This is a genomic window from Vibrio sp. QJM3NY_26 (genome assembly GCF_057786005.1).
Genome location: NZ_CM173515.1, coordinates 1,903,159 through 2,364,531, shown reverse-complemented (window position 1 = coordinate 2,364,531; position 461,373 = coordinate 1,903,159). Strand labels below are relative to the sequence as shown.

Genomic DNA, 461,373 nt, shown 5'->3' with positions numbered 1-461,373 from the left:
TAGCAACTTGAGCTTCAACAGCAACGTCCATTTCCGCCACTTCAGGTTTTGTCTGATTGTGGTGAGGTTTTGGAATGAAGCGAGGCATCACTTTACCCATAGCCATCTCAGGAGAAGCTACACCACCTTTACGTAGGCGGAATGGGTTAGGGCGACGATCACGACCGCGACGACGACGTTGACCACTTGCACGTAGGTGACGTGGAGAACGACGGTTACGACGTTGCTTCGGCTCTTCCTGTTCTGTTTGCTCAGCATTTACTTGAGTTGCTTCTACTTGTTCCGCAACTTTTTGCTCTTGAGCTACAGCTTGTTCGTGATTTGCTGTTTGTGCCTTTTGCTCTTTTGAAGCGTTATCGGCATTGTTGTCAGCTTCTGCTTGAGCTTGTTGGTCTTTAACTCGAACTAGTTTGTTCAGTTTACGACGTTGACGACGCTCTTTAATTTTCACAGCTTTTGCTTCAGGCTTCGCCTTTGGCGCTTCTGGTTTATCAGCTTGAGCTTCTGCCGCTAGCTGTAGACCTTCTTCTGCTAATTTAGATGGTACTTGCTCTTCTTGTTGCTTCTGCTCATCACGTGGCTTATTGCGACGATCTTGCTTAGGCTTACGAGGCTGACGAGTTTGCTGTGGAGCTGCTTCTTTTTGCTCTTCAGGTTTCTCATCACGTACAGGTTTACGACGGCGTTTGTTGTCACGGTTTTCGTTGCGATTGTCACCACGTTCATTACGTTGTTCGCTACGGTCACCACGCTCGTTACGTTGTTCGCCACGGTCACCACGTTGGTTACGACGGCGGTTGTCGTTACGATCACGGCGTTGACGGTTACCGTTGTTGCGATTGTTCTTAGGTTTTTCTTCTTGCTTCTCTTCTTCTTTCTTCTCTTCTTGAGTTGAAGAGCCAAATAAGAAGCTACCGATAGCTTTGAAGAAACGACCAATTAGGCTAGGTTCTTGCGTTGCAGCTGGTTCAACTTTCTTCTCTTCAACAGCTTTAGGTGCTGGAGCAGGAGTAGGTGCTGATTGAGCTGGAGCCGCGAAACCTTTCAGAGCAGGCTCTTCGATCTTCTTAGGACGAATAGTCTGTTCTACTGGTTCTTTGCTTTCTGCTTCTTTTAAAGCTTCTAGCTTGGTAGGCAGCAAGTAAGAGAGTAGATCGAACTCTTCACCTTCACGAACACGGATAACCTCAAAGTGTGGTGTTTCCATGTCAGAGTTAGGAACAACAGTGATCTTAACTTCTTGGTTCTTCTCGATGTGGTTTACTGAGCGACGTTTTTCGTTCAGAAGGTAAGAGGCGATTGGAACAGGCACAACAGCAAGTACTTGTGCTGTGTTGTCTTTCAGAGCTTCTTCTTCAATCAAACGTAGAACAGAAAGTGCTAGAGATTCGTTATCACGAACAACACCAGTACCTGTACAACGAGGACAAATGTGGTGGCTTGCTTCTGCTAGTGATGGGCTCAAACGTTGACGAGACATCTCTAGAAGACCAAAGCGAGAAATACGACCAATCTGAACACGTGCACGATCTAAACGAACGGCATCACGTAGACGGCTTTCAACTTCGCGTTGGTGGCGAACCGGAGTCATATCGATGAAGTCGATAACAACAAGACCACCTAGGTCACGTAGACGTAATTGACGTGCAATTTCATCGGCTGCTTCTAGGTTAGTGTTTAGCGCTGTTTCTTCAATATCGCTGCCCTTTGTTGCACGAGCAGAGTTGATATCGATAGAAGTTAGAGCTTCTGTTGGGTCGATCACGATAGAACCACCAGACGGAAGACGAACTTCACGTTGGAAAGCTGATTCGATCTGGCTTTCAATCTGGTAATGGCTAAATAGTGGCACTTCACCATCGTATTTCTTAACGCGATTCATGAAATCTGGGCGTATTAATTGAATGTGCGCTTGTGCACGTTCAAAAATAGTATTGCTGTCGATTAGAATCTCGCCAATATCACGACGTAGATAGTCACGAATCGCACGAACGATAACGTTACTTTCTTGGTGAATAAGGAAAGGAGCTGCATTTGAATCAGAAGCTTGCTTAATAGCGCCCCAGTGATTCAATAGAACGTTCAAGTCCCACTCTAGCTCTTCTGCACTTTTGCCAACACCTGCTGTACGCACGATTAAGCCCATGCCTTGAGGAAGCTCAAGAGTGCTTAATGCTGCTTTCAGTTGAGTGCGTTCATCACCTTCGATACGACGAGAAATACCGCCAGCACGAGGGTTATTAGGCATAAGAACTAAGTAACTACCAGCCAAAGAGATGAAAGTTGTCAGTGCAGCGCCTTTGCTACCACGTTCTTCTTTCTCAACTTGTACGATTACTTCTTGTCCTTCTCTTAGCACTTCTTTAATGCTAGGACGGCCTTGGTATGTATAACCTTCAGGGAAGTATTCGCGGGCAATTTCTTTAAGAGGGAGGAAACCGTGACGTTCTGCGCCGTAATCAACAAATGCCGCTTCTAGGCTTGGTTCAATACGGGTAATACGTCCTTTGTAGATATTCGCTTTCTTTGACTCGTGACCTGGACTTTCGATATCTAGATCGAACAGTCGCTGGCCATCAACCAAAGCGACACGCAACTCTTCTTTTTGAGTTGCGTTAATTAACATTCTTTTCATTTAGAAATTCTCATTGTCTTTTCTTATTTTCATCATTGGTCTTATCGCTTTATTCGTTTCTCATGGTGCCAGATCCCATGGCTTTATCGGTGCAGCCTCCCGGCTGGAGTAGGGATGCTCTGGGGCACGTCAGTCATCATAGGGAGTTAGCCTATGATCCGCGATGTGGCGGTGAATACTCAACATGAGTGTACGTGAGTAGAGCGATAAGGAACTCAGTTGACCGTGTCTTACGCCGATTGCAGCACTGTCTAATCTGAGTCATCTACTCATTTACTTGCTTATGAATGGTTAGCTGTTTAAATATTAGTCAATCCATTGATAGCAGCTGTGAACTATAGCAGTGGTCGGTAAACACAGCAATCTGCTTTGTCGTAATGCGGTAAAAAAAACAGTTTTTGTTTGGGTTTTGATAGCTCTAACTCACTGTCTATAAATAATTTATCAATTGATATTTTAATTTGCAGGAAGCTTGGTGCTTTTTTGTTCGAAGAATCAAAGAAATATAGAACTTCAATGACCTTTTAGGGATAGATCGGCAGGGATTATAGATAAATAAGTTCAGAATAGGGTTAAGAAAATCTCAATTATCAAAAGTGACAGTGATACAATGACCCAATGAGCGAAATTAGAACCCAAGTCCAATTTGTCGACATTGACGAAGATATGGCTGGTCAGCGTATTGATAACTTCTTACGCAACCAATTAAAAAACATCCCGAAAAGCATGATTTACCGAATCGTGCGTAAAGGCGAAGTCCGCGTAAACAAAAAACGCATCAAGGCTGAATACAAACTAAAAGCAGGTGATTTAGTTCGTATCCCGCCAGTCACTATTGAAGAGAAAACAGAAGAGAACGTGCCAAGCACGAAACTCAATAAGGTTTCTGAATTAGAACAGTGCATCATTTATGAAGATGATCACATGCTGATTCTGAATAAACCATCAGGAACTGCGGTTCATGGTGGTAGCGGGCTAAAGTTTGGCGCGATTGAAGCATTGCGTGCACTTCGCCCTGATGCTCGTTTTCTTGAATTAGTGCACCGTATTGATAGAGATACGTCTGGCATTTTGCTTGTTGCTAAGAAGCGCTCGGCGCTAAGACACCTTCAAGCACAGTTCCGTGAAAAAACGGTTCAAAAATACTACTTCGCTTTAGTGATGGGCGAATGGAAGAACAGCTGTAAAGTGGTTAATGCCCCTTTATTGAAAAATGAAGTAAACAGCATTGTTCGCGTTAACCCGAATGGTAAGGCTTCTGAAACTCGTTTTAAGGTTTTGGAAAAATTCCAAGATGCGACGTTAGTTCAGGCAAGCCCAATTACCGGCCGTACGCACCAAATTCGAGTACACGCTCAGTATACTGGCCACCCAATTGCTTGGGATGACCGTTACGGTGATCGTCGTTTTGATGCTTACACGGGTAAAGTAGGATTGAATCGTTTGTTCTTACATGCCGCCAATATTAAGTTTACCCACCCAGGTAGCGAAGAGAAGATGGATATCTCGGCTCCAATGGAAAAAAGGCTAGAGAGAGCACTCACTGGTCTACGTAAGCTTTAAGAAGATACGAGATACGAGATACGAGATACGAAATAGATAACTCTTTTAGGATTTAGTATCAGTTATCCGCAAATGATAAAGGTTGACGAATATCGTCAACCTTTTTTGTTTTCATATGTTGTAGAAGATCCCCAACTCGCTCGTTCCTCGCTCATGAGGATGACGATTTTTTAAAGTCATCCTCATGAGCTGATTGGATAGTGTAGCTATCTTCGTCCTTCCCTAGACTGACGAAGGAAGGAGTAGGGAATCTCTAATAAAAGAGAGGGTATCCGTTATAGTACGCTCATTCCTTGCGCTTCTAACATATCAACCAGATCGATCAGAGGTAAACCGATCAAGGTATTCGGATCTTTACCTTCCATCCGTTTAAATAGCGCGATACCTAACCCTTCACACATAAAGCTGCCCGCGCAGTAATAAGGCTGTTCTTTCTCAACATAAGAAATGATCTGCTGCTGTGTTAAATCACGGAAATGCACGATGAAAGTATCTAAGCGAGTGTCGGCTTTATTGGTTTCACTGTTCCATACGGTTATCCCAGTATAGAAAGTGATGCTTTTGCCGCTTTGGCGAGATAGTTGCTCAATCGCTTTTTCACGAGTGTGTGGTTTACCAATGATTTCTCCATCAATCACACACACTTGATCGGAACCAATCACTAGGCTTGGTTGTTCGATGGTACAAGACTTGGCTTTTGTCTCGGCAAGACGCATCACTAACTGTTGAGGTGTCTCTTTTAGAAGTGGTGTTTCATCGCAGTCAGGCTTCGCTGTGACAAAGTCTAACTGTAGTTTTTTGAGGATCTCTTGCCTAAATGGAGATGTAGAAGCTAAAACTAGTTGGTAATTTCTCATTTTAATTTACAATTCGTGTAAGCATTTAGTTCAGGATAACGTAACTTATCCTGCTATTCATAATGCTCTGAACAGGAAAGGTAGGAAAGTACATTTTTTTTGCCATTTCCTTTGACTAAACACGATTTGGAAGATAAGATTCGCGCCCTATGCAAAAGGAAAAAATACCGCGTACAGTTGATCCGGCAAGAACGGCTCAAAAACGACTCGATATGGATGGTATCATTCAAGTCAGTCTTTTAAAGCGTTTAACCGAAACAACTGAAGGCGTAAAACGTGACGCGCAAGTCTCAATGTCATTTGGGCTTGATGAACAACGATTAGTCGTTATCTCTGGTAAAGCTAACGTCGAAGTCGATTTAGAGTGTCAACGTTGTAATGAGGTTTTCGCACATGAGTGCGATGTCCAATTTACTTATACTCCTGTTTACAGCGAGAAAAGTGAAGAGGAAGCACCGGAAGAGTACGATTTGGTAGATCTGAACGAGTACGGTGAGTTAGACCTGATTCAATTAGTTGAAGACGAGTTCATCCTTGGATTGCCACAAATAGCAATGCACGACGATGCGAAATGTAGCGTTAACTCAAATAACTTGGTGTTTGGTGAACTTCCTGAAGAAATTGAGGAAGATAAAAAGCCGAATCCATTTGATGTTTTAAAAAACTTAAAGAAGTAACTTATTAATAAGTATCTTTAAGAATTTACATAGGAGTAGGGTCAATGGCCGTACAAAAGAGCAAGAAATCACGTTCAATGCGTGGCATGCGTCGTTCACACGATGCGCTAACTACAGCTGCACTTTCTGTAGACGCAACTTCAGGTGAAACTCACCTACGTCACAACGTGACTGCCGAAGGTTTCTACCGCGGCAAAAAGGTTATCAACAAGTAAGGTTGACCTTTGCAAAATCTAACCGTTGCGCTTGATGCAATGGGCGGGGACTTCGGTCCTCGTGTAACAGTGCCTGCCGCCGTGCAGGCACTGTCGTATTTCCCAGAGCTAAAAGTCATTCTCATAGGTGATCGAAATGCGATCACATCTCAATTATCTTCATTAGGTCGAATGCCTGATTCTCGTTTGAGTATCCAGCATTGTGATCGAGTCATTTCCAATTCTGAAAAACCTTCACTAGCCTTACGTAATAGTCAGGGTAGTTCTATGCGTGCTGCTATCGATCTGGTTGCCGAATCACAGGCTGATGCTTGTGTGAGCGGTGGTAACACTGGCGCACTGATGGCGTTATCTCGTTTCAGACTCAAACTCCTTCCCGGTATTGATAGGCCTGCATTGGTTTCAGCTTTGCCTACTGCTTCTGGCAACCGTACATGGATGCTTGATTTAGGAGCGAACGTTTCTAGTGACGCAGATTCACTGTTTCAGTTTGCTGTAATGGGCAGTGCATTAGCGGAACAACATTTAGGTCGCGCTCCACGTGTCGCTATCTTGAATATCGGTGCAGAAGAAATCAAAGGCAATGACCTTGTGAAACGATGCGCGGAAATGTTGTCTAATACTCAGTCTGTGAACTTCATAGGCTATATTGAAGGTAATCAATTACTTCAAGATGCTGCTGATGTCGTCGTATGTGATGGTTTTGTGGGCAATGTCTGCTTAAAAACGTGCGAAGGTACGGCTCAGCTCTTTATTGATAAGCTAAAAACGCGCATGATGGCTTCAACAATAAAGGGTTGGATCGCCAGAATGTTGTTTTCTGAGCTATTTACTGAATTAAAAACCTTGAACCCCGACCAGTATAACGGCGCAAGTTTGTTAGGATTGCGCGGCATTGTCATTAAAAGTCATGGAAGTGCTGATGTGTCTGCAGTCGTCAACGCGATTGGTGAAGCAGTACACGAGGTCAAACGACAAGTCCCCAGCCGCATTAGCGATCGTTTGGAAGCGGTTTTACTCGAGAGGCATTATTAGTCTTCATGTATAGCAAAATTTTAGGTACTGGCAGCTACTTGCCATCTCAGGTGCGTACTAACGCAGACTTAGAGAAAATGGTAGAGACTAGCGATGAGTGGATCGTTGCTAGAACAGGTATTAAAGAGCGTCGTATTTCAGCGGAAAACGAAACCGTTGCGGATATGGCGTTTTACGCTGCTGAGAATGCCATTGAGATGGCAGGTATCGACAAAGAGGATATTGATTTAATCATCGTTGCGACAACCAGCAGTAGCCATACATTCCCGTCTTCGGCATGTCAGGTACAAGGTAAGCTTGGTATCAAAGGCTGCCCTGCGTTTGATTTAGCTGCGGCGTGTTCTGGCTTTGTCTATGCACTGTCTGTTGCTGATCAACATATCAAGACTGGTATGTGTAAAAACGTTTTGGTAATCGGTGCGGATGCACTGTCAAAAACCTGTGATCCGACTGACCGCTCTACTATCATCTTATTTGGTGATGCTGCAGGCGCGGTGGTTGTAGGCGCAAGCGAAGAGCCAGGTATTTTGTCTACTCACATTTACTCTGATGGTAAATATGGTGAGCTTCTAAGCCTAGAAGTTCCAGAGCGTGGCGGTGATGCGGACAAATGGCTGCACATGGCGGGCAACGAAGTATTTAAAGTGGCGGTAACTCAGCTTTCTAAGCTAGTTAAAGACACATTAGCAGCGAACAATATGGATAAGTCAGAGCTTGATTGGTTAGTTCCACACCAAGCGAACTACCGTATTATCTCGGCAACCGCTAAGAAGCTGACGATGTCGCTTGATCAAGTTGTGATTACTCTTGATAAGCACGGCAATACGTCGGCAGCTACCGTACCAACGGCCCTTGATGAGGCTGTTCGCGACGGGCGAATTAAACGTGGTCAAACGCTTCTACTTGAAGCATTTGGCGGCGGCTTCACTTGGGGTTCTGCGTTAGTTAAATTCTAACCCCAAGCGATAATCAACAAACAAGGCACATAACTTATGTGCCTTATTCAATTTTTTGCTTTGCTTAAAGGAAAATTACAATGAGCAAATTTGCTATCGTATTCCCAGGCCAAGGCTCTCAAGCTATCGGTATGCTTGCTGACCTAGGCGAACAGTATGATGTTGTTAAAAAGACATTTGCTGAAGCTTCAGAAGCACTTGGTTACGATCTATGGGCATTGGTTCAAGATGGTCCAGTAGAAAATCTAAATGAAACTTTCCGTACTCAACCAGCTCTACTAACAGCGTCTGTTGCAATCTGGCGTGTATGGCAAGAGCTTGGTCTAGAGCAACCTGCAAACCTAGCAGGCCACAGCCTAGGTGAATACTCTGCACTCGTGTGTGCAGGTGTTATCGACTTTAAGGAAGCGATCAAGCTGGTTGAGCTACGTGGTCAACTGATGCAAGAAGCGGTTCCTGCGGGCGTTGGTGCAATGTACGCAATCATCGGTCTAGATGATGAAGCGATTGCTAAAGCGTGTGAAGAAGCGGCGCAAGACGAAGTTGTGTCTCCAGTTAACTTCAATTCACCTGGCCAAGTTGTTATCGCGGGTAACAAAGCGGCAGTAGAGCGTGCTGGTGCACTATGTAAAGAAGCAGGCGCTAAACGTGCTCTTCCTTTACCTGTATCTGTGCCGTCTCACTGTGCCCTTATGAAGCCTGCAGCAGACAAGCTAGCGGTTGCTCTAGAAGCTCTAGAGTTCAACACACCGGCACTGCCTGTTATCAATAACGTCGATGTTATTGCTGAAACAGACCCTGCAAAAATCAAAAGCGCACTTGTTCGTCAGCTATACAGCCCAGTTCGTTGGACTGAAGGTGTACAAGCGATGAATGAGCAAGGCGTTGAAAAGCTACTAGAATTAGGCCCAGGCAAGGTTCTTACTGGTCTAACAAAACGTATTGTTAAAACTATGACAGCTGCTGCAGTTAATGACACTGCATCACTAGACGCTGCTAAGTAAATAACCAATTAATAGAGAAGTTATGATGAATTTAGAAGGCAAAGTTGCACTAGTTACAGGCGCAAGCCGTGGCATCGGTCGTGCAATCGCTGAGCTTTTAGTTGAGCGTGGTGCTAAAGTTATCGGTACTGCTACGTCTGAAGGCGGCGCTGCTGCAATCAGCGAGTACCTTGGTGAGAACGGTAAAGGTCTTGCTCTTAATGTCACTGATGTTGACTCAATTGCTGCTACACTGAAAACCATCAACGATGAATTCGGTGCGATTGACATTCTGGTGAACAACGCAGGTATCACTCGTGATAACCTTCTTATGCGTATGAAAGACGATGAATGGAATGACATCATTGATACTAACCTAACGCCTATCTTCCGCATGTCTAAAGCTGTATTGCGTGGCATGATGAAGAAGCGTCAAGGCCGTATCGTAAACGTTGGTTCTGTAGTAGGTACTATGGGTAACGCTGGTCAAGCTAACTACGCAGCAGCAAAAGCTGGTGTGATTGGTTTCACTAAATCAATGGCTCGTGAAGTTGCGTCTCGTGGTATTACAGTGAACACTGTAGCGCCAGGTTTCATCGAAACAGACATGACTAAAGCGCTAAATGATGACCAACGTGCAGCAACTTTGGCGAATGTACCAGCAGGTCGACTAGGTGACCCTCGCGAAATCGCTGAAGCTGTGGTATTTTTGGCGTCACCTGCGGCAGCTTATATCACAGGTGAAACACTTCACGTCAATGGCGGTATGTACATGGTGTAAATTATGTGCAACATTTGTGCATGATTTAAGTCAAGATCATACGTAATTTCGGTTAAAATCGTGAAAATTGTGGTTTGACCAGAAAAGTTGACCTTGCAACTTTCAATAGATTGAATAAACTACGGAAAACATCGCATAAAGCGAACTCTGTAAAGGAAAAGAAAAAATGAGCAACCTCGAAGAACGCGTAAAGAAAATCATTGTTGAACAGCTAGGTGTAGACGAAGCTGAAGTTAAAAACGAAGCTTCTTTCGTTGATGACCTAGGTGCAGATTCTCTAGACACAGTTGAGCTAGTAATGGCTCTAGAAGAAGAATTCGACACTGAAATCCCAGATGACGAAGCTGAGAAAATTACTACTGTTCAAGCTGCTATCGATTACGTAACTAGCGCTCAGTAATAATCTCTCCCAGGCGGTCACCTTGACCGCCTGTGTTTTATCTAACTCATCTATCCTCATCTTAAATCACCTCAATCCCCGGAGTGTAATATCGTGTCCAAGCGTCGTGTAGTTGTCACTGGCATGGGTATGTTGTCGCCGGTAGGCAACACTGTAGAATCTTCTTGGAAAGCCCTGCTAGCTGGTCAAAGTGGTATCGTTAATATCGATCATTTTGATGCAACCAATTTCTCAACTCGTTTTGCAGGTCTAGTTAAAGACTTTAACTGCGAAGAGTATATGACTAAAAAAGATGCTCGTAAGATGGACTTGTTCATCCAGTACGGCGTCGCAGCAGGTATTCAAGCTTTAGATGATTCAGCCCTAACTATTACTGAAGAAAACGCTCCTCGTGTAGGCGTTGCTATCGGTTCTGGTATTGGTGGTCTTGGTTTGATCGAAGCCGGTCACAAGGCTCTAACTGAAAAAGGCCCTCGTAAAATCAGCCCGTTCTTCGTACCGTCGACGATCGTGAATATGATTGCGGGTCACATGTCTATCATGCGTGGCCTACGCGGTCCAAACATCGCGATCTCTACAGCATGTACGACTGGCCTACATAACATTGGCCACGCGGCTCGTATGATTGCATACGGCGATGCTGACGCAATGCTAGCGGGCGGTGCTGAAAAAGCATCGACACCACTAGGTATGGGCGGTTTTGGTGCGGCTAAAGCACTTTCTACTCGTAACGATGAGCCTCAAAAAGCTTCTCGTCCATGGGACAAAGGCCGTGACGGCTTCGTTCTTGGTGACGGTGCAGGCATGATGGTTCTTGAAGAGTATGAACATGCTAAAGCTCGTGGCGCTAAGATTTACTGTGAGCTAGTCGGCTTCGGTATGTCGGGTGACGCTTACCACATGACATCTCCAAGTGAAGATGGCTCTGGTGGTGCACTAGCAATGGAAGCGGCTATGCGTGATGCTGGCATTACTGGTGAACAAATCGGTTATGTTAATGCACACGGTACTTCGACTCCTGCAGGTGACGTAGCGGAAGTTAAGGGCATCAAGCGTGCTCTTGGCGAAGCAGGCAGCAAGCAAGTCTTGGTTTCTTCTACGAAATCAATGACAGGCCACCTTCTAGGTGCTGCAGGTTCTGCTGAAGCGATCATCACAGCTATGTCTCTAATTGATCAAATTGTTCCACCAACAATCAATTTGGATGATCCTGAAGAAGGCTTAGATATTGACTTAGTACCCCACACTGCGCGTAAAGTTAGCGGTATGGAATATGCTGCATGTAACTCATTCGGTTTCGGTGGTACAAACGGCTGTTTGATCTTCAAAAAGATTTAATCATCTTATTAAAGATGTAAACATTCGTAGATAGTCATAATTAGACTTGTTTTTAAACGGCTTGATGCTTTAGCATTGAGCCGTTTCTTTTTATGGGGAAAAACATGTTTTGGGTTGATGGAGAAAGCCAGCAAACTGTCGATATCTTGGATCGTTCGTTTCAATACGGAGACGGCTGTTTCACGACAATGCTCGTGAGTGATGGTGAGATACAACATTTTCACGATCATCAGCACCGTGTCGACGAATGCCTTAAAGCGCTACGCATTTCTGCTCTTGATTGGGATGTGGTTCGCCTTTGGATCGATAATGCACTTCAACATATCCAAGATAACGATCTTCATGGTCCAAAGAGCCTTTATGGTTCAAAGATCCTCCATGATACAAACAAGCCTCATAATCAAAAAACTGGGATTAAGCTACACGTTAGCCGTGGGGCAGGCGGTCGTGGCTACAGTGCCAAGAATATCGTCAAGCCAACGATAACCATCAGTACATTTGATTTCCCTAGTCATTATTCAGCGTGGCAAGACTCTGGTGTAGAACTCGGTATCTGCCAGCAAGCACTAGGTTTGAGCCCATTGCTCGCAGGCCATAAGCACAATAATCGTCTTGAGCAGATCTTGATGAAAGATGAAATGGATCAGGCCGATGAAGCTGATGGTGTAGTTCTTGATATCTCGGGCAATGTGATTGAAACCACCATGGCCAATCTGTTTTGGCGAAAAGGTCAGATGATATATACACCTCAACTCACGCAAAGTGGTGTGGCGGGGGTTATGCGTAAGCAAGTGTTAACCGCGCTGAATCAAGCTGAACTTTCCGTTACAATTAGTGACTACTGCTTATCTCAACTCATGCAAGCTGATGAGATTTTCATGACCAACTCCATCTTAGGGGTTGCCCCCGTTACCCGTATTAGTGATACCCAATTCAACATTGGAACCGTTACTCGTAGCCTTCAAGGACAACTAAACTCGTGATCAAAAAGTTATTTATTTTTATTATCTTGTGCCTAATCGCAGCCGCTGCTGCTGGTTTTTACGCTTACAATCAAGCGCAAGATAACCTGAAACAAGTTATCCAATTAGAAAAACCGCAGGTGGTTACCGTTGCTTCAGGTAGTAGCTTTAACCGTGTGCTCGCACAATTGATTAATCAAGGCCTTTTTGAGGCTTCTCCTTACGAGAAATTAATCCGTAAGTTACATCCTGAGCTTGTAGACGTAAAAGCGGGTACATTCCTGCTTGAACCCGGTTTAACCCTAGAGCAGGCGCTACAAGTGCTTGTAGAAGGGAAAGAGCACCAATTTACCATTACCTTCGTAGAAGGCAGTCGTTTTGACGAGTGGCTTGTTCAGCTAAAAGACAACGAATTCATTCAGCAGACGTTGAATGATGTCTCTGAAAAAGAGATCGCACAAAAGCTTGGTATCGAAAATGAAAAGCTAGAAGGCCTTTTCTTAGCGGAAACATACCACTACACCTATGGCACAACGGATTTAGATTTGTTGAAACGCGCCCACCGAGATCTGATGAACGTGGTCAATGATGAGTGGGAAAATAGAGCCGACAAACTGCCTCTTAAATCGCCATATGAAGCGCTAATTCTTGCGTCTATCATTGAGAAAGAGACTGCAGTAGCGTCAGAGCGTGAACGTGTGTCTTCTGTGTTCGTTAATCGCTTGAACAAGCGTATGCGTCTGCAAACTGACCCAACGGTTATCTACGGCATGGGCGACAGTTACAAAGGCAATATACGTAAGAAAGACTTACGTACTCCAACGCCATACAACACTTATACAATGAGTGGTTTACCACCGACGCCTATTGCAATGGCGGGCAAAGCGTCTATCAATGCTGCGCTGAATCCAGAGAAGAGCAACTACCTGTATTTTGTCGCGAGTGGAACAGGCGGTCACGTATTTTCAAAGAGTTTGACTGAGCATAACCGTGCAGTACGAGCTTACTTAAAGCAATTAAGAAAAAACAAATAAAGAAATAATTATGAATCAGTCGAAATTTATCGTAGTTGAAGGCCTTGAAGGTGCTGGCAAAAGTACAGCAATCAATGCCATCGTTGAGACATTAAAAGCATCGGGTGTTGAAGATATCGTTAATACTCGTGAGCCGGGTGGCACTGTCTTAGCTGAAAAGATGCGTTCATTGGTTAAAGAAGAGCACGAAGGTGAGAAGCTTCAAGATATGACGGAACTATTGCTGATGTACGCGGCACGTGTTCAATTAGTAGAAAACGTCATCAAGCCCGCATTAGACAGCGGTAAATGGGTGTTGGGTGATCGTCATGATATGTCATCTCAAGCTTATCAAGGTGGTGGTCGTCAGATCGCACGCACTACGATGGAATCACTGAAAGAAACCACGCTAGGCGGTTTTAAGCCAGATCTAACCCTATACTTGGATCTTGATCCTAGAGTAGGGCTTGAACGCGCTAGAGGCCGTGGTGAGCTCGATAGAATCGAAAAGATGGATATCTCATTCTTCGATCGTACACGTGAACGTTACCTTGAGATTGCAGAACAAGACGAAACGGTTCTTGTGGTTAATGCACAGCAAGAAATTGAGCAAGTAGCCGCTGATATTAAAGTCGCGCTCAGTGCTTGGCTCAATAAACAGTAGGTAGTCATGGCTGAAGTGTATTCTTGGCTCACACCGGTATGGAGTGAGTGGAAAAAAAGTCTCGATGCAGAGCGTTTTCCTAACTCTGTGATTGTTAATGCGCCGGAAGGGCTTGGCGTTGATGCGCTGATTAGCCAACTTACCGATGCATTGATGTGTACTAATTACGAAAGCGAGTCGTGTGGATTTTGCCACAGTTGTGAATTGATGAAGTCGGGGAGTCATCCGGATTTCCATGTGATTGAACCTGAGAAAGAAGGTAAATCGATTACCGTTGACCAAGTACGTGCGAGTAACCGCTGGGCTCAACAATCGTCCCAGTTAGGTGGTTTGCGCGTTATCTTGCTTAACCCTGCAGAGGCGATGAACGAATCGGCTTCCAATGCATTGCTGAAAACTCTAGAAGAGCCATCAAGTAAGTGCATCTTCATTCTTTCTACTCGTAACAGTAATCGCTTAATGCCGACTATTATTAGCCGCTGTCAGCAATTCAATGTGGTTAGCCCACAGTTGGATACTGGATCGACTTGGCTAGATGGGGAAGTAGGTAAAGCGGTTCCGCAGTATATTCTAGCGCTCAATGACAACGCGCCTTTGAAAGCGAAAGCCATGTTTGAGCAAGGCGGTGTTGAAGCCTCAACAAAAGTGTTCGATGGTTTTGTCAATGTAATCAAAGGCACTCAACCTGACATGCTGAAGTTTTCCACAGAGCTTAGTAAAGACCCTTTGGTTCAACTAGGCTGGCTATGGCACTTACTGTCTGACGTGCAAAAGCTGCATTTTGGTTTGGCGAATCAGGCGATGACTCCGAGTGCGAACGCTTTGGTTGAGGTAATGTCTTATCAAAGTGCTTACGCAGCATCGAATAAACTGTTGATATTGATTGAGCAGTTAAAGCAACACCCCGGGCTCAATACGGAGCTACTCATAATGAACTGGCTGATTGCCACTTGCGAGGAAACATGTTCGTAGATTCCCACTGTCATTTAGACAAACTGGATTACCAAGATTTACACACCAGTGTAGAAGACGTGGTTAATAAGGCGAAGGCAGCAAACGTAGACCAACTGCTTTCTGTCGGTGTGACATTAGACTCGTTTGAAAATATGCTTGAGATGATCTCGCCGTTCGATAACGTTAAAGCTTCTTGTGGCGTTCACCCTCTCGATGTAGAGAGCGATTTCTGTCTAGAAAGAATGCGTGAGTATGCGAGCAATCCAAAGGTTGTGGCGATAGGTGAGACAGGCTTAGATTATCACTACCAGCCAGAGACGGCAGAACTACAACAGCTTAGGTTCAAGCAGCACGTTGAGTTGGCTGTTGAGCTTAATAAACCTTTGATCATCCACACGCGTAACGCGCGTGAAGATACGTTAGCTATTTTACGCGATGGTGGAGCAGAGAAGTGCGGTGGTGTGATTCATTGCTTTACTGAAGATCAAGCATTCGCTGAAGCGGCAATGGAATTAGGTTTTTATATTTCGATCTCAGGTATTGTGACCTTTAAACAAGCCACAGAACTTAAAGACGTTGTGAAAAACTTACCGCTAGATAGGTTGCTGATCGAGACGGATTCGCCATACTTGGCTCCGATTCCATATCGAGGTAAACAGAATCAGCCTGCATATGTGGTCGAAGTGGCGGCTTATATCGCGCAGTTGAAAGGGCTGTCAATGAAAGAGGTTGCTGAACAAACAACCAAAAATTACCGAAAACTTTTTTTGCGATAAAAAACTAACTAAACAAATAAAAGGGAGCGAAAGCTCCCTTTTTGTGTTTTTGATCACCAAAAGTACGTTTTTTTTTAATGTTTACTAATTATGTTGAACTTGAGAGCACTATTTACATCATTTGTAATTTTGTTACTAAAAATAACATTAGCTCCTATTTTATTTACCCAGTAAAATAATACACTCATCAAAAAATACATTTATATTTCAATGCTTTAATTGCTTGTAAAGCATTGCATTTCTAGATTTGACATGTGATCCAAGACGTGTTTTGAAACTAAATTTCGTAAGTGACTAGAAAGTTAGTTCCGCATCAATATATATTTAGCGGCAGAAAATATAATGCAATACATGGTTACATTTTCACTGGGTGCTAACATATAGGCTACGGGGGTGTGCCGTTAGAACCCATATAATTATTTTATCTTTATCAGGAGCATAAACATGTTTAAGAACCTTTTTGCTAACCTGCAGAAAGTTGGTAAGTCTCTGATGCTACCAGTATCAGTTTTACCAGTTGCGGGTATTTTGCTAGGTGTCGGTGCAGCAGACCTTCCTTTCATTCCAGAAATTGTTTCAAACTTAATGGAACAAGCGGGTGGTTCAGTATTCGGTCAAATGGCACTACTGTTCGCAGTAGGTGTAGCACTTGGCTTTACTAATAACGACGGTGTAGCTGGTCTAGCTGCTATCGTTGGTTACGGCATCATGACTGCTACACTTGGCGTAATGGCTGGTGTAATGGGCGTTGATAAAATCGATACTGGTGTACTAGGTGGTATCCTAGTCGGTGGTGTTGCTGCTTGGGCATTCAACCGTTTCTTCCGTATTCAACTACCAGAGTACCTAGGCTTCTTCGCTGGTAAGCGTGCCGTGCCAATCATCACAGGTTTCTCTGCGATTGGTCTAGCAATCCTACTATCTGTAGTATGGCCACCAGTTGGCGGCGCTATCTCTGCGTTCTCTGATTGGGCTGCTCACCAAAACCCACAAGTGGCGTTTGGTATCTACGGTATCGTTGAGCGTTCTCTAATTCCATTTGGTCTTCACCACGTTTGGAACGTACCTTTCTTCTTTGAAGCTGGTACTTGTGTAAACGCTGCTGGCGAAACTCAAAACGGTGTTCTTACTTGTTACCTAGTTGCTGATGATGCATCTCGTGCAGCGGGCAATGGCTTCGGTCAGCTAGCTGGTGGTTACATGTTCAAGATGTTCGGTCTACCTGCTGCTGCAATCGCAATTGCACACTCAGCTAAGCCTGAAAACCGCGCTAAAGTAATGGGCATCATGGCTTCTGCTGCGTTGACTTCATTCCTAACGGGTATCACTGAACCAATCGAATTCTCATTCCTATTCGTTGCTCCAGTATTGTACGCAATCCACGCTCTACTAGCTGGTTCTGCATACGTTCTTGCGAACACTCTAGGTTTTGTACACGGTACATCTTTCTCACACGGTCTAATCGACTTCCTAGTTCTATCTGGCAACGCGTCTAAGATGGGCCTAATGGTTGTATGTGGTATTGGTTACGCTGCAATTTACTACATTGTATTCCGCACTGTGATTAAAGCACTTGACCTTAAAACTCCAGGTCGCGAAGACGAGTCAGAAGACGACATCGTTGCAACTGGTACTGAGCTTGCTGGTGAGTTAGTTGCTGCATTCGGTGGCAAAGCGAACATCACTGGTCTTGACGCTTGTATTACTCGTCTACGTGTTGCAGTAGCTGATACAGAAGCTGTTGACCAAGACAAACTGAAGAAACTAGGTGCTGCAGGTGTTGTTGTAGTTGCTGGTGGCGTACAAGCTATCTTCGGTACTAAGTCTGACAACCTTAAGACAGACATGGATGAGTGGATTCGTAACAACGGTTAATTCACTGATTCAATAAATTGAAAGGAGGCCGAAAGGCCTCCTTTTTTGTTTTCTGCAACATAAAGACCTTTCTACGTTTCATCTTTTCTAAATCAGTGAATTACCACTTAACTCGATGTGTTGTTACTCGTTCTTGATCGTTTAATGGCTGCGATCTTTAACCAAGTGATGACATCTTTAGCTATGATTCAAGTAACCTACCGTTTTTTCAAAACAGTCTGAGAATATTATGAAACATCGTTACTTGATCGGCCTTATGTGCTGCAGCGGAGCCTCGTTTGCTCACGCTTCTGAAGCCCCAGCTTTGGAAGTTGGACTCGCCATCGACCAAGACCTAAGTGTCGTTGTGGAGTTTGATCAGAAGTATCGCGCAACTATTGGCAATGATGGCGCTGCATTTGATTATATTTTTAAGCGTGGTCAGTTTGAAACTGAAGCTCCGTTGAGCTGGTATGTAGGTGCTGGTGCTTGGGCTGAATGGAATGACGACTTTGGTTTGCGTTTGCCGCTAGGCGTGAAAGTGAATTTCTACGAAGGTTGGAATGCTTACGCACAAGTTCACCCTGAGCTCGACATGTACAAAGGTGTTGAGTTACAAGTAGGCGGCGCACTAGGTGTGACCTACAAGTTCTAAGTTGAACTGAAAACCGTTTTTATAATGAAAAAGCCAGCATCAAGCTGGTTTTTTCATTTCGTTAGAATACTTCTAATCTAAAGATTTATTGATCCAATATGGGGACTCAACCTAGAAGGTAAAACTCAATCCAACATTGGCTTGGAATTGGTTCATCCAGTCAGTATCAAAGCGGATGATGCAGTCTTGGCCATTGCTCGGTACGTTACAAACACCGGAGGTGTCGTTGTCGACCACAGTACCTAGCCAACGTACTTGTGTATTTAACGCTAAGCGGTCACTAAATTTGTACTCTAAACCACCAAAGATAGAAGTTGAGAATCCATATTTATCCTTTGCCCAGTCTACATCAACGTAAGAAGCCCCAAGACCGAGCCCTAGATAGCCAGACAACACAGAGGAAGCAGGGTAGTAGATGCTGCTTTGAAAGTGAAGGTATTGGATGGAAGAGCTTAGGTTGAGCTTTTCTAATTCAGAGCTTTGATTAGAATAGAAAAATCCGATGCGTCCTTTTTCAAGTGGCGTTTCAATCGCAAAGGTATAGTTTTCCGAACCTTTCATATCATACGTTTTACCATCCTGGTCTTCGACACTACCGCCTCCGGTATAACCCACCATCGGGGTAATGATGATCTCCGGCGAAGCATACACGCTCGAAACGGAGAAAAGTGCAATCAGTGCCATCATATTTGCTTTGTTATTCATGAGTATATCCTTATCCATACACTTATTAATTGTGATGGTTACATCAATATTGTGCGACTAATTTCGACGATTCTTGAAGATACTTCACACACCTGATAGAACTTATATAGAGACTAGACAAATTAATAATAAGCCAGAGGTGTCTATGGACCATAATCTGAAAAATGCTCTACAAATAACAGCGATCATCTATACCATCATTCTTTCATTTGGTTTTATTGCGATTGGTAGCTAATACCATCTATTGCGAGGCTGAGTTTTTATACTCAGGGAATCATGAATAGTGGGATTATAACCAATATTGATGCAGCAATAGACTTGGATTACTACGCTAAGTTTATTGCTGGAAAAACAGCCCTGGTCGCTCAAGGTGGCGGACAGAGAAGTATTTTTACTTCTGGAGTGCTGGATGCCTTTCTTCTTTCTAATTTCGACCCCTTCGATGAATTTTTTGGTACCTCAGCGGGCGCTCTCAACTTATGCGCTTATCTGTGCCGCGATAAAGGCCTTGGCCGCTCTTTCGTTCTCGACCTCACGACTTCACCAGAGTTCTTTAATCTCTTTTCTTATATACGACACAGAAAGAACCTAGGATTAGAATGGGCGTTAGAACAAATCATGGCGTACCCTTATAAGCTTGATCTTGACCTCGGTAGGCAAACGCTGGGTGACAGACATTTTTTTGCAGCGGTCACCGCTTCGAAAGATCTTCGAGATCATTATTTCCCTTTGCTTGGTGAAGACTGGTACAAGGTGATGATTGCCACTTGCGCCATTCCACGTTTGTATAGCGATGAAATATTCATTGGCGATAACGCTTATGTTGATGGTGGTGTATCCGCTTGTATCCCGGTTCAAGAAGCGTGGCGTAGACAAGCCCGTTCCATTGTAGTGATCAGAACTGAGCCACCTTTAGAGGAAGAGGTTCGAGTTCAAGTTAACAGTACGGGATTAAAAACACCCAAACCAATATCAGCTGAAGAGCTGGAATGGTTCCGGGAATCTTTTGACAGTGTTCAAGGTCATTGGCAGCAAAAAGTGGAACAGTGGAAAACCGATTGGAGCTCGTTCTTTCAACAACAAATCCTCAGTTCAAAAGAACAGAAGCGCGACAGATCACATTTGGATTTACTTAATGGTGGTCGATGGCTATTTGGGGCGGATGACATCTATAGATTAAGCCATTTAATTGGTGATAAGTTTGATTCCGGTTTGGCTGATATGCTAATGGTACATTACCAAACTTACTCATTGACTCAGGATTTTTTGAACTCCCCACCAGACGATGCGTTTGTCGTGCAAATTGCCCCAAGTAAGCCGCTGAAATCAAGTTCATTAATGAGTAATAAAGAAGATTTACTGCACGATTACGACATGGGTTTAGAAGCGGGTTACCGATTTGTAGAAACTTATACCTCTACGGAAAATGCCCGCAGTTCACACATGCCACAGTTGGCAACCATTGCTGCTGAGAAGTAATGCTTGAAGTTGATAAGTTAACATACTGTTAGCTCATCATGCTGTTTTAACCCGATCGTTAGTGAGTCGTGTTCTGATATGAAAAAGGGTTATTGAACTTGGTTCGATAACCCTTTTTTGTCAGCTTTCTCACCTTCAGCTTAATTTAGGAACCTAAGCTTTAAGGCGAAAGTAATTAAGACTAGGTAACTGGTAGGATTCTCATACAGTTGGTTGATCCTGCCACATCCATAATGTCACCTTGAGTGACGATCACGAGATCGCCAAACTTAAGATGCTCTTTCTCTTTTAGGCAAGTGAGCGTAGATAGGGCAATGTCAAAGCTATCTTCGGCTTCTGTCTCGAAGTAGATAGGTGTTACACCGCGGTACAAGGTACAGCGATTAAGCGTTCCTTCGTTACGAGACAGCGCATAGATAGGCATATCAGCACTTAGACGAGACATCATCAATGCAGTACGGCCTGACTCGGTGAGAGTGACTACGCCCTTAATGCCTTCCATATGGTTTGCAGAATAGATGGTTGCCATCGACACGGTTTCTTCGGCGGTGACAAAAGTACGGTCAATACGGTAATTAGATTGGTTATTAATTCCTGCCATTTTCTCTGCGCCAATACAGACTTCGGCCATTGATTTCACGGTTTCAACCGGGTAATCACCGGCGGCGGTTTCACCTGAAAGCATCACTGCATCGGTGCCGTCCAGTACGGCGTTGGCAACGTCCATCACTTCGGCACGGGTTGGCATTGGTGCTGAGATCATTGATTCCATCATTTGAGTTGCGGTGATTACGGTTCTGTTAAGTGCTCTAGCACGGCGTATAAGCTGTTTTTGTACTCCGACCAATTCAGGGTCGCCAATCTCTACTCCGAGGTCACCACGAGCCACCATGACCACATCTGAGGCCATTATGATGTCATCCATGTTCTCAACAGTGGCTACCGTCTCTGCTCGCTCTACTTTTGCTACAAGGTGAGCTTCTAATCCCGCTTCTCGTGCAAGCTGACGAGCGTAGTGCATGTCTGCGCCGTTGCGTGGGAAAGACACTGCGAGGTAATCCACTTTGATTTGGGCTGCGGTGACGATGTCGCGCTTATCTTTTTCTGTCAGCGCTTCTGCGGAAAGACCACCGCCTTTTTTATTGATGCCTTTGTTATTTGACAGTGGGCCGCCAATGATGACTTCTGTATGAACGCGACAACCTTCCACTTCGGTCACTTTCAGCTGAACACGACCATCGTCGAGTAACAGGATGTCGTTAGCTGAAACGTCGTTAGGTAATTCTTTATAATCAAGACCGACTGCTTGTTGGTTGCCTACACCTAAACCTAGGCTACTGTCGAGAGTGAATTTGTCACCCACAGCAAGTTGGATTTTGCCATCTTTGAATGTCGATACTCGAATCTTGGGGCCTTGTAAGTCACCGAGAATAGCGATTTGAGTGCCAAGTCTTTTTGCAATTGCTCTGACGTTTTCTGCGCGTTGTATATGGTCGTCGCTGGTGCCGTGAGAGAAGTTCATACGGACGACATTGGCACCGGCTTTGATGATCTCTTCAAGCACGTTACCTTTATCAGTAGAAGGGCCTAGCGTTGTGACGATTTTCGTTTTTCTTAATTCGGCTGTCATGAATACTCCTAGAGTGAGGCCAAGTAATCTTTTAAAAGACTCAATTAAGTATATGCATTAATTGATTATTTATTGGGAGCTAGGGAGATATTTCATTATTTGTCTCTAATTATTGAATTCAGGGCTCAATAACGATGTTTTATTCTGAAAATTAAGTCTCAATTTATCGATTTTGGTGTTAATTTTCCTCGAACTATTTGACTCGATACACAAAGATTCATGTATATACGTGATACTGGTCACGGCGATATACCAAGTGACTTCACAATTACTTCGCAAAGTAAAAAAATTAACTCGTTGATGATTTCTGGAGCGTAAAATGTACATGGCTCAACCGGGCCATATTGATCATATCAAACAGGTCAATGCTGGTCGTGTATATAAACTAATTGACCTTAAAGGTCCTATTTCTCGTATCGATCTGTCCAAGCAAAGTGAGTTGGCTCCGGCGAGTATTACTAAAATTACCCGTGAACTCATTGAAGCTCACCTTATTCACGAAACGACGGTTCAAGAAGCCACGACTCGTGGGCGTCCTGCTGTCGGTCTGCAAACCAATAACGAAGGTTGGCAGTTTCTGTCGATGCGTCTTGGTCGCGGATACTTGACGATCGCGCTCCATGAATTGGGCGGCGACGTGCTTATCGATACCAAGATTGATATTCATGAACGTGACCAAGATGATGTGCTTGCGCGTCTTCTACATGAAATTGATGAATTTTTCCAAACCTATGCTGAGCAGCTCGATAGGGTAACAAGCATTGCGGTTACGCTACCGGGCCTTGTTAATTCTGAGCAAGGTATTGTGTTGCAGATGCCGCACTACAACGTTAAAAATTTAGCGTTGGGTCCTGAGATTTACAAAGAAACAGGTCTGCCTGTCTTTATTGCCAATGATACCCGAGCTTGGGCATTAGCAGAGAAGCTGTTTGGTCACTCACAAGACAACGATAATTCTGTTCTTATCTCGATTCACCATGGTGTAGGTGCTGGGATCATTCTCGACGGCCGAGTGCTGCAAGGTCGCCACGGTAATATCGGTGAACTTGGGCATATCCAGATCGATAAGCAGGGCAAACTTTGTCATTGTGGCAACCGAGGCTGCTTAGAAACAGTCGCGAGTTCTCAGGCGATCCGTGATCAAGTGAAAGAGCGACTGGCTAATGGTGAAGCATCATCATTAACTGTGTTTGAAGACGTCACTATCGAACAGATCTGTGCTGCCGCTGCTGATGGCGATCCATTGGCTGTTGAAGTTATTGAACAGTTAGGTCGTTACTTAGGTGCCGCGATAGCGATTGTGATTAACCTTTTCAACCCTGAGAAAATCTTGGTGGGTGGTGTTATCAATCAGGCTAAAAGCGTGTTGTACCCTGCGATTCAAAAGTGTATCGAAGAGCAGAGTTTATCGGTTTACCATCAAGATTTAGAGCTGGTGGAATCTCGATTCTATAAACAAGCAACCATGCCTGGTGCTGCGCTTGTTAAACAAGCCTTATATGATGGCCAACTGTTAATGAAAGTTGTTGAAGGTTAACTCCTTATACTCGTCTTTTAGCCTCACCCGAAACCTTTCCATGTACTTAAGCTTTGTATAACATCATTTGTTGTACTTAGTTTAAGCATTCTGTGCATTGGCGCTTTGCTTTAACCTATTGAAGTAGGCTATTGTAGCCACAGTTATTATTTGTCACTAAGGTGTTGTATGTCTGGCGTTTTAAATTCGGTTGATCAGAGAACCAAACTGGTCGGTGAAAACCGTCTGGAGCTCTTGTTATTCAGCTTAAACAGTCGTCAACTATTTGCGATTAACGTATTTAAAGTGAAAGAAGTCCTAAAGGTGCCAGTACTCACTCGCTTGCCGGGCTCTCACCATCATATTACAGGTGTTGCGTCTCTACGTGGTGAATCAGTGCCTGTTATCGATTTGCGCAGCGCGATTGGCTTCCCGCCGTCACGAGATGAGACTCAAGAAAATAACTTGATCATCACGGAATACAACCGAACTGTACAAGGTTTCTTGGTTGGACAAGTGCGTAATATCGTGAATACGACGTGGACTGAAATTCAGCCGCCTCCAAAGACAACGGGTCGTGCCAATTACCTGACGGCTATCACGCATATTCAAGAAGAAGAGCAGCACAAAATCGTTGAGATTATTGATGTTGAAAAGGTACTCGCTGAAATCATTGATTATGATGTTTCGATTTCTGACGGTGTTTTAGATGAGCAACTTGCCAATGAAATGGTTGGACGTAATGTACTTATCGTTGATGACTCTTCAACCGCGCGTAACCAGATTAAAGGTACCTTATCGCAACTAGGTTTGAACATTATTGAATGTTGTGATGGTTTAGAAGCTCTGACCTTACTTAAGGGCTGGTGTGATGAAGGTAAAGACATCAATCAAGAAATATTGTTGATGATCACCGATGCTGAAATGCCTGAAATGGACGGCTATAAACTGACGCATGAAGTGCGTACGGATCCAAGAATGCATGACCTGTTCATCACGCTAAATACTTCATTAAGTGGAAGTTTTAATGAAGCTATGGTTGAGAAAGTAGGGTGTAATCGCTTTATTTCTAAGTTCCAACCGGACCTTCTGGTTGAAGTGACTCAAGAGCGAATGCGTCAGATTTTATAATTAAGACTGCTGTACGGTTATTTTGAGTGACCTTATGAAAAACGTTTGTTAATATTCACGCAGCATATTTTTCTTAACGAAATATGCTCAACTACTAGCGTAACTTTTCACACTCAATCTAAGGTAGTTCCTCTTAATGATATGGTTGACTTCTAAAGTCGTAATGACTTTGAGCTTATTACTGTATAGGGAATTTAAGAAAAGACGTACGGAAGCTGAAGTTGAGTCATAACTCAACGATTTAAATTGAAGGGAGGCTGATGCCTCCCTTTTTCGTTTCTGGCATTTATGAAAGGGCTATTTGAATAGCTAATGAAAATCTCGAGATTTGGTGTTCAAGCCAACAATTTCATCAGTTATATCGATAAGTTTCCCCGCAATCACATGCACGACTTCGCCTTCCTTCTCTAAGACTCCTTGTACCTTTAAAGCCTTAGCTGTGAGATAAGCTTGCTGTTGCGCGCGGGCGGTGGCTCCCCAGACCACAACATTAATATTACCTGTGTCGTCTTCCAATGTGACAAAGGTGACACCAGCTGCGGTGCCGGGTGACTGTTTACCCGTGACTAATCCGACAACGGTGACCATGGATTTGTGTCTTTGTTGTATTAAGTCTTTCATGTGTGTGAATCGACCTAATCGATTGGCTTCTTCGAGCAAAGTGATTGGGTGTTTGTTTAATGAAATCCCGACACTGGTGAAATCTTCGAGTAGATCTTGCATCTCACTGGGTTGATGCAATGAGAGCTCGCCATTATCATCTTCTGCATAGTTATCGACTTGGTTAAACAAAGGCAGATCAGAGGCTGAGTCCATCATTGCCCAACGCGTCTGGAAGCGGTCTCCCGAGACGTTATGTAGCGCATTGGCCGATGCCAGTAGCTCGATATCTTTTTTGTTCATCGATAGTTGCTTTACCTGACTTGGATGGCGGTAACCTGAACGCGGGCGATTGGCGAGCACGCTTTGAATACCATGCTCGCTTAGCCCTTTGATTTGTCGCAGCCCTAAGCGAATCGCCAAACCATTTTGATGAGTGACGACCGTGTGATTATCTTGAGAAGCGTTCACACATATAGGAAGGATTACCACATTATGCCGCTGCGCATCTTGTACCAACTGTGATGGGCTATAAAACCCCATCGGTTGGCTATTGAGCAAAGACGCGTAGAAACATTCTGGGTAGTAACACTTCAACCAAGCTGAGCAATACGCTAATACAGCGAACGAGGCCGAATGGCTTTCTGGAAAACCGTATTCACCGAAACCACATATTTGTTTAAAGATCTGTTCGGCAAACTCTGTCTCATAACCACGTTTTTGCATCCCCTCGATGAGTTTGTTTTTAAACTTAAAGACGTTGCCATTTTTTTTCCAAGCGGCCATCGCACGTCTGAGCTGATCGGCTTCACCACCGGTGAACCCTGCAGCGACCATCGCGAGCTTAATTACTTGTTCTTGGAATATCGGTACGCCTAAAGTGCGTGACAGTACCGATTCCACATTTTTAGATGGATAGCTGATTGGCTCAATACCATCTCGGCGTTTTAGAAACGGATGCACCATATCGCCTTGAATAGGTCCTGGACGCACGATAGCGATTTGAATCACCAAGTCGTAATAAGTTCTCGGCTTAAGCCTTGGCAGCATGCTCATTTGCGCTCGTGACTCAATTTGGAATATCCCAACGGTGTCTGCCCGTTGAATCATGCCGTAAACTTGAGGATCATCTTTAAGGCGAGTGATCTCTGCAATGGTCAGTGATCGTCCATGGATAGACTGGATCAGGTCGAAACATTTACGAATAGCAGAGAGCATACCCAGTGCAAGCACATCGACTTTCAGCAAGCCTAAGGTTTCTAGATCATCCTTATCCCATTGAATTATGGTTCGTTCGTGCATCGCGGCATTCTCGACAGGAACCAGTTCATACAAAGGCCCTGAGGATATGACAAAGCCACCGACGTGTTGAGATAAGTGACGTGGGAAGCCGATGATCTCATTAACCAAGTGGATAAACTGCTGACCTTTTAAGGAGTCAGGTTGTAGCCCCAATTGAGTTAACTGAGCCTGCCAGCCTAGGCTTTTGTCCCTGCGATTGGTGTTTTTAATGAAGTAATCAAGTTGAGTTTCTTGTAGTCCTAACGCTTTACCGACATCTCTTACTGCACTTTTGAAGCGATATGAAATCACAGTTGCGGCAAGCGCAGCGCGTTCTCTACCGTATTTTTGATAGATGTATTGGATGACATCTTCACGTCGTTCGTGCTCAAAATCGACATCAATATCAGGCGGCTCATCGCGCTCTTTACTGATGAAACGTTCAAACAGCACTGAGATCTGTCTTGGATCGACAGAGGTGATTTCTAGGCAGTAACAGACCACGGAATTGGCCGCAGAACCTCGACCTTGGTAAAGAATCCCTTGGTTTTTGGCAAACATGACGATGTCATGAATGGTGAGGAAAAAGAAAGGGTAGTTGAGCTCACCAATCAATCCGAGTTCTTTATCTATGATTTGTTGAATATTGCTAGGCACACCCTGTGGAAAGCGAGCCCGTTTTCCCTTTTCGACCAACATGCGCAGATAACTCATGGGTGTCTCACCTTGAGGAATCAGTTCACTGGGATATTCGTAGCGCAAACTGTTTAACTCAAATTCGCACAGTTCTGAGATTCGGTTGCTCTCTTCTAGCCACTCCGCTTTGAAAATACGTGAGAGCTTATTGATGCTTCGTAAACAGCGCTCGGCATTGGCCAGTAAGTGACTACCCACTTCAGTAATGGGTTTTTGGTACTTGATCGCAGTGAGCGAGTGCTGCAAGGGTAAGCGGTTAGCATTGTGCATCAACACACCACCACAAGCTGTTATTGGCAGTTGGTGATGTTGTGACAGCTCAACGCAGTAATCTGTGTATTGTTGGTCGGTTTGTTTTAGGTGTCGTTGTAAGCCGATCCAAAGCCGGCCTGAATGATGCTGGGAGAGCCATTGCCCCCAGTGTGCGTCTTCATTTTTCTGTTGAGGGAGCCAAAGAATAAAACAATGCTTAGCCGACATGATATCCCACTCAGAGAGCTGATAATGTCCCTTACTGCTACGACGTCTCGCGTTGGTAATAATACGGCACAGTTCGGCGTAGGCTTGTCTGTTTGGGCATATCAAGATCACTTGGCACTCTTCATTTAGCCAAAACATACTTCCGACAATTTGCTTGAGCGACAGTTTATGTTGCTTGATTGCAGAGTGAACCTTAACGATGCCCGCCACTGAGCACTCATCAGTGACAGCGAGTGCTTTGTAACGTAAGAAGTCGGCCTGTAAAACAAGCTCTTCTGCGTGTGAGGCTCCCTCAAGGAAAGAGTAATTACTTTGGCAAAATAGCTCTGAGTATTGCTGAAACATAACGTAATATCACTTAACCATTGCGAGTGAACATGATTGAAAAGGGATGTTGAAATTTAATAAGTAGAACGGACGAGCTAACGAAGTTTTCTTACTGACTTACTTACAGACTAGCTTTCTTACTGACTTACTTTCTTGCAAGCTAGCTAAATAAGCCGTGCAAAAACCACTGCTTATCTGGCGTTCTAAAGATCCATAGCCACCGACCGTTTTCGCTGTGAGCAATAAAGTAGTCACGAATGATTTTCTCGCCATCCCACCAGCCAGACACAATACGCTCAGGGCCTTGAGATAAGGTGACGTTTTCGGTTAGGGCTTCGGGCTCTGGCAATAAAATACTGGGCCTGAGTCGCTGTTGGTTGATGTTGAGAGTCGCTGTTTGTTGCTCGAACTCTGGGGGTGTTTGCCTCTTTGCCATAGACTTACTCAGTGTTGGAAGCGAGTACTGATTGGCTTTTTCTGGCCTTGGGTCGTGCTGTATTTTCGGTGTTTGAATGCAGGCTTGCCCTAACTTAGCTTGCAGTAATGAGAGCAAATCTAACGCGGCAAGTGTTCCTGTATTGCCATCAAAAAGATCACGGTAGGCCATTTGCGGTTCTCCATGACGAATTACGGAAAGGGTCAGCCCCTGAACCGGTGCCGTGATCTTCAGTGATTCTAAGGTTAGATGAGTCAGGTTCGCCCACTTTGCAGCAAGGTAATCGCCTTGTGCTGAATAGAAAGAGACAGGGTGGTCGTTTTTATCTCTCAGGTGCAAAGTCAGCGTTAACTCGAAAGCCACTCGGTCGCGTAGCTTCAAAAAACACTCGAGTTGATTTAATAATTTCAGTAACGGCTTTTCGATAAACAGGATGTTTTCAATATCAAACAACAGCTCCAAATATTTCTGGAAATTCTCTGGTGGATGATAGAAATCAATCGGGTGCTTGAACTGGCCGTTAAGGCGACCGACATAATTCACCAAATCGATATCAAAGCGACGTGCGACCTCTTGCAAAGGAAGTTTCAATAGGTCATCCACTAAGTTAATGCCGACGCGGTTCAGACGCTCCACTTGCTTAGTTGGCAACTCACTAGAACTCAATGCTTGTTGATTGACCCATGCTTTCATTTGCTCAACATTATTAGTGACTTGGTTGATGGATTGCTTGCCCAAAAGGATCGCAGAAAGTGGTGAGTAACCCGTCGCGAAGCTGAACTGGATATTGAGCGTTTCTAAGTGGCTTTTGAGCTCATGCCAGTAGTTATCTAACCCATCGTAAAGTGACAGCATATTAGAAGCTTTAATCAACAAACCATTCGGTGGTAGTAAAGCCATGTCAGAAGTGACCAAATACGCCCATTGAGCGATCTCTTTGAGCTTGCTTTTTTCTAGCTCAATACTGTAAGGGTGGACGTGTAAGTTATGGCAAAGCGCCGCCGCAGACCCTAGCCCCATACCAAGTGAAATTCCCGATTGCAGAGCAGCTTGGTTAGCTTGCAGCACACGGTGATCTTTTTCATCCACGATGATAATAGGTTGCTCGTGTGACTCTTCATTAGAGTGAACTTTCTCGGAGTTAGATAGCTCAGAATTAAACAAGGTATCTAACTGCAGAGATGGAAAGTGCAGATAAAGCCACAACATACGCTAGCCTTGTTTCGCAATAGGGAAAGCCAGCACGGTGTTATTTGATAAAGCACTATGTGAACTGTCTTGAAGGGTGATTTTTTCAGTGAGTAACGGCCAATTTTGGCTCATGTCTAGAATAAAGCTGCCATACGACCAACTGCCTTTCCTTTTTGTGACCTCAACCTTTAACCCTTGGGCGTGAGAAGATAGCTTCATGCTTAGAGAAACGGGTAGGGATAACTGATTATGGCTGGTGGCCTTAAAGTGAAATTGCAGACACTTACCGGTTTCGCTTGCTGCTTGCAGGCGCTTGGTTTGGTGTATCTCTAGATCGGCTCCCCATAGCAATACCGAGTGACAGGCGCCGCTTTTAAGGCACTGCTCTGCTGCCCACAATGCATCGAGATCGCGCTGAGGTTGGATAACGAGGATGTTTTCTAGTTCAATACCTTGGCTGCTAAAAAACTCAGCACAGATCTTCCCCGGTGGGTTAATGAAGATGGCCAATTTTTGTGAGTTTTGTTGAGCTAAATAGGGCGTAAGTAGGCGAAGTTCGCCGATCCCTTGTTGCGATTCAACCTCAATAACACCATGTGTCGGAAAGCCACCATCAAGCTGTTTATCCAATTGAGAATAGCCGGTTGAAGTAGTGCTTCCTTGCGCTGTTGATTGTAACCCTGTCCAGATTAGCTGGCGGTCTTGTAAGTTTTTTATTAGTTCATGCATAATTAAATACCTGTATATTTATACAGTATATTTGACAATGAAAAAGATGCAAAGAAAAATGACGAAAATCAGATGAACTAAATATTAGATGATTGATTTAGATGCAAAAAAAGCCGCTATGGAAGCGGCTTCTTACTGTTGGTTAATGATATCAGTTACTTAGGTTGAGCATCGATACATTGGCCATTAATGTCTGTCACACTTGGGTTCATTAAGTGTAGGTACAGCGGGATGATGTCGAGTGGCGTTTTCAGCTTGTTCGCATCTTCACCTGGGTACGCTTTTGCACGCATGCGTGTTTGAGTGCCGCCAGGATTGATCGCGTTTACACGGATGTTGGTGTCTTCAAGTTCGTCCGCTAGGATTTGCATCATGCCTTCGGTAGCAAACTTAGAAATCGCGTAAGTGCCCCAGAACGCACGGCCAGAGTGACCAACCGTTGAAGAGGTAAAGACAATACGACCCGCTTCAGCTTTCTTAATGACAGGCAGTAATGCTTGAGTCATTAGAAATTCAGCTTTAACGTTGATTTGCATAACGCCATCAAACGTTTCTTCATCGATTTGATCAAATGGACTTAACGTGCCAAGCACACCTGCGTTATGCAGTAGGCCGTCTAAACGACCGAACTGTGATTCAATGGTTTCAGCCATATCAATGTAGTTCTGCTTTGTTGCTCCTTTGAGGTCTAGCGGAATGATCGCAGCCTGAGGGTAACCAGCACTTTCGATTTCATCGTAAATGAATTCAAGGTTTTTAACATTGCGGCCTAACAGAATGACAGTTGCACCATGTTGAGCGAAGCTTAGTGCGGCTTGGCGACCAATGCCAGCACCGGCACCTGTAACCAAAATTACTTTATCTTTGAGGGCATCTGTAGAGATTGGGTAATCCACTGTGCTTATCCTTCTTTCTTTTATTATGTTCGTCATTCCATTGATGTTTAATCACACAGATAACCGCAGGAATGATGAGAAATTCTTGGTAATCGTGACAAGATGGTTACAATACACTAATTCATACAATAGGGGATATGACATTGGAATTTTTGTTGGACTACGGCTTGTTTTTAGCCAAGATTGCGACCGTTGTAATCGCCATCATTGCAATTTTAGTGATTGCTAAATCGGTGGGTGGAAAATCAAGCGCGATTAAAGGTGAGCTGGAAATCACGAACCTATCTGAACACCACAAACAAACGATTGAACAACTAGAGCACCATTTGCATGATGATGCTTTCATCAAAGCACGTGATAAAGCAGAAAAGAAAGCGGAAAAAGAAAAAGTAAAATCACGTGGCAAAGAAGTGAAGAAAGCAGCGAAAGAGGGTGAGCTTGATAGCAAGCGTGAACCACACCTATTCGTTCTCGACTTTAATGGCAGCATTGATGCGAAAGAAGTGGCTTCATTACGTGAAGAGGTAACGGCGGTTCTGTCTGTGGCTCGTGAAGGTGATGAAGTCTTGCTTAAGCTTGAGTCTGGCGGTGGCATGGTTCACGGCTATGGTTTGGCGTCTTCTCAACTCGACCGTATCAAAGCAGCAGGTTTGCCTCTGACTATCTCGGTAGACAAAGTAGCCGCGAGTGGTGGTTACATGATGGCATGTATTGCAGACAAAATTGTATCTGCACCTTTTGCTATTGTTGGCTCTATTGGTGTTATTGCTCAATTGCCAAACTTCAATAAATTGCTTAAAAAGCATGATATTGAGTTCGAACAGCTAACGGCGGGTGAGTACAAACGCACACTTACTATGTTTGGTGAGAACAGCGATAAAGCACGCGAGAAGTTTAAAGAAGAGCTCGAAGAGACACATGGCCTATTCAAAGACTTCATCCGTGACCATCGTCCAGCACTCGATCTTGAAAAAGTAGCAACGGGTGAACACTGGTTTGGTACACAAGCACATGAACTTGGGCTGGTGGATGAGATCCGTACTTCTGATGACCTAGTTGTAGAAGCATGCAAAGACAAGACAGTTCTAGCGATTCACTACGTACAGAAGAAAAAGCTTTCGGACAAGTTAGCAGGCGTTGCAGGTAAATCTGCTGATAGCGTGTTGATGAAGCTGATTGAACGCGGCCAAAAGCCGATTGTTTAAGCTTATTTAGTTCTAGGTTGTCATTTAAAGACGTTTAAGCCTTAAAAAGAAAGCGCATAAGTCATCAGACTTATGCGCTTTTTTATTGCTCCACTTCCGAGCGGGTTTAACCACTATGTTGTAGGGGGAGCGGAGTCTTATGCCAACCACTTACTTCCTGTGGTTGGTATTAAATCTTTGCTCCATAATCATTGCGTTTTGGACAAGTGGTCAGAATTTCTCTATGACCAGTATCTTTGACCTCCTCCAAAATCACATCAAAGCCCCATAAACGATAGAGATGTTTCATCACTTCGTCGTAGCCTTTATCAAGCGGGATACGGCCGTGAGGCACATACTGCAGTGTCATCGAGCGATCACCACGAACATCGACGTTAAACACCTGAATATTCGGTTCGAGGTTACTTAGATTGTATTGAGCCGCAAGCTTTTCACGAATCAAGCGATAGCCTGGGTCATCGTGAATAGCACTTATCTCAATGGTGTTTTTTCGGTCGTCGTCGAGCACAGAGAACAGTTTAAAGTCTCGAATGATCTTTGGTGAAAGATATTGGCTGATAAAGCTTTCATCTTTGAAATTGTGCATGGCAAAGTGCACCGCTTCTAACCAATCACTTCCGGCTAACTCAGGGAACCACTCTTTGTCTTCATCGGTTGGTTCTTCACAGATACGTCGGATGTCTCTAAACATCGCAAAGCCAAGCGCATAAGGGTTTATCCCGCTGAAATAAGGGCTGTTGTAGGCGGGTTGTGCGACCACGCTGGTGTGGCTGTGTAGGAACTCTAAGATGAATTTGTCACTCACCAAACCTTCGTCGTAAAGGTGGTTAAGAATGGTGTAGTGCCAAAAGGTTGCCCAGCCTTCATTCATTACTTGAGTTTGCTTTTGAGGGTAGAAGTATTGGCTCACCTTGCGAACAATGCGAACACACTCACGCTGCCAAGGTTCAAGTAGTGGTGCGTTCTTCTCGATAAAGTAGAGAATGTTTTCTTGAGGTTCGCTAGGAAAGCGGATTTTGGTCTCTTTTTCCTTGTCTTGATTTTTAGGCACAGTTCTCCACAACTCATTGACTTGAGATTGCAGATACGCTTCACGTTCTTCTTGCCTTGCTGTCTCTTCAGCTATGGAAATCTTCTCAGGGCGTTTGTATCTGTCTACGCCGTAATTCATGAGGGCATGACAAGAGTCGAGAAGTTGTTCGACTTCGGCAACACCGTATTTTTCTTCACAATCGGTAATGTATTTTTTAGCGAATAATAGGTAGTCGATGATGGAACTGGCATCGGTCCAGGTTTGGAATAGGTAGTTGCCCTTAAAGAAAGAGTTATGGCCGTAACAAGCATGAGCCATTACGAGCGCCTGCATCGTGACCGTGTTCTCTTCCATCAGATATGCGATACAAGGATCTGAATTGATCACGATTTCGTACGCTAACCCCATCTGGCCATGCTTGTAGTTTTGCTCGGTTTGAATGAATTTTTTGCCAAATGACCAGTGATTGTAATTGATCGGCATACCGATGCTCGAGTATGCATCCATCATCTGCTCAGAAGTAATCACTTCAATTTGGTTCTGGTAAGTATCTAAACGGTAATGCTGAGCCACACGCTTAATTTCTACGTGATATTGTTCCAAGAGGTTGAATGTCCAATCTGGACCATCAGGCAGCATCTTGTCGTTTCTTTTCTGTGTTGCTTTGTCTTTTTCTGCAACGTTTGATTTCGCTGACATGGCAAGCCCCCTTACGCTGTCTCTTTCTGGAACAATTCTCTAAACACAGGAAAAATATCATCCACCGTTTTAATATTTTTCATGGCGAAGTTGTCAAAGCTACTCTCGAGTTTTTCGTATTCGTGCCAAAGTGTTTGATGAGAACGGCGTGTTATTTCGATGTAAGAGTAATATTGGCAAGTTGGCAGAAGTGTATTGACTAATAGCTCTTTACAACGAGGGGAGTCATCAGCCCAGTTATCTCCATCAGAAGCTTGTGCTGCATAGATGTTCCACTCATTTGCAGGATAGCGGTCTGCGACAATTTCCTTCATCAGTTTCAGTGCACTGGAAACGATGGTGCCACCGGTTTCTTGTGAATAGAAAAACTCGTGTTCGTCGACTTCTTTAGCCTGAGTATGGTGACGAATAAACACAACATCGACGTTTTCGTAGGTGCGATTTAGGAACAGATACAGAAGGACATAAAAGCGCTTCGCAATGTCTTTCGTGGCTTGATCCATTGAGCCAGATACATCCATTAGGCAGAACATAACGGCTTGGCTAGATGGAATAGGGCGCTTCTCGTAGTTTTTAAAACGTAGGTCGAAGGTGTCAATAAATGGCACGCTTTCAATTTTTTTACGTAACTCGGCAATCTCTTCTTTTAAACGACTTTCTTCAAAGGGTTGTGCTGGTTCCGTCATTTTAACTTGGTCAAGCTGCTCCATCAGTAGGTTAAGCTCGCGCTTTTTACCTGCTGTCATCGCGGTTCTACGAGCCAGAGATTGCTGCAGTGAACGCACGATTGCGATGTTGGAAGGAATCCCCGCGCTTTGATAACCAGAGCGATGTGTCTTCCATTCGGTGATTTTGTTGACCTGATTCTTCTCTAGATTAGGAAGAGCTAAATCTTCAAAGAGAATATCAAGATATTCATCTTTTGAAATTTGGAATGTAAATTCATCTTGGCCTTCACCATCAGGGCTTGCGTCACCCTGGCCTGCGCCACCACCTTGACCGCCACCTTTAGGACGTTCAATTTTATCGCCCGTGATGAACTGGTCATTACCTGGGTGAACGCGTTCTCTTACGCCGCCTTGACCTTGGTGAAAGCTTGGCTCTTTGATGTCTTTATGGGGAATAGTGACGTCTTCACCGGTTTCAGTATTGGTGATTGAGCGTCGGTTGACTGCATCGGCCACAGATTCTTTGATTTGCTCTTTATGGCGTCGTAAGAAACGCTGTCTATTCACAGCACTCTTATTTTTGCCATTGAGCCTCCGATCGATAAATTGTGCCATAAGAACTCCCTCTCAGCTGATGTCGCGATCCTACTTTTTATTATGTACGAGCTGCTCACTTGAACAGCTCAGTACAGTTTGGTTATGAGGATTTACGAACTCTTAGGTACCACTCGGATAGCAGTCTCACTTGTTTCTCGGTGTAGCCTTTTTCCATCATACGAGCAACGAAGTCGTCGTGTTTTTTCTGATCATCCGTTGAGGTCTTAGCATTGAACGAAATAACAGGAAGTAGCTCTTCTGTGTTGGAGAACATTTTCTTCTCAATCACAGTGCGCAGTTTCTCGTAGCTGGTCCAAACTGGGTTTTGACCATTATTGTTCGCCTTGGCACGAAGCACAAAGTTCACAATCTCATTTCGGAAGTCTTTAGGGTTACTGATCCCGGCTGTTTTCTCGATCTTCTCTAATTCACCATTCAGAGAAGCACGGTCAAATAGTTGGCCTGTTTCTGGATCGCGGTACTCTTGGTCTTGAATCCAGAAGTCAGCGTAGGTGACATAGCGGTCGAAGATATTCTGTCCGTACTCAGAGTAAGACTCTAGGTAAGCGGTCTGAATTTCTTTACCAATGAACTCTACGTAACGTGGTACTAAGTATCCTTTCAAGAACTCAAGGTACTTTTCAGCGGTTTCTTGAGGGAACTGCTCACGTTCGATTTGCTGTTCAATCACGTAGAACAAGTGAACCGGGTTTGCCGCCACTTCGGCTTGGTCGAAGTTGAACACTCGAGACAGAATCTTAAAGGCGAAACGCGTTGATAGCCCAGACATTCCTTCGTCAACGCCAGCATAATCTCGGTACTCTTGGTAACTCTTCGCTTTTGGATCGGTGTCTTTTAGAGTTTCACCATCGTAAACACGCATTTTTGAGAACAGAGAAGAGTTTTCAGGCTCTTTCAGTCTCGATAGGATGCTGAATTGCGATAGCAGATCGAGTGTGCTCGGTGAACAAGGGGCTTTGGACAGCTCACTATGTTCAAGCAGTTTCTGGTAGATCTTAACCTCTTCAGAGACGCGCAGACAGTAAGGGACTTTTACAATGTACACACGGTCGAGGAAGGCTTCGTTGTTTTTGTTGTTACGGAAGGTCTGCCACTCAGATTCATTAGAGTGAGCTAGAATCATACCGTCAAATGGCAGTGCAGAAAGTCCTTCGGTACCGTTGAAGTTACCTTCTTGCGTTGCCGTTAGGAGTGGGTGCAAGACTTTGATTGGCGCCTTGAACATCTCCACGAATTCCATCACACCCTGGTTGGCTTTACAGAGCGCACCAGAGTAGCTGTAGGCATCGGGATCATCTTGAGAGAAGTGCTCAAGTTTACGAATATCGACTTTACCAACCAGAGACGAAATATCTTGGTTGTTTTCATCACCAGGCTCTGTCTTCGCGATCGCAACTTGGTCGAGAATCGAAGGGCGTAGTTTGATGACTTTGAATCTAGAGATATCACCACCGAAATCATGGAGGCGTTTCGCTGCCCAAGGTGACATGATAGAGCGTATGTAGCGCTTCTCTATTCCGTACTCTTGTTTCAAAAGATCGCCATCTTCGTTTACGTCGAATAGACAGAAGGGGTGATCATTCACAGGGCTTCGTTCACCATCTGCAGACAGCACATAGATTGGTAGCTTTTGCATCAGTGCTTTGAGTTTTTCAGCAAGGGAAGATTTACCACCGCCCACAGGGCCAAGCAGGTAAAGAATTTGCTTCCGTTCTTCTAAGCCTTGTGCAGCGTGTTTTAGGTAAGAAACAATCTGTTCAATCGCATCTTCCATGCCGTAGAAATCTTTAAATTCGCTGTAGCGTGAGATGACACGGTTCGAGAAAATACGACTTAGATGGGGGTCTTGAGCGGTGTCTATAACCTCCGGTTCGCCGATGGCCAGTAGTAAGCGCTCAGCAGCGTTAGCGTAAGCACTTTTATCGTCTTTACACAGCCCTAAGAACTCTTGCAATGTGAGCTCTTCTTCCTTGGCTGCTTCATAACGTGATTGATAGTGGTCAAAAATACTCATAGTCACATTCCCCTTGTTAACCAGTCAAAACTGATGAGCGATTGAAAAATAGGCTCTCCCTACATTTTAAGGTTAGACCCGCTTGCACAATTTTGCTTAACAATTATGTATTTATTTACAATTTTGCGTGTGAAAAACCTAGCGAGCGCAATAGGCAACTTGAGGCGTGTAGAATCCAATTATTTTACATTCGAGGGGATCTAGCCGTTTGTTTTGTGATTTTAGGTCGCTTAATAATACTCACACTGGATTTATGTGTATTAGATGTATAACTGAGCTCTATTGATTTACTGGAATGAAGTACCATATAATGCGCGGCGTTATCAAAAATTGCTCAATAAATAGGTAGATGTAGTGAAGAATTATGGGTTAAAAATAGTGGCTATCAGTGTTGCGTTACTGGCTTCGACAGCAACACATGCAAAAATCTCGCAGTGGTCACTGGGTGTTGCCGCTTCTTATTCTCCTGCTGTCTATAAAGATACACCGTCAAATCGTGCTGTGATCCCTATGATTGGTTATGAAGGTGAGCACTTTTTCATGCGTGGATTCAGTGCAGGTTATCGCTTACTTCCTGCTGGCTCACCACAGAATATTGTGTTTCGAGCGGTTTATGATTCTAGAACATTAAAGCCGGGTGATTCTGATAACGTTGATATTCAAAAATTAGATGAACGTAAAGCATCAGTGTTAGGTGGTATCAGCTACCAAGTGATCACCTTGGTGGGGATGTTTGAAGCGACAGCTGGCTCTGACTTAGGGTTTAGGCACAATGGCATCTATGCAGAAGCAGCGTGGCGTTTGCCGATTCGTCGTAATGGGTGGGCGATTACACCCTCTATTGGTTATGCCTATAACAGTGAACGTTTGAATAATCACCTGTATGGGGTGAGCTCAGCAGAAGCGGCGAGAACCAATTTAAATGAATTCGATGCAGACTGGGATGGTCAGTACTTTATTGGCTTAGGTGGTTATTTGCACGTGACGCCAAATATCCGAGTAACCGGCGGTGTTCGTTATACCAACCTTGAAGGTGATATTGAAAATAGCCCAATACTTGAAAGTGGCATTAACATGGCCGCAAACGTCGGTGTTGCTTACGTCTTCTAGTTGCTTTGGTTTTTCTCTTTGTATACGGGTATTAAAAAAGGGTTACTCATGATGAGTAACCCTTTTTATTGGTTCACCGCGGCTTACCAGAGAAAGCCACTTTTATCTTCAAGAAGAAGTAGGCTGTATCTCAATACCCCCGATTTCAGATAATAAGTGCTATATTCACTTGATTAGCTTTATCTTGTTGTTTACCCACATTCCAATGTGCAAGTATTTAACGGGGAACTTGCCGATGCGATAATACCGTGAAGATAAGGACTCAGTTTTCGATCGAACTCTTTCAATGGCTTAATTCCACTCTCTTATACCTGTTCATATCACACCTCCCAGAGCCCCTTCTTTTCGATGAAACCTATTTTATCTAGATGTCAATTACATTCGAAATCTTATTTTTCATATAAGTCATGTGTATATGCCTCACGTGTCACGTTTTGCACGAGAATAATATGATTAATTATTATAAATAAAAATTAATAGCTATTTTATTTATGCTGAGGGATATGGGTTAAATAGCTTTAATGAGTATTAAATATGGAGATTTAACTTGGTTTTCAGGATGAATTGTTTAATTTACGATGCGTTAGAATTAAATAGTAAACAGTTTTTTATTCGCGTTTACGGGTTAGCATGGCTATGGGCATTGATCTTTGTTTTTTTTGATTATTTCCTTCTAAATGGCTTTGGTAATATTCTTCTGGACACTAGTGATGATGAAATTTTTTCTGCATTGTTTTTTATACTAATTGATGCACCATTTACTGAAACTCTAATATTTCAATGTTTTATACAAACGATTCTTCGTCACGCACAAGGAAGCCCAACATTCTCAATTTTAGGTTCAGCTACTATATTTTCTTTGTGTCACCTAGGTAATTCTACGATAAACGCAATTATAGTATTGGCAACTGGACTTGCTCTAGCTTTAACATATGAATATGTACGGATGAGATATGGCAATATTTATGCTTGCCTTTCTGTCTTTATTTCTCATATGTTATGGAATGTAATTTCAGCAGTGGTTATGCCATTATTGTTTATTATCTTTGACTTAAAATAAGACAAGTTCTATATGCCCGAATTCAACTGCGAAGTGCGACACTCTCCAATATCAAGCAGCCAATGCCATTTCTTTAAAGACAATCACTGGTGGCGTTCGTTATACCAACCTTGAAGGTGATATTGAAAATAGCCCAATACTTGAAAGTGGCATTAACATGGCCGCAAACGTCGGTGTTGCTTACGTCTTTTAGTGGCTTTGTATTTTTTTCTCTAAATGCGGACATTAAAAAAGGGTTACTCATGATGAGTAACCCTTTTTTGAAATTTTTTAAAAGTTAGAGCTGATCAATAAATGTATTAAGCACTAAAGATTTGAGATAGCTCTGTCGCACATAGGTGATACTGACGAGGGCAGTTGCGCCATGTTGTTAGCATGCGACGGTACTTCTCTAGCATTGGCATTTGGCTATTAAAGTGGTGATCTGCTTTGTCGAATTGAGGGTAAAGACCTTCAGAATCAACAAGGAAACGCACGTAATGTACGCTCTGAGCTTCAGAAGCGATATCAAAACCTAGGAACTGTAGGCGACGTTGATCAACTTCAGCACGTTCTTGTTCTGCAAGCATTTTGTTCGACTCTTGCATGGCATGGTACATCTCCATGATGTCGATAACTTCGCGACATTCGGCTTCAGTCAAACAGCCAAATTCTTTATTAAGTTCACGCATTTGAAGTTCGTAACCGCGCTCTACAACCGTTTGTAGACGTTGGTATTTAGCGGAGTTCTCAGGATCCATTTGAGACATTAGGTAGTATTGATTTGATAGAATTAGACGCTGAGCATTGGTCATTTCCATGGGAGGAGCCTCACTAAAAAACTAAATGTTATATTCTTTTGTTGCAGTAAGAGTAACAGCATTCCTACGCGTGGAAACATGATCTCAACACGGATTTAATATGATTTTTTGAATTGATAAACAAAAGTTGTAAAGAAAAGTGAAAGGATAGTTTGAGCCACAAAAGAAAACGCCCCAATCGAAATTGAGGCGTTTAAAAACACTATGAACGTAAAAGTCTAGATTAGTATTTTACGTTTGAATGGTACTGGCTTAGAACAGCAACAATCTCGTCCATTTTCTCTTTGCTTGGCGGATTTGTACCTTCAAGAGGGTAGTCATAGCCAAGCGCTTCCCACTTATGAGCACCAAGCTTGTGGTATGGGAGCAGTTCTACTTTCTCGATGTTATCCATGTCTTTGATGAATTCACCAAGAAGATGAGCATCCTCAGGCGTATCCGTGTAGCCTGGAACAATCACGTAACGAATCCACGTCGTCTTACCGATTTTGTGCAAGTAGCGTGCAAAATCCAGAGTACGTCTGTTTGATACTCCAATGAAATCGTGGTGTATCTCATCTCGCATATGTTTAAGATCCAGCATCACTAGATCAGAGGCCTCTAGTACTTCATCGACCACTTCAGTGTGCTTACGAATGTAGCCATTAGTATCAAGGCAAGTGTGAATGCCTTCAGCTTGCGCCGCTTGGAAAAAGTCACGAACAAACTCAGGTTGTAGCATCGCTTCGCCACCAGAGCAGGTGATACCACCACCAGAGGCTTTCATGAAATGACGGTATGATTTTGCTTCATTGATGATCTCTTCGACCGTTACTTCCTTTCCGTCATGAAGATCCCATGTATCGCGGTTATGGCAGTACATACAACGCATTAAGCAGCCTTGAAGGAACACAATGAAGCGGATACCAGGGCCATCGACAGTACCACAAGATTCGAATGAGTGAATGCGACCAGTTGTAGACATGAGCTATTCTCGTAGAGGAATTTATACCGTGTATTTTATTACAAAAACGGTACATAAAATAGGGTCAAATGGTAACGAGGTCTTTAAAAATAAAGGCAATCACCGGTGAAGATGATTGCCTGTATTAAACTTGAAAAGTAAAGGACGAAAGCTTTTACTAATGGCTAGAAGAAAGCAAACATGGTGATACCACCAGTGGTATAAACCGACTCTTTTGCTTCTTCGTAATCAGGGGTTTTTGCAGTTAGCGCGAAAGATGCACCAACGTATTGGTTATACCATGCCACACCAAGCACAGCAGTAGCTTGAATGTTTTCTAAAGTGACATCGTATTGTTCTGGATTCGGCCAATTATCTTCGATTTCAGAACGATCGCCTTCGATAGTCAGGTCGTTGAATCGGTAACGACCTTCAAGGCCTGCATAGGTAAACCAACCGCTGTTTGATGCGCCGATCATGCCCGGTTTGAAAGGGTTTTCCGTGGTGATGTTAGCCGCGCCAAAGTTGCCGCCCAAGTCGGTACCCCAACGGAACATGAAGCCCGTTTGGATATCACTTCTAAAGTTGCCCACATTAATTTCTGAAATGTTAGAGATCTCGAAGTCTGTATTTGCTAGTGCTTGATTACGCATTAGGTTGAAATGGCTTAAGTAACCAACGCTCCCCGCCCACTCATCGTCAACCTGATATTCCCAACCCATAGGCTCATCTGATTTTGTGATCGAGTGAACCAACTTTTGAGCATCTTCAGACAGTGCACGTTCGCCTGTTGTACCGAAGGTAATGTTAAAACGTTGGGCTTGTTGTGGGTTCAAACTGATGTAGTTGAATTCTGTATGTAGGTAACCTGCGTATGGGCGGTCATTAGCCGATGGCGTTTCTAACTCAATATCAGAAGGCGTATACATCTTGTGGCCAATGGTGATTTCCCATTTATCTAGAGAGCTTGCGCCCCAGTAAGAGAGACTCAATGGTTTCACCCAATTGTATGGCGTAATACTTGACGATGTGTAACCCAGAAATAAGCCGTTGGTATAGTCTTGGTCGACACCAAAAATACCATCATTATCTAAAGCGAAAGTTAGCGTAGAACGCTCAGATGCTAAAGATGAAAAAGAGAGAAGGAGCAGGGGTAAACAACGCAGGTATTTCATGGAGCAGTTACTCTTAAATTATGAACCAAGATAGTACCGTAATTAGAGTTTAGGTGTGAAAAAAAAGTGAATAGATGACGGGTTTTTTGCTCAATCTGACGTTTCGTATAGTGAAGACGAAATAATAAATTTCTGAATGATATAAAAAAGCCCCGCACATTGGCGGGGCTAATATCATTTTACTTATCTATTTAGCGTGAGCTTATAGAGACTCAGTAAATGTACGTGCGATTACGTCAGCTTGCTGCTCTGTAGTCAGAGAGTTGAAGCGTACAGCGTAACCAGAAACACGGATTGTTAGCTGAGGGTATTTCTCTGGGTGCTTAACTGCGTCTTCAAGAGTTTCGCGGTTAAGAACGTTAACGTTAAGGTGTTGACCACCTTCAATGCCAGCTTCGTGGTGGAAGTAACCATCCATTAGGCCTGCAAGGTTAGCACGTTGGCTGTCTTGTTCTTTACCTAGTGCGTTTGGCACGATAGAGAACGTGTAAGAGATACCATCTTGTGCGTCAGCAAACGGTAGTTTACCTACAGACGTTAGTGAAGCTACAGCACCTTTCTCATCACGACCGTGCATTGGGTTAGCACCAGGAGCGAAAGGAGCGCCAGCACGACGACCGTCTGGAGTGTTACCTGTCTTCTTACCGTATACCACGTTAGACGTGATAGTAAGAACTGACTGTGTAGGGATTGAATCACGGTAAGTCTTAAGCTTACGGATCTTGTTCATGAACGTAGAAACTAGTTCACAAGCAATGTCATCTACACGAGAGTCGTTGTTACCGTATTTAGGGTAATCGCCTTCGATTTCGAAGTCAGTTGCAATGCCATCTTCGTCGCGGATTGGTTTAACAGTCGCGAATTTGATTGCAGACAGTGAGTCAGCAGCAACAGACAGACCAGCGATACCACAAGCCATAGTACGACGAACGTCACGGTCATGAAGAGCCATTAGAGACGCTTCGTAGCTGTACTTGTCGTGCATGAAGTGAATGCTGTTTAGAGCTGTCACGTATTGCTTAGCTAACCAATCCATGAATGTGTCTAGGCGACCCATTACGTCATCGTAGTTAAGTACTTCGTCAGTGATCTTGTCGCCAACTGGGCCAACTTGCATTTTAAGCTTCTCATCAACGCCGCCGTTGATTGCGTAAAGCATAGTTTTTGCAAGGTTAGCACGAGCGCCGAAGAACTGCATTTGCTTACCAACGATCATTGGTGATACACAACAAGCGATTGCGTAATCATCAGAACCAAGATCAGGACGCATTAGGTCATCATTTTCGTACTGGATAGAAGAAGTATCGATAGATACCTTCGCACAGAAACGCTTGAAGCCGTCAGGCAGTTGCTCTGACCAAAGAACCGTGATGTTTGGCTCTGGAGAAGGACCCATAGTGTATAGAGAGTTAAGGAAACGGAAGTTCGAACGCGTTACTAGCGTACGACCATCAACACCCATACCACCCATAGACTCTGTAGCCCAGATTGGGTCGCCAGAGAATAGCTCATCGTACTCAGGAGTACGTAGGAAACGAACCATACGCAGCTTCATTACGAAGTGGTCGATCATCTCTTGTGCTTGGTCTTCTGTGATTTTGCCAGCAGCGATATCACGCTCGATGTAGATGTCTAGGAAAGTCGAAGTACGACCTAGAGACATTGCAGCACCGTTTTGAGACTTAACAGCAGCTAGGTAGCCGAAGTAAGTCCACTGGATAGCTTCTTGAGCAGTTTGAGCTGGCTCAGAGATATCGAAACCGTATTTCTCAGCCATTTGCTTGATTTGACCTAGAGCACGATGTTGCTCAGAGATCTCTTCACGCAATTGCATTGTTGCAGAAAGATCTTCGCCGTTCTCGAAACGCTCTTGTAGAGATGCGAATTGAGCCGCTTTGTCTTTCATTAGGAAGTTGATACCGTATAGTGCAACACGACGGTAGTCACCAATGATACGACCACGGCCGTAAGCATCAGGAAGACCAGTCAGAACACCAGACTTACGACATTTTAGGATATCAGGAGTGTAGATATCGAAAACGCCAGCATTGTGTGTTTTGCGGTATTCTGAGTAGATTTTTGAAACCATTGGGTCAAGAGTTTCACCGTATGCTTTACAAGAACCTTCAACCATACGTACACCACCGTTAGGGATGATTGCACGTTTTAGTGGCTTCTCAGTTTGTAGACCAACGATAGTCTCAAGATCTTTCTCAATGTAACCTGCATCGTGAGCAGTAATGGTAGAGATAACAGAAGTATCGAAATCTACAGGTGCTTTAGTTGCGTTTTCCTGTTTGATACCTTCCATTACCGAAGACCAAAGCTTGTTAGTTGCTTCAGTACCCTCAGAAACTAGGAAAGACTCGTCGCCTTCATACGGCGTGTAGTTCTTTTGAATGAAATCACGAACGTTTACTTCGCTTTGCCACTCACCTGCAGCAAAATCTTCCCAAGCTTTAGCAAATTGCTCTGCCATGACATACCTACCTTTTTAGTAGAAAAAATACGTACATTAACACTGTTGAGCCAGCGCCCCTCGTAAGGGTAGTACACTCTTATTAATAACAATATATATGAGCATATTCGCATCATATGGTTATATATATTGTCACTACCTTTTATATGTTGTCTTTACTCTATGTATTCAAGACTACGCTAAAAAATTTCTGTAAACCTTAAACTAAATCAATAAATGCCAAAAAAAGTTGAAAAAAAATGGGTGGCAGGGGTTGCCACCCAAACTTTTTTTTAATCCCAATACTACTTTTGTGTAGTTAGAACCATTATAGCCAAGCTTTTAGGCCATATTGACTTTCTAGCATACCAACTGCAAGCATTGCGACTAAACAGATAACTAAAACGCCAACTGGGATAACAATCTTGTCTACAAATGATAGACGCTTCGCACGCTCTTTATCACCAATTAGACCGTTATTATCTAGAAGCATGGTCAGCGCCCATGCTAATACTGGGTTAACAACCGCAGAACCGAAGATACAGATACCAGCTGCTTGAGAATCTTTTGAATCCTTAACCATTTGCATACCCGCTTCAAGTAGAGGCAGAGATACACCTACAAGCAGTGCAACACGCATCACTGGTGGCCATACAGCTACGTCCATTGGGAAACCAAGAATCGCAACAATAATACATAGAGAACCAAGCAATATTGCGCCGCCAGGAATCGGACGTTTCGCGATTGCTGCTGGGATCATGTAAGTACCCCAAGAAGATGTGATGTTACCACCACCAACTGCAGTACCTACCATTTGGCGAACTGAACACATAGTCATTGTGTCATCAACATCCATAAGTACTTTTTCAGAACGTTTAGGGTAGTTCAGTTCTTGGAAGATACGGTGACCTAGGAAATCTGGCGACCACATTGCTACGGCAAGAATTGCGAATGGTAAAGAAGCAATGAAGTGTTCAACGTTTGGCAAGCCAAGCATCCAACCTTCAGAAGTAGAACCCCACCAGTAAACTGGGTTTAGGTTTGGAATGCCCATTTCAGTTTCGAATACGATATCGAAACCAGCACCTAGTGCTAATGCAATAGCAAGGCCTGTGAATGCACAAACTGGGATAGCCAACCAACGCTTGTTCACTTTTGCTAAGAAAGCGTAGATAGCAATCGTAATAGCAAGAACGATTAAACCAACGTAGCCCATGCTGCCCGCTTCAACAGTAGAAGATTGAAGACCAACCGCCCATGCTTGAATCGAGTTAATTTGGCTCATGGTGCCTGTTAGGCCTAAGAAAATGAGTAAGCCGCCAGCGGTACCTTCCGAAGTCAGGTTAACCAGCTTGGAGCCGCCTTTTAGGAAACTTAGGATTAGACCGAAGACACCGATAAGGATTGCCAATGCAAGAGGGTGAGCACCAGCGAGAGCGATGGTACCAATAAGAGGGATCATTGGGCCGTGGTTACCGGCAAGGTTTGCTTTAGGGTTGAAGAAACCAGAAGCAAGAATACAGAACAGCAGTGCAGGAATAAGCATTTCTACACGAGCAACTTCAATTGCGAAGTCTTTACCTAGGTTTACGTGATCCCAAGCTTGAGTTAGGCCATCAGCCCAAGACATCATTACTGCTGAGTACATCGCGATGATACCGATGGTACCAGCAAGTGCAGGAACAAGGTCTTCAAGTTCAAAACGGAAATCACGGCCTGGAAGGTTTAAACCGAAGCGGCGAGGCTTCATGATTTGAAGTTCGTGATCTAGATAATCTGAGCGGCTCTCAAATTCCGAAGAAGGGCGGTGTAGCTCTTTATAGCTTTTCTCTTCTACTTCAGAGTTCGCATTATTCACAACGTCTGACATAGATTCCTCATATTTTTATGTTAGTAATTCTAAAATTGAATTAAATAAGTTCGCGTAATTGCGTTATTTCTTAGTTATAACTTATTAACATTATGTTGCACGGTTTTGATGTGCTTTATGTAGCTAAGTTAAAAGAAATGTTTGGCATTTTTAATGCCTTATTTTGTATTGAGGAGTCTAACAAGCTTACCCTTTAGGGTGATTGATCTTGATCACTTTATGAGTGTATGTGAAAGAAAGCTACAAAACGCAGCGATTCATTAACGTACCGTTGATAAAAGGTGTAATTTGTTTTCACAAATTGACGTTTTCATCGTCTTGTCACATTTTTCATCCTTTATAAATTATGAGCTGAATGATTGGCTTACTTTTTGCTTTATTGTTGTCAGATATTTAATTTTGGCGAGCTGTTGCCACAAACAGGACGATAACAGATGAAAAAGACACTAATGTTGCCACTAGCGGCAATGATTTCAGGACTACTTGTTGGTTGTGGCGGCGGAAGCGGCGGTGGCGGCGGTGGCGGTACACCATCAACAAAGTTTGAATTTTCGTTCTCTACCCCGAATACAATCCTTGAAAGTAGCAACACTTCGAACTGTACCGTATACGAGCGAAGAGAGAATAGTAGTCAGCAAGCGACGGTGTTGACTTACCAACCAGCAATTGAGTCACAGCTCAACAATGAAAATGTGGTTGCATACTATTCGGATGCGGCTGGTTCAATGGTTGGTGATTTAATTGTCCCAAGCAATTTGAAGCTCTCGTTTACCTTGGAAGGTATACCTGATGGTGGCTTTGTTACGTTCCAAATTCGCGAAGCGAACAACACACACTTCACAGCTAATACATTTTCTAAAGAATATTTGGAAGATCTTACTCTGAGAACAACTACGTTTGGTATGAATCGTGAAGCTGTTAGTAGTTGCGATAAAGGTGATAACTTTGGTAAGACAACACGAAATGACTTGTCTTACCTTGCCGTAGCTTCTGGTGGTGGAGATTATAACTTTCAATCCCAGCTAAAAGAAGAGTCTGTGCCGACGTATTCGATTGATAAGTTAGATGTACGGGCTCTGCCTAATGGGACACCTGAATCAACCATTGTTACGCAATTTAAAGATGGGTATTTGCATCAATATGGTGTAAGAGCTTGGAGTAACGCCGATCAATTGTTACTGGTTGATATGGCAGGAAACAAAGCTCAATTGACGCACACAAATGACTTTGATTACTCGAATGTTGAGATTAAGGTTAGTCAGGGTGATTTTAGTTATGGCATAGCAACAATTCCAAGCACGCAAGGTGACTTTACAAGTCCGGATGAGCCAAATACTGAACACTGGAGCTTAAATGTTGAATCAGACACTCCGCTTAATGGCTGGAATATTGATCTCAACAAGAAGTTATATGTTGAAGGTTCTTGGGACGTAGATATCGCTCCAGACTCATTTTATGACTTAAGTTCGTTGCCGACTGACTCACCAAACCTTGCTGGTAATAACCTAGACCTTGATTTTAGTTTTACAGATGAAGTCGGAAAAATGAGAGTTGCCTATACAACAGAAAGCCTAAGTGGCGGCCTTCATAAATTGACACATAAAGTATTTACTCATTTGGAAGATACAATTGTTTTACCAGAGCTTCACTACTACGACTACTCAGATACTGTTAAGGCTGAATTGAAGTTAGATCCTACCTCAGATCCCATTCATCAGACTGTTCTTGTTGAGACAGCAGAGTCGGAGATTACAGGTTATGATTTCATGACTGCGTTTGCGCACGGTAATGTAACGGACTTAGATGAAGATTTAGATGGGCTTGTTGTTAATGAAGTTACACTAAACAAAACGGGTGTAAAGGTTCAGAACCAAGGCTATTTGATGCTTACAAAATAGCGACTACTTAACAAAAATAAAACAAACAAGCCCCGTTAATCGGGGCTTGTTTATAACTGCTATTCATGTAATTGAGAGGAAAACGCTACCTTTTGCATAATAAGTCAGAGTGAATCGCTATTTATTCTAAACTATTAGGTTAATAATTTGTTGCATGTTATTTCGTGTGGTGCTAGTTTGTATCGCATGAAAAGGTCGGAGTACCTTGCATTTTCACAAACTTGGGAGAGAAAGCGCATGAAAGATGTACCAGCGCTGGACATAAAGGATCTACACAAAACGTTTGGTCAAAATGAAGTTTTAAAGGGAATTTCACTTTCTGCGCACAAAGGCGATGTAGTATCGATTATCGGGTCTTCAGGGTCAGGTAAAAGTACTTTCCTTAGATGTATCAACCTTTTAGAAACACCAACTGCTGGCGAGATTTGGGTTAATGGTGAATTAATTCAAATGAAAAACAACCGCCAAGGTGTTTCTGTTCCTACCAATGAAAAACAAGTACAGCGAATCCGTTCTCGTCTGGCAATGGTTTTTCAGGGATTCAATTTATGGTCTCATCTGACCGTTCTCGAAAATGTTATCGAAGCACCAGTTCACGTATTAGGTGTGCCCAAAGCACAAGCGATTGAAAATGCAGAGTTACTGCTGAAGAAAGTAGGCCTGTACGAGCGCAAAGATTACTACCCAGGACACTTATCTGGTGGACAACAACAACGTGCAGCTATAGCAAGAGCGTTAGCGGTCGATCCGGAAGTTATGTTATTTGATGAGCCAACATCGGCGCTTGACCCAGAGTTAGTCGGTGAAGTTCTTGGTGTAATGCGTGATCTAGCAGAAGAAGGAAGAACCATGCTTGTGGTAACACATGAGATGGCTTTTGCTCGTGACGTATCAAACCACGTGATGTTCTTGCATCAAGGTCTAGTGGAAGAGCAGGGTGATCCAGCTAAACTGTTTACGGAACCTGAATCTGAGCGATTGAAACAGTTTATCTCTTCGATTTATTAATCGGTTTACTTAGAGATAAATCGTTAGCGCGAATCAGAATTGAAATACCGCCGCTAAGGAAAATGGCGACGGTATGAACAATAAAACACAACAAGTAAGTTAATAAGTAACAACAAACACAATATTAAAATTAGCAAAACATAAAAACCTAAATCACAGGAGTAGGGATATGAAAAAGTGGTTATTAGTCGCGGCACTTGCTGCAACTGCTGCAACGGGCGTAGCTCAAGCAAAAGAATGGAAAACAGTACGTTTCGGTATTGAAGGTGCTTACCCTCCATTTAGCTGGACGGAAGCTGATGGTTCACTAAAAGGCTTCGATGTTGACATGGCTAACGCGCTTTGTACCGAAATGCAGGTGCAGTGTAAGATCGTTGCACAAGATTGGGATGGCATTATTCCTTCTCTACTTGCTCGTAAATATGATGCGATCATCGCGGCAATGTCTATCACGGAAGAGCGTAAGAAAAAGATCGATTTCACTGGTAAATACGCACTTATCCCAAACAAGTTCATCGCTAAAAAAGGTGCAGGCCTTAACTTTGATGATCTAAGTGGTCAAAAAATTGCCGTTCAACGTGCAACAACTCACGATAAGTACCTAACAGACAACTACGGCGACACAGTAGAGATCGTTCGTTACGGTTCATTCGATGAAGCTTACCTTGATCTAGCTAACGGTCGTGTTGCTGCTGTACTGGGTGATGCATCGGCTCTAGAAGAAGGCGTACTAAACAAAGCGGGTGGTGAAGACTACGAGTTTGTTGGCCCATCACTAACAGATCCTAAATGGTTCGGCGATGGTTTTGGTATTGCTCTACGTAAGCAAGACAAAGATCTGACTAAGCAATTAGATGCGGCAATCCTTTCACTACGTGAAAAAGGCATCTACCAAGATATCGCAGCTAAATACTTCAACTACGACGTATACGGTCAGTAATATCTAGCGTCAATTCTTAAGGGAGAGGTTCTCCTCTCCCTGTCTTACCAACTTTTTCGCAGTTCTGTTGGAATTCATTATGTTTGATTTACAAGGATATGAAGCTTCGATCCTGAAAGGGGCGGTGCTTACAATCGAAGTTGCCTTGCTGTCGCTAATTTTAGCTATGGTTCTTGGTATGCTAGGTGCCTTAGCAAAACTTGCGCCTTATCGCTGGGCTCGTGCAATTGCAACCCTCTACACAACTGTCATTCGAGGCATCCCCGATCTCGTCTTGATGATGCTGATTTTCTTTGGTGGACAAATCCTTTTAAACAACAGTTTGTATTCCATCAATGAGTGGCTCAATGAGTGGTTCACATCAAGTGATCCTAACCATGAATGGACCGCTTACTTACCTGATTATATCGATGTCAGCCCATTCATTGCTGGTGTCTTAACCATTGGCTTTATCTTTGGTGCTTACATGGCTGAAACTTTCCGTGGTGCAATCATGGCTGTCGACAGCGGTGAGATGGAAGCGGCAAAGGCCTACGGCATGGGACCCGTCTTAGCGTTCCGCCGTGTTCTGTTACCTCAAATGATTCGTCACGCACTGCCGGGTTTTGGTAACAACTGGTTGGTTCTACTTAAGACCACCGCGTTGGTTTCGATTATCGGCCTAGAGGACATGGTACGTGTTAGTGCATTGGCTGCTGGTTCAACCAAAATGCCATTTACCTTTTATATGACAGTGGCTCTTATTTTCCTATTCTTCACCAGTGTTTCGACGGGCTTGCTTAAGTTGGTTGAACGTAAATTCAGTATCCACGCGAGGTAGTTATGGACTTTTCATTGATAATTGAAAGCCTGCCGATTTACCTTAGTGGTTTATGGACAACGGCTTGGATGGTTTGCGTCGCTTTGATCATTGGCTTATGTGTAGCAATACCATTAGCTATTGCTCGTAACAGCCCAAATATGCTGATTAACGCTCCAGCTTGGTCGTTCATCTATTTCTTCCGTGGTACGCCATTATTGGTGCAGTTGTACCTGATTTACTACGGAATGGATCAGTTCTTCCCTGTAAAAGACACCCTATGGGAAAACGCATGGTTCTGTGCATTGGTCGCGTTTATTCTGAACACGTCGGCTTATACCGCTGAAATCATTCGTGGCGCTATCAACGGCTTACCGAAAGGTGAGGTTGAAGCAGCAAAAGCTTATGGTATGAGCACACCCAAGACATACCGCCGTATCATTCTTCCAAGCGCTTTACGTCGAGCATTACCGGCGTACAGTAATGAAGTTATCTTTATGCTTCATGGCTCGGCGGTAGCAGGTATCGTAACGATTATGGATCTGACGGGCGCAGCACGTTTGGTTAACTCACGTTACTACGCACCATTTGAATCGTTTCTAACGGCAGGCCTGTTCTACATGGGGTTAACGTTTATCATTATTGCGATTTTCAAATTCGCAGAGAAACGTTTCCTAGCTTACTTAAGACCACTTAGCTAATTACACTTTACAAATCATAGTTAGAAAAACGGCGCTTCTATAGCGCCGTTTTTTATAGCATTAAACAAGTCGTGTGCTTTTGAATCCCATAAGCTTTCGAGCAGTTGCATCCCAACGAAATAGTTACCTTGCTTCAAATTAAACTAACGTATTCATGAGATTGATTGCTTTAGGTTTGGCGATAGATAGACTCAGCAAAATTTTGTTGTTGTATGGAATAATGATGAAAAAGAGTAAGTTACTATCCAATTGGGTTCTTTGTGCTATTGCTTTATCACTTTTTGGATGTGGCGGTGGCAGCGGCGGTGAAAGTGCTCAAACTGGTTCTGGTGGTTCTGGTGGTTCTGGTGGTTCCGGAGGAGAAGGAAACGAAGGCGACGGAAGTGGTGAGCCTGGTATCACTCCGGTTCCACAAACTGCTGTTCAAAAGGCGTTGGCCACAGGTGATGCTTCTTATGTTAAGGATTCCAAAGAGTTCATTGATGCCAGCCGAGCATTAGTTGCTCAATACAACTCGAACTTCAATCATATTAAGCAAGCATTATCCCAAAACTCTGAAGGAGAGCCTTTACGCAATCTTCATTGGGATCCAACACACGACACGGCAATTATCTTACCAACTTATGGCTTTAACGATGTCATCTTACAAACCAATAAAGCGATGCAAGATGGGTATTCCGACCAAGAGCTTGCCATTGGTATTGCGGGTTATACGTCAGATAACAGTCGCTATGCAGCATTGGCAAGTAACCCGTTTCGAACTAAGCAGCGCTTTCCAGATTCTGTTAACGAAGAGATGGATATTTGGCTAGAAAACTTGGTTAAGTGGGCTTCTGATAATGATTCGCCACAAAATGTCGTATTAGCTCAGCTCGATCAATCTCATTATTTTCCTGACGACCAAGCAACACGAGATTGGTTGACTAGTAATATCAATCCTTCAATGGTTATTAATGCCGACAATGCTTGTGATGGCGATAAGTTGAGTCAATGCGTTGAAAGCAATAACCCTGATTTACTGGTTTTGTCCCAAAAGCTGAATGATGGTGATGACATTGAAGATGTGATTACGGGTTTACGCTTGGCGTTCAATAAAAATATACCAGTGTTATACCTACATCTTGATGGCGGTATGACGGACTTAGGTAACGCGCTATTTTCAGAAATGCACATGACTTACGTTGGCGACAACTATTGGCGTAAGCTCGGTTTATCGAACTGGGATTCTACACAGCTGATAGATCGAATGCCGGATAATATTGTTCAACAACAAGCGCTTTTACAGCGATTGAAAGATGACAGTTTTACCGTTGACCTGAATACGTGTGATGACAAATCTTGCCCTGATGATTCCAATATGGATGAAGAATTCTATATTGCGGCGAATAGTATTCGTTCACACGTAACGACTCTTGATAGTAAAAAAATTGATCTGTTTGCAACCGATGATTACGAATATGAAAAGTTGTTGCTGTTACTCGCTGATCGTTATCGCCAAGATGTTCAATACCCGATGGGTAAAGGCGTAACTGAGAGAATCGAGTTTCTTCGTTCTTACTATAGTGATTACGCCACATACAACAGCCGTTTGTATAATGCAGCGCAACCAAGCTTAGGTAATTTCAGCTCTAAGAGTTTTGATAATGTACCGTTGGTCACCAAGCTTATTTCCTTAGAGTCTAAGAGAAACTTTCGTGCGGCTGGTGTTTATGCTTTGCCGGGTAAGACAATCAAAGTGACTCGTTTGGACAGTAATGAGGTGGCGACATCGATAGCATTTAATACCCTACGTAGTGGTGCGACTCACGAATTTTCGGGCGATGACGGCTATGCTAGGCCGAAGTTTTTGACCTCAGTAACCTATCCCGTGAGAACAGGAGAGACGATTTATCTGACTTCTGCCTATGGCGGAACATTACAGGTTCATTTTGATACCAATGATATTGATGTTGAACTGCGTTTTGAGAATGTTGCTCAACACCCTGTTTGGCGAAGTGAAGCCGACAACGACAGTTTTGTCGCCCAGCTTGAAGAAGGAAAGTTTGATTGGGCCGAGTTGGTTACACCTGGGTTCGAAGTCCATTCTAAACTAGACAAGATGAAAGAGTCTATCGGTGCCTCAGATTGGGCGCAGCCGCATGATATGGCACTCGCCACTGAGCGTTATGTACATAACTTTCCTCATGCGCTTGCAGGTTTTAGAGGTCCTGGGATTGATGAAATTACTGAAGTACATCAATACGGTGAGGCAAAGGGCTGGGAAATCGCGAACATTGATATCGTGAAGCACATGAATGCCGATCAAGCGAACTGTGGTTACGGCTGTTCAGGAAATCCTTACGATGCTTACTGGTCTTTTCACCCGTTAGGGCATGGTGATCTTCATGAGTTAGGGCATGGCTTAGAGAGAGGTCGTTTCAGATTTTCTGGATGGGATGGTCATTCAACAACCAACTACTATTCGTATTTTAGCAAATCAAAATACTACAAAGACACCGGAAAGGTATCTTCTTGCCAAGGCTTAGATTTTAAAGGGCAGTATCGGCTTTTACAGCAGAGCCGGACTCAACCTGATCCAAATGCTTTTATGGCGGCTCAAAATCAAACTGGTTGGAGTTGGGGAGCTCGTATCTACATTCAAATGATGATGCTTGCAGAGCAGCAGGGTGTATTGAATTCGGGTTGGCATTTATTAGGGCGCTTGCACTTGATTGAGAGAGAGTTTAATCGCTTGAAAGGCGGTGATGAACTTTGGAACGATCGAAAAGGCTCGATTGGTTTTTCAGATTATACGAGACAAGAAGCGGTAGATATTACAAACAATGATTGGTTGCTTATCGCATTGAGTTACGTTGCAGAACGGAATATGACGCAATACTTAGACATGTGGGGGTTCAGTTTCAGTGATAAAGCGAAGCAACAAGTCACGGCTCTTAGTCTAAGTAACATGCCTTTGACATATTTTGCATCATCTAATCAAGGGTATTGTTTAGACGAGTTTGCCAAGGCAGCGCTGGATGTTGATGGCACGACTGATTGGCCGCTGAACTAGACCATACGATATAAAAAAGAGAGGGGATATTATCTCCTCTCTTTCCTTATTAGCTTCTGATCAGCGTTGTGAGCACTATTTGTTTGCTGCTTGATCTGGCTAAGTTTTGTGACCTAAAAATAACTATTTAAACGTCGACCAAATCGGAGCATGGTCTGATGGTTTTTCAATGCCACGCAGTTCGTAGTCGATACCGGCTTCAGTACATTTGTCAGCAAGCTTTTGAGTTGCGAGGACCACATCAATACGCAGACCACGGTTGTCTACGAAGCCTTTTGAGCGGTAATCAAACCACGAGTATTGATCGTTCACTTCAGGGTGTAGTAAACGGAAGCTGTCCACAAAACCCCAATCCATCAGTGTTTTCAACCATTCGCGCTCTTCTGGTTGGAAAGAACACTTACCTGTTTTCAACCAACGTTTCGCATTAGGTTCACCAATACCGATATCAATATCGGTAGGGCTGATATTAATGTCGCCCATTACGATCACTTGTTCATCTTTGTTGTGGTAATCGTTCAGGTACGTCATTAAGTCTTTGTAGAACTCACGCTTATACGGGTATTTGGTTTCATGCTTAATGTTATCCCCTTGAGGGAAGTAACCATTTAGGACGGTAACATTTTCACCATTTTCATCTTCAAACGTCGCCATGATCATGCGCTTTTGATGATCTTCATTGTCTGTAGGGAAGCCTTTCTGTACAGAAATTGGTTCTTGCTTACAAAGCATAGCCACACCGTAGTGCGCCTTTTGACCATGGAAGTAGACTTTGTAACCCATTGCTTCAACATCGGCTAATGGGAAGGCTTCATCGTGCACTTTAATCTCTTGCAGACCAATCACGTCAGGTTGGTGTTTGTCGATAATCGCTTGCAGTTGGTGAAGGCGGGCTCTAAGGCCATTTATGTTGAAGCTAATGACTTTCATTTGTTTTTATACCTCTCGTAAACCCTTGTGCTTGCTTGTTTATCAAGGGTTTGTTGATTTGGTGGATTTCATGGTTCATCGTATTTAACCATGCTTAATAATTTCTGTCGCCACTTTATAAAGACTAAATGGCGACGTTAAATTGTGTGAATACCTACAGTTACGCTGAGTCTACTGAGTTTTTAGTAAGTCTAAAAAGAACGCGTATTCAAGTGCGTCTTCTTTCAATCTTTTGAAGCGACCAGAAGCCCCGCCGTGACCAGCTTCCATATCGGTTTTGAACAACAACACATTATTGTCTGTTTTCATTTCACGCAGTTTCGCCACCCACTTCATTGGTTCAAAGTACTGTACTTGTGAGTCATGCAGGCCTGTTGTTACTAACATGTTCGGGTAGCTTTGAACTTTCACATTGTCATATGGCGAGTAACCTAGCATGTAATCGTAGTAGGTTTTATCGTTGGGGTTGCCCCATTCGTCATACTCGTTGGTGGTGAGAGGAATCGATTCATCAAGCATAGTCGTCACCACGTCTACAAACGGAACATGTGCACCAATACCACGGTACAGTTCTGGTGCTTGGTTGATGATTGCGCCCATCAATAGACCGCCCGCTGAGCCGCCTACCGCAAATACTTTATCTTTAGCACCATAACCTTCTTCAACAAGCCCTTTAGTGACATCAATAAAGTCGTTGAACGTGTTTTGTTTGGTCAGTTTCTTGCCATCTTCATACCAAGGGCGACCAAGCATTTCTGAACCACGGATATGTGCGATAGCATAAACGAATCCGCGATCAAGTAAGCTGAGGCGAGCCGATCCAAAGGTTGGTTCGATTGTGTGGCCGTAAGAGCCATAGCCATATTGGTAGATAGGGTTGGTGCCGTCTTTCTTGAATAAATCTTTACGATAAACCAAAGAGACAGGAACTTGCTTACCATCGCGAGCCGTTACCATGATTCGCTCTGATTGGTAGTTATCCGCTTCGAAATCACCTAATACGGGTGTCTGCTTCATTAGCTCAGATTCACCTGTCTTTAGATCGAAATCATAGTAAGTACCTGGCGTAGTTAAACTGCTGTAATAGACACGAACTTTTGAGTTATCTAATTCATAGTTACTCGTTAAGTAAGCGGCAAATGCGGTGTCGTTAAATTCAAGTGGGAACTCGTTGCCTGTTGAGAGTTGACGAACTTTCACGGTAGACAAGCCATTCGCACGTTGTTCGTAAACAAGATGGTCATCAAACAGTTCGAAATCGACAAGTTGAGTGCCGTCGTCTGCTGGGATGACATCGACCCATTTTGAACGGTCATTCATGTCTGCCGTGTTTACTTTCATTAAACGGAAGTTGACGGCTTGGTAGTTGGTGTCGATGTAATACCAATCATCTAGCTTAGCGATGCTGTACTCGATGCCAGCCTCTCGTGGGTAGAAAGGTTCTGCTTTCGCGTTTGGGTTGTTGGCATCAATGATCGAAACACCACTGGTTTCAGTGCTCGAGTGCCAAATGTAGACCTGTTCACCGTCTTTGCTTTTACTCAAAGAGGTGTAGTAAGCGCTGTCGGTTTCTTCGTAGATTAGCTCATCGCTTGTCTGAGATGTGCCCAATACATGTCGTAGAACTTGGTAACCCAGCAATGTTTGTGGATCTTTCTTGATGTAGTAGAAGGCTTGGTTGTCGTTTTGCCATGCAATTGCACTCGAGGCACCTTCAATTTCATCTTTCAGATATTCACCTGTCGTGAGGTTTTTAATCTTGATGGTGTAGATTCGGCGGCTAAGCGTATCTTCGCCATAGGCCAACAAGTTTTCGTTTGGACTGATCGTCAAGCCACCAACACTGAAGAATTCATGTTCTTTTGCCAGTGCGTTAACGTCTAAAATGATTTGCTTGTCTGCGCCTGCAAAGTCTTTTGCACGTAAGTGAACTGGGTATTCGTTGTCACCTGTGACTTCATTCGAATAGAAGTAGCTGCCTTTGCGAACCGGTACTGAATTGTCGTCTTTTGCGATTCGCCCTTTGATCTCTTCAAATAATTGTTTTTGTGCCGCTTCTGTATGTTTAAGCACCGTATCTGCGTACTGATTCTCTTGCTCAAGTTGTTTCAAGATCTCTGGGTCTTGGCGTTTATCATCGCGCATCCAGTAGTAATCGTCGATTCGGGTATCACCATGAATCGTCATTGCATGAGGGACTTTCTTAGCAACAGGAGCTTGTGTTTGCTGGGCGACAAGTTGCGATGGAGAGTAGTGGTTCATGGTTGTTATTCCTTGATTGCTGCATCCGGCGACAAGCGCGACCGATACGGCTAATGTGGTTAAAGCGAAACGCATCTTTATATCCTTAGTGTGCACCTTACTCGTTTTAATGCCAGCATCCTTTGTTGTGAGAGTCTAGGTACGTTGGTGTTCTTCCAGTGATGTTATTTATAATTGGATTCTGGATATGCACTTTCAGCGTAAGTGTCTGTTATTATTTTAAAAAAATCAAAGTAATGTTAAATGAAATTGCTGATACGTGAGAGTGGAAGGAATAAATGCGAAACAAAAAAGGGGCACACTTTTCAGTATGTCCCTCTTAGTTGTTTGGGCTGGGTTCGAGTTTTACTTTAGATAGCTAATGGCATTTCGTTTGAATGGTCAGGTTTACGATTAACCCAACGTAAACCAAGCATGGCGATGAATGACATTGCAATCATCAAGCAACCGAGTGGCAGTTGGTCTTGAGCAGGGAAGAACGATGCCAATAGTGTTGCGATGCCAGCACCTAGATTTTGCATACCACCGAGGATCGCGCCCCCTGTACCTGCGTGGAATGGGAATGGCGAAAGCGCTCCCGTTGTTGCTGCTGGAAATAAGATACCAGCGCCTAAGAAGTAAATCGTTGCACCGCCAATCAAAGTTAATGCTGTTGTTTGACCGAATAGACCCGGTATCAATACCACTGTTGAGCCTACCAAGATAGCAACTAGACCAACATTCAGTACACGGCGCTCACTGCGACGTTGTGCGATGTAACTAGATAGGCCTGCACCGATTAAGTAACCCGGAATGGGTAAGACAAACAACAAGCTTACTGTGGTTGCTGGTAAGCCAAGTACGCCGCCAAGCAGCACGCCTGCCGCTGCTTCGAATACGGCTACGCCAGCAAAGGTTGCGACTAATACCAATAAGAAACCTTGGAAACGTTTGTCAGACAGAACGAATTTGTAGCTGTTGGCCACTGATTCATGCTTGCGTCGTTCTTTCGGTAGTGTTTCCATCATGCTCGTCATCATGGTAATCACAACGGCGATACCAAACAGCGCAAGGAACAAGTAGCTAGAACGCCAGCCGAAAGCTTCTGTTAGGTAACCACCTAGAACTGGAGCCATTAATGGTGAGAAAATCACACACATGCTGATTAAGCTATTTGCGCGGTGCAGTTCTGCGCCTTCAAAACAGTCGCGAGTCAATGTACGAGACATCGCACCGCCACAACCGATACCCAAACCTTGGATAAAGCTACCCGCTAAGAACCATTCATACTCGTGAGCGAACAATGCCACCAGAGTGCCGATGATGTAGATGATCAAACCAATCACGATGATCGGTTTACGACCTAGGCGATCAGAAAGTGGACCGTAGACAAATTGCGACAGACCATAAGGGATCAAGTAACACGCCATCACTGCTTGGAGTGAAGACGCCGAAACCAAGAACTCACCTGACATATGACCGATAGAAGGCACATACATCGTTTGAGTCATTTGACCTACAGCAGTCAGAATAGCGATTAAAAAGGTAAGTTTCGCTAATGGAAACGAGGCGGACATTTGCGTATCTCTCCAAAAAATAAAGACGTAAAAAGCCTTAGCGCTCCTTTGAGGAGAGCCAAATGAATAAAGTGTTCAGGGAATCTAGGCGCGAGATATTAGATCTTGAATGCCGAGTTAGCAATCAAAAAGTGTGAAGTTGATCAAGATAAAAATCTATAGTTTGGATTATTAAAACTAATCCGAAGTTACTGTGTTATCAAAGATCAAAAGGGGGAATGTTTTTCCTAGAAATTTCGATGCTATGGTTATGCCTAAAGTGTTAGTTCAATAGTTACATGGCCCATGATGGCGTGATTACATTTAGTTGAAATCACAGAAAAAAGGCAAAAGACACGGCCTATTAACATTTATGTAAACTTTCGTTTTATATGTAAGCAATTTGTGCTGTAATTATCCGCTAAGCTATTCGTCAAACTTATTTACATTGTGCTCTTCAATTCATCTCAATGTGGTAGTTACGGTTATGGAAGTCTTTTGGCTTAAATAAGGATATTAAATGCGCTCACTATCGGTACAGTGGAAAATCACCCTGCTTGCAGGCTGCTGTCTAATCATTACTTCACTGTCTCTTATTGGTTTTTCAATCTATAACGCGACCAGTAACCAACAAGTCATCAAATCTCAAAGCTCAGAATCAGTTATCAATAAAACTCAGCAGTTGCTGGCGTCTGTTTCTCAGCTTAATGCTCAAGAAACCCAACGCTATGTAGACGAAGCGGTTTACCGCGCAGAAATGTTAGCAGCTAGTGCTCAGTTTCTAAAGAACAATGCGGATGAAAACTTTACCCCAAGTGAAGAGCTTCGTACTGCGTTAGATGAAATGGTTCGTCGCTCAGTTTTGAACTTTGATTCTATTCAAGGTGCATATTTAGTTTTCCAACCTGATTTACTTGATGGTGAAGATGCGAATTATGTCGATGCGGACTATGTTGGATCTAATGAAAAAGGTCGTTTTGCTCCTTATTGGAAGGTGGCGGATAACGGCGAAAATGTTCTAGCGAACGTTCTGTCAGAACCTATCTTGAGCGATGATAGTAATAGCGAACGCTTTTATTGTCCTTTGTCTTCAGGGCAAACGTGTATTAGTACTCCACGAGTCGTGAACAGCGGTGGTACTGCATTACTTACCTCTTCAATTTCAGTACCTATCTTAGTTGATGATGTTGCTATTGGCTTCTTGGGTATTGACCTAAGGCTAGATGGCTTGACCAGTGTGGTCACGCAATCAGATCAAAGCTTATTTGATGGCGCTGGTGCCGTTTATGTTGTCAGCCTAGACGGTTCGGTTATTGCTTCAGATGACTCAAGTATTGCAGTCGGCTCGGTCTTTCAAAGTGACAATACCAACAGTGATTTAATGACCGACTTTATCTTCGGTGGCGAAGTCACGACTCAATGGAGTGAGAATGGTGAGTGGTTACTCGCATTTGCTCCTGTTACCGCGGCGAACCAAACTTGGGGCGTGTTGTTTGAGATCCCGCGTGAGAGCGTGGTTGCCGATGCTAACCGATTGGATTCAATCATTAGTACTAAAGTAAGCGAAGGCATCCAAACGGAAGTGATTGCAGGCGTCATCTTTATTCTTTTTGGTTTAGCTATTATCGCGTTTTCTTCATTGTCTATTGTTAAGCCTATCCGACAGGTAGTCGAAAGGCTCAATGATATCGCTTCTGGTGAAGGTGATTTGACTCAGCGCTTGGAAGTGAAATCTCAAGACGAAATTGGTCAGTTATCACAAGGGTTTAACCTGTTCTTAGACAAGCTTCAGCACACGATTAAAGAAGTGATTCAAACCACTGAGCAAGTGGCGAGCACGACAAGCCAAGCTAAGGCATCAGCATCAAGTACACGTGAAAGCAGTGAATCTCAATTTAAAGAAGTCGATCTAGTGGCAACAGCCGCAGAAGAGATGACTCAGACTGCTGGCTTAGTGGTACAAAATGCAGAAGTTGCAGTTGATGCTGCTTGTGAAGCGAACCGTTCTGCTCGACAAGGGCAACAAGTCATCGAGCTCTCAGCTGGAGAAATGAGAAAGCTGGTGGAGCGTATGTCGAGCGCTGTTCCTATTGTTGAAGAGCTAGCTAAAAATAACGGTAACATCACCGAAATCTTAAGTGTTATTGAAGGGATCTCTGAGCAAACCAACTTACTAGCATTGAATGCAGCGATTGAAGCGGCGAGGGCGGGTGAGCAAGGGCGAGGTTTTGCTGTTGTAGCTGATGAGGTAAGAAACTTAGCAAGTCGTACACAATCATCGGTTGGTGAAATCAGAGCGGTGATCGACAAGGTTCATGCTGGAACTCAAGATGTTGTTGAAGCGATACAAGAAGGTAATATCTTAGCCAACGATACTGCGTTACATGTTCAAAATGCAGTTGAAGATCTTGGTTCGATTTTCACTTCAATTGAAGAGATCAGCGATATGAATAGCCAGATCGTGAGAGCAGCAGAAGAGCAGCAATCGGTTTCCGGTGAAGTGAATCAAAGTGTGGTTAACATTCGCGACTTAAGTGCGAAAATTTTGGAACAAGCCGCAGCTTCTGAACAAGTGGGCAGCGAAATCGAGCAACTATCTCAACAGCAACAGAAATTGGTGAATCAATTCAAGGTCTAGTAGTTTAAGGTTTAGCGGTTTAAGACTTAGCAGTATAAGGCTAGCTAACGGTTGAATCGAAAAAGGGACAAATGAAGATTTCATTTGTCCCTTTTCTGTTTTCTAAGGCTATTAGGTTCTAGGGCTCGGTGATATTTATCGAAACCGATTAACCAAGTTAGTCTTCGATAAACCAGTAACCTTTGTTTACCAATTCAGTCACGACAGTGACACCTGAAGGAGTCAAAGTGGTTGCTGAGTTAATCACCGAGTCATCACACAGTACGTTTAGTAGCGATGAATCCGCTTCTTCAACCTTGACCACTTCACCATTGATGTAAGCCGTGTTGCTTTCATTCTCATGGTAGAGCGCTTTTAAGCCCGATACTCGACAGATCTCGCCTTCTGACTCTAAGTGCTGAGCGATCTCTTCTTCTGTCCATAATGGCTCAGGAGCGACGATATCAAGCTGGTGGCGTGATTGGCTTAGCAAACATCCCATGAATTCGCTGATGGTTTCAGGTTGCTCTAGTGCAGATTTCAACATGTCAGTTAGATTGCTTAAATCCGATGAACGAATCTTGCCGTAACCATCTTGCGTTTTGAATTCTGGATCGTGAAGATGAACGTCACCCATATCATGAGCAAGTACAAAATCGGCGAAGTTGCTGATTAGCTCTTGTTCTTTAGGGGAGCGATAGCCAATAGAGTAGCTCATTGACGGCTCTAACGTGTTCCCTTCATGCGGGAAACCCGGTGGGATATAGAGGATATCGCCTGGCTCTAAAGTTTCATCAATGATCGGTTCAAAACCTTCGATTTGACGAAGTGCAGAAGCTTGAACGGTCTCTTTGTATTGGCCCACATCTTTTGCGCCGACTTTCCACTGGCGTTTACCTTGACCTTGAATGATGAATACATCGTATTGATCAATATGGGGGCCAACGCCACCTTCTGGTGCTGAGTAGCAGATCATTAGGTCGTCGAATAACCAGTTTGGTAACGCTTGGAACGCTTCTGTCAGCTGATTTGCACCTTGGTGCCAGTGGTTCGCTGCTTGAACGATCAATTGCCAATGTGTTTCAGTTAGCTCGCCAAATTTCTCTTCTGAGAATGGACCATGTTCTGCAGTCCATTGGTTGTCGAGGTTAGAGACAAAGCGAGAATCCACTTCTTCTTCCATCGATAAACCAGCAAGTTCTTCCGGCGAAATTGGGTCGACGAAGTTTTGGAAGCCACCTTTTAAGATGGTTGGTTTTTTATGCCAGTAGTTTTCAAGAAATTCGGGCATAGAAAAGCTAAGTTGGTACATGTGAATCCTGTATGTTTTTATGCTAGATGCTAGATGCTAGATGCTAGATGCTAGATGCTAGATGCTAGTTTGGCTTGTAAATCTTGTTGGACAATCTTAATTGCTTCTAACGCCACTTTTGGGTCGATTTCGTTGCTTTCGAGCAGATAGATCAGGTCGACAGCTAACTTGACTTCTTCTGGCGCATTATCCAGTGGTGATGATGTGTTTTCAGTGTTCATTTCGCTTAGGGTTCTCTAAGTTAATCAGTCTCTCAATATTTTTCATTGAGTCTTCACAGCGTTCTAATCGTTCTTTTGCTAATTGCCAAGCCTCGTCCGCTTTTTTCTTACTGTGGCGAGGCGCAGAATCAAACGCTAACTTTCGTACTCGTACTAAATCGACCAGTCGCTTTTGCCAATCTTGGTGCTGAGCGAGTTCGTTGTATAGGTCGTTGAGATTTTTGCCTGACTTACTTTTTCGGTCTAAGCGTAAATCATGGTTAGCGAGCTCCCTTTGGATTGCAGCTATCTGGTTAGTCAGCTTTTCCGTCAGGTAGTTGGCCCGAGATGCGGTCAGTTGATTTGTCGCTTGTTCACGAATAATGGTGTTGTACGTTGTTTGAGTTTCAAGTGCGTAGGGCAGTAAAATAGAAGAGCTGCACTTAAATAAGGTTCGGTCAAACAAGGCTTGATGATAAGCACCACGGGCTTTGTCGACCTGAGAACTGTGCCCAATTAAGGTATCCAGTACACTTTTAAGATTTGAAAAATGGTTCATTTCGCTTCCCATTGGCTGGTGGCTATAAGTTTACAAACCACGCTTCGTAAGCTAGTTTAATCGCAAGGACACTCACAACAGTCACAAAGACAGGTCGTATAAATGTAGCACCAAAGCGAATAGCAGAATGTGCTCCAACAAATGCACCAGCCATCAAACAAAGCCCCATGGTTAAACCTAGAACCCAATCAATATGACCGAGAATCGCAAAGGTCACCAAAGAGGTGAAGTTGCTAGTGAAGTTCATCGCTTTAGACAAACCAGAAGCCAGTAAGATATTTAAGCGATAAAGTGCCATAGAACTCACCGTCCAAAACGCGCCAGTACCTGGGCCTGCAACACCATCATAAAAGCCAAGAATGAATCCTTGGTACTTTTGTTTTCTTTTAAGTACCGGACACGGTTTAGGAGACACATTATGGCTCACATCCGGAGTTTTATGAAAAATGGTATAGACAGCAGCGGCAAGAATAACTAATGGCAATACCTTCTCTAACCACTCTGTACTAATGGCATCAACAGTCAGGGTGCCGATTGTTGCACCTATTAATGTCGATATGAATGCATTGGTCCAACATTCAGGTTTGAACAGTTTCTTACGATAGTAAGTAAAAGCTGCAGTTGATGAGGCAAACGTTGCGGCCAGCTTATTAGTTCCGAGTGCAATATGTGGCGGTAAACCAAGCGATAGCAAAGCTGGGACGGTTAACATCCCTCCGCCACCGGCGACAGCATCGATAAAGCCTGCTGCAAATGCAACCAAGGCAAGTATGACCAACATGGTTGGCTCAATCATTTCCATAAATAGCTAGTGTTCTCGTTATCGGCTGTTAGGGCAACTACATGAATAATCAATGGATTAGTCATGTTGGGTTGTGAATGCGAGGGCCTAGCGATGACAGGCCCATAACTACCTTGAGGGCAGTAAAATTAGTATTTTATTGTTCTTTTAAAAGGCGGTAGCGAATCGAGTAGGGATTTCCCGTATCGCTTCGTGACTATGCGTCTATCAAGGATCGTGACTCTACCAGAATCTCGTTCTTTACGCAGCAATCTACCCACAGATTGAATAAGCTTTTTACTCGCTTCTGGAACAGTAATCTGCATAAAAGGATTACCGCCGCGTGATTCAATATATTCTGAATGTGCTCGCTCTACAGGAGAGGTAGGAACACCAAAAGGAATCTTGGTAATAACGAGGTTTTCAAGTAGCTCACCAGGTAGATCAAGACCTTCAGAAAAGCTACCCGTTCCAAAAAGGACGCTGGTCTTACCTTGATCTATCAGCTTTTTATGTTTTTTTAGGATTTCGGTTCGTGAAGTATCACCTTGAACCTGCAATGCCCACGACTTTTTAACGAAATCTGTTGCCAAAGCTTCTGCAACTTTATTCATTTGCCAATAAGAAGAGAATAAAACGAGATTGGCTTTGTTGTCTTCTATTACCTTAGGCAATATTTCAATAAGATATTCAGTAAACTGAGGTGCTTGCGGTTCGTACTTCATTGCAGGAACAACCAGCTCAGCTTGGTTCTGATAATCAAACGGCGATGCCAAAGCAAGAAATTGTACACCGTCTTCGGCTTTTTGACTGATACCAGCTTGATGACAGAAAAAGTTGAAGGAGTTGAGTGCTCTCATTGTCGCAGAGACGAGTACTGCACCAACACAACGACTCCAGATCTGTTGGTCCAGTTGCCAACCCACCTCTAGTGGCGAAACATTCACAACGAAATCGCCTTCACTCTCTTTATTTAGTTCAAGCCAACGCGCTAAAGGCGCTCCCTTCTCTCTCTTAGGTTCAGCCATTAAGCGCCAAACCTGAGCAAGGTTTTCTGTCCTTTGAATATAGAAGCCAATTTCTGCAAGCGCAGGCTCTGCCAGTTTTGTTGAAAGTTCTCCGTCTTTAACTCGTTCTGCAATCAGGTCTGCAATTTTCGCAATGGCTTGGCTCGCCTTTTGTGTGAGTTGCTTGAGATCTTTAGATTCATTCTCTAGCCAATCAGGTAAGTCGCCATGCTCGAAGCGATACAAGCCGTCTTCAAAGTGGCTTGCATCAAACTGTTTGCTCATTTGAGTCAGGGTAGGGATTAGCTGCTGCACTGAGTTTTGCAGTTCATTTCTAAATCGATGTACACGTTTCTCGTCGGCGAGGCCAGAAAGCTTAGTGATGGATTGATTCAAACGTTCTAACCACGATGCCGCGCCTTTTAAGCTCGCAGCTGCAGAGGAGTGATCTCTGGCTACATGCGGTAAATGGTGAGCTTCATCGAATATATAGATGCTATTTTCTGGCTCGGGCAGTATCACGCCGCCACCAAGGTCAGCATCAGCCATCACTAAACTGTGATTGGCGATAATCACGTCTGCTTTATCTAGCTCTGAGCGCGCTTTTTGGAAAGGGCAGTCTCTGTGCGTAGGCATACTGTTGTTACAGCTGTGCTTATCACTGACGATCATCTGCCAAATCATGTTGTCGATAGGTTTTGGCCACGAATCACGGTCGCCATCCCATTTACCTTGGGTTAGGCTGCGGTACATGGTTTGGAGTTGTTCGATGTCTTTCTTTTTTGGTTTGGACTCGAACATGGCCATTTGTCCACCATCAACCCCACAAGCGGCGGCTAACTTCTCGGTACAACAATAACGCTGTCTACCTTTGGCGAGTATAAAAGAGAACTCTCTATCAGTAAGTCTTCTATATAGAGGGAGATCTTTATTTACGAGCTGTTCTTGAAGCGCAACCGTCGCTGTTGAAATGACGATTTTTCGATTGTTTAGCACAGCGACAGGAATCGTTGCCATGAGATAGGCGAGTGATTTCCCGATTCCTGTTCCCGCCTCAGCAACAATCATGCGATTACTTTTGTGGTATTGACCACAAAGTGTCTTAGCTATTTCTGCAACTAGGTAATTTTGAGCACGTCGAGGTACAAAGTTGTCCAACTGGTCTTGGAGGTTTTGATAACTGGTGCGAATGGATTTTTGAATTTTAGTAGTTAGCATACTGTGACCTACATAACGGAGCGAGGATAGTAGCACATATCACTGGTCGGTACATTTGCGGCGAAATAGCCTGCTTTTGAATCAAAGGTAGATCTTGTTCACAAAAAAAAACTGAACCATCAGGAACTTAACGATTTTATTTATGTTGTGAAATATATATATTAAAAAAGACTGACTTGTAGGTGTTAAGTTCTGATTTGATGTTTGTTTATTGGATTTTATAGATTTAAATTTTGTTATGTTCCTTTTTTATATTATTATATTTCCTGATAAAACTAAGGATAAGTTACTCGTAAAACAATGAAAAAAAATGTAAGTCATTGGTTTTTATTGGTTTGTGTTTTTTTTAGATGTGTTTTTAGTTTATTTGACACGCAGGATAATCTTTTGCAATCTAGACCTCGAAATTTAGTGACGGTGATTAACCAACAAAGAGTGGTAATGACCAGTCGCAAAAAATAAAAAAAGGGAACCGGGCAAGGATCTCCCATTCTTAGAAAAGGCAGTGGATTTATTATGAAAAAGACTCTTTTAGCGCTAACAATCGCAGCAGCTTCAACTTCAGCTTTCGCGAACGTAGAACTAGGCAACGCAAAACCAACATTCGAATTTGACCCAATGCACAAAGAGCAGTTCTCTGTTTCTGGCGCAATCGGTGTGGGTGGTTACTACGATACTAAAACTAACGCTATGTACGATGACTGGGCAACAGCTCTTACTCTAGCTGTTAGCTACAAAAACAACCGTATCGTTGGTTACTTCGAAACTGATTTCGAACTTAACTGGACAACTGATGAAAACGACAACGGCTTCGATGTTAAAAACGAATTCGGTACTGACGTTGATAAAGCATGGTTAGGTTTTGACACTGGTGTTGGTGTTGCATCTTTCGGTTGGGAAAATGACACTGCTCTTGATAAAGTTGATGGCGCTGGCGACATGACTTACGAGTTCGGTTCTTCTGCTGGCGATGCATCTGACGCATTTAACGTAGTTAAGTTCCAAGGCGCGACTTCGGGTTTCGCTTACGGTGTTTCTTACTTTGAAACAAACGAAAGCCACTCATCACCTAAAAACGATAAAGGTGTGAATGGTTACGTTGGTTACGAAAGCGAAATCGCAAACGTATACGGCGGTTACGAGACTCGTGATGACGCTGATTACCAAGTTTACTCTGTATCTGGTAACTCTAAGATTGGTGAGCTAGACTTGGGTGTTAACTTCTGGATCAACGACGGTGACAAGTCAGATCTAGTTGGTAAAAACACTACTAACCTAGAAACTACTGGTTACTACTTATCTGCTGGCTACCCAGTAACAGAGCAACTAACTCTTGCTGCTGGTTACAATGCTAACTCAACTACTGAAGATGCTAAGTTTGACAATGATACTTCTACAATTAACGTTGCAGCAATGTACACGCTTAATGACCGCGTAGACATGGGTATCGATATCGCTCAGCAACTTGATGCGGGTAAAGACACTACTTCAGGTGTTTCTAAAGACGAAGAAACTTTCATCTTCGCTGCTGCATTCTACAGCTTCTAATAGTTACTTAATTAGTAATTGTTAAATGTTGATAAAAGCCAGTCTTAGGACTGGCTTTTTTGTGCCTGAAAATTATTAACGAATATAAAAATGGCCGCTTATATAGCGACCATTTCTCTACTTATCGAAGTATCACTTTAAATCTCTTTCCACTCACCCGGTTGAAGCTGACCCACGTTCATATTGCCCATTGAATAGCGAATAAGTCGCAGGGTAGGGAAGCCGATATTTGCTGTCATTCGTCTTACCTGACGGTTACGCCCTTCAATGATAGTAATCGCTAACCATGTTGTCGGTATTGCGGCTCTGAAACGCACTGGAGGGGTTCTTTCCCACACAACAGGTTCAGACATCACCTCAACCTGAGCAGGCAGTGTCATGCCGTCTTTTAGTTTTACGCCTTTTCTCAATTTATCTAAATCTTCCTCAGAAGGTGCGCCTTCAACCTGCACCCAGTAAGTCTTTGGTGATTTTGAGTTTGGTTGAGTTAACTTAGCTTGGAAGATGCCATCATTGGTCAAGACCATTAATCCTTCACTGTCGCGATCAAGTCGACCCGCCGCGTAAACATCTTTAACCGGAATAAAGTCGGCGAGTGTTTTCCTGCCTTCGCCATCAGTGAACTGGCTGAGAGTATCGAAAGGCTTGTTGAACAAAATGACTTTGCGATCTTCGATTGCCACCTTAGGTTTCACGTTGGTAGGTTTGCTTTTATATCGGTGCTTACTCGAGTGCGATTTTTTATGCGAACTACCCGTGTTATTTTTATCACTGCTTCGGTTTTGTCTATTACCGCTTTGTTTTAATGTTGCACCAGCACGAGCTGGTTTGTCTGAACGAGATACGCTGTGTGAGCGAGTAGACATGTTAACTACCTTGCAAAAATGTAAACGAAGTGTGCTGAAAAGTTTTCACTGAAACGGAATTGAGCTATCATTTGCGCGCCTAAAAGACACAAAATAGAACAAGTTGATGGACTCTTAAGCCTGATTTGTTTAATTATACCTTCGTGTTTTATTATAACAACGCACTCACGGATTTGGTTCATGCTGTCATCAGGATTGCATGAAAAATAAGATAGAGTACGACTATCGAGTAAGCAGTTTTCACTCTTTGAGTGGCTTACTGGTCAATTTATAACATGCTCACTACTTTAAATGAGCTTGTAAGAACTATAGGGAAATTTCATGCCTACTGAAAAACCAACGATCATCTATACCATTACAGACGAAGCTCCGGCGCTAGCAACTTACTCTCTGCTGCCAATCATTCAATCTTTTACAGCTTCTTCTGGTATTAACGTTGATACTCGCGACATTTCACTTGCAGGGCGCATTATTGCCAACTTCCCTGACTATTTGAACGAAGAGCAACGTATTGGTGATGCATTAGCAGAACTAGGTGAATTGGCTAAGACACCAGAAGCGAACATTATCAAGCTTCCAAACATCTCGGCATCTGTACCTCAGCTTCAAGCTACGATCAAAGAGCTACAGTCAAAAGGTTACGCACTTCCTAATTACCCAGAAGAAGCAAACACTGACGAAGAGAAAGCCGTTAAAGCGACTTACGATAAAATTAAAGGTAGTGCAGTAAACCCTGTGCTACGTGAAGGTAACTCGGATCGTCGTGCTCCACTTTCTGTTAAAAACTACGCGAAGAAAAACCCACATTCGATGGGTGCTTGGTCTGCAGACTCTAAGTCGCACGTTTCAAGCATGGAAGATAAAGACTTCTTCGGTAGCGAAAAGTCAGTGACAATTGAAGGTGCTACTAAAGTCAGCATTGAATTCGTAGGTAAAGATGGCGCGAAGAAAACATTGAAGCCAGCTTTTGCTCTACAAGATCAAGAGATCATTGATGCGTCTGTAATGAACAAAGCTGCTTTGGTTGCATTCTTTGAAAAAGAGATCGCATCAGCTAAAGAGCAAGGCGTACTGCTTTCTCTTCACATGAAAGCGACGATGATGAAAGTGTCTGACCCAGTGATTTTTGGTCATGCGGTTAAGGTTTACTACAAAGATGTATTCGCTAAGCACGGTCAACTGTTCAACGAGTTAGGTGTTGATGTAAATAACGGCATCGGCGATGTATACGCAAAAATCGCTGCACTTCCTCAAGATCAGAAACAGGCAATCGAAGCTGACCTACAAGCAGTATACGAAACTCAGCCTCCACTAGCGATGGTTGACTCAGACCGTGGCATTACTAACCTACACGTTCCAAGTGACATCATTGTTGATGCATCGATGCCTGCAATGTTACGTTCTTCAGGTCAAATGTGGGATCCAGAAGGTAAGCAAAAAGACACGAAAGCAATGATTCCAGATCGTAGCTACGCGAGTATCTACCAAGCGGTTATTGATTTCTGTAAAGAGAACGGTGCTTTCGACCCTACAACGATGGGCAGTGTACCAAACGTTGGCCTAATGGCTCAAAAAGCGGAAGAGTACGGTTCTCACGATAAGACTTTCATCCTTGAAGCTGCTGGTCAGGTTCAAGTTGTAGATGCTTCAGGTTCAGTGCTTCTTGAGCAAGACGTAGAGGAAGGTGATATCTACCGTATGTGTCAGGTTAAAGATGCACCAATTCAAGATTGGGTTAAGCTAGCGGTTACTCGTGCTCGTGCATCGGGTGTTCCAGCGGTATTTTGGCTAGACGCGTCTCGCGCACATGACGCTCAGCTTATTGAGAAAGTAGAAGCGTACCTTCCTGAATACGATACTGATGGTCTTGAAATTAAGATCCTTGCTCCACTTGAAGCAACGCAATACTCACTGGTTCGTATCAAAGAAGGTCTAGATACTATTTCTGTTACAGGTAACGTATTACGTGACTACCTAACGGATTTATTCCCAATTCTAGAGCTTGGTACGTCAGCTAAAATGCTATCGATTGTTCCACTAATGAACGGTGGCGGTCTGTTTGAAACAGGCGCTGGCGGTTCTGCTCCTAAGCACGTGCAACAAGTAGAAAAAGAAAACCACCTGCGTTGGGATTCTTTAGGTGAATTCTTGGCATTAGCGGCATCTCTAGAGCACCTAAGCGTAGTCACTGGCAATGCTAAGGCACAAGTTCTCGCTGACGCGCTTGATAAAGCGACGGGCGAGTTCCTAGATAAAAACAAATCTCCTTCACGTCGAGTAGGTGAGCTTGATAACCGTGGTAGCCATTACTACCTAGCAGCATACTGGGCTAAAGCGCTTGCTGAGCAAACGGTTGACGCTGACCTTGCTGCTGAGTTTGCAGGTGTGGCAAGTCAATTGGCTGAAAGTGAAGAAGCTATCGTTGCTGAGCTAAACAACGCTCAAGGTCCAGCCGGTGATTTAGGTGGTTATTACCTACTTGATGATGCACTGGTTTCATCACTAATGCGTCCAAGCTCAACACTGAACGCATTCATTGACGCATAGTGATTAGACTCATCGTTAGCAAATTATGATCATGATTGACTAACGAGTTGCTTGGTCTGACAGTTAAGTCATAGACCAATACAAAACGAAAGACGCTTTAACGATAACGTTAAAGCGTCTTTTTTATTCATAATGTTTTGCTAGACCTAGACCTAGACCTAGACCTAGACCTTGGGGGCAAACATCTTCGAGCGAATTGTACTGTGAGCAACGTTAAAGCTTCTAGATCGAAAAACCGCTCATTTAATCCTGTATTAGGGGTATCAAATGAGCGGTTTCAATATTCTGTTTACCTGTCAGCCGTTAATTAGGACTGATGGAGGTCAACATGATTTGGCCATCGCCTATTTAGCGGCGCTGCCTTCTACAGGAACAACAGAGCTAGCGTGCGAGCCTTTAGGTCCACTTTCTACTTCATAGTCGACTTGCTGACCTGCCTTTAAGGTTCGATAACCTTCCATCTGTATTGTGGAGTAGTGCGCGAAAATATCGCCGTCTTCACCTTCTGGACAAATAAAGCCAAACCCTTTGGCATTGTTAAACCATTTTACTGTACCTGTAGCCATGCTATACATCCCTCATGCATTTTGTTACTAACGTTGTTATATCAATTGTTGTAAGTGCGATTGATATCATTCCTACCAACTAAATAATTTCAGCTGATAGCTTGAATCTCATACATTGCTTACGGAAATTAACGCTACCCTGCGTAATTATTCCTTATTGTTCATTCTTAACGCGTATTACTCGATTTTGAATCTTGTTATAAAGTTGTATCAGAAAAACCTTTTAGCTCCAATGTAGCTAATGATTGAGCGCAGTCAATAGTAAATTGGTATAAAAGTGATCAATTTTAATAACAAATCACATTCGAGATTAACTGCAAACTATTAACTAAATAGTAACTTAGCGGTAATCTTATCGTTAGCATCAATAGTTATGGTGTCTTTTTAATCAATCACATATGTTAATCCTGTTAATAGAGATCTTTTATTTGCAGCGATGGAAATGGTGGATTAGGCTCAGTATAGAGGAATATTTTTTGGTACTGTTTCTCGGTGCAGTTTCTTAGTACACCGTAATGCGTGAATGTGGTAAATTTGAATGACGTAACACTCACGACTTCCGAAAAATAACTCTTAGCAAAGCGATATGAGCAGAAACTTTGAATGGGCATCTCCAGGCTCAGATTTACTGGAGAAAGAAGAGACAAAAGTAAAGCCACCGGCGATGTATAACGTTGTATTGAATAACGATGACTACACGCCTATGGACTTTGTAATCGAGATCCTAGAGCGATTCTTCTCACTAGATATCGAACAAGCAACGGAAGTGATGCTCAAGGTTCATTATGAAGGTAAAGCTATATGCGGCACATACAGTGCTGAAATAGCGGAAACAAAGGTAGCGCAAGTAAAGATGTACTCAAAGGAAAATGAGCATCCGCTACTATGTACAATGGAGCAAGTATAAATTGCTCGAACAACACCGTTGTTCCCTTAGGAGGTACTTATGCTAAATAAAGAATTAGAGACGAGTTTAAATGGTGCATTTGCTCGTGCGCGAGACAAGCGACATGAATTCATGACTGTCGAACACCTCCTACTAGCATTATTAGAAAATGATGCGGCCAAGGAAGCGCTCCAAGCTTGTCAGGCTGATCTCGATGCTCTTCGCAATGAGCTCGATATTTTTATCGATCAAACAACCCCACTTATCCCAGAAAGTGACGAGACTCGTGAGACTCAGCCTACGTTGAGCTTCCAACGAGTACTTCAACGCGCTGTTTTTCATGTTCAGTCTTCAGGTCGTAGCGAAGTTACAGGTGCAAATGTACTTGTGGCTATTTTCAGTGAGCAAGAATCTCACGCGGCATATTTGCTCAAGAAAAACGACATTAGTCGCTTAGATATTGTTAACTTTATTTCTCATGGCATTACCAAAGCCAGTAACGAAGGTGATAGTTCATCACCGTCTGATTCATTTGGTGGCGCAGAGAATGCAGAAGAAGCTAATTCTGAAGATCGTCTAGAAAATTTTGCAACTAACCTTAACGAAGTGGCGAAACAAGGTAATATCGACCCGCTTATCGGGCGTGATAAAGAGCTTGAGCGTACGGTTCAAGTTCTATGTCGTCGTCGTAAAAACAACCCTTTGTTAGTGGGTGAAGCGGGTGTGGGTAAGACCGCAATCGCTGAAGGTCTTGCATGGCGTATTGTTGAAGGTCAAGTACCTGAAATCATTCAGAGTAGTGTGATTTATTCTTTAGATATTGGTTCACTTCTAGCTGGGACCAAATACCGTGGTGACTTTGAGAAACGTTTTAAAGCGATTCTTAAGCAACTAGAGAAAGAAGAAGACGCAATCCTATTCATTGATGAGATCCACACCATTATTGGTGCCGGTGCAGCATCGGGTGGTCAGGTTGATGCGGCAAACTTAATTAAGCCACTACTAAGCAGCGGTAAATTACGTTGCATCGGCTCAACGACATACCAAGAGTACAGCAGCATTTTTGAGAAGGAGCGTGCTTTAGCTCGTCGCTTCCAGAAAATTGATATTATTGAACCATCGTTAGATGACACAACCAAGATTCTGATCGGTTTGAAGCCAAAATACGAAGCTCACCACGAAGTGCGTTACACCAACAAAGCGTTGCGTGCCGCTGTGGAGTTGTCAGCTAAATACATTAATGAACGTCACCTTCCTGATAAGGCAATTGACGTGATTGATGAAGCCGGCGCTCGTAGTCGTTTGGCACCAGCAAGCCGTCGTAAGAAAACGGTAAGCGTGGCTGATATTGAGTCAATGGTCGCGAAAATGGCTCGTATTCCTGAGAAGTCAGTATCATCTTCAGACAAAGATACGTTACAGAAACTGGATGACCGCATGAAAATGTTGGTATTCGGACAAGACCCAGCGATCGATGTATTGAGCGAAGCGATTAAGCTGACTCGTGCAGGATTGGGTGCAGACAATAAACCTGTTGGTTCATTCCTATTCGCTGGTCCTACTGGTGTCGGTAAAACAGAGGTGACTGTACAGCTGTCTAAGTTGATGGGTATTGAACTGTTGCGCTTTGACATGTCTGAGTACGGTGAGCGTCACTCTGTGAGCCGTTTGATCGGTGCTCCTCCTGGTTATGTTGGTTATGACCAAGGTGGTCTGCTCACTGATGCTGTAATCAAGAATCCACACTCTGTTGTGTTACTTGATGAGATAGAGAAGGCTCACCCAGATATCTTTAACTTGTTACTACAGGTGATGGACAACGGCACGCTAACTGACAACAACGGTCGTAAAGCGGATTTCCGTAACGTGATCCTTGTGATGACGACCAATGCTGGTGTCGCTGAAACTGAGAAGAAATCGATCGGTTTGATCCAACAGGATCATGCGCCAGACGCGATGGGTGAGATCAAAAAGGTATTTACACCTGAGTTCCGTAACCGTCTTGATAATGTTATTTGGTTCAACAGCCTTGATCCAAGTGTGATTAACCAAGTTGTCGACAAGTTCATTGTTGAGCTTCAGGTTCAACTGGACGCTCGAGGCGTGTCTTTAGAAGTTTCTGAGGATGCTCGTCATTGGTTAGCTGAAAGAGGTTATGACAAGACTATGGGTGCGCGTCCTATGGGACGAGTGATTCAAGAGAAGCTTAAAAAGCCTCTTGCTAATGAGTTGCTGTTTGGTAGTTTGGTTGACGGCGGTACGGTTAAAGTATCCCTGATTAAAGACGATCTAGATTTCATCTATGTTGGTGCTAAAGAAGAGGTTATGCATTAAGCCTATTTCTTAACAGCTTAAGCTGTTGCTGACTGCTTATTGAGAGCGCGGTACAGCTAATCACGATAATAAACGCATGACTTCGGTTGTGCGTTTTTTTAGTTATAGAGTAGCTGAAACAAAGAGAAAGCTGTGGATTGGGGCACTGTTTGACCATAAACCGTTTATGCTGGCTTAACCTACGCATATACAAACAGCGATTGGTGACACTGTTATTGGTGACACAATTATTAGGTAAAAGTGTATTGCAGGGGAATGTTACGGGAGACTGAAGGTATTGTTGGGGCTCTTGGAGAGCTAACCAGGTGTTTCTTTAGTATTTGTTTGGTCGATAAAAAACGGAGCATCAAGCTCCGCTTCTTATCGTATTCGGTAATTAAAAATTAACGAGCACGGAAGACGATGCGGCCTTTAGAAAGGTCGTATGGAGTCATCTCAACAGTTACTTTATCACCAGTAAGAATACGGATGTAGTTTTTACGCATTTTACCAGAGATGTGTGCTGTCACTACGTGACCGTTTTCAAGCTCAACACGGAACATCGTGTTTGGTAGAGTATCAAGGACCGTGCCTTGCATCTCGATTACGTCTTCTTTAGCCATCTAATCCTCTTTCGAAATTTGGCGGTTTTCAACGGCTTGATTGTGCCGTTAAAATCAAAATATGTAAAGTTGTCGCGTATTCTACCCTTGCCACCGCTGATTTACTAGCCTTTGATGACGTTGAAATCGTACTTTATAGTTCATCGCAGGACATTCATCGATTTGATAACCCAAATATAACCACTGTTTCTGTTCTTTCTGGGCGTGCTGGATTTGAAACAGAACACCTAGTGTTCCCATAGAGATGTCGATATCAGGATCGAAGAAAGTATAAAATGCGCTTGTGCAGTGAGACATCACGTCAGTGACGGCGATGCCGACCAACTGGCTATCATCATAGATGTGCATGAACTTTGTGGCAAGCCATTCATTTTTAGAGAATTGTAGAAACTCTTCTTTTTTAGGGGGATACATGGTTCCCGAACGGTGACGAGCGGTTATATAGCGACTATATAAGTCAAACCAGTTGTCATCCATCTCGTCTTTCAATTCCCAACGTAGTGATTTGGCTTTGTTGAGGATTCGTCGTTGGCTTTTGGAAAACTTGACCTCGGGAATCGAGAGGCGAATAGCTTGGCACGCAGAGCAATTATCGCAATGTGGCTTATAAATGGTCGCTCCACTGCGGCGAAATCCGTTGGCGAGCAGGACTTCATAATTATCTGAAGTATGCATGTGTTCATCAAGCGTAACTGCCACTCTTTCTTGAAGATGTGGCAGGTAGCTGCAAGCATGGTTATCGGTCAATCCAATTCTGATTTGTTGTAAATCTGAACTCATGAAGGCGTTCCCTCTAGCCATTGTGATTTAAAACATCCATCGCTAAGTTGATTTTCTTTAAGTATTTTCAAAGCACTAAGGAACTCATCTCTATCTACTTCGATAGCGCCCAAGGATTCCAAATGAGGGTTCATGACTTGGCAATCGATGAGTTTTCCTCCGAATCGTGTAAAGTGTTCACAAAAGTACCACAGTGCAATTTTAGAGGCATTGGTCTTCAGACTAAACATCGATTCACCACAAAAGACTTGGCCTCTTTGCAAACCGTAAAGTCCGCCGATAAGCTCGTCGCATTGCCAAACCTCAACGGAGTGGCAGAAGCCTAATGAAGAAAGTTCGCGGTACGCTGACTGCATGTCACCGTTTAGCCAAGTTTCTTCTTCGGGTCTTAGCGAGGAGCAGTAGCCAATCACTTTGTCTGTCGCTTGGTTGATGCTGACACGGTAATTATGCTTTCTTTGAAACTTTTTAAGACTTTTTGACGGTTCGAATGTCTCAGGATTAAATAACGCTCGTGGTGCTGGGCTCCACCAAAGTATAGGCTCCCCTGGGCCATACCATGGAAATATACCTTGGCTATAAGCGTTTAAAATTCGCATGGGTGACAAATCACCACCGAAGGCGAGCAGACCGTTAGGTTCATCAAGCGCGTCGAAAGGCGAAGGAAACTCTATACTAGTAGTATCAAGTTCGGTTAGGTATATAGTCATAAGTACCGCGTTACAGATTAATCACTGACCAAGAGGTCTTTAGGAGTTTTACCATGAAAAAGTTGCTTTGGATTTTACTTGTTTTGCCCATGTTGGCAAATGCAGCTTACAACAGAAACCAAGCTCGACCAGTCAATGAGGTCGTTTATGGTGAGATTGACACGGTCAGATACATTACCCAACAAGAGATCGTAGAGTCGAAAGCGAATGGTTGGGAAACCTTGTTAGGTGCGGCTATTGGTGGCTTGATTGGTAATCAATTTGGTGGCGGTACCGGCAAAGAAGTCGCAACGGCCGTCGGTGCTGTGGCGGGCGCCGGGATTGCTCGCAATCGAGGTAACACACAATACAAAGTGGAATATAAGCTCGTCGAATTATTGGTCAAAACTAAAGATGACAAGTTGGTTAACATCATCCAAGACGTCGATAACTCGATGTTGTTTAACCGAGGTGATGATGTGCGAATTCTCTATTTTTCAGACGGCGTCCGAGTTGATATCGTGTACTAGTATGTAAATGTGTTTAGTTGGCTAATTAATCGCCTTTATCGAGGGGATTAGCTCTGGAGTTCATTGGAAAAGTTCGTTAGTCTGCAAGTACGAAGAATTATTCATCACCCGAAAATAAATACGCGCCAGTGACTTCGGGTGGTACAAGGACTATAAGATTTAATGGAAAGCCTTACGTTACAACCAATTCAAAAAGTGAGCGGGGAAGTTAATCTACCTGGCTCAAAAAGTGTTTCCAACCGTGCACTTCTTTTGGCTGCACTTTCAACGGGAACCACGCGCCTAACAAACTTACTAGACAGTGATGATATTCGCCATATGCTGAATGCTTTAACGCAATTAGGTGTTGATTATCAGCTGTCTGCAGACAAAACCGTCTGTGAAGTGACGGGTGTGGGTGGTGCATTCTCAAGTGACAAAGCCCTAGAGCTTTTCTTAGGCAATGCGGGTACGGCGATGCGCCCGCTGGCTGCTGCACTTTGTTTGGGGCGTGGTGAATATGTTCTGACTGGCGAGCCTCGCATGAAAGAGCGACCAATCGGTCACTTAGTGACAGCATTGCAAGAAGCCGGCGCCGACGTTGAATACCTAGAAAACGAAAATTACCCACCATTGAAGATCACGGGTACTGGCCTTAAAAGCGGTACGGTTTCAATCGATGGTTCTATCTCTAGCCAATTTTTGACGGCATTTTTGATGGCTGCGCCTTTAGCTGAAGGTGAGGTAACAATCAAAATTGAGGGTGAATTGGTTTCTAAACCTTACATCGATATCACGCTACACATTATGAAACAATTTGGTGTGGATGTGATCAACAACGATTACCAAGAGTTCGTAATTCCGACTGGGCAATCTTACTCAGCACCGGGTGATTTCTTGGTTGAGGGTGATGCATCATCTGCGTCATACTTCCTTGCTGCCGCAGCGATTAAAGGCGGTGAGATTAAAGTAACGGGTATTGGTAAAAACAGTATCCAAGGTGATATCCAATTTGCTGATGCGCTTGAGAAAATGGGTGCAGAAATCGAATGGGGTGACGACTACGTGATCTCTCGTTGTGGTGAGCTGAAAGGCATCGATATGGACTATAACCATATCCCAGATGCAGCGATGACTATCGCAACGACAGCTTTGTTTGCTAAAGGTACAACGGCAATCCGTAATGTTTACAACTGGCGTGTGAAAGAGACCGATCGCTTAGCGGCTATGGCTACAGAGCTTCGTAAAGTTGGCGCAGAGGTCGAAGAAGGTGAAGATTACATCATCGTTAACCCTGTTGCTCAACTGACACATGCGGCGATCGATACCTATGATGATCACCGTATGGCGATGTGTTTCTCGTTGGTTGCCTTGAGCGATACTCGTGTGACAATTAATGATCCAGGTTGTACTTCAAAGACTTTCCCTGACTACTTCGACAAGCTGAAAATGCTGAGTCAATAAAAATGCTAAGCATATAAAGGTCCAGGAAGTAAAAAAGCTTGCCTAAATGGCAAGCTTTTTCGTTATTGTTGAAGCGTAAATTCTATTGAAAGATGGTGCGCTAAGTATTTAAACATGTTAAATACTGCGGTTGTATTCTCTGTCGGCATTCCATTGCTGTCTAAGAAGTATTCACCTTTGAAGATGAGGACATCGTCTTTTTCTACTACGCTGTTTGCGCGCATGCCTTCAATGTAGTCATCATGTGATTGGATAATTTGGTTTGCGATAAGCAGTAAATCAAATTCTGCTATTACTTTCTTTGTCATGAGTTTATCTCTGATAACTGAATATAACGTTGAGTTTATGGTGTCGAACTAGAAATTCAATGATTTCACAACCGATTAAGAGAGTCTTTTCAAACATCCACAATTTATTTTGTGATTTACGGCAAAAATAATTGAATGGGGCTCGCGTTAGATTCGCGGACAAGCTTAGTATGAGCCCGTTTAGACGTAATGCCTGATGAATAGGCTCTTGCAAGTATTCTTAGTGAGTACTTTATAGCTTCTTTATATTGTGCCCCTTTTCTCTATGAGTCGTCGAATTGTCGAGCGATCAGATCCAATTTTGAAAAAAGCGGTTGATCTTCTAGTAATCTCGCACAATAGTAAAAAAAGAAGCAATGAATTTAGAATATCATGCGTAAAAGCCCACAAGCTAAATTGTTGGTGCTGAAGCATCGTGATTAAGGACGTTAGAGTCAATATGGGTAAATCGCTCGTTATAGTGGAGTCGCCAGCCAAGGCTAAAACTATCAATAAATATCTTGGCAAAGACTTTGTCGTTAAGTCGAGTGTAGGTCACGTACGTGATTTACCAACGGCGGGTCAAAGTACTGGTCAAAAGGCTGCTGCAGTTTCAACCAAGGGTATGAGCCCAGAAGATAAAGCTCGTATCAAGAAAGAAAAAGATCGCAAAGCTCTCATTAAAAAGATGGGTATCAACCCATATCAAGAGTGGGAAGCGAACTACCAAATTTTACCTGGTAAAGAAAAAGTCGTTGCTGAATTGCAAAAACTGGCTGAGAACGCAGACCATGTTTATCTCGCAACCGATTTGGACCGCGAAGGAGAAGCTATCGCATGGCACCTTCGTGAGATCATCGGTGGTGATGAAACGCGATACAAGCGAGTGGTTTTTAACGAAATCACTAAAAATGCTATTCAACAAGCTTTTGAAACTCCAGGTGAGCTAAACATTGATGGCGTAAACGCACAACAAGCACGACGTTTTATGGACCGTGTTGTTGGCTTTATGGTGTCACCACTGCTTTGGAAGAAAGTCGCACGAGGCCTATCCGCTGGCCGTGTTCAATCAGTCGCTGTAAAACTACTGGTTGAGCGCGAGCGCGAGATCAACGCTTTTATCCCCGAAGAGTTCTGGGATGTGCATGCTGATACCAAAACAGCAGAGAAAACAGATTTCAGACTGCAAGTCGCTCAGAAAGACGGTGTTGCGTTTAAACCTGATAATGAAGCGCAAACACAAGCTGCAGTTAGCGTTTTAGAAAAAGCGCAATACGAAGTATGTAAACGTGAAGACCGCCCTACTAAGAGTAAGCCGTCTGCACCTTACATCACGTCTACGCTGCAACAAGCGGCGAGTACGCGTCTTGGTTACGGCGTGAAGAAAACCATGATGCTGGCTCAACGTCTGTATGAAGCGGGTTACATCACTTATATGCGTACTGACTCAACGAACTTGAGTTCAGAAGCTGTAGAAGCCGCTCGTGAATACATTGGTTCTGAGTACGGCGCGCAATATCTTCCACCTAAAGCACTTGTATACGGCAGCAAAGAGGGCGCTCAAGAGGCCCACGAAGCGATTCGTCCTTCAAGTGTAGATGTTAAGTCGGAAGACCTAAACGGCGTAGACGCAGACGCACACAAGCTATATTCACTGATTTGGAATCAATTCGTTGCTTGTCAAATGACACCTGCGCAATACGATTCAACGACAGTAAGCGTTAAAGCGGATGAGTACACGTTAAAAGCGAAAGGCCGTATTCTTAAGTTTGACGGTTGGACTCGCGTTCAACGTCCAATGGGCAAAAATGAAGATACTATTCTTCCTGCTGTACAGGTTGGTGAAAAGCTAGACTTAATCGCACTCGACCCTAAACAGCACTTCACTAAGCCACCAGCACGTTTCACTGAAGCTGCGCTAGTTAAAGAGCTTGAGAAGCGCGGTATTGGTCGTCCTTCAACTTACGCATCAATCATCTCGACGATTCAAGATCGCGGTTATGTAAAAGTTGAACAGCGCCGTTTCTATGCTGAGAAGATGGGTGAAATTGTTACCGACCGTCTAGATGGCAGTTTCAATGATCTAATGAACTATGACTTTACTGCTCGTATGGAGCAGAAGTTAGACCAAATTGCAGAAGGCGAAGCAAGCTGGAAAGGCGTGCTAGATAACTTCTTCGAAGACTTTACTGGCGATTTGGAAAAAGCGGATTTAGACGAAGATGCTGGTGGCATGAAGCCAAATCATATCGTAGAAACCGATATTGAGTGTCCAACTTGTAGCCGTAAAATGGGTATTCGTACGGCTTCGACAGGCGTATTCCTAGGTTGTTCTGGTTATGCACTTCCACCAAAAGAGCGTTGTAAGACAACAATCAACCTTGGTGATGAAGAAGGTATTATCAACGTTCTTGAAGAAGACGTTGAAACAGCAGCACTTCGAGCGAAAAAGCGTTGTCCTATTTGTGAAACGGCAATGGATGCTTATCTGATTGATGATAAGCGTAAGATGCACGTGTGTGGTAACAACCCTAACTGTGAAGGTTATGTGGTTGAACATGGCGAATTCAAAGTCAAAGGCTACGATGGCCCACTTGTTGAGTGTGACAAGTGTGGTTCTGACATGGTTCTGAAGAACGGTCGTTTCGGTAAATACATGGACTGTACGAGTGAAGATTGTAAGAACACTCGTAAGATTCTGAGAAATGGCGAAGTAGCGCCACCTAAAGAAGACCCAGTGCATTTCCCTGAACTTCCATGTGAAAATTCAGATGCGTACTTCGTACTTCGTGACGGTGCTTCTGGTCTATTTATGGCAGCGAGCAACTTTCCTAAATCACGTGAAACACGTGCGCCATTAGTGGAAGAGCTAGTGCGTTTTAAAGACCGTATTTCACCTAAATTCCAATACCTGACATCAGCACCGGTTGCTGATCCTGATGGCAAGCCGACAGTCGTTCGTTTTAGTCGTAAGACAAAAGAGAACTACGTTCGTACTGAAGCGGATGGCAAACCATCTGGTTGGACTGCGTTGTACATCGATGGTAAGTGGGAAATTACGGATAAACGTAAAAAGCCTAAAGAGAAGTAACTGAACGTTATTTGAAAAAAAGCAGCCATTAGGCTGTTTTTTTTTGACCAAAATACGACTAATTATGCAACTGGTTGATTTGCTGTGTCGATTGCGATAATTTATTAAATTCACAGGGTAAAATAAATGGAGATGATTAATTATATCTTCTTATGCAACTTTAACGAGAATGTAACTTAATTCAAATATTGTAACTCAAAGATCAGTGTTTAGTTGTATACCTGATGTGTGACGGGTGTTAATGTAATGTTTCGCCCGCACGGTGTAGTGTGAGCTGCTTTAAGTCTTAGGAAAGCAATCAGCTTACATAGCACAGAATGGCGTATTAAAAATTGAAATCGACCGAAAAGTCGATAACGTATATAAAACCAAGTGCAAAGAATAGTGCACGCATAACAACGTTTGGCTTAGGATATTGTCACTGTATGTGAATGAATATTCGTTAAGTACCGAAATAAGTGTTAGTGCTCATCCCCCAGAGGAAGACACCTCTACGAGTACTGACATCGACAAGCTATAGATATATGGAGAATAAAATGGCTGGTGTATTGGGAATGATTCTTGCTGGTGGTGAAGGCTCTCGCTTAAGACCTTTGACTGAATCTCGCAGCAAACCCTCGGTTCCTTTCGGTGGTAGTTACCGCTTAATTGATTTCGCTTTGAACAACTTCGTTAATGCTGATCTTATGAAGATCTACGTATTAACACAATTTAAGTCACAATCTCTGTTCCACCACATGAAAAAAGGTTGGAATATCAGTGGCATCACAGATCGTTTTATCGACCCAATTCCTGCGCAAATGCGTAAAGGAAAGCGTTGGTATGAAGGCACAGCAGATGCTATCTACCAAAATATGGGCTTTATGGAGCTGGAAGAACCTGATCAAGTCTGTATTTTTGGTTCTGACCATATCTATAAAATGGACATCAAACAAATGCTTGATTTCCATAAAGAAAAGAAAGCAGCGTTAACCGTTTCTGCACTGCGTATGCCGCTTGCTGAAGCATCAGAATTCGGTGTTATCGAGGTGGATGCTGAAGGCCGTATGATTGGCTTTGAAGAGAAGCCTGCAAATCCGAAGTCGATTCCAGGAGACCCAGAGTCTGCGCTCGTTTCAATGGGCAACTACGTGTTTGAAGCGAAAGAACTTTTTGCTGAACTAACGGAAGATGCAGATAAACCTGAATCTTCACATGACTTCGGGAAAGACATTATTCCAAACATGTTCCCACGCGGTGATGTGTTTGTTTATGATTTCAGCACCAACCGTATTACTGGTGAGAAAGAAGAAGTTTACTGGCGCGATGTAGGTACGATTGATGCGTACTGGCAAGCACATATGGACCTTCTTAAGAAAGATGCACCATTCTCGCTATATAACCGTAAATGGCCTCTACACACTTACTATCCGCCACTACCACCAGCTACGTTTACTGACTCGGCTAATGGTCGAATTCAGATCATTGATAGTCTTGTGTGTAGCGGTAGTTACGTACGTGGTTCGCGTATTGAAAAGAGTGTTTTAGGCTTCCGCAGCAATATCGCATCAGCGTGTGATATTAGTGAGAGTATTTTATTAGGTGATGTGAAGGTGGGCGAGGGTTGTATACTTCGTCGCGTTATCATTGATAAAGATGCAGACATCGCACCAGGCACTCAAATTGGTGTAAACCTGACAGAAGACAAAAAGCATTACCACGTATCTGACGATGGTGTAGTTGTTATTTCTAAAGGAGCGCGAGTTGGTTACTAAAACTCTCTCGGTACTTTTTGTAGCGTCTGAAGTTGAAGGCTTGATTAAAAGTGGTGGCTTGGCTGATGTAGCCAAGGCACTGCCGAAAGCGTTACAAACACTCGAACAGGACGTTCGAGTGACTATTCCCGCGTATAGAAACATTCCAAACATTGATGCAGCCGAAGTCATTTTATCGACCGAGCTCGATCATTGGCCTCATACCGCTTACCAAGTCAAAAAACTGAGTATAGAGGGTGTTCAAGTTTTTGGTATCGAATGTGCCAAATATTTCGACCGTCCAGAAATGTACGCAGAAAATAATCAAGCTTACGCAGATAACGGAGAGCGTTTCTCGTTCTTCAGTGCAGCCTGCCTTGATATGCTTCCTAAGCTTGGCTTCCAACCTGATATCATTCATGCAAATGACTGGCATACAGGCTTTGTTCCTTTTTTGCTTAAATCACGTTATCAACAACATGATTTCTTTGAAAATACATGCAGTGTTATCTCAATTCACAACGCGGTTTTCAAAGGTGTGTTCGCATACGATGAACTGCAATTTCTACCAGAAATGCATAGCTACAATGTGCCTGAAGCTTCAGTGAGTGACACGCATGTCACTATGCTGAGAGCCGGCGTGATGTGTGCTGATAAGGTGAACGCAGTAAGTCCAACGTATGCCGAGGAGTTGAAAACGGAATTAGGCAGTCACGGTATGGCAGCAGAATTCCAGTACAGATCCGCGGATCTTTTTGGCATTTTGAATGGTTGTGATTACGGAGCTTGGAACCCGGAAACGGACGCTTTCCTCCCTCGTAAATTCAAAGCGACAAAGCACAGCATGGTTCGTGGGAAGTCAGCTTGTAAGCAAAAACTGCAACAAGATGTTGGCCTCCCCGTCACCGATTGTGCGGTTTATGGCATGGTTTGTCGTTTGACTAATCAGAAAGGTGTTCATTACTTACTGCCTATCATCGAACAGTTTTTGAAAAACGATCTTCAGATCGTGATTGTCGGTACTGGTGATCCAGTTTTAGCGAGTCAGCTGAAAGAGCTGTCGGCACTTCACTCAGATAAGTTCTCGTTTGTAGAGGCGTATAATAATGAGCTTGCGCACTTAGTTGAAGCGGGTTCTGATTTCTTCTTGATGCCTTCGGAGTTCGAACCTTGTGGCTTAAACCAAATCTACAGCATGGCTTACGGTACGTTACCGATTGTTCGCTCTGTGGGCGGTTTAAAAGACAGTGTGAATGATTACGATCAGGATCCCGAGATAGCGACCGGCTTTGCTTTTGAAGAGCCAACACCGCAAGCGTTACTGGCAGTATTGCATCGTTCATTACTACTTTATGCACAAAACCCCGCTGAAATTAAGCGTGTTCAACTTTACGCTATGCAACAAGATTTTAGTTGGGAAGATGCGGCAAAAGAATACCTTACGATGTACCATTCTGCATTTTAACGTGCTGAATTAGCTGTAAAATAAGCTGATGTATAACAACTGAACTTAATAGTAGAAGGCGCTCTGATAGTAGAGTGCCTTTTTGTTTTCTGGTCAGATCACATCACGTTTAGGAAGACAAAACTTGCAAACTCATTTTAGTCAGGTAGAAAAGGTGGGGTAGGTATTCACATGACTAATGTTAGGTTTGACACTATTATCACTTAAATTTCTTGATTGCGTGATATCCTTAGCCATCGCCTTGTGATGAGGCAGAGCTCCATTCCAATAATTAAAGCGATAGGTATGTCTGAGAGTTTACTATTTCATAAAACATTTACTCACCCTACGAGCGATGAGTGGGTTGTATTTGTGCATGGCGCAGGAGGCAGTTCCTCCATCTGGTTTAAGCAGATCAAAGCGTATAAACAGCACTTCAACTTGCTTCTCATTGATTTGAGAGGGCATGGTAAATCAGACAACATCCTCAAAGGGCTGATTTCGAATCGTTATACGTTCAAATCGGTGACGCTTGATATTCTTAAGGTGTTAGACCATCTGAAAATCCGTTCTGCACACTTTGTAGGTATGTCTTTGGGCACGATTATTGTCCGTAATGTCGCAGAGCTAGCGGCTGGCCGTGTGCGTTCAATGGTACTGGGTGGTGCCGTGACTAAACTCAACACTCGCTCTCAAGTCTTAATCAAGTTGGGTAACTTGAGTAAGCACATCATTCCTTATATGTGGTTATACAGCCTTTTTGCTTACGTTGTGATGCCACAAAAAAGCCAAAAAGAATCACGTCACCTGTTTATCCGCGAAGCCAAAAAACTGTGCCAGAAAGAGTTCAAGCGCTGGTTTATCCTCACGGCTGATGTAAACCCATTGATGAAATACTTCAAAGACCGAGAGTTGCCGATTCCAACTTTGTATTTGATGGGCGAGCGAGACTACATGTTCATCAAGCCAGTAAAAGAAATGGTAGAGGCGCATAAGTCGAGCGAGCTAGTAGAAATTCCGAATTGTGGACACGTATGTAACGTAGAAAACCCTGAAGAATTCAATCAACGATCTATCGCTTTTATTCAAAAGCAAATTCAGTGATTATCTCGATTCTTCACCAGAACAGACGCTCGAATAGAATTGAGACAAAAACGGGAAGCTAATTTTAGCTTCCCGTTTTTATTTGGAGGAGGTATCTGACCGAGTGGTTATAAAAGGCCGTTGGAGCCACTTTACCTTTCAAAACCTGCTATTCAGGTGAAGCAGCACCGCACTGCCAACAAGAACCAAATTGTGCTTCGTTGACTTCATGACATTCTCCGCAACGCCACTCTTCATAAATGATTGAATCTTGCTGTTTCTGGTAGTCATTAACAACTGCCCAGGCTTTGCTCGCCAATTCTGGCTCATATAACCATACGTAGGGGTCAGTTTCTTCGGTAAATGGGATTTCCCCTTTCAAACCGAATAACCCTTCACCACGGACTTCACACGCAATATTCACACTTTCTAGTAATCCACGGATGATGTGGGCTTCTGTCGGATTCGATGCACTGAAGATTTTCATTGAGATAGAACCTTATCTGGCTATATGCGTTATTAAGCTATTATAGGTATACGTTATTCAGCCACAGGTGCTGAGCGAAATTTATTCATCAACCATTTAGCAATGATTGGGAATACACCCAGTAAGGCAAATGACAATAGTACTGAAGGGGACACGATACCCGAAAGTGAATCAATTTCCGCGAGTTGAGTACCAGCATTCAAGAAAACGGCAGTACCCGGTAACATTCCTATTTGACTTGTAATGTAATAGCGACTCACAGACATCGGTGTTAGACCCATCAACAGATTGATAAGGAAAAATGGGAATACAGGAATCAGACGCAGAGAAAACAAGTAAAATGCTCCGTCTTTTTCAACGCCCTTGTTAATCGTTGCTAATTTGTCACCAAATTTGGTTTGGATCCAGTCACGTAAAAGGTAGCGGCTACTTAGAAATGCGAGGGTTGCACCAATGGCACTGGCGAAAGAGACCAGCAGCAAACTATTCCAGAAACCAAATAGCGCAGCTCCTAACAGGGTCACAACAGCAGCACCAGGAATTGAGAAAGCAGTAATCATTACATACGCGACAAAATAGATAGCAGCGGCAGCAATGAAGTTGCTATCAATGTAGTCATTTAAAACGGCTTGTTGGGCCTTGGCATTTTCAAGCGTTAGGTATTGGCCGAAATTGACGCCTAACAAGACGATGGTTACGACCAACACAATACCCAATATCATTTTCTTACTCATTGATACTTCCTCTAAATTTTCAATGTATACCATTAGTATAGACAGACAGGCAAAGCATAGATTAACTTTCAGCAGATATAAAAAAAGCCGCAGTAAATGCGGCTTAGTTATGTATATAGTTTTTCACTTACAATGTTAATTGACGCGATTGATAAGCTCTTCACGACGCTGCTGCGGTATAACAGACCAATGTGTGCCATTGATCGCGCCTTCTAGCGCCCAAAGTAGTTCAATACTGACAGAAGACGCATGTGATTCTTTGATGGCGTTAAATGCGTTTACAGAGCCAGATTCATATAAACGTTCTACGGAATCGATCCCTGCTTTTTTCAACATACGCTCAGTGGCGAGTCGAAGGTTGGGCAGATCTTTGAGTCGAGTAGGCTTAGCTGAAGATTGCTCAGCTTTTTCTTCTTTAGCAAAACCCAGAGACGTCGTTGCAAGCTGCAAGATTTTCTCTTGGTCTTGCCACAGGCCTTCGGGTAAAGCGAAATATTTAGTAACGACAGGGAAACCACGTTTTTTGTAGACGTACGGTTGAAAGCCTTGTTGTTCGAACTGTTTCGTTGTGCATTTGTCTGCTCGTATGTGCAGCTGGTCATTTACAACCAGAGCAAACATAGTGTCATCAGCAAAAAGACCGAAGCCACCAAACATCGAGCGTGATTTTATTTTTCCTAGGGATTCAAATAATTTCATTGAATCCTTTAGTATCGGTTTATCCATGTTATTTATCTCGGTGTATTTGAACTACGCCACCAAATAAGCAGGTCCGAGAGATTAGCAAAATGTTGCAATTAAATTGTCAATTAGCCGTAAATTACTAAATTATTAGTAGTTACTGCATTTTGCCATCGGTAACCCCGCTACCATACCAACGAGTGGTTTAGGCCGGAAGCTTTGCGTCTCACTCTTTCAAGTGATTTGCCCTGTGCGTGACTGATTGAATAGAATAAAGTTTTTGTTGAATGAGGCTCACACTTGTTATTTCAAAATGTGATATTGCTTCAATTAATGATCTTTCCAGTATGATACCAGGTTCATTCATGTTGTTGATAAAAAAAGCGCACCTAAAGGTGCGCTTAATTATATTAAACTGAATTTATCAATTAATTTAACGTTTTAACTGTGCTTCGCTCAACAATTTCAGGGTGCATTTCGAACACACGCTTTTCATGGTCTTTATCTTTAATGCGTTCTAACAAAATTTCGAAAGCGTTCTTACCAACACGACGTTTGGGTTGGTGAACCGTTGTTAACGGTGGAGAGAAGTATTCAGCCAACTCGATGTTGTCATAGCCGATCACTGAAATATCTTCAGGGATACGAATTCCTTTCTCTTGCAATCTGCTCATTAGGCCGAGTGCCATTGTGTCGTTAAAACAGAATACGGCCGTTGGGCGATCTACCATCTTAATGATTTTCTCTGCAGCAAGAACCGCAGTATCACACTCGAAGTTACCTTCAATGATCATGTTATCATCGGTAGCAATCTTAGCTTCGTTGAGTGCGCGTTTGTAACCCGCGATGCGTTCAACACATGCCGCTTTGTCTAAGTGGCCACTTAAACAAGCAATCTTGGAGTGACCGTGCTCAATGAGGTATTTGGTCGCTAGGTAACCACCTTCCTCAGAGTTGTCGATGATCTTATCTGCTTGAGAACTCTCAGGGCCCCAATCCATAATCACTTTAGGAATGTCAGCGTGACGGTCTAACATGCCTCTTAGCTCTTCAGTTAGGTCAGAACACATAACTAAGATGCCATCTACACGTTTCTCTGCAAGCATTCGAATGTAGTCACGTTGCTTCTCATAGATACCGCCCGTATTACACAGAATCAAAGTGTAACCTTGACGGTAGCAGTAGCTTTCAACACCATCGATAACTTCAGAGAAGAATAGGTTAGTTGATTGAGTAACTAGCATGCCGATAGTGCGGGTTGTATTGCACTTCAAACTACGAGCAACGGCACTTGGTGCATAGTTCAGTTCGTCTACGGCTTTATTTACTTTTTCTTGCGTCGCTTCTGCAACAAAGCGAGTTTTGTTGATTACGTGAGAAACGGTTGTTGTTGATACGCCTGCTAAGCGAGCGACATCTTTTATAGTGGCCATGGTTTTATCCTATTAGAAGCTACTTTCCCAAAGTACGGAATGAAGTAGCCGTTAAGCTACCTAACTAAGAGCTTAAATTTGTAGGGCTCTTTGGGTACTAAAGTGCTAAAAAACAAAAAACCGCTATTGAGCGGCTTGTCTTAACACCGAAATGCTCAAAACTATAATAAGCATAGCATTTCGTGAATGTTTCATATTTTATCGTTTGCGGTCACAATTTTAGACTGACTAGAAATTACTCGCAATAAAATTCACCCGGAAATCCGGGTGAATTGTCACATTCTTCTGAATTTATTTAACGAGTCATCCAATAAGCTTATTCACCAGCGAGGTATTGGGTGTCCAATTTACAGAATGCAAGTAGCAGAGATGAGACTGATGCGTAGAAACCGAATTCGTCAACGTCATGACATTTAACGTTGAACTTTGGTACCCAAGTAAGAAGTTGTTGCTCGATAAATTGCTGTTGAACAATGAACGATTTCTCTAGCTCTTCTTCAAGTTCCGTTTCATTAGAACGGATGATCAAGTTGCCAAGGAAGTCGAGTGCGATAGCGATGTGGTCAGCTGGTTCTTTTAGGTCTTGGTTCACCACTAAGTTGTGCTTGGCCATGATCTCTTCCATATCTTTTGCTGGCTTATCATTCAAAAGGCCAGTCTCACCGATATACATAGAAGCGTAAGGAAGTGCGCCATGCTTATCTGTTTTTAAGAATAAGTCACAGAAGTCAGCAGACAATTCTAGTTGAGCATCCTCACGCGTTTGTAGGCGGTTTAGCGCATCCACTAGGCTATCGATCGCCGGCTTTAGTGTTTCATTTTCGCCTAAACCAGTTAGGAAAGAACGAATTTCAACAGAGTGGTAGTGATCGAGTTCTTCTTGAGTGAGCTCTTTAGCGAATAAGCTTGATAGCCACCAGTATATTTCTGCTCTTTGCTCGTTGAACGCTTTCGTATCTTTCATTTCTTAGATCCTGATTTAGTCTTGTGGTGTTACTTATATGCATCTTGAAGTTACTTGTGCAAAGCACACCAAGGCTGAATAACAAGGTTATTTGCGAAACGCAAAGTTACTCGTTAGTAGTAATGCCTATATTGAATTGCGATGGACGATAAATAGCAAGGTTTAAGATTGTCTTGTATCAAAAAAGATCCATGTTTCTGGCTTTTATCTTGTGTACCACTAGAATTGTTACGAGTTATGAATAGAATAGTCACTGAAACTATTAAATAAGAAAAGTGGTGTAGATGAGCTATCACGTATTAGTCGTAGAAGATGATGTGGTAACCCGCAGTAAACTGGTCGGATACTTCCAGAACGAAGGTTACACAGTAAGCGAAGCGGAAAGCGGCGCTCAAATGAGAAACGTGTTAGAAGATAATAACGTTGACCTCATTATGCTGGACATCAACTTACCAGGCGAAGATGGATTGATGCTAACTCGCGAATTACGCAGTCAATCAGACATTGGAATTATTTTAGTTACTGGACGCACGGATAGCATCGACAAAATCGTTGGCCTTGAAATGGGCGCTGACGATTACGTTACTAAACCCTTCGAACTTCGCGAGTTATTGGTTCGAGTTAAAAACCTACTTTGGCGCATTTCTGCCGCTCGTAAAACAGCAGCAGGTAAGGTTGAAGAGACTGAAGACGAATCTGTGGTTCGTTTTGGTGAGTGGACGTTTGATATCCCTCGTCGTGCGCTAAGCAAAAACGGCGAACCGGTAAAACTGACTAAAGCTGAATATGAACTGTTGGTTGCGCTCTCTTCTTACCCTAACCAGGTATTAAGTCGTGAACGCATTCTGAATATGATCAGCCACCGAGTGGATGCTCCAAACGATCGAACTATCGACGTGTTAATCCGTCGTATGCGTGCGAAGATGGAGTTTGACCCTAAGAATCCACAAATTTTTGTAACGGTTCACGGTGAAGGTTACATGTTCGCTGGTGATTGATTTCCTTTAGGAATGACTAATCAACAACGATATTTAAACGTAAAAAGCCGAGACATCATTGATGTCTCGGCTTTTTTATTGTTTAGCTTTTACTGTTTACGAACTGGAAACCTGCAAATTACTTGGTTAATCAGTTTTGCCTATCTGGTCGAGTCTACAGATAAAACTATGTTTACAGGTAAGATTATGTCTACTGATAAGATCCAGTTTACTTATTCGGTTGAGTTTATTGAGGCTGCGCCGCAGAAATACCACCGTCATCTTCAACTAAGCGAGATGTTTCAGGAACAACAATGGGTTCTTCAACGGTGTCATTACTTGTATCAAGCCAATCACGCAGGCTTTGCCACATCAACCCCATTGTTTCGTGCCAGTAACGCTCAGTTTGTTCAAGGTAAAGAGCTTTGGGCATGTACTTATTCCAAGGTTCAACAATCCCTTCTTGTGCAAGGTAGTTGGTTGGTGCTGGTAATGGCCTCATGCCGGCAGCATGGAATTCATTCAATGCGCGAGTCATATGGCTAGCGGAAGTTACCAGTACCATTCTTTTATTTTTAACGAACGCAGCGGCTTGGCGGGCTTCTTCCCAAGTGTCTTTTGCTGTTTCAAGCAGAATGATATCGGGCTTTGAGACACCTAGTGCCAACGCAACTTTGGCCATCATTCTAGCATTGCTCACTTCAGTGCCTGCGCCATAGCCCGACAAAATGAGTTTTGCACCAGGGTAAAGGCGTAGAATACGAATCCCTTCACTTAAACGCATTAGACCGGTGCGACTAAGCTCTGATGTTGGTGGGATTTGGTCGTCTACGACGTGACCACTTCCGAGAACCATCACGTAATCGATGGTTTCATCGACAGGTAAAAAAGCGGTGTGTTGCCTTTCCATTGGCATTAAAAGTTGATTAGAAACTGGCTGGAAAGCGATGAGGAAAATACCACAGAGGGCTGAAAGGGTGATTAGGCAACCCGTCTTCCTTTTGGTAGTAAACATCACTAGGGCTAAACCCAGAAAAGCGAGAATTAACATTGCTGGCAGTGGCATCAGTAACGAAGACACTACTTTTTTCAGCTCAAACATATCCGAATAGTCCGAAAAAACATCACTTAGTAGTAAAAAGAGACATCGCCTCTTTATTCCTGAAATTCCTGTGACAGAATAGCAGGCACGATAGGACATAATAACTCAAGTAGCCGTGACTGAAGACCGTAATTTCGACGATATTGCCCACAAATTTGCAAAAAACATTTACGGCTCTGACAAAGGAGAGATCCGTCAGATCATCGTATGGGAAGATTTAGAACAAGCTTTGAGCAAATTTGAGCAATCAGCTTCGCCGCTGCATGTGCTTGATGCTGGAGGCGGCCTTGCGCAGATGTCGCAAAAAATTGCGTCGCTTGGGCATAACGTTTCTCTTTGCGACCTCTCTTCTGAAATGCTGAAGCTAGCAGAAGAAAGTATCAGCGAAGCGGGTTTGTTAGATCAGTATCGATTCATCCATTCTCCGGTACAAAAAGTCGCAGAACATCTCGATGAGAAAGTCGATTTTTTGATGTTTCATGCCGTAATGGAATGGCTCGCAGATCCTAAAGAGGCGCTTGATTTATTGTTGGAGCAAGTAAACCCCGGTGGCGTTGCTTCGATAATGTTTTACAACCACCACGGATTAGTCCTGAAAAATGTGATTTGTGGCAACATTCCTCATGTATTGAATGGGATGCCACATCGAAAACGGTTTAAGCTGCAACCACAAAAAGGCTTGAAGCCAGAAGAGGTTTACCAATGGATAGAAGACGCCGGTCTAGAAATCTGTGGTAAATCAGGCATTCGCTCTTTCAGTGACTACATAGGTAATATGGAGTACATGGGCGATTACCAATTTGAAGATGTATTGGAACTAGAAAAACAGCTATGTCGCCAAGAGCCATATCTGTCGCTAGGCCGTTATATTCACGTTTGGGCTCAAAAACCTGCGCAATAACTGCGGTGAATGTGGTAAAAGAAGCCACAACATGCGCTATGCAATTGTAACAAGCCCGCGTCATAAAGAAATAGGCGTCATATCTAATACGTTCGATATGACGAAGAACAGTAACAGGAACCACAATGAGTGAAATGACTCAAACTGCCGAAGAGCAGCCAATTGATGAGTTGGTGGGCTGGGTCAAGCAGCATGATTTTTCATTAAACTTGCCACCAGAGCGCTTAGCATTTTTGATTGCTATCGCAGTACTAAGCAATGAAAGGTTCGATGAAGAGTTGGGCGAAGGTGAACTGCACGATGCATTTACCATTGTCACTCGCCTGTTTGAAGATACTGGCGAAGCGTCTGCGTTTCGTGCCAACAATGCCATCAATGAGCTAGTTAAACAGAAGTTGATCAGCCGCTTTACCAGTGAAATCACCGATGGTGCGAGCATCTACCGCTTATCACCGTTGGCCGTTGGTATCTCTGATTATTACTTACGTCACCGTCAGTTCTCTAAATTAAAACTGTCTATTCAGCTTTCTATGGTTGCCGATGAGATGGCAAAAGCCATTGAAGCTGCGCAGAAGGGCGGAACTCCGGGGCATTGGAAAAAGAACGTTTACGGCGTGCTCAAATATTCAGTTGGTGAAATTTTCGATCAGATTGATCTTAACCAACGTGTTATGGATGAGCAGCAACAAACCGTTAAGCAGCAAATTGCCGATCTTTTAAATAAGGACTGGCGAGAAGCGATTAATAACTGTGAAGCTTTGCTATCAGAAACTTCTGCGACGCTAAAAGAATTGCAAGATACCTTGCAAGCGGCCGGTGACGAACTGCAAACCCAGATCCTCGATATTCAAGAAATTGTGTACGGTGACGATGAACTCGAGTTCGTAGGCGAAACCTTGTTTGGTTTGCAAATGAAACTCGATCGAATCACAAGTTGGGGCCAACAGGCGATCGACTTATGGATCGGTTATGACCGTCACGTGCATAAGTTTATCCGTACCGCGATTGATATGGATAAAAACCGTGCCTTTAGCCAACGCTTGCGTCAGTCGGTTACCGACTACTTTGATGCGCCTTGGCTACTGACCTATGCCGATGCTGAAAAGCTGACCGATCTTCGTGATGAAGCGCTCGTGCTTCGTGATGATGAAGTGATGGGACAAGCGCCAATCGACGTTGAGTACGAAGAATTTGAGCAAGTGAATGATCTGCTTTCAGAACGAATTGCAGAGATGTTAAAAGCTCACAAACAGCAAGGCGCGCCAATTGACCTTGGCCTTGTGCTACGCGATTACCTCGCAGCACACCCTCGCACACACCATTTTGATTTAGCCAGAATTGTTGTCGACCAAGCCGTGCGCTTAGGTTACTCAGAGTCTGACTATCAGGCTATTCAGCCGGATTGGCAGGCAATCAATGATTTCGGTGCAAAGGTACAAGCAAATGTCATTAACAAGTACTGATGATTACATGCCAGAGAAACTGGTAAAAGCGATAGCGAACCCGTTGTTCCCTGCGCTAGATAGCATGCTGCGTTCAGGTAAGCATGTTTCAACCGAAGACCTAGACAACCACACGTTGCTTTCTGATTTTGAAGTGGAACTTCAGCATTTTTACCAACGCTACAATACGGAACTGGTAAAAGCGCCGGAGGGTTTCTTCTACCTGCGTCCGCGTTCTACGTCTCTGATTGGCCGTAGTGTGTTGTCTGAGCTAGACATGCTGGTTGGTAAGGTGTTGTGTTTCTTATACCTAAGCCCAGAACGTCTTGCTCATGAAGGTATCTTCACCAATCAAGAACTGTTTGATGAATTGATGTCGTTAGCGGATGAGAAAAAGCTCATGAAGCTAGCAACGAACCGCGCATCTGGTTCTGACTTAGACAAAGAAAAGCTCTTTGAAAAAGTACGTACTTCTTTGCGTCGTTTACGCCGTATCGGCATGCTGATTGCGATTGGTGAAACCGGCAAGTTCCGTATCAGCGAAGCGGTATTCCGCTTTGGCGCTGACGTTCGTGTTGGCGACGATATGAAAGAAGCGCAATTACGTCTTATCCGTGATGGTGAAGCTGTGGTTCATACCCAAGAACCTAACCAAGGCAGCTTGTTGAATGAAGAACAAGCAGAAGCGGTATCAGAACTAGAAGCAGATGTAGACGAAAACGGTCAACAAGACATTTTTAACGATCAAGCTGACTTTGACTTAGAGTCGAACGATGGTGAACAAACAAAAGTAGAAGGTGAAGCATGATTGAAAGAGGCAAGTATCAATCATTAACCATGATCAATTGGAACGGCTTCTTTGCTCGCACTTTTGATATTGATGGATTGGTTACAACGCTTTCTGGCGGTAACGGTGCAGGTAAGTCGACCACAATGGCGGCATTCATCACAGCATTAATCCCTGACCAAAGCCTTCTCCATTTCCGTAACACAACGGAAGCGGGCAGTTCACAGTCATCTCGTGATAAAGGCCTTTACGGCAAGCTTCAGCCGGGCGCATGTTATGCGGCGCTAGATGTGGTGAACTCTCGTAACCAACGCCTATTGTTTGCAGTAAAACTGCAGCAAGTAGCGGGTCGTGATAAGAAAGTAGACATCAAACCGTTCGTAATCCAAGGCCTTCCAAGCCATGTAAAACCAACGGATGTGTTGATTCAGAACGTTTCAGACAGCCATGCTCGCGTATGTCAGTTAAACGACGTAAAAGCGGCGGTTGCACAATACGAAGGCGCGCACTTTAAAGCGTTTTCTTCGATTGTTGATTACCACTCACAGATGTTTGAATACGGTGTAGTACCGAAGAAATTGCGTAACAGCAGCGACCGTTCTAAGTTCTACCGCTTAATTGAAGCATCACTTTACGGTGGTATTTCTAGTGCGATTACGCGTTCTCTGCGTGATTACCTTCTACCGCAAAATGGTGGCGTGAAGAAAGCATTCCAAGACATGGAATCAGCACTACGCGAAAACCGCATGACGCTAGAAGCGATCAAAACGACTCAGTCGGATCGTGACTTGTTCAAGCACTTGATCACGGAGTCTACGAACTACGTGGCAGCAGATTACATGCGCCATGCCAACGATCGTCGCAACAAGCTTGATCAAACTATGAAGTTCCGTGGTGAACTATTTGGTTCTCGCGAAACCTTGCTTGATCAAAACAACTTGTTGAACCGCGTTCAAGAAGAGCTTGAGCTGTTGGTCGATCAAGAATCGGCACTAGAGCAAGATTATCAAGCGGCTTCGGATCATCTTCAATTGGTTCAAACTGCACTGCGTCAGCAAGAGAAAATTGCTCGCTACAGTGAAGATTTAGAAGAGCTTAATGAGCGTCTCGAAGAGCAGATTATGGTGGTTGAAGAAGCTCAAGAACGAGTACTTCTTGCTGAAGAGCAGGCAACCATTACTGAAGAAGAAGTGGATAGCCTGAAAACTCAGCTTGCTGACTACCAACAAGCGTTGGATGTTCAGCAGACTCGTGCGCTTCAATACCAGCAAGCGGTTCAAGCATTAGAGAAAACGAAGCAGCTACTTGGTGATGAGTCTATTACTGCAGAAAGCGCATTAACTCTGGTTTCTGAGCTAAAAGCACAAGAAGAATCAAGTACTCAAACTCTACTGGCGACGAAACATAAGCTCGACATGTCTTCTGCTGCCTCTGCACAGTTCGACAAAGCGCTGTCTTTGGTTAAGAGCATTGTTGGCGATGTTGAGCGTAAAGATGCGTCTCACAGTGCTAAACAAGCCCTAGAAAAAGGCCGCAATGCCAAACACGTTGTTGAAAATGAACAACAGTGGCGTGCTCAGCACCGCGATATAGCTCGTGATGTAGCACAGCAGCGTCAAGCAAAAGAGCTTGCGATCGAATATCAAAAACAACATAACGTTTCGCTGACTGACGAAGCGGTTTTCGATGAAGAACGCGAACGTCATACCATGCAGATCGAGTCTCTAGAGTACGCTCAAGAAGAACTGCGTGAAGCGAAGAGTGAGCAACGTCGTGTACAACTAAACTACGACCAAGAGATTCAGAAGCTTGAATCAATTGCTCCGGCGTGGATTACAGCTAACGATGCACTTGAAGCGCTAAGAGACCAAACAGAAGCTGAGCTAGAAGACAGCCAAGCAGTGATGACTCAAATGCAGCAAGTGCTTGAAGACGAAAAGTCTCAAGCAGTAGCAAAAGATCAGCTAGCCACTCGCCGCGCTGAACTTGAGCAAGAAATTGAGCGTTTAGCATCTCCAGGTGGTTCAAACGATCCTCGTTTGAAAGGTTTAGCGGATACGCTTGGTGGCGTTCTGCTTTCTGAAATATATGACGACATTACCATTGGTGATGCACCGTATTTCAGTGCGATGTACGGTCCTGCTCGTCATGCGATTGTGGTCTCTGATCTTGATGGTATTAAAGAGAAGCTGGTGGATCTTGATGATTGTCCAGATGACCTTTACATCCTTGAAGGTGATGTCGACGCATTTGATGACAGCTCATTCAATGCTGATGAGTTAGAGGGCGCGGTGTGTGTTCAGCTGAACGATCGCCAAATGCGTTACTCTCGTTTCCCTGAGATCCCGCTATTTGGACGTGCGGCTCGTGAACAACGTTTAGAGAAATTGCGTGAAGAGCGTGATGTTGTTGTGGAAAACCACGCGAAAGCGGCGTTTGATGCACAAAAGCTGAATCGCCTATACCAAGCATTCAATAGTTTTGTTGCTAAGCACCTACACGTTGCGTTTAACGCTGACCCTGAACAGGCACTAGTGTCTATTCGTGACAAGCGTAACCAGATTGTACGTTCTTTGGCTGAATTAAATTCTAAAGAGCAACAGCAACGTAGTCAGCTACTACAAAGCAAGCAGGCATTAGGTGCGCTAGACAAATTAGCACCAATGGTTCGTATTTTAGAAGACGAAACATTGGCTGAACGCCTAGCTGAATTAGAAGCGCAACTAGAGCGCTTGAGCGAAGCTAAGTCGTACTTGAACAACCATGGCAAGGCACTGGCGTCTTTAGAGCAGATCGTTTCTGCACTAGACGCAGACCCTGAACAGTTCGAGACACTAGAAGCACAATACCAACAAGCTGACCAAGCTCTACAAAGCCTGAAAGGTAAAGTGTTTGCTCTGTCTGACTTGATTGAACGTCGTCACTACTTTGCCTATGCGGATTCTGTTGATCTTCTAAACAAGAGCAGCGAACTGAGCGAGCAATTAAAAGCGAAATTGGTTCAAGCTGAACAAGCTCGAACGAAAGGCCGTGATGGCTTGAAACAAGCTCGTGAACAGATGAACCAGTACAACCAAGTATTGGCAGCACTGAAGAGCTCACATCAAGCGAAGCAAGAAACGGTTCAAGAGTTCAAACAAGAGCTACAAGAGTTTGGCGTAAATGCTGATGAAGGCGCTGAAGAACGTGCTGTACGTCGTCGCGATGAACTGCACGAACGTCTGCATACTTCTCGTGGGCGTAAGAGCGAATACGAGCGTACGATTACATCAACTGAACTTGAGATGAAAGCACTGGCCAAGCGTCTTAAGAAAGTTCAGAAAGAGTACACAGAGCTTCGTACCTTCGTAGTTGCAGCAAAAGCAGGCTGGTGTTCAGTACTTCGTTTAGCTCGTGAGAATGACGTTGAACGTCGTTTACACAAGCGTGAACTGGCTTACCTAACGGCGGGCGAACTTCGCTCAATGTCAGACAAGTCATTGGGTGCGCTACGTCTGGCTGTCGCTGACAATGACGACTTACGCGATTCGCTGCGTCTCTCTGAAGACAACGCGCATCCAGAACGTAAGGTTTTGTTCTACATTGCGGTTTACCAACACCTTCGCGAGCGTATTCGCCAGGATATTATTCGTACGGATGATCCGGTTGAAGCTATCGAAGAGATGGAAGTTGAGCTAGCTCGACTAACAGAAGAATTGACGCAGCGTGAAAATCGCCTGGCAATCAGCTCTGAGTCCGTAGCAAGTATCATCAAGAAAACGATTCAGCGCGAGCAGAACCGTATTCGAATGCTGAACCAAGGTTTGTCTAACATTTACTTTGGTCAGGTTAAAGGCGTACGTCTGAACGTTAAGATCCGTGAAAGCCACGAGATCTTGCTATCAGGGCTAGCGACTCAACAAGAGCAACACAAAGACTTGTTTGAATCAACGCGCTTTACCTTCTCAGAAGCGATGGCGAAGTTGTTCCAACGAGTGAACCCGCATATCGATATGGGTCAACGTTCTCCGCAAGTTCTGGGTGAAGAGCTACTTGATTACCGTAACTACCTAGAGCTGAGTGTTGAAGTTAACCGTGGTTCAGATGGTTGGTTACAAGCGGAATCGGGCGCACTGTCTACGGGTGAGGCGATCGGTACGGGTCAGTCAATCCTATTGATGGTTATTCAGAGCTGGGAAGAGGAATCTCGTCGACTTCGCAGTAAAGACATCGTTCCATGTCGTTTGTTGTTCCTTGATGAAGCAGCACGTCTGGATTCTAAGTCGATCTCTACGCTGTTTGAACTGTGTGACCGCTTGGGTATGCAACTTCTGATTGCAGCACCTGAAAACATTAGCCCAGAGAAAGGTACAACCTACAAACTGGTTCGTAAGGTCTTCAAAGATCACGAACACGTACATGTTGTTGGCCTGCGCGGTTTTGCTCAAAACAAACCAGCATCTCCAGTTCAAGAGCTTATCGAAGAAACTGAGCAATAACTTTGATAGCTGAGCTATAACCTTGATAGCGCAGCTATAAGCTTGAAAGTGACTCAATGATATTTGTTCAAAGCCCCTAATCATTAGGGGCTTTTTTGTACCTAGAATCTAATTCCTTACTTCTTACTTCTACAGCAGAACCCCTCCTGCCTAATCCTCTCATCGATACTGATAAGACCTCTCATACCTTATGGTTATTATCAATGGAACTTGTTTGAGGTCACACGCACAAAACCACAAATAATGTATGGTAATGATATGAATTTAATAATATTAATAATATTGTATTACTTGAATTTTAATTATTGATAACTCGCGTGTGCGAAAGGTAAAGGTAGGACTTAGGTATGATTCAAATCGTTATTGATGGGAAATATCGAATCGTCGAGCAAGGACAAACCGTTCTTGAAGCGGCAAAAACATGTGGTTTAGAGATCCCATCTTTATGTGGTTTGAACAAAACAGCGGATAAAGTACCGTGTGATTTGTGTGTTGTTGAGGTAGATGGTGTTGGTATGACACGTTCTTGTGAACTAGAAGTGTCTAATGGATTGGAGATTACGACTCAGTCAAAGCAACTGACCGATCATCGACAAGAAGCACTAAATCGTATCATGACAGATCACTACGCTGACTGTGAGGCGCCATGCCAAACGGCTTGTCCTGCTGGCGTTGATATCCAGTCTTACCTCCATCATATTGCTCAAAATGATCACATTAAAGCGATTGAGGTGATCAAAAAGACACTACCAATGCCACTTTCAATTGGTCGAGTATGCCCTGCTTTCTGTGAAACGGAATGTCGTCGCAACTTGGTCGATGAATCCATCGCGATTCGCCAACTCAAACGACACGCTGCCGACGCAGATTTAGCCGCTCAAGAGAGCTACATGCCAACTAAGAAACCAATTAAAGGCAAGAGTGTTGCGATTGTTGGTAGTGGCCCCGGTGGGCTTACGGCGGGTTATTATCTATCTAACGAAGGATATGATGTCAGTGTTTATGAGTCGATGCCCAAAGCTGGTGGCTGGCTACGTTATGGTATCCCTGAATATCGTTTACCTAAGTCGATTCTAGACAAAGAAATCGAACTGATGTGTCGTAACGGGATGTCGGTAGAGTGTGATAAAAATCTCGGTGTTGATTTTACATTGTCTGATTTGAGTAACGATTTTGATGCGGTTTGTTTAGCCGTTGGCGCGTCGAAAGCGGTTGAAATGAATTATCCTGGCAGCGAGCTTGGCGGTTGTTACCTAGGCGTCGATTACCTGAAAGATTACGTGACCGATCAGCAGTATGTCACTGGTAAAAAGGTTGCAGTGATCGGTGGTGGTAATACCGCGATTGACTGTGCTCGAACTGCTGTTCGTGATGGCGCTGATACCACGCTGATCTACCGTCGTACTCGAGATGAGATGCCTGCAGAAGATTACGAAATCGAAGAAGCTGAGCATGAAGGCGTGAAATTCCACTTCTTAACCAACCCGGCAGAAAACATAGCCGATGAAAATGGTCATGTATCAGAAATACGATTAGAGCGTATGGCTTTGGGACCAGCAGATGCCTCTGGTCGTCGTAGCCCTAAACCAACTGGCGAGTTCTTTGTTGAAGCGTTTGATACGGTCATCGCTGCCGTGTCGCAAAAGCCGGATCTGAGCTTTATGGACAATGAAGCGATTGATATTCCTCTTACTCGTTGGAATACCGCTGATGCCGATCCGCAAACCATGCATACAGGTACCGGCAATATCTTTAGTATCGGTGATTTCCGACGCGGCCCTGCAACCGCAGTGGAAGCGGTAGGGGATGGGCGCATTGCTGCACAGGCGATTGATCGGTTCTTTCATGGCGACATGGATAACATTCCGGCCAAACCGTTTAATTCAAGAAAGCACAAGCAGCTCAAAGCGGTGGATCCTGAGCAATACAAATCCATACAGCGTATGGCGCGTAAGATCATGCCAGAGCTAACACCCGAGCAGCGTGAACAAAGCTTCGACGAAGTAGAAACAGGATTTGATAATGCCGATGCAATTGCGGAAGCAGCTAGATGCCTAGAATGTGGCTGCCAAGCCAATACCGATTGCGACCTACGAGACTACTCGACCGAATACAAGGCAACGCAAACATATCCAGAGTACAAAATCGATGTGGCTTCGAATGAGAACTGGCAGGCGATACGCGCAGAAGAAGCGAAGGTCGGTTTAACAAGACAAAAATTTGCAGTTGATGACAGTTCAGAATTTATTATCTTTGATGCCAACCGCTGTATCAGTTGCGGCCAGTGTATCCAAGCGTGTCGCGAACAGAATGTTCATGGCGTTTTAAGCTTCATGAATCAATCTGATGGCAAGCCTGCATCAAGACCTGAATGTCGTCCTAATTTTGGGGCAGACAAGACCTTAATGGGCGACTCAAACTGCGTTCAATGTGGATCGTGTATTCAGGCGTGTCCAACCGGTGCAATGGTGGATGCTCGTGATAGAAAGCAGGGAGACACAGACCTACTCAAGAAAGTCGATACCATCTGCACCTATTGTGGTGTGGGCTGTAAGCTAACCATGCATATCGATGAGCAGACAAACAAAATCCGTTATATCGAAGGCGGTGACTCTCCGGTTAATGAAGGCATGTTGTGTGTTAAGGGGCGATTCGGCTTCGATTTTGTGGGCAGTGATGCGCGTTTAACCACACCATTAATTCGTAAAGATGGCTGGTTGCAACCTGCAAGTTGGGAAGAAGCGATTAAGCTCATTGCTGATAAATTTACCGCGATTAAACAGGGCTTTGGTAGCAATGCTTTGGCGGGCTTCTCATCGGCGAAAACCACCAATGAAGACAACTATGCCTTCCAAAAATTCATACGCCGTGAATTAGGCACTAATAACGTCGATCACTGTGCACGTCTTTGTCATGCTTCTACTGTTACCGGTTTAGAGGCTTCGCTGGGTAGCGGGGCGATGACCAATGATATTCCAAGTATCAAGCATTCAGATGTGATCTTTATTATCGGTTCAGATACTACTTCAGCACACCCAATTATTGGCTCGCACATCAAGCAAGCGGTGAGGCATGGTGGCGCACGATTGATCGTTGCTGATCCAAAACGAATCGATATTGCTGACCATGCTGAGCTTTACTTAGCGCACCGACCGGGCACTGATGTGATGCTGATTAATGGTGTGATGCAGCAGATCATCAAACACGGTTGGTACGATCAAGATTATATTGATGATCGTGTTGACGGCTTTGATACCTTATTGCAGGAAGTCATGTCACCAAGCTATTCACTTGATAAAGTTGAATTAGTGACTGGCGTGAAAGCGGAAGATATCTTCGCGATGGCTCGCTTGATTGGTACTGCAGAACGCACCGCAGTGTATTATTCGATGGGTATTACGCAACACACTACTGGTCACGACAACGTACGTTCAATCGCTAATCTACAACTCTTGTGTGGCAACATTGGTATCGAAGGCGGTGGTATAAACCCATTACGTGGTCAATCCAATGTTCAGGGCGCGTGTGATATGGGGGCATTGCCGAACAACCTTCCAGGTTATCAGAAAGTGTATAACCCGATAGTTCGTCAAAAATTCGCGATGGAATGGGGAGTTTCTGACTTACCAGCGGAAGCGGGGTTAACGCTCACCGAAATTATTGATGGAGCGTGCCATCGAGATGTTCGCGGTCTGTATGTCATGGGTGAGAACCCAGTGTTGAGTGACCCAAATCAAGCGCATGTGATTGAAGGCCTTGAAGCGTTAGATTTCCTAGTGGTTCAAGATATTTTCTTAACCGAAACCGCTCAGTATGCCGATGTGGTTCTGCCGTCTTGTTCGTTTGCTGAAAAGTCTGGCCACTTCACTAATACAGAGCGCCGAGTCCAACGTATTAATCCTGCTGTTAATCCGCCCGGTGACGCGAAAGAAGATTGGGTGATTATTCAAATGCTAGCCAATGCAATGGACGGCGGTTGGGATTATAAAACCGTTGCTGATATCACCAATGAGATAGCACGTGTAACGCCGCAGTATGGTGGTTTACGTTGGGAGAATATTACGGTGAACGGCGTCCAATGGCCAAGTAATAAGAATAACCCTGACGGTACACGCATCATGCACCAGACTCAATTCACTCGCGGGCGTGGTCAAATGGAAGCGATTCCGTTTAGATACGCCGCAGAACTTCCTGATGCGGAATACCCGCTAGTATTAACGACAGGTCGCATCCTAGAACAGTTCCACACAGGAACCATGACACGTAAAACCAAAGGGCTTGATAACTTGGCAGGACCACGTGCGATGGTGAGTGTTCATGATGCCGAAGCGTTAGGGATCTCGAATGGCCAGATGCTCAAAGTATCAACCCGTCGTGGAGAAATTGAAATCGCGGCATTTGTGACTAAGCGAATGCAAAAGGGTGTGGTATTTATTCCCTTCCATTTTGTCGAATCTCCAGTTAACCGCTTAACTACGACTGCAACCGATCCGCACGCTAAGATCCCAGAGTTTAAGGTGGCGGCAGTCCGCATTGACCCAATTCGTGAGTCTGAAGCAGAAACGACAGAAGTTTAGTTCCGAGCGTTAAGCTAATTAACGATAGGCATTAAAAAGCCGCGTAACTCTCAGAGTTATGCGGCTTAATTTATTGAGCTAGACTCGGTGTCAAATGACCGAGTTAATCACTTAGTTTGAAGCGAGTTCGTTACCGTGAACACCAAATTGCTTTGCGGCGTATGCAACGCGCTCGGCAGGTTTTGGATATTCAGCTGGCGTGCCTAGGTTTTCAATATGATGCAAGCGAGGCAATAAACCCGCGCCGTTTGCAATCTGTATCGCTAATCCTGGACGAGCGTTTAGCTCTAGTACCATTGGGCCTTCTTCTTGGTCTAAAACCATGTCAGTGCCCATGTAACCAAGGCCTGTCATTTCCCACGCGCTTGATGCTAGCGTAAGCAGTTTTTCCCAATGCGGTACTTGAAGTTGTGCCAACTCTTTGTCCGTGTCCGGGTGGTGAGTCACAGGGTGGTCAAATTGAACCGCACGAACGGCTTTACCCGTAGCGATACAGATGCCCACACCCACAGCGCCTTGGTGCAAGTTTGCCTTGCCGTCAGAAGCTGAAGTAGAAAGACGCATCATCGCCATCACAGGGTAGCCTTTGAATACGATAATTCGTACATCGGGCACACCTTCATAACTGAAGCCATCAAAACACTCGTCAAACTTGATGAGGTTTTCAACCACGGCTACGTCGTTCTTACCACCTAGTGAGAAAAGACCCGCTAGAGCGTTACTGATGTGACGCTCTACGTCTTCTTCATTGATAGTCGAACCTGATGGCTTGGTATAAACACCATCCTTGTGAGAAATAACAACAAGGATACCTTTACCACCACTACCTTGAGCGGGCTTGATTACAAACCCCGGCCACTCTTTAACCATCTTGTGGATTGTTTTTACTTCAGCTTGGTGACCAATAACGCCAATCAGTGTTGGTACGGTTGCACCAGCTTGTTCAGCAATAATCTTAGTCTTAAGCTTGTCATCAACGAGTGGATACTTGGAACGATCATTGTAGCGACCAATATAGCTATGGTTACGCTTGTTCATTCCCATTATGCCTTTGTCTTTCAACTTAAACGGTGAAGTAAATTGATCAAACATAACTTAGTCCTCCGCTAGCGGTTTAAAGCGACGAAGCTCGGTTAGACGGTAGCCTGTGTAGTTACCTAGTAGCAAGATGGTCGCTAGAATAACAAGCTGTAAACCAATAAAGTTAAACGTTAAATGCTGGATGAACGGGTTAGTCATGCCTAAATAAACAAGAACAGCGGTAAATAGAGAACCACCACCTTGTAGCACTACCTCTTTCGCCCCTTCTTCTTCCCAAAGGATAGACATACGTTCGATAGTCCAAGATAGGATAATCATTGGGAAGAACGTAATCGATAGACCTTCAGTCAGACCGACTTTAAACGCCACTACAGTAAACACAGAGATAATCATGATTACCGTAATGATTACGGCGGATATCCTGGCGACCAGTAGCAAGTTGAGCTTGGATAAGTAACTTCGAATAATAAGACCTGTACCTACGATAAGTAGGAAGCCGACAATACCCGTTACCAATTGTGTTTGTACAAAGGCTACCGCAATCAGTACAGGCATGAACGTACCAGACGTTTTCAGACCGATGATGACACGTAGGAACACAACAATCAGAGCACCGATAGGAATCAGCATGATGGTTTTAAACATCGCTTGCTCTTCTAGCGGCAGACTATGAATGGAAAGGTTTAACAGTTGATCCGCAGAGACTTTACTGTTGGTTGCTTCAGTGGGAGTCACCTCCTGAGCAATCATTGAGAAGTGAACTTTACTGTTCTGACCGCCAACCACGTCTAATAGAGATACATTTGATTCATCCCAAATTAGCAGGTTTGGCTGAACTTGCTGTTCGCTTGATTCAGGAGAGAATAAAACCCATTGGTCGTTATCCCAGATCTGGTTCATTTGCTGGATAGATTGACGACGACGGCCATCTTCTAGCTCGATAACGCCAACCACTTTATTGTGGATATTTGCTGCTGAAAGTAGCTTGTGTGTTGCTTCAACTTTGCTCATGTTATTCAGAATCAGCGCAGAGTTTTGGCTGTCTGGATCATTAAGTGTTTTGATAAGTTCACGAGTGAAGGTGATGTTGTCTGCTGAGCGCTTAGTGGCTCGGTCAATCAGTGCCAACGCTGCCGCTTCTTCTGGGCCATCAAAGCTTGGTTGCGTGATTTCACCTTCTGGTGGGATAGCATCAACTTTCGCTTGGTTATCGACAAGGAATTGAGTTTTGTAGTAGATAGTTTGCGGGCCATCAGCGTGGCGAATAGACCATTCAGCACGACGACCTGACTCGGTGTTCAAGTAAGAGATGCCGTAACCTGGTGACGAAGCTGACTCACCAATAAGTGTGTAATTAGACTGAGTGTGAGGAGCTGCTAATGAAACTTTTGCTTCTTTGCCTACTGCGTTGAACTCAATACGAGCTTCAACGTCCCAAACCTGTCTGGTTTCCCCTGGAGTCCAAGGTACACCGTAGGTGGTATGTCTGAACATACTCAGTGTTATACCTGCCACGATAAGCAGGAATATAGAGATATAAAATGGAATTCTTGACGTCATAGCTTACCCTACTATTGTTATTTAACTTCCGTTTGTACGTACTTTTTACTTACATCTACTAGCGCTATGTCTTTGATAAATTCGCGCCCTAGTAATACAGGGTGACTCATTTGAGAGCGATCCGCCAATGTAAATTGCGCTTTTTCATGGATTTTTCCAACTTTTACCCATAATTCGATCACAGCTCGACGTTCTGTCTGGTCATTGGTTGACTGACGGATTTTTACATACCGCACAACGGGCGCTTCAATCCATTTTTGGTCTTCTACAGCTTGTGCTTTATCAGCCAAATGGAATCTCACCCAGTCTTTACCGTTACGTTCGAATTCTTTGATATCGACAGCATTTAAAGAAGAAGTGGTTGCGCCAGTATCAACGCGCGCATCAAAGCTTTGTTTGATCGAGTCGATAGACACTTTCTCGATTCCGCCAAGGATGGTCGGTTGTAACGTAGTAGTGATAGGAGTAGCTGCTACGACGACGGGTTCTTCTTCCTCTAGCTCTTCAATAACCTTATGTTCCATGCTGGTCAGATGAACATCTAATTGACCAGAAAGAGTGGTGATTTCGTCTTCTAAGCTTTCAATATAATCACTTTGATTACTTAGTTGTAGTTCAAGATTTTGAACCTTATTTGCGATGTTTGTCTCTGAGCGGGCAATAGCGTCGAGAGTTTCTTGGTGGTAGGTAGCACCGTTCGTGAGGGTACAACCAGAGAGCAAACCAACCGCCACGATAGGCGATAATCGCTTAAACATATAAAAAACCTTTGAGAATTAGAGAATAGTTCAGACTATTTAGTAGTTTATCCCACAAAAAAGGACGCGTGAAGCATCCTATTGTAAGAGTCTGGTCATATTGAATCGCTATGTGAGCGCTACGAAAATTATTGTGATCTTAGTTCGTTCATTTGTTAAGCATGAGCACGGATTTTATACAATTCATGCTCTTGCTAATCAAAACTTACACATATAAATAACTAAGACTTAGTGACCACAGAGTTCATGGCTTTGGTCTTATCGAAATTACGGTTTCGTCGCAACAAGAACGGCACGTCTTGGTGCCGGGTGACCTTCAACTGTTTTAGTTGGATCGTTCGGATCGAGGTAATCTGGAAGAGAGTTGTGTGTCATCCATTCTGTTGTGCGTTGTTCGCCAATCGTCGTGATATTTTCGTCAACGATACGTACGTCTTCAAAGCCAACCTGTTCAAGCCAGCGTTTCAGCGCGCGAGCAGAAGGGAAGAAGTACACATTTCTCATTTGCGCGTAACGGTCAACAGGGACCAATACCGCATTCTCGTCACCTTCAATCACCAAGGTTTCAAGAACCAGCTCACCGCCAGATGCCAATTGGTCTTTCAGCTGAATCAAGTGATCCAGTGGTGAACGACGGTGATACAACACACCCATGCTAAATACAGTGTCGTAGGCTTCTAGTTTTGGCAGTTGCTCAATACCTAAAGGTAATAGGTGAGCACGTTGGTCATCGCCCATTAACTTACGAATAGCTTCAAACTGAACCAAGAATAGGTGAGAAGGGTCGATACCCACTGTTAGGCGTGCGCCTTCACCTAGCATGCGCCACATGTGGTAACCATTGCCACAACCTACATCAAGCACAGAGCGGTTTTTCAATGGAGAAATATGAGGAAGGACACGGTCCCATTTCCAGTCACTGCGCCACTCCGTATCGATATGGATATCGTGAACGGTGTAAGGACCCTTCCTCCACGGGTGGAAGGTCTTTAGTAAGCTTTCTAACTTCTTAAGTTCACCTGTGTGAAATGGTGTCGAGCTACCAATGGTTACTGAGTTTTTCAGTTCAACTTGGTCAGGCACTCCTTGAGGGATTTTATTCAGTGCACGTAACCAACGGTCGAAGTCACCGTGCTCTGCATTTTGCCAATCCGTCAGCTGTTGAGGAAGAACATTGAGCCACGGCTGTAGGCGAGTGTCTTGGGCAATGAGTTGATAAAAATTGGCAAAATTAAACATAGTTTTTCACTGAGTTAATAGGGTCAATAAACCCTAAAATAAAAATTAAATTTGTCATTCCCTACAGTGAGGGACGAACATGGTAGGGAATCTCGGTTTATCGTACTTGATAGAGATCCCCAACTCGCTCGTTCCTCGCTCTTGAGGATGACGTTTTAGTTCGAGCTGACTGGGTATGTGCGCTATTTAATCGCGAACATTGAACCAAAGTTGAAGCATTGGAACCAGACTTCGCTGCTTGAGAAGCCAATCTTATCAAAGCGTTCCTTGTGGACAGGGATCGAGTCTGGACGCATCACGTTTTCGATTGCACTGCGTTTTTGGCTTACTTCAAGTTCGCTGTATCCATTGGCACGTTTGAAATCATGGTGCAGATCGATAAGCAGTTCATTTGAACTTTCATCTTCGAATACGTATTTTTCTGACAGAATTAAGATCCCGCCCGGGCGCAAGCCGGCATAAATTCTCTCAAGCAGAGCGTATCGGTCGTCGGGAGACAGAAATTGCAGCGTAAAGTTAAGAACAACAACAGAGGCGTCTTTAATTTCTACTTCACGGATGTCGGCTTCAATGACTTCTACTGGCGTGTCACTGCGGTAAGCATTAACGTGCAACTTACAGCGTTCAACCATCGCTTGTGAATTATCAACAGCGAAAATGGTGCAGCCTTCTTGCTGAATATGGCGACGCATAGAAAGTGTCGCCGCGCCAAGAGAGCAGCCTAGGTCATAAATATTTGAATGTGGCTTTACAAAGCGCTCAGCCAACATGCCGATTGCAGAGATGATATTGCTATAGCCAGGCACCGAGCGTTGAATCATATCCGGAAATACTTCAGCAACCCTTGCATCAAAGGTGAAGTCTCCAATTTTATCAATAGGAGCGGAAAAGATATTGTCTGTGTTGCTCATGGCATTTTCTCTCGACAGTCAGCGTAATTGGCACAAAATTCATACCAAATAAAAGGGGACGTATTTTACGTAAAAAAAGCGCGGCTGTCACGAAAACTGAGATTTAGCTCAAGGTTCGAAGTTACTGATAGGTGATGGGCTAGAACATCGAGATTTGATGATTGCCTTTCTGTGCTGGAAATTGAGCGAGATCAGGCAATATAAGTGATGTATTTTCAGACACTTGTTTTTGTAGCTGCTTATAAATAGCAATAGCGAGTTCAGGTGCGTGATTATTGTCTGGGGTGTGGATCATTAAATAGGGTTGTTTGCCTTCATTAAGCCAGTTTGGAATTTTGGCAAACCAAGGCTTAAAAAATTCAATATTAGGTTCTTGATCTGGGTGGCCAATAAATCGAATCATAGGATTATTGGCGGTCGCAATCGCATGCACGGGAACGCGTGGTTTTTTCTGATGAGCATCGATCACCGCTTCTGTGGTTGGTGGTGCGGAGAAAACGGGACGGCTATCCATAATAATGCGATTGATCCCTTCTTCTATTAACCAATGATTGAAGCGCTTTTCCGCATCGCCCTTATCAAAAAAACCAAGGTGACGAACCTCTACGCCGAGCTGCATATTTTTGGGGAACAAGGTACAAAACTTTTGCAGGGCAGGGAGCATACTAGGTTCAAAACTGTGTGGTAGCTGAATCGTCCATTGGCCAATACGGTCGTGCAGTGGCGACATGGTCATTAAAAACTCTTTGAGCTCGGCTTGGCAGTGCCTAAGTTGTTGCTGGTGGGTGATGAACTTTGGCAGCTTGAAGGTGAACCTAAAATCACCGTGACTGGCGGCTTTCCAGTTGTGAACGGTCGACATACTCGGTGTGGCGTAGAAGGTCGTGTTGCCTTCAACCGTATGAAAAACTTGTGTGTACTTCTCTAAGCGTTCAGCAGGTTTTGTTCCCTTACCATAGAACTGACTTTGCCACTCGGAATGAGACCACATGGTCAATCCAAGTCTTAGAGGTAAAGTTTCTGTTGTTATTACACGATCATCCATCTATTACACCGTTATTCATCACGCTATCAGTCATTACAAAAAGTTTTTGGTTTGAAACGAAAATCTACTGTACGAGAGTTTTGCTGATTAAGGTACTTTCGAGATATAATTAGCGCAATTTTTTCGGTTTTGATGAATCTTTGCGCACTTGATGGGCTAAAAAGCAGCAAAGCCAGATAAAACACAATAAATTCGAATGTGGAAGGTCGATTTTAAACGAGTTTCCGCGTATAAATGTTCCTTTGCTCTGTTGTGTGGAATGACCACTGACAGCTTGGAAACTAGTAAATAATTAAGAGATTGGGAAATTCATTATGCGTACCCATTACTGTGGTAACCTGAACAAGTCCCTGGCGGGACAAACTGTAGAATTGTGCGGCTGGGTAAATCGTCGCCGTGATTTAGGCGGTCTTATCTTTATCGATATGCGAGATCGTGAAGGCGTCGTTCAGGTTGTTGTCGATCCAGATATGAAAGATATCTTCCCGATCGCTAACCAACTGCGTAATGAATTCTGTATCAAATTTACTGGTGAAGTACGTGTTCGTCCTGACAGCCAAGTAAATAAAGATATGGCGACGGGTGAAGTTGAGCTTTACGCAACTGGCCTTGAGATCATCAACCGTTCAGAAGCGCTTCCACTAGATTTCAACCAAACGAACTCTGAAGAACAGCGTCTAAAGTACCGTTACATCGATCTTCGTCGTCCAGAAATGAGCGATCGTATTAAGCTTCGTGCACGTGCTTCTAGCTTCGTTCGTCGTTTCCTAGATGAGAACCTATTCCTAGACATCGAAACACCAGTACTAACGAAAGCGACACCTGAAGGCGCTCGTGACTACCTAGTACCAAGCCGTGTTCATAAAGGTAGCTTCTACGCACTTCCTCAATCTCCTCAGCTGTTCAAGCAACTGCTGATGATGTCTGGTTTTGACCGTTACTACCAAATCGTTAAATGTTTCCGTGATGAAGATTTACGTGCTGACCGTCAGCCTGAATTTACTCAGATCGATATCGAAACATCATTCCTGTCTTCTCAAGAAGTACGTAACATCACTGAAAAGCTGGTTCACGATATGTGGAAAGAGCTTCTAGATGTTGAACTGGGTCAATTCCCAGTAATGCCATTCTCTGAAGCGATTCGTCGTTTCGGTTCTGATAAGCCAGATCTACGTAACCCACTAGAACTAGTAGACGTTGCTGATTTACTGAAAGATGTTGAGTTCAAAGTATTCTCTGGCCCTGCGAACGACGAAAAAGGTCGCGTAGCAGTCATCCGTGTACCAGGTGGCGCTAAGTTAACTCGTAAGCAAATCGACGGTTACGCAGAGCACGTAGGTATCTACGGCGCGAAAGGTCTAGCTTGGATGAAGGTTAACGACCGTGCTGCTGGCATGGAAGGTATCCAATCTCCAGTTGCTAAGTTCCTAAACGAAGACGTGATCAACGGTCTTCTTGAGCGCACTCAAGCTGAATCTGGCGATATCATTCTATTTGGTGCAGATAAAGCAAACATCGTTGCTGAAGCAATGGGCGCACTTCGTATCAAGCTAGGTGATGACTTAGAGCTAACAGACAAGAAAGCGTGGGCTCCTCTTTGGGTTATTGATTTCCCAATGTTCGAAGAAGATGGCGAAGGCAATCTTCACGCTATGCACCACCCATTCACATCACCACTTGGTGTGAACGCGGAAGAGCTAAAATCGAACCCAGCAGCAGCTAACTCTGATGCCTACGATATGGTAATCAACGGCTACGAAGTAGGCGGCGGTTCTGTACGTATTCACAGCGCAGAAATGCAAACGGCTGTATTCGGTATCTTAGGTATCGAAGCTAAAGAGCAGCAAGAGAAGTTCGGTTTCCTACTTGAAGCGCTTAAGTACGGTACGCCACCACACGCAGGTCTAGCATTCGGTCTTGACCGTTTAGCAATGCTTCTTTGTGGTACAGAGAACATCCGTGACGTTATCGCATTCCCGAAAACAACAGCTGCAGCATGTCTGCTAACAGACGCGCCAAGCCTAGCAAACCCAGCATCACTGGAAGAGCTAGCAATCGCTGTTAACTTAGCGAAGAAAGAAGACTAATCAAACGATTAGGCTCAACTTTCTAATCAAGCAGTGAGTTTTCGATGGAGCTTAAGTCTTAAATAGCACTTAAGCTTTCAACAAAACTTAGTTTTTGATAGAACTTTTTCTTTCGCAGAACAACGAAATGCCCGTTAATTTGACGGGCATTTTTTTTTGCGTTCGATATACTAAGCTCATAAAGCATGTATAAATAATCAGTATTGAAGTTATGTCTATTATCTTAGGGATTGACCCTGGTTCTCGTATTACCGGCTATGGCGTGATTCGTCAAAATGGTCGTCATCTATATTACTTAGGTAGTGGTTGTATTCGTACTTCCGAAAAAGAACTGCCAGGTCGCTTAAAGCAAATCTATGCGGGCGTTAGTGAGATCATTACTCAGTTTCAGCCTGACGTATTCGCGATCGAACAAGTGTTCATGGCGAAGAATGCCGATTCAGCACTTAAACTTGGCCAAGCTCGTGGCAGTGCGATTGTAGCAGCAGTGAATGCTGATTTGCCTGTACATGAGTATGCGGCTCGTTTGATCAAACAAGCGGTGACAGGTAACGGTGGCGCTGATAAGTCGATGGTTCAGAATATGGTGATGAGTATGCTCAAACTACCCGCTAAGCCACAAGCCGATGCAGCCGATGCTCTAGGCGTAGCGATCACTCACGCTAACACCAATAAAACCTTGGTCGCACTCGCAGGTAAAGCAACAGGAGCAAGAAAAGGGCGTTACCGTTAAATCTCATTCTATTGTTAGTTCCTAATATTCTGCCTTTTAAACTTATTCTATTGATGAGCCTTACAGCCGGTTTGGCTCATATCAACACAATACGCCGCTAAATCCTTGATGAAATGAGATCTTTCGAACATAACCCAGATAATAACATTGCGTATCATTTAACATGTTATTAACATTGGTCGGAGGTCTTACAAGTTAATCAAGGATGATCACTGATGAACCCAATCAAGCTGTGGCGCGCGCTGTTTCTACCCAAAAGCAATGGGTGGAGTAACAACGAAGTCAGACAAGCCGATATCTTATTACTCTTCACTTTTATCGCATTCTTCGTGGGCGTCTATAGCTTAATCAAGTGGACTAAGCACGAAGAGCAACTTCTGATCGCTACATCTGTATTTCTTATCGTATTCGAACTGATCTCTGCACTGCTACTTCGTGTGACGAGTAAGCCGAGCCTTGCACTTAACTTTGGTTTTGTCGGCATGGCTGTCCACGCGTTGAACATCATTTACCAAAGCGGTGGGGTTGTGGCTTCCACTCAAGCTTATTGGGTGCCTTTGTTAGTGGTCGCTTTCTTCTTATCTGGAACACGAATTGTGGCTTTGGTGTGGAGTGGACTGGTTATCGGTGTTTCATTAGTGATGACCTCAGCACATCTCAATGGATTTGCATTTCCCCAGCTTGAGCTAACCCCTGATGCGGTAGTGGTAGAAACCTGGTCCGGTGTGATTATGCCGCTGGTGGTGATCTGCATTGCGCAAGCCTTTACCGCTAAGCAAAAAGAGGTGGCAATCGAAATGGCAGAGGAGGCGATTTCAGAAAGCCAACACGTTGCCAACCAAGCAACGCAAAGCGAAGGTCGACTCTCTATCGTGCTCGACCAAGCCAATTCGAATTCAGAGAGCCTACAAGGTGTTTCGGTTCATTTGGATCAGCAGTCACAAGACTTACATGCTCAAGTAGAAGTGTTGAACATCAACTGTGAATCTCAAGCGAGTGCCGCAGAAGAGATGAGCCAACAACTTCACCAAATGACCCAAGGCATCGAAGAATCCAATTCATTTGTGGGTGAACTGAAAGATCGTAGTGAAGCAGTGGGCACCAAAGCGCAAAAGAGCTCTGAGTCACTAGAAGCTTCAACCGATGCGATCAGTCAGATCATTCAAAGTAATCAAGAAATCATGAAAGTCGCCGATTTGATTACTTCCGTAGCCGAACAAACCAACCTATTAGCACTCAACGCAGCAATAGAAGCCGCTCGAGCCGGTGAACAAGGACGAGGTTTTGCTGTGGTGGCCGATCAAGTGAGAGAGCTATCGGGGAAAAGCAGTCATTCTGCGATAGAGATTCGAACTTTGTTAGACCGCAGCAAAGAAGAAGTTGAACACGGCAGAGCAATCATCGAAACCACGGCGAGCGAGATGAACGGCATCATCTCAGAGGTGCAAACCATCTCAACAGATGTTAATCAGCTCACCAATATCATGGCCATGCAGATGAGCTCTCTGAAAGAACTCGATCTCGCGAGTTCAGAGGTGGCGCAGAGTGTGGCAGAAACTAAATCTGTATCGGGTTTAGTGGCCAATTATGGTTCTGAATTAACAGGCCATGTTGCTTCGGTAAAAGAACTGGTTGAAAGCCTGAATAGTGTGGTTTCCCAAGCTAAGCAAGCTTAAATAAATCACCTTAATAAACACAAAGAACTGGATAAGCATCCAGTTCTTTTATATTCTGTCCCTCAAATAATATTCCATCAAGAGAGTGAATTGTGATCGGACGCCTACGCGGTACATTAATAGAAAAACAGCCACCAGAGTTGCTAATCGAAGTCAGTGGTGTTGGTTATGAAGTACAAATGCCAATGAGCTGTTTTTATGAATTACCAAACGTTGGCGAAGAGGCAATTATCTACACTCACTTTGTCGTACGTGAAGATGCGCAGCTACTTTATGGTTTCAATACGGTAAAAGAGCGTGCTCTGTTCCGTGAAGTCATCAAAGCAAATGGTGTAGGTCCTAAGCTAGGTCTTGGCATACTTTCAGGCATGACCGCTAGCCAGTTTGTTCAGAGTGTTGAACGTGAAGACATCTCTACGCTGGTTAAACTGCCGGGTGTGGGTAAGAAAACCGCAGAACGTCTTGTCGTTGAAATGAAAGACCGCTTGAAAGGGTGGGGAGCCGGTGATCTGTTTACGCCTGCGACGGATGCAGCGCCAATGGACTCGATGCCAACGGTTCACGATGCTGAAGAAGAAGCAGTAAGCGCATTACTTGCACTGGGCTATAAACCAACTCAAGCCTCTAAAGTTGTTGCTCAAGTAGCTAAAGATGGCATGACAAGTGAACAATTGATTCGCGAAGCACTGAAGTCGATGGTTTAATACCTCATATACTTGTTCTACAAAATAGACTCATTCACTTTGCCTTTACACAGAGTCAAGAAGCGCAGAGTCAGGAAGAGCAGAGTTAGGAATAACAGAATTTATGATTGAAGCCGATCGCCTGATTGCACCGGATAATCCGGTCTTTAAAGATGAAGATGTCATTGATCGCGCAATACGCCCTAAAGCACTTGCCGACTATCAAGGTCAGGACCACGTTCGTAACCAGATGGAGATTTTCATTCAAGCCGCTCAAATGCGAAATGAAGCTCTGGATCATCTGTTGATTTTTGGCCCTCCCGGTTTAGGTAAAACCACGTTGGCAAACATTGTTGCCAATGAAATGGATGTGAGCATCCGTACCACTTCAGGCCCTGTTCTTGAGAAAGCCGGTGATCTTGCGGCGCTACTGACTAACCTTGAAGAAAATGACGTTCTGTTCATTGATGAAATCCACCGTTTGAGCCCTGTGGTTGAAGAGGTGCTTTATCCTGCGATGGAAGACTACCAATTGGATATCATGATTGGTGAAGGCCCTGCGGCACGTTCTATCAAAATTGATCTTCCTCCGTTCACTTTGATTGGCGCAACCACTCGCGCTGGCTCACTGACGTCTCCGTTACGTGACCGTTTCGGCATTACCCAGCGTCTTGAGTATTACAAAGTAGAAGATCTTCAAAATATCGTTCAACGCAGCGCGGATTGCCTTGGCCTATCTCTGGAGTCTGAAGGTGCATTAGAAATTGCTCGCCGTGCGCGTGGTACACCACGTATTGCTAACCGTTTACTACGTCGTGTTCGTGACTATGCGGAAGTGAAAGGCGATGGACATATTTGCCCAGACGTTGCAGATAAAGCGCTTAACATGTTGGATGTCGATGCTAAAGGTTTCGACTACATGGATAGAAAGCTTCTGCTCGCAATTATGGAGAAGTTTGGTGGCGGTCCGGTTGGTATCGACAACATGGCTGCCGCGATTGGTGAAGAGAGAGACACCATTGAAGATGTGTTAGAGCCTTACTTGATACAACAAGGTTATCTACAAAGAACACCAAGAGGTCGAATCGCGACCGACAGAGCGTATTTACATTTCGGAATAGATAAGCCTTCTAATCGTTAAAGTATTCATTTCTAAAGATCCCAGTTGCATAAGCGCTGGGATTTTTTGCTTTTTATTGAATAACAACTCTTTGAGCAAATCGATAAAAAGGCGAATTATCGAAATTCAAAAATGGAAACTTTGATTCCAAGTTTGATTTGGCTAACAAAAAATGAAATAAACTGTCATATCTTTTGTTAATACTTTATAGGTAGTTGTAATTGGTATGTTGAGGCGGTGCTGAGCTTTTGTCACAGATATCATGCGCGGTTATTAACAAGGCTAAAATTGGTGTGATTTTAATCATGATTGTTTAAAAATAACTCTAATTTGCTTGAATAAAATTGATACAAATCAACGCAGACTTCTCCTATAAACCTTTTGAAACATACTGATTTTACCAGTAATATTAGCGCTAGCTATATTAGCTCATGCTTAACAATAATCTAACTATAACGGTACGTTTTTGCTACAAATTTCAATTTGTAATAACAATTACATAAATTGTTTTAACATGGATTTTTGCGGTGAATAATCACACAAGTGTCATTCAGCCGACACAAAGGAGTTACCATGATTGATGTTGTTGATCTGTCGCGATTGCAGTTTGCATTTACAGCGATGTATCACTTCCTATTTGTTCCACTGACCTTAGGTATGGCATTTCTTCTTGCCATTATGGAGTCAGTATATGTAATGACGGGCAAACAAATTTACAAGGACATGACCAAGTTCTGGGGTAAATTGTTTGGTATTAACTTTGCTCTTGGTGTAGCGACAGGCTTAACCATGGAGTTTCAGTTTGGTACAAACTGGTCTTACTATTCTCACTACGTTGGAGACATCTTCGGTGCTCCGCTAGCTATTGAAGCGCTTGTTGCATTCTTCCTAGAGTCTACTTTTGTTGGTCTTTTCTTCTTCGGTTGGGACAGATTGTCGAAGCGTCAGCACTTAGCGGTAACGTGGTTAGTAGCACTTGGCTCTAACTTCTCAGCGCTATGGATCTTGGTAGCAAACGGCTGGATGCAAAACCCAGTGGGTGCGGAATTTAACTTTGAAACCATGCGTATGGAAATGGTGAGCTTCGCTGAAGTTGTCCTAAACCCAGTAGCGCAGGTTAAATTCGTACACACAGTAGCGTCTGGTTACACAACGGGTGCAATGTTCATCCTTGGTATCAGCTCATACTACATTCTTAAAGGTCGTGACCTTGCCTTTGCTCGTCGCTCTTTTGCGATTGCAGCATCTTTCGGTATGGCGGCGATCCTGTCAGTAATCGTACTAGGTGATGAATCTGGCTACGAGCTTGGTGAAGTTCAAAAAGTGAAGCTCGCTGCGGTAGAAGCAGAGTGGCACACTGAAGAAGCACCAGCCGCATTTACTGTTTTTGGTATTCCAAACCAAGAAACAATGAATACTGACTACGCAATTAAAATCCCATACGTAATGGGCATCATCGCAACGCGTTCGCTTGATACTGAAGTAACGGGCCTACGTGACCTACGTGATGATCACGTTGATCGTATCCGCACTGGTATGTACGCATACGAGCTGCTTGAAAAGCTACGTTCTGGTGACAAGTCTGAAGAAAACATCGCAGCGTTCGACGAAGTGAAAGGTGACCTAGGTTACGGTCTGCTTCTTAAGCGCTACACAGATGACGTTGTTGATGCAACAGAAGATCAAATCCAAATGGCTGCGGATGATTCTATCCCAACAGTTTGGCCTCTATTCTGGTCATTCCGTCTGATGGTTGCTTGTGGCTTCATCATGCTGTTTGTATTCGGTGCGGCGTTTGTTCAAACGTGTCGTCAGAAGATCGAACAGAAACCATGGGTACTTAAAGCGGCGCTATTCTCAATCCCACTACCTTGGATTGCGATTGAAGCAGGTTGGTTCGTTGCTGAGTTTGGTCGTCAGCCATGGGCGGTTGGTGAAATCCTACCGGTTAATGTGGCTGCATCAGCACTGACTATTGAACAGCTTTGGACTTCTCTATTCGCGATTCTTGCACTGTACACAGTGTTCTTGATTGCTGAAGTTTACCTAATGCTGAAATTCGCACGTAAAGGTCCAAGTAGCTTAAAGACAGGCCGTTACCACTTCGAACAAAACGATAACTCTGTTGAAGACAAAGTTAGCCGTTCAGTCGAAGTATAAGTGAGGGAATATTATGTTTGATTACGAAAGCTTACGACTTATTTGGTGGGTATTGATCGGTGTTCTACTGGTTGGTTTCGCCGTAACTGATGGCTTCGATATGGGTGTTGCAGCCCTTTCTCCTGTTATCGGTAAGAGCGACACTGAACGTCGTATTATGCTAAACACGATTGCCCCTCACTGGGATGGCAACCAAGTTTGGCTTATCACTGCGGGTGGTGCATTGTTTGCTGCATGGCCTTTGGTTTACGCGACGTCTTTCTCTGGTTTCTACTTCGCGATGTATGCGACGTTAGCAGCGCTTTGGTTACGTCCACTTGCTCTTGATTACCGCTCTAAGATTGAAGATCCAAAATGGCGTAAAACTTGGGACTACGCACTTTGCTTTAGTGGCACAGTACCACCAATCATTTTCGGTGTGGCATTTGGTAACCTACTACAAGGTGTACCATTTGATCTGAACGAATTTATGATGTCTAAGTACCATGGTACGTTCTTTGCTCTGCTTAACCCATTTGCATTGCTTTGTGGTGTGTTGGCTCTGATGTTGTTCGTGATGCAAGGTGCAACATGGCTTCAAATGAAGACAACAGAAGAACTGCACAGCCGCGCTCGTAACGTTGCTCAGATCACTGGCCTAATTGCTATTGCTCTGTTCGTTATCGGTGGCTTCTGGGTTCAGTCTATTGAAGGCTATGTAATCACAAGCACGATGGACACGTTTGCTGATTCAAACCCACTAAATAAAGAAGTATCACTTCAAGTTGGTGCTTGGATGACAAACTTCGAAACGTATCCAGCAATGTGGGCTGCGCCGATCCTTGGTGTCGCAATGCCACTGCTTGCTGTGATTGCATCTCGTTTTGAGCGTGGTGGTTTCGCATTCTTGTTCTCAAGCCTATCTAACGCTGGTGTTATTTTAACGGCTGGTTTTGCAATGTTCCCATTCGTAATGCCATCAAGCCTGAACCCTAGCCATAGTTTGACTATGTGGGATTCAACAGCGAGTGAGTTAACGCTTGGTCTTATGACCGGAGTTGCGGCGGTAATGGTTCCTGTGATTCTTGGCTACACAACTTGGACATACTACAAAATGTTCGGTCGTCTAGATAAGAAACACATCGAAGATAACGACGTTTCAGCTTACTAAGCTAGAAGTTAAATAACTTAGGAGAAATTTTATGTGGTATTTCGCATGGATTTTGGGTGTACTTCTAGCATGTGCATTCGGCATCATCAATGCTCTATGGTTAGAGCATTCAGAAATGATGGATAAAGACAGTGAGTAATCTCGCGGAGCAAATCGCTAAACTGCATCAACCAATGGATAAGACTCTGTTAAGAGCTTTATCCCTCGTATTGGGTTTCATGCATGTTGGTTTAGTGATGTGGGATCCTGAAGCGTATGCGACAAGCATCGGTGGCTTTAACGCGATCATCGGGCCAATGTTCATTTGGGCAGTGTGCTCAAGCATGGTTTACGGTATCGGATTTAAGCCTAGAGCTTGGATGTGGCAGCTACTGTTTAGCCCATACGTTTCACTCACAATTTTGCTCTACCTAACGGTGTTGCGCCTTTTATAAAAGGCAGAAGATTTAGGTTCATAACGACGTGAACCTTTATACTTGTTGGGTTTTTAGCCAAAAAGAGGTCATCTTATACAGATGGCCTTTTTTTTCGTCTATTAAATCAAAAAATTCACAGCGATATACTATTAATGATAAGGAGTTAGGTTATAGTGAGATCTTTATCGTTTTGGATTGTGGTATCAAATTGCAGGGAATATCTAAGCCATTTACGTGGCCAGTGACAGTGTATTACGAAGACACCGATGCAGGTGGTGTTGTATACCATTCAAACTATCTTAAGTTTTTCGAACGCGCTCGAACTGAGATGTTGCGCTCAATTGGCGTCTCTCAGCAAGTCTTGTTAGAACAAAATATCGGTTTTGTAGTCCGACATATGGACATTGATTTTATTCAAGGTGCGCGACTTGATGATTCTTTACAAGTCATTACAAATATTTACGAGTTGAAGCGAGCTACCTTGGTCTTCTGTCAAGAGATCGTAAATCCTGATGGCAAGGCATTGTGTAAAGCAATGGTTAAGGTAGCATGTATCGATAATCAAAAAATGAAACCCAAAGCAATGCCAACATTTATTCTCACGGAGCTAACGAATAGTGACTGCTGAAATCTCAATCTTAGGCCTAATATTAGAAGCTAGCTTACTAGTTAAGATGGTCATGCTGATTCTTATGGGCATGTCTGTTGTTTCTTGGGCAATGATCATAAAAAGAAGTAAAGTATTATCTCAAGCTTCTAAACAAACTGACGTATTTGAAGATAAGTTCTGGTCAGGCGTTGATCTCGCAAAACTGTACCAAGAGAGCAATAAGCGCAAAGACGAGCTTTCTGGTACTGAAGAAATTTTCTACGCAGGCTTTACTGAGTTTGCTCGCCTTCGTAAATCGAATGCAACATCTCCTGACTTCATTATGGAAGGTACTGGCCGTGCAATGCGCGTAGCGGTTGCCCGTGAAGTAGACGAGCTAGAAACCAACTTACCTTTCCTAGCAACGGTCGGTTCTATCAGTCCATACATCGGCCTATTTGGTACGGTTTGGGGCATCATGCACTCATTCATCGCATTAGGTGAAGTGAAGCAAGCGACATTAGCAATGGTTGCTCCTGGCATTGCAGAAGCACTGATCGCGACAGCAATGGGCCTATTTGCAGCAATTCCTGCTGTTATGGCTTACAACCGCTTTAGCAGTCGAGTCGGTAAGCTAGAGCACAACTATGCGACTTTCTCTGAAGAGTTCCACAGTATTCTTCACCGTCAAGCGATGGCTGGCAGGGAATAATAGATGGCCGGATACCAACCTAAAAAACGCAAAATGACAGCAGAGATTAACGTTGTACCTTACATCGACGTTATGCTTGTTTTGCTGATTATTTTTATGGTGACTTCGCCATTCGTTACTCAAGGCGTAGACGTTGAATTGCCTAAGGCTTCAACGGCTCAGTCTGCACAAGATCTATTGGGTGACGACAATGCGAGCTTTATTATCGTTGAAGTGAACAAAGACGGTGAGCTTGGTTTGAGTGTGAATAACGAAGAAGTACAGCGTGGCTTATCAATGGAAGACATTATCGTCCGAGTGAAAGCCGAGCTGTCTCTTAAGCCAAACTCTCCAGTGGCGGTTGGTGGTGATGCCGCAACGCCTTACGCTGAAGTGGTTTTATTACTTGATGAATTAAGCCGTGCAGGTGTGCCAAAGGTTGGCCTATTAACGGATATAAGGGAATAGCTCCGTAGCATTCATGAAAGCGAATAATAAGAAATCCAATAATTTTAGATCACCGCTTCTTATCTCTCTTGGGCTGCACGTCATCTTATTCGTTGCGCTTATTTGGGGGGCGGATTTCACGATGTCGGAACCAAAGCCTACTGGGCAGATGGTTCAAGCTGTGGTGATTGATCCTCAGTTGGTTCGCCAACAAGCTCAACAGATTCGTCAACAAAGAGAAGCAGCGAGTAAGAAAGAACAAGAGCGTCTAGACAAACTAAGACGTGAAAGCGAACGACTTGAAAAAAATCGTAAAGCTGAAGAAGAGAACATTCGAAAGCTGAAAGAAAAGCAAGCTAAAGAAGCGAAAGCCGCTCGCGAAGCGGAAAAGCGTCGAGTTGAAAATGAAAAACAACGTAAAGTTGAAGAGGCTCGTTTAAAGCAAGAACAAAAGAAAGCCGCTAAAGCAGAAGCTGATCGTAAATTGAAAGAAGCAGCGGTTGTGAAAGCGGAAAAAGAGCGCAAAGCCAAAGAAGTGGCGATAGCTAAAGCTGAACAAGAACGCGTGGCAAAAGAAAAGGCCGCGAAAGAAGCTGCAGATAAAGCTCGTAAAGAAAAAGAAGCCGCTGAACGTGCTGAAAAGCAACGTATAGCGAAAGAGAAAGAAGCGGCAGCCGCAGCGGAGAAAGCGCGTAAAGCAAAAGAAGCTGCAGCAAGAGCTGAAAAAGAACGTAAACAGCAAGAAGCAGCATTGAACGACATCTTTGCTGGACTGGAGACTGAACAAAGCAATAACAACACTGCTTTGAACCAGCATTTAGAAGATGAAAAGGCTCGATATATATCAATTTATCAACAAACAGTACAACGAAACCTTTTGATGGAAGACTCCTTCCGTGGTCAAGAGTGTGTTCTTAACATTCAGTTGACACCAACTGGTGGTAATAAAGCTGTAGTGAGAAGGGTTTCGGTAGTTAGCGGAAATCGCCAGCTTTGCTCAGCAGCACAGGCTGCTACAGTTAAAGCGAGAGAGTTCGATTTTCCACAAGACTCATCATTACAACAAATATTCCGAGATTTTGACTTTCGGTTCATCCCATAATGAGAAATGGATAACTTATGCTTAAAGGTAACTTTTTCAAGAGCCTGTTTGTTATGGCATGTATTTTTTCTAGCTCTGCTTTTGCAAAATTAGAAATTGTTATTACAGACGGTATTAACTCCGCAAGACCTATCGCTATTGTCCCTTTCCGTTGGGAAGGTGCAGAACAATTGCCACACGATGTATCAGCAGTTATTGCTTCTGATTTACAACGCAGTGGTAAATTCAGCCCAGTTGCAACAAGCAAGATGCCACAGACGCCTTACAGCGAAAGTGAGGTGGATTTTGATGCTTGGACTAACTTAGGCGTTGATTCATTGCTAACAGGTAGCATCACTAAAAATGCCGAAGGGCAATATGTAGTCAACTACCAGTTGATTGACATTGTTCGTGGTCAACTGACCAAAGGACAAAGCCGTGCGTTAAGTGATGAGGGCCAACTGGTACTTTCTAAAGACCACGTGTTGTTCAATAAGAAAGCGACAGTTCCTGGTAAACGCTTGAGAGAGTATGCACACCGTATTTCTGATTTAGTTTATGAAGAACTGACTGGCGAGAAAGGTGCGTTCTTAACTCGTATTTCTTATGTGGTAGTGAACGACAAAGATAAATACCCATACCAACTTCGTGTTGCTGACTACGATGGGTTTAACGAGCGCTTGGTGCTTCGTTCTAAGCAACCACTAATGTCACCGGCATGGTCACCAGACGGTAAAAAGCTTGCTTATGTGAGTTTCCAAAATGGCCAAGCTGAAATATTCATCATGAATATTTACACGGGTGAGCGTGAGAAAGTAACGTCATACCCTCGTCATAATGGTGCGCCAAGATTCTCGCCAGATGGTAAAACATTGGCATTGGTATTGTCTAAAACAGGCAGCCTTCAGGTGTACACACTTGACCTTGCTAGCCGTAAGCTGACTCAAATTACTCGTGGCCGTTCTAATAACACGGAACCATTCTGGCACCCAGATGGCAAGTCTCTTATTTTCACATCGGATCGTGGTGGTAAACCACAGATTTATAATGTAAATTTGTCCAATAATTCGACTTCTCGTATTACTTGGCAAGGTAGCCAAAACTTAGGTGGCCAGATCACCCCTGATGGTCGATTCCTAATCATGGTCAATCGCAGTAATTCAGGCTTCAACTTGGCTAAGCAAGATTTGGAAACCGGTGCGGTTCAGGTGCTAACAAAGACATTGTTAGATGAATCTCCAAGTATTGCACCAAATGGGGGTATGGTTATCTATAGCTCTATTTACAACAAAACAAACGTACTATCGATGGTTTCTATCGATGGCCGTTTCAAAGCTAGATTACCGGCAACCAACGGACGTGTAAGAGCGCCTGCATGGTCACCGTTCCTCTAGTTAAAGTGATACATTCTTTTAGCTATTGATAGTGTTAACTATTGTGGCAATTAACTATCTATAGCACTTAGTCGCTGTAGAAACTAAGTTTGATAACGTAAGGAAAAAAAGATGCAACTTAACAAAGTTCTTAAAGGCTTGATGATTGCACTACCAGTGATGGCAGTAACGGCATGTAGCTCAACTGATGAAGCAACATCTGCAACTTCAGGTACTGAAAGCAACCAAACAACTTCAGGTTCAGAAGGCAACGTAGACACAACTGTTGTAACGCCAATTGATGCTAACGCTCAACTGTCTGAGCAAGAGCTTAAAGAGCAAGCGCTACGCGAAACTCAAACAATCTACTTTGCATTCGATAACTCTACTATCGCTGGCGACTACGAAGAAATTCTAGCAGCTCACGCAGCTTACCTAAGCAACAACGTTGACATGAACGTTACTATCGAAGGTCACGCTGACGAACGCGGTACTCCTGAGTACAACATCGCACTTGGCGAGCGTCGTGCACAAGCTGTAGCGAAATACCTACAAGCTCTAGGTGTTCAAGCAGACCAAATCTCTATCGTAAGCTACGGTGAAGAGAAGCCACTTCTTCTAGGTCAATCTGAAGATGTGTACGCTAAAAACCGTCGCGCAGTACTAGTTTACTAATTTTAGTAGACTATATAATTGAGGAATTGCCTCATGTTCAGTAACACAAAGCGAGTCATTTTGCTTTCGTTACTGGCAAGTGTAGCGAACACTACGTTCGCTGCACCAGCTCCAGTATCCGATCTCAATAGCACCGCAACCAATTCATCATCTTCCTCTCGAGCAGCGTCTGCATCTAACGAATCAGATATTGAGCGTTTAGAGCGCCTGCTTCAAAATCGCAATCTCGTTCAGCTTCAAATGCAACAGCAAATCGACGACATGGCACTGGAGATCAGTGAACTTCGTGGTGAGCTGGAACGAAACAGCTACGATATGAAGCAAATGCTAGAGCGCCAACGTGAACTGTTCATTGAACTGGATCGTGTAAGAGGCGAGGTGAAAGCAGCAGGAACAGCAACGGTAGCAGTGGCAGCGAGCGAAGGTTCTAAAGATGCTTCTGGTACGTTCAGTACTGATGTGGATGAGCAAACCGCTTATCAAAATGCTGTAGATATGATTCTAAAGCAACGAGACTACACGGGTGCTATCGCAGCATTTCAAAAGTTTCAAAAAGACTTCCCAGATTCAACCTTCACACCTAACTCACACTACTGGTTAGGTCAGCTTTATTTTGCTAAGAAGCAAGATAAAGAAGCCGTGAAGAGCTTTGCCGCTGTTGTGTCATACAAAGACTCAAATAAGCGAGCAGATGCACTGGTTAAGCTTGGTGACATAGCTGCACGCAATAACAATGCGGCGCAAGCTAAGAAATATTACCAACAAGTCGTTACCGAGTACCCAAACAGTGCCTCGGCTAAAGTGGCTAAAACCCACTTGTAAAACAAAATAGGGGTGCTCAGGTACCTCTTTTTTATACCTGATCACTCCCGTTTAGTGTCTACTTATCTTCTTTATGCTGCCAACACATCGCCTTGTTTATGCGTTTTAAGTATTAGCTAGTCACTACTTGCAACCAATCCTTTTTGATCCTCATCGCTGTCCTGTGTAGAATACTCTAATCCTCGGAAGAAGTTGCGTAGAGCAAGAGCAATGAGTCATATACTAGATAAAATCGATACAGTTTACCCGTTTCCGCCTAAGCCAGTTCCATTGAGCGACGCTCAGAAACAGGCCCACATCGCAAACATCAAAAAACTACTTCAAGAAAAAGATGCAGTTCTAATTGCACACTACTACACCGATCCTGAAATTCAGGCTCTGGCAGAAGAAACTGGTGGTTTCGTTGGCGATTCATTAGAAATGGCTAAGTTTGGTAACCGTCATTCAGCAAGCACTTTGATTATCGCTGGTGTTCGTTTTATGGGTGAATCTGCAAAGATCCTTACCCCTGAAAAACGCATTTTAATGCCAACGCTTGAAGCTGAATGTTCACTTGATCTTGGCTGTCCTGCGGATAAGTTTACAGAATTTTGTGATGCTCACCCCGACCACACAGTGGTTGTATACGCGAACACCTCTGCGGCTGTTAAAGCTCGTGCAGATTGGGTCGTTACGTCGAGCATCGCTTTGGAAATTGTTGAAAGCCTAGACGCTGAAGGCAAACCTATTATTTGGGGGCCAGACCGTCACCTAGGTTCTTACATCGCAAATCAAACTGGCGCTGACATGTTGCTTTGGCAAGGTGAGTGTATCGTTCATGATGAATTCTCAGCAGATGCTTTGAAGAAAATGAAATCGGTCTACCCGGAAGCGGCTATTTTGGTTCACCCAGAATCACCAGCAAGTGTTGTTGAACTGGCTGATGCTGTAGGCTCAACAAGCCAACTGATCAAGAAAGCGAAAGAGCTGCCTCATCCACAGATGATTGTCGCAACTGACAAAGGTATCTTCTTCAAGATGCAGCAATTGGTTCCTGAAAAAGAACTGATTGAAGCCCCAACAGCGGGTGCTGGTGCAACTTGTCGTAGCTGCGCACACTGTCCTTGGATGGCAATGAACGGCCTTGAAGCGATTGAAAACGCACTTGAGCATGGTGGCAAGCAACACGAAATTTTCGTTTCTGACGAACTACGTGTTAAGTCTCTTATCCCATTGAACCGCATGCTAGATTTTGCTGAACAGCTTAACCTACAGGTTAAAGGCAACGCTTAATTTCGTTGTCGTGACGATATAAGCAGTTCAGTTTATTCACTGTTTTGCTTTCACCATCAAGAAAAAAACCAGCCGAGTGCTGGTTTTTTTGTATCTGAATATTGGCTATCGATATCAATGTTGTTCTTATGTATCTTTTTCTGATGATATATCTTGTTGATATCGCGTATTTTTTCTAGCATGTAAACTAAGATAGAAGGATTAGAGGCTCGAATGATAATCTGGTTACAACTCAAACGTTGGATCAAAGCGAATATCTTTGTTTTGAATGGCAAAAACTTACTGTTCACTTTTCTTGGCTACATAGTTCTATCGTGGTCGATGCTGTATTTGGCGGGTGAAACAGATTTAACCAGTTCGGTTACCGTATTTGCTTACTACTTGGTGGTGACGGCTTCTACAGTAGGTTATGGTGATTTGTCACCGACCACGCCTGCGGGGCAGTGGATCGTTATTCTATTTGTGATTCCAGGTGGACTGAGCCTTTTCGCAGCTTTGCTCGGTAAGGTTGCAACCGAAGGTGTTGAATATTGGCGAGCAGGCTTGCTAGGAAAAAGGAGAGTTAGAGTGGACAACCATATTTTGATGCTTGGGTGGAATGAGCAAAGAACCATTCATCTCATTCGCATGTTGCAGCATGAAGAAACGGGCAAGCGACCAATCGTATTATGTACTCGTTCAGATATCGAAAACCCGTTACCCGGCGAAATCAATTTCGTCAAAGTAAACAGCTACACTGATGGCAAAGAGATGGAGAAAACGGGCATTGAGTCAGCCAGTTGTATTCTGATTGATAACCCGGAAGATGACATCACCTTATCTGCGGCGCTCTACTGTGCGAACCGAAACCCGAAGGCCCACCTTTTGGTTTACTTTAAAGATGAAGCATTGAGCGATCTGCTACACAAGCATTGTCCAAATTCAGAATGTATTCCTGCTGTTGGTGCGGAAATGCTGGCTAAAGCTGCTGTCGACCCTGGTTCTAGTGCGCTTCACCAAGAGCTATTAAGTTCCACAAGAGGCATGACACAGTATTCAACGTACTTCCCTGAAAATGCTGAGCCTGTCACCGTTGCGCCTATTTTCTCTGTGTTTAAAGAGAAGTACAAAGCAACGCTGATCGCGATTGATACGGGGAGTGGTATTGAACTTAACCCAGAACTAGACCAAGTTGTCAGCAGCGGTACTAAACTATTTTATATCGCCGACGAGCGAATTGATGACTTCGATTGGAAAGGCTTCTAGAGCTACTATTTTAATCTCGTCCAAAAACGAAAAAAGGCCTCATTGTGAGGCCTTTTGGGTCAGTATAAAGCTAACTTTTATTGAGCTTCAGCCAGTGCAATACCACGCTGCGTTAATCCGCAAAGCATTACAGGAACAGCGTTAAAGATCTCTTCAAATTGCTCTAGGCCTTCGATGCCTTGCTCTGCAAGTGTCGCAATTGACGTTTCTGGATCGTAAAGCATACTCAGTGAAAGTAACACGCCGCCCACGAGTGCGTTGTCTTCGCTCTCTTCAGGCATCAATGTTTCCCAGTCATCACGGGCGATCTGCCATCCTTGAAGCAAGCCTTCACAGAAATCGCGAGCAGCGGTATTCACCACTTCTGCATCATCCAATTGGCAAGCTTCAGGCCAACTCCACGTTCCTTCAATTAGCTCAGGACGTGTTTTATTCCAAAGCGTGATGATAACTTCAATGTAGCTCTCTAGTTGCTCACCATCCGTAAAAGGTGCGACTTCTTCACCACCCCATAAGAACGGCAGCCACTCATGAGGGGTTAACACATTAGGTGCCGCTGCCATTGCAGTGACAAAACCCATTGTTTTGTGTTCTGTGATTAGCTTTCCTTCCAACTCTGGAAGCGCAAGAATATCTTGTAAAGTCAAAGTGAGGTACCGTAAAAGGGAACATATTTGCGCTTATAGTACCAATGAACTTGTGCCAATCAAGCTTCAATCTAAAAAGGCTTGATGTCATGGATGATAAACACTAGGTTTAACAGAAAAGAAAACAATAAAAAAATTATGCAGATACGGTCGTCTTTAAAGAAAAAAAGTATGGTAGCGCTTGGGTTATACCTTGCGATGTTTATTGCTATTGTCGGTAGTGTGACGTATTACGTCGTAGAATCCCCTGTGCGCGCCAAATTACAACAAAACCTCGACTTGCGTACACAACTTTTATCCGCATTGATTACAGAGCCACTCAGCAGCTCTCAAGGCTTTGTAGATAGTCTAGTTGGCTTTGCTCAAGCACATCACAACACTGATGATGTTATTCCTCTCTTTAAGTCGATGTTGGCGGCGAGCGACGATACGATCGTCAGTGCCGGAATTTGGCCTGAACCTTATGCGCTTGACTCTAAAAAGCGTCTTAACAGCCACTTTTTCAATAAAGCCGACGATGGAAAAATTGATCAGCTGTTTTCTTACAACAATCCTAAAAATGTTCCTTATCAAGAAGAGTATTGGTACACCTCTGTAGTCAACAAAAAACAAGGAACCATCTCTTGGAGCGATGTGTATATCGACCCATACACACACGTTCGAATGATTACTGCTTCATCGCCTTATTATTACGACGGCATTTTTGCTGGCGTTGCGACGGTGGATCTCTCGCTTGAAGAGTTGCTAGGCTTTATCAAGAACCACGCCGAAGAATACAATCTTGGCATTATGCTCAGAGATAAACTCAATCAAGTGTTGGTTTCGCATAACTTCAATCTCGTTGAACGGATCTACATCAGTAGCAATCAATTTGGTGATTTCGGTTGGCAAGTGGATGTGGTTAATTCTAAGTCACGTGTAGCAGACGAAGTATTTCGTCAGGTGATGAGTATTGAGGGCGGTATTGTTCCGCTATTACTACTTTGTGTGATGGCGGGTTACTACTTATTGAACCGTTATTTGATTGGCCCAATTACAACGATTGCCGCACAGGTAGATAGCTCGAAAGCAGGCGAAATCATCGATGTTGACTACTCAAGTGATGACGAAATCGGTCATTTGATTAAAACCTTCAACGAAAAGACCATTTATCTTGAAGCGGAAAAGGTTAAAGCTCAGGCATCCACCAATGCTAAAACTGCTTTTCTTGCGACCCTGTCACATGAAATTCGCACCCCTATGAATGGGGTATTGGGTACTGCTCAGATCCTATTAAAAACGCCTCTAAATTCTGAACAAGAGAAGCATCTCAAGAGTTTGTATGAGTCCGGTGATCACATGATGACCTTACTCAACGAGATCTTAGACTTTTCGAAGATCGAGCAGGGAAGGCTGGATCTTGATGAGACTCGCTTCCCACTCGATTCGATCATCGGCAGTATCAACAGTGTCTACTACACACTCTCTTCCGAGAAAGGGCTGCAATTCAAAGTGTACTCTGAGGTGCCTTCTGGTCGTTGGTACTTCTCAGATAAAGCACGTCTACGACAAATCTTGTTTAATCTATTGAACAACGCGGTGAAGTTTACTTCCAGAGGCTTTGTCGAGGTGTACCTGAAAGAAGTCGTAGAGGGGAGTGACACCTATCTTAGTATTCGAGTTCGCGACACCGGAATTGGTATCTCTAAAGAAGCTCAAAAGCGTATTTTTAAACCATTTGAACAAGCGGAGTCTTCGACCACAAGACGTTTTGGCGGTACAGGCCTTGGCTTAGCGATAGTGAAGAAAATTGCCCAATTGATGGATGGCAGTATTACCGTTACCAGTGAAGAAGGGATAGGCACGAGCTTTGATGTTCGATTGAAGATTCAACCATGTCAGCCTGGTGAGATAGAGAGTTTGCCACATAAGAAGTTGGACTACTCAGGCTTAAAAGTATTGATTGTCGAGGATAACCGAACGAATACGGTGATCATTGAAACCTTCATGAGCAGCAAAGGTTTCACTTGTAAGAGCGTCGAAAATGGTGAACTTGCAATACAAGCAGTGGTTGCCGAGCGCTTTGATTTGGTACTCATGGATAACCATATGCCTGTGATGGATGGCGTTGAATCAACCACTGCGATTCGTGCTTTGATAGGTGATGTGTCATCGGTACTGGTATTTGGTTGTACGGCTGATGTCTTTAAAGAGACTCGCGAACGTATGCTCGGGGCGGGGGTGGACTACATTATCGCTAAGCCGATTGATGAGCGTGAACTGGATGACGCGTTGTTCCGCTATTCAAATAAGCTTTACCAATACCATGAAGTAAAAGCGGATGCTCTCGAAAGCCAGGATGTAAAAAAACACAACTCGAAAAGTAAAAGTGAGTCACTGCCTAAACCTGATCTGCGAAATAAAGATAACACCGAAGAGCTGTTAGTGACGCTGTATGTGGCGCTAGAAGACAACAACCTAGAACTGATTCAATTTGCACTAGAGAGCCTACGTGTCCACGTTGAACCTATGAACAACGCTGAACTTACTGAACAAGTCGATAAAGCGCTAGAGCAGGTTTCTTTAGGAGTACCACCTACACAAGATGTCATCAATATCATTACTGTAAATTTACCTACGGCCTAGATGTTGTTTAATTACAGAAAGTAAATAACGAATTGTCTATTATTTGACCTTGGTGTGATTTTTTGGTGAAAGTGACTGCTTTTTAAGTGGTTTTTGGTTGTTAATTTACAACTTGATTTCTAATTTGAAATGTATGACTGCTAATCTTATGGTTTAATAGCGACATTATCTGGTAGGGTGTAAATACACCTTGTTTATATGTTGCTAATTCACTCAATAGGCAGTGATATATTTTAGGTTTAACGTCAATGAAGTCTCGTGGTCCATTTTGTATTCGAAACGCAGCTGCGGATACATTTGCTATGGTCGTTTTCTGTTTTATTTCAGGCATGATCGTAGAAGTGTTTATTTCTGGTATGACATTTGAGCAGTCTCTCGCTTCTCGAACGTTATCTATCCCAGTAAACATTGCTATCGCTTGGCCTTATGGTGTTTTTCGTGATTGGTTCTTGCGTAATGGTGCAAAGCTTTCACAAAGTTCGTTGATGAAGAATATTTCTGACCTTTTAGCTTACGTGTTGTTCCAGTCACCTGTGTATGCCGGTATTTTATTGGCGGTTGGTGCTTCAAGCGACCAGATCGTTACGGCTGTAACCAGTAACGCTGTGATCTCATGCGGTATGGGCGTGCTGTACGGTTACTTCTTAGATATGTGCCGTAAATGGTTTCGAGTTCCGGGCTACTATCAACAAGCATAAGAAAAGCAACAAGCGTAAGTGCAGCGAAAGAATGAAATTTGGTTTGTTTTTGATCTAATGAGTTAATTTGTAATCGAACAAACTGAAAAAGGCACTTTTTTTGACAATGCCCCTTGACCAAAGCAAGTAGAATCAATAAAGTAGCGCCTCGTTGAGTGACAAGCTCAACACACAATCTGTGGAAGGATGGCTGAGTGGCTTAAGGCGCTCGCCTGGAAAGCGAGTATACGTTTATAGCGTATCTGGGGTTCAAATCCCCATCCTTCCACCACTATTCAAAACCCTAGCAGAAATGCTGGGGTTTTCTCGTTTTAGAGCCCCTATATTTCACGTCATCTACATCCATCCCTAGTATCAGTTCCTTTAATCATTTCTTTATAGTTATTTCCTCTATCAATGCCGTCGCAGATTGAACCATATTTGGTGTTTTTATCATCGATAAACGCTTGATCTTTTGGCATGAATCTAGATTATTAATAGTACGAAATATTATTAATAATCTAACTATTAGGAATCCATTACTCCATGACAGAAACCCTAGTTTCTCCAATGCTCTCTTTTACTATCGCGATTTCATTACTGTTTATCGGTAAAGGTTTGATTGAACGATCTGAAGTATTAAGAAAGTATTCACTACCAGAGCCTGTGATTGGTGGCTTTGTTTGTGCTGCGACCGTAGCGGCGCTTTACTATATTTTTGAAATCCAAATCACCTTTAGCCTAGATGTCAGAGACTTTTTACTTCTCTACTTTTTTGCTGGTATCGGACTCCAAGCGGATATTAAGACACTGATTAAGGGTGGGCGTCCGTTGTTCATTCTATTGTTTCTTGCTGCCGTCTTTATCGTTCTGCAAAACGTGGTCGGGATGGCTGTAGCTTCTGGCTTTGGAATGGATCCTAAAGCTGGTTTGTTATCGGGCTCTGTTAGCTTAATCGGTGGCGTAGGTACAACGTTAGCGTGGGCGCCAATGTTTGTGGAAGAGTTTGGTATCGCTAACGCGCTAGAGCTAGGTGTGGCATCAAATACGGTTGGTTTAATTGCTGCGTGTGTGATTGGTGGTCCAATTGCCAACTACCTACTAAACAAGCACAAAGTGAGCCCATCCAATGAAGAAGAAGTGACAGTTGGTGCGTACCAAGAAAGCGAAACACGCACTGAATTGAGCCATTACGGTGTCTTGTGGGCGTGGTTGATTCTCAACTTAACGCTGATGCTCGGTTACAGCTTGAGCGAAGTTATCGATTCGATGGGCTTAAAACTGCCGTTATTCGTAAGCTGCTTAATTGCCGGTATCCTCATAGGAAATATTGGTCGAGCATTGTTCAAGAAGCGCCGTACACAAGAGAAAATTGCTCAAGGCCGCAAAGGCTTAGCGATGATCTCTGACATCTGTTTAGGTATGTTCTTGACCATGGCCTTGATGGGGCTGCGTATCTGGGATCTCGATGGACTGTTTGGCTATATCTCTGTTGTCATGAGTATCCAGATCCTGCTTTCACTGCTGTTTACGATATTCGTCGTTTATTACCTAATGGGACGAAACTATGACTCTGTGGTGATATGTTCAGGCTTCGGTGGTATCACTCTTGGCTCGACAGCAACTGCAATTGTTAACATGACCGCGGTAACTCACCGCTATGGCGCAAGCCCACAAGCATTCATTGTGGTGCCATTAGTGTGTGGATTCTTTGTGGATTTGATCAACGCGCTAGTGATCAGTTTCTTTGTTGGTCTGTAGTGACTTCCTAGTACTTTCTTGTCATTAACTAGAGACAACTCTCAGTAGCTTGCTCGATTGAGTGAGCGCTTTGATTCTTGGGTGACTAGCTCAAAAATACGCCATATTTTTCTATCAATCTGTATCTTTTGTCTACTAATTTTTGAGAATATCGTATTTATTAAACCTTATATTTTCATGCTGACCGCTTCTTCCTCTCTATTCTTTTTTGTAGTTGTAATATTATAAATAAGGTTGACTTTTCGTGAGAAAAATCTCTTACGATCATATTTATAATATCTTCGATTTTTGTTTTTTATTCTAAATTAATTAAAAACTTTGATTGTTTTTAGTGTAACTAATAAACACAAATTAAGTTTTAGTATAAAAATTTCAATTAGTTTATTGTTATGGTTTCTTTGTGATGGGCGTTGAAATAGTTTATTTTTCAACCGTACATCTACTTATTATGATTTTTATCACACTTATAAAAAATATAATAAATTAAATTTTACGGTTTTTTTGTTTTCTGCTTAAAAGATTAAGTCAATTTAAACAGTTGGTTATATTGTTGCTTTTGTCATTTGCGTTTCTTGGTGAGTGTTAATTGAACAGAGAAAAAATTAACATCATAAATTTTTGATCGAAAATTAACCATTCTGCTGGTGTGGTAATTTGAATGTTATTAAATGAAGATATAACATGCCGGCAAATTTATTAGACCTTGATGCCATATGTTTACAAATATAAAAAAAATCCTTGTACTTTTTGTGTTTTTTGGGATCGCTTTTACCACTGGCTGTCAGTCAACTAAGCCAACTTGGTATTCGAAACCTCAAGCAGATACTAACGAGTATATCTATGCGGTGGCACAGGCAAGAACTCTGTCTCACGCAAAAAAAATTGCAGTGAACAATATTAATGAGAAGCTTTGGACTCAAGTTGAATCTTCTTTTTATATGCGTGAAACCGCGCGTGACACGAATGGTACCGGGTTTTCAAATAGCTTAGTAGACAACAAAGTAAATACGAAAACCGAATCATTGACCCTTAATGGTATTGAATATGTACAGATGGAAGAGAACGCTCTCGGGGCATTTGTCGAAGTTAAAATAAAGAAGAATTTAGTGACTCAGCAGTTAATACGTGAAATTCAAGATATTAACCGCAAAGCACAGAGAGAAATCGCAGCCCTAAAACATCAAGATAAACTGCTTTGGTGGCTGGATAACCGTAACGCATATCAAACGCAGCAGGATGCATCAGTGCGTATTGCGATGTTGTCGCCTTTAAAACCGACCTATCAAGCTGACATCAGTTCAATTGAACAACTGGTTGTTACTCATCAAAAAGTAAGCAGTGAGATCAATATTCGCCTTTCGTCTGATCGAGAGTCGAGTAAGGCCGTCCAGTTATTAGGCAACCAACTTTCTGTATTTAATATTGCCACATCGACATCTAAGAAAAAGAACCAAACACATATTCTGAAGGTGGATTCAGAGCGACGAAGAAATAAAGTAGGTGATGCATTTATTTCAACACTGGTTTCGAATATCAAAGTTGTCAACATGAATTCGAAAACAGTATCTCGCAGTGAAATTATTTCTACGGGTAATTCTGTCACTAACTACAAATATGCCGACGAAGGGGCTGCTCGCCATTTCGATGAGCAAGTAAAAGAAAAAGGGATTTGGGCAGCGCTAGGTTTAATCAAATAGCAAACTCCAGATTCTAGAAAAATAAAATAAAACGAACATGTTCGGAGCGAATAAATGTTAAAGAAAACGTTAATGGCTAGCGCAGTACTGGCAACTTTGTCTGGTTGTGCTTCAGTGAGTGAAGTATGTACCCCTGATACGCGCGTAGAAATTGAAGCCGCTGACATTCAGTTGCCTTCTTCAGACGATACTAAGGTGGTTGTTCTTCCTGTAGACCTTGAGTTTAAGAACTCAGCATCGAAAAAGATGCAGGCGGCAATGCGAAATGCATTGGAAACACAGATTGATGAAACAGGCGCAAACCTTGTTGACCGTAAAATTGCCAACAAAGTAAAAGGTGAGATCAAGCTAGCTGAACAAAGTGGCCGTCTAAGCAGCAAAGGCGTACCAATCGCTGACTACGCTGTTATCACAGAGATTACTCGTGCTGATCTTTCAACAAAATTCAGTGAACGTGACACCTACGAAAATAAAGACGGTGAAACGAAAGAAATTCCAGCGTCATGTAGTTATGACTTTGATGTAGAGGCGATTGCAAAAGTTGTAGCTCTACCAAGCATGGAAGTAATGAAGCGTATTAAGCTTGAAGGCGATTACTACTCATCATCAGAAACAAATAACTCTCGTTGTCCGGTTAGCGAATCAGGCTACGGTTCAATGGCGGCGAAAGCTGCAGCAGAAGCTGTAGAGCACTCTAGTGAACTAAGCAAAATGCTAGCGGCAAGTGCACCGGTTTTAGAGATGCGCCAATGTGCTGCTGGTACTCAAGTACGCATCGCTATGGGTAAGCAAAAGAAAATTAAACCGGGTACGGACATTCAATTTTCGAATGCGATGAAATCGATGGAAGGCGAGACTGAAATTTATCCAATCGGCGAAGGTTACGTAGTAAACAATGAAATAAACGCAGTCACTGATAAATATTCATGGGTTGTGATTGAAGAAGAAACCTCGCTTAAGATGAAAAAGGGTACTACGGGTAAAATGATTCCAGAAACATGTGATTGGAAAGATTTGGAATGCACACTTAAAAATTCTGGAATTTAATTTATGAAAAAATTACTTATTGCAACATCGCTAGTAGCAGCTCTAGCGGGCTGTCAGAGCAATAACGCGACCGTTAAAGAAACTCAAAACTTTGCGCCTTGTACTTTCCCAGATGCACCTACTGTATCTGCTCCGGGCTGGATCTGTGATGTGATTCCTACTGACATTGCTACTGCGGCTAAGGGATACGCGAAGAAAAGCGCTGCGGGTATGAGTGTTATGCGCAAGATTGCTGTAAATGATGCGCGTGTAAACCTTGCTGCTGAATTCGAAACTGACGTAAGCAACTTATTCCAAGCTGCGACAGAGGGCGTAACATCAACCTCTTCTGCTGAAGGTTTAACGTTAGTAACAGAAGAAGTTAAAGAGACGTTTGAAAATATCACTAAGTCCGTAGTGAACAAAACGCTCACAAACAGCCGTGTCATTGTAAGTCAAGCTAGCCCTACTGGTGGCTTGTACGTTCTAGTTGGCATGGACCAAGCGGCTTATGATGCGAACATGAATAAGGTTATCGACGAAGTCGGTGGTGAAGATTCTGCACTTTGGGATCAATTCAACAACGAGAAAGCAGCTACAGATCTTGCAGCGGCATTCGATGCTTTGAAAAAATAATCGTGGTATGACGATTAGTTAAAGTGACAAGGCCGCCGATTGAGTGGCCTTTTGTTTCTATGTATTTTAGGACGAGACAATGCAATCTCGGAGTTAGTTATGTATAAAACGATCACCAAAACAGGGTTAGCGATAGCAATCTCTATGGCAATTAGTTTCCCTACGCTTGCGGTGTCAGATAACCAGAAACAGCAGTTAAACAATGCAGTGGTTAATGCCAGTCAATCCCAAGAAGAAAGGCTCAAAGAGTTCCATGCTTATGTAAATGCGTATTTGGATGAGTATGAACAATGGCGCGACGAATACACCAATCAGCTTGATGAACGTCGTACAGACCTTATTAAAACGTGGGGTGAAGGGGAGGTTTCTTCTCAAACCACACAAGTTGAATACTCCCAAGGTGATCAAGTTAAAACCGCTGTGGATTATGAAAATAATACGGCGACCGTTTCTGTTTTAGTTGATAAAGACAGCAGTGCAGAAGAGATTGATGATCTTGTAAAGGGAATCCCGGTGGAAGTTGCAGGGCAAGTGGTAGAGCTATCAGACTTGAAAGCTCAAGACCACGAGGTTTTGTACTCTTGGGAAAAAGAGCAACAAGAAAAGGACTTTGTAATCGAACAGACGCAAAGTCAAATGAATGAGCTTGATGTTCAAGCTGAGCGTCTTATTCAATCAAACACGGGCATTCCGGATTCATTCATTTATCAGCGTGCTCACAACAAAAAACTGGCACTCCTGAGCAAAGCGCAACAGCGTATTGCAGCACAGACTAAGCTGTACGATGAAATGCGTGCTAAACACGGAATTGAAGTAACACGACTAGAACCTCAGGTTGAAATCGTTGAACTGGTTGAAAAAGTAGAATCCCCTAAGGAAGTCGTGAAATCAGAGCCAGTTGCAGAACCAAAGCAACCTTCGAAAGTGGTTCAAATGACCGTAGAGGGCGCAGCTGAAAAAGCACCTGAAACTCACGCTGTGAAACCTCAGCCTGTAGTGGAAGTGGCTGCTACGCCAGTGAAACCTAAAAAGGTGGTCACCTACAAAGTTAAACTTCCTGAAAACAGCTTAAAAGCGCGCGCAAGCAAATACAGTGCTTTAGCTGAGAAAGAAAGTAAAAACTGGGAAATAGATGCAGCACTGATTATGGCAATTATGCATTCTGAATCCGCTTTTCGCCCTGATGCTAAATCACACGTACCGGCGTTTGGTTTGATGCAAGTGGTACCAACCAGTGCGGGGCATGACGTGAACAAACAAGTTCGCAATATCGATGCGCCAATGAAGGTTTCGGACTTGTATCAGCCTGTCATCAATGTTGAAACCGGTACCGCTTATTTGGATATCCTAAATAGTAAGTATCTGCGTAAGATTGAGAATGATGAAAGTCGTTTATACTGTGTGATTGCGGCTTATAACACTGGCGCTGGTAACGTTGCCCGGGCATTCAACAAAGATCGCTCAACGAGTATCGGCAAAGCATCCAAAGTGATCAACAAAATGACTCCAGAAGAGGTGTACAACCACCTAGTTGCGAAGTTGCCATACGATGAAACCAAAAACTATTTGAAGAAAGTGAACAGTCGTATCGCATTATATAAGTAAAACTTTTGAAGAGGTGAGATTAAATATGTTTAAGATTTTTGCTTTATTTTTCATCGCTATTGGTATTTACCTAGGCCTTAATTACAGCGACGAAATTGAAGATATCATGGACACCGATGCTTTTGAGCGAGTGCAGGAACGTGCTGAAGATGGCAAAGATGCATTGATGGATACAATTGATGAGATTAAAGGTTAAAAATGTCTGAAGAACAGAGTGCTGATATTTCTAAAGATATTCAAGACGAATTACAAGAACTGCAAGAGACACAAGAGTCTCTGTTAGAAGAGCAAAAGAAAGGCGGTCTAGCTCGTACCATTGGTTTGGTATCGGTTATTTCTATTGCTTTGGGTGGCTTTAATGACAGCTTTGATGCATTGGAAAAGATGTTCGACTTTGGTCTTTCTCAAATGACAGATATTCCATCTCATAGAAAGCTAGAGAGAATATATATTCGTTCATCCGCTGAAGCTTTAGATCAAACTTTTGGTGCGCCTGTCTATATCAAACGCGCTTCAACGAATGACGTCATTAAGTATTACCAAGACGATAACTTCATTCTTTCTGCAATTACCCGAGATAACGCTATTGTCGCTTACCTCGTCTTTCCTGATCAAGGTTTTGTGCCTGAAACACGAGAACATGCAGGTGGTGTAGAGTTTTTCAATCAGCCTTTTAATACCATTGAAAGTGTTAATGAAATTCGAGCGTCGTTCGCTAGAACTGGTAATTATTACATTGAAGAAAATAACGGTGGGGAATTCGGCTATCTCTATTCTTCAATTAGTGGCGTTAGTGAATTTATTGCGCCAATGACCAAAGGTAATAGAAATTTGCTTGCCGCCGTCGTTGACTCATTAACGATGGATGAAGATGTCGTAACGAGCGTACAGTCTTTGCGATTGAGCGCCAAACCAAACTTTTATGGTTACAGTACGTTAGGTGTCGATGCGCTTGAAGAAGCGATTTTATCGAGTGCAGAGTACCGTTTGATTCATAAGAGTTAACCATTAACACATTAGCTCTGGCTTCTTACAAAGCTAGAGCTTTATCAGCAGTTGGATTATGGCAAATTCAAAATTCGATACGTTTCTAGAAAGACTCAAAGGCAATAAACGAATCATTGTCCAAGCTCATGACTTCCCTGACCATGATGCATTGTCTTCGGCGTACGCTCTAGCTTACCTATTAAAAAAGGAAGGATTTCAAACATTTATTACCTTCCATGGCTACATCGATAGAGTGTCCCTTAGGAACCTAATTGATTGGTTGGAGATTCCAATCTATGAACCAAAAGACTTGAAGCTACAGCCTGACGACAAGATCATTGTTGTTGATGGCTGTATTGGTGAAAAGAACGTTACCGATGTTCCAGGTTTAGAAGTCGCAGTGATTGATCATCACCAAGTCAAAGTACCTGATTTTGTATGGTACTCAGATGTGCGAGCAAATTATGGCGCAACAGCAACCATGATGGTTGAGTATTACCGCTATTTTTCTTTGCCGATGCCACAAAAAATTGCAACAGCACTATTGGTCGGTTTGAGCTTTGATACCGCTAACTTTACTCGGGCTGTAGGAGCGGCTGATCTGAAAGCACTGCTGTACCTTCAAGAGAGGGCAGACAATGCCATGGTCAACAAGATTTGTCGTAATCAGGTCGAGTTCCACGAATTGCAACTTTTCAATTCAATGTTGACTAACTTACGCCGTGAAAAAAATGCAGCATTTGCGGTGCTTCCTGAAGGTTGTCCTAAAAATATGCTCGGTGTATTAGGAGATTTTCTATTAAGTGTTGATGAGCTTGATATCGTCGTCCTCACTGCTAGGAGTCATGAGAAAACCTTTATTTCTCTTCGTTCAGAGTGCTCCAATAACAATGTCGCCAATATAGTTAAAAGAGCACTGAACGATAAAGGGATTGGCTTTGGAGGTGGGCATTCTCACATGGCTGGTGGCATCATCAACAGCAAGTTTCAGAAAAGTAATGAACTAGATTACATCTATGATTTGATTCGACCGAGTCTAGTACTCAGCGTTTAAACGGTTTGCTGACAATACCGGGTACCTTGAAATCAGTTTGATAGAATTAGTGTTGTGTCTAGAACAAACGGTACAACGTGTATCAACGGTTGATGTGCAGGCTTGAAGTGACTCGGTGCACAAGTTAGTAAGTGCAAACGCGATCTTGATAAATTGGGATACATGTTCGTAGCAACTTTATGAGACGCTTGAATCAGTGTCAGTTGAATCACAAGGAAGTTGAATGCACCACTTTAATATCCGCGCGCTGGAATACCTTAATGCTTTATCGAAATACGGGTCGTTACGTAAGGCATCTAAGATGATGAACGTTGACCCTGCCGCGATGAGTAGAATGCTGACACAGTTAGAAGCGCAAGCGGAAATGAAAGTATGGGAGCGCAATAACCGCCAATCACTGTTAACCGAAGCGGGTAATGAACTGCTGAATTACTACTGTTCCATTGTTCGTGGAGAGGCCGCAGTACTTGCTCGACTAACCAAGCTTAAAAACCTCAAAGGAGGCAATGTCAGCATTGCCATCGGTGAAGGGTTCATTACCAACCTGGTGTCAAAGCCGATGCAAACCTTCATGACTCGTTATCCTGATATCAACCTTTCTATTGAGATTGCTGGGGCATTGGACGCTGTCAAGATGTTGGAAGATCAACAGATAGATTTTGCGATAACCTATGCTTCTGCTCCACATCCTAAACTGCACTCCCACGTTGAACGCAGCCATCCACTCGAATTGATTGCTCCGAAAGGACACTTCCTTACGCTGAAAAGTGCACCTGTGACACTACGAGATATTAAAGATGCTTCTCTCGCCTTGATCGATAACTCGACCGGCATGGGGAGGCTGGTAAAGCAGGCCGAACAAATTTCCCATCTTACCTTGCAGCCAAAGCTTCAAACTAACTCGGTGACCGCACTGACTAACTTTGTTTCAGCAGGTTTGGGTGTAACCTTTATGCCCAAACTCACCGTGATCGATGAGATAAAGTCCGGACAGATTGAAGTGGTTGCGACCGAGTTGGATATCTTATCGAAGGCAACCGTTAAGGTTCAATCTTTGAAAGGCCGCGCACTCACGCTACAGGCCGAAACCTTGTTAGATTTCTTACTTGAAAACGCCACTTTCTTGAGTCATGACGCTTACAATATCTAGGCATAGTAGATTTATGTAACGATCCCTCCCAAGCTCCCAAGCTCCCAAGCTCCCAAATACCGCCAATGTCACAGTTCCAAACTGCCGAATTCGTTTTTAAGTAGAATTGAGTTTTTGTCAACGCTAACTCTATTGTTAAGTCAACATATGCGGAATAAGTTACAAAGCATTAACGAAACGAGTTTTAGACTGACAGCTGTGTTCGACAGGTTTTAGCTTTGTCAGGTATTAGGGGAAGAGAATGGAAGTTATTGTAATTGGCAGCGGTGTTATTGGGTTGACTAGTGCTTGGTACCTGGCGAAAGAAGGTCACTCGGTGACGGTTATCGATCGTCAAGATAGCAGTGGTAAGGAAACCAGTTTTGCGAATGCTGGCCAAATCTCTTACGGCTACTCCTCCCCATGGGCCGCCCCCGGTATCCCTTTAAAAGCGATGAAGTGGCTCACCCAAGAACATGCGCCATTAAAAGTGAAACCGTCACTTTCTCCTGAATTGGTTTCTTGGGCGTCTAAGATGCTCGCCAACTGCAATGAAGCCAAATACGCACAGAATAAATCGCGCATGCTGAGAATCGCAAATTACAGTCGTGATTGTCTGACTCACCTGAGAACCAGTGAAGAACTGGCTTATGAGGGCAGACAGAAAGGGACGTTGCAAGTGTTTCGAAGCGAGAAGCAATTGGATTTCATTCAGCAAGATATGAAGCTGCTTAAAGAAAGTGGAATTGAGCACTCGTTGTTTGATGTTGAGCAGTGCCTATCCATCGAACCTGGTTTATCAGACGTGAAAGATAAGCTCGTAGGTGGCCTGTATTTACCAGATGATGAAACCGGTGATTGCCATCAATTCTGTTTAACCTTAACTGAGAAAGCCAAGCAACTCGGTGTTAGGTTCGTGTTTGATACTGAAGTGGTCAAGCTCAATCATCAGAATCAAACCATTGAAAGTATTACCACGACTCAAGGTGACTTCAAAGCGGACGCTTACGTAGTCGCGTCTGGCAGTTATTCTCGTGATCTGTTGAAGCAAGTAGACCTGTCTATTCCTGTCTATCCAGTCAAAGGGTATTCGCTGACATTGCCTATCGTGAATGCTGATAAATCACCGACCTCTACCGTGATGGATGAAACCTACAAAGTGGCGATGACTCGTTTTGATGACCGCATTCGTATTGCGGGTACGGCAGAGCTTGCTGGTTTTGATTATCTCATTCCTGAAAAACGTAAAGCCACGATTGATATGGTGATCAAAGACCTCTTTCCTCAAGCCGGGGATTTTTCTAAGGCAGAGTATTGGACAGGACTACGACCAATGACGCCAGATGGCACACCTATTATCGGAAAAACTCCAATCAAGAATTTGTTCACTAATACGGGGCACGGAACCTTGGGTTGGACTATGGCGTGTGGATCAGGAAAGATCTTGGCAAGCGTAGTCAGTGGTTCTTCAAGTGATATCAAAACAGATGACTTGAGTATTCATCGTTATCTATAAATGTACGTAGTTAATAATGTAGCCTCTACTCTGGCTCAATGACCCTAGATTAAGATCGTTTCGAGGGTCATTGTGTTGTTTTCGTAACTTTTCGATGGGTTTAGGGCAAGTTAGGGCTCTATTATCATTACCATTTATGTTTATGAGGCGAATTGAGATTGAAATGCTCCAAACTCGTCAGGCAACTCTGGATTGGTGAGGTTAATGATCTTACGGCTTTCTAGTCTAGTTGAGCTCACCACATTTCCAAAATGCTGGTTAAACAGTGAATCAAACTCACCACTGAATATGAAATCTTGAAGCTTATCATCCAATAATTGCGCAAATTGCACTTTGTCTGGGTGTACATAAAAGACCAAAGGAAGAGGGTAATAAAGCAAGGTGCTTTCTTCTATCATTAGCCCTTCCAGCAAGCTTGCGTGTTCTTGGTATATACTTTCTACTTCGTTGGCGCCGAGTGACACATAATCACATTTTTTATTTGAGAGAAGTTTAAGAACCTCTGGTAACGTTCCTTGCTCTAGTACTCGATATCCATTTGATCTAAACAGCTCAGCGTCAGCCCATGTCGCCGGAATTCCAGCCGTCAGTGATTTCAATTGATCACTATGGATATGCTGAAATGTAGGTTGATCTTGTTCCCTAACGACTAAAATACGGTGCCCAAGTAATCCTTTGCAAATTGGAGAGTTGAGCTTGATTAAAGGTTTGTTTGCAAATTTTTTGTTCCCTGCGACTGTAACGAGTACGTCATAATCCTTGTTGAATATATTCCCCTCATCCTCTGCTCTCGGAAAATCGGTCTTGTCGTCGTGAACGACAACAGATTCATTTGAATTCCAATTCAATAAGCTGCGGATCAGTTCGAATTCGTAGTGCTGTCTTTTATTTGATTTATTGCCATTCCAAAAGTTAAACATATCTGTCCTAAAGGCTAACTCATATTTTATACCTTGATATGCTGTCATAGGTTCAAAATCTAAGAAAGCGCTTTCTTAGATTTTTGAGAGGAGTATCGATAGTCGGAGATTATGAAAATGGAGAGCGGTGATGAAAAGACTATTTGAGAAAGCGCATAAGCTAATAAATGACCAAGAAAATAGATGATCAGTATTCGTGATGAGGTTACTTTTGTTTTTTCTTTAATTTACTGTTTTATATGAATTTTATTATTATCTGGGTAATTAATGTGATGAATGGCACTGTTATATATATCCGCTCTCTGCCTGTTTTAAATTTGTGATCTATGGTTCGTTTCATTCAATTGTAAGTTGAAGAATCATAGAATCAGCTTATTATCCATCTAAAGAAAGCGGTTTCTTGAGGTGAGTAACCGATAGTAAATACTAAAGAACCCCCTTTTTTTAAAGTTAAAAGAAAGCGCTTTCTTTCTGATTGTTATCATTAAAAAGGACAACGTGATGCACAAAAAAACATTGATTGCTTCGCTCGCCATTGGAGCTTTATTTGGAGCATCTGTACAAGCAGATGAAGTAAAGCAGGGCGGTACGCTAACGGTGCCGATTATCAATACTGGTTTTGTTGAAAACTTCAATCCGTACACAACTAAAGACCTACTTCATGGTGTGATGTTTGAACCTCTAGTTGTATTTAACAACATGACGGGTGATGTTGATTACCGATTAGCTGAATCAGTTGAATTTTCAGAAGATCTTAAGACACTAACTCTTAAGCTTCGTGAAAACCTGAAGTGGTCTGATGGTACTAAACTAACAGCAGAAGACGTTGTATTTAGCTTTATGCTAACTAAAGACGCTCCAGCATTTGACCAAAAAGGTATTTGGTCAGCGGGTAACCTGCAAGAAGTTACTGCTTCTGATGAGAGAACGGTTGTCTTCTCACTGGCGGAAGCGGATTCTACTTTCGCTTGGAACCTAGAGCGTTACCACGTTGTACCGAAGCATATTTGGTCGAAAGTTGAAGAGCTGACAACGTTCACCAACTTGAACCCAGTAGGTAGTGGCCCAATGACCACGGTTAAATACATCAAGCCGCAACAGATGGAGCTATGCCGAAACCCTAATTACTACCTAGAGAACCGCCCGTACCTAGATTGTGTGAACTTCCGTTCTTACAATGATAACTCTCAAATCCAACCGGCCTTAATTAAAGGTGAAATTGATTGGGGTTCAAACTTTATCGCTGACGTTGAGTCAACGTTTGTTGGTGTTGATAAAGAAAACCATCATTTCTGGTACCCCGCTAACGATGCGATTCATCTTTACGTAAATACTAAAGAAGCGCCTTTTGATGATCTTCGCGTTCGCCAAGCATTATCTATGGCACTTGACCGTGAAACTATCGTCGATATTGCAGCTTACGGCTACCCAACGCCTAACTACAATGCTGGTGGTATTGCTGAGCTTTACGAAACGCATATCGACAAAGCTGTATCTGCTAAATACGCGGATCTGACACAGTACGACGCTGAAAAGGCGAAAGCTTTACTTGACGAAGTTGGTCTAGTCGATAAAGACGGGGATGGATTCCGTGAAAAGAAAAATGGCGAAGCATTTGAGTTCGACATTGAAGTCGTTGCGGGTTGGACTGACTGGATTCAAGTTGTTCAGATGGTATCTGAGTACTACGAAGAGGTTGGTGTAAAAGCGAATATCAAAACGGTTGACTGGTCTGTCTATGATAGCAACTTGAAAGACAGTAAATACACAATGTCTATCAACTGGTCAATGGTTGCGACTAACCCAATCTTGGCTTATCAAGAGTACTTCTCGACATCACGTATCGGGAAAACTTGGCATGCTGGTCATGGCGTTAATTCACCAGAGATCGATGCATTGATCGATAGCTTCGGCAAAATTGGTGATGCTGAACAGCAAGAAGAAGTGTTGAGCGAGCTTCAAGAATTTACGGCTACAAATCTTCCGTTTATTCCTCTGTTCTCTAACCCGACTTGGTTCCAGTACAGCACTAAGAACATTGTCGGTTGGCCTAGCGCTGAAAACCCATACGTACAACCAGTATGGTACGACGGTGGTAAGCGAGTAATCATTCTCAACAACCTACACCTTAAGTAAGTTATTTCTAATTTGGCCGTAACGTAAGTTGCGGCTCTTAGGTTAAAAGATATTTATGTCATTTCTGTTTCGTCGATTCGGTTTTTATTTCACAGCCTTTCTGATTGCTATCTCGTTTAACTTTATGTTGCCTCGCTTAATGCCTGGTGACCCAGTAGATGCTCTGTTTGCTGCTGCTCAAGGTCGTATGGATCCAGCTCAGATGGATGCGGTTCGTGAGATGTATGGTTTTGTTGATGGTAATGTTTTCGAACAATACTTTGCATATATGAAGAGTGTATTTACGCTTGATTTGGGGCCGTCTATTTTGATGTTTCCTATTAGTGTTTCTGATGTGCTTGCTATGGCACTGCCGTGGACTATGTTTCTGGCGCTTGGTTCGCTCATTGTCGCTCTCATCATCGGTGTCAGTATTGGAACTTATGCGTCATATCGACGTGAAGGGCTGTTTGGGCAAATTGTTCCTCCAGTCTTGGCTTTTATTAGCAACTTTCCGTATATCGTAACCGCGTTACTGTTGTTCTATTTCTTCGGTCTAAAGTTAGATTTACTACCTTTGGCTTACACTTATGACCCGTCACTTGAGCCCGGTTTTACGTGGGAATTTGTTTCTAGTGTGGCTAAACACGCTGTGCTTCCAATGGGCTCTATGGTCTTGGTTGGAATCGCAACATGGGTCTTCAATATGCGTAATGCGATGATCAATGTCTTGGGAGAGGATTACGTGACGATGGCTGAGGCCAAAGGCTTGAGCAGCTATCGTGTGATGTCTCGATACGCTGGTCGAAATGCCATTCTTCCTGTCGCGACCGCTATTGCTATGGCAATCGGCTTCTCATTCGCTGGCTCAATCATGACCGAAGTGGTCTTTAACTACCAAGGCTTGGGCAACATTCTTCTTAAGGGAATTGTGGCGCGAGATTATCCTTTGATTCAAGCCATTCTTCTTATTTTAGTGACCGCAGTGCTTGTTGCTAACTTTATCGCCGACTTACTGTATGTCTGGCTTGATCCACGAATTTCGAATTGAGGCACATCATGGATAATTTAATTGACACTCAAAAAATTTCGAAGCGAACAAATATACCGGCACGTGAGCCGAAATGGTCGTGGAAAAATGTAAAGAAAACATTAGGTAAAGCCTATGCTTTTTTCTACGGTAACCCACCAGCAATCATCGGTACTTTTTTACTTACGATAGTTTTAGCTGGTGCACTATTTGCCCCTGTTTTATCAACGCATAATCCCGAAAAGCGTGTTGCGCGCCCGCATGAAGCACCAAGTGCTGAACATATTATGGGCACAACTCGTAGTGGACGAGACGTGTATAGCCAAGTTCTTTTTGGGGCGAGAAAGTCACTGACTGTCGCGATTTCTGCGGGCGTAATTGCAATGACTATCGCAGTTTTAGTCGGCGTTTCTTCTGGCTACTTTGGCGGAAAAATTGATGAGCGCTTGAACTTTATTACTAACGTATTTCTCGTGTTTCCGCAGCTACCCTTGCTGATTGTTCTCGCTGCATTCTTAGGGCAAGTCGGTTCGTTGGTTATCACTATGTTGTTAGGAATAACCTCCTGGCCTTGGGGGGCGAGGGTAATTCGTGCACAGACCATGGCAATTAGAAGCAAAGAATTTATCATTTCTGCAGAGGTTATGGGTGAATCAAAAATTCGTATTATTTTAGTCGAGATTTTACCTAACTTAGTTTCGATTGTTTTTGGTGGCTTCCTTGGCACGGTTATCTACGCAATGGGGTCTGAAGCTGGTCTTGGTATTTTAGGTTTAGGTGATGCAACGGAAGTGAGTTGGGGTTCAATGTTGTATTGGGCACAGACATCTTCGTCGCTATATACCGGAGCATGGTGGGAAATGATGGTTCCTGCATTAGCGTTAGCGATTACTGGTGGTGGATTAGCACTGATTAACATGTCCATTGACCAAGTGAGCAACCCTAAATTACGTACGGGCCCACACATCAAATTGTGGCACAAACTTAAAAAAGAAGCAGACAAACGCCGAGGTTTATAATGAGCAAGCTACTAGAAATTAATAATCTGTGTGTTGATTACGTTTCTCCTAATGGTGTAGCGAGAGCCGTAAACGACGTAAGTATTTCCATTGCGCCCGGAGAAACGCTCGGTATTGCTGGTGAGTCTGGTTGCGGTAAAAGTACATTGGCTTTTGCAATATCAAGGCTCCATAAAGCACCAGCCCTTATCTCTGAAGGCGAGATACTTTACAAAGGGCAAGATGTTTTAAAAATGAATAATAAGCAGTTACGTGACTTCCGTTGGAATGACGTTTCTATTGTTTTTCAAAGCGCAATGAACTCACTTAACCCTGTCATTACTATTGGTGAGCAGTTAACGGACGTTATTCTCGCGCATAAAAAGACACCTTATAAGCAAGCTCATGAGCGTGCGGTTGATTTATTAGAAACGGTCGGGATGCACGGCGATAGAATGTCGAGCTTTCCCCATCAACTGAGTGGGGGAATGCGCCAGCGTGTTGTTATCGCAATTGCATTGGCGTTGGAGCCTAAACTGATCATCATGGACGAGCCAACGACGGCACTCGATGTGGTTGTTGAACGTGAAATATTGAATGAACTGTATGAACTTAAGAGTAAGTTTGGTTTCTCCATTCTATTTATTAGCCATGACTTAAGTTTGATGGGTGAGATTGCTGATCGAATTGGCGTGATGTATGCGGGTAACCTTATTGAGTTAGGCGATGCTAAAACGGTATTTAGTGACCCCAAGCATCCTTATACCAAAGGGCTTATCTCTTCATTTCCGACTATTCATGGGCCAAAAGAACGCTTGTATGGGATCCCTGGAAATCCCGTCAACCTACTCGACACTCCTCAGGGATGTAACTTCCAAGAGCGATGTGGCGAATGCATTTCAATGTGCATCAAAAGTGAACCTCGTTTAGGCACAGTTGCGACTGGGCACCACGTATCTTGTCATCTAGTTTGAGCGAAAGATTATGAATACTTTAAATAACGTTGATAAAAGCGAAGTTATCTTATCAGTTAAGAACTTGGTAAAAGATTTTCCACTTGGCCAGTCAGTGAAAAGCAACATGATGCGAGCGGTTAATGATATTTCATTTGATCTTCGAAAAGGAGAAGCATTAGCGATTGTTGGCGAATCTGGTTCTGGAAAAAGTACAGGTGCTCGAATTCTTACTCGCATTTACGATAAAACTGCTGGGGATATTGAATTTAAGGGTGAGCCATTATCTGACTATATTGAAAAACATGGTGAGCTTGAATATGCACGCCAAGTGCAAATGATTTTTCAAGACCCGTTTGGCTCGTTGAATCCTGTACACACGATTTACCACCATATTGCGCGGCCATTACTTATTCATAAGCGAGCAGAAAAAGATGCGGTTCCTAGCCTTGTTTATGAACTCCTTGAAATGGTTGGGTTGACGCCAGTAAAAGAGACAGCAGAGAAGTACCCCCATGAATTGAGTGGTGGACAACGACAACGTGTGGCTATCGCACGTGCAATTGCAGTGAGTCCTGAAGTTATATTGGCGGACGAGCCTATCTCAATGCTTGATGTGTCCGTTCGATTAGGCATCTTAAACCTAATGGCTGACTTGAAAGATAAGCATGGTATTTCGTTTATGTACATTACTCATGACATCGCGACGGCGCGTTATTTTGCTGAGAAAACGGCAGTTATGTACGTTGGACATATGGTGGAGTGGGGCAATAGCGACAATGTAACGCAGAATCCACAACACCCATATTCTCAGCTGTTGCTTTCAGCGGTACCTGAAGTCGGTAAATCAGGTAAGCGCGATATGAATGTGAAAAAGGGCGATATCCCTTCTTGGAAGCCAAGTAGTGTCGGTTGCCCGTTCGCAAGCCGTTGTATGAAAGCCGATAAGCTTTGCACGCAATCGATCCCAGAACCGACTCAAATTGCAGAAGAGCATTTTGCTCGCTGTCATCACCTATAAACCTTTAATCCTTTTTTGAAACGCAAAAGAAAGCGCTTTCAAGAAATTAAGAGTAAGAATTTTTTTGGAATTTTGATATGAAAAAAGACAATAATTTCACATCTGAAGTCGATGGTAAGTTCGTTGATTTAGATGGTGAGCGTTACTACCAAATCTCTAATGTTGACCAAATGACGCCGTTTTTTATTAGCGTTGTATCGTCGAGCGATCACTGGTTATTTATTTCATCGACAGGCAGCCTTTCAGCAGGACGCATTCGTCCGGAAAATGCGCTTTTCCCTTATAAGTCTGTCGACCATATTCATGAAAACGCTGAAAATACGGGGTCGAAATCCATTTTTCGCATTGAACACGGTGACAAGGTTGTACTTTGGGAACCGTTCAACACGTTTCATGATGGGATTTTCCAGGTTGAACGTAACCTTTACAAAAATACGATTGGAGACAAGATCGTATTTGAAGAAACAAACCATACTTTGCAACTGAAATTCCAATACAGCTGGAATACGAGCGAGAAATACGGCTTTATTCGTCGTTCAAAGCTGACCAATTTAGCGAGCTTCGAGCGTAAAGTTGAAGCGCTAGATGGCTTACAAAATATACTACCTTCAGGCGCTCCACTATCAGCACTCCAAACAAGAAGCGCATTAGTTGATGCGTACAAGTGGAATGAGCAAGTTGATGGTAGTTCCTTAGCACTATTCAGCATGTATGCCAAATTGAGCGATAGAGCGGACCCTGCTGAATCTTTGCTGGCGACGACAGTCTTTAGTTTAGAAACAGAAACTAGCCAAATTTTACTGACTAGCACTCAGGTGAATGCATTTAGAAAAGGGCGACCGATTGAAAGTGAGCCTTTGACTAAAGGGATTAGAGGAAGCTATTTAGTTCATAAGTCTCTGACACTGCGAGCACATCAAACCAAAGTTTGGTCGATTGTCGCTGATATAGACAAGACTCATTCCGATATCTGTCAGCTTCAATCTGAGCTCTCTGTTCCTGCTAACCTAGTATTAGCTTTAGAAAAGAGCATTGCAGATAATCAAAATGAATTGATCACATTGATGTCTGGCGCGGATGCGTGGCAAATAACAGCTGAAGAAAATACAAGCGTTCACCATTATGCCAATGTGTTGTTCAATAACATGCGTGGTGGCGTGTTTGAAAACGGCTATATGTTAGAAAAGGCTGACGTAGTTAAAACTATGGAAAAGGCCAACTCTCAGGTAGTTGGCCGCCATCAAGACTTTTTTGAACAGTTAGGGGATGTTTTCAGCCATTCTGAATTAGTTTCGCGCGCTAAAGCGACAGGAGATTCTCAATTAGTTCGATTGAGCTACGAGTATCTACCGCTTACTTTTGGACGTCGTCATGGTGACCCTAGTCGCCCTTGGAACCACTATGAGATCAAGCTCAAAGATGAAAATGGCGAACGCTTACTTTCTTATCAAGGCAACTGGCGTGATATTTTCCAAAACTGGGAAGCGATGGCTCTTAGTTATCCTGGGTTCATCAAATCATTCATCTCTAAGTTTGTTAATGCTTCAACGGTGGACGGCTACAATCCGTATCGAATCACTAAAGATGGTGTAGATTGGGAGCTGTTAGAGGCGGATGATCCTTGGAGTAATATTGGCTACTGGGGCGATCATCAAATCATTTATCTCTTGAAATTCCTTGAGCTAGCGGACAAGTTTGAGCAAAGCGAACTCATTGAATTACTAGAAAGTGACATTTTTAGTTATGCCAATGTGCCTTACGAGCTTTGTGGAGTGCAAGGTCTCTTTGATAACCCTAAAGATACCGTAGAGTTCAACCAAGACCTGCAGGAATTGACAGAGCAACGTGTCAAGAGTTTAGGTAGTGACGGTCGCTTGCTGATGACGGGTGACCAAGAAGTTTATATGGTCAACTTAATGGAGAAGATACTCGTACCTTTGTTGGCGAAATTGAGTAACTTAGTGCTTGATGGTGGTATTTGGCTCAATACACAACGTCCAGAATGGAATGATGCAAACAACGCTATCGTTGGCAACGGTCTGTCAATGGTAACCTTGTACTACATGCGTCGCTATGTTGCCTTTATGCAGCGCCTGTTAGAGAAATCACCATCTTCATACAGTATTTCCAAAGAAGTGTTTGAGTGGATGTCTTCTGTTACACAGATTGTTTCAGAGGCAAATACAGAGATTCGTCAAGATACGGTAACTCGTCAAACTCGCAAAGCAATGCTGACTAAGCTGGCTAAATCCGCTGCTAACTATCGTGAGCGTGTTTACCGAGTAAATGGATTTTCAGGGAAAACGAAAGTTGAGAAAGAAGCGATTGTTCAATTGATGGGCGCGAGTTTAAAAATCCTGGATTCTACGATTACAAACAACTTGCGTGAAGACGGTTTGTACAATGCGTATAACATCTTGAGCTGTTCTGGTGAGAGCTTAATGGTTGAAGAGCTTTACCCGATGCTAGAAGGGCAGGTTGCAGTCTTAAGTTCGGGTCTATTATCACCTAAACAAGCGGTTGAGTTGTTGGATAAATTGTTTGCTAGTGATATGTATCGTGCTGATCAAAATAGCTTCATGCTTTACCCTGACCGCGAGCTGGCTTCTTTTATGGACAAAAACTGTTTAGACGCTAAAGACATTGATCAGAGCAAATTGTTAAGCATGATGGTTGTTGCCAAAGATAACAGATTAGTAAACCAAGACAGTAAAGGTTCTTACCATTTCAATTCAAGTTTTGAAAACAAAGCTTTCCTTCAGACTGCGATTGATGAAATTAAAGCTGATTACCCGTCAATTAGTGATGATGAATTTTGTCATGTATCTAGTTTGTATGAGCGTGTATTCAACCATAAAGCCTTTACTGGGCGTTCGGGAACCATGTTTGGTTATGAAGGTTTAGGTTGTATCTATTGGCATATGGTTTCTAAGTTGCTGCTAGCTGTGCAAGAAAATTATCAGCATGCTTGGAGTATGGATTCTAATAGTAAGGAAACTCTTAAATTAGCGGATTACTATTACAAAGTGAGAGCTGGTATTGGCTTCAACAAAACGCCGGAAAACTACGGTGCGTTTCCGACGGATCCGTATTCTCATACGCCAAAGCACTCTGGAGCACAACAGCCAGGGATGACAGGGCAAGTTAAGGAGGAAGTGATTACCCGTTTTGGAGAGCTAGGTCTAGAGGTCGTTGAGGGCACAATTGTAATTAACCCATCACTTCTTAGTCCTAAAGAGTTCTTGCAAAAAGCGGCGACTTTTGACTGTCAAAATATTGAAGGACAAATGCAGAGCTTTATTGTTCAGGCTGGGCAACTGGCGTTTACTTACTGTCAGGTACCATTTATTTACCAACTCAATGATGAGCCAACACAGGGTATTGAAGTTCAGTTTAAAGACGGAACAAGTGAGGCATTTGCATCGTTAACGCTAAATCATGAAATGGCTTCACAGCTCTTTTCTCGTAGTGGTCTCATTGAGAAAGTTGTTGTCGTATTGTCAAAGCACCAGTTACTCTAATTCTAGTTTAAAGTGAAATAAAAAGGCTCTAAGTGAATACTTAGAGCCTTTCTTATAAGTGTAAAAATAGGGTGTTTGATTTACGAAAATCAAAGCTTGGCCACGGACTCTCTTACAATCAATGTCGGGGTTAATTTGTGCTTCAATGGGTAGTCGCGTTTATTAATTAACGATAAAACACCTTTTGCAGCTTCTTCTCCCATTTCATGGACAGGAAAGTCGACCGTCGATAAGCGAGGACGAATATGCTGGCTATGAGTATCGTTATCGAAGCCTACGACCGAAAGGTCTCGCCCAATAATGAGGTTTCGCTCTGCTGCTACGTCATATACCGCAAGTGCAATGTTATCGTTTTGACAGAAAATTGCGGTGATCTCCGGGTCTCGATCTAACAAGCGTCGTGCAGCGTCGTGGTTGCCTTGATGATCAAAGCGCCCCTCTACAAACAGCCCTGCATTGTATTCGATTCCGAACTCTAACAATGCATTTCGATACCCTTGAAAGCGATCTCTACTATCAACTTTACTCAACTGGCCTGTGATACAAGCGACTTTTTTATGCCCGTTTTCAAGTAAGAGCTTCGTTGCAAGGTAGCCACCAAGCTCATTATCAATGTAAATACAGCGATCAGAAATCTCAGGAATAAAACGGTTGAGAACAATCATTGTTTCACTGCCTTTCGCTATTTTGATCAGTTCGTCATCACTGAGCTTGTCTGAGTGAACAATGAGGCCATCCACAAGTTTAGATTGCAAAAACTGGATGGAGTCTAGCTCTTTGGTGCGTGATTCTTGGCCACTGGTAACGATCAAGTGGATATTGCTCTGGCGAACAGTATCTTCAGCCGTGTGCATTAATGGGCCATAGAAAGGGCCATCAAGTGAGCCGACTAACATGCCGATACTATTTGAACGGCTAGATGCTAGAGCTTGGGCAAATGCATTCGGTTTGTAACCTAACTGCTCAATCGCTTTGAATACTTTTTCGCGATTGGCCTCTTTTACCGTAGGGTGACCATTCAATGCTCTTGAGACGGTTGATTGAGAAACTTGAGCAAGTTCAGATACTTCTTTAATGGTGATCAATGGTAGTGGCCTTATCTCTATTAGGAGTTAACTAAGCTATATTACCTTTGTGGTTTGTACGAGCCTAGTAATCCAATGATTAATATTTGAAAACTCTGAACTGCTTAACGCTTAATTTAATTCTTAAGCATACAAAGTAAGATAACGGATATTTTCATAGACACCATAAAATATCAAGAAAGCGTTTTCTTTGGTGCTGTTATCAAAGAAAACGTACTTTTTGAGTATTGAACAGATATTTTTTAAAAAGACACCAGTAAATATAGGCCTCTTAGGAAATTAATTCATCGATCCGCAATGAAATTTAATTGGGGTTCTGCTCGAATTACAATCAATTTTAACAAAATGTGAAATCAAACAAGAAAGCGCTTTCTTTGGGTGATCATGGTCTCTTTTTAACGCTAGGCACTTTTATATACTCATTTTCATAAAGGCGAGCATGGTATCTCCGTGTCATGTTCGTAAGTCACTCATTAATCGATTTTATCTTTATGGGGCACCCATATTACGTGTCGCCTGTTTGGAAGGTCGTGATACAAGGAGCTGTAATGCAACATCTCAACACTCAGGTAAAAATATTAGCGTCTTTGACTACCGCGGCATTGATGTCCGGTTGTACGACGGTAGAACTACCGGCTTCTGGCAGTGCCGACTTAGCTCAAACCGAAAAGCCGATTGTGCTATCCCATTTACCGGTTGTTTCAAGCTCTGATTGGCAATTGGTGTGGGAAGACCAGTTTAACGGTGAGCAAATAAATAAACGCAATTGGTCATTAGAAGCGAACTGCTGGGGAGGAGGGAACAATGAACAACAGTGCTATACGGATGATCCGAATAACGCGTTTGTTAAAGATGGCCTTTTACACATTGTCGCGCTGAAGAAAAGTCATACTGGGCCTGATAATGCTGAAGGCTCGCTTGGTGGAGCAACGAAGACTCTTCCTTATACCTCTGCGAGATTGAGCAGCAAAGACAAGCGTGACAACAAATATGGCCGTTATGAAATCAGAGCAAAGTTACCTGGTGGACAAGGTTCATGGCCCGCAATCTGGATGCTGCCAACCGATAATAAATATGGCACATGGGCAGCTTCTGGCGAAATCGATATTATGGAAGCGGTTAACCTAAACACACTTTCAGATGCGGCGGGAGCGAAAAATGATGATCTAGAGAGCCGAGTCTATGGGACGTTACATTACGGACGAAATTGGCCAGACAATGTTTATAAAGGGCAGGCCGCGACATTGCCAAATGGTGTGAACCCTACTGATAGCTTCCATACATACGCGATTGAGTGGGAAGAAGGTGAAATTCGTTGGTATGTAGACAATATTCATTACGCGACTCAAACTCAAGAGGGTTGGTACAGCCAATATGAAGCGGAAGAAGGGAAACTCATTAATGCGAGTGGAGCAGCTCCGTTTGATGAAAAGTTTCATTTGTTATTGAACTTGGCTGTCGGTGGGGCGTGGTCAGCAAACGCAAATGATAAAGGAATCGACGAAGGTTTGTTTCCGAAAACAATGCTAGTTGATTCAGTAAAGGTTTACCGTTGTAAGGTTGATCGTTGGAAAGGAAAAGGGTGTGCAAGTCGTTCTGAACACGCAATACAAGTAATCGGGCACGAAGCTCCAGAGATCTTAGCAACCGATGATAGTTATGCCGATGGAGCAACGTTGGAGATTTTTACCGAAACTCTTAACGCAAGCTTGGCTTATGCAAGTTATGACCCATTGGATATTGTTGACTATCAAGAACTGACCGAACCAGATCGTGGAACAGTGCTACAAGTGAATAAGAGTCAAGGAGCAGGAAATATCTATTTTCGTTCTCCTGTAACGGATGTGACACATTGGCAAGAAACGGGTGAACTGGTCTTTGATTTGAAAGTTGAGAGTATGGCTGATGGGGTTGAACTACTGGTTAAGATGGACAGTGGTTGGCCGAAAACAAGTGACTATACCGTGCAGCTATCAGTAATGAATGAATGGAAGACGGTACGTATTCCAATAGCTGACATTTTAAAGAGAGACAACCGTTTCGCTGGTGGGAATCAAGCTGATCCTACAATGATCACTAACCTATTAGTGTTTGAGCCTCAAGGAGAAATGAGTTTTAAATTAGACAATATTCGATTTGAAAAGTAAGCCTTTTAACTAGTTACTTTTAATCAAAGCTTGAATAGAAAGGGAGCATACTATGTATGTTCCCTTTTTTTTGCGATGATTTTTGCGGGAGGAAATCGTTTATGTGCTCGAGGCAAATTCTGCGTGATTGAACGGACCGATACGTTCTTATTATGTGGTCAGTGATATTTTACTTAGTTCCATAATTGTTCAAACAAAATACTTAACATCTTGGGTTTTTGTGACTCACGCATAAGAAAGCGCTTTCTTTGTCGGGTTTGATCACGGTTTATATTCACAGGATCGATTTATACTCTTTCCATACCAACTGAGCGGTTAAAGCCAATAAGATTAAGAGTGCATAGTAAATGTGGGCTTAGATTTGATCTTCTTTAAATCTGTTCGATTGGTTTTTTTAAGAAAAATAAAGAAAGCGCTTTCTTTGTGAAAGTATAATTTAGAACATGGAGTTATTATGAAACTTTCTAAGCTTACCCTTGCTTGTTTAGTCGCTACAGCTGGCTTGTCTACTGCAACTGCTGTACATGCCGAAAAATCGGATGGATTTGAATTTCACGGTTATTTCCGTGCTGGTGTTCTATTCAGTGAAAATGATGATTTTAAACGTGCAAAGTTCCCTGCATCTAAAGAGCGTTTAGGTCGATTGGGTGTTGAGTCGGATAGTCACTTTGAAGTTGCACTGCAGAAAAATTTTGAGAATGACGGTGGTCAGAAAATTCGAATCAAAACACGAGCTGCAGCCAACAATGCGGAATATGCAACCAACCAGCTTGGTGCCAATGCCGATGCAACCAACAGCGAAATTGGTATGGCAGAAACTTTTGTCGAGTTTGAAGGTGTATCTGAAACCGGTGTTGTATGGGGGGGGAAGCGCTTTTATGGTAAAGATAATTACATCTTTATGACCGACTTTTTCTACACGGATATGTCGGGTACTGGTGTTGGTATTGAAGGTGTTGAGCTAGGTGGTAATAAGTGGGACTTTGCTTACATTGCAAGCGATGATTCTGGCGATACAAGTTTCTGGGGTGACAGCAACAATATCATGCATGCACTTCATGCTGGCGTGAACTTTGGCAGTGTTGAACTTCACGCTATGGCTAAGTATATGCCAGACAATATGGTCGATTTAGGTTTTGGTAATGGCCCAGAAGCATTCGCTGAGAATGGCTATGAAATGACGGCAATTGTTCACACTGAGTCTGTCTTTGGGTTGTCAGATAAAGGCTTTACAAAATACATCGCGCAGGCTGGTAAAGGCTTAGGTTCGGGTAACCTTTTAGGTGGTACTCTTACAACTTACAACACGTACAAGCCTGGTAGCGACTATCAAAGTTGGTTAACGACAGGCACGGGCTGTGGTACGTCTTGTTTGAAGGCTGTTGAAGAAAACGATGTCTCACTACGTGCTTTAGCATGGGGTGGGTACTTTTTTGACAATGGTGTGAATATTTTCCACTCTCTTCAAACCCAGTACAACGATTTTGACAATGGCGACACAGATGGCTGGGTATCAGCAATGGTGCGACCAACGTTCCCAATTTCAGAAAACTTCTTTATCGCTACCGAAGCTGGTTACATGTACAACTACGAAGACCGTAATGGTGAGTCAAAGAATTCTTATGATTACAAGCTAACAGTAGCACCGACTCTAGTTGTGCACTCTGGCTTCGGTCCATCTCCAGAAATTCGCTTTATGGCATCTTACCTTGATGGTGAAATGCAAGACGGCACGGGTAAAGAGGGCGACTTTGTTGTAGGTATTCAAGCTGACATGTGGTGGTAGAATTTTTTACCTTCGGGTCTTAAATGATATCGAGCATACCGGGGGAGTGGTATGACGGCCTTGCCTTTAGGGCGGGTAAGGTTCTCGATATCCCTATTTATTGCAATAGTTGAGCTCTTTCCTAGCAGCACAAAGAGTTTCATTTTTATTGCTATGAGTCTTCCATATTTGAATTTCTTTTCAAATGTGTTCTTGCCAAAGATACTCATTGACCGCTTCGAAAGAAGCGGTTTTTTTATGTGTGACATATCTAATCTTTTAAGGTTTAAGGGGCAAAGGATTATGAGTTATGGGAAGAATGTTGCTTTCTAAATTCTCGAGGGCTGCATCCATTTTGGGTCTTAAAACACTTGGAGAAATAATTGCTGTCAGAAAAGCCGCAAGACTCAGCAATGTGTTGGATGCTTTTGTTGTCGTTTAACAATAAGGTTGCCGAGTGTCGAATTTGAAGGCCTTTGATGTATTGGTTCGGGGATGTATTTAAAAACTGCCTGAATAACCTTTCTAGTTGCCTTTTGCTGATATACGCCGCTTGTGCAATGGCTTCTGTATCTAATCCTACTTCTTTGTAATGACGGTCAATATGTGCGAGAGCACGGCTCAATGCTAGGGTTGTTTTTGGTAAGCTATGGGTCTGTTCTTGATATCGCCGAGCAAGTTCTATCGCAAGTTGCTGCATTGTGCTCGTCAATATGATTTCAAACCCCTGTTCTGCATTGTCGTATTCCGATTTGATTTGTTGTAGAAGTTCATTGATTCGTTTCAACTGAGAAACTGATAACGTAAGCTTTGCTTGATATTCCGACGCTTGTCGAGCAATCGGTTCTACCTTGAAAAGTGCTTGATAGCCCGGCATTTGACGCATTGAAGGAACCTCAAAAAAAGGCAATGCCGTATCAAACATCAAGTTTACAATCTTCAGTTTATTTACTTCACAAAATCCATGTTCAATATCCCCATTAATAACAAATACATCTCCTGTACTTAAAGGGTAAGTGTGGCTAGCTACCGTATGCTTCCCGCTACCACTCACAACTAAGAAAAGTTCAGAAAAGTCATGGCTATGTACGTCAAAGTCGAAATCGTGATGACCATCGACATAGGCAAATTTTATCTGGGGATATCTCTGATGACTTTGGAGTCTAAATTTGGTTTTCATGTCGCTATTTTACCCATAACTGTCGCTTATTTGGTAGTTACACGCCGTAGTTAAGATTACTATTTTTTGAACAAAGACAATATTAACTTTTAGAGCGAGAGGTCAAATTTTTGCTCTAAGTAAAAAAATGGTAGGACTCAAAATGAATACTGTGGAAATTCTCGAAGCACAGAAGCAGCTTGCACCAATAAGTCGACAAGCGGCTACTGAGGGCATTGTGCTACTAAAAAATAGTGATTCAATATTGCCATTGCAGACTAGTGATACGGTGTCTCTTTTTGGTCGATGTCAGATTGATACCTACCGAAGTGGCACTGGATCTGGTGGAGCGGTGAATGTGCCTTATTCCGTAAATGCATTACATGGCTTGCATGAAAATCCAAACATCAATCTTAATCTCAGTTTGGTGGAGGTATACCAACGTTGGGTCAAGGACAACCCGTTCAATGACGGCGGTGGTGGTTGGGCAGTAGAACCTTGGTTTCAAGATGAAATGCCTCTTTCAACTTCAGCTGTGATGGATGCTGCCGCCAAATCTAACAAAGCCATTATCTTTATCGGTCGAACGGCGGGTGAGGATCAAGACAATGCACAGCAGCAAGGCAGTTACAATTTAACCGCGCTCGAAATGCAAATGTTGGAGAAAGTGACGGGACATTTTGATGATGTCATTGTGATACTGAACGTGACCAACATTATTGATATGTCATGGGTAAGCTCACTCAAAGATGCAAGGTCGCTCAAGGCGATTTTGTATAGCTGGGCTGCAGGGATGGAAGGTGGGCATGCATTAGCTAATGTTTTATCAGGTGATGTTAGCCCGAGTGGACGTTTGACCGACACTATTGCGCACTCTTTATCTGATTACCCTTCCAGCGCTAGCTTCGGAAATAAAGAGCGTAATCTGTACCAAGAAGATATCTATGTTGGGTACCGATACTTTGAAACCTTTAACCCAAAATCCGTTCAATTTGAATTTGGTTTCGGGCTTTCCTACACCAAATTTTCAAATAAATTAAATGCATTAACGATTCTTGGATCCGGCTCTGAACAAGAGTTGGTCTTCGATATTGAAGTTAAAAACATAGGCGAGAAATACAGTGGTAAGGATGTTGTTCAACTGTATGTTGAATCGCCTCAAGGCCAGCTGGGGAAGCCATCTAGAGCACTTACAGGATTTGCAAAAACACCCACTTTGGATCCAAACGAAACAGCACGTGTGAAGGTTTCATTTCTTCTATCTTCGTTAGCGTCATTTGATGATAGTGGTAAGACGGGCCACCCTAATAGCTATGTACTTGAAGCAGGGGAATATCAGTTCTATTTGGGAGGCAGCGTTCGACAAGCAAGGCTGGTTGACGAAAGCATAAAAGTTGATGAACTAATAGTTGTTGAGCAACTAACGGAAGCTCTGGCACCCGTCACCGCTTTTAAAAGGCTCGTTCCAAAAGAGATAGGGCAAAATGGGGTTTACAGTTGCGACTATGAATCTGTGCCACTACGAAGTGTAGATTTGAGCAAACGTATCCTAACTGAACTCCCAACTTCGATTCCTTTTAGTGAAGATAAGGGAATCAAGTTGCTTGATGTGAAGCAGGGACAGGCGAATATTGAGGCGTTTGTATCGCAAATGACGGTACAACAGCTGGCGACAATTGTTCGTGGTGAAGGCATGTGCAGCCCCAAGGTAACCCCTGGCACGGCTGCGGCTTTTGGTGGTGTATCACCAAGCTTGTTTGATTTAGGTATCCCTATTGTTGCGGCTGCTGATGGCCCATCGGGTATCCGAATGGATAGTGGACACAAAGCATCACAAGTCCCGATTGGCACGCTATTGGGCTGCACATGGAATACAGAACTGAATGAACAACTGTTTTATTTAGTAGGGAAAGAGATGCAAGCCAATCATATTGATACATTGCTTGGGCCTGGGATTAACATTCATCGTCATCCTTTGAACGGGCGAAACTTCGAGTATTTTTCTGAGGATCCTCTTTTGACCGGAGCTATGGCGGCGTCTCAGGTTTCTGGGCTTAGATCTGCAGGCGTGTCCGGTACTATCAAACATTTGGTTGCGAACGACCAAGAAACTGGACGATTTGATGTTGATAGTGTGGTTTCTCAGCGAGCGCTCCGTGAGATTCATCTAAGGCCTTTTGAAATAGCGGTAAGGCAAGGGCGAGCTTCAAGCATTATGACCGCTTACAACCCCATCAATGGTCACTGGGCTGCATCTAATTACGACCTCAATACTACTATTCTTCGAAAGGAGTGGGGCTATAAAGGGATAGTGATGACGGATTGGTGGGCAAAAATGAATGACCCAATCAAAGGAGGTTCTGAAAGCCGAAGTTACACATCCTTTATGCTTCGCTCTCAAAATGATTTGTATATGGTCGTTGAGCACGATGGCGCTGAAAGTAACGCATCAAACGACGATACATTACAGGCGCTTGAAAATGGGATGTTGAGTTTGGGAGAGTTGCAACGAAGCGCGATAAATATCTGTCGCTTTATTATGGATTCTCCAGCAATGGATCGCCCATTAGTCATTTTTGATCCAGTTAAGAGCTTTGAGGCGACCCAAAATCTTGATAAACAACAGAGTAAAACTGATGGGGACTTTTGCTCTCTGACGGCGAAGCAACGTGCAATAGAATTACCACTTAATATCAGAGAAAACCGCAGCATTGTTTTGGAAGTTAAACAGGCTGGTGTGTATCGATGTGCAGGTATTGTTAATTACGATAGCGGCACTTTGGCTCAATCTGCGTGTAGTTTGAGTCTCAATAACGTGTATGCGATGTCTCTATCAGTGAATGGTACTAATGGCGAGACAGTTTCAGTTGAGGGGCTTTCCGTTAAGCTTGATAAAGGCTTTTATTCGTTGGATATTGAATTCATCAAATTAGGCTTAGAATTAGAGCAATTAGAATTCTCGTTTATGCCTGAATAGGGCTGAGGGATAACAGTCGTTTATTTAACTCTCGTTTGCTCAAAAAAGAGGTAAAGTGAGAGAAAATAAACGACTACTTTGAGGCTGAGTTATTGTGCTTTTTGATATTGCTTCATCGCGTCAACAAAGGAGTTTCGCATCCCTTCGATTCCTAATCGCTCAGATTCTTCAACGTAAGTCAGTGCTGCACTAAAATCTCCAGATGAAACCGAGTTTTCTATAAGAGTTTGATAAACCTCTTTCTTATTCAGTGTATTTTCCGTTAATAAATCTGATTGGGCTACGGTTGATTCTGGAATAATTTGTTGAACTCGCTTTTGACGGTTTTGTTCTTCAACAACGGTGGTTACCGCTGTGAATTTAAAATCAAAGGAGACTTTCCCGATTGCAGAGTGGGGGATGGCGTAGTCCGTGTTATGGGCGATGTTTGCCTGGATATCGCCAGAACGTATCGCCATATCACTTGGTTTTTCGACAGGAGTTGTTTCCGCGAGTGCTTCGCTGGTTGTGAATACGACCAAGTAAGCAGGAGCCTCGCCGTTTAAGTAACGTTCTTGCAGTTCTATTTGTGCGCCATATCGAGCACCATCAAGCAGGCTAAGTGGCTGGTACTTAATGCTTTCATTGCCAATGACATCTAGCGGCTGGTAATTTTTGTCTAAGACCAAAAGTGACGGAACAAATGCAGAATAATTAGCATTTGAAGTCAATGAAAAACGAATAGCATCTAGTGTTGTAGGAAGCTTTAGCCCTCCAGCAAAGGACCGGCCAGATTTGAACTCGATTTTAGGGCTTGCTGTGGTGATCGAAACAGATGTCTCTTCTGGGTTCGTAATGCTTTGATATTGAATGGTATTCAGGTTTTCGCAGCAGTTTTCGTTATTTTGTAGTGACTCTAGCCCCGGAGAAGTTTTGTGGTAGCTAACCGGTGACTCTGTCACTGTTGAACAGGCGCTGAGTGCGAATACCGCTGGTAGTATTGCTAAATATTTCATAATTTCTCACAGTTAAAAAAGCATATCTGATTTAGAGTGCCTAATTGATAATAGAGACACACTACAAGAAAGCGCTTTCTTTTTGAGTGACGAACGCCAAATTTAAAGAAATAGTCGCTAATAATTAGTACGAATTAGGTAACAGGCTGCCGTTGATCTGTTATTTAGATTGAAAGTTAACGAGATACTGAACTTAACAACTGAGTAAAGCGTTCCCACGATTTTTGGTCAGCTTCTTGTTGGTAGTTGTTTGAGCCGAACACGGTAAAGGCATGTGGCGCTCCACTATAAGTGATCATCTCATGCGGAACCTTGGTTGTTTCCAGTTGAGCGGCAAGGCTGCCAAAATCTTCCATTGTAATCATAGAATCTGCTGTGCCATGGAATACGACAACCGGAGCTTTGGTCTGAGAGTAGTCTTGTCCTTTTGGTGTCGATAAACCACCATGGAAGGTGACATAAGCTTTCGATGGGATGCCCGCACGAGCGGCTTCTAAAACGGCTGCGCCACCAAAACAGTAACCCATCATCACGTTGTTATCTAAGTTACCACCAAGCCTTTTCGCTTCCATCGCTCCCGCATTAAGTAGTGCACGCATTTTTTCTCTGTCTTTATACAACTCGCCTGTGTGTTGTTTTTTGTCTTTCACTTCGGTCGGGCGAATGCCTTTACCAAATAGGTCGATGGCGAACACGTTGTAACCGAGTTCGTTGAGCATCTCAGAACGTTTCTTTTCGTAATCAGTTAAGCCATCCCAATCGTGAATTAGCAGCACCAAAGGCGCTTGGTCACTGGCCTCACTCCAATAACCTTCGTAATCCATACCATCGACTTGGTAAGTGATGTTTTCTCCTGAAATCGCAGAGAAGGGCAGTAAAACTGAAAACAGGCCGAGCGTAGTGATTGTTCGCATGCGTGATTCCTTTCGATGACAATTGATGTTCCAATCGAAAGTATAGATAACGCGATGATTCTCGCCAGATTTCTGTTTCTAACTTGAAATGTATGGCAGGGAGAGCAGGTGGCTATTGCTGATGAATAGCCATCGAGAGGGAGTGCGATGGCTGTTTTGTGATGTTCTCAGCTTACCAAAACTTGAATAGCTAAACAGGGGAATAAAGAAAAACTACCAAGATGCGTTGGTTTTGCTAATGCTTATTTCCGGGTATTTTCGCTGATAGCGCGGCAACATCGACTCATTGCCCAAGATGCCACCTTGATGGATATAGATAATGGTTTTGGTTGGGTTGTTATCTTGCCATCGTTCTAAACATTGCCACATCAATGGGTCGTAGAGCAGGTCGAATTCAATATCCGTTTGTTCTTGTAGATCCAACCAGGTTTGATAGTCCTGTTGATACAGCTTACCAAAGTGATGTTTGGTTTCGAGTGGCAGTATTTGTGGATGATCGGATTCGCCAAGCTCATTAAATTGTTGTGTTAGGTAGCTATTACCGCCAACACACGCACAGGTTAACACCGGGATGTTGTGCACTTTTAAATGCTTATGTAGATACAGAGCCGTACTGCCGGTGCCTGCTGGTAGTGCAACCACGAAATCGTGTTTGTTTTCGAAACGCGTCCAGCTAAGTATTTCCATCGCCAGTTGCTTCACGCCGTATTCAGAAAGCTGAGAGCGTCCACCTTCAGGCAATACAATACACTGAGAATCTGGCTGTCTTATTTGCTCAATATACTCCTGTGGATGAAGCTCAGAGCCGGTCTCTTTGACTGAAATTACCTTCGCACCAAGGTCTACTGCACCACGGTAATTACCTATTGGGCGTTCTAGTAGCCACTGGGGAAGGTGGTCGACGTAGAACTCAAGCGTCCAACCTTTGATCTTTGCCAGTGCCGCGAGTGAGAACAGAGAGTTAGCCTGCGCAGAACCATAGCTGATCAATGTTGTAGTTTCTGGGTGATCGTCTTCCAGCAGCTTCATGAATTTGCGGGCTTTATTGCCGCAAAAGTGGGAGTGCAGCTGATCGTCACGCTTTAAGAAAAAGGTGTGATCGTTAAATTGATGTTGAGTTACAGGGCTATTATTTAGTTTCATCGCACTTAGTAAAAATGCTGACTAAAAAGCCAGCATTTTAAAATCAAATTGGACTAACGAGTATCTAGTAGCTAGTCAGCGCTGTAAACCAACTAAATCAAGTTTTCGTTGGATATTGAACTTAGTACTGCGAGTTTATTTGCTCTGGTATGGGCGAGGGTGAATCTGTCTGAAAGGCGATTCTGGCAGTGCACCCTCCAGAGTTACGATTGACCAACTCAAAGTCCCAATGGAAGCGTTGGCACAAGTCGTCGACAATCAATAAACCTAATCCATGACCATTCGGATTGTATTGTTCCTGAAGGCCTTCACCTTGGTCTTCAATCACAATACTCTGCTTGGACAGGGTAACAGTGACAGTACCACTATTGGTCGCTGCAATGGCATTCCTCAATAAGTTGCCGACCAACATATTCATGATCGCGCTGGTGGCTTGAATGGTCGGCTCTGATTGAATGTGTGAGGATATCTCGACTTGCTTTTCATCCGCCTGTAATGAATTCTTGGAAACGATAGCTTCTAACTCTTGCTGACTAAACAAGCGCAGTGGTACATCGTCACTGTTTCTTTCATAACGAACTAAACCGAGTAGGGCATCGACCATTTCTGACATCTGGATAATGGCTTCATCAATGCGCTCAACCTGACGAGATTGAAATTCCGTTGTTTCGCTTCTTAATAGCAATTTATTCGCACCACGAGCGACCGTTAGTGGGGTTCTTAACTCATGACTTGAATAACGAGCAAACGCCTGTTCACGTTTGATCAAGGAATTGATTTCTCTACGGTATTGATTGAGTTGGTCTGTTAACTGACGAAACTCAACAGCTGCACCTTCACTGACATCAAACTCTTCCCCTAGGTCGAGTTTGTTCGAGTTGAGTTGCTCAGATAGGGAATTGAAAGGCTCAATAAGTCGTTTGGAAAGACGAGAGAGTAAGGTACCAAAGCTAAATATCAAAATGGATAGCAGCACCAACACGAACGAGATGGCGTATACCAATTCATAGGTATCAAATTCGACGCGATCTATCTCAGACATAAGGATGATCGGGTAAGTTTTACCTTCATGAGAGTACTCTCCCACATAGATCATTCGTGATTCCGGCTCGTCGCCGACTTCACCAAGGAAGTTATCCTTACCTTCTATATAAGGTATGTACTCTTTGGGTACAAATGACAGGTCATTGTACGCCATGGTGAGACCGTCAATACGTATTGCGCCGCTCTCGCCAGCTTGAAAGAGTTCGACAGCATAGTTTCGGTCAATCAGGATGCGTCTTTCGCCAACCCGGTCTTCCGACATATACAACCCTGCAACAAAAACGACATAGACGAATGCAGACACAATCACGGCCATCAACCCAAAGAAAAGCGCTAGGCGGCCTGTGAGGGTTTTGGTGCTTGTCAGAACATTTGAAATCAATTCGATGGCTCCAGACGGAATCCAACTTTAGGAACGGTAATCAGCATTGGGGTGTCAAAAGGCTTGTCGAGTTGATTACGCAGTTGATAGATATGGCTACGTAACACATCGTTGTTGGGTTCGTCTTCTTGCCATAGCTTGTAGGAAATATCTTCACGAGTCACTACTTCAGGTGCTTTTTGGCACAGCATCTCAAGGATGGTGTAAGTGGTTGGGTTAAGTGCGAGCAGTTTGTCTTTACGGTAGGCTTTACGGGTTTTTTGATCAATGGTGAGTTCATCAAATTGAAGCTTAGAAGAAGCCACTTTTCCTCGGTAACGACGAACAAGCGCGTTCATTCTGGCTTCCAAAATATCCAAATCAAAAGGTTTGGTTAGATAGTCATCGGCACCATGCTCAAACCCTTTCAACATATCATCGCGGCTATCTAGCGCGGTCAACATCAAAATAGGTGTCGCGTTGCCTTGGTCTCGCAGTTTATTACAAACCGTGAGGCCGTCCATTCTTGGCAACATCAGATCCAATATGATGATATCAAATGAGTTTTCCAACGCGAGTTGCAAGCCGAGTTCGCCGTTGTCCGCATAATCGAGTTCCATGCCAATACACTCAAAATAATCAAACAAGACACCTGCGATTTCACGGTTATCTTCGACTAATAGAACTCGTTTCATTTTGATTCTCATACAGAAATAGACGGTAACATTATCCTGAGTGAGCGTGAAAAATATGTCAATAACATAACTTTCACTTATGGGAGGGTAGATTGGATTCAGATTAAAAAATAGAAGAACGTATTATGTCTGAACTTCATATAAGCCGCCCCAAGATATCTACATCGCAGATCAACCCTGCGGTTTCTCTGTCTATCATTGTGCCTTTTTACGATGAACAAGAGGTATTGGAAGAGTTCCACTCTCGCCTTACCAAGGTACTTGATAGCTTGCCCATCAAGAGTGAAATCGTTTATGTCGATGACGGTAGCAAAGACAGCAGCTTGGAGTTGGTGAGTTCATTCACTTCAATCAATAGCTCAATTTCTGTTATCGGTTTAAGCCGTAATTTTGGCAAAGAATCAGCGATGAGCGCAGGCCTCGAGCACTGTCGTGGGCAAGCGGTGATTTTGCTAGACGCTGACTTACAAGATCCACCTGATCTGATTCCGCAAATGATTGCCAAGTGGCGCGAAGGTTATGACGTCGTCAATATGCAGCGTAGCCAGCGCGACGGTGAAACGTGGTTTAAGAAGTTTTCAGCAGCGAGCTTTTACAAAGTAATGAATGTGGCTGCGAAGATTGATGTTCCTGAGAATGTGGGTGATTTCCGACTGTTAAGCCGAGAAGTTGTCGACCATATCAATCAGCTTCCAGAACGTAACCGCTACATGAAAGGCATTTTTTCATGGCCGGGTTTCCGACAAGCGACGCTCCAATTTAAGCGTGATGCTCGCTTCTGTGGTGAGACCAAGTGGAACTATCTCAAGCTCATCGGATTGGCGATGGATGGCATTACCTCGTTCTCTATCCGGCCTCTACGTATTGCGACGGCCGTTGGTGGATTAGTGGCTCTTACTGCTTTTGTGTATGGCGTCTTCATCGTATTCAAAACCATTATGTTTGGCGAGCCTATCACGGGCTATCCGTCAATGATGGTCGTGCAACTTGCCCTTGGCGGTATTCAACTCCTGAGTATTGGTTTAATGGGAGAGTACATAGGTCGTATTTTCATTGAAACCAAGAATCGTCCTTTGTATCTGATCCAATCGGTGGTCGATACACCAGCATTAAAAACACATTTCAAATTAGAGGAGTCAGCATGAGCCTGAACAGAACGCACCTATGGTATTTGTTGGCTTTTGCACTGGTTTTAAGACTCCTATCTTTGGCGACTTATCCGTTAATGGATACTACGGAGGCGCGCTACGGAGAAATGGCTCGCTTGATGGTAGAAACCGGTAATTGGTTAACACCTCAGTTTGATTACGGCATTCCTTTTTGGGGCAAGCCACCGTTGTTCACATGGATGAGTGCTGCTGGTATTGAGCTGTTTGGTTTGAGTGAGTTTGCTGTTCGTGCGCCTCATTGGTTAGCGGGAGTAGCGACGATTTTGTTAACCGCTTACATGGCGAAGCGAACTGGGCAAAGTGCGTTGGTTGCCGCGGTAGTGTTGGCGACATGCGGTATTTTCTCTATTGCCGCGGGCGCCGTGATGACAGACATCGCGTTAACCTTAGCGATGACCATTGCCATGTTAGGCTTCTACTTGTGTTGGTTAGGAGGAGAGGGTTGGAAAGGCGAAGGCAGTGCGAAGACTAATCGATCTTGGGGTTATGTCGGTTTCATTGGTTTAGCGTTAGGCTTGCTTGCAAAAGGGCCAGTAGCGATTGTCATTATGGGCATCGCAGTTTTCCCTTGGTTAGTATTACAACATGGCTTCTTTGGCGCTTTCAAAGTGCTATGGCAACGCTTTCCATTGTTGTCTGGCTTGGGTGTGATGCTAGCAATAGCTTTGCCTTGGTACATCATGGCTGAAATGGCAACACCGGGCTTTATTGATTACTTTATTGTTGGCGAGCACTTTAAGCGTTTTGTTGTGAGTGGCTGGGAGGGCGATTTATACGGCTCTGCCCATGACCAAGCAAGAGGTATGATCTGGCTGTTTTGGCTTCAAGCGGCTGCGCCGTGGTCGATTGTATTACCTATATTGGCATTTGCTCGACGTAAGAAAATTGCAGAAATTAATACTGAAAATCGCGGTTTGTTTTCATTTCTTGTCTGTTGGTTGATTTCACCTCTGATTCTTTTCACTATGGCGGGCAATATTCTCCCAGCTTACGTCCTGCCAGGTATTCCGGCCCTTGGTTTGTTGGTTGCTATACTCGTAGTAGAAAAAGATAAGAAGTGGTTCTCGAGCGTGGCTTTGGTTCTACCTGTGTTGCTAATGATTGCGATGGTCTACCTGAATCTCGGCAAGGCGAACGAGAAAAGTGACCGTATTATTTTCGAACAGATTACGGATTCTGCGCCAAGCTTTTACGTGGGTAAACGACCATTCTCTGGGCAATTTTACAGTCATGGTCAAGCGAAAGAACTTCTCGATATCGAGCCGCTAGATGGCATTGATAAGTTCTATCTGATTGGCAAAAGATCTGAAGTGGAAACCAAGATTAAAGAGAACGCATTAACGTGTATTCTAGAGCCAACGGTGAAAATAAAGCGTGCTTTATTCAGCTGTCATAGCTCAAGCATCAAGCCAAATCTATCGTTGAGTCATATTCAAAGTGGCAGCGATGTTTAGCGTTAACTCGGGGTTACGAATGTTCAACAACAAGCTTCAAACGCACAGTCAGAGGTTACAGTCTCACCACAAGGTGGTTCGATTTGCTGTGGTTGGTGTTGGCGGATTTGTTGTTGATTGCTTAGTTTTTGCATTACTGCATTATGCCGTTGGGCTGCCTTTGATGAGTGCAAGGATAGGATCTTTCATTGCAGCAGCCACGGCAACGTGGTTTGGTAATCGAGTGCTAACTTTTGACTTCAAAGGGCAGGGTAGTTGGTCAGAGAAGTTGATTCAGTGGCAAAAATTCATGTTTTCCGCATCGATATCGGCGATACCTAATTTGCTGTGTTTTAAGCTGATGACGGAATTACTGCCTGCATTTACTGGGGCTGTATTTATCGCAATGGCCGTAGGTATCTTGGTGGGCATGGTCACTAACTATTTGTTTAGCCAGTATTGGGTCTTCACCCGTTAGAATCCCTTGTAATCACATAACCAAGTGAAACCTTCGGGTCGTTCATTAGTAACAGACACAAAAAAGCGCAGCTAAATAGCTGCGCTTTGTATTTTTATGATAACCAAGTAAATGGGGTCGCTATATTAACGCTGTGTTGCGCGCTGGCGATTCTTTCCGTTACTTGCTGGTTTACCGCCTTGACCATTGCCTGCTTTGCTGCGGTTTGGCTTGCCATTTCCGCCGCCGTTGCCTTGTGATTGCTGGCTAGCAGGGGCTTTTTTGATGAAACCAGTCGCTGGTTTATTCGCGTTACCATTACCGTTCTGCTTCCCGTTGCCCTGATTGCCGTTACCTTGGCTACCTGTTGGCTTCTTACCACCCGGTTTAGGCTTATTGCCACCTGGCTTAGAATGGTTACGTGGGCTTTCGCCACCAAGACCCGGTTGAGCTTTACTGTGCTTAGTTGCGAAACGTTGTGAACCATGACGACCAGACTTACGACGCTGTGCCGGTGTCAGAGCTTCAAAGTCTTCTTCTGGCACTAAGCAGTTCGCTTTGTCACCAATTAGGTGTTTTTTGCCCATGCTGATCAGTGCTTCACGGATGATTTTCCAGTTTTCTGGATCGTGATAACGAAGCAATGCTTTATGCAGACGACGTTGACGATCACCTTTAGGCACTGGAACATCTTCACGTTTTTTGTATTTCACGCGCTTCAGAGGGTTAGTCTCTGAGTAGTACATCGACGTCGCATTACACATTGGCGATGGGTAGAAGTTCTGTACTTGGTCACACTCGTAGTTGTGCTTTTTCAGCCACAACGCAAGGTTGAGCATGTCTTCATCTTCCGTGCCCGGGTGAGCAGAGATGAAGTAAGGAATTAGGTACTGTTTCTTACCGGCTTCAGCGCTGTACTTCTCGAACATCTCTTTGAAACGATCGTAAGTGCCCATGCCCGGTTTCATCATCAGATCCAGAGGGCCTTTTTCAGTATGCTCTGGAGCAATCTTCAAGTAACCACCAACGTGGTGAGTCACAAGCTCACGTACGTATTCTGGAGACTCAATCGCAAGGTCATAACGAACGCCTGATGCGATCATCACTTTCTTGATGCCCGGAACCTTTCTCGCTGAGCGGTAAAGGTCAATGGTGTGCTGGTGGTCTGTGTTCAGTTTTTCACAGATTTTAGGGAACACACATGATGGGCGACGACAGTTAATTTCAGCTTTAGGATCAGAACAACCTAGACGATACATGTTCGCCGTTGGTCCACCCAAGTCAGAAATCGTACCGGTAAAGCCAGGTACTTTATCTTTAATGTCTTCGATTTCATCCAAGATCGATTCTTTCGAACGGTTCTGAATGATACGACCTTCGTGCTCTGTGATTGAACAGAAAGAACAACCACCAAAACAACCACGCATGATGTTAACCGAAGTTTTAATCATGTCGTATGCAGGGATCTTTGCTTTGCCATACATAGGGTGCGGAACACGCTTGTACGCAAGGCCAAACACGTAATCCATCTCTTCAGTTGCAAGAGGAATTGGCGCTTGGTTTACCCATAGTTCGCGGTCACCGTGACGTTGAATAAGAGCACGACCTGAATACGGGTTGGTCTCTAGGTGCAGAATACGGCTAGCGTGAGCGTAAAGAATACGGTCGTTATTGAGCTTTTCGAAACCAGGGATACGAACCGCGGTTGTTTTTGCATCGTGACGAGAAGGACGAATCGTAATTGGCTGCGCCTTTACTTCTTCTTTTTCATCTTTCTTGGTATCACATTGCGTTTCTACTTCGTACGGGTTAACCGGAACGTAGGCTTTGTTCGGTTTTTCGATACGAGAAGAATCAATAATTTTGTAACCTTCAGGCGCTGCAGGCAAGTTGATAGCAGTACCACGAATGTTTGTCAGCGTTGACATGTCTTCGCCATCGGCAATGCGGTGTGCCACTTCAACCAGTGCACGCTCAGCGTTACCGAAAAGAAGGATGTCTGCTTTTGCATCAAACAATACAGAGCGACGAACTTTATCAGACCAGTAGTCGTAGTGCGCAACGCGACGTAAGCTCGCTTCAATACCACCAAGAACGATTGGCGTGCCTTTGTAGGCTTCACGACAACGTTGAGAATAAATCAGAGTTGCACGGTCAGGACGCTTACCACCTTCATTGTTTGGTGTGTAGGCATCGTCATGACGAAGTTTGCGATCAGAGGTGTAGCGGTTGATCATGGAATCCATGTTACCCGCAGTGATGCCGAAGAATAGGTTAGGTCGACCCAGTTCCATGAAGGCATCTTTACTGTCCCACTTTGGTTGGGCAATGATGCCCACGCGGAAGCCTTGAGCTTCAAGCAAACGGCCAATGATAGCCATACCAAAGCTCGGGTGATCGACATAAGCGTCACCAGTTACAATAATAATGTCACAGCTATCCCATCCAAGAGCATCCATCTCCTTTCTACTGGTAGGCAAAAAGGGTGCTGTTCCGTAGCACTCGGCCCAGTATTTTTTGTGTTCGTGAATAGGAGTGATATCGCTGTACATATTTCAACCTCTGATTTTTGAGGCGGGAATTATAGCGGCATGAGCCTAGACTAGCCAGTAGAACATGCCCCTGTTAGTTCTGATGTCTTTCGCCATTTTGCAGATAATGCTGACAAAAGAACCATACAACAGCATAGTTGAAGCCTTGAATAACGTCGCTAATTTGTGATTTTGATTAGTGTTCGCAGCAGTTTTTGATATTATTCGCGAAAATAAGTCTGAATAAGTAGATCCACAATGGTCGAATCATTATTAGTACAATTTGCTCCCATGCTATTAGGAGCCCAACTGATCTTAACTTTAATCTTAGTGAAGGGTGACATTTGCCCTGGTCAACGTGGCCGTATTCACAAGATGTTACCTGCGATTGGCGTGCTTTGGCTTGCTGTTGCTTCATTAAGAATTGAAGCGTTTCTGATCGTATTCGCTATCTTCTATTTCTATTCTCAAGTTCAAACTAAGAAGACACGTGACTCAGGCCCTATCTGGGTGATGTATCTTGCGTGTGGTTTGGCGCTGTCATACGTTGCTATCCAAGCAAGCGAACAGGTAAATCCAGTCGGTATTATTGCGACTGTGTTGCTGGTGGCTTTACTGGGTGCTTCTTTCGGACATTTACTCCTGACTATCGCAAGAACGCGCTTACAAGCATTTCACCGCGTTCTGCCTGTTGTGGGCGTATTAAGTGGCATGTTGGTGGTGTTGGCGACCGTGATTAACGTTTATTCACTGTCTGAAGCGCAACTAGAACCTGTTATTTCAACTTTGTTGTTTAGCTTTGCTTTGCTTATCTCTTCTATCGTGGTTTGGTGTTGGCATTTGCTGTTTGTCAAAACCCCTGAAAAGCTTCAGCTGACTATTTCATTGTTGATGTTATTGGCGGCGGCTGTTGGTTTAACGCCAGTTTGGGCGATGTAGGCGGTTACTGATCTCACAAGCCTTTCGGTGTTGAATCGAAAAAGTGTGATCTGTTTTTTAGCGTGGTGTTGGTAAGCGTTCTAAACTTAAATCTAGTCGGTGTGTTCGTTAGGAGTACGGGATGGATTTAAGCAACGTCAAAGGTTTCGATAGCATTATTTTGCTGGGAATCGTGAATGAAAAACTTCGCTTAGAATGCGATAGCTTTGAAGAGCTGATCAGTATGTATGAAATGGATATAGAAAGTGTTGTAGGTAAGCTTGATATGCTTGGCTATCAATACGATCCATTAACTAACCAGTTTAAGTCTTATCCAAGATAAGCAGCAAATTGGCGCATGTTCTATTGATAGCGAGTTAGTTATCGATTGTGAGCCAGTTATCGAGAGTGAGCTAGTATCGAGAATGAACAAGTGCCGCCATCGTCGGTACTAAAGCTAAAAGAAAAAAGTCACAGATAATCTGTGACTTTTTTGTTTCTGGCGCATGCCTATCAGGTTCAACGCAGGCATAAACTAACCCAACAACGAGTCTCTTAAACGACCTCAATGCCATCTAGGTGACTCTTACTTTGCTGTCTTGCCGTGCTAAAGAAAGCTTGCAGATAACGTTTGTCTTTCTCGGAGTTTCTTACCGCCGCAAACAGTCGTCTTGAAAGTCCTTTGCCCAGTGGTTTACTGGCGATTAACCCTTGTCTTGAAAACTCGCTGATCGCCCAGTTCGGCAATGCCGCAACACCTAAACCAGCCGATACCATTTGTACCAACATTAATGTGTTGTCTGCCTGTTTCCATTTCTTCGGCTCTACGCCTGCCGGTTGCAAAAAGTGCTTCACAACATCAAGACGTTGTTTTTGAACCGGATAAGAGAGCATCGTGATATCGCTAAGATCTTGCGGTTCAATACTCGATTTTTCGGCCAAAGGTGAATTGATTGCGGTAATCAAACGCATCTCGAAATCAAAAAGCGGTTCGTAATGGACTTCCGAACGCGGTTGAATATCAGAGGTGATCACCAAATCTAACTCACCTGCCATTAATGCGGGCAGCGGCTCAAAACCAAAGCCTGACGAAAAATCTAGCGTCACGCTTGGCCAAGCCACTTGATATTCCTTCAAAGCAGGCATTAACCATTGGAAGCATGAGTGACACTCAATCGCCATGTGTAAACGACCATTCACATCCTCTTTCAGGCTTGCGAGTTCGTTTTCTGCTTTAGCTATTCTTGGCTGTATTTCATCGGCAAGCTTAAGCAAGATCTCACCCTCAGAGGTGAATTTTACTGGCCTAGTTTTACGCAGGAAAAGCTGACCGCCAATACGAGCCTCAAGATCTTTCAACTGATGAGAAAGCGCTGACTGAGTTAGATGAAGAGAAGTCGCAGTCGCAGTCAGTGAGCCGCTGTCTCTCAAGGTGGTCAATGTTCGAAGGTGTTTAAGCTCTATCATGAGTATTCCTCATATTCCCTAAGCCAATTCAATATTTCTTAATAATCACCCTACGGTGTTTTTGATCTTTTGTAAACGTCTAGATGTCCAGATGGATTTAAACCATTCATCTTTGGATGATTCAGATGAATATTATTAATAAACAAGATGAATATTTGGACGTTGTCCATAGGTCCGATTAAGGCGATAGTTTAGCCATCCAGACGCCTTTGTGGGAAAGTGAAATCATCAAAGGCAGTCTGACCGGAAATCAAAATTATCGAATAAGGAACAGACTCATGACGACAACAACGCATATTCTTGGCTACCCACGTATCGGCGAAAAAAGAGAACTCAAATTCACGCTCGAGAAATACTGGCGCGGTGAAATCGATCAATCTGAGCTCAAACAACTCGGTAGCGAATTAAGAAATCGTAACTGGAATGTACAAGCTGACGCGAATCTAAGCTTTGCAACTGCGGGTGACTTCGCATGGTACGACCATGTTCTGACAACGACTCTACTTCTAGGCCACGTTCCAAAGCGTCATGCTGGTGGTTCTGAAGATGAAAAAGCCTTCCCAGATCTGGATACCTTGTTTCGTGTTGGTCGTGGTCAGTCTCAAGTTCAGTCTACTTGCTGCGGTGGTACGCATACGTCTAGTGACGGCACTAAAGACAGTTCGGCGGCTTCTGACATGACTAAGTGGTTCAACACCAATTACCACTACATTGTTCCTGAGTTCAGCAAAGACGATTCGTTTGAGGTGAGTTGGCCACAATTGTTTGACGAAGTGAGTGAAGCGATTAAAGCCGGGCATAAGGTGAAGCCAGTCCTTCTCGGCCCGCTGTCTTACTTATATCTAGGTAAAGAAGTGGAAGAGGGCTTTGAGCGTTTAACCTTGTTGCCGCGTTTGCTTACTGCTTACCAGGCGATTCTGGCAAAACTTGCCAAGTTGGGTGTTGAGTGGGTACAAATCGATGAACCTATCCTTTCTCTGGAACTTGAAAAGCAGTGGGCTGATTCATTCAAACTGGCTTATCAAGTGATTCAAGGCGATGTGAAACTATTGCTGACCACTTACTTTGATTCTGTGACTGATACGTTAGGCAAGATCGTGGAATTGCCCGTCAACGGCTTACACATCGACTTGGCTGCCGCACCGCAGCAACTTGATGAAGTAGTGAATAAGTTACCGGAAGATTGGGTACTTTCTGCGGGTGCAATCAATGGACGCAATGTGTGGCGAGCAGACTTAGCTTCTCAGCTTGAGTTACTGCAACCTGTGAAAGAAAAGCTAGGCGATAAACTATGGGTCGCAAGTTCATGTTCACTGCTGCATAGCCCGGTTGACCTTGAGTTAGAAGAGACGCTTAGCGAAGAAGTGAAGAGTTGGTTTGCCTTTGCAAAACAGAAAGTGACCGAGGTGAGCTTATTAGGTGCGGCGTTAGATGGCGATCAAAATGCCATTTTGGCGTGTGAGACTTACAGCCAACCTATCGTTGCACGTAAGAGCGCGACTCATGTGAATAAGCCGCAAGTTCAAGCTCGACTCAATACCATTACTAAAGCACTAGCAGAGCGCAGTGCTCCATACGCAGAACGCGCAGCGCATCAGTCTGAGGTGTTGGGTTTACCGCTATTACCAACCACAACCATTGGTTCGTTCCCACAAACAGGGGAAATTCGTCTTCAACGCAGTGCTTACCGCACTGGAAAACTGAATGAGTCGGAATACAACACTGCACTGAAAGGTCACATCGCAGATGCTGTTAAGCGTCAAGAAGCCTTAGATTTGGATGTGCTTGTGCATGGTGAAGCCGAGCGTAATGACATGGTGGAGTACTTTGCGGAAAACCTAGCAGGCTTTCAAACCACCAAGTTTGGTTGGGTACAAAGCTATGGCTCTCGCTGCGTGAAGCCTGCGATTGTGGTTGCGGATATCGAGCGTGAAAAACCAATGACGGTGGAATGGTCGACCTATGCCCAATCTCTGACCTCGAAGCAGATGAAAGGGATGCTGACAGGGCCTGTCACTATCTTGTGTTGGACATTCCCACGTGAAGACATCTCACGAAAAGAGATTACGAATCAATTGGCGTTTGCACTGCGTGATGAGGTTTCGGATTTACAAGATGCAGGGATCAACATCATTCAAATCGATGAGCCTGCTATTCGCGAAGGTTTGCCTTTGAAAAAACGCGACCATGCAGAGTACTTAGAGTGGGCAGTGGATGCCTTTAAGATTTCAGCCGCGAGTGCTAAACCAGAAACTCAGATTCATACCCACATGTGTTACAGCGAGTTCAACGAGATCATTGATTCAGTGGCGGCGCTAGACGCCGACGTGATTACCATTGAGACTTCTCGTTCGAACATGGAGCTACTGAAAGCGTTTGAAGAGTTTAACTACCCGAATGCGATTGGACCGGGTGTTTATGACATTCACTCACCAAACATTCCTTCTGAAGAGTGGATTGTTGATTTACTTAAGAAAGCAGCAGAAAAAATCCCAGCAGAACGTTTGTGGGCGAACCCAGATTGTGGATTAAAGACTCGTAACTGGGTAGAGACAGAAGCCGCACTAACTAACTTAGTTTCGGCGACTAAGACACTGCGTAAAGAGTGGGAATCAGCTGAGGTATAATTCAGTCTAAGATTTTGATTGATCCGTTAATCCACGATGAACCACAACAAAGGCCTCGCATTTGCGAGGCCTTCTGGTTTTATACTTGTTCGAATTTCGAGCTAGAAACTAGCTGCTACTTTGACACGTCTCTTTGCTGATCAGCTTCTCAACGATCAGTTGTCCGCGAGTGTTGCGAATCTTGATGTTGTAAGCCAAGCCCATGTCGAGATTTGCTCTTACTTCAGAGTTGGTGCAGTAGCTATTCACACTCATGTCTACAACTTGGTTTAAAGGTTTAGCACCTTTTGCATCTTGGTTGTAGATCATCATGATTTCGATAACCGTGTTTTTTGCTAGCACGCGCATGACCGATAGCGGGCCATACTCAATCGGCAAGCCTGCGGATAAAACGCCAGCGCGATGTTGCGCCATCATTTCTAGCTGTCTTTGTTTGTCTTGTTCACTCGATGAGCTACAGCCTGCAAGCAGAACAGCAGCCAGTGAGCCGATAATCCATTTTTTCACGTTAAAATACTTTCTTGAATGGTTTTACGATGACATTTTGGTACACACCAGCAGCAATGTACGGGTCTGCGTCTGCCCATGCCTGTGCATCGTCTAAAGAATTAAATTCAGCAATCACAGTAGAGCCTGTGAAGCCCGCTTCACCAGGGTTATCTGAATCAATCGCTGGCATTGGACCTGCTGTCAAAAGGCGGCCTTCATCGTGAAGTGTTTGTAGGCGTTCTAGATGTTGTGGGCGAACACTTAGGCGTTTTTCTAATGAATTTTCGACGTCTTGAGAAAAAATCACGTACCACATATTGAGATATCCTTATTTTACTTCACTAAATTGAGGGCGTTTAAATTCGCTATCTTGCTAATTTACGCGAACTAATTGGTATTGGAAGAGCTAATGATAAGAAATTGTGAAATGGTGCGGCAGAGTGAGAAGGTCTTTAGCATTTTTAATCGAAACGACTAAAGACCTTAAAGTGCGATAGGGTCGTCGAAGGGTTATTTGTTGATTGGGCGAGGTTTACCGCTTTCATCTACAGCAACGTAGTTGAATGTCGCACCACATACCTTGTAGCGATCGCCTATACCGTGATCAAGTACCGGCTTAACCCATACCTCTAGGTCGATATTCATCGAGCTACGACCAATCTTGGTGCAGTCACCATAAACACATACCACATCACCCACTGAAACTGGTTGTTTGAACTCGATACTCGATACTGAAACCGTGACTATCTTGCCGTTAGAGATCTCTTTCGCCAGTATCCCGCCAGCAAGGTCGAGCTGAGACATTATCCAACCACCGAAAATCTGGCCTGCTGCATTGGTATCAGAAGGCATCGCCAAAGTGCGAAGAAGTAAAGAACCAATCGGGTTCAAAGTTGATTGAATAGTCATTGTTGTACTCTTAATGGTATTGATTGTTTTAAATTTAAATAGATGTGTTTGCGGGGCTCGCGGTGGTCGTATTTTTAACGTATTCACCGAACACAAACAATCAGTGGCCAATGATCACGAGTATCATTGGCCACTGTTAAATAGCATATTGATAATAATTGTATCAAAAAGGGGATGAGGACTCATCCCTTAGGGTTACTTCTCGTCGGTATTTTTATCCGTTAACTCTTTCTGCTGGTCTTTTTGTAGATGCTGATCTTTTGGCAAATGCTTATAAATATAGACACCCGTTAGCAAGGTAAATGCAAAAGTAGCGATCAGTAAGCCAAACACTTTGAAGTTTACCCAAACATCCAAGGGAAGGCTGAAAGCAACGTAAACGTTGAGAATGGCACATAGAGTAAAGAATAAAGTCCAAGCCCAGTTGATCTTGCTCCATACCGCTTCAGGAAGTGTGATCTCTTTACCCAGCATGCCTTTAATCGCTGACTTGCCCATGAGGTGACTGACGGTCAGGCCGATAGCGAACAATGCATAAACGATGGTTACTTTCCATTTAATGAAGTTGTCATCGTGCAAGAAAATGGTCATGCCACCAAATACGGCAACCATCAGAAATGTGATGATCTGCATTTTCTCTACTTTCTTGTAGATGACGTATGTCAAAACGATTTGTACTGCGGAAGCAACAATCAATGCACCTGTAGCCGTGTAGATGTCATACATCTTATACAGCGCAAAGAAAATAATGAGAGGAATGAAATCAAGGATTTGCTTCATGTGGCACTGATTGTCCAGTTAGTTGAGTTGCAGACAGTCTAACGAAAACTGTCTCGATGCTAAATAGCCCGAGACAATTGGGTGCTAATTAATTCCATCTAGTTGGTTTATCGAGTCGGACCTTTTCATCATCGAGTTGGATAACGTTATCGCATTGATGTGGTTTGGTAGCGAGGTATCAGCTTCTTGATGTCTTCAAGGTAACCTTCACTTTTTAAGCTGTCTAAGGTGTTTTCCAGCTCTTGCTCACTCATGGCAAAACACGTCGATTTGCCTGTCGTTAGGTCGAGATATTCGTGATATTCACGCTCTGTAAAGTGGCCAATTCTGTCCATTAATAAGGTTTTAATTCCATGGTGAATCAAGCCGTAATACGTATGTCTTTGTAAGGTCATAGCCTATCCTCCGTGACAAGCTGCAGTGAAACTTTTGCAACCTGCTGTATATTGGTTGGGTTATCTATGACAAAGCAATTCGAATGCCATTTTCTCTAGTTGAACGGAACATTTTCCCTACCAGATAGAATTAAACTTCTTTTCAAATAGTTAAGGCGAGGTACGTTCTATTCTCTGACAATCAATACGTAACAGACATAAAATAGTTTCATTTTGAGAACGATGAAATTCTCATTATGACGCTCTACTGCCGTTTATAGTGTGGTTCTATCTACGGTGATTGCCGCTAATCGACAAGCCAATCAACAAGTGTAGATAAAGATGTATTTTGTCGATTCTTAGGCTGCAGCAAGAAGTAACCATTTCCAGAAAAGACACTGCCTTCACTCACTTTCACCAACCTGCCCAAATCGATATCTTGCTTGGCCAGCGTGATATCGCCTATGGCAATGCCAAATCCTTGAATGGCTGCATTCATCGCTTGATCAAGTGTCGCGAATTGTTGGTTGTTCTTGCTTGAAAGGTCGTGGCTGCCTATGTGATCTAACCAAAGTCGCCAGTCACTTTGCTCATTGTTAGCGTGTAACCAAGTGTATTGAGCGAGCTTGTGTGGCTTGATGATAGTAGAAGCGCTACTTACAAGATGGCTCTGAGTAATGCTTTGCGCTTGGCATACCGGAGCCAACTGCTCGTTGAACAATAACTGGCTCACAATCGATTGTTGGTTTGGCTTCTTTCCATAGGTAATTACGGCGTCAAACGGGTCAAAGCTTGGTTCAAAAACGTGCTTGATGGTCGACGTGAGCTCGACATCAATTTCAGGGTAGGCTTGCTGAAAAGACATCAACTTGGGTAGCAGCCAAGAGGTAATACAGCTGGGGGCGTTGAGTTTGATCTTAGAGGGAGAACTTGCGACTTGATTGAGAGCCGATTGCAGTTGATGAATCGTTCCTTGTATCAGGGGAACCAGTTCTTCTCCTTTCGGCGTTAAAGACAATCCTCGAGCATGTCGATAGAAGAGATCACAGCCAAGACTTTCTTCAAACGACAATACCTGACGACTCACTGCACCTTGCGTAACATTGAGCTCATGTGCCGCTCGCGTAAAGTTGAGATGCCTTGCCGTCGACAAGAACGCGAGCAAGGTTTTAGTTGAAGGAAGTGTGCGATTCATATCTTTACCTATGACTTTTTATCATGGCTATTATGTGATTATTTCGATTCATTTATCAATAGTGTTCTGTTTGAATGTAAATACTTAATCATCATTTGTGATTCAATATGTGTATAAGTCACATTTTTTGAATATGAAGGCAGTGGTGAAGACATTGTGATTTTGTGAAAGGGATAGCTTCTTGACATCTTTTATCGATAGTTTAGTACCTCAGGCTGTAAAAAAATTAATACCTTATCAATCAGCAAGAAGAATTGGCGGTGATGGACGTGTCTGGCTAAACGCCAATGAATTGGAAAGCTCGCTGTTTCCAGGAGAAGCAAGCCACAATCGATACCCAGACTTCTTACCACAAGATATTGCTAAGGCTTACCAAGATTACTGTGGCACTGATGCTGCGACTGTTGCCGTTCGTGGCGCCGATGAAGCAATTGATTTGCTGATCAGAACATTCTGTAAACCGGCAAGCGACAACATACTTATCTGTTCACCCACGTATGCGATGTATGAGTTTTGCGCCGATGCATTGGCGATTAATACCTTGGACTCTCCATTGCAGCAAGATTTCAGCCTGAACGTCGCTGATATCGTGAACAAAGCGAAGTTGACTAATATCGTGTTTCTTTGCTCACCAAACAACCCAACGGGTAATGTGATTCCTAAATCGGATTTGATTCAGGTACTGGAAGGCACGATTGGAAAGTCTCTAGTGGTAGTCGATGAAGCGTATATCGAGTTTGAACCACAAACGTCAGCGGTGGGCCTTATTGAGCGTTATCCGCATTTGGTAGTGATTCGCACCTTGTCTAAGGCGTTTGGACTGGCTGCGGTTCGTTGTGGTTTTATCTTAGCGAGTCAAAATGTGATGCAGTATGTTGCGAAGCTGATTCCACCTTATCCGATGCCGGATTGCTCATCGCAAATCGTGTTAGACGCTTTGTCTGATGAACGAGTCTCAGTGATGCAAGACGCCACACAAAAGCTGGTCGAACTACGTAACTGGTTTGCTTGTGAGTTAACTCAGTTTGATTTCATCGAGTCAGTTTACCCTTCATCGACAAACTTTATTTTGCTGCGTCAAAAACCTGGGCATCAAGTGTTCAGTGTGTTGGCGAAGGATGGCATTGTGACAAGGAATCAAAACCACGAACCTGCTTTGCGTAACTGTATACGAATCAGTATTGGTAGCCAAGAGAGCATGCTAGAAGTGATAACGTCACTAACACGTTACCAAACCGAATTAGAAAAGAATCAACAAAGCAAACAATCTCAACATAAAGAAACTCAATCTCAACTCGATAAAAATCATATCTAGGATGGCAATGATGAAAAAGATAATACTAGGACTCGCTTGTGCGGCCGCTTTACTTGGTACAACGGTACAGGCGAAAGAAATCCGTTTGGCGTCAGACTTTACCTATCCGCCATTCAACTACAAAAACAGTGATGGTGTGCCTGTCGGGTTTGATATTGAGATAGCTGATGCCTTGTGTGAGCAAGCCAAACTCGATTGTACTTGGGTTTCACAAAGTTGGGACTCGTTAATTCCAAGTTTGTTGGCAAGAAAGTCAGATGTGATCATGGCTTCAATGCGTATTACCGAAGAGCGTAAGCGTAAGATCTTGTTTACTGATAAGTACTACCAAACTCCAGCCGTGTTTGTTGCTGCTAAGAGCGCCGAGTTCAGCGTCGATGAGGCAGGCTTAGCAGGTAAAACCATCGGTGTTCAACAAGGTACGATTCACGATCGCTACGTAACCGACAAGTTTGGCGATGTGGCAAACATTAAGCGTTATACCGGCCAAGATGAAGTTTATCTGGATCTGCAAAACGGCCGTCTAGATCTAACCTTCGGCAACTCAGATCAACTGTCATTAGCTTTCTTAGATAAGAAAGAAGGCGAGGGCTTTGAGTTCAAAGGCAAAGCAGTGACCGACAAAGCCTACATTGGCGAAGGCACGGCACTAGCGTTAAGAAAGCAGGATTCAAAACTGGCGAAACAATTCAATGCCGCGATTGAAGAGATCAGAGCGAACGGTACTTACGACAAGATCGCCGCTAAGTACTTCACGTTTGATATTTATGGCGCTGATTTGTAATTCGTCTAAAGCCTAAAAACTAGACCACCAAAAATATCCGAGGGCTGTGAGGCTCTCGGATTTTTGTTACAAACAATTCGTCCTAGTAAGATTCCCACCGTTGTCTTTATCCCTGCTTATCCACTCTTGTTCCATACGCTCAGCCTAAAACCTCACCTCTACCACCTCAGAAATCGCAGTTCACGACTCGCTTTTCAATCGATAAGACCTTCTTTGCTCGTGCTCTACAAATGGCTCCAAGGTTTTAAAATAACACAAATATGCAAGTATATTTTTTGCCAACAGATTGTTCTAAAAGCAGTTGGAAGTGACCGAAATTCCCAAAAACCCGAAGTTAGACTACTTAATGGTCCAATTGATGCCAAATATGATTGGTATCACAATCAATTCGGTTCACAAGCCAATAGATAAACCTTAGCTCACAAAATATACACATATTATTGTAATACAAAATTCATAAGGTAAGAATATTGTAATGAAACGTTACTGCTATGAGCGGTATGCAATTGAACGTTAGATTTCAAACTTAGCTGTAGCGTTGCATATAAAAACTGTACCTCTTACAAAATGGATTCTGGAGAAGAACATGAAAAAACACCTACTGACGATTGCAGCGGCTTCAATTCTTATGGCATTTGGCGCTCAAGCAAAAACTTTGACCTTAGGGCATGCAATGTCATTAGAAAGCGCAGCTCACCAAGGCATGGTGATCATGGCTGATAAAGTGAAAGAAAAATCGAATGGTGACCTTACGATTAAGATCTTTCCAAACGGTCAATTAGGCTCTGAACGTGATCAAGCTGAGCAAGTTGTTACCGGCGCGATTGATATGGCTAAAATCAACGGTGGGCTAGCCGAATCTTTTGAACCCACGTTTAAAGTTAATGCACTGCCTTTCTTATTTCGTGACGTTCCACATATGAGAACGTTCATGCGAAGTGAAGCAGCACAAGAGATGTTGCTTTCAAGTGAAGGTAAAGGCTTCATTGGTCTTACATTCTATGATTCAGGCACACGTAGCTTCTACGCTAAAAAAGCCATTAACTCACCGGCTGATCTAGCAGGTATGAAAGTTCGAGTTCCTGGTTCTCCAACCATGATGGAAATGGTTAACCTATTAGGTGGTAAAGCAACACCTGTACCTTTCAATGAGGTATACACGGCACTGCAACAAGGCGTAATTGACGGTGCTGAAAATAATATTTCTAGCTTAGTTGAAATGAAACACAGTGAAGTTGCCAAATTTTACTCTATGGATCAGCACATGATGACACCTGACGTGATCATCATTTCAGAATACAAATGGGGTTCATTAACGGCAGAAGAGCAAAAAATCTTAAAAGAAGCTGCTGCTGAGTCTCTTGAAGAGCAGATCAAAATCTGGGACGCAACAGATGACATGAACAAAGAGAAAGGAATGAAAGAAGGCGTAACGTTTGTTGAAGTTGATAAAGCCCCTTTCCGTGCAGCTGTTAAACCTATGATTGATGAGGCGAAAAAAGATCCAAAACTAGCTCCATTCATTGAAAAAATTGAAGCTCTTTAATCAGTCTTAGTGAAAATATAATTTTGCCTTGGCTTTGCTAAGGCAAAATTTTTTGAGGTATCACACCATGTTAGCAACTTTCAGAAACCTACTTGATAGGCTGATTCTTTTTGTCTCTTCTTTTGCACTAATGTTACTTGTCGTTACTGTCACTTGGCAGGTCTTTAGTCGCTATGTTTTGAATGATCCAAGTAACTGGACTGATGAACTTGCTCGTTATGCGATGGTATGGCTTGGCTTATTAGGAGCAAGCTACTTATTCGGTATCAAAGGACACTTAGCAATAACGTTATTGGATGGTTATCTTAAGGGTAAAGCACATATCGCATTACATGTGCTCATCAATTTCATTTCTGGCGCATTTGTATTTCTAGCAATGCTTCAAGGTGGTATCGCCCTAATGGGAAGAACCACACAACAACTCTCTCCAGCACTGCAATTACCGATGTCGACGGTTTATTCAATATTGCCGATTTCAGCCGTTATTATCCTCATCTATTTGGTCATGAATACGTTTGATCTTTTTTGTGAACCCAACAAAAAGTAAGTTTTAAAAGGACTCTATATTATGGATTTGTCCATTGGCGTTTGGCTGCTAGGCCTATTCTTATTTATGATCGCGATTAGCATGCCCATTGCGATTGCAATTGCCATGTCATCTTTAACGATCATGTATTTCATCTTACCGTTTGAAGTCGCCAGTATTACTGCGGGTCAAAAAATTATTACCGGTATTGATAGTTTCAGTTTATTAGCCATCCCTTTCTTTATCCTTGCTGGGAATATAATGAATGTGGGTGGCATCGCGAGTCGGCTTATCAACCTTGCAAAGCTCTTGGTTGGTTGGATCCCGGGCTCACTTTTTCACGTTAACATCTTCGCCAATATGATGTTTGGCGCCGTTTCAGGATCAGCCGTTGCAGCAGCAGCTGCGGTTGGTAAAACCTTAGGCCCTGAATTAGAAAAAGATGGTTATGATAAAAACTTAGCAACAGCAGTAAACGTTGCATCTTGCCCGGCAGGCTTACTAATACCGCCGAGTAATTCATTGATCGTATTTTCAGTGGTATCGGGTGGAACATCCGTAGCGGCGCTGTTTATCGCAGGTTATGTCCCAGGTATTTTAATGGGTTTAAGTTGTATGGTCGTCGCCTATTTTATCGCTAAAAAGAAGGGCTACAAAACAAGTGCGAATGACGGCTTCACAGCAAAAGATGTGCTGAATATTGTTTGGCAAGCAACGCCAAGCTTAGGGCTTATTGTTGTTGTTATTGGCGGTATTATTGGTGGTATATTCACTGCAACAGAAGGAGCATGTATAGCGGTTCTATACTCTTTTATACTGTCACTCTGTTACCGAACCCTCAAATGGGTACACTTTTCGATAATTTGTAGAGAAACGGTTCAGGTTACTGGCATTATGCTGTTCTTGATTGGTGCTTCAACCATCATGTCATGGGCAATGGCATTTACCGGTCTGCCAACCATGATCAGCGATTGGATGCTCTCTATTTCAGATAATCCGATTATCATCTTTATTCTGATGAATCTGATCCTACTGATTGTGGGTATGTTTATGGATCTTACGCCAGCCGTATTGATCTTTACCCCTATCTTTATGCCGATTGCTGAGCATTTAGGCATGCATCCAATTCACTTTGCGATGATGATTATTTTCAACTTATGTATTGGCATTGCAACGCCACCCGTTGGTACGGCGCTATTTGTCGGTTGTAGTGTCAGTGGCTCCAAGATTGAAAACGTTATAAGAAGTATCATGCCGTTTTGTGCCGTATTGATCGTCACACTGTTGGCTATTACTTTTATTCCTGAAATTAGCTTGGCTCTGCCTCGTGCGTTTGGATTAATCAATTAGCATTACAAGGGGCAGATTTACCGACTCAATATCGATCATCACCTAATAAAAAACCGCCTGTATGAAGGCGGTTTTTTTATCAATCAAAACTGAAGCTTAATATTACGCTTGCTGTTTTTGTAGCTCAGCTTCTTTCGCTTCGTCTTCGATTAGAGAATCAACGATGACTGCACATGCTGCATCACCAGTGATGTTCAGAGCAGTACGGATCATGTCGAAGATACGGTCTAGAGCGAACAATAGAGGTAGACCTTCAATAGGGATACCAGCCGCTAGAAGAACCGCAACTACTAGGAAAGAAGGACCTGGAACACCTGCTTGACCAACTGCACCTAGAGTCGACGTTACGATGATAGCAATGTAAGCGCCCATAGACAGGTCGATGTTGAACAGCTGTGCGAAGAAGATAGCAACTAGGCCATAGTAAATTGCATTACCAGACATGTTGATCGTCGCACCAAGTGGCAGAACGAATGAAGCCGTAGAGTTACGAACACCAAGTTCTTTCTCTACCGTTTCCATTGTTACTGGCAGTGTCGCCATTGAAGAGGCTGTTGATAGTGCAACCGCTTGAGGTTTCTTCATTGCCACTAGGAACTTCTTAGCTGAAGTCTTAGTGAAAATTTGAATCATCAGTGGGTAAGCCACAAAGCCGAAGATAAGAATCGCAGCAATGTAGACAATGAACAGCTTGAACACGACCATAAGTGCGCCAAAACCGAATGTACCGACTGCTTCTGCCATTAGGCCGAATACGCCAAGTGGTGCAATGATCATAACCTTGTTGATCATCCAAACCATAGCGTCAACAATCGCGTTTACGCCGTTGATGATCGGGTCACGCTTCTCTTTTGCTTGTTTAGAAATCGCAATACCAAAGAATAAGCAGAAAACGAGAATTTGCAGAATGTTTGCTTCATTCAGTGATTGAAAAACGTTGGTAGGGATCATGCCAGTGATGGTAGCCCAGAACGTTGGCAGTTCGCCTTTCGCAGCGTATTCTGAAGAGAACATACCTTCAACGCCAGAAACATCGATACCACGCCCCGGCTCGAATACTTCACCCATTACAAGCGCTAGTGCTACAGCAAGTGCAGACGTTAGTGCAAAGTAACCCAGTGTAACCACACCAACTTTACCTGCCGATGAGCTATTACCTAGACCTGCAGCTCCTGAAATTAGGGCAACTGCGACTAGAGGAATAACCAGCATCTTGATTAAATTGATGAAGATTGCGCCCAGTGGAGCGAACATTGTTGCGCTGTCACCCATCATTGCACCGACAGCGGTACCTATGATCATTGCAATAACGACTTGAACGCCGATGTTGCTTAGTAAACTCTTTTCTTTTAACACTTCCATAACCTCTGTGCTACTAAATATAAAAATCCCAGAACTACTCACCAATGTACGATGTACCATTGGATTAATATTTCGCGACGAGTTTTACACGTATCCTTTACATTTATCAATATGAGCAGAGGTGAAAGTCTCTGAAAAACTGGTGGTCTAATGTCATTTGTTGATTTTGCACAACAATGCAATCGTTTGCCTTGGTTTTTTATTGCGATGTTATTTGTTGAATTTATAAAAGCCTTTTCGCTGGAGATTTTGTGAATGATTTACAAGCGGTGGTATTGAAAACGTCTTGTTAACATTTTGATTTCATTTGCGAGTGTTTTTTGAACGCTTATGTTGGGGTGAATCCACAGGTACGTGTTGTGTGAAATTTAGCCTGAACTATGCTTAAGGTATCTATTTATTACCAAGATGTTACCTCTGCGCTTTAAATAAAACGTCTTTCTAGCATCTCAGTTGTAAGGAGAGGGGCTATGACTTTTATATTAAAGTACTTGTTTGCGTTTCTTCTGTTGTTCAGCTCTGTGTTCGCTCAGGCCGATGATGTCTGGGTGGTTGAGGTGAACGGGGGGATAGGTCCGGCGACCAGTGATTACCTCACTAGAGAAATAGAACAAGCTCACGATGAGCAAGCAAAGCTCATCATTTTGAAAATGAACACGGCTGGCGGGTTAGATTCGTCGATGCGTGACATTATTCGATCCATCACCACATCACCGATTCCGATAGCAACTTGGGTTGGGCCTGCGGGTTCGCGAGCAGCGAGCGCCGGAACCTATATTTTACTTGCCAGTCACGTTGCTTCCATGGCGCCCGGAACTAATCTAGGTGCAGCAACTCCTGTGTCGCTCGGTGGTGGCAAAGCGCCTGCTAATCCGTTATCTCCTCAAGACGATGCTAATAAAGATGACAACACGTCAGCGAGTGAGCAAGACGAAACGAAACAGGAGAATTCAGATCAAGTAAAAGCCACCACTGCGATGGAGAAGAAAGTCATCAATGATGCTGCAGCCTACATTGTCAGTTTGGCTAAGCTACACAATCGCAATGAAGAATGGGCAGAAAAAGCGGTAAGAAAAGCGGCGAGTTTAGACTCAGAGAACGCACTCACACTTAACGTGATTGATTTTATTGCCAGCGACCTTCAGCAATTGGTTGAACTGAGTAACGGGCGCACCGTCACCATCAACGGTGTCAGTCAGGAAGTTCAGCTCAATGAGGTGGTTTTTATCGAGCGAGAACAAGACTGGCGCTTTAGTTTACTGTCAGTGATCACGAACCCGAACGTTGCATATATTTTGATGCTGATTGGTATCTACGGTTTGTTACTCGAATTCTATAATCCCGGTGTCGGGCTACCGGGTGTTTTGGGCGGTATCTGCCTGTTATTAGCGATGTACTCCTTACAAATGCTGCCTGTGAGTTACGCGGGCCTTGCTTTAATCCTATTGGGAATTGCTTTGATGGTCGCAGAGGCCTTTAGCCCCAGTTTTGGCATATTCGGTTTGGGCGGCGTCGCTGCGTTTACGCTCGGTTCGATCATGTTGATGGATACCGAAGTGCCGGGTTATCAAATCGCATTGCCACTAATTATCGGGATCAGTTTGTTCTCTGTTGCCTTTATCGTCGTAACAATATCAATGCTAGTCCGAGTGAGAAACAAACCAGTGACTACGGGGATGGAAGCGGTAGTCGGTGACACGGGCAAAGTGGTAGGCGGCTTCCCCGGTGCGGGGCATGTGCTAGTCGAAGGTGAGATCTGGCAAGCCAAATGTGCGAGTGAATTGCAAGTGGGGCAGATCATCAGAGTGACCAAGCTGACGGGGCTATCTTTGGATGTTGAGGCGCTGCCCGATGATACATCATCGAAATCTAGCTAGCGCGGCATGCTAGAAAAAACGTTATTGAATTATTAATTGCTTAGCCATCGTTACCATTAGGGGGCGGTTATGTTTATACACACTATAGGTATTGTTATTGTGCTCGTTATCTTGTTGATAGCCAGCATGTTCAGAGTACTGCGCGAATATGAACGTGCAGTGGTGTTTTTTCTTGGGCGCTTTTACGGTGTGAAAGGGCCGGGGTTAATTATCATCATTCCTTTCATCCAACAAATTGTGCGAGTGGATCTTCGAACTATCGTGTTGGACGTGCCGACGCAAGATTTGATCACTCGGGACAATGTGTCGGTGAAGGTGAATGCCGTGGTCTATTTTCGAGTGCTCGATCCGAAGATGGCGATCAATAACGTAGAGAATTACCTCGAAGCGACCAGTCAACTGTCACAAACAACGCTGCGTTCAGTATTAGGACAGCATGAGTTGGATGAATTGCTGTCTGAACGAGAAGAGTTAAATAGAGACTTACAAGCGATACTGGATCAACACACGGATAACTGGGGGATCAAGATTGCCAATGTCGAGATCAAGCATGTTGATCTGGATGACAGTATGGTGCGAGCCCTTGCTAAACAAGCGGAAGCCGAACGTTCACGTCGAGCTAAGGTAATACATGCAACAGGGGAACTAGAAGCATCAACCAAGCTGAAAGAGGCTGCAGAGGTTCTTAATCAAGCGCCAAATGCGATTCAGCTGCGTTACATGCAAACACTAACAGAAGTAGCGAATGAGCGAACTTCCACAATCATATTCCCAATGCCCATCGATCTGGTCGAGAAGATAACCGATCCGATCAAAGCGACACTCAATGAGGCTGCAATCAAGAAAGCGATGAAAGCCGATGAGTGATTGGCTCAAATGAAGAGCAATAAAAAAGGCTCCACAACTGTGGAGCCTTTTACTATTTGAATCGCTGATTCTATTTAATGACCAATGACCAATGACCAATGACCAATGGCTACGAGCGTCTATTTAATGACCGTCGATTATTTCTGCGTAGCCGCTTTCATTGGCGTAACAAATTCCGCAAGTGCTTTAAGCATTGCTTCTGGTTGTTCAACGTTGTTTTCAATGATTTTAACTACGGCTGAGCCAGAAATCGCACCTGCAGCGCCAGCTATAATCGCTTCTTTCACTTGTTCAGGAGCCGAGATACCGAAACCAAGCAGTGCTGGTGGCGCATCGAACTTGTTCAAGCGATCAAGCAGTGCCGTTACTGGCATGTTCGCTTTAGTTTCAGCACCCGTTACACCAGAACGCGAAAGTAGGTAAGTGTAACCACCACCTAGCTCAGAAACTGATTGAAGCGTTTCATCGCTTGCTGTTGGTGGAGCAATAAAGATTGGGTGAACGCCAAACTTTTCAGCCGCAGCAACGAACTCTTGGCTTTCATTGGTTGGTACATCAGCAATCAATACTGAATCGATACCTGCTTTTGCGCAGCGTTCGTAAAAATTTTCTATACCACGTGCGTAAACCAAGTTTGCGTACATCAGCAGGCCAATTGGTAGCTCTGGGTATTTAGCGCGGATTTGGCTAATAAGCTCAAAGCACACGTCAGGCGTTACTTTCGAATCCAAAGCACGGATGTTTGCGCCTTGGATAGTTGGGCCATCTGCAAGCGGATCTGAGAACGGAATACCAAGCTCAAGTGCGTCAGCACCGGCTTCCACTAGTGTTTCCATGATCTTCAATGATTGCTCTGGGTTAGGATCGCCAACCGTTACGAATGGTACAAATGCGCCTTGATTCTTTTCAGCTAAGCGAGTGAAGAGTGATTGATAGCGATCCATTATAATGCTCCTTTCTCTTTAAGAATGTCGTGTACAGAGAAAATGTCTTTGTCACCACGACCAGATAAGTTAACGACTAATAGTTGCTCCTTCTCTGGGTCGTCGTGTGCCATTTTGACAGCGTGAGCCACAGCATGAGATGACTCTAGCGCAGCAATAATACCTTCTTTACGTGCAATCAATTGGAATGCATCTAACGCTTCGTCATCGGTTACGCTGTCGTATTCTGCGCGGCCAATGGCATTCAGGTGTGCGTGCTGCGGACCAACTGATGGGAAATCTAGACCCGCAGAAACCGAATAAGACTCTTCTACTTGGCCGTTCTCATCTTGCATCAGTGGTGCTTTCATACCGAAGAAGATACCCGTTTTGCCGTGCTTAAGCGGCGCGCCGTGTTGGTCGGTATCAATACCTTTACCAGCAGGCTCTACACCGATCAGGCGAACAGACTCTTCTTCAATGAAGTCAGCGAACATACCGATAGCGTTTGAACCACCGCCGACACAAGCGATAACCGCATCAGGAAGGCGACCTTCACGAGCTAAGATTTGGTGCTTCGTTTCTTCACCAATCATGCGTTGGAAATCACGAACAATCGTTGGGAATGGGTGAGGGCCCGCCGCAGTACCCAATAGGTAGTGCGCGTCTTCATAAGTTGCAGACCAGTCACGTAGCGCTTCGTTACATGCATCTTTTAGCGTTGAAGAGCCAGAATGAACAGGGATAACCTCTGCGCCCATTAGCTTCATACGGAACACGTTCGGGCTTTGACGTTCAACGTCTTTTGCACCCATGTAAACACGACACTTAAGGCCCAGTAGAGCACACGCTAGAGCCGTTGCAACACCGTGTTGGCCCGCGCCAGTTTCAGCGATGATTTCCTGTTTACCCATACGTTTTGCTAGCAATGCTTGGCCAAGAACTTGGTTTGTCTTGTGAGCACCGCCGTGCAGTAGATCTTCACGCTTTAGGTACAGTTTGGTTTTTGTACCTTTAGTCAGGTTACGCGTTAGCGTTAGTGCCGTTGGACGACCTGCGTACTCTTGAAGAAGCGTCATGAATTCACTGCGGAACTCAGGATCTGCTTGTGCATCGATAAATGCTTGTTCCAGTTGGTCTAGTGCTGGCACTAGGATCTGCGGTACGTATTGACCACCGTATTCACCAAAGTAGGCATCGAGTTTAGCCATTGTGTTATTCCTTCAATTCTATCGATGTGTATTCACACCAAGTCATTTAATCTTGTTTAAGCTTCGCAAAGGCAAAGCTTACTAATTAGTTTTGAGATTCTGCTTTCTAGTTTCTAAGCTCTGGGCTCTAGATTTCAAGTTCTAGGTTTTAAATTCTAGAAACCGAACTAGTAATTACGAATCGCTGCAAAAGCGCGTTGCAGTTTGTCTGCGTCTTTTTTACCTGGAGCTGATTCCACACCTGAGTTTAGGTCGAGCCCTAAACAGCCTAGTTTCGCTGCTTGGTTAGCATTGTCTGGGTTTAGGCCACCCGCCAACATGATTGCGCTTTGGTTGTTGATTAGGCTCCAATCAAACGCTTGGCCTGTACCGCCAGTTTGAGAACCCACTTTAGTATCTAGCAGGTGACGAGTCACGTTGCTTTTCAGTAATTCTGGTAGCGCACTTTCAGCGCCGTTTTCAGCACTGCAAGCAACACCGTAAGCTTTCCAAATCTCAACGTGTTCAGGTAGAGATTGTTTTAGTTCATCGACAAATGCTTGAGACTCATCACCGTGCAGTTGCACCGCAAATAAACCTAGCTCAGAAACCGTTTTCGTAACGTCAGTAACGCTATGATTTTGGAACACACCCACGTAGTTCAAAGGTGCGCCGCTCATGGTTAAACGAGCCGCTTCGATACCCACATGACGCTTAGACGCTTCAACGAAAATCAGACCACCGAATACCGCACCAGCTTGATACGCTTTTGCTGCATCGTCTGGGTGGGTTAAACCACAGACCTTGTTTTCACCGAGCGTCACTTTACGCACCGCAAGCTCTAAGTTCTTTTCAGCCATCAGAGAGCTACCGATTAGGAAGCCGTCTGCAAATGTTGAAAGGTCACGTACTTGTTGGTGCGTGTAGATGCCAGACTCTGAAATCACGACTGCTTCTGGAGCAAGTTCGCGAACCAGTGGAGCTAACTCTTTGGTACGGTTCAAATCAGTCGAAAGGTCACGCAGGTTACGGTTATTAATGCCGATCACTTTTGCTTTTAAAGCGACAGCGCGATGAAGCTCTTCTTCGTTGCTGACTTCGGTTAGTACACCCATGTTGAGTGAGTGAGCGACTTCAGCAAGCGCTTTGTACTCTTCATCATCTAATACCGACAGCATCAGCAAGATTGCATCAGCTGAATAGTGACGAGCTAAGTAAACTTGGTAGCTATCGACCATGAAGTCTTTACACAAGATAGGTTGCTTAGCAATGCTACGAACCTTTGGCAAAAACTCAAAATTACCTTGGAAGTACTTCTCGTCTGTTAGTACTGAAATCGCATTTGCGTGGTTGTTGTACACCGATGCGATGTAGTCCAAATCAAACTCGTCGCGAATCAAACCTTTTGACGGCGATGCCTTCTTACATTCCGTGATGAAAACGGTTTGCTCGCCGCTTAGTGCATCATAGAAGCTACGATCTGTTGCGGTTAAGGCCGCTTTAAACTCGTCCAATGGTTGAGCCTGCTTACGCGTTTCAACCCACAGGTATTTGTCACGAACGATTTTCGCTAATACTTCTGCCATTTCTGCTTCTTTGACTGAAACGTGGGTCGACAGTTTATCGGTAGTCTGTGTCATGTTCTTTATCTCTACTCGTCGTTCGTTAGGCGTGTGCAGCAAGTTTTTGCACAAGCTCGTAAGCTTTTCCAGAGTTCATTGCGTCAATAGCTTGTTGTGCGTTAGCTTTTAGATCTTCATGGCCAAATAGACGCATCAGCAGAGCAACGTTGACTGCAACTGCCCCAGCTTGGGCTTCAGTACCTTTACCTGTCAGAATGTCCGTTGTGATAGCGCGGTTCTCTTCAGGATCTCCGCCTTTAATAGCTTCAAGAGGGTGAGTGTTTAAACCAAAGTCAGCAGGGCTCACTGTGTATTCATGAATCTCGCCATCTTTGATTTCAGCAACCAGTGTTTCACCGTGAATTGCCACTTCATCAAGGCCGCTACCGTGAACAACCGCGGCACGCTTCATGCCCATTTGCAGCATCGTCTCCGCAATAGGGCGTACGAGTTCTTTGCTGTAAACACCCATCAGCTCGATGTTAGGGCGAGCAGGGTTAATCAATGGACCAAGGATGTTGAAGATAGTGCGTGTTTTCATTGTTTGACGAACGGGCATCGCGTGACGTACACCAACGTGATATTGCGGAGCAAATAAGAATGCTACGCCAAGTTCGTCAACGGCTTTACGTGTATCTTCAGCGGTCATCGCTAAGTTGATACCAAACGAATCTAGCAGATCAGAAGAGCCTGATTTACTTGATACGCTGCGGTTGCCGTGTTTCGCGATTTTTAATCCACATGCGGCTGCAACAAAGGCTGAAGTTGTCGAGATATTAATGGTGTTATGACCGTCACCACCTGTACCTACGATGTCCGCAAAATCGTAATCAGGACGTGGGAACGGGTTTGCATTGGCAAGCAGTGCTTTCGCCGCACCTGCGATCTCATCGGGCGTTTCGCCTTTGATTTTCAATGCAGTCAGAGCCGAAGCCATCAGGATTGGATCGAGTTCACCCTTGATGATGACATCAAATAACTGTTGGCTTTCTTCTTGAGTAAGAGACTGCTGTTCGTAAAGTTTATTAATCTGTTCCATGATCGTTTCCTATATCGTCTTTTTCTCAAGAGCCCATTCTATAGCGTTCGCTAGAAGCGTTGCACCGTAGGTCGTCATAATTGATTCAGGGTGGAATTGGAATCCACAAACCTTGTCTTGTTCTTGAACCACAGACATCACCAAATCATCGACTTCAGCGGTCACCGTTAGGCTATCGGATACATGCGTTGCCACTAAAGAGTGGTAGCGAGCAATAGCCAGTGGCGAAGGTAAGCCTTGGTAAGTCGCATGGTTCTGGTGTTCCATCATCGACACCTTACCATGAATGATTTCGCCAGCGCCTGCAACGGTGCCGCCGTAGGCTTCAACAATCGCTTGGTGGCCTAAGCAAATTCCAATCATTGGTACTTTGCCTTTTAGCAATTGAATCAGCTCTGGCATGCAACCCGCATCTGCTGGAGCGCCAGGGCCTGGCGAAAGCAGTGCAACCGGGTTATCTAATTCGTTGATCGCCGCTTCAACTACTTTTGCAGGAATGTTGTTACGGTAAATTTTTACGCTGTGACCTAATGAACGAAACTGGTCTACAAGGTTGTAAGTGAACGAGTCGAAGTTATCGATGAATACAATATCAGCCATGATTACGACTCCTTCTTATTTGTTAGGTTTTTAGTATGAGCTGCTTGAATCGCTGAGATGACCGCTTGAGCTTTGCCGCGAGTTTCATCTGCTTCTGCTTGTGGATCTGAGTCGAACACCACGCCAGCACCCGCTTGTACTTGTGCTACGCCATCTTCAACGTAAGCAGAGCGAATTACGATGCAAGTATCTAATGTGCCTTCACCCGTTAAGTAACCCACTGCGCCACCGTAGCTACCACGACGCGTTTTTTCTACGTCACGGATAAGTTGCATTGCGCGGATTTTTGGCGCGCCAGTTAGCGTACCCATGTTCATACAAGCTTGGTAAGCGTGCAGTGCATCTAAGTCTTCACGTAGCTGACCAACAACACGAGAAACCAAGTGCATTACATGGCTGTAGCGGTCAACTTTCAACAAGTCTGCCACGTGGCGAGTACCTGCTTCGGCAATACGAGCCACATCGTTACGCGCTAGGTCGACCAGCATCATGTGCTCAGCGTTTTCTTTCTTGTCGGTACGCAGTTCAAGTTCGATACGGCTGTCTAGGTCGAAATCGATTTGGCCATTTGGGCGCTTACCACGACGACGAGTACCAGCAATTGGGTAAATTTCGATTTGGTTGGTTTCGGTTTCGTACTTCAGCGCGCTTTCTGGAGAAGCACCAAACAGAGTAAACAGCTCATCTTGCATGTAGAACATGTAAGGGCTTGGGTTACTTTGCTTGAGTTCTTTGTAAGCCGCCAGTGGAGCAGGGCAAGGCAGTGTGAAGCGGCGTGAAGGTACCACTTGGAATACATCGCCTTTTACTACGTATTCTTTTAAGTCACGAACCGTTTGGCAGAAGTCTTCATCTGAAACGCTTGGTACAGCTTCAACGTTGTCGAGCGGCGTTACTTCTGTGATGGCTTTCAATGACTGACATTGTGTTTGAATGTCAGCTAGACGTTCAGTTAACTGTGTTCTGATGTTTTCATCTTGAGTGAATAAGCTGGCGTGAAGCAGACCTTCGTTCTCTTGGTGATCGAAACGCAATAGTGTTTCAGCAACGTAGAAAACAAAGTCAGGGCAGTTGTTGGTCGCTTCTGCATCGCCTAGCGGTTCAAAGTTCGCCACGATGTCGTAAGCGAATAGGCCAGCCATGAATAACGCGTGCTTGTTATCAGCGTCTTGCTCAAAGCTGTGTTGAACCAAACGCAGTGCATCGAATGAAGAAGCTTCTCTTAAACGTGAGTCTTCATCTAATTCGTTGCTTGGCTCGACAAAAGTCAGCGTCAAAACGTTAGCGGTAAGGTCAGATTTGATCTCTGTTTTAACGTTTTGAGCTAGGTGTTCGATTAGCGCTTGACCATTTTGAGTCAACGCTTGAAAGGTTACTTCATGTCCGCGACATACGATGCGAACAGCAGAGTCGATAAGGAGTAGGCTTGTCAGGTTCTGTTTAGATTCAATCTCAGCAGATTCCAACAACAGACTGTCTGTTTTGTTTTCACACAGAGTATGGAAAACACTGGTTGGATCTTGCGAGTAAGGAACGGAAGAATTGATGACCTCAATGGTTCCCAGCTTTTTGATTTCAATGGCCTTGTTCACAAGACCTCCTTTATGATTCTTTAAATTTCCTGCCGTACATAGTCGCATAAAGATACCTTTCACCCAATCTAGAATATGGTCAATTCGTTGATTTGTTAGTCAGTTGAATGTGAGATGTTCGACAAATTAAAAAGCCCGCTATGAAAGCGGGCTTAGTGATAACTTTTTTATAAACAAACTGTTTAATTAGAAGTACACGTTGGCCCACCAAGAACTTGTCCAAGTGCGCCACCAATTAAGCTCTGAACTTGCTTCTACTGAAGAAAGTTCTAAAACTTTATCTTTATGGTTTTGGTTAAATTCTTGTAACATAGTGAACCTATCAAATGTGATACTTCGTATTTGTGTACTAGTTAACTAGTTTTGCGCTTGCAGGTCAAGTGCGTTGACACAAATATAACGATAAAAATTGAAAACAATGAAAAAGAATATATGAGAATTGATCTACATAGTCATACAACAGCCTCAGATGGCCGACTTACTCCACCTGAACTGATTGACCGAGCGTTAGGCTTTAACATCGAAGCGTTAGCGATTACAGATCATGATACGACTGATGGGCTTGCTGAAGCTCGCAGCTATATTGCTGATAACAATCTTCCTATTCAGTTGATTAACGGCATCGAGATCTCAACCGTTTGGCAAAACAAAGATATCCATATTGTTGGGTTAAACGTCGATCCTGAATCACCAGAATTGAAAGCGTTAATAGAACAACAAAAGCTTCATCGTATTGGGCGTGCTGAGATGATTGCTCAACGACTCGAGAAAGCGACCCGTGAAGGCGTTTTGGAAGAAGTTAAGTTGATTGCTGGTGATGCACCAATTACTCGAGCGCACTTTGCGAAGTGGTTAGTCGACAACGGCTACGCGAAAACCATGCAGCAGGTGTTTAAAAAGTTTCTTACGCGCAACAATCCAGGTTATGTGCCGCCAACATGGTGCTCAATGAGTGATGCTGTAACGGCTATTCATGCGGCTGGTGGTCAAGCGGTATTGGCTCACCCTGCGCGATATGGACTTACAGCCAAGTGGGTTAAACGTCTGCTCGCTGCATTTGTTGAAGCAAATGGTGACGCTATGGAAGTGGCTCAACCTCAGCAAGCACAACAAGAAAGACGCACACTTGCGGATTATGCTATACAATACAAACTATTAGCCTCCCAAGGCAGTGACTTCCATTATCCATCTCCGTGGATGGAACTTGGACGTAATCTCTGGCTACCTTCTGGGGTCGAAGAAGTATGGAAAGATTGGGAGTTTCAAACGGTTTCACCAACTGATACTGATGACAGTATTTAGGTGAACCAGCTCCTTCTGATGATAGAGTCGAGAGATTCGATAACGAGGATCAACAATGAGCCAGTTTTTTTATGTACACCCAGATAACCCACAAGCGCGCTTAATTACTCAAGCTGTTGCGATTATTCGTAGTGGTGGTGTGGTGGTTTATCCAACAGATTCCGGTTATGCGCTGGGCTGTCAGCTTGAAAATAAACAAGCACTTGAACGCATCTGTAAAATTCGTCGAATCGATGATAAGCACAATTTCACCTTGTTATGCCGTGATCTTTCTGAGTTGTCACTGTATGCACGAGTTGATAACGTTGCTTTCCGTTTACTTAAGGCGCACACGCCCGGTGCCTACACGTTTATCTTCAAAGCAACCAAAGAAGTGCCGAAGCGTTTGATGAACGCTAAGCGTAAAACGATCGGTATTCGTGTACCGGACAACAAAATTGCCCTAGACCTTCTAGAAGCAATGGGTGAGCCATTGATGTCGACGTCTCTGATTCTTCCGGGTAACGAGACAACTGAATCGGATCCTGAAGAAATTCGTGACAGCCTAGAGCATGCGGTTGATGTCATTTTGAATGGCGGCTACTTAGGTGAGCAACCGACTACGGTTATTGACTTCAGTGACGATGATGCCGTTGTTTTACGTCGTGGTGCCGGCGATCCAGCGCCGTTTGAATAATAGCGTTACTGATTAACAGTCTGTAACGAAACAGCAAACCTGCCAGAGTAAATAACAAGTGCTTTTTGGCAGGTTATTTGCGATAATACGCGACCGCGATTTGGTCGCGAAAAATTCATTCGACGTCTGTGAAGACGACAATTAGGTAGAAAAGAGTAAATGAGCGAAAAATTACAGAAGGTTTTAGCGCGAGCTGGTCACGGTTCTCGTCGTGAACTAGAAGGTTTAATCAAATCTGGTCGTGTAAGTGTTAACGGTCAAGTTGCGAAATTGGGTGAGCGTCTTGAAGACGAGAACTCAGTGATCCGTATCGATGGCCACACAATTACAGGCAAAGCCTCTGAAGAAGTGGTTTGTCGTGTACTTGCTTACTACAAACCTGAAGGTGAGCTTTGTACTCGTCACGATCCTGAAGGTCGCCGTACTGTTTTCGATCGTCTACCTAAGATCCGTGGTTCTCGTTGGATTTCAGTTGGCCGTCTTGATGCAAACACATCGGGTCTTTTGCTTTTCACTACTGATGGTGAACTTGCAAACCGCCTAATGCACCCAAGCCGCCAGGTTGAGCGTGAGTACCTAGTACGTGTGTTTGGTGAAGTGACTGAGCAAAAAGTTAAGAACGTGACTCGTGGCGTTCAACTTGAAGATGGTATGGCTCGTTTCGAAGACGTGGTTTACGCTGGCGGTGAAGGTATGAACCATACTTTCTACGTAGCGATTAACGAAGGTCGTAACCGTGAGGTTCGTCGTCTTTGGGAATCACAAGAAACAACAGTAAGCCGTCTGAAACGTGTACGTTACGGTGATATCTACCTTGATAAGAAACTGCCTCGTGGCGGTTGGAAAGAGCTAGATCTTCAAGAAGTAAACTACTTGCGTGAGCTTGTTGAACTTCAGCCAGAAAAAGAGACACTGTTGGATCTTGATCCTGCAAACACTTCTCGTAAGCGTGAGCGTTCTCGTAGCCAGAAAATTCGTCGTGCTGTTAAGCGTCACGAAGAGCGTGCAAATGCTCCTAAAGGCCGCAGCAACCAGACTAAACGTAAGAAGCCTGCTACTCGCGGAACTACAACACCTGATTCAGGTCGTAGTGCTCCAGCGAACAATGGCAAACCTCAGGCTACCAAAAAGCCTAAATTGAACAACGGACGCCCGGCTAAACCGGCTAAGCCAAGATCACGTAAGTAATTACACCAGTAGTTGCTACAGTTCTTAAGCTTAAAGCTTAAAGCTTAATCCAACGTTTCGAATACTAAAAAACCTGCTAACTTAGCAGGTTTTTTTTCGTCTTGAATATGGCGCAGTTCAAATCATGTGGAAGTGCTTACCAAGTAGAAACGATTAACTAGGTAGAAGTGCTTCACTAGCTAGGGTGACTAGCTATGGACTACGATTGGTATTAGGTCACTTTCAAATGATTAGAAAAATTATCACCCTTCGCCATGCGGTCATACAAAATAACATTGACCGCGGCAGCAAGGTTCATGCAGCCATTGGTCGGAACGTAGATGGTTTCACGACAGAAGTCCGTGATCTCTTTTTTCAGAGTCCCATCTTCAGGGCCGAAGATATAAAAAGCACGAGGTGGGTGTTTATAATCAGGCAGAGGCTTAGCGCCTTCTATCAAATCAACCGCGATTGGTACGCAGCCAACTGGAATAATGTCTTTCAGGTCTTCAACACCAATTAATGGTAGCTCAAGGTGCTTTTCTTTGGTGTCGGTATGAAACTGTCGAGCGTGGTCATAACGGGTGCCCGTATAAAATACAGAGTTTGCTCCGTAGCAACCAGCTGCTCGCATTACTGAGCCAACATTTTCAGGTGTTTTGGGGTTTACTAATCCAACACAGGCATAGCCTTTGGATAGTGTATCTGTCTTTGCTTTGGTCATAATTTTGTAGAGTTGCAGTTTGGTAAAGTGATGAGGCTATGAAATCATAAGAAAATCAGCTCAGTACTCTGAGCTGATTTAAGAAGAGCCTAGTCGCGTTTCCACAAGATGTGACAGAACTTGTGTTCAGGGTCACGGCTGATCAGCAGACGAGCGAATACGTCATCTAAGACATCATCAGCTTCATTTACAAGACCAATGCGTACTTCAGCGTAGATCTCTTTGTCGACTTCAAAGCCAACATGTTCAACCCAATCGTCACCAGTTTCAACGAGCTCTGCAGCGCCACGATCTTCAAACTGAGCAGTGAATAGGATCACGTCTGCTGGTTCAAGGTTATCAGGAGCCATCTCTAGAAAGATGTCGTATGCAGTGTCAATTGCGTCGTCGTAAGACATTAGGTCGTTAGCTTCGGTCATAATAAATATCTTAGCTTGCGCGGTTCATGTATTTACGTTCAGCTGTGTTCACAACAACTTTGTCGCCAGTTGCAATGTACTCAGGAACTTGAACAGTAAGGCCTGTAGACAGACGAGCTGGCTTAGTACGAGCTGAAGCAGATGCACCTTTGATTGAAGGGTCTGTTTCTTCGATCACTAGCTCAACTGAAGTTGGTAGCTCAAGCGTTGCTGCAGTACCGTCGATAAGAATCGCGTACATGCCTTGAGTTTCTTCGTTGATGAACAGCAGTTCGTCTTCGATCATTTCACCGTTGAAGATGAACTGTGAGTAATCTTCGTTATCCATGAAGATGTACTCGTTGCCGTCAACGTAAGAGAACATCACTGCACGCTTAGTTACGTCGATAGTTTCAACGATTTCGTCAGCCTTGTGGCGAACTTCTGTTTTAACGCCAGTTGCTACATCGTGACCACGGAAGCGGTAAATCTTTTGACCGCCACGGCCACCTGGTGTTGTCACTTCGATATCTTTTACTAGTACTGTTTTGCCATCAACGTTGATCGCAAAACCTTTTTTAATCTCACTTGCTCTAGGCATTTTGTGTTTGTCCTTATTGGGTCTATCCGGTGATTATATCTCGTAGACGCTATAAATAGGAATAGCTTGAATCATAAAGTCACCTAAGCGATCATAGAGAGACAGTTAAATCATTATTTTATTTACCGAAACGACCTATGCAGCTACCTGTTATTGACCCAACACAGCCATTTCAACCTGAATTCCAACCTGTGGTTAACGATCTGATTACCTTTTTAAAAGGTGGGTTAGGATCCAATCTACACAGTGTCTATGTTTATGGCAGTGTGGCACGTAAGCAAGCCGTTGTCGGTCGCTCGAATCTAGATGTGGTCGTGGTTACTCATCGTCATTTCCCAGATCAACGAACTACGCTGCTGAATACCATCAAGTGGCGCTTCCAAAAGAGCTTCCCTCAGGTCACTCAAGTGGCAATCAAAACCACCTTGGTGAGCGAGATCGTTGATTTCGACAACATATTTACTTGGGGCTTTATGCTCAAGCATTTAGCTGTGTGTGTGCATGGTGAAGATCTATCGGACTGCTATGGTGATTTCGAAACGAGTTGGGAAATTGCTAAGCATTGGAATATGGATGCGGAAAACTGGTTAGCGGTTTATCGTAATAAGATTGCCCGAGCAACAACGCCAGAACAACAAGTTGCAGCACAGGTGATTATTGCTAAAAAGCTACTGCGAGCGAGTTATTCTTTGGTGATGTATCGTGACAAATATTGGTTCGATGACCCAATAGAGTGTGGTCAACAGTTCTTGAAATATCATCCAGAGAAAGAAGTCGAAATCCAAAGGTTAGGCATTTTACTTTCTGGTAGACCGATTCCTAAACGTTCGGTGATAGGGATTCTTGATGGCTTTGGTGAGTGGCTGGTTAAGCAGTATCAGAAAACTGAGTTTCGAATCGGGTAGGGGTTCGTAAGCTATCAAGCTATCCATTGATATGAAAAGCAGAGCAAGCTGAAGAGCACGTCTCTGCTTTTTCATTTTAAGCTTATCTCGATTTTTAATGCCTATTTCGAGTTTTAATACACATCTCGAGTTTGAAGGCCGTTTCGAAAATAGAATAGGTCTAGAACAGGCCTAGCTGCTGCCCGCTGACTCGTTCAAAATCTAAACCGATGAAGGGCAAGATAGCTTCTGCGACCGGTTTGATTTGTTTGTCGATGTAATGCTGATAATCGATGCCACTCTTCAAATACTCCTTTGGCTCAGGGCCACTCAGCGTAATCAAATATTCAATACGCCCTTTGTTTTGGTATTGAAGCGGGCGACCAAGTTTGGCATTTATCTCATCGGCCATACGAGCTGCGCGAACCTGTGGCGGAATGTTTTTTTGATACTCGTGTAGTTTGCGGCGCAAACGCTTTTGGTACACCAGTAAATCATCGTGTTTACCGGCAGCGGTTTCATCGACAAACTGTCTGACATAGTCCGTTGGATCTTGGTCGTGAAACACCATCTCATACAGGGTTTGTTGGAATTGCTGCGCGAGAGGTGTCCAATCGGTTCGCGCACTTTCAAGCCCTTTAAAGATGATCTTCTCTTGGTCGCCTTGATTGATCAAGCCTGCATAGCGTTTCTTCGAGCCGGTTTCTGAACCTCTAATAGTTGGCATTAGAAACTTGCGATAGTGAGTTTCGTATTCCAATTCAAGTATTGAGGTTAGGTTGTAGGTTTCTTTTAAGTGATTCGTCCACCAGTCGTTGATGTAAGCGACTAATGTGTTTCCGATCTCATCTGCTTTTTTCTGATCATAACTGCCGTTTAGCGATACGAAGGTTGAATCGGTATCTCCGTAAATTACTTGATAACCTTTATCCTCGATTAGAACCTTGGTTTGCTTCATGATCTCATGCCCACGCATAGTGATCGATGAGGCCAAACGGGTATCGAAGAAGCGACAGCCAGAAGAGCCAAGCACACCATAGAAGGAGTTCATGATGATCTTAATCGCTTGAGAGAATGCTTTTTCGTTGTTCTTCTTTGCAACGTCACGTGCTGCCCACAGGTTTTCGATCATCTCTGGTAGAAAGTGTTTAGAGCGATGGAACTGACCGCCACGAAACCCAGCCACCGCTTGGTCTTCTTCAGAGCCTAACTCTAACTTTAGTCCTTCTATCAGCCCCATTGGATCAATCAAGAAAGAACGAATGATCGATGGGTAAAGGCTCTTAAAATCGAGTACCAAAACCGAGTCGTATAGATTAGGAATGGAATCCATCACGTAGCCGCCGGGGCTGGCAATCCAGTTCTCGGGCTCTAAATTAGGCGCGACGTAACCTGCTCGGTGTATTTGAGGCATGTATAAATTAGTAAAGGCCGCAACAGAGCCACCAACACGATCCAGTTCGACACCGGTTAATCGAGAGCGCTCAATCGCGAAGTCGAGTAGGTGAGTGTGCTCGAAGATGCGGTTTACTAGCACGCAGTCTTGCAGGTTGTACTTGGCGAGCGAAGGCTTATCGAACTTAAACATCCGGTTTATCTCATCCATGCGGTCGTGAACGTTATGGATGTCCTTACCTTCGCCGAGTAGCTCCTGAGATACCGATTCAAGAGACCAAGAGCGGAAGTGGTAGGTCGCTGTCTTGAGCATGTCGATGCCATCCAACACAACGCGGCCTGGAATAGTGATAAAGCCTTGCTGGTTTTGTGCAGAACTACGGAAGAAACTTGGTTGATTGTCTCTACCAATATTGAGCTTCACTTCGTTCCATTCTGAACGTTTGTGCAGCAGCCTAAAATCGAAATCAATGACATTCCATCCGATGATGATGTCGGGGTCAAATTCAGAAAACCATCTAATCATCGCCTCTAGTAGAGCTTTCTCATTAGGGACCCATTGGATGTTTGTGTCAGCCTCTTGTGGTTCGCCGACCATGATGACTCGGCTGTCCATCGGGCTGTCTAAGCCAATGGAATAAAGCACACCTTTTTCTGAGCATTCAATATCAAGCGAAACCACAGATAAACTGGGTAAGTATTCGCCCGCTCTGCATTTTGCATTGGAGACTCTAAGATGCTGACTTTTTTGCACGGCAGTCCCAGTGAACTCAATGCTGCCTTTGATAAAGCGTTCCATCAGATATCGATCGGCGAGTCGAATATCGCTTTCAAAGGTCTGAATCTCTTCGCTGTGAAAGGCTTGTGCTAAGCCAAAGCTACTTCTCGAAAGTGAGGTGTAACATGCGGCGAGAGGAGTTTGATCGAATGTGGCTAGTTCTAGAGACTTGAATTGGCAATCGATCGACTCTTTCGCTGCGATTGCCTGACATTCTTCAACGTCAGATTGAGCGACGAAAAATACAGGTTTTTCATTTTGAATCGTCAACAGAGTTGGGCCTTGAGGGGAGCTTAACCACAAGTCAATTTGGGTACGCCCTGAAAAGTCTCTCGCTTGTCTTGTGAGTACAAAGCCTTGCTGAATATCCAATGTAGTAACCTATTGAAATTGGGAATCGAATACTACCATCTAGCGGCTCTCTGCGCACAATAGGCAACCAAAATACTAACTAAATTCTAGTTAACAGAGGCAAATAACGGGACTCAATAAGCAAATAAGTGAAATTGTCGCGAATGGCTATTCAATGGTATTGAAAATATCTTTATCTTGTGTAATTTTATTGGGTGTTGTTTTAACTGGTTGATTTTTAGAAAAAGCTTGTTGTTTTAGTTAGCTTATTTGTTAATAAGTACTTGCTAAAGTTCGTGTTTCAGCACATATTCAACAGAGCTTTTTTTTAGTAATTAAGTTAAGATGTACTCAATGCTGCGATCCACTGTTCCTTTGTTCAATTGTTTCAAACAGATGAAATGACACAGTGGTTGCAGAGCCAATTAATAGTGTGGAGATACAAGTTTGATAAATGTTTTCCTTGTAGATGATCACGAGCTGGTTCGCACAGGGATACGACGTATTATTGAAGACGTCCGTGGAATGAACGTAGCAGGGGAAGCTGAAAGCGGTGAAGATGCTGCAAAATGGTGTCGTACTAATAATACTGACGTTATTTTGATGGATATGAATATGCCTGGTATTGGTGGCTTAGAAGCAACCAAGAAAATCTTGCGTTTCAACCCTGATGTTAAAATCATCGTTTTAACTGTTCATACGGAAAATCCGTTTCCAACTAAAGTGATGCAAGCTGGAGCTGCTGGTTACCTTACTAAAGGGGCAGGTCCGGATGAAATGGTAAATGCAATTCGAGTGGTTAATAGTGGCCAACGATACATTTCACCAGAAATTGCGCAGCAGATGGCTTTGAGCCAATTCTCGCCTGCGTCTGAAAATCCATTCGCAGACTTATCTGAGCGTGAACTTCAAATCATGATGATGATTACCAAAGGTCAGAAAGTGACGGATATTTCAGAACAACTCAATCTAAGTCCTAAAACAGTCAACAGTTACCGCTACCGTTTGTTCAGCAAATTGGATATCAGTGGCGATGTAGAGCTGACGCATTTAGCGATTAGACATGGAATGTTAGACACTGAGACCCTTTAACACTGAGATCGTATAGTGACCAACTTGTTTGACTCAGTGTCATTTCTCAAGACAGTAACAGAACAGCCCGGCGTTTATCGTATGTATAACGCCGAGGCTGTTGTTATCTACGTCGGTAAAGCAAAGAACCTCAAAAAACGCCTTTCCAGTTATTTCCGTAAAAAAGTCGACAGTGAAAAAACGCGCGCTTTAGTCAGCAATATCGACAAAATCGATGTTACTGTAACGCATACAGAAACAGAAGCTCTTATCCTTGAGCACAACTACATCAAGCAGTACTTACCGAAATACAACGTACTTCTGCGCGATGATAAGTCGTATCCCTATATTTTTATTAGCGGTCACAAACATCCTCGTTTGTCGATGCATCGTGGTGCTAAGAAGAAAAAGGGAGAGTACTTTGGTCCTTATCCTGATTCCGGCGCTGTGCGTGAGACGTTGCACCTAATACAGAAAATCTTTCCTGCTCGTCAGTGTGAAGATACGGTTTATGCCAACAGAACGCGCCCGTGTTTGATGTATCAGATTGGTCGTTGTGCTGCGCCATGTGTCAGCTCAATCATCTCTGATGAAGAGTACAGTGAACTTATCGACTACGTTCGTTTATTCCTGCAGGGGAAAGACAAGCTAGTTCTTGAGACACTCATCGATAAAATGGACAAGGCAAGCCAAGAGCTTCGCTTTGAGCAAGCTGCTGCTTTCCGTGACCAGATCCAAGCGATTCGACGCGTGCAAGAGCAACAGTATGTATCTGACGACTCAATGGAAGATATGGACGTGTTAGGTTTTGCTCAAGAAAATGGCGTTGCTTGTATTCACATCTTGATGATTCGCCAAGGAAAGGTTTTAGGCAGTAGAAGCCATTTCCCGAAAATTCCAAACAATACGGTGCGAGAGGAAGTCTTTTCGAGCTTTTTAAGCCAATACTATCTTGCACATAATGAAGCGAGAACCATACCAACTCGTCTCATCCTTAATGCTGATTTGATGGACGATGTCACACCGATTCAAGAAGCCTTGTGTGAAGTTGCGGGCCGTAAGATTCACTTCAATACTAATCCTTCTGGAACTCGTGGTCGCTACCTTAAACTGTCTAACACCAATGCATTAACAGCCATTACCACTAAGATTAATCACAAGATGACGATCAATCAGCGATTTAAGGAACTTCAAGAAGTGCTGTCGATGGACGTTATCAAACGCATGGAATGTTTCGATATCAGTCACACCATGGGTGAAAGTACGATTGCATCTTGCGTGGTCTTCAATCAAGAAGGGCCAGTTAAACCGGAATACCGTCGTTACAACATCACAGGTATTATAGGTGGTGATGACTACGCTGCAATGGCTCAGGCGCTTGAAAGACGCTATTCAAAACAACTCGATGTCGACAAGATCCCAGACATCATTTTTATCGATGGCGGTAAAGGTCAGTTGAATCGTGCCCATGAGATCATTTCCAAATATTGGGATGATTGGCCGTTTCGACCAAGAATGATGGGTATTGCGAAAGGGGTAACACGTAAACCGGGTTTGGAAACCTTGGTGACCCTTGAAGGTGAAGAGTTTAATTTACCAAGTGATGCGCCAGCACTGCACCTTATCCAACATATACGTGATGAAAGCCATAATCATGCGATTGCAGGGCATAGAGCAAAACGTGGTAAAACGCGTAGAACCAGTGCACTTGAAGGAATTGAAGGGGTAGGGCCTAAGCGCCGTCAATCTTTGCTGAAATATATGGGTGGCTTACAAGAACTTAAGCGTGCAACTGTCGAAGAAATAGCCAAAGTGCCGGGCATTAGTCATTCTTTGGCAGAAAACATTTATCAAGCATTGAAACAATAGTAAAAATCCCGCACCATTAAAGCGCAATTAATAAGAGCCTAATAATATGCGTTTGAATATACCTAACATTTTGTCCTTACTGAGACTATTTTTGATCCCAGTATTCGTTGTTGTCTTTTACCTACCTTATCAATGGGCTCCTTTTGCTGCTGCAATGGTGTTTTGGGTAGCGGGTTTTACTGACTGGCTAGATGGCATGCTGGCTCGTAAACTCGGGCAAACGTCTCGCTTCGGTGCCTTTATTGACCCTGTAGCGGATAAAGTGCTGGTTGCTACGGCTCTCATCTTGATGACTGAGCATTACCATTCGATTTGGATAACGATTCCAGCGGTGACCATGATTGCTCGTGAGATTATCATTTCGGCGCTTCGTGAATGGATGGCTGAAATCGGTAAACGTGCAAGCGTTGCGGTATCTTGGGTTGGTAAAGTCAAAACCGTTTCTCAGATGTTCGCTCTTTGGGTACTGATCTGGCGATACGACGACTGGATGGTGTGGGTAGGTTACATTGCGCTCTATGTCGCAACTGTTCTGACTTACTGGTCAATGGCGCAATACTTGATGGCTGCCAAAGACGATTTGTTAGACGAAAAACATCATTGATGAAGAAGCGAGCTGAGGCTCGCTTTTTTGATCTTTAACCTAAGGTTAAGTTATCAATAGTGGATATCTAATGTGATATAGATCGCCTTTGAATGGCCTGTCCACAAAGTCCTTTGCACACAAAGTCAGCTATTTAGCCTGTTTCGTATGAAATCTATTCAAACGAATTAAAAATACAAAAATAATATTGACTCAATCTTCTGAATCCGTAGAATGCATCCCGTACCCAAGAGGATGGCAATAAGCGATTCGATTGGAGTTACTAAGGCGCCTTGGCAGAGTGGCTATGCAGCGGATTGCAAATCCGTGGACCTCGGTTCGACTCCGGGAGGCGCCTCCATTATCTCTTTTTCTTAGTTAATGAGAAGAGGTAAGAGTAATGAAAATGCGATACTAGCTCAGTTGGTAGAGCGCAACCTTGCCAAGGTTGAGGTCATCGGTTCGAACCCGATGTATCGCTCCAAAATTTGTAATGTTGATTGGCGTCAGCATTAAGATGGTGTTTTACTTTTCAGTAATCGGCATCGCAATAAAGAATTGCGTGCCCTGGTGGTGGAATTGGTAGACACAAGGGATTTAAAATCCCTCGGCGTTCGCGCTGTGCCGGTTCAAGTCCGGCCCGGGGCACCATCTATTAAAGTCTACGTCTTAACGGATGTAGCAAATGCGATACTAGCTCAGTTGGTAGAGCGCAACCTTGCCAAGGTTGAGGTCATCGGTTCGAACCCGATGTATCGCTCCAAATTAAAAAGCCCGAACAGAAATGTTCGGGCTTTTTGGTTTCTGCCGTGCAACATTTTATTACCCCACATTTTTCCTGTTTTACTCCCGTGGTTAGACGGTCGATAGAATACTCAAATTCTCATACCTTTAACTTCGTTTTAAAAGCGAGACTCCCTATGAACTCGCTCTTCGTGCTAGGGAATGACGAAAGGGTGCTGAGATCTCAAAGCCTCACTAGCAACGTTTGTATACCCGCGTCGTCATCCTCGGGCGTGAGGAACGAGCGAACCGGGGGCGCCTTACCTAAAGATTAAGTTGACGATATTTGCAGCAATTTGTCAGTCACCGCTCCTATTTATCCAGCTATTATTAAAAACTATTGATCGTTCATTTCACTTTATGTTACTTTCCCGCGCAATCTCGGAATGATCAATGTTCAAAAAGAACAGCGATAGCTTCTGGGGGATACGCGTAGTGACCATTCTTGCTGATTGGGACATTACGTAGGGTAGGTATCGGCTAATCCTTTAGCTGATAGACGGGATACTTATGGCGCAATTCGCCATGCTAATGGGAAACCCAACATTGAATACACTAATAACAACATTGCTAATCAGCTCTGCATTTCCAAAAGGGCCAGTTCTTCATAGCTGTCCGATACTGCAAAAATGTCCAATTCTTCAAAACAGTAGCATTACTGAACCTTGAGCTCGCGCTAACTAATTTTTGCTGTCCTAAGACGGCCTAATTTCGTATTCGTCATTTGACTTATACGAGCGTACAGCTATATCTCATTTCTAGACAATACGCGTGTTTCACTATGAATTCTCTCTAAATCAATAGAGGGACGGTGTGCAATTGCGTCTGATGGAGGTGAGTATGAACACATTCAAGGGGATTTTTATGACTACCGCCTTTGAAGTCGATATTAATACTATCGCAAATTCATTTTCAACTATGGTTCCTATCGTTGAGGGAACTTACGACCTAACACCTGACGCTATTTTGCTTGAACAAGAGCAGCATGAATCGGATGTTCGTTCATACCCAAGACGCCTACCTATTGCTATTAAACGAGCATGTGGTGTTTTAGTTGAAGATACTCGTGGCCAACTCTTTCTCGATTGCTTAGCTGGTGCCGGTACACTTTCTTTGGGTTACAACCACCCTGAAATCAACCAAGCACTTAAAGACCAACTCGATTCAGGTTTGCCATACCAAACACTTGATATTACGACTCAAGCAAAAGAGACGTTTATCAAGCGAGTTAAAGCTTTTCTCCCTCAAGATTTTTCAACTAACTCGGTTCTTCAATTTTGTGGCCCGTCTGGCGCTGATGCTGTGGAAGCGGCTATCAAGCTAGCCAAGCAAACAACAGGTCGTAACACCATGTTTGCTTTCCGTGGTGCTTACCATGGCATGACGAACGGCACCATGGGCATGATGGGTAACCTTGGCACTAAAGAGCGTCGTAGCGGCTTAATGTCTGACGTACATTTCATGCCTTTCCCATACAATCTTCGCTGTCCGTTTGGCATTGGTGGTGAAGCAGGTGCCAACGCAAGCATTCGTTACATCGAGCGTATGTTGAATGACGACGAATCTGGCATCATGAAACCTGCAGCAATGATCGTTGAGCCTGTACAAGGTGAGGGCGGCGTGATTCCAGCCCCGGCATCTTGGCTACAAGGCTTGCGTCGCATCTGTGATGAACACGGCATCCTACTTATCTTTGATGAAATTCAGTGTGGTGTAGGTAAAACTGGTCATCGCTTTGCGTTTGAAGAATCAGGCGTTAACCCTGATATTTTGTGCTTGTCTAAAGCGATTGGCGGCGGACTGCCTATGTCGCTGCTTGTGTTCGATAAGAGCATTGATACTTGGAAAGCGGGTGAGCACACCGGTACATTCCGTGGTAACCAATTAGCAATGGTATCTGGCGCTAAAGCATTAGAAATCATCGAGCGAGATGGTTTGGTTGAGCACGCGAACATCGCAGGCCAATACTTACGTCATGGGCTTGAGAGAATTCAATCGCGTGTGAACTGTATTGCTGAAGTTCGTGGCAAAGGCTTGATGCTTGGCGCTGAGATCAAGCAACCAAACGGCGAACTCAACAAATTTGGCGAGCCGCAATCAGACGGCGAGCTGACGTTAGCGATTCAACGAGCAGCATTAGAGCGCGGATTAATGGTCGAGAAGGGCGGTCGTGATGGTTCGGTAATTCGTTTCCTTCCACCTATGATTATCTCTTTTGAGCAGATCGACTTTGCATTGCGCGTCATGGAAGAAGCGATCATCGCAGCGGGTGGTGGTTTACGACAAGACCAAACACAAAGCGAAGAATCAAATCAGGAATGGAACAAGCATTTCATCCAGACGGGTTTAGGTGGTAGCGACGAATTTGCTAGCGTGATGAACCAAACTACTCAAGCGATGAAAGCGGTTTTTGAACAGGTTGAAACCCCTTATTCGGGTTTAGATCCAAAAATGCTAGAAGCAGCTATCAACGCTGTCGATCTCGATAACAACCAGCACGCTTTGGTTGATGTTGTGGATAGCACGGCTGACTTAGTCGCAGCGAACTCTATCTTTGTGCAGCACCCAGACTGTATTGCACACCTTCACACGCCTCCTCTTATGGCTTCTGTTGCTGCGGAATCGATTATCGCGGCGTTGAATCAATCGATGGATTCATGGGACCAAGCATCTGCTGCGACTTATGTTGAGCAGCGCGTCGTAGATTGGATGTGTGACAAATACCAGCTTGGCGCACAAGCTGACGGTGTTTTCACCAGCGGCGGCACGCAAAGTAACCTAATGGGTTTATTGCTTGCGAGAGATTGGGTTGCCGATAAGTACAATGGCCATTCTATCCAAAAGCTTGGCTTGCCAGAATACGCGAGCAAGCTGCGTATCTTATGTTCAAAGAAATCTCACTTCACGGTTCAAAAGTCGGCCTCTTTAATGGGTTTAGGCGAAGCTGCAGTGTGTTGTGTTGACACCAATGCAAACGGCACTATCAAGCCGGACTTGCTAGACGCAGAAGTGAAAGCGCTTAAAGCTCAAGGGTTGGTTCCTTTTGCTGTGGTAGGTACTGCAGGCACAACCGACCATGGTGCTATTGATGACCTGGAAGCGATAGCTGATATCGCCAACCAACAAGGTCTTTGGTTCCATGTCGACAGTGCTTACGGTGGCGCGCTTATCTTAAGTAGCCATAAAGCTCGTCTGAAAGGCATCGAAAAAGCGGACTCAGTCAGCGTTGATTTCCACAAGTTGTTCTTCCAAACAATCAGCTGTGGTGCTGTGCTTCTCAAAGACAAAGCAAACTTTAAGTACCTACTGCATCACGCAGACTACTTAAACCGCGAGCACGATGAGCTGCCGAATCTAGTCGATAAGTCTATCGCGACGACCAAGCGTTTCGATGCACTGAAAGTCTTCATGACGATGCAAAGCGTTGGACCAAAGCAACTGGGAGATATGTACGACCATCTTCTAGAGCAGACGCTTCAAGTTGCCGACCTGATTCAGAAGCATGACGATTTTGAATTGCTTGCTGAGCCTTCACTTTCTACCGTGTTATTCCGATCTGTGCCTAGCAATGAACAATCAGCAAACAGCGTTCTTGATTTAGACAAACTGAATCAGACGTTAAGGCTGGAGGCGCTGACTCGTGGCGTTGCCGTGCTTGGCGAAACGGTCGTTGATGGTAAAAGTGCGCTGAAATTCACTATCTTGAATCCGTGCTTAACGACATCAGATTTCAAATCTCTAATTAACAAAATTCAAACTTTAGCTATTGAGCTAGCAGAACAACAAGGGTAATTAAAATTATGGCTATTCTACAAATTGGTGCAGGCGGCGTCGGTTGGGTTGTTGCACATAAAGCAGCACAAAATAACGAAGTACTGGGTGATATCACGATCGCTTCTCGCACAATCGCGAAGTGTGAAAAAATCATCGAATCTATCAAGGGTAAAAACAACCTTAAAGATTCAACTAAGAAACTAGAAGCACGTTCAGTAAACGCTGACGATGTTGATGCGCTTGTTGCTTTGATTAAAGAAGTTAAGCCAGACCTAGTTATCAACGCTGGTCCTCCTTGGGTAAACATGGCGATCATGGAAGCGTGTTACCAATCGAAAGTCTCTTACCTAGATACATCGGTGGCGGTTGACCTATGTTCTGAAGGCCAACAAGTACCACAAGCTTACGATTGGCAGTGGGGTTACCGTGAGAAGTTCGCTGAAGCGGGCATCACTGGTATTCTTGGTGCTGGTTTTGATCCAGGTGTGGTATCAATCTTTGCTGCGTACGCGGTTAAGCATTTGTTCGATGAGATTGATTCAATCGACGTAATGGACGTGAATGCTGGCGACCACGGCAAGAAGTTTGCGACAAACTTTGACCCAGAAACCAACATGCTTGAGATCCAAGGCGACTCTTTCTACTGGGAAAACGAAGAGTGGAAACAAGTAGCTTGTCACTCTCGTATGCTTGAGTTCGAATTCCCTAACTGTGGCTCTCATAAAGTGTACTCAATGGCACACGATGAAGTGCGTTCAATGAAAGAGTTCATCCCTGCTAAGCGTATCGAATTTTGGATGGGCTTTGGTGATGCATACCTGAACTACTTCAACTGCATGCGTGATATCGGTCTTCTAAGCCCAGATCCGCTAACACTGCACGATGGCACTGTGGTTCAGCCTCTACATGTTCTTAAAGCGCTGCTACCAGATCCAACATCTTTGGCTCCGGGTTACACGGGCTTAACGTGTATCGGTACTTGGGTTCAAGGTAAGAAAGACGGTAAAGAGCGCAGCGTATTCATCTACAATAACGCAGACCACGAAGTGGCTTACGAAGACGTTGAGCACCAAGCAATCTCTTACACAACCGGTGTTCCTGCAATTACGGCTGCACTTCAGTTCTTCCGTGGTGAATGGGCTGACAAAGGCGTGTTCAACATGGAACAGCTAAACCCAGACCCGTTCCTTGCAACGATGCCTGAAATCGGTCTAGATTGGCATGTTCAAGAGCTAGAGCCTAAACAAGGTCTACCTCTGATCCACACTTTGAAGTAATTTCTGGTTCTTTGCCCTTGTCGTGTTATCCATCGTGCTCATTTACGTTCGTAAACTCCGCGCGATGTCCTAGCTACAAGGTCAAAGCTCTGAGAATTACATCCAAAGCCATATGATGGACAAGAACGTATAATTACAAGCCGATGCATGAGCGTCGGCTTTTTTCGATTATCATGTGCCCTCGTTAAGTCGAGGGCAGCAAGGTATAGATAACATGCAAAACAATGAACTAAAAACGCCTTATTTCATGATCAACGAAGAGAAGTTGATTGCGAATTTAGAGATAGCTAAACAGCTGAAAGAGATTTCAGGTGTGAAGCTGGTATTGGCACTCAAGTGTTTTTCGACATGGGGTGTGTTTGACATCATCAAACCTTATCTCGATGGCACGACAAGCTCTGGCCCATACGAAGTGAAGCTTGGCCACGAAACCTTTGGTGGTGAAACGCACGCTTACAGTGTGGGTTACAGCGAAGATGACGTGAGAGAAGTCGCTGACATCTGCGACAAGATGATCTTCAACTCGCAAAGCCAGTTAGCGGCTTACCGTCATATTGTTGAAGGTAAAGCTTCACTGGGTTTACGTTTAAATCCAGGAGTGAGCTACGCAGGACAAGACTTGGCAAACCCTGCACGCCAATTCTCTCGTTTGGGTGTTCAAGCTGATCACATCAAGCCTGAGACCTTCGATGAGATTAATGGCGTCATGTTTCACATGAACTGTGAGAACAAAGACGTCGATGCATTTATCGGCTTGCTTGATTCAATCTCAGAACAGTTTGGTGAGCACTTAGATAAGTTGGACTGGGTGAGCATGGGCGGTGGTGTGTTCTTCACATGGCCGGGCTATGACATTGAAAAGCTTGGTCTTGCGCTAAAAGCCTTCTCTGAAAAGCACGGCGTGCAGATGTACCTTGAGCCGGGTGAAGCCATCATCACTAAAACAACTGACTTGGTTGTGACAGTGGTTGATATCGTAGATAACGTGAAGAAAACGGCAATTGTCGATTCAGCAACCGAAGCACACCGTCTTGATACGCTTATCTACAATGAACCAGCATCGGTATTGGAAGCCTCAGAAACAGGCAGTCACGACTATGTGATTGGTTCATGTTCATGCCTTGCGGGCGACCAATTCTGCGAAGCGAGCTTTGATGAGCCTCTGAAAATTGGTCAAAAGCTGCATCTGTTGGACAGTGCTGGTTACACTATGGTGAAACTGAATTGGTTCAATGGTTTGAAAATGCCGTCTATCTATTGTGAGCGCAGCAATGGCGAAATTCAAAAATTGAATGAGTTTGGCTATGACGACTTCAAACGTTCTCTGTCGCAGTGGTCAGTAAAGTAACTGAGTCATAGCTTCAGAACAATAAAAAGAGCAGCCAATGAGCTGCTCTTTTTGATTTTGGACTCTTACTTGATGAAAGAGTGTTTTACTCGTTCAATTCTTTTACTAAGCGGATAAGGGTCATCCCACTTGAATTTGTGGTTACTTCTTGTGCTTCTGTGAAGTCAATTATCAATCCGTCGTGATTAGTATTGATACCATTATTGTCCGGAGTATTTGTCCAATAAGGTGCATTTATTGTTGTTGGGAAGTAACTTAGATTAATAGCTGGCTGGGTACAGCGGTAATCAACAATGGAACCAAGCTCTTTGATATTTGGTAGTCTAAAACTATTTTGAGATCCAATTGTTGTTAATGTTGTATCAGCCGCCGCGGCCAAAGCATCTTGAAAAGAGATGTAGTTCGTAGGGAACCCGCTACAAAGATTACTTTCTGTATCATAGGTTTCCCCGAGACTGCATTTGGCCCATAACAGGTTGGTGTGTATATCTAAGATCGTTCCATCTTGGCGGTCGATGAATTGACCATCAGTTTGGGAAGCGGGTTGATTTTCAACACAGGTTTGAGCGGAGCCTAAACTCGGAGCAAATAGGGCTGCTATAACATAATATTTAAGTTTCATTATTCGACTACTCCACTTACTGCGATAACACCTTGATAAGTCCCTTTGTTACAAAGTTTCATTTGCCCGCTTGATGTATCCATACACCATGCACTGCTGCTGGCTCCAACAGAAGTGGACTGCGTAAAAATAGTATCAACAGAGCTCACATTCTTGATGTATGGGAAGTAATCAACAGTCGTTGGGTCAATAGTGCCCACATTATAGTTAATAAATGAACGGGCTTCTGCCGGAGAAGGCAAACGCCAGTTATTGACGCCACATGCACCAAAGCTATTTAGGTTGGCTAAGTAACCTTCGGCATCACAACGTCTATTACCTGAAGAATTGGTCGAGTAAGCACACGCAGAAGAAATTGGTCCGTCAGCCAGAAGCTCATCATTTTTATGACCGGCAGAACCGCCATTCGTTGTGGAAACTGAATCATACCATGTGTATTGGTAGGCAGCGCTGCGCCAGTAGGCCGATTTTGTCGAATATGGGTACGGGTTTGCATCAGGGGCATTGGCGTAATCTTCTAACCATTGATCGATTGCGCTTTGATTTGGTAAGTCGATTGGTTGCTGTTTGGCTTCAATATACATACCTGTTCGTTCATCTCGAACGCAAGACCAATCCGTGGCGCTATTTGGAAGAATGTTGCCACTGTAATCTAATTTAGTGAATTTAAAGCCGTATTGACCGTCTGAGTGGTCTGTACCGTTAGTACTATCTAAACCATAGTTGGCATCTTGCCCGGGGTAATTGGCTGGCGCAGATATTAAATCGTGGGTTGCACCATCAGAGTAGGTAGCAAAACCCGTATCGTTAATCCCTCTATCGCCGGGTATATAAAATGACAGCGAGTTGTGATCGCTATCGATCGAGGTATTTCCGCTACTGGACATGGTGAATATAACCGATTCCCCCCCTTCACTTAGCCTATCTTGTTTGGCTGTTACTTTTATTGCGTGCGTTAAACTTTCGGCGGGAATCGTAATAGTCATGCTACTAAGATTACTGGTGTAATCATCATTTGAAGCTATCCCACTTTTTTCTAGCGTAACGGTAATATCTTGGTAGGAATAGTGGCTTAACTCAATGTTACTGCTGTCACTATCCCCTTCTAAGACCACTTTGCTGGTGTCGCTATAGCGAATACTTGGTTCAGAATCACTATCGGATAACGTCACATTTGTTTGAGCATTGTCGATCTTATATAGATCGCTACCATCTGCGCTTATAGAATAATGAAGAGTTTTGCTTCCTTCATACAGATTATTGTGCACAAGGTTTAATGGCAGATCTGCGTTTGTTGCTCCTGCCGCAATTTTGACGTTTTGGCTAGAGATAACATCGTAGTTCTTGAACGCACCACTGGAACGTGTCGTTACGTCACTGGTTGAGATCGTCAAGGTTAGATCTTGGCTTAAGGCTTCGGAAAGAGAAACGGTGATCGACTCTGTTTTTGACCCTGATTGTGGTTCAGAAAATGAAACACTATTAGGGAGGCTAACAGTAACCGGGGAAGAGGATGAACCAGTACTGGTTCCTGTCGTTGTTGTTCCACTGTCATTATTTTCATGGCCGCTTTTACAGCCGCTAAATAGTGTTGTGAGAAGGATTACTGAGATGGCATTGAGTTGCCAACTCGACCTTTTTCTTTCCATGTATCAACCTAAGCTACTAAATTATATAAGATATCTATGATAACAATAAATTCATATAAATGCTTGGTTTCATATGTCTAGGTTATGTTTTTCTATCCTTTTTATTCGTATTTTTGTAAGTTATGTAAGTGAAGTGTATTTCTCATTAGTTAGCCTCCCAACAACGAATCCATTGTCGGGAGGGTAGGTAACTTAACTCTCAATCATCACACGAGTATCTTCACTGAGCGTTTCTAACTCGTTGACGACATCATCAATCAGAACTTCAATTGGCAGCTTAACGGCAATCTTGGAAGTAAATAGGCTTGAGCTAACGCCACCGCCGCCAGCGATAAAGACACGGTGGCAGTCCATATCGAGAATGCTGATCCCTTGTCTGTCTAATACATGTGTCACTTCGTTGACGATACCGGCTCTGTCGTTAGAGTCGAGCCTTAAGTGATGGATTGTATCTTGTGCGTTGTGAGTGTGGTCTGAATCAACAAACTGCACGATCAAGTCAGTATTGGCGCTGAAAGCCTCTTTCACAATCGATTCGTTGATGGCTGGAAGTTGAACCTTAAGTACGCCTGCGACCTGGTCTTCAATAAAATTAACTTTACTGATGAGCCATTTGCCGTCGTTTTCGTGAGTAACAGCAGCAAGTTGTTTGATTGTTGCTGGTGATGCTTTTCCGATAAAGTTTACGATAAATGTACTGTTCATATCAGCCCCCAAAGTTTCAATGATTCGTTTCTAATTAAATGTTTGATATCACGCGATAAAGTTCTTTAATTTCAGTGTAGAAGTTTACATCGAACAATGTTTGACCTACGTCAATTTTTGAAACTAAGCTGTGAAGTAAAAAAAGAGAATGAAGAGTAGGGCACAAAAAAAGCGGCTAGAGAGCCGCTTTTTAGAAGAGTTGTCGCTTTTATTAGGAATGCAGTAACTTGAAATTCATAGACTGAAAGACGATTTAGAACGTTACTTTAAAGTTCATACCAACAAATTGAGAATCGTATCGTGCGCCAGCATCGTAGGCGAATCGCGCAGCGTCTTGGTTGTCCCACCAAGGGTTAGTATTCAGGTTAACTTCTGCATCACCGCCCCAAGCGTCACTTACCCAGTAGTGGATGTGGCCAACAGGGTTTAGGAAGAATAGAGACACATCACCCATGGTTTGAGAGCCCATCACTTCACCACCTGAAGCAACGATATCTTGTTCTGCTTCTAGCATCATTTCACCGACAACCGCACCAAAGAATGGTGTGATAAACAGATCTTGCCATGATGGTACTTCAGCAAACGCTTCTACGCCGTATTCCCAGAAGAAGGTCGACATGGTCCAAGAGTATAAGAAAGACTCAAACTCATCGTAACCTGCGTGTCGAGCTGCGGTGTAGTAAACACCACCGAAATACGGGTGCATCACGTAGTTTAGGAAGTGTTCGTCACGATCCCATACTGGGCCTTCGGAAACGTTATCTTTCCATTTTTTACCCAGTGCGCTGATATCACGTTGGTCATCATCCCACTTAGTGATACTTTCAGGTAAAAGAGTCATTAGACCAACGGTTGCGACACTTAGGCCAAGAATGGTGTAGGTTTGACCCATTAAGTAATCCCAATCTTTGCCATCGCTGACAGTAAGGTAGATTGGTTGCTTATCGATCGTTAGATCGTACTGATCACTTGATTCGCTTAGTGCATAGTTCTTGCTAGGCTTGTAGGTGTACAAGCTTTCATTAACACAGTAATCTTGAGCACATTCATCCGAGTAAGAAAGGTTGATTGGTTGGTCGAAGTCGTATTGGCTTGCAACCGAGTTAACTGACATTAGCATTGAAAATGCAGCAGTAACCTTCGTTAGTAACGGTGATTTGGCCACAAGGGTCTCCATGAGAAGTTAAGAATTGATCAGAGTCACAATTATCTATTAAATGCCTGATTTAGGGAACTAATAATTTATTGCTTTTCCTAAGGAAACCTTAGATTTAACATTATTAATATTTGTGAAAAGGTGAAATGTCTCAAACTCAACCATAGACCAGTTTGTAAATAATGCAGTGTCTTTTTATGACTACAAAGGATAGAAATATGACGAAAATCGCAATGTTAAGCACTGGTGAAGAAGTTCTTCATGGGGACATTGTAGACACAAACGCAGCTTGGATGTCTGCTGAGTTTTATCAGCACGGTTTTGCCCTAGCGAAACGTTCGACTGTGGGTGACCAAATGAATGCTCTAGTTGAAGAACTGTTGATGCTGAGTTTTAACTATGATGTGGTTATCGTTAATGGTGGTTTAGGACCGACAACTGATGATATGAGTGCGGCTGCGGCTGCGACGGCTTCAGAACAGAAACTCGTCATGTTCCCTGAATGGCTAACTCGTATGGAAGAGATGTTTTCTGGACGTGGTATGCCGATGCCGGACAGCAACCTTAAACAAGCTTTGTTGCCAGCGAGTTCAGAGATTGTCGATAACCCTGTGGGCACGGCTTGCGGCTTCAAACTGAAAATCAACGATGCGACTTTCTATTTCACTCCGGGTGTACCGAGTGAATTCAAACGCATGGTCACGTTTGAGATTATTCCTGATTTGTCGCGTACTTACCCTCAAGTGGTTGCCTCTGAATGCAGTCGACTGTTTACGTTTGGTTTGTCTGAGTCGGGTATCTCGGATGTGTTAGATCAGCTTAAGCTTCCTGCCGGCTATGAACTTGGCTACCGTTCTTATCTGCCGTTCATTGAGGTCAAACTGTTTGGTCCTAAGGCAGACTTAGAAACTCGCGTTAAGTTGCTGCAAATGGTTTACAAGCTGCTAGAAAGTAATGTCGTCAGTGTTGATGAGCCTATGGTTGATCATATTGGCCACATAATGGCTGAGAAAAAGAAGACCTTATCAGTATCGGAAGTGTCGACCAAAGGCGCATTGTCAGCGTGGCTGCAATTGAATGAGCAGGTTGAAGATTGCTTCGGGCATTCGTGGGTGATGGCTGAGCCAAAAGAGAGTGAACTTGAGAAGAGCGATCCATTAGCTGCAACCTTTGCTCTGGCTGGCGCAACAAGAGAGAAGTGCGGTACTGAGCTAGCTTTGGTGACTGGCAAGTTAGAAGGCAACACATTCAGCGTTGCATTGTCGACTGAAGCAGGCGAGTGGGGCCAGGTGCTTGAATTTTATCGTCAGTACTCACGCGAAGACCAACGTAACGTGATTAAGACCGTTGCCGCCGATATGCTGAGAAGACACCTAGACAACAAACCGATGTTTGGTACTTACTCTTCGGTTAAGCGATTGAAAGACATGTTTATTCCAGCGGCTATTATTAAGTAAGTATTTAGGCAAGCTAACCAAGTCTGTACTAAAAACGCTAGAAAAAACGAAATAAAAAGGCCCAACATCTAAATAGGTGTTGGGCCTTTAGTTTATCTAGCCTTCTAGATAACCAAACAAGCAGCTATGTTTACACGTAACTCATGTCTGTAAGAACTCGATTACAAACCGCTTGTCATATGTAGACTATAGAACAAGCCACGGCCGATTAACTCTGAAACCAAGAACAATACTAGTGCTAAGCCAAGGTTTACTGGGTTCACTTTTGCTTTGTTCAGCATAGGTAGAATCCAAATCAACAAGCTTGCCATCAACAATGCAACTTGAAGAATCACATAGCTGCCTAAACCGTCAACCAACTCAGATGCTTTAGCTACTGAAGTTTGGATGTCACCGATTAGGTTCAGTTTGCCTACTGTCACAAGCAAGCTGATCGCAACGGCAATCACAGCCAGCATCGTGATGTTACGGTCTACCGTAAAGCGGCTATCATTGGCGAATACAATCACGAACTGAGACAGCAGTAAACCACCCACAACCATCGTCATGATGAAGCTCAATGGTGTGTAGATGTTGTCCCAAGTCGGTACAGTGTTGATCATGTATACGTTGATCATCGCGTACATGAAGATAACGCCCAACACCATCGCGCCGACCATCAGTGTTTTCTGGATAGCTACGCCACCTTTCTTAAGCACAGACAATAGCCATTGCAGACCACCGACAGCAAAGAATGCTGCACCGAAGAACACTTCGTTAGACAACCAAGCTGAGCCTAGTTGGTTAAAAGCGTTAAACGCGCGCAGTGGAGAGCCAAGGTGCGTTGTCGAGAACATAAAACCAAGACCCATTAATGCCCACAGAATGAACATTGGAACCTTGTAGCTGTTTAGTTTCTCTTCGTCATGACCAAGTACCAGTGCACGAGCACCAATCAGTAAGTAACCACCAACCGCAGTTTGCGCCAGCACCGTAAAGAAGATTAAAGACCACTCATGAAAAATCATCTTACACCTCCTTCGGGTTTGCTAGGTGACCACTGGTATCGCCAGTCGGCTTCGCGTTTTTGTTCAGCTTAATCACGATGTTCGGTAGCGTTTCTGTTGAAGATGGCAGTGGAGCCACATCCGCACCAGAGCCGTACTTCTCGCGAAGTGTATTGATTTCGCCAAACTCCAATGCACGAAGTGGGCAAGACTCAACACAGATAGGCTGTTTGCCTTCAGAAACACGTTGGTAACAACCATCGCATTTCGTCATGTGACCTTTCTTAGCATTGTATTGTGGTGCGCCGTAAGGACACGCATTGCTACAGTGCTGGCAACCAATACATACGCTCTCATCAACCACAACCAAACCGTCTTCATCACGTTTGTGCATAGCGCCCGAAGGACACACTTTCACACACGCTGGGTTAGTACAGTGGTTACAAGCGATAGATAGGTAGTAAGAAAAGACATCTTTCTGAACCCAAGTATCACCATCTTGAGTGAAGCCACCACCTGCGTATTCGTATACGCGACGGTAGTTCGTTTTGATGTCTAGATCGTTATAATCTTTACAAGCAAGCTGACAGGTTTTACAACCCGTGCATTTACTTGAATCAATGTAAAAGCCGTATTGTTTCATTCCAACCTACCTTATGCTTTGTTTAGCGCTTTGATTTGAACTAGGTTTGTATGCTGAGGGTTACCCTTAGCAAGTGGGCTCGGGCGCTGAGTCGTCAGCACGTTGATGGAGCCTGCATGGTCGATCTTCTGACCATCTGGTGCGTACCATGCACCTTCGCCTAGTGCGACAACTCGAGGAAGAATCCTAGGTGTCACTTTCGCTGGAATATGAACTTCGCCACGGTCATTGAAAATACTCACCATATCGCCATTTTTAATACCGCGCTCTTGAGCATCAATCGGGTTGATCCATAACTCTTGCGGTGCTGCTGCTTTGATTTCTGCAACGTTGCCGTAAGTCGAGTGAGTACGAGCCTTGTAGTGGAAACCAGTTAGCTGAAGTGGGTACTTCTCTGCTAGTGGGTCGTTGTGACCTTCAAAAGAGTCCGCGTAAACGGGAAGTGGGTGAATTACTTCGTCTTCTTTCAGTTTCCAAGTCTTCGCGATATCAGCCAGTTGCTCTGAGTAGATCTCGATCTTGCCGCTTGGTGTTGTCAGTGGGTTCGCTTCAGGATCTTTGCGGAAATCTTCGTAAGCGATGTAGTGGTGGTCATAGCTACGTTTGTAGATACCCAGCTCTTTCATCTCTTCGAAAGTTGGCAGTGTTGGATCGTTCTTACGAGTTTCAGCGTAAAGATGCTCAATCCATTGCTCTTGTGTACGACCTTCAGTGAACTCTTTTTCGACGCCCATGCGCTTCGCTAATTGAGAACACATTTCATAGATAGATTTCGCTTCGAACTGAGGCTCGATCGCTTTCTGCGCGTAGATGAAGTAAGGCATATTCGCTGCTTTACCATCCATACACCAGTCGTCTTGCTCAGACGTTGTTAAGTCTGGCAGGATGATATCGGCGTATTTCGCTGAAGAAGTCATATGGTTATCAACCACAACAATCATTTCACACGCACTTTCATCTTGAAGAATCGCGTGAGTCTTGTTGATGTCTGAGTGTTGGTTAATGATGCAGTTACCTGCGTAGTTCCAGATCATTTTGATTGGGTTCTTAAGGCGCTCTGCACCGCGAACACCGTCAGTGATGTCGGTCATTTCATGGTGACGGTAAATCGCGTCTGTCCACATGAACATTGAAATTGAAGTTTCAACTGGGTTTGGCACAGTAGGGAAGCGAACAAACGGAATGTTGATGTCACTTTCACGAGCGCCTGTTGAACCGCCAGACACACCCACAGAACCGGTTAGTAATGACAGCATTGCGATTGCACGACACGCTAGCTCACCATTCGCAGTGCGCTGTAAGCCCCAGCCTTGGTGAATCGCACATGGTTTCGCCGTGCCCATCTCGCGACCAAGCTTGACGATAGTATCAACGGGAATACCGGTGATCTTAGAAGCCCATTCTGGTGTCTTCTCTACGCCATCTTCACCTAAACCTAGGATGTAAGATTTGTAGTCGCTGTTTTTAGGCGCCGATGCAGGCAGAGTTTTCTCGTCGTAACCGACACAGTATTTGTCTAGGAACGGTTGATCGACAAGGTCTTCAGTGATCATTACGTGTGCAAGACCCGCTACCAATGCAGCATCTGTAGAAGGACGAATTGGGATCCATTGATCTTCACGGCCACCGGCAGTATCGGTGTAGCGAGGGTCGATGATAATCGTTCTTGCGTTCGATTTGTTTTTGCTTTCTACATAGTGGTGGATCAGACCGCCGCCAGACATGCGTGTCTCGGCAGGGTTGTTACCAAACTGGATGTTAAGCTTAGTGTTCTCTAGGTCAGAGAAAGAGTTGTTGTTTGCCCAACCACCGTAGGTGTAGCTCAAGCCTTTCGCGATTTGCGCTGTTGAGTAGTCACCGTAATGGTTTAGATAACCACCACTTAGGTTCATTAGACGAGCAATCAGCGTTTGTGCTGGTGGCCAAGACTTAGTTACTGTACCGCCAAGTGTACCTGTCCCGTAGTTTAGGTAGATGGTGTCGTTACCGTAGTCTTTGATAAGGCGTTGCATGGTGCCAGCAACTTCATCGTAAGCTTCTTCCCAGCTAATACGTTTGAATTTACCTTCACCACGTTTACCCACACGTTTCATCGGGTATTTCAGGCGATCTGGGTTGTAAACACGGCGGCGCATAGAGCGACCACGTAGACAAGCACGAACTTGGTGATGACCGTATTCGTCAGTACCAGTGTTGTCGGTTTCTACGTATTTGATTTCACCGTTTTGCACATGCATACGTAATGGGCAGCGAGAGCCACAGTTTACAGTACATGCACTCCATACGATTTTCTCATCCACACTCTCAGCAACCGCAGCCGCTACTGGTTTGGATTTGAAAGGTAAAGCGATACCGCCCGCGAGTGCGGCTGCGCTACCTACCGCAGAAGAAGCTTTCATGAAGCCTCTTCGAGTAAGATTCATTACCCCAGATTCTTTCTTATTCGTCATTCTAAGATGCCTATTGTTATTGATGACTAGCACTTTATAGGTAGTTTAGTCTCTATGTTTTTATTTCTAATTATTGATTGATTGGCATCAAATAAGATCGGAATTAAAATATTATGAATCGAATGTATAAAACAGATCAAAGAATCCAATCGTATTATTTATATAATTGTCGTTAAACCAATTACGGTATAAATAAGAATGATTATTGATACGCATAAATTGCTCGGTTCATTATTTTATCAAGCAACTAATAAAGAACAGTTAATAGATATTGTTCAGGCCTTAGTAGAGACCCAAGTTTTATCAGAAGATTGTTTACTGGCACTCCAAAACGAACAGGAAGATGCGCTCGCTGCAGAGTTTAGTCGACTGTTTGAAGGCGTTGGCGACATGCCAGCACCGCCTTGGGGCTCTGTTTATCTCGATAAAGACCGTATTGTGTTTGGCGCATCGACTGTGGAATATCGACAGTTTTTAGAATTGAATCATATTGAGTTAGATACAGGCTTAAGAGAGCCAGAAGACCAATTTGGTTTAATGCTACTCGCACATGCGTATTTGTTAGAAAATAATAATATTGATTCATCTCGTGAATTATTAGAGTCTCATTTATTAACTTGGTCATCAGTTTATTTAGAGAGATTTAATTCAGCATCAGAGTTATCTTTTTATAAGAAGCTATCAAGTGATGTAATATATTGGCTTGAGCAATTAACATCTGAATATAATTTAAACGTTGCTACTAAAAAGTTATATATCGATTAATGCCTGAACAAATAAATTCAAATAGGCGTGGTTTCTTAACTCGACTTTCTAAACCGGTTAAAGCCGCCGCGAATTATGAAGAGAAGTCACAACGCTCGTATGCAAGGCCGCCAAAAGCGGTCGATGAGGTGCTGTTTGAACGTCTTTGCGACGGTTGTGGGCTGTGTGAGCATACGTGTCCGAATAGTGTCATAGAGATGCTAGAGGGCAGTGCGCTGCTGAATTTGGATTACAACAGTTGTTCTATGTGTAACAAGTGCAGTGAAGTGTGTCCGACTGGCGCGCTTCATCCAACGGTCACGCCTTATATTGACTTGAAGCCTAGCTTTGCTGATAGCTGTAACAATTACATGCAAATGGATTGTAATGCGTGCCAAACCGCTTGTTCAGCAAGTGCGATTCAAATCGAAGCAGGGGAGTTGCCTACGGTGGACAAAGATAAGTGTAACGGCTGCGGAGAGTGCCGAAGCGCTTGTTACATTGGCTCAGTGACTTTGAACCTTATTCAGTAGTAAACGTCTGGTTTGGCTTTGTGGCAGCGAGCTAGCAGAAAGGCTTTGGTTGAGTGAGAGGCGAGTCGTCTCAGATTCCTAAAGACATAAATAGAAAAGGGTCCGCATTCCTAGAGGAAGCGGACCCTTTTTAGTTCTTATTGAAGTTATTCGAGCAAAGCGACCTAAAGCCAGTTGGCTTATGCGCGTTTTTGCTTGCTTCTATGAATAACGTTACTCAGCGATAACTCAGTTTTTGCTTTGCAGATGCATGGCAAAATTTCATTGGCTTGTGTGTAAGCCATAGCAAAACCAACGTACTCGACTTCACCAGAATCCAACGTACAGCGGCAAGCGCCACAGTGGCCATCTCGGCAGTTGTATTCCGGCTCTAAACCCGCTTGTTCCATTGTTTCCAATAGAGTATTTGAAGGGTTAGATTCAATAGAAGTCAGCTTGTTGATTTTGATTGTTGGCATTACAGCTCAAACCCTTCAAAGTCGTCAGCTTTTACTTCGTTGTCGATTTGGCCAACTAGGTAAGAACTGATTTCAGCTTCTTGTGGAGCGACTTGAACGTTATCTGAAGACAACCAAGCGTTGATCCATGGAATTGGGTTCGACGTTGCTTCTGGGTAAGCCGTACCTAGACCAACAGCCTGCATACGGATGTTAGTAATGTACTCAACGTATTGGCAAAGAATGTCTTTGTTTAGACCAATCATAGAGCCATCTTTGAATAGGTATTCTGCCCACTCTTTCTCTTGCTCAGCCGCTTCTTTGAATAGGTCGAAACACTCTTGCTTACACTCTTCAGCGATCTGCATGAATTCGAAGTCATCTTGGCCATTACGCAGCAAGTTGATCATGTGCTGTGTACCAGTAAGGTGAAGAGCTTCATCACGAGCGATTAGCTTGATGATCTTCGCGTTACCTTCCATTAGCTCACGCTCAGCGAATGCGAATGAACATGCAAAGCTTACGTAGAAACGAATCGCTTCCAGTGCGTTCACAGACATTAGACATACGTAAAGCTTCTTCTTCAGGTCGTGAAGTGAAATCTTAACGTCTTCGCCGTTGATGTTGTGGTTGCCTTCGCCGTAGCGATGGTAGTCAGCCGTCAGCTTGATCAAATCATCGTAGTAAAACGCGATGTCTTTCGCACGTTTCAGGATCTCTTCGTTTTCAACGATGTCGTCAAATACTACGCCTGGATCATTCACGATGTTACGGATGATGTGCGTGTATGAACGAGAGTGAATCGTTTCAGAGAATGACCAAGTCTCAATCCAAGTTTCAACTTCTGGTAGTGATACCAAAGGAAGTAGGGCAACGTTAGGGCTGCGGCCTTGGATTGAATCTAGAAGTGTTTGGTACTTCAGGTTAGAGATGAAGATGTGCTTTTCATGCTCAGGAAGCTTGTTGTAGTCGATACGGTCGCTAGACACGTCTACTTCTTCTGGACGCCAGAAGAAAGAAAGCTGCTTTTCGATCAACTTTTCGAAGATTTCGAATTTCTGTTGGTCGTAACGCGCAACGTTTACCGACTGACCCAAAAACATTGGTTCTTTTAGCTGGTCATTTTTTTGTTGAGAAAAAGTACTGTAAGCCATAAATGCCTCAAATCCTTTAAAGACCCGCAATAAAACGGACCCTGTTAATGCTTTAAACCCAGAGAAGATAACTTCTCTGGGGTCTTAATATTTATTGCGGTTTAGATCTTACAACCGCCGCCTTCACAATCTTCTTCCGGCACTTGAACTGCATCGCCTTGGTCGTCTTTAGCACCATCACGAGTGTTATGGTAGTAAAGCGTCTTAACACCGTACTTGTACGCTGTTAGCAAGTCTTTAAGCAGCTGCTTCATTGGTACCTTACCGCTGTCGTAAACACTTGGATCATAGTTAGTGTTTGCAGAGATAGCTTGGTCAACGAATTTTTGCATGATACCCACTAAGTGAAGGTAACCATCGTTAGTACCAATGTTCCAAAGTAGCTCGTAGTTCTCTTTAAGATTTAGGAAATCAGGAACTACTTGCTTCAGGATGCCGTCTTTCGATGCTTTCACTGATACGTAACCACGTGGTGGTTCGATACCGTTAGTCGCGTTCGAGATTTGAGACGAAGTCTCAGAAGGCATAAGTGCTGTCAGTGTAGAGTTACGTAGGCCGTGCTCCATGATCTCTTCACGTAGCGTGTCCCAATCATAATGCAGTGGCTCTTCACATACTAAGTCGATATCTTTTTTGTAAGTATCGATTGGCAGTAGGCCCTTCGCGTAGTTGGTCTCGTGGAAAGATGGGCAACGGCCTTGCTCTTTCGCTAGTTCAACAGACGCTTTTAACAAGTGGTATTGAATTGCTTCAAAAGTACGGTGAGTGAGGCCATTTGCACTGCCATCAGAGTACTTAACACCATTCTTCGCTAGGTAGTATGCGTAGTTGATTACACCCACACCTAGAGTACGACGGTTCATTGTCGACTTACGAGCTGCTGGAAGCGGGTAGTCTTGGTAATCAAGTAGTGCATCTAGAGCACGAACAACCAGTTCAGAAAGTTCAGCCAGATCGTCTAGCTCGTTGATTGCGCCTAGGTTAAATGCCGAAAGTGTACATAATGCAATCTCACCTTCGTCATCTTCTACGTTAGAAAGCGGCTTAGTTGGTAGCGCGATTTCTAAACATAGGTTCGATTGACGAACAGGGGCTACTTCAGAATCAAACGGGCTGTGTGTATTACAGTGGTCAACGTTCTGAATGTAGATACGACCAGTAGAAGCACGCTCTTGCATTAGTAGAGAGAATAGCTCAACGGCTTTAACCGTTTCACGCTTCACTGAAGGATCATTTTCGTACTTCACGTAAAGTGCTTCAAAACGCTCTTGGTTTTCGAAGAACGCATCGTAAAGGCCAGGTACGTCTGAAGGTGAGAACAGGCTGATGTTGCCGCCTTGGACTAGGCGAGAATACATAAGCTTGTTCAGCTGTACGCCGTAATCCATGTGACGAACACGGTTCTCTTCAACGCCGCGGTTGTTTTTCAGTACTAATAGAGACTGAACTTCACCGTGCCATAGTGGGTAGAACACTGTTGCTGCGCCGCCACGAACACCACCTTGAGAGCAACATTTTACTGCTGTTTGGAAGTATTTGTAGAAAGGGATACAGCCAGTGTGGAACGCTTCACCATTACGGATTTCAGAACCAAGCGCACGGATACGACCTGCGTTGATACCAATACCAGCACGTTGAGATACGTAACGAACAATAGAGCTTGCAGTTGCGTTGATAGAATCAAGGCTGTCACCACACTCAATCAGTACACATGAACTGAATTGACGAGTAGGCGTACGTACACCAGACATAATTGGTGTAGGTAGAGAAATCTTAAACGTAGACGATGCGTCGTAAAAACGTTTGATGTAGTCAAGACGAGTCGATTTCGGGTATTTACCGAATAAACACGCAGCAACTAAAATGTAAAGGAACTGAGCACTCTCGTAGATTTCTTTTGTTACACGGTTCTGCACGAAGTATTTACCTTCAAGCTGCTTAACCGCCGCGTAAGAAAAGTTTAAGTCACGCTTGTGGTCGATGTACGCGTCAAGCTCTTCGAACTCAGCTTTCGTGTAGTCTTCCATTAGGTGGCTATCGTATTTACCCATATCAACCAGTTTTGCAACGTGATTATAAAGAGCAGGCGGCTCGTATTCACCGTACGCTTTTTTACGTAGGTGGAACACTGACAGACGTGCTGCTAGATATTGGTAATCAGGAGTCTCTTCAGAGATTAAATCCGCTGCTGACTTGATGATTGTCTCATGAATGTCAGTCGTGGTAATGCCATCGTAAAACTGAATGTGAGCTTTCAATTCTACTTGTGATACAGAAACATTGTGCAAGCCTTCAGCTGCCCATGTGATCACTCGATGGATTTTCTCTAAATCGATCGTTTCTTTGCGCCCGTTACGCTTGGTAACAGTAAGTTGTTGGTTCATTCTGCTTAATTTCCCTAACAAAACTGAACAAGGCCGTGTTTTTGTGTATTTCTGTGTAATTTTTGTAAATTACGTTTCGGCTTTGTGATCTTGGTCTACCCATATATTGTAGTTCAAACACAACATATAGGGGTCATTTGTTTGTTGGGTTACAAGATAGTGCTACAACTGATATTTTTCAAGGTAAAGAAATTGGGTTGCTTGTGGATAAGTAGTGGATTGAAAAAAAACTGTAAGTGACCACTAACTGATGACGTTAGACGTGACTTGATTGTACAAAAGTCGCCTTTTAAGGATGCTTTATTTTTGCACGCCCATAAAAAAAAATCCCTTGATCTTTGGGCAAAATAGGCAATGGATTTTGGACGATTAAATTTAAATCGAGGTGGTCAAAATGGAAGCTAGCGCACGAAATTTAGACTGAAAAAAGTCGCAAACTTATGGTAATTGCAACTCTTTTCATTCGTCTTTTTTACAAAATATTTTACGGTAGGGCTACCGATATTTTTTAGCCCAAGTTTTGAGTGTGAACGATGTAGTTCACATCGACTTTTTGGCCTAAACGGTAGGTGTTCGTTAACGGGTTATAGTGCAGTCCTGTAATCCCTAGTTCTTGAAGCGGAGTGTTATCAACCATTTTGATAAGCTCAGCAGGGCGAATGAACTTTTCGTGGTCGTGAGTACCTTCTGGCACTATCTTAAGTAACTTCTCTGCACCAACAATAGCGAACAGGTAAGACTTAAAGTTACGGTTCAATGTTGAGAAGAACACATGGCCGCCCGGTTTCACTAATTTTGAACAAGCCGAGATAACTGATTGTGGGTCAGGAACGTGCTCTAGCATTTCCATGCACGTCACCACATCGTAAGTGTGTGGGTTTTGCTCTGCATGGTCTTCAATGGTGCTTTGGATGTAATCGAGCTTGGTGCCGGTTTCTAATGCGTGCAGACGAGCGACTTCGAGCGGTTCTTTACCCATATCTAGTCCGGTGACTACCGCACCCTCTACAGCCATGCTTTCAGCCAGAATACCGCCGCCGCAGCCAACATCGAGAACTTTCTTACCAAAAAGGCCTTCGGTTTTCTCTAGCACGTAATTTAAGCGCAACGGATTGATTTGATGTAGTGGCTTAAACTCGCCTTCTAGATCCCACCAGCGCGACGCCATGTCTTCGAATTTTTTGATTTCTGCTGGGTCTACGTTCTGTGATTTAGTCATAATCGGCATTTCCAAGTTAAATAATGCATCCATGAAATTGCAGGCATTATAACTTGCCTTTTCCTGCTGACCAGAAGATCTACAATTTTGCTAGTTTATTGGGTGTAAAGTGACCATGTTTCAGCAAGATATGACGCTGAGGTGCAATTTCTCATCAATAGATTGGCTACAAGGGTCACAAGATGGTAAAAGGAGAGGGAAAGTGATGCCTCCGTAGGTAAATTTGTGTTATATTTTTCGGTCTTATACGTATTCAAAAATACGATCTGACTATAGAGGGAAAATGGCTCTATGAGCGATCTAGCGAAAGAGATCACGCCCGTAAATATTGAAGATGAGCTTAGAGGTTCATACCTAGACTACGCGATGTCCGTCATCGTTGGTCGTGCCCTTCCAGATGTGCGTGATGGCCTAAAACCAGTACACCGCCGCGTTTTGTTCGCGATGAATGTACTAGGTAATGATTGGAACAAAGCATATAAAAAGTCTGCTCGTGTAGTAGGCGATGTAATCGGTAAATATCACCCACACGGTGATAGTGCGGTATACGAGTCAATTGTTCGTATGGCTCAGCCGTTTTCACTACGCTATATGTTAGTCGATGGCCAAGGTAACTTTGGTTCGGTTGACGGCGATTCAGCTGCGGCAATGCGTTATACCGAAGTTCGTATGTCAAAAATAGCTGGTGAGCTATTAACGGATCTTGATAAAGATACGGTTGACTTCGTTCCTAACTATGATGGAACCGAGCAAATACCAGCAGTTTTACCAACAAAAATACCAAACCTATTGGTTAACGGTGCTTCTGGTATCGCAGTAGGTATGGCTACCAACATCCCGCCACATAACCTTGGCGAAGTTGTTGATGGCTGTTTAGCATTTATCAATAATGAAGACATCACTATTGATGAGCTAATGGACTACATCCCGGGTCCAGACTTCCCGACAGCAGCATTAATCAGTGGCCGTAAGGGCATTGTTGATGCATATAAGACTGGTCGTGGCAAAGTTTACATGCGCTCGCGCGCGAACATTGAAATGGAAAAGAACGGTAAAGAAACAATTATCGTTACTGAAATTCCATATCAAGTGAACAAAGCTCGTCTGATCGAGAAGATTGCAGAACTTGTAAAAGACAAGAAAGTTGAAGGCATCAGTGCACTACGTGACGAATCTGATAAAGATGGTATGCGTATTGTTATTGAATGTAAGCGTGATGCTGTCGGTGAAGTTGTACTAAACAACCTTTACTCACAAACTCAACTGCAAACTACTTTCGGCATCAACATGGTTGCCCTAAACAACGGCCAACCACAACTTTTCAACATTAAAGATATGTTGAAGTGTTTTGTTGATCACCGTCGTGAAGTTGTGACACGTCGTACTATCTTCGAATTGAAGAAAGCGCGCGACCGTGCACATATCTTGGAAGCTCTATCTTTAGCGCTTGCAAACATTGATGAAATCATTGAACTGATCAAGAACGCACCAACACCAGCAGAAGCTAAAGTTGGTCTAGTATCTCGTGGTTGGGATCTTGGTAACGTTGCATCAATGCTTGAACGTGCTGGTACTGATGCAGCTCGTCCAGATTGGCTTGAAGACCAATACGGTATCCGTGATGGTCAATACTTCCTAACGGAAACTCAAGCGCAAGCTATTCTAGAACTTCGTCTTCACCGCCTAACTGGCCTTGAGCACGAGAAGATTCTAGACGAATACAAAGCACTTCTAGAAGAGATCGCTGAGCTAATGCATATCCTTGCAAGCACTGAGCGTTTGATGGAAGTGATCCGTGAAGAACTTGAAGCGGTACGTGATATCTATGGCGACGAACGTCGTACAGAAATCACAGCAGCGGTTCATGACATCGACATGGAAGAGCTAATTGCTCAAGAAGACGTTGTAGTAACGCTTTCTAACGCAGGTTACGTTAAGTACCAAATCCTAAGCGACTACGAAGCTCAGCGTCGTGGTGGTAAAGGTAAGAGTGCAACTAAGATGAAAGATGAGGATTACATTGAGCGTCTGCTTGTTGCTAATACTCACGATAACATCTTATGTTTCTCTACTCGTGGTAAAACGTACCGCCTGAAAGTTTACCAACTGCCTCAAGCAAGCCGCACCGCTCGTGGTAAGCCTATCGTTAACATTCTTCCTCTAGAAGAAGGTGAGCGTATTACGGCTATCCTGCCTGTTTCTGAGTTCTCTAACGAGAAATTCATCTTCATGGCAACAGGCGACGGTACAGTTAAGAAGACATCACTGGATCAATTTGCAAACGTACGTGCTAACGGCCTAATCGCAGTTAACCTACGTGACGATGATTCACTGATTGGCGTTGATATTACTGATGGTAATAGCGACATCATGCTGTTCTCGAAGTCGGGCAAAGTTGTTCGCTTTAACGAGGACAAAGTACGTCCAATGGGTCGTACTGCCTCTGGTGTTCGTGGTATGAAGCTTCCAGAAGACGATCAAGTGGTTTCACTGATTGTTCCTTCAAACGAAGGCGATATCCTAACTGTGACTCAAAACGGTTACGGTAAGCGTACTGAGCTGGCTGAATACCCAACGAAAGGCCGTGCAACGCAAGGTGTAGTATCTATCAAAGTCTCTGATCGTAATGGCCCAGTTGTTGGTGCTGTTCAGGTTGAAGAAGGCGATGAAATGATGATGATCACCGACGCAGGTACACTAGTACGTACTCGCGTAGCGGAAGTAAGCCAAGTTGGTCGTAACACTCAAGGTGTAACACTGATTCGTACTGCTGAAGACGAGAATGTTGTAGGTCTACAACGTATCGACGAAGTAGAAGAAGCTGAGATTGTTGAAGGCGAAGAAACTGAAGAAGCAAATGCTGACGCAGTAAACGCAGAAACAGTTAATGCAGAAGGAACGGTCGTTTCTGAATCAAGTGAAGAGCAAGCATCTGATGCTTCTGACTCTGAAAGTGATAGCGAGCAAGACACTGAGTAATCTCGATTACGTTAAGTAATTAAGCTTACCAATGAAAAAACCGAGCCTAAGTGCTCGGTTTTTTATTGCCTATCGTTTTCTATTATTCCGATCATTTTGCTTAGTGCTTAGTGCTTAGTGCTTAGTGCTTAGTGCTTAGTGCTTGGTTTTGGGAAACTTTGAGTACTAAATCTCGAACGCTAAACTTTGATCAATAACGAGGCGGTGCGAAAACGATAGAGTAGGGATGGATCTAAATAAAAGGGATGTGGAATGGATATCTGGTTGTTGGTTGCGTTGGTACTAATGAGTCTGTTTTTGATTGTGGTCGTTATTGCCGCGAGCAACAATGGCAGCCATCTAAAAGGCAATGTGGTGATTTCTCTTACTGCAGTGGCTTTGAGTGTGCTGGTCTGGTCTCAACTGAAACAAGAGTTACCTCAACTGCCTTTGGATGATAACAATAACTACACGGCAACAGATTTCCAAGATGAACTTCAGCAAAGCCTTGAGCAAGATCCGAATCAATCCGATTTGTGGTTTAATCTGGGTGGTGTGTATATGCAGAAAGGGGAGTTTGATGCGGCATTCACTTGCTACGATTATGCGATTCGTTTAGACCCTCAAGCGCCTTCTGGCCTCTATGCTGCCAAAGCAACGGCACTTTATTATCTTAGCTCTCAAGCGATGAGTGATGATGTTAATGCGTTGCTGGAGCACTCCATGCAGCTTGATCCCAATGATCGTACGGCATTGATGCTGATTGCGACCGATCATTTCATCAGCATGCGCTATCAACTAGCGATCGATGCGTGGACTCAAATCTTAGATTCCAATCAAAAGGGCATTGATCGTGTTTCTATTATCCATTCGATCAACCAAGCCAAACAGATGATCCGCTAGGCTTGGTCAATAGGCTGTTCTTCCTGATTAGCCTTTGAAACTATTTGTCTTTGAAGCGATTTGCTTTTGAAACGACTTACTTTTAAAGCGATTAGCCTCTAAAGCCATTAATCTCTCAAGTTATTGGCTTTCTTGCATTTCGATTAACCCACCTGCGTTATGGATTTGAGTAAACCCTTGAGCACGCAAGAATTGATAAGCTTGCCCTGAACGATTGCCACTACGGCAATACAATACGATGGGTTGGTCTTTATCTATCTTAGCAAAGTGAGTAGCCACTTCAGAAAGAGGGTAGTTGATGGCGTTGTCTAGATGCCCTTGTTCGAACTCTGCAGGTGTTCTGACATCAACCACCAATGCGCCTTTCTCTATTAATTCCCACCCAGTCTCAGCACGCTCAGATGCGTAAACGCCTGAACTGAATAGTGCAAGACATAATGCCGAAAGCGAAAGTAAGCTTTTCATTGTTTATTCCTTGAATTGGCGAGCGGATCGGGGATGCGATATTGATGTGTATTCCCCAAAACCTAAAAAACCAGCCACACAACAATAGTGTGACTGGTTTTTACTTAATGGTCTAATTGAAGAAACTAGTATTCGTAGTTGGCTTCACGCTTTTCAGCTTGCTCTTCCCATTTAGGAACAACCGTGTCTAAGAAGTGTTGTTTCTCAGCGTTCATCTTATCCATGTCCATTCCAAGCGCTTTTTGAGCCGCTTCTTTTGTCGAGATATCTGGAATCTCGATTGGATCGGTGATGCCTTTCTTCGCCAGTAGACGAACAATCTTAGTACGAGCATCGGCTGCGCGGTCAACGGCAGTACCTAGCACTTCTAGAGCGATTTCAGGTGCGTGCATATGAATACCGTGAGACGCGATAGCGTAGTCCCAACGCCATTGAGCGTGACGGATATCCAGTAGGATAGGCTCCATCTCTTGCTCTGTCGCACCCGCTTCCCATGCCGCGCCTGCTTCAAAGTGAGCAGCTACGATTTGTTTCTCAGCAGTCAGCTTCATGTTCAGAACTTGCGCTTTGCGGCTTGAAACGATGTTACGCATGGTTTCTTTCGATTGAGTGTGACAGTTTGCACACGTATCTTCGAAGCGGTCGAATGGGTTACCCACTTTATGGTCGGTATAAACGGTGCCATCTTCTTTGGTCACTTTCGGCATATGACAGTCAGCACAAACGACTTTGTTCTTACCGTGGATGCCTTCGCGCCATGTTTCGAAACCTGGGTGTTGTGCTTTCAGCATGGGTGCTTTCGATACTTTATGCGTCCAATCTTTAAAGTTGATTGCATCATAGTAGCGTTCCATGTCGCCAACGGTTGTACCTTGGTCCCAAGGGAATTTCACGCCTTTGGTTGGCCCTGTGAAGTAGTATTCCACGTGGCACTGAGCACAAACAGAAGCTTGTTGGTCTAAACGACTTTGCTCATCAAACTTTTTACCAATCGTTTCAAATGCACGTTCAACGTAAGGACGAGTCACCTTAAGTGCTGGTTCACCATTTTTAAAGCCTTCGCTTTTGGTATCGTGACAGTCTGAACAGCCAATAGGGTTAATGATCTCGTTGCCAAGACGCGCCCACTTACCTTCGAAGTAACCATCTTCGCCACGTTCTTCAATAACACGTGCTACGTCTGGGCTCTTACAGCTCCAACATGCCATTGGCATTGGGCCTGAGCTTTCGTCTGTTGGGCCGCCAGTACGAAGCGTTTGTCGTACATCGTCAATCGCATAAAAGTGACCACGTGCCTTGTTGTAATCTTTTGCGAAGCCGTAGCCAGCCCACATGATAACCATGTTGGGATCTTCTTTTAGTGCGTCTTCAATAACTTCGCTTTCTGAAGTCTGTCTCCATGAATGATATTGATCTGGGTGGTTTTGCTCGAACTGGTCGTTACGAGGATCGCCAATTTCTTTTTGTTCAGACGCAGCAAAACTGGTCGCGCTTGCTAGTGATGCGCTAACCATTAATAGGGCTGTGACCGAATTACGTATCCAATGCTTTTTCACAGTGATATCTCCAATATACTGATTCTTATACCAAGCGTTGTGAGTTTGCTATTCAAATTAAGAACTGGAGAATTCCTGTTTATATTAATTCATAAACAAACACATTTTGTTACGTGTTGGATATAGCTTGTCTTAGATCAATTAACGGTAGTGACTTCAATCACGTTGAAGTTTATATACCCCTAAAGGGGTATTGATGGTTAGTGGTATTAAAATTCAATTGAGAACTATTATCATATATAACAGTCAATTACCTAAATTGACCATGATATAAATAGGGTGATTGCGTTCACAGATTAACCCATCCAAATTTCGTATTACCTAATTAGAGGTATATTCTAACTATAGAAAGCGTTGTGGCTTATCCAAAATAAGAATTGATATCATTTAAGCGGTAATAATATCGTTTAAGGGTACTTTTGTTTAACCGGAATATTATTTAGTTGAGAGTTAAATAATGCCGGTATAAGGAAAGGATAAAATGGGCAATATTAAATTGGCCATAGTCATAATGCTTAAATCCCTTCTAGCATTCTGCCTCTATGGTTATTCCATTCATGCTGTTGCTGAGCCTGCTGTTACGCCAGTAGGAGAATCAACAAGACATGAAGTCGAACTAATCCGCGACAAAGACTACAAGTGTGTTCAATGCCATAAAGATTCAAAAGAAACGGTATTGGGTTCACATGGTGAAAGTGCACACGCTTTGCTTGGCCGCGAAGTAAATTGTACCGACTGTCATAGTTCTATTAGCCCCGATCACCGTGAAGGTGCGCCTGAAGTGGTGAAGTATCGCGAGGCTCAATCACAACCGGGAACTGAAAAGGTTTTCCTAGACCCTAGCTTAATTTTAGATGCCAATAGCCAATGTATCGATTGTCACAAGCCTGATGATCTGCGTGAAGCGAGTTGGACTCACGATGTTCACGCGCAAAACTTAACGTGTTCAAACTGCCATGATGTTCATGCGACTGAAGCAAAGGTGTTGGGCTTAGATAAGAAGCAAACCATCAAGCTGTGTGTGGATTGCCATTCAGACTTCAACCAGAAGAAAGAAGAGGAGTAATCTATGAGCTGCTCAAGAAGAAACTTTTTAGCAGGCGCTGGTGCCGTTATTTTTACCACAGGTGTAGCGGGAACTGCGGCGGTAACAAGTCGCAAGACGCTAGCCAATGTTCAAGAAGATGGCACTAAACGTTATGGAATGATTCATGACGAAACCGCTTGTATTGGTTGTACCGCCTGTACTGAAGCATGTCGTGAAGTAAACAAAGTACCTGAAGGTGTATCGCGCTTAGAAATTATTAAGAGTGAGCCCCAAGGCGAATATCCCAATGTTGATTACCGTTTTACTCGTAACTCTTGCCAACATTGTGATAACGCACCTTGTGTGATGGTTTGCCCAACAGGCGCGGCCTACAAAGATGAAAAAACCGGCATTGTCGACGTTCATCAAGAGAAGTGTGTCGGTTGTGGTTATTGTCTATTGGCTTGCCCATATCAAGTGCGCTTTTTCCATCCAGAGAACAAGTCCGCAGATAAATGTAACTTCTGTCGTGATACCAATCTAGCACAAGGGAAGTTGCCTGCTTGTGTCGAATCTTGCCCGACCAATGCGCTGGTCTTTGGCGATCTAAATGACCCTAAGAGTGAGATAAACCAGGTGCTTCAATCTGAGGTGGTTTACAGAGATAAAGCTTATCTAGGTACTCAACCAAAGCTCTATAAAGTGCCACACCAAAAAGGGGAGATTTGATTATGAGTGCATGGGACGCAGCTTTTCAGTCTGGTACGGTGGTATGGGACTGGATTATAGCAATCTATCTATTTCTCGCGGGGATGTCGGCCGGTGCCGTAATGATCTCCATTTACCTAAAACGTAAGGTCATTGAAGGCGACCCTGCTCATAATGGTGTGTTAAAGGCCACGGCTTTTCTTGCGCCATTTGGGATCATTTCAGGCCTGCTTATCTTGGTTTTCCACCTGACAAAACCGTTATCCTTTTGGAAGATCATGATCTTCTATAATCCAACGTCTGTGATGTCGATGGGGGTGATCTTATTCCAAGTATATATGGTGATCTTATTCCTTTGGATCGGCATTATATTTAGGGATCAAATAGTCGTGTTCTTGAATGATCAAGCATGGTTAAAAGGGCGACTTGATTTTGTCGGTAATTGGATTGGCAAATTAGAAGTGTTTGAGAATGCTCTGGAAATATTCTTAGCTGTTCTTGCTCTGATGCTTGCCGCTTATACCGGATTCTTGCTTTCAGCTTTAAATACCTTCCCACTATTGAATAACCCAGTGCTGCCGATTTTGTTCTTATTCTCGAGCTTATCTTCGGGAGCGGCGGCGTGTATTTTATTTGGTGTGCTGGTCTTTAAAGAATCACCTCATAGCCCGACTATTTCATGGATCCACGGATTCGAACGTCCAGTCGTGATGTTTGAATTGTTTGTTCTTATTACTTTCTTTACTGGGCTTATCTTCGCTGGTGGTCAAAGTGAACAAGCAGTATGGAACGCAATTGGCAGTGGCTTCTGGGCAAGTTGGTTCTGGTATGGTGTCATCGGTGTCGGTATGGTTTTACCGTTGCTGCTGAATGCCGTTACACCAACCTCAATCCGCCATAGCTCGGTGTATATTTTCTCCGTGACTTCGCTAAGCCTAATGGGCGTATTGATGCTACGAACTTTTGTTCTTTATGCAGGGCAGTTAACGATAGCTTAATTTTGCTCAAGTTTATTAGTGAGCAGATGTTAGATACTGAATATCTGCTTATTAATGAACATGCTTTAAATAAACATGAGATGCGTGTTCAGATTGGCTCTGCTCAAGCGGAGCCTTATTGAGGTGATATGGTCGGTTCTTTGGGGCTGTTTAGTTTAGTGTTGGTTGCTGTACTCAGTAGCATTATTGGTGTGCATTCGTTTTATCAAATGCTAAACAAACGGACGCAAAATATAGGTTTAATCCGCAGTTTCTCTCTTTCAAGTGCGCTGTTTTCTCTCACTTCTGTCGCATTGCTTGGCTACGCTTTTGTCAGTGATGACTTCTCTATCCTCTATGTCGCTGAACATTCAAATACTCAATTACCCTCATTTTTTAAGCTCGCAGCCGTATGGGCAGGCCATGAAGGTTCCTTGTTATTTTGGGTGCTGACGATCAGCGTCTGGTCTGGCGTGATCGCCTTACAAAAACACTATTCGAATGAATACCAAAGCCGAGTGCTGTGGGTGATGAACCTACTGCTCGCGATATTTGCTTGGTTCACGTTATTCGCATCAAATCCGTTTGAAATGAACTCGATCTTGCCGCTAGAAGGGCGTGACCTTAACCCAATGTTGCAAGATGTCGGTCTGATCTTTCACCCGCCATTACTTTACCTTGGCTATGTCGGCTTTTCTGTGGTGCTGGCATTTGCAGTTGCCGCTTTGCTGGTTGATCCAATTGAATTTGATTGGGTTGCTCATTGTCGCAGTTGGTGTCTAGTCGCTTGGATCTTTTTAACTGCAGGGATCATTCTTGGCTCTTGGTGGGCGTATTACGAATTAGGCTGGGGCGGCTGGTGGTTCTGGGATCCTGTTGAAAATGCAAGCTTGTTGCCGTGGCTTACTTCAACAGCTTTACTGCACAGCTTAGGCGTTGCCAAGGGCAAACAACAGCTTCTGAAGTGGTCTCTCAGCCTTGCTTTCATTACGTTTTGTTTGAGTATCTTAGGCACCTTTATTGTTCGTTCTGGCGTATTAACGTCGGTGCATGCTTTTGCTGTTGACCCAACCAAAGGTATCGCACTGCTACTTATATTAGTGTTGGTACTTGTGAGCTCATTTTCTCTGCTTATCATCAGAGGAGAATCTTTTGAATCTAATCCGATTACCAGCTTCGCCAGCAAAAGCTTTTTGAGCTTAGTTGCGGTACTCATTTTTGTACTGGCGACCGCTGTTGTGGTGTTTGGTACGTTTTATCCAATGGTCTTTGAACTGCTTGGGTTGGGGAACATATCGGTAGGTGCACCTTACTTTAATCTGTTAATTGCTCCTTTGGCTTTGCTTGCGTTAGCCGTCATCGGCTTAGCCCCTTTACTGAGTATTAAACCTCAAGCGACTAAAGGTGTTATTACGCTGATCGCTCTAGTATCTATTGGTCTAGGGTTCGCCTGTTACGCTTTGCAAGTCGAGCAGACCCAAGTGATGGTACTAATGACGTGGTCACTCGCGTTTTGGGTTTTACTCACTCATGTTTATGGCTTAGTGGAGACGCGCAGCTCCAAGTTCCAACGCAAAGTCTGGGTGATGACCTTTGCTCATGTCGGGGTTGCGGTGCTCGCCGTAGGCGCTGCAATGAATAGCTATCACTCGTTTGAGCGCAGCTATAAACTAAGCCCTGGCACACAAGTAGAGTTCATGGATTGGACGCTTTCTCATCGTGATACTGAGCTTTATGTCGCCTCAAATTTTACCGCAGAGAAGGCGATACTCAACCTAGATGCCGGTGATAAAAGCTTTACCATCGCGCCAGAAAGAAGACACTACCAAGTTCGAGTCATGAATATGAGTGAGCCTGCAATGAAGTGGTTCTGGCATGGCGATGTTTATATCACCATGGGCGAGAAAGTAGATTCCACCGCTTATGCATTTCGAGTGCAGTACAAGGCGTATGCACGCTGGATCTGGTTTGGTGGGTTGTTTTCCATTCTTGGCGCTTTACTCTCATTGACTCATCGTAAAAAGAAAACCGTTAAGGCGTCACAGTATGCATACCAGCGTTCGTAACAAGCTCATCACGTTAATTATCTTGGCATTAATGGTGGTGTTGGGTTTTGCCTTTGCGCTCAATAACAAACAGCAATCGACGATTGTGTCGGAGCAAAAAAGGGCATTTCCAGAATTCATATCTACTGCGTTAGCGAATAGTGAAGGCATCAGTAGTAAACAGGAAATTACGTTGGCTGATGTCACTCAACATCCTTACCAACTGGTCAATGTATGGGCTTCATGGTGCGGAATATGTAAAACCGAGCACGCTTTTTTACTCGAACTACAAAAGGAAGGTATTCCAATTGTTGGTCTCAATTATCGAGATAACCCCGGTGCTGCGCTTAATGTATTGTCCAACGACGGCAACCCGTACTCAACTGTGATCAGCGATCCTCAAGGGAAGTTGGCGTTAGAACTCGGTGTAATCGGTACTCCTGAGACGTATTTAGTCGATGCTGAAGGCCAAATAGTTAAGAAGTTACTGGGCGTGATTAATGAATCGGTTTGGCGCAAAGAACTTGCGATGTATTTTGATGGTGCGAATGGATGATGAAGCCTTTAATACAAGCACTCGTTATGCTGTCTACGCTTATGGTTATTAGTTTTCCGACTTTGGCAGAAGATCTGTTTACAGCCAATAATAAGGACACGAGTATTCAAGTTGAACTGTTTGAGTTTGAAAACCCAGAACAGCAGCAGCGCGCTATTACATTGGCAAAAACCCTACGTTGCCCGCAATGCCAGAATCAAAACCTGATTGAGTCGAACTCTCCAATTGCAAAAGACTTACGCCTCGTTGTATTCAATATGGTGAAAGCAGGGAAGAGTAATAATGAGATTACTCAATATATGACGGAAAGGTTCGGTGAATTTGTGCTCTATAAACCAGCAATGAGTGTTTCAAACTTATTACTTTGGCTACTTCCGAGCGTATTATTTCTCTTATTTATATATTTATCAGTAAAAAGTGTTAGAAAGAGCTCATAAAAATTATGTATTACTGTTTACCAATTGACCTGTATTTTGTAACATTAAAGGATTATAAAGGCTAAGCACTGTTATATAAGGATGTATCTGTGGATAACGTAATCTCAAATTTAAAGAAAGAGTTCCATACTCATGTCCGATCTGACAAATGGGCAGAAAAATACAGTGCAAAGTCGAGCATTTCTACACTTACTCAAGAAGAGTTAACCGAATTAGAGAACGCTTGGGTTCAGCTTGTCATCTGGAAGCAAACTCAAGTAAGTTGATCGTTCTGTAAAAAATTGTAGTCTTAGCCGCAACTGATTAATTTATAACCCCATGTTGGTCATCGCAATGTGGGGTTTTTTGTTACCTGAAAAATTTTTGTTATAATATAACAATTAGTGCATGGTCGACCTTGAAAAAAATTGTTAACAGCCTCATAGTGTCTATCATTAGATAGTTAGCTACAAAATATTGCCTAGACATATAATGTAGTGTTGTTAAATACATCGAATTTTCAAGTGAGTATAGCTATGGCGGAAGTGCGTGCCAGAATAGATTTCAAAGTAGGGGTAACAAGCAGTATTGATGCTGAACTTCTGTCTTTTCATGGATTGAAAACAGATAAAGAGCATGTTGCTGTGATATTTAAATCAGCAGACAAGACACAAGACATACCTCTTGTTCGTATGCACTCTGAGTGCCTGACTGGTGATGTTTTCCATTCCTCTCGCTGTGACTGTGGTGAGCAGCTAGACGAAACCATTAGAATTATGGGTGAGACGGGTGGAGTGATTCTTTACTTACGCCAAGAAGGTCGTGGTATTGGTTTATACAATAAAATCGATGCATACCGCCTGCAAAGTGAAGGTATGAACACTTACGAAGCCAATAACCATCTAGGTTTCGGTGATGATTTGCGTGATTTTACTGAAGCGGCAGAAATGCTTCGTGCTTTAGGAACCACAAAAATTCGCCTAGTCACTAACAACCCCAAGAAAATTAATGAGCTGAAATCTTTTGGTATTGAGATTGAAGAAGTGGTGAACACCTCTGCTCATGTTAAGTCGGGTAATGAAAGCTACCTGAAGGCAAAAGTCTCACACGGTAAGCATAATCTGGATATCTGATTAGCCTCTTTGTTGCGCTTAACATAAAAATGTTTAAAGACCTCACATATGTGAGGTTTTTTTGTATTTATCTTGCAATAAAATTGTAAGTTTGTATTATTCCAATCCGTAGTGCAAATGATAATGGTTTGCACTATTACTACGAATAATAATTTAAAGCTCAACAAGGACGCTTCATGACTATTAAATCTTTAGTGACAAAAGCCGTAACTTCGTCACTCCTTTTTGCCTCTGCTTCTTCTTTCGCAGCAGTAACTCAAGATCAAGTTGTAGAACATTACGCAGATATTGCTCATGCCGTGTTTGCAGATTCAGTAATTACAGCAAAAGCGTTGAACTCTTCTATTGATACCTTCTTAGCTTCTCCTTCTGCTGGCAACTTCGAACAAGTAAAACAAGCTTGGCTTGAGTCTCGCGTACCTTACCAACAGTCAGAAGTATTCCGCTTTGGTAACGTTGTTGTTGACGATTGGGAAGGCCAATTGAACGCATGGCCACTTGATGAAGGCCTAATCGATTACGTTTCGACTGATTACCAATATGAGCTTGGTAACGAAGGCGCTAGCGCAAACATCGTTGCTAATAAAACTTTCCAAATTGGTCAGACAACGGTAGACGCAACCAACATTACTCCAGAACTAATTGCAGATCTCAACGAGATCGGTGGCTCTGAAGCAAACGTAGCATCTGGCTACCACGCGATTGAATTCCTACTTTGGGGTCAAGATTTAAACGGCACAAACAGCGGTGCAGGTGAGCGTGCTTACACTGATTTCGTTGTTGGTGCTGAGTGTACTAACGGCAACTGTGACCGTCGTGGCGCATACCTAAAAGCATCAGCTGAACTACTTATCCAAGATCTAGAGTGGATGGAAAAACAGTGGGCTGAAGGCGAGAAAGGCAACTACCGCCAAGAGCTTCTTTCTGAATCTAGCGACAACGGCCTACGTAAAATGTTGTTCGGCATGGGTTCACTGTCTCTAGGTGAATTGGCGGGTGAGCGTATGAAAGTGGCTTTAGAAGCTAACTCTACTGAAGATGAGCACGACTGTTTCTCTGATAACACGCACAACTCTCACTACTACAACGAGCAAGGCATCTACAACGTTTACACGGGTCTATATAAGCGTGAAGACGGCACTCTGCTTTCAGGTCCAAGCCTGTTTGACCTAGTTGAGCAAAAAGATGAGCAAGCTGCGAAAGAGATTCAAAAGCAGTTTGATCTAGCACGTGCACAAGTTGGTCAGCTTGTTGTTTCTGCAGAAAAAAATAACCAGCATTTCGATCAGCTAATTGCTGCTGACAACGCTGCGGGGAATGCACTAGTAAACAAAACAATTGTTGCTCTAGTGTCTCAAACCGCTGCAATCGAGCGTGCCGCTGGTGTTATTGGTATTGATAGCCTTAACCCAGACACGGCTGATCACGAGTTCTAAGAACCCGTGACGAAAATCATAAAGGGCTCTCATTGAGCCCTTAATTGTTTGTTACTCATGAAAGTTACTCCCAAATAAAAACTAAAATCAAAAACACAGCAAGGCAATGTATGAAGTCGTATCTATCAGCCTCACTATTAACCGCACTGTTTTTCTTATCGCCATTACACGCCCATGAAACTTACTCTGGTGGTAAAACGACTGTGAAGAAAGAGGGAGCGAATGCTTTTTCTCTTCCTGCAGCCAATCTACCAATGAGCAAACGCTTGGATTTCAGTGTCGGTAACAGCTTCTTTAGAAATCCTTGGGTACCTGCACCCTCATCAACCGATGCGCGTGATGGGTTAGGCCCATTATTCAACACCAACGGTTGTCAAAACTGCCATATTAAAGATGGTCGTGGTCATGCGCCTGAAAAAGGCGATGAGAACGCGGTATCCATGTTGGTTCGCTTAAGTATCCCAGCTGAAACGCCAGAGCAGAGACAAGCTTTCATTCGCGATGGTGGTATTCCAGAACCGACTTACGGCGGCCAGTTACAAGATTTCGCGCTTCAAGGTGTGAAACCAGAGGGTAAAGTGAACATCAGCTACACAGATGTTCCAGTTGAATTCAAAGACGGCACAGTCGTGACTCTGCGTAAACCAACCCTAAAGATTACTGATCTTGCTTTTGGCGAGATGCACCCTAAAACAGAGTTTTCTGCGCGCGTTGCGCCGCCAATGATTGGTCTTGGTCTGCTGGAGAGCATTTCAAAAGAAACGATTCTTGGATTTGCTGATCAGCAATTGGCCGACAAACAAGGTATTTCAGGTAAAGCTAACTATGTTCTCGATGTGCAAACCAACGAAATGGCTCTAGGCCGTTTTGGTTGGAAAGCTGGACAGCCAAACTTAATGCAGCAAAATGCCGCGGCGTTTAACGGTGATTTAGGCTTAACCAGTCGCTTGTTCCCGAATGAAAACTGCACATCAGCGCAATCAACCTGTGATGATTTTCCGAATGGTGGTGAGCCTGAGGTTAGCGACAACATCTTAGATTTTGTTGAGTTCTATTCGCAGCATTTAGCCGTGCCTATTCGTCGTAATGTTGACAATCCAGTCGTTGTTCAGGGTAAAAAGCTGTTTAAAGACGCGGGTTGTCAAAGTTGTCACCAAGCTGAATTCCGCACGGCAGAGCGTGAAGGTTTGCCTGCACTGTCTAAGCAGTTAATTAGCCCATATACCGATATGTTGCTGCACGATATGGGTGAAGGCTTAGCGGATAACCGTCCTGAATATCTTGCGAATGGCCAAGAATGGCGCACAACACCTTTATGGGGATTAGGCTATACCAAAGAAGTGAATGGTCACACGTTCCTGCTTCATGACGGTCGCGCAAGAAACGTTATGGAAGCAGTGCTTTGGCATGGCGGTGAAGCAGAAATGGCGAAACAAAACGTTTTAGCTCTTAGTAGCAGCGAGCGTGAAGCGTTATTGGCGTTCTTAAACTCGTTATAGGCTGAGTTGAATTCAGTTTAGTTAACGGCTAATGACTTAAGAAAGCCGCTATCAAACCACTTAGCGCCGCTGAACTTGTAGGAATACGAGGCCAGCGGTCGTTTCGTATTTAATGAACTCATATAATTAAAAGAAAAATTAGGAAGTAAGGTAACAGCATGACGCATAAATTTTTGTTAATGCCTTTGTCGGTATTAATCATGGCAGGCTGCCAATCATCGGGTGAGCAAGCCGCTTCATCTGAGGTTAATGGTGTGTCTTATCAAGCAGACACGACCGATCACATCAGTCGCAGTGTCTATCAACAAGAGTTTGATTCGGCCGTCCTATTTGCCAAGCAAGCCAATGAGCTAGAAGTCTTGATGCAGGGTTACTGCCAAACCAATGATGTTGAGTTAGATGCATTGAAAAATCAGTGGCAGCTCACCATGAACAGCTGGATGGCGCTACAAGGCCAAGAAAGAGGCCCAACAGCGGCACTAGAAGAGAGCTGGAATGTTCAATTCTGGCCAGACAAAAAGAACACCACAGGCCTAAAAATGCGCCAGCTGACTCAGCAAGATAAAGTTTGGTCCCAGCACGAAATTGCTCAGCAGAGTGTGACCGTTCAAGGGCTAGGTGCGTTGGAATGGTCGCTTTATGACGAGCAATCGCCACTGCTTCAAGACAAAGCGCTAGGTTGCCAATCATCACAAGCGATTACTGAAAACTTAGCGATTAAGTCGTCTTCGATTGCACTGGCATGGCAGGTTAACCCTTGGTTAGCGCTAGACGATACTCGCTGGGAGTCTGAATACATCGCTTTATTGACCAACCAACTTGATTACAGCATGAAAAAGCTGAGTCGCCCGATGGCGAAAATTGGTCATCCGCGTCCTTACTTCTCAGAATCATGGCGTGCACAAACCTCGATGACTCAACTAAAAGCCAATGTAGCAGCACTGCAGAATTTGTACCTTGCCGATGGCAATGGCCTAGACGGCTTGTTGAGAGAGAAGGGCTTAAATGACCTTGCTGACCGTGTTGCTGACCAGTTCACATTGACGCTAGATACTTGGCCTACAGACTCAAGCTTGTTTGAGTTATTGCAGAGTAAAGAGGGCTATCGAGATGTGCTGACTCAATACAACAAACTAGAACGTTTGAAGTACCTCATTCATGAAGAAGTGGCGATAGAGCTTGGCGTGGTAATAGGATTTAATGCTACCGATGGTGACTGATACTACGCGAAGAACGCTACTCAAGGCTGCACTGGGTTGTGCCGCTGTACCAGTACTTCCATTTGGGTGTGCTAGTCGCTCTGGTGCTAGTCGCTCTGGTGCTATGAGCTCATCTCATGAGCCTCAATTAATCGGTTGTGCGCTGAATGGGCGAGGTCAATATTCAGCGGTTGTGGCTGACGAATATGGGATGCCATTGAGTCAACTGCCGATCCCAGATCGTGGTCATGGCGTCGCGATTTGCCCAACCTCATCACATGCGGTGGTTTTTGCTCGTCGTCCTGGTGACTATTTTATGGTGTTTGACTATAAAAACGGTCAGCAGATCAAAATGGTCGTGAAAGGGACTAATCGTCACTTCTATGGTCATGGCGTTTACTCATTAGATGGTAAGTTACTGTATGCCACTGAAGGGAAAACGGACAGCAGCCAAGGTGTGATTGGCGTTTACGACGTCGCTAAAGGCTATCGTAAGGTCGAGGAGTTCACTGGATTTGGTATTGGCCCTCATGAAGTGATCATCATGCCGGATGGAAATCTCGCGATTGGCGTTGGTGGCGTTCATACTGATGGAAGAACCCCAAAAAACTTGGATTCGATGCAACCGAGCTTAAGTTATGTTTCACCTGAAGGTGCGCTGCTTGATCAGGTTGAATTGTTGGATAAGAAGCTGAGCATTCGACACTTAGCCCATGATGGTGCTGAAACCGTGCTTTGTGGCCAGCAATATCGTGGTGAACCCGATGAGTATCCTTCGCTATTAGCTATGCATACTAAAGGTGGGCAGTTTGAATCACTGAACGCAGAGCCAGAGCAATGGGCAAGGTTCAATCACTATATCGCCAGTATTGCGGCGTCAGACGATTGGATTATTGCGACTTCGCCAAGAGGCAACTGCTACGGAATTTGGTCTAAAGAAACCAAAGAGTTAGTAGAACTGTCTGCATTATCTGATGCTTCTGGCGCTGTGCTGCTTGATGGTGAGTTTCGACTAAGCTCTGGGGCGGGAAGTGTGGTAAGCCAGAGCAAGCCTTATGAGAAATCAACTCAGCAATCATCGGTCCAGTGGGATAACCATTGGAGTTCAATCTGATTTATAAAGCCTCTTAAAAATAACATGCTTACTTCTATTTCTTTGCCATACTTATGAGATGGTTGGTGATGGAGTTAAGCATGTTCGCAAAATACTTCTGTGGATTATTAGTTCTAGTTTCTGTGCACGCATGGAGCTATACGAGTTCTGACGAGAGCCGATTTATTCCGGCTGATTCAGAGCTCTCTTTTATGTTGATTTATCCAGAGCTTACCCAGAGTATTTATCAAGACTCCTCTCTGCCTATTCTATGGGACTCCCCTGAACTTGTTAAAGCGTTTGAATTCCAATTGTCGCTTCTCGAACAAGCGCAAATGGCACCGCTCTTCGAACGACAACTCAAGCAAATCCGTCAGTATCAATCCCGCGGTCAATGGCAAGAGTTGGACGTTCTTTTAACCGATACCTTTATCTATTACTTAAGTTACGTTGAAAATGCGCCACTAATGGGAAAGGAATGGTATTTTTCCGGAAAGCTACATTCCAAATTACCGGCGCCTTCTCCTCATATTCTGATGAGATTAAAAAGCAGTGTTTCCGATGATTATTTATTGGAGATGGTGCTGTCCTACGCTCCGCCTGTAGGGGATTTTGACCAATTCAAAACAACCTATTCGGTGTTAGAAACCGCCTCTGAACTCAATATTGAACGATATAGACAGAAAGGTTTGAAGCGCTTGGGTGACGAGCTTTCAGACAAAACGGTTCTTGTTGAGCGCATTGCTTTGGTTGGTGTTGATACCTCGATGATCGCGGTCGATTTTCCCGAGTTCGATCGAGATCTGCAAACAGCGATTAAATCTTTTCAGCGCATGCACGGCCTTACAGACGATGGGATCGTCGGGCCAGATACGATCAAATGGATCAACATGAGCTTTGATGATCGATTGACTTCATTGGCTCTGAACGCCGAACGAGTTCGTTTGTGGCCAAGAAACAGAGACTCTCTCATCGTCGTCAATGTCCCTAGTTTTGATATGAAGTATTGGGAAGATGGCGAAGAGGTCTTTGAGTCCAAAGTCGTCGTGGGCAGAAAGTCACGAAAAACACCACTTTTAGAGATAAACCTCGATTCGGTCATCCTAAACCCGACTTGGAATGTGCCATGGAAAATCATGGTCAAAGACATCTTGCCTAAGGTGAAAGCGGACGAAAGCTATCTAGATACACACAACTTCCAAGTGATTGATGGTTGGCGCACTATGGAGACGGTCGACACCACAGAGATCGATTGGCAGACCATTAATTTCAATTCTTTCCCATATCGCATGCGTCAGCAAGCGGGCTCGCGTAATGCATTAGGTTTGTACAAGTTCAATACGCCTAACAAGCGAGCGATCTATCTGCACGATACGCCAAGTAAAGGCCTGTTTAATGACGACTTCCGCGCTTATAGCTCCGGCTGCATACGTGTTGAACATGCAGAGGAATTGGCTGAGTTGTTGTTTGCTACCAAGGTAAGGAAAGTACCGAACCAAAATGATGATCTTGCTCCGAATACTAAGGTGCGACTCAAGAAGCGAATCCCCGTACATATCATTTATCAAACCGTATTGTTTGAAGAAGGGGGCATACAGTATCGTGGTGACATCTATCAATATGATAAAGAGGGTGGTTAATTATCAGTGAAGCCAATAAGGGTGATCTTGACCAAAAAATGACAACCAAGCTTCTATTGATAAAATTATAATGTGGATCAATAACTAACCGTGCAAAGGTTACAAATACTAACCTTTTGGGCGGTTTTTGTACGTTGACGCAGCAATTACCATTATGTATCGTGCATTTTTCGTTCGATCTAATTGGTTTTTTTGCTGTATGTCTCAAAGTTTATTTTCACGCCGTCAGTTTCTGACTTACGCTGGTGGTACCGCTGTTGTCGCCTCAATTACTCCTTCTATCGCTTTTGCTTCATACCCTGATCAACCAAGAACGATTAGCATGAACAATCTTCACACTGGTGAACGATTAGAGACCTGTTATTTCGATGGCACTAACTATGTTGGTGATGAGATGGCACGCCTCAGCAAACTATGTCGCGATTTCCGCCGTAATGAAATTCACCCAATGGATAAGAACCTGTTTGATCAGATCACTCAGATTCAAAATGTCTTAGGTATTCAAAAAGAAGTTCAAATCATCTCTGGTTACCGTTCTCCTACGACCAATGAAGCATTGCGCTCTAAGTCGAGTGGCGTAGCTAAGAAGAGCTACCACATGTTGGGTAAAGCGATTGATTTCCGTATTGATGGCGTCAACCTAAAAGAATTAAGAGACGTAGCCAAAAGCCTGAATGCGGGTGGTGTAGGTTATTATGCACGTAGCAACTTTATCCATATCGATACTGGCCCAGTTCGCAGCTGGTAGCGCTAGGCTTAGATTGCGAGCGAAACGGTAGGGACTTGTCAAAGTAGACATCCAATGTCATAGTTTGCCCAAATTTCAGTTTGCCCTTTAAGGTTTGTATATGTCTCTCAAGTATCAAGTTGTCCCTGTTACCTCTTTCTCTCAAAACTGCTCAATTGTGTGGTGTGATGAGACAATGGAAGGCATCGTTGTCGATCCGGGCGGTGACGTTCAACAGCTGGCTGCGATCATTGAAGAGCTAGGTGTTAAAGTGGTGAACTTGGTACTGACGCATGGTCACTTAGATCATGTTGGCGGCACTGTACCGCTTGCTGAGATCTTGAACGTGAACATTGTTGGCCCGCATAAAGCCGATAACTTTTGGCTTCAAGGTCTAGAGAATCAAAGCCAGATGTTTGGTTTCCCACTGTGCAAAGCTTTTGAACCAAACACTTGGTTGGAAGAGGGCGACAAAGTGACTTTTGGTAACCAAGTGATTGATGTGATCCATACTCCGGGTCATACGCCGGGTCACGTCGTGCTATTCAGCGAGCAAGCGCGCATGGCGTTTGTTGGTGATGTTTTATTTAACGGTGCTATTGGTCGTACGGATTTCCCACAAGGCGACTTCAACACGCTGATTGCTTCAATCAAGACTAAGCTTTGGCCACTAGGCAGCGACGTAACATTCGTTCCGGGTCATGGTCCTGAATCGACATTTGGTCGTGAACGCGCATCAAACCCGTTCGTAGCGGATGAAATGCCTCTGTACTAGGTCTCTGATTTAATAGAAGAACGATTGAAAATGAAGCTTAGCTTTTCCTATGAAAGCTAAGCTTTTTTATTGCGTGCGAGTTTATTTTTAAACCTGTTTAATTTTAATCAGAAAGACGCTCGGCAGCCGCCAAGTAGCGTCGAGCAAGTCCAATAAACTCTTCTCCACTCATATTCAAATCTTGAGTTGATATGAAAATATCGTAACCGTGGAAACCTCTCTGATATTTCATCCTGTTCGCAAGCATCGCCTGTAACCCGGAATAGTCTTTAATCACTGCGTTTTTCGCATTCGATTTATGGGATTTCGATTCATGGGATGAATCTGGGCTAGTCTGTGTTTGGCTATCGTTGAAGATAACCTCGTCAGTATTTTGTGACTCTTTATATCTGTTCAGTTCCACACAACCGCTCTCAGTGCAGCGCGCATGGTAATGCGATGAGTCGAGAACCATATCTTCAAAGTGTGATTCTTTACCTGCTTGCTTGGCGCCCAGGTACAAAAGTGCTCGCTGGCTCAGCAATAATTCGCAGGTTATTTTGGGGCAGATAGAGTCAAGGTAGGGCGAGTAATCTTTAACCTTGATACCAACCCAAGGAAGAGGTTGATGCCACCCATCTTGTTCGTAAGTACACAGGCCAATCTTTTCAATATTGCTCCACTTTAAAACCCACCCACCTTTATAAAAATGCTGCTGAAAATGAGTCGGTGTGAGAGTGAACATCACTCTGCTGCGCAACATTAAATAATAGCCAGTCCCGAGTAGGGCAATAATGCAAAATGCACCCACGATCAGTAACTTTGGATTGTCACTGTACAGAGCAACGATCAAGCAAACGAAGCCTAAAACAACGGCCAGAATACGGTACGAACGTGTGAACGAAGGCAAAGAGAAATTTGTAAGGTGACGAGTGTCCATAGGCAACACCAAGTTTTCATATTTTTGTCTGGATGGATAACCAGTGTATATGACCCTGAATTGATAAGTCGATGATTAAATAATAGACGCTAGTAGACAATATCGGTATTTTTCGTCGACTTTCGGCGCTTCACTCTACAAATAGCTCCTGTTTTTTGGTATAAATCGCGCTTCAAATTTTCACCACTGCGAAAAGAGCAGTGAACTGGAGAAATATTCAATGAGACTTGCTCATAAGCGTAAGGTGCAGGCTAAACTGCAGAAACGCACTAAAGCGGCTGTAGTTAAAGCAGTGGCAACGCCGAAAAAAGCGAAGCCTGTCGCAGAGAAAGTTGTAGCAGAAAAAACTGTAGCAGCAAAACCAGCGGTAGAGAAAGCAGTAGCAGCAACGAAAGAAGTTGCAGTAGCACTGACTCCTAAGCAACAACAAGTTCTAGACATCGTTGTTAGCAATGCTGAAGGCATTAACCCTAAAGGTATCGGCCTAGCAGCTGGTCAAGAAGACGCGAAAGCAGCTTCATGGGCAACAGGCGCATTGAAAAAACTTCTTGAAGAAAACCTAGTAGCGAAAGAGCAACTTGCAGGTAACAAGGTTATCTACAAAGCTATCTAATTCTGTGGGATTACATTCGCTTCGTTAAGTTTTTAAGCCTCGATTTTCGAGGCTTTTTTGTATCTGACGGATCATGTTAATCCCAAAACCAAAACCAAAACCAAAACCCAAATACCCCAAACCCATACTCATATTCATATTCAAACCTAGCATTCGAACCTAGTCTCAGAAGCCTTATTTCCAATCGGCTGACCCCTTCCGTTATTCCTCTGTCTTTCGCGTGTCCGATGTTTCGAATCAGTAAGCACCAAAGTAGGGCGTCGGATTCTCTGAAATCCTTGATTCTCATGGATTAGGTGCATTTAGGTGCGTATTTGATGTGTGGTGAGAATAGAGCCTCATCACGAAATGGCAATCAATTGTTAACGATATTTAATTATTAATACTTAGGTACTTATCAATAAGCATTCCCCTGGTGAATAGAGTAAGTCCTTTAAAACCGACATAACGCAATTATCTCCTACGTAGTTCTACGTAATCCTTTGGTCTAATACGCAGTTTGTGTGGGTCTGTCGTGCGTGCTCTCCCTGATATCTAGTTGCCTCATCAAGGTGCACTCTTATGTTGAACCATAAAAAATACTCACAGAAAGAGTGTTAATCCAACAAAAGGACGTGAACATGAGTCTCATTTCTAACTCCCTCACACGAGTTTTTAAAAACGTTGCGGTTACTGCAGCGGCTTGTTTAGCTTTGATCGCAACTGGCGCCACAGCTGCTGATAAGGTTTATCGCTTGAAGCTTGCTGAAACATGGGGACCAAACTTCCCTGTTTTCGGTGATGCAACCAAAAACATGGCTGCGATGGCTGAGAAGATGTCGAATGGTCGACTGCAAATCAGAATCGATTCAGCAAACAAACACAAAGCACCGCTTGGCGTTTTTGACATGGTTAAGTCTGGTCAATACGACATGGGTCACTCAGGCTCTTACTACTGGAAAGGTAAAGTTCCAAACACTCTTTACTTCACTTCTATGCCTTTCGGTATGACGCCAGCAGAACAATACGCGTGGTTCTATCACGGTGGTGGTATGGAGTTGATGGAGCAGGTTTACTCTCCACACAACCTAATGTCGTTCCCAGGTGGTAACACGGATATCCAGATGGGCGGTTGGTTTCAAAAAGAGATCAACAGCGTTGAAGATCTACAAGGTCTGAAAATGCGAATCCCAGGCTTTGCTGGTGAAATCCTTGCGGAGCTAGGTGCTAAGCCGACTAACATTGCCCCTGGTGAGCTTTACACGTCTTTGGAGCGCCGCACAATCGACGCACTAGAGTGGGTAGGTCCATCACTTGATCTGCGTATGGGTTTTCACAAAATTGCGCCGTACTACTACACAGGTTGGCATGAGCCGGGTTCAGAGCTTCAATTCCTAGTGAACAAGCGTACATGGAACAAGCTTCCTGAAGACCTACAAGAAATCTTGCGTGTTGCAATGCGTACTGCTGCTTACGACATGTACACACAAGCAACGCACGAAAGTGGCAAGAACTGGGTTTCAATGAAAACAGAATACCCAGATGTACAAGTTAAAGATTTCCCGCCAGAAGTAATGTCGGCACTGAAAGAAGCGAACGATCGCCTACTTGCTGCACATGCTGAGAAAGATGAGCTGGCGAAAGAGATCCAAGCTTCACAAGCCAGCTACCTAGAGCAAGTGCGCTCATGGACGGATATTTCACACAGAGCTTATCTAAATAGCCAAGCGAAATAATCGACAGTTGTTGAACTGAAGCTAAATGAACCCAAAGCTGTTCTTGTTAGGTAACTAAGAGTGACTAAGCGGCGGGTTCATTTTAACCATAATAATTAAGCAGGATAAATCCTGTAACAAGATCCCAAGAACCCTTTCTACGTCGAGCATATTGCTAGCTATAAACTGAATCGTTTTTAGTTGGGTTAGTTGTACTGCGCGATGTTTTTTCAAATTCCATGGAGTCGGGAATGCGAAGTCTAATTTATATTGAACGCCTATTTAATCGTATCGGTGATGCACTGGGATGGCTTTCCAGTATGTTGTTTATTTTACTTATCGCGAACGTCGTGTATGACGTTGTCATGAGGTATGCCTTCAATGATGTCTCAATCGCCTTCCAAGAAATGGAATGGCACCTATTCTCAGCTGTTTTCCTATTAGGTGTTCCTTATGCCATCAAGGCTGGTGGCCACGTGCGAGTGGATGTTTTTTACGAACAACTCAGCTTCAAGGCGCAAGCGATTATTGACCTAATCGGCACCGTTGTCTTCCTGCTTCCTTTTTGTTTGCTGGTGGCTTGGTTTGGTATCGATGTTGCCAAAGAGAGTTATAACCTGGGTGAAACGTCGGGCGATCCCGGTGGCTTGCCGTATCGTTGGATCATTAAAGCGATGATCCCACTGTCGTTTTTCTTGATGGCAGTCAGTGGCGTTGGCTTGATTCTGCATTCGCTGAATAAGATTTTTAATCCGCACCTTATCCATGCAACTAACACGCATGTAAACAATACTCATACAAAGAATAAGTAGAGGCTGAACATGATTGGAATAGTAATGTTTTTCGTAGCCTTGTTTGCTCTTTTGCTTGGCTTCCCTGTCGCGTTCACCTTTGGTGGTATCGCGTTAATCTTTGGTGTTTGGGCTGAAGGCATCGAAATGTTCGCCTTCATGCCATATCGAATTCAATCGATCATGGAAAATACGGTGCTGATGGCCGTTCCATTGTTCGTTTTCATGGGGCTTGTTCTACAAAAGACCAAGCTTGCTGAGCAGTTGCTAGAGTCAATGGGACGACTGTTTGGTGGTGTTCGTGGTGGTATTGCTATCTCGACGGTACTTGTGGGTTCATTGCTTGCGGCTTCAACGGGCGTAGTAGGTGCTTCTGTGGTTGCCATGGGTCTTATCTCGTTGCCAGTTATGCTCAAGTACAACTACGACAAAGGCTTAGCCTGCGGCACTATTTGTGCGTCTGGCACGTTAGGGCAAATCATTCCGCCTTCTATCGTACTGATCTTATTAGGTGATGTACTCGGTGTGCCAGTAGGGGACTTGTTCCAAGCGGCGATTTGGCCGGGTGTAATGTTGGTGGGCGCGTATATCGTTTATATCTTGATATACGCAAAGCTTAACCCAGAAGCGGCTCAACCAATTGAACGTGATGACTCAATTAGTCGTAAACAAGAAGTCATCAATGCACTGAAAGCTATCGTACCGCCACTCGCGCTGATCATTGTAGTATTGGGCTCTATCTTCGCGGGTGTTGCCACGCCGACAGAGTCAGCTGCATTAGGTGGTGCGGGTGCTATGGTACTTGCTTTGTTGTACGGTCAATTCAGTTGGTCGATGGTGTATGAAGCGTCCAAAGAGACGGTGAAAGTCACGGCAATGGTCTTTGCTATCTTGCTTGGTGCGACGGCATTCTCGATGGCGTTTACTTATACTGGCGGTGATTATCTGGTTGAAGAGTGGATGCTGCAGTTGCCGGGTGAAAAATGGGGCTTCTTGATCATTACCATGTTGGTGATTTTGATTCTGGGTTTTTTCATCGACTTCGTAGAAATCTGTTTCATCATCGTACCGATCATTGCGCCTGTTGCTGAACTGATGGGTATCAACATGACTTGGTTCGCTATCCTTATCGCGATGAACCTACAAACCTCTTTCTTAACGCCGCCATTTGGTTTTAGTTTGTTCTATTTGAAAGGGGTTGCACCGAAAGGCGTCACCACAAAAGACATCTACCGAGGCGTGATGCCGTTCATTCTGATTCAAATCCTCGTACTTGGATCACTTCTCGCTTTCCCTTCTTTCTATGGAATGTGAGTGAAGCCAAGAATGTGAATGATATGTTTCAACGGCTATCTATAAATTGCTAAAGTAAAACGGCTTATTGATGTTCAGTAAGCCGTTTTTTGTGAGGGAAAGGAATGCCTCTAAAAGCTAAGCTGATTTTGCTGACGCTACTCCCGTTGCTACTGGTCACGGCGAGCATAAGTTGGATCTCGTTACACCAAACCAAGACGTTGGGTGCGAAAGAGGTTGAGATCTTCAGGGACAGCTTAATCAAGTCGCGTGAAAATGCCCTCAAAGACACCGTCGACCTCGCATTCGACGCCATTGAACACATCTACAACGACCCCGATATCAAAGAAGCGCAAGCCAAAAAAGAAGTTCGAACCATATTGTCTAAACTTAGGTATGGCTCTGATGGTTATTTCTTCGCATATGATCGCCACGGAACCAATTTGGTTCATCCAATACAGCCGGAATTGATTGGAAAAAATCTGCTTCAATTACAAGATGAAGACGGCGACTTTCTGATAGAAGCGCTATTAAGAGAGGCGCAAACCGGAGGAGGGTTTCACCAATACCTGTGGCAAAAGCCCTCGACTGGGGAAGTGGTCTCTAAGCTGAGCTATGCGGCTTGGTTAGAACGTTGGGATTGGATGATTGGCACGGGTTTGTATATTGAAGATGTGCACCAAGAAGTGGCTTCGATGCAGGCCGCGATCAACAAGAATATTGAAACCACGTTCTTCTCCATTGTGGTGATTCTTAGCGTGACGGTGGCGGTTATTATCGTGCTGACGTTGGCCATTAACATGCATGAACATCGGATTGCAGATAATAACCTGAAGGAACTGGCGCATAAGACGGTGATGTTTCAAGAGGACGAGAAGAAGCATTTAGCGCGTGAGTTACATGACGGTATTAACCAATTATTAGTATCGAGTCGTTGCCACTTAGAACTGCTTGGTAATAAGTTACAAAATGAAGACCTCAAAGCGCATTTGAATAAGTCGCAGCATTCATTGATGCGAGCGATCGAAGAGGTGAGGCACATCTCGCATCAACTTCGACCAAGTTCACTGGATGATATCGGCTTAGAAGCGGCGTTGTCTTCGTTGTTGTTGGATTTTCAGGCGCACTCGGGTATTGAGGTTGAAACCTTGTTTAGCACTCAACCCGGAAAGTTGAAATCAGAAGCGGCGACGACCTTGTATCGAGTGGTGCAAGAGTCCCTAAATAACATAGAGAAACACGCACAAGCGACCAAAGTAACGGTTATCGCACAGCAAATTGGCAACGTGTTACAGCTTCTAATCCAAGACAACGGTGTCGGTTTCAACACCTATAAAGCGATGGAAAAACGAGGGATCGGTCTGCGTAACATGAGAGAGCGAGTGGAATTCATCGGTGGTGATTTTGAATTGATGAGTGAGATTGGCCTTGGAACGGAAATTACAGTGTTACTGACACTAGAGGGATTAATGAATGAGTGAAGTTATTCGAGTTGTGATCGCTGACGATCACCAAGTGGTATTGGATGGCTTTATGGCGAGATTGGAACTCGAGCCAGATATTTGTGTGATAGGCACCGCCAGTAATGGTTTAGAAGCGGTAGAGGTTGTTAAGTCTTTACGTCCCGATGTGGTGTTGATGGATATCAGCATGCCTATCATGAACGGCATTGATGCGACCCATCTGATTAAAGAAGAAGACCCAGAAGCGAAGGTGTTAATGCTGACTATGCATAACAACCGTGAATACATCATGAAGGTGATGCAATCGGGCGCAGTCGGCTATATGTTGAAAGAGATTTCGGCTGAAAAAATGGTGCAAGCGATCAAAACGGTCAATCAAGGCTCGACCTATTTTTGTGAAAAAGTGACGCAGAATTTGTTTACTCAGCCGATTACTCCCACGCAATCTGTGAAGAATCCATTGAGCAGGCGTGAAGAAGCGGTATTGAAATTAGTTGCAAAAGGGGAGAGCAGTAAAGAGGTCGCAAAGGCGCTGAATATCAGTTACCGAACCGTCGAAACTCATAGACAAAACATTAAGCATAAGCTGGATATTCACTCTACGGCAGAGCTAGCTAAATATGCTGTTAATTCTGGGCTTGTAGAGTGATCTTACGCTAAATTACATTAAATGTGTAATTTAATTACTAAAGTTGTAATTTATGCCTGATTTTTGGCGGTTTTTTTAGTATTTTTGCGACAGGTTGATATCCTTCTTTTCGAAATTTAAGCGCCGAATGCAATGTTGCAAACTGTGCGCTACAAATTAGAGAGGAAACATGGAGCCTGTAAAAGATAGGTATAGTATTGAAAATACCGATTATACAGTAGGACAAGATAACGTTCAGAAATGGGGTTTTGACGTCCATAACCCAGTATTTGGAATCAGTGCAGGAGCGATTATCATCTTCCTGGTTGCACTTTTGATCGCTGATCCTGAAACCGCAAAATCAGCATTGGATGGAATAAAATGGAAAGTCATCGGTAACTTCGATGGTTTCTTCATGTGGGCAGCCAACATCTTTGTTATCTTCTGTTTTGCCCTCATTGTCTCCCCGTATGGCAAGATACGTATTGGTGGCAATGATGCCAAAGCAGAGCACTCCAACCTATCTTGGATGTCGATGTTATTCGCCGCGGGAATGGGTATTGGTTTGATGTTCTGGGGTGTTGCAGAGCCAGTAGCTTACTTCACGGGTTGGTATGAAACGCCACTCGGTGTTGAAGCTTATTCTCCTGAAGCAGCTAAGTTGGCGCTTGGCGCAACTATTTATAACTGGGGTTTACACGGTTGGTCTATTTACGCCGTTGTTGCTCTAGCCCTCGCTTTTTTCACTTTCAATAAAGGCTTACCGCTTTCTATTCGATCAATCTTTTACCCGCTACTCGGTGACAGAACTTGGGGTTGGTTTGGACATATCGTTGATATCGTCGCGGTACTGGCTACGCTATTTGGCCTTGCAACATCGCTTGGCCTAGGCGCACAGCAAGCAACCAGTGGTATTAACCATGTATTTGGTACCGATGGTGGTATTGGCATGCAGCTGATTGTTATTGGAGTGGTCACTTTCTTAGCAACAATGTCAGTGGTTCGCGGTATTAACGGTGGCGTGAAGGTTTTAAGTAACATCAACATGTTGGTTGCTTTGGGCTTGCTTATCTTCGTAACGATCGCTGGTGGTATGGCGGGTATTAAAGCAATCCCAACCGCGCTAATGGGCTACATTGAAAACTTTATTCCTCTAAGTAATCCTCATGGTCGTGATGATGAAACTTGGATGCAGGGTTGGACGGTATTCTACTGGGCTTGGTGGATGTCTTGGTCACCATTCGTAGGCATGTTCATCGCGCGTATCTCTAAAGGTCGTACTATTCGTGAATTCATCGTCGCTGTATTGTTCATCCCAACGACAGTAATCATCATCTGGATGGCTATTTTCGGTGGTATCGCGATTGATCAAGTGGCGAACAAGGTGGGTGAGATAGGCGTGAATGGTTTGCAAGATATTACGCTTTCTCTATTCCACACTTATGATGCGCTGCCAATGAGTTCTGTGCTTTCTGTAGTATCGATTGGTTTGATTATGGTGTTCTTCATCACCTCGTCAGATTCAGGCTCATTAGTTATCGACAGCATTACTTCTGGCGGTAAAGTGGATGCGCCAGTTCCACAACGTGTATTTTGGGCGTTGATGGGCGGTGCGATTGCAGCTGTTCTATTGTGGGTTGGCGGTACGGAATCCATTCAAGCACTGCAAGCTGGAACGGTATCAATGGCGCTACCATTTGCGTTCATATTATTGCTTATGTGCCTAAGCTTATTGCTAGGTTTGCGTACCGAAAATCAATTGGTTAAGCAGCAAAATGCTTTGAGTTAAAAGTATTATTCAAATAACGGCCGACTTGTTCGGCCTTTTTTTCGTCAGTAATTTGAGTAATTACGTGAATATTGGATGAAAACCCATCGAACCGATTCTGGTTTACTGAAAACAATAAGTTAACCTGCTAAACTTCAGACATCCAAGTATTTGAATTATTGTGACAACAGCTTGTATTACTTGGATCGTGTGTTCGAGTTTGTGATTCAGTCACAAGTAAGTAAGGGATAGTAAGGTCAACAGACCCTATCAATATTCCGTAGAGAGGGATAATGACTAAAGGTATAGATAAATACAGTATCGACAGTACGGATTACACTGTCGGTCAAGATAACGTCCAAAAATGGGGTTTTGATGTTCATAACCCAGTATTTGGTATCAGTGCAGGACTTATTGCTTTGTTCCTGATCGGCATTCTGATTACAGATACCGCTTCAGCAAAGGCAGCACTAGATGGCGTTAAAGGCCAGATCATCAATTCGTTTGATTGGCTTTTCATCTGGTCGGGTAATGTTTTCGTTGTTTTCTGCTTAGGCTTAATTGTTTCTCCGTATGGTAAAATCCGCCTTGGTGGTGTTGATGCGACGGCAGATTACTCATTCATGTCTTGGCTATCGATGTTGTTTGCCGCAGGTATGGGTATCGGCCTAATGTTCTGGAGTGTGGCGGAACCCGCTGCTTACTTCACGGGTTGGTTTGAAACCCCGTTAGGTGTTGAACCAAACACACCAGAAGCTGCTAAGTTGGCGCTAGGTGCAACCATGTATCACTGGGGTCTACACCCTTGGGCGATTTATGGCGTAGTAGCACTGTCACTTGCGTTTTTCTCTTACAACAAGGGATTGCCTCTTTCTATTCGTTCTATTTTCTACCCAATCTTGGGTGATAGAGCATGGGGTTGGGCTGGTCACATTGTTGATATTCTGGCGGTTCTTGCAACGCTGTTTGGTTTGGCGACGTCGCTGGGCTTAGGTGCACAACAGGCAGCAAGTGGTATTCAACATGTCTTCGGAATCGAGGCTGGCTTAGGGTTACAAGTTGTTGTTATTACCGTAGTAACGTTATTAGCGGTCGTGTCAGTGCTTCGCGGTATTGATGGCGGCGTTAAAGTTATCAGTAACATCAACATGTTGGTTGCTTTCCTACTGCTTATCTTAGTGGCTCTAATCGGCTATGCGGTGAGTTTAGGTTCTATCCCAACCACCTTTATGGCATACGTTGAAAACATCATTCCTTTGAGTAATCCTCATGGTCGTGAAGATGAAGCGTGGATGCACGGCTGGACGGTATTCTACTGGGCTTGGTGGATTTCATGGTCACCATTCGTAGGTATGTTTATCGCGCGTGTTTCTAAAGGTCGTACGGTTCGTGAGTTCATCACAGCGGTTCTGATTGTTCCAACGACTGTTACTATCATTTGGATGTCAGTATTTGGTGGCATGGCAATTGACCAAATCGTGAATAACGTTGGTATCCTTGGTCAAGATGGTTTGACTGATGTATCACTAGCGATGTTCCAAATGTTTGATGCTCTACCGTTCGGTACGCTGCTATCAATCATTGCGGTTATCTTAGTTCTAGTATTCTTCATTACGTCGTCTGACTCAGGCTCTCTAGTTATCGACAGCATCACCGCAGGTGGTAAAGTTGATACGCCAGTGCCTCAGCGTGTGTTCTGGGCGTTCCTTGAAGGTGCAATTGCAGTAGCTCTATTGTGGGTTGGTGGTACTGAAGCAGTACAGGCTCTACAAGCGGGTGCAATCTCTACGGCATTGCCATTCACCATCATCCTATTACTGATGTGTGTTAGCTTGCTAATGGGTATGCGCACCGAGAAGCGATAGACTGATCGTTAATCGACTTTCCATTTGGTTGAAGTCGAATATAAAGTAAAAAGAAAGGCAGAAGAGGAAACTCTCCTGCCTTTTTTGTATCTATTTTACAGTCTAGAGAACAGTATATTTCGATGAAACTACCTTCAAAATAACGTCTTAAATTTGGCGATTAGCCAAGTAATTGACATTCGATAAGCCAATGGTTTGCTTAAAATTATATTACGTTATTAAATTATAAAATCGCTCGAATTTAATACTGATATTGGGTAGTATGCGCGAGATTTCCCACTACTCGTGAAACTTTGACATGAAACTAACACTTAAGCAGAAGTTAATAGGTGCTAGCCTATCTGCTGTTGTCGTTATGGCAACAGCGTTAACTTGGTTATCAGCAAACCAATTATTTGAACAGACTCGTAACGGCGTATACCTGCGAGCTGAAAGCGTATCAGAAGCAGCATCTGAAGGTATTAAAAACTGGATTGATATCCGCACCGATATCGCATCAGCATTTAATGACTTTTCACGAGAGGATGATGTTGTTCCTTTCCTTAAGCAAGCTCGTGTAGCGGGTGGCTTTGACGATATCTTTTTAGGTACTCCAGAAGGCGGAATGTACCGTTCACACCCTGAACGTAATCGCGCTGGTTACGATCCTCGTCAACGTCCTTGGTACCAAGAAGCAAACGCTGCAGGTAAGCAAATCATTACCACTGCTTACCAAGATGCAATCACTAAAGCATTGCTAGTAACAATTGCAGAACCTGTGCGTCATAACGGCAAACTTGTTGGTGTAGTGGGTGCAGACGTACTTATCGACCAATTGGTTAACGATGTAATCAGCCTTGATGTTGGTGACAACGCTTACGCAATGCTAATTGATGCCTCTGACGGCACATTCCTAGCACACCCAGATTCAGCACTGAGCCTTAAGCCGGTAAGCCAGCTTTCAAACGACATCTCTATGCCTATCATCGAAAACGCAGTGCGTACGGGTAGCATCGAGATCATCAAAGAGCGCGGCGCAGAGAAGCTGCTTTACTTCACGAAGGTGCCTAACACTAACTGGATCTTCGCTGTTCAGATGGACAAAGCAACAGAAGAAGCGAACCACTCAACACTACTTACTCAGTTGATCACAACGGCGGTCATTATTACGTTAATCGTAATCGTATTAGTGTCTTGGTTAGTGAGCTTCCTATTCCGTGATTTGAACCGTGTTTCAGCGGCACTTGAAGAAATTGCTTCAGGTGAGGGCGACCTTACTCAACGTCTTGAGCCTAAGAGCGATGATGAAATTGGTAAGCTTGCTGAAAACTTCAACCGTTTTGTAGGCAACATGCACACCATGGTGATCAAGCTAAGCGAAGTATCTGCTGCGCTAGGCAACCAAGCACGTCAAACGGCTTCTCAAGCTGAAGAACGTAGTGCTCGTATCCAAATGCAACAAGACGAGATCAACATGGTAGCAACAGCCGTTAACGAAATGGCTGCAGCAACACAAGAGATCGCGGGTAACGCAGACCACACTGCACAGAACTCATCTGAAGCGGTTGGCGCGTGTGAGCACGGTACTGGTCAAGTGACACAGACTCAAAGCTCTATCCAAAACCTTGCTCAAGAAGTTCAAATCGCAACTAACGTGATCCTAGAACTTGAAGAGCACGGCAACAGCATCAACGCTATCTTGTCTAACATTCAAGGTATTGCAGAACAAACGAACCTACTTGCACTTAACGCCGCTATTGAAGCAGCACGTGCGGGTGAACAAGGTCGTGGTTTCGCGGTTGTAGCGGATGAAGTTCGAGTTCTGAGCCAACGTACACACGGTTCAACGCAAGAGATTCAGCAAACTATTGAGTTGCTACAAGGTACAACAGGTAAAGCGGTTAGCATCATGAACGATAGCCGTAGTCTTGCTGAAACCAGTGTTGATGACGCGAACTCAGCGGCTGCAAGCCTAACGCAAATCCATGCAGCTGTTGAACGCATCAGCGACATGGCAACACAGATTGCTTCTGCTGCAGAAGAGCAAGCGTCAGTAACGTCTGAGATTACTCGTAACACTGAAGGAATCCGTGACGTATCTAACGAGCTAGCAGACGAAGCGCACCAAGCTGCAGAACAAGCAGCTCAGCTGTCTGAACTGTCTCACGAGCTAGAAAGCGAAATCAGCCGCTTCAAGCTGTAAGCGCTAATAGGTAATTTGAAAGCCGAATGTGAATATCACATTCGGCTTTTTTGTGCCTGCTAGGTAGAGTTATGAATCCAAACTAGTTGTTCGGATAACCTGGAAACTTCGCTTTAATCGCTGCACGAGTAGGGAAGTACTGCTCCATAAATTTAACCATCGCAGGGTCGTTCGCTTGTCGTTTCTAAGCTGTTTGGGTATTTGCATCAAGGTCAGTACTTATTGTAAGTGACTGGCCAAGTTTGATTGGAGAAGGGTGTAGTTCAGGAGAATCACAGACACAAAAAAGCCCGAGTATAAACTCGGGCTTTGAATGGTTTTCTTTATAACTTATGAGGAGCTAGATTGCCTGACGAAGTTGGAAGTAACGTCCTTCTTCGCTTAACAGTTTCTCATGAGAGCCGTTTTCAACAATCTCGCCTTGTTCAATCAGAACGATAGAATCCATCGACTCCAGACCAATCAAACGGTGCGTAATGAAGATAACCGTCTTGCCTTCGAAGTGCTTCTCGAACAGCGTCATGATGCTGTGTTCTGTTTGCTTATCTAAGCCTTCTGTTGGCTCATCTAGAAGCAGGATAGGAGCATCATGAAGAATCGCGCGTGCGATACCAATACGGCGCTTCTCACCACCAGACAGTTGACGACCACCGTCACCTAACCAGCTATCAAGTGCGTTATTCTCAAGCAGCTTTTCTAGACCAACGTCTTTTAGGATGTTCGCTAAGTGATCATCGGTCGCTTCTGGTCTTGCAATCAACAAGTTGTCACGCAAAGTACCATTTAGAATGTCGACACGTTGGCTTACTACACTGATTGATTCACGAAGCTGCGATTCATTCCACTGCGTCAGTTCAATACCCGCGATTGAGATGTAGCCCTTTTTAGGATCCCAGTAGCGAGTCAGAAGCTGGATCAGAGTCGATTTACCAGAACCCGTTTGACCAACAATCGCAACCTTGTGCGTGGCAGGGATCGTTAGGTCAACAGCGTTCAGAACACTGCGCTCAGAGTCAGGGTAGTTGAACGTCACGTTTGAGAACGTAATATCAAGCGGTTTGTTGATGTCGAGCTTCTCTTCAGCGAACTGAACTTCAGGCTCTGACAGAATAACTTCGTTCAAGCGACGAGCAGAAGACAGAGTTTGACCTAAATGCTGGAACGCGCCTGCGATAGGCATCAGCAGTTCAAAACTTGCCATAGTAGCGAACGCCATTAGCGCGATGAACGGGTCTGGTGCATTACCACCCACACCGTCAGCCGCAAGCCAAAGCATAAGAACCAACGTTAAACCGTTGAACAGCATTAGTGCTGCTGAAGCCATACCGGTTAGGTTAGCATTCACAAACTGATTAGCCATCAGCTTGCGTTGCGTTTCTAGAATCGCATTACGGTAACGCTCTTCAGCACCGAACAGAGTCAGCTCGCTGTAGCCTTCAATCCAATCTAGCGTAGTCACACGAAGATCAGCTTTGTTCTGTGTCAGTTCACCACCGTTACGTTTACCCAATTTGTAGAACAAGATTGGCCAAACCAAAAGCATGATCAGAAGGATAGAACCCAAGATCAAACCAAGCGAGCTATCGAACCACATCAAGAACAGAGTCAGGAAGAAGATCCCAAACACACCAACCGTCACTGGGCTTACTAAGCGCAAGTATACGTGATCCATGGCGTCGACATCAGCAACCAAACGGTTGAGAAGGTCAGCATCACGAAGGTTCGAAATACGACCTGGGATCAGCGGAGCTAGCTTCTTGAAGAAGAAGATACGCAGATCAGTTAACAGCTTGAATGTTGCATTGTGGCTGACAACACGTTCACCCCAACGACCCGCCGTTCGGCTCATTGCCAAACCACGTACACCGCCGCCCGGCAGCATGTAGTTGAAGGTTTCACGTGCAATCGTAAGGCCTGCAACCGCAGAAGCTGAAATGAACCAGCCTGATAGCGTTAACAAGCCAATAGAAGCCGACAGAGTAGCAAAAGCCAATAGCATGCCTAGCGATAGGCCAAACCAATGCTTTTTATAGAGTTTCAGGTAAGGCAGTAAATCACGCATCTAAATTACCCTTATTATCTTGTTGAGCTAAGTTCGCGTTCAGCATCTCTTCAAACAAACCACCCGCAGTCGAAAGCTGAGAGTAATGACCTTGTTCAACCAGACCACCATCGCGCATAACCAGAATATTATCGACTGATTTAAGAGGAGCGAGTTGGTGCGTCACAAGCAGGGCAGTGCGGCTTTCAATGTTGCTATTGATGCCTTTCATCACTAACTGTTCGCTACGAGTATCTAGGCTGGCTGTTGGTTCATCTAATAACCAGAACTGGCCATCTTGAATCATTGCGCGAGCTAGTGCCAAACGCTGAGATTGACCAACAGACAGGCCGCCAGAGCGATCAGAAATCATGTAATCCAAGCCGTGCTCGTTTACAAATTCGCTAGCAAATGATTGCTCAAGTGCATTCTCGATAACTTGGTCAGCAATATCGTGCTTACCTAGAGTGACGTTGTCACGAATGCTACCGTGCAGTAGCAACGGGTTTTGACCAACCCAGCTAATGGTTTTACGCCAAGAGGCTAAGTCGAGGTCACGCAATTCAATATCATTGATTTTCAAGCTTCCTTCATAAGGCATGAAACCAAGGATGGCATTGATCAAACTTGTTTTACCCGCACCACTTGGGCCAACTAACGCAGTCGATTGGCGAGTGTTCAGTGCGAACGAGATAGGACCAACTAATTGAACACCTTCAGGGCTTAACACTTTTAGGTCGGTAGCTTCAATATTGATGCCTTGAGCTGAATCGAGTTGAGTGTTGCCTGATTTAACCTTAGTGATGTCTGTTTCTAGGAACTCGACAATACTTTCGGCTGCGCCAACCGCTTGTTGCTTCGCGTGGTAGAAAGTACCTAAGTCACGTAGAGGTTGGTAAAACTCTGGCGCTAAGATAAGGATAAACAAACCAGCGAATAGCGTAATACCTGCACCATAGTGGCCGAAGTTCAGCTCACCAATGTAGGTGAAACCAAAGTAAACCGCGGTCATCGCGATAGAGATCGACGTGAAGAACTCAAGGACAGCAGAAGACAAGAAAGCGATTTTCAACACATCCATGGTACGCGTTCTGAACACTTCAGATGCACCTTTAAGTACCTCTGTTTCAGCGTTGGTGCGGTCAAATAGACGGATAGTCGTCATGGACTGCAAACGGTCGTAAAAGTGACCAGAAAGACGCTGCAGTGCTTTGAAGTTTTTACGGTTCGCATCGGCGGCTTTCATACCCACAAGTGCCATGAACATCGGTACCAGTGGAGCAGTAATCAAGAAGATCAGTCCTGCTGCCCAGTTTACTGGGAACACCACAACCAAAATAATGAATGGAATCATTACCGATAAAGACATCTGAGGCAGGTAACGAGAGAAGAAGTCTTGCATGTCTTCTACTTGTTCTAGCAACAGCGTTGCCCACGTACCGGCAGGTTTACCTTTAATGTAAGCAGGGCCTAACTCGCGTAACTTATCAAGGATGAGTTGCCTTATATAGACACGGATCTGTTCACCACAGCGATAACCTGCGATTTCACGTCCCCATGTACAGCCAGCACGGCCAACGACCGATAATGCCAAGCCTGCGAAATGACCAACCAGTTCAGATTTATCGACATTCTCGATGATCAGCTGGTGAAGAATAGAGGCGAGAAGAGCTGCTTGAGCAATTAAGAACACGCTTGAAAGTACGCCAAGGCTAATCGCAATCATAAGCCAGCGTTTCGCTAACTTACTCTGTTGCTTAAGCCACTTGTTCAAGCTGCGTTGTTTTTTCTTATCCATTATGAAGGCTTAATGATAATTATTATTTGTTGAGGGCGGCTAGTATACAAAAGAAAGCCCAGTGGATATACCACTGGGCTCTAGGGATTTACAACAAAATGTGATGACGCCCTGCATCTACTGAGGCGAGAGCACCGATAATCAAATCTGCAATCTCAGATTTACTTATCGTTAAGGCCATCTAGGAAGCGTTCAGCATCCAGTGCAGCCATACAACCTGTACCCGCAGAAGTGATTGCTTGGCGGTAGTTATGGTCCATTACATCACCTGCAGCGAACACGCCTGGGATGCTGGTTTGTGTTGCGTTACCTTCAAGACCCGACTGAACGATGATGTAGTCATCTTTCATATCCACTTGGCCCTTGAAGATTTCAGTGTTCGGTTGGTGACCGATAGCAATGAACGCGCCCATTACTTCGATGTCTTCTGTCTTATCAGACTGAGTATCTTTAATACGAACGCCCGTTACGCCCATGTCGTCGCCCAGAACTTCGTCTAGTGTGCGGTCAGTGTGAAGAACAATGTTGCCGTTCTCTACTTTGTCCATTAAACGCTTAACAAGAATCTTTTCAGCGCGGAACGTGTCACGACGGTGAACTAGGTGAACTTCAGACGCGATGTTAGACAGGTAAAGAGCTTCTTCAACAGCGGTGTTACCACCACCAACAACCGCTACTTTCTGGTTGCGGTAGAAGAAACCGTCACACGTTGCACAAGCAGAAACGCCGCGGCCTTTGAATGCTTCTTCAGAATCTAAACCTAGGTACTTAGCCGATGCACCCGTTGAGATGATCAATGCATCACACGTGTACTCACCAGAATCGCCTTTAAGACGGAAAGGGCGGTTTGATAGGTCGACTTCGTTAATGTGGTCGAACAGGATCTCTGTTTCAAAGCGCTCTGCGTGCTCTTTCATGCGATCCATTAGAGCTGGACCCGTTAAACCTTCAGGATCACCCGGCCAGTTTTCTACTTCTGTTGTGGTGGTAAGCTGACCACCTTGCTGCATACCGGTAACCAGTACGGGGTTTAGGTTTGCACGAGCAGCGTAAACTGCAGCTGTATAGCCAGCAGGGCCAGAACCAAGAATCAATAAATTACAGTGCTTTACGTCGCTCATGAGGACTCCGAAATTGAAATTGTTTTTATTTATAATCGCTTAGGATTGTATGGAAAATATGGAGGCAATAAAAGGTTAAACAAGGGCTGAAGTGTAATTAATCGTTATACGTTAGAACTTAATCGAGACAAACGTTTTCGTGGCTGGCAATCTGGGAGAAATCTCAGTCAAAAAATGCATAAGACTAACTATCACAAATAGGCTTTGGCTATAACCTCAAAAAATTAAGAGACTTTCAGAGTGACTAACATCGCGAGTTAATCGTTCAACCTTAAGCTGTTGAATCAGACTAGTTCCATTCGAGGGGGGACTGTTCTCACATTTTTTGCATAGTGATGTGTATCGTATGTTTCCGTAAATTCTAATGCTGCTAGTAATTTGAATCCATTTACTAGCAGCAATAGGAAGCTTAAATAATTTCTTGATGGTTAGTGTTGTAATTGATTTGATTCGCTAATTGCTTCAAGTTTTTTTAGATATTCTTTACTTTGTTCAATATTTATTTTTTCACTTTCAATTATTGTCGGCAATAGCGAAGCATATCCCTTACTGGAAGCAATAATATTGTCTCCACTAGTTAACTCTAGTGAATCAAGTTCGGTTAAATGCGAAATTAAATTTTCTTCTGACTCTTCAAGTTTTCTAGTGTGAAATAAAGTAGATAGAGTTATATATTCTATTCGTTGTGTCTCGTTGAGTAAACATAAATGTTCTATATCGAAGAGCGTGTTACCGTCAAATATTATATGATTGAGATTCGTGTTATTTAGCTTGCTATTTTCTAAATTGGCACCCCTAAAGTCTGAACCATGTAGGTTAGTGTTTGTAAAATCAGCTAAACTGAGGTCAGAATCCTTGAAGCTACTTTCTATCAGAATTGCTGAATTAAAATCGCACCCAGTGAGATCACAATTTTCAAATGTAGAAAAGGATAGGTCTGAGTTTATAAATGTGGATTGTAAAAAATTAACATCTTCAATTTTAGCTTTAGTAAAGGAAGAACGAGTGAAATCTGAAAATCTAGCATACCCGCTACTCCAGTTAATAGAACTCAAGTCTGCATCTTTGAATAAAACATCATCAAGATCTGCATCTACAAATATAGTATGGGAGACATCACATTCAGAAAAGTTTGAATTCATGAAACTTGAATTATAAATAGTTACAGATTCGAAAATACTATTTGATAAATCGGAATTATCTAATGTACAGTCACTTAATATACAATTAGAAAATTCAGTGTGCGTAAGAATACAGTCACTTAGGTTTAGGGAGTCAACAGAATTAAGGAAAAAATAGCAGTTACTAAGATTGAAAAATGAGCCAACGGATAGCGCTAAAGAGTTTGGATTTGTACTATCAAAAGTTATATTTTTTAACCAGCCTAGGAGATCGTCTTGAGGCACTAGTAATAGTGAATGCTTTTGTGTTTGCTCTGCACAACAGTGGTGAGCTATTAGCATTGCTTCTTGAGCATTGGCCGCTTGTTTTGTCATTTCTCTGTATGTCATTGTAGAAAACTCTTCCATAGGAAGGCTTTTTTCTGAAGTATAGTTGATGAGTCGTAATATTGTTTCTTGCCACTTTAGCTGTATATCACAAGAATAAGCAGCAATTTCATTTTTCAAAAACTCGAAGATGTAACTATCTATTGGGGACGGACCACAGATTTTGATCCATTGCTTGATTGCTTCTGTTTCATTGAAACCGTCGTCAGGATCTTCGTCATAGCGCGCAAGGTTTTTAGCAATCTTTTTCAACAACGTTACGATTCTACGTGCTGTAATGTACTCCCCGAAACTTTTGTGAGTAAATTCAAACGTTTTATTCGTATTTGATAGTTTTTGGCTTTGTCTAAAATAAAATGCTGTCAATAAACGAGAGATACCTGATTCGGCACTCTGCTCAAAACTTTTTAGGTGTTCAACTAGGTTGCTATCTTGGCACTGTTTCTCAATACTTGCTAATGTTGCTGTTCTACCATGACCATGCCAAACAGCTAAAGCTACCTCTTCTAATACGCGTTCAAACTTGTCTACTTTCAGGTTACCTGTGCCTTTATGATGACCATGATCCCATTGTCTTTGGTGAACTGATTTCAATAGGTCGCGGTAGATTTCATTGAGGTGGACTGTGTCAGAAAAATTGAGCTCGCCTCGTTCGTAGGTGAGAGCTACCAAGTAGTTAAGCAAAGGTTCTTTAGTTATCGGTTTTAGGTTGTTGCCCATAAGTTCTGTGGGTAATGATTGATAACTTTTTCCTTTGGCTAGGCCATAGTTCTTCCACCAAAGGTCGCGTTGGTCTACTTTTAGTAGATCGTTGGGATCGATACTAAGAGCACTGATATTTGTGCCTACAACGTAGGGTAAAAGGTGAAGAGTTTGTTTTGTACCTCGGAGGCGATCGCTGCACGCTTGAACGGATAGATCTCGTCCGGTAATAATTACTTGACGGCGGTGCTGTTGATCGTTGAAGCGATTAATTTTGGCAAAAACTTCATCTACGAAAGAGCGAGCAGAATCTGCAGCTGCTTTGCCCTGCATCGAAAGTTCATCTAGTCCGTCAAAAATTATTAGTAGGCGACTTTGACCATATTTCCCGTCAATGGGATTGGTAGACAGGTAGCGGTCATCTTGAATATATTGCCCAATGGCTGATGTTAGATCGCCGGATATGTCAAAGTGTTGCAGCGGGATGAATAGAACAGGAAGGCTTGGCATGCTCTCAGCCAAATCAGAGGCTAACATTTTTGCAAAAGAAGATTTACCCGACCCAGGCCCTCCACAGACTAATTTTATGGCATCATTCTCGTCAAAGTTAGATATCCAACGTTTAACTTCTTTATGTGTATCTACGATTTCATATGAAATCGTAGATGTTGAAAGGGCGGGACTGACTTTCTCTTCATTTTCTACTTCGTAATAACCTCTTAAAGGTACATAAATTTGCTTAAGTCCAAATGCTTCTGAGAATACAGGTTTGTTTGCCTCTTCTTGTAACCATGCGCTGTATTGTTTCCACTCTCGTTCAGATTTTGTGGACTGCAAAAATGGACTAGTTACACCCTCTTCTATCGTAAAGTATTTTGAAGAATTACTAGTCCATTCTTTATGCAGTTCAATTACAAAGCGATCTATTAACCTTAGGTAGATCGCCTTAGCACTTGCTTCGGGGATACCAAGACAACGTAACCAATCTACAAGCGGTTGTTCAATAGTCTTGAGAAGTTCAAGTTCTTTAGGTCTGTCAAAAAAATCGGCACTTATCCCGACTGGTTTTGAATCCATAGATGCGGATATAATTTTAGCTAAATCTTCCGGGTCATGGTGCTCGGTTGCTTCTTCAATGAAATCCGCATTTTCAGATACGAGATAGAAAATAGATTTATGAAGCGATGTACTTATTAACTCCCAAGCTAGAATTTCAGGCCCTTTTTCTTGGTCAGAAAGGGACTTAAACATATCAAGAATATGCTCTCCAGCACCTTTCGCGTCTTGCATTGCAACGTTTAGGGCTAGCTTACCTAAGGCCGTGAAGAACTCTTTAGGGTCGAAAGAAATTGCATCATTCCAATTAGAAATTGGATGTTGAGTGGTGAAATCAAATTGTATATCAGACATTTTCATAGCCTTATTTCTAGCCAAATTGGTGATTTTTTTGTTAAGAGAGTTTTAAGGTGTGCACTTACACTTCTTATTTTTAATATTTAAACCCTTTATCCTGACCAAACGACTTCGCCGATGATCTCAAATCAACGGTGGTCATTTCATTTCTTGTTAGTTCTCACGGTTAGTAGGTTGTGATGTTGCTGACTACGTTCAAGCCTGATTTCGTAAATTGCAGGCGCTTCACCATTCTTAATTCTAGGCGCATTGCTGTCTCCGAGAATAAACTCTGTAAATCAGTGGTTTAGATTAGCATATATCTTTTTATCAATGCAGTTTCATTTGAGGGCGGCCGAGTTCCCCCCGAACTCGACCTGTTCCAGACGCGCAAGCAAAGGCGTTTGGTTTCTGGCGTACTCATAAATTAACCAATTTCAGTTTGTTGTGTAAATAATCAATAGCTTGGCAATTGATAGGTAAGTCGTATTTCGCGGTGCAAAAGCATAGAAATGAATGATGGCGAGCGTGATGCCTGAGCTCATGCAAGGAGGCTGGCGTATTGAAGCGAAAGGGCTGACACAATACGAAACATGGCTAGCCAGTTAATAATATCGTTAAATTTAAATTTGTAGGGATTTATAACTAGCTAGTGGAGTGTGCTAGTTTTAAGAGTTGGTCATCTTTTATTCTGGTGTTATACACTGCTTTTGATTTTCAAGTTGGATTTAGTGTCTGAATTATTAAATCTGACGGGATAAATGATTGTTTAATGTTGATTTGACAAGATCTTCAAGTATCCTTTATGTAAACAAAACGTTAAATATCGAAAGTAAATTAACAATCATTAAGGAGTCGATGATGTTACATGCTCACGAAAATACCCTACATATTACCCACCTCAGTAACCACGCGGTTGAGGAGTTGTCACCATCATTCTCTAAGCTACCAAGCACAGAGCATGCGGATGGCCAGTTTCGATTGAGAAGATACTCGGTGGTTCAATTCAGTAATGGACAAGTCGTTGAGCAAGACAAACATAACTTTGTTCAGTCTGAAAACATTAATCACTTTCAAGGTGACGTTGTTCGCCAGTTCGAGCCGATTGAAGCGAATATTTTAGGCAGTGAAGGCATGCAGGAAATGTGTGAACTGTTTATTGAAACCAACGGGCTTGAAGACGGGCAAGAAATCGAAATCCATCAAATTCGTATTGCCGCTATTTTTGAAGAGACTCAAGTTGCTCCTGAAGGTGTTCACCAAGATGGTTTTGACCATATCGCTTTGATCGGTGTGAACCGTCACAACATTGTGGGCGGTGAAATCATGCTGTATCAAGATTCACATGAAGCGCCATTCTTTAGAAAAGTGTTAGGTGATGGCGAGGTTGCGATGCTGGCAGACAGTAAGCTTTGGCACAATGCACAGCCGATTCGTACCATAGACCACGATGAGATGGGCTATATGGATGTGTTTGTTCTAACAGCTAAGGATGCGCGCAATGTCCTTCACTCTTAATGATGTGCGCCAACAGTTTAGTGCTTTAGGCCAATATCATAACGGCAAGCCTGTGACCTTTTTTGATGGGCCTGGTGGATCTCAGGTACCAGAGAATGTTTTAGCTTCGATGACCGAATACCTAGGGCATTTCAATTCAAACCTAGGCGGCCACTATTTTTCTAGCCAAAAGACGACGAGCTTAATGCAGCAAGCACGAGAAGCGGCGCAAGCACTGCTAAATGCGGAGTCTTCTGGCAACGTTGTGTTCGGTGCGAACATGACATCTCTAACCTTCCAACTTAGCCGAGCGATCAGCCGCGATTGGAAAGAGGGCGATGAAGTTATCGTCACGGCGTTAGACCATTACTCAAATGTATCGAGCTGGCAGCAAGCGGCAGACGACAAAGGCGCGATTGTTCGCCAAGTTCGTGTAGACGAGTCGGATTGTAGTTTGGATATGGCGCATTTTGAATCGCTGCTTAACGAGAAAACCAAGCTTGTCGCAGTCACGTTTGCTTCGAATACGACAGGCTCTATTGTCGACATGGCGAAAGTTATCGAGCTTGCACATCAGCATGGTGCGCAGGTTTATGTCGATGCCGTTCATTACGCGCCACACCACTTGATTGATGTTCAGCAACTGAATTGTGATTTCTTAGCGTGCTCGGCTTATAAGTTCTTCGGCCCGCATGTTGGCATTGCTTATGTTGCGCCTCAATGGCTGCATACTTTAAAGCCTTACAAGGTAGAGCCTGCAACCAATATCGGCCCAGGTCGATTTGAGACTGGCACCCAAAGTTTTGAAGGCCTTGCTGGTGTGATTGCGGCGGTGGATTACTTGGCACAGTTAGGTGATCCAGCCGATTCATTGCGTTCTCGTTTAGAGCAAAGCTACGCGTTGTATAATAAGCACGAAAGCCAGCTCAGTGAGTACTTTCTTAAACGTTTGGCCGATCTTGAAGGTGCAAAACTTTATGGGAAAACCGAGTTTGATTCGAATCTAAGAACCCCAACGTTTGCGGTTACCTTTGATAACCATTCTCCAGAGTTCATCGCTAAAAAGCTGGGTGAGCATAATATCTGTGTGTGGAATGGTCACTTCTACGCATTAGGGCTGGTGAAGCAGTTGGGTATTGAAGAGCAGGGCGTGGTGCGTATTGGTTGTATGCATTACAACTCGATTGAAGAGATTGACTTGTTGTTTAATGTGCTTGAAGGGATCTTGCGAAGCCACTAGCACTTAATAGCTATAGAATTAGAAAAGAGCATGCTTCTCTCAAGAATATTGAGTAGGAAGCATGCTCTTTTTGTTTGATTGAGCTTATTTGATCAACGCCAGTTATTCGAATAAGCCCTTGATTTAACTAAGACAGGTGCTTAACCAGAGCTGCACCTACTGCGTGCGCACTGGTTGGGTTCTGACCGGTAATCACTCGCTCATCAACAATCACAAGCTCATGCCAAGGTTGAACCTTATTGAAACGCGCTGCGCTACGAGCAAGAGATTCTTCCAATAAGAACGGAATGTCATTGATGGTGCCAAAGTCGATCTCTTCTTCGCGTGTAAAGCCAGTCACCGATTTAGAGCTTAATAGCTTCTCGCCGTTGCTTAAAACAATCGGAAGCAGTGCTGCTGGACCGTGACATACTGATGCGATCACACCGCCATCTTCATAATGCTTAGCGGCAATCGTTGCAAATTGCTCATCGGTTGCTAAGTCAGAAAGTAGGCCGAATCCACCTGGGTAGAAGATAGCATCGTAGCTTTCTACATTAACTTGGCTTACAGGAATTGTGTTGTTAATGCGGTTCTGGAAGTCATCATCAGCCAAGATCTCGGCGTTTACTGAATCCCCTTCAATATCGGTTCCGTACAATGGGCCTTTGCCACCCTTGATAGACGCGATGTCGTACTCAAAACCCGCAGCAATGATCTCTTTCAGAGCATGAGTCAGTTCAGGCGCGTAAGTACCGTTCGCTTGATCTGTATCGCCTAGTGTTGCGTGGTTAGTTACAGGTATTAGTATTTTTTTCATGATTCGTCCCTTTGAGCACGTTTGTTTGGTTTCAGCGTTGTGGTTTTTCTTTAGGCATCGTGGTTTTTATTTAGAAAACCAAAGTTTTCAATTTAGATGCCGCTGTTTCGTTATCTGTAATACTAGTAGTAAACCATTTGAGTGATAATATGCCGAATAGGCAAAACATTATTGCTATATAGCAATAGTAAGATGTGAATTAGTTGGGTGTGAATTTGTTAGACGTAAACAGGTGAAGTATGGATAGCTTTGAAGGGATTAATGAGTTTGTTGCGGTAGCCGAATGTCACGGCTTTTCTGCAGCAGCAAAACAACTGGGTTGCAGTACCAGTCATGTAAGTCGCCAAGTTTCAAGGTTAGAAGAGAGAGTGGGTGTGGCATTGCTTGCACGATCTACACGAATGGTGAGCCTGACCGAATCGGGTCACACCTATTATCAGCAGTGTAGAGATTTGGTCATTGGGCTTCAGCAAGCGAACGAGCAAGTGACTTCTCAACAGACTCAGCTTAGCGGTACTTTGCGTGTGAGTGCCGCAGGTGCATTTGCAGAAAACCATGTCGCGGCGGCGCTGATGGAATTTGCCAAAGATCATCCTGAGCTAACCATAGAAATGAATTTCAATACCAAGATGGTTAACTTTATCGAAGATGGCATCGACTTCGCGATTCGTTATGGCCGATTGGATGATTCAGGGTTGGTGGCAAGAAAGCTCGTCGATCGCCCGATGGCGGCAGCAGCCAGTAAAGATTATATAAATCAATTTGGTACGCCCACTCACCCAGAGCAGTTAAAGTTACACAGCTGTATTATCGCCAACAGTGATCAGTGGCTATTTGAGAAAGAGGGTAAACCGTTGAATGCGGTACGAGTGCATGGGCGCTGGCGCAGCAACAATTCGAGCGCAGTACTGAAAGCATGTGAAGAGGGGCTTGGTGTTGTCTATCTGCCCAAAAGCAGTTTCAATAGCGGACTGACTAATGGAAAACTGGTCCCGGTGCTTGAAGAGTATTGGGGTGCGGGAACCAGCAGTTGGGTTGTATATCAAAACCGCCGTTTTTTACCCCAGAGAGCACGGTTAGCGATCGACTTCTTAGTCGCTTACTTTTCGGATTGGAATGAATAACCGACAAGGTTTCAAGCGAACAGCCAACAAGATAGAAGTGAATAATGAACGGATTTGAAAAGAGTCGTGATTAGCTCTAGCTACCTATTTGAAAGCGGAAAACAGAAAAGCTAATGCTTACATAGATATACGTTATCTTTTTTTGTTTTTTGACGCGAGTAATAGGATTGAGATACTTGTCTACTTTTAGTGACTCGTGTTAGCGATAGAATTGTAGAGAAGCCTGTAGCAGTACGATATACTAGATACCATATTAATGCCCCTAACGCGTGAAAGATTGTGTGGAAGCGTTGGCAGGATGTGTTGTTATGCTCCAGTTTGTGGGGTGTAGCGAGAGTGCGGAGTTGGCAATGTCTTCAATAAATTTCGAATCCACGTACGGTGTAATAACTATTCAAGATATGAATGTAGTTAGTGTTGACGCTAATTATGCTCGCATCTATGGATACCAATCACCCGAAGAACTACTTACTAATATAGATAGCTTCCTAGATCTAATCTCAGAAGAATACCATGTTTTAGCCTATCAAAATTACCTTGAAACGATCAGTGGTCAACGCGATCCGCAGGTCCACACCTATGTTAATGTTGATCGCAATGGTCGAGAGTTCACAGTATTCTCTATTGACCATGTGACAGAGTGGAAAGGTCGGCCAGCACTGCAAGTCACGGTGATCGATCTTTCCCCTGCGATTCAGCTACAAAATGCGGTGCGTGAACAAGATAAGATGTATCACGATATGATCATGCAATCAGGGCAGGGCATCTTGGTTCACCGAGAGTTCAAACCGCTGATGGTCAATCAATCGTGGGTTAAAATGCAGGGTGGTTCTTCCATAGAGCAAGTTTTAAAGCTGGACTCTATCCTTACATTGGTGCCAAAACAGAATACGGATGGTATCAGTAAGCACTATCAAGCGATCGTGTCGGGTGAGTTGTCGGGAACCAGCACTGTGGTTGAAAACATTGGGTTCGATGGCATTCATCGATTCTTCAATATTTACGATAATGCGATTACTTGGCGAGGTCAGCCGGCTGTTCAAGTTGTGCTCGAAGATGTCACTCAAAAAGTGATGTTGGAAAAGCAATTGGTTCATCAAGCGAATTACGATGAAATGACTGACTTACTCAATCGCAGAGCGATTTATGAGTGGTTAAGGGAACATATTGCCTCTGATACTCATGTCGTCAGTATGCTGCTTGATATCGATGACTTCAAATCGATCAATGATGCTTACGGCCATATGGTGGGCGATGAGGTTATTTGCGCATTGGCTAACATTACTCAACGTAATGTTGAGAGAGTGGGTGGTGTGGCAGGCCGCTGGGGTGGAGAAGAGTTTATTCTCTTTATTCCCAATGCGTCACCTAACGTTTCGCGAGAAGTTTCTGATCAGATCCGACAGCAATTTAATCAGGTCGAGTTCAAAGTGGGCGAACAGATTCGTTTTAATGTGAGTGTGAGTATCGGAGTGAGTGATAGTCGATCTTGCGATGGAAAAGTGTCCATCGATGCACTCGTCAACCTCACAGACCAATCTTTGTATCGAGCCAAAGCGAATGGAAAGAACTGCGTGTGCGGAGAAGTGTTTTCTAGCGATATAAGCCAAGCATTACCGCACTAGACGACTTCAATCTATTGAGTAAACTCGATCAATTTAGTACACCCAATCAATTTAGAAGCATAAGCTATAAATCTAGAAGCTAAAGCCATAAATTTAGAAGCATAAGCTATTAATCTAGAAGCTTAAGCCATAAATTTAGAAGCATAAAAATAAAGCTAACTAGGGTGTCACCCCGTTATAATGTTTGGTCATGATACAAAAATGCCCTCAAGCAATTGCTGAGGGCATTTTAGTTTTAGCTCATCAAAGCCGTTTAGCTTTCACCGATCAAAGCCGTTTAGCTTTGGTTTATCAAAACAGCGATCATCTCAAAACCGTTGGCTTACTAAGCAGAAACTTCTACTTCGTAAGAGCCAAATTTACGGATGTTAATCACACCAGTATCCAAGATAAGGTATTGGCCTTTGATGCCTTGCAGCACGCCAGATACTTCAGGGTTCTTGTCAAAGTTATGAGAAACAATCTTCACCGGGTGCTGCTCAACTGGGTAGCTCAGTGAAGTGATGTTCTCACTAAGAATCTCGATGGCATCGTCGCCAAACTTCGCTCTGATCTCTTGGATTTTATCCTCAACCAATGGCAATAGCTCTTTGGCTTTTTCTACCAACTCCATATCGTCACCGTCGCCTTTTAGCAACGTGCGCCAGTTGGTTTTGTCGGCAATGTGTTTTGCTAACTCAACTTCAATCAGGCCAGAAATCTGACGTGTTTTTACCTTCAAGATCGGCAGGCCTTGAGTGGCACCTTGGTCAATCCAGCGAGTAGGAATTTGAGTGTGACGAGTGATACCCACTTTTAGGCTTGATGTGTTCGATAGGTAAACGAAGTGATCAACCATGCAGTTCGCTTCGCCCCATTCAGGCTCACGACAAGTACCTTCATCGTAGTGGCAAGTTTCTGGCTTCATGATGCACATGTCGCAGCTTGCTAGCTTTCTCATGCACACAAAGCAGTGGCCTTGAGAGTAGCTTTTCTTGGTTTTCTTGCCACACGAGCAGCAAAAAATATTACCGGTGTGAGTGAGGTTGATGGTTTTACCAATCAGAGGGTTTAGCTCTACAAACTCTTCACCGACAGGTAAACGGTAGGTAACCGCACCATCGAGCGAAGCACTCATTTTCTTGAGTGTTCCTTTTGCTAATAAAGACATGACATTACTCGTTGTATTTTGATTATTATTTCGTCGACTCGGACGCTCTGTAAGCAGGCGTTACGGTTAACGATGATTATGCGATGAGTATAACAAATAGAGTCCGTTTTAATACGCAATATTACTTGATTATTGCGATGGATAATTGATGAGTAAACGCTCGCTTAAAATTATGGTATGACATTTTTTTCAGGCGTGATATAACGTTTTTTAGTAAATTATTGGAATTAAGATCACTAATTTACCTAACTTATTTTTTATCGTGAAATCCCAACTATAGGGACCTTAAGCCGGAAGCTTAGACGTGAAGTGGATCCATAAAATAGTCATCTTTTTAGTTATCACGACACTGGCGATTGTCCAGTATTACCGTGTGAGCGGAAATCGTGTGATAACGGCAATTGCGCCGGATAAATATGAGTTTATCGCGACCAGCGATCAAGTGGATAGGGGCGTCAGTACGTCCCAATTATCTTATCAAAATGGCCAGTATATTCTCAACTGTGAGCTTAAAGAATCTGAGTATCCGTGGCCTTATTGCGGCTTATCGATTCGTATCAACCCAGACATTACCACTGGCCTTGACCTTTCGCAGTACCACACCTTTAGAGTCAATATTGATTACCATGCGGAGGCCGATTCTAGCGGTCGTTTGCGAACTTACCTGCGTAATTATAATCCTGCTTATTCGGTTCCTGATGACGAGTACACGCATAAGTACAACGGGATGGAGTTTTCTCCTGGCGTGGATGGTGGTGTGATTGAGATTCCGATCAAAAACCTGCAAGTAATGACATGGTGGTTAGCGGATAACGAGATTGCGCTAGAGCATTCAGCGCCTGAGTATTCGAATGTGAATATGGTCGAGTTTGCTACCGCGTCTGGTGCGAAACTGGGTCACCACAGAATAGTCATCCGCAGTATTGAGTTCGAGGGATCTTATATTTCAGGCGAAAGCTTGTTCCTTATCTTACTGTTTGTTTGGGTTGGTACAGGCACCGTATTCTTATTGTCTGAGTTAAACCGTTCAAGAAAACGTATGGTGCTTGCAGAGAAAAGGCATCATCACTTAAAGAACGTCAATCGAGCACTGAGAGAGCAAAACTTTGAGTTTTCAGAAAAGGCTCATCGTGATGAACTGACTGGGATTCTCAACCGACACGCGATTCGTGATTGGCTAAAAATGCAGTCTCAGCAGGTAAAGCAGGGGCATGGAAAGCTGAGTATGTTGTATCTCGACATTGACTACTTCAAGAGCGTCAACGATAAATACGGACACCAAATGGGTGATCATATTTTACGAGAATTCAGCATGGTGGTCGGCAGTTCGATCAGCGCTTCCGACAAATTGGTGAGATGGGGTGGTGAAGAGTTCATTGTTTTTTGCCCGGAGACTGATCTTGGCGAAGCACAAAGAAAGGCCGAGAAAATCCGACTTTTAGTCAGCCAGCACCTTTGGGTTCATGGCGATCCACTGACATGCAGTATTGGTGTTGCCGAGATGAAACAAGAGCGGGTGACAGAGACCATTGCTCGCGCTGATGAAGCTCTATATCAAGCGAAGCATTCAGGTCGAAATCAGGTGATCTTGAGTCACTAATCTGAAAATTGTTTTGGTTAGTTTATAAGCCACACGTGCATATGTGACGTGTGGTATTTTTATGGGCGCTATATGAGTTTACCCTCTAGAGCCTTTGTTGATTTGCTTGGATAACGTATAAAAAATGATCTCACTGTTCTTTAAATGCTTGCTCGGTGCCGCGGCTGTTTTGTTGATTGCGCTACTGTCGAAAAGTAAGAGCTTTTACATCGCAGGCTTAGTGCCGTTGTTTCCAACCTTTGCTCTGATTGCTCACTACATTGTTGGCACGGAACAAACCATGGTGGAGTTACGTACCACGGCACTCTTTGGCTTGTTCTCGCTTGTGCCATACGCGGCTTATCTTGGCGCGGTTTATGTGTTCAGTTATCGCTACAATTTGGTATCGACGCTTTCTTTAGCCACTGTCGTTTGGGTTATGTGTGCTTCTATGCTGCTGTTAGGTTGGACGCGTTTGGTGCCAAGTGTGGCGTGAGAGCCAGATCTTAGAACGGTAATGAGTGCTTGGTGGCAAGTTGATACAAAAAAGGTGACAAGTTGACACAAAAAAGGTGGCGCGGGGCCACCAAAAGGGAAAAGCGTTTCTTGTTTTTAGATGCCCGTTTAGCTGATTTAGTTAGTTAAACTGATCTGGTTAGTTAAACGGATCTTGCTCGTTAAACTGATCTTGTGAGCTGAGCGGGCATTTTTGTACTGGTTGAGCCGAGGGAAGCTGCAACCAGATTTTTTTGAGGGGGCATTCCTGTAAACATTTATCTATAAGCATTTACCTATAAATATGTGTTTCTAAGCACTTGCCTATAAAGCTTTCTCTATAAGCGTTTGCTGCTTACCAGAAGATCCAAGCGAACAGTGTTAGTACTAGGATACAAACTAAGTTCAACACCATACCGACTCGCATCATTTCTTTTTGTTTGATGTGACCAGAGCCAAATACAATCGCATTAGGTGGTGTCGCGACTGGTAGCATGAAGGCACAAGATGCGGCAATCGCAATCAGTGCAGATAAGATAACAGGTGACATCCCCAGCGCTTCAGCAATGGTTGCGAATACAGGGACAAGCAATGCCGCACTCGCTGTGTTACTCGCAAACTCCGTTAGGAATACCACGAACGCTACCACGGCTAGAATCGTAAGAAGCACGCCTGCTGTTTCTAAAAATCCGCTTAGTGAGTGTGCTAGGAATACGCTGGTTCCAGTCGCTTTCAGAATGTTACTTAAACAGATACCGCCACCGAACAGGATAAGTACACCCCAATCCGTTGTCTTCTCAACATCTTTCCATTCAACCGCTCTAGAAGCGCCAAGCAGTACAATGGCACCAATCGCCACCAAGCTATCAAACTTAGAGAATCCGCCAATCATTGCATTGATTGGTTTTCCGAATATCCAAAGCGTTACGGTTAAAAGGAAGATAGACAGTGTGATTTTTTTGCTGTTCGTCCACTCTACAGGAGCGTGGTCTAGCTCGAATTTATGGTCGAGCTTGGGCTTAGTCATCACGTATAAAACAATCATCGTGATTGGCAATAAGATCATTGAGATAGGTAGGCCAAGTGCCATCCACTCTGTGAAGCTCAAGCCGACTTCTGCCGCAGCAATTGCGTTTGGTGGGCTACCCACTAAGGTTGCGATGCCACCAATCGATGCACAGTAAGCGATGCCTAGTAGCACAAACACGTAGGTGTTACGGTCTTCACTTTGGTCAACTTTGTTCATGATGCCTAGAACAAGAGGAAGCATCATTGCTGTGGTGGCGGTGTTTGAGATCCACATTGATAAGCCCGCACTCACACCGAACAGCATGAACACGGCGACCGACATTCTGCCTTTTGCAATCAACAGTACTTTGTCAGCAATCGCCTTATCTAGTTCTTGCTTGTTCAGTGCGGCTGCTAATGCAAAGCCACCCATGAATAAGAAGATGATTGGGTTCGAAAAGTTAGCCAGCGCAGCGGGCGTGTTGAATACACCAAACAAGACAGCCAATAGGGGAACGAGCAAAGCGGTGATGCTGACGTGAATCGCTTCTGTTAACCATAGAATGGCAACGAACACGAGAATACTTAAACCTGTATTCACTTGCGCTTCGAATGGCAGGGTATTGAGCAAAAGTGCAAATAACGTGAAATTACCAATTAATATCATGCTGTTGCGGGTAAACAACCAGTGTTTCAGTGTAGTAACAAGTGCCGTCATAAGACGCTCCTTTTGTTATCCTCGTTTTATTGGTGCACGACTTCATTGAGTCGTGCTTATTATTTTCGAGGTATATAGCTTGATGTAGGGTCAGACTTTGTTGGAAGAATGTTACTCAAGTTAATAAAGGAGTGCTGGTGTGTTTTTGCTTAACAATGGGGAAGTGTGAGGCAACAAATTCAAAATGTGTAGTTTTCTACACATCGGTCTCTGCTGGTTCTAAAATAGGGCTTGCTGAGGGATCTGATATAGGGTTTACAGTGGGGTCAGTAATAGGGTTTGGAATCGGAAATGATTCCGGTTTTGGACTGGGTTGAATTGGCTCTTTAGGGCCAAGGAACTTTGGCGTTGTCCCTATAATATACAGATCAAGGAATGCTTTGGTGCGAGCAAACACTTCACGTAAACGTATTGAGGTTCCCGAATGGTGGGTTGGTCCTGAAACCGCCAAACACTGCGCATGAATATCGTAAGAATTGGCGATGAATAGCGCTCTTTCACAGTGGAATTTCTGAGTGATGATCAGGAAATTATCAGTATCGAATATCTTTTTGGCGCGAACAATCGAGTCCAAGGTTCTAAACCCCGCGTAATCTAGATTGATGCGTTCATCGGGGACACCCGCTTTCAACAAGTCGCGTTTCATCGTCCACGGCTCATTGTAAGAGCGATGAGCGTTATCGCCACTCAGTAGAAATTGATCCACTTTTTCACGATCGAACAGCTCAATCGCGGCTTCGATTCGGTGTTTATAATAGTCGTTGAGTGTTCTACCCAAATATTTGCTTGTGCCAAGCACAACCGCGACCTCAAGCTCGGGCACGTCATCAATATCGTAGATGATGCGATCTTCCGCTTGCCATGAAACCCAATAATCGATCGCAATAACCGCAGCGCTGCCAACTAAGAACACGAGGAAAGCGCCAAACAGAAAACCTTGCAGTTTTTTGTAAGCTTTTGATAAGTAGCTACGGAAAATGTGAGAATCAAATTTCACTCTCGGTATGGTCCTTTGACTGAGCATTAATTTTTGAGTGCTCGATAATACCAAATAAAAATGAGAAAAATCAGTTAAAAAGACAAGACAGTGTAAAGAAAAAAGCCCCTGCAGTTGCAGAGGCTCTTGTAAGAGTATAGTTAACGCTCTCTATTCCAAGCGGAGTGCGCTTTATTCAAAGTACTGCACGCTTTATTAGAATGCAGTACGCTTGTAGCGACGGTAAACCGGCTGCCAGAAATGCTGGTCAATCGCTTGTTGAAGAGCTTCTTCAGTGATCTCTAGTGCAACACCTTGCTCAATCGCTTTCTTACCAACGGCAAGAGCAATCTTCTTAGATACGGTGTGAATCTCTTCCAATGGTGGAAGTAGCGCACCTGAACCATTGATCGCAAGTGGAGAACACGTAGCAAGCGCACGGCTTGATTCCATCAGCATTTCATCAGTGATACGTGAAGCATTCACAGCCAATACACCAAGGCCAATACCTGGGAAGATGTAGCTGTTGTTACACTGAGCGATTGGGTAAGTGGTGCCGTTATGAGTTACTGGCTCAAATGGGCTACCTGTCGCAACCAGTGCTTGGCCATCAGTCCAACGAATAATGTCGTTTGGAGTTGCTTCAACACGGCTTGTTGGGTTAGACAGTGGGAACACGATAGGGCGTTCACAGTGTAGGTTCATCTCTTTGATGACTTCTTTGCTGAACAGACCTGGAGCACCAGATACACCAACCAATACTGTTGGTTTCGCGTGGCGAACGACGTCTAGTAGAGAGAAACCAGTGCCGTCGCTTTCCCAGTCTTTGGTGTTTTCGTTGGTTTGAACGAGACGCTGTTGGAAATCAAGCAGGTTTTGCATGCCTTCCTGTAGCAGACCCCAACGGTCAACCATGTAAACTTGAGAGCGTGCTTGTGCATCGCTGATACCTTCAGACACCATTTGAGCAATGATAGCTTCAGCAATACCACAACCTGCAGAACCCGCACCTAAGAAGGTGATGCGTTGATCTGAAAGTTTGCTGTTTGCTGCTTTACATGCTGCAAGTAGAGAACCAACCGTTACGGCTGCTGTGCCTTGGATGTCATCGTTGAAACAACAGAGGCGATCTTTGTAACGCTCAAGCAGTGGCATTGCGTTCTTTTGTGCGAAATCTTCGAACTGAACTAATGCATCAGGCCAACGGCGTTGAACCGCTTGGATGAACTCTTCAACGAATGCATCGTAATCCGCACCTGTGATACGAGGGTGACGCCAGCCCATGTACATTGGGTCTGCAAGACGTTGAGGGTTGTTTGTACCCACATCGAGCACGATTGGTAGCATGTAAGCTGGGCTGATACCGCCACAAGCTGTGTACAGTGCTAGCTTACCAATTGGAATACCCATGCCACCGATACCTTGGTCTCCCAAACCAAGAATACGCTCACCATCCGTAACCACGATAACTTTAACGTTGTGGTTTGTCGCATTGTTCAGTAGGTCATCGATACGATCGCGGTTCGGGTATGAGATAAACAGACCACGGCCACGACGGTAAATATTTGAGAAGTTCTCACATGCTGCGCCAACCGTTGGCGTGTAAATGATAGGCATCATTTCAGAAATGTGGTTTTGAACTAAACGATAAAAAAGCGTTTCATTAGTGTCTTGGATGTTACGAAGGTAGATATGCTTATCCATATCACTTTCGAAGTTACAATATTGCTTGTATGCACGTCCTACTTGCTCTTGGATTGTTTCGGTCGTTTCCGGTAACAAGCCTTCAAGGTTGAAAGAACTGCGCTCTTCAGCAGAGAATGCGCTGCCTTTGTTTAGAAGAGGGGTACTTAGTAGAGCAGGACCAGCATAAGGGATATATAGAGGGCGTTTATCGTTGTTCATTGGATGCCTAATATGGGAGAAAGGGTAACCGAAAAATGATAACGGTTTAGTTATTCAATTGTAAATAGTTTCCCTCCGATCTTTGCAAACAAAATGATATTCTTACCCATGTCCCACACTTATCGAATTCTAGCGCCATAATTCGTTATACTTCGCTCACACTTTTTCGCGACTCCTCCTTTTTATGTCATTACTTCCTATCGATTCTTATCAAAACGTATTCCACGAGCAAATCGCCAATTCTCACCTTGTAGTCGAAGCTGAAACCGGATCGGGTAAATCAACGCGTTTGCCACTTTGGGCTTCTCAACATGGACGAGTGCTGGTGGTGGAACCAAGACGTATCGCGTGTACGTCATTGGCTAAATACCTAGCACAGCAATCGGGTGAGAAGCTTGGTAGCAAGGTTGGCTATGCGATTAAGCTTGAGTCGGAGTACAACGAGCAAACTAACGTTGTTTTTGTGACGCCCGGTATCGCGCTGCGTTGGTTATCAGAAGATGGATTAGCCAGTTTTGATGTGATTGTGGTGGATGAGTTTCACGAGAGGCGCTGGGACATTGATCTGCTGGTGGCGATTCTGAAACAAAAAGAGAGCCATCGCTTGGTGATCACTTCAGCAACCATTGAAGGGGAGCGTCTTGCTCATTACTTGGATGCGAATCGAATTAGCTGTGAAGGCCGAACTTATCAAGTCGCTATTGAACACAGGGCGAATGAATCAAGAGCATTGCCCGATATTCGACATCTAGAGCAGCGCATTGCTGAAGAAGTGAATCATCAACTGATCGCTTCACATGGCGATATCTTGGTTTTCCTGCCGGGTAAAAAAGAGATCGTGCAATGTGAACAAGCCTTGGCAAAAAATCCAGATATCCAAGTGGTGAAGTTGCATGCATCGGTCAGTGATAAAGAAAGAGATTTAGCGCTCTCTGGCCAAAACCCTGATAACAACTATTTACGAAAGATCATTCTCGCTACCAACGTGGCAGAAACCTCATTAACCATTCCCGACATTGGTGTCGTGATAGATTCAGGATTGGAAAGACGAACCGTTCAACGCAACGGTAGAACGACCCTGATGCTCAAATCCATATCACGAGCCAGTGCCAAGCAACGAGCTGGCCGCGCGGGTAGGGTAATGGATGGTGTCTGCGTTCGACTGTATGGCGAGCATGCAGCGTTAGAGTTCGTCACACCACCTGAATTGCAGCGTGAAGAGCTGACCGAACCCATGCTTGCGGCGGCATGTTGTGGTGCTCCGCTTGAGAGCTTGTCCTTCCTTGATCCTATTCCTGAGAAGTCATTAAACAGCGCGACTCAAACCTTGCTGACGATGGAAGCGATTAGCGCTAATCATCAAATTACCGAGCATGGAAAGAAACTTTACCCGCTGCCAATTGACGCTTTGTATGCCGATATTGTGACTCGAATCAAAACCAAAGCATTAAAAGAAGCGGTAGTCGATCTCACAGCTGCGTTGTCCGTTCCTGCTCGCTTGTATCAATTACCAAACACCGCAGAACATTTGGAAGCGCTCGCGCAACAAGAGAAAGAAGGGTGTGATTTAAGCCTGTTGATTCAGATTGTTCGTGGTCGCGATTATCCGCATTTAGAAATCGACCAACAGGCACTGAATGAAGCACAAGGGCTGGCAAAGCAAATGCGTGAGGTGTTTGAACTTCCTCAGTTAGAAGTCGCGTCACGTTTCCAACGTATTGAACTGCTTAAGACTATTGTGAATTTGCATCCTGAGCTGGTGTTTGTGCGCAGACTGAAGAGGAAAGAAGCCTTTGCCAATGGAGTGTTAGAGGTAGTACTCGGCCGTCAGAATCGTTTCCCGGACAATGCACAAGCGATGTTGGTGCTGGACACGCACAGCTTGCCGGGAAGAGGTGTTAAGCAAACACTGACCTTAGCGACGGTCACGGCACCTATTCCTCTTGAGCTTATCATTGAAGCTGAACTCGGAGAGTGGGAGCAAGGTGAAACAAGAGTAAATGATGATGGTGTCTTTACCGAGATGGCTTTGGTGTACGCAGGCCGTACAATTACGACTAAGCTCGTCGCGGCTGAAGGGCAACTATCATTAAAGCCTATTGTCGATCTTGTGTTAAAAGGCGTCCAACTTCCCGGTTTTGCAAAGGTTCGCACTCAAGAAATCAAACACTGGCAGCTGTATGTGAAACTTGGGCTCGATGAACAAAAAAAATATACTCCTGAGATCGAGCAACTTAGCTTTGAACTATGGTTTATACAACAGCTTGAGGTGTTAGGGGTTACCGATGTCAGCGAGCTAGAAATGTTTGAACATTCAGACATTCCATTTGATGGTATCCCAGAATGGCTCTATTCAGAGTTCTCTGAAAAATACCCGTTTGCACTGAACCTTGCCGACTTGCAACTCGATGTAGAATACTTGCCCGCACGAAAGCTGATTTACGTTCACTATCAATCGGGTAGCCGAAAGTTATCACCAAAACGTTGGGAGCTGCCAACATGGTCTGGCTGGCGTATTCAATACAAAAAAGCGAGCCGGATAATTGATATAAAATAGATAGATAAGTTTTATCTCTAAAATATTAATCAAATAGGTGCATATATGATTATTCAGTGCTTATTTTGTTACAAAATTGATTTTTATATGCCTTTTTAACCAATCAAAAGGTCATAAAAGACTATTCTTCTATATCCTATTGCTATAAAGAAAGAGTTGATAGATATTGAGTATATTGTGTTGTCAAAGTGTCGGGGGACATCATGGATAAACAGATAGAGACGCGTGTAGAGTTCGATTACACAACCTTTCTTGGCGCCTCATGCAGTAAAAAATGGACTTTTCTGGAGGCACTAACCACAATTGCACCAGTATTCAGTACCGTCTGGCGAGATAGCATTAAAGAGCTAGCAAGCCCTGAAGATCGTTTATGGCAGATGGCATTAAAATCAATGTCGACGCGTAAAAGTGATGAGTCAAACATTGTTACCTTACTTAAGCTGGCTAGGCTGGAAGGGATCAATGAGCTCAAAGTTGTTATGCCATATTCTCTTGAAGAAGAGCAGATAGAGTACATCGAGACGCGCAGTCATTTAGTGATTGCCGAGAATACTGGAGAAGAGTTTACTATCAAGCTGTAATCTCTCAGTATTGCTTAGAGCTTAGAGCTTAGAGCTTAGAGCTTATAGCATGCAGCTTAGAAGCTAGCTCAAAGAATATTAAAAACCGCACATGTAAGAAGGGCCTCAATAATGATGAGGCCCTTTTAGTATCTGGAACTTGTGTTTACGAGCTTACTCGCTTTCTAGAATGCGATCAGTCAACTAGACCATAGTCAGCACGCAGTACATCGATAATTTCTTGCTTAGGATTTTCGCTCAGTACGATCTCTGCACCTGTGATTTTCGCTGCGATATCAAGGTAAGTACGAGAAAGAGACATCAATGCATCCAAAGGAAGTTCATTGTCACGAGCTAGAGCTTCACGCTCTGGCATGCGTTCTTTGTTCAACAGAATGTCCGCATCAGGGAAGTAGTTAAGTAAGAACTGACGGAAACCCTCTTTCGAGTTCTCGACGATGTTGCCTTTGTTGTACTCTTGAGTATCCCAAATACGAGATGAATCTGGCGTGCCCACTTCGTCCATGTAGATCAGCTTTTCTTTACCTTGAGCATCGTTCACGTAGCCGAACTCAAACTTGGTATCGACAAAGGTTTGATCGACGTTTGCGAGTGCTTGGCTAATTACGTTGAAGCCTTCTTTTAGAAGTTTTTCATAATGCGCAATGTCACTTGCTTGAGTAAAGTTGAACGCTGCGAAGTTATCTTCGATGTTGTTACGCGAGATGTTCACATCGTCAGCTTCTGGAACACCAGGGATACCTTTCAAAATCCCTTTTGTTGAAGGCGTGATCAGTAGCTCAGGTAGCTTCTTGTCTTTCTCAAGACCTTCAGGCATTTCGATACCACAGAATTCACGTTCGCCGTTTGCGTATGCACGCCACATTGAACCTGTGATGTATTGACGACAAATCGCTTCAATCATGACTGGGCGAGCTTTTTGTACAATCCATACGAACGGGTGAGGGATATCAAGAATATGACTGTCAGCAAGTCCGCTGTCTTTAAACAATTTGAACCAGTGGTTAGAGATAGCATTCAGAGCCGCTCCCTTACCTGGAACACCTTTAAGATTACCTTCACCACGCCAGATACAATCAAATGCAGAGATACGGTCACTGATCACCATGATTGCTAAAGGTGCATCTGGTGCTACATCGTAGCCTTTCTCTTTGATTAGTCGTTGACTATCTTCTTCAGTTAACCAGTAGACTGAGCGAACTTTGCCACTGTGGACAGGTTTGTCAGTACGGATTGGTAGGTCATCATTTACGGCAAGAACTTGATCAGCAAGGCTCATTTAGACATTCCTATCTTTTATCAAACGTCATACAGAGAAGTGCGGTGTGCACATGATTAGACGGGCATTATACTCAATCTACTATTTCCTTCCAGATAAAAAGCAAACGATTGCTAAATCTATTGTTTAAATAAAAACCCCCGCCTAACAATTCGCCAAAAAATAGGTGAATCGTAGGGCAGGGGAAGGCAGTATATTTGGACTGTGTTTTGGAGCTATGCGGTTAAGTTAACTTAAGTTTGTTAGCTAAACGATTAAGCTATGTTTGTGGGCCATGTTTTTGAGCCAACATGTTATTAAGCAAGGTGGCTTAGTGAATGCGCTCTGAATTCGCATCCATAAAGAAGACTTCACACTGAAAGCGCATTCCTAATGTTCTTAGGTATTGCTGACTGAATTGATCAATCGATGCACTTGCCACAATCGCACTCGCATTCTTAGAGCGAATGGCTTTCTCGACGGTTTCTACCTCAGTCATCTGATGAGAGGCTTTCATATGAATAACTCGGTCGCAGCAAACATTATGTTGCTTTAGCTGCTTAGCGGATGGTCTCGGTGTTTGAGCGGTAAACAGTAGCCACTGATGTTGGTTGGACAGCAACGCCATTCTTGCAAATAACGCTTCCTCGTTTGAATTTTTGCTTTTACGAGAAACTGATGTAAATGCGCAGTGAACTAGCGGGCTAGAGTGTTGGGCTTTAACGTGTGCTTGAATCATTTTGCTGTCCTTATATACATGCTGTATGTGTATACAGTAGTTTTAGTTGCTTATAAGATCAAGCGTTTTTTGCGGGATTATTGGACGATTTTGTCTGAACTTATAGGTGTTATGTTGTTAAGTCATTGAAATTATTTGACAAATTAAATTAGAATGAATTTGCTACTTTGTCTCATAAGTTCAAAAAATGTGAGCTTTATACAGGTGTATACAGTGGTTTTGACAGAAAAGTACTGTATACGCCTGTATAGAAGAGAGAAGAGAGAAGAGAGAAGAGAGAAGAGAGAAGAGAGAAGAGAGAAGAGAGAAAATCTAAAACCACAGACACAAAAAAAGCGCCTTAGGCGCTTTCTTATATTTCAACGGTGTTGCTTATCTCAATGTCGCTTGGGAGAGTTTTGCTCTCATTTCCATTTCACCAATATTGAACTGGCGAACATCAATGGTTGCAATATCATTGCACTCATTACATGCATGATGACACTTACCATCTAGGTAGTCGTGCTTTTTAACTAGGCTTGGCTTTTTGCACCAATCACAAACGCCTTCTATTGTGAACATATTCTCTCCTCACCTGTTTAAGTCAGGTGTATTTTCGGCGCAAATTATGACACAAGTAAGACCCATTAGTTAATAGTTTGTTACCCGTTTTTGAGAGGGGGATCGATTGCAACACTAATAAAATCGATATCTTTGCGACCTTGAAAATTTAATATGTGTAGTTGTTTACGTTTTTGTAACATTTTGTAAAATGGTTTTTAGCGCATTGTTCAAACGTTTCATTTCTTCGTCACATCCGTGACCATCTGGATGGTAGATCTTTGATAATTGTTTGTATCGTATCTTGATGCTTTTCTGGTCCGGAATTGAGCTAGGCGTGTAGCCAAATAGCGCACAGGCTACCTGAAAATTGTTCAAACTCTTGTTGTTTTTCTGCTTCTTCAGTTCGTTATAGATAGTCTGAAGTTGGCGCTTTTGCTGTTTGATGGTGAAGTCTTTCGCGCTAAGCTGCGCTTCAAGTGTCTGTTGTTGCTGATTTAACTCACCAGACTTCAGGATCTGTCGCTTTCGCGATACAACCAGAGTCGCGCTGATACTCACTATTGCAATTAAAACGGCCAGTACTGCGCCACTTATATAGTCAGAGCTTGTTAGCTCGTGATTAGGTCGTTGTTGACCAGACATCTCTTGGCTTGTGCTGGCTTCTGTATCGATGCCGTCATTGAGCTGCTCAATCGAAGAGATCTGCTTGGCGCGTTGTTGGTTAAATTGTGCTTCCAGAACGCGATTGTAACCATCTTCTGCATCAGGGTTGTCTTTTAGGGCCGCTTCATACCATAGCTGTGCTGCATCTAATGGTTGGAGTAGATCTTTCTCAAGCGAGGACTCATAGATCTTTGCGACCTCAACTGAGGCGCGTTTGTTACCTTGCAATGCTGATTTGATAAACCATTCTAAAGCTAGCTTGTTGCTTTGCTCTACACCTGTCCCTGATAAATATAATTCAGCCAGCCTAAATTGCGCATTTGCATTGCCGTTATCCGCTGATTGCGAGTACCAATAAAATGCATCGCTGGTGCTCAAAGGGACGTCGACACCCGATTCATAAGCTTGAGCTAATTGGTATTGAGAAACTGGATCTTGAGGTTGTGACTTTATTGAAAATTCATCACTGCTTTCTGCGTGAACGAAATGTGGAATGGACAACTGTATCGTGGAAAAAATGAGGGCTAGAAATAGAGGCCTAAGAAATGACGATGACCAGAAGTTGGATAGGATAAGCAAAAGATAAGTCTCGTAAAAAAGCCCGGTCCCGATGTATCAGGATGAATACGCTATGTGGCTAAGTGTTAAGTCGTAACGCTTAAAATAAGCGATACGAATGACAAGCAACTATATAGTGGTTAATTCAATAGATAAAGGTAACTGGGCTTTAATCGTGCTACTTAAGCGGCAAGATTTGAATTTCTACGCGACGGTTACAAGCACGACCTTGAGAGGTGTTGTTGTCACATAGAGGGTAACGTTCACCGTTACCACGAGCAATGGCACGACCTGCAGCAACGTCTTGAGAGATCAAGAATGCACGAACAGATTCAGCACGACGCTCAGAAAGGACTTGGTTAGACGACTCGCTGCCAGTGCTGTCAGTGTGACCGTCGATCACTAGGCTAGTGTCTGGGTATTCAACTAAGATACGAGCAACACCACGTAGTGTGTTGTGAATACTAGACTCTAAAGCGTAAGAGCCAGAACCAAAACCAATGCCGTTTTCTAGGCGAAGTAGAAGCTGGTTCTCACCAACGCGTTCAACTTGAACACCAGAGTTCATGAGCTCTTCACGAAGTGCAGCTTCTTGTTGGTCGAAGTAGTAACCGATACCACCACCAACGGCGGCGCCACCAGCAGCACCGATGAGTGCACGTTTACGGCGATCTTTAGAATCGTCACCAGTAGCAGCACCAGCAACGGCACCAGCGATTGCACCAATTAGAGCGCCTTGAGTTGCAGAGTTCGTCTCAGATTCGCCTGTTGTAGCATTTTGGCGTTGAGTTGCCTGACAACCCGTTAGAGCGACAGTAAGCGCTAGGGCTAGTGTGATTTTTTTCAACGTATTTCTCCATCATGTACTTCTGTCAAACGCATGGATTGCGAATGACAAACATATAGTCCTATAAGTATTATTGATGGTTTTAACAATGTGCTGAGGAAATGTAAAGAGCAAGCATTATGATTTAGTTAAATGGCATGCTCTACGATTTGGTGATTTTTTTAGCTGCTTGAGTTCCGCCAACAGGGCGGTTTACCGAAAGCTTACGACCTTTCTTCAAGCCAACTTCATAGTCAGCGGTGAGGTTTTTCATCGCTTCTCTGAGTTGTTGTTTGAAGGTTTCACGGTCAATATTTTCAAATTCTTTATCAATGTAGTTATTGATTTTGTTGTTTGACTCGTCGTCCGGGGTAATGATTGGCAACTTTTCAAGCGCCCCTTCTACCCAACCAGAGACGTAAGAATTCACACGACGAGTGACTTCGAGAGTTCCGGTACCAGATCCTGAAAAGCTGTTTCTGAATTGACCCGTATGCTCGTTCAATTCGCGATAAATAATATCGAAAGCAAAGGCAGCAAAGATTGCTCGATCAGCTTCACCAATGAACTCCACACGCTTAAGGCCTTTGTGGTTCAGTAATACGGCTTCTACGCCAAACTTGGTGTTAATACCACGAATAACACGCAGCAGTGTAGAGCTGATATTTGCAGGTAACAGATGACTGGACTGAGTTTTCCCCATCTTGATAAATTCAATATCGTCTTTCTCGAGACCATATTTCAGCATCAAGTTATGCGCCATTTTTATCGCATTGGCCGCTTCATTGACGTTCGCAGAATTTCCAAGCTCAAGGCACTTGGCAATTTTCTTTAGGGCTTTTTTCTTATCCATCGACTACTTAATCATTACCGCAAATTTTGAAAAGTCCGACATTTTACATGTTTTGGCAGGTAACAGCAAAGTCAAAAGTCATTTGTTATTATGCGGTGAGCCATTTATGAAGGGTGGAAGAGACGGCTTCTGGATAATATAAAAACGCCATCAAGCGTATTGATGGCGTTAGTGACACGATTTTCCGGATTAACTAGAGCATTAGCAAACTAGATACCAAGTTCATCGAGTAGATCGGCTGCCGAATCATTACCTGAACTTTGAGCGGGCTTATTCGCTTCCTGCATTTTTTTCTGAGTAGCCTCAAGAATACTGTCTGGACATTCGTCTTCAGCGATCTCAAATTCTTCTAATTGGATGAATTCTGTCTTATCCATTGCAAGCTCTAGATAGAAGATGTTGTTGTTTGCAGTCGAGAAGGTCACTCGGCGAGCTTGTGGACGATCTAGGTTAGTATCAACAGAAAGGTTTACTTGCTTGTTCAATGCCAGCATTTTCGGTTGGTTCTGTGTGATGTTGGTTTGCAGTTCTTTACGGATCTTATTGGTGAAATCACCAACTAACTGGTTCATCAACTCACCCAAAACATCGCCCACTTCGTCAGACGTGTGAAGTACTGCCAGCTCATCTTCTGGCATGCCCATGTTACGCATGTAATTGGTATAGATCTCTAGCGCGGCTTTAGACGTAAAATTGATGACAACAAGACCAGAAAAGCCACCGTCAAATAAGACGAAACAACCAAAGTCTGGCTTCAGACTTGTCTTGTTGATCTTTTGAACCATAGCTGAATAGGACACCTGAGAAGCCGTCGCTGAAGTGAGTACGCTTGAGACTGATTGGCATAGCTTAAGAAGAATATCTTCAGTTGTGACTGTTTTGTTTTTTTTCATTGTGATGTGCTCATGGAGATGTCTTAAACAAAATGTTATTCAGTATATTGGACTGAATTAAGACGAAAGTGACTATTTCTCCATTCTTGCACTGAGATTCTGATTTGATCACCTTTTTATATGATCTTAATAGTAGTAAAGTGACGAAATTCAAAGAAAATTATTAAAAATCTCAGATAACCCAATGCTGATAGGATCAGCGAAGTAGGGGCAGGAAGCAAATGTTACCAAGACTTCAACTTAATGCTGATGTCGATCCAGTAGTCGTACGCTTTTTAGATGAACTAAAAATAGCGGGCTTTACTGGCGACATTGAATCTCAATATTCTAGCCGTTTGGCTGTGGCGACTGATAACAGTGTCTATCAGCAATTGCCGCAGGCGGTCATCCTTCCTAAAACAACTCAAGACGTTGTGTTGCTCGGTCAGGTGGGTGCTAAATCCGCTTACGAACGCGTGACCTTTTCCCCTCGTGGCGGCGGTACCGGAACCAACGGACAATCCTTAACAAAAGGTGTCGTGGTTGACCTTTCACGACACATGAATAAGGTTCTTGAGATTAACGAGAAAGAGGGCTGGGTAAGAGTTCAGTCTGGCGTCGTTAAAGACCAATTGAATGATGCAGTACGTCCCTACGGTTACTTTTTCTCTCCAGACCTTTCTACCAGTAACCGAGCAACCTTAGGTGGCATGATCAATACCGATGCTTCGGGCCAAGGGTCGTTGAAGTACGGAAAAACGTCAGATCATGTATTGTCATTGCAAGCGGTGTTCGCGGATGGTTCGTGTCTAGAGTCTGATTTATCGCACGGCTTGCCAGTTGAGGGTGAATTTGCTCACCATGCCCTTGCGGTTACTGAAGCCGTTTGTCGAGACAAGCGCGCTCAAATTCTTAATAAATTCCCACCATTGAACCGCTTCTTAACAGGTTACGATCTAAAGAACGCAATCAACGAACAAGACGACAGCTTTGATCTGACTCGCGTCCTATGTGGTGCCGAGGGCTCATTAGTCTTCATTACGGAAGCAAAGCTCAACCTAACGCCTATTCCCAAAGCGCGAACGCTGGTCAACGTGAAATACAACACGTTCGATTCTGCGCTGCGTAATGCGCCGTTCATGGTAGAAGCGAAAGCGCTGTCTGTTGAGACGGTTGATTCAAGAGTATTGAACCTAGCGAAGCAAGACATCGTTTGGCACACTGTGAGCGACCTGCTTATGGATGTTCCCAATAAAGAGATGCTTGGCATCAACATGGTTGAGTTTGCAGGCCAAGATGAAGCGGAAGTTGAACAACAAGTTCAAGCACTGACGGCACAACTTGAAAGCATGCTTGAAACCGAAGAAGCGGGTGTGATTGGCTTCCAAGTATGCAGTGACTTAGCGAGCATTGGCCGAATCTACAACATGCGTAAGAAAGCGGTGGGTCTGTTAGGTGCGGCGAAAGGTCGAGCTAAGCCGGTGGCTTTTGCTGAAGATACCTGTGTACCACCGGAACACTTGGCCGATTTCATCTCTGAATTTAGAGTCTTACTCGATTCAAAAGAGTTGAACTACGGCATGTTTGGTCACGTTGATGCGGGCGTACTGCACGTTCGTCCGGCACTTGATCTGTGTGACCCGATGCAAGAAGCACTGATGCACGAAGTCTCTGATGAAGTGGTTAAGTTGGTGGCTAAATACGGCGGCTTGATGTGGGGTGAGCACGGTAAAGGCTTCCGCTCTGAGTATGGCCCTGACTTCTTTGGTGAGGAACTGTTTACCGAATTAAGACGAGTTAAAGCAGCGTTCGACCCGCACAACAAGATGAACCCAGGCAAGATCTGTACGCCATTAGAAAGTGATGCGGAATTGGTGAAAGTGACCGATACCAAGCGTGGTTTCTACGACCGTCAGATTGACGTACAAGTTCGTGATAGCTTCAAACAAGCCATGGAATGTAACGGTAACGGCTTGTGCTTCAACTACGATACGAGCTCTCCAATGTGTCCTTCGATGAAAGTCACGGCAGACCGTCGTCATTCACCAAAAGGCCGCGCAGGCTTGGTAAGAGAGTGGCTTCGTCAGTTAACTGAGCAAGGCGTCGATATTCTCGATTTAGAGCAAGAAGCGCTGAAAGACAATACTCCGATTAAAACCATGATTGATCGCGTTCGCAATACCATGAACAAACGTCATGAATACGATTTCTCTCATGAAGTTCACGAAGCGATGAATGGCTGTCTTGCGTGTAAAGCGTGTGCGAGCCAATGTCCGATCAAAGTCGATGTGCCGAGTTTCCGTTCTCGATTCTTGAACATCTATTACTCTCGTTATCAGCGCCCAGCAAAAGACTATTTAGTTGCCAACATTGAAACCATGCTGCCGCTAATGGCGAAAGCACCAAAGGTTGTTAACGCAGCGTTGGGTCAAAAGTGGATACAAACCGCAACGGCTAAAACAGTCGGTTATGTTGATGCACCATTGATGTCGGTGCCTACGCTAAAAAATCGTTTGGCGAGTAAAGAATTGCAACTCTTCGACTTACAGTACTTAGAAGGTTTGTCTTCTGAGCAGAAGAAACAGCATGTACTTATCGTTCAAGACCCGTTTACTAGCTTTTATGATGCAGAGGTAGTCGAAGATTTCGTTACTCTAGCTCAGAAGCTTGGTAAAACACCGGTACTACTGCCGTTCAAACCCAATGGAAAAGCGCTGCACATTAAGGGCTTCTTAAATCGTTTTGCTCGTGAGGCGAAATCTACATCGGATTTCTTGTCGATGGTGGCGGATATCGGTATTCCTTTGGTGGGTGTTGATCCTGCACTGGTACTTTGTTATCGCGATGAATATGTCGAGATCTTAGGTGACAAGCGTGGCGACTTTGATGTGCTCACCGTGCATGAATGGTTAATGCCATCGTTAGGTGAGTTCGAAGCGCGCTCAGCAAGTGAAGAGATGTGGTACTTGTTCGCTCACTGTACTGAGAAGACCAAAATGCCGAACGCTGAAAAAGAGTGGGGCGCTATCTTCAAACACTTTGGTGCTGCGTTAACCAGCGTTCCTGTCGGCTGTTGTGGTATGGCCGGTACTTTCGGTCACGAGGTCGATAAGCTTCAAATGTCGAAAGATATATACGGTTTAAGCTGGAAACCTCAAATGCAGGACTTACCAAAAGATCGTTGTTTGGTGACGGGTTATTCTTGCCGTAGCCAAGTGAAGCGTTTTGAAGGTGAGAAGCTTGCTCACCCATTACAGGCGCTAGCAAAAATTCTTTAATACATTTAGCCCAGCAATTGCTGGGCTTTTTTCTAAACTAACAAAGGAATGTTAATAAGGAAAAGTATGAAATTTCTAGAATTAAAAGTACCACCCGTTGCACTGTTCATTATTGTATTCGTAGCATCATACTTCTGCGCTCAGCAGTTGAGCCAAGGGACACTAGCATTACCTTATGGAATGGTTGTGCTAGGCGTCGGGATCATATTGAGTGGTGTGATTGGAATATCAGGCATATGGGAATTTCGAAAACAGAAAACCACCGTTAACCCGATCAAAGTCGAAACTGCTTCTGCCGTTGTGGACAGTGGAATCTTTGGCTACACGCGAAACCCAATGTATCTAGGGTTATTCATCCTACTGTTTTGCTTTGGCTACTTCTTCCAAAACTTATTCAGTGTTTTACTCAGTTTTGCATTCGTAATATATATGAATCAGTTCCAAATTAAGCCAGAAGAGCGCGCTCTAGAGCAATTGTTCGGTGCGGAATATGTTGATTACAAACAAAAGGTTAGGCGCTGGATTTAGTTTTGACTTGAGTGCAGGCTTGAGTGTCTTCGTGTAGTCAAGGATCGTACTAAAAAAGCCCAGCTTGAGGATATCAAGCTGGGCTTTATTGATCTTGTTCTAGAGCTTATTTACATCGAGATGTGTAAATAAGGATGCTGATTAAGCGGCAGCTGCAAACTGAGCTAGAAACATCTCTTTACGCTCGTTGAAGCGGTTTACTAGGTCGTCGACAGAAGCTTGGTCGTATGGCTTAAGGCCACTTGCTACCATGCGTTTCACGCCTTTACCGACAACTTCGCCGTCTTCTTTGAAATCGAAGTTCAGTGTCACGATGCCACGCTTGCCTTCAACATCAAAAGTCGCACCAGAGAATTCAACTTCTGGGTGAGATAGGTCTAGGCGAGTAAATTCAACTTCCATGCTCTCGTAAATCACAAGAGGACGTTGGCAGTTGATCATCATTTGTTGTTCTTCCATAAGAGGAACCATGATGTGTGGGAAGTTCATGCCAGAGAACTTAACGTAGTTTGTTACTACGTGTTCGATGAATGCTTGATCGTGGCTCTTTTCACCTTCACAAGACATGTGTAGGTATTCTTTGCCTTTCTCGTCAACCAGTGAGCTTTCTTTCTCACACTTGTTGTCAACGCTTAGCGCAATACCGTTACCCACCATACCTGAAAAATCAAAACGCATTTTTTGGCTGATGCCTTCTTTTTGCAGAAGTACTGCAAACAAAAGATCGCCAGGCACGCAGAAGCGCTTGTTGTCTTCATCGTGAATTGGGTTGAAGTCAGCGGCTACTTTTTTAGCAAAGTGGCTAGCCTGTTCACGAGTGAATTGAAATTGATTGTCTTCAGTTGAAAAGTAAGGTGTCAGAAACATAGTATCGCTATTAGTCATCAAATCTGGCGTGGATTATAGCTAACTAACTTCGATCTAATGGTCTATCCAGTTAACTTTGTTTATATATCAGTCAATTAGATAAATACGTTGGATGGTATGTGACGATTTTTAAGAGGATATGGTCTTTGACTCAATGCAACAAGGGCTAATCAATAGCCCTTGTTTATACAACACTTTAAGAGGTGTTATTTAGAGTGTTTCTGCTTTAAAAACTACACAGAGTGCCTTCTGGCATTAGATGGTTATGAACGGACAACTTAAGTAACAGGTTTGCTTGTTCAATATCAGGTGAGAAGTAGCGATCTTTGTCGTAGAAGCTGACCTTCTCACGCAGAATTTGTTTCGCCTCTTCTACGCGAGGAGACGAAAGGTTTGGCGCTCGGAAGTCTAGCCCTTGTGCTGCTGCTAAATATTCTACTGCCAATATCCCACGGGTATTTTCAGCCATGTATCTAAGCCTACGAGCGGCAAAGGTGGCCATTGATACGTGGTCTTCTTGGTTTGCAGAAGTAGGTAGGCTGTCTATTGATGCCGGGTGAGCCAATGTTTTGTTCTCACTAGCGAGTGCTGCAGATGTTACTTGAGCAATCATAAAGCCCGAGTTCACTCCGCCGTTATCGACTAAGAAAGGTGGAAGTTTGCTTAGCGCACTATCAATCAACAACGCCATTCTACGCTCTGACAAGCTACCGATTTCAGCTATCGCTAGTGCAAGGTTATCCGCAGCCATCGCGACGGGTTCTGCGTGGAAGTTACCGCCCGAAATGATGTCACCATCGTCAGCGAAAACAAGCGGGTTGTCGGATACGGCATTTGCTTCAATGTTTAAGGTTTCTGCTGAGTTACGAATTTGCTGTAAACACGCACCCATCACTTGAGGCTGACAACGCAGTGAGTAAGGGTCTTGAACCTTTTCACAACAAGTATGTGATTCGCCAATTTCACTCTTTTGATCAAGCATATGTCGGTAAGCAAGTGCTGCATCCATTTGGCCACGGTGACCACGAACGCGGTGTATACGAGGGTCAAACGGACGACGACTACCTAGCGCAGCCTCAACCGACATCGCGCCACATACGGTTGCAGACGCAAACAAGTCTTCAGCTGCGAACAGACCTTCTAATGCAAATGCTGTTGATGCTTGTGTGCCGTTTAACAGAGCCAAACCTTCTTTAGGTGCTAGCGTGATTGGCTCTAAGCCTGCGATCTGCATAGCTTCTAAGCCTGTGATGATTTTACCGTTGTGGCGTGCTTGGCCTTCACCTAGCAGTACTGTACTCATGTGGGCTAGGGGAGCGAGATCTCCTGATGCACCAACCGAGCCTTTTTGAGGAACACATGGGTAAACCTGTGCGTTCACTAGATCGATAAGAGCGTTAATCACTTTCAGGCGAATACCCGAGTAACCACGAGACAAGCTGTTAATCTTTAACACCATCATCAAACGCACAGTTTCATCAGACATGAACTTGCCGATGCCCGCCGCGTGAGAAAGCACGATACTTTTCTGTAGTACTTCTAAATCTTCTGGGGCGATTTTGGTATTCGCTAATAAGCCAAAACCTGTATTGATGCCATACACAGTGCGATCTTCAGCGATCACTTGTTCGACAACGTGCATGCTCGCTTCAATATCAGGGATTGCAGCAGGGTCGAGTGATAAATTTACAGGGCTACGGCTAATCTTACGCAGTTCAGGTAGGCCAAGAAGTCCTGGTTTAAGTAATAAATTCAACATGTATTCTCCAGACATTAAAGGCGACGAAGTTCTTCGTTTAGCATAGGTAAATCAAGCTTCTGCTCTTTAGCACACTGCTTGGCAATATCGTAACCCGCATCAGCATGACGCATAACGCCAGTTGCCGGATCATTGTGAAGTACACGAGCAATACGATGTGATGCATCTTCACTGCCGTCACAACAAATCACCATACCTGAGTGTTGTGAGAAGCCCATGCCAACGCCGCCACCATGGTGGAGAGAAACCCATGTTGCGCCGCCTGCAGTATTCAGCAGAGCGTTCAATAGAGGCCAATCTGAAACGGCATCTGAGCCATCCATCATGCCTTCTGTTTCACGGTTCGGGCTTGCCACTGAACCTGAATCTAGGTGGTCACGACCGATAACAACTGGTGCTTTCAGTTCGCCATTTTTAACCATTTCATTGAATGCTTGGCCTAAACGTTCACGATCTTTCAAGCCAACCCAACAGATACGCGCTGGTAAGCCTTGGAACTGAATGCGTTCACGCGCCATATCTAACCAGTTGTGCAAATGTGGGTTGTCTGGAATCAGTTCTTTTACTTTTTGGTCTGTTTTGTAGATGTCTTCTGGGTCGCCAGAAAGGGCAGCCCAACGGAACGGACCGACGCCTTCACAAAATAAAGGTCGTATATATGCGGGAACGAAACCTGGGAAATCAAATGCATTCTCCACACCTTCTTCCAATGCCATTTGGCGAATGTTATTACCGTAATCTACAGTCGCAGCACCACGGTACTGAAGATCCAGCATAGCTTGAACTTGAATAGCCATAGATTGTTTAGCGGCTTTCACTACTTTCGCTTCATCAACTAAACGTTCTTGTGCTGCTTTCTCCATCGTCCAACCTTGAGGCAAGTAGCCGTTCAGCGGATCGTGGGCAGAGGTTTGGTCTGTCACTACGTCAGGGGTGATATTGCGTTCAACTAACTCTGGGAATACATCAGCAGCGTTGCCTAATAGGCCAACAGAGATTGGCGTGTCTGATTCTTTAATCATTGCCATCGCTTCATCTATGCTGGTGGCTTTTTTGTCTACATAACCAGTACGTAAGCGATAGTCGATCCGTGATTCATCACATTCAACAGCGATCATCGAGAAGCCTGCCATTGTTGCCGCGAGAGGTTGAGCACCACCCATACCGCCAAGACCACCCGTTAGAACCCACTTGCCGTTTGCTTCGCCTTGGAAGTGCTTCTTCGCGATAGCGACAAACGTTTCATAAGTACCTTGAACGATGCCTTGAGAGCCAATGTAGATCCAGCTGCCTGCTGTCATTTGGCCGTACATCATCAAGCCTTCTTTATCGAGCTCGTTGAAGTGTTCCCAATTTGCCCAGTGCGGAACAAGGTTAGAGTTCGCAATCAGTACGCGAGGTGCATTCTTGTGAGTTGGGAACACACCTACAGGTTTACCAGATTGAACAAGTAACGTTTGATCGTCTTCTAAACGTTCTAATACTTCGACAATCTTGTCATAACATTTCCAATCGCGCGCAGCGCGACCAATACCGCCATACACAACCAGTGCATGTGGGTGTTCTGCCACATCAGGGTCTAGGTTGTTCATCAGCATACGCAGTGGTGCTTCTGTTAACCAAGATTTAGCGCGCAAAGTGGTGCCATGAGGTGCGCGAATTTCGCGAGTCGTGTCGAGACGAGGGTCACTGTTGTGGTGTTCCGTCATTTTGGAATTCCTTCTGTTTCACGTTATATCGTTGTAGTTGTAGTTGTAGTTATCGGTATAGCTGGATTAGTCGCTGGCCATTGCAGAGGCAATATCCCAACACAAACGTGCCGCCAATCGAGCCGTTTGGCCATCGATGTCGTAGTCTGGGTTGTATTCCGCAATGTCCGCGGTAATGAGTTTTTCACTGTGTTGGAAAATCTGTTCTAGAAAAGGAGCGAGTGCTTCATAGCTCACGCCTCTTGCCGCTGGCGCACTTACGCCCGGCGCTGTCGCTGCTGGAAATACGTCTAGATCGATAGTGAGATAGAGGTAATCACATTCAGCGATGAATTTTTGTAACTTAACCAGTTGAGCGACTTGGTTAACTTGGGTCATGTTGCGGTCGTGTTCATACCAAACGCCCAGTTGGTCGGCTTTGTTAAACAGCGCTTTGGTATTACTGGCAGCACTCACACCAAGACAAGCGTAATGAAACGGCCACTGATGTTTGTGGCAGTAATCGCTTATCTGATTAAAAGGCGTACCTGAACTGGGTTTAACATCGGCGATTTCGCTTTCAAATTCACGAAGATCAAAGTGAGCATCAAAGTTAACGATGCCGATCTTAGGTTTGCGTTCTGACTGATCTTTATGAAGGTGTTTAGTTTTATGTCGGTGTTCCGTTTGGTGTAAATGCTCAGCAAGTCCTTGGAAAGACGCCCAAGCAACCTCGTGACCACCGCCAAGGGTAATCACTTTGTTGGTTGATAAAGCATTAGTAATTACAGAAGCACACTGTTTTTGGCTGACTTCGAGCTGGCCATCATTACATTCGATATCACCAAGATCCGCGATGTGCGCGTCACTGTGCCAAGCCATATTAGCCAACGCTTGGCGAATCAGGTTAGGTGCTTGTTTCGCGCCTACGCGTCCTTTGTTTCTTGCAACTCCAGCATCGCTGGCAAAGCCAACTAAGGCGATAGCGCCATCAGTAAGCTCGTTACTTAACTCACTACTGTGAACTTGTTTGGTAATGTGATGAACGCGAGTACCGAGTGCGCCATCTTCAAGATCATTACGCCCAGTCCATACAAAGTTATGTGTGGTTGCTGCATTATCTCGGATGCCGTTAGACTTAGATTGAGTCATGACACACCTCGCCGTTAACAATGCGTTTATACAGATGAGGAACACCAACTTGATAGCTTAAGTCGGCAGGGTGCTCGATATTCCAGATAGCCAAATCAGCGGCATAACCAATTTCAATTTTGCCTTTGGTTTGTGAGTCGCCAATGGCAGAAGCAGCGTTACAAGTTACACCGCGCAGCGCTTCTTCAGGCGTTGTACCAAACAGGGTGCAGCTCATGTTCATCATTAGAGTTAAATCAGCAAAGGGAGAAGTGCCGGGGTTTAAGTCGGTCGCTATTGCCATTGGAATGTTGTGTTCACGAAGTAAAGCAATAGGAGGCTGTTGAGTCTCTTTCAGGAAGTAGAAAGCACCGGGTAGCAAGGTGGCAACTGTGCCTGATTCTGCCAGTGCTTTTACTCCGGTTTCATCAAGGTATTCAACATGGTCAACAGAGAGTGCGCCGTATTTAGCTGCAAGCGCGCTGCCACCCATATTCGAAAGTTGTTCAGTGTGACCTTTAATCGCTAGCCCATGCGCTTTGGCTGCTGCAAAGACACGTTCGGTTTGTTCTAGGTTGAAGCCGATAGATTCGCAGAACACGTCAACTGCATCGGCGAGCCCTTGCTCTGCAGCTTTAGGAATGATCTCTTGGCAAACCAGATCGATATAGCTGTCCGGTTTCTCTTTATATTCTGGTGGAATAGCATGGGCAGCAAGGAGAGTGGTGGTGATCTTAATACGGCGATGATTCTCTAACGCTTTGGCTGCACGTAACATCTTGAGCTCATCTTCAAGTGTTAAACCATAACCAGATTTTACTTCGATACTGGTTACGCCACTTCTTAGTAGGCCATCAAGTCTCGGTAATGCCATTTCAACCAGTTCGGATTCTTGTGCTGCGCGGGTCGCGGTTACTGTCGCTAGAATGCCACCGCCTTGCTTGGCGATGTCGGTGTAAGACACACCATTCAAACGCTGCTCAAATTCATTGGCACGATTACCCGCAAATACGAGGTGAGTGTGGCAATCAATCAGCCCGGGGGTGACGAGCTTGTTTTTGCAATCATAGGTGATGTGATCCGCAGAGCCATCAGTGCTCGGTTGCTCTACCTCAGAAGCATGTGCTTCGTGGTTTGAACAAGATATGGACACGATCTTACCGTCTTCGATAACGATATCTTGAGGGGAAGAGGGCTGATAACCATCGGCTCCCGAACTCATGGAGACCACTCGTGCGTTTTTGAGGATCAAATTCATAATCACCTAGATCTTTGCTAAACATTAAATGTATATACAAATAAATAGGCTAAACGCTGACCCGAATCAAGTTGATGTTGCAAAAATGTGATCGGAGATCAGGATGATGTTCTTTAATCTAGAAGTATCTTGGAGCTTAATTTGTACTTAGAGCCAGGATGGTAGAGTAATGCAAAGCTGATGAGACGCTCTTTACTCCACGTTCTTCTATTCAAAAGTAGGCAAGGCTCTGATTCAAAAAGTTTTAGTGACGTTCTGATTTGAGAGTCAGGAATAATGGCTTCAACCGTATGCTCGATAGCACTCAACGGGCAGTTTTTTGAAAGGTATTCGTTGGGCGTAGAGGTTGAAAAGTCTTGCTCTAGGTATTTTGGGGCGGCTTGAGAGTTCACCCAGCGCGCTTCCAATTGTATCGGCGCGTTGTCCGCAAAGTGGATGATTTCACTATAGAATACTTCTGCGTTAATCATTACACCTAACCGTGTGGCGGTGCTTTCATCAGCCTTAATGCTATCGTGTTTGATAACTTGGCTAGTATACGTTTGGCCTCTGTCTTTGATCTCTTGCGCGATGTTGTTGATATCAAGCAGGGGAGATTGCGCTTTTTCGTCGGGTTCACAAACAAAAGTACCTAGCCTTGGCTTCCTAATGAGCTTGCCTTCAGACACCAGATCTCGAATGGCTTTATTGACCGTCATTCGACTCACTTTGAACTGCTCTGTGAGCTCGAGTTCGGTGGTGATTTGATAACCCACTGGCCAGTGACCACTGGTGATATTGTCGTCTATGAACTGTTTTATCTGAAGGTAGAGCGGCGCTTTCGACATAATGAAACCTTATTTGACTATACAAATAGAGTAACGGATTTTTTCATGATTTCAACATTTCCTCGGGCAATGTGACTTTATTCAACATAGATGGGGCAAATTGCTTGATTCTGTGAGGCAAGTGTCGCAAATTGTCACGCAATAACTATTCGTAAATCAGATAATTAGAAAGGGAAATAATATGTTTAAGAAATTAAAGGCCTCGTTGGGCATCGGTGCAGCAAAGGTTGATACTGTCTTAGATAATATTGAAGTTTTCCAAGGTGGAGAGTTGTCTGGCAATGTTCACATTGTTGGCGGCGACGTTGAGCAACAAATTGACTTGATCAACTTAGTTCTCAACACAGAATTGAAAGTAGAAACGGAAGACAGCACCAGCTACGAAACCTTTTCACTGGGTCGTATTCAAGCCGTAGAGCCTTTCGTTATCCAACCGGGCGAAACCAAACTGGTTCCATTCCGACTTAAGTTAAATGATGAAACGCCAGTCACCGCGTTGAACGCACAAATGAACCAATGCCATGTGTGGGTTGAAACCAACCTAGATATAGGCTTCGCGATTGATCCTAAAGACCGCGACTTCATCTCCGTACACCCATTGCCAACAGTCGCTAAAATCATCCAAGGTGTCGAAGCATCGGGTATGGCAATGGTGAAAGCCGACGTAGAGAAGGGCTTCTTAAAAGGCAACAGCTTTGCTTCTCGTTCGGGCTGTTACCAAGAGATTGAATTTCGCAGTGGTGGTTTCATGAACAAAAAAGAGATAGAACTGTCATTCATTGTTGAAGGCTCAATGGTTCACTGCCTAGCAGAAATCGACCGCTCAATGAGCTTCCGCGGCGATCAATACATCTCATTCAGCTTGCCAGCAAACGCGGCGGATTCAGACATTCGTAACGCAGTCTCAAGAATCATGAGTGCGTAGTTCCCTTTCTGTTAGTAGTCGCTTTTTCTATTAATAGAGACAAGACAGTACGATTTCTATAGCCGAACTTAACCGTTCGGCTTTTTTAATTCTACTATCTCGACCCTAAATGGACTTACCACTGATGACGATAGGCCAATTGGAAGGCAACGTCGGTGGAGTTGTCCATGTTGAAGATGTTTTCGATAATGGATATCTCGATCGCTGAACGTTGCATGAGATAGCGATATCCAAGCATTATTTCATTTGCGGCTTCTGAAAACTCAGTGTCGCCGTCTTCGGCGCCTTCATACCAACGATACTCAAGGTGCAACTCATGGTTTTCAAATAGCGTGAGTTGATATCCTCCCATCCATGACCATGTTGTTTTCTTATGTGTAAAACTATTTTCCACCTCTCGATTAGACTGATTGGCCAACCCTAAGCTTGTATAGAAGGTATTGATGTCGAGTTGGTATGCATAGTTGAGTTGAGCGCTTTGTTCGGTGCTGTTTCCCTTAAATGCACCGTGGTTGACGTTGTTGTGATAAAGGGAGACACCAAAAGATAGTCCGTGGTTTTCAAGGTCTATGATTTGGTATTGAGTGTAGAGTGTGAAAGCACTTGTCAGCGTGTCGCCAGAGAAGTCACTGATATTGATGCCATGGCTTGGCGCGTAAACATCAAATTGGTGTCTGTCTTTAAGTTCCCGCCCTGCTTGGTCGATGCCAAATAGATCGTGGTAATTGATGATGACCTTATCAAGGTGATTATTGGCGGCATATAGCCAACGGTAATTGAGCTCGACTTGCCATGCAGTCGTTAGTTGCCATTTCAATCCTGTTTGAAGTTGATTCTGATAATAGTCTAAATGATAGTCGTGGGAGTTAGCCCATATACTCGCGGCGGTTAAAGAAGCAAACACTTCAAGCTTGTTTTCTTCGAGCGGAAAGCCAGAGCGGAGCGTTGGAGTAAGACGAACGGACTGTAATGGTGCTTGGGTATAACTGATTAGCGGGCCGTAATCTTTGTTGGCCCATGTCGCGGGAGCATACATAGCTGTGGCTACTATTAACGATAAAGGTGGTATGAGCGATATAAAAGTAGCCTGTTTTCCCATATGCACCTCATCCGCAATCCGTTGCTTCTATATAGCTTAGTTCTAAATAACTCGTTTGTAAGAGATAAGTTGGAAGAGCGACCTTACAGGAGATAGGAGAATTAGTAGGGTTGATACTGCTCGATTGGAAAGAGGGTTCGGAGGGGAAGGGAAGTTACCGCTATTATGATAAAACCTTATCAAACGAAGTGGTTGGAGAGCGGGCAGATTCTCTCTGTCATTGTCATTTCATATAATTTCGTTACAATGTTCGGCTACTCACAAATGGGGCATCTGTATTTGCTTTTATGTGGGTATCTTTATTATGCATATATCTCCGATCAACTTACTTGTTGGTTGAAAAACATATATTAAACATTTTCATGTGTTGCTTGGTGTGCAACACCACTGTAAAGGACAAATAATGCCAATTATTACTCTTCCTGACGGTAGTCAGCGTCAATTTGACAACCCTGTATCAACTCTAGATGTTGCCCTATCAATCGGTCCTGGTCTTGCGAAAGCAACCATTGCTGGTCGTGTAGACGGCGAGCGTGTTGATGCTTGTGATCTTATCGAAAACGATGCAAGCCTAGAGATCATCACTGCTAAAGATGAAGTTGATGGCCTTGAGATCGTTCGTCACTCTTGTGCTCACCTTTTAGGTCACGCGATTAAGCAGCTTTTTCCAGAAGCGAAAATGGCGATCGGTCCTACCATCGATAACGGTTTCTACTACGATATCGACCTTGAGCACTCTCTAACGCAAGAAGATCTAGAAAAGATTGAAAAGCGTATGAAAGAGCTAGCGAAGACCAAGTACCAGGTTGTTAAGAAGAAAGTTAGCTGGCAGGAAGCGCGTGACGCATTCGAAGCTCGCGGCGAAACTTACAAAATCGAAATCTTGGATGAGAACGTTTCTAAAGACGATCGTCCAGGCCTGTACCATCATGAAGAATACATCGATATGTGTCGTGGTCCACACGTTCCACATATGGGCTTCTGCCAACACTTCACACTACTTAACGTAGCGGGTGCTTATTGGCGTGGTAACAGTGACAACAAGATGCTTCAACGTATCTACGGCACTGCATTCCACGACAAGAAAGCGCTTAAGGCTCACCTAGTGCGCCTAGAAGAAGCGGCTAAGCGTGATCACCGTAAAATCGGTAAGCACTTAGATCTATTCCACATGCAGCAAGAAGCACCAGGCATGGTGTTCTGGCATCACAATGGTTGGACTATCTTCCGTGAGCTAGAAGTATTTATTCGTCAGAAGCTGACTGAGTATGATTACCAAGAAGTTAAAGGCCCATTAATGATGGACCGTGTTCTTTGGGAACGTTCTGGTCACTGGGATAAGTACGCTGAAGCGATGTTCACTACTTCTTCAGAGAACCGTGAATACGCGATTAAGCCAATGAACTGTCCTGGTCACGTTCAAATCTTCAACCAAGGTTTGAAATCTTACCGTGATCTACCGCTACGTATGGCTGAGTTCGGCTCATGTCACCGTAACGAGCCGTCTGGCGCACTTCACGGCATTATGCGTGTTCGTGGCTTCACTCAAGATGATGCTCACGTATTCTGTACTGAAGACCAAGTTCAGCAAGAAGTTAAAGCTTGTATTGAAATGGTTTACGATACTTACACAACTTTCGGTTTCGAAAACATTGTTGTTAAGCTATCTACTCGTCCAGAACAGCGCGTAGGTTCAGACGAAATGTGGGACCGTGCAGAGGCCGATCTTAAGCAAGCGCTTGAGGCGATGGAGATTGCATACGAGATTCAAGAAGGCGAGGGTGCGTTCTACGGACCTAAGATTGAATTTACTTTGCATGATTGTTTGGACCGCGCATGGCAATGTGGTACAGTGCAGCTCGATTTTGCATTACCAGAACGTTTAGGTGCAACTTACGTAGGTGAAGATAACGAGCGTCACACGCCAGTTATGATCCACCGCGCGATTTTAGGTTCACTAGAACGCTTCATCGGTATTCTTATTGAAGAATACGCTGGCTTCTTCCCAACGTGGTTGGCGCCAGAACAAGCAATTGTTATGGGCATTACGGACAAACAGTCTGAATATGTACAAGAAATTGCGAAAAAACTGCAAAAAAGTGGATTTAGAGTCAAAGCAGACTTGAGAAATGAGAAGATTGGCTTTAAAATCCGCGAACATACTTTGAAACGTGTACCGTTCATGCTTGTGTGTGGTGACCAAGAAATGGAAGCCGGCGAAATAGCAGTACGTACACGTAAAGGTAAGGACCTTGGTAAATTTAAAGTGGATGACTTTATTTCATACATCCAAGCCGAGGTTTCAAACCGTAAGCTCAATCTGGAGGAATAGCTATTAAAGGCGGAAGACGTGGCCAACAACCGGCCAAACAAAACCAGCACCGTTTAAACGGTGACATTCGTGGCGTTCGTGAAGTGCGTCTAACTGGCGCAGACGGCGAAGCTGTTGGTGTAGTAACAATCGCTGAAGCGATGGAAGCTGCAAATGAAGCTGGTATGGATCTCGTAGAGATCAGCCCTAACGCCGAGCCGCCAGTTTGTCGTGTGATGGACTACGGTAAGTTCCTCTTCGAGAAGAGCAAAGCTGCGAAAGAGCAGAAGAAAAAGCAAAAGCAGGTTCAGATCAAGGAAATTAAATTCCGACCTGGAACTGATATTGGAGACTATCAGGTAAAACTACGCAACCTGACTGGTTTCCTTGAAGACGGCAACAAAGTGAAGGTAACAATTCGCTTCCGTGGCCGCGAAATGGCTCACCAAGAAATCGGTGTTGACGTTCTTAATCGTTTGAAAATCGATACTGAAGAATTTGCAGTTGTCGAATCTTTCCCAACGAGAATTGAAGGTCGCCAGATGATCATGGTGTTGGCCCCTAAAAAGAAGTAATTAACGGCTTTACAAGTAATTAAACCTTGCAGCCATAGGCTGTAGGGTTTTATTCGCCCTAATTACTATGTTATTAACAACTCAACAATGCGGAGTTATTCATCATGCCTAAGATGAAAACCAACAAAGGTGCTGCTAAGCGTTTCCAGAAAACTGCTGGTGGTATTAAGTTTAAGCACGCTGGTAAACGTCACATCCTGACTAAGCGTACTACTAAGAACAAGCGTCAGCTTCGTCCGAACTCAATCCTTCCAAAATGTGAAGTGGCTGCAGTTCTACGTATGATGCCATACGCTTAATTCTTTTTAGTTTATAAATTCGTTTAGTTTAGGAGAAGCATAATGCCTCGCGTAAAACGTGGTGTACAAGCTCGTGCACGTCATAAGAAAGTTCTAAAACAAGCTAAAGGTTACTACGGAGCACGTTCACGTGTTTACCGCGTAGCTTTCCAAGCAGTTACCAAAGCTGGTCAATACGCTTACCGTGACCGTCGCAACAAGAAACGTCAATTCCGTCAACTTTGGATTGCACGTATCAATGCGGCATCTCGTCAAAATGGTCTATCTTACAGCCGTTTCATTAATGGCCTTAAGAAAGCATCTATCGAGATCGACCGTAAGATTCTTGCTGACATCGCAGTATTCGACAAAGCAGCATTTGCTGTTCTAGTTGAAAAAGCGAAAGCATCTCTATAATTTAGAGTTAGCTTAAAGGTTTAAGAAAAGGAGAACTTCGGTTTTCCTTTTTTATTGCCTGCTATTTGGCTCTGCCATATTCTCTCGCATCTCGCATCTCGCATCTCGCATCTCGCATCTCGCATCTCGCATCTCGCATCTCGCATCTAATTTTTATTCGCTTGAACAGGCATTCTGGTATATAAACATCTATATAACCTCTAATGTTAAGCGACCGAGATAAATGACCGCACCTACCACTATGACGTTCTTCGAACGTTTTGAAACTGACATCCTTTCTGGCAAAAAGACCATTACTATTCGCGATGAATCTGAACGCGACTACCAGCCAGGTAGCGTTGTGGAAGTATCGACGCTAGAGCAAGGCCGTGTGTTCTGTAACCTTAAGATCATCAGTGTTGAACCAATCCTGTTTGATGACTTAGGTGAATTCCATGCTCAGCAAGAGAACATGACGCTGCAAGTACTCAAAGACGTGATTCAAGATATCTATCCGGGTATCTCTCAGCTGTATGTGGTTTCTTACGAGCTTGTGTAACCCGCTTTAAATGAAATTTGTTGATCACTACAGCCTTTAATTGCTGAGCAATAAGAAAGGGAAGTCACAATGAGTGAATTACTGAACGGAACAGTTCAGCAAATTTTGCTTCAACTTTATTGTCGTGAGCAAACTGAGCTGCCGTTAATTTCTCGAATTGATCTCGACATTGATCTTTATGATAGTGAAGGCTTTCTAGCGTGGCGTGATACAAAGCGTGACTTTACTGTCAGTGATATCGAGAGTCGAGTGTGGGTGAAGAGTTGCCCCGGCGGCTATATCACTGAAGTGCACTTTAATGCTGACGGTTCTCTAACTGAATACCGTTTGTTCGATCGATTTGAAACAACAGGGCAGTGGCAGTTAGCAGACGGTTTGTTACACGTCGAGATTCTGAAGGGTGACAACCGCTACCAGTTTGCTGTTGTGGCTCGTGCTGATCTTAATATTCATTCTGCGGTAGAGTATAAGAACGGTGAGCTGCATTCGTACTTGAAGCTGGTTCAAGTTGAACGCTAAACGTTTAGCGATGATTCGTTTTATGAACATATGAAAAAGCCAACAGTGATGTTGGCTTTGTTGTTTTCAATTCGACTGAGTAGTTTAAGCTATTAAGTTATTAAGTTATTAAGTTATTAAGTTATTAAGTTATTAAGTTATTAAGTTATTAAGTTATTAAGTTATTAAGCTTCGAAGTTCGCCAATCGAGTATAAAGCTCGCTGTCTTGGTCTTGCTTTGCGCATACGGTCAGTAGGTCTTCAATAAAGTACTTTAATGCACGTGCTTCAATTCGACGAATGCCTTGTTGCTGCTCTTCAGTCAGGTAACCGTAGATAGTTGCAGCTCCGAAGTCACCAAAGATCATCTGACCTTGTTCATTGACCAAGGTGTTGTGCGCGTACAAATCACCGTGACAAACTTTGTTTTGATGAAGGTGTTCAAACACATCAATCATCTGCTCGGTAATGCTATTGATCTGAGCAATTGAAAGCTCAAAGCCTTCGTTGAACGTATCGCGAGTACAGCTTTCAAGAGTAGGGGGCAAACCTAGGTTGTAATAGCTGCTTGGGATAAGCTCCATGACCAAAGCCAAATAGTCATCTTCATCAACTTGGGCAATAGATTTCACTAAATTGCCATGGTAGCCAGTCTGCAAACAAGCTTCTAGCTCATCGTGTGGGTAGCCATCACTGGTGACTTCGCCTTTGAATACTTTAACGGCCACTTCTTGTGGGAAATCAAAGTCACTGTTTAACCAGTTAGCATGAGAAATCACGCCAGATGCACCTTGGCCCAGCACTTGATTGAGTGAGTAGCATTGCGAACTCACGGCAGGCACGCTTTCTAAGCTGCTTGGGTGTTTGCAAAACGGGTTACCCGCAAAGGCTAACCAAGCCAGTTTTGGTAGCTTGATAAGGAACTCTGGGAATTCAGTCAGTTGGTTTGCAGATAGGCGAACTAGCTCAAGGCTTGATAGGTTTTCCATGCTTTCTGGTAAAACGCGAATCTTGTTACCCGCTAATGCGAGTTTTTGTAGGCGTGGTCTTTCACCTAAAGAGTGAGGGAGAACCTCGATCGCATTGTCTGTCAGGATCAACCAACGTAATTGAGCGGGCAGAGACTGTTCGCTAACGGTATTGATTTGGTTAGATTTGAAACCAACCATTTCGAGCTTAGGAAGAGTACCGAGAACATCAGGAAGGTGCGTGAACAGGTTATTTGACGCGAAGATAATGCGCAGGTTAGTCAGCTGTGATAGCTCGTCTGGTAAGCTTGATAGCTGGTTTCCATAAAGGTCCAGCACCTCTAGCGAATCGGCGAGCTCTAAGATCTCTAATGGAAATTCGGTGAGATCTGCTGACAGTTTTAAGTGCTTAATCCCTTTAAGTTGCCCTGATTTAAGTTGTTCTAGAGTATGCAAACCTTAGCCTTATGAATAGATGTTCGAAGTGCGTAGTTTACTTGTCTCAATCGAGAAAGGCGAGCACCGAACGATGCTCGCCTAGCTAAACTAAGTGAACGAATTTACGAGGCTAAAGCTCGATATGGTTTTGGCTAACACCGATCTCCTCAACAAAATCGCTATCATGACTCACCAAGATAAATGCGCCTTGGTATTCACGTAAAGCGGACGCCAATATTTGCTTTGAGTCGATGTCTAGGTGGTTGTCCGGTTCATCGAGCAATAGAAGCGGGGAGTCTTGCTTGTGGCTAACGATCAACATCGCCAGTTTCATTTTTTCACCACCACTTAAACGTGCCACTTTTCGGTATACGGAGTCTCGCCTGAACCCAATTCCAGCGAGCAAGGTTCGTGCGTCACTTTCTGTTAACCCAAAGCTGTGTGTCATTAAGCTATCGAACATGGTGTCGTTGGCGTCTAACAGGCCAAAGTGTTGATCCAAGTATACGGTCGCTCCTAAGCGCTTAATGGAACCGGTATAGTTCGAGTGTTGGCCGTTAATGGCTTTTAACAGTGTCGATTTTCCGCACCCATTCGCCCCAGTTAGATAGCATCGTTCTCCTTGTAATAGAGAGAAGCTAATAGGAGCACCAGAACCAAAACTCAGGCGACACTCTTCAACGGTTAATAGTGAGTGTTTTTTAGAACCATTCGCTTGTTGTAGGTACAACGCTTGTGGCTTCAGTTGCTCTTGTTGTTCTTTAAGAGATTGAAGTTTATGTTGGTTTTGATCCTTTAAGTTCTTGTGGCTTGTTGCCGATGCACCTTGGGTTCGTCCTGCTTTATCTTTCATTGCATCCAATAATATCTTGGGTTGGCTACCTGATTTTCGGAGTCGGTTACCTTGAGATTCACGTTGTTGTGCTTTTTCTTTGTTAGTCTGAGCTTGGCGCTCGAGTCGTTTCTTTTCCGATTGATGATGCGTTATCTGCTTGTCCAGTGCTTCACTTTGACTCGACATTTGCGTGAAGTAATCATCGTAATTCCCTTTGTAGAAGCGCATGCCCAAACTGGTGAGGTAATAGATCCCTTCCATGTGTCTCAATAAGCTTCGATCGTGACTGACGACAAGCACTTTACCTTCAAATAACTGGCACTGCTCTAGTAACCAGTTACGCCCATCGCTATCCAAATGGTTTGAAGGTTCGTCGAGAGTCAGTATGTCGTGGTTTGATGTAAATAAGCGATGAAGCTGTAAAAGGGCGAGTTGCCCTCCGCTCAATGTATGGCAAGGCGTGGTCAATCCACTGGTTATTTTCAATGTGGCTAAAAGTTGCTTCGTGTTCGCTTGTAAATCCCAATCCTCACCAACGATATTGAAGTGTTTAAGTTCGCAACTGCCTTGTTCTATGGCGTGTAATGCGTCTAACTTGTCGGTGATCCCCAAGAAGTCAGCAATGCTGGTTGCGCTATCCAACAGCTTTGAAGGCAACTGGGAGTAAAAGCCGATCGAGCCTTGTCTGGAAACACTGCCTGATGTGGGTTGTGTTTTCCCGACCAGTAACGAAAGCAGTAGTGACTTCCCAGCTCCATTTCTTCCGACTAGGCCTGTCAGGCGAGTGCTCAAATTAAAGGTGATGTCTTTGAATAACCACTCACCAGTATCGAGCTGGAATGAGAGATTGTTGGCTAATATAGTAGGCATAAAAATACCTCCCTTTACGTGTAAACGAGTAAAAGGGGTGAGGCACTTTTCTACATAGATTCCTACGTGGGACTCTATGTCTAGATCGCCAAAGACGTTACTTAAGTAGGATGACAGCAAAAGATAGAGATTATCTTGCTGAAATACTTTCTTTATTCAAGGTGCTGATCTTAAAGAGATTGGTCTTAAATCGACTGCTCTTCAATAGCTTGGTTTTTCAAGAAATAGATGACGAAGTAACGCCCACTAACCCCCGAGTGTCCAAATGATTTTTATAAAAATAAATCGGATGTCAGGATGTTAGTACTTCATTATGGCGTTATTCTCTTTTGAAATGATGGTGGAATGTTACTGAAAGAAGGTGCTGAAAGTCAATATGATGAAGTGACTAAAATGTATCCAAATAATTAAAGCGCCAATAAGGCGCTCTAGATCGTTCTTTGGAAAGCTAGATTTTTTCAGGAACGTGGGAATTACCGTTTTTGACCACCAACGGCTCGCCAACACATGTCAAAGCTATCGCTGATGTACTTGGCTAATTGATCTGGTGGTAACTCATTCTGCTCAATCAACCAGTTTGCACAAATCAAAAAATGGCTATGGATGAAGTGCCTAACAAGGTTGATGTCTAACACCATTAGCTCACCGGCTTCTTGTCCTTCCAAAACAATTTCATCTAGCGATGCGAACATCTGTGAGACGATGACTTCTCGAGTTTGAGTCGTTGGATCGAAATGAACATTGGTGAAGAACTTCATCGCAACTGGATTTTCTAACGCCCATTCAAGCCCAGTAAACCACATGAACTTAAAGGCTTGGTAGCGATCTTGCTCTGCAATATCAGTGTGTGGCTGAAGCGTCGAGAATAGTGCCAGTTTTAGCTCGCGAAACAACTCATCAATTAACAACGATTTGTTCTCGAAGTGATGAAACAGTGTCGCTTTTGCTACGCCTGCTGTTTTCGCTATTTGTCCGGTAGATGTGCCCTCTAGCCCCTGTTGAGAGAAGAGCAGGAGCGCCGCATCTAGGATTTTTTGCCTTTTCGTAATCATCTATTTAGTACTTTGAACAGAATCTTTTTAATTGGGTTGTTGTAAGGAGGATGCATTAACTTGGTGAAGTTGATTTTTCCTCTACTTAGAACGGTTTTGGCATGACTAAAGGTCTTGAAGCCTTCAATGCCATGATAGTGTCCCATGCCTGAAGGGCCGATGCCACCGAACGGCGCGTCTTCAGCTGCCACATGCACCAAAGAGTCGTTAATACAAACGCCGCCAGAATGCGTGCTCGATAAGAATAGATCTTGAGTCTGCTTATCATGACTCATCAGGTACAAAGCAAGCGGACGTTCTCTTGTTGTGATGTAGCTGATCGCTTCTTCAATAGAATCATAAGGAACGATAGGCAGTACGGGGCCAAACAACTCTTCTTGCATTGCGACCATGTCGTCGTTCACTTCGGTGAGAAGGTGCGGCGTCATTCTGTGGTTCACATCATCTTGTGCTTGCTCGGTGACAGTGTGAATAACCGCACCTTTAGACTGAGCATCTGCAATCACACCCTTCAAACGATTGTATTGGCGCATATCGATGACTGAGGTTAAGTCTTTGCTTTCAATACCGGCTTTATAAAGCTTTTTGAAGTACTGCTTATAAGCCGTGATGAACGCGTCGGCTTTTTCTCGTGGCAATAAGATGTAATCGGGTGCCACGCAAATCTGGCCAGCGTTTAAGCTTTTTGCAAACAGGATGCGTTCAACGGCGTCAGCCACATCAAAGTCGGGAGCAATAATCGTTGGAGACTTGCCGCCTAACTCCAAAGTTACTGGCGTTAAGTTGTCGGCTGCTGCTCTCATTACGTGCTTACCCACAGAGGTCGACCCTGTGAATAGAATATGATCAAACGGGAGTTGGCTAAATTTCGCGGAAACGTCAGCTTCACCTTCGATAATCGCAACCTGATCTTCGTTAAAACCTTCGGCCAACATGGCTTTCAACACTCGGTTTGTCGCTGGAGTGAACTCAGACATCTTGAGCATTGCAGTATTACCTGCCGCCAACGCAGTGATGAGGGGCCCTAAAGAGAGCATCACCGGGAAGTTCCAAGGAACAATGATACCGACAACACCCACTGGCTGATAATGAACGGTGATCTTCGCGGGTGCCAGCATTAAGCCTGCTTTTCTACGAGATGGCTTCAACCATTTCTTAAGGTGCTTCAGGCTGTAATTGATCTGGTGAAGAGAAGGGGTGATATCAGCAATCAAGCTGTCGTGTTTTGCTCGATGGCCATAATCTTCAGACACCGCATCAATCAATTGCCCTTGGTAGCGCATTAGCAACGCTTTTAATTTTGAGAGGTCTTTTCTTCTCTGCTCAAGCGCTGGATTAACATTACTGCGGTAGTGATCTTTTTGTCGGTTGAATATTTTATCCATGTCGTTGATGTTCGACGTGGTTGGTTCAAGGTCTAGATTATGGCTCATAGTATCCCCTAAATTCGAAAGCTGACCGATTGGTTGGTCGGTTAAAATTACAAGAAGATCGAACCGAATACAAGATATGAGCGAGAAAAGTTTATTTTTTGTTCAGTTGCACGTTGTTTGTTCGAAGGGAAATTGAGGAAAAGTGACTTAGACGTTGGGTGATAATGGCTATCGTAAGAAGATAAGAAGATAAGAAGATAAGAAGATAACGAGTGCCTTTAACGGAATCAAAGGCACCAAGATAAGCGTTTAATGACTACGCAGGGGCTTTCTCACAACGGATAAAGATAAAGTTAACGTTTTTTGACAGTCGCTCGTATGTCGCTTGAGAAATTTCTTTAGCTTTCTCATCGATAGTGCCTTCCGTGATGTTTGAAATCAGCAAGCCTGATTGAGTCACCGCTTGGCAAAGTTCGGTTAAAGAACGGCGGTAGAAGCTCACTTGAACGGGTGTGCCTACCGTGTTCCACTCTTCTTGGATGAATTCACGTTCGTAGTAATTACCAGAAATTGTACATTCAAAGTCAGCAAAAGGGTGGTGCGTTGAAAAGACAATGTAACCACCTGGCTTAAGGACTCGATGAATATCATCAAAGACGGGATTTAGATCTTCAATGTAATGCAAGACTAGCGGACACACGATGACATCGGCACTGTTGTCTTTTTCATTCGGCAGACCAAGGGCAGCATCTTGAGCATAAGCGGAAACATTTTTGATTTGTTTTCCGTTCACTAAGTCGACCATATCCTGAGAGAGATCGGTACACGTCACTTTATTTGCGCCTTGGTCAATAAACCATTGCGCGTAAATGCCAGAGCCACAACCTAGGTCGACAATATCCATGCCTTTTACATCATCGAGCAAAGCTATCGTTGATGGACGCTCAAGTAAGGCATTGTAAATATTATCGCGGGCAGCCGAGTCGTATTGCTTAGCGTAGGTGGTGTACATTTCAGACATGATTTAGCACTCATCAATAGGCATGGAATAACAGGATACAAGCTATGTCGGTGATAGCGAGAGTTGTGGTAGAGAAGTGGTTATATTTGGCACAACCCTGACTTAACTTGACCAGAATAGCCAAGGATTTTATGTGTCTTTGGTATTTTATTCACCTGCTTTTTTGTTAGAAAGTGCTTTAAATCTCATGCGCTTCAGCCTGTTTTTTGGCCTAAAACCTTGTAATTCCTTACCTGTCACTTTAAGTCGGATCGTCGATAAAAAAGCGTAATCGTAACCACAAATATCAATGGTTGGACTCACTCTTAATAATATCGGTTAATGCAGCCAACAAATCGTTTTTGAACGTTTTTTGTTGGGTTATACCTCGCTATTCCAATGAGGTATCTTCTGTCGATGGCCCTATAGTGTGAGGTCTCTAGAATTGGAAAATTCGGTTAATTTGGAACGCATCCGTGCTGAGTATAATGTAAAGCACTGGAGCCAAGGTTTTTATGGAATTGATGATAACGGTGAGGTGTATGTTTCACCGAGCGAAACCGATCATCAAGTTCCGCTTAGTCAGATCGTAAAACAGTTAGAGCAGCGAAATATTGGTTTGCCTGCTCTTGTGCGTTTTCCTCAAATAGTGCATCAACGTGTGCACAATATCTGTAACGCATTTAACCAAGCGATCGACGAATATCAGTACGACAACCGTTACCTGCTTGTTTACCCGATTAAGGTGAACCAGCAGAAAGAAGTGGTTGATGAGATCTTAGCGAGCCAAGCTCAATTAGAGCAGAAGCAATTGGGCCTAGAAGCGGGTAGCAAGCCTGAACTATTAGCGGTATTGGCGCTGGCTCAAAAAGCGAGCTCTGTGATCGTGTGTAACGGTTACAAAGACAGAGAATACATCCGTCTTGCGTTGATTGGCGAAAAGCTGGGTCATAAAGTATTTATCGTTCTAGAGAAGCTGTCAGAGCTTGATCTTGTTCTTTCTGAAGCGAAAGCGCTTGGCGTGAAACCTCGTTTAGGTTTGCGTATTCGTCTTGCTTCTCAAGGCGCTGGTAAATGGCAAGCAAGTGGTGGTGAGAAGTCGAAGTTCGGTTTGTCTGCATCACAAGTGCTGACTGTCATTGAACGCTTGAAAGCAGAAGAGCAACTTGATGTTCTAGAGTTAGTGCATTTCCATCTTGGCTCACAAATGGCCAATATTCGTGATGTACGAAATGGCGTGAGCGAAGCGGCGCGTTTCTACTGTGAACTGCGCGATATTGGTGCTCAATTGAAGTACCTAGATGTCGGTGGCGGCTTGGCGGTTGATTACGACGGCACACGCAGCCAGTCTTCAAACTCAATGAACTATGGCTTGCTTGAATACGCTCGAAACATTGTGATGACAGTAGGGGACATTTGTAAGCTCTACAATCAGCCACAACCAGTGATTATTTCGGAATCTGGTCGCTCACTGACTGCGCACCACGCTGTGCTTGTGACCAATGTTATTGGTACCGAGAGCTACTCTCCAGAAGACATGGCTGCGCCTGAAGCTGAAGCACCAATGTTGCTTAACAACATGTGGAAGAACTTCTTAGAGCTAGATGCGGGTAATGATGATCGAGCGTTGATTGAGATCTACAACGATACCCAGAGCGATATCGCAGAAGCGCACAACCAATTTGCAACAGGTATGCTGAATCTGCAGCACCGTGCTTGGGCAGAGCAGATGTCTTTGCGTATTAACTACGAACTTAGCGCTCGTATGAGTACTAAGAACCGCTACCACCGTCCTATTTTGGATGAGTTGAGCGAGCGTTTGGCTGATAAGTTTTTCGTGAACTTCTCGTTATTCCAATCGTTGCCAGATGCTTGGGGTATCGATCAGGTGTTCCCTGTGTTGCCACTGAGCGGTTTGGATAATGCGGACGAACGACGCGCTGTAGTACTGGATATCACATGTGACTCTGACGGTACGATCGATCAGTACGTTGATGGCCAAGGTATTGAAACAACGCTGCCAGTTCCTGCGTGGAACCCAGATGAACCTTATCTGATGGGCTTTTTCTTAGTTGGCGCATACCAAGAAATCTTGGGCGATATGCACAATCTATTTGGTGATACCCACAGCGTAGTGGTGAATGTTGATGAAAGTGGTCAAGCGAATATCGACTACATCAACGAAGGCGATACGGTTGAAGACATGATGCGTTATGTTCACATTGATACAGATCTGATTCGCCAGAACTACAAAGATTTGGTCACGACGAAAGTACCTGCGCAAGAGCAACAAAGTGTACTTGAAGAGTTAGAGCAAGGCTTGATGGGTTACACCTATCTTGAGGATTTTTAATGAACGATCTATTTACCAAACCAGATTACTCGCTGTACTCCAACGCGATGACTTTTATGCGTCGTCCATTGGTAAAGAACCCAATTGATAACGACGCTGATGTGGTTGTGTTGGGCGCGCCTTTAGATATGGCGACGTCGGGTCGTCCGGGCGCGCGCATGGGACCAGATGCGATTCGTCGTGCGTCAGTAAACTTGGCGTGGGAAGGCAAAAAGTTTCCTTGGGACTTCAATGTATTTGAACACACCTCGGTGATTGATGCTGGCGATCTTGTGTTTGATTGTGGTGATGCTGGAGATCTGACTCTGCGCTTAGAAGCGGCTGCTGGTGCGATTCTAAACAGTGGTAAAACATTGTTAGGTTTAGGTGGCGATCACTTCATTACATTGCCTTTGCTAAGAGCATACGGCAAAAAGTACGGTGAGATGGCGTTGATTCACTTCGATGCACATACTGATACGTACAGTCAGGGAAGTCGTTACGATCACGGTACGATGTTCTACCATGCACCTAATGAAGGTCTAATCTCGCCTGAGCATTCAGTGCAAATTGGTATTCGCACAGAGTACAAGCAGGAAGGTCACGGTTTTAACGTTATTAACGCAATGCAAGCGAATGACATGAGCGTTGACGATATCATTGCCCAAGTGAAAGGTATTGTTGGTGATAAGCCTGTTTACCTAACGTTTGATATCGACTGTCTCGATCCTGCTTTTGCTCCGGGTACGGGCACACCAGTATGCGGCGGTTTGAATTCAGATAAAGTGCTGAAAATCATCCGTGGCCTACAAGGCATCAACATGGTTGGTATGGACGTTGTAGAAGTTTCTCCAGCGTATGACCAAAGCGAGATTACAGCATTGGCTGGTGCGACGATTGCGCTTGAGCTACTTTATGTTTGGACAGCGAATAACCTAACAAAATGACAACGGTGGTTAACAGTATTAGTTAGCTAACCGAACGTATCACCTATTTATTTAAAGCCCACCAGGTTTAACTTGGTGGGCTTTTGTGTTTTGTCGAGCAGCAAAAAATTCTACTCTGGCATCTCAGTAAGTAGTCTTTTCTTGGCTGTGAACTAACATGCTAAAAGGTTCGTATTCTACGGCCTATCTCATGGTTTGTGAGTAAAAAACCATCACACTGATTATTATAGGTGTCTCAAAGATGGGACTTGCCTCTGCTTTACTAAGGATGCAGAGCTTACCTCTATTAATGCCCTGTATTCGCTAATGATTTATCAACTTTATTACTGTATATATTTATAAAATGAAGATGTGTCTTTATATTGCGCTCTTATTTGCATATTAATCAGCATCCTACTAACTTTTGACTAGGGTTTTCAAGCCTTGAAAGAATACTTGGATTTGCGAAAAGATGTCTCTTCGCACAGACATGGCATTTTTTATGGGGAAGACTAGGCTTAAGGGTAAGTAAACTATAAAAAAACAGGTGAAATACTTCTCTCTTTTCAAGCCGATTGGGCATAACAATGGATCGCCATTGATGAGAGCTAAGTATGCGTTCAATTAAAACCTGAAATTGCTATTACAAATAATTTTCACAGCGCTTAAAAATAGTGCTTTGTGACAACGGGGGATGTATGGATATTGAAGTTTCGCGCCAGGTTGCGGTAGTTGAAGCAACTAGTGGAGATGTCGTCGTAGTTAAGCCAGACGGCAGCGCAAGAAAAGTTTCAGTTGGTGATACCATCCGTGAAAATGAGATCGTGATTACGGCCAACAAGTCAGAGCTTGTATTAGGCGTTCAGAATGATTCGATTCCGGTTGCAGAGAATTGCGTCGGTTGTGTTGATGAAAACGCTGCATGGGTAGATGCCCCAATAGCTGGTGAGGTTAATTTTGACTTACAGCAAGCAGACGCAGAAACCTTCACTGAAGACGACCTTGCTGCAATTCAAGAAGCCATTTTAGGTGGTGCCGATCCGACTCAAATCTTAGAAGCAACGGCTGCTGGTGGCGGACTAGGTTCTGCAAATGCTGGCTTTGTGACGATTGACTATAACTACACTGAAACTCATCCATCGACTTTCTTTGAGACCGCTGGTCTAGCAGAACAAACTGTTGATGAAGACAGAGAAGAATTCAGATCTATCACTCGTTCATCAGGTGGCCAATCAATCAGTGAAACACTGACTGAAGGCTCCATATCTGGCAATACCTATCCCCAATCTGTAACAACGACAGAAACGATTATTGCTGGTAGTTTAGCTCTCGCCCCTGACTCTTTCACTCCAGAAACTTTATCCCTCGCTTCACTACTTAGTGAATTAAACAGCGACATTACTTCAAGTGGTCAGTCCGTTATCTTCACCTATGACGCGACGACTAATTCTATCGTTGGTGTTCAAGGTACCGACGAAGTATTACGTATCGACATTGATGCCGTCAGTGTTGGCAATAACATTGAGCTTTCTCTAACCACAACGATTTCTCAGCCGATTGACCATGTACCGTCTGTTGGCGGTGGTCAGGTTTCTTACACTGGCGATCAAATAGATATTGCCTTTGATATTCAAGGTGAAGACTCCGCCGGAAACCCATTAGCAACACCAATCAATGCGCAAGTTGCCGTGGTTGATGGGATAGATCCGTCAGCTGAAAGTGTCAATATCACTAACGTTGAAACTAGCAGTGCGGCAATTGAAGGGACGTTCTCAAATATTGGTAGTGATAATCTTCAATCAGCCGTATTTGATGCAAGCGCACTCGACCAGTTTGATGGGTTGCTCAGTGACAATCAAAACACGCTTGCGAGATTGTCTGACGATGGAACAACGATTACTCTGTCCATCCAAGGCCGAGGTGAGGTTGTTCTCACTATCTCGCTTGATACCGATGGCACCTATAAATTCGAGCAATCTAATCCGATAGAACAAGTAGGTACCGATTCACTGACGTTCGCTTTGCCGATCACTATTACTGATTTTGACCAAGATGTTGTAACCAATACTATCAACATTGCCATTACTGATGGTGATAGCCCTGTTATCATTAATGTTGACAGTATTGATGTTGATGAAGCAGGCATTGTTGGCGGCTCACAAGAGGGCACAGCGCCAGTGTCTGGTAGCGGCAGTATTACCGCGGATATTTTTGAAAGTGACATCATTGACCATTATGAACTCGAACCGGCAGAGTTTAATACTGGTGGCAGCTTGGTTTCAAATGGCGAGGCTGTGCTGCTTGAGTTGATTAGTGAGACCAATGGTGTAAGAACTTACGAAGGTTATGTTGAGGTCAATGGTTCTAGAACTACGGTCTTTGACGTTAAAGTGGATAGCCCTTCATTGGGGAGCTACGAATTTAATCTGTATGAAGACCTTTCACATCAAGGTGCTGAAGATGCGTTATTAACTTTTGCTCTGCCAATTTATGCGGTGGATGCGGATGGTGACCGCTCTGCACTGTCTGGAGGTTCGAACATACCAGAAGCTGCTGAGATCCTCGTCAATGTCACAGATGATGTTGTTGAGTTAATTGATAAGGTTGAATCAGTCACCGAGCCGACCTTAGCGGGCGATACCGTTGTTTCGTACAACCTATTCAACTTCGAAGGCGCCGATAGTTCGACAATTCAATCGTTCAACTACGACGGTGTTGATTACCTATTAGATCAAAGTTTATTGCCTGATGCTGATCAAACCTTCAGTTTTACGGAGGGTGTGGTCACTATCTCACTGAATGGTGATTTCAGTTTTGAAGTCGCTCGTGATATCGACCATTCAAGCAGCGAAACTATCGTCAAACAGTTTTCATTTTTAGCTGAAGATGGTGATGGCGATACTGATACTTCGACGCTTGAGCTAAGTATTACCGATGGTCAAGATCCGATCATTGACCTGATCCCGCCGGTTACTCTATCTGAAACAAATCTTGCTGACGGTTCTGCGCCAAGCGGAAGTACAGTGAGCGCGACTGAAACGATTACCTTTACCGCAGGCAGTGATGATGTGGCGAGTTTCCGTATTGAACCAACCGAGTTCAATGTGGGCGGTGCACTAAAATCGAATGGTTTTGAGGTCGAGATAAAAGAAGACTCTGCTAATCCGGGAACTTATATCGGTTTTATTACCGATGGTTCGAATACTGAAGTTCCGGTATTCACCATTGCCTTCTCAACCACCACACTTGGTGAATACACCTTTACTTTAATTGAAGCTATAGACCATGCGGATGGTTTAGATAACAACTATCTGAGCTTCGATCTGCCTGTTTACGCTGTTGATAGCGATGGTGATGATTCACTGGTGTCTCAGCTTAACGTTACGATTGGTGATGATGTCCAAATCATGCAAGACGGTACGTTAGATATTGTTGAGCCAAATCTGGCTGATGGAACAATCACAACCAATACCATTGATGTGATGCCAAACCAAAGTGCCGATGGCGCGACGATCACTCAGTTTACTTATGACGGCGTCGTAAACACACTCGATCAAAGTATTTCAGGCGAACAGCAGTTTAGCTTCACGGAAGGTGAATTGTTTATCACCCTTGAAGGTGAAGTGCGCTTTGAACCTAATCGCGATCTAGACCATTCCGTTAGCGAAGACATCGTGAAGTCGATTGTCGTTACCTCAAGCGATTTCGATAACGATTCTCTGACTTCAACCGTTACGTTAACCATTACTGATGGTGATATTCCAACCATCGATGCGGTGCCAAGCGTTACGCTCTCAGAAACAAACTTGGTTGATGGTTCTGCGCCCAGCGCCGGTGCAGTCAGTTCAACCCAGACCATTACTTTTACCAATCAAAGTGATGATGTGGTTCGTTTCCGTATTGAGCCAACAGAGTTCAATACTAACGATGATCTTAAATCGAACGGTCTAGCCGTTGAGTTACGTGAAGAGCCGGTAGGGTCGGGTGACTATATTGGTTTTACGACCAGTGCCACAAATATAGAAACTACAGTATTCACATTAAGCTTTAATTCTGGGGCATTAGGCGAATACACGTTCACGCTCATCGAAGCGTTAGACCACCAAGATGCCCGTGGCAACAACGAGCTTAGCTTTGATTTACCTGTTTATGCGGTAGACAGTGATGGTGATGATTCATTGATGTCTCCGTTAAACGTCACCATCGGCGATGATGTTCAAATCATGCAAGACGGTACGTTAGATATCGTTGAACCAAATCTTGCTGATGGCACGGTAACAACTAGCATTTTCGATGTGATGCCAGCTCAAAGTGCCGATGGCGCGACGATCACTCAGTTCACTTATGATGGCCAACTTCGAACGCTTGACCAAAATGACAATGGTGAGCAGCAGTTTAGCTTCACGGAAGGTGAACTGTTCATCACTCTTCAAGGTGACGTTCGTTTCGAACCTAATCGTAATCTAGACCACACGCTAAGCGAAGACATCGTGAAATCGATCGTGGTGACATCTAGCGACTCCGATAACGATGTGCTGACCTCAACGGTTACGTTGACCATTACCGATGGTGATATCCCGATCATTGATAATGTGCCAACTGTGAACTTGTCAGAAACGAATTTGAGTGACGGCTCTGCGCCAAGTGGCAGCGTGGTTAGTTCAACTCAAACCATTACCTTTACCAATCAAAGTGATGATGTAACAAGTTTCCGTATTAAACCGACTGAGTTCAACGTCGGTGGTGCTTTGACATCAAACGGCCTGGCAGTCGAACTGAAAGCCGACCCAACCACACCGGGCGGCTACATCGGTTATGTTACTGATGGCTCGAACGTTGAAACCAACGTGTTCACGATTAGCTTCTCGGATACCAATTTAGGCCAGTACACCTTTACGTTGATTGAAGCATTAGATCATGTAGATGGCCTTGCAAATAACGATCTGAGCTTTGATCTGCCGGTTTATGCGGTCGACAGCGATGGTGATGATTCACTGGTGTCTCAGCTTAACGTAACCATCGGTGATGATGTTCAAATCATGCAGGATGGTACCTTAGATATCACTGAGCCAAATCTTGCCGACGGCACAATCACAACCAACACCATTGATGTGATGCCAAATCAGAGTGCTGATGGTGCGACGATCACTCAGTTTACGTATGACGGTCAAGTTCGAACACTGGATCAAACTGACAATGGTGAGCAGCAATTTAGCTTCACAGAAGGTGAGTTGTTCATCATGCTTGAAGGTGAAGTGCGCTTTGAACCCAATCGTAATCTAGACCACACGCTTAGCGAAGACATCGTGAAGTCGATTGTGGTGACCTCAAGCGATTCAGACAATGACGTATTGACTTCCACAGTGACGCTGACGATTACTGATGGCGATATCCCAACGATTGATGCGGTGCCAAGTGTTACCTTGTCTGAAACGAATCTCGCCGATGGTTCAATGCCAAGTGGCACTGCAGTCAGTCAGACTGAGACGATTACTTTCACTAATCAAAGTGATGATGTAGCTAAATTCCGAATTGAACCAACCGAGTTCAATGTGGGTGGAGCACTGAAATCGAATGGATTTGCGGTTGAGATAAAAGAAGACTCTGCTAACCCAGGTAGTTATATCGGTTTTATTACTGATGGTTCGGGCGCGGAAGTTCCAGTGTTCACGATTGCCTTCTCTACGAGTACGTTGGGTGAATACACCTTTACTCTGCTTGAAGCGTTAGACCATGCAGATGGCCAAACGAATAACGATCTGAGCTTCGATCTGCCTGTTTATGCGGTAGACAGTGATGGCGATGATTCATTGGTGTCTCAGCTTAATGTGACCATTGGTGATGATGTCCAAATCATGCAAGACGGTACGTTAGATATTACCGAGCCAAATCTGGCTGATGGAACAATCACGACCAACACCATTGATGTGATGCCAAATCAGAGTGCTGATGGCGCGACGATCACTCAGTTTACGTATGACGGTGTTGTAAACACACTGGATCAAAGCATTTCAGGTGAACAGCAATTCAGCTTCACCGAAGGCGAGCTATATATCACTCTTGAAGGGGAAGTGCGCTTTGAGCCGAACCGCGATCTAGACCATTCCGTTAGCGAAGACATCGTGAAGTCTATAGTAGTGACTTCAAGCGACTTCGATAACGATCCGGTGACTTCAACCATTACGCTGACCATTACTGATGGTGACAATCCTACGATTGACGTTATTCCAAGCGTTACTCTTTCTGAAACTAATCTAAGCGATGGCTCTGCTCCAAGTGGTAGCTCGGTAAGCTCAACTCAAACCATCACTTTCACCAATCAAAGTGATGATGTGGTTCGCTTCCGCATTGAACCAACGGAATTCAACACCAACGATGCACTTAAATCGAACGGCTTAGCCGTTGAGCTGCGTGAAGATCCGATTGGGTCGGGTGACTACATTGGCTTTACGACCAGTGCGACGAATGTAGAAACCACGGTATTTACGCTGAGTTTCTCTAGCACCACCCTAGGTGAATACACCTTCACTTTACTTGAAGCGTTGGATCACCAAGCTGCTCGAGGTAACAGCGACCTCAGTTTTGATCTACCTGTTTATGCGGTAGACAGTGACGGCGATGATTCACTGATGTCACCGTTAAGTGTCACTATCGGTGATGATGTTCAAATCATGCAAGATGGCACATTAGATATCGTTGAACCAAATCTTGCAGATGGCACAGTGACAACTGGTACTGTTGATGTGATGCCAAATCAAAGTGCCGATGGCGCGACGATCACTCAATTCACTTATGATGGTCAACTTCGAACGCTTGACCAAAATGATAATGGTGAGCAGCAGTTTAGCTTCACGGAAGGTGAACTGTTCATCACGCTTCAAGGTGAAGTCCGCTTTGAGCCTAATCGTAATCTAGACCACACGCTGAACGAAGACATCGTGAAGTCGATTGTGGTGACGTCTAGCGACTCCGATAACGATGTATTGACCTCAACTGTCACGCTGACAATTACCGATGGTGATATCCCTACCATTGATAATGTACCAACAGTGAACTTGTCAGAAACTAATCTGATTGATGGCTCTGCACCAAGCGGCAGCGCGGTTAGCTCAACTCAAACCATTACTTACACCACTCAAAGTGATGATGTGACCAGTTTTCGTATTGAACCGACTGAGTTCAACGTCGGTGGTGCTTTGACATCCAACGGTTTGGCCGTCGAACTGAAAGCCGACCCAACCACACCGGGCGGCTACATCGGCTTTGTTACGGATGGTTCAAACGTTGAAACCAACGTGTTCACGATTAGTTTCTCGGATACTAACTTAGGTCAATACACCTTCACCTTGCTTGAAGCGTTAGACCATGTAGATGGCTTGGCAAATAATGATCTGAGCTTTGATCTGCCGGTTTATGCGGTTGACAGCGATGGTGATGATTCACTGGTTTCTCAGTTAAATGTAACCATCGGTGATGATGTTCAAATCATGCAAGGTGGTACGTTAGATATCACTGAGCCAAATCTTGCAGACGGCACAATCACAACGAATACCATTGATGTGATGCCAGAGCAAAGTGCCGATGGCGCGACGATCACTCAGTTTACTTCTGACGGGCAAGTTCGAACTCTGGATCAAACTGACAATGGTGAGCAGCAATTTAGCTTCACAGAAGGTGAGTTGTTCATCACTCTTCAAGGTGACGTGCGCTTTGAGCCAAACCGTAATCTAGACCACACGGTTAACGAAGACATCGTCAAATCGATAGTGGTGACCTCAAGCGATTCAGACAATGACGTACTGACCTCCACAGTGACGCTGACCATTACCGATGGTGATATCCCAACCATTGATGCAGTGCCTAGCGTTACTCTGTCTGAAACCAACCTTAGTGACGCCTCAGCACCAAGCGGCAGCGCAGTCAGTCAAACTGAGACCATCACCTTTACCAATCAAAGTGATGATGTAGCAAACTTCCGCATTGAGCCAACCGAGTTCAATGTGGGTGGAGCACTAAAATCGAACGGAGCTGCGGTCGAGATAAAAGAAGACTCTGCTAATCCGGGCACTTACATAGGCTTTATTACCAACGGTTCTAACACTGAAGTTCCAGTATTCACCATTAGCTTCTCTACGAGTGTATTGGGCGAATACACCTTTACCTTACTTGAAGCGTTAGACCATGTGGACGGTTTAGACAACAACGACCTGAGCTTTGATCTTCCTGTTTATGCGGTTGATACGGATGGCGATGATTCATTGGTGGCTCAACTGAATGTGACCATCGGTGATGATGTTCAAATCATGCAAGATGGTACGTTAGATATCATCGAGCCAAATCTTGCCGACGGCACAGTCACAACCAATACCATTGATGTGATGCCAAATCAAAGTGCCGATGGTGCGACGCTCACTCAGTTTACTTATGATGGTCAGCTACGAACGCTTGACCAAAATGACAATGGCGAACAGCAATTCAGCTTCACAGAAGGCGAATTGTTTATCACCCTTGAAGGTGAAGTGCGCTTTGAACCTAATCGCGATCTAGACCATTCCGTTAGCGAAGACATCGTGAAGTCGATTGTCGTTACCTCAAGCGATTTCGATAACGATTCTCTGACTTCAACCGTTACGTTAACCATTACTGATGGTGATATTCCAACCATCGATGCGGTGCCAAGCGTTACGCTCTCAGAAACAAACTTGGTTGATGGTTCTGCGCCAAGCGCCGGTGCAGTCAGTTCAACCCAGACCATTACTTTTACCAATCAAAGTGATGATGTGGTTCGTTTCCGTATTGAGCCAACAGAGTTCAATACTAACGATGATCTTAAATCGAACGGTCTAGCCGTTGAGTTACGTGAAGAGCCGGTAGGGTCGGGTGACTATACTGGTTTTACGACCAGTGCCACAAACATAGAAACTACAGTATTCACATTAAGCTTTAATTCTGGGGCATTAGGCGAATACACGTTCACGCTCATCGAAGCGTTAGACCACCAAGATGCCCGTGGCAACAACGAGCTTAGCTTTGATTTACCTGTTTATGCGGTAGACAGTGATGGTGATGATTCATTGATGTCTCCGTTAAACGTCACCATCGGCGATGATGTTCAAATCATGCAAGACGGTACGTTAGATATCGTTGAACCAAATCTTGCTGATGGCACGGTAACAACTAGCATTTTCGATGTGATGCCAGCTCAAAGTGCCGATGGCGCGACGATCACTCAGTTCACTTATGATGGCCAACTTCGAACGCTTGACCAAAATGACAATGGTGAGCAGCAGTTTAGCTTCACGGAAGGCGAACTGTTCATCACGCTTCAAGGTGAAGTGCGCTTCGAGCCGAATCGCAATCTAGACCATACGCTGAGCGAAGACATCGTGAAATCGATCGTGGTGACGTCAAGCGATTCTGATAACGATGTGCTGACTGCAACAGTAAAGCTGACCATTACCGATGGTGATATCCCAACCATTGATTCGGTGCCAAGCGTTACTCTTTCTGAAACTAATCTGAATGATGGCTCTGCGCCAAGTGGTAGCGCAGTGAGCTCCACTCAAACTATTACTTACATCACTCAAAGTGATGATGTGACCAGTTTCCGTATTGAACCGACTGAGTTCAATGTTGGTGGTGCTTTGACATCAAGTGGATTGGCCGTTGAACTGAAAGCTGACCCAACCACACCGGGCGGTTACATCGGTTTTGTGACTGATGGCTCGAACGTTGAAACCAACGTGTTTATGATTAGCTTCTCAGATACTAACTTGGGCCAATACACATTCACCTTGCTTGAAGCGTTAGACCATGCTGATGGCTTGTTGAATAATAACTTGAGCTTTGATCTTCCTGTTTACGCTGTCGATAGCGATGGTGATGATTCACTCGTGTCTCAATTAAATGTAACCATTGGTGATGATGTTCAAATTGTGCAGGGCGGTGCCTTAGATATCACTGAGCCCAACCTTGCAGATGGCACGGTGAGCACCAATACCATTGATGTGATGCCAGAGCAAAGTGCCGATGGCGCGACGATCACTCAGTTTACTTACGACGGCGGGACGGCAATAACACTCGACCAAAATGACAATGGTGAGCAGCAATTTAGCTTCACGGAAGGTGAGTTGTTCATCACTCTTGAAGGTGAAGTGCGCTTTGAGCCAAACCGTAATCTAGACCACACGGTTAACGAAGACATCGTCAAATCGATAGTGGTGACCTCAAGCGATTCAGACAATGACGTACTGACCTCCACAGTGACGCTGACCATTACCGATGGTGATATCCCAACCCTTGATGTAGTGCCAAGCGTTACGCTTTCGGAAACTAACTTAAGTGACGGCTCTGCGCCTAGCGGCAGTGCAGTAAGCCAAACTGAGACGATTACTTTCACTAGTCAAAGTGATGATGTGGCGAGTTTCCGTATTGAGCCAACCGAGTTCAATGTGGGTGGAGTACTGAAATCGAATGGCTTTTCGGTCGAGATAAAAGAAGACTCTGCTAATCCGGGCACTTACATCGGTTTTATTACCGATGGTTCGAACACTGAAATCCCAGTGTTCACCATTAGTTTCTCGGCAACAACATTAGGCGAATACACCTTTACCTTACTTGAAGCGTTAGACCATGTGGACGGTTTAGACAACAACGACCTGAGCTTTGATCTTCCTGTTTATGCGGTTGATACGGATGGCGATGATTCATTGGTGGCTCAACTGAATGTGACCATCGGTGATGATGTTCAGATCATGCAAGATGGTACGTTAGATATCATCGAGCCAAATCTTGCCGACGGCACAGTCACAACCAATACCATTGATGTGATGCTAAATCAAAGTGCCGATGGTGCGACGCTCACTCAGTTTACTTATGATGGTCAGCTACGAACGCTTGACCAAAATGACAATGGCGAACAGCAATTCAGCTTCACAGAAGGCGAATTGTTTATCACTCTTGAAGGTGAAGTGCGCTTTGAGCCGAACCGCGACCTAGACCACTCAGTTAATGAAGACATCGTGAAGTCGATTGTGGTCACTTCAAATGACTTCGATAACGACTCTCTGACTTCAACCGTAACGCTGACAATCACTGATGGTGACAACCCTACGATTGACGTTATTCCAAGCGTTACCCTTTCTGAAACTAATCTGAGTGATGGCTCTGCTCCAAGTGGCAGCGCGGTAAGCTCGACTCAAACCATCACGTTCACCAATCAAAGTGATGATGTGGTTCGTTTCCGTATTGAACCAACGGAGTTCAATACTAACGATGATCTTAAATCGAACGGTTTAGCCGTTGAGTTACGTGAAGACCCGGCAGGGTCGGGTGACTACATTGGTTTTACTACTAGTGCGACGAATGTAGAAACCACAGTATTTACGCTGACTTTCTCTAGCACAACATTAGGTGAATATACCTTCACTTTGCTTGAAGCGTTGGACCACCAAGATGCCCGTGGCAACAACGATCTTAGCTTTGATTTACCTGTTTATGCGGTAGACAGTGATGGCGATGATTCACTGATGTCTCCGTTAAATGTCACTATCGGCGATGATGTTCAAATCATGCAAGATAGTACGTTAGATATCATCGAGCCAAATCTTGCCGATGGCACTGTGACAACCACCACCATTGATGTGATGCCAAATCAAAGTGCCGATGGCGCGACGATCACTCAATTCACTTATGATGGTCAGCTTCGAACGCTTGACCAAAATGATAATGGTGAGCAGCAGTTTAGCTTCACGGAAGGAGAGTTGTTCATCACGCTTCAAGGTGAAGTCCGTTTTGAGCCCAATCGCAATCTAGACCATACGTTTAACGAAGACATCGTTAAATCAATCGTGGTGACGTCTAGCGATTCCGATAACGATGTGCTGACTTCAACCGTCACGTTGACCATTACTGATGGTGATATCCCAACCATTGATAATGTTCCAACTGTGAACTTGTCGGAAACGAATCTGAGTGATGGGTCTTCACCAAGCGGCAGTGCAGTAAGTCAGACTGAGACAATTACATTCACCAATCAAAGTGATGATGTGACCAGTTTTCGCATTGAACCAACCGAGTTTAATGTGGGTGGAGCACTAAAATCGAATGGTTTTGCGGTCGAGATAAAAGAAGACTCTGCTAATCCGGGTACCTACATCGGTTTTATTACCAATGGCTCGGGCGCTGAAGTGCCAGTATTCACGATTGCCTTCTCTACGAGTACGCTAGGCCAATACACCTTCACTTTACTTGAAGCATTAGACCATGCGGATGGCCTTGCAAATAACGATCTGAGCTTTGATCTGCCGGTTTATGCAGTTGACAGCGATGGTGATGATTCACTGGTGTCTCAGCTTAACGTAACCATCGGTGATGATGTTCAAATCATGCAAGGTGGTACGTTTGATATCACTGAGCCAAACCTTGCTGATGGCACTGTTTCAACTAACACCATCGATGTGATGCCTGAGCAAAGCGCTGACGGCGCGACGATCACTCAGTTTACTTACGACGGCGGGACGGCAATAACACTCGACCAAAATGACAATGGTGAGCAGCAATTTAGCTTCACGGAAGGTGAGTTGTTCATCACTCTTGAAGGTGAAGTGCGCTTCGAACCCAATCGTAATTTAGACCACACGGCTAGCGAAGACATCGTGAAGTCGATTGTGGTGAGCTCAAGTGATTCAGACAATGACGTATTGACTTCAACTGTTACTCTCACCATTACCGATGGTGATATCCCAACCATTGATGCAGTGCCAAGCGTTACTTTGTCTGAAACCAATCTTACGGATGGCTCAACTCCAAGCGGCAGTGCAGTCAGTCAGACTGAGACGATTACTTTCACTAATCAAAGTGATGATGTGACTAACTTCCGTATTGAACCAACAGAGTTCAATGTGGGCGGTGCACTAAAATCGAATGGTTTTGCGGTCGAGATAAAAGAAGACTCTGCTAATCCGGGTACTTACATCGGTTTTATTACCAATGGCTCGGGCACTGAAGTGCCTGTCTTCAGCATTGGCTTCTCGGCAACGACGCTAGGTGAATACACCTTTACTCTAATTGAAGCGCTAGACCATACAGATGGCCTAGCTAATAACGATCTGAGCTTTGATTTGCCCGTTTATGCGGTAGATAGCGATGATGATGATTCACTGGTGTCTCAACTTAACGTGACCATTGGTGATGATGTCCAAATCATGCAAGATGGCACATTAGATATCGTTGAACCAAATTTGGCCGATGGTACGGTGACAACCAACACTATTGATGTCATGCCAAACCAAAGTGCCGATGGCGCGACGATCACTCAGTTCACTTATGACGGTCAACTACGAACGCTTGACCAAAATGACATTGGCGAACAGCAGTTCAGCTTCACGGAAGGCGAGCTGTTTATCACCCTTGAAGGTGAAGTGCGCTTTGAGCCGAACCGCGACCTAGACCACTCGGTGAGCGAAGATATCGTGAAATCGATAGTGGTGACTTCAAGTGACTTCGATAACGACTCTCTGACTTCTACTGTAACGCTGGCCATTACCGATGGTGATAACCCTACAATTGACGTTATTCCAAGCGTTATCCTCTCTGAAACGAATCTGAGTGATGGCTCTGATCCAGGTGCCAGCGCGGTAAGTTCGACTCAAACCATCACGTTCACCAACCAAAGTGATGACGTTGTTCGTTTCCGTATTGAGCCAACAGAGTTCAATACTAACGATGATCTTAAATCGAACGGTTTAGCCGTTGAGTTGCGAGAAGACCCACAAGGTTCGGGTAATTACATTGGTTTTACGACCAGTGCGACGAATGTCGAAACCACGGTATTTACACTGAGTTTTTCTAGCACCACATTAGGTGAATATACCTTCACTTTGCTTGAGGCTTTGGATCATCAAGATGCCCGTGGCAACAATGACCTCAGTTTTGATTTACCCGTTTATGCGGTAGACAGTGACGGCGATGATTCACTGATGTCTCCGTTAAATGTCACTATCACTGATGATATTCAAGTGATGGTTAATGACTCTCTCACTATTGAAGAGCCAACTGTTGCAGATTTAGCTGCAGGTACGCCGACGACAGCTACCGTTAATGTACTTGATGAAGAAGGTGCTGATGGTACGACGATAACTCAGTTTACTTACGATGGTGGGGCGGTATTAACGCTTGACCAAAACGATACGGGTGAGCAGAAGTTTGTGGTAGCTGACGGTTCATTGTTTATCACTCTTCAAGGTGATATTCGTTTCGAACCAAATCGTAACCTAGACCATACTAGTGGTGATATCGTTAAGTCGATAGCCGTAACCTCAAGTGATTCCGATAGCGATCTTGTGTCTTCAACGGTAACGCTAACCATCACGGATGGCGATATCCCAACCATTGATAATGTTCCAACTGTGAACTTGTCTGAAACTAATCTGAGTGAAGGCTCTGCACCAAATGCAAGCGCGGTGAGTTCAACTCAAACCATTACCTTTACCACTCAAAGTGATAATGTGACAAGTTTCCGCATTGAACCAACGGAGTTCAATGTTGGCGGTGCTCTCACATCAAATGGATTGGCGGTTGAGCTGAAAGCCGATCCAACCACGCCGGGTGGTTACATTGGTTATGTTACTGACGGTTCGAACGTTGAAACCAACGTATTCACGATTAGCTTCTCAGATACTAACTTAGGTCAATACACCTTCACCTTACTTGAAGCATTAGACCATGCGGATGGCCTTGCAAATAACGATCTGAGCTTTGACCTGCCGGTTTATGCGGTCGACAGCGATGGTGATGATTCACTGGTGTCTCTGCTTAACGTAACCGTCGGTGATGATGTTCAAATCATGCAAGATGGTACGTTTGATATCACTGAGCCAAATCTTGCTGACGGCACAATCACAACGAATACCATTGATGTGATGCCAGAGCAAAGTGCCGATGGCGCGACGATCACTCAGTTTACTTATGACGGGCAAGTTCGAACTCTGGATCAAACTGACAATGGTGAGCAGCAATTTAGCTTCACGGAAGGTGAGTTGTTCATCACTCTTGAAGGTGAAGTGCGCTTCGAACCCAATCGTAATCTAGACCACACGGCTAGCGAAGACATCGTCAAGTCGATAGTGGTGACCTCAAGCGATTCAGACAATGACGTACTGACTTCAACAGTAACTCTCACCATTACCGATGGTGATATTCCAACTATTGATGCGGTGCCAAGCGTTACTTTGTCTGAAACTAATCTCACGGATGGCTCAGCGCCAAGCGGCAGCGCAGTCAGTCAAACTGAGACCATCACCTTTACCAATCAAAGTGATGATGTGGCGAGTTTCCGTATTGAGCCAACCGAGTTCAATTTGGGTGGAGTACTGAAATCGAATGGCTTTGCGGTCGAGATAAAAGAAGACTCTGCTAATCCGGGAACTTACATCGGTTTTATTACCGATGGCTCGAATACTGAAGTTCCTGTATTCACCATTAGTTTCTCTACGACCACACTAGGCGAATACACCTTTACTCTAATTGAAGCGTTAGACCATGTGGATGGTCTAGATAACAACGATCTGAGTTTCGATCTTCCTGTTTATGCGGTAGATACGGACGGTGACGATTCATTGGTGTCTCAGCTTAATGTGACCATTGGTGATGATGTCCAAATCATGCAAGATGGCACATTAGATATCGTTGAACCAAATTTGGCCGATGGTACGGTGACAACCAACACTATTGATGTCATGCCAAACCAAAGTGCCGATGGCGCGACGATCACTCAGTTCACTTATGACGGTGTCGTAAACACACTGGATCAAAGTATTTCAGGCGAGCAGCAGTTCAGTTTCACAGAAGGTGAGCTGTTTATCACTCTTGAAGGGGAAGTGCGCTTTGAGCCGAACCGCGACCTAGACCACTCAGTGAGTGAAGATATCGTGAAGTCGATTGTGGTGACTTCAAGTGATTTCGATAATGATCCGGTGACTTCAACCATTACGCTGACCATTACCGATGGTGATATTCCAACCATCGATGCAGTGCCAAGCGTTACGCTCTCAGAAACAAATTTAGCGGATGGTTCTGCGCCAAGTGGTAGTGCGGTTAGTCAAACGGAGACGATTACTTTCACCAACCAAAGTGATGATGTGGTTCGCTTCCGTTTAGAACCAACCGAGTTCAATACTAACGATGCACTTAAATCGAATGGTTTAGCGGTCGAACTGCGTGAAGATCCTCAAGGTTCTGGTCAGTACATCGGATTTACTACCAGTTCGTCTAACGTGGAGACGACAGTATTTACGTTGGACTTTAACTCCGGAACCTTAGGTGAATACACATTTACTTTAATCGAAGCTCTGGATCATCAAGATGCGCGTGGCAACAACGATTTAAGCTTTAATCTACCTGTGTATGCGGTTGATAGTGATGGCGATGATTCGTTAGTTTCTCAGCTTGGCGTGACCATTGGCGATGATGTTCAAATCATGCAAGACGGTAAGTTAGATATCGTTGAACCAAATCTTGCTGATGGTACGGTAACAACCAGTATTTTCGATGTAATGCCGAATCAAAGCGCTGATGGCGCAACTGTGACGCAATTCACTTATGATGGCCAACTTCGAACGCTTGACCAAAATGACAATGGTGAGCAGCAGTTTAGCTTCACGGAAGGTGAACTGTTCATCACGCTTCAAGGTGACGTTCGTTTCGAACCTAATCGTAATCTAGACCACACGCTAAGCGAAGACATCGTGAAATCGATCGTGGTGACATCTAGCGACTCCGATAACGATGTGCTGACCTCAACGGTTACGTTGACCATTACCGATGGTGATATCCCGACCATTGATAATGTCCCAACTGTGAACTTGTCAGAAACGAATTTGAGTGACGGCTCTGCGCCAAGTGGCAGCGTGGTTAGTTCAACTCAAACCATTACCTTTACCAATCAAAGTGATGATGTAACAAGTTTCCGTATTGAACCGACTGAGTTCAACGTCGGTGGTGCTTTGACATCAAACGGCCTGGCAGTCGAACTGAAAGCCGATCCAACCACGCCGGGCGGCTACATCGGTTATGTTACTGATGGTTCGAACGTTGAAACTAACGTGTTCACGATTAGTTTTTCGGATACCAATTTAGGTCAATACACCTTCACCTTACTTGAAGCGTTAGACCATGTAGATGGCTTGGCAAATAATGATCTGAGCTTTGATCTACCCGTTTACGCCGTTGATAGCGATGGCGATGATTCGTTGGCGTCTCAGCTTAACGTAACCATCGGTGATGATGTCCAAATCATGCAGGATGGTACCTTAGATATCACTGAACCAAATCTTGCAGACGGCACAATCACAACGAATACCATTGATGTGATGCCAGAGCAAAGTGCCGATGGCGCGACGATCACTCAGTTTACTTATGACGGGCAAGTTCGCACTCTGGATCAAACTGACAATGGTGAGCAGCAATTTAGCTTCACAGAAGGTGAGTTGTTCATCACTCTTCAAGGTGACGTGCGCTTTGAGCCAGACCGTAATCTAGACCACACGGTTAACGAAGACATCGTCAAATCGATAGTGGTGACCTCAAGCGATTCAGACAATGACGTACTGACCTCAACAGTGACGCTGACCATTACTGATGGTCAAAACCCAACGATAGATTTGATCCCACCTGTAACATTATCCGAAACCAACCTTGCTGATGGCTCTGCACCAAGCGGAAGTGCAGTAAGTCAAACCGAGACAATTACTTTCACCAACCAAAGTGATGATGTAGCGAGTTTCCGTATTGAACCTACTGAATTCAATGCGGGCGGTGCACTAAAATCGAACGGATTTGCAGTTGAGATAAAAGAAGATTCTGCTAACCCGGGCACTTATATCGGTTTTATTATTGATGGCTCGAATACTGAAGTTCCTGTCTTCACCATTGGCTTTTCTACGACCACACTAGGTGAGTTCACTTTTACTCTGCTTGAAGCGTTAGACCATGTGGATGGTTTAGATAATAACGATCTGAGCTTTGATCTACCCGTTTATGCGGTAGACAGCGATGGTGATGATTCTCTGGTATCTCAACTTAACGTGACCATTGGTGATGATGTCCAAATCATGCAAGATGGTACGTTAGATATCATTGAGCCGAATCTTGCAGACGGAACAATCACAACCAATACCATTGATGTGATGCCAAATCAGAGTGCCGATGGTGCGACGATCACTCAGTTCACTTATGACGGCGTCGTAAACACACTGGATCAAAGTATTTCAGGCGAGCAGCAGTTCAGTTTCACAGAAGGTGAGCTGTTTATCACTCTTGAAGGGGAAGTACGCTTTGAACCGAATCGTGACCTTGACCACTCTGCCAGCGAAGACATCGTGAAGTCGATAGTGGTGACTTCAAGTGATTTTGATAACGATCCTGTGACTTCAACCGTTACGCTGACCATTACCGATGGTGATATTCCAATTATCGATGCGGTACCAAGCGTTACGCTTTCAGAAACAAACCTAGCTGATGGTTCTGCGCCAAGTGGTAGTGCGGTTAGTCAAACGGAGACGATTACTTTTACCAACCAAAGTGACGATGTGGTTCGTTTCCGCCTAGAACCAACCGAGTTCAATACCAACGATGCACTTAAATCGAATGGCTTAGCGGTCGAACTGCGTGAAGATCCTCAAGGTTCTGGTCAGTACATCGGTTTTACTACCAGTTCGTCTAATGTAGAGACAACGGTATTTACACTGGACTTCAACGCCGCAACCTTAGGCGAATACACCTTTACTTTAATCGAAGCTCTGGATCATCAAGACGCGCGTGGCAACAACGATTTAAGCTTTGATCTGCCAGTGTATGCGGTTGATAGTGATGGCGATGACTCGTTAGTTTCTCAGCTTGGCGTGACTATTGGTGATGACGTGCAATTGATGCAAGGCGGTACAATAACTAGTCGTGAGCCCGCTGCGAGTGTAGAAACGTCGAATGTTATTGATGTGATGCCGAAACAAAGCGCTGATGGGGCGAAAGTTACCTCATTCGTTTTTGAGGGGAACAGCGCAGAAAACCTCAATCAAAATGTTAATGGTGAACAAGAGTTTGTCTTCACTGAGGGTTCAGTATTTATTACGACGGAAGGTGAGATACGTTTCGAACCAGTACGTAATCAAAATCATGCTGGGGGTGATATTACCAAGTCTATTGAGGTGACGTCTGTTGACCTCGATGGCGATATTGTCTCATCGACTGTGACGCTGAAGATTATCGATGGTGACCTTCCTACAATCGACCTTGTTCCCGGAATTACGTTATCTGAAGTGGATCTGGCTGATGGCTCTGTGCCAACGGGCAACCCAGTAACGATGACACAAACCATTACTTACACAGTGGGTAGTGACGACGTAAGCCATTTCAGAATTGACCCTACGCAGTTCAATATTTCAGGAGCTTTGAAATCGAATGGTCTTGATGTTCAGATAAAAGAGCAACCAGCAGATTCCGGTAATTACATTGGTTTCGTGAAAGACGGTTCTAACGTAGAAACCAACGTCTTCACGATCAGCTTCTCGACGAGCAATTTAGGGCAATACACGTTCACACTGCTTGAAGCGTTAGATCATGTCGATGGATTACAAAACAATATACTAAGCTTCGATGTCCCTGTGTTAGCGGTTGATGCGGATGGTGATGATTCTGCAATGTCGCCAATGACGGTTGCGATCACCGATGACGTACAAGGTGTTCAAGATGGTACCTTGAGTATCACTGAGCCTTCATTAGCTGATTTGGCATCGGGTACGCCACCAACGACGCCAATCATTGATGTTATGCCAACGCAGAGTGCTGATGGCGCGAAAGTGACACAGTTTACTTATGATGGTGGCACAGCTGTAACGTTAGACCCAAGCATCTCTACAGAACAAGTCTTTACCGTAACCGACGGCTTACTGTACATCACCATTGAAGGGGAGGTTCGTTTTGAACCGAGCCGAGATCTTGACCATTCATCCGGCGACATTGTAAGAACGATTGTCGTCACCACCAGTGATTTTGATAACGATACAGATACCGCGGATGTCACCTTAACGATCAAAGACGGTATCGATCCCGTTATTGACGTGGTTCCAGATGTTAACTTATCGGAAGTCAACCTAGCGGATGGCTCTACGCCAACTGGTTCTCCGGTAAGTTCGACTCATACAATCACTTACACCGAAGGAAGTGATGATTTTAGTCACTTTAGAATTGCGACCAACGAATTCAATCCTGGCGATCTGTTGAAATCAAGTGGTCTTGTTGTTCAACTAAAAGAAGATCCTTCTTCTGCTGGTGACTACATTGGTTATACCGATGATGGTATGGGTAACGTTACCGATGTATTTACCATTAGCTTTGATAGTGCAAACAAAGCTCAGTTTACATTTACATTGATTGAGGCGCTTGATCACCTTGATGGCGTGCTCAACAACGACCTTACTTTCCGCTTACCTATCTATGCTGTTGATACCGATGATTCTGAGTCAACAAAGCGCGATGTGGTGGTTACGATAGAAGATGACATCCAGCAAATGCAAGATGGCTTCTTAACCATTACCGAGCCAAATTTTGGTACTCCAACAACAACTACCGTTGATGTGATGCCAATACCAAGTGCAGACGGCGCGAACATTACGCAGTTCACGTATGACGGCGGTTCTCCAATTACTCTGAATCAGAACATCAGTGGCGAACAAGAGTTTGTTTTCACTGAAGGTTCACTGTTTGTGACATTAGATGGTGACGTAAGGTTTGAGCCTAATCGAAACCTTGATCACTCTGCAGGGAACATTGTTAAATCGATTGTGTTCACGTCTTCAGACTTTGATAACGATATCTTTTCGTCGACGGTTACGCTCACCATTGTTGATGGTGATGGGCCAACAATCGACGTTGTGCCGGGTGTGGCATTGTCAGAAAGCTTACTTGCGGATGGTTCGACGCCTAGTGTAAACCCTGTGAGTATGACTCAAACCATTACTTCACTTGCAAGCAGTGATGATATTGCTGAAATAGTGGTGGAAATAGGGTTGTTCAATACCAACGGCGCGTTGAAGTCGGATGGTTTGTCACTGAGTTTGCGTGAAGACCCTGTAAATTCTAGCGACTACATTGCATTTACTACTGATGGTTCGGGTGTTGAGAAAGTTATCTTTACTCTAGATTTTGATGATACGAACCCGAGTCAATACACATTTACTCTGCTTGAGCGTTTAGACCATGTTGATGGTTTAGGAAATAACGATCTGAGCTTTGATCTTTCTGTTTACGCAGAAGATACCGATGGTGATATTTCAACGTCTAAGCCGCTGACTGTCACCATTACTGATGATGTTCAGCTGATGCAGTCAGGTGCGCTAAACATCACTGAGCCAACCACAGGAACACCAACTACAACAGTCTTTGATGTGATGCCTGTGCAAAGTGCAGATGGCGCGACAATCACTAAGTTTGTGTATGACAATCAAGCTGAAACAGCCTTGGTACAAACCGACACGGGTGAGCAAGAATTTGTATTTGCAGAAGGTTCTTTGTTTATCACACTCGAAGGTGATGTACGTTTTGAACCTAACCGCAATCTAGACCACTCAGGTGGCGATATCGTCAAGACCATTACGGTGACATCTGAAGATAAAGATGGCGATATCGTGACATCTACAGTGACGTTAACTATTGCCGATGGCGCGCCACCAACTATCGACACCGTACCGACTGTCGCGTTGGCTGAAGCAAACTTGATTGATGGTTCTTCACCGGGCTTACCTGTGAGCCAAACTGAAATCATTACTTTCACAGTAGGAAGTGATGATGTTAGCTACTTCCGCATTGATGCCACTCAGTTCAACACGTCTGGCGATCTGAAAGCGGACGGTTTGGTGGTTCAGCTAAAAGAAGATCCTCTGAACAGCGATAATTATATTGGTTACGTTGAAAGCGGCGGTGTCCAAACGGATATCTTTACCATCACGTTTAGCAGCGTGGTTCTAGGAGAGTACACATTCACCTTGTTGGAAGAGTTAGATCACCTGCCTGTACAAGGTAACAATGATCAAATCTTCACCTTGCCAGTTATAGCCGTCGACAAAGACAACACTGATTCAGCGGTGAAGCCTCTTACGGTGACCATTACTGATGATGTACCAACCATTACTGACACCACCGGCGCCAGTACGTTTGTGGTTGATGAAGATGATTTGGGCACTCTGGCCCAAGCGACGGGTTCGTTTGTAACCACAGAAGGTGCAGATCAAGTCGAGGTTTACGAACTACGTAATATAGCGACTCTAGAAACTACGCTTACCTCAAGTGGTGAAGCAATTTCGATTACTGAGATCTCTGGAGCAGCGAACACAACCACCTATCAAGGAACCACCACAAGTGGAACACCGATTTTTACTCTTGCTTTGGGTAACGATGGGTCATACACATTTACCTTACTTGGTCCTCTAGATCATGAGCCTAGCTCAGAGGCGAGAAATAAGCTGCCTATCTCCTTTGATGTAGTGGCTGTTGACAGTGATGGTGATGATTCCAACCAGTATAAATTACCCATCGAAGTTATTGATGATGTACCGGCAATGACGGCGCCGACTGGTGAAACGGTTGTTGATGAAGACGATCTTACTGGCATTGGTTCCGATCAATCTGAAGACACCATCATCAATGGATTGTTCACAGTCGATGAAGGTGCCGATGGCGTTGTGAAGTATGAGCTTGTTGATGAAGACCTAGTGCTTAGTGGCTTAACTTCAGACGGCGAAAGCTTAGAGTGGTTACCTGTTTCTGTATCAGGCAGTACGTTTACTTACGTTGCTCAAACTGCCACAGGTCAAGTGCCTGTTTTCGAGATTATTTTTGATACGTCAGATAACAGCTATCAATTTGAATTGTTTAAACCGCTTGAACACCCTGATGGTGCCGACGAAAATAACATCGAACTTGATTTCTCGGTCGTGGCTGAAGATTTTGATCAAGACCAATCAAACGCGATCGATCTAAAAATCACGGTTACTGATGATGTTCCGTTGGTGACAACTCAATCGATTACTCGTCTTGAAGGGCAGGGTTACAACAACTCTAAAGTCGACATGTTTGCTAATGCGACGGATGTGGGGGCTGATGGTGCGGTACTGAGTCGAATTGAGGGTATCTCAAATAATGGTGCAGATATTGTTTTCCAAAGAGGTAATGCGACTGATTATAGTGACGCATTGAATCTTCAAAGCGGAAGTCGAATTATCCGCGTTTATGAGCAAACCGATGATGGCAATGGTGGTACTCAGGAAAGGCAGCTTGGTACTTTACGCATCAACTCAAATGGTGAGGTCGAATTCAAAGCTAACGGCTATCTCGATCATGACGGCCTAGACACTATCGACTTCTCGATTAACGTGATTGCGACGGATGGCGATTTAGACACCTCTGAAACACCGTTAGATATTACGATTACTGATAGGGATTCTACAAGAATTGCGCTGAAAGTGACGACCTTCGAGGATGCGGGTAGAGACTCAACCATACCTTACGCAACAGGCGATGAGCCGACTTTTGAGAATGTTCAAGATAACCAGATTGATTTGCCTGATGCACCAGCGCAAGTTGCGCTGCAAGTTAATCTGTATGACCAAGATAACGCTGAATCTATTGGGCAGTTGACGATTAAAAGCCCGAACGGAGGTGACAGTCACCAAGGTACTTTCTATTACTTTGATAGTGTTAGCGCTAAGTACATTGAATTAGTGCCTGAGTCAAATGGGAGCATTATATTTGGTTCTCCTCCACTCGAACAAAGCTTTGCTCCAAACCCGAATGAACCAAGACAAACTATCGCGACGATAGATAACCTGTTCTTTGTTCCGGACCAACACGCTAGTTCGGATGAAACTGGTGGGCGAGTTCGTTATGAGCTTGAAATTGAGAAAAATGGCAGTACGGATCACACTGTTAATTCAAACTTCAGAATTGAGATTGAAGCTGTAGCTGATATTGCGACTTGGGATGACACCAGTAGCACGTATCAGTATCAACTGAACGAAGATGAAGACAATGTCACTTTGCAGTTGAATGCACAGTCGCAAGATAGCAGTAATACTGAGACGATTACCTATGAACTTGAAGCTGTCCAAGGCGACGGGAAGTTTGAGCTGCTTGACCAAAATGGCACAGTGCTGACGCCAGTTAATGGTGTTTATATCATCGCATCTGCTGATATCAATAGCACCGTAGTTAACCCTATTGATAACTTCTCAGGGCAGATTGAGTTCAAAGCGACGGCAATTACGGAAGAGACGCTTAACCCATACGATGACTCAGCCAACGGTGGAGCAAACGATAAGACGACCGCTCGTTCTGTAGAGCAAAATATCATTATTGATGTCACTGCTGACGCCGACCCGGGCAAATTCAGTGTGAGTCGTATCCAGATCAACGAAGACAACATCGATAACCCTGATTACATTGGTCCTTTGGACAATAAAGACGCGTTCACGCTAGACGAAGTCATCACCATGACAGGTTCGGTCGATTCTGACAGTTCTGAAGAACTGTTTGTGCGCATCAGTAATGTTACTGAAGGCGCGGTACTTTACTTTTTAGGTACCACGACAGTCGTTCCGACCATCACGATCAATGGCGTTGATTACCAAGAAATTGCGTATTCCGATTTGGCTAACGTGGAAGTTGTTCCAACCAAACACAGCAATGTGGATTTTACTTTCGATGTCACCGGTGTGGTTAAAGACACCGCGAACCTTTCTTCAGGTGCGCAAGTCGATGAAGAAATACTGGGTACTAAGACGGTCAACGTCGAGGTCAAAGGTGTTGCCGACACGCCTTATGGTGGGACCAATGGTACAGATTGGACGACGTTTGACGAAGGTGGCATAACCGGCGTTCAAACCACGATTCAAGAAAGTCAAAACGGTGATAACTTTGCTCTGCTTGACTTCACTGTGTTATCTGGAGAAAGAAGACCTGATCCGGCAGCTGTAGATCAAACCCCATTGCCTGACGATGGTTCAGAATCCATAACCGTTATCCTCTCGGGTATTCCTGATGGCGTTATTCTCGAAGACGGCGACGGTACGGTGATCGATCTTAACTTTGTCGGTTACGAAACTGGACCGGGCGGTAGTCCTGATCTATCGAAACCTATCTACGAAGCGAACATTACTGAGGCAGGTAAAACCTCAGGCATTCGAATTCGACCTGTCGACTCATCGACAGAGAATATCCACATCCAAGGTAAAGTGATTGTGACCGAGAATGATGGTCACACGCTTACGTTTGATCAAGAAATTCGAGTGCTAGTCGAACCTATAATCGATACATCAGCGACGTACAATACAGTGACTCGTGGGAATGAAGATACTGCTATCAATATTGATTGGCACCCAGAGGGTACTGACTATATTGATGATGATGAGCATTTCACTTCTATTGTCATCAGTGACATTCCAACGGATGTTGAAAGTGTTGTGGTTAATGGCGATGTAACTTGGGTTTACAATGCAGTAGCAGGTACTTTGACGATTACTCCGAAGAGCGGTCAAACTGCTGAAGAGTTTACTCAGATCGCGCTGAATAATAACTTTATTCAAATAACGCCAGCTCAAGATTCCAGTGCTGATTTTACACTCGATACTGTGGTAATGATTGAAGAGCGAGATCATGAATATGTCGATGCTTCAAACCCTGGGCAAGGCATTGTAACGGCGACGATCACCGGTACGATTAATGTTGTCGTGCGGCCTGTCGTTGAGCCTGGAGATGCCGACAACAAGATTGTTGTTTCAAACGAAGATGGCTCTGGAGATCTGACTACGATTACGGCTGACGCTAATGGCGTAATTAAATTTACAACCAACAGTGATAACCAAACGACGGATACTAATGGAGATGAAATCTGGGACGGTGAATACGTCGTCCGATACCAAGAAACGGATTTAAGCACAGTAGAAGAGCAAGTTGACGAAGTGATTGTTCAGCTGACTAACACTGACGGAAGCGCTTTGTCGGATGATATTTTAGGGCAACTTTTAGTAACGGGTGCCTCTTACGAAGGTGGTGGCCGATGGGTTGTGACCAATGAAGATGCCTTTAGCGTCAGTGCGCCAAATGGATTAGATTTCACCCCTGCCAATGATACAGATGACGTGGCAGGGGACTTTAATAATATCAAGATGACGATTCATACCTTAGTGTCAGATCCTGGAGATGCCAACAATGAAACGTCCGTCCAAGAGCAACGCACCGGTGAGGTAACGCTTTCTTATCCTGAAGTACTCGTTGCTCCGGATAAAGTTGCAGCTGGGATCTCCATTGTTCAAGACAGCGTTATCGATGCTGTAGAAGATATTCAGCTTGATCTCGGTGCGGCGTTAAACGGTATTCTGAGCTTTACTGGTCGAGACGATTCTACCGACCAAGTGACGGTCATAATCGATGGCACTCTGGTTATAGATTCTAATACATCATTCCCAATTAGCCTGTCGGGAACAAGTGATGTTGACTTTGTGAACGGAAAATATGTTTACGAGACGACTGTCGAACAGGGCGTAACCGTCGATTCATCGGGTTTGTTATTGAATCTGCCACCAAACTACTCTGGTGACTTTAGGTTGCCATTGACCATAGTGACCAAAGATTTACAATCTGGCGATGAGAAGACTTTAGTGACTGAAGTTATCATCAAAGTCGCACCAGATGCTGAGACGGATCCAACGATTGAGGTGAATGTCGTGGGTTCTCTTGATGATGCCTTTAATCCTGTTGATACCGACGGTCAAGCTGGGCAAGATCCGGTGGGTTACGAAGACACCTATATTCAGCTCGACTTCAATTCGACCATTTCGGATCAGGTTTCCGGCGTCGAAGGCGGCCAAGAAGCGTTTACGTCCATTACTTTAACGTTGGACGACCCTTCTATAGGTGCATTCTATGACAACACGGGTACTTCACTAGGCACATCTGTTACGTTTAATCAGGCTGAAATAGCAGCGGGTGCACTCGATAACGTGCTCTTTAGGGCAATCGAAAATTACCCAGCGGGTAATGATATTAACCAAGTGCAGGTTAATGTCAGCGGTACAGTCACAGATACCGCAACCTATAATGATCCTGCTTCTCCTGCGGGTACGGCAACAGACTCCGATACTTTCTCTACAAGTGTCAGCTTTGAAGTCGTTCCTGTGGTCGATGACGTGTCTGTCACAGGGCCGGGTAGTGACCCTGATGTTATCGAAATTACGGGTAGCGAAGATCAAGAAATCTCATTGTCTGGAACTAGCCCGATCTCAATTGGTTTGACGGATTTAGATGGTTCAGAATCCTTTGTTTCGATCAAATTTACTGACGTGCCGGATGGTTTCCAATTCAGAGTCGACAACAATTCAGACTTTACTGTGAAGAATAATGGTGGGGGAGTCTGGAGTGTCCAATTACCGCCTAGCGTGTCAACGTCATTTGATCTAAGTGAGATCTCTGTTTTACCGCCGAAAGATTTCAGTGGTACCTTTGAGTTTGGTGTCGAAGTCTTTACTCAAGAGTCTTTGTTAGGTGTTCCTACGAATGCAGGCACGTTGCCGAGCTTTGAGGTCCACGTACTCCCTGTGGGTGATGATGTCGATACCAACCCAACCGATTCTGTGACAGGCAATGAAGGCCAAAACATTGATATCGAAATCAATGCGACTATTTTGGACAAAGAATTGTCTGCAACAGGAAGCGGGACGTATACCGAGAATGCGCCCGAAACGCTTCGAGTTGAAGTGGCGGGCGTTCCTCAAGATGCTTCTATTTTCTATCCAGATGGCACGACATTGGCTAGCTACGATCCGGCGACGCAGCTTTGGACACTTGATGTTCTTGCACAGTCGCTCGATAAGATCGTATTCAATTCTGGAGAACATAATAGTGATACAGGCAATGTACTGGGTATCAATGGTCCACTGCAGATTACGGTACGTTCAGTAGATACTGACGCTGACAACACCGAATACTTAGGTACGCCAACCAGCTTCGATGTCGATCTGGTGATTGATCCTATTAACGATCAACCGATCTTTGTGAACGTAACGAACATTGAAACATCGGAAGACATCAGTGTTGCCATCGACAACTTTAGTATCTACGACGTCGACGCAAACTTTGATAATCCAGATGCTCCGTATGAACTGACGCTTAAAGTCGACCAAACACTGCCGGGTGCACAAGGTGTGTTTGAGTTTACCAGCTCTCCTGACGTGACGTTTGTATTGCAACCTGACGGCTCATTGGTGATTACCGGTAAAGAAGCCGACATCAATACCGCATTGACTAATGGAGCTGTGACTTTCAAACCCGATCCAGATCAGAATTACCTCAACCAGAGTGGTTTAGTCACAATCAATGCGACCCTCGATGACGGTGGTAATAACGGTCTGATTGACGCGGGTGATCCGAATACCGGTCAAACCAATCAAGCTACGTTTACCATTAAGGTGACGGAAGTGAATGACGCTCCTGTGGCGACTGATGTGGATTTAGGCTCGATTGCGGAAGACGGTCAAATCGTGATTGTTGAAAGTGACTTGATTGCAGCCAGTTCTGATCTAGAAAACCATAATCTCACAGTAACCGGTGTGACTCTTACTCAAGGGCAAGGTCAGCTTACACGCTATGAAAATGCTGGCGGTGCTGATGACGCAGCGATTACGGGGCCATTCTGGATATTCATTGCAGCCAATGATTTCAATGGCGATGTGAAGTTCAATTACGACATCATTGATGACGGTACCACCAACGGTGTGGATGATTTCTTAACTGATAATGCTGAAATTAGCCTTTTAGTTACTGAAGTCAATGACCAGCCAGTGGCATCGGATATTGATTTGGGCACCATGCTTGAAGAAGGTCAGTTGATCATCAAAGAGGAAGACCTGATTTCAGCAACCACTGATCCGGAAAACGACACGATTACTGTGAACAGCTTGGTGCTCGATCAAGGTCAGGGCCAATTACAGCGCTTTGAGAACGTGGGCGGTGCTGATGACGCTACGATTACTGGCCCGTACTGGGTATTTACCGCAGCCAACGAATACAGCGGTGATGTTAAGTTCACTTATACCGTTGAGGACGATGGTACAACCAACGGCGTTAATGATTTCTTAACAGACACTGGCGAAATCAGCGTTGTGGTAACGGAAGTGAATGATCAGCTGGTGGCAACGGACATTGACTTAGGAAACATCCTTGAAGAAGGCCAGTTGATCATCAAAGAGGAAGACTTAATTGCTGCGACGAGCGATCCGGAAAACGACACGATTACCGTGACTAATCTGGTGCTCGATGAAGGCCAAGGTCAGTTACAGCGCTTCGAAAACGTAGGTGGCGCTGATGACGCTATGATTACTGGCCCGTACTGGATATTTACGGCGGCTGATGAATACAACGGTAACGTTAAGTTCACCTATACCGTCGAAGATGATGGTACAACCAACGGCGCTAATGACTTCTTAACGGATACTGCGGAGATTACCGCGATTGTCGATGGAGTGAACGATACACCTGTTGTTAATGGTGACAGTGTAACCACTGTTATTGACGAGGATGTTGGTCAGCTATTGAGTGGTATCAATGTCAGTGACCCTGATTATGTTGATACATTTTCTGATGATCTCATGACCGTCACGCTGACTGTAGATTACGGTACATTGAACGTATCACTTCCGGCAGTGACGACGGTGATGGTCAACGGCAACAACACTGGTTCGGTTATCTTAGTCGGTACTCTGAGTGACCTAAATGCACTGATTGATACGCCAACCAGTCCAAATGGTGTTTACCTCGATGCGAGCTTGTCTCCAACCAATAGCATTGGATTGGAAGTCATCGCCAAAGACAGCGGTAACCCTTCTGGTATCGCGATTGAAACTGCCCCTGTGGTTTATAATATCGCAGTGACACCAGTCGCTAATGCGCCAACCTTGTCTATTGATCCGGCATTTAACTATGTGAGAAACATTACGACCAGCTCATCAGTGGTCGCTAGTAGTGGAGTCGCTTTAGTTGGAATTGTCGCTGCATTGACGGACATTACTGAAGAGTTAACGCTGAAGATCAGTGATGTTCCGGATGGTGTTGATGTAACCAGTGATGTGGGTACGGTTTCGCTGGTGGGTGATACTTGGATAGCGACGGCTGATGCGATCGATAGTCTCAGACTCGTCGAGCAGTCATCATTAGGTAAGCCGTTAACCCCGGGTAACTACACGCTGAAAGTTGAGGCGGTATCTGAAGAGACGGACAACAACGATATTGCGATATCACAAAACATTGATCTAAACCTCAATATTGTTGCCAACCCAATAGATCTCGATCGGTCTTCTGAAACAGACGATGTGCAACTTTTAGCGAGTAACTTTGATACCAACCTCACTGGCGGTACTGGAAATGACCGACTTGTAGGTGGAGCGGGTGACGATACGCTGGTTGGCGGTGACGGTAACGACACACTCATTGGTGGCGGCGGTTCAGATATTCTAACCGGTGGCGATGGTATGGACTCGTTCGTATGGCTTAATATCGAAGATGGCGTTGAAGACACCATTACCGATTTCAGCCTATCTGAAGGTGACCAGATCGACTTGCGCGAAGTATTGCCAGAGCTGAAGAATACATCTCCAGACATGTCTGCATTACTACAACAGATAGACGCGAAAGTGGAAGGGGATGATATTGAACTAACGATCAACCCTGATGGTTTGGGCACCACAGAGCAAGTGATTGTGGTTGAAGACCTTGCTCCTCAGCTAACCTTAAGTGGCACCATGCCTTCGGATATTTTGGATGCGTTAGTGCAACAAAATGTCATCACTCACGGTTAATGCGCCCTAGGTATTAGAATCTAACGATTAAACTAAAGGCGAACCACAAAACCAAACGAAATAGGCCAGCAATGCTGGCCTATTTTTTTGCTCTGTATAAACCACAACAAGATTATTTTAGCGAGTTGTGGATCAGGAACTCTTCTTCAACGCCTTTCAATTTCATTTCATCCATAATGAAGTTCACCGTGTTCAACAAACGTTGTTCACTTTTTGGTATCAGATAACCGAATTGGCTGTTGGTGAACGGTGTTTCACAGCGAGCAGCTTCAAGACGTTCATCAGTCACTTGATAGAACAGACCTTCAGGGGTTTCTGTCACCATCACATCAACTTTACCTTCCGCAACGGCTTGCGGAACGTCTAGGTTGTTCTCGTAACGTGTAAAGCTCGCGTCTTGCAAGTTAGCATCCGCAAAAATCTCGTTAGTCCCACCGATATTAACGCCAACACGCACCGAAGAAAGGTTCACTTTCTCAATGCTGTTGTATTGTTCTGCTTTGCCTTTCGCAACTAAGAAACACTTACCAAAGGTCATGTAGCCTTGAGTTTGTTCTGCGTTTAACTGACGCTGCATTTTACGTGTGATACCGCCCATCGCGATGTCGTATTTATCGCTGTCTAGATCGGTCAGTAGATCTTTCCATGTGGTACGAACAATCTGTAATTCAACGCCCAACTGCTCAGCAACATGCTTGGCTACGTCAATGTCATAACCAGAGTAGGTTTTACCGTCGAAGTAAGAAAAAGGCTTGTAGTCGCCTGTGGTGCCAACGCGAAGTGTGCCTGATTTTTGGATGTCTTCTAATTGGTCAGCTTGTGCTACACCAGAAACTGCCAGAGTAATGGAAGCAAGTAATAGTGATGTTTTTTTCATTGTAATTATCTGTTGTGTTTGTGTTGTCATTCAAAGTAACAGAAAGAAAAGCAGAAAGAGATCAAACCATTGGAAATGGTTGTCAAGAAGATGAACACCGAGGGAAGGTTAGGGGATTTGCATAGAGTCTTGAAAATAGAGGCATGTACGTATTAAGTTCTATTTTGATAAATCGTAGGCAACAAAAAGCCCATGTTCTCGAATGAGTAACATGGGCTTCATTATTGGTTTAACTTGTTAGCTGCTTATTTTAGCTGTTTAGCTACTTAGCAACTGACTCGTTGTTCATCTTAGCCGGACCTTTAGATGCATTAACCAGTAGGATACCAACGGTTAGTACCATCGAACCACATAGTAAGAACAACAAGCGTCCTGTTGGTTCGTTTGGAATTAGAGCCATTGCTAGAATACCGAAACCTGCTGTGCTGATAAGCTTACCAAGCATTGAACGCTGTTTAGTATCTAGGTTTTGTTGCTCTTCACCTTCAGCAACAAGTGGTGTATTCCAGTTAGTAAACAATGTATCAACTTCTTTCTCACGCTCAGTTGATAAAGGTTTATAGAAGAATTGAGTTGCTAAGAAGAAGCCACCAGTAAAGATTACGTGTGCAGCTAAGCTTAAGCCAACTTTAAGATCTGCCCACTCACGACCAGTCAATTGTTGCTCTAAACCAAATAGGTGTTCAATATCTTCTGCTTGTAGAGAAATACCAAAGATGTAAGAAACAAAACCACCGACAATCAATGTAGTCCAAGCCGACCAATCTGGTGTTTTACGAATAATCATACCTAGGAAGATTGGAATAAGCATTGGGAAGCCGATTAATGCACCCACGTTCATTACGATATCAAATAAGCTTAAGTGACGTAACGAGTTAATGTATAGGCCAATCGAGATAATGATTATACCCATCAGAATTGTCGTTAGCTTACTTACAATCACGAGTTCTTTTTGCTCTGCATTCTTGCGAAGAACAGGGCTATAGAAGTTCATTACAAAGATGCCAGCGTTACGGTTCAAACCTGAATCCATAGAAGACATTGTTGCAGCGAACATCGCAGACATTAATAGACCAACCATACCTGCTGGCATTACGTTTTGTACGAATGCTAGGTAAGCAGCATCACCCGCTTTATCACCCATTGAAGCGTACTCCAATGCGAAATCAGGCATGAATGCACTTACGTACCAAGGTGGTAGGAACCAGATAAGAGGGCCAACAACCATTAGGATACATGCTAAGCCTGCCGCTTTACGCGCATTTTCACTGTCTTTAGCACATAAGTAACGATAAGCATTGATACTGTTATTCATTACACCGAACTGCTTCACAAAGATGAAAACAACCCATAGTACGAATACACTTACATAGTTGAGGTTATTCCCCAACATGAAGTCACCTTGGAAATTATCAACAATGTTCGTAATGCCACCACCGTGGAAGTAAGCAGCAACCGCACAAGTGATCGTAACCGCCATGATAACTAGCATTTGCATGAAGTCAGATGCGACAACGGCCCAAGACCCACCAGTTACCGACATGATGACTAACACAGCACCGGTGAAGATGATGGTGGTTTCCATAGGGATATTAAATACAGCAGCAACAAAGATTGCTAGACCATTTAGCCAAATACCTGCAGAAATTAGGCTGTCCGGCATACCGAACCAAGTAAAGAACTGCTCTGAAGTTTTACCAAAACGCTGTCTGATTGCTTCAATCGCGGTTACAACACGAAGTTGACGGAACTTTGGGGCAAAGTACATGTAGTTCATGAAATAACCAAATGCATTGGCTAAGAACAGAATTACAATAACAAAACCATCGGAGAATGCGCGTCCTGCGGCTCCAGTAAACGTCCATGCTGAAAACTGTGTCATGAAGGCGGTTGCACCAACCATCCACCACAACATTTTGCCGCCCCCTCTGAAGTAATCACTAGTCGACGTGGTGAACTTACGGAACATCCAACCAATAGCGATTAAAAAGAAGAAGTAGGCGAGAACAACAAAAGTATCAATAGTCATCTTTTCAGCCTTTTAAATATCATAATTAACTGGGCTTAGATTAACGCGTCCAAAGGTTTATTTGTACTACAATATGCCTTTAGTATGATCTAGGTCGCATTGATTTTTTAGTACACACGACAAGTTGGATTAACTTGTTGTTTTTGTTGGCTTTAATTGTTTTTATGAATTACTCTAGATCCAAGGTAAATTGAAGATCAAATGTTTATATGTATTACAATATAAGTAGTAAGGCTTTAGTTTACCTTATTTATAAGATTTTAATTATAACCGTAACAAATGTGCTACAACTGAACGTGGTTGTGCGACGGGATTCACGTTAAATCTCTGTACTAAATCGCAAAATATTGTTTCTAGCATTTAAGTGTAGCTTATTGTTTTTATGTCGCTATTTTCTATTTCACGCCCTGAATTGCTCATTATTTATCCGTACTATTTATCTACGCGATTTATCCGCTCAATTTTTCTGCTGTTCTTGTGTTTAGAGTCTTGGTTTGTCCAACCGCTCGAAATTGGAGTAGGCGCTAGCGAGAATTATACCCGATATCCGATATCCGATAAGCGATAATCATAGCCATAAGCCTTGTATTGCTTCATGGCGATTTCTAACCATATGTAAGAGGTTTGTATGCTTAATGGTGAGTAAGGGCGGATGCGTCGATACAGGGCTCAAGACACGGTATGAGTCGAGTGAGTTAGATTACATAAGTGAGTGCTTAGAGTGTTTGCCAGGTCGTGTAAGGCGTTTTAGCACAGTGAAATAGCACGTGCACAAAATTACAAATTACCAGTCACAAAGCTGGTGGATGGCCTGATAAACGGGAATGTATTGTAGAGGTCTTAACTTGTTTGAGCGTCGTGCTCTTCAGGTAACAGCCTCAAACTATCAACGATCAAACTTCAGTTACCCAAAAGATCTAGATAACAAAATCCAGTTATTGAAAAACCTCAGATAACAAAAAGCCCCACCGAAGTGAGGCTTTATCACCAAATCTAAAATAGATTAAGCGTTAACGTGATCAACTGCGTCACGAACAAGCTTGCCTAGTTCGTCCCACTTACCTTCGTCGATAAGGTTAGTTGGAACCATCCAAGTACCGCCACACGCAAGAACAGAAGGGATCGATAGGTATTCATCAACATTCTTCAAGCTTACGCCACCAGTAGGCATGAATTTAACAGGGTAAACTGCTGTTAGTGCTTTAAGCATACCAGTACCGCCTGAAGGCTCAGCAGGGAAGAACTTCAACGTGCGAAGGCCCATTTCCATTGCTTGCTCAACTAAGCTTGGGTTGTTAACACCCGGTACGATTGCAACACCTTTGTCGATACAGTATTGAACAGTACGTGGGTTAAAACCTGGGCTTACGATGAAATCAACGCCAGCTTCGATAGATGCGTCAACTTGCTCGTTAGTCAGTACAGTGCCTGAACCGATTAGCATGTCTGGGAATTCTTTACGCATGATGCGAATCGCTTCGATTGCACATTCTGTACGCAGTGTGATTTCTGCACATGGCATACCGTTTTCAACCAACGCTTTACCTAGAGGGATAGCGTCTTCAGCACGGTTGATAGCGATTACAGGGATTACTTTTAGGTTTGCTAGTTGTTCATTTAATGTCGTCATGAATTATTTCTCACGTCAAATGTGGGCCTGCTTTCAACTAAGCAAACCCTTGATTAATAGTTAAAGTGCGTAATTATAGAGACAGATCAGGCGTCGCTTCTAGAGGAATGATAGCACCTGGATGCTGAATCACGGTTCCTGCCACAATATGACCTGCAAATGCAGCATCACGAGCACTACCGCCGCTCAAGCGCTTGGCCAAGAAGCCTGCACTGAACGAGTCGCCAGCTGCGGTAGTATCAACGATTTTGTCTACAGGGTTGGGTGCAACGTACTGAGCGCTTTGGCTTTCAACCACTAAGCAGTCTTTCGCGCCACGTTTAATGACGATCTCTTTCACACCAGACTCAGACGTACGTGTAATACATTGTTCAATGCTTTCGTCGCCGTATAGCTCTTGCTCATCATCAAACGTCAGCAGAGCCGTATCTGTGTACTTAAGCATTTTCAAGTACCAAGAAATCGCTTCTTGTTGGCTTTCCCAAAGTTTAGGACGGTAGTTATTGTCGAAGAATACTTGGCCGCCTTGAGCTTTGAATTTGTCTAAGAAGTTGAATAGCTGCGTGCGACCATTTTCTGTCAAGATTGCCAGCGTAATACCACTTAAGTAAACCGCGTCAAAAGAGAACAGCTTATCAAGAAGAGCAGGCGTGTCTTCCTGATCAAACATGAACTTCGCTGCAGCATCACTACGCCAGTAATGGAAGCTGCGTTCACCAGTTTCATCGGTCTCGATGTAATAAAGCCCTGGTTGTTTGTGATCGAGCTGAGCCACTAAGCTTGTATCGATACCTTCAGCTTGCCAATTTTTCAACATGTTGACGCTGAATGGGTCAGTGCCTAGTGCGGTTACATAGCTTGTTTGGATATCTTGCTCTTTTGTTAAGCGTGACAAGTAAAGTGCAGTATTCAGCGTATCGCCACCAAAACTTTGTTTAAGCCCGTCTTGTTTCTTTTGTAGCTCAACCATGCACTCGCCAATGACCGCGATGTTTAATGATTTCATATGCTTACCTTAGCAACTGAGGTTGCGCTAGTTATTATTTTAGGAAATCTTCACGCGCAGGGTTGAAGATATCAAGAAGGATGCTGTCTTGTTCTAGGGCAACCGCACCGTGCATCATGTGTTTACGAGCGAAGTAAGCATCGCCTTCTTTAAGCACTTTCTTCTCGCCGTCGATTTCAGCTTCGAAGCTACCACGGACAACATAACCGATTTGGTCGTGAATTTCGTGAGTATGAGGGTGACCAATCGCGCCCTTATCAAAACATAGGTGTACAGCCATAAGATCGTCAGTGTAAGCAACGATTTTACGCTTAATGCCGCCACCAAGTTCTTCCCATGGGTTTTCATCTAGGATAAAGAAAGAGTTCATTGTGTATCTCCTAATCTGTTTAAATCTTTTAAGTGTTACTTAACTTGCATCCATCATAAGGGAACGAGCTCAATTGTAATACAATATATCTAAATTTGTGTGATATTGATCAAGCGATACTTTATATAGCGTAAATAAATCAATAACTTAATAAATGACCGATATTTATCATTAGTCATTCACATCAATGACTTACGGTTGATTATGTGATTCTAATCATCATTTGGTAACGAATAGGTATAATTAAAGCTCTTATTGTATTACTTTATATGGAGTTTGAGAATTTAATCAAAGTTTAAGCAGATAAACTCTTTATTGAGGGTGACAAAGAATATGACGACTAAACCAGTATTGTTGACTGAAGCTGAAATCGAGCAGCTTCACCTTGAAGTGGGCCGTTCTAGCTTAATGGGCAAAACCATTGCAGCGAACGCGAAAGACCTAGAAGCATTCATGCGTTTACCTATTGATGTTCCAGGTCACGGTGAAGCAGGGGGTTACGAACATAACCGCCATAAGCAAAATTACACGTACATGAATCTAGCTGGTCGCATGTTCTTGATCACTAAAGAGCAAAAGTACGCTGACTTTGTTACAGAATTACTAGAAGAGTACGCAGACAAATATCTAACGTTTGATTACCACGTACAGAAAAACACCAACCCTACCGGCCGTTTGTTCCACCAAATTCTGAACGAACACTGCTGGTTAATGTTCTCAAGCTTAGCTTACTCTTGTGTTGCTTCAACACTGACACAAGAACAACGTGACAACATTGAGTCTCGCATTTTCGAACCAATGCTAGAAATGTTCACCGTTAAATACGCACACGACTTCGACCGCATTCACAACCACGGTATTTGGGCAGTAGCCGCTGTCGGTATCTGTGGTCTTGCTTTAGGCAAGCGTGAGTACCTTGAAATGTCAGTGTACGGCATCGACCGTAACGACACTGGCGGTTTCTTAGCGCAAGTTTCTCAACTGTTTGCACCTTCTGGTTACTACATGGAAGGCCCTTACTACCACCGTTATGCGATTCGCCCAACGTGTGTGTTCGCTGAAGTGATTCACCGCCACATGCCTGAAGTTGATATCTACAACTACAAAGGCGGCGTGATTGGCAACACAGTACAAGCGATGCTTGCGACGGCTTACCCGAACGGTGAGTTCCCGGCTCTGAATGATGCTTCTCGTACTATGGGTATCACAGACATGGGTGTTCAAGTTGCCGTCAGTGTTTACAGCAAGCATTACTCTTCTGAAAACGGTGTAGACCAAAACATTCTCGGTATGGCGAAGATTCAAGACGCAGTATGGATGCATCCATGTGGTCTTGAGTTATCTAAAGCCTACGAAGCCGCTTCTGCTGAGAAAGAAATCGGCATGCCTTTCTGGCCAAGTGTTGAGTTGAACGAAGGCCCTCAAGGTCACAACGGCGCACAAGGTTTTATCCGCATGCAGGATAAGAAAGGCGACGTTTCTCAGCTAGTGATGAACTACGGTCAACACGGCATGGGTCACGGCAACTTCGATACGCTGGGCATTTCTTTCTTCAACCGCGGTCAAGAAGTCCTGCGTGAATACGGCTTCTGTCGTTGGGTGAACGTTGAGCCTAAATTCGGCGGCCGTTACCTAGACGAAAACAAATCTTACGCTCGTCAAACGATTGCTCACAACGCAGTAACGATTGATGAAAAATGTCAGAACAACTTTGATGTTGAACGTGCAGACTCAGTACACGGTTTACCTCACTTCTTTAAAGTAGAAGACGAGCAAATCAACGGTATGAGTGCATTTGCTAACGATCACTACCAAGGCTTTGACATGCAACGCAGCGTGTTCATGCTAAACCTTGAAGAGCTAGAATCTCCGCTACTATTAGACCTTTACCGTTTAGATTCTGAGAAAGGCGGCGAAGGCGAACATCAATACGACTACTCACACCAATATCAAGGTCAGATTGTTCGTACTAACTTCGAATACCAAGCAAACAAAGAGCTGAACACTCTAGGTGACGATTTCGGTTACCAACACTTATGGAACGTGGCAAGCGGTGAAGTGAAGGGCACAGCACTTGTAAGCTGGCTACAAAACAACACTTACTACACGTGGCTAGGTGCAACGTCTAACGACAATGCTGAAGTGATTTTTACTCGCACTGGCGCTAACGATCCAAGTTTCAACCTACGTTCAGAGCCTGCATTCATTCTACGTAGCAAAGGCGAAACAACACTGTTTGCTTCTGTTGTTGAAACGCACGGTTACTTCAACGAAGAATTCGAGCAATCTGTAAGTGCACGTGGTGTTGTGAAAGATATCAAAGTAGTAGCTCACACCAATGTAGGTTCAGTAGTTGAGATCACCACAGAGAAATCAAACGTGACAGTGATGATCAGCAACCAACTTGGCGCGACTGACAACACTGAACACAAAGTAGAACTGAACGGCAAAGTATACAGTTGGACAGGCTTCTACTCAGTAGAAACAATTTTAAACCCAGAATTAGCAAGCACAGCAGAGCAGGGGAAATAATAATGAGCTATCAACCACTTTTACTTAACTTTGATGAAGCAGCAGAGCTTCGTAAAGAACTTGGCAAGGATAGCCTTTTAGGTAACGCATTGACTCGCGACATTAAACAAACTGACGCTTACATGGCGGAAGTTGGCATTGAAGTTCCAGGTCACGGTGAAGGCGGCGGTTACGAACACAACCGCCATAAGCAAAACTACATCCATATGGATCTGGCGGGTCGTTTGTTCCTTATCACTGAGGAAACTAAGTACCGTGATTACATCGTTGATATGCTAACAGCGTACGCGACGGTATACCCAACATTGGAAAGCAACGTAAGCCGTGACTCTAACCCTCCGGGTAAGCTGTTCCACCAAACGTTGAACGAGAACATGTGGATGCTTTACGCTTCTTGTGCGTACAGCTGCATCTACCACACTATCTCTGAAGAGCAGAAGCGCCTGATCGAAGACGATCTTCTTAAGCAAATGATCGAAATGTTCGTTGTTACTTACGCACACGACTTCGATATCGTACATAACCACGGCTTATGGGCAGTGGCAGCGGTTGGTATCTGTGGTTACGCGATCAACGACCAAGAGTCTGTAGACAAAGCGCTTTACGGCCTGAAACTAGACAAAGTAAGCGGCGGTTTCTTAGCGCAACTTGACCAACTGTTTTCGCCAGACGGCTACTACATGGAAGGTCCTTACTACCACCGTTTCTCTCTACGTCCAATCTACCTGTTCGCAGAAGCGATTGAACGTCGTCAGCCTGAAGTTGGTATCTATGAATTCAACGATTCAGTGATCAAGACAACGTCTTACTCTGTATTCAAAACGGCATTCCCGGACGGTACATTGCCAGCTCTGAACGATTCATCGAAGACAATCTCTATCAACGATGAAGGCGTTATCATGGCAACGTCTGTGTGTTACCACCGTTACGAGCAGACTGAAACTCTGCTTGGTATGGCTAACCACCAACAAAACGTTTGGGTTCATGCTTCAGGTAAAACATTGTCTGACGCAGTTGATTCAGCAGACGACATCAAAGCATTCAACTGGGGCAGCCTGTTTGTAACCGACGGCCCTGAAGGTGAAAAAGGCGGCGTAAGCATCCTTCGTCACCGTGACGAGAAAGACGACGATACGATGGCGTTGATCTGGTTTGGTCAACACGGTTCTGATCACCAGTACCACTCGGCTCTAGACCACGGTCACTACGATGGATTGCACCTAAGCGTATTCAACCGTGGCCACGAAGTACTGCACGATTACGGCTTCGGTCGTTGGGTAAACGTTGAGCCTAAATTTGGCGGTCGTTACATTCCAGAGAACAAGTCTTACTGTAAGCAGACGGTTGCTCACAACACAGTAACGGTTGATCAGAAAACGCAGAACAATTTCAACACAGCATTAGCTGAGTCTAAGTTTGGTCAGAAGCACTTCTTCGTAGCAGACGACCAGTCTCTGCAAGGCATGAGCGGCACAATTTCTGAGTACTACACAGGCGTAGACATGCAACGCAGCGTGATTCTTGCTGAACTTCCTGAGTTCGAGAAGCCACTAGTTATCGATGTATATCGCATCGAAGCTGACGCTGAGCACCAATACGACCTACCAGTTCACCACTCTGGTCAAATCATCCGTACTGACTTCGATTACAACATGGAAAAAACGCTTAAGCCATTAGGTGAAGACAACGGTTACCAACACCTATGGAACGTGGCTTCAGGCAAAGTGAATGAAGAGGGTTCTCTAGTAAGCTGGCTACATGACAGCAGCTACTACAGCCTAGTAACCAGCGCTAATGTGGGCAGCGAAGTGATTTTTGCTCGCACTGGTGCTAACGATCCAGACTTCAATCTTAAGAGTGAACCTGCGTTTATCTTACGTCAGTCTGGTCAAAACCACGTGTTTGCTTCTGTACTAGAAACGCATGGTTACTTTAACGAGTCTATCGAAGCCTCTGTAGGCGCTCGTGGTCTAGTTAAATCAGTGTCTGTTGTGGGCCATAACAGTGTCGGGACTGTTGTTCGCATTCAGACTACTTCTGGCAACACTTACCACTATGGTATTTCAAACCAAGCTGAAGACACGCAGCAAGCAACTCACACTGTTGAGTTCGCGGGTGAGACATACTCGTGGGAAGGATCATTTGCTCAACTGTAAATGATTAACATACATGCCGTTTAACAATGGCATGTATTGATGTGGTGCTTTGCGGGAACGAAGCATCACATTGAATTCAGTCGTGATTGCAAAATCGTTCGTTGATACCAACAACGACTGAATACATCGGGAATAAGTCAAACCGAGTAACTCACTGCGAGTTGCTCGGTTTTTTTATGTGTGTAGAAAAGGGAATAATGTGAACAGAGAAGGAGAACGTATTAAATAATTGATAACAGTCAATGTGGTGTCGATGTGTAGGCTACAGTATGTGTTAGAAATGAAATAATTAAGGATAAATCATGAAGTTAATTGAAGGGTTGGCGATAATACTTACTGCTTCTTGTTCCGCCTATGCTGTTGCGGATAGCACGCAAAACAATGTAAATACAGAGCAATTCGTGCGTTACCATTATCAAGACAAAAACAGCTACGGAAAGTTGGTTAAAGACGCTATTTTTCCAATCAATGGTGACATCTTTAGCAAATATTCAATTGAAAAAACCTCGATTCCACTTGAATCAGTTGAACTGTTGCTTCCTACTGAGCCAGAGAAAGTCTTTGCCGTTGGTATGAACTACGTGAGTCATGCTGCTTCTCATCCTGATTTACCGCCTCCTTTATTCTTGAAACTGCCGTCTTCTTTGATTTTATCGGGTGAAACCATTCACGCCCCTTTTGATGCTCAGAATGTGCATTTTGAAGGTGAGCTGGTGGTCGTGATTGGCAAAGAAATTAGTAAAGTCAGTCAAGAAGAAGCAGAAGATGCAATTTTCGGTGTCACGGTGGGTAATGATATAACGGAAAGAAGTTGGCAGAACAGTGATTTGCAGTGGTTGCGAGCCAAGGCATCGGATGGGTTTGGACCGATTGGTCACACTATTGTGAAAGGCATTGATTATAACAATGTCGAACTTACAACACGTGTTAACGGCGATATCGTCCAACAAGAAAATACATCTTTCATGATTCACAGCCCGCGAAAAGTTGTCAGTTACTTAAGCCATTACTTCACTCTAAAGCCAGGTGACCTTGTATTTATGGGCACACCGGGGAGAACGCATGCATTGGTCTATAAAGATCAAGTGTCGGTCACGATCAAAGGGGTAGGGACTGTCACTAATGAAATACGTTTCTAATTTTGAAACCTGCTTATCGTTTGTCCATGAACAAAAAAGCCTACTCTGCAAGTAGGCTTTGATAGACATCCATGATGTATTGATTAGATAAAGGCTTTTCTTGCTTTGGCTGCTAACCATTCAGAGAAGACGACTGTCACTAAAATCGCAAAGAAAATCACCGTTACTTGAGGCCATGCCAGCATCGCCATCGACTCTTGCAATTTTAAGCCGATACCGCCAGCGCCCACCAAACCTAAGACGGTAGACTCTCGAATATTGATGTCCCAACGGAACAAGCTCGTGCCGATGAAACTTGGCATTACTTGCGGAAGAATGCCGTAGTTCAACACTTGCAGTGGAGACGCCCCCGTCGATTCAATCGCTGACATCTGCGTGACGTTCACTTCTTCAATCGCTTCGTACATCAACTTAGCTACGAAGCCAATCGAGCGCAGCGCTATTGCGATAATACCGGCCAATAACCCTGGACCAATGATTGCCACTAACAAGAGTGCCCAAATTAGCGAGTTGATCGAACGGCTTGCCGCAATGATGAACAGTGCGATAGGCCTAATAAACGTTGTGCTTGGCGTTGTGTTGCGGGCGGCTAAGAACGCAACTGGAAATGCCAGTACGATACCTAACAGTGTGCCAAGTGTTGCGATGTTGATTGTGTCCCACAAAGGGTTCCAAAGTGACTCTAAATAACTCCATCTTGGTGGCCACATACGTGACGATATATCAGCAAGTTGGTTGGGCGAATCACTCACAAAGTACCAAATCGTGTCCTTGTTCATGACTTGCCATGCAAAAACCGTCAGGGCAACAAAGCAAAGCCAGCCTAGCCATAGCATTAGGCTCTGTTTGCTGTCATAACGTTGCCATTGGGTACGATTCATGGCGCTTGAAGGTGTGTCATTTAGCGTGCTCATTTAGTCGTTCCTTACTGCACATGCTTGCGAATGATGGTCGATAGATATTCACACAACATCACGATCACGATAATAATCAATAGAATAGCGGCCGCTGCGCTGTATTCGTAGCGGTCCATGGCGGTGTTCAATGTTGCGCCGATACCCCCTGCGCCAACAATACCGATTACAGCAGATTCACGAAAGTTGATGTCGAGTCGGTACATCGAAAGCCCGATAAAGCGTGGCATCACCTGCGCTTGAATCGCATAGTTCACTTGTTGCAACCAACTTGCGCCAGTTGCGCGCATTGCGGTGAGTGGTGCAGGGTCAATGGCTTCAATCTCATCGGCAAACAGTTTCGCGAGAAAGCCGATGGTTGCAAATGTCAGCGTGACAAACCCCGCAAACGTACCAAAGCCAAACAGAGCCACACACAGAATCGCAACGATGATCTCCTGTAAGCTACGAGCGATTGAAATAAACGCACGACAGAATAGATAAACAGGAGTCGGGGCGAGGTTTTTGGCTGCGCCTAATCCGAATGGGATCGAGAGAATGACGCCTGCCACGGTTGATGTGAGCGTCATGGTTAAGCTCTCAATCAAACCTTGTGAGATGTTGTTCCAACGGCCACCAAAATCTGGGTTCATGAAAGCTAAAATGAACTGCCAGCCGCGCTCGCTGCCTTCGTAGATTCGAGCCCAGTTTACGTGTACCGATTGAGTCGCAAGGTATAAGTACACCGCGACGATGATGATCAAACTCCAACGCAACCATGAGTTGGATATCAGTGGCGGCTTCGTCCACTGTGTCGGGTATTTCTGATCTAACTTAGGGTGTTGTTGAGCTAGCTTTGAATGATGCTGAGCTTGGTTTGGATATGGCTGAGTCATATTGTTGCCTCAGACAAGCGAGGGTTCATGATGATGAGTTCATCTTCCTCTTCTTCTGCTTGCTGGCTCCAATCTTCTTCACCGTAGATCTGTGTGAGTACGTCTTCGGTGAGCAAGGTTGGTTTGTCATCAAATACCACACAGCCAGCATTTAGGCCGACAACGCGATCCACAAACTGTTTGGCTAACTGAACATCGTGAATATTGATGATGGCTGGGAGTTGTTGTTCTGAACAAATCTCGCTAATCAATCGCATGATCTGGCGTGCTGTACGTGGGTCCAGCGCGGCCGTTGGTTCATCAATCAACAGTAATTTCGGTTTTTGAGCGAGTGCGCGAGCAATACCTACACGTTGGCGCTGTCCACCTGATAGGGCATCGGCTCTTTTATTGGCGTGCTCTAATAACCCAACGCGGTCGAGTAGCGCATAAGCGGCTTGGATATCCGATTCTGGGAAACGACGAGTAAAGCTTTGCCAGAAGTTTACGTAACCTAAACGCCCTGAAAGCACATTCTCCATGACCGTTAAGCGCTCAATCAATGCGTACTCTTGGAAAATCATCCCAATTTCACGTCGTGAATGTCTTAGTTGTCGCTTAGACAATGTCTCAAGGTTGGTGTTGGAGAAGATAACTTCGCCGCTGGTGGGCTCGGTTAGTCGGTTAATACAGCGAATCAGCGTTGATTTACCCGCACCAGATGGGCCTATCAATCCAACGACCTCGCCGGCATTCACCGACAAGCTAACGTTGGTCAGGGCTTTATCAGAACTGGAGTAGTGCTTGGTAAGCCCTTTAAGGGTAAGAGTAGACATAGAATTCCTATAAGGACGGTGTACTAACAGTTCGCCTGAGGCAGAAATCGGAAGCAAACCGCTGAGAGTGGTGAGTAACTGCAGGCGCATAAGCCTGCAGTTAGTTTTATCAATGTGTGATTGGCTTTTAGTTCGGTTGAACTTAGCTACACGTGTAAGACACTTTATTAGCTGTATCGATAGTGCGGATCACTTCCCAATGCTCTTGGTATGTGATCGGAACAAACTTCGCTTCACCGTTACGCTCAAATTCTTCTTGAAGCTTCGTGCCTTCCCAGTCGAAAGTGAAGAACGCTTTTTGAATCTTCTCTTGAAGCTCTGGTGTTAGGTTGTGCGCTGTGCCGTAAGCCGTTGTTGGGAAGGTTTGTGACTTGTAGATGCTCTTGATTTGACCTTCTTTCACCACTTCACGTGAAAGCATACGGTTCAATACTGAGTTAGCGACGGCTGCTGCGTCGTAATCTTTGTGTGCCACACCCAAAATGGAGTTGTCGTGCGCGCCAGAGAAAGCAGGTTTGAAATCACGCTCAGGTTGAAGCTGGTATTCAGCATCCAGAATCGCAGAAGGGGCTTTGAAACCAGAGTTTGACGTTTGCGATGTGAATGCTAGGTTTTTGCCTTTTAGGTCTTCAACCTTTTCGATGCCTGAACCTGGGTGCGTGATGATTTCCATTTCGTAACCGAAAGAGCCATCTTCAGCCGCCATCATGGTGAATGGAGCAAAGCCAGCACAGTTAACTGCAAGTGGCGTTGAACCTGTGTTGAAACCTGCGATATGTAGACGACCTGAACGCATTGCTTCAATTTGAGCTGCGTTATTTTGAACAGGGAAGAAACGAACCGTTTTTTCCGTTGTTTTTTCAAGGTGGCTCAAAAACTCGCTCCACACATCAGCGTATACTGCTGGATCTTCAACTGGCGTGTAAGCAAAAATTAGCGTGTTTGGATCCACCCATTGTGATTCATCTTGGGGTACATCGGCGACCAAGTTACCAGAGCGGTCTTCGTATCGCGTATCCATCGCTAATGCAGAACCAGAAAAAATCAGCGCAGCAGTAATCGCGCTTTTAAGCGTGAGATTTGTTTTTGTCGGTTTCATTATGTCAGTCCAATAGAGTGATTTGTTGGAAGGAAGTATAGGAATCGAGGATGACAGAACCGATGCTTTTTGATGACGGATTTATGAATGGTGTAACATAATGTTTCTAGCAAAGTAGAATTAGATAATTTCTAAGTGTCTGATAAAGCGAATGAATTAGTAGGCTGAGATTCGTTTTGATTTTACTCAATTGGCTGTAGGTTGAAATACTGTTATAGTGATCCTTAAATAATACATAAACATAACATATAAAATAAGTGAACTTATGGTTACCACTTTTAATTCAATTTCGGGCTCGAAGCGCAGCCTGCACGTGCAAGTAGCTCGTGAAATCGCTCGTGGAATCTTGTCTGGCGAACTGCCACAAGGTTCTATTATTCCTGGTGAAATGGCGTTGTGTGAACAGTTTGGTATCAGCCGAACGGCACTTCGCGAAGCAGTTAAATTATTAACCTCTAAAGGTTTATTAGAGTCCCGCCCGAAAATCGGTACTCGTGTAGTAGACCGCGCATACTGGAACTTCCTTGATCCTCAACTGATTGAATGGATGGACGGCCTAACCGACGTAGACCAATTCTGTTCACAGTTCTTAGGCCTTCGTCGTGCGATTGAACCTGAAGCGTGTGCATTGGCGGCAAAATTTGCGACGGCTGAACAACGTATCGAGCTTTCAGAGATCTTCCAAAAAATGGTAGAGGTGGATGAAGCTGAAGTGTTTGACCAAGAACGTTGGACTGACATTGATACTCGTTTCCATAGCTTGATCTTCAATGCGACAGGTAACGACTTCTATCTACCGTTCGGTAATATTCTGACTACGATGTTTGTTAACTTCATCGTGCATTCTTCTGAAGAGGGAAGCACATGTATTAATGAACACCGCAGAATCTATGAAGCTATCATGGCCGGTGATTGTGACAAGGCTAGAATTGCTTCTGCCGTTCACTTGCAAGATGCCAACCACCGTTTGGCTACAGCGTAATAGAAATGAACAGCTTCACGTTCTGATAAACGATCTAAAAAGGTATGCCAAGTGCATGCCTTTTTTATTGTCTGTTTTTTACATAAATTGATTGTTTATTGTGTACTAAAAAGCCAGAGACGTAGGTCTCTGGCTTTGGTTTTTAACGTTATAGGTTACAGGTTATAGGTCATAAGCTAAATGCTATGCCTTAATCGCTATCCATTGAACAAGCAGTCAACTATGGACATTGTTCAGTTTCCTTTTGTTTCTGTTTCTTCTTCATTTTTAACGTTGAATAAACAGAGAATACAGCCAGCACGATAAACGCGAGTGCAATAGGGCGCTCATAAAGGAAAGACCAACTGCCATCGTACATCAGCAGCGATTTCCTCAGATTTGTTTCTGCCATTGGCCCTAAAATGATCGCAAGCAGAATTGGCGAAGACGGAATGTCCAGTTTAGTTAAGATAAAGCCCAATAGACCAAAACCGATCGCAATACCCACATCAAACATCGAGTTGTTAATCGCGTAAGCACCAACGATCGACAAGAAGACAATAATTGGGATCATGATGATCTTGGGTACTTCAATGATGCGGCAGAAGAAACGAATACCCAGTAAACCAATCACCAACATCACAAGGTTAGCAACCAACATCGAACTGAATACGCCGTAAACCACTTCAGGGTTTTGGGCAAACAGCAGAGGCCCCGGTGTTAAACCTTGAACAATGAGTGCGCCTAATAGAACCGCTGCGACGGCATCCCCAGGAACGCCAAGTGTTAACAATGGAACTAATGAACCACCCGTTACACCGTTGTTGCCTGATTCAGCAGCCGCTAGACCTCGTACTGATCCTTTACCAAATTCTTCTGGGTTTTTCGACGAACGTTTTGCTTCGTTGTAACAAACAAATGCAGAAATATCAGCACCAGCCCCCGGTACAGAACCGATGGTTGTTCCCATCAAACCACTTTTTATTGCGGTTGGTAGCATTTCTTTAAGGTCGCCTTTGCTCAATAGTTTATGGTCAAACTTCGGCGCAACGACTTTCTTTTCGGAGAACAGCTTTTCTAGTTGGTTTAACGCTTCAGAAAGAGCGAACAAACCGATCAAAACAGGGATGACATTGATTCCGCTGTAGAGATCCATAATGTCGAAAGTAAATCTTGGTACGCTGCTGATTGGATCGAGTCCAACGGTAGAAACCAACAACCCAATCGTGCCAGCTAATAATCCTTTGAAAATGTTGTTTGAAGAAACACTCGCAATAATAGTTAAACCAAATAGAGCGAGTGCAAAATATTCTGGTGCATTAAAACGCAGTGCGAACGTCGCCAATTTGGGAGCAATTGCGATAAGAACGATAGTGCTTAATAATCCGCCAATAAATGAAGCCACAGCAGAAATACTTAATGCTCTGGCAGCTTGCCCTCTAACAGCCATGGTGTGACCGTCGAGTACACTTGCTGCCGAAGCTGGTGTCCCTGGTGTTTTAAGCAGTATTGCGGCAATCGAACCACCGTAAATACCACCAATGTACACACCGATTAACATCACAAGGGCTGAAGTTGGTTCCATGCCAAAGGTAAACGGAAGGAGTATCGCAACGCCCATTGTCGCCGTTAGGCCGGGTAGTGCGCCTAGAATTACGCCACCCAGTACACCAAAAACAAGGACAGGAAGCACTGCAAAACTAACAGCTGTAGCGAGACCATCGATTAGATATTCAAACATTATGACCTCCTATGACCAGGTTGCTTCAGGAAGCGCGATGTAGAACACCTCGCCAAACAAATAGTAAACCGCAAACACAAAAACAACGGCGACAACGTAATAAATTGGCTTCTTAACTTTGAAATAAACAAGGTAAAATATAAATGCAACCAAGCTAGCGTAAAGGTAACCAACGACACTGATGAGCAATGCGTAGCCGATAAGGTAAGCAACGCCGAAGATGGACATTTTACTTACCATCGCTTCTTGTTGTTCTGATACACCTTTAAGTTTGTGTTGAACTATGAGAACAATGCAGATAGCAATTTGAGCAATCACAATCATCATTGGAAAAAATTTTGCATCGACACTGGCATCTTGATACATAGGACGATCAAACTGAGTAATCAACACGAGTGCAATTGCGCTAAGGATAATAATGATGGAAGGGAAGACGACATTTCGATTTAAGTTGGCGTTAGACATAGAATTTACCCCTAAAAAGTAAAGCAAGGGAAAGATACAAACTGATAAAAAGGCACAACTTGTCGTTGTGCCTATGAGTTGAGATTATTGAATTAATTCAGTAAGTGACTTTGTATCTTCTGCAACGAATGCAGTGAATGCTTTATCATCAAGATTGTGAATAGTCATCGCACCTTTCGCCATGAAAGATTTGAACTCCTCACTTGCCATTGCTTCGTCAAATGCAGCACCTAGTTTCTCAATTACCGCATCAGGCGTATCTTTTGGAGCGCCAATACCACGCCATGTACCTGTTACAACATCAATACCTTGTTCTTTCAAAGTAGGAACATCAGGAATGTACTGAATACGTTCTTCTGACATGACACCTAATGCTTTTAGTTGGCCTGAACGAAGTTGAGCGATAGCTTCACCCGGTGTCACCATGGTTACGTCTGTGTGGTGGCCTAATACGGCAGGAATTGCTTCAGACGCACCGTTGTAAGGGATAGCGTTTAATTTGATGCCTTGGTCTTTTTCTAAAGACATGAGGTAGAAGTTTGGCGCAGCGGTTGAAGCAAATTTTACGCTGCCTGGGTTTTCTTTTGCTTCTTTGATTAGGTCATTGATGGTGTTGTATGGGCTATCTGCTGCAACCAATACTACTGCTGGGTCTAAGTTGACTAAGCGAATGAGTCTAAAATCGTCTGCTGTATGACGCATCAAACCCATTTGAGGAAGCGAAGCGATTTCACGAGTTACTACTGTTAATGTATAACCGTCAGCTCGCTGCTGGGCACCAAAACTCATACCAACGGCACCAGCGCCACCAGTACGGTTCATGATTGAAATATTTTGTCCCAGAATGTCTTTGGCGCTATTGGCAAGAGTACGGCCAACGGCATCTGTACCGCCGCCCGCGCCAAATGGAACAACTAAGCGAATGTTCTTGCTCGGGTAGTCTGCTGCAATCGACGTTGCAGAAACAAGTATGCCGGCTGCCAGCATGATGGATTTCAATAATTTACTCATAGTAAGTTCCTTCTGTTTCTAATTATTAGCGATATGTTTTTGTAGGGTTTTCAGCTTTTTCGGTTTGGTATTCGTGCATTGCTAGCTGTTCAATAGCTACCGCTATCCAGCCACTGATCAGCATGTCATACCATTGTTGTACACCACTGCAGGCAACAACCACGTTTCCGTAAACAAACGAACCATAAAACAGTAAGTCTTCGTCACGTAATGAAGATGGGTGCTGGGAATGAAGTGTTAGATTGCTTGTCGATTCTCGCCATGCTTGCTGAGCTTTCTTACGAGCAAGGTGATCAAACTTGATAGTCCAGTTATCTGGGGTTCCTAAAGACTCTTCATAAAGAATGGCGTCTTCAAAAGAGGCTTCCCAAGGCTTGAGGTGCGGATTCATAACGACAATATGCAGTTCTTTTCTATTGGTTCTTTCAAATAGCTTGTCGATAGAGGGTTTAACGATATCGATAGCGTCTTGAGTGATATCTTTCATTGAGCGCATGCCACATGTCCTTATGTCTGGTTAGATATATAGAATATTGTATGACAATAATTCTTCAATTAACGAAAGCTTGGAAGTGGGGAGCGATCACAAGCGGAAGTCTACTAACTAGACTCCGATCTTGTTTTAACCATATTGTGTCGAAAATAGTGTGATTCTGGTCTTTTATTAAACTGGATATAAATGCACTCAGCTCCAGTTTATTTTGGCTTATTTATTAGGTATAAACTCACCATCATATGGCCGCCGTTCTGTTAATTCATACGGGTGAAAATTTTGGCGTGATAATAGAGCACCCTATAAAACAATAGATACATACGGACATGCTAGTGAGCTAACCTGTTTGTTTTTAGGAAGCGTGTTGCACTGTTTTGGTTCAATCACTTTCCATCTTTCTTAAACTATTCGGGTTGCTCAATACCCCTAATTTTTGCATGTTCTCTTTATCACTCCCAGAGACAACATCTTAAATTCCCTCTCTTAACTCATCAGGAAATGGTCTAAATAATCATTCGATTGAGATGATTTCACATCCATTTGTATTTAGATCTAAAGATAAGAGCACTACATAAGTTTGAATTGAATTCTAATGATATTACCCGCTCGATTTTGATAAAAAACACTGGTTTATTGTGTGATGAATGATGTGGATTTGGTCTCGAATTCTCTTTTATTATTTTTTAGGTCTTTATGTTTATATGTGTTTGGTTGTATTTGTTAATAAATGTGCAAAGTCTCGCTTTTGTTTTAAGTCGTTGTTTTTAAGGTGAAATTTATTTTAAGTGTTTGATCTTTTGGGTTTTTACCTAAAACCCTAACAATTTCCTTAATGGATTAGTCATATTCCATCCTATGTCATATATATAATTAACTTAATCAATTAAAATAAGATCACCATCACTTATTTGGATTATTGTACTACAAATAAAGAGTCGAATTTCCTATAGTCCTCGTAACAAATTATAACGGACAAAGGATACACGATGGAACTCAACACGATTATTGTCGGCATTTATTTCCTATTCTTGATTGCGATAGGTTGGATGTTTAGAACATTTACAAGCACTACTAGTGACTACTTCCGCGGGGGCGGTAACATGTTGTGGTGGATGGTTGGTGCAACCGCCTTTATGACCCAGTTTAGTGCATGGACATTCACCGGTGCAGCAGGTAAAGCGTATAACGATGGTTTCGCTGTAGCGGTCATCTTCGTAGCCAACGCATTTGGTTACTTCATGAACTACGCGTACTTCGCGCCGAAATTCCGTCAACTTCGCGTTGTTACGGTAATTGAAGCGATTCGTATGCGTTTTGGTGCGACCAACGAACAAGTATTCACTTGGTCTTCAATGCCGAACTCAGTGGTATCTGCGGGTGTGTGGTTAAACGCATTAGCAATCATCGCTTCGGGTATCTTCGGTTTCGACATGAACATGACTATCTGGGTGACTGGCCTAGTGGTCTTGGCGATGTCGGTAACAGGTGGTTCATGGGCGGTAATCGCATCTGACTTCATGCAGATGGTTATCATCATGGCGGTAACGGTAACTTGCGCGGTTGTAGCGGTTGTTCAAGGTGGTGGTGTTGGTGAGATTGTTAACAACTTCCCAGTACAAGATGGTGGTTCGTTCCTTTGGGGCAACAACATCAACTACCTAAGCATCTTTACGATTTGGGCATTCTTCATCTTCGTTAAGCAGTTCTCTATTACTAACAACATGCTTAACTCTTACCGTTACCTAGCGGCTAAAGACTCAAAGAATGCAAAGAAAGCCGCACTGCTTGCTTGTGTGTTGATGTTGTGTGGTGTGTTTATTTGGTTCATGCCTTCTTGGTTCATTGCAGGCCAAGGTGTTGATTTATCAGCGGCTTACCCGAATGCAGGTAAAAAAGCGGGTGATTTTGCTTACCTATACTTTGTACAAGAGTACATGCCAGCAGGTATGGTTGGTCTATTAGTTGCCGCGATGTTTGCAGCGACAATGTCTTCAATGGATTCTGGTCTAAACCGTAACTCAGGTATCTTCGTTAAGAACTTCTACGAAACAATCGTTCGTAAAGGTCAAGCATCTGAGAAAGAGTTAGTAACCGTATCTAAAATTACTTCAGCGGTATTTGGCTTCGCTATTATCCTTATCGCACAGTTCATCAACTCGCTTAAAGGTTTGAGCCTGTTTGATACGATGATGTACGTAGGTGCGTTAATCGGTTTCCCTATGACGATTCCTGCATTCCTTGGTTTCTTCATCAAGAAGACTCCGGACTGGGCTGGTTGGGGTACGCTAGTTGTTGGTGGTATCGTATCTTACGTGGTTGGTTTTGTTATCAACGCAGAGATGGTAGCAGCGGCGTTTGGTCTTGATACTCTAACAGGACGTGAATGGTCTGATGTTAAAGTTGCGATTGGTCTGATTGCTCACATCACGCTAACTGGTGGCTTCTTCGTACTATCTACGATGTTCTACAAGCCTTTATCAAAAGAACGTCAAGCGGATGTTGATAAGTTCTTTGGCAACTTAGATACGCCATTAGTAGCTGAATCGGCAGAGCAAAAAGTGTTGGATAACAAACAACGTCAAATGCTTGGTAAACTGATTGCGGTAGCGGGTGTTGGTATCATGTTGATGGCTCTTCTGACTAACCCAATGTGGGGACGCCTAGTCTTCATCTTATGTGGTGTGATAGTTGGTGGTGTCGGTGTTCTACTTGTGAAAGCGGTCGATGACGGCGGCAAGCAAGCGAAAGCAGTAACCGAAAGCTAATACATAGAAAACGTTTATAATAGAATGCGACGACTCGAAAGGGCGTCGCATTTTTTATTCTGCGGAACCGGAAAACCGTCAGGTGAAAGATATCTGACCTAAATCACGAAAACTGTACAAAGTGGTTCAATCGAATCGAAATATATTCAATTGTCCTACAATAAGACGTATATTGATCGCAATTCCTTTCAATCAACTTGAAAATAAGTGAGTTAGAATGAGCGACCAAAAATCTCTTGATGCAATCAGGAAGATGAAGCTGGAGAATGATACTTCAGCAGGTAATCTTGTAGACCTACTCCCTATCGAAGTACAGACTCGTGACTTCGACTTATCATTCCTAGACACCTTGAGCGAAGCACGTCCGCGTCTTCTTGTTCAAGCTGATCAGCTAGAAGAATTCAAAGCAAAAGTGAAAGCTGATGAAGCTCACTGCATGTTTGATGACTTCTACAACAACTCTACCGTTAAGTTTCTTGAGACTGCGCCTTTTGAAGAGCCTCAAGCATACCCAGCTGAGACTGTAGGTAAAGCTTCTCTATGGCGTCCTTATTGGCGTCAAATGTACGTTGATTGCCAAATGGCACTGAACGCGACACGTAACCTAGCGATTGCTGGTGTTGTAAAAGAAGACGAAGCGCTCATTGCTAAAGCAAAAGCTTGGACTCTAAAACTGTCTACGTACGATCCAGAAGGCGTGACTTCTCGTGGCTACAACGACGAAGCGGCTTTCCGTGTCATCGCTGCAATGGCTTGGGGTTACGACTGGCTACACGGCTACTTCACAGATGAAGAACGTCAGCAAGTTCAAGATGCTTTGATTGAGCGTCTAGACGAAATCATGCACCACTTGAAAGTGACGGTTGATCTATTGAACAACCCGCTAAACAGCCACGGTGTTCGTTCTATTTCTTCTGCTATCATCCCAACGTGTATCGCGCTTTACCACGATCACCCGAAAGCAGGCGAGTACATCGCTTACGCTCTAGAATACTACGCAGTACACTACCCACCATGGGGCGGTGTAGACGGCGGTTGGGCTGAAGGTCCAGACTACTGGAACACACAAACTGCATTCCTAGGCGAAGCATTCGACCTGTTGAAAGCATACTGTGGTGTAGACATGTTTAACAAAACATTCTACGAAAACACCGGTGACTTCCCACTTTATTGTATGCCTGTTCACTCTAAGCGCGCGAGCTTCTGTGACCAGTCTTCAATCGGCGATTTCCCAGGTTTAAAATTGGCTTACAACATCAAGCACTACGCAGGTGTTAACCAGAAGCCTGAGTACGTTTGGTACTACAACCAACTGAAAGGCCGTGATACTGAAGCACACACTAAATTCTACAACTTTGGTTGGTGGGACTTCGGTTACGACGATCTTCGTTTTAACTTCCTTTGGGATGCACCTGAAGAGAAAGCACCATCGAACGATCCACTGTTGAAAGTATTCCCAATCACGGGTTGGGCTGCATTCCACAATAAGATGACTGAGCGTGATAACCATATTCACATGGTATTCAAATGTTCTCCGTTTGGCTCAATCAGCCACTCTCACGGTGACCAAAACGCATTTACGCTTCATGCATTTGGTGAAACGCTAGCGTCAGTAACAGGTTACTACGGTGGATTCGGTGTAGACATGCACACTAAGTGGCGTCGTCAAACGTTCTCTAAAAACCTTCCACTGTTTGGCGGTAAAGGTCAGTACGGCGAGAACAAGAACACAGGCTACGAAAACCACCAAGATCGCTTCTGTATCGAAGCGGGCGGCACTATCTCTGACTTCGACACAGAATCTGATGTGAAGATGGTTGAAGGTGATGCAACGGAATCTTACAAGTACTTCGTTCCTGAAATCGAATCTTACAAGCGTAAAGTCTGGTTCGTTCAAGGTAAAGTATTCGTAATGCAAGACAAGGCAACGCTTTCTGAAGAGAAAGACATGACTTGGCTAATGCACACAACTTTCGCAAACGAAGTGGCAGACAAGTCTTTCACTATCCGTGGCGAAGTTGCGCACCTAGACGTAAACTTCATCAACGAGTCTGCTGATAACATCACTTCAGTTAAGAACGTTGAAGGCTTTGGCGAAGTTGACCCATACGAGTTTAAAGATCTTGAGATCCACCGTCACGTTGAAGTGGAATTCAAGCCATCGAAAGAGCACAACATCCTGACGCTTCTCGTTCCTAATAAGAACAAAGGCGAGCAAGTTGAAGTGTCTCATAAGCTTGAAGGCAACACGCTACTACTCAATGTTGACGGTGAAACGGTTTCAATCGAACTGTAATCCGCTGAAGTAACAGAAGCTAGATACTAAAAACTCCGAGTGAAAGCTCGGAGTTTTTTTGTTTGTCTAGTTAGTTAGTTAGTTAGTTAGTTAGTTAGTTAGTTAGTTAGTTAGTTAGTTAGTTAGTTAGTTAGTTAGCTAGTTAAGTTGGATAAGTTGGATAAGTGGCAACCCGATCAGGTTGAAAGAAAACTTGATTGGCCTGGTGGAAACCACCGTCTTAAGTAACTCAAGCACTGAGCCCAGTCTTACAACGGTTTAGTTAGCGTCACGGCGGTTTAGTCAGTTTTACCGTGAACTACCTTCGTCACTGGCTGAGTAAGGGAGTAGTGAACTATACATAGGTAAAGGCGTAGCTTGTTCTTACTAATCGTATGACATTTAACGTATGTTATTTCATCAATAGACGGTTTTTTAGGTGGCATATAGTTCCTGTAAGTACAAAGCGTGCCCCATATTTTCTCGTAAAGTGAACCCCCGTCACAACTTGCGTCTAACCATCAAATCAATGCCCTAAAACTATTGCGAAACGAGAAAGACGTAGTTATTATAATGAGCATATAATCATACAATACTATATTTGGAGTTTGAACATGACTAAACCTGTAATCGGTTTCATTGGCCTAGGTCTTATGGGCGGCAACATGGTTGAAAACCTGCAAAAGCGCGGCTACCACGTAAACGTAATGGATCTAAGCGCTGAAGCTGTTGCTCGCGTTACAGACCGCGGTAATGCGACTGCATTCACTTCTGCTAAAGAACTCGCTGCGGCAAGTGACATTGTTCAGTTTTGTCTTACAACTTCAGCTGTTGTTGAAAAAATCGTATACGGCGAAGACGGTGTTCTTGCGGGCATCAAAGAAGGCGCAGTACTAGTAGACTTCGGTACTTCTATCCCTGCTTCTACTAAGAAAATCGGCGCAGCTCTTGCTGAAAAAGGCGCGGGCATGATCGACGCACCTCTAGGTCGTACTCCTGCACACGCTAAAGATGGTCTTCTGAACATCATGGCTGCTGGCGACATGGAAACTTTCAACAAAGTTAAACCTGTTCTTGAAGAGCAAGGCGAAAACGTATTCCACCTAGGCGCTCTAGGTTCTGGTCACGTAACTAAGCTTGTAAACAACTTCATGGGCATGACAACTGTTGCGACTATGTCTCAAGCTTTCGCTGTTGCTCAACGCGCTGGTGTTGATGGCCAACAACTGTTTGATATCATGTCTGCAGGTCCATCTAACTCTCCGTTCATGCAATTCTGTAAGTTCTACGCAGTAGACGGCGAAGAGAAGCTAGGTTTCTCTGTTGCTAACGCTAACAAAGACCTTGGTTACTTCCTTGCACTTTGTGAAGAGCTAGGTACTGAGTCTCTAATCGCTCAAGGTACTGCAACAAGCCTACAAGCTGCTGTTGATGCAGGCATGGGTAACAACGATGTACCAGTAATCTTCGACTACTTCGCTAAACTAGAGAAGTAATCGACGTACGACCTCGCTAGGGTATTGTCTGTCTTTTAGGCGGCGATTCCTCAGCGAGGTTCGTTTTTATCTACACCAGGTCTTATTTACAAGCCCGTTTTATCTCAAATTCTGCTTTATCTGCAACTACAATTCCCAGCTTACTCCCACGGTTTCACTCTTTTTCGTAAAGCCGCAACCATCTGTATTATTCTTCTAGCTCTACTTTTTTGCTTCCTGTTGTTCTATCTAATCAAAACTCTACCTGTTTCGACTTTCATTTAATCTCGATTTTCAATGCTGCAAAGCTGCTTGCTAACACTCAACGCCTCCAGAAATTCTTTGTTCTAGACGCGCTTTGTTAGGCATCAGCTGATTCTCTATTCTCACATGGTCAAATATCTAATACCGTCACTAACTACTGCGCGATAGTTTGTAGCGTAGATCGATAACCAAAACCCGAAGCAATAATCACAAAGCAAAAAAAAGCCCACACAGCTGGTGACTGTGTGGGCGTATTCGGACTAGCCGTCTGGAAAAACCAATGAACAAGACAAGTAAAATAACGATTAACGAGATCCCCCGACAGTCTCTACATTAAACGTGTTCAATGACCTTAAAGCGCGTTGCTTTAATTACCACTTTGAATTGCACAAAAGCATCCAGAAATAACTTAAGTTATGATTCAAGCACACCATACATTAGGGGTTATTGTATTACAAATAAATCTAAAGGTTGAATGACTTTAGTGAATGATTGGTTAGTGAGAATGTGACTTAAGGCTCACTTTCTAGTCAGCGAATCGAAATTGATATCAATAATTTGATTAGAAGTATTATCGGCGAATTTGTTTGATGGTTATTTGAAATTCGATCATTTTTCGTGATTTACTTGCTCTTTCCCAATCGCGTTAAAAGCCAAGACTCATAAATGATACCTATGTCACAGGGTGGTTTTAGCCAGTTTTAATATGTCAATATCGCTCACAGAAAGTTCCACTAATTAAACATACAATATTAATTAAAGTAATGGTTGTGACGATGGATCGGCATGAACAAGTTTCGCTTCCCGTATCTTCGAAAATGTAAAAAATGACCATTTCATTCGGATGAAAATAATAGACATAGGTTGATATGGATGATGAGTTTTATGAATTCAAAATTGTCTCTAGGGTTTAAAGGAAAATTGATTTTAATGGTGGCGATCGTCAGTTCTAGTGCGTTGGCATTTACGAACTGGTTTACGCTTGACTTAGCAGCAGACCAGGTAAACCAAACGATTTATAACGAGATTGACCACTCGCTAACGATAGAAATTAATCAAATAGAAAGTACCGTTCAGCGCACTATCGATACCGTAAACTCTGTCGCACAAGAGTTCATGAAATCCCCATACCAAGTGCCTAGTGAAGCGCTTATGCATTACGCAGCCAAGCTCGGTGGCATTGATAAAATCGTAGTTGGTTTTGACGACGGCCGTTCTTACACTTCTCGTCCGTCAGAGTCTTTCCCTAACGGTGTTGGAATCAAAGAAAAGTACAATCCAACCACTCGACCTTGGTATCAACAAGCGAAATTGAAATCAGGCTTATCTTTTAGTGATCTGTTTTTCACTAAGAGTACTCAAGTGCCTATGATTGGTGTGACGTACTCATACCAAGACCGCGTCATCATGGCCGACATACGTTTTGACGATTTGGAAACGCAGCTTGAACAGTTGGACAGCATCTACGAAGCCAAAGGCATTATCATCGACGAGAAGGGCATGGTGGTCGCTTCAACAATCGAAAACGTACTTCCGCAAAGCAATATATCTTCCGCAGATACGCAGATGAAACTCAACAGTGCCATTGAACAGCCTGATCAATTCATTGAGGGTGTGATTGATGGTAACCAGAGAATATTGATGGCCAAGAAAGTGGATATTGGCAGCCAGAAAGAGTGGTTCATGATCTCTAGTATTGACCCTGAACTCGCGCTCAATCAGTTGAATGGCGTGATGTCGAGTGCGCGCATCCTTATCGTGGCTTGTGTGTTTGGCTCGGTGATATTGATGATTTTGCTTCTAAATCGTTTTTATCGCCCAATCGTGTCACTGCGCAAAATCGTCCACGACCTATCTCAAGGTAACGGAGACCTGACTCAAAGGCTTGCTGAGAAGGGGAATGATGACTTAGGACATATCGCCAAAGACATCAACTTGTTCATTATCGGCTTACAAGAGATGGTTAAGGATGTGAAATATAAGAACTCGGATCTCGATACCAAGGTACTGAGTATTCGCGAAGGCTGCAAAGAAACCAGCGACGTACTGCAAGTTCATACTGATGAAACGGTTCAAGTGGTCTCTGCGATTAACGGCTTGTCTGAAGCATCGAATGAAGTAGAGAAGAGTTCTCAGTCCGCGGCAGAAGCAGCAAGAGAAGCGGCTGTGTTCAGTGATGAGACTAAACAGATTAACACCGTGACGGAAACCTATATCAGTGATCTTGAGAAGCAAGTCTGCACCACTTCTGATGATATTCGCTCAATGGCCAATGAAACGCAGAGCATCCAGTCTATCGTGTCTGTGATTGGCGGGATTGCGGAACAAACTAATTTGCTGGCATTGAATGCGTCAATTGAAGCGGCGAGAGCGGGTGAACATGGTCGAGGTTTCGCGGTGGTTGCTGATGAAGTCCGTGCGTTAGCCAACCGAACGCAAATCAGCACCTCGGAAATAGAAGAGGCGTTATTGGGTTTACAGTCGAAATCGGATGGTTTAGTTAAATCGATTGAACTGACCAAAAGTAATTGTGAGATGACTCGCGCTCAAGTTGTTCAAGCGGTAAACATGTTGGCGAAGCTAACTGAGCAAATGGAAACAGTAAGTCGTTTCAACAATGACATTTCGGGTTCATCTGTTGAGCAAAACGCCCTTATTCAGAGCATTGCTAAGAACATGCATAAGATTGAAAGCTTTGTTGAGGAACTTAATAAGCTAAGCCAAGATCAGTTGACTGAATCAGCAGAAATCAAAACACTTAACGGTAGCGTTAGTGAGTTGATGAGCAGCTTTAAGGTTTAATCTTTCTAATATTTATATCTAAAAATCAACATACTAAGTTTAGTTGTTGATCTGAGAGCCACTCATTAACTGTCGAGTTTAGAGTGGCTTTTCTGCGTTGTTCTTGAATCTAATTCTACGCAATATCCGTTAATTTCACTTCATTTGCCGCATCTCACATTCTGATAAATAGATAATTGACATAAAATAGTACAAATATACATTATCACTCTACTCTTATGGATAAGTGAGATAAATGTGAATAAGCCAATCATCATCGTTGCGCTCGCTTCGCTCACATACGGCTGCGGTGGAAGCAGCTCAAGCGATAGCAATGACTCTTCTGATAACACCAGTCCAGGTACTTCTTATGGTGTTGTTGCGCCTTATGATATTGCTAAGTATCAAAACATCCTCTCGAGTTCTGACCTTCAGGTATCGGATCCTAATGGCACAGAGGGTAATAAAACTTCTGAAGTTAAAGGTGGGGATTTCGATGGCTACATCAGTGATTATTTTTACGCGGATGAAGAGACGGAAAACCTAATCTTCAAAATGGCGAACTATAAGATGCGTTCAGAGGTTCGTGAGGGAGAAAACTTCGATATCAATGAAACTGGTGTAAGACGAAGCCTGTATGCGGAAATAAGCTTACCTGATATCGAACATGCAATGGCGAGTTCACCCGCTGATCATGATGAAGTGACGTTGCTACAGATACACAATAAGGGCACTGACGAGAATGGTACGGGTTATATCCCTCATCCGCTATTGCGTGTAGTTTGGGAGCAGGAACGAGATGGCCTCACAGGTCACTACTGGGCGGTCATGAAAAACAATGCCATTGACTGTAGCAGTGCTGCTGACTCTTCGGATTGTTACGCCACTTCATATAATCGCTACGATTTGGGAGAGGCGGATCTCGATAGTTTCACCAAGTTTGATCTTTCTGTTTATGAAAACACCCTTTCGCTCAAAGTGAACGATGAAGTTAAAGTCGACGAAGACATCACTTACTGGCAGCACCTACTGAGTTACTTTAAAGCAGGTATCTATAATCAATTTGAAAATGGTGAAGCTACGGCCCACTTTCAGGCTTTGCGATACACTACAACACAGGTCAACGGCTCAAACGATTGGGATATTAGCGATTGGAAGTTGACGATTCCTGCGAGTAAAGACACTTGGTATGGAAGTGGGGGTGACAGTGCTGCTGAACTAGAACCTGAGCGCTGCGAATCGAGCAAAGGCCTTCTCGCCAATAACAGTGATGTCTACGACAGCGATATTGGTCTTTCTTATTTCAATACCGATGACGGAAGAATGCACTTTCGAGCTGACATGGGATATGGCACTAGTACACAAAACTCTAGCTATATTCGTTCTGAGTTCAGGGAGTTGTATCAAAGCAGTGCTCAACCGGATTGTAGCACCAGCGATGAAGATACAAGTTGGTATTTGGAGGACACTAGAACGAACGCTACCAGTCACGAGCTAACCGCAAGCTTACGAATTGAAGACTACCCGAACATTAATAACCAAGACCCGAAAGTCGTGCTTGGGCAAATACACGGTTGGAAGATCAATCAAGCATTGGTGAAGTTGTTATGGGAAGGAGAGAGTAAGCCAGTAAGAGTGATACTGAACTCCGATTTTGAACGCAACAACCAAGACTGTAACCATTGTGAGCCATTCAGTGTCGAGTTAGGTACTTATTCGGTAAGCGAAGAGTGGCGATATACGATTCGCGCTAACCAAGACGGTGTCTACTTGGCAACCCATGATGCAGATGGAACCAATACTGTTTCTCACTCAATCCTTTGGGGGCAAGATTACACTGATAAGGATGGGGACACGGTGTCGTTAACGTCAGATTGGGTATCGACAGATGTTGCTTTCTATTTCAAAGCGGGCATCTACCCACAATTTAAGCCTGATAGCGACTATGCGGGTGAAGTGTTTGATGTGAGCTTTAGTTCTCTAAGAGTAGAGCATAACTGAGTTCTCAGATGTTTGATTAGCCATGTCGGTAAAGAAGATGACCATATTGACGCCTAACAATGTGGTCTTTTTTTGTTTTTGGACACTTACAGTGATTGTTTGGAAGGGCAAATGTTCTGCTCGAATCATTCAAATACACACGATTACAGCTCGCTGATTCTGCCCTTGCTAGCTCATTTCGCATTCTAAACTCTTATATATTGTCTTTTATCAATAGGAAATGTGATCCAGTTAAAGTATGGAAAAATCGGAAAGTGTTCCTAGTCTCATTTATCCAATGAAGTGTTTTATTTGTATTATAAGATTACGTAATATTTTCATGTTATCGCAAATACTGATAGGTAAATCGCCTTATAGCTCGTGTTTGCTGATTTGGCTTTCACTTACGAATGCTGTCTTTGTATTATAATAATGGATTAAATATGAAACAAATTACTCTAAAAACTTTACTCGCTTCTTCTATTCTACTTGCGGTTGGTTGTGCGAGCACGAGCACGCCTACTACTGATTTTCCAAATAACAAAGAAACTGGTGAAGCGCTTGTGACGCCAGTTGCTGTTACCGCAAGTAGCCATGATGGTAACGGACCTGATCGTCTCGTTGACCAAGACCTAACTACACGTTGGTCATCTGCGGGTGACGGCGAGTGGGCAACGCTAGACTATGGTTCAGTACAAGAGTTTGACGCGGTTCAGGTATCTTTCAGTAAAGGTAATCAGCGCCAATCTAAATTTGATATTCAAGTGAGTGTCGATGGCGAAAGCTGGACAACGGTACTAGAAAACCAACTAAGCTCAGGTAAAGCGATCGGCCTAGAGCGTTTCCAATTCGAGCCAGCAGTGCAAGCACGCTACGTAAGATACGTTGGTCACGGTAATACCAAAAACGGTTGGAACAGTGTTACGGGATTAGCTGCGGTTAACTGTAGCATTAACGCTTGTCCTGCTAGCCATATCATTACTTCAGACGTGGTAGCTGCAGAAGCTGCAATGATCGCTGAAATGAAAGCGGCGGAAAAAGCACGCAAAGATGCGCGCAAAGATCTTCGTTCTGGTAACTTCGGTGTAGCAGCGGTTTACCCTTGTGAGGCAACAGTTAAATGTGACACTCGCACTGCGCTACCTCTACCAACGGGCTTACCTGAGACACCTCTAGCAGGTAATGCACCTAGCGAAAACTTTGATATGACTCATTGGTATCTATCTCAGCCTTTCGATCATGATAAAAATGGGAAGCCTGATGATGTTTCTGAGTGGAACCTTGCAAACGGTTACCAACACCCTGAAATCTTCTACACAGCTGACGACGGCGGCCTAGTATTTAAAGCTTACGTGAAAGGTGTACGTACATCTAAAAACACTAAGTACGCGCGTACAGAGCTTCGTGAAATGATGCGTCGTGGTGATCAGTCTATTAGCACTAAGGGTGTTAACAAGAACAACTGGGTATTTTCAAGCGCGCCTGAATCAGATTTAGAAGCGGCAGCGGGTATTGATGGTGTTCTAGAAGCTACCTTGAAAATCGATCACGCAACAACGACAGGTAATGCGAACGAAGTAGGCCGCTTTATCATTGGTCAGATTCATGATCAAAACGATGAGCCAATTCGTTTGTACTACCGTAAACTGCCAAACCAAGCAACGGGTGCGGTTTACTTCGCACACGAAAGCCAAGACGCGACAAAAGAGGACTTCTACCCTCTAGTTGGTGGCATGACTGCTGAAGTTGGTGAAGATGGTATCGCGCTTGGCGAAGTGTTCAGCTACCGCATCGCAGTTAAGGGTAACACGATGACTGTCACTCTAATGCGTGAAGGCAAAGACGACGTAGTGCAAGTGGTTGATATGAGCGAAAGCGGCTACGACGCAGGTGGTAAGTACATGTACTTCAAAGCGGGTGTTTACAATCAAAACATCAGCGGCGACCTAGACGATTACTCACAAGCGACTTTCTACCAACTAGATGTATCGCACGATCAATACAAAAAGTAATCTAACCCTATAAACCAAAGCCTCCAACTCCCAGAGTTCGGAGGCTTTTTTGTGTCTGTTGTTTGGGCTTAAGCGTATGATTTAATTGAGTAGGAGAGGGGTAGTTATCAATTGCACAGAGTTTAAGACATTATCATTAAACTCATTCAGTATTAACTTTAGTCATTATCAGTTTCAGTCACTATTAAGCCCCAAGTGCCGATCACCATTAACCTCGCTCATGATTAATCTCGGTTACCAGTAGGCCAACTTGTCGGGGATTTAAACCCAAATAATGTCGTTATGTTTATCGGAATCACCTTAGCTCGAAAACTTTGACTTTGTTCTCAAAGTATTTACCAATGCGACGTCTATACACGAACGTCGCATTGTGTGTGGTCTACTAATAAGCGTTAGCTCGGCTGACTACTCCCGTACTGTTCTTGGAACCGTCACGCTTGGATTGTTGAGCGAGGCTCCTAACAACAGCCATAAGTAGTGCTTTAACTCTTTCATAAATAGGAGGGTAGGGTTAGCCATCACTCTATTAGCTCTTATGCTTTATGAAATACATAGGTAGGTTCAAGTCGATGATCTAACGACTCTAACAGCTCAAGGGTATGCGGTTTAGCGTTAGTTGCTTGCAGGCCTTAAATGGTCTGTGACACTAAATAATAATTTGTGGGTTGAGTATAGAGCTGAGGGTTTTGGTCTATCTATCATAGATACAGGGCTTTGATAGGGCTAAATAAGTAGGAATGCAGGGACCATTCCTTACTAGCAGCATCGGTCCATATTCAACGCTGAAGTAAAGTTCCGCTGAGTCAGAGAGCTTAACTGAATCGCCAATCTGATTTCTATTTTTGAGCTAGGAATAAAAAATCCCTATCAACATATTTGATAGGGATTATTTTATCTAGCAATCGAGCCTGGCTTTTCTAGTGAGAGCTAGAACAAGTCTGAATCTAGGTTGTCAAAGTAGGTGTATGTCCCTTTTGAACCATTGTCACCGGTATATAGTGCAATAGCGGTCGGGAAACCACCTGCATTTTCAGCCTTTAAGCTAGAATAATCTGTGCCATCAATATTTACTGTAACATCATCATTCACCCATTTGACGGTCACATCTACCCATGTGTCTTTTGAGTATGAAGCAAGGTCAACTTGGCTGCCTGTTTCGTCGCGGAATTTAATCATACTAGATGTAAATACAACTTCAGTGAAGCGACCACTAGATGATGCGTCGTTATTAGAACCTAAGAAAATGTATGATGCTTTTACATAGCCATCGCTAGGGATGTATACAGATGTAGAAACAGAGCCAGTTTCTGCTGCGCCATTAGCAAAGTCACGGCCAACGATAGGTTTGTTATTATCAGTGGTTGAGTCCGCACCATCTTCAATGCGTAAAGAGTTAGAGCCCGACTTGGCAAAGTCACTACTGATTACTGCTGTATTTAAAACCCCATCAACACCTTTTGTCTTGTATGCAGTGTTAGCCACATCGATCTGCGTATCTACAGTATAAGAATCGAAGTTGTCTGTCACTTCTCCCGGCTCAGGGTCTGGTTCAGTGCTGTCACCGTCAACAATAACAGTTGCTTCAGCTGTGGCGCTGTTATAAGGGTTACCTGATAAAGAGTGACCATTAGGGTACCCATTAAAATCATCTTCAAATACTAACTCGTCAGTAGTCGTGTCGTTTGAGTAAACTTTAAAGTTATCCGCGATCATTTCGTAATGCGTTGTATTTGAAGTATCACCAAGCTTTAATGATATGACAGTAACTGCAGCTTTATCAAAAGATTCAAAACCGTTTCCATCATTGTCATATACGTTGTCATTTACCTTGAAACTGTAATAACCGTCAGCCCAACTGATTTCAACAGCTAGGTCTTCGCCCAAAGTGTAAGTACCAACAGGCTCATCAGAAATTTGAGGTTTACCATCTTCAACCACCGTAGAACGGTAGAAAATTTCCCCAGCGTTGAAAATGACTTCACCGTGCAGGTTGATATTAGATGTACCTGAAGCAAAGAGACTAATGTATGCGTTATTACCTGAGGTATTTTCTTCTTGTGTCGTATCTTCGTCCACTTGGTAGATTAGATCTACAGTCATTTTCCCTGATGCAATAGTATCTACAGTTGCATCTGTACTACTGTCAGATAATTTTAAACGTAACTCTCCTGAGTCAGTTTTACTACCATTATGGTTTGTATCTAAAATTTGAACGTAGCCGTCAATACCAACTAGGTCATTGGCGTCAGTGATAGCATCTTGCACGCCTTCGACCTCAGTTTGATCTGAACCTGAGTAATTGATTCCTGAAGAACTATCAGTAACTATCAGAGCGCCCGAATCATCTAGGGTGAAAACACCATCCAAAATTTCAAGAGTGGATGACCCTGTTTCATAGTAAGTAAAAGAAACGGTACCTGCTTCTTCGTCATAATTATTTGTAGATGCACTTGCATCTTTAATTATGTATGTGCCTAAGTTGTCATCGTCGTCATAGTATTTATGGTTGCCGTCTTCTTGGAAAACATACACATTTGGAAGGTCTGCGTTTGATGACGCAGATATTGAACTAGAGTTACTATCAATAATTTGCCAGTAACCCGCAGTTAAAGTAGGAGTACTAGGATCGGGAGTAGGTTCAGTTGGGATGGGTAAACCATCACTGTTACAACCGAATAATAAACCTGTCGAAAGAGCGACAGCTGTAGCGACTTTAGAAATCTGCATAAAATATTCTCTTTATGATATTAAATCCATATGTAAATCACATAAGAAATAGATAATGAATAGTCGTTAAATATTATTAGGATGAAGCTAATTCTGATTAGAACATCCTATTATTTAAAATAAAGTAATTAAAATATGCCCAAATAAATTACAAGAGGAGAGGGCCATTTTATAGTTTGACTATTTTATTATTAGAATGAGTAAGCAATACCAACACGGTATTTAGCTTCACGATCTTTAGACGATGAACTGATATCAGAAGACCAGATTTCAGCAAAAGGTTTCCAAGAACCGAACTTGTAGTTTACTTTTAAGCCAGCATCCCATTCCCAGTCATCACTATTATAAAGAAGTACGTTATCCAAAGATTTTACATAGTTTGCTTCGTAGGAAAGGCCAAGCTTAGGTAGAGATTCAATTTTGTAAGAACCCGTCAGTGTAACTTTAGACTTTTGAGCTGATTCTAAACGTTCGCCAGTTTCAGAATCTTTGTCACCAAATTGTGTGTGGTTGCGGAAATCAGCATATTCATGACGGTAACGAATAGCGGTCGTTAAACCCATGTCTGCTTTATAACCAACGCGGAACTGAGGTTTGAACGTAACCTTCTTCATCTTCCAATCGCCATCATTAGCATTAGGTTCATCCCAATCCCAAGCAATAGGCATACCCATTTGTAGATACCAGTTGTTGTCTATTTTGTATGTCGCTGTGTTATCAATCTCCATACCATAGATGTACCAATTGCCATCGTAGAAGCTTTTACTGTTCGCTGATTTAACAGAACCTGAATCTTCATCGTAGTATGAATCATCAGTGTGAAACTTAAGTTCTAGGCCAGTAGAGTGCTTCCACTTGTCTGAAAGTTTAAAGCTTTCACCTAGCTTAACTCGGTGCTGATGGCGAGCGTCTACGTGAGCCGTATCACCATTAGTCTTTGTATAATCCGTCGCAGCACGATACTCGTAACGATAATCAAGAGATGCACCAGCAGCTGTGCCCGCTAAAAGAGTACATGCAACAGCTGCAGCAATTTTTGTAACAGAATTCATACCTTTGTCTCACTATTATTTTTTTATTCTGGATACATCCAATGTACCCCTGGCTCACAAACCAATACCTTACATGGTATTAAATTAATGTATGACAAATATAGTATTTATTCCTAGGGTAGATTTCTGTGAGATCTATCAAAAGTTCCGACTAATGGCCTATTTATATAGCTAAATGTTATGAATATCCCAATTTACGGCTTACCAATCAAATCAATCATGACTCAGTTCTCATATTAACAAACCTTGTAAGCTCAGTCGGGTGTATGTGTTAAAATAATACAAATGTAAGAGTATTCCCACGCTTTCATATCGATGTTCTAGTTATTGTGGTTTAAACATAGCGGAGCATGTTGAGGGGTATAGATATAAACCTCCGTCAAATGTTTGGTAAAAGTTAAAAGATGGCGAAATGTAAATTCTATTTATTGATTGGTTTATTTAAGTCGAAGAGAAAATATTTAGTACTAATTCGTGTTCAAAAGTAGTTTTTGTGCTGAGAGTGTACTCAGTATCTGTTAACAATAAAGGATGAGTCATGTTTAAGAAAAACATATTAGCAGTGGCGTTATTAGCGACTGTACCAATGGTTACTTTCGCAAATAACGGTGTTTCTTACCCCGTACCTGCCGATAAATTCGATATGCATAATTGGAAAATAACCATACCTTCAGATATTAATGAAGATGGTCGTGTTGATGAAATAGAGGGAGTAGCCATGATGAGCTACTCACATAGTGATTTCTTCCATCTTGATAAAGACGGTAACCTTGTATTTGAAGTTCAAAACCAAGCGATTACGACAAAAAATTCGAAGAATGCGCGTTCTGAATTACGACAAATGCCACGAGGCGCTGACTTCTCTATCGATACGGCTGATAAAGGAAACCAGTGGGCACTGTCGAGCCATCCATCAGCAAACGAGTACAGTGCGGTTGGCGGTACACTAGAAGCGACACTAAAAGTGAATCACGTTTCAGTTAACGCAAAGTACCCAGAAAAATACCCAGCGCATTCTGTTGTGGTTGGTCAGATTCATGCTAAAAAACACAACGAGTTAATCAAAGCAGGAACCGGTTACGGTCACGGCAATGAACCAGTAAAGATCTTCTATAAGAAGTTTCCTGATCAAGAAATGGGTTCAGTATTCTGGAACTATGAACGTAACCTAGAGAAAAAAGATCCTAACCGTGCCGATATCGCTTATCCAGTGTGGGGTAACACTTGGGAAAACCCAGCGGAACCGGGTGAAGCGGGCATTGCTCTTGGTGAAGAGTTTAGCTACAAAGTGGAAGTGAAAGGCACCATGATGTACCTAACGTTTGAAACAGAGCGTCACGATACGGTTAAGTATGAAATCGACCTGAGCAAGGGTATTGATGAGCTTGACTCACCAACGGGTTATGCTGAAGATGATTTCTATTACAAAGCGGGCGCATACGGCCAATGTAGCGTGAGCGATTCTCACCCTGTATGGGGGCCTGGTTGTGGCGGTACTGGCGATTTCGCTGTCGATAAAAAGAATGGCGATTACAACAGTGTGACTTTCTCAGCACTTAAGTTGAATGGTAAATAGTACATAGCATAACCAATAAGCTAACTAGACGCAGTCCTTAAGGAATATTATCGAAGACCACTTAACCGATTGTTGAGTGGTCTTTTTGTTTTATATGAGCTTTAAGATGACCTTGGTATTAATGTGACCTTGGTGACAATTTGACCTTGGTATCAAAGAGGGTGTACCTGAAGCCTACCAATGAAAAGTACAGCTAAAACAAAACAACCTTGTCAAAAGACAAGGTTGTTTTAGAAAGTTCGAGTAAAGCTCTGGTGGCAATTAGATACGGAGTTTAGTCATACATCAACTCTTTGGCTTTGTCGGCATCAAACTCTTTAAGAGACTTTCGAGCCAAGTGACGGAATGGGAACGCTTTGACAACCTCCTCAAAAGGTTGGATGGCAAATGCCCAAAAGATAGAACCGTCTAATCCAAAGATGATCAATGCACACAATGGAATTGAAATTACCCATTGACCAGTAAAGTTGATTTTGAAGACTGCGGTCGTTTTTCCTAGGGCTCTTAATACATTCCCATGAACCGTGTTGTAGCCACGAACAATCGGTAAGAAGATGTAGAGTGGGGCGATAACGGCCAATGCTTGATAGGTAGACTCATCCAAGTTCGGGTAAATGTCACCAATAACCAGACTTAATCCTGCGAACAAGATTGCACACACAAAAGAAATGACAACCGCAATATCAATACTGGTATCGACATTTTTGACTAGGTCATCCATCTTTTTAGAGCCAATCGCTTGGCTGATAGTAATCGCGGAAGAGTGAGCCCAAGCAGTAATAAATTGAGAGACAGCCCTGATCCAAGGCATCACTAAAGTAATCGCAACATACGCGTTGATGTTAAGTTGCGAATACAGTAACTGATAAATCGTTGCGCCAATCAATAGCATGGTTACATTTGCTGTGACAGGGAATATCTCGATAAAGTGACGACGAACGTTTGTCATGAACTCAGATCGCTGGGCGTCTAATTTCAGTGAAATTGCTGAGCTCAAATACACGCAAAGAACCAGATACACAAGGCGAAGGGTGATAGCAATAACACTGCCTAGCGCGGCGCCTTGAACACCAATACCTTCGAAATTCGAAAAGCCGTGAATGAGTCCATAAGAAAGTACAGCGTTGATCGGCAATTCAATCAAATACCCTTTAAACGGTATTTTGGTTCTTCCTAATGCATTAAATAGGGCGATAATCACTTGCGTTAATGCTGTGAAAATGACGAGATACTTTGAGATATCAAGGTAGTGGCTAATTTCTAGGTAAAGGGCTTTATCGTCGGTTAAGGCTTGAATTAAAGGCTGTTCTAAAAAGGTGAGCAGAAACCAAAATATTGTCGCGATACCTAAGTTGATGAACAGACCTGCCCAAAACGCTTTGGATAATGAAGCGGTGATGCCAGAACCCACGGCGCGGCTCAATACTAGCTGAGTGCCGTTTGCCAGCGCCATTTGAATACCGAGTACAAAGGCAACCATAGTCGTCGCAATTCCCATGGCAGCCAAAGGTATTTCACCAAGAGGAGAAACCAGCAGTGTATCGATCATCAACATCGACTGCATCAATATACCGTTTAGGGCTAGGGGCCAGGCGAGAGAGAAATTTTTCCTTACATACGATTGTGTAGACACAAACAACACCTTATGTGTGTAACCGTAAGTTTTCTCTGAGAGGACCCGAGTTCAACATTTAAAGATGAAACACTACGGTAATGGATGGTTAAAAATGGGAGCTAAAACATGACTGACTCGTGTATTGGGATACACGAGTCAGTCTGGTCAATCTTGGTTATGCGATGGCGAGTTCAACCCTAGACAGCTTTTGATTTTCATCATCAAGTAAAGCTTGAGAGGCTATTCGAGCCTGATTCGCATTGCCTGACATAATCGCGTCGTATATGGCTTTGTGCTCTTCTAAACAGAAACGACCGCCTTCCGCAGAGTGGTCGATAAATTGTTTGAAAATCGTCGACAGAATGTTCGCGAACGGAATGTAAAACTGGTTGCCCGTCGATAAGAAAATCGTTTGGTGAAACAGATGATCGTTGGTTGTCCACTCTTGATAATCAAAGCCGTTTGCCGCGATGGTCATCTTTTGGAAAAGAATCGAAAGCTCTTTGCGTTGCTCTACCGTAGCGTTGGATGCCGCAAGCGCACACGCTTCTGGGTCAATCGCTTTTCTTAAGCCTAAGAATTGAGATAAGAAGGGTTTAGTGTCTTCTAAGTCTTGGATCCAATACAGTAATTGCGGATCTAAAAAGTGCCATTGCGTTCTTGGTTTGATACGAGTGCCCACTTTAGGCTTTGATTCAATCAACCCTTTTGCTGAAAGCAGCTTAGTGGATTCTCGAAGGGCAGTTCTGCTGACTCCAAAGATCTCGCACAGATCCATTTCGCTAGGTAACTTCTGATTTTCTTTCAACTCGCCAGACAAGATTTTGCGAGCAATTTGTCTCGCGACTTGAACATGAATTCGGCGGCTTGAATCTTCCACCAATGTAAATATTGACATTTAAACCACCTGAAATTGAAACTTTGAAAACAAAAAAAGCCAGACGAATCTGGCGCTTAGTGTCAGTGTATACGTCTAATATAGTGTGAGGTTTTCCCTCATCTACTTGGGTCTGATGACCTTATTTAGTGTGACGATCTTAGCGACTTTATATAACTTAATGAGTTTATATAAGTCAGCTAGCTAGGGCGTTATTTGTCCGCCGTTAACATCTAGGATTTGCCCTGTGATGTACCCGCTGCAAGCGTGCGATGCAAAGAAAGCAAATGAAGGGGCAACTTCATCAATATTGCCAAAGCGTCCCATTGGAATGTTGTTAGCAATGGTCGCTTTCAGATCGTCGCTTTTGCCATCGTGAAATGCGGTGTCGATAGTGCCCGGTGAAACAATGTTGAAACGGATATTGTCTTGCGCGAACTCTTTTACCCAATTGCGGTGAATGTCGTGTAACCACGCTTTAGATGCGGCATATACGCCAGCACCCACACCACCGCCTTCGCGAGCGGCAATAGAGCCCGTGCTAATCACACACGATGTTTGCCCCGATAGAGCAGCAGATGCACGCAAGTGTGGTATAGAGAACTTAGTTGTCATCAACGCGGATCGAACATTCAGGTTCATCACACGCTCATAAAACTCGTCATCGATATTTTCTAGACTTGCACGCCCACCAAGGCCACCTGCGTTGTTAATCAACACATCCATGCCGCCAAAATGGTCGGTGAACTCTTTGACTAACCTTTCGCACTCTAATGTGTCCATTAGGTTTGCAGGAAAAAACGCAACATCGCCACCCAATGCGGTGAGTTCGGTAAGAACGTCATCGACTTTTGGGCTGAAAGCACGACTATTGATGCCAATCTTTGCGCCGTACTTTGCAAAAATGCGTGCAGTAGCTAAGCCCATACCAGCAGTAGAGCCAGTAATTAAAATGCGTTTGCCTTTTAAATCGTTAAACATCAGAGTCGCCTATATTGTAGATTATTTGCGTTAATAAATCATACAATAACACTTGCTATATTCAAGAGTGTTCATCTAAAAACTGATCATTACCGACATAAATAGTGAGAGTAAGAGTGGTTTTGTGAGTTCACGCATACAAAAATGTGTAAATAAGAACTATTTGTATGAATAAATGGATTTGTTTTGTTTGATGATCTTAACACTTACAAGATTATCAAAATAATGCTCAAGCCTATATTGGTCGTGACCTCACGTTATTCTGATGCTGAGTTGGTAGAGATATTAATCGGTGTTATAGTACGAATTAAATAATACATATCTAATAAGTAAGTAGACACATGGCTGGTCATTTCAATTCTATTTCAGGCTCTAAGCGAAGCCTTCATGTGCAAGTTGCACGTGAAATCGCCCGTGGTATTTTGTCGGGCAATTTGCCTCAAGGTTCTATTATCCCTGGTGAAATGGCTCTGTGTGAGCAATTTGGCATCAGTAGAACAGCATTAAGAGAAGCGGTTAAGCTTCTTACTTCAAAAGGCCTATTAGAATCTCGCCCTAAGATTGGTACTCGTGTTGTTGACCGCGCGTTCTGGAACTTCTTAGATCCACAATTGATCGAATGGATGGACGGTTTAGCTGACACCGACCAATTCTGCCATCAGTTTTTAGGCTTGCGCCGTGCCATCGAACCTGAAGCTTGTGCGTTGGCCGCAAAATTTGCAACTGCGGAACAACGAATTGAACTATCAGAAATTTTCCAAAAAATGGTGGAGATATCTAGCGAAGAGATTCTTGATAAAGAGCGTTGGCTAGATATTGATATGAAGTTCCATAGCCTAATCTTCAACGCGACAGGGAACGACTTTTACTTACCATTCGGCAATATCTTGACGACTATGTTTGTTAACTTTATTTCTCATTCTTCTGAAGAAGGAAGTACCTGCATTGAAGAACACCGCCAAATTTATGAAGCAATCATGGCGGGGAACAGTGATAAAGCACGTCAAGCGTCAGCGAGTCACTTGCTAGAAACGAACCACAGGTTACCAATCGCGAGTTAATGGTTTTATAAAGATTTTTACTTTGAATCTTTGTTGGAATGAGTTCATTGGAACTAAAAGGCACACCAGGAAAGCACGTTTGATACGTGCTTTTTTTGTATTCAAATTTGATGAAAACCTGACCAGTGTCCAATATTTAACCTATTCTTTGCTGTTTTGTTAAAACCACTAGCAACCAGTCTCGTTAGTTATATAATAATACTAATCAAATTATTGCGAGTGTGATTATGCCTCAGTCTTTATTACCAAATATTCTTCAGTTTATCGGTCAGATAGACCCTTTCGATAAGATCCCTAAAGAAGCGCTGCGTGAACTTGCCTCTAATGTTCAGATAACTTACCTCGGTAAAGGGGATGTGGTTGATCTGTGTGAATCGGGCAAGGAAAAGTCGCTCTATATCATTCGAACTGGCTCTATGGAGCAACGAAAATCGGACGGTGTGCTTCGTGCACGTCTAGGTAGCGAAGACTTGTTCGGTTTTACATTCTTAGATTCTGAAGTTAACGATGAGAAAGGCTACAGAGCCATCGCAATTGAGAACACCTTACTTTATGTGATTCCACACTCGGCACTTCAAACGCTTTTCAAAGCCTTTCCAAGTTGCGCAGAACACTTCGCTTCACAGGCGCAGGTTCGCTTAAAGTCAGCATTGGATGTGGTGTGGTCAAATAAAGAGAAAGGCCTATTCATTCGTAAAGTCGAGGAAGTAGCAAGCGGGCAGGTGGCCATTGTTAAGTCTGAGCAAACCATCCAGTCGGTTGCGGTTGAAATGCTTCATCAACGCTCACCGTGTGCGGTGATCTATGAAGGTGACACCATTGTTGGTTTGATCACCGACCGAGACATGACGAAGCGAGTGATCGCCCATGGTGTCAGTACTGATAGCCTGATCTCAGAGGTAATGACACTCTCTCCACTCACAGTGAAACCGGATGATTTAGTGCTGCATGCTGCGTCTATCATGATGCAATTCAATATCCGTAACTTGCCCGTTGTGAAAGAGAATAAGGTCGTTGGTCTCCTCACCACGTCTCACTTAGTTCAAAACCACCGTGTCCAAGCGATCTTCTTAATCGAGAAAATCAAATACGCGGGCAGTGTGAAAACCATGTCTTCGTTTACCCCAGAGCGACAAGCTATTTTTGAAGCGCTGGTGGAAGGCAAGGTTGCACCGGAAACCGTCGGTAAGGTAATGACCATGATCATGGATGCCTACACCCGCCGATTGATTCAGATCGCGATTGATAAGTTAGGCCCACCACCGTGTGATTTCTCTTGGATCGTAGCTGGCTCACACGCGCGTAACGAAGTTCACATGCTGTCGGATCAAGACAGTGCGATTGTACTGGCTGATGATGCGACAGACAGTGACCGTATTTACTTCAAACACTTAGCGATGATGGTGACCAACGGGTTGGCAAGCTGCGATTACCCGTTATGCCCAGGTAAATTCATGGCAGCGACGCCAAAATGGTGTCAGCCACTCAATGTTTGGAAGCACTACTATAAAAAATGGGTCGCAAACCCTGAGTACGAACGCCTACTCAACATCAGTGTGTTCCTAGAGATCCGTACTATTTATGGCAACAGTGAGTTCGAAGGCATTCTTCGTGATGAGCTGCATACGAATATTCGCGGCAACCGTGAGTTCCTAAGTACGCTCGTGAAAGATGCGGTCAATACCAATCCACCTTTGGGTATCTTCAACAGCTTGGTGTTAGAGAAATCGGGTGAGAACAAGAAAACCTTGAACGTGAAGAAATACGCCATCAACTTGATTATTGATTTAGCGCGTATTTATGGCCTTGCTGTAGAGTGCGACTTGTCAGCCACTGATGAACGTTTCGCTGCTGCCAATGAAAAAGGCATGCTGAGCGATGACGCATTTAAGAACATTCTGGGTGCTTACCAGTTCATTCTCTCTTTCCGATTTGGTCATCAACTTGAAGCGCTGAAGAACGGGGATGTGCCTGACAACAACATCAACCCAGATAGCTTCGGTAGCTTTGAACGTAAGCACTTGAAAGATGCCTTTAGGATCATAGCTGATCTCCAAGAGGCGGCGAAGATTCGTTTTGGAGCGCGCTAATGAGAGCATTGTTAAATTATTTTCATCCGCTTGAGCGAGTCAAGCGCAAGCGAAAACAATACCTAAACACGGTTAAACTGCCTGAAGCACTACACGATCTTGTTGAACAGCCGTGTCCAGAGATGGCGGACTTGGCCAAAGACAGTGACTATATCGTGTTGGATCTTGAGACCACGGGTCTAGACAGCGAACAAGATCTGATTCTGTCCATGGGTTGGGTCGATGTGGTCAAGGGGCGAATAGACTTAGCGTCCGCCAAGCATATTTACCTGGATAACGATTCGCAGATCAACGCCGAAACCGCCGTGATCAACCATATTACGCCGCAAATGTTGGAAGAGGGCGCTTCTATTCATGATGCGATGCTGACGTTCTTCGAAGCAGCGAAAGGCAAGATTATTGTCGCTCACGCGTGCATGGTTGAAGAGAGGTTCATTAGCCAATATCTTCTTCGCTGCTACGGTTTACGAGCGATTCCTCTGCTTTGGCTAGACACATTGTGTATCGAAAAGAGTATGGAGAAAGCGATCAGCAACCATCAAGAAGTGGATTTGACTCTAGCAGGCACTCGCCAAAGATACGGGCTTCCTGAATACAACAATCATAATGCGCTTGCTGATGCAGTATCAACTGCAGAATTGTTTTTAGCTCAACAAAAGAGAGTTGTGCCTAACGATGACGTGACCGTTGCATTTCTCTATCGGATCAGTCACTAGAGTTAGGAGCGTTAAGTACTCGGCTCTTATTTGAACGAATCGATTTGAAAGGAAAAAAGCCAGCGATTAAGCTGGCTTTTGTTTAGGTCTAAGAAAATTAGGACAGTAATTATCTTAGATTATTTATATAGCTATCGATTAGAAGCTGTAAGTTAGACCAACACGGCTACGTAGTTCACGAGTCGCTTTAGTCGATGAAGTGCTCACATCACCAAACTCTACATATGGTGCCCATTGGCCCATCATATGGCGAATACTTGCGTTCAACTCGTAGTTGGTGTCGTCGTTGTCGTAGATGTCATATCCATCCGCTTTGTAGTAGTTACCTTCTAAACCAAAGCGCCAGTTTTCCATTGAGTAGTTAACGTTTGCCGTTAGACGGTGGCGACGCTGATTAGAAACGTTTTTATCAACCGTGATTGGTACACCGTCACTATCAACGATAACGTCGCCATTACTATCGAACTGGTACTCTGAGCTGCTCGTGTTTTGTCTCATATCGTAACGGTAACGTGCACTTAGGCTTAAACCGTCAATGCTATCCAATTTATATGTTGCACGAACTTGAGGTTTGTACGTAACACCAGATTCGCGACCTTCAATTGGCATACCGTAAGTCATTGTCCAGTTATCGTTTAGTACATGACGGTAATTTAGACCAAGCTCCCAACCGTTATTCTTCAAATCTTCCATGAATTTACCGTCTTCTCCCTTGAATTTCGCTTCGATATCTACAAGGAAGTTGCCAATGCTATCGCCCAGCTTTACACGAGTAGCGTGTTGATCTGTATGACTCTTGTATTCGTGTCTCATATCGAAAGACGCCGCAGATACAGAGCCAGCAGCGAGTACAGATGCCACAGCAATCACGATTTTAGTTTTATTCATGGTATTAATTCCATATTTATAGGTTGAGTATTGGCCATAATTACAAGCCAAATAGAGTAGTTCTTGTCTTCAATGCATTTTTTGTTGAAACGATTTCTTAGCCATTTCAAGTTTGTTTTGCATTTAAATAATACAAATATGCTAACGATTTGAAGGTGTATGATCTGTGAATTGGATCGTGTTGTGGAGACAAAACCACTATTTACAAAGGGTTACAAAGTTGGTTTCTCTAGGTAAGCTTATGATTTTTAGTGTTTTATTTGTCTGTTGATAATGGTTTTTAAGGGTTTTGTTCATCAATTAATGTGCGCTACAGCAAAAAATTGAATCTTTAGATGTCATTTCTATTTGTAATACATTATTATTTACTAACTTTCTGTAGCAACACATAACTTTGCTGTGTTGATTGCATGCATGAACTGACGCTGCGAAGCGGATAAGTAAAAATGATTTAAAGGCTCAATGGTTAGAAAGGAAAATGGCTAAAAGCCAAAATACTTTAAACCGCTAGGCATTTGTTTTAGGTGTTATAGAGCTCGACCAGAGATGATTTGAAATGTAGTAGGCAAGGCAGTGACATAGCCTGCTATATAGATATGAACTTGATAGGAATGAACAGGGTTCGAATGGTTACCCGTTGTTCTTATTAGCGACAAAGAAGAAATCGTTGAAGTGCTTGCGAAAGCATTTTGATTATTGCTCCCAACTATTCTAATTATAACTTCTGCTTTCGTTTAGAAAGGTAGGAGACGGTAGTCGAAGATCTACCCTTGCGCTCATGTTGATACAGGCAACATGAGCGTTTTTTTATCTGAAATTTGAGTAGAGAGTCGTTTGAAGCGCAATAAGCGTGTAAGCCGCGGCTTAAGAGCTAGGCTTTTAGGTTAATGACAGCGCGTTCAAGTGAGTTTGTCTGTTCTACTACTGAAGTTGCAGAAGCGGCGTTTTTTGAAGCGATCGTTACATTTGTCAGTGTCAGCTGTTTAATGGCATCTACGTTTTCGATGATCTCTGACGTAACTTCACTTTGCTCCTTCATAGCATTGGAGACTTCTAAACTGTTATTTAGAATGGTTTCCATGTCTGCGATAACCGATGTGATTCTTGAATGTGCCTTCTCACAAGAGTCGACACTGCTGTTACCTTTTTCACAACAATTTTTAATCGTGTTAACCACCATCTGGGTTTGATCTTGAACCCCTTGAATAATGGTTGAGATCTCTTCGGTTGAAAGCTGTGTTCTGCCAGCCAAGGTTCTCACTTCATCGGCGACGACCGCAAAACCACGACCTTGCTCTCCAGCGCGCGCTGCTTCAATAGCGGCGTTCAAAGCGAGTAGGTTGGTTTGTTCAGCAATGTCTTTAATCACTTCTAGTACGGTATTGATCTTTTCTGAGTGCACAGAAAGGCGATTCACTTCTTCACTCGCACTCACTAAGTCAGTTGAAAGCGTATTGATTGTGTCTCTGGTGAAGGCCACATCGTTCAGGCCATCATTTGCCGTGGAGAAGCTGGTTTGTGCATTTGCTGAAGCATTTTCACTATTGGTCGCAACACTTTGGATATTGCTGCCCATTTGATTTATCGCGGTCGCAATATTTTCTGTTTGTCGTTGCTGCTTGTTTAAAGCGCTTTCCACTTCTATGCCGTCGTGTTGCAACTGGTTCGAAATGTTGCCGAGCTCTTGGATCGACCCTTGTACTTGACCAACAAGTTGACGAATATCTTCTAAGACGGTGTTAAATGACTTGGCAATATCCGCAATTTCATCTGAACCGCTGTCTTCCGCTTTAACGGTAAAGTCACGTTGTTGGGATACGTGCAACATGGTTGCGTTTAACGAGGCTATCTTCTTAGCGACACGCGATGAGATCCCAAAGGACAGCGCGATCAGTAATCCAGTGACGGCGATTACGGAACTCACAATAAACGTAGTGATGGTTTGTTGAATCGATTCGACCTGTTGTTCTAAACGACCTTCAACGCCGGTAAATATCGAGATGATATCTTCAAACAGCATTTTCATTTCTGATTTCAGTTCACTGACCTTTGTTGGGTTGCGTTCAATCGCGTCTACCATCAATGAAAAATCTTTGTCGTATTGTTTTACTTCTCGTGTCAGCTTGTCTAACTCTGGTACAGCAATGTCTGACTCTTTGAGTAAAACAGAGAAGCTATTTATCAACTGTTGAAAGTGTGAATACTCTTTGGCGAATTCAGGCTTGAGGGCTTTGTCGTGACTGATTAGAAACTCTAGTTCTGTTCGATTTAGTTGAAGCATCGAAACTTCAAGCGATTTCACCTTGATCAGGGTTTTCTCAAGTTTGATCAGCTTTAGGTTTGCCATTTCAGTGAATGAGACGACAACCAATAACGAAATAATGGATAAACAAGCAAGGCTAAAAAGGGAGGTTTTAATTTTCATAGGCAGGCACCAAAGCAAAACAATATGACTCAACAACGTATTTGGGAATCTCGTTTCTCTTATTTGCGTGATCAGTCGCTTACAAGCGGATAACTGGGATCTGACTCGCAACGGAAACGTTTGCTTACAGTATTTTATGGAAAGGTTATGCGCAAGTTAAATATTTATTATTTTCAATGACTATTGGTGATTGTTTTATCACTAGATGAAGTGCTGTAAATAATAACGAGAGATAGAGGTATAGTCGGACCAAAGTGATGAGGGGAAGTGGTAGTGAAAAGAGCAAGTGAAAAAGCCACGAACATTCACGCTTAGTCACATGAATGCTCGTTTCTCTTGTCATGTCTCTTGCTCTTGTCGCTTAATTGCAGACGGATTAGCTGTAGACGGATTCGCTGCAGTCGTTTAGTTGTAGTCGTTTATATGTATGGAGACTAACCCTGTGAGAGCCGTTTTTTAGTATTAGCTTTCCGTCGGCATCCAAACCTGCTTAGACGTGACTTTGTGGTCTTTAAAGGTCAGTTCTTCAACCTTGTCTCCGTTAGTATTCCAGCGAGTGAGTTTCCCGTTTGCTACTTCGCCTTCATCAAATTTCGCTTGGCTGGCCTTATTGCCATTAGGGTAGTAGTCCGTTACCAATCCATCTTTTTGCCCGTCACTGAATTCGGCTGTTAGGCTTTGTTCGCCATTCGGATACCAGCGAGAGGCAACACCCGACAGTTCATTGTCTTTATAGTTGAGTTCCGCTTTTTTCTGTCCGTTTGGATACCATGTCTCGGCCTTACCTTGCAGTTCACCTTTAACGTAATTCACTTTAGAGGCAACTTGGCCATTTGGGTACCAGTTGGTTTCTAACCCAAGTTCTAGGCCATCGGCAAATTGAGCTTGGGTCGCGACTTGGCCGTTATCGAACTTCTCTTCAAATTGACCAGTAAAGGGTTTTGAGTGGTTTACTTGATAAGCCACACCTTTGCGCATTTGTAAGTAGTCAACAGCATCATCGCTGGTGGCTGCATAGCTCATAGAAGATACCGTACTAAGAGCAATTAAGATTGGAACGTATTTCTTCATAATGACACCTTTTTAATGGACGAGGGGAAAGTGTAACTGGTGTGTTAAAAGCATTTCACTTCCGAGAACCACTGTCAGTATCTAATAATGGTTTTCAAGTTTGCATTAATGACGGACGCATATAGGGAACTTTTTAGAGCAAGTCTTTACTTATATTTGTAATACAAATGTATCGATGTTATTCATTTTTATAAATTATATCTAGCGATATTTCTGTTGCTTTCCTTCGAGCTTTGAACGTGACGAATGATGGTTTTTGTCGATAGTTCTTCGGTTTTTAGAGAGTTACTTCATGTTTTTTTGGGTTTTTGTCGAAATTCAGTGCGGATGGCTGCACTCACTTGAGGAATTATGATCGCAGGCGGTGCAACTTTGAACTCGATCACTTGTATGATTAATTGAGTCTCGGACTGTAAGATCACTGTCACGCATTTGGATTATTGTAGTACAAATGTGCTTGTCATCTATCTATAGTGAACCTAACAAAAAAACATAAATAAAAGGTCTCAAGATGGAACTCAATACCCTGATAGTTGGCATCTACTTCCTATTCTTAATTGCAATAGGGTGGATGTTCAGAACGTTTACAAGTACGACAAGTGATTACTTCCGTGGGGGAGGTAATATGCTGTGGTGGATGGTAGGTGCAACCGCATTTATGACCCAGTTCAGTGCGTGGACATTTACTGGTGCAGCAGGTAAAGCCTTTACTGATGGCTTTGCAGTAGCGATTATCTTCATCGCTAACGCATTTGGTTACTTGATGAACTACCTATACTTCGCTCCGAAGTTCCGCCAACTGCGCGTTGTGACGGTTATTGAAGCGATTCGTATGCGTTTTGGTAAGGTTAATGAGCAAGTGTTTACTTGGTCGGGCATGCCAAACAGTGTTATCTCTGCGGGTATCTGGCTGAACGGCCTTGCGATTATCGCATCGGGTATCTTCGGCTTTGACATGACGACAACGATTATCCTAACGGGTTTGGTTGTATTGGTAATGTCAGTAACAGGCGGCTCATGGGCAGTAATCGCATCTGACTTTATGCAGATGGTTATCATTATGGCAGTGACCGTAACGTGTGCTGTAGTAGCGGTCTACCACGGTGGCGGCGTTACACAAATCATCAATGACTTCCCTACCGATTCATTCATTACGGGTGATAACCTTAATTACCTAAGCATCTTCAGCATCTGGGCAGTGTTCATCTTCTTGAAGCAGTTCAGCATCACGAACAACATGCTGAACTCTTACCGTTATCTTGCAGCGAAAGACTCAAACAACGCACGTAAAGCAGCTTTACTTGCCTGTATCCTGATGACGCTTGGTCCAATCATTTGGTTCATGCCTTCTTGGTTCATGGCAGGTCAAGGTGTTGATTTAGCAGCCGCTTACCCTGAAGCTGGCAGCAAAGCTGCTGATTTCGCATACCTTTACTTCGTTCAAGAGTACATGCCTGCAGGTATGGTTGGCCTTCTGATTGCCGCGATGTTCGCTGCAACCATGTCTTCAATGGATTCAGGTCTAAACCGTAACTCAGGTATTTTTGTTAAGAACTTCTACGAGCCGATTCTTCGCCCTAAAGCGACAGAGAAAGAGCTAATGGTCGTTTCTAAACTCACGTCTACTTTCTTCGGCATCGCGATCATCTTGGTTGCACTGTTCATCAACTCGCTTAAAGGTCTGAGCCTTTTCGACACCATGATGTACGTGGGCGCGTTGATCGGCTTCCCAATGACAATTCCAGCATTTTGTGGCTTCTTCATCCGTAAAACACCGGATTGGGCAGGCTGGGGCACGCTAGTTGTCGGTGGTGTGGTTTCTTACTTCGTTGGTTTCGTTATCACTGCTGACATGATCCAAAACTGGTTCGGTTTGAATGAACTGACAGGCCGTGAATGGTCTGACCTAAAAGTGGCTATCGGTCTTATCGGTCACATCATATTTACTGCTGGCTTCTTTGTTCTTTCAACGCTGTTCTACAAGCCATTACCGGCGCACCGTGAGAAAGACGTAGACAAGTTCTTCAACAACCTAGCGACACCATTAGTTGCTGAAAGTAATGAACAGAAGAAACTGGATAACAAGCAACGTCGTATGTTGGGTTCACTTATCGCGGTAGCAGGTGTGGGCGTAATGACTATGTTTGTACTGCCAAACCCAATGTGGGGACGCATGGTATTCGTTCTGTGTGGCTTGATTGTGTTCTCTGTTGGTCTGTTACTTGTTAAAGCAGTCGATGACAAAGTCGAGCAACAAGACGAAGTGACTCCAGCCGAAGGCTAATTTAATACGCATCCTAAATAACATCACGGCCACCTAAATGGGTGGTCGTCATTTTTATAATCCAAACTTTAATGTGAGATGGACGATGAACAAAAAACTATTATCGGTAAGCATTATTAGCGCGTTCACGCTCGCTTTTGCAACAGGCTGTACAACACAAGAAAAAACAGCACCGGTAGTCAGTGTCGCTGAACAAGCTACGCCTGCTATTAGCGAAATCGACCGTAGTTACTTATTGAGTAGTGACCGCTTAACTGAGGTGGATGGCAATACAATAAGCGTTGCATCAGAAGAGCAAGTAGCCGCGCTTAGAGCACAATTTGAAAACCTAAAAGATGGCGACGAAGTTGTTATTCCTAACGGTAAATACGCGAACTTAGGTCAAATAACTATTACCGCGAATGACATTACCGTTAAAGCAGAGCAAGGCGGTTCTGTATGGTTAACTGGCCTAGTTCAGTTTGAACTTAAAGGTGATGACATTACGCTAGATGGCTTAGTCTTTACCGAAGGTGGTCCAAACGAAAGATTTGGCGGCGTTCGAATGATGGGTGACAACAACACTTTACAGAATTCAACCTTTTACTACTTTAACCACGCTTATGAATATCAACCCGATGAGCGTCGTTCTGAATACCCGAGATACCTGTGGGTTTCTCTGTGGGGTAAAGACGGCAAAGTGATCAACAACCGCTTTGAAGGCAAACAAAAGCGCGGTACGTTGATTGGTGTACAGAAAGATGATTCTGCAGACAATCACTTGATTGCTAATAACATCTTCATGGATCAGAAACCGAATCAATTTAATGAATTCGACATCAAAGAGGCGATTCGTTACAACGGCAATAGCTGGGAAGCACTTCGTATTGGTGATTCAAAATCCTCTCAGTGGGATTCCAATTCAAAATTCGTTAATAACTTGATGATCGACATGGATGGCGAGCGCGAGCTTGTCTCAGTTAAGTCGGGTGGCAACACAATTTCTGGTAATACAATTTTTGAAAGTTCTGCTTTGATTTCTTTGCGTCATGGTAAAGGAAGTAGTGTTGAAAATAACATTATTCTAGGTAATAAAAAGAACTTAACTGGTGGCATTCGAATCTATGATGAAGACCATGTTATCCGTAATAACTACATTGCGAATACACGTGGACGTGACGGTGTGATTGAAGGCAATGCTGACCTACGTGGTGGTATCGTGATTAATACAGGTATCATTGATGTGGCAAACGGCGAAGAGCTAGATCAGTCGGTTAAAGGTAAAGAGCTTAACAAACAGTGGACGCCTAAAAACATCACCATCGAGAACAACTCGTTGGTTGATACACAGTGGGGCATTATCTATGGCAATCAAACTCACCGTGTGAGCCTGTTCAATAATGCCGAAGTTGAAAAGATTTATGCCGGTGTTGATATCGCGTTTAATAATAACGTTGTTGACAATTCAGAGTCTCCAGAGTTTGTCAGTGTTCGCGCAACGCAAGATTACCCGTTAGTGGGTGCAACGTATGACAATGAAACATATGTTGGCCAAGTGACAGCATCTGAGCAGATTTCGAGTTACTCGGTTGAGCTGCCAAAAATGACGGTTGAGAATGGCATTAATGCTTACCAAGGCGAAGGTGCAGACGTGTCTAAACTTGCGGTCGTGACGGCTGAAACGGCGGGTCCAGATTACGTTCTTGAGAATACAACTAAGTAACTTATTGGCTAATGCTAAACGCTAAACGCTAAACGCTTAATGGTTTGAGCTATCAAACAAATTTACGATAGCTGTCTGGGTCATTAAAACTTAAAAAGCCTCAACGGGTAATGCCTGTTGAGGCTTTATCGATTTTACGTCGTGACCATCTCAATCTTACGTCGTGACTACTGTTATTTATACTTATGCAGCAGATCCCAAGGAATATTGCACAAGTGGTGGTCTTCAGGGAACTGGCTAAGGTGATGCTGGTGGATATCATCACTGGCGGCATAACTGGTCAATGGTAAGATCTCGAGAGCAATGCGGTCTGCATCATCACGAGAGGTAATGTAGCGCTCGGCTTCCGTTAGGTGCAGGGCGTTAGTGCTGTAAACACCAGTGCGATATTTCTCACCCACATCGACGCCCTGTTTATTGACGCTGTATGGGTCGATGATCTCAAACAGATGTTCCATCAGAATGGTTACTGAAGTGATGCTTGGGTCAAACTCTATCTGGACACACTCCGCGTAGCCATCATAGTCACTATTATTTGATGTACCGTTTTCTGTTGTATTGCTTTTTACGGCATCGATTTGTGTCTGTGCGGAGTTTCCATTCGCACGGCCTGCTTCTGTGCTGATGACTCCCGGAACGTATTTGATAAATTCTTGTACACCCCACAAGCAACCGCCCGCCAAATAGATTTGTTCCATACTTACCTTTTACTTCTCTGTGTTTGTTGTTCGTTCGATGCGTGAATCAATATAGTGATACACGCACGTATAAAAAAGCGTGTATACAAAATAAGTGTGCACATAAAAACAAGTGTTTAGGTATTGTAAACCTGTGCGACTGAACAAACATAAGTCTAATAGGATTTGTGATTATATAAGCTAGTATTGCGTTGTCACCACCCCGAATTTCAAGATTAAGTGAGCGTTAGCCAACCATGTTTGATCAAATAAAAGATTTCATCAATCCGAGTAAGAATCCAGACCTCACACAGGCTCAGGAATACCAACGTAAGCATCTGCCGACGCTGTGGCTGTTGGGCAAAACGGGAGCGGGCAAGTCGTCGTTTATTCAAGCGGTCACCGGTGATTCCTCTATTGAAGTGGGGAATGGCTTTGCTCCATGCACTATGACGGCAATGTCGTATGAGTTTCCTCAAATTAAGCCGGTAATGCGATTCCTCGATACCAGAGGGTTGGGTGAGGCGGATTATGATCCTGAAGAGGATCTAGAAGAGATCGGCCAAGCGGGTAATGCGTTAGTCGTGGTGATGAAAGCCGATGAGCCTGAGCAATCCTCCGTGCTTGCGGCTCTGAAACAGATTAAGAAACAAAAGAAGATTAGACACTTGTTGCTTGTTCATACGGCGGTTTTGTCTTCCAATGAAACAGACCGCGCAAGACAAATTCAATTCAACATCAACCAAGTAGAAACGGTTTGGGGTAAGGGATTGGAATCGGTTGCGGTGGATTTCGAAACGGATGACTTGAGTAATAACAGTGGCTCAGTTTACAACTATGACATCTTGTTAGAAAAGCTGACCAACATCCTTCCTGTTATTGGAATGATGGTGGTAGACAAAGAACATTCCACTCAAGAAGAAGCCAACTTTGACCAAGTCGAAAACGAAGTGCTTTGGTATGCGGGAAGCGCTGCGGCGAGTGACCTGATTCCGGGTGTTGGCTTAGTGTCTGTACCTGCGATTCAAGCGAAAATGCTCCACAGTTTGGCGAACCAATATGGGGTCGAATGGAACAAGAGAGTCTTCAGTGAGTTGATAGGTACTTTGGGAAGCAGCTTTGCTTTGCAATACGGAATGAAGCTGGGCACTCGACAGCTGATAAAGTTGATTCCGGTTTATGGTCAAACAGTCGGAGCGGTTGCAGCCGCCGCCATGAGTTTCGGTACCAGCTATGGTTTAGGTCGCGCGGCTTGTTTTTACTTCTATCATAAGAACAAATGCGAAGAAGTCTCTGAAAAAGAGATGCAAAAGATTTACAAAGAATCCCTGAAAAAAGGTAAGGCGGCGTCGGGCTATGAAGAAAATTAGAAACCTATTTCGATTATTGGCCGTTCTGTCTAGTGGACGTTGGGGCATTGCTCTGATTTCGGCCATCTTCCCGAGCATTATCATGATGGCCTTTGGTCTTTTCTTGGCGATCAAATATGGCTACCTATTGGAAATGTCAATTGCCATTGCGGTGAGTACCTTGGTGTTCACCATTCCTTTATTCATTTCTAGCCGTTCTTCGCGTAAACCAACTTATAGCGACTCTTCTTCACATGATGAAAGTGACGTTCAACCTGAAGCCGGAGCATCGCCCAAGAATTCAGACATCAATGATGCGCTGGTTAAAGCGTCTGATGAATGGTCTCAAGCAGAGCTATCAATCTGGAACGACTCGAAACACCATGTACGACAACAGTTAATGGTCGACATCGAGTGGGGTAATCTCGACCAAACCGGTTTAGAGGTACTTGAGTTCGTCGCCAAAAAGTTTGATAAGAAATCACTCGATTTTTCAATCCCTGAAGGGCTGAAGCTGTTTGAAGAAGTGAGCCGACGATACAAGTTAGTGGTACGGGAACATATACCGGGAATTGAGTATCTTAAGGTTTCCTATATCAAAGCGGGCTACGAAGCCTATGACAAGTACGGTGAGCTAGGGCAGAAGATCGTTAAAGCCGCTATCTGGGGCAATCACCTTAAGAATCTGTATTTGAACCCGCTAAAAGTTGTTTCTGATTTAGGTCGAGAGCAAGCGACATCATCTATGACCAAAGGCGTGGTGGATGACATGCAATACGCTGCGAAACAAGCCTTACTCGATGAGGTGGCCGCGGTAGCGATTGATCTCTATAGCGGTCGATTCAGCATTGAAGATGAAGCATTAAGAGCGTCTGATGTTTCTGAAATAGATGAACAACGCTTTGCACCAGAATTAGAGCCAGTAAGAATTGTGCTGGTGGGGCAAACAAGCTCAGGTAAATCGTCACTGATTAATGCGCTCAAGCAGGAGCTCGTTGCCGAGGTGGATGTATTGCCATCAACCGACACTTCAACCGTATACAACGCGTTTGTCGATGACAATGATGTTCGAGTGGTTGATCTTCAAGGGCTGGATGGTAATGTCAAAACCGAAGCTCTGATGCTGAAAGAGATGACCCAAGCCGATGTTGTACTTTGGGTTCTTAAAGCCAATCAATCGGCTCGTGAACTGGATAAGCAATTGAAGGGCAAGTTTGATGCTTTTTATGACGATCCTAAAAACATCTCACGCAAGAAGCCAATCGTTGTTTCGGTTGTGAATCAGGTCGACCGATTAAAGCCTGTTGATGAGTGGCAACCTCCGTATGACTTAGAGAACCCAACATCGGCCAAAGCAAAGATCATTGCTCAAGCACTCGAATACAACCATATATTGCTGCAGTCTGATATCGTGTTGCCGCTCGCTATTGCGCCAGAAAAAACGATTTTTGGTTTAGAAGCACTCAAGCAGATGCTAATCGAAGGCATAGCTGATGCTAATAATGTGCAAAGAAACCGCCAACGTTTGGAAGCCATGAAAAGAGGGACGTCGGTTAAAGGCCAACTGAACAAAGTAGTGAAGGCCGGTAAGAAGGTCGCACCAAGTGCACTGAAAGCTGCGACACCGAAGTTGGCTGAAATGGCGATTAAACAAGTGGTTAAGAAGAAGTAAGTCATTCACTGCGAATACGGTTCTGGTGGGGGGCTTGAGGCTCATCAGAACTTAGCTATTCTAGGTCGGCGAGTTTTAGTGCTTGGCTTTATTAGATGAGAGCTTTTTAGAAAACAACCATCTTCGCCCCTTATTAGATAAGTATTGAGTTTAAAAGAGATTCGATATTATTAAGTAACTCAACGAACTAGTTTAATAGTATATAAACGGATGGAATTCACAGTTTATATGACACGCTATGGTATTTAATTGCCATTCTAAATATTGATCACATTTATACTTTTCTAAGCTGTATTTATAAAACAATTGCACTATATTTAAATTTCGGATCACCTTGATTTCAACGTAGGGATATATTGTGAACATGTATCTGAAATGGCAATCAACCACATGGCTAACCTTGTTAGCTTGGTATACCTTAGATCACCAGCTCTCGTTCCGCCTTTCTACAGAGTAGTACCCTCTAGGCGTCACGCGCCAGCAGAGCCCTTGAGCTTTGCCAATCCTGTTAATTTTGTCTTTAAGAAGCTTCGTAACCCATGCGGCCGCTATTTGTGTTGTTGTGCATGAAGTTCTTATCTCTTAGTTATTATTAATTGGATCCTAATCAATACGTTATTGATTAAATGAATTATTTCTAGCTATTAATTTTTCATCGTAATTATCACGAGAGTGATCGTGCGTGAAATTAAATTAATGGTGATGACTCGTGACATTTGAAAATAATGAATTTGGCTTTTCCCGTTTAGGCTGAATTTGTTGAAAGGTACTATTATGGAAAACTTCAAGCATCTACCAGAACCGTTTCGTATTCGCGTTGTAGAACCAGTAAAAAGAACAACCTCTGCATATCGTGAGCAAGCCATTGTTGACGCGGGCATGAACCCATTCTTACTGGATAGTGATGATGTGTTTATCGATTTACTGACCGACAGCGGAACCGGATCTATCACCCAACGCATGCAAGCTGCGATGCTAATGGGTGATGAAGCTTACAGTGGTAGCCGAAGTTACTATGCGTTGGCGAATGCAGTGAAAGATATTTTTGGTTACCAACTGACGATTCCTACCCACCAAGGGCGAGGTGCAGAGCAGATTTACATTCCTGTTCTTATCAAGAAGCGTGAAATGGAAAAGGGATTGGATCGCAGCAAAATGGTCGCCCTGTCTAACTACTTCTTCGATACAACACAAGGTCACACTCAAGTGAACTGTTGTGTAGCGAAAAACGTCTACACCAAAGAAGCGTTCGATACTTCAGTGAATGCCGACTTTAAAGGCAACTTCGACGTTGTGAAACTGGAAGAAGCGATCTTAGAAGCGGGCGCTGCCAACGTTCCTTACATCGTGAGTACCATTACCTGTAACTCTGCTGGTGGACAGCCGGTATCAATCGCGAACTTGAAAGCTGTGTATGACGTGGCTCAGAAGTACGATATTCCAGTGATTATGGATTCTGCTCGCTACGCTGAAAATGCCTTCTTCATTCAACAGCGCGAAGCGGGTTATCAAGATTGGACAATCGAGCAAATCACGCGTGAGTCTTACAAATACGCTGATGGCTTAGCTATGTCTGCTAAGAAAGATGCGATGGTGCAAATGGGTGGCTTGTTGTGCTTCAAAGACGATTCTTTCATGGATGTGTACACAGAGTGTCGAACGCTGTGTGTAGTTCAAGAGGGCTTCCCAACCTATGGTGGCTTAGAAGGTGGCGCGATGGAGCGTTTAGCCGTTGGTCTATACGACGGCATGCGCCAAGATTGGTTAGAGTACCGTATTGGTCAGGTTCAATACCTTGTTGATGGACTAGAAGCAATGGGTATCGTGTGTCAGCAAGCCGGCGGTCATGCTGCGTTTGTAGATGCGGGTAAACTGCTTCCTCATATTCCGGCTGGTCAGTTCCCAGCACATGCTTTGGCGTGTGAACTTTACAAGGTTGCAGGTATCAGAGCGGTTGAGATTGGTTCATTGCTGCAAGGCCGCGATCCAGCGACAGGTGAACAGCACCCATGCCCTGCGGAGCTATTGCGTCTTACTATTCCTAGAGCGACGTACACACAAACCCACATGGATTTCATTATCGAAGCATTCGAAAAAGTGAAAGAGAACGCTGGGCAAGTGAAAGGGCTCGACTTTACCTATGAACCGCCTGTGTTAAGACACTTTACAGCGCGCTTGAAAGAGGTAGAAACCAGTATCAAACAACCTATAAAGAAGAGTAAACCAGAGCTAGAAGAAGCTTAAAGTACAAGGAAACACATTAAGGTCTGTTGAATTTTCGAACTGATTTTTCAGTGAAAGCTAAACAGTCATTAACACAAAGGCTCCTATTGGAGCCTTTGTTTTTTTGACCAAGCAGAACTAAAACCGCAGGATTACTATTGTTTTAATACTGAGCTCAGCGTATCAAAAAGCCATTGATTCAATGGAGCATCTTTCTGAGAACGACGGCAACTCATCACATAACTCACATCAATCGTGAGATTTTCTGGTAAATCAATGCTGCGACACCCTTCTGGCACACTGCCATCTAGGGTGATTCCAAAATAATCGGACTTCAGCACAATATCGTGGATCATTGCGGGGTGATCGGCTTCCACTTTTGGATCGACATGAAATCCGATATTTCGAAGGCGATCGAGAATAGGGTATTTATTGTCATTCCAGCCCGGGGTTTTAAATAAGATGATTGGATAGTTGACGAGCGATTTAAAGCTTTGTGCTTTATGATCTTCTCTCACAAAGAATACGACTTTTCCTTTTCCAATCTCTTTCTGTGAAATGGACTGCGGCAGGCTTTCATCAAAGTAGTGAACGGCTATTGCGTCTTCACCCTCGATGATTCTGTTTTTTACATTAGTGCTCCATCTCTCCAGTGAGAAGCGAACATGCGGGGCTCCTTTACTCAGAGTGAGGTAAAGCTTAGAACCAAAGCGCTCCCAAAAAAGTGTATTGGCGTAGATTTTCACATCTCCCTGATAAGATACAGGGCAGAACTCTTGATGCTTTATCGCCTCGACACTGCTTAGTATCTGCTCAAAATTATCAATATTGTTTTCAATAAATGTCGTTGGTTCGAACCCATGCTTGGTTTGAATGAACAGTGGGTCGTCCAGTTGTACTCTTAATTTCGAAAGGTTCTTACTGATCGCCCCTGGGGTTTTTCCTAGCGATTCTGCAACTAAGCCAACATTACGAAGCTCATACATACGTTTGATGACCAAGATATTCTGAATATCGAGATTGATGTCCACAAGCACTCCGAATTGCTTAGATGATAACGATGCTAATCTTTGGCGCAGTGAAAGCCTAAAGACCATCTGACTCTAATATCATAATCATCACTACCAGCTTTTAAGACAGCACAACGTCAAGATGTGAACTATTTCTTTGATTTATCAACGAGTTTCCATTTAGTAAATATTGGTTTTCCTCGAAAAGCTGATATTCGGTTGTTAAAGTTATTTCAACAAAGAAACACAACAACCAAACAAATATAATATTAAAAAATCATAAGAGGTGATGTATGAAAAAGTTAATCGCACTAGGCTTGATGGCTATCTCAATGAATACTGCTTTTGCTGCTGATGGAACTTATACAGGAACCATCGATATGACAAGAAGCGAGGGTAATCAGGTAAACGCAGAGCGTGTCGAGTCTGACCTTACTCTTGAAGGAAGAAATGAAGCGGCTAATGGTGGAATAAAATTCCAAAAGAACGTTGATCAAGACCAAGCGATCCAGTTGAATGGCCGTCGAGATTAATGTACTAACCTTACTATCATTGTCATAAGAAATGCTGCGCCCTCGGGTGCAGCATTTTTTGTTTTGGGATTTGGAGTATTTTATAAACCCTAGTGATCTAGCCTTGGCATGTTGTGTAACGTGTGGCATTTTGTTCTCTAACTCTAACTCTAACTCTAACTCTAGATCGCTATTAGGTGTTGGTTAAGCATTACAAGCCAGTAAGCGAACGATTCGAAAAGGACAAGGAATGACTCAAAAAGAAACGGGAATGATTCGTCATATTCTACTGATTAAGTTTAAAGAAAACGCAGAGGCTTCGGAGGTTCAAAAACTAAAGATGCTGTTTGAAGCGATGCCAAACAAGGTTGACGGGGTAACTTCAGTAGAGTGGGGGTTAAATGATAGCCCAGAGAATAAGAACCAAGGTTATACCCATTCAGTTTTAATGACGTTTACGGATGAAAAGGGGCGTCAGAACTATCTTCCACATCCAGAGCATGATGCGCTGAAAGATGTATTTCGTCCGTTGTTAGACGACATCATCGTGTTTGATTACTCCTTATAATTGGTCCTCTCTGCATGCTCTCTAAAGCCTAAAGCCTAAAGCCTAAAGCCAAAGCTAAAAGCAATAAAAGCGTATATACCTAAAGTTTATTTACACGAGGTATATACGCTGAGTCATCTCGAATAACGAAGCGTTAGGGCTTGTGTGGCAGAGCCCTAACCGAGAAAGCCCTAATCAAGAAAGTACCAACTACTCTGTAGGAGAGATAGTCACCGGGGCGAACGAAGCTACTGCATTTCCGCCGGCACCTGGGTGATCAACATAAGAGGTGTTTTGCATTAAGGTGTAGTACACGTCCACAAAGTCATCATCATTCACTAATACACCATCAGGAATCACATCGATAATCTTGCCTGTGATCTGAGGGATGATCGCGTAACCCTGAACTTCTGGATCAGGAATCATCTTCAGTATCTCTTCTGCGGCTTGAACTAAGAGTTTTGCTAGCGCTTTATAGTCTGTTCCATCATCGTGCTCCATTAAGATCATATCTGCAGCGCCCCAACGGTAGCGAGGCCAGAAGATGACGGTCTGGTTCGGGTAGTACGTCTGTTTGTCGTAGTCCAGATAAGGCATCTCAACGAGGTCGATCTGGGGCTCTAAACGACTTGAATCGACACCCGTCACGATAGCGTAGATTTCCGCTTTACCAGAGATCCACGGTTCTTGGTCTACAGCCAAACGAATCTTTTTTAACTGAGTGGTATTCAACGGCTCAGGTTCTGACATAGCCATGGAGCGCGTAGCCTTACCAATAAATGTTTGTGTCTTAGTGCTACGGCTTTCACTGTTGCTGCTTGTGTTTTTGGAGCCTGAATTAATTTGCGTTGTTGTACCCAGTTTCTGCATTTCAGCCTGCATTGCCATTAAGCCTGCTTTGAGCTCTTCAGCACCGTTACTATCAACCACAAACACTGGGACGTCTGGCATTTGGTACACATCGAGTTCATGAACCTGTCCGTACACGTCATACGCTTCAATGTATTGCCAATTCGAATCATCACCTGATGGTTCAAACGCGAATAATGGGCTTTCGCCGTTCTTCCAGGCTTCAATCATCGCTTCATCAGCCATGCGAACCTCTAACACAGAGTCGCTGAAGTCGTTGATCCCTTTCATCTTGCGATAACCAAGGTCCGCTTTCTGCATCCTGCTTGAAAATACAGAGTAGGGCTGAGTAGAGCTCAATTTATCGACAGGCGTGGACAAGTTCTTTTCTGAGATTTGAGCCTTTAGGGAAAGCTCAAGATCGGAATAACGCTCGCTGATTTGTAAAGCCAAAGATTGCTTTTGTGCTGAGGCGTTCTCCGAAAGAGGGCGTGAGTTTACTGTGTCGATATTGTTTGCATAGGACTGGAAGCCAACCACTGTCGTTGCAAGCACCATACTGATAGAAAAAGATGGTCTCATAAATAATCCTTATTTTAATTTTTATCATTAATAGAGCATTTGCCCTATAAGGATTAACCTATCAGTAACGTGAATGTGTTCAAAAGTTAGTCAGTTATTTTTGTTTCGTTGTGCAGCACAGGATCTCAATTTAAACTGTTTTTATAAAACAATGCCTAAGTAACCTTGATATTTATAAATTAATAAACGTATCAGTAAATAACTTACAATATTATTAACTACTAGGGTGTGTCATAAAAAAACCTACTCAAAGTGAGTAGGTTTTTATTTCGCGGTTAACCGCTAGTTCTCGATTTACAACTGTTTGAGAGGTTCGCTCTAACTCAATCTAAACGTAACGTTAGGCCAGAGTAGTTTGAGTATCCGCGCAGTAACACATGATAGGTCACGCCCGGTTGAGCGCTCACACTGCACTGCTCATTGTTTCCAGCACGATAAGGGCGACAATCGTAACTTGATGTCGTTGGCTTACTGCCTGATTTCACGTAGAGATCGGCATCACCTGAACCACCAGACATTGAAACCGTCACGCTTGATGCCGAATCCACAGTGAACGTGTAGAAGCTCTCTGATGATTGATTCCCACTTAGGTTCGCAATCGGTGTGCCTTTCGTCAGCACATTGTCAGTTGGAGGCGTGACACCACAACCTGCATTAACGCCGACGGTATTGAAAGCATCTTCAACATCGGCAACCACATAGCCCATGTCGGCTGCGGCTTTCGCTACGCCACAAGCACCGGCATCAAAGGTACTGTTTGCCGTCCAATACAGTTGGTTTGCGACTGTGAATATTTCAAAGCCCTTACGTACATTCCAACCCGATTTGTTCGCTAAAAGGTAAAAGGCGCGGTTATAAACACCGCTAGATAAGTGAACGTTCAAACCGTCGTAATATTGAGATGCATGATCAATCGAGCGACCATCTTTTGAAGGTTGATCAAAGTAACGCAAGCCACCTTCAGACTTGAAGATATCGCTACCGACCACCCAATCCACATTGCCACGCAAGTAGTATTCAGCCGCTTCGCCCGCAATGTCTGAGAAGGCTTCATTCATACCGCCCGACATATTTCGGTACACAAGCCCCGAGTTTTGCTCTGTGAACCCGTGGCTGACTTCGTGAGCACTCACGTTGATATCGACCAGTGGGTAAAAGGTATTTTTGCCATCTCCAAAAGTCATGGATGTACCATTCCAGAAGGCATTTTCATAATCCGTGCTGTAATGAACTCGCATCGTCAGCTGGAAGGTTAAAGGCGACGTGTTCATCCACTCTTTGTACATATCGAATACGACATTACCAAAATAGTGCGCATCGTTAAGAGGCGAGTAAGCCCCGTTAATGTATTTGTGATCGGTGTAGTTGGTGCCGTCGGCACAGTTGTAACTGTAGGCTGCGCTGCCAGAGGTTCCGTTCCTCAAATCGACGGTCTTAACTGATTCATTTTCTAACTTACAAGTCGTGCCTGTTTTGTCGATGGGAAAGCTAGGGAAGTCACTGCCATATTCATATCGAGTGGTTTTGAGGTTGCCACCTGGGCCAGTACCTAATGCTTTAGCGTGGTTTAGCCCATTCCATTTTTGAAGGACATCGCCAGTCGTGGCATCAATAAAGTAGAAAGGGCGCTCTGGCATTGAGGACGCGATAAAGAAATCGACCAGATACACCACTTGCGCGACTTGGTTCTCATCTAATCTCACCATCAGTTTCGCGTTTTTATTTTCAATCGACTTTTTGCCGACGGTAAATGATCGGTGAGAGGATATTGCAGCTTCAATCGCTTGCTCTTGATTCAGCTTTGGTGCGATGCTGGATAAGTCTCCACTTATCCCCTGTGCCATTGAACCAAACACCTGAGTGGGTTGGTTCTTGGAAAGGGTGGCGACAACGGAGGTATCAAAGACGGGTAAACCTAAGTGGGTTTGTTGATAGCGGACTTTGGTTTTTCCATTGGGCAATACCACCCGTTTAACTTCAGAAAAACCTAATTCTAGCGGGGCAACACTCTTCGACTGCGCGACGAGGCTTTGTTGTAGCAGTGTATCATTATCGATTCTGACCATTTCTGCAGCGTGTGCATTAAAGCCAAAAGATGTACCTAGAATAGCTGCTATTTTCCAGCTTAGTTGACGTTGTTGGTTCATTTTTCGTTCCTGATTTTAATATAAACTCCTTCTTCCCAACGGCTTTATAGGAAGTCTATATGCAACACGTTAATGCCATGTGTTGCGAATCAAGATTGGAAGAGCATTTGGAATTATGACAAGTTTATCAAGGAGATTTATTTTTAGAGTATGTAATTCAAAGTTTACAAAAACACTTATTGATCAAATTGTTTTTATAAAGTCTAAGTTTGTTATTTGTCGTAAATATATGAGAGTAGTGGCTTTATTTGAACTCAGTATTTTTTATTTCACTCCTCAAATATCCTTATACAACGAGCTAGTTATCCAAATTTAAATAAATAACAAAATTGACAACAAAGGTTGTTTTAGGTTTTTTTGTTATGTTTTCTATCAATATGAAGGCTTTTAATGCTTATTGCTAGATATGTTATTTAGTTTTTTGTAAATAACCTCTTATTGAGCAGGGTAATGTTGAATTTTCGTAGTTGATCATAATTAAATTTATATAACCCCTTGTTATTTATAAGGAGGGTCGTGTAAGGTTTACATGATAATTAACTGAATGAATTCTTATTCTAAAAGCAAATTTTCTGGTTGGTGACTATCTTGAGGGGAAATTTGTCAACCTAAAATATTCACTTACCGTATTGAGTTTTTAATTTAGGCTTGATTATCATTTTGCAAAGTTTGGCATTCATATAGTTATGTTTAATGAAAATTAAAAGGATCACAATGAGAAAGGTAATTTGCGTCTGTGTGCTGTTCTTCTCGTCAATTATTTATGCTAGTGAGCAGCCCCTTACTGAAGAAAAGTACAATAATATTATTAAGCTCATCGAGATGACCGGCTCAATTGACCTTGGATTACAGATGTCTCAAGCGATGACTAGCCAGTTGGTTGTAATCGTATCAAAAAATAACCCTGATATACCCAAAGAGAAATTTGAAATAATTGAAAGAACTGTTAACTCTGTGGTTGAAGAGCAACTAAGAGGTAAAAATGGATTCTTCAAAATGATGACTCCCATTTATCACAAGTATTACACCAATCAAGAAATCGAAGAGCTTATTGCTTTCTATGAGACATCACTGGGGAAAAAGAGCATAAAAATAATGCCTAACATTGTCCAAGAGAGCTTTAGCATAGGCCAAGCTTGGGGCAAGCGAGTAGCGCCTATTGCAATTAAAGAAGTGAAGAAGCAATTTGAAAAAGAAGGTTTTACTTTATTACTGTAATCAAGGTGTCAATTAAATTGATGCATGCTGTTTAGTATTTTTAGAGCAGAGTACGGTTTGCTTGATAGCGTTAATTGTTTGCGCCATTTGGGTAAGATGTTCTGTTAATTGAGAAAGGATAATTAGAGATGATGGAATCCAATGTTTTTGAACGAAAGAATACCGGTGAAAAAGAAATAAGCTCAAGGTTATATAACCTTACCATCGGAGCCGTTCTTTGTTGGGGTTTTTGGGTAAATTGGCTAATGGTATCGAGTATACCTGTTGAATCTATAACTGCGTTTAACCCTTGGATATTTTTTATAGGTTACTTCACAAGTTGCTTCTTCGGAATCTATCTGTTTAGCAAGTCATCAAACCCACTGGTTAGTTTTGTTGGTTACAATTTCGTAGTTGTCCCTTTTGGGCTTATTATAAATATGGTCGTATCTAACTATTCTCCATCTTTGGTTCTCGATGCTATTAAGGTGACAGGCTTAGTGACAGGCATCATGATGTTGCTAGGTACAATATTCCCTGCTTTTTTCCAAAGAATTTCTGGAGTGCTAGCGATTTCATTAATAGCAGTTATTGTCGTTGAACTCTTCCAGGTATTTGTGCTTGGTATCCATCAAGAGTGGTTGGATTGGGCGGTCGTCATCATATTCTGCGGGTACATAGGTTATGATTGGGGGCGTGCAAATCGAATACCAAAAACCTTAGATAATGCGGTTGATAGTGCAGCAGCACTCTATATGGACATCATCAATCTCTTCTTAAGAATTGTTCGTATTATGGGGCGAAAATAGCTCCCAAGTAATGTGTTATACAGCGTGATTTATTGTAAGTAACATTCAAACGAGGTATCGGTATTACGTTTCTCCCCCTTAACAAGGCGCTGGCGAATCCCCTCATAATTTCCCCAGTGAGCTTGTTCAACGTTTTTATCAGAAGTGGCTGCCGATTTTTCGGACATGACTTTAAGTGACAGATCTGTTTTGAAAATGCCCAGAATAACTGGAACGGATTATGACTCGAAACGTAGAAGCCACTCTCCTGAATTTACTTGCAACAGTAAATGACATACAAACATAGAGGTAGCGCACAGAATCGAAAAAGGGGATATCGCGATTACGTAATCATTGATCTAGCCGATAGTGAGATAGTGATAAGAGATCGATAATTCGTTGTCGGATCTAAATTAGAACTTTAAATCTAATTTCTAAGTAGTTGTTATCTCAGGAAGAGTTTTTGTGCTATGCGCCCCTATATTAAATACATTATCCCTATTTTAATTCCTTTCATTATCCTCGTAATGCCGCTATCAGCGTTTCCATTTGAAGGCCTTACGATTATTCAACAACGCGTTATCGCGATCTTTTTATTAGCGGCATTGTGCTGGGTGTTCGAGCCCATCCCGATCTACGCGACGTCTGTTGTTATTATCGTTCTGCAATTATTGATGTTGTCGGATAAAGGGCTGATCTTTTTAAGGTTTGAGCATGGGCAGGAACATTTTGGTGAGTTGTTAAAATACAGCGACATCATGGCGACATTCGCCAGTCCAATCATCATGCTGTTTTTGGGCGGTTTTTTCTTAGCGATGGCCGCCACTAAGTATCGATTAGACGTAAACTTAGCCCGTGTATTATTGAAGCCATTTGGACAAGACCCAAAGTTTGTGATGCTCGGCTTAATGTTGATCACTGGTATCTTTTCGATGTTTATGTCTAACACGGCAACAACGGCAATGATGCTATCTATTTTAACGCCGGTACTGGCTGTGTTTGGCCCGAAAGACCCCGGTCGTATAGCGTTTGCGCTTTGTATCCCTGTTGCCGCTAACATCGGTGGCATTGGTACCCCGATCGGTACCCCGCCGAACGCTATCGCACTTAAATATTTAGTTGGCGATAACCTCATTACGTTCGGTGAATGGATGGCATTTGGTGTGCCGTTTGTCGTTATTATGATGGCGTTAGCGTGGTTTTTAATAGGCTTTATGTACAAAGCTGACCAAAAGAAAATCGAGCTAAGCATCAAAGGTAAATTCCTTAAAACGCCCAAAGCCATTGCGGTATACGTCACTTTTGCGCTTACCATCATTCTTTGGTTAATGGGCTCAAGCCATGGCATGAACTCTTATACCGTCGCTCTGATTCCTGTCGCTGTGTTCTCACTCACAGGGATCATCAATAAAGAAGACCTGAAAAAGATTTCTTGGGACGTACTGTGGCTTGTATCAGGTGGTATTGCACTTGGTTTAGCTCTCGATAAAACTGGCTTAGCAAGGCTCGTGGTACACAGCATTCCGTTTGATGCTTACTCACCCTATGTGGTGTTGTTCGGAGCGGCGTTCTTGTGTTTGGTAATGGCAAACTTTATGTCTCATACCGCAACGGCTAACTTGTTGATGCCAATTATGGCTGCATTAGGTTCGTCTATGGCTTCACTCACGCCACTAGGCGGTGAGTTAACGTTAATTCTGGTTGTAACTTTTGCCGCTTCATTAGGTATGTCGCTGCCAATCAGTACGCCACCGAATGCGTTGGCTCATGCCACTGGTCATGTGCAAAGTAATCAAATGGCCAGAATCGGTATTATTTTAGGTGTGGTTGGTGTGCTACTGAGTTTTGTTATGGTGTGGGTGCTACATTCAATTGGTCACATAGGATAACGATACGTGTATCAACAAAAGCTAGAAGCACTTATCGATCGTTATTTTAATCAGACAGAACGTCGGGTGACGTGCTGTGCCGGTAACACCATTATTGAACAATCAGCGTTAAACACTCGTTTGTATTATGTGTTTAGTGGAGAACTGGAAGGCTTTTATACCGAAGCGAATGCACCGCGAGTACGCGTGTTTAGCGCGGGTAGTGGGGCTTTTATAGGCGTTCATAGCTTCTTTTCAGGTAATTGGACAGCATCTTCAACGGTTGTTGCTAAAACCGATGTCGAGTTAGCGTGGATCGATAAAGACACGCCTGCAGAAGATGAACGTAAATTTGGCCCTCTTACCGCACAGTTTACACCTGTGATTGTCAATGAGTTGTCGCGTCGTCAACGCCGTGCAACACAAGAAGCGATAGCGAAACAAAAAGCGCTAGAGAAGTTACATACTGCTGAGCAAATGACGACCTTGGGTCAATTGGCTGCAGGGATTGCCCATGAGCTTAACAACGCTATTGGTGTAGTAAATAGTAAATCTGGCCGACTTGAAACGGTCATCATGGATCTGCTTGAAGAAGTACACCCAGAAGCCAGTCAATTTTTCGATTTTGGGTTAATGCATGGTCAGAAAACGACGTCGTCAGAAGCGCGAACACGTGGGCGACAATTTGAAAGAAAATATGGTTTAGACAAAAACATTGCACGCTCTCTTGCGAAGGCGATTCCAATTGACGCTTCATCTGCAACAGACGTTATTTCAAAACATTGGCTGAAAAACCCCGAAGAAGCGATTCGCTTTTGGCAAATGGGCTGTGATTTACATGATTTACGTTTGGCATCTAGACACACCGTCGGCATCGTAAAATCGGTTAAACAACTTGGCAGAGTTGATATTGACACCGAAGAAGCGGTGGATATTAATGACTCCATTAACCATGCCTTATCGTTGTTACAAAGTGAGTTACGTAGAGTGTCTGTGCGATTGAGCCCTGCAGATTTGCCGACTTTTAAAGGCTCGAAAACAGAGCTCGTTCAGATTTGGGTCAACATTGTAAAGAATGCTTGTGATGCAATGTCGAATTCAGACGATGCTGCAATAGAAATTCAAACCAGATTAAGTAAGAAAAGAATATTAGTTACGATCGCGAATAACGGCCCCGAGATAGACGAGGGGACTCGTAGAAAGGTATTTCAGCCCAACTTCACCACGAAAAAAGGTGGTTTATCGTTTGGATTGGGCTTGGGTTTATCAATAGTTAAGCGGATTGTGGCGGGTTATGGAGGAAGTATCGTTGTGAAAAGTGATGCTTCTAAAACTGTATTTAGAATCAAGTTACCAGTAGAGGGTGAACATGGAGAAGCTTAATTTAATCTGTGTCGATGACCAGAGAGAAGTACTGAGCGCAGTGGTACAAGATTTAGAGCCGCTGGCGAGTTGGTTGAATATTGAAGATTGTGAATCAGCGCAAGAAGTGCTTGATCTCATTGATGAACTTGACGCAGAAGGCGAACACATTACCGTCATCGTGTCTGATCATGTGATGCCAGGGAAAACGGGCGTGGAGTTACTTACTGACGTGTTCCATGACAGCCGCTTTCCGAATACAAAGAAAATTCTTCTTACGGGGCAGGCTACTCATACTGATACCATCAATGCGATTAATGCAGCAGGCATCGACCGTTACTTTGAAAAGCCTTGGCAAGCAAGCACGTTAGTTGAATGCATTCGTACTCTTGTCACTGAGTACATATTTGATCAAGGGCTTGATTACACGGACTATCAGAATGAGCTCGACCAGCAGGTTGTGTTGAGACGCTTACGCTAGTTTCTTACGTTAGCCATTTACGTTAGTTTCTTGCGCTAGTCATTTATGTCAGTCGCTTGAAATTATATGCACCGAAGGACGCTTTCTGAAGGATTTTTTCTTTGAAAGACGTAATCTTTCGGTGCATATATTACTCCTCTCATTTTAGTCTTAAATGAGACCTCAACCTGCTTGGTTCTACGACTGATGCTGGTGTAATGTGGACAACTTAACGGAACATTGGCAAGTCTAAATATCGAGTCGATAAATCCTTGCAGCGCTCTCAGTGGCATAGGAAAAACTCTCTTCGCCATGAACGCAGTCGTGATAGCTAAATCATTGAACCGACGTGGTCTCCCGTGCTTATTATGTTTGTTTTACGCCCACCCGCTTATCGCCTCTTCACCAATCCAAACGGTCAGAGATCTGCGGTTAATGCGTGATTGGTTGTATTGCTTCCAGTTGGTCGTTTTGTTATGAGGTTTAGGCATGGTCAAGGTATGGTTTTTGAATTCCCTGGAGATTCAGTTGATTCCGGTGAGTCGGGTAGCCAAACCGCAATTAGAGAATTGTGGGAAGATACAGGTCTTAAAGATTTACAACTTCTCGGTACTCATCAAGCTTTGAATAACGTCGGTGGTGAGATTCATTATGTAGTTTTGCGTGCGGTTCAGAATGATAAGCCTAAAATGGTCGAAGCAGAAAGACAGCAAACTTTCTATTGGCTAGAGCCCTAAGCTATTTCTCTTGATGATTTTTATCGCGCAGATATCGAGTTTGTAGAGCACCATTTGAGCCGGTTTGCTTCTCAAATACGCCAGTCACATCACCACCATCTTTATTCATCGTTAGTTTCACGGAGGAAACATGACAAGCGACCTTCGGCTAACGCGAGCGATTCGCAGTTTGTACTTGTTCTATTGAGTAAAAATAAGTCTGCTGGACGGATGTGAATATCTAACTGGGACTTACCACATTAACGCCGATATATATGTTTTGAAGTGAGGCTGGATTCATAATAGGCTAACTCGTCGTGCTTGCGTAATACGGGCTCACGTCTCAGTCGATTTTTGTGTGTACGATGAAACAGTTGATGTGGATGTGTCTCTCACTAACTAACGTGACGTTAGCACTAAGAGCCATACTACAAGGAGGTTTTATGTTTCCATTAGATATATTTGTTACTTACACGCTGGCTTGTTTACTGTTAGTTATCTCGCCGGGGCCGGATAATTTGCTTGCTATAGGTCGAGGTTTAAGCCAAGGCCGATTGGCAGCAATAATGTCAGGTATGTCTTCTGGGGTGGGTATTCTATTTCATGTCGTTGCCGCGACCTTTGGGCTTACCCTTCTCATTCAAACTTCTGAAGTAGCGTTTTACGTTGTCAAACTCGTTGGCGCAGCTTACCTAATTTGGTTGGGTGTGAAAGTGCTTCGTACGAGAAATTTGTTCACATTAGAACCAGCGAAAAAACAGCCTCTAAAAGTCATCTTTTCCACGGGTTTTCTATCTGCCGCGCTTAATCCAAAGCCAGGTATGTTTGTTCTTGCTTTTGTACCTCAATTTGTAAACCCAAGTTTAGGGTCAGTGACAACTCAAATGATCGGTTATGGCGTTTGGTTTGCTTTATTAACGGCAGTTGGCTTTAGCTTAATGGGTGTTTTCTCGTCTCAATTGTCAGAGTGGTTCAGGAACAAGCCTAAGTTAGTATCAGGGTTGAATATTGGTGCAGGTATTACATTCGTTTCTTCTGGGTTAGCTGTGGCGTTTATGAAGCAGCGATAATCTGTGCGCTAGGCATTGATTTATTAAGATTCACAACGTTTGGCATTTTTACTTTGGGTGCCAATCGTTTTAGTTGATAGTCGTAATCACAATTCAACAGAGCGCTCGGCTGCAATGTGATTTAAACAAAACAGATAGGATATTTTATGGACAATGAGCAATTAGAGTATGCAGGCTTTTGGGTGCGATTAGGAGCTGCGTTGATTGATACCTTCCTGTTCTTGCTGGTGACTATGCCTTTATTGTATTGGGTATATGGTGATTACTACTTTGATTCAGATGAGTTCATCTTAGGCGGCTGGGATGTGTTGTTAAATTGGGTGTTCCCTTTTATCGCAACGGTTATATTCTGGGTTTATCGATCGGGCACTCCAGGCAAAATTGCTTTGAAGCTTCAAGTTGTGAATGCGGAGACCGGAGAGGCGCTTTCTACGGGCAAATCAATTTTAAGGTACCTTGCGTATTACGTAAGTATTCTTCCACTGTGTTTTGGCTTTGTTTGGATTGCGTTTAGCGGAAAGAAACAAGGTTGGCATGATTTAATTGCCAATACAGTCGTTGTTAGGCCTACAAATAAGGGCATTGAACCCGTAAAGTTTGGAAAGAGAGCTTAAGAATAATGCCAACTGATAGTTAATGCATGATGTTTTTGTTCCAACTTGGTTTGGTGTAATTGGTATAACTATCGTTGTGCGTACGTACCGACGATTTGCATACGTAGTGGTCCTGATGACTTCGCCAGACCGCGGTGCCTTAGATTTAGGTTAGTTCTCAACTTCTAGCGAATTATGTATTGCTCTATAATGATCGCGCATTACATGAGAAGAAGATATTGATGAACAATAATAGAGAAATCATTGCATACCTCCGCGAGAGTATTCCAGCGTTTGAATGCGTTAAGGGTTGTCATGATTGTTGTGGGCCAGTGACGACCTCCTCGGAAGAAATGTCGCGATTACCAATGAAATCTGACGCGGAACATGAAGCGGCCTTAGATGAATATAACTGTGTGCATTTAGGGCCTAATGGGTGCGAAGTGTATGAAGAAAGGCCACTAATCTGCCGATTGTTTGGCACAACACCTCGTATGGCATGTCCAAATGGGTGTCGTCCAACAGAGATGGTCGATTTAAAAATTGAACGTCAGGTGCATTACTTCATCAGGAACACTCGCCAAGTTTTAGTGTAGTTGGCTCAATAGCCAGCAGAGCACCCACAATCACATAAGCATTAAAGATAGCTCACTTAATAGCATTTGTAGTTTCGTACTTGTCAGACAATGAAGAAGTTGCGACTAACTTATGTGACTTCTTGACCGCGGCGGTTAATGAAACGGGTTATGTCTCGGATAAAACAGTGCAATATTGGCGTAATGCGTTAAATGGTTAGAGATCCACTTTAACCAGTGGGTAACACAGTATTTTACAAGGAAGGAGACTCAGGATGAGTACAGCTTTTAAAGGTTCGTGTTTGTGTGGAAGTGTTCGCTTTTCGGTTGATGGATTCAGCGAAAAGGCAGCAAACTGTCATTGTTCAATGTGCCGAAAATTTCACGGCGCAGCTTTTGGTACGTCAGTTGGTGTTCAAGGCTTGAGCTGGCTTTCCGGCATTAATTTACTCAAAGAGTTTGTGGCATCAAACGGCACAATACGAACATTCTGTTCCAACTGTGGTTCAAGTTTAGGCTTCAGAGTACAAGGGGAACCTTTAGAAAACATCGAACTAGCGATATCGACATTCGACGTGGATATTCCAGTCAAAATTGATGCTCAGATTTATACAAACTACAAAGCGAATTGGTGTGAATTACAACCAGACTTACCTACGCATTCAGAAGGGCGAACAAGTTAGTCGATCTTCGATTCCTTGAATCGCAAATAATGAATGCACAGTGATTATGGTTAACGTGCTTGGTGTTGCCCAACTTTTAACGCACGTTGACTCCTCTCTCCAAATTTATTGAGGCAGCTCGAAAAGATCGGGTTTTCATACAATCCTATATTGGCACCTATCCATACTGAACCTAGGAGGACAGTATGAGGTGGTTAATAATCAAAAATGCGTTCATTACGCTTACTATAGGGTTTGTAATTGTATGGCTAAGTTCTCGAGGAGACTATCTAGCCACAGCGTCAGTTTACCCGTTCGACTTTGTGTTCTTATGGTTGGGCGTTGTTTTAGCTGGCTTCGCATCGATTTATACAATAGATGACCTTCAACGAGGTTCATGGCATAAGTCTGCTGTGATTTATACATTTTATTATTATGGTGCATTCGGTCTTTTTGCAGACGGCCACGTTGCGGATTGGGCTCATAGCACTGGTTACATTGAGAAGTTGTTTATGTCTGGCTTTATAATTTTCGTCTCGTTATTTTCAATAGTCGTGCCGTTAATCGTGTTCACGATCTCTGTTATACAGGCACATCTTCTTTCTATCGCAGTTGAAAATAGGCAGCTGTAAACAAGTCAATTATCTACATGTTCGAGTTTTTAAATAGGTGTGTTAATTAGCTAAATAAGATGCGAAGGTAGGCCAAAATATTCATCATTTTGTACATGGAGGTACAATGAACATCGGTATATATATTTATAATCAAGCAGAAGTTCTCGATTTCTCTGGCCCATTTGAAGTTTTTAGTACGGCAAAGCGCTTAGGTGCTGAAGATCTAAATGTATTCATGGTTTCTGAGCACGCCGAGCCAGTTGTCGCCCGTGGTGGGTTTAAGGTTCTGACTGACTACTCGTTACAAAATCATCCAGAGATAGATTTGTTAATGGTAGTTGGCGGTGTGCATACTGACGAGATGAACAAGTCGAATGTACTGGATTGGTTGGTATCCGTTGAGCCAAATGCTGAACAAGTTGTGTCAGTTTGTACTGGCGTGTTTTTATTGGCTAAAGCTGGCTTACTTAAGGGATTAACAGTCACTACCCATTGGGAAGATATTTCCGACTTAAAATTACAGTTCCCTGATTTAAATGTGACTGCCGATCAGCGCTGGGTGACATCAGGTAAGTTCACAACTTCAGGAGGCATTTCTTCAGGCATCGACATGAGTTTACATCTGATATCTGAGCGCTATGGTTTAGAATTGGCCACGGTAGTCGCTCGGCAAATGGAGTACAACTGGCAAGAGTCTACATACTAACCCTCCAAAGATGACTTTATGTGTGTTGTGTATTTTATGTGTTGGTTTGGGTGTTTAAAGCACAAATGAAAAAGGACATTACATGGACATTAGAATAGGAACATTGTCTGACGTTGAAGGAATCACTGATATTTTCAACTTCTATATTGAACATACCAACGCGCGTTTTGAAGAAGAGAAATTTTCGTTGGAAAATCGCCAGCAGTGGTTCGCTCAGTTTTCAAGTAACAGCAAACATCAACTTTATGTCGCGATAGAAAATGGTGCGTTATTAGGTTTCGCGTGTTCTCAGCAATACCGGGCTATGTCGGCATTTGAAGACACTGCAGAGGTCACTATTTATCTTGCGGCAGAAGCTCAAGGTAAAGGTTTAGGCTCTAAGCTTTATTCTCAGCTATTTGCATCGATTAGTGATTATGGTGTTCACCGCGTACTCTCAGGTGTTGCTTTACCTAATGAGGCTTCAATAGCACTTCATAAACGTTTTGGATTTCGAGAAGTCGGAGTGTTCAATGAATATGCGAAGAAAAACGCTCAATACATCAGTTCAATGTGGTTAGAGAAGGCGTTAAACAAGGAATCAGATTGATTAGGATGGTTCAAACACGATGCAATACTCTTGGTACTTTAATTACGTATTGCTCAATGTTTGATTTAGAAACAAAGGACACTATATGGAAGTAAGGTTAGTCAAAGGTTCCGATCCTAAGTTCGCTGAATCGATCACCAAAACGAATATGACGAATTACTACCAAGCTCGAGGTATCGCTTGGGGCCATAGTCAGTTTTTACGTAGCTGGGATGAGCTGGATAACTATGAGGCTTATGTGGGGGATAGCCGTATTGGTGTTATTCGCTTCAGTTACACCAGTGATACAACGTTTCTTAGGGACTTGCAGATATTAGCTGAATACCAAGGCAGAGGCTTTGGTTCTAAATGTTTGGATTTAGTGATTGAACATGCGAACAATCAATCATCGACTCAGTTAGTGTTACGAGTGTTACGAGTGTTCAGTGAGAATCCCGCCATTAAGCTATATCAATCAAAAGGTTTTACAAAGGTTTCTGAAGTTAAAGGGCTCGTTGAAATGGAGCTGCTTTTAGGATCATCATTGAGAGAGTGTCATGGATAACCGTATCCAATTAAATTTTGTTAAATATACACTGCTTGAGTTCGCACTCGCTGCATTCTTATTGTTGTCTGTTTATTGGCTATTTGATGGTAACCCTCAATCACTGCCTACTATTGGGTTGATGCTCAGTTCTGTTGCGGTATTAAAAGTCGTGACGCTATGGTGGCAGTTTCGCAATAGCTCTTTTGAAGTATCGAACAATCATGTCTGTTTCGATGGTCACGCTTGCGATATCAAGTTACAGGGAAATATTCTTCCTTTTGATATCGGGTCAGTTATCAAGCTTTCATACACGAAAGGAGCGATGCAAAAACGCAATATCTACCTTCCTAAAGGTGCTATGAACCAAGAAGAATGGAAGCGTGTGTTAGCGTGTCGGACATAGTTTTACGGCTTTAGTTTGTGTTGTGTGTCAGTTTGTATTTCGGATGCGGTTCGTGTGCTAGTATCGCCTTTTTTGCACTGAGCTATCTTATGACCAACGACCATTTCAAAGGCAAATATGAGGTTGAGCTGAAGTATCGACTTAGCTCTAAGTCTGAGTTCTTAAAAACTTTGAACCTAATTCCTCATGAAGTAATGCTGCAAGACAACCTAGAATGCGATTGGTATTTCGATAGCCCTGATAGAAGCTTACAGGCTCAGAACAAAAGCTTGTGTATTCGTACTATGGAGCCGTCGGGCATCAAGTTATGGATTGTAAAAGGCCCTGAGCCTGATCGATGTGAAGCGACAAATATCACCGATGCGACGAATGCCAAGAGCATGCTAGAGAACTTGGGATACGAAGTGATTCTTAAAGCGCAGAAAACTCGCAGTATTTACTTTGTTGGAGAGTTCCACATCACGGTCGATTCTCTTGCGGGTATCGGTGATTTTGCTGAGTTTGCTATCATGACGGACGATGAGTCTAAGTTGTCTGTGTATAAAAGTGAGCTTGAGTTGTTAGCCAGTAAGTTCGGGTTGACTCAATCGGCGCTGCAAACTCAGTCTTATAAACAGATGTTCGAGGAAATGAACGCATAGTACAGCGTTTAAGCGTCAGGGAGAGTTATGGACACCATTATCAAACAAGCAATCGAATTGCGAAAAGAAGATAAGTATCAAGAGTCGCGTGACTTACTGGCAACGCTACTCTCTGATGAAAACTATGCAGCGAAAGCACATTTACAGATTGCGTGGTCTTACGACAACCAGGGCAAAGAGCAACAGGCGATTGAGCACTATGTGTTGTCTCTGTCTGGTGTGCTTTCTTCAGTAGAGCGTTTTGATGCGCTTTTCGGTTTGGCGAGTACTTATCGAAGCCTTAGCCTTTATGCAGAGGCTTTAGGCTATTTCGAACAGACTATGGCTGAGTATCCTGACTCGATAGAAGTGAAACCTTTCTACGCAATGTGTTTGTACAATTTAGGTCGCCATAAAGAGGCGACATCGCTGTTACTTGAGCTTTTGGTTTCCACGACGAATAGCGAAGCGATCAAAGAGTACCAGCGAGCGATCTCTTTATATGCTCAAGACTTAGATAAAACCTGGTAAACAGCCGCGTATAAAGCTCATCTGTTTGCTTAAACACGATGAGCTTAGCCTTGTGTTGCCTTCTTAGGACGAAACTTTCTACCGTCCATAATATTCAAAGACATCAGTGTTAGGTTGGTCGCGCCTGCTATCAGTTCTAAAACCTGAACGCCATAAAACACTGAGTCGAACTCTCCTAAACTTGCCCACTGATTTAAAAAGTAAGCGGCCGGAATCAAAATAACGATCCCGTTGAACGCGATAATTGGCATGCGTTTACTCTTACGCTCAACTATTTTTCCTTTTCGTTGTTTTGCCATAGCTGCGCCGGTCGCACCAGCGATAGCAATGGCTGGGACAAGAATAAACAAGCCCGGAAAAACGATCATCGACTTGACTAGCTTCACTGATTCCAAAGTACCAAACAGTTCTACAAGTAATGTGCTGGTAAAGAATGTCGCGACACACAGTGTTGCTGTTAATGCCGCTGTTTTGTGGATTATTGGTTTCATATCATTTGCGCCTTTAATTTGGTAATATGTTGTCAATTTGGTTTAAGTCTAATTTAATGACAGCATGTTGTCAAAGTGAGTGTTATGGATACGAATGGAGAAGTTTTCACAAAGATCGCACTAGAGATCTTTAAGGTCAGTGGTCTATTGAATGCTGAGGGTGACAAATTAACCGAAGAGTTAGGGTTAAGCAGTGCCAGATGGAAGGTGATGGGTGCGATCGAGAAGTCCGATGATCTGGTCACGGTTTCTCAAATTGCTCGTATTATGGGGCAAAGCAGACAAGCGACTCAGCGTGTTACCGACATCATGGTGAAAGATGGCCTGCTAACTTGGCTTGATAACCCGAATCACAAAAAAGCAAAGCTGGTTAACATGACTGAAAAGGGCAAGGAAGCGTATTCGCGATTAGATAAAAAACAGGAAGTATGGGCTGAAAGTGGCGCTGAAAGCATTGAAAGAGACGAGCTTGATAAGGCGCTAATCACTTTGAAGAAGATGGCTACCTTCTTAGATAAATAGATAAATAGATAAATAAATAGATAAATAGAGAGTGGAAGTTGAGAAGAGTACGGAAGCCTAAGCATCGATATGATACTTAGGCTTCAGGGGATGGCTTTTGTTCTTTAGGAAAGCGTTACGCTGAAAGCTCTTTACGAACGATCTCTGCGCCAGCACTGAGCGCATTAAGCTTCGCTGAGGCAATTTCGCGAGGCAGGGGTGCCATGCCGCAGTTAGTGCAAGGGTAGAGCTTATCGGCATCAACGTACTTAAGTGTTTCTCTAAGAGTGCTAGCCACTTCTTCCGGTGTTTCAATGGAATCGGTAGCCACATCGATCGCACCGACCATCACTTTCTTACCTCGTACCAGTTCAAGTAGCTCAAGAGGTACATGAGAGTTGTGACACTCTAAAGAGATAATATCGATATTCGATTGCTGCAGCTTAGGAAATACTTCTTCGTATTGGCGCCACTCGGTGCCTAACGTTTTTTTCCAATCCGTATTCGCTTTAATGCCGTAGCCATAACAAATATGCACTGCTGTTTCGCACTTAAGCCCTTCAATGGCTCTTTCTAAGCACGCGATGCCCCAATCATTCACTTCATCAAAGAACACGTTAAACGCAGGTTCATCGAACTGAATAATATCAACGCCTGCTGCTTCTAACTCTTTCGCTTCTTCGTTGAGGATCTTCGCAAATTGCCACGCGAGCTTTTCACGGCTTTGGTAATGCGCATCGTAAAGTGTATCTATCATGGTCATAGGCCCCGGCAGAGCCCATTTGATCGGTTGATCGGTTTGTTGGCGTAAGAACTTAGCATCTTCGACAAACACGGATTTCTGACGAGAAACAGGGCCAACGACTGTCGGTACACTTGCATCGTAACGGTCGCGGATTTTAACGGTTTCACGCTTTTCAAAATCAACGCCATTCAAGTGTTCAATGAAGGTCGTTACAAAGTGCTGACGTGTTTGCTCACCGTCACTCACAATATCAATGCCTGCTTGCTGCTGCTCGTGCAGGGAGACACGCAGCGCATCTTGTTTGCCATCTGTGAGTTCGTCGCCTTGAAGTTTCCATGGCGACCAAAGCGTCTCTGGTTGTGCAAGCCAAGACGGTTTCGGCAAACTGCCCGCTGTTGAAGTCGGTAATAGTGTTTTCATAATAATACTGCCTATCCTTGGGTGATTTGAGCGCGCAATAGACGATTAAAGTGCGTAATTTGCCGACCAGTTATCGAGAACTGATTGGTATGGCTTAATGAAATTCTCTTCTGCGAATTTACCTTGTTCAACCGCTAACTGGCTTCGCTCTTCACGGTCATACACGATTTGAGTTAGCGAGTGATCCAAGTTTTTCAAGTTTGGTTGGTAACAGTTGCCCGCAACCGCGTTCGCGTTGTAAATCTCAGGACGGTAGATTTTCTGGAACGTGCCCATGGTACTGATGGTGCTGATAAGCTCTAGGTTCGAGTAATCGTTCAGTAGATCACCAAAGAAATAGAAAGCCAAAGGTGCAACACTGTTTGGCGGCATGAAATAACGAACCTGTAAGCCCATCTTCTTAAAATATTGTTCAGTTAAAGAGGACTCATTCGGTTGGTATTCAAAACCCAATACAGGGTGTTGATTTTCAGTTCGGTAATAGGTTTTATTATCTGACACGCTTAAGCAAATAACAGGTGGCTTATTAAAGTTCTTTTTGTAAGCGTCAGAGTTAACGAAATATTTAAAAAGTTTGCCATGTAAATCACCAAAATCTTCTGGAATGCTGAATTTATCTTGGCCTTTATTATGATCCAATAGACGTACGCTAAAGTCATAATCTCGAACATAAGAAGAGAAGTTATTTCCGATAATGCCTTCAATACGCTCGTTAGTTTTACGGTCTATAATATTGGTTTTCAGCACTTCAATTGAAGGGAATGCTTCGCCGTTGCTTTCAATGTCCATATCAACAGAAATGATTTCAAGCTCAACAGAGTAACGGTCGCCCTTAGGGTTGTCCCAGTGTGCTAACGCGTTGAAACTGTTATCGATCATTTGTAGTGCATTACGTAAGTTCGCTTGACGGCTGTCACCGCGAGCCAGGTTAGCAAAGTTGGTTGTGATACGCGTGCTGTCTGCAGGCTGGTAGTTTTCGTCGAGGCTAATGCTCTTAATCGTAAAATTAAATTCTTTATTCATGCTGATTTGGTATCCCAATTTGTTTTCTGATTCTCTCGGTCTTTAGTATTAAAACGGCTTTTATTTTTTGCTTGTGACCAGATTAAGAATCGAAGGCTATGCTGTCTGACATTAATGCTTAGTAGCATTACTGTCGTATAAAGTTAATTGCTTAAGGTTTTTATACGTTGATAGGTTCACCTTTAACAATGGTATTACTTCACATTGAACATGAGGAATATTCATGATCTATTCTGTTTGAATGTTTAAGTCGGTGTCAGTTATATTAATTAGCTTGATGGAAATATAACCACATTAATGGTGCGTTATTTAAGACAATTAATTTAATTAAGAGATGGATGAAATGAGTGAATTGCTGTTGTTGATTTTATACTGTGCATTATTAGGTAGTGGTGTTGGTTTTCTTGCCGGGCTTTTGGGGATTGGCGGAGGGCTGATCATTGTTCCGGTGCTAAGCAGCATTTTACTTCACTTAGAGATTCTACCTGCGGATCAAGTGGTTGTTGCGGCCATCGCTACCTCGTTGGCATCGATACTGTTCACCTCAACTTCTTCTGCACTTGCTCACCACAAGAATGGAAACGTGCCTTGGGATCTGGCGCCTTGGATCATGCTCGGTGTTGCTCTAGGTGCACTGGTTAGTGGCTTTATGGCGGCTCTGTTGCCGGAAAAAGTCGTTCGTATTGTGTTCGCTGTAAGTGTGGTTCTTATTGCGATCAAGATGTTCTTAAGCAGTAAAAATGATGCACCTAAGGAACGAAAACTGCCAAACAAGGGCGTGCTAACGGTGCTGACAACCATTACGGGTGGCTTGTCTGCCATGATAGGTATTGGTGGTGGTGCATTGCTGGTTCCGCTATTAACGTTCTTCTCTGTCGATATGAAAAAGGCTATTGGCTGCGCCTCAGCTTGTGGCATTGTGATCGCGTTGTTTGGCTCGATAGGTTACATCAGCTCAGGCAGCAGCCACTTTGCTCTATCAGACGGCTTTGCTGGCTTTGTTTATCTGCCTGCGCTGCTGGGTATTGTGTGCACGTCTTGGTTTACGGCTCCTTTAGGCGCAAAAGCCACCAATCATTTACCGGTTCCAACGATTAAGAAAATCTTTTCAGTATTGTTGGTGGTTATCGCGGCAAGCATGGTGGCGCGTTAATTAAAGATCGCTAAGTATGAATATATAGCGCAAAAACGAATAAATTGATCAACCACCAATAATTAGAAAAGGGCAGTTTCATAACTGCTCTTTTTTTGTTGAACGGTCTATGCTTTTACAGCTATGTAGATGAGTATATTGATAAAACTTTTTAGTTATGAACGATTCACTGCTATAGCTAAATGTATCTTGTTTGATTCAACGGAATGCTATCAATGAGTGGTTTATGGATCCTTTAACGCAGGGCGTGTTAGGCGCTTCTTTGTCACAGTCGGCAAGCAAAAAACAGAGCTTGGTTGTCGCTGGGGTATTAGGTCTACTCTCTGGATTGGCTCCAGATTTAGATGCACTGATTAAGTCACAGACTGATCCTTTGTTGGCTTTGGAGTTTCATCGACAATTTACCCATTCACTCTTCTTTATCCCCATTGGCAGTTTGATCTGTGCCTTTGTTTTGCATCATCTCATTGCAAAAAGGCGCGGGCTTTCTTTCAAACAAAGCTGGCTGTTTTGTACTCTAGGTTACGGCACTCATGCACTGTTAGACGCTTGTACCACTTATGGCACGCAGTTACTTTGGCCTTTGACCAACGCGCGTTTTGCTTGGAATACCATATCAATAATCGATCCTGTTTATACGCTTCCCATCTTAATTTTACTTGTGTTTGCAACGTTGAAACGAACACCTTGGCTAGCACGTGTCGCATTTGCTTGGGCTTTGGTTTACCCAACATTAGGGATGATTCAGCGAGATAGGGCAGAGGCGATTGGGTGGCAATTAGCGGAAGAAAGACAACACACGCCGATTCGATTAGAGGCAAAACCGAGCTTTGCTAACATCTTGGTTTGGAAAGTAGTGTACGAAACAGAGGCTCATTATCATGTAGACGCAGTGCGGGTTGGTACATCGGTAAGCACGTATCCCGGAGAGTCGATCGCTAAGCTGAGCGTTGGCAGGGATTTACCTTGGCTTGACCTTGATTCTCAACAAGCCAAAGACATTGAACGTTTCCGCTGGTTCTCGAATGGTTATATTGCTCAGGACCCAACAGACGATCTGCGTATTATCGATGTCCGATATTCAATTGTACCGAACCAAATGAAAGCGCTTTGGAGCATCAAGCTATCAAAAGCAGTTGATGCAAACACGCATGTAAAATACGAAACTCATAGAGACAACACACCTGAGTCGAGACAGACCTTCTTCAGCATGCTCACTGGAGATAAATGATCTAGGTCTGAAGAGTAAAAAGGCTGAGCCAGATAATCTGCTCAGCCTTTTTTATTTGTCTATTACCTAGTTTTCTTTGTTCGAAAACTCTTTAATAAAACACTAAAGGTAACGGCTTCTTAGGTGGTCTTTGAAGTACTGCGCATTCAAGGTTTCGCCCGTTGCGCCTTTCACCAAGTCATCGGTGTTAAGCAGGCTGCCTTTACTCCAAATATTCGATTCTAACCAAGTGAAGATAGGTGATAGGTCGCCACTTTCAATCACAGAGTTCACATCGACTGTTTTCTTCATTGAAGCCATGAACTGAGCCGCGTACATCGCACCTAGTGTGTAAGATGGGAAGTAACCGAATGCGCCGTCTGTCCAGTGAATATCCTGCATGCAGCCATTAGTGAAATTTCCTTGAGTGTTTAAGCCAAGGTATGACTGCATCTTGGTATTCCATAACTCTGGAACGTCGGTGTGTTTGATCTTTCCGTTGATCAAATCACGTTCAATTTCGTAACGTAAGATAACGTGTGCAGGGTAGGTCAGCTCATCAGCATCGACACGGATGAAGTCTTTCTTCACGCGAGTGTAGATCTTCTGGAAGTTCGCTTTCTCAAATTCTGAGCCTGAGAACTGTTGTCCTGCTAGGTTGGCTAAGTGCCCGATGAATGGGTCGCTGCGGCCAACTTGCATCTCGAAGAACAAAGATTGAGATTCGTGGATGCCCATAGAGCGCGCTTCGCCCGCTGGTTGGCCTGCTAGGTGTTTTGGTAAGCCTTGTTCGTAACGTGCGTGTCCTGTTTCATGCACAATACCCATTAAGCTTTGAACGAACTCCGCTTCGTCGTATCGGGTTGTGATGCGTACGTCTGAAGGCACGCCGCCACAGAATGGGTGAACACTTTCATCTAGTCGGCCATGTTCAAAATCGAACTGAAGCAGCTTCATGACTTCTAAACCCAGTGCTTTCTGTTTCTCGGTCGAATAGATCCCAGATGGCGCATTAAATTGCTCGCTCGACTGTTTTTCGATGACTTCGTCAATCAGGTTTGGTAGCCAGGTTTTAACGTCTGCAAACAAGATATCAAGCGAAGCAGAGCTGGTGCCCGGTTCATAGATATCCAGCATTGCATCATAAGGCGTTAGGTTCGCTGCATCGGCGCGGATCTGCGCTTCTTCACGAGATAGCTCAACCACTTCACGCCAGTTCTTTTCGAATCCAACCCAGTCGTTGTTACCACGTTGGCTGCGCCATGCATGTTCACATTTCGAACCCGCTAGAGATTTCGCTTCAACCAGTTTTTCTGGAAGTAGGTTAGCTTGTTGCCATTGGCGTTTAATTTCACGCAGAGACGATTGTTGCTCGCCATTTAGCGCTTCGTTTTCAGCATCTGTAATCCAATCGCCAAGCTGTGGTTGCGTCATCAACCCGTGAATATGAACCGAAAGTTCGGCCATCGCTTCACTACGAGCTTGGTTACCACCGGCAGGCATCATTGAAGCTTGGTCCCAACCACAAATAGAGGCGAGGTGTTGAAAGCGTGAACATTTTTGAGAGTGCTCGACTAGTTTTTTGAATGCGCTCATTTGACTACTCTTAATTTGGTTTCTTTAAATGATCCTTAGGACAGCGTCAGCTTTAAGGTTCATCTCTCGTGTACTTTGATTATGGCTCTGCTTTTTAATGACGCAGTACTTCGTAGTTGAAGATACAGCGATAGAAGACATAGCGATAAAAGCATGAGGCAGTACGATGCCTAGAATTTACTATTTCTTAACAAATCAAACTGTTCCATTGTGCACAAAATCAGTGACTTGTATAGCAGATGGCAATTGTTGCTTGCGAATTGTTCAGATAAGCGGTATTGATGATAGATCGCTGAACAACAATGACAATAATATGGATATTTTGAACTTTGAGGCATTTCTAATTGCCATCACTATTTTAACGCTAACGCCGGGCTTAGATACGGCTTTAGTGATTCGCAACACGAGCCGCTCGGGTTTATCTGACGGTGTTATGACGAGCTTTGGTATTTGTAGCGGCTTGTATGTACACGCCTTTTTCTCTGCTGTGGGGATCTCTGCGATTCTTGCCCAGTCTGCTGAGCTCTTTCAAGCCGTTAAGATGGTGGGTGCGGTTTACCTAATCTGGCTTGGCTTAAGCAGTCTACGCGCTTTGATGAAAAATGGCGGTGGGATGCAGGTCGGGGAGCAAGCTCAGCAAGCATACAGTGCAAAGCGTTCTTTGCGTGAGGGCTTTCTGTCTAACGTTCTTAACCCAAAAACAGCAGTTTTCTATCTGGCCTTTTTACCTCAATTTGTAAACCCTGAAGGTTCGCCTTTATTGCAATCTATGTTGATGGCTTCGGTACACTTTATGATTGCGATGGTATGGCAATGTGGTTTGGCTGGCGCTCTTAACTCGGCTAAAAACTTGCTCAAAAACGCGAGTTTTATGAAGTGGATGGAAGGCGTGACAGGCATGGTGCTGGTGGGGCTGGGTGTTAAGCTTCTGATGGAAGAGCCAGTATAACCTGAACCGTTTTGGGTATAGGTTATTGAGAGTCGCCCTAAAGGCTCTACACAATTGAACTAAAAAGAAGAAAGCCCACGTTAGGTTTGTATATAAACACTGCCGTGGGCTTTTTTGTTACTGGTAAACCGAGTGTTAGATGTGAGCTACTGCGTTATTCGACAACGCTAATGTTCATCTCAGCGCCTTCGAAACCTAAGTCACTCAACTCATCTGCATTGAAGTTGGTGGTAACTTCGATATCGCCAATGCGCTCAGTGGTTTCGTTGACTGAATCAACGCTTCTTTTGCTGCGTAAACTGTTAGTAATTGGTGTTGCTTGGCCAATCTCAATGGTGCCTGCAAATTGAGATTCAGCGTTGAAATCACCGGATACGTAGGAGTGGAATGGGCGTAAGCTTCCTCCAGTCGCGTACTGCATGCTCGATAAACCGGCTTCTTTGATAGCCCAGCCCCAGTCCCACCATTTTGTTTCGCCTGGAATGTATCTGTGATCCCATTGGTAACGAATATCGGCTGATTCATTGCTGCTGCGACCCATAGTGAAGGTGTGAGCTTTGTACGGGCGGTTATCTGGGTGGGTGTGCCATGCGTTACCACCCCAACGAAGGAAGCCGTTAAATTCAACATCGTAACTGATGTCAGCGTTGAATCGGTACGGATAAGAGATGGTTGAACGATACAACTCAACTCGAATCGGCAGCTCCGAATTCGCTGGAACCATAGGACGAGCTTGCAGTGTTACTTGCTCGCTAGTGGAGTTGCCATTGGTTTCAGCAAAGCTCTGGTTCGCTTCTAACTTGATTGTAAGCTTAGTCTCGCCAACCAAAGGCCACTTGAATGTATTCTCTGTTTGAACACTTTCAGAGAACCCATAGCTATTCGTTTTCGACCAATTTGTAGACTCATCGACTTTTAGGTCGACAACGACTTGCTGCGCGATGTCGCTTCTGTTTCTCGCGGTTGCGTAAACCGTTTTAACCAGTTCACGATCGGACTCGACGACATCGCCGTGCCAAAAGTTATTGTCATTAACGGTGTAGGTGAAGTTGTCGACGGTGATCTTAGTCTTTTCGTTACAGCGATAACCATCACAAGAGCCACTGTTGTTACCTTGTATCACCCAAGAGTCACCCGAGCGGTTAATGGTCATGTCCTCACCAACATACTGACTGTTGTTACCGCCAACCCATGCATAACCTAGGTTGTGAGCTAGATAGCTAAGAGGGCGTACAAAATCATTGCGGTTGTTTACTAAGTCATATTCAACGTCTATCTCGCTGCCTTCTGTGACGGCTTTAGCAGAGTAATTTGGTATTTCAGATTGGTCATTGTTCGGATAACAGAACGTCGACCCGCTGTTTGATTGTTTAATTTCGCCATGATAACCAGGCCCCATGATTACCCAGTTTCCTTTTAACCCGGTAATCTGCCAAGTGCCCATACGAGCGACCAAAGCACTCTTCTGCTCTTCGGCTTCATAACGGTCTAAAGGACGATAACCAGAGCGACATACATCTTCACCAAGTTGGTCAAACACTATTTGGTCCGGGTACACCTTTGCGTTTACACCGGTTGATAGAACAGACAACACTGCGGTTGCTAAGAGACTTCTGTTTATACTAATCATTAACAATTCCCTCGTTTGTAATTTTTCTATTTTGATAATGTTTTGTGTGCCGTGTAGTTAACAAGACAAGTTCACTTTTTCATGTTGATAAATAGATAGATACTGAAAAGGCTTGAATTAATTTACCCTTTGAATTCATCAGGTTGTATTGTTGAATGTGTTTATATGGTGAAAGTGTATGCAACTTAAAGGAAATTATTTGATGGGGCTCAAACCGTTTTTAGAAAAATAGAGTGTTATTATTTGGGCTTAAACGTCAAAACGCTTTGATGTTATTTCGTTACGCTTGATGTGAATGGTTAAGTAGAAAGCTAGATATAACCATTCACAATGTTCGTAACTTTAAGGCGGTTATTGAACCATAAGGAGTCTAAATCTAGATTGGATATCTTGATGTGCGACCTTTTTAAAATTGAAACACTTTAAGTCAGGATCAAGTCGCCATTGTATTACTGATAGAAGAATAAAAATAACCATCCGTTTTCTATGTGTAATATCGGCAAAGATCGTCATTTGATAATAAAGTTGCGGTTGCTGGTGGAAAAACTGTTCCTAATTATCGCTTAGCCAGAAGTTGTGTTCGGCCTGTATTACACGTTTTTATTATGGCAAATAAATCATTTGAACTTAAGATATCAATCTTTATCGTTAATGGGTCATTGTTGATTAAAAGATAAGGTGACAATAGGCTGTCATTCATTGTTTTATTTATTTTTTGTACAGAGACTAAGTCGATGGTACCAGATATAGAAAAGAAAAATGATTGAGAAGGGTTAGCTTTTCCTTTGAATCTCAGGACAATCGGGTTGGGCATGCTGTCGTCCTGGACTGACATAAGGTGCAGGACTTCGTTGTTACTTATTTTTGTTAATCCATCGGTACGTAATACATTGTCATCCATTATGAAGTCCACCACGCTATGTTGATAGCGATGCTCTTCTTTTGGTTGGGGCGAAGGGATATTCCATATGCCAACTAATAAAGCGAATGCGGAAATGAGTGCAACGAATGGCATCATAGTTGGCCTCTCTCTAGGAATAGCGCCAGCTCGGTGCTAGCTCGATCCAATTGTGTTGACGTGTAAAAGATATTGACAGACTGGCGTGTTGCTTTGTTGAGTACGGAGAGTTCTGAATAGCCGGGCTCTTCGCTAACGTACGCCACACAATCACATTGATACTGATAGAGGATGCTTTCTAGCTCAGGAGTCATCGCCATTTCAGGATCTTGGAAAACTTGTACTTGACCAATCCACTGCTCGTTTAGTCGGTTAACCGGGTTGATATCACTGAGGTTTCTCTCATTAACTTTAGCGAAAGCCAATAACGCGGATGCCAGCAGCAAACATCCAGTAGTGAAGTAACACAGTCTATTTCGGTATGAGCCGATTTGTTGGTAAGCAGGTGTCGTCTTTTTAGATTCAGATTCATGGCTACTTGCAAGAGAGAGCGCAATACTGCTTTGACCTTGTGAACTGTCATGACCTTGTGAACAGCGATTACCTAATGAACTGCTATGACTTAGTGAACTGGTATGACTTAGCGATATGTGGTCGCTCACTGGAGTGAGAAGTATAGTGGCTCCACTTTGTGGCTGCGATTCGAGCAAGACACAACCATCGATAAGGCGGTAACCAACCTTTGGCACTGTCACGATTGGCGTCTCTTTGATACCGAGCTTAACGAATCCTTGGCGAAGCAAGCTGATACATTTCGCTAGTGACGTATCACCAATGAATTCGCTTCCCCATGCGAAACTAATAATATCTTGTTTGCGCACAATCTCAGGAGATTTTTTAAGTAATAACTCTAAAACACGAGTCTCACGATATCCTATTTTAATAGAACGTTCGTCGTTATAAATACGGTTTTTAATTGGGTCAAATTTGATCATATAGCCAACATTTTATTTTTATTATAATTCTCTCAAGAGTGTAGATGACTATAAACTGACTCATATGTGAATTAAAGTCACATATTTTATTATGGTGTTTTTTTGTGTGGTTGAAACAAAATGTTTCTTATTCGTTTATGATAAAAATGACGCTATTTAGACACAACCTGTTAAATATAAGTAACATCTAATTAAGCGTTGGTTTTATTAGTGACCTTTTTATTAGTCTTTTCATTATTTTAATTAGAACAGTCGCCGAATAAATATCTTATTATATTTTTGGGTATATAGGACAAGTAATAATGTAGTCATTTGAAGTGTTGAATCAATAAAAAAGCCCGCATTTATTGCGGGCTTGGTGTTCAATCAATTCAAGTTATGCTTTAACGGCTTCACAATCATTTGAAGAAGTTAAAGGTTTGAAGAATAGCTTTGTTTCTTCGATGACAACGTGGCGTAACAAGATAAGACCGATTAGGTTAGGAATAGCCATTAGGCCGTTCACGATATCAGCCATCAGCCAGATCATGTCGAGTTTTAGGAATGCACCAGAAGCAACCAACGCAATGAAGATGATTTTGTAAGGTAGTACTGCTTTGGTACCTAGTAAGAAAACAACACAGCGCTCACCATAGTAGTTCCAGCCTAAAATCGTTGTAAACGCAAAGAAGATTAAGCCAATCGAAACTAACATTGGACCTAGAGTATCGGCGTTTAAACCCACAGCGAATGCATGAGTGGTCATCGCAGCACCAGAAAGGTCAGTCTGCCAAGCACCCGTTAAGATAAGCGCCAAACCTGTCATCGTACAGATGATGATAGTATCGAAGAAGGTACCGGTCATAGAGACAAGCCCTTGCTTCACGCACGAGTCTGTTTTTGCCGCCGCTGCCGCCATTGGCGCACTGCCTAGGCCTGATTCGTTCGAGAACACACCACGAGCGATACCTGACTGGATAGCAAGCATGATGCTCGCACCAAAGAAACCACCGGTTGCAGCGGTGTTGGTAAACGCAGAGGTAACCACAAGGGTAATGGCATTCAGTAGTTGGTCGGCATTTGAAACCAGCACGCTCAAACACGCGACGATGTACATAATTGCCATGGTTGGAACCACTTTTCCTGCTACCTTCGCGATAGATTGAATACCACCAAGGGTTACCACTGCCACCAATATCGTAAGAACGACAGCAGACATCTCACGAGAAGCACCAAACGAAATTTGAGTTGCGTCTAAAATAGCGTTGACTTGTGGGAAGGTACCAATACCGAAGCAGGCAACACCTAACGCGAAGACAGCGAACATTACCGCTAAGATTCGTGAGCCGACACCGTATTGCAGGTAGTACATTGGGCCGCCAACCATTTCGCCATTGCTATCGGTTCTGCGGTATTTAACGGCAAGTAGACATTCTGCGTATTTGGTCGCCATACCAAATACAGCGGCAAGCCACATCCAGAATAGGGCACCAGGGCCACCAATCTTGATTGCGGTCGCTACACCTACGATATTACCGGTACCAATAGTTGCGGAAAGTGCAGTACACAAAGCGGCGAAGCTTGATACGTCACCCTTGCCGGATTTGTCTTTGGTGAACACCATTTTTAGTGCGGTTGGGAGGTGTCTAAACTGGAGTAAGCCTAGGCGAAAAGTAAAGTAGATCCCCGTTCCCACTAGCAGAATAAGCAGCGGTGGTCCCCAAACGAATTGGTTGATGGTTTGAAGTGTAGCTTGTAGATGGTTCATAGTTTCCCCTTAATAAATTAAAAATTTAAGGAGAAGAGGGAAGGCAGTGCAGATCACAGGGATCGATAGCACTACTTAATACATACGGATTTCTAGATAGAATTCTTTTGTTAATTAAGGCTGTTGCTTTCCACTCCTCTGTCCTTTTGCCTGAGAGTTTCACTTAGCGAATCACTTATAGATAAGTAACGGGCACTAAGCTTGCTCCTTCGGCGACCGCTTGCTACAAAAAAGTAGTACGGTTCTCTCCAGAGGTTCCTCCAACGACAGTCCTCACTTTTCTGGATTTCTCCAGCACAAAGCGCCTGAAAGATTTACTTCTTCGGCGGGTTTATCTAACTAAATGTTAATATTTAGTTAAAAACCACTCTCCTGCAGTCTTCATCGGAACAATTACCTAAATAATTAGGTAATCTGTAGGCGTATCCTAGATCATATAAAATGTGATGTCAGCTACAAAATATCTGTTTGCTCAAATGTTGTTCAACTAAATGATCAAACAACGAGTCTCTGACGTAACTTGCTTATTTAAATGGTATAAAATAGAGAAACAAGGAGGAGTTATGACTCGATTAATAGCGATTGTTTTTTTATTGGCTTTGGCATTTGTGCTGTTTCGTTACCGGACAAACGAAAAACTGCAAAAATGGGTAGTGATTGTTATCGTTAGCAGCTTCCTTTTGTATACGGCCAGCCTGATGATTTCGGAGTTAACTCGTTAAATCTGTCTGTGAGCAGATAGGATAAACGTGTTAGCAAAGCTCAAGTGCTTCTGGCTTGGGCAATAGGTTTAACTGAGCTTAAAGTATCAGTATCAGTATCAGTATCAGTATCAGTACCAGTGACCGTGTAACGTTAAACAAATTTTTGGGAGTACCCGCTAGTGAACCAGCAATCTGGACAAAGCGAACAAGATGAAGTGGTTGTTATTGAAGAACGCGATAAGCGCAGTCAGCTTTATATCGGCATTGCTGCGGTTATAGGTTTGGCGTTAGGTGGCTTGATCGGTTCTACAATCACGGCTTCGAAGTGGGAGTCCACTTATCAGGTACTCGAAACTCGTTATCAAGAACTGCATGACAGCAAAACACAGTTGATGACATCCGTTGAAACTAAAGTGGCAAAAGTCGATACCGAAATCGATGCAAAAGTAGAAGCCGCTCTAGTAAAACAAACAGAAGAACATCAAAAAGAGCTCCAAGACCTAGCGAAGCAGTCTTCGGTTTTAGAGAAAGCGAACTACTCGTTAGAGCAGCAGCTAAACGAACAGAAGCAAACGTTAGAGCAAACTCAGCAAGACAACCAGAAACTTAATCGTCAGGCTGACATGCAGTTGACCTTGTTTGAGCGTTCGCGTGAAGTTTTCCGAAAAGAATTACAGATCTCTCAAGAACTTGAAAAGCTTGAGAAAGAAAAAAATGAACTTGAGCAGAACCTTGGTTCTCTAAAGAAAGCGTGCGACGTTTTCTTAGATGGCACATCATGGGATGCTAAATCTGACGCGTGTGAGAAGCAGGATAACGCCAACTCTCGTCTGAGTGATATCAGACAAATGATTGAAGTCCACACCATGGATCTTAAGCAGATCAAAACGCTCACTGAAGAGATGGGTCTATAAGCCACAGGCTTTAATCAACCCAAAGATAGTTTGCAGTAAATATTGAAACGCCCACATCACACACGTGATGTGGGCGTTTTGCGTTTTCTCGGGAGCATAGATCCGGCGCTTTCTCATTATTGATTATTTGAGTGTTTTCATTGTTTGCTTAGATATTTGTGAATAGTTACGTATATCCACAACGATATGTTACTTGTTGTCTATTAAATGACTTTGCATACATATTTTCAGATCAGAGTCGCTGCATAATAGTGTTGTTCAGGATGAACACGCAGTCGATTGCTAGCTCGCATTTGGCTGCTTTGACGACAAGGGATGAAGTGATGCCAGAGTATCTTTGTGAGAACTGCACCATAGCTTATTGTTTCGATGATTGTTGTTCGCCATTAGCGCAAAAAGATATGATCGAAGTAGAAGAATTAGTTCGTCGTTTCGACGTTGAACACGATGATGAAAAGAGTGAGCAAGGCATTGAGGATAGCAACTCGCCTAATCATTCAGGCATAAAAAATCCCCACAAGCAAAGCTAGTAGGGATTTGGATAAGTTGCAGTCCTGTTCTCGCTTTCTCAAGCAAAGGGTCTTACAAAAATTTTTAGAACAGTCTCGTTTATTAGAACTGTATCGTTATGAGACCTAAATTAGTTATTAGATCAACATCATTCCACTAAACGTTATTTGTCGTAAGTTTTGATTTCACCTGATTTCACACGAGCAACAAATGATTGCAGTTCTTTCTTCACAACAGGCATTAGGAAGTACAGGCCAAGAATGTTGAAGATAGACATCGCAAAGATAGCCGCATCAGAGAAGTCGATTACCGCGCCAAACTGAATCGTCGCACCAATAACAACAAACACACAGAACATCACTTTAAAAATCAGTTCCGTTGTTTTGCCTTCACCAAATAGGTAAGTCCAAGCCTTAAGACCGTAGTACGACCAAGAAATCATCGTCGAGAACGCAAACATGATTACCGCGAGAGCAAGTGTGTATTTAAATACTTCTGCCGTTTCAGTAAATGATGCAGCAGTAAGCGTTACACCCGTTAAACCTGTTCCATCATATGGACCTACGTTTAAGCCAGCGATAGTGATTACCAATGCCGTCATTGTACAAATGATTACCGTATCAACGAATGGTTCTAGTAGTGATACAAGACCTTCAGTGATTGGTTCTTTTGTTTTAACTGCTGAGTGAGCAATTGCTGCTGAACCTACACCTGCTTCATTTGAGAATGTTGCACGTTTTAGACCTTGGATTAGGGCACCAATAAATCCACCAACCACGCCTTCACCGGTAAATGCACCTGTAAAGATTGCACTGAACGCAGGGCCAACTTGATCAAGATTAGAACCGATAACAATCAGAGCCATACCGATGTACAGAGCAGCCATCCAAGGAACAACTTTTTCTGTTACGGACGCAATAGAAGGCATACCGCCAACGATAACGGAAAACACTAAGGTAGCGAGTACAAGCCCTGTGATGACACCGTATTCACTTGGTACATCGAATGCGTAAGTTAACATGGCATGTGCTTGGTTAGCTTGGAACATGTTACCGCCGCCCAACGCACCCAAAATACACATTAACGCAAAACCAATTGCAAGGGCTTTACCTAGTCCACCGAGTCCTCTTTCGCTCAGACCTTGGCTTAGGTAGTACATTGGACCACCCGAAACGACACCTGAAGGTAAGATAGTTCGGTATTTTACACCTAAAGTACACTCACAAAATTTAGACGCCATACCCAGAAGACCACACAAGATCATCCAGAATGTCGCACCAGGGCCACCAATCGCAAGTGCAGCACCCACACCGGCAATATTACCAAGTCCGACAGTTCCTGAAAGCGCGGTTGTTAACGCTTGAAAGTGAGAAACCTCGCCATCCTCTTTGGAGTTAGGGTCGGTATACTTTCCTTTGATAATGTCTATGGCCATGCCAACACGTTTAAATTGAACAAAGCCAAAATAAACAGTAAAGATAATCGCGGCGAGCAATAGCCAGCCAACAATGATTGGGAAGTTTGCTTCACCAAGTGGGACACTTTTAAATATTAATCCAACGAACCAACCTGTGTAGTCATTGAAAAAACCATCAACACTTTGGCTCAAGTTACTGATACTTTGACTAAATGATCCTTCTTCTGCAAATGCACTGGAACTAAACAATAATATAAACCCAAAAAATAATTCACGTAAGTTTTTCATGGTTTTCCCTGTCTTTTTATTAAATTATGTTTGCTGCTGTTGTGTTTGTTTTTTATTTGATTTTTTACATTTCAGTGATTTATCTACTTCATTAGACGGCAACATAAACGGCTGTAGCTAGGTCGAAAAACGAAATAAATATAAGTACTGATCTTGCTTTGTATGGATATCCTTTTGGTATGTGAACCAATCAGACTATGGTATTCGGCCTACCAAGCCCTACTGATAATCCTATACATAAAAATAATACCCTCAAAGAAATTTTTACAATAAATTTACAATTGTTCGGGTTTTGTCATTGTTTTGGAATAAGTCGATGCTTTTTAGGTTGCAAAAGGCATATGCAGTGGCTGTTATAGCGACGGGCTAAGGTGAAGTATAGTGGGGGATCACAGGGAAGTCGGCGAGTTTGATTATTCGATATGTGCTTGTGAAGTGTTTAAACAATTGATGGCTGAAGATGGAATCAGGCCAGAGGGTATTAAAAAGGCCCTTTATCAGAGCCTTTTTAATGGTTTACGATGAACATGAACATGAGGCTTAGCGTTTAGAGACTAGCGCTACACGGATCTAGTAATATGTTTACTCGACTTGTGGTAAAGCTTTAGTGCTAATAACGAACCCCATAAAGCGACTTGTCCCCATAGCAATGTCCATTGAGACGCCACTTCTTGCCAAGATGCACCCATCTGATTAAGCGCTAAGAAACCTTGGATAGCTGGTGTGCTTGGGAATAACTGTGAAAGCAGTACTAACCATTCAGGCATCATTTCAACAGGCCAGATAAAACCTGAAGAGAAAATCAGCGGCATTGAACTGATTAACACCACAACCGTGACTAACTCTCTTCTTGGCACTAGCTCACCAATAAAAATCCCGATCAAACAACTGGCCAATAAGAAGGGCAGAAGTAAAGTCAAAATCTGTGTCGTTGAGGCGAGCAAATTTATTCCATACATCGAAAAGCTCGCGCCGAAGTAGTACATCGACAACAAGTAATAAATGCCAACTAAAGTACAGCAGCGAGCAAGCATCAGTTTTGCCGGAGAGGTCTTACTCCAATAGCCAAACGTAGATTGAGCGTTTTGGGTTGCCCCAACTAAACCAGAAGCCATGGCTAAGGTTTGTTGCAGGATCAACACAAAGACGGCTGGAACTACGTAATCGATGTATCCCATGCGGCTATTGAACGTTGGTTTTAGGTTCAAGCTAAACGCGCTGTAGCCTTTGGCTGCGGACTCTAAAGGTACTCCTTCTACTAACAAGTGACTGACCTTAACTTGTGCAGCTAACGTGCCACCCGCCTTGGCAAGCCCTTCAACAATGGTTCCATACACTAAGAAGTAAGAAGCATCGCCGGCGTAAGAAAGCGTCGGGCTCTTACCGAGCAGCAGGTCTTTATAGAAGTCTTCTGGAATGACGAGGAACCCACCGATCTCTTGGTTAAGTACGGCTTGTTTTGCATCTGCGATGCTGGAGTCTCGACGTACCAATTCGATTTGAGAGGTGGCATCCACCATTCGTTCTAATTGGTAGCTGCTTTGACTCTTGTCCAAGTTTAC

General features: G+C 43.8%; 349 protein-coding genes, 5 tRNA genes, 5 pseudogenes, 2 riboswitches and 1 other annotated feature (2 of these 362 cut by a window edge). Of the genes and pseudogenes, 209 read left to right on the top strand and 150 right to left on the bottom strand.

Features of this window, described 5'->3' with window-relative positions; all coding sequences use genetic code 11:
• Positions 1 to 2,635 carry the 5' portion of a ribonuclease E gene (gene rne, locus AC3CH4_RS10345; protein WP_479274015.1) on the bottom strand. Its footprint begins 548 nt before the window's first position, so 2,635 of the gene's 3,183 nt are visible here — the first part of the coding sequence; the start codon lies at positions 2,633 to 2,635; its stop codon lies off the left edge, out of view.
• 618 nt (positions 2,636 to 3,253) lie between these two features.
• On the opposite strand from rne, the gene rluC reads away from it, so the two are divergent.
• On the top strand, positions 3,254 to 4,198 hold the full coding sequence (gene rluC, locus AC3CH4_RS10340) for a 23S rRNA pseudouridine(955/2504/2580) synthase RluC (RefSeq protein ID WP_017078123.1): 945 nt from the start codon (positions 3,254 to 3,256) through the stop codon (positions 4,196 to 4,198).
• 275 nt (positions 4,199 to 4,473) lie between these two features.
• On the opposite strand, the gene AC3CH4_RS10335 is transcribed toward rluC, so the two are convergent.
• Positions 4,474 to 5,055, bottom strand: coding sequence for a Maf family protein (locus AC3CH4_RS10335; RefSeq protein WP_488542923.1), 582 nt, complete (start codon positions 5,053 to 5,055; stop codon positions 4,474 to 4,476).
• 149 nt (positions 5,056 to 5,204) lie between these two features.
• On the opposite strand from AC3CH4_RS10335, the gene yceD reads away from it, so the two are divergent.
• The 15 genes from yceD (at position 5,205) to AC3CH4_RS10260 (ending at position 18,318) form a co-directional block, all read left to right on the top strand.
• Positions 5,205 to 5,732, top strand: coding sequence for a 23S rRNA accumulation protein YceD (gene yceD, locus AC3CH4_RS10330; RefSeq protein ID WP_004733994.1), 528 nt, complete (start codon positions 5,205 to 5,207; stop codon positions 5,730 to 5,732).
• 44 nt (positions 5,733 to 5,776) lie between these two features.
• Positions 5,777 to 5,947, top strand: coding sequence for a 50S ribosomal protein L32 (gene rpmF / locus AC3CH4_RS10325; protein ID WP_004737376.1), 171 nt, complete (start codon positions 5,777 to 5,779; stop codon positions 5,945 to 5,947).
• A 9-nt stretch (positions 5,948 to 5,956) separates the two neighbouring features.
• On the top strand, positions 5,957 to 6,982 hold the full coding sequence (plsX, locus tag AC3CH4_RS10320) for a phosphate acyltransferase PlsX (RefSeq protein ID WP_017062152.1): 1,026 nt from the start codon (positions 5,957 to 5,959) through the stop codon (positions 6,980 to 6,982).
• Positions 6,983 to 6,987: 5 nt separating this feature from the next.
• Positions 6,988 to 7,938, top strand: a complete 951-nt coding sequence (locus tag AC3CH4_RS10315; protein WP_010437276.1) for a beta-ketoacyl-ACP synthase III — start codon at positions 6,988 to 6,990, stop codon at positions 7,936 to 7,938.
• Between the two features lie 80 nt (positions 7,939 to 8,018).
• Complete coding sequence (gene fabD, locus AC3CH4_RS10310) at positions 8,019 to 8,942, top strand: ACP S-malonyltransferase (protein ID WP_017078125.1); 924 nt, start codon at positions 8,019 to 8,021, stop codon at positions 8,940 to 8,942.
• A gap of 25 nt (positions 8,943 to 8,967) precedes the next feature.
• Positions 8,968 to 9,702, top strand: coding sequence for a 3-oxoacyl-ACP reductase FabG (fabG, locus tag AC3CH4_RS10305; RefSeq protein WP_010437280.1), 735 nt, complete (start codon positions 8,968 to 8,970; stop codon positions 9,700 to 9,702).
• A gap of 166 nt (positions 9,703 to 9,868) precedes the next feature.
• Positions 9,869 to 10,102, top strand: coding sequence for an acyl carrier protein (acpP, locus tag AC3CH4_RS10300; RefSeq protein ID WP_012603569.1), 234 nt, complete (start codon positions 9,869 to 9,871; stop codon positions 10,100 to 10,102).
• A gap of 93 nt (positions 10,103 to 10,195) precedes the next feature.
• A complete protein-coding gene (fabF, locus tag AC3CH4_RS10295; protein ID WP_004736554.1) occupies positions 10,196 to 11,440 on the top strand; it encodes a beta-ketoacyl-ACP synthase II in 1,245 nt (414 codons plus the stop codon).
• A 104-nt stretch (positions 11,441 to 11,544) separates the two neighbouring features.
• Positions 11,545 to 12,423: an aminodeoxychorismate lyase gene (gene pabC, locus AC3CH4_RS10290; protein ID WP_146455950.1), complete on the top strand. Its 879-nt coding sequence runs from the start codon at positions 11,545 to 11,547 to the stop codon at positions 12,421 to 12,423.
• Positions 12,420 to 13,436 (top strand): endolytic transglycosylase MltG, encoded by a 1,017-nt coding sequence (gene mltG / locus AC3CH4_RS10285; protein WP_054547256.1) that lies wholly within the window; start codon positions 12,420 to 12,422, stop codon positions 13,434 to 13,436. The genes pabC and mltG overlap by 4 nt, the downstream gene beginning before the upstream one ends.
• A 10-nt stretch (positions 13,437 to 13,446) precedes the next feature.
• Entirely contained in the window at positions 13,447 to 14,079 is a 633-nt protein-coding gene (gene tmk, locus AC3CH4_RS10280; protein ID WP_054547257.1) for a dTMP kinase, read from the top strand.
• A 6-nt stretch (positions 14,080 to 14,085) separates the two neighbouring features.
• The gene (locus AC3CH4_RS10275; protein WP_488542922.1) at positions 14,086 to 15,051 is read left to right on the top strand and encodes a DNA polymerase III subunit delta'; all 966 of its coding nucleotides are present in this window, start codon (positions 14,086 to 14,088) and stop codon (positions 15,049 to 15,051) included.
• Positions 15,042 to 15,809, top strand: a complete 768-nt coding sequence (locus AC3CH4_RS10270; RefSeq protein WP_017093784.1) for a TatD family hydrolase — start codon at positions 15,042 to 15,044, stop codon at positions 15,807 to 15,809. The genes AC3CH4_RS10275 and AC3CH4_RS10270 overlap by 10 nt, the downstream gene beginning before the upstream one ends.
• A 444-nt stretch (positions 15,810 to 16,253) precedes the next feature.
• Positions 16,254 to 17,684 carry a PTS glucose transporter subunit IIBC gene (ptsG, locus tag AC3CH4_RS10265; RefSeq protein WP_004736562.1) on the top strand — a complete coding sequence of 477 codons (1,431 nt, stop codon included), beginning with the start codon at positions 16,254 to 16,256 and terminating at the stop codon, positions 17,682 to 17,684.
• 229 nt (positions 17,685 to 17,913) lie between these two features.
• The gene (locus AC3CH4_RS10260; RefSeq protein WP_054547259.1) at positions 17,914 to 18,318 is read left to right on the top strand and encodes a hypothetical protein; all 405 of its coding nucleotides are present in this window, start codon (positions 17,914 to 17,916) and stop codon (positions 18,316 to 18,318) included.
• 111 nt (positions 18,319 to 18,429) lie between these two features.
• Here the strand turns inward: AC3CH4_RS10260 and AC3CH4_RS10255 are convergent, their stop codons facing one another.
• Positions 18,430 to 19,023 (bottom strand): porin family protein, encoded by a 594-nt coding sequence (locus tag AC3CH4_RS10255; RefSeq protein ID WP_171314130.1) that lies wholly within the window; start codon positions 19,021 to 19,023, stop codon positions 18,430 to 18,432.
• Positions 19,024 to 19,168: 145 nt separating this feature from the next.
• Between AC3CH4_RS10255 and cydH the strand changes: the two genes are divergently transcribed.
• Positions 19,169 to 19,258, top strand: coding sequence for a cytochrome bd-I oxidase subunit CydH (cydH, locus tag AC3CH4_RS10250; protein ID WP_114633799.1), 90 nt, complete (start codon positions 19,169 to 19,171; stop codon positions 19,256 to 19,258).
• A 41-nt stretch (positions 19,259 to 19,299) separates the two neighbouring features.
• Complete coding sequence (locus AC3CH4_RS10245) at positions 19,300 to 20,502, top strand: patatin-like phospholipase family protein (RefSeq protein WP_114633798.1); 1,203 nt, start codon at positions 19,300 to 19,302, stop codon at positions 20,500 to 20,502.
• A 181-nt stretch (positions 20,503 to 20,683) separates the two neighbouring features.
• Here AC3CH4_RS10245 and pyk read toward each other — a convergent pair whose 3' ends face one another.
• A complete protein-coding gene (gene pyk, locus AC3CH4_RS10240) occupies positions 20,684 to 22,132 on the bottom strand; it encodes a pyruvate kinase (protein ID WP_017085832.1) in 1,449 nt (482 codons plus the stop codon).
• 319 nt (positions 22,133 to 22,451) lie between these two features.
• Here pyk and mlc point away from each other — a divergent pair, with 319 nt between their 5' ends.
• Both mlc and AC3CH4_RS10230 read left to right on the top strand, forming a co-directional pair.
• Positions 22,452 to 23,669 (top strand): sugar metabolism global transcriptional regulator Mlc, encoded by a 1,218-nt coding sequence (gene mlc / locus AC3CH4_RS10235; RefSeq protein WP_017084008.1) that lies wholly within the window; start codon positions 22,452 to 22,454, stop codon positions 23,667 to 23,669.
• 168 nt (positions 23,670 to 23,837) lie between these two features.
• Positions 23,838 to 24,779: a chemotaxis protein CheV gene (locus AC3CH4_RS10230; protein WP_004736572.1), complete on the top strand. Its 942-nt coding sequence runs from the start codon at positions 23,838 to 23,840 to the stop codon at positions 24,777 to 24,779.
• 309 nt (positions 24,780 to 25,088) lie between these two features.
• Here AC3CH4_RS10230 and AC3CH4_RS10225 read toward each other — a convergent pair whose 3' ends face one another.
• The 4 genes from AC3CH4_RS10225 to AC3CH4_RS10210 all read right to left on the bottom strand — a co-directional run bounded on the left by AC3CH4_RS10225 (position 25,089) and on the right by AC3CH4_RS10210 (position 31,415).
• Positions 25,089 to 28,181 (bottom strand): error-prone DNA polymerase, encoded by a 3,093-nt coding sequence (locus tag AC3CH4_RS10225; protein ID WP_488542921.1) that lies wholly within the window; start codon positions 28,179 to 28,181, stop codon positions 25,089 to 25,091.
• Positions 28,182 to 28,323: 142 nt separating this feature from the next.
• Positions 28,324 to 29,808 (bottom strand): Y-family DNA polymerase, encoded by a 1,485-nt coding sequence (locus AC3CH4_RS10220; RefSeq protein ID WP_488542920.1) that lies wholly within the window; start codon positions 29,806 to 29,808, stop codon positions 28,324 to 28,326.
• 3 nt (positions 29,809 to 29,811) lie between these two features.
• Complete coding sequence (imuA, locus tag AC3CH4_RS10215; RefSeq protein WP_054547264.1) at positions 29,812 to 30,519, bottom strand: translesion DNA synthesis-associated protein ImuA; 708 nt, start codon at positions 30,517 to 30,519, stop codon at positions 29,812 to 29,814.
• A 155-nt stretch (positions 30,520 to 30,674) separates the two neighbouring features.
• Positions 30,675 to 31,415, bottom strand: coding sequence for a YciK family oxidoreductase (locus AC3CH4_RS10210; protein WP_004736577.1), 741 nt, complete (start codon positions 31,413 to 31,415; stop codon positions 30,675 to 30,677).
• 137 nt (positions 31,416 to 31,552) lie between these two features.
• Between AC3CH4_RS10210 and sohB the strand changes: the two genes are divergently transcribed.
• On the top strand, positions 31,553 to 32,620 hold the full coding sequence (sohB, locus tag AC3CH4_RS10205) for a protease SohB (protein WP_488542919.1): 1,068 nt from the start codon (positions 31,553 to 31,555) through the stop codon (positions 32,618 to 32,620).
• A gap of 169 nt (positions 32,621 to 32,789) precedes the next feature.
• Here sohB and AC3CH4_RS10200 read toward each other — a convergent pair whose 3' ends face one another.
• The 3 genes from AC3CH4_RS10200 to AC3CH4_RS10190 form a co-directional block, all read right to left on the bottom strand.
• Positions 32,790 to 34,352, bottom strand: coding sequence for a SpoVR family protein (locus tag AC3CH4_RS10200; protein ID WP_171327814.1), 1,563 nt, complete (start codon positions 34,350 to 34,352; stop codon positions 32,790 to 32,792).
• Between the two features lie 11 nt (positions 34,353 to 34,363).
• Positions 34,364 to 35,635, bottom strand: a complete 1,272-nt coding sequence (locus tag AC3CH4_RS10195) for a YeaH/YhbH family protein (protein ID WP_017078142.1) — start codon at positions 35,633 to 35,635, stop codon at positions 34,364 to 34,366.
• 82 nt (positions 35,636 to 35,717) lie between these two features.
• Complete coding sequence (locus tag AC3CH4_RS10190) at positions 35,718 to 37,652, bottom strand: PrkA family serine protein kinase (protein ID WP_004736581.1); 1,935 nt, start codon at positions 37,650 to 37,652, stop codon at positions 35,718 to 35,720.
• A gap of 354 nt (positions 37,653 to 38,006) precedes the next feature.
• Here AC3CH4_RS10190 and AC3CH4_RS10185 point away from each other — a divergent pair, with 354 nt between their 5' ends.
• The gene (locus tag AC3CH4_RS10185; RefSeq protein WP_146455929.1) at positions 38,007 to 38,762 is read left to right on the top strand and encodes a MipA/OmpV family protein; all 756 of its coding nucleotides are present in this window, start codon (positions 38,007 to 38,009) and stop codon (positions 38,760 to 38,762) included.
• 73 nt (positions 38,763 to 38,835) lie between these two features.
• Here AC3CH4_RS10185 and AC3CH4_RS10180 read toward each other — a convergent pair.
• Positions 38,836 to 39,067 (bottom strand): annotated as a pseudogene (locus AC3CH4_RS10180) (ISL3 family transposase); the annotation flags it as partial.
• Positions 39,068 to 39,321: 254 nt separating this feature from the next.
• On the opposite strand from AC3CH4_RS10180, the gene AC3CH4_RS10175 reads away from it, so the two are divergent.
• Together AC3CH4_RS10175 and AC3CH4_RS10170 are read left to right on the top strand one after the other, a co-directional pair.
• Positions 39,322 to 39,822, top strand: a complete 501-nt coding sequence (locus AC3CH4_RS10175; RefSeq protein WP_171314133.1) for a CPBP family intramembrane glutamic endopeptidase — start codon at positions 39,322 to 39,324, stop codon at positions 39,820 to 39,822.
• An 82-nt stretch (positions 39,823 to 39,904) separates the two neighbouring features.
• Positions 39,905 to 40,015, top strand: a pseudogene (locus AC3CH4_RS10170) (MipA/OmpV family protein); the annotation flags it as partial.
• Between the two features lie 106 nt (positions 40,016 to 40,121).
• On the opposite strand, the gene AC3CH4_RS10165 reads toward AC3CH4_RS10170, so the two are convergent.
• The 5 genes from AC3CH4_RS10165 to AC3CH4_RS10145 form a co-directional block, all read right to left on the bottom strand.
• Positions 40,122 to 40,622: a YfbU family protein gene (locus AC3CH4_RS10165; RefSeq protein ID WP_004736527.1), complete on the bottom strand. Its 501-nt coding sequence runs from the start codon at positions 40,620 to 40,622 to the stop codon at positions 40,122 to 40,124.
• A 223-nt stretch (positions 40,623 to 40,845) separates the two neighbouring features.
• Complete coding sequence (gene pflA, locus AC3CH4_RS10160; RefSeq protein ID WP_171327812.1) at positions 40,846 to 41,586, bottom strand: pyruvate formate lyase 1-activating protein; 741 nt, start codon at positions 41,584 to 41,586, stop codon at positions 40,846 to 40,848.
• A gap of 164 nt (positions 41,587 to 41,750) precedes the next feature.
• Complete coding sequence (locus AC3CH4_RS10155; protein WP_171327810.1) at positions 41,751 to 42,740, bottom strand: lipid A deacylase LpxR family protein; 990 nt, start codon at positions 42,738 to 42,740, stop codon at positions 41,751 to 41,753.
• Between the two features lie 202 nt (positions 42,741 to 42,942).
• A complete protein-coding gene (gene pflB / locus AC3CH4_RS10150; protein ID WP_004736530.1) occupies positions 42,943 to 45,219 on the bottom strand; it encodes a formate C-acetyltransferase in 2,277 nt (758 codons plus the stop codon).
• Positions 45,220 to 45,526: 307 nt separating this feature from the next.
• Positions 45,527 to 47,068, bottom strand: a complete 1,542-nt coding sequence (locus AC3CH4_RS10145) for a DUF3360 family protein (protein WP_017083998.1) — start codon at positions 47,066 to 47,068, stop codon at positions 45,527 to 45,529.
• Positions 47,069 to 47,502: 434 nt separating this feature from the next.
• Here AC3CH4_RS10145 and AC3CH4_RS10140 point away from each other — a divergent pair, with 434 nt between their 5' ends.
• From AC3CH4_RS10140 to AC3CH4_RS10115, 6 genes are all read left to right on the top strand, one after another.
• Positions 47,503 to 48,966 (top strand): hypothetical protein, encoded by a 1,464-nt coding sequence (locus tag AC3CH4_RS10140; protein WP_171327808.1) that lies wholly within the window; start codon positions 47,503 to 47,505, stop codon positions 48,964 to 48,966.
• Positions 48,967 to 49,203: 237 nt separating this feature from the next.
• Positions 49,204 to 49,974, top strand: coding sequence for an ABC transporter ATP-binding protein (locus tag AC3CH4_RS10135; protein WP_017076713.1), 771 nt, complete (start codon positions 49,204 to 49,206; stop codon positions 49,972 to 49,974).
• Between the two features lie 169 nt (positions 49,975 to 50,143).
• A complete protein-coding gene (locus AC3CH4_RS10130) occupies positions 50,144 to 50,914 on the top strand; it encodes an ABC transporter substrate-binding protein (RefSeq protein ID WP_017078148.1) in 771 nt (256 codons plus the stop codon).
• Between the two features lie 79 nt (positions 50,915 to 50,993).
• Positions 50,994 to 51,734: an ABC transporter permease gene (locus AC3CH4_RS10125; protein ID WP_171314136.1), complete on the top strand. Its 741-nt coding sequence runs from the start codon at positions 50,994 to 50,996 to the stop codon at positions 51,732 to 51,734.
• Positions 51,735 to 51,736: 2 nt separating this feature from the next.
• Positions 51,737 to 52,414, top strand: coding sequence for an ABC transporter permease (locus AC3CH4_RS10120; RefSeq protein ID WP_004736535.1), 678 nt, complete (start codon positions 51,737 to 51,739; stop codon positions 52,412 to 52,414).
• Between the two features lie 223 nt (positions 52,415 to 52,637).
• Positions 52,638 to 55,466: an ImpA family metalloprotease gene (locus AC3CH4_RS10115; protein ID WP_488542918.1), complete on the top strand. Its 2,829-nt coding sequence runs from the start codon at positions 52,638 to 52,640 to the stop codon at positions 55,464 to 55,466.
• Between the two features lie 123 nt (positions 55,467 to 55,589).
• Here AC3CH4_RS10115 and xthA read toward each other — a convergent pair whose 3' ends face one another.
• From xthA to emrD, 3 genes are all read right to left on the bottom strand, one after another.
• A complete protein-coding gene (gene xthA, locus AC3CH4_RS10110) occupies positions 55,590 to 56,396 on the bottom strand; it encodes an exodeoxyribonuclease III (protein ID WP_488542917.1) in 807 nt (268 codons plus the stop codon).
• A 171-nt stretch (positions 56,397 to 56,567) separates the two neighbouring features.
• A complete protein-coding gene (locus AC3CH4_RS10105) occupies positions 56,568 to 58,658 on the bottom strand; it encodes a S9 family peptidase (RefSeq protein ID WP_488543634.1) in 2,091 nt (696 codons plus the stop codon).
• 350 nt (positions 58,659 to 59,008) lie between these two features.
• Entirely contained in the window at positions 59,009 to 60,214 is a 1,206-nt protein-coding gene (emrD, locus tag AC3CH4_RS10100; protein WP_029222513.1) for a multidrug efflux MFS transporter EmrD, read from the bottom strand.
• A gap of 499 nt (positions 60,215 to 60,713) precedes the next feature.
• Between emrD and AC3CH4_RS10095 the strand changes: the two genes are divergently transcribed.
• On the top strand, positions 60,714 to 62,831 hold the full coding sequence (locus tag AC3CH4_RS10095) for a methyl-accepting chemotaxis protein (RefSeq protein WP_017078152.1): 2,118 nt from the start codon (positions 60,714 to 60,716) through the stop codon (positions 62,829 to 62,831).
• A 157-nt stretch (positions 62,832 to 62,988) separates the two neighbouring features.
• On the opposite strand, the gene AC3CH4_RS10090 is transcribed toward AC3CH4_RS10095, so the two are convergent.
• The 5 genes from AC3CH4_RS10090 to dinG form a co-directional block, all read right to left on the bottom strand.
• The gene (locus tag AC3CH4_RS10090; RefSeq protein ID WP_054547278.1) at positions 62,989 to 64,122 is read right to left on the bottom strand and encodes a ribosomal protein uL16 3-hydroxylase; all 1,134 of its coding nucleotides are present in this window, start codon (positions 64,120 to 64,122) and stop codon (positions 62,989 to 62,991) included.
• Positions 64,123 to 64,172: 50 nt separating this feature from the next.
• Entirely contained in the window at positions 64,173 to 64,343 is a 171-nt protein-coding gene (rsmS, locus tag AC3CH4_RS10085; RefSeq protein ID WP_171314139.1) for a pleiotropic regulatory protein RsmS, read from the bottom strand.
• A complete protein-coding gene (locus tag AC3CH4_RS10080; RefSeq protein WP_029405213.1) occupies positions 64,333 to 64,881 on the bottom strand; it encodes a primosomal replication protein in 549 nt (182 codons plus the stop codon). The genes rsmS and AC3CH4_RS10080 overlap by 11 nt, the downstream gene beginning before the upstream one ends.
• Before the next feature lie 22 nt (positions 64,882 to 64,903).
• Positions 64,904 to 65,683, bottom strand: a complete 780-nt coding sequence (locus AC3CH4_RS10075) for a sulfite exporter TauE/SafE family protein (RefSeq protein ID WP_004736543.1) — start codon at positions 65,681 to 65,683, stop codon at positions 64,904 to 64,906.
• A 128-nt stretch (positions 65,684 to 65,811) separates the two neighbouring features.
• Entirely contained in the window at positions 65,812 to 67,887 is a 2,076-nt protein-coding gene (gene dinG, locus AC3CH4_RS10070) for an ATP-dependent DNA helicase DinG (protein ID WP_488542916.1), read from the bottom strand.
• Between the two features lie 516 nt (positions 67,888 to 68,403).
• Between dinG and AC3CH4_RS10065 the strand changes: the two genes are divergently transcribed.
• Positions 68,404 to 69,435, top strand: coding sequence for a porin (locus AC3CH4_RS10065; RefSeq protein ID WP_171327798.1), 1,032 nt, complete (start codon positions 68,404 to 68,406; stop codon positions 69,433 to 69,435).
• 137 nt (positions 69,436 to 69,572) lie between these two features.
• Here the strand turns inward: AC3CH4_RS10065 and AC3CH4_RS10060 are convergent, their stop codons facing one another.
• Positions 69,573 to 70,301: a pseudouridine synthase gene (locus tag AC3CH4_RS10060; protein WP_102501184.1), complete on the bottom strand. Its 729-nt coding sequence runs from the start codon at positions 70,299 to 70,301 to the stop codon at positions 69,573 to 69,575.
• A gap of 321 nt (positions 70,302 to 70,622) precedes the next feature.
• Here AC3CH4_RS10060 and AC3CH4_RS10055 point away from each other — a divergent pair, with 321 nt between their 5' ends.
• Positions 70,623 to 72,848, top strand: a complete 2,226-nt coding sequence (locus AC3CH4_RS10055) for an NADP-dependent isocitrate dehydrogenase (protein WP_488542915.1) — start codon at positions 70,623 to 70,625, stop codon at positions 72,846 to 72,848.
• A gap of 344 nt (positions 72,849 to 73,192) precedes the next feature.
• Here the strand turns inward: AC3CH4_RS10055 and cspD are convergent, their stop codons facing one another.
• On the bottom strand, positions 73,193 to 73,414 hold the full coding sequence (cspD, locus tag AC3CH4_RS10050) for a cold shock domain-containing protein CspD (protein ID WP_004736548.1): 222 nt from the start codon (positions 73,412 to 73,414) through the stop codon (positions 73,193 to 73,195).
• Between the two features lie 586 nt (positions 73,415 to 74,000).
• Between cspD and clpS the strand changes: the two genes are divergently transcribed.
• Both clpS and clpA read left to right on the top strand, forming a co-directional pair.
• Positions 74,001 to 74,321, top strand: a complete 321-nt coding sequence (gene clpS, locus AC3CH4_RS10045; protein WP_004736549.1) for an ATP-dependent Clp protease adapter ClpS — start codon at positions 74,001 to 74,003, stop codon at positions 74,319 to 74,321.
• A gap of 39 nt (positions 74,322 to 74,360) precedes the next feature.
• A complete protein-coding gene (gene clpA / locus AC3CH4_RS10040; RefSeq protein WP_004736550.1) occupies positions 74,361 to 76,634 on the top strand; it encodes an ATP-dependent Clp protease ATP-binding subunit ClpA in 2,274 nt (757 codons plus the stop codon).
• Positions 76,635 to 77,017: 383 nt separating this feature from the next.
• On the opposite strand, the gene infA is transcribed toward clpA, so the two are convergent.
• The 3 genes from infA to aat all read right to left on the bottom strand — a co-directional run bounded on the left by infA (position 77,018) and on the right by aat (position 78,726).
• Positions 77,018 to 77,236 carry a translation initiation factor IF-1 gene (infA, locus tag AC3CH4_RS10035; RefSeq protein ID WP_001040192.1) on the bottom strand — a complete coding sequence of 73 codons (219 nt, stop codon included), beginning with the start codon at positions 77,234 to 77,236 and terminating at the stop codon, positions 77,018 to 77,020.
• A gap of 81 nt (positions 77,237 to 77,317) precedes the next feature.
• On the bottom strand, positions 77,318 to 78,016 hold the full coding sequence (locus AC3CH4_RS10030) for an arginyltransferase (protein ID WP_004736551.1): 699 nt from the start codon (positions 78,014 to 78,016) through the stop codon (positions 77,318 to 77,320).
• On the bottom strand, positions 78,013 to 78,726 hold the full coding sequence (gene aat, locus AC3CH4_RS10025; RefSeq protein WP_488542914.1) for a leucyl/phenylalanyl-tRNA--protein transferase: 714 nt from the start codon (positions 78,724 to 78,726) through the stop codon (positions 78,013 to 78,015). Before aat ends, AC3CH4_RS10030 begins: the two co-directional genes overlap by 4 nt.
• A gap of 53 nt (positions 78,727 to 78,779) precedes the next feature.
• Between aat and AC3CH4_RS10020 the strand changes: the two genes are divergently transcribed.
• Both AC3CH4_RS10020 and aroA read left to right on the top strand, forming a co-directional pair.
• Positions 78,780 to 79,235, top strand: coding sequence for an outer membrane lipoprotein (locus AC3CH4_RS10020; protein ID WP_065677235.1), 456 nt, complete (start codon positions 78,780 to 78,782; stop codon positions 79,233 to 79,235).
• A gap of 162 nt (positions 79,236 to 79,397) precedes the next feature.
• Positions 79,398 to 80,678 carry a 3-phosphoshikimate 1-carboxyvinyltransferase gene (gene aroA, locus AC3CH4_RS10015; RefSeq protein WP_488542913.1) on the top strand — a complete coding sequence of 427 codons (1,281 nt, stop codon included), beginning with the start codon at positions 79,398 to 79,400 and terminating at the stop codon, positions 80,676 to 80,678.
• A 62-nt stretch (positions 80,679 to 80,740) separates the two neighbouring features.
• On the opposite strand, the gene AC3CH4_RS10010 is transcribed toward aroA, so the two are convergent.
• Complete coding sequence (locus AC3CH4_RS10010; protein WP_488542912.1) at positions 80,741 to 80,986, bottom strand: YciN family protein; 246 nt, start codon at positions 80,984 to 80,986, stop codon at positions 80,741 to 80,743.
• 439 nt (positions 80,987 to 81,425) lie between these two features.
• Between AC3CH4_RS10010 and topA the strand changes: the two genes are divergently transcribed.
• The 4 genes from topA (at position 81,426) to AC3CH4_RS09990 (ending at position 88,337) form a co-directional block, all read left to right on the top strand.
• Positions 81,426 to 84,056, top strand: a complete 2,631-nt coding sequence (gene topA / locus AC3CH4_RS10005; protein WP_054547284.1) for a type I DNA topoisomerase — start codon at positions 81,426 to 81,428, stop codon at positions 84,054 to 84,056.
• A 536-nt stretch (positions 84,057 to 84,592) separates the two neighbouring features.
• Positions 84,593 to 85,810, top strand: coding sequence for a glucose-1-phosphate adenylyltransferase (gene glgC, locus AC3CH4_RS10000; protein ID WP_017078163.1), 1,218 nt, complete (start codon positions 84,593 to 84,595; stop codon positions 85,808 to 85,810).
• Positions 85,800 to 87,254, top strand: a complete 1,455-nt coding sequence (gene glgA, locus AC3CH4_RS09995) for a glycogen synthase GlgA (RefSeq protein ID WP_488542911.1) — start codon at positions 85,800 to 85,802, stop codon at positions 87,252 to 87,254. Before glgC ends, glgA begins: the two co-directional genes overlap by 11 nt.
• Positions 87,255 to 87,539: 285 nt before the next feature.
• The gene (locus tag AC3CH4_RS09990) at positions 87,540 to 88,337 is read left to right on the top strand and encodes an alpha/beta fold hydrolase (protein WP_054547286.1); all 798 of its coding nucleotides are present in this window, start codon (positions 87,540 to 87,542) and stop codon (positions 88,335 to 88,337) included.
• A 148-nt stretch (positions 88,338 to 88,485) separates the two neighbouring features.
• Here AC3CH4_RS09990 and AC3CH4_RS09985 read toward each other — a convergent pair whose 3' ends face one another.
• The 5 genes from AC3CH4_RS09985 to torD form a co-directional block, all read right to left on the bottom strand.
• Positions 88,486 to 88,803, bottom strand: coding sequence for a putative signal transducing protein (locus tag AC3CH4_RS09985; RefSeq protein ID WP_372243976.1), 318 nt, complete (start codon positions 88,801 to 88,803; stop codon positions 88,486 to 88,488).
• Positions 88,804 to 88,856: 53 nt separating this feature from the next.
• On the bottom strand, positions 88,857 to 89,537 hold the full coding sequence (locus tag AC3CH4_RS09980) for a TVP38/TMEM64 family protein (RefSeq protein ID WP_004736447.1): 681 nt from the start codon (positions 89,535 to 89,537) through the stop codon (positions 88,857 to 88,859).
• Between the two features lie 135 nt (positions 89,538 to 89,672).
• Positions 89,673 to 90,263 (bottom strand): TfoX/Sxy family DNA transformation protein, encoded by a 591-nt coding sequence (locus AC3CH4_RS09975; RefSeq protein ID WP_004736448.1) that lies wholly within the window; start codon positions 90,261 to 90,263, stop codon positions 89,673 to 89,675.
• Positions 90,264 to 90,390: 127 nt separating this feature from the next.
• Positions 90,391 to 90,476, bottom strand: a riboswitch (cyclic di-GMP riboswitch).
• Positions 90,477 to 90,646: 170 nt separating this feature from the next.
• The gene (gene purR / locus AC3CH4_RS09970) at positions 90,647 to 91,651 is read right to left on the bottom strand and encodes an HTH-type transcriptional repressor PurR (protein WP_065204902.1); all 1,005 of its coding nucleotides are present in this window, start codon (positions 91,649 to 91,651) and stop codon (positions 90,647 to 90,649) included.
• A 316-nt stretch (positions 91,652 to 91,967) separates the two neighbouring features.
• Positions 91,968 to 92,615, bottom strand: a complete 648-nt coding sequence (gene torD / locus AC3CH4_RS09965) for a molecular chaperone TorD (RefSeq protein WP_108149821.1) — start codon at positions 92,613 to 92,615, stop codon at positions 91,968 to 91,970.
• A 284-nt stretch (positions 92,616 to 92,899) separates the two neighbouring features.
• Between torD and torR the strand changes: the two genes are divergently transcribed.
• Positions 92,900 to 93,613: a two-component system response regulator TorR gene (gene torR, locus AC3CH4_RS09960; protein ID WP_054547289.1), complete on the top strand. Its 714-nt coding sequence runs from the start codon at positions 92,900 to 92,902 to the stop codon at positions 93,611 to 93,613.
• Positions 93,614 to 93,839: 226 nt separating this feature from the next.
• Here the strand turns inward: torR and elyC are convergent, their stop codons facing one another.
• A complete protein-coding gene (gene elyC, locus AC3CH4_RS09955) occupies positions 93,840 to 94,694 on the bottom strand; it encodes an envelope biogenesis factor ElyC (RefSeq protein ID WP_171310799.1) in 855 nt (284 codons plus the stop codon).
• 115 nt (positions 94,695 to 94,809) lie between these two features.
• Here elyC and cmoM point away from each other — a divergent pair, with 115 nt between their 5' ends.
• From cmoM to fdhF, 5 genes are all read left to right on the top strand, one after another.
• Positions 94,810 to 95,595 carry a tRNA uridine 5-oxyacetic acid(34) methyltransferase CmoM gene (gene cmoM, locus AC3CH4_RS09950; protein ID WP_145565062.1) on the top strand — a complete coding sequence of 262 codons (786 nt, stop codon included), beginning with the start codon at positions 94,810 to 94,812 and terminating at the stop codon, positions 95,593 to 95,595.
• 125 nt (positions 95,596 to 95,720) lie between these two features.
• A complete protein-coding gene (gene mukF / locus AC3CH4_RS09945; protein WP_017078171.1) occupies positions 95,721 to 97,058 on the top strand; it encodes a chromosome partition protein MukF in 1,338 nt (445 codons plus the stop codon).
• Positions 97,039 to 97,845, top strand: coding sequence for a chromosome partition protein MukE (gene mukE / locus AC3CH4_RS09940; protein WP_488542910.1), 807 nt, complete (start codon positions 97,039 to 97,041; stop codon positions 97,843 to 97,845). The genes mukF and mukE overlap by 20 nt, the downstream gene beginning before the upstream one ends.
• Positions 97,842 to 102,302: a chromosome partition protein MukB gene (gene mukB, locus AC3CH4_RS09935; protein ID WP_488542909.1), complete on the top strand. Its 4,461-nt coding sequence runs from the start codon at positions 97,842 to 97,844 to the stop codon at positions 102,300 to 102,302. The genes mukE and mukB overlap by 4 nt, the downstream gene beginning before the upstream one ends.
• Before the next feature lie 347 nt (positions 102,303 to 102,649).
• Positions 102,650 to 106,879, top strand: coding sequence for a formate dehydrogenase subunit alpha (fdhF, locus tag AC3CH4_RS09930; RefSeq protein WP_488542908.1), 4,230 nt, complete (start codon positions 102,650 to 102,652; stop codon positions 106,877 to 106,879).
• A 111-nt stretch (positions 106,880 to 106,990) separates the two neighbouring features.
• Here fdhF and AC3CH4_RS09925 read toward each other — a convergent pair whose 3' ends face one another.
• The 6 genes from AC3CH4_RS09925 to AC3CH4_RS09900 form a co-directional block, all read right to left on the bottom strand.
• Positions 106,991 to 107,971, bottom strand: coding sequence for an alpha-L-glutamate ligase-like protein (locus AC3CH4_RS09925; protein WP_004736463.1), 981 nt, complete (start codon positions 107,969 to 107,971; stop codon positions 106,991 to 106,993).
• Between the two features lie 3 nt (positions 107,972 to 107,974).
• On the bottom strand, positions 107,975 to 109,480 hold the full coding sequence (locus AC3CH4_RS09920) for an inactive transglutaminase family protein (RefSeq protein ID WP_054547295.1): 1,506 nt from the start codon (positions 109,478 to 109,480) through the stop codon (positions 107,975 to 107,977).
• A 17-nt stretch (positions 109,481 to 109,497) separates the two neighbouring features.
• On the bottom strand, positions 109,498 to 110,238 hold the full coding sequence (locus tag AC3CH4_RS09915) for an ATP-dependent zinc protease family protein (RefSeq protein ID WP_488542907.1): 741 nt from the start codon (positions 110,236 to 110,238) through the stop codon (positions 109,498 to 109,500).
• A 267-nt stretch (positions 110,239 to 110,505) separates the two neighbouring features.
• Positions 110,506 to 111,477 carry a tRNA 5-methoxyuridine(34)/uridine 5-oxyacetic acid(34) synthase CmoB gene (gene cmoB / locus AC3CH4_RS09910; RefSeq protein ID WP_488542906.1) on the bottom strand — a complete coding sequence of 324 codons (972 nt, stop codon included), beginning with the start codon at positions 111,475 to 111,477 and terminating at the stop codon, positions 110,506 to 110,508.
• 182 nt (positions 111,478 to 111,659) lie between these two features.
• The gene (cmoA, locus tag AC3CH4_RS09905; protein WP_017078176.1) at positions 111,660 to 112,388 is read right to left on the bottom strand and encodes a carboxy-S-adenosyl-L-methionine synthase CmoA; all 729 of its coding nucleotides are present in this window, start codon (positions 112,386 to 112,388) and stop codon (positions 111,660 to 111,662) included.
• 139 nt (positions 112,389 to 112,527) lie between these two features.
• Complete coding sequence (locus AC3CH4_RS09900; RefSeq protein WP_488542905.1) at positions 112,528 to 113,433, bottom strand: DUF72 domain-containing protein; 906 nt, start codon at positions 113,431 to 113,433, stop codon at positions 112,528 to 112,530.
• A 314-nt stretch (positions 113,434 to 113,747) separates the two neighbouring features.
• Here AC3CH4_RS09900 and aspS point away from each other — a divergent pair, with 314 nt between their 5' ends.
• The 18 genes from aspS (at position 113,748) to AC3CH4_RS09810 (ending at position 131,653) form a co-directional block, all read left to right on the top strand.
• On the top strand, positions 113,748 to 115,520 hold the full coding sequence (gene aspS, locus AC3CH4_RS09895) for an aspartate--tRNA ligase (protein WP_171309080.1): 1,773 nt from the start codon (positions 113,748 to 113,750) through the stop codon (positions 115,518 to 115,520).
• 211 nt (positions 115,521 to 115,731) lie between these two features.
• The gene (ruvC, locus tag AC3CH4_RS09890) at positions 115,732 to 116,253 is read left to right on the top strand and encodes a crossover junction endodeoxyribonuclease RuvC (RefSeq protein WP_004736470.1); all 522 of its coding nucleotides are present in this window, start codon (positions 115,732 to 115,734) and stop codon (positions 116,251 to 116,253) included.
• A gap of 215 nt (positions 116,254 to 116,468) precedes the next feature.
• Complete coding sequence (locus tag AC3CH4_RS09885) at positions 116,469 to 117,929, top strand: methyl-accepting chemotaxis protein (RefSeq protein WP_488542904.1); 1,461 nt, start codon at positions 116,469 to 116,471, stop codon at positions 117,927 to 117,929.
• 92 nt (positions 117,930 to 118,021) lie between these two features.
• Complete coding sequence (gene ruvA / locus AC3CH4_RS09880; protein WP_017076435.1) at positions 118,022 to 118,633, top strand: Holliday junction branch migration protein RuvA; 612 nt, start codon at positions 118,022 to 118,024, stop codon at positions 118,631 to 118,633.
• A gap of 103 nt (positions 118,634 to 118,736) precedes the next feature.
• Positions 118,737 to 119,753 (top strand): Holliday junction branch migration DNA helicase RuvB, encoded by a 1,017-nt coding sequence (gene ruvB, locus AC3CH4_RS09875; RefSeq protein ID WP_017083931.1) that lies wholly within the window; start codon positions 118,737 to 118,739, stop codon positions 119,751 to 119,753.
• A gap of 552 nt (positions 119,754 to 120,305) precedes the next feature.
• Positions 120,306 to 121,892: a cytochrome ubiquinol oxidase subunit I gene (gene cydA / locus AC3CH4_RS09870; protein ID WP_004736475.1), complete on the top strand. Its 1,587-nt coding sequence runs from the start codon at positions 120,306 to 120,308 to the stop codon at positions 121,890 to 121,892.
• 13 nt (positions 121,893 to 121,905) lie between these two features.
• A complete protein-coding gene (gene cydB, locus AC3CH4_RS09865; protein ID WP_054547301.1) occupies positions 121,906 to 123,042 on the top strand; it encodes a cytochrome d ubiquinol oxidase subunit II in 1,137 nt (378 codons plus the stop codon).
• Between the two features lie 31 nt (positions 123,043 to 123,073).
• Positions 123,074 to 123,181: a cytochrome bd-I oxidase subunit CydX gene (cydX, locus tag AC3CH4_RS09860; RefSeq protein WP_000270284.1), complete on the top strand. Its 108-nt coding sequence runs from the start codon at positions 123,074 to 123,076 to the stop codon at positions 123,179 to 123,181.
• Positions 123,174 to 123,476, top strand: coding sequence for a cyd operon protein YbgE (gene ybgE, locus AC3CH4_RS09855; protein ID WP_017055065.1), 303 nt, complete (start codon positions 123,174 to 123,176; stop codon positions 123,474 to 123,476). Before cydX ends, ybgE begins: the two co-directional genes overlap by 8 nt.
• A gap of 172 nt (positions 123,477 to 123,648) precedes the next feature.
• Positions 123,649 to 124,086, top strand: coding sequence for a tol-pal system-associated acyl-CoA thioesterase (ybgC, locus tag AC3CH4_RS09850; RefSeq protein ID WP_017078182.1), 438 nt, complete (start codon positions 123,649 to 123,651; stop codon positions 124,084 to 124,086).
• Complete coding sequence (gene tolQ, locus AC3CH4_RS09845) at positions 124,076 to 124,759, top strand: protein TolQ (RefSeq protein ID WP_004736480.1); 684 nt, start codon at positions 124,076 to 124,078, stop codon at positions 124,757 to 124,759. Before ybgC ends, tolQ begins: the two co-directional genes overlap by 11 nt.
• A gap of 3 nt (positions 124,760 to 124,762) precedes the next feature.
• Complete coding sequence (gene tolR / locus AC3CH4_RS09840; RefSeq protein WP_004736481.1) at positions 124,763 to 125,206, top strand: protein TolR; 444 nt, start codon at positions 124,763 to 124,765, stop codon at positions 125,204 to 125,206.
• Between the two features lie 13 nt (positions 125,207 to 125,219).
• A complete protein-coding gene (gene tolA / locus AC3CH4_RS09835; RefSeq protein WP_017085870.1) occupies positions 125,220 to 126,287 on the top strand; it encodes a cell envelope integrity protein TolA in 1,068 nt (355 codons plus the stop codon).
• 17 nt (positions 126,288 to 126,304) lie between these two features.
• The gene (gene tolB / locus AC3CH4_RS09830) at positions 126,305 to 127,660 is read left to right on the top strand and encodes a Tol-Pal system beta propeller repeat protein TolB (protein WP_425609817.1); all 1,356 of its coding nucleotides are present in this window, start codon (positions 126,305 to 126,307) and stop codon (positions 127,658 to 127,660) included.
• 111 nt (positions 127,661 to 127,771) lie between these two features.
• A complete protein-coding gene (gene pal / locus AC3CH4_RS09825) occupies positions 127,772 to 128,314 on the top strand; it encodes a peptidoglycan-associated lipoprotein Pal (RefSeq protein ID WP_004736484.1) in 543 nt (180 codons plus the stop codon).
• 33 nt (positions 128,315 to 128,347) lie between these two features.
• Positions 128,348 to 129,136, top strand: a complete 789-nt coding sequence (gene ybgF, locus AC3CH4_RS09820; RefSeq protein ID WP_065204889.1) for a tol-pal system protein YbgF — start codon at positions 128,348 to 128,350, stop codon at positions 129,134 to 129,136.
• Positions 129,137 to 129,346: 210 nt separating this feature from the next.
• Positions 129,347 to 130,408, top strand: a complete 1,062-nt coding sequence (gene nadA / locus AC3CH4_RS09815; protein WP_017105740.1) for a quinolinate synthase NadA — start codon at positions 129,347 to 129,349, stop codon at positions 130,406 to 130,408.
• 213 nt (positions 130,409 to 130,621) lie between these two features.
• Positions 130,622 to 131,653: a potassium channel family protein gene (locus tag AC3CH4_RS09810; RefSeq protein WP_488542903.1), complete on the top strand. Its 1,032-nt coding sequence runs from the start codon at positions 130,622 to 130,624 to the stop codon at positions 131,651 to 131,653.
• Between the two features lie 77 nt (positions 131,654 to 131,730).
• On the opposite strand, the gene AC3CH4_RS09805 is transcribed toward AC3CH4_RS09810, so the two are convergent.
• Entirely contained in the window at positions 131,731 to 132,300 is a 570-nt protein-coding gene (locus AC3CH4_RS09805; RefSeq protein WP_114633763.1) for a UPF0149 family protein, read from the bottom strand.
• Positions 132,301 to 132,438: 138 nt separating this feature from the next.
• On the opposite strand from AC3CH4_RS09805, the gene AC3CH4_RS09800 reads away from it, so the two are divergent.
• The 13 genes from AC3CH4_RS09800 (at position 132,439) to AC3CH4_RS09740 (ending at position 147,013) form a co-directional block, all read left to right on the top strand.
• Entirely contained in the window at positions 132,439 to 134,925 is a 2,487-nt protein-coding gene (locus AC3CH4_RS09800; protein WP_488542902.1) for an ATP-binding protein, read from the top strand.
• Positions 134,926 to 135,173: 248 nt separating this feature from the next.
• Positions 135,174 to 135,623: an L-alanine exporter AlaE gene (locus AC3CH4_RS09795; RefSeq protein ID WP_017105736.1), complete on the top strand. Its 450-nt coding sequence runs from the start codon at positions 135,174 to 135,176 to the stop codon at positions 135,621 to 135,623.
• Positions 135,624 to 135,803: 180 nt separating this feature from the next.
• A tRNA-Ser gene (locus tag AC3CH4_RS09790) sits at positions 135,804 to 135,894 on the top strand.
• Positions 135,895 to 136,148: 254 nt separating this feature from the next.
• Positions 136,149 to 137,363 (top strand): sodium/glutamate symporter, encoded by a 1,215-nt coding sequence (gltS, locus tag AC3CH4_RS09785; protein WP_017085877.1) that lies wholly within the window; start codon positions 136,149 to 136,151, stop codon positions 137,361 to 137,363.
• 713 nt (positions 137,364 to 138,076) lie between these two features.
• Positions 138,077 to 139,060 (top strand): LPP20 family lipoprotein, encoded by a 984-nt coding sequence (locus AC3CH4_RS09780; RefSeq protein ID WP_017093120.1) that lies wholly within the window; start codon positions 138,077 to 138,079, stop codon positions 139,058 to 139,060.
• 54 nt (positions 139,061 to 139,114) lie between these two features.
• Positions 139,115 to 140,107 carry a hypothetical protein gene (locus tag AC3CH4_RS09775; protein ID WP_029222040.1) on the top strand — a complete coding sequence of 331 codons (993 nt, stop codon included), beginning with the start codon at positions 139,115 to 139,117 and terminating at the stop codon, positions 140,105 to 140,107.
• A 3-nt stretch (positions 140,108 to 140,110) separates the two neighbouring features.
• The gene (locus AC3CH4_RS09770; RefSeq protein ID WP_017093119.1) at positions 140,111 to 140,722 is read left to right on the top strand and encodes a lipoprotein; all 612 of its coding nucleotides are present in this window, start codon (positions 140,111 to 140,113) and stop codon (positions 140,720 to 140,722) included.
• 99 nt (positions 140,723 to 140,821) lie between these two features.
• Positions 140,822 to 142,327: a transglycosylase SLT domain-containing protein gene (locus AC3CH4_RS09765; protein WP_171310817.1), complete on the top strand. Its 1,506-nt coding sequence runs from the start codon at positions 140,822 to 140,824 to the stop codon at positions 142,325 to 142,327.
• A 25-nt stretch (positions 142,328 to 142,352) separates the two neighbouring features.
• Positions 142,353 to 142,523: a hypothetical protein gene (locus AC3CH4_RS09760; RefSeq protein WP_017062056.1), complete on the top strand. Its 171-nt coding sequence runs from the start codon at positions 142,353 to 142,355 to the stop codon at positions 142,521 to 142,523.
• A 2-nt stretch (positions 142,524 to 142,525) separates the two neighbouring features.
• Positions 142,526 to 143,332 (top strand): ETEC_3214 domain-containing protein, encoded by an 807-nt coding sequence (locus tag AC3CH4_RS09755; protein WP_065204880.1) that lies wholly within the window; start codon positions 142,526 to 142,528, stop codon positions 143,330 to 143,332.
• A gap of 58 nt (positions 143,333 to 143,390) precedes the next feature.
• Complete coding sequence (locus tag AC3CH4_RS09750; protein ID WP_065204879.1) at positions 143,391 to 144,368, top strand: DHH family phosphoesterase; 978 nt, start codon at positions 143,391 to 143,393, stop codon at positions 144,366 to 144,368.
• Positions 144,369 to 144,591: 223 nt separating this feature from the next.
• Positions 144,592 to 145,518 carry a LysR family transcriptional regulator gene (locus AC3CH4_RS09745; protein ID WP_488542901.1) on the top strand — a complete coding sequence of 309 codons (927 nt, stop codon included), beginning with the start codon at positions 144,592 to 144,594 and terminating at the stop codon, positions 145,516 to 145,518.
• A 241-nt stretch (positions 145,519 to 145,759) separates the two neighbouring features.
• Positions 145,760 to 147,013: a D-amino acid dehydrogenase gene (locus tag AC3CH4_RS09740; protein WP_146455865.1), complete on the top strand. Its 1,254-nt coding sequence runs from the start codon at positions 145,760 to 145,762 to the stop codon at positions 147,011 to 147,013.
• Positions 147,014 to 147,153: 140 nt separating this feature from the next.
• Here AC3CH4_RS09740 and AC3CH4_RS09735 read toward each other — a convergent pair whose 3' ends face one another.
• Positions 147,154 to 147,981 (bottom strand): ABC transporter substrate-binding protein, encoded by an 828-nt coding sequence (locus AC3CH4_RS09735; protein WP_488542900.1) that lies wholly within the window; start codon positions 147,979 to 147,981, stop codon positions 147,154 to 147,156.
• A 453-nt stretch (positions 147,982 to 148,434) separates the two neighbouring features.
• On the opposite strand from AC3CH4_RS09735, the gene AC3CH4_RS09730 reads away from it, so the two are divergent.
• The 6 genes from AC3CH4_RS09730 (at position 148,435) to AC3CH4_RS09705 (ending at position 157,571) form a co-directional block, all read left to right on the top strand.
• Positions 148,435 to 150,069, top strand: coding sequence for an ABC transporter substrate-binding protein (locus tag AC3CH4_RS09730; protein WP_061021763.1), 1,635 nt, complete (start codon positions 148,435 to 148,437; stop codon positions 150,067 to 150,069).
• A 55-nt stretch (positions 150,070 to 150,124) separates the two neighbouring features.
• A complete protein-coding gene (locus AC3CH4_RS09725) occupies positions 150,125 to 151,099 on the top strand; it encodes an ABC transporter permease (RefSeq protein ID WP_048659636.1) in 975 nt (324 codons plus the stop codon).
• 8 nt (positions 151,100 to 151,107) lie between these two features.
• Complete coding sequence (locus AC3CH4_RS09720) at positions 151,108 to 152,097, top strand: ABC transporter permease (protein WP_054547310.1); 990 nt, start codon at positions 151,108 to 151,110, stop codon at positions 152,095 to 152,097.
• Positions 152,097 to 153,050 carry an ABC transporter ATP-binding protein gene (locus AC3CH4_RS09715; RefSeq protein ID WP_054547311.1) on the top strand — a complete coding sequence of 318 codons (954 nt, stop codon included), beginning with the start codon at positions 152,097 to 152,099 and terminating at the stop codon, positions 153,048 to 153,050. The genes AC3CH4_RS09720 and AC3CH4_RS09715 overlap by 1 nt, the downstream gene beginning before the upstream one ends.
• 10 nt (positions 153,051 to 153,060) lie before the next feature.
• Positions 153,061 to 154,050, top strand: a complete 990-nt coding sequence (locus AC3CH4_RS09710) for an ABC transporter ATP-binding protein (protein WP_488542899.1) — start codon at positions 153,061 to 153,063, stop codon at positions 154,048 to 154,050.
• Positions 154,051 to 154,127: 77 nt separating this feature from the next.
• Positions 154,128 to 157,571, top strand: coding sequence for a hypothetical protein (locus AC3CH4_RS09705; RefSeq protein ID WP_488542898.1), 3,444 nt, complete (start codon positions 154,128 to 154,130; stop codon positions 157,569 to 157,571).
• A gap of 89 nt (positions 157,572 to 157,660) precedes the next feature.
• Here the strand turns inward: AC3CH4_RS09705 and AC3CH4_RS09700 are convergent, their stop codons facing one another.
• The gene (locus tag AC3CH4_RS09700; RefSeq protein WP_146455857.1) at positions 157,661 to 158,656 is read right to left on the bottom strand and encodes a LacI family DNA-binding transcriptional regulator; all 996 of its coding nucleotides are present in this window, start codon (positions 158,654 to 158,656) and stop codon (positions 157,661 to 157,663) included.
• 548 nt (positions 158,657 to 159,204) lie between these two features.
• Here AC3CH4_RS09700 and AC3CH4_RS09695 point away from each other — a divergent pair.
• Both AC3CH4_RS09695 and AC3CH4_RS09690 read left to right on the top strand, forming a co-directional pair.
• On the top strand, positions 159,205 to 160,803 hold the full coding sequence (locus tag AC3CH4_RS09695) for a family 16 glycosylhydrolase (RefSeq protein ID WP_488542897.1): 1,599 nt from the start codon (positions 159,205 to 159,207) through the stop codon (positions 160,801 to 160,803).
• A 454-nt stretch (positions 160,804 to 161,257) separates the two neighbouring features.
• Entirely contained in the window at positions 161,258 to 162,589 is a 1,332-nt protein-coding gene (locus tag AC3CH4_RS09690; protein WP_488542896.1) for a carbohydrate porin, read from the top strand.
• A 280-nt stretch (positions 162,590 to 162,869) separates the two neighbouring features.
• On the opposite strand, the gene AC3CH4_RS09685 is transcribed toward AC3CH4_RS09690, so the two are convergent.
• A complete protein-coding gene (locus tag AC3CH4_RS09685; protein ID WP_171330504.1) occupies positions 162,870 to 163,748 on the bottom strand; it encodes a helix-turn-helix domain-containing protein in 879 nt (292 codons plus the stop codon).
• A 142-nt stretch (positions 163,749 to 163,890) separates the two neighbouring features.
• Here AC3CH4_RS09685 and AC3CH4_RS09680 point away from each other — a divergent pair, with 142 nt between their 5' ends.
• Complete coding sequence (locus AC3CH4_RS09680) at positions 163,891 to 166,704, top strand: glycoside hydrolase family 3 protein (protein WP_488542895.1); 2,814 nt, start codon at positions 163,891 to 163,893, stop codon at positions 166,702 to 166,704.
• An 89-nt stretch (positions 166,705 to 166,793) separates the two neighbouring features.
• Here AC3CH4_RS09680 and AC3CH4_RS09675 read toward each other — a convergent pair whose 3' ends face one another.
• From AC3CH4_RS09675 to AC3CH4_RS09655, 5 genes are all read right to left on the bottom strand, one after another.
• On the bottom strand, positions 166,794 to 167,699 hold the full coding sequence (locus tag AC3CH4_RS09675; RefSeq protein ID WP_171310826.1) for a MalM family protein: 906 nt from the start codon (positions 167,697 to 167,699) through the stop codon (positions 166,794 to 166,796).
• Between the two features lie 176 nt (positions 167,700 to 167,875).
• Positions 167,876 to 168,613 (bottom strand): dienelactone hydrolase family protein, encoded by a 738-nt coding sequence (locus AC3CH4_RS09670; RefSeq protein WP_146455849.1) that lies wholly within the window; start codon positions 168,611 to 168,613, stop codon positions 167,876 to 167,878.
• A 213-nt stretch (positions 168,614 to 168,826) separates the two neighbouring features.
• The gene (locus AC3CH4_RS09665) at positions 168,827 to 169,756 is read right to left on the bottom strand and encodes a pyridoxal-phosphate dependent enzyme (RefSeq protein ID WP_428785592.1); all 930 of its coding nucleotides are present in this window, start codon (positions 169,754 to 169,756) and stop codon (positions 168,827 to 168,829) included.
• A 121-nt stretch (positions 169,757 to 169,877) separates the two neighbouring features.
• Positions 169,878 to 171,182 (bottom strand): sensor histidine kinase, encoded by a 1,305-nt coding sequence (locus AC3CH4_RS09660; protein WP_488542894.1) that lies wholly within the window; start codon positions 171,180 to 171,182, stop codon positions 169,878 to 169,880.
• Positions 171,179 to 171,856 carry a response regulator transcription factor gene (locus AC3CH4_RS09655; protein WP_004736501.1) on the bottom strand — a complete coding sequence of 226 codons (678 nt, stop codon included), beginning with the start codon at positions 171,854 to 171,856 and terminating at the stop codon, positions 171,179 to 171,181. The genes AC3CH4_RS09660 and AC3CH4_RS09655 overlap by 4 nt, the downstream gene beginning before the upstream one ends.
• 125 nt (positions 171,857 to 171,981) lie before the next feature.
• Between AC3CH4_RS09655 and AC3CH4_RS09650 the strand changes: the two genes are divergently transcribed.
• The 3 genes from AC3CH4_RS09650 to AC3CH4_RS09640 are packed head-to-tail and all read left to right on the top strand — an operon-like array spanning position 171,982 to position 174,936.
• Entirely contained in the window at positions 171,982 to 173,001 is a 1,020-nt protein-coding gene (locus AC3CH4_RS09650; protein WP_488542893.1) for a glycosyltransferase family 2 protein, read from the top strand.
• The gene (locus AC3CH4_RS09645; RefSeq protein WP_488542892.1) at positions 172,998 to 174,479 is read left to right on the top strand and encodes an ArnT family glycosyltransferase; all 1,482 of its coding nucleotides are present in this window, start codon (positions 172,998 to 173,000) and stop codon (positions 174,477 to 174,479) included. Before AC3CH4_RS09650 ends, AC3CH4_RS09645 begins: the two co-directional genes overlap by 4 nt.
• Complete coding sequence (locus tag AC3CH4_RS09640; RefSeq protein WP_280603867.1) at positions 174,472 to 174,936, top strand: GtrA family protein; 465 nt, start codon at positions 174,472 to 174,474, stop codon at positions 174,934 to 174,936. Before AC3CH4_RS09645 ends, AC3CH4_RS09640 begins: the two co-directional genes overlap by 8 nt.
• A gap of 125 nt (positions 174,937 to 175,061) precedes the next feature.
• Here AC3CH4_RS09640 and AC3CH4_RS09635 read toward each other — a convergent pair whose 3' ends face one another.
• A complete protein-coding gene (locus tag AC3CH4_RS09635) occupies positions 175,062 to 177,374 on the bottom strand; it encodes a YgiQ family radical SAM protein (RefSeq protein ID WP_428783410.1) in 2,313 nt (770 codons plus the stop codon).
• Between the two features lie 330 nt (positions 177,375 to 177,704).
• On the opposite strand from AC3CH4_RS09635, the gene AC3CH4_RS09630 reads away from it, so the two are divergent.
• Together AC3CH4_RS09630 and AC3CH4_RS09625 are read left to right on the top strand one after the other, a co-directional pair.
• A complete protein-coding gene (locus AC3CH4_RS09630) occupies positions 177,705 to 178,385 on the top strand; it encodes a hypothetical protein (RefSeq protein ID WP_488542891.1) in 681 nt (226 codons plus the stop codon).
• 121 nt (positions 178,386 to 178,506) lie between these two features.
• Positions 178,507 to 178,707, top strand: coding sequence for a DUF4250 domain-containing protein (locus AC3CH4_RS09625; RefSeq protein WP_004736508.1), 201 nt, complete (start codon positions 178,507 to 178,509; stop codon positions 178,705 to 178,707).
• A gap of 212 nt (positions 178,708 to 178,919) precedes the next feature.
• Here AC3CH4_RS09625 and AC3CH4_RS09620 read toward each other — a convergent pair whose 3' ends face one another.
• Positions 178,920 to 179,831: a LysR substrate-binding domain-containing protein gene (locus AC3CH4_RS09620; protein WP_102480533.1), complete on the bottom strand. Its 912-nt coding sequence runs from the start codon at positions 179,829 to 179,831 to the stop codon at positions 178,920 to 178,922.
• Between the two features lie 278 nt (positions 179,832 to 180,109).
• Here AC3CH4_RS09620 and metE point away from each other — a divergent pair, with 278 nt between their 5' ends.
• Positions 180,110 to 182,458, top strand: a complete 2,349-nt coding sequence (gene metE, locus AC3CH4_RS09615) for a 5-methyltetrahydropteroyltriglutamate--homocysteine S-methyltransferase (protein WP_488542890.1) — start codon at positions 180,110 to 180,112, stop codon at positions 182,456 to 182,458.
• A 108-nt stretch (positions 182,459 to 182,566) separates the two neighbouring features.
• On the opposite strand, the gene AC3CH4_RS09610 is transcribed toward metE, so the two are convergent.
• The 6 genes from AC3CH4_RS09610 to AC3CH4_RS09585 form a co-directional block, all read right to left on the bottom strand.
• A complete protein-coding gene (locus AC3CH4_RS09610; RefSeq protein ID WP_029225239.1) occupies positions 182,567 to 182,965 on the bottom strand; it encodes a GspS/AspS pilotin family protein in 399 nt (132 codons plus the stop codon).
• Position 182,966: 1 nt separating this feature from the next.
• A complete protein-coding gene (locus AC3CH4_RS09605; protein ID WP_004736512.1) occupies positions 182,967 to 183,263 on the bottom strand; it encodes a YciI family protein in 297 nt (98 codons plus the stop codon).
• 194 nt (positions 183,264 to 183,457) lie between these two features.
• Positions 183,458 to 183,856 carry an acyl-CoA thioester hydrolase YciA gene (gene yciA / locus AC3CH4_RS09600; protein ID WP_017061510.1) on the bottom strand — a complete coding sequence of 133 codons (399 nt, stop codon included), beginning with the start codon at positions 183,854 to 183,856 and terminating at the stop codon, positions 183,458 to 183,460.
• A 195-nt stretch (positions 183,857 to 184,051) separates the two neighbouring features.
• The gene (locus tag AC3CH4_RS09595) at positions 184,052 to 184,636 is read right to left on the bottom strand and encodes a septation protein A (RefSeq protein WP_054541913.1); all 585 of its coding nucleotides are present in this window, start codon (positions 184,634 to 184,636) and stop codon (positions 184,052 to 184,054) included.
• A gap of 146 nt (positions 184,637 to 184,782) precedes the next feature.
• Positions 184,783 to 185,031, bottom strand: coding sequence for a hypothetical protein (locus AC3CH4_RS09590; protein ID WP_004736516.1), 249 nt, complete (start codon positions 185,029 to 185,031; stop codon positions 184,783 to 184,785).
• Positions 185,032 to 185,317: 286 nt separating this feature from the next.
• Positions 185,318 to 186,205, bottom strand: coding sequence for a LysR substrate-binding domain-containing protein (locus AC3CH4_RS09585; RefSeq protein WP_372244006.1), 888 nt, complete (start codon positions 186,203 to 186,205; stop codon positions 185,318 to 185,320).
• 181 nt (positions 186,206 to 186,386) lie between these two features.
• Here AC3CH4_RS09585 and hisC point away from each other — a divergent pair, with 181 nt between their 5' ends.
• The 5 genes from hisC (at position 186,387) to AC3CH4_RS09560 (ending at position 191,726) form a co-directional block, all read left to right on the top strand.
• Entirely contained in the window at positions 186,387 to 187,520 is a 1,134-nt protein-coding gene (gene hisC / locus AC3CH4_RS09580; RefSeq protein ID WP_488542889.1) for a histidinol-phosphate transaminase, read from the top strand.
• A 10-nt stretch (positions 187,521 to 187,530) separates the two neighbouring features.
• Entirely contained in the window at positions 187,531 to 188,304 is a 774-nt protein-coding gene (locus AC3CH4_RS09575) for an ABC transporter substrate-binding protein (protein ID WP_017085617.1), read from the top strand.
• 586 nt (positions 188,305 to 188,890) lie between these two features.
• Positions 188,891 to 189,850, top strand: a complete 960-nt coding sequence (locus tag AC3CH4_RS09570; protein WP_017076380.1) for a TRAP transporter substrate-binding protein — start codon at positions 188,891 to 188,893, stop codon at positions 189,848 to 189,850.
• A 67-nt stretch (positions 189,851 to 189,917) separates the two neighbouring features.
• Positions 189,918 to 190,397 (top strand): TRAP transporter small permease, encoded by a 480-nt coding sequence (locus tag AC3CH4_RS09565; RefSeq protein ID WP_017094468.1) that lies wholly within the window; start codon positions 189,918 to 189,920, stop codon positions 190,395 to 190,397.
• 21 nt (positions 190,398 to 190,418) lie between these two features.
• Positions 190,419 to 191,726: a TRAP transporter large permease gene (locus AC3CH4_RS09560; RefSeq protein ID WP_488542888.1), complete on the top strand. Its 1,308-nt coding sequence runs from the start codon at positions 190,419 to 190,421 to the stop codon at positions 191,724 to 191,726.
• A 102-nt stretch (positions 191,727 to 191,828) separates the two neighbouring features.
• Here AC3CH4_RS09560 and AC3CH4_RS09555 read toward each other — a convergent pair whose 3' ends face one another.
• A complete protein-coding gene (locus AC3CH4_RS09555) occupies positions 191,829 to 193,148 on the bottom strand; it encodes a dicarboxylate/amino acid:cation symporter (RefSeq protein ID WP_017078211.1) in 1,320 nt (439 codons plus the stop codon).
• Between the two features lie 410 nt (positions 193,149 to 193,558).
• Between AC3CH4_RS09555 and AC3CH4_RS09550 the strand changes: the two genes are divergently transcribed.
• Together AC3CH4_RS09550 and AC3CH4_RS09545 are read left to right on the top strand one after the other, a co-directional pair.
• Positions 193,559 to 194,965 carry an NfeD family protein gene (locus AC3CH4_RS09550; protein WP_488542887.1) on the top strand — a complete coding sequence of 469 codons (1,407 nt, stop codon included), beginning with the start codon at positions 193,559 to 193,561 and terminating at the stop codon, positions 194,963 to 194,965.
• 69 nt (positions 194,966 to 195,034) lie between these two features.
• Positions 195,035 to 195,832, top strand: a complete 798-nt coding sequence (locus tag AC3CH4_RS09545) for a slipin family protein (RefSeq protein ID WP_004729804.1) — start codon at positions 195,035 to 195,037, stop codon at positions 195,830 to 195,832.
• Positions 195,833 to 195,969: 137 nt separating this feature from the next.
• On the opposite strand, the gene trpA is transcribed toward AC3CH4_RS09545, so the two are convergent.
• The 7 genes from trpA to trpL2 all read right to left on the bottom strand — a co-directional run bounded on the left by trpA (position 195,970) and on the right by trpL2 (position 203,110).
• The gene (trpA, locus tag AC3CH4_RS09540) at positions 195,970 to 196,776 is read right to left on the bottom strand and encodes a tryptophan synthase subunit alpha (RefSeq protein ID WP_488542886.1); all 807 of its coding nucleotides are present in this window, start codon (positions 196,774 to 196,776) and stop codon (positions 195,970 to 195,972) included.
• Positions 196,776 to 197,966 carry a tryptophan synthase subunit beta gene (gene trpB, locus AC3CH4_RS09535; protein WP_017076375.1) on the bottom strand — a complete coding sequence of 397 codons (1,191 nt, stop codon included), beginning with the start codon at positions 197,964 to 197,966 and terminating at the stop codon, positions 196,776 to 196,778. The genes trpA and trpB overlap by 1 nt, the downstream gene beginning before the upstream one ends.
• A gap of 167 nt (positions 197,967 to 198,133) precedes the next feature.
• Entirely contained in the window at positions 198,134 to 199,585 is a 1,452-nt protein-coding gene (gene trpCF / locus AC3CH4_RS09530) for a bifunctional indole-3-glycerol-phosphate synthase TrpC/phosphoribosylanthranilate isomerase TrpF (RefSeq protein WP_488542885.1), read from the bottom strand.
• A 25-nt stretch (positions 199,586 to 199,610) separates the two neighbouring features.
• On the bottom strand, positions 199,611 to 200,606 hold the full coding sequence (gene trpD / locus AC3CH4_RS09525; protein WP_488542884.1) for an anthranilate phosphoribosyltransferase: 996 nt from the start codon (positions 200,604 to 200,606) through the stop codon (positions 199,611 to 199,613).
• 9 nt (positions 200,607 to 200,615) lie between these two features.
• Positions 200,616 to 201,206, bottom strand: coding sequence for an aminodeoxychorismate/anthranilate synthase component II (locus AC3CH4_RS09520; protein WP_010438041.1), 591 nt, complete (start codon positions 201,204 to 201,206; stop codon positions 200,616 to 200,618).
• 2 nt (positions 201,207 to 201,208) lie between these two features.
• Positions 201,209 to 202,798 carry an anthranilate synthase component 1 gene (locus AC3CH4_RS09515; RefSeq protein ID WP_372244011.1) on the bottom strand — a complete coding sequence of 530 codons (1,590 nt, stop codon included), beginning with the start codon at positions 202,796 to 202,798 and terminating at the stop codon, positions 201,209 to 201,211.
• 125 nt (positions 202,799 to 202,923) lie between these two features.
• Positions 202,924 to 203,038, bottom strand: a sequence feature (Trp leader region).
• Complete coding sequence (trpL2, locus tag AC3CH4_RS09510) at positions 202,985 to 203,110, bottom strand: tryptophan operon leader peptide (protein WP_009848753.1); 126 nt, start codon at positions 203,108 to 203,110, stop codon at positions 202,985 to 202,987. (Overlaps the previous feature by 54 nt.)
• Before the next feature lie 120 nt (positions 203,111 to 203,230).
• On the opposite strand from trpL2, the gene rnm reads away from it, so the two are divergent.
• The 3 genes from rnm (at position 203,231) to rluB (ending at position 205,964) form a co-directional block, all read left to right on the top strand.
• Complete coding sequence (gene rnm / locus AC3CH4_RS09505) at positions 203,231 to 204,100, top strand: RNase RNM (protein ID WP_054547341.1); 870 nt, start codon at positions 203,231 to 203,233, stop codon at positions 204,098 to 204,100.
• 55 nt (positions 204,101 to 204,155) lie between these two features.
• Positions 204,156 to 204,776 carry an L-threonylcarbamoyladenylate synthase gene (locus AC3CH4_RS09500; RefSeq protein ID WP_017076369.1) on the top strand — a complete coding sequence of 207 codons (621 nt, stop codon included), beginning with the start codon at positions 204,156 to 204,158 and terminating at the stop codon, positions 204,774 to 204,776.
• A gap of 159 nt (positions 204,777 to 204,935) precedes the next feature.
• On the top strand, positions 204,936 to 205,964 hold the full coding sequence (gene rluB / locus AC3CH4_RS09495; RefSeq protein ID WP_171309108.1) for a 23S rRNA pseudouridine(2605) synthase RluB: 1,029 nt from the start codon (positions 204,936 to 204,938) through the stop codon (positions 205,962 to 205,964).
• Positions 205,965 to 206,175: 211 nt separating this feature from the next.
• On the opposite strand, the gene AC3CH4_RS09490 is transcribed toward rluB, so the two are convergent.
• The 3 genes from AC3CH4_RS09490 to efpL all read right to left on the bottom strand — a co-directional run bounded on the left by AC3CH4_RS09490 (position 206,176) and on the right by efpL (position 207,666).
• Positions 206,176 to 206,667 carry an RNA methyltransferase gene (locus AC3CH4_RS09490; RefSeq protein WP_004729783.1) on the bottom strand — a complete coding sequence of 164 codons (492 nt, stop codon included), beginning with the start codon at positions 206,665 to 206,667 and terminating at the stop codon, positions 206,176 to 206,178.
• Between the two features lie 89 nt (positions 206,668 to 206,756).
• Complete coding sequence (locus AC3CH4_RS09485) at positions 206,757 to 207,086, bottom strand: HI1450 family dsDNA-mimic protein (protein WP_004729782.1); 330 nt, start codon at positions 207,084 to 207,086, stop codon at positions 206,757 to 206,759.
• 10 nt (positions 207,087 to 207,096) lie between these two features.
• Positions 207,097 to 207,666, bottom strand: a complete 570-nt coding sequence (gene efpL / locus AC3CH4_RS09480; RefSeq protein WP_004729781.1) for an elongation factor P-like protein EfpL — start codon at positions 207,664 to 207,666, stop codon at positions 207,097 to 207,099.
• A 137-nt stretch (positions 207,667 to 207,803) separates the two neighbouring features.
• Between efpL and AC3CH4_RS09475 the strand changes: the two genes are divergently transcribed.
• The gene (locus tag AC3CH4_RS09475) at positions 207,804 to 208,571 is read left to right on the top strand and encodes a nucleotidyltransferase family protein (RefSeq protein ID WP_054547342.1); all 768 of its coding nucleotides are present in this window, start codon (positions 207,804 to 207,806) and stop codon (positions 208,569 to 208,571) included.
• 160 nt (positions 208,572 to 208,731) lie between these two features.
• On the opposite strand, the gene AC3CH4_RS09470 is transcribed toward AC3CH4_RS09475, so the two are convergent.
• The gene (locus tag AC3CH4_RS09470) at positions 208,732 to 211,095 is read right to left on the bottom strand and encodes a DNA polymerase II (RefSeq protein WP_488526484.1); all 2,364 of its coding nucleotides are present in this window, start codon (positions 211,093 to 211,095) and stop codon (positions 208,732 to 208,734) included.
• A gap of 426 nt (positions 211,096 to 211,521) precedes the next feature.
• On the opposite strand from AC3CH4_RS09470, the gene uvrY reads away from it, so the two are divergent.
• From uvrY to nspC, 10 genes are all read left to right on the top strand, one after another.
• Positions 211,522 to 212,166: a UvrY/SirA/GacA family response regulator transcription factor gene (gene uvrY, locus AC3CH4_RS09465; protein WP_004729778.1), complete on the top strand. Its 645-nt coding sequence runs from the start codon at positions 211,522 to 211,524 to the stop codon at positions 212,164 to 212,166.
• A gap of 15 nt (positions 212,167 to 212,181) precedes the next feature.
• Complete coding sequence (gene uvrC, locus AC3CH4_RS09460) at positions 212,182 to 214,014, top strand: excinuclease ABC subunit UvrC (protein WP_488542883.1); 1,833 nt, start codon at positions 212,182 to 212,184, stop codon at positions 214,012 to 214,014.
• Between the two features lie 46 nt (positions 214,015 to 214,060).
• On the top strand, positions 214,061 to 214,618 hold the full coding sequence (gene pgsA, locus AC3CH4_RS09455) for a CDP-diacylglycerol--glycerol-3-phosphate 3-phosphatidyltransferase (RefSeq protein WP_017078221.1): 558 nt from the start codon (positions 214,061 to 214,063) through the stop codon (positions 214,616 to 214,618).
• A gap of 266 nt (positions 214,619 to 214,884) precedes the next feature.
• Positions 214,885 to 214,958, top strand: a tRNA-Cys gene (locus tag AC3CH4_RS09450).
• A gap of 47 nt (positions 214,959 to 215,005) precedes the next feature.
• Positions 215,006 to 215,081: transfer RNA gene (locus tag AC3CH4_RS09445), tRNA-Gly, on the top strand.
• A gap of 80 nt (positions 215,082 to 215,161) precedes the next feature.
• Positions 215,162 to 215,248: transfer RNA gene (locus tag AC3CH4_RS09440), tRNA-Leu, on the top strand.
• A 36-nt stretch (positions 215,249 to 215,284) separates the two neighbouring features.
• Positions 215,285 to 215,360 (top strand) — tRNA-Gly (locus AC3CH4_RS09435).
• A gap of 860 nt (positions 215,361 to 216,220) precedes the next feature.
• Entirely contained in the window at positions 216,221 to 219,172 is a 2,952-nt protein-coding gene (locus AC3CH4_RS09430) for a diaminobutyrate--2-oxoglutarate transaminase family protein (protein WP_488542882.1), read from the top strand.
• Between the two features lie 8 nt (positions 219,173 to 219,180).
• Positions 219,181 to 220,431 carry a carboxynorspermidine synthase gene (locus tag AC3CH4_RS09425; protein WP_488542881.1) on the top strand — a complete coding sequence of 417 codons (1,251 nt, stop codon included), beginning with the start codon at positions 219,181 to 219,183 and terminating at the stop codon, positions 220,429 to 220,431.
• Between the two features lie 214 nt (positions 220,432 to 220,645).
• Positions 220,646 to 221,779 (top strand): carboxynorspermidine decarboxylase, encoded by a 1,134-nt coding sequence (gene nspC / locus AC3CH4_RS09420; RefSeq protein ID WP_488542880.1) that lies wholly within the window; start codon positions 220,646 to 220,648, stop codon positions 221,777 to 221,779.
• Between the two features lie 85 nt (positions 221,780 to 221,864).
• On the opposite strand, the gene AC3CH4_RS09415 is transcribed toward nspC, so the two are convergent.
• The 4 genes from AC3CH4_RS09415 to AC3CH4_RS09400 all read right to left on the bottom strand — a co-directional run bounded on the left by AC3CH4_RS09415 (position 221,865) and on the right by AC3CH4_RS09400 (position 225,920).
• Positions 221,865 to 222,401 (bottom strand): Lcl C-terminal domain-containing protein, encoded by a 537-nt coding sequence (locus tag AC3CH4_RS09415; RefSeq protein ID WP_146457118.1) that lies wholly within the window; start codon positions 222,399 to 222,401, stop codon positions 221,865 to 221,867.
• On the bottom strand, positions 222,401 to 224,050 hold the full coding sequence (locus AC3CH4_RS09410; protein ID WP_488542879.1) for an Lcl C-terminal domain-containing protein: 1,650 nt from the start codon (positions 224,048 to 224,050) through the stop codon (positions 222,401 to 222,403). Before AC3CH4_RS09410 ends, AC3CH4_RS09415 begins: the two co-directional genes overlap by 1 nt.
• A gap of 192 nt (positions 224,051 to 224,242) precedes the next feature.
• Complete coding sequence (locus tag AC3CH4_RS09405; protein WP_010438087.1) at positions 224,243 to 224,755, bottom strand: glycine cleavage system transcriptional repressor; 513 nt, start codon at positions 224,753 to 224,755, stop codon at positions 224,243 to 224,245.
• A gap of 253 nt (positions 224,756 to 225,008) precedes the next feature.
• The gene (locus tag AC3CH4_RS09400) at positions 225,009 to 225,920 is read right to left on the bottom strand and encodes a DUF3943 domain-containing protein (protein WP_017083899.1); all 912 of its coding nucleotides are present in this window, start codon (positions 225,918 to 225,920) and stop codon (positions 225,009 to 225,011) included.
• A gap of 209 nt (positions 225,921 to 226,129) precedes the next feature.
• Between AC3CH4_RS09400 and AC3CH4_RS09395 the strand changes: the two genes are divergently transcribed.
• Positions 226,130 to 227,368, top strand: coding sequence for a CinA family nicotinamide mononucleotide deamidase-related protein (locus AC3CH4_RS09395; protein WP_171309114.1), 1,239 nt, complete (start codon positions 226,130 to 226,132; stop codon positions 227,366 to 227,368).
• Between the two features lie 161 nt (positions 227,369 to 227,529).
• Here the strand turns inward: AC3CH4_RS09395 and AC3CH4_RS09390 are convergent, their stop codons facing one another.
• The 3 genes from AC3CH4_RS09390 to AC3CH4_RS09380 are packed head-to-tail and all read right to left on the bottom strand — an operon-like array spanning position 227,530 to position 231,447.
• A complete protein-coding gene (locus AC3CH4_RS09390; RefSeq protein ID WP_488542878.1) occupies positions 227,530 to 228,375 on the bottom strand; it encodes a dimethyl sulfoxide reductase anchor subunit family protein in 846 nt (281 codons plus the stop codon).
• Position 228,376: 1 nt separating this feature from the next.
• On the bottom strand, positions 228,377 to 228,997 hold the full coding sequence (locus AC3CH4_RS09385) for a DMSO/selenate family reductase complex B subunit (protein ID WP_004733360.1): 621 nt from the start codon (positions 228,995 to 228,997) through the stop codon (positions 228,377 to 228,379).
• Between the two features lie 11 nt (positions 228,998 to 229,008).
• The gene (locus AC3CH4_RS09380; RefSeq protein ID WP_171330959.1) at positions 229,009 to 231,447 is read right to left on the bottom strand and encodes a DmsA/YnfE/YnfF family dimethyl sulfoxide reductase; all 2,439 of its coding nucleotides are present in this window, start codon (positions 231,445 to 231,447) and stop codon (positions 229,009 to 229,011) included.
• Positions 231,448 to 231,645: 198 nt separating this feature from the next.
• Here AC3CH4_RS09380 and AC3CH4_RS09375 point away from each other — a divergent pair, with 198 nt between their 5' ends.
• Together AC3CH4_RS09375 and napF are read left to right on the top strand one after the other, a co-directional pair.
• The gene (locus tag AC3CH4_RS09375) at positions 231,646 to 232,212 is read left to right on the top strand and encodes a molecular chaperone TorD family protein (protein WP_171330956.1); all 567 of its coding nucleotides are present in this window, start codon (positions 231,646 to 231,648) and stop codon (positions 232,210 to 232,212) included.
• Positions 232,212 to 232,724 carry a ferredoxin-type protein NapF gene (gene napF / locus AC3CH4_RS09370; RefSeq protein WP_054547353.1) on the top strand — a complete coding sequence of 171 codons (513 nt, stop codon included), beginning with the start codon at positions 232,212 to 232,214 and terminating at the stop codon, positions 232,722 to 232,724. The genes AC3CH4_RS09375 and napF overlap by 1 nt, the downstream gene beginning before the upstream one ends.
• Before the next feature lie 179 nt (positions 232,725 to 232,903).
• Here napF and yfaE read toward each other — a convergent pair whose 3' ends face one another.
• The 4 genes from yfaE to ubiG all read right to left on the bottom strand — a co-directional run bounded on the left by yfaE (position 232,904) and on the right by ubiG (position 237,951).
• On the bottom strand, positions 232,904 to 233,182 hold the full coding sequence (yfaE, locus tag AC3CH4_RS09365) for a class I ribonucleotide reductase maintenance protein YfaE (protein ID WP_004733364.1): 279 nt from the start codon (positions 233,180 to 233,182) through the stop codon (positions 232,904 to 232,906).
• Positions 233,182 to 234,315, bottom strand: coding sequence for a class Ia ribonucleoside-diphosphate reductase subunit beta (gene nrdB / locus AC3CH4_RS09360; RefSeq protein ID WP_004733365.1), 1,134 nt, complete (start codon positions 234,313 to 234,315; stop codon positions 233,182 to 233,184). The genes yfaE and nrdB overlap by 1 nt, the downstream gene beginning before the upstream one ends.
• Positions 234,316 to 234,416: 101 nt before the next feature.
• Positions 234,417 to 236,699, bottom strand: coding sequence for a class 1a ribonucleoside-diphosphate reductase subunit alpha (gene nrdA, locus AC3CH4_RS09355; RefSeq protein WP_488542877.1), 2,283 nt, complete (start codon positions 236,697 to 236,699; stop codon positions 234,417 to 234,419).
• Positions 236,700 to 237,207: 508 nt separating this feature from the next.
• Positions 237,208 to 237,951: a bifunctional 2-polyprenyl-6-hydroxyphenol methylase/3-demethylubiquinol 3-O-methyltransferase UbiG gene (ubiG, locus tag AC3CH4_RS09350; protein ID WP_017078713.1), complete on the bottom strand. Its 744-nt coding sequence runs from the start codon at positions 237,949 to 237,951 to the stop codon at positions 237,208 to 237,210.
• 258 nt (positions 237,952 to 238,209) lie between these two features.
• Between ubiG and gyrA the strand changes: the two genes are divergently transcribed.
• Positions 238,210 to 240,897, top strand: coding sequence for a DNA topoisomerase (ATP-hydrolyzing) subunit A (gene gyrA, locus AC3CH4_RS09345; protein ID WP_004733368.1), 2,688 nt, complete (start codon positions 238,210 to 238,212; stop codon positions 240,895 to 240,897).
• Positions 240,898 to 241,149: 252 nt separating this feature from the next.
• Positions 241,150 to 241,779, top strand: coding sequence for a tetratricopeptide repeat protein (locus AC3CH4_RS09340; protein WP_488542876.1), 630 nt, complete (start codon positions 241,150 to 241,152; stop codon positions 241,777 to 241,779).
• 120 nt (positions 241,780 to 241,899) lie between these two features.
• On the opposite strand, the gene AC3CH4_RS09335 is transcribed toward AC3CH4_RS09340, so the two are convergent.
• Together AC3CH4_RS09335 and nrfA are read right to left on the bottom strand one after the other, a co-directional pair.
• Positions 241,900 to 242,244, bottom strand: coding sequence for a rhodanese-like domain-containing protein (locus tag AC3CH4_RS09335; RefSeq protein WP_488542875.1), 345 nt, complete (start codon positions 242,242 to 242,244; stop codon positions 241,900 to 241,902).
• Between the two features lie 125 nt (positions 242,245 to 242,369).
• Positions 242,370 to 243,800 carry an ammonia-forming nitrite reductase cytochrome c552 subunit gene (nrfA, locus tag AC3CH4_RS09330; RefSeq protein WP_017091593.1) on the bottom strand — a complete coding sequence of 477 codons (1,431 nt, stop codon included), beginning with the start codon at positions 243,798 to 243,800 and terminating at the stop codon, positions 242,370 to 242,372.
• 481 nt (positions 243,801 to 244,281) lie between these two features.
• On the opposite strand from nrfA, the gene nrfB reads away from it, so the two are divergent.
• The 15 genes from nrfB to AC3CH4_RS09255 all read left to right on the top strand — a co-directional run bounded on the left by nrfB (position 244,282) and on the right by AC3CH4_RS09255 (position 259,031).
• Positions 244,282 to 244,866: a cytochrome c nitrite reductase pentaheme subunit gene (gene nrfB / locus AC3CH4_RS09325; RefSeq protein WP_004733372.1), complete on the top strand. Its 585-nt coding sequence runs from the start codon at positions 244,282 to 244,284 to the stop codon at positions 244,864 to 244,866.
• 3 nt (positions 244,867 to 244,869) lie between these two features.
• Positions 244,870 to 245,556: a cytochrome c nitrite reductase Fe-S protein gene (gene nrfC, locus AC3CH4_RS09320; protein ID WP_016797526.1), complete on the top strand. Its 687-nt coding sequence runs from the start codon at positions 244,870 to 244,872 to the stop codon at positions 245,554 to 245,556.
• A 2-nt stretch (positions 245,557 to 245,558) separates the two neighbouring features.
• Positions 245,559 to 246,533 carry a cytochrome c nitrite reductase subunit NrfD gene (gene nrfD / locus AC3CH4_RS09315; protein ID WP_029222016.1) on the top strand — a complete coding sequence of 325 codons (975 nt, stop codon included), beginning with the start codon at positions 245,559 to 245,561 and terminating at the stop codon, positions 246,531 to 246,533.
• 128 nt (positions 246,534 to 246,661) lie between these two features.
• The gene (locus AC3CH4_RS09310; RefSeq protein ID WP_488542874.1) at positions 246,662 to 248,578 is read left to right on the top strand and encodes a heme lyase CcmF/NrfE family subunit; all 1,917 of its coding nucleotides are present in this window, start codon (positions 246,662 to 246,664) and stop codon (positions 248,576 to 248,578) included.
• Positions 248,559 to 249,113 (top strand): DsbE family thiol:disulfide interchange protein, encoded by a 555-nt coding sequence (locus AC3CH4_RS09305; protein WP_171330945.1) that lies wholly within the window; start codon positions 248,559 to 248,561, stop codon positions 249,111 to 249,113. The genes AC3CH4_RS09310 and AC3CH4_RS09305 overlap by 20 nt, the downstream gene beginning before the upstream one ends.
• On the top strand, positions 249,110 to 249,550 hold the full coding sequence (gene nrfF / locus AC3CH4_RS09300) for a heme lyase NrfEFG subunit NrfF (RefSeq protein ID WP_473575715.1): 441 nt from the start codon (positions 249,110 to 249,112) through the stop codon (positions 249,548 to 249,550). Before AC3CH4_RS09305 ends, nrfF begins: the two co-directional genes overlap by 4 nt.
• Positions 249,551 to 249,639: 89 nt before the next feature.
• Positions 249,640 to 249,816, top strand: coding sequence for a hypothetical protein (locus AC3CH4_RS09295; RefSeq protein WP_017063565.1), 177 nt, complete (start codon positions 249,640 to 249,642; stop codon positions 249,814 to 249,816).
• 249 nt (positions 249,817 to 250,065) lie between these two features.
• A complete protein-coding gene (locus AC3CH4_RS09290) occupies positions 250,066 to 250,662 on the top strand; it encodes a GTP cyclohydrolase II (RefSeq protein WP_004733379.1) in 597 nt (198 codons plus the stop codon).
• A 176-nt stretch (positions 250,663 to 250,838) separates the two neighbouring features.
• The gene (locus AC3CH4_RS09285; protein WP_017078703.1) at positions 250,839 to 252,098 is read left to right on the top strand and encodes an imelysin family protein; all 1,260 of its coding nucleotides are present in this window, start codon (positions 250,839 to 250,841) and stop codon (positions 252,096 to 252,098) included.
• Between the two features lie 110 nt (positions 252,099 to 252,208).
• Complete coding sequence (locus AC3CH4_RS09280) at positions 252,209 to 253,597, top strand: di-heme oxidoreductase family protein (protein ID WP_488542873.1); 1,389 nt, start codon at positions 252,209 to 252,211, stop codon at positions 253,595 to 253,597.
• Between the two features lie 158 nt (positions 253,598 to 253,755).
• Positions 253,756 to 254,817 carry an imelysin family protein gene (locus tag AC3CH4_RS09275; protein WP_114633717.1) on the top strand — a complete coding sequence of 354 codons (1,062 nt, stop codon included), beginning with the start codon at positions 253,756 to 253,758 and terminating at the stop codon, positions 254,815 to 254,817.
• Positions 254,807 to 255,910, top strand: a complete 1,104-nt coding sequence (locus AC3CH4_RS09270; protein ID WP_488542872.1) for a DUF1513 domain-containing protein — start codon at positions 254,807 to 254,809, stop codon at positions 255,908 to 255,910. The genes AC3CH4_RS09275 and AC3CH4_RS09270 overlap by 11 nt, the downstream gene beginning before the upstream one ends.
• Before the next feature lie 80 nt (positions 255,911 to 255,990).
• A complete protein-coding gene (locus AC3CH4_RS09265; protein ID WP_488542871.1) occupies positions 255,991 to 257,529 on the top strand; it encodes a L,D-transpeptidase family protein in 1,539 nt (512 codons plus the stop codon).
• 199 nt (positions 257,530 to 257,728) lie between these two features.
• A complete protein-coding gene (gene mepK, locus AC3CH4_RS09260; protein WP_488542870.1) occupies positions 257,729 to 258,277 on the top strand; it encodes a peptidoglycan L,D-endopeptidase MepK in 549 nt (182 codons plus the stop codon).
• A gap of 100 nt (positions 258,278 to 258,377) precedes the next feature.
• On the top strand, positions 258,378 to 259,031 hold the full coding sequence (locus tag AC3CH4_RS09255) for an MBL fold metallo-hydrolase (RefSeq protein WP_004733386.1): 654 nt from the start codon (positions 258,378 to 258,380) through the stop codon (positions 259,029 to 259,031).
• A 103-nt stretch (positions 259,032 to 259,134) separates the two neighbouring features.
• Here the strand turns inward: AC3CH4_RS09255 and AC3CH4_RS09250 are convergent, their stop codons facing one another.
• Positions 259,135 to 259,950 (bottom strand): DUF2982 domain-containing protein, encoded by an 816-nt coding sequence (locus AC3CH4_RS09250; RefSeq protein WP_488542869.1) that lies wholly within the window; start codon positions 259,948 to 259,950, stop codon positions 259,135 to 259,137.
• 220 nt (positions 259,951 to 260,170) lie between these two features.
• Here AC3CH4_RS09250 and AC3CH4_RS09245 point away from each other — a divergent pair, with 220 nt between their 5' ends.
• From AC3CH4_RS09245 to AC3CH4_RS09205, 9 genes are all read left to right on the top strand, one after another.
• Positions 260,171 to 260,563, top strand: a complete 393-nt coding sequence (locus AC3CH4_RS09245; RefSeq protein WP_004733388.1) for a hypothetical protein — start codon at positions 260,171 to 260,173, stop codon at positions 260,561 to 260,563.
• 620 nt (positions 260,564 to 261,183) lie between these two features.
• The gene (locus AC3CH4_RS09240; protein ID WP_488542868.1) at positions 261,184 to 262,278 is read left to right on the top strand and encodes a TRAP transporter substrate-binding protein; all 1,095 of its coding nucleotides are present in this window, start codon (positions 261,184 to 261,186) and stop codon (positions 262,276 to 262,278) included.
• Positions 262,279 to 262,496: 218 nt separating this feature from the next.
• The gene (locus tag AC3CH4_RS09235; RefSeq protein ID WP_054547367.1) at positions 262,497 to 263,069 is read left to right on the top strand and encodes a TRAP transporter small permease subunit; all 573 of its coding nucleotides are present in this window, start codon (positions 262,497 to 262,499) and stop codon (positions 263,067 to 263,069) included.
• 9 nt (positions 263,070 to 263,078) lie between these two features.
• Complete coding sequence (locus AC3CH4_RS09230; protein ID WP_054547368.1) at positions 263,079 to 264,362, top strand: TRAP transporter large permease; 1,284 nt, start codon at positions 263,079 to 263,081, stop codon at positions 264,360 to 264,362.
• A 104-nt stretch (positions 264,363 to 264,466) separates the two neighbouring features.
• On the top strand, positions 264,467 to 265,822 hold the full coding sequence (locus AC3CH4_RS09225) for a cache domain-containing protein (protein ID WP_017078693.1): 1,356 nt from the start codon (positions 264,467 to 264,469) through the stop codon (positions 265,820 to 265,822).
• Positions 265,815 to 266,453, top strand: coding sequence for a response regulator transcription factor (locus AC3CH4_RS09220; RefSeq protein WP_171316073.1), 639 nt, complete (start codon positions 265,815 to 265,817; stop codon positions 266,451 to 266,453). The genes AC3CH4_RS09225 and AC3CH4_RS09220 overlap by 8 nt, the downstream gene beginning before the upstream one ends.
• Positions 266,454 to 266,622: 169 nt before the next feature.
• A complete protein-coding gene (locus AC3CH4_RS09215) occupies positions 266,623 to 268,221 on the top strand; it encodes a BCCT family transporter (RefSeq protein ID WP_488542867.1) in 1,599 nt (532 codons plus the stop codon).
• 272 nt (positions 268,222 to 268,493) lie between these two features.
• On the top strand, positions 268,494 to 270,065 hold the full coding sequence (locus tag AC3CH4_RS09210; protein WP_017093820.1) for a BCCT family transporter: 1,572 nt from the start codon (positions 268,494 to 268,496) through the stop codon (positions 270,063 to 270,065).
• Between the two features lie 298 nt (positions 270,066 to 270,363).
• Positions 270,364 to 272,247, top strand: coding sequence for a methyl-accepting chemotaxis protein (locus tag AC3CH4_RS09205; protein WP_004733396.1), 1,884 nt, complete (start codon positions 270,364 to 270,366; stop codon positions 272,245 to 272,247).
• Between the two features lie 340 nt (positions 272,248 to 272,587).
• Here AC3CH4_RS09205 and cydC read toward each other — a convergent pair whose 3' ends face one another.
• The 4 genes from cydC to AC3CH4_RS09185 form a co-directional block, all read right to left on the bottom strand.
• Entirely contained in the window at positions 272,588 to 274,309 is a 1,722-nt protein-coding gene (gene cydC / locus AC3CH4_RS09200; protein ID WP_488542866.1) for a heme ABC transporter ATP-binding protein/permease CydC, read from the bottom strand.
• On the bottom strand, positions 274,302 to 276,086 hold the full coding sequence (gene cydD / locus AC3CH4_RS09195; RefSeq protein ID WP_488542865.1) for a heme ABC transporter permease/ATP-binding protein CydD: 1,785 nt from the start codon (positions 276,084 to 276,086) through the stop codon (positions 274,302 to 274,304). The genes cydC and cydD overlap by 8 nt, the downstream gene beginning before the upstream one ends.
• Positions 276,087 to 276,247: 161 nt before the next feature.
• Positions 276,248 to 277,207, bottom strand: a complete 960-nt coding sequence (gene trxB / locus AC3CH4_RS09190) for a thioredoxin-disulfide reductase (protein ID WP_012603688.1) — start codon at positions 277,205 to 277,207, stop codon at positions 276,248 to 276,250.
• Positions 277,208 to 277,635: 428 nt separating this feature from the next.
• On the bottom strand, positions 277,636 to 280,827 hold the full coding sequence (locus tag AC3CH4_RS09185) for a pentapeptide repeat-containing protein (RefSeq protein ID WP_488542864.1): 3,192 nt from the start codon (positions 280,825 to 280,827) through the stop codon (positions 277,636 to 277,638).
• An 843-nt stretch (positions 280,828 to 281,670) separates the two neighbouring features.
• Here AC3CH4_RS09185 and AC3CH4_RS09180 point away from each other — a divergent pair.
• On the top strand, positions 281,671 to 282,327 hold the full coding sequence (locus AC3CH4_RS09180) for a 2OG-Fe dioxygenase family protein (protein ID WP_029223539.1): 657 nt from the start codon (positions 281,671 to 281,673) through the stop codon (positions 282,325 to 282,327).
• Positions 282,311 to 283,546, top strand: coding sequence for a cysteine desulfurase-like protein (locus AC3CH4_RS09175; RefSeq protein ID WP_488542863.1), 1,236 nt, complete (start codon positions 282,311 to 282,313; stop codon positions 283,544 to 283,546). Before AC3CH4_RS09180 ends, AC3CH4_RS09175 begins: the two co-directional genes overlap by 17 nt.
• A 127-nt stretch (positions 283,547 to 283,673) precedes the next feature.
• Here AC3CH4_RS09175 and AC3CH4_RS09170 read toward each other — a convergent pair whose 3' ends face one another.
• The gene (locus tag AC3CH4_RS09170; protein ID WP_102483134.1) at positions 283,674 to 284,345 is read right to left on the bottom strand and encodes a type 1 glutamine amidotransferase domain-containing protein; all 672 of its coding nucleotides are present in this window, start codon (positions 284,343 to 284,345) and stop codon (positions 283,674 to 283,676) included.
• 239 nt (positions 284,346 to 284,584) lie between these two features.
• Here AC3CH4_RS09170 and AC3CH4_RS09165 point away from each other — a divergent pair, with 239 nt between their 5' ends.
• Both AC3CH4_RS09165 and AC3CH4_RS09160 read left to right on the top strand, forming a co-directional pair.
• Entirely contained in the window at positions 284,585 to 285,469 is an 885-nt protein-coding gene (locus tag AC3CH4_RS09165; protein ID WP_488542862.1) for a LysR family transcriptional regulator, read from the top strand.
• Between the two features lie 401 nt (positions 285,470 to 285,870).
• Positions 285,871 to 287,094, top strand: coding sequence for a sensor domain-containing diguanylate cyclase (locus tag AC3CH4_RS09160; RefSeq protein ID WP_488543633.1), 1,224 nt, complete (start codon positions 285,871 to 285,873; stop codon positions 287,092 to 287,094).
• 325 nt (positions 287,095 to 287,419) lie between these two features.
• Here AC3CH4_RS09160 and AC3CH4_RS09155 read toward each other — a convergent pair whose 3' ends face one another.
• Entirely contained in the window at positions 287,420 to 288,244 is an 825-nt protein-coding gene (locus AC3CH4_RS09155; RefSeq protein WP_017070245.1) for a DUF2797 domain-containing protein, read from the bottom strand.
• 304 nt (positions 288,245 to 288,548) lie between these two features.
• Between AC3CH4_RS09155 and AC3CH4_RS09150 the strand changes: the two genes are divergently transcribed.
• The gene (locus tag AC3CH4_RS09150) at positions 288,549 to 289,844 is read left to right on the top strand and encodes a GGDEF domain-containing protein (protein ID WP_488542861.1); all 1,296 of its coding nucleotides are present in this window, start codon (positions 288,549 to 288,551) and stop codon (positions 289,842 to 289,844) included.
• Between the two features lie 124 nt (positions 289,845 to 289,968).
• On the top strand, positions 289,969 to 290,319 hold the full coding sequence (locus tag AC3CH4_RS09145; protein WP_004733411.1) for a GlpM family protein: 351 nt from the start codon (positions 289,969 to 289,971) through the stop codon (positions 290,317 to 290,319).
• A gap of 354 nt (positions 290,320 to 290,673) precedes the next feature.
• Here AC3CH4_RS09145 and AC3CH4_RS09140 read toward each other — a convergent pair whose 3' ends face one another.
• The 3 genes from AC3CH4_RS09140 to AC3CH4_RS09130 all read right to left on the bottom strand — a co-directional run bounded on the left by AC3CH4_RS09140 (position 290,674) and on the right by AC3CH4_RS09130 (position 294,925).
• Complete coding sequence (locus AC3CH4_RS09140; protein ID WP_054547383.1) at positions 290,674 to 292,044, bottom strand: SLC13 family permease; 1,371 nt, start codon at positions 292,042 to 292,044, stop codon at positions 290,674 to 290,676.
• A 196-nt stretch (positions 292,045 to 292,240) separates the two neighbouring features.
• Complete coding sequence (locus AC3CH4_RS09135; RefSeq protein WP_488542860.1) at positions 292,241 to 293,041, bottom strand: SanA/YdcF family protein; 801 nt, start codon at positions 293,039 to 293,041, stop codon at positions 292,241 to 292,243.
• Between the two features lie 195 nt (positions 293,042 to 293,236).
• The gene (locus AC3CH4_RS09130; protein WP_004733414.1) at positions 293,237 to 294,925 is read right to left on the bottom strand and encodes an NAD-dependent malic enzyme; all 1,689 of its coding nucleotides are present in this window, start codon (positions 294,923 to 294,925) and stop codon (positions 293,237 to 293,239) included.
• 184 nt (positions 294,926 to 295,109) lie between these two features.
• On the opposite strand from AC3CH4_RS09130, the gene AC3CH4_RS09125 reads away from it, so the two are divergent.
• Both AC3CH4_RS09125 and AC3CH4_RS09120 read left to right on the top strand, forming a co-directional pair.
• Entirely contained in the window at positions 295,110 to 297,482 is a 2,373-nt protein-coding gene (locus AC3CH4_RS09125) for a helicase-related protein (RefSeq protein WP_488542859.1), read from the top strand.
• A gap of 203 nt (positions 297,483 to 297,685) precedes the next feature.
• Positions 297,686 to 298,063 (top strand): hypothetical protein, encoded by a 378-nt coding sequence (locus tag AC3CH4_RS09120; RefSeq protein ID WP_054547386.1) that lies wholly within the window; start codon positions 297,686 to 297,688, stop codon positions 298,061 to 298,063.
• Between the two features lie 175 nt (positions 298,064 to 298,238).
• Here the strand turns inward: AC3CH4_RS09120 and AC3CH4_RS09115 are convergent, their stop codons facing one another.
• The 7 genes from AC3CH4_RS09115 to AC3CH4_RS09085 form a co-directional block, all read right to left on the bottom strand.
• A complete protein-coding gene (locus AC3CH4_RS09115; protein WP_171316095.1) occupies positions 298,239 to 299,342 on the bottom strand; it encodes a phosphoribosylaminoimidazolesuccinocarboxamide synthase in 1,104 nt (367 codons plus the stop codon).
• 310 nt (positions 299,343 to 299,652) lie between these two features.
• Positions 299,653 to 300,060, bottom strand: a complete 408-nt coding sequence (locus tag AC3CH4_RS09110; protein WP_004733418.1) for a SulA-like leucine-rich domain-containing protein — start codon at positions 300,058 to 300,060, stop codon at positions 299,653 to 299,655.
• A 372-nt stretch (positions 300,061 to 300,432) separates the two neighbouring features.
• Positions 300,433 to 300,621, bottom strand: coding sequence for a hypothetical protein (locus AC3CH4_RS09105; protein WP_017059767.1), 189 nt, complete (start codon positions 300,619 to 300,621; stop codon positions 300,433 to 300,435).
• A gap of 165 nt (positions 300,622 to 300,786) precedes the next feature.
• Complete coding sequence (locus tag AC3CH4_RS09100) at positions 300,787 to 301,845, bottom strand: tetratricopeptide repeat protein (RefSeq protein ID WP_488542858.1); 1,059 nt, start codon at positions 301,843 to 301,845, stop codon at positions 300,787 to 300,789.
• Between the two features lie 157 nt (positions 301,846 to 302,002).
• Positions 302,003 to 302,671: a YiaD family glycine zipper/OmpA-like lipoprotein gene (locus AC3CH4_RS09095; RefSeq protein ID WP_428786529.1), complete on the bottom strand. Its 669-nt coding sequence runs from the start codon at positions 302,669 to 302,671 to the stop codon at positions 302,003 to 302,005.
• Between the two features lie 142 nt (positions 302,672 to 302,813).
• Complete coding sequence (locus tag AC3CH4_RS09090) at positions 302,814 to 303,503, bottom strand: DUF2786 domain-containing protein (protein WP_428786186.1); 690 nt, start codon at positions 303,501 to 303,503, stop codon at positions 302,814 to 302,816.
• Between the two features lie 209 nt (positions 303,504 to 303,712).
• Positions 303,713 to 304,396 carry a DUF3334 family protein gene (locus tag AC3CH4_RS09085; protein ID WP_004733423.1) on the bottom strand — a complete coding sequence of 228 codons (684 nt, stop codon included), beginning with the start codon at positions 304,394 to 304,396 and terminating at the stop codon, positions 303,713 to 303,715.
• Positions 304,397 to 304,617: 221 nt separating this feature from the next.
• On the opposite strand from AC3CH4_RS09085, the gene ydiJ reads away from it, so the two are divergent.
• Together ydiJ and AC3CH4_RS09075 are read left to right on the top strand one after the other, a co-directional pair.
• The gene (gene ydiJ / locus AC3CH4_RS09080; RefSeq protein WP_488542857.1) at positions 304,618 to 307,653 is read left to right on the top strand and encodes a D-2-hydroxyglutarate dehydrogenase YdiJ; all 3,036 of its coding nucleotides are present in this window, start codon (positions 304,618 to 304,620) and stop codon (positions 307,651 to 307,653) included.
• Positions 307,654 to 307,719: 66 nt separating this feature from the next.
• On the top strand, positions 307,720 to 308,181 hold the full coding sequence (locus tag AC3CH4_RS09075; RefSeq protein ID WP_488542856.1) for a methyltransferase family protein: 462 nt from the start codon (positions 307,720 to 307,722) through the stop codon (positions 308,179 to 308,181).
• A gap of 141 nt (positions 308,182 to 308,322) precedes the next feature.
• Here AC3CH4_RS09075 and AC3CH4_RS09070 read toward each other — a convergent pair whose 3' ends face one another.
• From AC3CH4_RS09070 to hutC, 6 genes are all read right to left on the bottom strand, one after another.
• Complete coding sequence (locus tag AC3CH4_RS09070; RefSeq protein WP_010438254.1) at positions 308,323 to 309,048, bottom strand: DUF3581 domain-containing protein; 726 nt, start codon at positions 309,046 to 309,048, stop codon at positions 308,323 to 308,325.
• Between the two features lie 226 nt (positions 309,049 to 309,274).
• A complete protein-coding gene (gene hutH, locus AC3CH4_RS09065) occupies positions 309,275 to 310,807 on the bottom strand; it encodes a histidine ammonia-lyase (protein WP_065204796.1) in 1,533 nt (510 codons plus the stop codon).
• Between the two features lie 14 nt (positions 310,808 to 310,821).
• A complete protein-coding gene (hutU, locus tag AC3CH4_RS09060; RefSeq protein ID WP_488542855.1) occupies positions 310,822 to 312,516 on the bottom strand; it encodes a urocanate hydratase in 1,695 nt (564 codons plus the stop codon).
• Between the two features lie 66 nt (positions 312,517 to 312,582).
• Positions 312,583 to 313,647: a formimidoylglutamase gene (hutG, locus tag AC3CH4_RS09055; RefSeq protein WP_488542854.1), complete on the bottom strand. Its 1,065-nt coding sequence runs from the start codon at positions 313,645 to 313,647 to the stop codon at positions 312,583 to 312,585.
• On the bottom strand, positions 313,634 to 314,884 hold the full coding sequence (hutI, locus tag AC3CH4_RS09050) for an imidazolonepropionase (protein WP_488542853.1): 1,251 nt from the start codon (positions 314,882 to 314,884) through the stop codon (positions 313,634 to 313,636). Before hutI ends, hutG begins: the two co-directional genes overlap by 14 nt.
• 113 nt (positions 314,885 to 314,997) lie before the next feature.
• Positions 314,998 to 315,711: a histidine utilization transcriptional repressor HutC gene (gene hutC / locus AC3CH4_RS09045; protein ID WP_054547395.1), complete on the bottom strand. Its 714-nt coding sequence runs from the start codon at positions 315,709 to 315,711 to the stop codon at positions 314,998 to 315,000.
• A gap of 181 nt (positions 315,712 to 315,892) precedes the next feature.
• Here hutC and AC3CH4_RS09040 point away from each other — a divergent pair, with 181 nt between their 5' ends.
• Positions 315,893 to 316,636 carry a sporulation protein gene (locus tag AC3CH4_RS09040; RefSeq protein WP_488542852.1) on the top strand — a complete coding sequence of 248 codons (744 nt, stop codon included), beginning with the start codon at positions 315,893 to 315,895 and terminating at the stop codon, positions 316,634 to 316,636.
• 115 nt (positions 316,637 to 316,751) lie between these two features.
• On the opposite strand, the gene AC3CH4_RS09035 is transcribed toward AC3CH4_RS09040, so the two are convergent.
• Positions 316,752 to 317,735 carry a DUF3187 family protein gene (locus AC3CH4_RS09035; protein WP_488542851.1) on the bottom strand — a complete coding sequence of 328 codons (984 nt, stop codon included), beginning with the start codon at positions 317,733 to 317,735 and terminating at the stop codon, positions 316,752 to 316,754.
• Positions 317,736 to 318,138: 403 nt separating this feature from the next.
• Between AC3CH4_RS09035 and thrS the strand changes: the two genes are divergently transcribed.
• The 6 genes from thrS to AC3CH4_RS09005 all read left to right on the top strand — a co-directional run bounded on the left by thrS (position 318,139) and on the right by AC3CH4_RS09005 (position 322,373).
• Positions 318,139 to 320,067, top strand: coding sequence for a threonine--tRNA ligase (thrS, locus tag AC3CH4_RS09030; RefSeq protein ID WP_029222173.1), 1,929 nt, complete (start codon positions 318,139 to 318,141; stop codon positions 320,065 to 320,067).
• Between the two features lie 83 nt (positions 320,068 to 320,150).
• Positions 320,151 to 320,621 carry a translation initiation factor IF-3 gene (gene infC, locus AC3CH4_RS09025; protein WP_004733519.1) on the top strand — a complete coding sequence of 157 codons (471 nt, stop codon included), beginning with the start codon at positions 320,151 to 320,153 and terminating at the stop codon, positions 320,619 to 320,621.
• 104 nt (positions 320,622 to 320,725) lie between these two features.
• A complete protein-coding gene (rpmI, locus tag AC3CH4_RS09020) occupies positions 320,726 to 320,920 on the top strand; it encodes a 50S ribosomal protein L35 (protein ID WP_004733518.1) in 195 nt (64 codons plus the stop codon).
• A gap of 42 nt (positions 320,921 to 320,962) precedes the next feature.
• Complete coding sequence (rplT, locus tag AC3CH4_RS09015) at positions 320,963 to 321,316, top strand: 50S ribosomal protein L20 (protein ID WP_004733517.1); 354 nt, start codon at positions 320,963 to 320,965, stop codon at positions 321,314 to 321,316.
• A 223-nt stretch (positions 321,317 to 321,539) separates the two neighbouring features.
• Complete coding sequence (gene yqfB, locus AC3CH4_RS09010; RefSeq protein ID WP_004733516.1) at positions 321,540 to 321,854, top strand: N(4)-acetylcytidine aminohydrolase; 315 nt, start codon at positions 321,540 to 321,542, stop codon at positions 321,852 to 321,854.
• Positions 321,855 to 321,923: 69 nt separating this feature from the next.
• On the top strand, positions 321,924 to 322,373 hold the full coding sequence (locus tag AC3CH4_RS09005; RefSeq protein ID WP_488542850.1) for a hypothetical protein: 450 nt from the start codon (positions 321,924 to 321,926) through the stop codon (positions 322,371 to 322,373).
• 164 nt (positions 322,374 to 322,537) lie between these two features.
• On the opposite strand, the gene AC3CH4_RS09000 is transcribed toward AC3CH4_RS09005, so the two are convergent.
• From AC3CH4_RS09000 to AC3CH4_RS08980, 5 genes are all read right to left on the bottom strand, one after another.
• A complete protein-coding gene (locus tag AC3CH4_RS09000) occupies positions 322,538 to 323,776 on the bottom strand; it encodes a leucine-rich repeat-containing protein kinase family protein (RefSeq protein ID WP_488542849.1) in 1,239 nt (412 codons plus the stop codon).
• Positions 323,777 to 323,888: 112 nt separating this feature from the next.
• Positions 323,889 to 325,463, bottom strand: a complete 1,575-nt coding sequence (locus tag AC3CH4_RS08995) for an ABC-F family ATP-binding cassette domain-containing protein (protein ID WP_488542848.1) — start codon at positions 325,461 to 325,463, stop codon at positions 323,889 to 323,891.
• Positions 325,464 to 325,936: 473 nt separating this feature from the next.
• Complete coding sequence (locus AC3CH4_RS08990) at positions 325,937 to 326,515, bottom strand: TetR/AcrR family transcriptional regulator (protein WP_171316114.1); 579 nt, start codon at positions 326,513 to 326,515, stop codon at positions 325,937 to 325,939.
• A complete protein-coding gene (locus AC3CH4_RS08985) occupies positions 326,512 to 327,948 on the bottom strand; it encodes a coniferyl aldehyde dehydrogenase (RefSeq protein WP_488542847.1) in 1,437 nt (478 codons plus the stop codon). Before AC3CH4_RS08985 ends, AC3CH4_RS08990 begins: the two co-directional genes overlap by 4 nt.
• A 256-nt stretch (positions 327,949 to 328,204) precedes the next feature.
• Positions 328,205 to 328,909 carry a class I SAM-dependent methyltransferase gene (locus AC3CH4_RS08980; RefSeq protein ID WP_488542846.1) on the bottom strand — a complete coding sequence of 235 codons (705 nt, stop codon included), beginning with the start codon at positions 328,907 to 328,909 and terminating at the stop codon, positions 328,205 to 328,207.
• 442 nt (positions 328,910 to 329,351) lie between these two features.
• On the opposite strand from AC3CH4_RS08980, the gene speA reads away from it, so the two are divergent.
• From speA to AC3CH4_RS08965, 3 genes are all read left to right on the top strand, one after another.
• A complete protein-coding gene (gene speA, locus AC3CH4_RS08975; RefSeq protein WP_488543632.1) occupies positions 329,352 to 331,241 on the top strand; it encodes an arginine decarboxylase in 1,890 nt (629 codons plus the stop codon).
• Positions 331,241 to 332,167: an agmatinase gene (speB, locus tag AC3CH4_RS08970; protein WP_488542845.1), complete on the top strand. Its 927-nt coding sequence runs from the start codon at positions 331,241 to 331,243 to the stop codon at positions 332,165 to 332,167. Before speA ends, speB begins: the two co-directional genes overlap by 1 nt.
• 677 nt (positions 332,168 to 332,844) lie before the next feature.
• Positions 332,845 to 363,042 (top strand): retention module-containing protein, encoded by a 30,198-nt coding sequence (locus AC3CH4_RS08965; protein WP_488542844.1) that lies wholly within the window; start codon positions 332,845 to 332,847, stop codon positions 363,040 to 363,042.
• A 112-nt stretch (positions 363,043 to 363,154) separates the two neighbouring features.
• Here the strand turns inward: AC3CH4_RS08965 and AC3CH4_RS08960 are convergent, their stop codons facing one another.
• The 5 genes from AC3CH4_RS08960 to AC3CH4_RS08940 form a co-directional block, all read right to left on the bottom strand.
• On the bottom strand, positions 363,155 to 363,919 hold the full coding sequence (locus tag AC3CH4_RS08960; protein WP_488542843.1) for a transporter substrate-binding domain-containing protein: 765 nt from the start codon (positions 363,917 to 363,919) through the stop codon (positions 363,155 to 363,157).
• A gap of 262 nt (positions 363,920 to 364,181) precedes the next feature.
• Positions 364,182 to 365,948 carry a sodium:solute symporter family transporter gene (locus AC3CH4_RS08955; protein ID WP_065204781.1) on the bottom strand — a complete coding sequence of 589 codons (1,767 nt, stop codon included), beginning with the start codon at positions 365,946 to 365,948 and terminating at the stop codon, positions 364,182 to 364,184.
• Positions 365,949 to 366,951: 1,003 nt separating this feature from the next.
• Positions 366,952 to 367,578 carry a bifunctional 4-hydroxy-2-oxoglutarate aldolase/2-dehydro-3-deoxy-phosphogluconate aldolase gene (locus AC3CH4_RS08950; protein WP_017069898.1) on the bottom strand — a complete coding sequence of 209 codons (627 nt, stop codon included), beginning with the start codon at positions 367,576 to 367,578 and terminating at the stop codon, positions 366,952 to 366,954.
• A 73-nt stretch (positions 367,579 to 367,651) separates the two neighbouring features.
• Positions 367,652 to 368,584 carry a 2-dehydro-3-deoxygluconokinase gene (gene kdgK, locus AC3CH4_RS08945; RefSeq protein WP_146454185.1) on the bottom strand — a complete coding sequence of 311 codons (933 nt, stop codon included), beginning with the start codon at positions 368,582 to 368,584 and terminating at the stop codon, positions 367,652 to 367,654.
• A 34-nt stretch (positions 368,585 to 368,618) separates the two neighbouring features.
• A complete protein-coding gene (locus AC3CH4_RS08940; RefSeq protein WP_004733502.1) occupies positions 368,619 to 368,954 on the bottom strand; it encodes a cupin domain-containing protein in 336 nt (111 codons plus the stop codon).
• 333 nt (positions 368,955 to 369,287) lie between these two features.
• Here AC3CH4_RS08940 and AC3CH4_RS08935 point away from each other — a divergent pair, with 333 nt between their 5' ends.
• The 3 genes from AC3CH4_RS08935 to AC3CH4_RS08925 all read left to right on the top strand — a co-directional run bounded on the left by AC3CH4_RS08935 (position 369,288) and on the right by AC3CH4_RS08925 (position 374,781).
• On the top strand, positions 369,288 to 371,486 hold the full coding sequence (locus AC3CH4_RS08935) for a heparinase II/III domain-containing protein (RefSeq protein ID WP_171330558.1): 2,199 nt from the start codon (positions 369,288 to 369,290) through the stop codon (positions 371,484 to 371,486).
• A gap of 2 nt (positions 371,487 to 371,488) precedes the next feature.
• Entirely contained in the window at positions 371,489 to 373,642 is a 2,154-nt protein-coding gene (locus AC3CH4_RS08930) for a heparinase II/III domain-containing protein (RefSeq protein WP_488542842.1), read from the top strand.
• A gap of 302 nt (positions 373,643 to 373,944) precedes the next feature.
• Positions 373,945 to 374,781 carry a fumarylacetoacetate hydrolase family protein gene (locus AC3CH4_RS08925; protein WP_488542841.1) on the top strand — a complete coding sequence of 279 codons (837 nt, stop codon included), beginning with the start codon at positions 373,945 to 373,947 and terminating at the stop codon, positions 374,779 to 374,781.
• A gap of 83 nt (positions 374,782 to 374,864) precedes the next feature.
• Here AC3CH4_RS08925 and phnE (AC3CH4_RS08920) read toward each other — a convergent pair whose 3' ends face one another.
• The 4 genes from phnE (AC3CH4_RS08920) to phnD form a co-directional block, all read right to left on the bottom strand.
• The gene (gene phnE / locus AC3CH4_RS08920; protein ID WP_488542840.1) at positions 374,865 to 375,695 is read right to left on the bottom strand and encodes a phosphonate ABC transporter, permease protein PhnE; all 831 of its coding nucleotides are present in this window, start codon (positions 375,693 to 375,695) and stop codon (positions 374,865 to 374,867) included.
• A gap of 11 nt (positions 375,696 to 375,706) precedes the next feature.
• Positions 375,707 to 376,570: a phosphonate ABC transporter, permease protein PhnE gene (gene phnE / locus AC3CH4_RS08915; RefSeq protein WP_488542839.1), complete on the bottom strand. Its 864-nt coding sequence runs from the start codon at positions 376,568 to 376,570 to the stop codon at positions 375,707 to 375,709.
• Positions 376,567 to 377,385: a phosphonate ABC transporter ATP-binding protein gene (gene phnC, locus AC3CH4_RS08910; protein WP_102311293.1), complete on the bottom strand. Its 819-nt coding sequence runs from the start codon at positions 377,383 to 377,385 to the stop codon at positions 376,567 to 376,569. The genes phnE (AC3CH4_RS08915) and phnC overlap by 4 nt, the downstream gene beginning before the upstream one ends.
• A 142-nt stretch (positions 377,386 to 377,527) precedes the next feature.
• Positions 377,528 to 378,484: a phosphate/phosphite/phosphonate ABC transporter substrate-binding protein gene (gene phnD, locus AC3CH4_RS08905; protein ID WP_061021537.1), complete on the bottom strand. Its 957-nt coding sequence runs from the start codon at positions 378,482 to 378,484 to the stop codon at positions 377,528 to 377,530.
• A 265-nt stretch (positions 378,485 to 378,749) separates the two neighbouring features.
• Here phnD and AC3CH4_RS08900 point away from each other — a divergent pair, with 265 nt between their 5' ends.
• Positions 378,750 to 379,466 carry a FadR/GntR family transcriptional regulator gene (locus tag AC3CH4_RS08900; protein ID WP_017110878.1) on the top strand — a complete coding sequence of 239 codons (717 nt, stop codon included), beginning with the start codon at positions 378,750 to 378,752 and terminating at the stop codon, positions 379,464 to 379,466.
• 220 nt (positions 379,467 to 379,686) lie between these two features.
• Here the strand turns inward: AC3CH4_RS08900 and AC3CH4_RS08895 are convergent, their stop codons facing one another.
• From AC3CH4_RS08895 to AC3CH4_RS08880, 4 genes are all read right to left on the bottom strand, one after another.
• Positions 379,687 to 381,186 carry a tripartite tricarboxylate transporter permease gene (locus tag AC3CH4_RS08895; protein ID WP_017077174.1) on the bottom strand — a complete coding sequence of 500 codons (1,500 nt, stop codon included), beginning with the start codon at positions 381,184 to 381,186 and terminating at the stop codon, positions 379,687 to 379,689.
• A gap of 9 nt (positions 381,187 to 381,195) precedes the next feature.
• Positions 381,196 to 381,651 (bottom strand): tripartite tricarboxylate transporter TctB family protein, encoded by a 456-nt coding sequence (locus tag AC3CH4_RS08890; protein WP_474356388.1) that lies wholly within the window; start codon positions 381,649 to 381,651, stop codon positions 381,196 to 381,198.
• A gap of 84 nt (positions 381,652 to 381,735) precedes the next feature.
• Positions 381,736 to 382,662 (bottom strand): tripartite tricarboxylate transporter substrate binding protein, encoded by a 927-nt coding sequence (locus tag AC3CH4_RS08885; protein WP_017076742.1) that lies wholly within the window; start codon positions 382,660 to 382,662, stop codon positions 381,736 to 381,738.
• Positions 382,663 to 382,687: 25 nt separating this feature from the next.
• Complete coding sequence (locus tag AC3CH4_RS08880; RefSeq protein ID WP_017080997.1) at positions 382,688 to 383,158, bottom strand: hypothetical protein; 471 nt, start codon at positions 383,156 to 383,158, stop codon at positions 382,688 to 382,690.
• Positions 383,159 to 384,141: 983 nt separating this feature from the next.
• Between AC3CH4_RS08880 and AC3CH4_RS08875 the strand changes: the two genes are divergently transcribed.
• The 6 genes from AC3CH4_RS08875 (at position 384,142) to AC3CH4_RS08850 (ending at position 396,707) form a co-directional block, all read left to right on the top strand.
• Entirely contained in the window at positions 384,142 to 385,920 is a 1,779-nt protein-coding gene (locus AC3CH4_RS08875) for a sodium:solute symporter family transporter (protein ID WP_017092953.1), read from the top strand.
• Positions 385,921 to 386,137: 217 nt separating this feature from the next.
• Positions 386,138 to 388,216, top strand: coding sequence for a DUF4962 domain-containing protein (locus AC3CH4_RS08870; RefSeq protein ID WP_488524411.1), 2,079 nt, complete (start codon positions 386,138 to 386,140; stop codon positions 388,214 to 388,216).
• Positions 388,217 to 388,809: 593 nt separating this feature from the next.
• A complete protein-coding gene (locus AC3CH4_RS08865; protein ID WP_004733521.1) occupies positions 388,810 to 389,691 on the top strand; it encodes an NAD(P)-dependent oxidoreductase in 882 nt (293 codons plus the stop codon).
• Positions 389,692 to 390,864: 1,173 nt separating this feature from the next.
• On the top strand, positions 390,865 to 392,736 hold the full coding sequence (locus AC3CH4_RS08860; protein ID WP_146456814.1) for a methyl-accepting chemotaxis protein: 1,872 nt from the start codon (positions 390,865 to 390,867) through the stop codon (positions 392,734 to 392,736).
• A gap of 237 nt (positions 392,737 to 392,973) precedes the next feature.
• The gene (locus AC3CH4_RS08855; RefSeq protein WP_488542838.1) at positions 392,974 to 394,716 is read left to right on the top strand and encodes a polysaccharide lyase family 7 protein; all 1,743 of its coding nucleotides are present in this window, start codon (positions 392,974 to 392,976) and stop codon (positions 394,714 to 394,716) included.
• A gap of 422 nt (positions 394,717 to 395,138) precedes the next feature.
• Complete coding sequence (locus tag AC3CH4_RS08850) at positions 395,139 to 396,707, top strand: polysaccharide lyase family 7 protein (RefSeq protein WP_488542837.1); 1,569 nt, start codon at positions 395,139 to 395,141, stop codon at positions 396,705 to 396,707.
• A 927-nt stretch (positions 396,708 to 397,634) separates the two neighbouring features.
• Here the strand turns inward: AC3CH4_RS08850 and AC3CH4_RS08845 are convergent.
• Positions 397,635 to 399,434, bottom strand: coding sequence for a hypothetical protein (locus AC3CH4_RS08845; RefSeq protein WP_488542836.1), 1,800 nt, complete (start codon positions 399,432 to 399,434; stop codon positions 397,635 to 397,637).
• Between the two features lie 191 nt (positions 399,435 to 399,625).
• Positions 399,626 to 400,486, bottom strand: a complete 861-nt coding sequence (locus AC3CH4_RS08840) for an oligogalacturonate-specific porin KdgM family protein (RefSeq protein ID WP_054547413.1) — start codon at positions 400,484 to 400,486, stop codon at positions 399,626 to 399,628.
• Between the two features lie 538 nt (positions 400,487 to 401,024).
• Between AC3CH4_RS08840 and AC3CH4_RS08835 the strand changes: the two genes are divergently transcribed.
• Entirely contained in the window at positions 401,025 to 402,062 is a 1,038-nt protein-coding gene (locus AC3CH4_RS08835; protein WP_488542835.1) for a polysaccharide lyase family 7 protein, read from the top strand.
• A 274-nt stretch (positions 402,063 to 402,336) separates the two neighbouring features.
• On the opposite strand, the gene AC3CH4_RS08830 is transcribed toward AC3CH4_RS08835, so the two are convergent.
• From AC3CH4_RS08830 to AC3CH4_RS08820, 3 genes are all read right to left on the bottom strand, one after another.
• On the bottom strand, positions 402,337 to 403,704 hold the full coding sequence (locus tag AC3CH4_RS08830; RefSeq protein WP_488542834.1) for an MATE family efflux transporter: 1,368 nt from the start codon (positions 403,702 to 403,704) through the stop codon (positions 402,337 to 402,339).
• Between the two features lie 148 nt (positions 403,705 to 403,852).
• The gene (locus AC3CH4_RS08825) at positions 403,853 to 404,575 is read right to left on the bottom strand and encodes a FadR/GntR family transcriptional regulator (protein ID WP_171313006.1); all 723 of its coding nucleotides are present in this window, start codon (positions 404,573 to 404,575) and stop codon (positions 403,853 to 403,855) included.
• A gap of 183 nt (positions 404,576 to 404,758) precedes the next feature.
• Positions 404,759 to 405,535, bottom strand: a complete 777-nt coding sequence (locus AC3CH4_RS08820; RefSeq protein WP_004733530.1) for an SDR family NAD(P)-dependent oxidoreductase — start codon at positions 405,533 to 405,535, stop codon at positions 404,759 to 404,761.
• 341 nt (positions 405,536 to 405,876) lie between these two features.
• Between AC3CH4_RS08820 and AC3CH4_RS08815 the strand changes: the two genes are divergently transcribed.
• From AC3CH4_RS08815 to AC3CH4_RS08805, 3 genes are all read left to right on the top strand, one after another.
• Entirely contained in the window at positions 405,877 to 406,596 is a 720-nt protein-coding gene (locus AC3CH4_RS08815; protein ID WP_054547416.1) for a FadR/GntR family transcriptional regulator, read from the top strand.
• A 227-nt stretch (positions 406,597 to 406,823) separates the two neighbouring features.
• On the top strand, positions 406,824 to 408,686 hold the full coding sequence (locus tag AC3CH4_RS08810) for a DUF294 nucleotidyltransferase-like domain-containing protein (protein WP_488542833.1): 1,863 nt from the start codon (positions 406,824 to 406,826) through the stop codon (positions 408,684 to 408,686).
• A complete protein-coding gene (locus tag AC3CH4_RS08805) occupies positions 408,686 to 409,402 on the top strand; it encodes a 3'-5' exonuclease (RefSeq protein ID WP_054547418.1) in 717 nt (238 codons plus the stop codon). The genes AC3CH4_RS08810 and AC3CH4_RS08805 overlap by 1 nt, the downstream gene beginning before the upstream one ends.
• 138 nt (positions 409,403 to 409,540) lie before the next feature.
• On the opposite strand, the gene AC3CH4_RS08800 is transcribed toward AC3CH4_RS08805, so the two are convergent.
• The 3 genes from AC3CH4_RS08800 to AC3CH4_RS08790 all read right to left on the bottom strand — a co-directional run bounded on the left by AC3CH4_RS08800 (position 409,541) and on the right by AC3CH4_RS08790 (position 413,786).
• On the bottom strand, positions 409,541 to 410,290 hold the full coding sequence (locus tag AC3CH4_RS08800; protein ID WP_065204761.1) for an oligogalacturonate-specific porin KdgM family protein: 750 nt from the start codon (positions 410,288 to 410,290) through the stop codon (positions 409,541 to 409,543).
• 871 nt (positions 410,291 to 411,161) lie between these two features.
• A complete protein-coding gene (locus tag AC3CH4_RS08795; protein WP_488542832.1) occupies positions 411,162 to 412,715 on the bottom strand; it encodes a methyl-accepting chemotaxis protein in 1,554 nt (517 codons plus the stop codon).
• A gap of 462 nt (positions 412,716 to 413,177) precedes the next feature.
• On the bottom strand, positions 413,178 to 413,786 hold the full coding sequence (locus tag AC3CH4_RS08790) for a toxin-antitoxin system YwqK family antitoxin (RefSeq protein WP_004733536.1): 609 nt from the start codon (positions 413,784 to 413,786) through the stop codon (positions 413,178 to 413,180).
• A gap of 511 nt (positions 413,787 to 414,297) precedes the next feature.
• On the opposite strand from AC3CH4_RS08790, the gene AC3CH4_RS08785 reads away from it, so the two are divergent.
• Both AC3CH4_RS08785 and AC3CH4_RS08780 read left to right on the top strand, forming a co-directional pair.
• The gene (locus AC3CH4_RS08785; RefSeq protein ID WP_065204759.1) at positions 414,298 to 416,070 is read left to right on the top strand and encodes a sodium:solute symporter family transporter; all 1,773 of its coding nucleotides are present in this window, start codon (positions 414,298 to 414,300) and stop codon (positions 416,068 to 416,070) included.
• A gap of 85 nt (positions 416,071 to 416,155) precedes the next feature.
• A complete protein-coding gene (locus AC3CH4_RS08780) occupies positions 416,156 to 417,772 on the top strand; it encodes a polysaccharide lyase 6 family protein (protein ID WP_488542831.1) in 1,617 nt (538 codons plus the stop codon).
• Positions 417,773 to 417,945: 173 nt separating this feature from the next.
• Here the strand turns inward: AC3CH4_RS08780 and AC3CH4_RS08775 are convergent, their stop codons facing one another.
• Entirely contained in the window at positions 417,946 to 418,470 is a 525-nt protein-coding gene (locus AC3CH4_RS08775; RefSeq protein WP_488542830.1) for a peptide-methionine (S)-S-oxide reductase, read from the bottom strand.
• 236 nt (positions 418,471 to 418,706) lie between these two features.
• Here AC3CH4_RS08775 and AC3CH4_RS08770 point away from each other — a divergent pair, with 236 nt between their 5' ends.
• From AC3CH4_RS08770 to tnaA, 3 genes are all read left to right on the top strand, one after another.
• Entirely contained in the window at positions 418,707 to 419,819 is a 1,113-nt protein-coding gene (locus tag AC3CH4_RS08770; RefSeq protein WP_488542829.1) for a YcjF family protein, read from the top strand.
• Entirely contained in the window at positions 419,806 to 421,470 is a 1,665-nt protein-coding gene (locus tag AC3CH4_RS08765; protein WP_488542828.1) for a GTPase family protein, read from the top strand. The genes AC3CH4_RS08770 and AC3CH4_RS08765 overlap by 14 nt, the downstream gene beginning before the upstream one ends.
• Before the next feature lie 774 nt (positions 421,471 to 422,244).
• Complete coding sequence (gene tnaA / locus AC3CH4_RS08760; protein WP_488542827.1) at positions 422,245 to 423,714, top strand: tryptophanase; 1,470 nt, start codon at positions 422,245 to 422,247, stop codon at positions 423,712 to 423,714.
• Between the two features lie 134 nt (positions 423,715 to 423,848).
• Here the strand turns inward: tnaA and AC3CH4_RS08755 are convergent, their stop codons facing one another.
• Positions 423,849 to 424,724: a LysR substrate-binding domain-containing protein gene (locus AC3CH4_RS08755; RefSeq protein WP_372194834.1), complete on the bottom strand. Its 876-nt coding sequence runs from the start codon at positions 424,722 to 424,724 to the stop codon at positions 423,849 to 423,851.
• A 272-nt stretch (positions 424,725 to 424,996) separates the two neighbouring features.
• Here AC3CH4_RS08755 and AC3CH4_RS08750 point away from each other — a divergent pair, with 272 nt between their 5' ends.
• Together AC3CH4_RS08750 and AC3CH4_RS08745 are read left to right on the top strand one after the other, a co-directional pair.
• The gene (locus tag AC3CH4_RS08750) at positions 424,997 to 425,236 is read left to right on the top strand and encodes a VPA0252 family protein (RefSeq protein ID WP_146456725.1); all 240 of its coding nucleotides are present in this window, start codon (positions 424,997 to 424,999) and stop codon (positions 425,234 to 425,236) included.
• A gap of 229 nt (positions 425,237 to 425,465) precedes the next feature.
• The gene (locus AC3CH4_RS08745) at positions 425,466 to 425,783 is read left to right on the top strand and encodes a Dabb family protein (protein WP_016767095.1); all 318 of its coding nucleotides are present in this window, start codon (positions 425,466 to 425,468) and stop codon (positions 425,781 to 425,783) included.
• Positions 425,784 to 425,972: 189 nt separating this feature from the next.
• Here the strand turns inward: AC3CH4_RS08745 and AC3CH4_RS08740 are convergent, their stop codons facing one another.
• The gene (locus tag AC3CH4_RS08740) at positions 425,973 to 427,193 is read right to left on the bottom strand and encodes a DUF3103 domain-containing protein (RefSeq protein WP_488542826.1); all 1,221 of its coding nucleotides are present in this window, start codon (positions 427,191 to 427,193) and stop codon (positions 425,973 to 425,975) included.
• 323 nt (positions 427,194 to 427,516) lie between these two features.
• The gene (locus AC3CH4_RS08735) at positions 427,517 to 429,340 is read right to left on the bottom strand and encodes a M4 family metallopeptidase (RefSeq protein ID WP_488542825.1); all 1,824 of its coding nucleotides are present in this window, start codon (positions 429,338 to 429,340) and stop codon (positions 427,517 to 427,519) included.
• Positions 429,341 to 430,033: 693 nt separating this feature from the next.
• Here AC3CH4_RS08735 and AC3CH4_RS08730 point away from each other — a divergent pair.
• From AC3CH4_RS08730 to AC3CH4_RS08710, 5 genes are all read left to right on the top strand, one after another.
• Complete coding sequence (locus AC3CH4_RS08730) at positions 430,034 to 430,558, top strand: DUF2059 domain-containing protein (protein WP_029224724.1); 525 nt, start codon at positions 430,034 to 430,036, stop codon at positions 430,556 to 430,558.
• Between the two features lie 128 nt (positions 430,559 to 430,686).
• On the top strand, positions 430,687 to 431,346 hold the full coding sequence (locus AC3CH4_RS08725; protein ID WP_010438436.1) for a Bax inhibitor-1 family protein: 660 nt from the start codon (positions 430,687 to 430,689) through the stop codon (positions 431,344 to 431,346).
• A 449-nt stretch (positions 431,347 to 431,795) separates the two neighbouring features.
• The gene (locus AC3CH4_RS08720) at positions 431,796 to 433,214 is read left to right on the top strand and encodes an SLC13 family permease (protein ID WP_004733551.1); all 1,419 of its coding nucleotides are present in this window, start codon (positions 431,796 to 431,798) and stop codon (positions 433,212 to 433,214) included.
• 6 nt (positions 433,215 to 433,220) lie between these two features.
• On the top strand, positions 433,221 to 434,576 hold the full coding sequence (locus AC3CH4_RS08715; RefSeq protein ID WP_488542824.1) for an ATP-binding protein: 1,356 nt from the start codon (positions 433,221 to 433,223) through the stop codon (positions 434,574 to 434,576).
• Positions 434,563 to 435,036, top strand: coding sequence for a response regulator (locus tag AC3CH4_RS08710; protein ID WP_010438444.1), 474 nt, complete (start codon positions 434,563 to 434,565; stop codon positions 435,034 to 435,036). Before AC3CH4_RS08715 ends, AC3CH4_RS08710 begins: the two co-directional genes overlap by 14 nt.
• A 128-nt stretch (positions 435,037 to 435,164) precedes the next feature.
• On the opposite strand, the pseudogene AC3CH4_RS08705 reads toward AC3CH4_RS08710, so the two are convergent.
• Positions 435,165 to 435,506 (bottom strand): annotated as a pseudogene (locus AC3CH4_RS08705) (transposase); the annotation flags it as partial.
• On the opposite strand from AC3CH4_RS08705, the pseudogene AC3CH4_RS08700 reads away from it, so the two are divergent.
• From AC3CH4_RS08700 to AC3CH4_RS08640, 13 genes and pseudogenes are all read left to right on the top strand, one after another.
• A pseudogene (locus AC3CH4_RS08700) lies at positions 435,492 to 435,818 on the top strand (NUDIX hydrolase); the annotation flags it as partial. The pseudogenes AC3CH4_RS08705 and AC3CH4_RS08700 overlap by 15 nt on opposite strands.
• Before the next feature lie 356 nt (positions 435,819 to 436,174).
• Positions 436,175 to 436,801 (top strand): LysE family translocator, encoded by a 627-nt coding sequence (locus AC3CH4_RS08695; RefSeq protein WP_017072731.1) that lies wholly within the window; start codon positions 436,175 to 436,177, stop codon positions 436,799 to 436,801.
• A 146-nt stretch (positions 436,802 to 436,947) separates the two neighbouring features.
• Positions 436,948 to 437,415: an RDD family protein gene (locus AC3CH4_RS08690; RefSeq protein ID WP_171316165.1), complete on the top strand. Its 468-nt coding sequence runs from the start codon at positions 436,948 to 436,950 to the stop codon at positions 437,413 to 437,415.
• Between the two features lie 221 nt (positions 437,416 to 437,636).
• Entirely contained in the window at positions 437,637 to 437,990 is a 354-nt protein-coding gene (locus tag AC3CH4_RS08685) for a YkgJ family cysteine cluster protein (protein ID WP_081009006.1), read from the top strand.
• Positions 437,991 to 438,067: 77 nt separating this feature from the next.
• A pseudogene (locus AC3CH4_RS08680) lies at positions 438,068 to 438,190 on the top strand (opioid growth factor receptor-related protein); the annotation flags it as partial.
• A 54-nt stretch (positions 438,191 to 438,244) separates the two neighbouring features.
• Complete coding sequence (locus tag AC3CH4_RS08675) at positions 438,245 to 438,652, top strand: GFA family protein (protein WP_488542823.1); 408 nt, start codon at positions 438,245 to 438,247, stop codon at positions 438,650 to 438,652.
• A gap of 185 nt (positions 438,653 to 438,837) precedes the next feature.
• Positions 438,838 to 439,263 carry a hypothetical protein gene (locus AC3CH4_RS08670; RefSeq protein ID WP_146456738.1) on the top strand — a complete coding sequence of 142 codons (426 nt, stop codon included), beginning with the start codon at positions 438,838 to 438,840 and terminating at the stop codon, positions 439,261 to 439,263.
• 106 nt (positions 439,264 to 439,369) lie between these two features.
• Positions 439,370 to 439,951: a DJ-1/PfpI family protein gene (locus AC3CH4_RS08665; RefSeq protein WP_146456740.1), complete on the top strand. Its 582-nt coding sequence runs from the start codon at positions 439,370 to 439,372 to the stop codon at positions 439,949 to 439,951.
• 82 nt (positions 439,952 to 440,033) lie between these two features.
• Positions 440,034 to 440,540, top strand: coding sequence for a GNAT family N-acetyltransferase (locus tag AC3CH4_RS08660; protein WP_146456742.1), 507 nt, complete (start codon positions 440,034 to 440,036; stop codon positions 440,538 to 440,540).
• 85 nt (positions 440,541 to 440,625) lie between these two features.
• Positions 440,626 to 441,084, top strand: a complete 459-nt coding sequence (locus tag AC3CH4_RS08655; protein WP_488542822.1) for a GNAT family N-acetyltransferase — start codon at positions 440,626 to 440,628, stop codon at positions 441,082 to 441,084.
• Positions 441,077 to 441,469, top strand: a complete 393-nt coding sequence (locus AC3CH4_RS08650; protein WP_171330718.1) for a hypothetical protein — start codon at positions 441,077 to 441,079, stop codon at positions 441,467 to 441,469. The genes AC3CH4_RS08655 and AC3CH4_RS08650 overlap by 8 nt, the downstream gene beginning before the upstream one ends.
• An 89-nt stretch (positions 441,470 to 441,558) precedes the next feature.
• The gene (cyaB, locus tag AC3CH4_RS08645) at positions 441,559 to 442,110 is read left to right on the top strand and encodes a class IV adenylate cyclase (protein ID WP_146456748.1); all 552 of its coding nucleotides are present in this window, start codon (positions 441,559 to 441,561) and stop codon (positions 442,108 to 442,110) included.
• A gap of 27 nt (positions 442,111 to 442,137) precedes the next feature.
• Positions 442,138 to 442,620 carry a tetratricopeptide repeat protein gene (locus AC3CH4_RS08640; protein WP_146456750.1) on the top strand — a complete coding sequence of 161 codons (483 nt, stop codon included), beginning with the start codon at positions 442,138 to 442,140 and terminating at the stop codon, positions 442,618 to 442,620.
• A gap of 44 nt (positions 442,621 to 442,664) precedes the next feature.
• Here the strand turns inward: AC3CH4_RS08640 and AC3CH4_RS08635 are convergent, their stop codons facing one another.
• Positions 442,665 to 443,111, bottom strand: a complete 447-nt coding sequence (locus AC3CH4_RS08635; protein WP_146456752.1) for a hypothetical protein — start codon at positions 443,109 to 443,111, stop codon at positions 442,665 to 442,667.
• Positions 443,112 to 443,195: 84 nt separating this feature from the next.
• Here AC3CH4_RS08635 and AC3CH4_RS08630 point away from each other — a divergent pair, with 84 nt between their 5' ends.
• Complete coding sequence (locus tag AC3CH4_RS08630; RefSeq protein ID WP_488542821.1) at positions 443,196 to 443,633, top strand: MarR family winged helix-turn-helix transcriptional regulator; 438 nt, start codon at positions 443,196 to 443,198, stop codon at positions 443,631 to 443,633.
• A gap of 115 nt (positions 443,634 to 443,748) precedes the next feature.
• Here the strand turns inward: AC3CH4_RS08630 and AC3CH4_RS08625 are convergent, their stop codons facing one another.
• Together AC3CH4_RS08625 and AC3CH4_RS08620 are read right to left on the bottom strand one after the other, a co-directional pair.
• Positions 443,749 to 444,777: a methionine synthase gene (locus AC3CH4_RS08625; protein ID WP_146456753.1), complete on the bottom strand. Its 1,029-nt coding sequence runs from the start codon at positions 444,775 to 444,777 to the stop codon at positions 443,749 to 443,751.
• A 45-nt stretch (positions 444,778 to 444,822) separates the two neighbouring features.
• Positions 444,823 to 445,800, bottom strand: coding sequence for a DUF1852 domain-containing protein (locus AC3CH4_RS08620; RefSeq protein WP_237300236.1), 978 nt, complete (start codon positions 445,798 to 445,800; stop codon positions 444,823 to 444,825).
• A 343-nt stretch (positions 445,801 to 446,143) separates the two neighbouring features.
• Here AC3CH4_RS08620 and AC3CH4_RS08615 point away from each other — a divergent pair, with 343 nt between their 5' ends.
• Together AC3CH4_RS08615 and AC3CH4_RS08610 are read left to right on the top strand one after the other, a co-directional pair.
• Entirely contained in the window at positions 446,144 to 446,953 is an 810-nt protein-coding gene (locus tag AC3CH4_RS08615) for a sulfite exporter TauE/SafE family protein (RefSeq protein WP_054542162.1), read from the top strand.
• Between the two features lie 226 nt (positions 446,954 to 447,179).
• Positions 447,180 to 448,184 (top strand): metal-dependent hydrolase, encoded by a 1,005-nt coding sequence (locus tag AC3CH4_RS08610; protein ID WP_488542820.1) that lies wholly within the window; start codon positions 447,180 to 447,182, stop codon positions 448,182 to 448,184.
• Positions 448,185 to 448,286: 102 nt separating this feature from the next.
• Here the strand turns inward: AC3CH4_RS08610 and AC3CH4_RS08605 are convergent, their stop codons facing one another.
• Positions 448,287 to 449,759, bottom strand: coding sequence for a carboxypeptidase M32 (locus AC3CH4_RS08605; protein WP_488542819.1), 1,473 nt, complete (start codon positions 449,757 to 449,759; stop codon positions 448,287 to 448,289).
• A 313-nt stretch (positions 449,760 to 450,072) separates the two neighbouring features.
• On the opposite strand from AC3CH4_RS08605, the gene AC3CH4_RS08600 reads away from it, so the two are divergent.
• Positions 450,073 to 450,708: a LysE family translocator gene (locus AC3CH4_RS08600; protein WP_171308706.1), complete on the top strand. Its 636-nt coding sequence runs from the start codon at positions 450,073 to 450,075 to the stop codon at positions 450,706 to 450,708.
• Positions 450,709 to 450,862: 154 nt separating this feature from the next.
• Here AC3CH4_RS08600 and AC3CH4_RS08595 read toward each other — a convergent pair whose 3' ends face one another.
• The 4 genes from AC3CH4_RS08595 to AC3CH4_RS08580 form a co-directional block, all read right to left on the bottom strand.
• Positions 450,863 to 452,338 (bottom strand): aerolysin family beta-barrel pore-forming toxin, encoded by a 1,476-nt coding sequence (locus tag AC3CH4_RS08595; protein WP_171308705.1) that lies wholly within the window; start codon positions 452,336 to 452,338, stop codon positions 450,863 to 450,865.
• A 556-nt stretch (positions 452,339 to 452,894) separates the two neighbouring features.
• Entirely contained in the window at positions 452,895 to 453,356 is a 462-nt protein-coding gene (locus AC3CH4_RS08590; RefSeq protein ID WP_488542818.1) for a hypothetical protein, read from the bottom strand.
• On the bottom strand, positions 453,353 to 454,231 hold the full coding sequence (locus AC3CH4_RS08585) for a winged helix-turn-helix domain-containing protein (RefSeq protein WP_488542817.1): 879 nt from the start codon (positions 454,229 to 454,231) through the stop codon (positions 453,353 to 453,355). Before AC3CH4_RS08585 ends, AC3CH4_RS08590 begins: the two co-directional genes overlap by 4 nt.
• A gap of 376 nt (positions 454,232 to 454,607) precedes the next feature.
• Positions 454,608 to 455,978: an alanine/glycine:cation symporter family protein gene (locus tag AC3CH4_RS08580; protein ID WP_372244072.1), complete on the bottom strand. Its 1,371-nt coding sequence runs from the start codon at positions 455,976 to 455,978 to the stop codon at positions 454,608 to 454,610.
• A 128-nt stretch (positions 455,979 to 456,106) separates the two neighbouring features.
• Positions 456,107 to 456,240: riboswitch (glycine riboswitch) on the bottom strand.
• A 301-nt stretch (positions 456,241 to 456,541) separates the two neighbouring features.
• Between AC3CH4_RS08580 and AC3CH4_RS08575 the strand changes: the two genes are divergently transcribed.
• From AC3CH4_RS08575 to AC3CH4_RS08565, 3 genes are all read left to right on the top strand, one after another.
• Positions 456,542 to 456,700 (top strand): hypothetical protein, encoded by a 159-nt coding sequence (locus AC3CH4_RS08575; protein WP_004733573.1) that lies wholly within the window; start codon positions 456,542 to 456,544, stop codon positions 456,698 to 456,700.
• A gap of 161 nt (positions 456,701 to 456,861) precedes the next feature.
• Positions 456,862 to 457,596, top strand: coding sequence for a chromosome partitioning protein ParA (locus AC3CH4_RS08570; protein ID WP_488542816.1), 735 nt, complete (start codon positions 456,862 to 456,864; stop codon positions 457,594 to 457,596).
• Between the two features lie 323 nt (positions 457,597 to 457,919).
• Positions 457,920 to 458,126 (top strand): hypothetical protein, encoded by a 207-nt coding sequence (locus tag AC3CH4_RS08565; RefSeq protein ID WP_102557439.1) that lies wholly within the window; start codon positions 457,920 to 457,922, stop codon positions 458,124 to 458,126.
• A gap of 143 nt (positions 458,127 to 458,269) precedes the next feature.
• Here the strand turns inward: AC3CH4_RS08565 and AC3CH4_RS08560 are convergent, their stop codons facing one another.
• Entirely contained in the window at positions 458,270 to 459,811 is a 1,542-nt protein-coding gene (locus AC3CH4_RS08560) for an alanine/glycine:cation symporter family protein (protein ID WP_004733576.1), read from the bottom strand.
• 560 nt (positions 459,812 to 460,371) lie between these two features.
• A protein-coding gene (locus AC3CH4_RS08555) for an ABC transporter permease (protein WP_488542815.1) crosses the window boundary here: on the bottom strand, positions 460,372 to 461,373 show its 3' portion. 153 nt of this gene lie beyond the right edge of the window; the window shows 1,002 of its 1,155 coding nt (coding positions 154–1,155); its start codon lies off the right edge, out of view — the gene reads right to left on this strand; its stop codon occupies positions 460,372 to 460,374.

Bases quoted from the DNA above. Each gene is read 5' to 3' on its own strand.
- AC3CH4_RS09310 (WP_488542874.1), top strand. From the start codon at position 246,662: ATGGTCGGTTCTTTGGGGCTGTTTAGTTTAGTGTTGGTTGCTGTACTC.
- AC3CH4_RS08790 (WP_004733536.1), bottom strand. From the start codon at position 413,786: ATGAAGAAATACGTTCCAATCTTAATTGCTCTTAGTACGGTATCTTCT.
- AC3CH4_RS10090 (WP_054547278.1), bottom strand. From the start codon at position 64,122: ATGTACCAACTTAGCTTTTCTATGCCCGAATTTCTTGAAAACTACTGG.
- AC3CH4_RS09645 (WP_488542892.1), top strand. From the start codon at position 172,998: ATGAGCCTGAACAGAACGCACCTATGGTATTTGTTGGCTTTTGCACTG.
- tolR (WP_004736481.1), top strand. From the start codon at position 124,763: ATGGCCGGATACCAACCTAAAAAACGCAAAATGACAGCAGAGATTAAC.
- AC3CH4_RS08885 (WP_017076742.1), bottom strand. From the start codon at position 382,662: ATGAGTAAATTATTGAAATCCATCATGCTGGCAGCCGGCATACTTGTT.
- AC3CH4_RS09920 (WP_054547295.1), bottom strand. From the start codon at position 109,480: ATGACGTCAAGAATTCCATTTTATATCTCTATATTCCTGCTTATCGTG.
- AC3CH4_RS08865 (WP_004733521.1), top strand. From the start codon at position 388,810: ATGACTAAACCTGTAATCGGTTTCATTGGCCTAGGTCTTATGGGCGGC.
- AC3CH4_RS09230 (WP_054547368.1), top strand. From the start codon at position 263,079: ATGATTGGAATAGTAATGTTTTTCGTAGCCTTGTTTGCTCTTTTGCTT.
- napF (WP_054547353.1), top strand. From the start codon at position 232,212: ATGCCTGAACAAATAAATTCAAATAGGCGTGGTTTCTTAACTCGACTT.
- nrfC (WP_016797526.1), top strand. From the start codon at position 244,870: ATGAGCTGCTCAAGAAGAAACTTTTTAGCAGGCGCTGGTGCCGTTATT.
- AC3CH4_RS08805 (WP_054547418.1), top strand. From the start codon at position 408,686: ATGAGAGCATTGTTAAATTATTTTCATCCGCTTGAGCGAGTCAAGCGC.
- AC3CH4_RS09980 (WP_004736447.1), bottom strand. From the start codon at position 89,537: ATGAGTAAGAAAATGATATTGGGTATTGTGTTGGTCGTAACCATCGTC.
- AC3CH4_RS09585 (WP_372244006.1), bottom strand. From the start codon at position 186,205: ATGAATCGCACACTTCCTTCAACTAAAACCTTGCTCGCGTTCTTGTCG.
- yceD (WP_004733994.1), top strand. From the start codon at position 5,205: ATGCAAAAGGAAAAAATACCGCGTACAGTTGATCCGGCAAGAACGGCT.
- AC3CH4_RS08815 (WP_054547416.1), top strand. From the start codon at position 405,877: ATGGCTGGTCATTTCAATTCTATTTCAGGCTCTAAGCGAAGCCTTCAT.
- AC3CH4_RS08930 (WP_488542842.1), top strand. From the start codon at position 371,489: ATGAGCTATCAACCACTTTTACTTAACTTTGATGAAGCAGCAGAGCTT.
- AC3CH4_RS10075 (WP_004736543.1), bottom strand. From the start codon at position 65,683: ATGGAAATGATTGAGCCAACCATGTTGGTCATACTTGCCTTGGTTGCA.
- AC3CH4_RS08875 (WP_017092953.1), top strand. From the start codon at position 384,142: ATGGAACTCAACACGATTATTGTCGGCATTTATTTCCTATTCTTGATT.
- AC3CH4_RS09670 (WP_146455849.1), bottom strand. From the start codon at position 168,613: ATGCGAACAATCACTACGCTCGGCCTGTTTTCAGTTTTACTGCCCTTC.
- AC3CH4_RS08955 (WP_065204781.1), bottom strand. From the start codon at position 365,948: ATGACTATTGATACTTTTGTTGTTCTCGCCTACTTCTTCTTTTTAATC.
- AC3CH4_RS09770 (WP_017093119.1), top strand. From the start codon at position 140,111: ATGAAAAAATTACTTATTGCAACATCGCTAGTAGCAGCTCTAGCGGGC.
- AC3CH4_RS09040 (WP_488542852.1), top strand. From the start codon at position 315,893: ATGTTTAAGAAATTAAAGGCCTCGTTGGGCATCGGTGCAGCAAAGGTT.
- elyC (WP_171310799.1), bottom strand. From the start codon at position 94,694: ATGTTTGAGCTGAAAAAAGTAGTGTCTTCGTTACTGATGCCACTGCCA.
- cydA (WP_004736475.1), top strand. From the start codon at position 120,306: ATGATTGATGTTGTTGATCTGTCGCGATTGCAGTTTGCATTTACAGCG.
- AC3CH4_RS08600 (WP_171308706.1), top strand. From the start codon at position 450,073: ATGGATATTTTGAACTTTGAGGCATTTCTAATTGCCATCACTATTTTA.
- cmoA (WP_017078176.1), bottom strand. From the start codon at position 112,388: ATGAGCAACACAGACAATATCTTTTCCGCTCCTATTGATAAAATTGGA.
- AC3CH4_RS10175 (WP_171314133.1), top strand. From the start codon at position 39,322: ATGAATTGTTTAATTTACGATGCGTTAGAATTAAATAGTAAACAGTTT.
- pabC (WP_146455950.1), top strand. From the start codon at position 11,545: ATGTTTTGGGTTGATGGAGAAAGCCAGCAAACTGTCGATATCTTGGAT.
- AC3CH4_RS09630 (WP_488542891.1), top strand. From the start codon at position 177,705: ATGGTCGAATCATTATTAGTACAATTTGCTCCCATGCTATTAGGAGCC.
- AC3CH4_RS08615 (WP_054542162.1), top strand. From the start codon at position 446,144: ATGAGTGAATTGCTGTTGTTGATTTTATACTGTGCATTATTAGGTAGT.
- tolB (WP_425609817.1), top strand. From the start codon at position 126,305: ATGCTTAAAGGTAACTTTTTCAAGAGCCTGTTTGTTATGGCATGTATT.
- AC3CH4_RS09280 (WP_488542873.1), top strand. From the start codon at position 252,209: ATGAAGTCGTATCTATCAGCCTCACTATTAACCGCACTGTTTTTCTTA.
- AC3CH4_RS10125 (WP_171314136.1), top strand. From the start codon at position 50,994: ATGTTTGATTTACAAGGATATGAAGCTTCGATCCTGAAAGGGGCGGTG.
- AC3CH4_RS10255 (WP_171314130.1), bottom strand. From the start codon at position 19,023: ATGAATAACAAAGCAAATATGATGGCACTGATTGCACTTTTCTCCGTT.
- AC3CH4_RS08620 (WP_237300236.1), bottom strand. From the start codon at position 445,800: ATGAATAAAGAATTTAATTTTACGATTAAGAGCATTAGCCTCGACGAA.
- AC3CH4_RS09765 (WP_171310817.1), top strand. From the start codon at position 140,822: ATGTATAAAACGATCACCAAAACAGGGTTAGCGATAGCAATCTCTATG.
- AC3CH4_RS09425 (WP_488542881.1), top strand. From the start codon at position 219,181: ATGGCTATTCTACAAATTGGTGCAGGCGGCGTCGGTTGGGTTGTTGCA.
- acpP (WP_012603569.1), top strand. From the start codon at position 9,869: ATGAGCAACCTCGAAGAACGCGTAAAGAAAATCATTGTTGAACAGCTA.
- AC3CH4_RS10140 (WP_171327808.1), top strand. From the start codon at position 47,503: ATGAAAAAGACACTAATGTTGCCACTAGCGGCAATGATTTCAGGACTA.
- AC3CH4_RS09650 (WP_488542893.1), top strand. From the start codon at position 171,982: ATGTCTGAACTTCATATAAGCCGCCCCAAGATATCTACATCGCAGATC.
- AC3CH4_RS09270 (WP_488542872.1), top strand. From the start codon at position 254,807: ATGGTGACTGATACTACGCGAAGAACGCTACTCAAGGCTGCACTGGGT.
- nrdA (WP_488542877.1), bottom strand. From the start codon at position 236,699: ATGAACCAACAACTTACTGTTACCAAGCGTAACGGGCGCAAAGAAACG.
- rnm (WP_054547341.1), top strand. From the start codon at position 203,231: ATGAGAATTGATCTACATAGTCATACAACAGCCTCAGATGGCCGACTT.
- AC3CH4_RS09215 (WP_488542867.1), top strand. From the start codon at position 266,623: ATGGAGCCTGTAAAAGATAGGTATAGTATTGAAAATACCGATTATACA.
- AC3CH4_RS08670 (WP_146456738.1), top strand. From the start codon at position 438,838: ATGAGGTGGTTAATAATCAAAAATGCGTTCATTACGCTTACTATAGGG.
- AC3CH4_RS08630 (WP_488542821.1), top strand. From the start codon at position 443,196: ATGGATACGAATGGAGAAGTTTTCACAAAGATCGCACTAGAGATCTTT.
- AC3CH4_RS09305 (WP_171330945.1), top strand. From the start codon at position 248,559: ATGCATACCAGCGTTCGTAACAAGCTCATCACGTTAATTATCTTGGCA.
- AC3CH4_RS09145 (WP_004733411.1), top strand. From the start codon at position 289,969: ATGATCTCACTGTTCTTTAAATGCTTGCTCGGTGCCGCGGCTGTTTTG.
- AC3CH4_RS09375 (WP_171330956.1), top strand. From the start codon at position 231,646: ATGATTATTGATACGCATAAATTGCTCGGTTCATTATTTTATCAAGCA.
- aspS (WP_171309080.1), top strand. From the start codon at position 113,748: ATGCGTACCCATTACTGTGGTAACCTGAACAAGTCCCTGGCGGGACAA.
- aroA (WP_488542913.1), top strand. From the start codon at position 79,398: ATGGAAAGCCTTACGTTACAACCAATTCAAAAAGTGAGCGGGGAAGTT.
- AC3CH4_RS09760 (WP_017062056.1), top strand. From the start codon at position 142,353: ATGTTTAAGATTTTTGCTTTATTTTTCATCGCTATTGGTATTTACCTA.
- AC3CH4_RS10230 (WP_004736572.1), top strand. From the start codon at position 23,838: ATGTCTGGCGTTTTAAATTCGGTTGATCAGAGAACCAAACTGGTCGGT.
- AC3CH4_RS09730 (WP_061021763.1), top strand. From the start codon at position 148,435: ATGCACAAAAAAACATTGATTGCTTCGCTCGCCATTGGAGCTTTATTT.
- AC3CH4_RS10020 (WP_065677235.1), top strand. From the start codon at position 78,780: ATGAAAAAGTTGCTTTGGATTTTACTTGTTTTGCCCATGTTGGCAAAT.
- AC3CH4_RS09155 (WP_017070245.1), bottom strand. From the start codon at position 288,244: ATGTCTTTATTAGCAAAAGGAACACTCAAGAAAATGAGTGCTTCGCTC.
- AC3CH4_RS08825 (WP_171313006.1), bottom strand. From the start codon at position 404,575: ATGTCAATATTTACATTGGTGGAAGATTCAAGCCGCCGAATTCATGTT.
- AC3CH4_RS08720 (WP_004733551.1), top strand. From the start codon at position 431,796: ATGCGCCCCTATATTAAATACATTATCCCTATTTTAATTCCTTTCATT.
- AC3CH4_RS09160 (WP_488543633.1), top strand. From the start codon at position 285,871: ATGAATGTAGTTAGTGTTGACGCTAATTATGCTCGCATCTATGGATAC.
- AC3CH4_RS09635 (WP_428783410.1), bottom strand. From the start codon at position 177,374: ATGGATGCTCTTGGATGGGATAGCTGTGACATTATTATTGTAACTGGT.
- cydC (WP_488542866.1), bottom strand. From the start codon at position 274,309: ATGCGTGATTTACTGCCTTACCTGAAACTCTATAAAAAGCATTGGTTT.
- mukB (WP_488542909.1), top strand. From the start codon at position 97,842: ATGATTGAAAGAGGCAAGTATCAATCATTAACCATGATCAATTGGAAC.
- AC3CH4_RS10130 (WP_017078148.1), top strand. From the start codon at position 50,144: ATGAAAAAGTGGTTATTAGTCGCGGCACTTGCTGCAACTGCTGCAACG.
- speB (WP_488542845.1), top strand. From the start codon at position 331,241: ATGAACGATCTATTTACCAAACCAGATTACTCGCTGTACTCCAACGCG.
- AC3CH4_RS08730 (WP_029224724.1), top strand. From the start codon at position 430,034: ATGAAAATTAAAAGGATCACAATGAGAAAGGTAATTTGCGTCTGTGTG.
- clpA (WP_004736550.1), top strand. From the start codon at position 74,361: ATGCTAAATAAAGAATTAGAGACGAGTTTAAATGGTGCATTTGCTCGT.
- AC3CH4_RS09110 (WP_004733418.1), bottom strand. From the start codon at position 300,060: ATGATTCAAGCACACGTTAAAGCCCAACACTCTAGCCCGCTAGTTCAC.
- AC3CH4_RS08895 (WP_017077174.1), bottom strand. From the start codon at position 381,186: ATGTTTGAATATCTAATCGATGGTCTCGCTACAGCTGTTAGTTTTGCA.
- cspD (WP_004736548.1), bottom strand. From the start codon at position 73,414: ATGGCTACAGGTACAGTAAAATGGTTTAACAATGCCAAAGGGTTTGGC.
- AC3CH4_RS08880 (WP_017080997.1), bottom strand. From the start codon at position 383,158: ATGCGCTCAATGAAAGATATCACTCAAGACGCTATCGATATCGTTAAA.
- phnC (WP_102311293.1), bottom strand. From the start codon at position 377,385: ATGTCTACTCTTACCCTTAAAGGGCTTACCAAGCACTACTCCAGTTCT.
- rsmS (WP_171314139.1), bottom strand. From the start codon at position 64,343: ATGAACACTGAAAACACATCATCACCACTGGATAATGCGCCAGAAGAA.
- torD (WP_108149821.1), bottom strand. From the start codon at position 92,615: ATGAAAGATACGAAAGCGTTCAACGAGCAAAGAGCAGAAATATACTGG.
- AC3CH4_RS09655 (WP_004736501.1), bottom strand. From the start codon at position 171,856: ATGAAACGAGTTCTATTAGTCGAAGATAACCGTGAAATCGCAGGTGTC.
- hutG (WP_488542854.1), bottom strand. From the start codon at position 313,647: ATGACTCAATCTAAGTCTAACGGCATCCGAGATAATGCAGCAACCACA.
- cmoB (WP_488542906.1), bottom strand. From the start codon at position 111,477: ATGTTTAATTTTGCCAATTTTTATCAACTCATTGCCCAAGACACTCGC.
- AC3CH4_RS08750 (WP_146456725.1), top strand. From the start codon at position 424,997: ATGAAAAAGTTAATCGCACTAGGCTTGATGGCTATCTCAATGAATACT.
- AC3CH4_RS09590 (WP_004736516.1), bottom strand. From the start codon at position 185,031: ATGACCTTACAAAGACATACGTATTACGGCTTGATTCACCATGGAATT.
- AC3CH4_RS10260 (WP_054547259.1), top strand. From the start codon at position 17,914: ATGAAACATCGTTACTTGATCGGCCTTATGTGCTGCAGCGGAGCCTCG.
- AC3CH4_RS10095 (WP_017078152.1), top strand. From the start codon at position 60,714: ATGCGCTCACTATCGGTACAGTGGAAAATCACCCTGCTTGCAGGCTGC.
- cyaB (WP_146456748.1), top strand. From the start codon at position 441,559: ATGACCAACGACCATTTCAAAGGCAAATATGAGGTTGAGCTGAAGTAT.
- AC3CH4_RS08685 (WP_081009006.1), top strand. From the start codon at position 437,637: ATGAACAATAATAGAGAAATCATTGCATACCTCCGCGAGAGTATTCCA.
- AC3CH4_RS08595 (WP_171308705.1), bottom strand. From the start codon at position 452,338: ATGATTAGTATAAACAGAAGTCTCTTAGCAACCGCAGTGTTGTCTGTT.
- AC3CH4_RS09285 (WP_017078703.1), top strand. From the start codon at position 250,839: ATGACTATTAAATCTTTAGTGACAAAAGCCGTAACTTCGTCACTCCTT.
- AC3CH4_RS09205 (WP_004733396.1), top strand. From the start codon at position 270,364: ATGAAACTAACACTTAAGCAGAAGTTAATAGGTGCTAGCCTATCTGCT.
- AC3CH4_RS08775 (WP_488542830.1), bottom strand. From the start codon at position 418,470: ATGGAACAAATCTATTTGGCGGGCGGTTGCTTGTGGGGTGTACAAGAA.
- AC3CH4_RS09415 (WP_146457118.1), bottom strand. From the start codon at position 222,401: ATGAAACTTAAATATTATGTTATAGCAGCCCTATTTGCTCCGAGTTTA.
- nrfF (WP_473575715.1), top strand. From the start codon at position 249,110: ATGATGAAGCCTTTAATACAAGCACTCGTTATGCTGTCTACGCTTATG.
- trpA (WP_488542886.1), bottom strand. From the start codon at position 196,776: ATGGATCGCTATCAATCACTCTTCACTCGCTTAGCTGAAAAGAATCAA.
- AC3CH4_RS08695 (WP_017072731.1), top strand. From the start codon at position 436,175: ATGTTTCCATTAGATATATTTGTTACTTACACGCTGGCTTGTTTACTG.
- AC3CH4_RS09240 (WP_488542868.1), top strand. From the start codon at position 261,184: ATGAGTCTCATTTCTAACTCCCTCACACGAGTTTTTAAAAACGTTGCG.
- phnD (WP_061021537.1), bottom strand. From the start codon at position 378,484: ATGAAACCGACAAAAACAAATCTCACGCTTAAAAGCGCGATTACTGCT.
- AC3CH4_RS08745 (WP_016767095.1), top strand. From the start codon at position 425,466: ATGACTCAAAAAGAAACGGGAATGATTCGTCATATTCTACTGATTAAG.
- rplT (WP_004733517.1), top strand. From the start codon at position 320,963: ATGCCTCGCGTAAAACGTGGTGTACAAGCTCGTGCACGTCATAAGAAA.
- trpB (WP_017076375.1), bottom strand. From the start codon at position 197,966: ATGGCTAAACTCGATGCCTACTTTGGTGAATACGGTGGTCAATACGTA.
- AC3CH4_RS09085 (WP_004733423.1), bottom strand. From the start codon at position 304,396: ATGAAAAAAAACAAAACAGTCACAACTGAAGATATTCTTCTTAAGCTA.
- AC3CH4_RS08635 (WP_146456752.1), bottom strand. From the start codon at position 443,111: ATGAAACCAATAATCCACAAAACAGCGGCATTAACAGCAACACTGTGT.
- AC3CH4_RS08710 (WP_010438444.1), top strand. From the start codon at position 434,563: ATGGAGAAGCTTAATTTAATCTGTGTCGATGACCAGAGAGAAGTACTG.
- AC3CH4_RS08795 (WP_488542832.1), bottom strand. From the start codon at position 412,715: ATGAAAATTAAAACCTCCCTTTTTAGCCTTGCTTGTTTATCCATTATT.
- AC3CH4_RS08985 (WP_488542847.1), bottom strand. From the start codon at position 327,948: ATGAGCCATAATCTAGACCTTGAACCAACCACGTCGAACATCAACGAC.
- AC3CH4_RS09560 (WP_488542888.1), top strand. From the start codon at position 190,419: ATGGATTTGTCCATTGGCGTTTGGCTGCTAGGCCTATTCTTATTTATG.
- AC3CH4_RS08640 (WP_146456750.1), top strand. From the start codon at position 442,138: ATGGACACCATTATCAAACAAGCAATCGAATTGCGAAAAGAAGATAAG.
- AC3CH4_RS10080 (WP_029405213.1), bottom strand. From the start codon at position 64,881: ATGAACCATTTTTCAAATCTTAAAAGTGTACTGGATACCTTAATTGGG.
- AC3CH4_RS09900 (WP_488542905.1), bottom strand. From the start codon at position 113,433: ATGGATGATCGTGTAATAACAACAGAAACTTTACCTCTAAGACTTGGA.
- fabG (WP_010437280.1), top strand. From the start codon at position 8,968: ATGAATTTAGAAGGCAAAGTTGCACTAGTTACAGGCGCAAGCCGTGGC.
- AC3CH4_RS08870 (WP_488524411.1), top strand. From the start codon at position 386,138: ATGAGCGACCAAAAATCTCTTGATGCAATCAGGAAGATGAAGCTGGAG.
- AC3CH4_RS09395 (WP_171309114.1), top strand. From the start codon at position 226,130: ATGACGAAAATCGCAATGTTAAGCACTGGTGAAGAAGTTCTTCATGGG.
- AC3CH4_RS10065 (WP_171327798.1), top strand. From the start codon at position 68,404: ATGAAAAAGACTCTTTTAGCGCTAACAATCGCAGCAGCTTCAACTTCA.
- torR (WP_054547289.1), top strand. From the start codon at position 92,900: ATGAGCTATCACGTATTAGTCGTAGAAGATGATGTGGTAACCCGCAGT.
- ubiG (WP_017078713.1), bottom strand. From the start codon at position 237,951: ATGGATGCATTATTTAACTTGGAAATGCCGATTATGACTAAATCACAG.
- AC3CH4_RS09180 (WP_029223539.1), top strand. From the start codon at position 281,671: ATGTTACATGCTCACGAAAATACCCTACATATTACCCACCTCAGTAAC.
- AC3CH4_RS08660 (WP_146456742.1), top strand. From the start codon at position 440,034: ATGGACATTAGAATAGGAACATTGTCTGACGTTGAAGGAATCACTGAT.
- AC3CH4_RS09780 (WP_017093120.1), top strand. From the start codon at position 138,077: ATGTTTACAAATATAAAAAAAATCCTTGTACTTTTTGTGTTTTTTGGG.
- AC3CH4_RS10120 (WP_004736535.1), top strand. From the start codon at position 51,737: ATGGACTTTTCATTGATAATTGAAAGCCTGCCGATTTACCTTAGTGGT.
- AC3CH4_RS09225 (WP_017078693.1), top strand. From the start codon at position 264,467: ATGCCTCTAAAAGCTAAGCTGATTTTGCTGACGCTACTCCCGTTGCTA.
- AC3CH4_RS09275 (WP_114633717.1), top strand. From the start codon at position 253,756: ATGACGCATAAATTTTTGTTAATGCCTTTGTCGGTATTAATCATGGCA.
- nadA (WP_017105740.1), top strand. From the start codon at position 129,347: ATGAGTCATATACTAGATAAAATCGATACAGTTTACCCGTTTCCGCCT.
- AC3CH4_RS10115 (WP_488542918.1), top strand. From the start codon at position 52,638: ATGAAAAAGAGTAAGTTACTATCCAATTGGGTTCTTTGTGCTATTGCT.
- AC3CH4_RS09220 (WP_171316073.1), top strand. From the start codon at position 265,815: ATGAGTGAAGTTATTCGAGTTGTGATCGCTGACGATCACCAAGTGGTA.
- AC3CH4_RS10190 (WP_004736581.1), bottom strand. From the start codon at position 37,652: ATGAGTATTTTTGACCACTATCAATCACGTTATGAAGCAGCCAAGGAA.
- AC3CH4_RS09235 (WP_054547367.1), top strand. From the start codon at position 262,497: ATGGAGTCGGGAATGCGAAGTCTAATTTATATTGAACGCCTATTTAAT.
- pflB (WP_004736530.1), bottom strand. From the start codon at position 45,219: ATGGCAGAGCAATTTGCTAAAGCTTGGGAAGATTTTGCTGCAGGTGAG.
- AC3CH4_RS09885 (WP_488542904.1), top strand. From the start codon at position 116,469: ATGAACCCAATCAAGCTGTGGCGCGCGCTGTTTCTACCCAAAAGCAAT.
- AC3CH4_RS08610 (WP_488542820.1), top strand. From the start codon at position 447,180: ATGGATCCTTTAACGCAGGGCGTGTTAGGCGCTTCTTTGTCACAGTCG.
- AC3CH4_RS09570 (WP_017076380.1), top strand. From the start codon at position 188,891: ATGAAAAAACACCTACTGACGATTGCAGCGGCTTCAATTCTTATGGCA.
- xthA (WP_488542917.1), bottom strand. From the start codon at position 56,396: ATGAAAGTCATTAGCTTCAACATAAATGGCCTTAGAGCCCGCCTTCAC.
- AC3CH4_RS08995 (WP_488542848.1), bottom strand. From the start codon at position 325,463: ATGCCTACTATATTAGCCAACAATCTCTCATTCCAGCTCGATACTGGT.
- AC3CH4_RS08810 (WP_488542833.1), top strand. From the start codon at position 406,824: ATGCCTCAGTCTTTATTACCAAATATTCTTCAGTTTATCGGTCAGATA.
- AC3CH4_RS08980 (WP_488542846.1), bottom strand. From the start codon at position 328,909: ATGTCTGAAATGTACACCACCTACGCTAAGCAATACGACTCGGCTGCC.
- AC3CH4_RS09720 (WP_054547310.1), top strand. From the start codon at position 151,108: ATGGATAATTTAATTGACACTCAAAAAATTTCGAAGCGAACAAATATA.
- AC3CH4_RS10315 (WP_010437276.1), top strand. From the start codon at position 6,988: ATGTATAGCAAAATTTTAGGTACTGGCAGCTACTTGCCATCTCAGGTG.
- hutC (WP_054547395.1), bottom strand. From the start codon at position 315,711: ATGTCGAAAGCGCCGCTCTACCTTCAGATAAAACAGTTCATAGACGAC.
- sohB (WP_488542919.1), top strand. From the start codon at position 31,553: ATGACATTGGAATTTTTGTTGGACTACGGCTTGTTTTTAGCCAAGATT.
- AC3CH4_RS08690 (WP_171316165.1), top strand. From the start codon at position 436,948: ATGGACAATGAGCAATTAGAGTATGCAGGCTTTTGGGTGCGATTAGGA.
- AC3CH4_RS10245 (WP_114633798.1), top strand. From the start codon at position 19,300: ATGAATAGTGGGATTATAACCAATATTGATGCAGCAATAGACTTGGAT.
- fabD (WP_017078125.1), top strand. From the start codon at position 8,019: ATGAGCAAATTTGCTATCGTATTCCCAGGCCAAGGCTCTCAAGCTATC.
- emrD (WP_029222513.1), bottom strand. From the start codon at position 60,214: ATGTCCGCCTCGTTTCCATTAGCGAAACTTACCTTTTTAATCGCTATT.
- tnaA (WP_488542827.1), top strand. From the start codon at position 422,245: ATGGAAAACTTCAAGCATCTACCAGAACCGTTTCGTATTCGCGTTGTA.
- AC3CH4_RS09490 (WP_004729783.1), bottom strand. From the start codon at position 206,667: ATGACCAAAGCAAAGACAGATACACTATCCAAAGGCTATGCCTGTGTT.
- gyrA (WP_004733368.1), top strand. From the start codon at position 238,210: ATGAGCGATCTAGCGAAAGAGATCACGCCCGTAAATATTGAAGATGAG.
- AC3CH4_RS09625 (WP_004736508.1), top strand. From the start codon at position 178,507: ATGGATTTAAGCAACGTCAAAGGTTTCGATAGCATTATTTTGCTGGGA.
- AC3CH4_RS10225 (WP_488542921.1), bottom strand. From the start codon at position 28,181: ATGTTTCAGCAATACTCAGAGCTATTTTGCCAAAGTAATTACTCTTTC.
- hutH (WP_065204796.1), bottom strand. From the start codon at position 310,807: ATGTTGAATTTATTACTTAAACCAGGACTTCTTGGCCTACCTGAACTG.
- AC3CH4_RS08990 (WP_171316114.1), bottom strand. From the start codon at position 326,515: ATGATTACGAAAAGGCAAAAAATCCTAGATGCGGCGCTCCTGCTCTTC.
- AC3CH4_RS08785 (WP_065204759.1), top strand. From the start codon at position 414,298: ATGGAACTCAATACCCTGATAGTTGGCATCTACTTCCTATTCTTAATT.
- yfaE (WP_004733364.1), bottom strand. From the start codon at position 233,182: ATGCCAACAATCAAAATCAACAAGCTGACTTCTATTGAATCTAACCCT.
- cydD (WP_488542865.1), bottom strand. From the start codon at position 276,086: ATGGATAAGAAAAAACAACGCAGCTTGAACAAGTGGCTTAAGCAACAG.
- AC3CH4_RS08665 (WP_146456740.1), top strand. From the start codon at position 439,370: ATGAACATCGGTATATATATTTATAATCAAGCAGAAGTTCTCGATTTC.
- AC3CH4_RS08675 (WP_488542823.1), top strand. From the start codon at position 438,245: ATGAGTACAGCTTTTAAAGGTTCGTGTTTGTGTGGAAGTGTTCGCTTT.
- AC3CH4_RS08655 (WP_488542822.1), top strand. From the start codon at position 440,626: ATGGAAGTAAGGTTAGTCAAAGGTTCCGATCCTAAGTTCGCTGAATCG.
- AC3CH4_RS08900 (WP_017110878.1), top strand. From the start codon at position 378,750: ATGGTTACCACTTTTAATTCAATTTCGGGCTCGAAGCGCAGCCTGCAC.
- AC3CH4_RS08860 (WP_146456814.1), top strand. From the start codon at position 390,865: ATGGTGGCGATCGTCAGTTCTAGTGCGTTGGCATTTACGAACTGGTTT.
- AC3CH4_RS09405 (WP_010438087.1), bottom strand. From the start codon at position 224,755: ATGAACAGTACATTTATCGTAAACTTTATCGGAAAAGCATCACCAGCA.
- AC3CH4_RS09165 (WP_488542862.1), top strand. From the start codon at position 284,585: ATGGATAGCTTTGAAGGGATTAATGAGTTTGTTGCGGTAGCCGAATGT.
- AC3CH4_RS09975 (WP_004736448.1), bottom strand. From the start codon at position 90,263: ATGGATAAACCGATACTAAAGGATTCAATGAAATTATTTGAATCCCTA.
- yqfB (WP_004733516.1), top strand. From the start codon at position 321,540: ATGACCGCACCTACCACTATGACGTTCTTCGAACGTTTTGAAACTGAC.
- AC3CH4_RS08605 (WP_488542819.1), bottom strand. From the start codon at position 449,759: ATGAGCGCATTCAAAAAACTAGTCGAGCACTCTCAAAAATGTTCACGC.
- ydiJ (WP_488542857.1), top strand. From the start codon at position 304,618: ATGTTACCAAGACTTCAACTTAATGCTGATGTCGATCCAGTAGTCGTA.
- AC3CH4_RS08575 (WP_004733573.1), top strand. From the start codon at position 456,542: ATGACTCGATTAATAGCGATTGTTTTTTTATTGGCTTTGGCATTTGTG.
- dinG (WP_488542916.1), bottom strand. From the start codon at position 67,887: ATGCTAACTACTAAAATTCAAAAATCCATTCGCACCAGTTATCAAAAC.
- AC3CH4_RS09340 (WP_488542876.1), top strand. From the start codon at position 241,150: ATGGATATCTGGTTGTTGGTTGCGTTGGTACTAATGAGTCTGTTTTTG.
- AC3CH4_RS08800 (WP_065204761.1), bottom strand. From the start codon at position 410,290: ATGAATAAAACTAAAATCGTGATTGCTGTGGCATCTGTACTCGCTGCT.
- AC3CH4_RS09565 (WP_017094468.1), top strand. From the start codon at position 189,918: ATGTTAGCAACTTTCAGAAACCTACTTGATAGGCTGATTCTTTTTGTC.
- AC3CH4_RS08965 (WP_488542844.1), top strand. From the start codon at position 332,845: ATGGATATTGAAGTTTCGCGCCAGGTTGCGGTAGTTGAAGCAACTAGT.
- AC3CH4_RS08840 (WP_054547413.1), bottom strand. From the start codon at position 400,486: ATGAATTCTGTTACAAAAATTGCTGCAGCTGTTGCATGTACTCTTTTA.
- AC3CH4_RS08735 (WP_488542825.1), bottom strand. From the start codon at position 429,340: ATGAACCAACAACGTCAACTAAGCTGGAAAATAGCAGCTATTCTAGGT.
- AC3CH4_RS08585 (WP_488542817.1), bottom strand. From the start codon at position 454,231: ATGATCAAATTTGACCCAATTAAAAACCGTATTTATAACGACGAACGT.
- kdgK (WP_146454185.1), bottom strand. From the start codon at position 368,584: ATGAAATCATTAAACATCGCGGTCATTGGCGAGTGCATGGTTGAGCTA.
- AC3CH4_RS09745 (WP_488542901.1), top strand. From the start codon at position 144,592: ATGCACCACTTTAATATCCGCGCGCTGGAATACCTTAATGCTTTATCG.
- AC3CH4_RS09595 (WP_054541913.1), bottom strand. From the start codon at position 184,636: ATGAAGCAAATCCTTGATTTCATTCCTCTCATTATTTTCTTTGCGCTG.
- pyk (WP_017085832.1), bottom strand. From the start codon at position 22,132: ATGACAGCCGAATTAAGAAAAACGAAAATCGTCACAACGCTAGGCCCT.
- ybgF (WP_065204889.1), top strand. From the start codon at position 128,348: ATGTTCAGTAACACAAAGCGAGTCATTTTGCTTTCGTTACTGGCAAGT.
- AC3CH4_RS09485 (WP_004729782.1), bottom strand. From the start codon at position 207,086: ATGACCGAAGCTAACGACCTAATGTCTTACGACGACGCAATTGACACT.
- rluB (WP_171309108.1), top strand. From the start codon at position 204,936: ATGAGCGAAAAATTACAGAAGGTTTTAGCGCGAGCTGGTCACGGTTCT.
- nrdB (WP_004733365.1), bottom strand. From the start codon at position 234,315: ATGGCTTACAGTACTTTTTCTCAACAAAAAAATGACCAGCTAAAAGAA.
- AC3CH4_RS09500 (WP_017076369.1), top strand. From the start codon at position 204,156: ATGAGCCAGTTTTTTTATGTACACCCAGATAACCCACAAGCGCGCTTA.
- phnE (WP_488542840.1), bottom strand. From the start codon at position 375,695: ATGAGCACGCTAAATGACACACCTTCAAGCGCCATGAATCGTACCCAA.
- AC3CH4_RS10165 (WP_004736527.1), bottom strand. From the start codon at position 40,622: ATGGAAATGACCAATGCTCAGCGTCTAATTCTATCAAATCAATACTAC.
- trxB (WP_012603688.1), bottom strand. From the start codon at position 277,207: ATGAGCGACGTAAAGCACTGTAATTTATTGATTCTTGGTTCTGGCCCT.
- AC3CH4_RS10010 (WP_488542912.1), bottom strand. From the start codon at position 80,986: ATGACAAAGAAAGTAATAGCAGAATTTGATTTACTGCTTATCGCAAAC.
- mukE (WP_488542910.1), top strand. From the start codon at position 97,039: ATGTCATTAACAAGTACTGATGATTACATGCCAGAGAAACTGGTAAAA.
- AC3CH4_RS09255 (WP_004733386.1), top strand. From the start codon at position 258,378: ATGTCTCTCAAGTATCAAGTTGTCCCTGTTACCTCTTTCTCTCAAAAC.
- AC3CH4_RS09390 (WP_488542878.1), bottom strand. From the start codon at position 228,375: ATGATTTTTCATGAGTGGTCTTTAATCTTCTTTACGGTGCTGGCGCAA.
- glgC (WP_017078163.1), top strand. From the start codon at position 84,593: ATGGCTGGTGTATTGGGAATGATTCTTGCTGGTGGTGAAGGCTCTCGC.
- AC3CH4_RS08590 (WP_488542818.1), bottom strand. From the start codon at position 453,356: ATGATGCCATTCGTTGCACTCATTTCCGCATTCGCTTTATTAGTTGGC.
- AC3CH4_RS10200 (WP_171327814.1), bottom strand. From the start codon at position 34,352: ATGTCAGCGAAATCAAACGTTGCAGAAAAAGACAAAGCAACACAGAAA.
- AC3CH4_RS09740 (WP_146455865.1), top strand. From the start codon at position 145,760: ATGGAAGTTATTGTAATTGGCAGCGGTGTTATTGGGTTGACTAGTGCT.
- purR (WP_065204902.1), bottom strand. From the start codon at position 91,651: ATGGCCACTATAAAAGATGTCGCTCGCTTAGCAGGCGTATCAACAACA.
- AC3CH4_RS09575 (WP_017085617.1), top strand. From the start codon at position 187,531: ATGAAAAAGATAATACTAGGACTCGCTTGTGCGGCCGCTTTACTTGGT.
- AC3CH4_RS09090 (WP_428786186.1), bottom strand. From the start codon at position 303,503: ATGGATAAGAAAAAAGCCCTAAAGAAAATTGCCAAGTGCCTTGAGCTT.
- AC3CH4_RS08850 (WP_488542837.1), top strand. From the start codon at position 395,139: ATGAAACAAATTACTCTAAAAACTTTACTCGCTTCTTCTATTCTACTT.
- ruvB (WP_017083931.1), top strand. From the start codon at position 118,737: ATGATTGAAGCCGATCGCCTGATTGCACCGGATAATCCGGTCTTTAAA.
- AC3CH4_RS09125 (WP_488542859.1), top strand. From the start codon at position 295,110: ATGTCATTACTTCCTATCGATTCTTATCAAAACGTATTCCACGAGCAA.
- cydH (WP_114633799.1), top strand. From the start codon at position 19,169: ATGGACCATAATCTGAAAAATGCTCTACAAATAACAGCGATCATCTAT.
- AC3CH4_RS10060 (WP_102501184.1), bottom strand. From the start codon at position 70,301: ATGTCTACTCGCTCACACAGCGTATCTCGTTCAGACAAACCAGCTCGT.
- AC3CH4_RS09555 (WP_017078211.1), bottom strand. From the start codon at position 193,148: ATGGTACATCGTACATTGGTGAGTAGTTCTGGGATTTTTATATTTAGT.
- imuA (WP_054547264.1), bottom strand. From the start codon at position 30,519: ATGCATGAACTAATAAAAAACTTACAAGACCGCCAGCTAATCTGGACA.
- pgsA (WP_017078221.1), top strand. From the start codon at position 214,061: ATGCGTTTGAATATACCTAACATTTTGTCCTTACTGAGACTATTTTTG.
- clpS (WP_004736549.1), top strand. From the start codon at position 74,001: ATGAGCAGAAACTTTGAATGGGCATCTCCAGGCTCAGATTTACTGGAG.
- nspC (WP_488542880.1), top strand. From the start codon at position 220,646: ATGCAAAACAATGAACTAAAAACGCCTTATTTCATGATCAACGAAGAG.
- AC3CH4_RS10055 (WP_488542915.1), top strand. From the start codon at position 70,623: ATGCCTACTGAAAAACCAACGATCATCTATACCATTACAGACGAAGCT.
- AC3CH4_RS09185 (WP_488542864.1), bottom strand. From the start codon at position 280,827: ATGTCTGATATACAATTTGATTTCACCACTCAACATCCAATTTCTAAT.
- AC3CH4_RS08950 (WP_017069898.1), bottom strand. From the start codon at position 367,578: ATGACGACATTAAATGAACAACTAGCAAACCTAAAAGTAATCCCTGTA.
- AC3CH4_RS08890 (WP_474356388.1), bottom strand. From the start codon at position 381,651: ATGTCTAACGCCAACTTAAATCGAAATGTCGTCTTCCCTTCCATCATT.
- AC3CH4_RS09005 (WP_488542850.1), top strand. From the start codon at position 321,924: ATGAGTGAATTACTGAACGGAACAGTTCAGCAAATTTTGCTTCAACTT.
- AC3CH4_RS08650 (WP_171330718.1), top strand. From the start codon at position 441,077: ATGGATAACCGTATCCAATTAAATTTTGTTAAATATACACTGCTTGAG.
- AC3CH4_RS10145 (WP_017083998.1), bottom strand. From the start codon at position 47,068: ATGTCAGACGTTGTGAATAATGCGAACTCTGAAGTAGAAGAGAAAAGC.
- efpL (WP_004729781.1), bottom strand. From the start codon at position 207,666: ATGCCTAGAGCAAGTGAGATTAAAAAAGGTTTTGCGATCAACGTTGAT.
- trpD (WP_488542884.1), bottom strand. From the start codon at position 200,606: ATGGAACAGATTAATAAACTTTACGAACAGCAGTCTCTTACTCAAGAA.
- rpmI (WP_004733518.1), top strand. From the start codon at position 320,726: ATGCCTAAGATGAAAACCAACAAAGGTGCTGCTAAGCGTTTCCAGAAA.
- AC3CH4_RS09725 (WP_048659636.1), top strand. From the start codon at position 150,125: ATGTCATTTCTGTTTCGTCGATTCGGTTTTTATTTCACAGCCTTTCTG.
- AC3CH4_RS08820 (WP_004733530.1), bottom strand. From the start codon at position 405,535: ATGTTTAACGATTTAAAAGGCAAACGCATTTTAATTACTGGCTCTACT.
- AC3CH4_RS09545 (WP_004729804.1), top strand. From the start codon at position 195,035: ATGTTTATACACACTATAGGTATTGTTATTGTGCTCGTTATCTTGTTG.
- AC3CH4_RS09685 (WP_171330504.1), bottom strand. From the start codon at position 163,748: ATGAAAACCAAATTTAGACTCCAAAGTCATCAGAGATATCCCCAGATA.
- AC3CH4_RS09680 (WP_488542895.1), top strand. From the start codon at position 163,891: ATGAATACTGTGGAAATTCTCGAAGCACAGAAGCAGCTTGCACCAATA.
- mlc (WP_017084008.1), top strand. From the start codon at position 22,452: ATGTACATGGCTCAACCGGGCCATATTGATCATATCAAACAGGTCAAT.
- AC3CH4_RS09075 (WP_488542856.1), top strand. From the start codon at position 307,720: ATGAAATTTCTAGAATTAAAAGTACCACCCGTTGCACTGTTCATTATT.
- AC3CH4_RS08725 (WP_010438436.1), top strand. From the start codon at position 430,687: ATGATGGAATCCAATGTTTTTGAACGAAAGAATACCGGTGAAAAAGAA.
- AC3CH4_RS09675 (WP_171310826.1), bottom strand. From the start codon at position 167,699: ATGAAATATTTAGCAATACTACCAGCGGTATTCGCACTCAGCGCCTGT.
- AC3CH4_RS09710 (WP_488542899.1), top strand. From the start codon at position 153,061: ATGAATACTTTAAATAACGTTGATAAAAGCGAAGTTATCTTATCAGTT.
- AC3CH4_RS09170 (WP_102483134.1), bottom strand. From the start codon at position 284,345: ATGAAAAAAATACTAATACCTGTAACTAACCACGCAACACTAGGCGAT.
- AC3CH4_RS10155 (WP_171327810.1), bottom strand. From the start codon at position 42,740: ATGAAATACCTGCGTTGTTTACCCCTGCTCCTTCTCTCTTTTTCATCT.
- ruvC (WP_004736470.1), top strand. From the start codon at position 115,732: ATGTCTATTATCTTAGGGATTGACCCTGGTTCTCGTATTACCGGCTAT.
- AC3CH4_RS09665 (WP_428785592.1), bottom strand. From the start codon at position 169,756: ATGAAACTAAATAATAGCCCTGTAACTCAACATCAATTTAACGATCAC.
- rluC (WP_017078123.1), top strand. From the start codon at position 3,254: ATGAGCGAAATTAGAACCCAAGTCCAATTTGTCGACATTGACGAAGAT.
- AC3CH4_RS09550 (WP_488542887.1), top strand. From the start codon at position 193,559: ATGACTTTTATATTAAAGTACTTGTTTGCGTTTCTTCTGTTGTTCAGC.
- AC3CH4_RS08560 (WP_004733576.1), bottom strand. From the start codon at position 459,811: ATGAAAAACTTACGTGAATTATTTTTTGGGTTTATATTATTGTTTAGT.
- yciA (WP_017061510.1), bottom strand. From the start codon at position 183,856: ATGACTATTCAATCAACTTTGAACCCGATTGGTTCTTTACTTCTTCGC.
- AC3CH4_RS09430 (WP_488542882.1), top strand. From the start codon at position 216,221: ATGAACACATTCAAGGGGATTTTTATGACTACCGCCTTTGAAGTCGAT.
- mepK (WP_488542870.1), top strand. From the start codon at position 257,729: ATGTCTCAAAGTTTATTTTCACGCCGTCAGTTTCTGACTTACGCTGGT.
- pflA (WP_171327812.1), bottom strand. From the start codon at position 41,586: ATGTCTACAACTGGTCGCATTCACTCATTCGAATCTTGTGGTACTGTC.
- AC3CH4_RS09735 (WP_488542900.1), bottom strand. From the start codon at position 147,981: ATGACAGCATATCAAGGTATAAAATATGAGTTAGCCTTTAGGACAGAT.
- AC3CH4_RS10275 (WP_488542922.1), top strand. From the start codon at position 14,086: ATGGCTGAAGTGTATTCTTGGCTCACACCGGTATGGAGTGAGTGGAAA.
- mukF (WP_017078171.1), top strand. From the start codon at position 95,721: ATGAGTGAAATGACTCAAACTGCCGAAGAGCAGCCAATTGATGAGTTG.
- AC3CH4_RS09245 (WP_004733388.1), top strand. From the start codon at position 260,171: ATGAGACTTGCTCATAAGCGTAAGGTGCAGGCTAAACTGCAGAAACGC.
- aat (WP_488542914.1), bottom strand. From the start codon at position 78,726: ATGACTATATACCTAACCGAACTTGATACTACTAGTATAGAGTTTCCT.
- gltS (WP_017085877.1), top strand. From the start codon at position 136,149: ATGACAGAAACCCTAGTTTCTCCAATGCTCTCTTTTACTATCGCGATT.
- nrfD (WP_029222016.1), top strand. From the start codon at position 245,559: ATGAGTGCATGGGACGCAGCTTTTCAGTCTGGTACGGTGGTATGGGAC.
- AC3CH4_RS09070 (WP_010438254.1), bottom strand. From the start codon at position 309,048: ATGTTTCTGACACCTTACTTTTCAACTGAAGACAATCAATTTCAATTC.
- AC3CH4_RS09985 (WP_372243976.1), bottom strand. From the start codon at position 88,803: ATGAAAATCTTCAGTGCATCGAATCCGACAGAAGCCCACATCATCCGT.
- AC3CH4_RS10195 (WP_017078142.1), bottom strand. From the start codon at position 35,635: ATGGCACAATTTATCGATCGGAGGCTCAATGGCAAAAATAAGAGTGCT.
- AC3CH4_RS09290 (WP_004733379.1), top strand. From the start codon at position 250,066: ATGGCGGAAGTGCGTGCCAGAATAGATTTCAAAGTAGGGGTAACAAGC.
- AC3CH4_RS09705 (WP_488542898.1), top strand. From the start codon at position 154,128: ATGAAAAAAGACAATAATTTCACATCTGAAGTCGATGGTAAGTTCGTT.
- AC3CH4_RS09105 (WP_017059767.1), bottom strand. From the start codon at position 300,621: ATGTTCACAATAGAAGGCGTTTGTGATTGGTGCAAAAAGCCAAGCCTA.
- AC3CH4_RS10135 (WP_017076713.1), top strand. From the start codon at position 49,204: ATGAAAGATGTACCAGCGCTGGACATAAAGGATCTACACAAAACGTTT.
- AC3CH4_RS09775 (WP_029222040.1), top strand. From the start codon at position 139,115: ATGTTAAAGAAAACGTTAATGGCTAGCGCAGTACTGGCAACTTTGTCT.
- AC3CH4_RS09410 (WP_488542879.1), bottom strand. From the start codon at position 224,050: ATGGAAAGAAAAAGGTCGAGTTGGCAACTCAATGCCATCTCAGTAATC.
- AC3CH4_RS09925 (WP_004736463.1), bottom strand. From the start codon at position 107,971: ATGTTTGATCAATTTACTTCACCGTTTAAGTTGAAAGACAAAGGCATA.
- AC3CH4_RS10105 (WP_488543634.1), bottom strand. From the start codon at position 58,658: ATGAACCACTACTCTCCATCGCAACTTGTCGCCCAGCAAACACAAGCT.
- AC3CH4_RS09210 (WP_017093820.1), top strand. From the start codon at position 268,494: ATGACTAAAGGTATAGATAAATACAGTATCGACAGTACGGATTACACT.
- phnE (WP_488542839.1), bottom strand. From the start codon at position 376,570: ATGACTCAGCCATATCCAAACCAAGCTCAGCATCATTCAAAGCTAGCT.
- AC3CH4_RS08565 (WP_102557439.1), top strand. From the start codon at position 457,920: ATGCCAGAGTATCTTTGTGAGAACTGCACCATAGCTTATTGTTTCGAT.
- fdhF (WP_488542908.1), top strand. From the start codon at position 102,650: ATGATTCAAATCGTTATTGATGGGAAATATCGAATCGTCGAGCAAGGA.
- AC3CH4_RS09605 (WP_004736512.1), bottom strand. From the start codon at position 183,263: ATGTGGTACGTGATTTTTTCTCAAGACGTCGAAAATTCATTAGAAAAA.
- AC3CH4_RS09715 (WP_054547311.1), top strand. From the start codon at position 152,097: ATGAGCAAGCTACTAGAAATTAATAATCTGTGTGTTGATTACGTTTCT.
- AC3CH4_RS08845 (WP_488542836.1), bottom strand. From the start codon at position 399,434: ATGCAGATTTCTAAAGTCGCTACAGCTGTCGCTCTTTCGACAGGTTTA.
- AC3CH4_RS09035 (WP_488542851.1), bottom strand. From the start codon at position 317,735: ATGGGAAAACAGGCTACTTTTATATCGCTCATACCACCTTTATCGTTA.
- AC3CH4_RS09755 (WP_065204880.1), top strand. From the start codon at position 142,526: ATGTCTGAAGAACAGAGTGCTGATATTTCTAAAGATATTCAAGACGAA.
- AC3CH4_RS08625 (WP_146456753.1), bottom strand. From the start codon at position 444,777: ATGAAAACACTATTACCGACTTCAACAGCGGGCAGTTTGCCGAAACCG.
- tmk (WP_054547257.1), top strand. From the start codon at position 13,447: ATGAATCAGTCGAAATTTATCGTAGTTGAAGGCCTTGAAGGTGCTGGC.
- AC3CH4_RS09695 (WP_488542897.1), top strand. From the start codon at position 159,205: ATGCAACATCTCAACACTCAGGTAAAAATATTAGCGTCTTTGACTACC.
- AC3CH4_RS09250 (WP_488542869.1), bottom strand. From the start codon at position 259,950: ATGGACACTCGTCACCTTACAAATTTCTCTTTGCCTTCGTTCACACGT.
- AC3CH4_RS09380 (WP_171330959.1), bottom strand. From the start codon at position 231,447: ATGACGAATAAGAAAGAATCTGGGGTAATGAATCTTACTCGAAGAGGC.
- AC3CH4_RS08960 (WP_488542843.1), bottom strand. From the start codon at position 363,919: ATGAAAAAAACATCACTATTACTTGCTTCCATTACTCTGGCAGTTTCT.
- AC3CH4_RS09335 (WP_488542875.1), bottom strand. From the start codon at position 242,244: ATGAAAAGCTTACTTTCGCTTTCGGCATTATGTCTTGCACTATTCAGT.
- AC3CH4_RS09130 (WP_004733414.1), bottom strand. From the start codon at position 294,925: ATGAACAACGATAAACGCCCTCTATATATCCCTTATGCTGGTCCTGCT.
- AC3CH4_RS09140 (WP_054547383.1), bottom strand. From the start codon at position 292,044: ATGACGGCACTTGTTACTACACTGAAACACTGGTTGTTTACCCGCAAC.
- AC3CH4_RS08580 (WP_372244072.1), bottom strand. From the start codon at position 455,978: ATGAACCATCTACAAGCTACACTTCAAACCATCAACCAATTCGTTTGG.
- hutI (WP_488542853.1), bottom strand. From the start codon at position 314,884: ATGAATTTGATCCTCAAAAACGCACGAGTGGTCTCCATGAGTTCGGGA.
- metE (WP_488542890.1), top strand. From the start codon at position 180,110: ATGACGACAACAACGCATATTCTTGGCTACCCACGTATCGGCGAAAAA.
- AC3CH4_RS08740 (WP_488542826.1), bottom strand. From the start codon at position 427,193: ATGAGACCATCTTTTTCTATCAGTATGGTGCTTGCAACGACAGTGGTT.
- cydB (WP_054547301.1), top strand. From the start codon at position 121,906: ATGTTTGATTACGAAAGCTTACGACTTATTTGGTGGGTATTGATCGGT.
- AC3CH4_RS09620 (WP_102480533.1), bottom strand. From the start codon at position 179,831: ATGATAGAGCTTAAACACCTTCGAACATTGACCACCTTGAGAGACAGC.
- AC3CH4_RS10335 (WP_488542923.1), bottom strand. From the start codon at position 5,055: ATGAGAAATTACCAACTAGTTTTAGCTTCTACATCTCCATTTAGGCAA.
- AC3CH4_RS10220 (WP_488542920.1), bottom strand. From the start codon at position 29,808: ATGTTGTGGCTTTATCTGCACTTTCCATCTCTGCAGTTAGATACCTTG.
- AC3CH4_RS09115 (WP_171316095.1), bottom strand. From the start codon at position 299,342: ATGAGCCTTGCTGATCAAGTTCTTGCCGTAAATGATGACCTACCAATC.
- AC3CH4_RS09990 (WP_054547286.1), top strand. From the start codon at position 87,540: ATGTCTGAGAGTTTACTATTTCATAAAACATTTACTCACCCTACGAGC.
- AC3CH4_RS09800 (WP_488542902.1), top strand. From the start codon at position 132,439: ATGCAGATACGGTCGTCTTTAAAGAAAAAAAGTATGGTAGCGCTTGGG.
- AC3CH4_RS09795 (WP_017105736.1), top strand. From the start codon at position 135,174: ATGAAGTCTCGTGGTCCATTTTGTATTCGAAACGCAGCTGCGGATACA.
- infA (WP_001040192.1), bottom strand. From the start codon at position 77,236: ATGGCTAAAGAAGACGTAATCGAGATGCAAGGCACGGTCCTTGATACT.
- AC3CH4_RS08780 (WP_488542831.1), top strand. From the start codon at position 416,156: ATGAACAAAAAACTATTATCGGTAAGCATTATTAGCGCGTTCACGCTC.
- AC3CH4_RS08940 (WP_004733502.1), bottom strand. From the start codon at position 368,954: ATGAACTCTTTCTTTATCCTAGATGAAAACCCATGGGAAGAACTTGGT.
- AC3CH4_RS09640 (WP_280603867.1), top strand. From the start codon at position 174,472: ATGTTTAGCGTTAACTCGGGGTTACGAATGTTCAACAACAAGCTTCAA.
- hutU (WP_488542855.1), bottom strand. From the start codon at position 312,516: ATGACGGAACACCACAACAGTGACCCTCGTCTCGACACGACTCGCGAA.
- nrfB (WP_004733372.1), top strand. From the start codon at position 244,282: ATGGGCAATATTAAATTGGCCATAGTCATAATGCTTAAATCCCTTCTA.
- AC3CH4_RS08835 (WP_488542835.1), top strand. From the start codon at position 401,025: ATGTTTAAGAAAAACATATTAGCAGTGGCGTTATTAGCGACTGTACCA.
- AC3CH4_RS09690 (WP_488542896.1), top strand. From the start codon at position 161,258: ATGAAACTTTCTAAGCTTACCCTTGCTTGTTTAGTCGCTACAGCTGGC.
- rpmF (WP_004737376.1), top strand. From the start codon at position 5,777: ATGGCCGTACAAAAGAGCAAGAAATCACGTTCAATGCGTGGCATGCGT.
- AC3CH4_RS09810 (WP_488542903.1), top strand. From the start codon at position 130,622: ATGATAATCTGGTTACAACTCAAACGTTGGATCAAAGCGAATATCTTT.
- AC3CH4_RS09750 (WP_065204879.1), top strand. From the start codon at position 143,391: ATGGCAAATTCAAAATTCGATACGTTTCTAGAAAGACTCAAAGGCAAT.
- AC3CH4_RS08935 (WP_171330558.1), top strand. From the start codon at position 369,288: ATGACGACTAAACCAGTATTGTTGACTGAAGCTGAAATCGAGCAGCTT.
- trpL2 (WP_009848753.1), bottom strand. From the start codon at position 203,110: ATGTTACAAGAATTTAACCAAAACCATAAAGATAAAGTTTTAGAACTT.
- pal (WP_004736484.1), top strand. From the start codon at position 127,772: ATGCAACTTAACAAAGTTCTTAAAGGCTTGATGATTGCACTACCAGTG.
- AC3CH4_RS09385 (WP_004733360.1), bottom strand. From the start codon at position 228,997: ATGAAACAATACGGCTTTTACATTGATTCAAGTAAATGCACGGGTTGT.
- AC3CH4_RS08765 (WP_488542828.1), top strand. From the start codon at position 419,806: ATGAAGAAAATTAGAAACCTATTTCGATTATTGGCCGTTCTGTCTAGT.
- AC3CH4_RS08770 (WP_488542829.1), top strand. From the start codon at position 418,707: ATGTTTGATCAAATAAAAGATTTCATCAATCCGAGTAAGAATCCAGAC.
- AC3CH4_RS10270 (WP_017093784.1), top strand. From the start codon at position 15,042: ATGTTCGTAGATTCCCACTGTCATTTAGACAAACTGGATTACCAAGAT.
- AC3CH4_RS09915 (WP_488542907.1), bottom strand. From the start codon at position 110,238: ATGTTTAAGCGATTATCGCCTATCGTGGCGGTTGGTTTGCTCTCTGGT.
- trpCF (WP_488542885.1), bottom strand. From the start codon at position 199,585: ATGACACAGACTACCGATAAACTGTCGACCCACGTTTCAGTCAAAGAA.
- AC3CH4_RS09520 (WP_010438041.1), bottom strand. From the start codon at position 201,206: ATGGCTGATATTGTATTCATCGATAACTTCGACTCGTTCACTTACAAC.
- tolA (WP_017085870.1), top strand. From the start codon at position 125,220: ATGAAAGCGAATAATAAGAAATCCAATAATTTTAGATCACCGCTTCTT.
- cydX (WP_000270284.1), top strand. From the start codon at position 123,074: ATGTGGTATTTCGCATGGATTTTGGGTGTACTTCTAGCATGTGCATTC.
- ptsG (WP_004736562.1), top strand. From the start codon at position 16,254: ATGTTTAAGAACCTTTTTGCTAACCTGCAGAAAGTTGGTAAGTCTCTG.
- topA (WP_054547284.1), top strand. From the start codon at position 81,426: ATGGGTAAATCGCTCGTTATAGTGGAGTCGCCAGCCAAGGCTAAAACT.
- AC3CH4_RS10030 (WP_004736551.1), bottom strand. From the start codon at position 78,016: ATGAGTTCAGATTTACAACAAATCAGAATTGGATTGACCGATAACCAT.
- AC3CH4_RS09475 (WP_054547342.1), top strand. From the start codon at position 207,804: ATGCAGCTACCTGTTATTGACCCAACACAGCCATTTCAACCTGAATTC.
- AC3CH4_RS08925 (WP_488542841.1), top strand. From the start codon at position 373,945: ATGAAGTTAATTGAAGGGTTGGCGATAATACTTACTGCTTCTTGTTCC.
- AC3CH4_RS09120 (WP_054547386.1), top strand. From the start codon at position 297,686: ATGGATAAACAGATAGAGACGCGTGTAGAGTTCGATTACACAACCTTT.
- thrS (WP_029222173.1), top strand. From the start codon at position 318,139: ATGCCAATTATTACTCTTCCTGACGGTAGTCAGCGTCAATTTGACAAC.
- AC3CH4_RS09265 (WP_488542871.1), top strand. From the start codon at position 255,991: ATGTTCGCAAAATACTTCTGTGGATTATTAGTTCTAGTTTCTGTGCAC.
- AC3CH4_RS09175 (WP_488542863.1), top strand. From the start codon at position 282,311: ATGTCCTTCACTCTTAATGATGTGCGCCAACAGTTTAGTGCTTTAGGC.